General features: G+C 61.2%; 258 protein-coding genes, 5 tRNA genes and 1 pseudogene (1 of these 264 running past the window's edge). 129 read left to right on the top strand and 135 right to left on the bottom strand.

What is annotated here, in order from left to right; all coding sequences use genetic code 11:
• Both LGH70_RS02000 and mscL read right to left on the bottom strand, forming a co-directional pair.
• On the bottom strand, window positions 1-499 hold the 5' portion of the coding sequence (locus LGH70_RS02000; protein WP_226182170.1) for a DUF3078 domain-containing protein. 479 nt of this gene lie to the left of the window's left edge; 499 of the gene's 978 nt are visible here — the first part of the coding sequence; the start codon lies at window positions 497-499; its stop codon lies beyond the left edge, outside the window.
• A 36-nt stretch (window positions 500-535) separates the two neighbouring features.
• On the bottom strand, window positions 536-958 hold the full coding sequence (gene mscL / locus LGH70_RS02005) for a large conductance mechanosensitive channel protein MscL (RefSeq protein WP_226182172.1): 423 nt from the start codon (window positions 956-958) through the stop codon (window positions 536-538).
• Window positions 959-1,212: 254 nt separating this feature from the next.
• Here mscL and LGH70_RS02010 point away from each other — a divergent pair, with 254 nt between their 5' ends.
• The 7 genes from LGH70_RS02010 to LGH70_RS02040 all read left to right on the top strand — a co-directional run bounded on the left by LGH70_RS02010 (window position 1,213) and on the right by LGH70_RS02040 (window position 9,284).
• Window positions 1,213-2,001 (top strand): enoyl-CoA hydratase/isomerase family protein, encoded by a 789-nt coding sequence (locus LGH70_RS02010; RefSeq protein ID WP_226182174.1) that lies wholly within the window; start codon window positions 1,213-1,215, stop codon window positions 1,999-2,001.
• A 77-nt stretch (window positions 2,002-2,078) separates the two neighbouring features.
• Window positions 2,079-3,584, top strand: coding sequence for a lipopolysaccharide biosynthesis protein (locus tag LGH70_RS02015; RefSeq protein ID WP_226182176.1), 1,506 nt, complete (start codon window positions 2,079-2,081; stop codon window positions 3,582-3,584).
• 116 nt (window positions 3,585-3,700) lie between these two features.
• Window positions 3,701-4,135 carry a dUTP diphosphatase gene (dut, locus tag LGH70_RS02020; protein ID WP_226182178.1) on the top strand — a complete coding sequence of 145 codons (435 nt, stop codon included), beginning with the start codon at window positions 3,701-3,703 and terminating at the stop codon, window positions 4,133-4,135.
• A 73-nt stretch (window positions 4,136-4,208) separates the two neighbouring features.
• The gene (locus LGH70_RS02025; protein WP_226182180.1) at window positions 4,209-5,219 is read left to right on the top strand and encodes a sugar phosphate nucleotidyltransferase; all 1,011 of its coding nucleotides are present in this window, start codon (window positions 4,209-4,211) and stop codon (window positions 5,217-5,219) included.
• A gap of 112 nt (window positions 5,220-5,331) precedes the next feature.
• Window positions 5,332-7,143, top strand: coding sequence for a tetratricopeptide repeat protein (locus LGH70_RS02030; RefSeq protein WP_226182182.1), 1,812 nt, complete (start codon window positions 5,332-5,334; stop codon window positions 7,141-7,143).
• Window positions 7,136-7,906, top strand: a complete 771-nt coding sequence (gene lolB1, locus LGH70_RS02035; protein WP_226182184.1) for a lipoprotein insertase outer membrane protein LolB1 — start codon at window positions 7,136-7,138, stop codon at window positions 7,904-7,906. Before LGH70_RS02030 ends, lolB1 begins: the two co-directional genes overlap by 8 nt.
• A gap of 37 nt (window positions 7,907-7,943) precedes the next feature.
• Entirely contained in the window at window positions 7,944-9,284 is a 1,341-nt protein-coding gene (locus LGH70_RS02040) for a murein hydrolase activator EnvC family protein (RefSeq protein ID WP_226182185.1), read from the top strand.
• A 244-nt stretch (window positions 9,285-9,528) separates the two neighbouring features.
• Here LGH70_RS02040 and LGH70_RS02045 read toward each other — a convergent pair whose 3' ends face one another.
• Window positions 9,529-10,491, bottom strand: a complete 963-nt coding sequence (locus LGH70_RS02045) for a GAF domain-containing DNA-binding protein (protein ID WP_226182187.1) — start codon at window positions 10,489-10,491, stop codon at window positions 9,529-9,531.
• Between the two features lie 334 nt (window positions 10,492-10,825).
• On the opposite strand from LGH70_RS02045, the gene tatA reads away from it, so the two are divergent.
• From tatA to LGH70_RS02100, 11 genes are all read left to right on the top strand, one after another.
• On the top strand, window positions 10,826-11,047 hold the full coding sequence (tatA, locus tag LGH70_RS02050; protein ID WP_135464314.1) for a twin-arginine translocase TatA/TatE family subunit: 222 nt from the start codon (window positions 10,826-10,828) through the stop codon (window positions 11,045-11,047).
• A 12-nt stretch (window positions 11,048-11,059) separates the two neighbouring features.
• Window positions 11,060-11,476, top strand: a complete 417-nt coding sequence (locus LGH70_RS23760; protein WP_348533729.1) for a Sec-independent protein translocase subunit TatA/TatB — start codon at window positions 11,060-11,062, stop codon at window positions 11,474-11,476.
• A 10-nt stretch (window positions 11,477-11,486) separates the two neighbouring features.
• On the top strand, window positions 11,487-12,926 hold the full coding sequence (gene gatA / locus LGH70_RS02060) for an Asp-tRNA(Asn)/Glu-tRNA(Gln) amidotransferase subunit GatA (protein WP_226182189.1): 1,440 nt from the start codon (window positions 11,487-11,489) through the stop codon (window positions 12,924-12,926).
• A complete protein-coding gene (locus LGH70_RS02065; protein WP_226182191.1) occupies window positions 12,926-14,902 on the top strand; it encodes a LysM peptidoglycan-binding domain-containing protein in 1,977 nt (658 codons plus the stop codon). Before gatA ends, LGH70_RS02065 begins: the two co-directional genes overlap by 1 nt.
• A 280-nt stretch (window positions 14,903-15,182) precedes the next feature.
• A complete protein-coding gene (locus LGH70_RS02070) occupies window positions 15,183-15,734 on the top strand; it encodes a Riean_0653 family protein (RefSeq protein WP_226182193.1) in 552 nt (183 codons plus the stop codon).
• Window positions 15,735-16,291: 557 nt separating this feature from the next.
• Complete coding sequence (locus LGH70_RS02075) at window positions 16,292-18,562, top strand: NADP-dependent malic enzyme (RefSeq protein WP_226182195.1); 2,271 nt, start codon at window positions 16,292-16,294, stop codon at window positions 18,560-18,562.
• Between the two features lie 232 nt (window positions 18,563-18,794).
• A complete protein-coding gene (gene ruvA, locus LGH70_RS02080; protein ID WP_226182197.1) occupies window positions 18,795-19,400 on the top strand; it encodes a Holliday junction branch migration protein RuvA in 606 nt (201 codons plus the stop codon).
• A gap of 24 nt (window positions 19,401-19,424) precedes the next feature.
• Window positions 19,425-26,993, top strand: coding sequence for a T9SS outer membrane translocon Sov/SprA (sov, locus tag LGH70_RS02085; RefSeq protein ID WP_226182199.1), 7,569 nt, complete (start codon window positions 19,425-19,427; stop codon window positions 26,991-26,993).
• A 177-nt stretch (window positions 26,994-27,170) separates the two neighbouring features.
• A complete protein-coding gene (gene gcvH, locus LGH70_RS02090) occupies window positions 27,171-27,551 on the top strand; it encodes a glycine cleavage system protein GcvH (protein WP_226182201.1) in 381 nt (126 codons plus the stop codon).
• Window positions 27,552-27,605: 54 nt separating this feature from the next.
• Window positions 27,606-27,974 carry a VanZ family protein gene (locus LGH70_RS02095; RefSeq protein WP_226182203.1) on the top strand — a complete coding sequence of 123 codons (369 nt, stop codon included), beginning with the start codon at window positions 27,606-27,608 and terminating at the stop codon, window positions 27,972-27,974.
• A gap of 10 nt (window positions 27,975-27,984) precedes the next feature.
• Window positions 27,985-29,298 (top strand): M28 family metallopeptidase, encoded by a 1,314-nt coding sequence (locus tag LGH70_RS02100; RefSeq protein WP_226182205.1) that lies wholly within the window; start codon window positions 27,985-27,987, stop codon window positions 29,296-29,298.
• A 131-nt stretch (window positions 29,299-29,429) separates the two neighbouring features.
• On the opposite strand, the gene LGH70_RS02105 is transcribed toward LGH70_RS02100, so the two are convergent.
• Together LGH70_RS02105 and LGH70_RS02110 are read right to left on the bottom strand one after the other, a co-directional pair.
• On the bottom strand, window positions 29,430-29,894 hold the full coding sequence (locus LGH70_RS02105) for a hypothetical protein (RefSeq protein ID WP_226182207.1): 465 nt from the start codon (window positions 29,892-29,894) through the stop codon (window positions 29,430-29,432).
• A gap of 410 nt (window positions 29,895-30,304) precedes the next feature.
• On the bottom strand, window positions 30,305-31,186 hold the full coding sequence (locus tag LGH70_RS02110; RefSeq protein ID WP_262905200.1) for a YicC/YloC family endoribonuclease: 882 nt from the start codon (window positions 31,184-31,186) through the stop codon (window positions 30,305-30,307).
• Window positions 31,187-31,357: 171 nt separating this feature from the next.
• Here LGH70_RS02110 and LGH70_RS02115 point away from each other — a divergent pair, with 171 nt between their 5' ends.
• From LGH70_RS02115 to LGH70_RS02130, 4 genes are all read left to right on the top strand, one after another.
• Window positions 31,358-34,204, top strand: coding sequence for a TonB-dependent receptor (locus LGH70_RS02115; RefSeq protein WP_226182211.1), 2,847 nt, complete (start codon window positions 31,358-31,360; stop codon window positions 34,202-34,204).
• 130 nt (window positions 34,205-34,334) lie between these two features.
• Complete coding sequence (locus LGH70_RS02120; RefSeq protein ID WP_226182213.1) at window positions 34,335-36,068, top strand: T9SS type A sorting domain-containing protein; 1,734 nt, start codon at window positions 34,335-34,337, stop codon at window positions 36,066-36,068.
• Between the two features lie 140 nt (window positions 36,069-36,208).
• On the top strand, window positions 36,209-37,438 hold the full coding sequence (locus LGH70_RS02125; protein ID WP_226182215.1) for a glycosyltransferase: 1,230 nt from the start codon (window positions 36,209-36,211) through the stop codon (window positions 37,436-37,438).
• Entirely contained in the window at window positions 37,435-38,697 is a 1,263-nt protein-coding gene (locus LGH70_RS02130) for a lipopolysaccharide biosynthesis protein (RefSeq protein WP_226182217.1), read from the top strand. Before LGH70_RS02125 ends, LGH70_RS02130 begins: the two co-directional genes overlap by 4 nt.
• A gap of 3 nt (window positions 38,698-38,700) precedes the next feature.
• Here the strand turns inward: LGH70_RS02130 and LGH70_RS02135 are convergent, their stop codons facing one another.
• Complete coding sequence (locus LGH70_RS02135) at window positions 38,701-39,516, bottom strand: class I SAM-dependent methyltransferase (RefSeq protein ID WP_226182219.1); 816 nt, start codon at window positions 39,514-39,516, stop codon at window positions 38,701-38,703.
• A gap of 116 nt (window positions 39,517-39,632) precedes the next feature.
• A complete protein-coding gene (locus LGH70_RS02140; protein WP_226182674.1) occupies window positions 39,633-40,598 on the bottom strand; it encodes an AAA family ATPase in 966 nt (321 codons plus the stop codon).
• Between the two features lie 159 nt (window positions 40,599-40,757).
• Between LGH70_RS02140 and xrtX the strand changes: the two genes are divergently transcribed.
• On the top strand, window positions 40,758-41,351 hold the full coding sequence (xrtX, locus tag LGH70_RS02145; protein WP_226182221.1) for an exosortase X: 594 nt from the start codon (window positions 40,758-40,760) through the stop codon (window positions 41,349-41,351).
• 2 nt (window positions 41,352-41,353) lie between these two features.
• A complete protein-coding gene (locus LGH70_RS02150; RefSeq protein ID WP_226182223.1) occupies window positions 41,354-41,872 on the top strand; it encodes an XrtX-associated membrane protein in 519 nt (172 codons plus the stop codon).
• A 2-nt stretch (window positions 41,873-41,874) separates the two neighbouring features.
• Here the strand turns inward: LGH70_RS02150 and LGH70_RS02155 are convergent, their stop codons facing one another.
• From LGH70_RS02155 to mutS, 5 genes are all read right to left on the bottom strand, one after another.
• Window positions 41,875-42,273 carry a hypothetical protein gene (locus tag LGH70_RS02155; protein WP_226182225.1) on the bottom strand — a complete coding sequence of 133 codons (399 nt, stop codon included), beginning with the start codon at window positions 42,271-42,273 and terminating at the stop codon, window positions 41,875-41,877.
• Between the two features lie 133 nt (window positions 42,274-42,406).
• Window positions 42,407-44,698: a hypothetical protein gene (locus tag LGH70_RS02160; protein ID WP_226182227.1), complete on the bottom strand. Its 2,292-nt coding sequence runs from the start codon at window positions 44,696-44,698 to the stop codon at window positions 42,407-42,409.
• A gap of 342 nt (window positions 44,699-45,040) precedes the next feature.
• Window positions 45,041-45,124, bottom strand: a tRNA-Leu gene (locus LGH70_RS02165).
• A gap of 61 nt (window positions 45,125-45,185) precedes the next feature.
• A tRNA-Gly gene (locus tag LGH70_RS02170) sits at window positions 45,186-45,258 on the bottom strand.
• Between the two features lie 176 nt (window positions 45,259-45,434).
• Window positions 45,435-48,155 carry a DNA mismatch repair protein MutS gene (mutS, locus tag LGH70_RS02175; RefSeq protein WP_226182676.1) on the bottom strand — a complete coding sequence of 907 codons (2,721 nt, stop codon included), beginning with the start codon at window positions 48,153-48,155 and terminating at the stop codon, window positions 45,435-45,437.
• A 182-nt stretch (window positions 48,156-48,337) separates the two neighbouring features.
• Between mutS and LGH70_RS02180 the strand changes: the two genes are divergently transcribed.
• From LGH70_RS02180 to LGH70_RS02195, 4 genes are all read left to right on the top strand, one after another.
• A complete protein-coding gene (locus LGH70_RS02180; RefSeq protein WP_226182228.1) occupies window positions 48,338-48,871 on the top strand; it encodes an RNA methyltransferase in 534 nt (177 codons plus the stop codon).
• Window positions 48,872-49,064: 193 nt separating this feature from the next.
• Window positions 49,065-51,725 (top strand): M36 family metallopeptidase, encoded by a 2,661-nt coding sequence (locus tag LGH70_RS02185; protein WP_226182230.1) that lies wholly within the window; start codon window positions 49,065-49,067, stop codon window positions 51,723-51,725.
• 94 nt (window positions 51,726-51,819) lie between these two features.
• A complete protein-coding gene (locus LGH70_RS02190; RefSeq protein ID WP_226182232.1) occupies window positions 51,820-52,251 on the top strand; it encodes a hypothetical protein in 432 nt (143 codons plus the stop codon).
• Between the two features lie 2 nt (window positions 52,252-52,253).
• Window positions 52,254-53,033, top strand: coding sequence for a J domain-containing protein (locus tag LGH70_RS02195; protein WP_226182234.1), 780 nt, complete (start codon window positions 52,254-52,256; stop codon window positions 53,031-53,033).
• A 68-nt stretch (window positions 53,034-53,101) separates the two neighbouring features.
• On the opposite strand, the gene LGH70_RS02200 is transcribed toward LGH70_RS02195, so the two are convergent.
• Window positions 53,102-53,869 (bottom strand): TerC family protein, encoded by a 768-nt coding sequence (locus LGH70_RS02200; RefSeq protein ID WP_226182236.1) that lies wholly within the window; start codon window positions 53,867-53,869, stop codon window positions 53,102-53,104.
• A gap of 126 nt (window positions 53,870-53,995) precedes the next feature.
• Window positions 53,996-54,490 (bottom strand): YajQ family cyclic di-GMP-binding protein, encoded by a 495-nt coding sequence (locus tag LGH70_RS02205; RefSeq protein WP_226182238.1) that lies wholly within the window; start codon window positions 54,488-54,490, stop codon window positions 53,996-53,998.
• Between the two features lie 167 nt (window positions 54,491-54,657).
• On the opposite strand from LGH70_RS02205, the gene LGH70_RS02210 reads away from it, so the two are divergent.
• Window positions 54,658-55,095: a GNAT family N-acetyltransferase gene (locus LGH70_RS02210; protein ID WP_226182240.1), complete on the top strand. Its 438-nt coding sequence runs from the start codon at window positions 54,658-54,660 to the stop codon at window positions 55,093-55,095.
• A gap of 87 nt (window positions 55,096-55,182) precedes the next feature.
• Here the strand turns inward: LGH70_RS02210 and LGH70_RS02215 are convergent, their stop codons facing one another.
• Window positions 55,183-55,488 carry an Mpo1-like protein gene (locus tag LGH70_RS02215; protein WP_226182242.1) on the bottom strand — a complete coding sequence of 102 codons (306 nt, stop codon included), beginning with the start codon at window positions 55,486-55,488 and terminating at the stop codon, window positions 55,183-55,185.
• Window positions 55,489-55,566: 78 nt separating this feature from the next.
• Here LGH70_RS02215 and LGH70_RS02220 point away from each other — a divergent pair, with 78 nt between their 5' ends.
• Window positions 55,567-56,052, top strand: coding sequence for a PaaI family thioesterase (locus LGH70_RS02220; RefSeq protein WP_226182244.1), 486 nt, complete (start codon window positions 55,567-55,569; stop codon window positions 56,050-56,052).
• An 89-nt stretch (window positions 56,053-56,141) separates the two neighbouring features.
• Here LGH70_RS02220 and LGH70_RS02225 read toward each other — a convergent pair whose 3' ends face one another.
• The 3 genes from LGH70_RS02225 to LGH70_RS02235 all read right to left on the bottom strand — a co-directional run bounded on the left by LGH70_RS02225 (window position 56,142) and on the right by LGH70_RS02235 (window position 58,796).
• Complete coding sequence (locus LGH70_RS02225; RefSeq protein ID WP_226182246.1) at window positions 56,142-57,143, bottom strand: NYN domain-containing protein; 1,002 nt, start codon at window positions 57,141-57,143, stop codon at window positions 56,142-56,144.
• A 666-nt stretch (window positions 57,144-57,809) separates the two neighbouring features.
• A complete protein-coding gene (locus LGH70_RS02230) occupies window positions 57,810-58,553 on the bottom strand; it encodes a metal-dependent hydrolase (protein ID WP_226182248.1) in 744 nt (247 codons plus the stop codon).
• Window positions 58,554-58,604: 51 nt separating this feature from the next.
• Complete coding sequence (locus tag LGH70_RS02235) at window positions 58,605-58,796, bottom strand: hypothetical protein (protein ID WP_226182250.1); 192 nt, start codon at window positions 58,794-58,796, stop codon at window positions 58,605-58,607.
• Between the two features lie 220 nt (window positions 58,797-59,016).
• On the opposite strand from LGH70_RS02235, the gene mfd reads away from it, so the two are divergent.
• The 7 genes from mfd (at window position 59,017) to LGH70_RS02270 (ending at window position 68,108) form a co-directional block, all read left to right on the top strand.
• Window positions 59,017-62,541 carry a transcription-repair coupling factor gene (mfd, locus tag LGH70_RS02240; protein WP_226182252.1) on the top strand — a complete coding sequence of 1,175 codons (3,525 nt, stop codon included), beginning with the start codon at window positions 59,017-59,019 and terminating at the stop codon, window positions 62,539-62,541.
• A gap of 209 nt (window positions 62,542-62,750) precedes the next feature.
• Window positions 62,751-63,842, top strand: a complete 1,092-nt coding sequence (locus LGH70_RS02245) for a ComEC/Rec2 family competence protein (RefSeq protein ID WP_226182254.1) — start codon at window positions 62,751-62,753, stop codon at window positions 63,840-63,842.
• Entirely contained in the window at window positions 63,832-64,533 is a 702-nt protein-coding gene (locus LGH70_RS02250; protein WP_226182256.1) for a hypothetical protein, read from the top strand. The genes LGH70_RS02245 and LGH70_RS02250 overlap by 11 nt, the downstream gene beginning before the upstream one ends.
• 550 nt (window positions 64,534-65,083) lie before the next feature.
• Entirely contained in the window at window positions 65,084-65,770 is a 687-nt protein-coding gene (locus LGH70_RS02255; protein WP_226182258.1) for a hypothetical protein, read from the top strand.
• Window positions 65,771-65,950: 180 nt separating this feature from the next.
• Window positions 65,951-66,955, top strand: a complete 1,005-nt coding sequence (gene tssD / locus LGH70_RS02260) for a type VI secretion system tube protein TssD (RefSeq protein ID WP_226182260.1) — start codon at window positions 65,951-65,953, stop codon at window positions 66,953-66,955.
• 9 nt (window positions 66,956-66,964) lie between these two features.
• Entirely contained in the window at window positions 66,965-67,261 is a 297-nt protein-coding gene (locus LGH70_RS02265) for a hypothetical protein (protein WP_226182262.1), read from the top strand.
• A 586-nt stretch (window positions 67,262-67,847) separates the two neighbouring features.
• Window positions 67,848-68,108: a hypothetical protein gene (locus LGH70_RS02270; RefSeq protein ID WP_226182264.1), complete on the top strand. Its 261-nt coding sequence runs from the start codon at window positions 67,848-67,850 to the stop codon at window positions 68,106-68,108.
• A gap of 271 nt (window positions 68,109-68,379) precedes the next feature.
• Here LGH70_RS02270 and LGH70_RS02275 read toward each other — a convergent pair whose 3' ends face one another.
• The 3 genes from LGH70_RS02275 to LGH70_RS02285 all read right to left on the bottom strand — a co-directional run bounded on the left by LGH70_RS02275 (window position 68,380) and on the right by LGH70_RS02285 (window position 70,395).
• Window positions 68,380-69,009, bottom strand: coding sequence for a DUF4352 domain-containing protein (locus tag LGH70_RS02275; protein ID WP_226182266.1), 630 nt, complete (start codon window positions 69,007-69,009; stop codon window positions 68,380-68,382).
• Window positions 69,010-69,247: 238 nt separating this feature from the next.
• Window positions 69,248-69,997 (bottom strand): energy transducer TonB, encoded by a 750-nt coding sequence (locus LGH70_RS02280; protein WP_226182268.1) that lies wholly within the window; start codon window positions 69,995-69,997, stop codon window positions 69,248-69,250.
• 59 nt (window positions 69,998-70,056) lie between these two features.
• A complete protein-coding gene (locus tag LGH70_RS02285; protein ID WP_226182270.1) occupies window positions 70,057-70,395 on the bottom strand; it encodes a hypothetical protein in 339 nt (112 codons plus the stop codon).
• Here LGH70_RS02285 and LGH70_RS02290 point away from each other — a divergent pair.
• The 5 genes from LGH70_RS02290 to LGH70_RS02310 all read left to right on the top strand — a co-directional run bounded on the left by LGH70_RS02290 (window position 70,394) and on the right by LGH70_RS02310 (window position 74,561).
• Complete coding sequence (locus LGH70_RS02290) at window positions 70,394-70,957, top strand: Crp/Fnr family transcriptional regulator (protein ID WP_226182272.1); 564 nt, start codon at window positions 70,394-70,396, stop codon at window positions 70,955-70,957. The genes LGH70_RS02285 and LGH70_RS02290 overlap by 2 nt on opposite strands.
• A 144-nt stretch (window positions 70,958-71,101) precedes the next feature.
• A complete protein-coding gene (locus LGH70_RS02295; RefSeq protein ID WP_226182274.1) occupies window positions 71,102-71,494 on the top strand; it encodes a RidA family protein in 393 nt (130 codons plus the stop codon).
• A 142-nt stretch (window positions 71,495-71,636) separates the two neighbouring features.
• Window positions 71,637-72,206, top strand: a complete 570-nt coding sequence (locus LGH70_RS02300) for a hypothetical protein (protein ID WP_226182276.1) — start codon at window positions 71,637-71,639, stop codon at window positions 72,204-72,206.
• The gene (locus tag LGH70_RS02305) at window positions 72,203-72,823 is read left to right on the top strand and encodes an OmpA family protein (RefSeq protein ID WP_226182278.1); all 621 of its coding nucleotides are present in this window, start codon (window positions 72,203-72,205) and stop codon (window positions 72,821-72,823) included. Before LGH70_RS02300 ends, LGH70_RS02305 begins: the two co-directional genes overlap by 4 nt.
• Before the next feature lie 235 nt (window positions 72,824-73,058).
• A complete protein-coding gene (locus LGH70_RS02310) occupies window positions 73,059-74,561 on the top strand; it encodes a tail fiber domain-containing protein (protein WP_226182280.1) in 1,503 nt (500 codons plus the stop codon).
• Between the two features lie 97 nt (window positions 74,562-74,658).
• Here the strand turns inward: LGH70_RS02310 and LGH70_RS02315 are convergent, their stop codons facing one another.
• Complete coding sequence (locus LGH70_RS02315; protein WP_226182282.1) at window positions 74,659-77,052, bottom strand: T9SS type A sorting domain-containing protein; 2,394 nt, start codon at window positions 77,050-77,052, stop codon at window positions 74,659-74,661.
• A 441-nt stretch (window positions 77,053-77,493) separates the two neighbouring features.
• A complete protein-coding gene (locus LGH70_RS02320; RefSeq protein WP_226182284.1) occupies window positions 77,494-78,585 on the bottom strand; it encodes an SDR family NAD(P)-dependent oxidoreductase in 1,092 nt (363 codons plus the stop codon).
• A 224-nt stretch (window positions 78,586-78,809) separates the two neighbouring features.
• Between LGH70_RS02320 and LGH70_RS02325 the strand changes: the two genes are divergently transcribed.
• The gene (locus LGH70_RS02325) at window positions 78,810-79,358 is read left to right on the top strand and encodes a GNAT family N-acetyltransferase (RefSeq protein ID WP_226182286.1); all 549 of its coding nucleotides are present in this window, start codon (window positions 78,810-78,812) and stop codon (window positions 79,356-79,358) included.
• A 110-nt stretch (window positions 79,359-79,468) separates the two neighbouring features.
• Window positions 79,469-79,903 carry a hypothetical protein gene (locus LGH70_RS02330; RefSeq protein WP_226182288.1) on the top strand — a complete coding sequence of 145 codons (435 nt, stop codon included), beginning with the start codon at window positions 79,469-79,471 and terminating at the stop codon, window positions 79,901-79,903.
• 162 nt (window positions 79,904-80,065) lie between these two features.
• On the opposite strand, the gene LGH70_RS02335 is transcribed toward LGH70_RS02330, so the two are convergent.
• The 3 genes from LGH70_RS02335 to LGH70_RS02345 all read right to left on the bottom strand — a co-directional run bounded on the left by LGH70_RS02335 (window position 80,066) and on the right by LGH70_RS02345 (window position 83,846).
• Window positions 80,066-81,697, bottom strand: a complete 1,632-nt coding sequence (locus LGH70_RS02335; protein ID WP_226182290.1) for an amidohydrolase — start codon at window positions 81,695-81,697, stop codon at window positions 80,066-80,068.
• Window positions 81,698-81,817: 120 nt separating this feature from the next.
• Window positions 81,818-82,798: an ABC transporter ATP-binding protein gene (locus tag LGH70_RS02340; RefSeq protein ID WP_226182292.1), complete on the bottom strand. Its 981-nt coding sequence runs from the start codon at window positions 82,796-82,798 to the stop codon at window positions 81,818-81,820.
• A 61-nt stretch (window positions 82,799-82,859) separates the two neighbouring features.
• On the bottom strand, window positions 82,860-83,846 hold the full coding sequence (locus LGH70_RS02345; RefSeq protein WP_226182294.1) for a GlxA family transcriptional regulator: 987 nt from the start codon (window positions 83,844-83,846) through the stop codon (window positions 82,860-82,862).
• Window positions 83,847-84,038: 192 nt separating this feature from the next.
• Between LGH70_RS02345 and LGH70_RS02350 the strand changes: the two genes are divergently transcribed.
• The 4 genes from LGH70_RS02350 (at window position 84,039) to LGH70_RS02365 (ending at window position 87,815) form a co-directional block, all read left to right on the top strand.
• Window positions 84,039-84,461: a VOC family protein gene (locus LGH70_RS02350; RefSeq protein WP_226182296.1), complete on the top strand. Its 423-nt coding sequence runs from the start codon at window positions 84,039-84,041 to the stop codon at window positions 84,459-84,461.
• Window positions 84,462-84,631: 170 nt separating this feature from the next.
• Window positions 84,632-84,943 (top strand): hypothetical protein, encoded by a 312-nt coding sequence (locus LGH70_RS02355; protein ID WP_226182298.1) that lies wholly within the window; start codon window positions 84,632-84,634, stop codon window positions 84,941-84,943.
• 673 nt (window positions 84,944-85,616) lie between these two features.
• Complete coding sequence (locus LGH70_RS02360) at window positions 85,617-86,177, top strand: hypothetical protein (RefSeq protein ID WP_226182300.1); 561 nt, start codon at window positions 85,617-85,619, stop codon at window positions 86,175-86,177.
• 378 nt (window positions 86,178-86,555) lie between these two features.
• Complete coding sequence (locus LGH70_RS02365; protein WP_226182302.1) at window positions 86,556-87,815, top strand: dipeptidase; 1,260 nt, start codon at window positions 86,556-86,558, stop codon at window positions 87,813-87,815.
• Window positions 87,816-87,891: 76 nt separating this feature from the next.
• Here the strand turns inward: LGH70_RS02365 and LGH70_RS02370 are convergent, their stop codons facing one another.
• Entirely contained in the window at window positions 87,892-88,689 is a 798-nt protein-coding gene (locus LGH70_RS02370) for an energy transducer TonB (RefSeq protein ID WP_226182304.1), read from the bottom strand.
• Window positions 88,690-88,821: 132 nt separating this feature from the next.
• Between LGH70_RS02370 and LGH70_RS02375 the strand changes: the two genes are divergently transcribed.
• Window positions 88,822-89,466: an HAD family hydrolase gene (locus LGH70_RS02375; protein WP_226182306.1), complete on the top strand. Its 645-nt coding sequence runs from the start codon at window positions 88,822-88,824 to the stop codon at window positions 89,464-89,466.
• Between the two features lie 206 nt (window positions 89,467-89,672).
• On the opposite strand, the gene LGH70_RS02380 is transcribed toward LGH70_RS02375, so the two are convergent.
• A complete protein-coding gene (locus LGH70_RS02380) occupies window positions 89,673-90,368 on the bottom strand; it encodes a DsbA family oxidoreductase (RefSeq protein WP_226182308.1) in 696 nt (231 codons plus the stop codon).
• A gap of 243 nt (window positions 90,369-90,611) precedes the next feature.
• On the opposite strand from LGH70_RS02380, the gene LGH70_RS02385 reads away from it, so the two are divergent.
• The gene (locus LGH70_RS02385; RefSeq protein WP_226182309.1) at window positions 90,612-91,112 is read left to right on the top strand and encodes a YdeI/OmpD-associated family protein; all 501 of its coding nucleotides are present in this window, start codon (window positions 90,612-90,614) and stop codon (window positions 91,110-91,112) included.
• 66 nt (window positions 91,113-91,178) lie between these two features.
• Entirely contained in the window at window positions 91,179-91,868 is a 690-nt protein-coding gene (locus tag LGH70_RS02390) for a hypothetical protein (RefSeq protein WP_226182311.1), read from the top strand.
• A gap of 9 nt (window positions 91,869-91,877) precedes the next feature.
• Here the strand turns inward: LGH70_RS02390 and LGH70_RS02395 are convergent, their stop codons facing one another.
• A complete protein-coding gene (locus LGH70_RS02395) occupies window positions 91,878-92,273 on the bottom strand; it encodes a hypothetical protein (protein ID WP_226182313.1) in 396 nt (131 codons plus the stop codon).
• Window positions 92,274-92,487: 214 nt separating this feature from the next.
• Between LGH70_RS02395 and LGH70_RS02400 the strand changes: the two genes are divergently transcribed.
• Both LGH70_RS02400 and LGH70_RS02405 read left to right on the top strand, forming a co-directional pair.
• Window positions 92,488-93,492 (top strand): aldo/keto reductase, encoded by a 1,005-nt coding sequence (locus LGH70_RS02400; RefSeq protein WP_226182315.1) that lies wholly within the window; start codon window positions 92,488-92,490, stop codon window positions 93,490-93,492.
• Between the two features lie 88 nt (window positions 93,493-93,580).
• Window positions 93,581-94,627 (top strand): ferredoxin--NADP reductase, encoded by a 1,047-nt coding sequence (locus LGH70_RS02405; protein ID WP_226182318.1) that lies wholly within the window; start codon window positions 93,581-93,583, stop codon window positions 94,625-94,627.
• Between the two features lie 86 nt (window positions 94,628-94,713).
• On the opposite strand, the gene LGH70_RS02410 is transcribed toward LGH70_RS02405, so the two are convergent.
• Entirely contained in the window at window positions 94,714-95,292 is a 579-nt protein-coding gene (locus LGH70_RS02410; protein WP_226182320.1) for a fasciclin domain-containing protein, read from the bottom strand.
• A gap of 178 nt (window positions 95,293-95,470) precedes the next feature.
• The gene (locus tag LGH70_RS02415; protein ID WP_226182322.1) at window positions 95,471-98,368 is read right to left on the bottom strand and encodes a TolB-like translocation protein; all 2,898 of its coding nucleotides are present in this window, start codon (window positions 98,366-98,368) and stop codon (window positions 95,471-95,473) included.
• 230 nt (window positions 98,369-98,598) lie between these two features.
• On the opposite strand from LGH70_RS02415, the gene msrA reads away from it, so the two are divergent.
• The 4 genes from msrA (at window position 98,599) to LGH70_RS02435 (ending at window position 105,498) form a co-directional block, all read left to right on the top strand.
• Window positions 98,599-99,261 (top strand): peptide-methionine (S)-S-oxide reductase MsrA, encoded by a 663-nt coding sequence (msrA, locus tag LGH70_RS02420; protein ID WP_226182324.1) that lies wholly within the window; start codon window positions 98,599-98,601, stop codon window positions 99,259-99,261.
• Window positions 99,262-99,446: 185 nt separating this feature from the next.
• Window positions 99,447-103,304, top strand: a complete 3,858-nt coding sequence (locus LGH70_RS02425) for a PAS domain-containing protein (protein ID WP_226182326.1) — start codon at window positions 99,447-99,449, stop codon at window positions 103,302-103,304.
• 65 nt (window positions 103,305-103,369) lie between these two features.
• Window positions 103,370-104,527, top strand: coding sequence for a methionine aminotransferase (locus LGH70_RS02430; protein WP_226182328.1), 1,158 nt, complete (start codon window positions 103,370-103,372; stop codon window positions 104,525-104,527).
• 161 nt (window positions 104,528-104,688) lie between these two features.
• Window positions 104,689-105,498 carry an amidohydrolase gene (locus LGH70_RS02435; RefSeq protein WP_226182330.1) on the top strand — a complete coding sequence of 270 codons (810 nt, stop codon included), beginning with the start codon at window positions 104,689-104,691 and terminating at the stop codon, window positions 105,496-105,498.
• An 89-nt stretch (window positions 105,499-105,587) separates the two neighbouring features.
• On the opposite strand, the gene LGH70_RS02440 is transcribed toward LGH70_RS02435, so the two are convergent.
• Window positions 105,588-107,879 carry a T9SS type A sorting domain-containing protein gene (locus LGH70_RS02440; RefSeq protein WP_226182332.1) on the bottom strand — a complete coding sequence of 764 codons (2,292 nt, stop codon included), beginning with the start codon at window positions 107,877-107,879 and terminating at the stop codon, window positions 105,588-105,590.
• Between the two features lie 57 nt (window positions 107,880-107,936).
• Between LGH70_RS02440 and LGH70_RS02445 the strand changes: the two genes are divergently transcribed.
• Window positions 107,937-109,232: a UDP-N-acetylmuramoyl-tripeptide--D-alanyl-D-alanine ligase gene (locus LGH70_RS02445; protein ID WP_226182334.1), complete on the top strand. Its 1,296-nt coding sequence runs from the start codon at window positions 107,937-107,939 to the stop codon at window positions 109,230-109,232.
• 171 nt (window positions 109,233-109,403) lie between these two features.
• Here the strand turns inward: LGH70_RS02445 and rfbC are convergent, their stop codons facing one another.
• On the bottom strand, window positions 109,404-109,949 hold the full coding sequence (rfbC, locus tag LGH70_RS02450; RefSeq protein ID WP_226182336.1) for a dTDP-4-dehydrorhamnose 3,5-epimerase: 546 nt from the start codon (window positions 109,947-109,949) through the stop codon (window positions 109,404-109,406).
• 69 nt (window positions 109,950-110,018) lie between these two features.
• Window positions 110,019-111,140, bottom strand: a complete 1,122-nt coding sequence (locus LGH70_RS02455; RefSeq protein ID WP_226182338.1) for a glycosyltransferase family 4 protein — start codon at window positions 111,138-111,140, stop codon at window positions 110,019-110,021.
• Between the two features lie 90 nt (window positions 111,141-111,230).
• Between LGH70_RS02455 and LGH70_RS02460 the strand changes: the two genes are divergently transcribed.
• From LGH70_RS02460 to ppk1, 6 genes are all read left to right on the top strand, one after another.
• Window positions 111,231-111,572 (top strand): c-type cytochrome, encoded by a 342-nt coding sequence (locus LGH70_RS02460; protein ID WP_226182340.1) that lies wholly within the window; start codon window positions 111,231-111,233, stop codon window positions 111,570-111,572.
• A gap of 74 nt (window positions 111,573-111,646) precedes the next feature.
• Entirely contained in the window at window positions 111,647-112,978 is a 1,332-nt protein-coding gene (gene hflX / locus LGH70_RS02465) for a GTPase HflX (protein WP_226182342.1), read from the top strand.
• 322 nt (window positions 112,979-113,300) lie between these two features.
• Entirely contained in the window at window positions 113,301-114,569 is a 1,269-nt protein-coding gene (locus tag LGH70_RS02470; protein WP_226182344.1) for a M43 family zinc metalloprotease, read from the top strand.
• A gap of 440 nt (window positions 114,570-115,009) precedes the next feature.
• On the top strand, window positions 115,010-116,641 hold the full coding sequence (locus tag LGH70_RS02475) for a GEVED domain-containing protein (RefSeq protein ID WP_226182346.1): 1,632 nt from the start codon (window positions 115,010-115,012) through the stop codon (window positions 116,639-116,641).
• A 183-nt stretch (window positions 116,642-116,824) separates the two neighbouring features.
• Window positions 116,825-117,322 (top strand): SixA phosphatase family protein, encoded by a 498-nt coding sequence (locus tag LGH70_RS02480; RefSeq protein ID WP_226182348.1) that lies wholly within the window; start codon window positions 116,825-116,827, stop codon window positions 117,320-117,322.
• 83 nt (window positions 117,323-117,405) lie between these two features.
• Window positions 117,406-119,508, top strand: a complete 2,103-nt coding sequence (gene ppk1 / locus LGH70_RS02485) for a polyphosphate kinase 1 (RefSeq protein WP_226182350.1) — start codon at window positions 117,406-117,408, stop codon at window positions 119,506-119,508.
• Window positions 119,509-119,588: 80 nt separating this feature from the next.
• On the opposite strand, the gene LGH70_RS02490 is transcribed toward ppk1, so the two are convergent.
• Together LGH70_RS02490 and LGH70_RS02495 are read right to left on the bottom strand one after the other, a co-directional pair.
• On the bottom strand, window positions 119,589-120,722 hold the full coding sequence (locus LGH70_RS02490) for a DUF6268 family outer membrane beta-barrel protein (RefSeq protein WP_226182352.1): 1,134 nt from the start codon (window positions 120,720-120,722) through the stop codon (window positions 119,589-119,591).
• A 183-nt stretch (window positions 120,723-120,905) separates the two neighbouring features.
• A complete protein-coding gene (locus LGH70_RS02495) occupies window positions 120,906-124,799 on the bottom strand; it encodes a metallophosphoesterase (RefSeq protein WP_226182354.1) in 3,894 nt (1,297 codons plus the stop codon).
• Window positions 124,800-125,058: 259 nt separating this feature from the next.
• Here LGH70_RS02495 and LGH70_RS02500 point away from each other — a divergent pair, with 259 nt between their 5' ends.
• Window positions 125,059-126,285 (top strand): Pycsar system effector family protein, encoded by a 1,227-nt coding sequence (locus tag LGH70_RS02500; protein ID WP_226182356.1) that lies wholly within the window; start codon window positions 125,059-125,061, stop codon window positions 126,283-126,285.
• A gap of 69 nt (window positions 126,286-126,354) precedes the next feature.
• On the opposite strand, the gene LGH70_RS02505 is transcribed toward LGH70_RS02500, so the two are convergent.
• Entirely contained in the window at window positions 126,355-127,554 is a 1,200-nt protein-coding gene (locus tag LGH70_RS02505) for a DUF2652 domain-containing protein (RefSeq protein WP_226182358.1), read from the bottom strand.
• A 114-nt stretch (window positions 127,555-127,668) separates the two neighbouring features.
• Here LGH70_RS02505 and LGH70_RS02510 point away from each other — a divergent pair.
• The 8 genes from LGH70_RS02510 to LGH70_RS02545 all read left to right on the top strand — a co-directional run bounded on the left by LGH70_RS02510 (window position 127,669) and on the right by LGH70_RS02545 (window position 139,109).
• Window positions 127,669-127,743, top strand: a tRNA-Arg gene (locus tag LGH70_RS02510).
• 316 nt (window positions 127,744-128,059) lie between these two features.
• Window positions 128,060-128,593 carry an RNA polymerase sigma factor gene (locus tag LGH70_RS02515; RefSeq protein WP_431357413.1) on the top strand — a complete coding sequence of 178 codons (534 nt, stop codon included), beginning with the start codon at window positions 128,060-128,062 and terminating at the stop codon, window positions 128,591-128,593.
• A 487-nt stretch (window positions 128,594-129,080) separates the two neighbouring features.
• On the top strand, window positions 129,081-129,602 hold the full coding sequence (locus LGH70_RS02520) for a phage tail protein (protein WP_226182362.1): 522 nt from the start codon (window positions 129,081-129,083) through the stop codon (window positions 129,600-129,602).
• An 89-nt stretch (window positions 129,603-129,691) separates the two neighbouring features.
• Complete coding sequence (locus LGH70_RS02525) at window positions 129,692-130,234, top strand: phage tail protein (RefSeq protein WP_226182364.1); 543 nt, start codon at window positions 129,692-129,694, stop codon at window positions 130,232-130,234.
• Window positions 130,235-130,281: 47 nt separating this feature from the next.
• Window positions 130,282-130,833 carry a phage tail protein gene (locus LGH70_RS02530; protein WP_226182366.1) on the top strand — a complete coding sequence of 184 codons (552 nt, stop codon included), beginning with the start codon at window positions 130,282-130,284 and terminating at the stop codon, window positions 130,831-130,833.
• A gap of 53 nt (window positions 130,834-130,886) precedes the next feature.
• Entirely contained in the window at window positions 130,887-131,420 is a 534-nt protein-coding gene (locus tag LGH70_RS02535) for a phage tail protein (RefSeq protein WP_226182368.1), read from the top strand.
• 57 nt (window positions 131,421-131,477) lie between these two features.
• Window positions 131,478-132,434, top strand: a complete 957-nt coding sequence (locus LGH70_RS02540) for a methionyl-tRNA formyltransferase (RefSeq protein WP_348533731.1) — start codon at window positions 131,478-131,480, stop codon at window positions 132,432-132,434.
• Between the two features lie 177 nt (window positions 132,435-132,611).
• Entirely contained in the window at window positions 132,612-139,109 is a 6,498-nt protein-coding gene (locus LGH70_RS02545; RefSeq protein WP_226182370.1) for an Ig-like domain-containing protein, read from the top strand.
• An 88-nt stretch (window positions 139,110-139,197) separates the two neighbouring features.
• Here LGH70_RS02545 and LGH70_RS02550 read toward each other — a convergent pair whose 3' ends face one another.
• Window positions 139,198-139,848 carry a response regulator gene (locus LGH70_RS02550; RefSeq protein ID WP_226182371.1) on the bottom strand — a complete coding sequence of 217 codons (651 nt, stop codon included), beginning with the start codon at window positions 139,846-139,848 and terminating at the stop codon, window positions 139,198-139,200.
• Here LGH70_RS02550 and LGH70_RS02555 point away from each other — a divergent pair.
• The 7 genes from LGH70_RS02555 (at window position 139,847) to LGH70_RS02585 (ending at window position 145,298) form a co-directional block, all read left to right on the top strand.
• On the top strand, window positions 139,847-140,092 hold the full coding sequence (locus tag LGH70_RS02555; RefSeq protein WP_226182373.1) for a hypothetical protein: 246 nt from the start codon (window positions 139,847-139,849) through the stop codon (window positions 140,090-140,092). The genes LGH70_RS02550 and LGH70_RS02555 overlap by 2 nt on opposite strands.
• 224 nt (window positions 140,093-140,316) lie before the next feature.
• The gene (locus LGH70_RS02560; protein WP_226182375.1) at window positions 140,317-140,970 is read left to right on the top strand and encodes a response regulator; all 654 of its coding nucleotides are present in this window, start codon (window positions 140,317-140,319) and stop codon (window positions 140,968-140,970) included.
• A 329-nt stretch (window positions 140,971-141,299) separates the two neighbouring features.
• Window positions 141,300-142,205: a cyanophycinase gene (locus LGH70_RS02565; protein ID WP_226182377.1), complete on the top strand. Its 906-nt coding sequence runs from the start codon at window positions 141,300-141,302 to the stop codon at window positions 142,203-142,205.
• A gap of 78 nt (window positions 142,206-142,283) precedes the next feature.
• Window positions 142,284-143,846, top strand: a complete 1,563-nt coding sequence (locus tag LGH70_RS02570; RefSeq protein WP_226182379.1) for an FAD-dependent oxidoreductase — start codon at window positions 142,284-142,286, stop codon at window positions 143,844-143,846.
• Window positions 143,847-144,015: 169 nt separating this feature from the next.
• A complete protein-coding gene (locus LGH70_RS02575; RefSeq protein ID WP_226182381.1) occupies window positions 144,016-144,360 on the top strand; it encodes an STAS domain-containing protein in 345 nt (114 codons plus the stop codon).
• 277 nt (window positions 144,361-144,637) lie between these two features.
• Window positions 144,638-145,108, top strand: coding sequence for a hypothetical protein (locus LGH70_RS02580; protein WP_226182383.1), 471 nt, complete (start codon window positions 144,638-144,640; stop codon window positions 145,106-145,108).
• Window positions 145,098-145,298 (top strand): helix-turn-helix transcriptional regulator, encoded by a 201-nt coding sequence (locus tag LGH70_RS02585; protein WP_226182385.1) that lies wholly within the window; start codon window positions 145,098-145,100, stop codon window positions 145,296-145,298. Before LGH70_RS02580 ends, LGH70_RS02585 begins: the two co-directional genes overlap by 11 nt.
• 20 nt (window positions 145,299-145,318) lie before the next feature.
• Here the strand turns inward: LGH70_RS02585 and LGH70_RS02590 are convergent, their stop codons facing one another.
• The 7 genes and pseudogenes from LGH70_RS02590 to LGH70_RS02620 form a co-directional block, all read right to left on the bottom strand.
• Window positions 145,319-146,638 (bottom strand): sensor histidine kinase, encoded by a 1,320-nt coding sequence (locus LGH70_RS02590; protein ID WP_226182387.1) that lies wholly within the window; start codon window positions 146,636-146,638, stop codon window positions 145,319-145,321.
• Window positions 146,639-146,731: 93 nt separating this feature from the next.
• Window positions 146,732-147,001, bottom strand: a pseudogene (locus tag LGH70_RS02595) (endonuclease domain-containing protein); the annotation flags it as partial.
• A gap of 209 nt (window positions 147,002-147,210) precedes the next feature.
• Complete coding sequence (locus LGH70_RS02600) at window positions 147,211-148,596, bottom strand: sigma-54-dependent transcriptional regulator (RefSeq protein WP_226182391.1); 1,386 nt, start codon at window positions 148,594-148,596, stop codon at window positions 147,211-147,213.
• A 146-nt stretch (window positions 148,597-148,742) separates the two neighbouring features.
• Window positions 148,743-149,885: an ABC transporter permease gene (locus LGH70_RS02605; RefSeq protein ID WP_226182393.1), complete on the bottom strand. Its 1,143-nt coding sequence runs from the start codon at window positions 149,883-149,885 to the stop codon at window positions 148,743-148,745.
• 152 nt (window positions 149,886-150,037) lie between these two features.
• Window positions 150,038-151,288: an ABC transporter permease gene (locus LGH70_RS02610; RefSeq protein ID WP_226182395.1), complete on the bottom strand. Its 1,251-nt coding sequence runs from the start codon at window positions 151,286-151,288 to the stop codon at window positions 150,038-150,040.
• Complete coding sequence (locus LGH70_RS02615; RefSeq protein ID WP_226182397.1) at window positions 151,278-151,865, bottom strand: RNA polymerase sigma factor; 588 nt, start codon at window positions 151,863-151,865, stop codon at window positions 151,278-151,280. The genes LGH70_RS02610 and LGH70_RS02615 overlap by 11 nt, the downstream gene beginning before the upstream one ends.
• 52 nt (window positions 151,866-151,917) lie before the next feature.
• Complete coding sequence (locus LGH70_RS02620) at window positions 151,918-152,586, bottom strand: ABC transporter ATP-binding protein (RefSeq protein WP_226182678.1); 669 nt, start codon at window positions 152,584-152,586, stop codon at window positions 151,918-151,920.
• Window positions 152,587-153,024: 438 nt separating this feature from the next.
• On the opposite strand from LGH70_RS02620, the gene LGH70_RS02625 reads away from it, so the two are divergent.
• Entirely contained in the window at window positions 153,025-153,420 is a 396-nt protein-coding gene (locus LGH70_RS02625) for a YybH family protein (RefSeq protein ID WP_226182399.1), read from the top strand.
• 293 nt (window positions 153,421-153,713) lie between these two features.
• Here LGH70_RS02625 and LGH70_RS02630 read toward each other — a convergent pair whose 3' ends face one another.
• From LGH70_RS02630 to LGH70_RS02645, 4 genes are all read right to left on the bottom strand, one after another.
• A complete protein-coding gene (locus LGH70_RS02630) occupies window positions 153,714-155,186 on the bottom strand; it encodes a TolC family protein (protein WP_226182401.1) in 1,473 nt (490 codons plus the stop codon).
• An 11-nt stretch (window positions 155,187-155,197) separates the two neighbouring features.
• Window positions 155,198-156,445 carry an efflux RND transporter periplasmic adaptor subunit gene (locus tag LGH70_RS02635; protein ID WP_226182403.1) on the bottom strand — a complete coding sequence of 416 codons (1,248 nt, stop codon included), beginning with the start codon at window positions 156,443-156,445 and terminating at the stop codon, window positions 155,198-155,200.
• A 309-nt stretch (window positions 156,446-156,754) separates the two neighbouring features.
• Entirely contained in the window at window positions 156,755-156,949 is a 195-nt protein-coding gene (locus LGH70_RS02640) for a PID-CTERM protein-sorting domain-containing protein (protein WP_226182405.1), read from the bottom strand.
• A 39-nt stretch (window positions 156,950-156,988) separates the two neighbouring features.
• Entirely contained in the window at window positions 156,989-159,964 is a 2,976-nt protein-coding gene (locus LGH70_RS02645) for a DUF8693 domain-containing protein (protein ID WP_226182407.1), read from the bottom strand.
• Between the two features lie 314 nt (window positions 159,965-160,278).
• Between LGH70_RS02645 and LGH70_RS02650 the strand changes: the two genes are divergently transcribed.
• Complete coding sequence (locus tag LGH70_RS02650; RefSeq protein ID WP_226182409.1) at window positions 160,279-161,775, top strand: nicotinate phosphoribosyltransferase; 1,497 nt, start codon at window positions 160,279-160,281, stop codon at window positions 161,773-161,775.
• A gap of 236 nt (window positions 161,776-162,011) precedes the next feature.
• Window positions 162,012-164,222: a M43 family zinc metalloprotease gene (locus tag LGH70_RS02655; RefSeq protein WP_226182411.1), complete on the top strand. Its 2,211-nt coding sequence runs from the start codon at window positions 162,012-162,014 to the stop codon at window positions 164,220-164,222.
• Window positions 164,223-164,354: 132 nt separating this feature from the next.
• Here the strand turns inward: LGH70_RS02655 and LGH70_RS02660 are convergent, their stop codons facing one another.
• The gene (locus LGH70_RS02660; RefSeq protein WP_226182413.1) at window positions 164,355-164,885 is read right to left on the bottom strand and encodes a DUF4240 domain-containing protein; all 531 of its coding nucleotides are present in this window, start codon (window positions 164,883-164,885) and stop codon (window positions 164,355-164,357) included.
• Window positions 164,886-165,073: 188 nt separating this feature from the next.
• Between LGH70_RS02660 and LGH70_RS02665 the strand changes: the two genes are divergently transcribed.
• On the top strand, window positions 165,074-165,283 hold the full coding sequence (locus LGH70_RS02665) for a heavy-metal-associated domain-containing protein (protein ID WP_226182415.1): 210 nt from the start codon (window positions 165,074-165,076) through the stop codon (window positions 165,281-165,283).
• A 215-nt stretch (window positions 165,284-165,498) separates the two neighbouring features.
• On the opposite strand, the gene LGH70_RS02670 is transcribed toward LGH70_RS02665, so the two are convergent.
• The 12 genes from LGH70_RS02670 to LGH70_RS02725 all read right to left on the bottom strand — a co-directional run bounded on the left by LGH70_RS02670 (window position 165,499) and on the right by LGH70_RS02725 (window position 178,771).
• Window positions 165,499-166,614: an AIR synthase-related protein gene (locus LGH70_RS02670; protein ID WP_226182417.1), complete on the bottom strand. Its 1,116-nt coding sequence runs from the start codon at window positions 166,612-166,614 to the stop codon at window positions 165,499-165,501.
• Between the two features lie 67 nt (window positions 166,615-166,681).
• On the bottom strand, window positions 166,682-168,190 hold the full coding sequence (gene purF, locus LGH70_RS02675; RefSeq protein ID WP_226182419.1) for an amidophosphoribosyltransferase: 1,509 nt from the start codon (window positions 168,188-168,190) through the stop codon (window positions 166,682-166,684).
• Between the two features lie 65 nt (window positions 168,191-168,255).
• Window positions 168,256-168,978 (bottom strand): phosphoribosylglycinamide formyltransferase, encoded by a 723-nt coding sequence (gene purN / locus LGH70_RS02680; RefSeq protein WP_226182422.1) that lies wholly within the window; start codon window positions 168,976-168,978, stop codon window positions 168,256-168,258.
• Window positions 168,962-170,248, bottom strand: coding sequence for a phosphoribosylamine--glycine ligase (gene purD / locus LGH70_RS02685; protein ID WP_226182424.1), 1,287 nt, complete (start codon window positions 170,246-170,248; stop codon window positions 168,962-168,964). Before purD ends, purN begins: the two co-directional genes overlap by 17 nt.
• Complete coding sequence (locus LGH70_RS02690; protein WP_226182426.1) at window positions 170,241-170,738, bottom strand: GNAT family N-acetyltransferase; 498 nt, start codon at window positions 170,736-170,738, stop codon at window positions 170,241-170,243. The genes purD and LGH70_RS02690 overlap by 8 nt, the downstream gene beginning before the upstream one ends.
• A 17-nt stretch (window positions 170,739-170,755) precedes the next feature.
• Entirely contained in the window at window positions 170,756-171,139 is a 384-nt protein-coding gene (locus LGH70_RS02695; protein WP_226182428.1) for a nuclear transport factor 2 family protein, read from the bottom strand.
• A gap of 92 nt (window positions 171,140-171,231) precedes the next feature.
• On the bottom strand, window positions 171,232-172,164 hold the full coding sequence (locus LGH70_RS02700; protein WP_226182430.1) for a phosphoribosylaminoimidazolesuccinocarboxamide synthase: 933 nt from the start codon (window positions 172,162-172,164) through the stop codon (window positions 171,232-171,234).
• A 46-nt stretch (window positions 172,165-172,210) separates the two neighbouring features.
• Complete coding sequence (locus LGH70_RS02705; protein WP_226182432.1) at window positions 172,211-173,248, bottom strand: phosphoribosylformylglycinamidine synthase subunit PurQ; 1,038 nt, start codon at window positions 173,246-173,248, stop codon at window positions 172,211-172,213.
• Window positions 173,249-173,250: 2 nt separating this feature from the next.
• Window positions 173,251-176,277 (bottom strand): phosphoribosylformylglycinamidine synthase subunit PurL, encoded by a 3,027-nt coding sequence (locus tag LGH70_RS02710; RefSeq protein ID WP_226182434.1) that lies wholly within the window; start codon window positions 176,275-176,277, stop codon window positions 173,251-173,253.
• A 124-nt stretch (window positions 176,278-176,401) separates the two neighbouring features.
• A complete protein-coding gene (gene pyrE, locus LGH70_RS02715; protein WP_226182436.1) occupies window positions 176,402-176,995 on the bottom strand; it encodes an orotate phosphoribosyltransferase in 594 nt (197 codons plus the stop codon).
• A 92-nt stretch (window positions 176,996-177,087) separates the two neighbouring features.
• Window positions 177,088-177,849 carry an orotidine-5'-phosphate decarboxylase gene (gene pyrF / locus LGH70_RS02720; protein ID WP_226182438.1) on the bottom strand — a complete coding sequence of 254 codons (762 nt, stop codon included), beginning with the start codon at window positions 177,847-177,849 and terminating at the stop codon, window positions 177,088-177,090.
• Between the two features lie 76 nt (window positions 177,850-177,925).
• A complete protein-coding gene (locus tag LGH70_RS02725; RefSeq protein WP_226182440.1) occupies window positions 177,926-178,771 on the bottom strand; it encodes a dihydroorotate dehydrogenase in 846 nt (281 codons plus the stop codon).
• 1,047 nt (window positions 178,772-179,818) lie between these two features.
• Here LGH70_RS02725 and LGH70_RS02730 point away from each other — a divergent pair.
• The gene (locus LGH70_RS02730) at window positions 179,819-180,391 is read left to right on the top strand and encodes a DUF4468 domain-containing protein (RefSeq protein WP_226182442.1); all 573 of its coding nucleotides are present in this window, start codon (window positions 179,819-179,821) and stop codon (window positions 180,389-180,391) included.
• Window positions 180,392-180,478: 87 nt separating this feature from the next.
• Here the strand turns inward: LGH70_RS02730 and LGH70_RS02735 are convergent, their stop codons facing one another.
• From LGH70_RS02735 to LGH70_RS02745, 3 genes are all read right to left on the bottom strand, one after another.
• A complete protein-coding gene (locus LGH70_RS02735) occupies window positions 180,479-182,167 on the bottom strand; it encodes a bifunctional lysophospholipid acyltransferase family protein/GNAT family N-acetyltransferase (RefSeq protein WP_226182444.1) in 1,689 nt (562 codons plus the stop codon).
• A gap of 358 nt (window positions 182,168-182,525) precedes the next feature.
• Entirely contained in the window at window positions 182,526-183,407 is an 882-nt protein-coding gene (locus tag LGH70_RS02740; protein WP_226182446.1) for a DNA/RNA non-specific endonuclease, read from the bottom strand.
• Between the two features lie 469 nt (window positions 183,408-183,876).
• Complete coding sequence (locus LGH70_RS02745) at window positions 183,877-185,733, bottom strand: T9SS type A sorting domain-containing protein (protein WP_226182448.1); 1,857 nt, start codon at window positions 185,731-185,733, stop codon at window positions 183,877-183,879.
• Window positions 185,734-186,196: 463 nt separating this feature from the next.
• Between LGH70_RS02745 and LGH70_RS02750 the strand changes: the two genes are divergently transcribed.
• The 4 genes from LGH70_RS02750 to LGH70_RS23505 all read left to right on the top strand — a co-directional run bounded on the left by LGH70_RS02750 (window position 186,197) and on the right by LGH70_RS23505 (window position 192,504).
• Window positions 186,197-187,573, top strand: a complete 1,377-nt coding sequence (locus LGH70_RS02750) for a sigma-54-dependent transcriptional regulator (protein ID WP_226182450.1) — start codon at window positions 186,197-186,199, stop codon at window positions 187,571-187,573.
• A gap of 22 nt (window positions 187,574-187,595) precedes the next feature.
• Complete coding sequence (locus LGH70_RS02755; RefSeq protein WP_226182452.1) at window positions 187,596-191,153, top strand: PAS domain-containing hybrid sensor histidine kinase/response regulator; 3,558 nt, start codon at window positions 187,596-187,598, stop codon at window positions 191,151-191,153.
• Between the two features lie 33 nt (window positions 191,154-191,186).
• Entirely contained in the window at window positions 191,187-192,257 is a 1,071-nt protein-coding gene (locus LGH70_RS02760) for a flavin-containing monooxygenase (RefSeq protein WP_226182454.1), read from the top strand.
• Window positions 192,258-192,378: 121 nt separating this feature from the next.
• Window positions 192,379-192,504: a hypothetical protein gene (locus LGH70_RS23505; RefSeq protein WP_262905201.1), complete on the top strand. Its 126-nt coding sequence runs from the start codon at window positions 192,379-192,381 to the stop codon at window positions 192,502-192,504.
• Window positions 192,505-192,594: 90 nt separating this feature from the next.
• On the opposite strand, the gene LGH70_RS02765 is transcribed toward LGH70_RS23505, so the two are convergent.
• On the bottom strand, window positions 192,595-192,966 hold the full coding sequence (locus tag LGH70_RS02765) for a T9SS type A sorting domain-containing protein (protein WP_226182455.1): 372 nt from the start codon (window positions 192,964-192,966) through the stop codon (window positions 192,595-192,597).
• 176 nt (window positions 192,967-193,142) lie between these two features.
• On the opposite strand from LGH70_RS02765, the gene LGH70_RS02770 reads away from it, so the two are divergent.
• Genes LGH70_RS02770 through LGH70_RS02780 form a run of 3 tightly spaced genes read left to right on the top strand, consistent with a single transcriptional unit; the run spans window position 193,143 to window position 196,150 of the window.
• Window positions 193,143-194,279, top strand: coding sequence for an NAD(P)/FAD-dependent oxidoreductase (locus LGH70_RS02770; protein ID WP_226182457.1), 1,137 nt, complete (start codon window positions 193,143-193,145; stop codon window positions 194,277-194,279).
• Between the two features lie 50 nt (window positions 194,280-194,329).
• Entirely contained in the window at window positions 194,330-195,442 is a 1,113-nt protein-coding gene (locus LGH70_RS02775; protein ID WP_226182459.1) for a type III polyketide synthase, read from the top strand.
• Window positions 195,443-195,448: 6 nt separating this feature from the next.
• Complete coding sequence (locus tag LGH70_RS02780) at window positions 195,449-196,150, top strand: methyltransferase domain-containing protein (RefSeq protein WP_226182461.1); 702 nt, start codon at window positions 195,449-195,451, stop codon at window positions 196,148-196,150.
• Window positions 196,151-196,159: 9 nt separating this feature from the next.
• Here the strand turns inward: LGH70_RS02780 and LGH70_RS02785 are convergent, their stop codons facing one another.
• On the bottom strand, window positions 196,160-197,065 hold the full coding sequence (locus LGH70_RS02785; protein ID WP_226182463.1) for a histone deacetylase family protein: 906 nt from the start codon (window positions 197,063-197,065) through the stop codon (window positions 196,160-196,162).
• Between the two features lie 72 nt (window positions 197,066-197,137).
• Window positions 197,138-197,212: transfer RNA gene (locus LGH70_RS02790), tRNA-Val, on the bottom strand.
• Between the two features lie 200 nt (window positions 197,213-197,412).
• Here LGH70_RS02790 and LGH70_RS02795 point away from each other — a divergent pair.
• From LGH70_RS02795 to LGH70_RS02805, 3 genes are all read left to right on the top strand, one after another.
• Window positions 197,413-198,138, top strand: coding sequence for a porin family protein (locus tag LGH70_RS02795; RefSeq protein ID WP_226182465.1), 726 nt, complete (start codon window positions 197,413-197,415; stop codon window positions 198,136-198,138).
• A 78-nt stretch (window positions 198,139-198,216) separates the two neighbouring features.
• Window positions 198,217-198,747 carry a DUF6992 family protein gene (locus LGH70_RS02800; protein ID WP_226182467.1) on the top strand — a complete coding sequence of 177 codons (531 nt, stop codon included), beginning with the start codon at window positions 198,217-198,219 and terminating at the stop codon, window positions 198,745-198,747.
• Window positions 198,748-198,763: 16 nt separating this feature from the next.
• Window positions 198,764-199,240 carry a GNAT family N-acetyltransferase gene (locus LGH70_RS02805; RefSeq protein ID WP_226182469.1) on the top strand — a complete coding sequence of 159 codons (477 nt, stop codon included), beginning with the start codon at window positions 198,764-198,766 and terminating at the stop codon, window positions 199,238-199,240.
• Window positions 199,241-199,316: 76 nt separating this feature from the next.
• Here the strand turns inward: LGH70_RS02805 and LGH70_RS02810 are convergent, their stop codons facing one another.
• The 3 genes from LGH70_RS02810 to LGH70_RS02820 all read right to left on the bottom strand — a co-directional run bounded on the left by LGH70_RS02810 (window position 199,317) and on the right by LGH70_RS02820 (window position 201,676).
• Window positions 199,317-199,889 carry a type 1 glutamine amidotransferase domain-containing protein gene (locus LGH70_RS02810; protein WP_226182471.1) on the bottom strand — a complete coding sequence of 191 codons (573 nt, stop codon included), beginning with the start codon at window positions 199,887-199,889 and terminating at the stop codon, window positions 199,317-199,319.
• Between the two features lie 98 nt (window positions 199,890-199,987).
• Window positions 199,988-200,512 (bottom strand): acyl-CoA thioesterase, encoded by a 525-nt coding sequence (locus LGH70_RS02815; protein WP_226182473.1) that lies wholly within the window; start codon window positions 200,510-200,512, stop codon window positions 199,988-199,990.
• A gap of 63 nt (window positions 200,513-200,575) precedes the next feature.
• Window positions 200,576-201,676, bottom strand: a complete 1,101-nt coding sequence (locus LGH70_RS02820) for a DUF3616 domain-containing protein (protein WP_226182475.1) — start codon at window positions 201,674-201,676, stop codon at window positions 200,576-200,578.
• 349 nt (window positions 201,677-202,025) lie between these two features.
• Here LGH70_RS02820 and LGH70_RS02825 point away from each other — a divergent pair, with 349 nt between their 5' ends.
• Genes LGH70_RS02825 through LGH70_RS02835 form a run of 3 tightly spaced genes read left to right on the top strand, consistent with a single transcriptional unit; the run spans window position 202,026 to window position 205,721 of the window.
• A complete protein-coding gene (locus LGH70_RS02825) occupies window positions 202,026-203,372 on the top strand; it encodes a hypothetical protein (protein ID WP_226182477.1) in 1,347 nt (448 codons plus the stop codon).
• Window positions 203,373-203,389: 17 nt separating this feature from the next.
• Window positions 203,390-204,706, top strand: a complete 1,317-nt coding sequence (locus tag LGH70_RS02830; protein WP_226182479.1) for a P-loop NTPase fold protein — start codon at window positions 203,390-203,392, stop codon at window positions 204,704-204,706.
• A 4-nt stretch (window positions 204,707-204,710) separates the two neighbouring features.
• On the top strand, window positions 204,711-205,721 hold the full coding sequence (locus tag LGH70_RS02835) for a hypothetical protein (RefSeq protein ID WP_226182481.1): 1,011 nt from the start codon (window positions 204,711-204,713) through the stop codon (window positions 205,719-205,721).
• Between the two features lie 82 nt (window positions 205,722-205,803).
• Here the strand turns inward: LGH70_RS02835 and LGH70_RS02840 are convergent, their stop codons facing one another.
• From LGH70_RS02840 to LGH70_RS02860, 5 genes are all read right to left on the bottom strand, one after another.
• Entirely contained in the window at window positions 205,804-207,033 is a 1,230-nt protein-coding gene (locus tag LGH70_RS02840; protein WP_226182483.1) for an efflux RND transporter periplasmic adaptor subunit, read from the bottom strand.
• Window positions 207,034-207,168: 135 nt separating this feature from the next.
• Entirely contained in the window at window positions 207,169-208,410 is a 1,242-nt protein-coding gene (locus tag LGH70_RS02845) for an ABC transporter permease (protein WP_226182485.1), read from the bottom strand.
• Between the two features lie 14 nt (window positions 208,411-208,424).
• Window positions 208,425-209,666, bottom strand: coding sequence for an ABC transporter permease (locus tag LGH70_RS02850; RefSeq protein WP_226182487.1), 1,242 nt, complete (start codon window positions 209,664-209,666; stop codon window positions 208,425-208,427).
• A 110-nt stretch (window positions 209,667-209,776) separates the two neighbouring features.
• On the bottom strand, window positions 209,777-210,277 hold the full coding sequence (locus LGH70_RS02855; RefSeq protein ID WP_226182489.1) for a hypothetical protein: 501 nt from the start codon (window positions 210,275-210,277) through the stop codon (window positions 209,777-209,779).
• Window positions 210,278-210,327: 50 nt separating this feature from the next.
• Window positions 210,328-210,996, bottom strand: a complete 669-nt coding sequence (locus LGH70_RS02860) for an ABC transporter ATP-binding protein (RefSeq protein WP_226182491.1) — start codon at window positions 210,994-210,996, stop codon at window positions 210,328-210,330.
• 271 nt (window positions 210,997-211,267) lie between these two features.
• On the opposite strand from LGH70_RS02860, the gene LGH70_RS02865 reads away from it, so the two are divergent.
• Window positions 211,268-212,056 (top strand): SDR family oxidoreductase, encoded by a 789-nt coding sequence (locus LGH70_RS02865; protein ID WP_226182493.1) that lies wholly within the window; start codon window positions 211,268-211,270, stop codon window positions 212,054-212,056.
• Between the two features lie 6 nt (window positions 212,057-212,062).
• On the opposite strand, the gene LGH70_RS02870 is transcribed toward LGH70_RS02865, so the two are convergent.
• From LGH70_RS02870 to LGH70_RS02885, 4 genes are all read right to left on the bottom strand, one after another.
• Window positions 212,063-212,476 (bottom strand): DUF4890 domain-containing protein, encoded by a 414-nt coding sequence (locus tag LGH70_RS02870; RefSeq protein ID WP_226182495.1) that lies wholly within the window; start codon window positions 212,474-212,476, stop codon window positions 212,063-212,065.
• Between the two features lie 95 nt (window positions 212,477-212,571).
• Complete coding sequence (locus tag LGH70_RS02875) at window positions 212,572-214,617, bottom strand: FAD-dependent oxidoreductase (RefSeq protein ID WP_226182497.1); 2,046 nt, start codon at window positions 214,615-214,617, stop codon at window positions 212,572-212,574.
• Between the two features lie 187 nt (window positions 214,618-214,804).
• Window positions 214,805-216,253, bottom strand: a complete 1,449-nt coding sequence (locus LGH70_RS02880) for an aldehyde dehydrogenase family protein (RefSeq protein ID WP_226182499.1) — start codon at window positions 216,251-216,253, stop codon at window positions 214,805-214,807.
• Window positions 216,254-216,629: 376 nt separating this feature from the next.
• Window positions 216,630-217,493, bottom strand: coding sequence for an SDR family oxidoreductase (locus LGH70_RS02885; protein WP_226182501.1), 864 nt, complete (start codon window positions 217,491-217,493; stop codon window positions 216,630-216,632).
• 454 nt (window positions 217,494-217,947) lie between these two features.
• Between LGH70_RS02885 and LGH70_RS02890 the strand changes: the two genes are divergently transcribed.
• On the top strand, window positions 217,948-219,741 hold the full coding sequence (locus LGH70_RS02890; protein WP_226182503.1) for a DUF5723 family protein: 1,794 nt from the start codon (window positions 217,948-217,950) through the stop codon (window positions 219,739-219,741).
• 28 nt (window positions 219,742-219,769) lie between these two features.
• Here the strand turns inward: LGH70_RS02890 and LGH70_RS02895 are convergent, their stop codons facing one another.
• Complete coding sequence (locus LGH70_RS02895; protein ID WP_226182506.1) at window positions 219,770-221,014, bottom strand: tetratricopeptide repeat protein; 1,245 nt, start codon at window positions 221,012-221,014, stop codon at window positions 219,770-219,772.
• A 304-nt stretch (window positions 221,015-221,318) separates the two neighbouring features.
• Window positions 221,319-223,736, bottom strand: coding sequence for an outer membrane beta-barrel family protein (locus tag LGH70_RS02900; RefSeq protein WP_226182508.1), 2,418 nt, complete (start codon window positions 223,734-223,736; stop codon window positions 221,319-221,321).
• 226 nt (window positions 223,737-223,962) lie between these two features.
• Between LGH70_RS02900 and LGH70_RS02905 the strand changes: the two genes are divergently transcribed.
• Together LGH70_RS02905 and LGH70_RS02910 are read left to right on the top strand one after the other, a co-directional pair.
• Window positions 223,963-225,060 carry a sensor histidine kinase gene (locus LGH70_RS02905; protein WP_226182510.1) on the top strand — a complete coding sequence of 366 codons (1,098 nt, stop codon included), beginning with the start codon at window positions 223,963-223,965 and terminating at the stop codon, window positions 225,058-225,060.
• Complete coding sequence (locus LGH70_RS02910) at window positions 225,057-225,761, top strand: LytR/AlgR family response regulator transcription factor (RefSeq protein WP_226182512.1); 705 nt, start codon at window positions 225,057-225,059, stop codon at window positions 225,759-225,761. The genes LGH70_RS02905 and LGH70_RS02910 overlap by 4 nt, the downstream gene beginning before the upstream one ends.
• Before the next feature lie 69 nt (window positions 225,762-225,830).
• Here the strand turns inward: LGH70_RS02910 and LGH70_RS02915 are convergent, their stop codons facing one another.
• On the bottom strand, window positions 225,831-227,309 hold the full coding sequence (locus LGH70_RS02915; protein ID WP_226182514.1) for a pectate lyase family protein: 1,479 nt from the start codon (window positions 227,307-227,309) through the stop codon (window positions 225,831-225,833).
• 271 nt (window positions 227,310-227,580) lie between these two features.
• On the opposite strand from LGH70_RS02915, the gene LGH70_RS02920 reads away from it, so the two are divergent.
• Complete coding sequence (locus LGH70_RS02920) at window positions 227,581-228,909, top strand: alpha/beta hydrolase family protein (protein WP_226182516.1); 1,329 nt, start codon at window positions 227,581-227,583, stop codon at window positions 228,907-228,909.
• An 8-nt stretch (window positions 228,910-228,917) separates the two neighbouring features.
• On the opposite strand, the gene LGH70_RS02925 is transcribed toward LGH70_RS02920, so the two are convergent.
• Both LGH70_RS02925 and LGH70_RS02930 read right to left on the bottom strand, forming a co-directional pair.
• On the bottom strand, window positions 228,918-230,918 hold the full coding sequence (locus tag LGH70_RS02925) for an amidohydrolase family protein (protein WP_226182518.1): 2,001 nt from the start codon (window positions 230,916-230,918) through the stop codon (window positions 228,918-228,920).
• Window positions 230,919-231,075: 157 nt separating this feature from the next.
• The gene (locus LGH70_RS02930) at window positions 231,076-231,738 is read right to left on the bottom strand and encodes a T-complex 10 C-terminal domain-containing protein (RefSeq protein ID WP_226182520.1); all 663 of its coding nucleotides are present in this window, start codon (window positions 231,736-231,738) and stop codon (window positions 231,076-231,078) included.
• A 296-nt stretch (window positions 231,739-232,034) separates the two neighbouring features.
• On the opposite strand from LGH70_RS02930, the gene LGH70_RS02935 reads away from it, so the two are divergent.
• A complete protein-coding gene (locus tag LGH70_RS02935; protein WP_226182522.1) occupies window positions 232,035-232,526 on the top strand; it encodes a cold-shock protein in 492 nt (163 codons plus the stop codon).
• A gap of 90 nt (window positions 232,527-232,616) precedes the next feature.
• The gene (gene rlmF, locus LGH70_RS02940) at window positions 232,617-233,591 is read left to right on the top strand and encodes a 23S rRNA (adenine(1618)-N(6))-methyltransferase RlmF (protein ID WP_226182524.1); all 975 of its coding nucleotides are present in this window, start codon (window positions 232,617-232,619) and stop codon (window positions 233,589-233,591) included.
• A gap of 86 nt (window positions 233,592-233,677) precedes the next feature.
• Here rlmF and LGH70_RS02945 read toward each other — a convergent pair whose 3' ends face one another.
• The 3 genes from LGH70_RS02945 to LGH70_RS02955 form a co-directional block, all read right to left on the bottom strand.
• Complete coding sequence (locus tag LGH70_RS02945) at window positions 233,678-234,052, bottom strand: hypothetical protein (protein ID WP_226182526.1); 375 nt, start codon at window positions 234,050-234,052, stop codon at window positions 233,678-233,680.
• A 97-nt stretch (window positions 234,053-234,149) separates the two neighbouring features.
• Window positions 234,150-234,410: a hypothetical protein gene (locus tag LGH70_RS02950; protein WP_226182528.1), complete on the bottom strand. Its 261-nt coding sequence runs from the start codon at window positions 234,408-234,410 to the stop codon at window positions 234,150-234,152.
• Between the two features lie 112 nt (window positions 234,411-234,522).
• Window positions 234,523-234,903 (bottom strand): hypothetical protein, encoded by a 381-nt coding sequence (locus tag LGH70_RS02955; RefSeq protein ID WP_226182530.1) that lies wholly within the window; start codon window positions 234,901-234,903, stop codon window positions 234,523-234,525.
• Between the two features lie 198 nt (window positions 234,904-235,101).
• Between LGH70_RS02955 and LGH70_RS02960 the strand changes: the two genes are divergently transcribed.
• The gene (locus LGH70_RS02960; RefSeq protein WP_226182532.1) at window positions 235,102-235,593 is read left to right on the top strand and encodes a hypothetical protein; all 492 of its coding nucleotides are present in this window, start codon (window positions 235,102-235,104) and stop codon (window positions 235,591-235,593) included.
• A gap of 99 nt (window positions 235,594-235,692) precedes the next feature.
• Here the strand turns inward: LGH70_RS02960 and LGH70_RS02965 are convergent, their stop codons facing one another.
• Window positions 235,693-236,280, bottom strand: coding sequence for a YdeI/OmpD-associated family protein (locus LGH70_RS02965; protein WP_226182534.1), 588 nt, complete (start codon window positions 236,278-236,280; stop codon window positions 235,693-235,695).
• A 32-nt stretch (window positions 236,281-236,312) separates the two neighbouring features.
• Entirely contained in the window at window positions 236,313-236,726 is a 414-nt protein-coding gene (locus tag LGH70_RS02970; protein ID WP_226182535.1) for a hypothetical protein, read from the bottom strand.
• A gap of 149 nt (window positions 236,727-236,875) precedes the next feature.
• Between LGH70_RS02970 and LGH70_RS02975 the strand changes: the two genes are divergently transcribed.
• A complete protein-coding gene (locus LGH70_RS02975; RefSeq protein ID WP_226182537.1) occupies window positions 236,876-238,297 on the top strand; it encodes a hypothetical protein in 1,422 nt (473 codons plus the stop codon).
• Window positions 238,298-238,768: 471 nt separating this feature from the next.
• Window positions 238,769-239,203: a VOC family protein gene (locus LGH70_RS02980; protein ID WP_226182539.1), complete on the top strand. Its 435-nt coding sequence runs from the start codon at window positions 238,769-238,771 to the stop codon at window positions 239,201-239,203.
• A gap of 151 nt (window positions 239,204-239,354) precedes the next feature.
• Here the strand turns inward: LGH70_RS02980 and LGH70_RS02985 are convergent, their stop codons facing one another.
• The 5 genes from LGH70_RS02985 to LGH70_RS03005 all read right to left on the bottom strand — a co-directional run bounded on the left by LGH70_RS02985 (window position 239,355) and on the right by LGH70_RS03005 (window position 243,915).
• On the bottom strand, window positions 239,355-240,215 hold the full coding sequence (locus LGH70_RS02985) for an SDR family oxidoreductase (RefSeq protein ID WP_226182541.1): 861 nt from the start codon (window positions 240,213-240,215) through the stop codon (window positions 239,355-239,357).
• 161 nt (window positions 240,216-240,376) lie between these two features.
• The gene (locus tag LGH70_RS02990; protein WP_226182543.1) at window positions 240,377-241,243 is read right to left on the bottom strand and encodes an AraC family transcriptional regulator; all 867 of its coding nucleotides are present in this window, start codon (window positions 241,241-241,243) and stop codon (window positions 240,377-240,379) included.
• Window positions 241,244-241,403: 160 nt separating this feature from the next.
• Window positions 241,404-242,678 (bottom strand): S41 family peptidase, encoded by a 1,275-nt coding sequence (locus LGH70_RS02995; RefSeq protein WP_226182546.1) that lies wholly within the window; start codon window positions 242,676-242,678, stop codon window positions 241,404-241,406.
• A 107-nt stretch (window positions 242,679-242,785) separates the two neighbouring features.
• Window positions 242,786-243,457 (bottom strand): hypothetical protein, encoded by a 672-nt coding sequence (locus tag LGH70_RS03000; protein WP_226182548.1) that lies wholly within the window; start codon window positions 243,455-243,457, stop codon window positions 242,786-242,788.
• A gap of 113 nt (window positions 243,458-243,570) precedes the next feature.
• Window positions 243,571-243,915 (bottom strand): nuclear transport factor 2 family protein, encoded by a 345-nt coding sequence (locus tag LGH70_RS03005; protein ID WP_226182550.1) that lies wholly within the window; start codon window positions 243,913-243,915, stop codon window positions 243,571-243,573.
• 382 nt (window positions 243,916-244,297) lie between these two features.
• Here LGH70_RS03005 and LGH70_RS03010 point away from each other — a divergent pair, with 382 nt between their 5' ends.
• The 4 genes from LGH70_RS03010 (at window position 244,298) to LGH70_RS03025 (ending at window position 247,010) form a co-directional block, all read left to right on the top strand.
• Window positions 244,298-244,687 carry a hypothetical protein gene (locus tag LGH70_RS03010; protein ID WP_226182552.1) on the top strand — a complete coding sequence of 130 codons (390 nt, stop codon included), beginning with the start codon at window positions 244,298-244,300 and terminating at the stop codon, window positions 244,685-244,687.
• An 88-nt stretch (window positions 244,688-244,775) separates the two neighbouring features.
• Window positions 244,776-245,381, top strand: a complete 606-nt coding sequence (locus LGH70_RS03015; protein WP_226182554.1) for a hypothetical protein — start codon at window positions 244,776-244,778, stop codon at window positions 245,379-245,381.
• A 322-nt stretch (window positions 245,382-245,703) separates the two neighbouring features.
• On the top strand, window positions 245,704-246,216 hold the full coding sequence (locus LGH70_RS03020; protein ID WP_226182556.1) for a helix-turn-helix domain-containing protein: 513 nt from the start codon (window positions 245,704-245,706) through the stop codon (window positions 246,214-246,216).
• Between the two features lie 533 nt (window positions 246,217-246,749).
• Entirely contained in the window at window positions 246,750-247,010 is a 261-nt protein-coding gene (locus LGH70_RS03025; protein WP_226182557.1) for a hypothetical protein, read from the top strand.
• A 19-nt stretch (window positions 247,011-247,029) separates the two neighbouring features.
• On the opposite strand, the gene LGH70_RS03030 is transcribed toward LGH70_RS03025, so the two are convergent.
• The 3 genes from LGH70_RS03030 to LGH70_RS03040 all read right to left on the bottom strand — a co-directional run bounded on the left by LGH70_RS03030 (window position 247,030) and on the right by LGH70_RS03040 (window position 250,852).
• Window positions 247,030-247,266 (bottom strand): DUF433 domain-containing protein, encoded by a 237-nt coding sequence (locus tag LGH70_RS03030; RefSeq protein ID WP_226182559.1) that lies wholly within the window; start codon window positions 247,264-247,266, stop codon window positions 247,030-247,032.
• A gap of 130 nt (window positions 247,267-247,396) precedes the next feature.
• Window positions 247,397-248,803, bottom strand: a complete 1,407-nt coding sequence (gene lpdA / locus LGH70_RS03035; protein ID WP_226182560.1) for a dihydrolipoyl dehydrogenase — start codon at window positions 248,801-248,803, stop codon at window positions 247,397-247,399.
• 393 nt (window positions 248,804-249,196) lie between these two features.
• The gene (locus LGH70_RS03040; protein WP_226182562.1) at window positions 249,197-250,852 is read right to left on the bottom strand and encodes a M1 family metallopeptidase; all 1,656 of its coding nucleotides are present in this window, start codon (window positions 250,850-250,852) and stop codon (window positions 249,197-249,199) included.
• Between the two features lie 166 nt (window positions 250,853-251,018).
• On the opposite strand from LGH70_RS03040, the gene yedA reads away from it, so the two are divergent.
• Both yedA and LGH70_RS03050 read left to right on the top strand, forming a co-directional pair.
• Complete coding sequence (gene yedA / locus LGH70_RS03045) at window positions 251,019-251,936, top strand: drug/metabolite exporter YedA (protein WP_226182564.1); 918 nt, start codon at window positions 251,019-251,021, stop codon at window positions 251,934-251,936.
• A gap of 182 nt (window positions 251,937-252,118) precedes the next feature.
• Window positions 252,119-252,508 carry a group III truncated hemoglobin gene (locus tag LGH70_RS03050; RefSeq protein WP_226182566.1) on the top strand — a complete coding sequence of 130 codons (390 nt, stop codon included), beginning with the start codon at window positions 252,119-252,121 and terminating at the stop codon, window positions 252,506-252,508.
• Between the two features lie 180 nt (window positions 252,509-252,688).
• Here LGH70_RS03050 and proC read toward each other — a convergent pair whose 3' ends face one another.
• The 4 genes from proC to LGH70_RS03070 all read right to left on the bottom strand — a co-directional run bounded on the left by proC (window position 252,689) and on the right by LGH70_RS03070 (window position 259,758).
• On the bottom strand, window positions 252,689-253,507 hold the full coding sequence (gene proC / locus LGH70_RS03055) for a pyrroline-5-carboxylate reductase (protein ID WP_226182568.1): 819 nt from the start codon (window positions 253,505-253,507) through the stop codon (window positions 252,689-252,691).
• A gap of 132 nt (window positions 253,508-253,639) precedes the next feature.
• Window positions 253,640-255,361, bottom strand: coding sequence for a 2-oxoglutarate dehydrogenase complex dihydrolipoyllysine-residue succinyltransferase (odhB, locus tag LGH70_RS03060; protein ID WP_226182569.1), 1,722 nt, complete (start codon window positions 255,359-255,361; stop codon window positions 253,640-253,642).
• Window positions 255,362-255,510: 149 nt separating this feature from the next.
• Window positions 255,511-258,360 carry a 2-oxoglutarate dehydrogenase E1 component gene (locus tag LGH70_RS03065; RefSeq protein ID WP_226182570.1) on the bottom strand — a complete coding sequence of 950 codons (2,850 nt, stop codon included), beginning with the start codon at window positions 258,358-258,360 and terminating at the stop codon, window positions 255,511-255,513.
• Window positions 258,361-258,564: 204 nt separating this feature from the next.
• Entirely contained in the window at window positions 258,565-259,758 is a 1,194-nt protein-coding gene (locus LGH70_RS03070; RefSeq protein ID WP_226182571.1) for a major royal jelly family protein, read from the bottom strand.
• A 331-nt stretch (window positions 259,759-260,089) separates the two neighbouring features.
• On the opposite strand from LGH70_RS03070, the gene LGH70_RS03075 reads away from it, so the two are divergent.
• The gene (locus LGH70_RS03075; RefSeq protein WP_226182573.1) at window positions 260,090-260,593 is read left to right on the top strand and encodes an RlpA-like double-psi beta-barrel domain-containing protein; all 504 of its coding nucleotides are present in this window, start codon (window positions 260,090-260,092) and stop codon (window positions 260,591-260,593) included.
• 93 nt (window positions 260,594-260,686) lie between these two features.
• Here the strand turns inward: LGH70_RS03075 and LGH70_RS03080 are convergent, their stop codons facing one another.
• Window positions 260,687-261,697: a hypothetical protein gene (locus tag LGH70_RS03080; protein WP_226182575.1), complete on the bottom strand. Its 1,011-nt coding sequence runs from the start codon at window positions 261,695-261,697 to the stop codon at window positions 260,687-260,689.
• A gap of 147 nt (window positions 261,698-261,844) precedes the next feature.
• A complete protein-coding gene (locus LGH70_RS03085) occupies window positions 261,845-262,246 on the bottom strand; it encodes a hypothetical protein (RefSeq protein ID WP_226182577.1) in 402 nt (133 codons plus the stop codon).
• Window positions 262,247-262,385: 139 nt separating this feature from the next.
• Between LGH70_RS03085 and LGH70_RS03090 the strand changes: the two genes are divergently transcribed.
• Window positions 262,386-264,305, top strand: coding sequence for a WG repeat-containing protein (locus tag LGH70_RS03090; protein ID WP_226182579.1), 1,920 nt, complete (start codon window positions 262,386-262,388; stop codon window positions 264,303-264,305).
• A gap of 11 nt (window positions 264,306-264,316) precedes the next feature.
• Here LGH70_RS03090 and LGH70_RS03095 read toward each other — a convergent pair whose 3' ends face one another.
• A complete protein-coding gene (locus LGH70_RS03095; protein WP_226182581.1) occupies window positions 264,317-264,790 on the bottom strand; it encodes a DUF6799 domain-containing protein in 474 nt (157 codons plus the stop codon).
• Window positions 264,791-264,936: 146 nt separating this feature from the next.
• On the opposite strand from LGH70_RS03095, the gene LGH70_RS03100 reads away from it, so the two are divergent.
• Window positions 264,937-265,200 carry a hypothetical protein gene (locus tag LGH70_RS03100; RefSeq protein WP_226182583.1) on the top strand — a complete coding sequence of 88 codons (264 nt, stop codon included), beginning with the start codon at window positions 264,937-264,939 and terminating at the stop codon, window positions 265,198-265,200.
• 75 nt (window positions 265,201-265,275) lie between these two features.
• On the opposite strand, the gene LGH70_RS03105 is transcribed toward LGH70_RS03100, so the two are convergent.
• On the bottom strand, window positions 265,276-266,808 hold the full coding sequence (locus tag LGH70_RS03105) for a hypothetical protein (RefSeq protein WP_226182585.1): 1,533 nt from the start codon (window positions 266,806-266,808) through the stop codon (window positions 265,276-265,278).
• A 189-nt stretch (window positions 266,809-266,997) separates the two neighbouring features.
• Between LGH70_RS03105 and LGH70_RS03110 the strand changes: the two genes are divergently transcribed.
• The 4 genes from LGH70_RS03110 (at window position 266,998) to LGH70_RS03125 (ending at window position 270,035) form a co-directional block, all read left to right on the top strand.
• Complete coding sequence (locus tag LGH70_RS03110) at window positions 266,998-267,750, top strand: hypothetical protein (protein WP_226182586.1); 753 nt, start codon at window positions 266,998-267,000, stop codon at window positions 267,748-267,750.
• A gap of 11 nt (window positions 267,751-267,761) precedes the next feature.
• The gene (locus LGH70_RS03115) at window positions 267,762-268,376 is read left to right on the top strand and encodes a hypothetical protein (protein ID WP_226182588.1); all 615 of its coding nucleotides are present in this window, start codon (window positions 267,762-267,764) and stop codon (window positions 268,374-268,376) included.
• Window positions 268,377-268,566: 190 nt separating this feature from the next.
• A complete protein-coding gene (locus tag LGH70_RS03120) occupies window positions 268,567-269,130 on the top strand; it encodes a hypothetical protein (RefSeq protein ID WP_226182590.1) in 564 nt (187 codons plus the stop codon).
• A gap of 68 nt (window positions 269,131-269,198) precedes the next feature.
• Complete coding sequence (locus LGH70_RS03125) at window positions 269,199-270,035, top strand: DUF1206 domain-containing protein (protein ID WP_226182592.1); 837 nt, start codon at window positions 269,199-269,201, stop codon at window positions 270,033-270,035.
• A gap of 61 nt (window positions 270,036-270,096) precedes the next feature.
• Here LGH70_RS03125 and LGH70_RS03130 read toward each other — a convergent pair whose 3' ends face one another.
• Window positions 270,097-271,311, bottom strand: a complete 1,215-nt coding sequence (locus LGH70_RS03130) for an NAD(P)-dependent oxidoreductase (protein ID WP_226182594.1) — start codon at window positions 271,309-271,311, stop codon at window positions 270,097-270,099.
• Between the two features lie 150 nt (window positions 271,312-271,461).
• Here LGH70_RS03130 and gcvP point away from each other — a divergent pair, with 150 nt between their 5' ends.
• The gene (gene gcvP, locus LGH70_RS03135; RefSeq protein ID WP_226182596.1) at window positions 271,462-274,383 is read left to right on the top strand and encodes an aminomethyl-transferring glycine dehydrogenase; all 2,922 of its coding nucleotides are present in this window, start codon (window positions 271,462-271,464) and stop codon (window positions 274,381-274,383) included.
• Window positions 274,384-274,479: 96 nt separating this feature from the next.
• Here gcvP and LGH70_RS03140 read toward each other — a convergent pair whose 3' ends face one another.
• The gene (locus LGH70_RS03140) at window positions 274,480-274,776 is read right to left on the bottom strand and encodes a hypothetical protein (RefSeq protein ID WP_226182598.1); all 297 of its coding nucleotides are present in this window, start codon (window positions 274,774-274,776) and stop codon (window positions 274,480-274,482) included.
• Window positions 274,777-275,000: 224 nt separating this feature from the next.
• On the opposite strand from LGH70_RS03140, the gene LGH70_RS03145 reads away from it, so the two are divergent.
• Entirely contained in the window at window positions 275,001-275,600 is a 600-nt protein-coding gene (locus LGH70_RS03145) for a DUF4136 domain-containing protein (RefSeq protein WP_226182600.1), read from the top strand.
• A gap of 90 nt (window positions 275,601-275,690) precedes the next feature.
• On the opposite strand, the gene lipA is transcribed toward LGH70_RS03145, so the two are convergent.
• Together lipA and LGH70_RS03155 are read right to left on the bottom strand one after the other, a co-directional pair.
• On the bottom strand, window positions 275,691-276,593 hold the full coding sequence (gene lipA / locus LGH70_RS03150) for a lipoyl synthase (RefSeq protein WP_431357415.1): 903 nt from the start codon (window positions 276,591-276,593) through the stop codon (window positions 275,691-275,693).
• A 157-nt stretch (window positions 276,594-276,750) separates the two neighbouring features.
• Window positions 276,751-277,527, bottom strand: a complete 777-nt coding sequence (locus LGH70_RS03155) for a hypothetical protein (protein WP_226182604.1) — start codon at window positions 277,525-277,527, stop codon at window positions 276,751-276,753.
• A 110-nt stretch (window positions 277,528-277,637) separates the two neighbouring features.
• Between LGH70_RS03155 and LGH70_RS03160 the strand changes: the two genes are divergently transcribed.
• Window positions 277,638-278,045, top strand: coding sequence for an OsmC family protein (locus LGH70_RS03160; RefSeq protein WP_226182605.1), 408 nt, complete (start codon window positions 277,638-277,640; stop codon window positions 278,043-278,045).
• A gap of 115 nt (window positions 278,046-278,160) precedes the next feature.
• Here the strand turns inward: LGH70_RS03160 and ytxJ are convergent, their stop codons facing one another.
• From ytxJ to LGH70_RS03180, 4 genes are all read right to left on the bottom strand, one after another.
• A complete protein-coding gene (gene ytxJ / locus LGH70_RS03165) occupies window positions 278,161-278,505 on the bottom strand; it encodes a bacillithiol system redox-active protein YtxJ (RefSeq protein ID WP_226182607.1) in 345 nt (114 codons plus the stop codon).
• Window positions 278,506-278,509: 4 nt separating this feature from the next.
• A complete protein-coding gene (locus LGH70_RS03170) occupies window positions 278,510-278,833 on the bottom strand; it encodes a hypothetical protein (protein ID WP_226182609.1) in 324 nt (107 codons plus the stop codon).
• Between the two features lie 113 nt (window positions 278,834-278,946).
• The gene (locus LGH70_RS03175; RefSeq protein WP_226182611.1) at window positions 278,947-279,237 is read right to left on the bottom strand and encodes a hypothetical protein; all 291 of its coding nucleotides are present in this window, start codon (window positions 279,235-279,237) and stop codon (window positions 278,947-278,949) included.
• Between the two features lie 145 nt (window positions 279,238-279,382).
• Window positions 279,383-281,371: an alpha-ketoacid dehydrogenase subunit alpha/beta gene (locus LGH70_RS03180; RefSeq protein WP_226182613.1), complete on the bottom strand. Its 1,989-nt coding sequence runs from the start codon at window positions 281,369-281,371 to the stop codon at window positions 279,383-279,385.
• 135 nt (window positions 281,372-281,506) lie between these two features.
• On the opposite strand from LGH70_RS03180, the gene LGH70_RS03185 reads away from it, so the two are divergent.
• Window positions 281,507-284,164 carry a TonB-dependent receptor plug domain-containing protein gene (locus LGH70_RS03185; RefSeq protein ID WP_226182615.1) on the top strand — a complete coding sequence of 886 codons (2,658 nt, stop codon included), beginning with the start codon at window positions 281,507-281,509 and terminating at the stop codon, window positions 284,162-284,164.
• Window positions 284,165-284,340: 176 nt separating this feature from the next.
• On the opposite strand, the gene LGH70_RS03190 is transcribed toward LGH70_RS03185, so the two are convergent.
• The gene (locus tag LGH70_RS03190; RefSeq protein WP_226182617.1) at window positions 284,341-284,817 is read right to left on the bottom strand and encodes a hypothetical protein; all 477 of its coding nucleotides are present in this window, start codon (window positions 284,815-284,817) and stop codon (window positions 284,341-284,343) included.
• Between the two features lie 237 nt (window positions 284,818-285,054).
• On the opposite strand from LGH70_RS03190, the gene LGH70_RS03195 reads away from it, so the two are divergent.
• Window positions 285,055-286,335 (top strand): M16 family metallopeptidase, encoded by a 1,281-nt coding sequence (locus tag LGH70_RS03195; protein WP_226182619.1) that lies wholly within the window; start codon window positions 285,055-285,057, stop codon window positions 286,333-286,335.
• Between the two features lie 78 nt (window positions 286,336-286,413).
• On the opposite strand, the gene LGH70_RS03200 is transcribed toward LGH70_RS03195, so the two are convergent.
• From LGH70_RS03200 to LGH70_RS03210, 3 genes are all read right to left on the bottom strand, one after another.
• Complete coding sequence (locus LGH70_RS03200; protein WP_226182621.1) at window positions 286,414-286,980, bottom strand: hypothetical protein; 567 nt, start codon at window positions 286,978-286,980, stop codon at window positions 286,414-286,416.
• Between the two features lie 127 nt (window positions 286,981-287,107).
• Complete coding sequence (locus tag LGH70_RS03205; protein WP_226182623.1) at window positions 287,108-287,455, bottom strand: hypothetical protein; 348 nt, start codon at window positions 287,453-287,455, stop codon at window positions 287,108-287,110.
• A gap of 72 nt (window positions 287,456-287,527) precedes the next feature.
• Window positions 287,528-288,037, bottom strand: a complete 510-nt coding sequence (locus LGH70_RS03210; RefSeq protein ID WP_226182625.1) for a hypothetical protein — start codon at window positions 288,035-288,037, stop codon at window positions 287,528-287,530.
• A 213-nt stretch (window positions 288,038-288,250) separates the two neighbouring features.
• Between LGH70_RS03210 and pheS the strand changes: the two genes are divergently transcribed.
• The 3 genes from pheS (at window position 288,251) to LGH70_RS03225 (ending at window position 290,064) form a co-directional block, all read left to right on the top strand.
• Entirely contained in the window at window positions 288,251-289,294 is a 1,044-nt protein-coding gene (gene pheS, locus LGH70_RS03215) for a phenylalanine--tRNA ligase subunit alpha (RefSeq protein WP_226182627.1), read from the top strand.
• A gap of 156 nt (window positions 289,295-289,450) precedes the next feature.
• Window positions 289,451-289,891: a Rieske (2Fe-2S) protein gene (locus tag LGH70_RS03220; protein ID WP_226182629.1), complete on the top strand. Its 441-nt coding sequence runs from the start codon at window positions 289,451-289,453 to the stop codon at window positions 289,889-289,891.
• A 96-nt stretch (window positions 289,892-289,987) separates the two neighbouring features.
• Window positions 289,988-290,064 (top strand) — tRNA-Asn (locus LGH70_RS03225).
• A 154-nt stretch (window positions 290,065-290,218) separates the two neighbouring features.
• Here LGH70_RS03225 and LGH70_RS03230 read toward each other — a convergent pair.
• From LGH70_RS03230 to LGH70_RS03310, 17 genes are all read right to left on the bottom strand, one after another.
• Window positions 290,219-290,638, bottom strand: coding sequence for a response regulator (locus LGH70_RS03230; RefSeq protein WP_226182631.1), 420 nt, complete (start codon window positions 290,636-290,638; stop codon window positions 290,219-290,221).
• Between the two features lie 95 nt (window positions 290,639-290,733).
• Complete coding sequence (locus LGH70_RS03235; protein WP_348533732.1) at window positions 290,734-291,798, bottom strand: PAS domain-containing sensor histidine kinase; 1,065 nt, start codon at window positions 291,796-291,798, stop codon at window positions 290,734-290,736.
• A gap of 449 nt (window positions 291,799-292,247) precedes the next feature.
• On the bottom strand, window positions 292,248-294,668 hold the full coding sequence (locus LGH70_RS03240; protein WP_226182635.1) for a penicillin acylase family protein: 2,421 nt from the start codon (window positions 294,666-294,668) through the stop codon (window positions 292,248-292,250).
• A gap of 105 nt (window positions 294,669-294,773) precedes the next feature.
• On the bottom strand, window positions 294,774-295,454 hold the full coding sequence (locus LGH70_RS03245; protein WP_226182637.1) for a 4'-phosphopantetheinyl transferase family protein: 681 nt from the start codon (window positions 295,452-295,454) through the stop codon (window positions 294,774-294,776).
• Window positions 295,426-296,151, bottom strand: coding sequence for a thioesterase II family protein (locus LGH70_RS03250; protein WP_226182639.1), 726 nt, complete (start codon window positions 296,149-296,151; stop codon window positions 295,426-295,428). The genes LGH70_RS03245 and LGH70_RS03250 overlap by 29 nt, the downstream gene beginning before the upstream one ends.
• A 79-nt stretch (window positions 296,152-296,230) precedes the next feature.
• Entirely contained in the window at window positions 296,231-297,859 is a 1,629-nt protein-coding gene (locus LGH70_RS03255) for a cyclic peptide export ABC transporter (protein ID WP_226182641.1), read from the bottom strand.
• 109 nt (window positions 297,860-297,968) lie between these two features.
• Complete coding sequence (locus LGH70_RS03260) at window positions 297,969-303,209, bottom strand: non-ribosomal peptide synthetase (protein ID WP_226182643.1); 5,241 nt, start codon at window positions 303,207-303,209, stop codon at window positions 297,969-297,971.
• Between the two features lie 71 nt (window positions 303,210-303,280).
• On the bottom strand, window positions 303,281-304,372 hold the full coding sequence (locus LGH70_RS03265) for a D-TA family PLP-dependent enzyme (RefSeq protein ID WP_226182645.1): 1,092 nt from the start codon (window positions 304,370-304,372) through the stop codon (window positions 303,281-303,283).
• A gap of 119 nt (window positions 304,373-304,491) precedes the next feature.
• Window positions 304,492-304,866, bottom strand: a complete 375-nt coding sequence (locus LGH70_RS03270; RefSeq protein ID WP_226182647.1) for an acyl carrier protein — start codon at window positions 304,864-304,866, stop codon at window positions 304,492-304,494.
• 26 nt (window positions 304,867-304,892) lie between these two features.
• Window positions 304,893-306,119, bottom strand: coding sequence for a pyridoxal phosphate-dependent aminotransferase (locus LGH70_RS03275; protein ID WP_226182649.1), 1,227 nt, complete (start codon window positions 306,117-306,119; stop codon window positions 304,893-304,895).
• Window positions 306,120-306,159: 40 nt separating this feature from the next.
• Window positions 306,160-307,017 carry an alpha/beta fold hydrolase gene (locus LGH70_RS03280; protein ID WP_226182651.1) on the bottom strand — a complete coding sequence of 286 codons (858 nt, stop codon included), beginning with the start codon at window positions 307,015-307,017 and terminating at the stop codon, window positions 306,160-306,162.
• Window positions 307,018-307,069: 52 nt separating this feature from the next.
• A complete protein-coding gene (locus LGH70_RS03285) occupies window positions 307,070-308,479 on the bottom strand; it encodes a nitroreductase family protein (protein ID WP_226182653.1) in 1,410 nt (469 codons plus the stop codon).
• Between the two features lie 73 nt (window positions 308,480-308,552).
• Entirely contained in the window at window positions 308,553-309,071 is a 519-nt protein-coding gene (locus tag LGH70_RS03290) for a UpxY family transcription antiterminator (protein WP_226182655.1), read from the bottom strand.
• Between the two features lie 526 nt (window positions 309,072-309,597).
• Window positions 309,598-312,114 carry a TonB-dependent receptor gene (locus LGH70_RS03295; protein ID WP_226182657.1) on the bottom strand — a complete coding sequence of 839 codons (2,517 nt, stop codon included), beginning with the start codon at window positions 312,112-312,114 and terminating at the stop codon, window positions 309,598-309,600.
• Window positions 312,115-312,329: 215 nt separating this feature from the next.
• A complete protein-coding gene (locus LGH70_RS03300; protein WP_226182659.1) occupies window positions 312,330-316,982 on the bottom strand; it encodes a non-ribosomal peptide synthetase in 4,653 nt (1,550 codons plus the stop codon).
• Between the two features lie 9 nt (window positions 316,983-316,991).
• A complete protein-coding gene (locus tag LGH70_RS03305) occupies window positions 316,992-324,911 on the bottom strand; it encodes a non-ribosomal peptide synthetase (RefSeq protein ID WP_226182661.1) in 7,920 nt (2,639 codons plus the stop codon).
• A 58-nt stretch (window positions 324,912-324,969) separates the two neighbouring features.
• Window positions 324,970-327,912: non-ribosomal peptide synthetase (locus LGH70_RS03310; protein WP_226182663.1), on the bottom strand; the 2,943-nt coding region annotated here is incomplete at its 5' end.

The raw sequence follows: 327,912 nt of genomic DNA on the forward strand, positions 1-327,912 counted from the left end.
CGGACGTTAAGATGAAAGCCGGGGCAAAGAAGCGGGACAGCAGCGAGTCGGGCCGCTCCAGGGCTCGGGTAGGCGTGAGCTGGGTTTTGAGGTTGGCCTGCGCGGCATAATACAGCACTTTGGTGAACTGACGGCCGTATTTGGCATTAAGTTCCAGCCGGTCGTCGCTCTTCCGGATCCGGGCCTTGCCAGCTTTCAGGCTACCGTACACAACATCCAGGGACGTATCGAACGTGTTTTGGCCGCGCCGGTAGTGCAGAAAGGCGTTGCCGATGCCCAGCAGCGCCAGGGAGCTTTGGCCCCCCGGCGCCCAGTTGCTCAGGCTCACCTGGCTGAAGTTGAGAGTTCCTACGCCGCCGCGGCGCCAGCCCTGCACAGTGTCGGGGGCGGCGGCGCTACTTTCGGAGGTTTGGGCCAGCGCGGGCAACGACAAGGCACAGCCCACCACTAGCACGCTGACGTGTAGCGGGCGGAAGCAGAAACGAAAAAAGGATGTCATACAGAACGGAGAGTAGCGCAACGGCCCGGCAGGCCCTTAGCGGCTGCGCAGGGCATCCCGAATCTCTGCCAGCAGCAACTGGTCTTTGGTGGGAGCTGGGTCGGCTACGGCCACGACCACCTGCGGCTTCTTGAAGCGGTTGGCAAACTTCACGATGAGGAACACGCAGAAGGCAATGATGAAAAAGTAGATCAGCGCATTCAGGAACATGCCGTAGTTTACGGTGGCTACCTTGGCGGCCTTGGCGGCCTCAAAGCTGGCGTAGCTGTTGCCGTCCAGGGGCAGAAACCACTCTTTCAGGTCGATGCCGCCGATGGCCAGCCCGATGATAGGCATGATGATGTCGTCGGTCAGCGACGTGACAATCTTGCCAAAAGAAGCGCCGATGATAACCCCAACGGCCAGATCAAGCACATTTCCCTTGGAAATAAACTCCTTGAATTCGGATACAAAGCCCATTTACGTAGCGGGTTTAAGAGTGAGATGAATGTGATTGTCGCTGCTAAATATGAATTTTTTACGATACTCGTCCTAACCGGCGCGTTGCCCTTGGCCCGGGGTAGCTCAACTGTACCAGCAGCAAGGTTTTTTGCTTCTCAGAAATACCCATTTCCAAATTGTTTCCGGGAGCCCGGCCGGGGTAAGCCGCAAGTTGGGGCTACGGTTTTGCCCTATCTTTGCAGCTCTGTTCTTTCTTTCCCCGCCTCTTTTCTATGCCTACTTTCGAAAACCTACTCTACTCGCTCGATACCGATTCGGGCATCCTGACCATCACCCTGAACCGGCCTTCCAAGCTCAACGCGCTGAACGGGGCCACGATTGAAGAAATCCGGGAAGCCACCCAGCAGGCCCTCGACGACCCGCAGGTGCGCGGCATCATCCTGACCGGCAGCGGTGAAAAGGCCTTCGTGGCCGGAGCCGATATTTCGGAGCTGGCCGCCCTGAACGACATCAGTGGGCGCCGCGCCGCCGAGCGGGGCCAGGAAGCCTTCTGCATACTGGAGGAAAGCACCAAGCCTGTCATTGCCGCCGTCAACGGCTTTGCCCTGGGCGGCGGCTGCGAGCTGGCTATGGCCTGCCACATGCGCGTGGCGTCAGACAATGCCCGCTTCGGCCAGCCGGAAGTGAATCTGGGCTTGATTCCGGGCTACGGCGGCACCCAGCGCCTGACCCAGCTGGTGGGCAAAGGCAAGGCCCTCGAGCTGCTGCTCACTGGCGACCAGATCAAAGCTGATGAGGCTCTGCGCCTGGGCTTGGTCAACCACGTGGTGCCGCAGGCCGAGTTGCTGCCCTTCTGCCAGCAGCTGATGAGCAAGATTCTGGGCAAGGCGCCGCTGGCCGTAGGGCTGGTAATCGACTGCGTGAATGCCTACTATGACAAGGAAATGAACGGCTACCAGACCGAGGCCAACTCGTTCGGGCACAGCTTTGCCTCGGAGGATTTCCGCGAGGGCACTACCGCCTTCCTGGAGAAGCGCCCGGCCGTATTCACCGGCAAATAACCTTACCCCCAAGTCAGGCGTGTGGCTCCGGATACTGCCCGTGTCCGGAGCCACACGCCTGATTACTGACTGAGTAGATGAGTATAGCAAAAAAGCTAGCCAGCCAAACGGCCGTGTACGGCATCAGCAGCATCGTGGGGCGCGTGTTGTCCTACCTGCTGGTCCCGATTTACACGGCACGGTTTGCGGCGGCGGAGTACGGCATCGTCACGGGCCTCTATGCCTACGTGTCGTTTCTGAACGTGGTGTTCACCTTCGGCATGGAAACCACCTTCTTCCGGTTTGCCAACCGGGCCGGCGCCGACCGGCGTGAGCTCTACGACCGGGTGATGACCCTGCTGCTGCTGAGCAGCGTGGCGCTGACGGCCGTTATGGCCCTGCTGGCCCGCCCGCTGATGCGCCTGCTCGATCTGCCGCCCGGGCAGGAGCGCTACGCCGTCTGGATTGCCCTGATTCTGGGCCTCGATGCCGTGGCGGCTATTCCGTTTGCGCGCTTGCGCCTGGAAAACAAGGCCCGCAAGTTTGCCGCTATCCGCATGGCCAACATTCTGCTGAACGTCGGGCTGAACATCTTCTTTATTGTCTTTTGCCCCGATGTGCTGGCCGGCAAGTACCTGCCGGACCTGCAGCCGCTGGTCAGCCGCCTCTACGACCCGAGCGTGGGCGTGGGCTACGTGTTTCTTTCCAACCTGGCGGCCAGCGCCTTTACCCTGCTGCTACTGGGCCGCGAGCTGACCGACTTCCGCTTCCGCCTGAACCTGGAGCCGCTGCGGCCCCTGCTGAAGTATGCCTACCCGATTATGCTTATGGGCCTGGCCGGCATGGTAAACGAAACCCTGGACCGGATTCTGCTGCCTCTGTGGCTGCCCGAAGGCTTCTACCCGGGCAAAAGCAGTCTGACGGCCGTGGGCATCTACGGGGCCTGCTACAAGCTCAGCATCTTTATGCAGCTCGTCACGCAGGCTTTTCGTTATGCGGCCGAGCCGTTTTTCTTTGCCCAAAGCACCGACAAGAACTCTCCTCGCACCTTTGCTATGGTCCTGAAATGGTTTACGCTCAGCTGCGCCGTTATTTTCGTGGTGGTGAGCGTGAACGTGGACGTTTTCGGCGGTCTGTTTCTGCACCGCGCCGAATACCGCGAAGGGCTGAGCGTAGTGCCTATTCTGCTGCTGGCTAACCTGTTTCTGGGCGTGTACTGGAACCTGTCGGTATGGTTTAAGCTCACCGACAAAACCTACTACGGCACCTATATCGGCTTCGGTGGGGCCCTGCTCACCATCGTGCTCAACTTCCTGCTGATTCCGGTGCTGGGCTACGTAGGCAGCGCCCTGACCACCCTGGCCTGCTACGCCATGATGGCCCTGGTGTGCTGGCGCCTGGGCGACAAGCACTTTCCGGTCCCCTACCCGGCCGCCCGGCTGGGCCTGTGGCTGGCGCTGGCCTGCGGTATTGTGGCCCTGGGCTGGTTTGTGCCCGTCGCCGATTTCTGGCTGCGCCACGCTTTCCACGCGGGCCTATGCGTGCTGTTCGTCGCCCTGATTTATCTGGTGGAAAAACCCCGCCGCGCCCTTGCCGGCGCCTGACCGGCTTCAGCGAAACAGTTTCTGCCAGACTCTTTTTGTCTTAATAAATCTCCTTAAACTTATTCATATCTGGTTCGGGCTATCTTTGCGCCGGAACCTTCTTTGCTCTGCCCTTCATGCATATTCCCGTCATCAACCGCTCCCACCACCCCCTGCCGGCCTACCAAACGGCCCACGCGGCCGGAATGGACGTGCGCGCCAACCTCACGGACGCCATTACGTTGAAGCCCCTGCAACGCGCCCTGATTCCGACGGGTTTGTTCATGGAAATTCCGGTGGGTTATGAAGTGCAGGTGCGCCCCCGTAGCGGCTTGGCCTACAAACACGGCATTGGCATCGTGAACAGCCCCGGCACCATCGACGCCGACTACCGCGGTGAGCTACAAGTGCTGCTGGTCAACCTCTCCGACGAGGAATTCGTGGTGCAGGATGGCGAGCGGATAGCCCAGCTGGTGGTGGCCCGCCACGAAAAGGCGCAGTGGCAGGAAGTAGCCGAGCTCAGCGAAACCGAGCGGGGCGCGGGCGGCTACGGCAGCACCGGCACGAAATAAATACTACTGAACCGACGCTTTTACGTACGTTTTCACACCTAAAGTCTTCTACCTAAACTTCTTTTTTTCCGCTATGAAAATCATTGTACCGATGGCCGGCATGGGCAAGCGCATGCGCCCCCACACTCTCACGGTTCCCAAGCCCCTGATTCCGATTGCCGGTAAACCCATCGTGCAGCGTTTAGTGGAAGACATTGCCAAAGTCTGTGGCGAGCAGGTGGAGGAAGTAGCCTTCATCATCGGCCGCTTCGGCGAAACGGTGGAGAAAAGCCTGATCAGGATTGCAGAATCGGTGGGCGCCAAGGGCACCATCGTGTACCAGGATGAGCCCCTGGGCACGGCCCACGCTATTCTGTGCGCCAAAGAATCCCTCAGCGGCCCCTTGGTGGTGGCCTTCGCCGATACGCTTTTCAAAGCCGATTTTACCCTCGACAGCTCAGCGGCCGGCACTATCTGGGTGCAGCGCGTGGATGACCCCAAACCCTTCGGTGTGGTGAAGCTCGACGAGAACGGGCAGATTACCGACTTCGTGGAAAAGCCCCAGGAGTTTGTGTCGGACCTGGCCATTATCGGCATCTACTACTTCCAGGACGGTGGCTACCTGCGCGAAGAGCTGCAGTTCCTGCTCGACAACGACATCAAGGACAAAGGCGAGTACCAGCTCACCAACGCCCTGGAAAATATGAAGAACAAGGGCACTACGTTCGTGCCCGGCCGCGTTACGGAGTGGCTCGACTGCGGCAACAAGGACGCTACGGTGTTCACCAACCAGCGCTACCTCGAATACCTGCAGGAGCGCGGCGAAAACCTGGTAGCCGAATCTGCCAAGCTCGTCAACTCCGTACTTATTCCGCCCGTGTACATCGGCGAAAACGTCGTGGTAACTGATTCCGTGGTGGGTCCGCATGTATCATTGGGCGACAACAGCAACGTTCGCAGCTCGGTGGTGTCTAATTCCATTGTGCAGCAGTCGGCCTCGGTACTGCACGGCAACGTGACGAACTCGATGATCGGTAACTTCGCTACCCTGACCGGAACGCCCAACGACCTGAGCCTGGGCGACTACAACACGCTGCGCGTGTGATGTTTTTGTCGCTCCGGATGTTAGCAGTAGCGCGGGCTTCTGTCCGCCAATTTGTTTATTTGGCGTAACTCCTTTTTTTGGACGGCAAACCGTCGTCCGTGCTACTGCGTCCATGAGTCGATTTGCCGCTACTACTCTTTTGTTGCTGGGCATGCTGCTAGCCCAGCCGGGCTATGCCCAGCAGCCGGCCGGCAAGGAAACTCCGGCGGTTGATCCTAAGCCCCAGAAGCTCAGCCGTAAAGAGCGCAAAGAGCTGGCGCGCCGTGCCGAACTGGATGCGGCGCGCCAGCAAGTGCGCGAGCTGTCGGAGAAAGACCGCGAAATGAGCGAGTCGTTCTTCGTGGAGGGTGTGAAGTACGTGCTGCTCGAAGACTACAACAAAGCCTTGGAACGCCTGCTGAAGGCCTACGCCCTGAACCCGACCAACGCGGCCATCAACTACAAGATTGCCGAAACCAACCTGCTCAGCGGCAACCTCAAGGATGCCACCAACTTCGCGCAGGTAGCCGTCAAGCTCGACCCCAAGAATTCGTACTACTACCTGCTGCTGGCCCAGATTTATTCCTCCCAGAAACAGTACGACCAGGCCGCCAAGGTCTACACCAGCCTGATTAAGGACGTGCCCGACTCGGGCTACTACCTGTTTAACCTAGCCGACCTGTACATGGCCCAGGGCAAGCTGAACGAGGCCCTGACCACGTTTGAGCAGGCCGAAAAGCAGTTTGGCCCCCTGGATGAGGTGTCGTTCAAGAAGCAGCAGATTTACCTCAAGCAGAACAACCTCGACAAGGCCCTGCAGGAAGGCGAGGCGCTGATTGCCTCCAACCCCGACGAAATCCGCTACGTGCTGGCCCAGGCCGAGATGTACGCGGTAAACAATCGGTTTCCGGATGCCATCCGGGTGGCGGAAAAGGCCCTGAAGCAGGACCCCGACAACCCCCAGGCCCGCATGATTCTGGCCGACATCTACCGCCAGCAACAGAACAAGCCCGAGTCGGACAAGCAGATCAAGCTGGCGTTTGAAAGTCCGGCGCTGGACATCGATGAGAAAGTTCGGATTCTAGTTGACTACATCAAGCAGCTACCCAACCCGGCCCTGGAGAAAATAGCCCTGGATTTGGCCGACATTACCACCCGGGTACACCCGAAGGAAGCCAAGGCCTTTTCCGTAGCCGGCGATATTCAAACCATTACGGAGCGCAAAGAGCAGGCCCGCGCCAATTACCTCAAGGCCATCCGGCTCGACAACTCCAAGTTCCAGATCTGGCAGCAGGTGGTGCTTATTGATGCCGAGCTAAACCAGATTGACTCCTTGCTGCGCCACACCGATCGGGCCCTGGAGCTGTTTCCAAACCAGGCCCCGCTGTGGTATTACAACGGTGTGGCCCAGTTGCTGAAGAAACAGCCCGTGAAAGGCGTTAAAGCCCTGGAGTACGGCCGCAAGCTCTCGACCGATAACCCCGAGCTGCTGGCCCAGATTGACACCCAGCTCGGCGACGCCTACCACGAGTTGAAGGAGTACGCCAAGTCGGATGCGGCCTACGAATCGGCCCTGACCTTTGACGCCAACAACGCCCAGGCCCTGAACAACTATAGCTACTTCCTGTCGGTGCGGGGCGAGAAGCTGGAACGGGCCAAGGAAATGTCGGGCAAGCTGGTAAAGCAGTTTCCCAACAACGACACCTACCTCGACACCTACGCCTGGGTGCTCTACAAGCTGAAGGATTACACCGGGGCCCGGCAAAACCTGGAGAAGGCGCTGAAAACCAGTACCGACGCCACCATCATCGAGCACTACGGCGACGTGCTGTTTCAGCTCGGGGAAAAAGAACTGGCCATGGCCGAGTGGCAACGAGCCAAAAAAGCGGGCGGGGCCTCAGCCCTGATTGACCGCAAGATCAAAGACAAAAAACTATATGAATAAGTGCTTTCCGCTGGTGTTGCTGTGGGTGGGCCTGCTACTGAGTGGCTGTAGCAGCAAGATTTTCCCAACCAAAACGGCCACAACGGCCGCGCCAGCCAAAGGCTCTGAACTGGTGAAAGCCAAAAATCTGGAGTTCCGCTACCTCAAGGCCAAGGGCAGAATCAAGATTGACACGCCCGAACTGCAGCAAACGGCCAACCTGAATCTGCGCGTGCGCAAGGACAGCGCCATCTGGCTGTCGGTGTCGTTGGGCATTGAGGGCGTGCGGGCCTATATCACCCGCGACTCGGTACAGGTCATCAACTACCTGCAGAAGGAGTACTACGCCGGCGACTACGCCTACCTGAGCCGCCTGCTGAACGTGCCCGTGACCTACGACCGGGTGCAGGCCCTGCTGCTGGGCAACTACCTGCCGGCCGAGGCCAGCACCTCGCCCAAGATTGATGACCAGGGCGCCATGCAGCAGGTCGAGTTTCAGGAAGGCAATGTGCTCATTACCCAGCTCATCGAGCTGACCCGTAACCGCGTGCAGCAGATCAAGCTGGCCGAGCAGCAGACGAAAAACAACTTCACGGTCGACTTCTCCGACTTCCGCCCGCTGGCTCCCAGCGGGATGCCTTTTGCCTACGCTGTGCTGGTGCAGGGCCAGCCTACGGCCGGCAAGCTGGCCACGGCCTCTATCAACTACCGCAACGTGGATGTAGACCAGGAGCGTCTTGCCTTCCCGTTCTCGGTTCCGAAGGGCTATGTTCGCAAAAAGTAAGCGTACCGCGTTTTTCCTGGTTGTTGCTGGCTTGCTTTTGTGGCAAGAGTCCCCGGCGTGGGCCCAGCGCAGCACCCGCCCCGCTGCCGCTACTACCCGGAAAAAGAGCAAAGCCCAGCTGGAACGGGAACGGCGCGCTACCCTCAGACGCATTCAGGAAACCAGCCGCATTCTGGAGCAAACCCAGAAGCAGAAACAGGCGTCGGTGGGCCAATTGAATGCCCTGAAGGAAAAGCTGACCGTGCAGCAGGGCGTCATCAGGAATATCTCCTCGGAGCTGAAGTACATCGAATCGGATGTGAAGCAGACCGAAACGCAGGTGCAGCAAACCCAGCAGAGCCTGGAGCAGCTGCGGGCCGAGTACGCCCGCATGATCTACGCCTCGTCCAAGACGGCGAACAGCTACAACCGCATCATGTTCCTGTTTGCGGCCGAGTCGTTCAATCAGTTTATGCTGCGCCTGCGCTATATCCGGCAGTATTCGGAAGTACGCAAGGCCCAGGCCGCCCAGATTTCGAGCACCAAGCAGCGCTTGAGTCAGCAGCTGACGGGCCTCACGGTGAAAAAGCAGGAGAAAAGCTCCCTGCTGTCGAATCAGCTGTCCGAGAAGCGCAATCTGGTGACCCTGAAAACCCAGCAGGACCAGGTCGTGACCAAGCTGAGCCAGCAGGAAGAAGGGCTGCGCCAGGAGCTGGCCGCCCGCCAGCAGGCCATCAGCCGCCTCGACAACCTGATTGCGGAGCGCGTGCGGGAGGAAATTGCCCGCGCCGCCCGGGCGGCGGCTCGCGCCGCGGCGGCCAAAGCCCGCGCCGAAGCAGCCCGCGCTAACGCCAGCTCGGGCAGTGCCCCGGCCCGTAGCCCCAGCGCCACCAGCCGGGCCGCCACGGCCGCGGCCGAAGCCGCGGAGGAAGCTGCCGTGGAGCGCGTCGACAAAGTGACTCTGACGCCCGAAACGGCGGAGCTGTCGTCGTCTTTTGCCGACAACCGGGGCCGACTGCTGTGGCCGGTGGCCAAGGGTTTCATTTCCCAGCGTTTCGGCCGGCACGCGCACCCCGTGCTCAAAAACGTCATCGTCGAAAACCGTGGGGTCGATATTCAGACCAGCGCCGGGGAGCCGGTCCGATCTATCTTCGAGGGCAAGGTGCTGACCGTATCCAGCATTGCGGGCATGAATAACATCGTCATGATTCAGCACGGGGAGTACTTCACCGTGTACGCCAAGCTGCGCACCGTGAGTGTAACGGAGGGCCAGCAGGTCAATATGCGCCAGCAGATCGGCACGGTGTATACCAACGCAGAGGGCACCTCGGAACTGCAGTTTCAGGTGTGGCGCAACAGCTCGAATCTGAACCCGGAAAACTGGCTGGGCCGCAAGTAAGGCGGCTGGCGGCAGGGCATAAAAAAACACCGTACAGCGTACGGTGCCTTTCTGAGCTATGAAAACAAACTTAGCTACCAGAAACCTCTTCGCAACGGCGCAGACTCTGCAGCCTCCGCCAGCAACGGAGCATTCCTTGATAACAGGACGAAAGATAGGTGAACCCTCGCCAAATACCACCACCTTTCGCTGAAACAGCAATTTTCCTCGCTAAAGGAAACGATTCATTATCTGGCCTGCGCCGCTATACCAGGTTCAGCCGGCCCAGCAGCCCAGCCTTGTAGGAGCTGCCAATTGGGACGGGCAGCAGGTTGGTAACGGAGTCAGTGCCCCGGCCCGTATCCACGATGGCCGCATCAGCCTCAATGGCCACGATACGGTCGAGCCGCACGATGTATTTGCGGTGCACCCGAGCAAACTCGCGGGGCGGCAGCTTGGTTTCCAGCTCCTTCATGGTGCTGTATACTGTGTGCCGCTCGCGCCCGGCATAGATATTCACGTAGTCGCCCAGGGCTTCCACATAGCGGATATCGGCCGCACTGACGCGCACCAGCTTGTGGTCCTGCTTGATAAACAGCTCATTGCGGCTTACCATATACAGCGAATCGGCCGCGTCGTTAGCCATGCGCAGCAGCCCTTCGAGCTTGCGCTGCTCCTGCTCGATTTGCAGACGGGCCCGCCGCAGTTCCAGGTGCGACACCACTTCCCGGGCCAGAATACGCAGGGCTTCTCGCTGCTGCTCGGTAAGGCGCCGCGGCACCCGGTCGATGGCGCAGAGCGTGCCCAGGGCCTGCCCTTCGGGCGTTATCAGCGGGGCGCCGGCGTAGAAGCGGATGCCCGGGTCATTCACCACCAGCGGGTTGTTACTAAACAAGGGGTCTTCGCAGGCATTCTCTACCTCGTAGACGTTGTTGCCAAACATGGCATGCTGGCAAAAGGAAATCTCGCGGTGCGTACTCTCCACTCCGCCCAGCCCCACGTTGGCCTTAAACCACTGCCGGTCACCGTCAATCAGGGAAACCAGGGAAATCGGCGTGCCGCAGATGTAGGCGGCCAGCTTGGCCAGATCATCGAAGACCTGTTCAGGAGGCGTATCCAGAATCTGGTAGTTGCGCAGCGTTTCTAAGCGGTCAGCTTCGCTGATGGTCCCGTGGAAATGGTTTGCTAAGGCGTGGGGCGAAATGGTAGAGCTTGGTTTGGCTGGCATTGGTCAAGCAAATGAAGGCAGTATGAGGCAGCTACCATAACAACCTAAAAATAAAAATGCTTCAGAAAAAATACTGTTTGGTTGCTATTCATTCTGAATTTTATGAATAAAGCACAACAGTAATCGAACAGTACGCATGATGCGAACGGCTGAAGATTCGGATACGTACGTTTTTAATTCCGGGGATGGATTGGGCTACGGCCAGAAATATTTTCCGCAAAACTAGCCGGTGAAAATCATTTGAAAATTATGGGGTACTTTTACCAATCCTAACCGGCTCTTATTCGCGTACAATAAGCTTTGCCACTCCAAAACGGCCTTTGGCCATTTGACTATGACTCTTGCCTCGCTTTTTCTGATCGGTAGCTTCGGAACCACCGAAATTCTGCTGATTCTTTTTGTTATTATCTTGTTGTTCGGTGCCAAGCGCATTCCTGAGTTGGCCAAAGGCCTGGGCAAGGGCATCCGCGAGTTCAAGGACGCTTCCAAGGACGAGCAGCCCGAGTTCCGTGACCGGCCGGCCAACCCTAACGACCCCACGCAGCCCCGTCTGTAATTCAGTAGCCTCATGCAGACTCCCACGCTTCTCTTCTTAGGCGACCTCGGCGGCGGCGAAATCATGCTGATCATGGTCGTTATCCTGATCTTCTTCGGCGCCAATAAGATTCCCGAGCTGGCCCGTGGCCTGGGCAAAGGCATCCGCGAGTTCAAAGACGCTTCGCGCGAAATCCGCAGCGAATTTGAAAACGCCGACCAGCCCCGCTACCAGGCTCCGCCTCAACCTGCTTACCCCGTAGCCCCTGCTCCGCCCGTTGTTGAAGAGCCAACAACTCCGGTGCACCCGGCGCATCATAACGATGCTGCCGCCGCTGCTACTACCTATACCGCTCCCGCTACTACGGTAGCTCCGCCCATGGACGGTGGCATTACGCCCCCGGTACCTACTACGGAAGAGCGGCCCCGCCTTGATCAAATGACCAACTGATAGCAACCACTTGAGACGCTTTACCTCTCTTACGGAAGTTCGCAACGAGCTGACGGCAGGCACCACGACCTGCCGTCAGCTCGTGGAGTATTATCTGGATAACATCCAGAAGAAAAGCCACCTGAATGCTTTTCTGGAAGTGTGGCCCGACGAAGCCCGCGCTCAGGCCGATGCCGTGGATGCCAAACTAGCCGCCGGCACTGCCGGCAAGCTGGCCGGTATGGTACTCGGCCTCAAAGACGTGCTGGCTTACAAAGACCACGCGTTGCAGAGCAGCAGCCACATTCTGGACGGCTTCAAGTCGCTGTATACCGGCACCGCCGTGCAGCGCCTGCTCGATCAGGATGCCATCATCATTGGCCGCCAGAATTGCGACGAGTTTGCCATGGGCGCTTCCAATGAGACGTCCTACTTCGGTCCGGCCCGCAATGAAATTGACCCTGAACGGGTGCCCGGCGGTTCGTCGGGCGGCTCGGCCGTGGCCGTGCAGGCCGACCTGTGCCTGGCCTCTATCGGCTCCGATACCGGCGGCTCGGTGCGGCAGCCGGCGGCGTTTTGCGGCGTTGTCGGTTTCAAGCCCACTTACTCGCGCATTTCGCGTTACGGCCTGGTGGCCTACGCTTCGTCGTTTGACCAGATTGGCACGCTGACCCGCTCGGTGGAAGACGCGGCCCTGCTGCTGGAAGTAATGGCCGGCCCCGACGATTTTGACAGCACCGTTAGCCAGCAGCCTGTGCCGGCCTATAGTAAGCTGCTTACGCCCGCCCCGCACTACCGCATCGGTTACATCCGCGACACAATGGAGCGGCCCGGCCTGAACCCGGAAATCAAGGCGGCCGTGGAAGACGTGCTGGACACGCTGCGCGGCCAGGGCCATGTGGTGGATGCCGTGGACTTCCCCTACCTCGACTACATCGTACCCTCCTACTACATTCTGACCACGGCCGAAGCCAGCTCCAATCTGAGCCGCTTCGACGGGGTGAAGTACGGCTTCCGGGCTCCGGATGCTACCGATCTGGAGTCGCTGTACAAGAAAACCCGCGCCCAGGGCTTCGGCCCCGAGGTGCAGCGCCGGATTCTGCTGGGCACTTTCGTGCTGTCGGCTGACTATTACGACGCCTATTATACCAAAGCCCAGCGCGTACGTCGTTTGATAAAGGACAAGACCGACGAACTGCTGCGCCAGTACGACTTCCTGGTATTGCCGACCACACCGACCACGGCATTCAAGATTGGCGAAAACCAGAAAGATGCTTTGGCTATGTATCTGGCCGACATTTTTACCGTACAGGCTTCCCTAGCGGGCGTACCGGCCATTTCGGTACCCGCCGGCGCCGACGCGGCCGGGCTGCCGATTGGCGTACAGGTGCTCAGCGGCGCGTTCCGCGAGGAGCATCTGCTGGCCTTTGCCAATTCACTCACGGAATCCCTCACTCCAGCCATTCCTTGATGAAAAAGTCGTTGCTGCGCGTTGCCGCTCCTTTTCTGCTCCTGGCTTTTACGGCCCGCCCCAGTGCGGCGCAGGTACAACCTGAACTGAATCCGAACGGCACGCGCACCGACGACACCACGCGCGTGCAGCTCACCGCGCCCCTCGACTCGCTGGTGGCCGAACCCGCCGCCGTCGACTCGGCCCGGCTGGTGTGGCTGCAAACTCCGCCCGAGCTGCGCGACCTGGTCGGGGACCGGATAAGCTGCCTGGATACGGACATGCCCCACGTGTTCAACGGCACGGTGATGAGCTTCGTGAACTATTTCACGCTACGCAACCGCAGCTACACCCAGCGCATTCTGGAGCGGCAAAACCTGTATTTCCCGCTGTTTGAGAAGTATCTGGCCAAATACAAGCTGCCCCAGGACCTGAAGTACCTGGCGGTGGTAGAATCGGCCTTACTGCCCACGGCCCGCTCCCGGGTGGGCGCCGTGGGCTTGTGGCAGTTTATGGGCCCCACCGGCCGCGACATGCGCCTGGTGCAGAACGAGTACATCGACGAGCGGATGAATCCGGAGAAGTCGACGGAGGCCGCCTGCCGCTACCTGCGCGACCTGTACCGCATGTTTGGCGACTGGGAGCTGGTGATGGCCGCCTACAACTGGGGCGGCGGCAACGTGCAGCGGGCCATGAAGCGCACCGGCAAGCGGACTTTCTGGGATATGTACCCGCACCTGCCCAAGGAGACGCGCAATTACGTGCCCACCTTCACGGCGGCCATGTACACGCTGCAGTATGCCAAGGAGCACGGCCTGCACAACGACTCGCTGCGCTACCAGTACGCCGAGGCCACCGACACGCTCATGATTTCGGGCCGCAGCCTGGATTTGCGTAAGTTCTCGGCTCAGTTTGGCCTCGACTCGGCGGCTATTTCCCGGCACAACCCCGAAATCCGCAAGAGCTTCCTGCCCGAAACTATCCGGAACTACAAGCTGACGGTGCCGGCCTGCGTGCGGACCGAGCTGGCCGCGGTGGACCGCAACACCCTGCTGGACTTCTGCAAGGTGGTAGCCCCACCCCCGCACCCGATTACGCCGCTGGTACCGGCCCTGCCCGCTGCTGATTCGGCCGCGGCGGCGCTGGCTGCCACTGAAAAAGCCGCCGCCAAGCCCGAGTATCGCCGCATCCGGCACTCGGTGCGGCGTGGGGAAAGCGTGGCGGATGTAGCCGCGCGCTACGAGGTAAGCCCGGCCCAGGTTCGGCGCTGGAACAAGCTGCGCCAGGGCAAGGCCCTGGTACCGCGCCAGCAGCTGGTGGTATTTGTGCCGCTGGAAGCTCCCGCCACGGCAGCGCCGGCTGTTGCCGCCCGCAAGGCAACGGTACCCGCCAAGCTGCCTGTGCCCGCTGAAAAGGCAGCGGAGAAAGAAACAGTAGCCAAAGCCTCACGGCCGGCGCCGGTTACAACTGCTGCCGACACGCAGAAGGTAGATACGGAGCCAGAGAAAGTCCTGGCCGCGGCCCCGACCCGCAGTTCGCGCCCGGCCCGGGAGGCCGCTGTAGCCGAGGCTAAGGCCGCCGCACCAGCTGCTGCGAATGAAGGCCTGCCCGCCGAATACACCGTGCGCCGGGGCGACAACCTGAGCCGGCTGGCCCGGGAGCGGAGCGTAACCGTAGCCCAGCTCATGGCCTGGAACAGCCTGGAAACCGAAGCCGTGGTGCCGGGCCAGAAGCTGCTGTTTCGGGCGCCCACAGAAGCGGAAGCCGCGGCAGCCATCAAAGCCGCCGCCCGCCGCGTGGCTGCTGCCCCGGCCGCTCCGGCAGCGCGCCCGGCCGACGTGCTGCCCGCCCCCAAAGTGCACCTGGTGCAGCCCGGCGACACGCTCTACAACATCTCGCGCCGCTACCAGGGCGTAACGGTGGAGCAGCTGCGCAAGCTCAACAACCTCAAATCGGATGAAGTGAAGCCGGGGCAGAAGCTGCTGGTGCAGGGTTAAGGCCTCCGATAATTCCAAATAGTATGGGCCACTCCATATGGGGTGGCCTTTTTGTTAAGTCCGCCTTTTGCCCCACTGAATGTGGCTCTGCCCGTGGCTCAAGGCACTTTCCGTGGCTGGCTCGGGGCGCTTGTAAAGTCTATTTCCGCCGGATTCTCGGCGCCGGGCCTGAAAGCAGGGTGTTATACTTACGCAGTCTTTCTCACCGCTACCATCTATAGTCCTACTTTGGCTGGTCTGCCTACCTGTTTAGCTTGCTTCCTCCCTTCCCTCTACAATTATGAAACTGCTCCCACTCCTTCTGCTGCTGCTTACGGCCAGTGCTTGTAAAAAAGAAAAAACTGAGTTGGAAAAGCTGCCCGACGCCTCGCAGACCGGCAGCGGAGCCGGTGCCTTCCTGCTCGATGGCCAAGCCTGGCTGCCGGACGAGAGTAGTACTATTAACTTCGGCGGCGGTGGCAGCGGCTTCCTGGCTCAGTGGCGCCGCACCAAGACCGGCCGCTCCTTAGAGCTGACCTTCAGCAGATACAGTGACCGGACGGGGCTAAATATTTTCCTACCTGACGTCCGTCGAACCGGCACATTTGCTTTCAACCAGCAGGCTCAAGTCTTGCTCGACCACAGCCCCGCCTATGGATTATACTTTATGACTAAAAGCCTAACGGTACCACGAAGCTTCCTGACCGGCCCGACGGCCACGGGCACCTTGACCGTTACGCGCTTCGACACGGTGGCTCACATCGTCTCGGGCACCTTCGATATGACTGTGCAGGAGCAGAACGGCTCCGAAACCCACCACCTTACCCACGGCCGTTTCGACTATCCGTTTTAGACCGCCTCCTTTTTTCTATCCTAATTCTACTAAGTCGTGCGGCCACTACCTCCGGCATCTTTTATGATAGTGTTCTACCGATGACTGGTCTAGATTGCCTCTAGTCCCAGTGTTGACTCTGCCCAACGCGGCATTGGTCCATAGGATGAGGTAGCACTCGGCTACCTGTTTAGCTTGCTTTCACTCTTCCCCAAAACGGCTCCCGCTTCCAGCAAAGCCGTTGCTAAGCCTGCCGCGCCCAAAGTAGAAAGGGCAGCAGTAGCGCGAACTTTGTAATTCGCGCTACTGCGCACCAGGATCAGCCTTCCATTCACGGGGTGTCGGATGAGCTTCATCCGACACCCCGTGTTTTTTATGCGGGCTCCATGAATTTCACGGAAGCTCCCGTAATTTTCACCTGACCGCGCATAAAATTCATAGGAGTTCAGATGATTTTCAGGGGCCGGGCTGAGGGCGGCAGCGGGGCGCGCGTGAGGCGGGCGGCTTTGATTCCGGCTGATTTCGCCCCAACTTGCTTACTTGCTTTGTAGCAACCCCTCATTTATTGCTCCGCCCTCATGCTGAAAATAAACAAACAGGAAGCCCTCGACTACCACTCCCAGAACCCGGCCGGCAAGATCGAAGTAGTGCCCACCAAGCCCGTCAGCACCCAGCTGGATCTGGCCCTGGCCTACTCCCCCGGCGTGGCCGAGCCCTGCAAAGCCATTGCCCTCAACAAAGACGACGTGTATAAGTACACCGCCAAGGGCAACCTGGTAGGCGTTATCAGCAACGGTACGGCCGTGCTGGGTTTGGGCAACATCGGCCCCGACGCCTCCAAGCCGGTGATGGAAGGCAAGGGCGTCCTGTTCAAGAAATTCGCGGGCCTCGACTGCTTCGACATCGAAATCGACTGCACCGACCCCGACGAGTTCGTGCGCATCGTCAAGTCGCTGGAGCCTACCTTCGGCGGCATCAACCTGGAAGACATCAAGGCTCCCGAGTGCTTCGTAATTGAGAAGGCCCTGCGCGAGCAGATGACCATTCCGCTGATGCACGACGACCAGCACGGTACGGCCATTATTTCGTCGGCCGCCCTGCTGAACGCCCTGGAAGTGGTGGGCAAGGACATCAAGGAAATCAAGCTGGTGGTGAGCGGCGCGGGTGCGGCGGCCATCAGCTGCCTGCGCCTCTACCGGGAGCTGGGCCTGAACGTGCAAAACGTGACGGTGTTCGACAAGGACGGCGTGATAAACCAGCACCGCACCGACCTAGCCGAGCTGCAGATGCAGTTTGCTACCTCCAGCAACGTCACGACCCTGGCCGAGGCCATGGAAGGGGCTGACGTGTTCCTGGGCCTGTCGGCCGCCAATGTGCTGCCCGCCGAGCTGCTCCTGAAGATGGCCGACAACCCCATCGTATTTGCCCTGGCCAACCCCGACCCGGAAATCGTGTACGAGCTGGCCCTGGCCACCCGCCCCGATATTATCATGGCTACGGGCCGCTCCGACCACCCCAACCAGGTGAATAACGTGCTGGGCTTCCCCTACATCTTCCGGGGCGCAATGGACGTGCGGGCCACCGAAATCAACGAGGCCATGAAGCTGGCCGCCGTGCAGGCCCTGGCCGAGCTGGCCAAGGAGCCCGTGCCCGACATGGTGAACAAGGCCTACGGCGACAACACCCTGACCTTCGGCCGCACCTACCTCATTCCCAAGCCCCTCGACCCGCGCCTGATTACGACCGTGAGCGTGGCCGTGGCCAAGGCCGGCATTGCCAGCGGCGTAGCCCGCCGCGAAATAACCGACTGGCTGGCCTACGAGGACGAGCTGCGCAGCCGCCTGGGCGTGAATCAGAAGCTGATGAACCGCATTACCAGCGCGGCCAAGGCCAACCCCAAGCGCGTGGTATTTGCCGAAGGCGACAATTACAAGATTCTCAAGGCGGCCCAAATCGTATACGACGAGGGTATCGCCGTGCCGATTCTGCTGGGTAACCGCAAGAAGATTGACGCCATTGCCCGCGCCAACAGCCTCGACCTGGAGGGCTGCCAGATCATCGACATTCTGGAAGAAGACGCCAAGCGCGACGAGTACGCCGAGCTGCTGTTCCGCAAGCGGCAGCGCCGCGGCATTACGCTGTATGAAGGCCGCCGCCTGCTGCGCGAGCGGAACTACTACGCCTCCATGATGGTCGAAACCGGCGAGGCCGATGCCTTTATCAGCGGTCTGAGCAAGGATTACGGTAAAAGCATTTTGCCCGCCCTGCAGGTAATTGGGGTAGACGACGGCGTGCAGCGCGTGGCCGGTATGTACATCATCCAGCACAAAAAAGGCCCATTCTTCTTCGCCGATACCACCGTGAACATCGACCCCACGGCCGAGGAAATGGTGGATATCATCGGGCTGGCGGCCCGCACCGTGCGCTTCTTCGACACCGAGCCCCGCGTGGCCGTGCTGAGCTACTCTAACTTCGGCTCCAACCCCGGCCCCCTGCCCGACAAGGCCCGCCGGGCCACCGAGCTGGCCAAGAAGCGCTACCCCGACCTGCTGCTCGACGGTGAAATGCAGGCCAACACGGCCCTGAATCCCGAGCTGCTGCGCGAGCAATACCCCTTCTCGGAGCTGGCCGAGCAGGGCGCCAACACCCTGATTTTCCCCAACGTAGTATCGGGCAACATTGCCTATAAAGTACTCCAGGAAATCGGGGGCGCGGAGGTTATCGGGCCGGTGCTGATGGGCATGCGCAAGCCGGTGCACATTCTGCAGCTGGGCGCCTCGGTGCGCGAAATCGTGAACATGACGGCCATTGCCGTCGTCGATGCGCAGACCAACCGCAAGCCCCTGTAAGGGCCGGCCGATAAAACTGCGTATACATCCAAGAAACGGGATGTTTCGGCCGGGCAAACTCGGCCGAAACATCCCGTTTTTTAGTGGAAAAAGCCAGTAGATTTGGGATAGAAAAGCCCGGATTCACTGTTGGCCTTCACGCGAAGCTACGCCCGGTTGCGGATGTCAATATCTGCTTTTTGCCATACCCGGGTTGCTGCCGCGTTCAGTTTCTTATTCTTAGCTTGCCTGCATGATTGCCTACCTCGACGGAAAACTAGCTCACAAAGACCCCACAATGGCCATTATGGACGTGAATGGCGTGGGTTATGAGATTAAAATTTCTTTGGCCACTTACTCCAAGCTTCCGTTGGAAGGCGAGAAGGCCAAGATTTACACCTACCAGCACATCAAGGAAGATGCTCAGGCCCTCTACGGCTTCCTGGACCCCAATGAAAAGGCGCTGTTCATGCACCTGATTTCGGTATCGGGCATCGGGCCGGGCACGGGCATTATGATGGTATCGTCGATGTCAGTGGGCGAAATCCGCCACGCCATCGTCAGTGAGGATGTGCGCTCTATTCAGAGCATCAAGGGCGTAGGACCCAAAACGGCGCAGCGCGTGATTCTGGAGCTGCGCGACAAGCTGCGCAAGGATGAGCTGCTCAGCAAGGCCGGAGTAGATACCGTGCCGCTGGCCCGCGCGCACAATACGAACCGCTCGGAAGCGTTAGCCGCATTAGTGACTTTGGGCTTCGCCCGGGCCGCTGCCGAGAAGAACCTGGACCAGATTCAGCAGAAGCACGGCAACGAGCTGAGCGTGGAGGAATTAATTAAATTTGCTCTTAAGTCTCATTAGAATTTTACCTGGCCCCGCGTCTGCTTGCTACACTTGAACTCCGGTAAGAAGTCCCTCACCGCCACGATAGTTGTTGTCGCCTCTTTGCTGGCCTGGTGGTCGCAGGCGGCACCTATCGGCGCTGGTCCGTTTGCTATGCGTCAGCTGTGGGCCTGGTTGCCCAAGGCTGGCCGCCGTGCCCGCGTGGCCCTTGCTCCCGACACGCCCCGGGTAGTACTGCCCGACACCAGTCGTTACCGGCCCAGCCGGCGCCCCAAGGTAGAGCCCGAGGATCGGCCCGGCTCACCGTTTGCGCCCCAGCGGCGGCAGTCGCCCCTGATTCTGGACCTGCCCTCGAACGTGAACCTGCAGGTAACGCCCGACGACAGCTTAGAATACTACGATGTGCGCGAAAAGGTTGGGGCCGACATTGATTTTCGGGACCCGAGCCTGATGACTTTCGAGGAATACTCGGAGTGGCAGCAGCGCGAAGCCATTCGCCGGTATTTCCGGGAACGGTCGGCCGGCGGGGTGGCCGGGGATGAGAATACGCCCGAAAACCGGCGTCTGATTCCCAAGATCTACCTGGGCCCTATTGCCGACCGGCTGTTCGGCGGCAGCTACGTGGATATCCGACCCAACGGGGCCGTGACCCTGCGCATGGGCGCCCGCTTCAACCGCAACCTGAACCCCACCCTGACCCTGCGCCAGCAGCGGGTGGGCGACTTCCAGTACGAGCAGAACATGAACCTCAACCTCACCGGCCAGATCGGGGAGAAGCTGCGGCTCACGTTCAACTACGACACCAAGGCGGCCTTCGATTTCGAGAACAACATGAAGCTCGACTACACGGGCTACGAAACCGAAATCATCCGCAAAGTAGAGCTGGGCAACGTGAGTCTGCCCCTGAACAACTCCCTGATTCAGGGCGGGCAGAACCTGTTTGGCGTTAAAACCCAGCTGCAGTTCGGCAAGCTGGCCGTGACGGCCGTGGCCAGCACCCTGCGCGGCACCGCCGACGCGGTGAGCGTGCAGAACGGGGCCCAGAGCCGCAACTTCGAGCTGAAAGCCAGCCAGTACGAGCGGGACCGGCACTTCTTCCTGGCGCAGTTTTTCCGCGACCGGTATGATGCCACCCTGCGCAACCTGCCCACGATTCAGTCGGGCATCGACATTACGCACATTGAGGTCTACGTTACGAACGACAACCGGCAGAGCGACAACCTGCGCAACGTGGTGGGCCTGATGGACCTGGCCGAGCCGGCGCGCGTGTACCGGCAGCAGTTTCGGCGCAGCCCCAACCGGCTGCCGGCCGACAACACCTCCAACCGCGAGTACCAGGACATTGTAGTAAGCGGCGGCAACGAGGCGCGTGATGCCGAAACCGCCGACCAGTACCTGCAGCGCCAGAACCTGAGCAAGACCATCGACTACGAGCGGGTGCGGGCCCGGCTGCTCGATGCCCGGGAGTATACCTTCAATGCCCAGCTGGGCTATCTGTCGCTGAATACGCCCCTGCTGCCCGAGCAGGTGCTGGCCGTATCGTACCAGTATACCTACAATGGCAAAACCTACACCGTAGGCGACATAGCTACCAACAACTCGGGCGTGCAGCAGGGCCAGGTGCTGTACCTGAAGCTGCTGAAAGCCAGCAACCCGGGCGTAGGCCTGGCAAACCCAGGTGAAAACACAGAAAACCTGAACCTGCTCACGCGCAACCTGCCGACCTGGGATTTGATGATGAAAAACATCTACTCCCTGAACGCCAGTCAGCTGAACCGGGACAATTTCCAGCTCCAGATCGTGTACAAGGACGACCAGACCGGCGTCGACCTTATCTCGCTGAAGGAAGGCCAGCGGCTGGTGAACGTGCCCCTGATTCAGGTGCTGAACCTGGACAACGTAAACCCCAACAACGACCAGAACCCGGACGGTAACTTCGACTTCTTCCCCGGCACGACCATTGACCCCGACCTGGGCAAAATCATCTTCCCGGTAGTGGAGCCTTTTGGCGGCTACCTGCGCGCCCAGTTCGACACCACGGGCCGGGCCGGCGGCAACCCGCAGCTGGAACGGGAATTTGCCCGCAAATACGTGTACCAGGAGCTCTACAACCAAACCCAGAGCGACGCCCAGCAGCGCCAGGAGAAGGACAAGTTCTTCCTGCGCGGCCGTTTCCAGGCTACTGCCACCGACGAAATCAACCTGCCCGGCCTGGGCATTGCCGAGGGCTCGGTGCGCGTTACCTCGGGCAGCACGCTGCTGGAAGAAGGCCGCGACTACCAGGTTTTCTACGACCAGGCCAAGGTCAAAATCCTGAACCCGAGCTACCTGAACTCGGCCAATGAGCTGAAGGTGTCGTTCGAGAAGAATGCCCTGGTGCAGGTGCAGCCCCGCAAGCTGCTCGGGGCCCGCTTCGATTACCGCCTCAACCAGGACGTGAACTTCGGCGCCACGGTGCTGCATCTGCTGGAAAACCAGGCCCCAGGCATCAACCGCGTCAACATCGGCGACGAGCCGGGCAACAACACCATCTACGGCTTCGACGTGAACATGCGGCGCGACTCGCGGGCCCTGACCAAGTACCTGGACATGCTGCCCCTGATTTCGACCAAGGAGCCTTCCTCGGTGGCTTTCAGCGGCGAAATTGCCCAGCTGCTGCCGGGCCGCTCCAAGCTGGGCCGCGGCGAAGACGGCGTGTCCTACATCGACGACTTTGAAAACGCCCGTACGCCCTACTCCTTGGGCGGGGTAAGCGCGGCCACGGCCTGGCGCCTGTCGTCGACGCCCTCGCCCCTGGTGGCGCCTAATGCCACCAACCGCGAATATGCCTTCAAGCGCGCTAAGCTGGCCTGGTACACCGTCGACCAGACATACTACACGGGCGGCCCTGGCAAGCCCGGCAACATCAGCGACAATGAGCTGAAGAACCACTACGTGCGCGGCATCGAGCGTACCGAAATCTTCCCCAACCGCGACGTGGGCGCCACCGGCAACGGCTTCGAGTACTCGTTCGACATGGCCTACTTTCCCGAGGAGCGGGGCCAGTACAACTACAGCCCGGCCATCAAGGACAACGGCAAGCGCCTGACTTCGCCCCTGACCTCGCACTACGCCGGTATCAGCCGCGAAATCACCTTCGACACCGACTTCGATAACGCCAACGTCGAGTACATGGAGTTCTGGCTCATGGACCCCTTCATCAAGGGTGACCGGGGCAAGATCAACGACTCGGAGAATGCGCCGGTAAACAACGAAACCGGTGGTGAGCTGTACCTGAACCTGGGCTCGGTGTCGGAAGACGTGCTGCGCGACGGCAGCCAGTACGAGTTTGAAAACGGCCTGCCCACCAGCCCGGCCGACATCAACCAGGACACCAAGCCGACCGACTGGGGCCGGGTGTCGCGCCAGCAGTTCCTGACTGACGCCTTCAACACCACGCCCGGGGGCCGCGCCCGCCAGGATATTGGTTTGGAAGGCCTAGATGACAACGAGGAAAAAGCCTTTTTCGGGGCTATTACCGGGGCCTATGCCTCGGTAGACGACCCCTCGGCCGACAACTTCCGCCACCACCTCGACGACTTCTATACCAATAACAGCACGCAGGTGCTGGGCCGGTATAAGAACTACAACGGTATGGAAGGCAACTCGCAGGAGAACAGCCAGCTCAGCTCCACGGCCTTTCCCGACAAGGAAGACCTGAACCGGGACAACGTCATTACGGACACGGAGCGCTACTACGAGTGGCGCATGTCGCTGAAGCCCGACCAGATGGAAGTCGGCCAGAACTACATCGTCGACAAGGTTACGAACTCCATTACCGGCGACCAGGTGTCGTGGTACCAGTTCCGCATTCCGATTCGGCAGCCCTCGGGCGTAATCGTCAATGGCCAGACCGGTGAGCCCTTCGGCTACAAGTCCATTCGCTTCGTGCGCATGTACCTCACGGGCTGGCAGCAGCCGGTGGTGCTGCGCATGGTGCAGCCCCAGTTTGTGGCCAACCAGTGGCGCCGCTTCTTGAGCCCGATTTCCCAGCCCGGTGCGCCCTGCATCAACTGCGGCGAGGACAAGACGCCCTTCACCATTTCCACGGTCAGCATCGAGGAGAACGGTATTGCCAGCGTGAGCGGCACCGACGCTATTCCCTACGTGCTGCCGCCCAACATTCAGCGCGACAAGGAGTACGGCTCCAGCACCGTGAACCGCGAGCAGAACGAGCAGTCGTTGCGCCTGTGCGTGGAAGACCTGCGCGACGGCGTGGGCAAGGCAGCCTACAAGAACATCAACATTAGCATGCTGCGCTACAAGCAGCTGCGCATGTTCCTGCACGCCGAAAGCGACGACCAGCGCATCGTGAACGGCCCGGCCGGGCAGGTGCGCGCCTTTGTGCGCATTGGCACCGACTACACCCAGAACTACTACGAATACTCGCTGCCCCTGCAGATCACCAAGCCGGGCTCGACCAACGAGCGGGACATCTGGCCTGAGGAAAACGAGGTGAAGATTTCCTTCCAGGAATTTATCGACGCCAAGGCCACCCGCAACCAGACCAGCCCCAACCTGCTGGTACCATTTGTGAAGCAGCTGCCCAACGGGGCCACCATCACCATTGTTGGCAACCCCGATTTCAGCGCGGTGCAGGGCGTCATGATTGGCGTGCTGAACCCGCAGGACGACAACGCCAGTAAGTCGGTGTGCATCTGGGCCGATGAGTTCCGGGTGTTCGACTTCGAGCGGGAAAACGGCTGGGCCGCTACCGCGCGCTTCAACACCAAGCTGGCCGACCTGGCCAATATTACGGCTACCGGCAGCTACACCTCCATCGGCTTCGGTGGCCTGCAGGACAAAGTGGCCCAACGCTCCCTCGACAACGTTATCCGCGGCGACTTCAACGCGGCCGTAGCCGCCGACAAGCTGCTGCCCGAGAAGCTGGGTTTGCGCATTCCGGTGCTGGTGCAGGCCGGCCAGGAAACCCGCAGCCCCAAGTACGACCCGCTCGACCCCGACACCCGCCTGGAACAGTCCCTGCTCAAGTTTAAATCAGAAGATGACAAGGCCGCCTACAAAAAGGAGGTCATCGACCAAACCAGTAGTCGAAGCATCAGTCTGCTGAACGTGCGCAAGGAGCGGCTGAACCCCGACAAGAAGGTGCGGCCCTACGACGTGGAGAACTTTGCCCTGAGCTACTCCCTGACCGAGCGCCTGCACACGGACATTCGCACCGACCGGGACTTCACCAAGACCTACACCGGGGCCCTGGCCTATGTGTACCAGACGACGCCGAAGAACTACACCCCGCTGGCGTCTATCAAGGCCCTGGACTCGCCCTACCTGAAGATTTTCCAGGATCTGAACTTCACGCCCCTGCCCAGCCGCTTTGCCTTCCGCGCCGACCTGGACCGCCGCTACAACGAGCGGCAGCTGCAGCGCACCCAGTTGCCCGGCCAGGTGCCCACCACCGATGGTATTGCCCCCATCTACCAGAAGAGCTTTTTCTTCAACCGGATTTACGACCTGAAGTGGGACCTGACCAAGAGCCTGATCTTCGACTACACGGCCAACAACCGGGCGGTAATTGACGAAGGCGTAGGCCCCTCGCTGGGCGACGACCCCATTGCGCGCGCCAACCGCGAGCAGCTGCGCGACAACCTGTTCAAGCGCGGCGGCCGGACCACCAACTTCAACCAGACCGTGGCCCTCACCTACCGGCTGCCCCTGGACAAGTTTCCGCTGACCGACTGGCTGTCGGCAGATACGCGCTATGCGGCCAACTACTCGTGGCAGGCTGCTTCCACGGCCCTGACGGCTCCGTTGTATCCTAACGCCACCGACCCGGACAGCCTGAAGCTGACTCAGTCCTTCAACCTAGGCAACACGGTGCAGAACAACGCCGAAATCAGCGCCAACGGCAAGATTGATTTGGTGAAGCTCTACAACAAGGTGCGCTTCCTCAACATCATCAACAATGCCCCGGCCCCGCTGCAGAAAGAGCGGGACGCCGGCCGCAAAGGCCTGATAACGCCGCCGGCCCTGGGCAAGCTGCAGGATAAAGCCCAGCAGCCGGCCGAAGCCGCCCAGGACTCGGCCAAAGGACCGGAGCTGCGCGTGCTCAAGGCTGTGCTCCGCTCCCTAATGACGGCCCGCTCCCTGAACTTCACCTACACCCGCAGCAGCGGCACTTTGCTGCCGGGCTACCTGCCGGGTACCAGCCTCTTCGGCCTGAATAATGAGCTGGCCCCCGGAATTCCCTTCGTGCTGGGTCGGCAGTATGGTCTGGAAGAGCTGTACAACCAAGCCACTTCCAACGGCTGGTACACCCAGCGCAGCGACCTGCTGAACACGCCCTTCAGCTCGCTGATGACGGAAAACCTGACCCTGCGCACCGCTCTGGAGCCTTTCCGCGACTTCAACATTCAGCTCGACGGCCGCCGCCAACTGGTGCGCAACAACGAAACTTTCTACCGTCTGGCGGTAGATACGACCACGCTGGAGCCCTTCCGTGACCGTGTCACGGGCAACTACACCGGGGAGCTGGCGCCGCGCCTGCCCAACAGCACCGGCACGTTCAGCACCTCGTTCATCTCTATCCAGACGCTGTTTGGCGACCGGTCGGCCAACGGGGAGCAGTCCAAAGCTTTCGACCGGTTTGTAACAAACCGCGGAATCGTGCGGGAGCGGCTGCAGGCGGCCAACCCGGAAGCCTACGGCCCCGACCGCGCCACCAAGGCCGGCGTGTATGGCTACAACTCCCAGGACGTGCTGATTCCGGCCTTCATCGATGCCTACCAGGGCCGTTCCTCGGACGGCTACAAGGCCAAGAAGTTCAACCCGTTTGCCCTGTTGCCCATTCCCAACTGGCGCATCGACTACAACGGTCTGGCCGAGCTGCCCTTCATGAAGCGCTATTTCCGCTCGATTACGCTGAACCACGCCTACGCTTCTACTTACAACGTGGCCAGCTACACCACGTCCACGCTGTATAACTCCCAGCCGGATTTCCTCTCCACGCTGACCAGCCAGAACAACCAGTTTATTCCCTACTACATCATCGGGCAGGTCACGATTGCCGAGCGCCTGTCCCCGCTGATTGGCCTCAACTTCCAGACCCTGCAGAAAGTAACGGGCCGCCTGGAGTTGCGTACCGAGCGCAACATCACCCTGAATGCTACCAACGCCCAGGTGACGGAGCTGCACTCGCAGGAGCTGGTGGTGGGGTTTGGCTACGCCACGAACCGGTTGAAAATCCCGTTCCGCATCGGGGGTGAGCAGCGTGTGCTACGCAACGAGCTGACGGCCCGCCTGGACCTGTCGATTCGGGACAACACCACTATTCAGCGCACCATCGAGGAAGTAGCCGACCCAACGACTATCCCAGACCCCAACGATCCTACCCGCAATATCATCACGGCGGGCAACGTGGGCCGGGCCCGGGGCCTCGCTACCAATGGTACCCGCCAGCTGCAGCTGCGCCCCACCATCGACTACGTGCTGAACCAGCGGCTAAACCTGCAGGTGTTCTTCTCGCGCACCGTTACCGAGCCGCGGGTGCAGAACTCCTTTAAGAACTCGGCAACCGAAGGCGGCCTGCAGCTTCGCTACAGCTTGTCGCAGTAAAGCCCAACAGGGCAGCACCGCTAACACAGCCACCAGGCTCCGCAAAGGGCCGGTGGCTGTTTTTTTTGGATTTCCGGCAATTTGCCGGGGCCAGGCTTTAGCCATTTCGCAAGCCAACACGTACTTTTGGCCTCGGGCGCCCCGCGCCGGTTTTCACCCCTCCCAAAACAATACTCCATGAATCTCCCCGCTAATCTGAAGTACACCAAAGAGCACGAATGGGTCCGTGTGGAAGGCAACGTTGCTTATATCGGCATCACCGACCACGCCCAGAAAGAGCTTGGTGACATCGTCTATGTTGATATCGACACCCTCGACAAGGAAGTAGCCCAAAACGACATATTTGGCACGGTTGAAGCCGTAAAAACGGTTTCTGACCTTTTCAGCCCGGTTTCCGGCACCGTAGTGGAAATCAACGAGAAGCTCGACGGCAGCCCCGAAACGGTAAACTCCGACCCGTATGGCGACGGCTGGATGATTAAGATGGAACTCTCCAACCCGTCCGAAATCGACGCCCTGCTGACGGCTGAAAGCTACGGTGAGCTGATCGGCGCCTAACCCGCGCTTCGCACCGTGCAGCCTGTTGCGCCGCCCCCGTCCCGTCGCCGAGCCTTGGCTGCTCTGCCGCTGGCGTGGGCGGCGTTTGTGTTGGTCCTGACGCTGACCCCAGCCCAGGATATGCCTGCCGTACCGCCTTGGGAGCTTCTTTCCTTCGACACGGCGGCTCATGCCTTCGTCTTTTTTGTTCTGGCTGCCCTGAGCTATTTTTCCAGTGTGCGCCAGCGCCGCTTTCCCCGCCGCCGCACCTACGCTTTCAGTCTGGTGCTGGCCGAGGGTCTTCTGCTGGGTAGCCTTATCGAGTTCCTGCAAATCACGATGGACCTGGGCCGGCACGGCGAATGGTCTGATCTGCTCAGTGATGGTATCGGCACCATTGTCGGTCTATTGCTGGCCCACGCCTGCCGCCGCTGGTGGGCCTAACCCTGCTGCCATGCTCCCCGCTATTTCCTCCGTGGTCTTTCGTCGTCTGCTGGGCCTTGGTATTGGAGTAGGGCTGGTTGCCGTCAAGGCGCCTACTGTCTGTGCCCAGGACATGGGCCGGGCCCGGGCCACCATCACAACCCTGGCGGCCCCGGCGATGCATGGCCGCGGCTACGTAAAAAAAGGCGAGCAGCGGGCCGCCGACTATATCCGTCGGCGCTTCCAGCAGTTAGGACTCCGCTCATTCACGCACCGGTATGCCCAGCATTTCCCGGTTTCCATCAATACTTTTCCCGGGCGATGCACGCTCCTGCTCGATGGCAGGGCCTTGGAGCCAGGCGCCGATTTCATTCTGGAACCCGCCTCCGGTTCGGGCGACATCACGGGTCCGCTTACCCTGTTAGACACTCTCATCTTCACGGATGAAGCCGCCGGCCAACGTTTCTTAGCTCGCTCCTTGCAGAAGCAGGTCCTCGTGCTGCGGCAGCGGGATGCCGAGCGCATCCGTACGCTCCCGGAGGCCTTTGCCCAGCATCTCACCCAAGCAGCCGCCCTCATAACCCTGGTCCCGGATAAGCTCACTGCTTCCCTGGCCGGTCATCAGATTTCTCAGCCCCGGCTGCAGGTCATGGCCCACCGCTGGCCACTACAGAGCAAGCAGGCCACCGTGCAAGTCGACGCAGTGCTGCTGCCCAAGTATCCCGCGCGCAATATCATCGGGTACGTGCCGGGCAGCATCCAACCTGACTCCTTTCTGGTTGTTTCCGCGCATTACGACCATCTGGGCCGCATGGGCAAGAACGTCTACTTTCCGGGCGCCAACGACAATGCCAGCGGTACTGCTCTGCTGCTAGAGTTGGCCGCTTATTACGCCAAGCCCGAGAACCAACCGGCTTATTCCGTTGTCTTCATGGCCTTCGGCGCTGAAGAGGCCGGCTTGCTGGGCTCTTCCTATTTTGTACAACACCCGCTTTTTCCGCTGGCCAACATCCGCTTCCTAGTCAATCTTGATCTAGAAGGCACGGGGCAGGATGGCATAACCGTCGTAAATGGCCGGGTATTGGAGCAGCCCTTCAAAGCACTGGAAAAGCTCAACGCAGGGCAGCGCTTTCTTACCAGCATAGCGCCCCGGGGCCGCGCCGCCAACTCCGACCATCACCCTTTCTCGGAGCAAGGCGTACCAGCTTTCTTCCTCTATACCCGCGGCGGCAGCAAGGCCTACCACGACATCTACGACCAGCCGGAAAATCTGCCCTTAACTGCCTTTGCCGGCGTTTATCAGTTGGTAATTGCTTTTTTCAGCACGCTGGCAACAAGCAAATAGGCATTCCTCGCAACGGTGGCTATCAGCGTTGCTTCAAACTTGTCTGAAAACAACAATCCCGGAATTCTCTGACTTTAGTCAAAGAATTCCGGGATTGTTAGATTATATCGTAGTTCGGGGCAGTCGGCGGCTTAGCCGTTCGACTTGAACGAGGCCATGATCTGCTTGGCAACAGCTTCCCACTCGGGCTTCTGGCGGTCGGCGCAGGTGAAGTTGCACATCAGCAATTTGCCTTCTACGTCGGTGAAGAAAACCAGATTGTACACCTCGTGGCCGAGTTCGGGCTTCATCAGTTCCATGTAACCAATTTTGCGGCCGTTTACCTCTTTAACGCCTTTGTTGAACCACTTCGCCTCCTTGTACTGCTTGGAGTACATCTTGTAGAAGTTCTCGGCATACATGTCAATCATGTCCTGATCGGCAGTGTTGTCGGTATAGGTGAAGGCGATGCTGGCCTCTTTGCTATTGGTGTAGATAACGCTGGGACGGCTCTGCGCTTTGGCGTAGTTGAAGTCCATCTGCTGCTCGCTCATCACCTCGAAGCCCTTGGGAATCAAGATTTCAACCCGCTCGCTGAGAACACGCTTTTTAATCATTTCCACCTCAGCGAAAGGGCGGAATGCCGACAGCAACAGCGTCAAGCAAAGTACGGGAGCTAGTAAGGCTTTTTTCATAGTAGTGGCTGAAAAAAACGTGGAATTCAAGGGTAAGTAAGACTCCAAACTTCGAGTAGTCACTCTGTTCGGATAACACAATTTAGGCAGAAAATCTGAAGCTGCAAATTTTCGTCTGAAAATAATTGGCTTGCGGAGCTCAAACCGGCCTGATGATTCAGAAAAAAGCGGTTTTAAGCTTGTTAAGGGCATTTACGAAAAATATACATTTCTGGATGTCCTCGGGGTCAACATAAAATTTCCGGAAGTGGTATAGCAAATAAACTATACCAAAATTTATGTCAAAAGTTCAATTCTACATACTTATAGGCATTAGCTAAAAACCGTGGTACTCAAAGAATGTTATTGATTTGTTCCTTGATTTTCTCGAGCTCTTCCTTCATGCCGACAACCAGGTGCTGGACCACCGAATCGTTTGCTTTTGAGCCAATTGTGTTGATTTCGCGGCCAATTTCCTGCGAAATAAACGCTAATTTCTTTCCGCTGGGCTCGGGTATAGCTACAGTTTCGATGAAGTACTGCAAATGACTGGTCAAACGGACCTTTTCCTCGGCAATGTCAAGCTTCTCAATATAGTATAGCACCTCCTGTTCGAAGCGCACCGGATTGAACTGCTCGTGGCTGGTAAGCTCGGCCAGGTGCTGCTGCAAACGCTGGCGCACGTGCTCGATACGGGCCGGGTCGTGGCGCTCTACCTCGCGCAGCTGCTGCTGAATCTGCTCGACGTATCCGACAATCTCTGCGGTGAGGGCCTGCCCTTCGTCGTGGCGAAACTGGTTGACGCGCTCCAGGGCCTCGGTCACCAGGGGCAGCAATTCATCCCAGCCGATTTCCTCCTCTTCATCGGCCACGGCCGCTTCGGTGGGGGCCTGCAGTACGCCGGGCATGTGCAGCGCCAGCGCAAACAACTGGTCCTTGGGGGCTCCTACCAGCTCGGCGGCCTTTTCCAGCTCCCGATACGAGGCCAGCAGGGCATCCTGATTGAGCACGGCGCTGGGCCGGACGGCATTGCGGGGCCGAACGAAGTCGAAGCTCAGGTTGACTTTGCCCCTGACCAGCGCTTTGGTTATAATATTTCGAAGCTCCAGTTCCCGATCCTGCAGGAAGCGGGGCAGCCGCAAACTCAAATCCAGCGTCTTGGAATTCAGGGACTTTATTTCGACCGTGGCCGAATAACGGTCAGTCTCGCGGTGTGCGATACCGTAACCGGTCATGGACAAAAGCATGGAGAGTATGGGCTAGAGGGCAGATGAAAGCGGGTGCAAAAGTAATGGTTTTCAACTCAGTATGTATATATACCCCTGGGAATAACATAAGGGTAACCTTGTCGAAATACTGGCATAATAGGGCTACGGTAGCTTTGTGAAACGAAAAATCACAGCCGTATGCGCCGCCTAGGACTACTGTTTATTTTCCTGATTATCAATTCCTTTGCCTACGCCCAGCAAGGATCAATCAGTGGCAAAGTAACTGATAAAAAAACGGGCGAGGGCGTCATTGGCGCTACCGTACTGGTAACGGGCACGGTGCAGGCGGCACCAGTGGATGTGCAGGGCCATTATGAGCTGAAGCTTGCCCCGGGCACCTACAACATTACGATGACCTACATCGGCTACAAGCCGCTGACGTTTGCCGGCATCGTGGTGACGGCCAACGCCAAAACATCTCTGAACGGGGTGATGGAAGAGAATGCCACCAACCTGCAGGAGGTGACCGTGACGGGCCAGAAGCAAACCGGCACCGAGGTGGCCATGATTCAGGACCTGAAGCGCAGCGAGGTGGTGGTGAGCGGCATGAGCAACGACCAGATCGTGAAGACGCTGGACCGCGACGCGGCGGAGGTAGTGAAGCGCATTCCGGGTGTAACGGTGCAGAACAACAACTTCATTGTGATTCGCGGCCTGGCCGAGCGCTACAATACGGTGCTGCTGAACGACGCGCTGACACCCTCAGCCGAAGTAGACACCCGCTCCTTCTCCTTTGATATTCTGCCCAGCTCGGTTATCGACCGGGTCCTGATTTTCAAATCGGGCTCTCCGGAGCTGCCCGGCGAGTTTGGCGGCGGCGTAGTGAAGGTGTACACCAAGAATAGCGTGCTGGAAAATACGGGCAGCTTCTCGGTTTCGGGCTGGGTACGCTCCACCAACTCCTTTAAGAGCGACTTTCTGCAGTCCAATCACAGCCCGACCGATTTCCTGGGTTTCGACAACGGCCAGCGCAACATGCCCGGCGTGCTTAACAGCCTGAACCAGCAGAACCGCACCACGACGCCCGAACAGCTCCAGCAGCTGCGGGGCACACTGCGCAACGAATTCCTACCCACTACCATTACCTCCCGCCCCGACCTGCGCCTCTCGCTGGGTTTGAACCGCAAGTTTGAGATTGGCAGCGTCTATATCAGCAACGTTACCTCGCTGTCGTACTCCAATACGCAGGAGCAGTACACGGCCCAGCGCCAGCGCTTCTCGGCCTACGACCCCGCTAAGTCCGACCAGCTACCGGGCAAGCTGTTCGACTACTCCGATACGCGCAGTTTGTCGGCCGTGCGCCTAGGCGTTATCCACAACTACCAAGTGCGCCTGAATGACCGCCACAAGCTGGAGTTCCGCAACTTCTTCAACCAGTACGGCACCGATGAGGTGGTGAACCGCAAGGGCGTGAACATCGACGACGCGCAGGAGCGCAACGACTTCTCGCTGCACTACCAGAGCCGCAGCATCTACTCGGGCCAGCTCGGTGGCACGCACACGGTGGGTCCCGAGAGCCGCTTTGCCCTGACCTGGGCCGGGGGCTACAACTACGTAAACCGCGACGAGCCCGACTACCGCCAGAACCAGCAGACGCGCGAGGTGACGGCCAACATGCCCAGCGAACAGAACCCGACGCCGTTTTTGGTTTCCATCAACACCATCCCGACTACCAGCTCGCGCTTTTACTCTACGCTCACGGAAAACACCTACATGGGCAGTGGGCAGGTGGAGTACCGGTTCAAGAACAACCGCGACACGCTGCGCGCCAGCGAGTATAAGGTGCGGGCCGGCTTCTACGGCGAAGAGAAAAAGCGTACGTACGACAGCCGCTACTTCAACTACACCCGCTCCCGCCGCTTCGACTCTACTATTGGCGAGGAGTCGCTGGAAACGATTTTCAGCGACAAAAACCTTGATGCCAATACCGGCTTGGTGTTGCGCGAAGGCACCTTACCCCAGGACCGCTACATCGGCCGCAACCGCCTGGTGGCTACCTACCTGAGCGGAGTGGCTCCAATTTCCGACAAGTTCAACGTGACCGGCGGCGTGCGGGTAGAATACAACCGGAAGAACCTGGAGTCGGGCGACGTGCAGGAGAAGGCCTACGAGGAGATTCGCACCTTCGTGCTGCCCTCACTGAATGCCACCTACAGCTTCACGGAGCGCAGCATGCTGCGGGCCGGCGTGAGCGAGTCGGTGAACCGGCCCGAGTTCCGGGAAGTAGCCAACTACACGTACTACGACTTTAGCACCAACTTCTTCATTACCGGCAACAACACGCTGCGCACGGCCCGGATTTACAACGCCGACCTACGCTACGAGTTCTACCCCAGCCGCTCGGAGATGCTGTCGGTCGGCCTGTTTGGCAAGCGCTTCATCGACCCCATTGAGCAGGTAACCCGCTCGGTGGGCGGCAGCGACGTGTACCTGGGCTACCAGAACGCTACCAAAGCCTACGACCTGGGCGTGGAAATCGAGGCTCGCAAGTCGTTGCTCGACCTGACGGACAACCCCTTTCTACAGCGCCTCTCCTTCGTGCTGAATGCCTCCCTGATCCGCAGCCGCGTGCAGCTGGATACGACGCTGGCCGAAAACAAGAAGTTTGCTCTCACCGACCGCGCCCTGCAGGGGCAGTCGCCCTACGTGGTGAACCTGGGCGTGTTCTACCAGGACGACGAGAACCGCTGGCAGGTATCGGCCCAGTACAACGTCATCGGGCCGCGCATTGCCTTCGTGGGCGACCGGGACCGGAACTTCTCCATTCTGGAAATGCCGCGCCACGTGGTCGACCTGGCCCTGACCAAGGGCATCGGCAGCCACTTCGAGGTGCGGGCCGGCATTCAGAACATGCTCAACCAGGAAGTGCAGCAGTACTACGACTTCGACCGCAACGGCAAGATCAACGGCATCGAGAAAGGCGCGGCCTTCTCCCGCTACCGCCGCGGCACCTACTCCACGCTGGGCCTCACGATGCGCTTTTAGCCCCCCGCCGCGGTAACAGTTTCTTAACCCAGAGGCAGTGAAATGGTAACGCCCGAACGGTGGCAAACGCGCCGGTTCGGGCGGACCTTTGCAGAGCAATTCCACAACTACTTACCTCCTATTTTCTCGCATGAAAAAGACTGTACTCCCGGCTCTTCTTGCCCTGGCGCTGGCCACTTCGCCGCTCACCATGCTGGCGCAGTCGTGCCCGGCTACTTCGGCCGTCGTATCCGTTGGCACGGGCACGCCCAGCAAAACAGGACTTGCCATCACGCAGAATACCACCTGGACCCGCAACAACATCTACCTGCTCAACGGGACGGTATACGTGAACAGCGGCGTCACGCTGACCATCGAGGCCGGCACCATCATTAAGGGCGACCTGAACAACCAGGGGGCGCTGGTTATCCGACAGGGCGGCAAGCTGATTGCCGCTGGTACGGCTACCCAGCCCATCGTTTTCACCTCCAATCAACCCGCCGGCCAGCGGGCTCCCGGCGACTGGGGCGGCGTTATCATCTGCGGCCGCGCGCCCATCAACCAGAACGGTAACCCCTCCATCGAAGGTGGCGTGGAGGCCAACTACGGCGGCACCGACCCGGCCGACAACTCCGGCGTGCTGCAGTACGTGCGCATCGAATACCCCGGCGTGGCTTTCCTGCCCAACAGCGAAATCAACGGCCTGACCCTGGGCGGCGTGGGCTACGGCACCACCATCGACCACGTGCAGGTAACGGGCTCGGGCGATGACTCCTTCGAGTGGTTTGGCGGCACCGTCAACGCGAAATACCTGATTGCCCTGGCCGGCACCGACGACGATTTCGACACCGACAACGGCTTCTCGGGCCGGGTGCAATACGGCCTGGCCGTGCGCGACCCACGCCGCGGCGACATTGCCACGGGCGGCGTGTCGAATGGCTTTGAGAGTGACAACGACGCCACCGGCTCGGCCAACGCGCCCCAGACCTCGGCCGTGTTTTCGAATATGACCGTGCTGCTGCCTACCACCCCGACCCCGGCGGCTCCTTTCAACAACTCCAACGGCGCGCAGATTCGCCGCAACTCGGCGCTGAGCATTTTCAACTCGGTATTTGCCGGCCGCCGCTTTGGCCTGGAGCTGAACAGCAACTCGACCAACCTGACCACCAACAACGCCCAGGGCGGTTCCCTGGTGTTTGCCAATAACGTGCTGGCTGGCTACACGGCTCCCGGCCGGGCGGGCCGCGTAACGAGCAACAGCGGCCTGACTGCGGGCTTCACCATCAACGGCTTCGTGGGCGGCAATGGCAACGACACGACGCGCACCGTAGCGGCCCTGGGCCTGAATGCCGACAACTTTGCCTTCGAGGGCAACTGCTCGAACAACAAGCCCTGCGTGCCCAGCCTAGACCTGCCCGCCGCCTCCCTGCTGAACACCGGCGCGGCCTTCACCAATGCCAAGCTCACGGGCAGCGGCAACGGTGGCCCCAACAGCACCTTCGACGTGGTTACCTTCCGCGGCGCCTTCGGCAGCACCAACTGGGCGGCGGGCTGGACGAACTTCAATCCGCAGAACACCTGCTACAACCTGCCCGGCCAGACGCTGGCCACAAAACCGGCCAACGACCAGGTGCAAAGCCTGAGCGTGGCGCCCAATCCCACGGCCGGCGAGGCGCTGCTTTCCTTCGAGTTGAAAACAGCTGACGTAGCCACGGTACGCATCACCGATGCCCTGGGCCGCAAAGTGGCGGTTATCGAGGCGGGCCGCCTGAGCGCGGGTCCGCAGCAGCTGGCCCTGCCCTCTACGCTGCACAACGGCGTCTACATTGCTACCGTGACGACCAACCAAACCAGCCAGACAGTTCGGTTCGTGGTAGCCAAGTAACCCAGACCTTACGTTTATCAAAGTGAGCCGTTAGCCGAAGGATTCTTATGCGAATAGAAGCCTGTCCCGTTTTGGGGCAGGCTTTTTTGTTGCCGCGCCTGGCTTTTCCGGCTCCGCAAAACCCGTAGCTTGCAGCCCATATGAAGCCCCGCGTGTTGATGCTGCCCAAGTGGTACCCCCACCGCTACGACGACCAGGATGGGGACTTCGTGGCCCGGCACGTAGCTGCCATTGCCCCGCACGCCCAGGTGGCCGTGGTATTTGCCGCCGTAGCCCGCGGCCCGCTCCCCGGCCTGACCGTGTGCGAAGACGACCTGAGCGGCCCGGTGCCCACGCTGCGCTATTACTACCGCGCCCGGCCCACTGGTTTGGCCCCGCTCAACAAGCTGCTGAAGCTCGGGCTCTACTTCTGGTGCCTGGCCCGCGGCTACCGGCGCGTGGTGCGGCACTGGGGCCTGCCGCCCCAGCTGGTACACGTGCACGTGCTGCTGCGCACCGGCCTGTTTGCCCGGGCCCTGCACCTGACGCGCAACATTCCCTACCTGGTTACGGAACACTGGACGCTGTATCTGCCCCCAAACGCCGGCCGCATCAGTAACCTGCGCCGCTGGCTCAGCCGCCACGTTATCGGGCGGGCGGCGGCCTTGCACACCGTTTCGCTCAATCTGCGGCAGGCCATGCAGGAGTTGGGAATGGGCAATCAGCGCACGGCCGTTATTCCCAATGTGGTGGACACGCAGCTGTTCAAGCCGGCTTCGTTGGTTAGAGGCACAAAAACTACCGGGGCTACCTCGCAGCGGCTGCTGCACGTGGCGGCCTTCAATGAGCAAGCCAAAAACCTGAGCGGAATTCTGCGGGTGCTGGCGCGCCTGGTGGGGCGCTGGCCCGGCCTCACGCTGCGCATTGCCGGCTACGGCCCCCACGAACGGGAGCTGCAACAGCTGGCCGCCGAGCTGGGCCTGCTGAACAAGCACGTCTTTTTCCTCGGTAAGCTCACTCAGGCGCAGGTGGCCGACGAAATGCAGCAGGCGGCCTGCTTTGTGCTGTTTAGCAATTACGAAAACCTGCCCTGCGTGCTGATTGAGGCCCAGGCCAGCGGGCTGCCGGCCGTGGCCACGGCGGTAGGCGGCGTGCCCGAGCTGCTGCCCCCGGATGGTACCCGCGGCCTGCTGGTGCCCGCCCAGGATGAAGCGGCCCTGGAGCAGGCATTATCGACGGTGCTGCGGCATCCGGAACGGTTCCGGGCCGAGCAGCTACGCCACTACGCGGTAGCGCACTTCAGCTATGCGGAGGTGGGCCGGCAGTTTGCCGAGCTGTATTCGACTATCCTGCGGCCCGCCCCGGCCGGCCAGCAACCGGCCAGCCAATGATTCGCCGCATCCTGCACAACTTTGCCACCCGCCTGGGTACGGCCCTGCTGAGCTTTGGCATCGTGTGGCTGACAGCGCGCTACCTCGGGGCGGCCGGGCGCGGGCAGGTCAGCCTCTTTATTACGGATTGTGCCGCGCTGCTGCTCTTTATTGGCCTGCTGGGTGGCTCTTCGCTTATCTACCTGGCCCCCAAGCGCAGCCTCTGGCACCTGCTGGTGCCGGCCTACGGCTGGGCCACGGTGGTCTGCGGGACGGGCACGGCGCTGGTAGCCCTTACCCGGCCTGTGCCTCCCTCCTATCTGCTGCACCTGCTGGCCCTGGCGCTGCTGCAGGCCTATTTTTCCATCAACACGTCGTTGCTGCTGGGCCGCAAGCAGGAAGGCGCCTATAATTTCCTGAACCTGCTGCAGGTGAGTCTGCTGGCCGGCGGACTGGCCGTGCTGCTGGTGGGGCTGCACTGGCGCGTGGTGCCCGTGTATTACTACGCGGCGTACGGGGCCTACGGGCTGCCGCTGCTGCTGAGCTTTGGCGCCCTGCTGCGCCTTCCCGACCGGTGGGCCGGGGGCCGCGACCTGCTGGTGACGGCCCGGGAGCTGGCCTTCCATAGTCGGGGCGCACATTTGTCCAACATCCTGGCGTTTGCCAACTACCGCCTGAGCTACTACTTCGTGGCCCACTACGCCGATGCCCGCGCCGTGGGGGTGCTGAGCGTGGGCGTGGCCCTGGCCGAGGCCATCTGGCTGATTCCGCGCAGCACGGCCCTTATCCAGTATGTGGATTTAGTGCACGCCACCGACAAACACGCCCAGATTGAGCCTACGCTACGGGTGGCCCGACTTACGCTGCTCTCCACGGTGCTGGCCGTGCTGGGGCTGTGCGCCCTGCCCCCGCTGGTGCTCACAACCGTCTTCGGACCGGAATTTGGGGCGGCCCGAACTGTCATTCTCTGCCTGGCCCCGGGCGTGGCGGCCATTGCCCTGAACGTTATCTGCAGCACGTACTTCGCCGGCGTGGGCCGCTACCGCGTGAACAACCTGGCCACCACCGTGGGCCTGCTCGTGACGGTTCCGGCCTGCTGGCTGCTGATTCCGGCCTTCGGCATTGAGGGCGCCGCCGTAGCTACCACGCTGTCATACCTAGCTTCCACTGGCTTTCTGGTCTGGCAGTTCCGGCGGGCCACGGGGGCCGGGCTGGCGGCTTTCGTACCCGGCAAAGCCGACATAGACTATGCCCGCAGTCTGCTGAAAAAAGCGGCTTAAAGCCTACGAAACCGGCCGCAGCGTTACCTCAAACCAGTGAGCCGGGTCGGCCAGCAGGTCGGGGATGTGCGTGGGCAGCGGCCCGGGCGAGTACAGGGCACAGAGCGTATTTTCGACCTGCACCAGCTGGCCCGTGGCTGAGGCCGGCAGTCCATCCAGGATTCCGGCCAGCACCTCCCAGCGCGGCTGACCCGGCTGCCGGCTGGCATCGTGCCACACCACGACCGTAGTGGGCCCAACCAGGTGCTCGAACACGCGGCGCGTATCGGTGCGTACGGCTTCGTAGCTGTGGTCACCGTCGATAAAAACAACGTCGAACTGCTGATTCAGCCCGGCCAAGTCGTAGGTAGCCGAGTTGCCGTGCAGGTGGGTAACGTTGGGCAAAGGGTGCGAAAAGAAGCCGTGCAGCTCGATGTAGCGGGCCGGTAACCCCAGCTTCCGCATTTCCTCCGCCGATAGGTTCAGCGTGTGCACCGAGGCGGCAACTTCGGCCACGTTGGCAGCACTTTCGCCCCGCCAGGTTCCGATTTCGAAGTAGCGGGCCCGGGGCACGCGCCGGGCCAGGGCACGCAGCAGCAGCAAATCGGTGGGCAGGGAGCCGCCGTCGCGAAAGGCAAACGGCCGCACCGTGTGGTCGGCGGTGGCGAGAAATGCTTGCAAGGGCACGGCGGCTAGTCCCTGGGCGGTGAGCTGCCGGTGGCTATGGACCAAGGCCCGTTGCTGCCAGGCGGTTTCATCGGCCGCTACCACGTGGTTCAGCAGCCAGGGGTTGCGCACAAGGCTCGATAAGGCCCGCAGCGTTTTGGAAATCTTCGACACAGGTGGTGAGTTTGTGATTTAGTGACTTAATGAGTTCGTGAGTTTAATATTCAAACTGCGCAAGTGGCGCCAGCGGAACGACCACTCATGAACTCATTAAGTCACTAACTCACCGTTTAGCTAATGGGTACTTTGCGCAGGATAGCTTCAATCAGGTCCTGGGTGCGAATGCCGTCAGCTTCGGCTTCGTAGTTAAGCAGAATGCGGTGGTTGAGCACGTCGGCGGCCACGTCCTTAATGTCTTCGGGCAGCACGTAGTCCCGGTCGTCGAAGAAGGCCACGGCCTTGGCGGCGCGGTGCAGGGCAATACTGGCCCGGGGGCTCACCCCAAACTGCACGTACTGGGCAAACTCGGCCAAATCGTAGTCGGCGGGCTTGCGGGTGGCAAATACCAGCTCGATGATGTACTTCTCCAGCGTTTCGGAAATCTGCACCTGGTTAATCATCGAGCGAATGGCGAAGATGTCTTCCTTGGTCAGAATCGGGTTTACCTCGCCCACGTAGCTCATGTTGGCCATGCGGCGCATCACCTCCAGCTCGTCGGCTTTCTTGAGGTAATCCACGTGCACCTTCATCATAAACCGGTCGACCTGGGCCTCGGGTAGCGGATAGGTGCCCTCCTGCTCCACCGGGTTCTGGGTGGCCAGCACCAAGAAGGGCAAATCGAGCGGGTAGGTGGTTTCGCCGATGGTCACCTGCTTTTCCTGCATGGCTTCGAGCAGGGCACTCTGCACCTTGGCCGGGGAGCGGTTTATTTCGTCGGCCAGCACGAGGTTGGCGAAAATCGGCCCCTTCTTCACCTCAAACACCGACTGATTCTGGTTGTAAATCATGGTGCCCACCAGGTCGGAGGGCAGCAGGTCGGGGGTGAACTGCACGCGCTGAAACGGCAGGTGCAGCACTTTCGACAGCGTGCTGATGGTGAGGGTTTTGGCCAGGCCCGGCACGCCCTCGAGCAGGATGTGGCCCCCGGTGCACAGGCCGATAAGCAGGCGGCCCACCATGTAGTGCTGGCCCACCACCACTTTACCGACTTCGGCAAACACTTGCTTTATTTTTTGCTGGTAGTCAGCCACTTGCATCGGCGGCACAAGATCTGAAGAAGGCAAGGACATAGGTGAAAAGTGGAGTAGCTACAGTTAAAGGTAGCAAAACCCGGCTGACCAACTCCGGCTGCTTGCCGGAATAATGGGCCACTGAGTTTATGCGCAGCCGGGGCCGGTAGTGGCGCTTTAGGGGATATGCGGTATATTCGTTGGCCGTTTATCCTGTTTTTTCGTGGCTGCGCAATGCTTTCTGTTTTCTCTTCTATTCCGGTAGCACTGCGCCGCTTTCTGCTGCTGGCTATAGCCTTCTACGCGCTGTGGTTTTTCGGCTATGAGCGGGGCCTGGCCCTCGACGGCCGCCTGGATGCGCTGCTCTCCGCCAACATTACGGCCGCCAGCAGCGCCACGCTGCGCGCCCTGGGCTTCGACACCAGCGTGCATGGCCTCGACCCCTACCTACTGCTGCTCAACAGCCAGCCGGCGGTGCACGTGGGGCATCCGTGCAACGGGCTGGTGCTGTACGCGCTGTTTGCGGGCTTTGTGCTGGCTTTTCCCGGGCCCTGGGCGCGCAAGCTGTGGTTTATTCCGGTGGGCATGCTGGTTATCTACCTCATCAACATTGTGCGCATCGCGGCCCTGGCCCTCAACCACCTGTACTCGGCCGAAACCGTGGAATTCAACCACCACTACACGTTTACCTTCATCGTGTACGGGTTTATTTTCCTGCTCTGGATGCTGTGGGCCCGGCGCCTGGCCGGTCCGGCCGCCCAGCAGGCTCTGCGCGCGTAGCTATGCTGACTGCTTTCACTCAGCCCGCGGCGCGGCGTCGGCCGCTGGTTCTGGTACTACGCGCCACGGTAGCAATTTTGCTGGTTGCGGGCCTGTTTGTGGTGGGCCTGCGCAACGAGCCGGTGTTTGGCCTGCTCACGCTGGCCTGGCAAAAGCTGTTTCTGGCCCTGGGCCTCACCGAGCGGGCCGCGGCTCTGCAGCAGGGCGTCAGCGGACTGGTCACCACGCGGAGCCTGCCGGCCGTGGTCAGCTATGCCTTGCTCTACACCGGGGCCTGTTTGGTACTGCTGTCCGCCGTTTTGTTTGATGCGGCCCGCATGCGGGTGGTGCTGGGCCTCTACGCGGCCATCTTCGGGGCCTGCGCCCTGCTGCTGCTGGGCGGCAAGCTGCTCGGTGATGCCAGCTGGGCCTACCAGCTCGGGCGCCGCCTGATCGACTTCATCGTTTCGCCCCTGCCCGTTATTATTCTTATTCCGCTGCTGCGCTGGTATGTGCCATTGGGCCGGCCGGCCCGCGCCTAGCGCTATACCTGCTGCAGCCACAGCTGGGCCGTGGTAATATCGTCGAAGGTCAGGATGACGATGCCGGCGGCGGTGTACTGTAGGGTCAGGTCGGTGGAGAGGCGGCTGTAGACGTTGGGCGAATACACCCAGGCAAAATATGCGCAGCCCGCAGCCCGCATGGCCGGAAACCACTCTTTGCCGCCCCACTCGGCCGCATCAGCCCACATGCTGGTTACCAGCGTGTTGTCATTCAGCACCTTGCTGCACTGCTCTGCCTCCAGATACTCCAGCATTTTGGTTGCCCCCGAGCGCACCGAGTCGTAGTCCTGGTCGCCCACCCATTCCACGTGCAGCCACTGGCTGGCCTCATCGTAGCGGATACTGATTTTCGGTGTTTCGTACAGCAGGCGTTGCCCCATAATACAGTAAACGGTAAGCGGAATGGACAAACCCGGGCCATTTCGGCGTGAGCCGGCCCAGGGCTGATCTGGCAGCTATAAGCTGCAAGCCAGCGTAAAACCCAGTGGATGTTCTCCCGAACGCCAGCGGCGCTTATTCGTTGCCGGTAGCCGGTCTTTTCTCCCTGCGTGCTCCGCGCGCCCCGGCGTCGGGCGTTTGGTCAGCTTCCACGGCCGGGCGGGGCGGCAGGCACTTAATGCCTTCCCAGGTAAGGTAGTGCACCGTACTTTGGGGCCCGAGAAAGAAAAAGCTGTTGTCGCGCTGGCGCACCAGGTTCTGGTAGCAGTTCTGCACGCCCACGTACGTCGACGGCACCCAGCCCGGCCCCTGACCGGCTCCCTCGGGGCACCCCCACCGCAGGGAGGCAATGCGGTGGTCGGTGGTCCGGTAGAGCAGCTCGGCCGGGTCCTTGACAATAATGTCGCCGCCGACATTCAGCACGTCGGCGTAGCTGAACGAGTCCCATTTGTGGGTAACATGGTCGTAGCGGTTGGCGCCCAGGTCGTTAGTGACGGTGCGGTAATAAAAGCGCCCCTGGCTGGCTAATGGGTGCGGCTGCTCTCTTTCCTTGTACCAAACCAGGTGGCTTTGCACGTCATTTTTGCCGTCCCAGGGCGACTGGTTTGTCCAGCGCTGGCCGCGCCGCTCGAACACCCGCAGATTGCGCCCCGCTATGCAGGCCACCACGCCGGTAGCCACCGACACAATTGCCCCCGGCGTATCATCGACGCGCACCCGCCGCACGCGCTGGTGGGCCCAGGTAGAGGTGCTGTCCACAAACTGCAGGTATTCCAGGCGCCCGTCCAGGCTTCGGTAGTAGAGCGTGGGCGTAATCTGCGGATTTAGAAAGGTCCCGGCATTTTCGAAGACCAGATGGCCGCCAACGTTGGCCGGCCCACCCGTAGAATAATGAACCCAGCGCTGGGTGGCGTTGTCGAGCTTGTAGTACTCCACCTGATTTTTCAGCGTGCGGTAGAACAGGGAGCCGGGATATTCCACCACCAGGTCGCCGGCCGCGTCGGCAGCAGCTCCCACCCGGCTGCGCACCCAGCCCGGCACCGGTGCCGCCGCGTTCCAGCGCGCCGATTCGATAGTGTGCGTGGTAGAGTCAACCCAGTAAATAGCGCCATCGGCTTCGATGGTCAGGCTGCGGGCGGCCCTGGCGTCGGGCACCGAGTAAAGCGGCACCAGCGAATCGTAGCGGCCCTCCCAGATTTCCCGGATGCGCTTTTTTTCCAGCTGGGTGCCATTGAACCGGTACTGCGGATGGCGTTCCTGCTTGTTTTCATCGAACAACGATAAGCCGCGCCGGCCGGGCATCTGCAGCAGCACCTGCGGGTCGTTGCAGGCCAGCCACCGATGCACGTAGCGCAGCCAGTCGGCGCGGTAGGCGGCCGGCTGGCTGCCAAACCAGCTGATTTCGTCCCAGCCCCACATCACAAACTCCGGGCGGATATCGGGAGCCAGCCGGGAACTCAGGCCATTATCCAGTTCTACCAGAAACAGGCCCGGCCCTTCGTGGTCCTGGTAGAGGCTTTCCTCGGTGCCGCAGCTATTCAGCACCATTTCGGTACCGTATACCCCTTCGGAATAGAAGCTCTTGGTGTTGGCGCTGGTGTAGAGCTTGCCCGAGCGCACCGGCATGGAGTAGAAGTCGAAAAGATCTTGCCCGCGCGACCGAATGAGCCGCTTGGAATGGCAGTCGAGCACCACCCATTTGCGTCGGGTTCCGGTCAGGCCGTTGGGTTGCGCAAACCCCGGCGCGCCCTCCTGGGCAAAGCGACGGATTTTGTCGAGCAATTCCCGCGTGGCCGCATAATCGTTGGACTCGTCCTTGCGGGCCATCAGCTGCATCTGGCCCAAGTGCAGGGCTTCTATGCCGGTGGCCAGGTAGCTGCAGGCCCGGTAATAGAGCCACATGCGGGCTTCCAGGCGCGTCACGTCGGGCACTTCAAACACCTGCGACCTGTCGTTGCGGGTGGGGTCTAGCGTGTCGTTGGGCACGAAGGCAATGTTGGCACTCACGAAATAGCGCACCGTATCGGGCTTTTGCCCCCAGGCCCGCAGCACCCAGCCCGGAATCCGGATCCGGTCGGCACTGCTCGTCGTTTCATTCCGCCCCCGGATGAACTCGAATACGGCCCCCTGCACGATTAAAGTCGAGTCCTGGGCCAGCAGGCGGCGGGTGTTGACGTAGGTGCGGGCAAAGTGCAGGGAGTCCTCGCGCGTGTCGTAGGTCGTGTTCCACCAGAAGGCCGCCCGCCCGATAAACTTAGCCTGTATCGAGTCCAGATCCTGAATATCCTGGGTGCGCTCGGCTTCGTCGTATACGTCGCCGCAGACGCCGGCCATCGTAATGGAGCGTTCCAGAAAGCGGCGCAGCACGGCCTGGCTGGGCTTGCCTCGAAAGCTGTACTGAGCTTGGGCCGGAAGAAACGCGCCGCTCAACAGCAGCCCAGCTATCAGCCCTAAAAAACGCCCTATGTACTGACTATGCATAGAAAAGATAAACTACCGGCGCCCGGCGGTGGCAGCAGCCCAATGCCTATTTCCTACCAAACGCCCGCTTCGAAGGTATGGTATTCGGCTTTGCAGTGGTTTTGTTTGCACCGGGCCATATTTCCTCGGTCAGTAGCGGCCGTTTTCCAGCCACTGGCTTAGGGCTGCCAAGAATACCTACCCAGATACGAAAAAAGCCTCCCTGCGCACAGCAAAGAAGGCTTCTTGTACCAGAGACGGGAATCGAACCCGTACGCTCGTGAAAGCAAGGGATTTTAAGTCCCTCGTGTCTACCAGTTCCACCACTCCGGCGGGTGCACAGACTTGCACTAAAGTAAAAAAAGGATGCTGCGGGGGCAACATCCTTTTTTTGAGCGGGAGACGAGGTTCGAACTCGCGACCTCGACCTTGGCAAGGTCGCGCTCTACCAACTGAGCTACTCTCGCTTGAGTCAGCCACCGTAGTGGCGTTTTGGTGTGACAAAGGTACTAGCGTTTTTCAACTTGTCAATGCCTACCCCAAAAATTTCCTCTGGATTTTCGCCTTAAAAACCGCTTCTAGCTCATTTTCAGACACATTATTTTTCAAAAAACTTTCAAACGTTAGGTAACGGCGGGCTGGGCTACCTGCCTTTCGCCCCCAGTGCCAGCTTCAGCTCATTCAGCTTCAGCAACGCTTCAATGGGCGTGAGTGTGTTCACATCCAGCTGCTGCAGTTGCTCCCGCAGGCGCTCCAGCACTGGGTCGGCGGGCTCGAACATGCTGAGCTGCAGGCTCGGACGCGGCGCCGACGCTACCGCTGCCGCGGGCTGAGCTACCGGACCGCGGCTGGCCTTGCCGTTTTTCGGCTCGGTTTCCAGGCCGGCCAGCACTTCATCAAACTCCGTGGGGCCTTCCTCTATCCCAGTAGAGGCCCGCTCCTGCTCCAAGTGGTGCATGATTTCGTTGGCGCGCAGCACCACGGCCGTAGGCATGCCGGCCATGCGGGCCACATGAATGCCGAAGCTGTGCTCGGAACCGCCTTCCACCAGCTTGCGCATAAATAGAATGCGGCCGTCGGCCTCGCGCACGGCCACGTTGTAGTTGCGCACCCGTGGGCAGTCTTCGGCCAGCTGGTTGAGCTCGTGGTAGTGGGTGGCAAACAGGGTCTTGGCCCGGGCCTTGGGGTTGTTGTGCAGGTGCTCGACAATAGCCCAGGCGATGCTGATACCGTCGTAGGTGCTCGTACCCCGCCCGATTTCATCCATCAGCACCAAGCTGCGGTCCGAAAGATTGTTCAAGATGCTGGCCGTTTCGGTCATTTCCACCATGAAGGTACTTTCGCCCTTCGAGAGGTTATCCGAGGCGCCGACGCGGGTGAAGATCTTGTCGATGACGCCGATGGTGGCCGCGTCGGCGGGCACGAAGGAGCCAATCTGGGCGAGGAGCACAATCAGGGCCGTCTGGCGCAGCAAAGCCGATTTGCCGGCCATGTTGGGCCCGGTGATGACCACAATCTGCTGGTCGTCCTGATCGAGGCGGATGTCGTTGGGAATGTAGGCCTCGCCGGGCGGCAGCTGCCGCTCAATCACGGGGTGGCGGCCGGCCCGGATGTCGAGCAGGGTCGAGTCATTCACCGTGGGCTTCACGTAGCGCTGCTGCCGGGCCGTAGCGGCAAACGAGGCCAGGCAGTCGATGATGCCGATGGCGCGGGCGTTCTGCTGAATCTGGGGCACGAAGTCCATGGCCGACAGCACCAGCTCGTTGTAGATGTTCTGTTCGATGACGAACAGGCGCTCCTCGGCGTGCAGAATTTTCTCCTCGTAGGTTTTCAGCTCCTCGGTGATGTAGCGCTCAGCATTCACCAGGGTCTGCTTCCGGATCCAGGTCGGCGGCACCTTGTCTTTGTGGGAGTTGGTGACTTCGAGGTAGTAGCCAAATACTTTGTTGTAGGCCACTTTCAGCGACGAAATGCCGGTGTTCTGGATTTCGCGCTGCTGCAATTGAAACAGGTAGTCTTTGCCCGAAAAAGCAATGCTGCGCAGCTCGTCCAGCTCCTTATCGATGCCCTCGTTGAGCACATTGCCCTGGTTGGTGAGAATGGGCGCGTCGGGCCGGATTTTGGCCTTGATTTCCTCCCGCAGCGTTTCGCAGGCGTTGAGCTGGTCGGCCAGCTTCTGCAAGGCCCGCATGCCGGAACCCGCCAGCAGCTCCCGAATCGGGCTGATGGCGTCGAGGGCACGGCTCAGCTGGAGCAGCTCCCGGGGGTTGATGCGGCGCACGGCCACCTTGGAAATCAGGCGCTCCAGGTCGTTGATCTGCCGCAGGTGCTGCACCAGCTCGCCCAGCAGCTCGGGGTTGTCGAGCAGACCTTCCACCGTGTCGAGGCGGCGCTGAATCTGGGCGGGCTCCTTGAGGGGCAGCACCACCCACTTGCGCAGCAGGCGGGCCCCCATCGGCGTGACGGTCTGGTCCAGAATATCAATCAGGGGCACGCCGCCGGGGTGCTGGGCGTGCACCAGCTCCAGGTTGCGGACCGTAAACCGGTCGAGCCACACGTACTTGTCTTCCTCCAGACGCCCGATGCTGGCAATGTGGCCGATATCGGTGTGCTTGGTTTCGGCCAGGTAGTGCATGATGCAGCCGGCCGCCGTAATGCCTTCCCGCAGCCCGTCGATGCCGAAGCCCTTGAGCGAAGCCGTGTTGAAGTGGCGGGTGAGGGTTTCGTAGGTGTAGTCGGCTCCAAACACCCACTCATCCAGCGCGTAGTGGCAGAAGTCGGGGCCGTAGTGCTGCTCAAACTCCGAGCGGCTCTTCTTGCAGAACAGCACTTCGGCCGGGCTGAAATTCTGGAGCAGCTTGCCTAGGTAGGCATGGTCGCCCTGGGCCACCAGGAATTCGCCGGTACTGATGTCGAGGAAGGCAATGCCGCACTCCTGCTTGCCGAAATGCACGGCGGCCAGGTAGTTGTTGGAACGGCGCTCCAGCACGTTGTCGTTGAACGACACGCCGGGCGTGACGAGCTCCGTAATACCGCGCTTGACGAGGCCCTTGGCCTGCTTGGGGTCTTCGAGCTGGTCGCAGATGGCCACGCGCTGCCCGGCCCGCACCAGCTTGGGCAGATAGGTATCGAGGGAGTGGTGGGGAAAGCCGGCCAGCGGGGTTTCGGAACTGGTGCCGGCCCCGCGCTTGGTCAAGGTAATATCCAGGATGCGAGAAGCCGTAACGGCATCCTCGCCGAAGGTTTCGTAGAAGTCGCCGACGCGGAACAGGAGCAACGCGCCAGGGTGCTGCTCTTTTAATTGATAATACTGCTTCATCAGCGGCGTATCAATCACCGGGGCGGGCCCCAGCGTGCCGTGCATGGGCACCGGCTTCTTCGGAGTAGAGGCAGTACGCAAAGGAATCAGGAGAATAAGACGCCCGAAAGCGCAGGGTTTTATAGAGAAAGGACTACTTGCCAACAGCGGCGGCCGAACCCTCGGTTCCGGCCCGGATGATGCAACGGCGGGCCCGTCCTACCTTTGGGCAAAATACCTCGTCGGCGATGCGCAAAAGAACAATGGAAGAGCTGAACCGGCTCTCGGTGGCAGACTTCAAAAGTACGCAAAAATTCCCCCTTACCCTGGTGCTCGACAACGTGCGCAGCCTGCATAATGTGGGCTCGGCCTTCCGCACCGCCGACGCCTTTGCCATCGAGAAAATCTGGCTTTGCGGCATCACCGGGCGGCCTCCGCAGCGCGAAATCACCAAAACGGCCCTGGGCTCCACTGAGTCGGTGGTGTGGGAATACGCTGCCACTACGGTGGAAGCCGTGCAGCAGCTCAAGGCCGCGGGCTACGTGGTGGTGGCCGTGGAGCAGACCGACGGCAGCCAGCTGCTGCCCGCCTTCCGGCCCGAGCCCGGCCGCCCCTACGCCCTGGTGATGGGCAACGAAGTGTTCGGCGTGGACGACGAGGTGCTGGCCCTCTGCGACGCGGCCGTGGAAATTCCGCAGTTTGGCACCAAGCACTCCTTGAACGTGAGTGTGGCCGCCGGCGTGGTGCTATGGGACTTTATCACGAAGCTGGACGGCAGATAAAGCTATATAGCACAACTGGAATACGCATTCCGAAATTGCTAACAGAACCAGCCTTAAGCGGGCATAATTGCCTATAAACAGGAGAAAGACTGCCAAAAGTTGTCAAACAGGCTTCACATCTGCTCATATTTTGTGTAGATTTGGAAACGGCTTACCGCCGCTCCCTTTTGCATTTCTTTCCTAACCTTTCTTTATGAAGTTAACTTCTACCATGTCCGGGTACCGGGCGTTGGCCTTGGCGGCTTTGTTGGCTATTCCGGCGCTGGGCTCGGCGCAAAATGCTCCCTTGGAGCGGGCACTAAGCCAGCTTTCGGCCCAGCGAAGCCGTTTGGGTCTGAGTGAGTTGGACCTGACTAACCCCGCCGTTACCAACCAGTACACCGACAAGCACAACGGCGTAACCCACATCTACCTGCGGCAGCGCCACGAAGGCATTGAGATTCTGAATGCCGTAGCCGATGCTCACGTTACGAGTGCGGGCAAGGTAACGGCCCTGCACAGCAGCTTCCTGCCGAACGTGGCCACCGCCGCCCGGGCTACCAAGCCCACCCTGACGCCCGCCCAGGCCGTAGAAGCCGCCGCCCGGGCCCTGCAGGTAGCTGCTCCCCGCGGCCTGAACGCCGAAGTTGCCGCCACGCCCGCCGAGGGCCTGACTTTCACCGACGGCGGTATTTCGCAGGATAAAATCAAGGCCAAGCTGGTGTACCTGCCCGTAGCGGGTGGCGAGCTGCGCCTCGTGTACGACGTGCTGCTCTGGCCCACGCGCAGCGACGATGCCTGGTCGGTACGCGTAGACGCCGCCACCGGCGCTTTGGTCGACAAGTATTCTTACACCGTGCACGAGCCGGTGACGTTTGCCCAGCTGACGGAGCGGGCCGTGCAGGTAATGAAGCTGCCCGAGGCCGCCCCCACGCAGGCCAGTAAGGTGAATGTGCCCAACAGCTACAACGTGTGGCCCATTACCGTGGAAAGCCCTAACCACGGCGCCCGGCAGGTAGTAGCCACTCCGGCCGATGCCGTGGCCTCGCCCTTCGGCTGGCACGACGAAAATGGGGTAGCCGGCAACGAGTACACCATCACGCGCGGCAACAACGTGCACGCCTACGACGACCGCAACAACCGCAACGTCTACATCGCCAGCCAGAACCTGAGCCCCGACGGCGGCGCGAATTTAGAGTTCAACTTCCCCTACGACCCGGCTGCGCGCCAGGTAGGCAACCTCAAGCTGTCGATAACCAACCTGTTCTACTGGAACAACCTGCTGCACGACATCATGTTCCGCAAAGGGTTTACGGAGGCCAGCGCCAACTTCCAGCAGATGAACTACACCGGCCAGGGCCTGGGCAACGACCAGGTGAAGGCGGAAGGACAAGATGGCGGCGGCACCAACAACGCCAACTTCAGCACTCCGCCCGATGGCACCCGCGGCAAGATGCAGATGTACAACTGGAGCGCTGCCCCCGGCTCCCTGATTGTGGCCTCGCCCGCTTCAGTAGCCGGTACGTACCCCGCTGGGCTGGCTGATTTCGGCCGCACCGTAAACTCGCTGGGCGCCAACTACCGCGGCAAGCTGGTGCTGGTAAACGACGGCTCGGCCAAGCCCTCCCGGGGCTGCAACGGCCCCTTCCTGAACCCAGCCGCCCTGAATGGCAACATTGCCGTAGTAGACCGCGGCAAATGCTCATTTGCCTCCAAAGTACAGTTTGCCCAGGCTGCCGGCGCCCGCATGGTGGTGGTAGTTGATACCACCGGCGCCGCTACCGTGGGTGGCATGACCGGCGCTTCGCCCGACACTGTAGGCCTACGTATCCCAGCCGTGTTCATTCCCCAGGGTCTGGGCGACCGTCTCAAGCAGGCCATGGAAGGTGGCGGCATTGTGATGGTAGGCGGTACCGGTGGTGCTGGCCCCGATGGTGATTTCGACAATGGCATTGTAGCCCACGAGTACGGCCACGGCATCTCCAACCGCCTGACCGGCGGTGGCACGGGTGCCTGCCTGCCAACTTCTACCAACGGTCTGCCCAACGAAACCATGGGTGAAGGCTGGAGCGACTTCTTCGCCCTGTGGATGACCACCAAGCCCGGCGACGTGGGAACCACGCCCCGCGGCATTGGAACATATGCCGGCAACGAGCCGACTACTGGTGGTGGCATTCGCCGCAAGCGCTACACCACCGATTTCACTGTGAATAACCATACCTACGCCTTCATCGGCACGGGCGCGGGTCAATACTCGGCTACCCACGACGTAGGCGAAGTTTGGGCCACGGTATTGTGGGACCTGAACTGGGCTTTGATCAACAAGTACGGCTACAACGCCGATCTGACGGCGGCTACGGGCGGCAACAACATTGCCCTGCAGCTCGTGCTCGACGGCTGCAAGCTGCAGAAGTGCATCCCCGGCTTCCTGGACGGCCGCAACGCCATCCTGAAGGCCGACAGCCTGAACAACCGCGCTGCCAACTCGGCCCTGATCTGGCAGGTATTTGCCCGTCGGGGTATGGGCTTTAATGCCGTGCAGGGTACTGCCAGCGTGGGCGACAACACGGCCGGCTTTGAGCTGCCAACCGTGCTGAGCACGCAGAAAGTCCTGAGCGAGAAGCTGGTGGAAGTATATCCGAACCCCGCCGCCGACCAGCTGACGGTGCGCACGCAGGTGAGCAGCAAAGTACCCGTGCAGGTTGAGCTGGTGACGGTTCTGGGTCGTACGGTACTGGCTACGTCGGCTTCGGCCGCCCACATTCAGGCCGAGGGCGTACGCCTGAACACCACGGAGCTGGCCAATGGCATCTACGTCGTGCGCCTGACTACTTCAGAAGGCACGATTACCAAAAAAGTGATGGTGCAGCACTAAGCTGACCCACCACCGCTTACAAAGAAAAAAACCCGTCTGGCTACGCGCCGGACGGGTTTTTTGTTGTTATACTGCACTACCTCACCGCTCCCGTATGGCTCCCGACTTTCCTACTCCTACCGATGCCGCGCTGCTCGCCCTGCGCCCCGTGCTGCCCATGGCCTTGCCTACCGAGCCCGAGTCGAATACCGGCGACTTTCTGCACCGCACCCTGCGTCCCGTACTGAAGCTCCAGAACGAGCTGCTGCTGACAGTAATAGCTGATTTCGTGCGCGAACATCATATTGCATTTGCCGGCCGCAGCACCACCGAGCAGCAACGCCAGCTAGCCGAGCTGCTGGCCCGCAACGTGAAGCTGCGCTACACCATCATTGGCTGCGTCATGGGGCTCTTTACGGGGCCGGAGCTGGCGTTTTACCGGCAGAACCGGTCGGAGGTGAACCGCCGGATTCTGGAGCTGACCACCCAGCGCGTGCAAAGCCAGCTAGCTGCCCTGGCTATGATTGTAACGGCCGGGCCGGCCTGATCATGCGTAACCATTACCACACGCTGGGCGTGAGTGAGCAGGCTACCGCCGACGACATCCGGCGCGCCTACCGCAAGCTGGTGCTCCTCACCCACCCCGACCGCACCACTGACCCGGCGGCGCACCAGCAGTTTCTGCTCATCAACGAAGCCTACGACGTACTGAGCAGCCCGGCCCGGCGCCAGGGCTACGACGCGCTGCTCTGGGCCCACCGCAACCCGCCCCGCCCCGCCAGCCAGCCGCCACCACCTGCTGCTGCTCCTCGTCGGCCCACCGCCCCGAACCCATTCCGGCGGCGCGCCACCCCGCCCATCGACTTTGGTAAGTATCAGGCGTCGAGCCGGCTCTGGGGTAAGGTACTGCTGGCCTTGGCCTTGCTGGTCATCGTAGACTATTTCGGGGTGAGCTACACGACTACGGCCGATTTTACGACTACGCCCCTGTATGTACCCCAGCACGACCTGTATGAGGTACGAACCACCAAGGGCCGCTTCCGCACCTGGGACGACCCCACGGCGGCAGTAGCGCGGCAGCCCGACAGCCGCCTGCAGCTGCGCGTGTCCCTGCTGTTCCGCTTTATCCGGGCGGCCCGCCTGCTGCCCGAGGGCCGGCCGCTGCCCGTGCTGTTCCGGCACCAGACGCTGTTCTTTTTCACGGGGCTGCTGCTGCTGGCCGCCGGGCTTACCCAGGGCCGCCTGCTCGGCGACGTAGCCCGCGTCAATGCCATCATCATTGCCACGGCCGTGGCCAGCTTAGTGTTGATTCTACTGCGGCATTCCTAGAGCAGAAAGCAGCAAAAAGCCCGCGCTACTTAGTAACGCGGGCTTTTTGTGTACGTAGCCAGAAGTGTTTAGTCGTACTGCGACTCGCGCAGCTGCACGGGCTTGGCTTTCTTGCGCAAACGCATGTTGAGTAGCTCCACCAGCAGGGAAAAGAACATGGCGAAGTAGATGTAGCCCTTCTCAATTTCCTTGTGGAAGGCCTCCATCACCAGCATCACCCCAATCATAATCAGGAAGGACAGGGCCAGCATTTTGATGGTGGGGTTGCGGTTCACAAACTCGCCCACCACGCCCGAGAAGACTATCATCACGCCCATCGACAGGATAACGGCCAGAATCATAATCAGCACATTATCAACCAGGCCCACGGCCGTCAGAATAGAGTCGAAGCTGAACACGATGTCAATCAGCACGATCTGGAAGATGATGCGGCCCATGGAAGTGTAAGTGGGCGTGCTGCCCTCGTGCTCCTCCTCGCCCTGCAGCTTGGTGTGAATTTCGGTGGTGCTTTTGCCAATCAGGAACAGGCCGCCGATGAGCAGGATAATGTCGCGCCCGGTTACGCCGAAGTCGTGGTCAGCCCAGGGAATATCCAGGGTGAAGAGCGGTGCTTTGAGGCCGACAATCCAGGAAATACTCATCAGCAGCGCGATGCGGATGAGCAGCGCCAGCACCAGACCAATGGTGCGACCCTGCTTCTGCTGGGCCGGGGCCAGCCGGCTGACGACAATGGAAATGAAGATAATGTTGTCGATGCCCAGCACGATTTCCATAAACGTGAGGGTCAGCAGGCTGACCCACGTTTCGGCGCTGGAAAAAACGGAAAAGTCAAACACAAGAGTAAGGGCGAAGGTGGAAGATGTGACGCTACTACGGGAAGGTGCTTAGGCGCTAACGGGAGTAAGGTGCGGGACAACAGAGTAGCACCTTACTCCCGTTAGCGCCTAAGCACATTAGAACCCCTATTTCATATTCACGAACTGTAGGGGCTGGCCTACTTCAGCCGATTTCTGCCGCAACAGCGCAATAACCTGCTGCAGCTCGTCAATTTTCTTGCTCGACACCCGGATCTGCTCGTCCTGGGTTTGGGCGTCCACCTTGATTTTGCTGTCCTTGATGATCTTCATGATCTTGCGGCTCGCCTCCTTGTCGATACCGGCGCGCACCTTGATGGTTTTCTTCACCAGGTTGCCCGAGGGCTGCTCGTCGGCCGAGAAATCGAGGCAGGTGCCGTCCAGTCCCTGCTTCACCACCCGGCCCAGCAGAATATCCTCCAGGGCCTTCACCCGCATCGAGTTTTCGGAGCTCAGCAGAATGGTATTGGCCTTCTTATCCAGCTCGATACCGCCTTTCGTGTCGCGCAGGTCGTAGCGGGTCTGCAGTTCCTTGATGGCCGTATTTACTGCGTTTTCCAGGGTTTGAGGATCTACTTTGCTTACAATGTCGAAAGAAGGCATGGTCGTGCTGTTGGGTGAAAAGGTAACCGCGCAACGCTGGCACTGCGCGAAACGGCAAAAGTCAGATGTTTGCGTACGGTGTTGGTGGGCAAAAGTATCAAATGCCCGCCGCAACCCACGCAGATTTTCGGCAGTCCTTGCCTAACCCGCGCCCTTAGTCCTGCTTTATGCCCGTACGCCCGCCCCATTCCGCCGCCGACTTTGCCGCCTACTACCAGCTGCGCTACCGAGTGCTGCGCCAGCCCTGGGACCAGCCCCAGGGTTCGGAGCGGGCCGACGACGACGAGGCCCCCACCACCATTCACGCCCTGTATACGGCCGCCGATGGCCGGGTAGCCGGCGTCGCGCGTTTGCACCCCAGCGGCCCGCGCCAGGCCCAGGTGCGCTACATGGCCGTCGATGATGCTTACCAGGGCCAGGGCATCGGGCGGCAGCTGCTAGACTACCTCGAAGCCGCCGCCCGCCGCCAGGGCCTGACCGAGTGCGTGCTGCACGCCCGCCAGTCGGCAGTGCCCTTTTATGAGCGCCAGGGCTACCACATCGTGGCTCCGTCGCACACGCTGTTTGGCAGCATTCCGCACTTTCTGATGCGCAAAGACCTGTAGTGCGAAAAGCCACTGGGAAACGGCCACGAAATCCGACTACTCCAAGAGTACCGCCGGAAACAAAGTTCGGCGCAGCCAAACCGAGGGCTAGAATTTCTCCCGGCCGCGCAGCAGGTCGAAGTACAGCCGAAAGTCGCCGAGCAGCGAGTAGAACGGGTGCTGAAACGTAGCCGGCCGGTTGCGCTCCACAAAGAAGTGCCCGACCCAGGCAAAGCCGTAGGCGGCCACAATGCCCAGCGGCAGCAGGCTGAAGCGCTGCCACACCAAAGCCAGCACGGCGGCCGCCAGAAACAGCGTCGTGCCAATGAAATGCAGTACCCGTGTGCCACGCTTGCTGTGCTCGCGCAGGTAGCGCGGATAGAACTCGGCAAAAGTCAGGGGTGCGGCCGACATGGTTTTGGGGTTATAGCGTAAAGAAACCTAACTTTTCGGTTACTATCCAGGGCTAACTGGCCTACCCTTTCCTTTCCTATGGAGCAATCCTTCGACGCCGCCACGCTGGTGGGCATTTACAACCAGATCAACCACTACGGCCGCACCAATGGCATGCAGCTCACGATGGTCAGCCCCGGCCAGGTGGAGTACAGCATGACGGTGCGCCCCGAGCACCTGTCGTCGCCGGGCACCTGCCACGGCGGCGTCATCGCCGGCCTCATGGATTCGGCCCTGGGCGCGGCCGCCCTCACCTTCTCGTTTCAAAGCGGGGAGTTGGTGTCCACGGTCGAGTTCAAAATCAACTACCTGCACCCCGTACGCCTGAACGACTACCTGGTGGCCAGGGCCCGCGTCGACCATTCGGGCAAGACGCTGGTGGTGAGCAGCGCCGAAATTAGCTGCGCCAGCCGGGAAGTGGTGGTGGCCCGCGGCATGGGCACGTTCAACCGCTACCCGGCCGACAAGCGCGACTTTCACCGCCTGCTGTTCCCGGACGCCGACAGCGCCCCGGCCGATATCTAATTCCAGGGCTCCAACAACAAGAAAGCCGGACGCTCCCAGCAACTGGGAGGGTCCGGCTTTTTCACGTATTGGCGTGGGCTAAGCGAGGCTTAGAGCAGGTCGGAAGAGGCAGATTCGTGCTCGTGCTCTTCGTACTCGTCGCCGTCGCCTTCACCTTCCTGCGGGGGCTGCACTTTGCGCACGTTGCGGGCACAGTCTTCGTCGCGGTGGTTGCGGCCCACGGTGAACTCCACCCAGTCGCCTTCGCGCAGGTCGTTGAAGTCACCTTCGGCCATGTCGGCGTAGCTGAAGAACAGGTTGTTGGGAGGCATGACCACAAAGCCAAAACCGTTCTTGAGGTTTTTGATGGTGCTAATGCCCACCGTGCCTACCGGACCAGCGGCCGTGGGGCCCGTGGGGCGCACGGGCTTCACCGAGGGGAAAGCCACCGGCTCGGGCTGATTCACGAACAGGCTTTCGATCAGCTCATCGGCGCTCGACAGGCCGCTGTCGATAACGTCGTGCATGGCAACCGGGTAGGTTACGTGCTCCAGCAGCTGCTGGGAGGCGCGGGTTACGCGGTTTTCGCCTTTGAAGTCGACGTACTTGAAGTCCCAGTTCAGCAGCATCACGCGGGTGCCGATGGTGTTGAGCTTCTTGATCAGGGGCACGTAGTCCGAGTCGCCGGCGATGAGCACAATCACGTCGAAGCTTTTGTGCAGGGCCAGCTCAAGGGCTTCCAGGGCCAGCCACACGTCGATGCCTTTTTCCTGCAGGCGGCCGTCGCGCGTTTTCAGGGGCATGTAGTGGGTGGCAATACCCAGGTTCATCAGAATATCATCCAGCAGCCGGTCGTGGAACAGCCGGTCTTTGTCGCGCGCTTCGGTAGCCGAGAGACGGCCGCGGAAAAAGTGAGCATCCGTAATCTGGCTCAAACGAACGTCCACATCTTCTTCCTCGGCTACTTGGTGCCGGATATACTCGTGCAGGCCTTCTAAGCTGATGCGGGCCTTGCGTTCGTGCTGGAAGTAGTAGTAATCACTGATTTTCAGGAAATAATTACCGTCGTAAAAGACGCCTATCCTTATCAGTGGGCTATTCATCTGGTTCATACAAAAAAGCTTTAATGCGAGAGGTGTGCAATCAGGGCAGAGAGAATGAGAAATCGGGTCGAAAGCGCGAAGGTAACTATGATCAAAGATACAGATCTGAGTTCGTAGGTTAGTCCTTGCTTTACCACGACCTTGAGCTTACCACATGAATATGTGACAGCAAAGGCAACGAACAGTGTGGCATGTATAAAGTCCTATATTCAACCCAGTCTTCCCTCCCTGAAGTTATGTAAGTTAAAACAATATTCGCAAAAATGCATTCTGCGGTACTGCCAACGTAGTGCAATTTCAGAAAAGTCACCCTGACAGGTGCGAAGCTAATATCTTAATCATAGCAGTGCAACTTTTCTACCTGTAAGCTTGCATCATATACAACCTTGATTCGTTAATGACATTAAAATTGCCTTGGCAATAGCGGCCGACATTCGCTTATCATTCTCTCTATATACCCGCTCTTACATAAATATAATACAATATCGAACCTCAATAGGCCCTTTTAATCAGTGGCTGCTACCCACTTTTTAATCTGGTTTTCATTTTCATAAACCTTCATTTTCAGGAGTGAGATTCCCATTTTTTCCTAGTTGAACGACGGCTGTAACCATCAGTTCTCTTCGCCCGCCAAGCGCAACAGTAAGATAAGGTGTTTCGGACCGGGCACGGACCTTAAAACTGCATCCGACCCACAATAAGCAGCAGGACCACAGCGGCATAGCCCACGCAAATTCCGACTTCCAGCAAATTACCCGAAGTAGTACCCGTCCGGATCAGGGGCAGCTTGAAGGCGTAGTCCGACAGGGGCATAAACCACTTCACGCCGGCCTTGGTGAGGGAGTCGGCCACGAGGTGGGAGGCGTAGCCAGCCCCGGCAAAGTGCGCCACGCCGTGCCAGCCCAGGGTATTATTGGCCAGGTAGCCGATGTAGGTCCACAGGGCGGTGGCCCAGAGCGTGTGCGTCCAGGTGCGGTGGGAGGTGTAGGGCGCTAGGGCCACGAAGGTGCCGAGCAGACTCAGCCACAGATACCCCAGATAGAGCCCGGCCAGCCCGGTGCAGACGCCCGTGAACATGAGGGCCAGCTTGCGGGCCGAGCCGCCCTGCATGGCCACCCCAATCAGGCCAAAGGCCAGGGCCGCGGTGAAGCCCATCCGCCGGTCGGAGGAACCGACGGGCAGCATATAGTGGGTGTAGCCAGCCATGCCCAGGGCAATGAGGGCGAAGGCGAAGCGCACGTAGTTCTGGGAAAAGCTCAGCCGCTTGCTCAGGCGGGAGCTGGGGTGGTCGAGGTCGGGCGCCAGGGCCGAGAAACCGGCCAGGGCAATACCAGCCGGCGAAAAGGGCACGCCGGCCACGAGGCCGCCCACGGCCACGCCGGTAATCAGGCCGATGGCCAGGTGAGAAGAGCCGCGCACTAGAGCAAATTGGGGAGAGTAGCTAAAGCACGAAGGTACGCGCCAGCTCGCCTAGTTGGGCACGGGCAGCAGATATACAATTTCCGGCTCGAAGGCAGGCTCGGGGGCTACGGCCGGCCGGGGCCGGGCCGCCCGCTGCCGGGCATCCTGCACGCTGGTCCAAGCCTGCTTCAGATTCTGCCAGCGTACCCAGGCATCGAAATCAAAGTCAGCGTCCTCGGCGGGGTTACGGGTCGGGTCCATACAAGGGGAATTTGGGGTACTACAGGTCGGGGCGGAGCAAAGAGAAGACCAAATTATCATTTTTTATCAAACTCAACCGCAACCTTTTTTCATTCGGCCTTCGCGGAAACTTTCGGACCTTGCCGGCGGTATTGCTTACCACGTTGCCCCAGTATTGCCCGACCGGATTTGTCTTCGGCCGGGCTTCTCCCTTTTGCCTCCCTCCTAGCCGCTTGTCGTTTTGAAGGTTTCCGATTTCCTCCAGCTCTACTCCCTCGACCCCACCGTGCTGACCGTGGGCGCCCGCCTGAACCCGGCCACGCGCCACTCCCTGCGCGCCGAAAAAGCCGCCGAGGCGCCCGTGCACCTGCACCTGCGCGGCCTCGTGGGCTCCCAGGACGCGGTGCTGGCCGCCGCCCTGCACCAGGAGTTTCCCGACCAGCACCACCTCTTTATCCTGCACGACCGGGAAGAGGCCGCCTACTTCCTGGCCGATTTGCAGCACCTGGTGCCCGACGAGGAGCCCCTGCTGTTCCCGAGCTCCTACAAGCGCCCCTACGCCTTCGACGAGACAGAAAACGCCAACGTGCTGATGCGGGCCGAGGTGCTGAATAAGCTGAACAGCCACCGCGGACCAAAAACGGCTGCCGAGCAGAAGGCCGAGGATGCCGACGACGCTCTGCCGGAAGGCGCCGAGAAAAGTAAGAAAGGCAAGAAAATCAGTGTGAAGGACACGGCCGGGGCGCTGATTGTGACGTATCCGGAGGCGCTGTTTGAGAAGGTTATCAACAAGAAAAGCCTGGTGGCCAACACCTTTATTGTGAAGGTGGGCGACAAACTCGACGTGAACTTCATCAGCGACATGCTGGCCGAATACGACTTTGAGCGGAGCGACTTCGTGTACGAGGCGGGCCAGTTTGCCGTGCGCGGCGGTATTGTGGACATTTTCAGCTACGCCAACGAGCTACCCTACCGCATCGAATTGTTCGGCGACGAGGTAGAAACCATCCGCACCTTCGACCCGGAAAGCCAACTGTCGGTGGAGAAGCGGCAGCAGGTAAGCATCATTCCCAACGTGCAAACCAAGCTGCTCCAGGAAACCCGGGAGGCTTTTCTGGACTTCATTCCCAGGAACACCGCCATCTGGGCCAAGGACATGCGCCAGACCCTGGACGTGGTGGAGGAAAGCTTCGACCGGGCCGAGGCGGGCTTCAAGGAAATGCTGGCCTCGGCCGGCGGCGTGCAGATTGTGAGCAAGCCCGAAGACCTGTTTGAAACCGGCAAGAGCTTCAAGAAGCTGCTCGAAAACTTCCCCATCGTGGAGTTCGGCAAACGCTTCCACTTCAAGGGCGGCGAAGATTTCCAGTTTTCGGCCAAGCCCCAGCCCAGCTTCAACAAGGACTTCAGCCGTTTGGTGAAGAACCTGCACGACAACCAGGAAAAAGGCTACACCAACATCATCGGGGCCGAGTCCGTGCGGCAGGCCGACCGGCTGCGCACCATCTTCGACGAGCTGGACAACAACGTGCAGTTTCAGCACCTGCTGCTGGGTTTGCGGGAAGGCTACATCGACGACGTGCTCAAGCTGGTGGTGTATACCGACCACCAGCTGTTTGAGCGCTTTTACCGGGCCCAGGAAGGCCGCAAGTTTTCCAAGAAAAAGGCCCTGACCCTGAAGGAGCTGCGCACCCTGGTGCCCGGCGACTACGTGGTGCACCAGGACTACGGCATTGCCCGCTTTGCCGGCCTGACCCAGGTGGAAATCAACGACCGGCTGCAGGAGGCCATCCGCCTCGTGTACCGCGACGACGACGTGCTGACCGTCAGCATCCACGCCCTGCACAAGATTGCCAAGTACTCCGGGGCCGAGGGCACGCCACCCACCATGAGCAAGCTGGGCTCGCCGGAGTGGGAAAACAAGAAGAAATCGGTTAAGAAAAAGGTCAAGGACATTGCCGCCGAGCTGATCCGACTGTATGCCAAGCGCAAAACCGCGCCCGGCCACGCCTTTGCCCGCGACTCCTTCATGCAGGCCGAGCTGGAATCAAGCTTTATCTACGAGGACACGCCCGACCAGGCCAAGGCTACCGAGGACGTGAAGCACGACATGGAGCAGCCCCACCCCATGGACCGCCTCGTGTGCGGCGACGTGGGCTTCGGCAAAACCGAGGTAGCCATCCGGGCCGCGTTTAAGTCGGTGGCCGATGGCAAGCAGGCGGCCGTGCTGGTGCCCACCACCATCCTGGCCATGCAGCACTACAAAACCTTCCGCGAGCGGCTCGCCAACCTGCCCGTGACGGTGGAGTACGTGAACCGCTTCAAGACCACCAAGCAAATCAAGGAGACGCTGGCCCGCGTGGCCGAGGGCAAAACCGACATCCTCATCGGTACCCACCGCCTCACCAACAAGGACATCAAGTTCAAGGACCTGGGCCTGCTCATCATCGACGAAGAGCAGAAGTTCGGGGTCAAGACCAAGGACAAGCTCAAGGAGCTGAAGGTGAACGTGGACACGCTGACTCTCTCGGCCACGCCCATCCCGCGCACCCTGCACTTCTCCCTGATGGGCGCCCGCGACCTATCCGTTATTGCCACGCCCCCACCGAACCGCCAGCCGGTGCAAACCGAGCTGCACGTCTTCGACGAGTTGCTGATTCGCGACGCGGTGGCCCGGGAGCTGAAGCGCGGGGGGCAGGTGTTCTTCGTGCACAACCGCGTGAAAGACATCGACGAGCTGGCCAACATGATTCTGCGCCTCGTGCCCGACGCCCGCATCACCACCATTCATGGGCAGATGGAGGGCGACCAGCTCGAAAAGCGCATGATGAAGTTCGTGGACGGGGAGTACGACGTGCTGGTAAGCACCAACCTGATTGAGTCGGGCCTTGACATCCCGAATGCCAACACCATCATCATCAACCGCGCCCACATGCACGGCCTTTCGGACCTGCACCAGATGCGGGGCCGCGTCGGCCGCTCCAACAAAAAGGCGTACTGCTACCTGCTCACCCCGCCCGTGGCCGGCCTGCCCTCCGATGCCCGCAAGCGCCTGAGCACCCTGGAAGAATTCTCCGACCTCGGCGACGGCTTCAAGGTAGCCATGCGCGACCTCGACATCCGGGGCGCGGGCAACCTGCTGGGCGGCGAGCAGTCGGGCTTTATCAACGACCTGGGCTTCGAGACCTACCACCAGATTCTGGACGAGGCCGTGCAGGAGCTCAAGGAAACCGAGTTCCGCGACCTGTTCCTCGGCGACCCGAATCAGCGCCTGCAGGAAGCCGCCAAAGGCACCGGCCCCAAGGAGTGCAACATCGAAACCGACCTGCAAATCCTCATTCCCGACCAGTACGTGAGCAACGTCTCGGAGCGCCTGCAACTCTACAGCAAGCTCGACCGGGTGAAAGGCCCCGAGGAATTGCGCAAGCTGGTGGCCGGCATCGTGGACCGCTTCGGCCCCCTGCCCGCCGAGGTGGAGCAGCTGGCCGACATCGTGCGCCTGCGCTGGCAGGCCTGCAACGTTGGCTTCGAGAAGCTCACGCTTAAGAAGAACCTGCTGAAAGGCTACATCCCGGCCACCAACAACGAGGCTTTCTTCCAGGGCGAGCAGTTCGGCACCATCCTCAACTACATCCAGACCCACCCCCGCTCGGCCTCCATGAAGGAGCGCAAGGAACAGCTCATCATCAGCATCGAAGAGGTGAAAAGCGTGGGGGCCGCCAAGCGGATTTTGAGTGAGTTGGGGAGTGAGGAGAAGGTGGGGGTGTAGAGGTATAGTGAATAATACTAGTCTCTATAAGATTATAGCCATGCTATGCATGATTCGTCCGACAGACGAGTATTCAGCCAATATTATTAGCAAATAGGGTTGCTTCATGCAGCATAATTTAACTTTTGTATGATTATTTTATCTCCCAATTGACTAACAACTAAAATTTTTATAGTATTGCTATACGAATCACACTTATTACTAAGGACATGAGTACACAAAACTTCTCATATGAAGTAGATTTTCTTCCAGTCGGAGATGGCAGCCGTTCCGCTGATGCTATTGCCATCCGCTACGGGCAGTTAGCTACCAGCGAACATGACCATGATAACCAGAAGGTTATCATTATAGACGGAGGAACGAAAGAAAGCGGGAAAGCCCTAATTGAACATGTTAAGAAGTTCTATCACACAAATGTGGTAGACCTTGTTGTTATGACCCATCCTGATACAGACCATTGTTCAGGATTAACAGAAGTACTGGAAAGCTTAACTGTTAGAGAATTATGGATGCACCAACCTTGGAATCACTCGGCTGACATTAGGAGGTTGTTTCACGATGGCAGGCTGACCAATAATAGCCTGGAAAAACACATTAGAGTAGGATTAGATGCTGCTGAACAAGTAGAAATAATTGCCCTTCAACAAAATATTCATATAACAGAACCTTTTGCTGGTGAAGAATTTGATGGGGGAGTTATCAAAGTACTGGGTCCAACTAAAGAGTATTACCAAGGGTTGATACCTAATTTCAGAAGTACACCAGATGCTGCTGTTAACGAATCGGTACTTGGCAGAACTTTTACTGCGCTTAAGAAGGCATTTACAACGGTAACAGAACTTTTTGATTTTTCTAGCGAAAACCTACCAGGCGAGCAAGGGAGCCCTAATAGTGCTGAAAACAATTCTAGCTCAGTATTGCTATTTCAGATAGATGGGCATAAGATGCTAATTACTGGAGACGCAGGAATACCATCACTTAAAGAGGTAAATGACTATGCTCTCTCAATAGGGATACGCTTGGATGACTTGAACTTTATGCAGGTTCCTCATCATGGAAGCAAGAGAAATGTAGATTCCAATACGCTGGACAATATTAAAGCGAAAACAGCATTTATCTCAGCCGCAAAAGAAGGCGCACCCAAGCACCCCTCTCAACGTGTAATTAACGCATTGACAAGAAGAGGTACAAACGTGTTTGTTACTCAAGGATCAGTTAAGTGCCATAGGCATAAAGCACCCAACAGACCAGGATGGGGTTCTGCAGTAGCATCTAGTTTCAAAGAAACCTATGAAGAATAGAATCATGTGGGACGCATATGATAGAAAAGCGCGGGTATACCCTGCGTTTTTCGTCCTTATTCCTGTTCTAACACTTCACTATCTATATCTAGAGAAAGAGTTTAGTGAATGGAATACTTTACTAACAGCTTTGAAATCAATAACAATAATATCATTCCCCTTATTATTGTTATACTTTACAATCGAACAATCTAGGTTTATAGGTAAAGCCATATTTGAAAATTGGTATTTTAAAGGCAATCTGTTTATGCCAACTACGAACTTTTTACTTCATTCTACAAAACATCTTTCATCCACTTATAAAAGGGAAATTAGAAAAAAAATCAAAACTGATTTCTCTTTAAGCTTATCATCTAATGACCAAGAACAAACTGATGGATTAGAAGCTAGACGAAAGATCAGCGAAGCTGTTGCCTTGATTAGGGAAAAGGTTCGAGGAGAAAATTTCGTATTGAAGTATAATATTCATTACGGGATAGCCAGAAATTTGGCTGGAGGCTCTGTAATTGCACTAGCCACATCAATAGTTGATTATATAATATTTAAGTATGTTGAGACACAGCAATTCGCTGCCGTATTATCTATATTACTTATAATTGTATATTCATCTTTATTATTATCTAGCAAATTTGTAATGGTTTACTTAGGAAATAATTATGCAGAGCGGTTATATACGGAATACATGAAATAACATAAAGTTGAAAAGGCTTTCCCCATTTAGCATGAGCTACAATCTCAAGCTAAATGGGGATTGTAAGTCAGGCCGTCGCGTCGTGAAGGCGCAACCTTGGGTTAAGCAAGGCCCGAGCAACAAGTTCCGCCAGAACCCCAAAGCCCTTGCTCTCCCACTCCCACCCGCGTCCAAGTTACTCGCGCCCCGTCACACCGGCATGTCACCCGGTCACAACGCCCTTGCCACCCCGCCCCAACCTCTTGCCACACCCGCCGAAGCTCCTGCCACCCCGCGTCAACCTCTTGCCACGGTCGTTGAGCCTCATGTCACCCCCGTTGAGGTTCATGTCACCCGCGCGGAAGCTCTTGCCACGGTCGGTGAGGTTCGTGTCACCGCTGGTGAAGCCCCTGTCAGCCCCGGCGAAGTCCCTGTCACCGCCGCTGAGGTTGCTGCCACTGCCGGTGAAGCTCCTGCCAGCCCGGGCCGCATAAATATTCACCCGCTTGAATACAAGCAACCCCGAATCCGACTACCTTAAGCTCAAGTATTTACCCTAACCTATCCCACTATGAACGATTCGCAACGGGCCAAGCTTGCCATGCTGCAAACCACCCTGCGCGTGCTCGACGAGCACGCCGACCTCTACGCTACCAACAAAGCCCTCGGCAAGGCCCGCCAGGAGCTGGCCGCCCTGGTCGCCGACCTCGACCCCACCGCCGAGCGCCAGCAGCGCGCCGCCACGCCCCAGAAGCCCGGCGCCGTCAAGCAGGCCACCAAGCAGACCCTGGCCGAGCGCGCCGCCGCCGTGGCCGCCGCCCTGCTCGCCCTCGCCGATGAGCTCGACGACATCCGCCTGCACACCGACAGCGACTACACCGAGCGCCAGCTCCGCCGCCAGCCCGACGCCGACCTGCTGCGCATCACCCAAAACCTGCACCAGCGCGCCACCGACCACGCCAAGGCCCTGGCCGAGCAAGGCGTCACGCCCCAGGAGCTGACCGACTTGCAAGCCGCCATCCAGGCCTTCCAGCAGGAGCAAACCACGCCCCGCACCCTCATGGCCGACGGCAAAGCCCAGAAACAGGAAATCAACGCCGACCTGCGCGAGGCCTCGGCCCTGCTCCGCAACCGCATCGACAAGTTCCTGATTCGCTACCAGCGCCCCGAGCCCAAGTTCCACACCGCCTACCAGTCGGCCCGCCTGGTGGTCAATACCGCCGCCCGCACCGAGAAGCCCGTCAAGCCCACCGTGTAGTGAGCCATCAGCGCAGCTAAAGTTCGCGCTACTCCCGTGTTGCCCCTATCCTACCCGCTCTATCCTACTGTAACGGCCGCGCCCGGCTTCCCCTCGGGGAGGACGGGCGCCTGGTTGTAGCCCTGCCGTCTATATTTCCGAAAGCCTCTATCTTGCCGGCGCTATCTATCCTTGCCGACTGTGCCGATCCTCTACGCCGAAATTCAGACGGGTGGCTTGCGGGCTGCTTTTGCCACGGGCACCTATTCTTTCCATCAGGCCACCGACTACGCAGGCCGCCCCAGCACCGATGTGCGCCTGGGCCTGATTCAGCTCACCATCGTGGGCGAAGCGGCCAGCTGGCGCCAGTGGGAAGAGTGGATGCTCGACCCCCACCGCCGCCAGAGCGGCCGGCTGGTATTCTACCACGGCGAAGGCCAGACGGCCAAAACCGTCGTTTTCTACGACGCCTTTTGCGTGTACTACGAGTGCCGCTTCGATGCCCGCGGGCAGGATGGCAAGGCCTCGTTTGAGGTAGAAGTCTATCTTTCTGCGGCTGCCACGGAAGTACAAGGGCAGTTCTCGGAAGCCCACAGCACCATTCCCTGGGCTACGGATGAAGCTACTCGCCGCCGCGCCCTCTCCAAGCCGCAGGAACCATCGGCGGCGCTGGCCGCGCTTCCCACCCCGCCCCCACCGGTAGGGCCCGGTGGGGCCGACTTTATGCGCTTCAAGAAGGAAAAGAAGCCGTGGTCGGAGCGTCCGCAAAGCACGAAACAAGGATTTTTGAACAGCCCGAAGCTGACCAAGCTTCAGTTGGAGAAACTGGCGCACGAAGCGCAGCGGAAATACGGGGCTACGGTCGAAGTCCTTACGCCCGTAGAGATGCAAGCCGTGTCGGGCAGCCCCACGGTACGCGCCATGTTCCGCACCGAGCTGGATCAGGCGACCGGGCAGCGTACCGGACTGATTTACGTGCAAAAAGGTGCCACGGCTTACGAGCTGATCCATGAGATGATGCATGCCAAACAATTTCAGCAGCTAGGCTTTGAAGGCTATTGGCCGGGGCAGTCGCGCCTTGAGCGGGAGGAATTCGTGTTTCAGGAGTTGATGCAGCAGCAGGCCCGCTTTTCACCGCAGGAAATCAAACACGCTGCCGATTACATCACTTCCATTAAAACCGGGCAATGGCCCACAACCAGTTAAGTAAGAATCATGCTTACCCCACACACAACTCCGGAGGAAGTGCTGGCTATAGCCCAAGCAGCCGTGCAGGCCCGCAACGTGGTGTATAACGCCGATAAAGGCTTCTGGCCGGTATTTCAGGGTCCGGTCGAAACCCGCACCGGGGCCATCCTGCCCATCTGGACGGTTGCCTTTGTATCGGGCGGGGCCGCCGTTTCCATCCGGGGCCGAGTGCTGGATCCGATGGAGAAGGAGTACTATGCCTATATCAATGACGAAACCAAAGAGTTTTTGTACATCATCCACTCTACTGGCTACATCGAATAGGCTGGCTAACAGGTAATGGCCCAGTGCTCATGTCGGAAGCCGGATATCCGATACGCGGCTTCTATAGTCAACAAGGCCAAAAATCACCCCGCTCTTTTTTACATCTGCAGAGGAATGACACAGCTACAATGGCGCATCACGGCTGTCAAACCGGGTGAGTGGGGCGTACTGGGGCTCCGGGTGGAAAGCATTTCTGCGGCCGAGGCCACCTTTTCCTGTTTTTTGTGGGTCTCCCCGCTGGTCGGTACCCAGCCGTAGTTGAGGCCGCCGTGCAGAAGGTTGGGAGTGGCTCAGACGCGGTGGGCGTAACGTTTCCGGGTGACTTAGATGAATTTGATCTGACGGAGCGGGCACCAATTCCAGCTGATTCAGTAGACATCTACTGTCAATCATTTCCTACCGAGATAATGCCTCGGGTTGTTTTTTATCAGATTCTGCTTGCTTTCGGGGACCAGCTACTAGAGCGCCCCGGCCAAAAGGGGGAGTGGCATACAGCGCTGCACGCGGCACTGCAGGAACTTCGCACTAAACTCGGCCGAGAACTGCAGACCTAACGCCAACATACGGATTGGTGCATCCTGCCGTTATGCCGCCCCTAACCGAACAGCAAGCCTTAACCATTGCCAAGGAAATTCTCCGACGGCACGGCCTTTCCTACGACATTCGGGAAGGACTCACCGCCGAATTTACCGAGGCCCCCGCTACCAACCCGCCGGTTCCCTGCTGGTGTGTCTCCTATGTCAGCCAGCCCGGTGCATTTGACCAGCACGACTACTTTCTGTTTTTGGCGGATGATACCGGAGAACTGCTGCACATTCTAGGTCCGCACGGTAAGCTGCGCTTGTAGTGGGATACGATGGCCGCAGCCTTTCACAACTGCTCACTAGTAGGCCGCCTCTTGCAGTATCCTCCGCTACGTTTCACCTGAAACAAGCCGTTGAAGCGGCTGCCGAGCAGAGGCTTCTCTATCATATAGTCGGTCCATAACGCTTCAACAAAGAGGCCCGCTCATGCACGAGCGGGCCTCTTTGTTGAAGCAATGCCATTGAGCACCGATACGCTACTGGTTACCTGTGGCGCCGCGCGGGTCCGGCGGCACAGCCTAGCCAAGGCAGCAATTAGCGGCCCAGGTCGAAGACGACGCGGCCCTTCTCGGCCATGTCCAGGGCCGAGCCGCCCAGGGTACGGAATACCCATTTCAGGCCTTTGGCATTGGCCGGCACTTCGTAGAAGATGGGGCCGGTGCCCGATTTGCCGGCGCCGCGGCTGCGGTCCAGCTGCATGGCGCCTTCGGCGCTGGCCCCGGCTTTCACCTTGATTTCTTTGCCCTGGGCATCCAGCATCAGCGTGTTCATCAGGGTTGAGAAGTCGCGGAGCTTGGTGGTGCCATTTTCCCAGGTCACGTTGACCACCACGTACTCATGGCCGGCCTTGGGCTTCTCCTTGAAATCGGTTTCGGCGGCGGTCGTCACACTGTTCACCTTGATCAGCAGGGAGTCCAGCGCTGCCACGTCGCCGACGCTGTACACGTCTTTTTTCGGACCAGCCGTCAGGTGGGGCTCGTCGTCGGTAGCGGCCGGGGTGGCGGCAGTGGCGGCCGGCGTTTCGGGCGCCTGCTCCGGGGCAGCGGCTTCCTCGGTGTTTTCCTCAGCAGCATTTTCGGCGGAAGCAGTGTCCTCAGTTGAGGAGCCACAGGCGGCACAGGCCAGCAGGCCAGCCAGTACAATGGAGCGGTAGGTACGCAGCATAGAAGGATGGGGGAAAGTGGGAGAATACAGGTCGAAAGCAGCACGCGGACCCCTGCCGGGCAGGAGCATCGCGCTGCAATACTGCTAATATTTCCTCAAATCTATATTCACCAGCTATGATTTTGCACGGCCGTGGTGTGCCACCTTTTCCCTGCCGAACCAGCCCCAAAGCTGCCTGCCGCTCCGACCAGTTCGGGGTCAATCCTCAGGCCCCGCTAGCCCGCACGGCCAGATATTCTTACTTCATCATGAAGACCACGCCTATTTCACACTCGGAGGCCACCGGCTGCCCGGCCGCCTGCGCCGGAACCCAGGTGGCGGGCAGCAGCTTGATGACGCGCAGGGACTCCTCCGTCATGCTGGCCGCGGCCGGGTGGGCCACCCGGTAGTCGGATACCGTGCCATCGGCGGCAATGATAAAGGCAATGCGCACCGTGCCGGACTGTTGGTTGCGCAGGGCGTCGATGGGGTACTTCACGGTGCTGCCGATAAAGTCCATTACGGCCGTGGCGCCCCCGATATACACGGCTTCCTGGTCCAGGGCGGCCGTGGTGCCTACCGGCTTAAAGGTAATCCTGGCCTTCTCATTGGCCTTGTGCTGCAGCAGCTGGCGCTGGGTGTGGTCGTAGCGCTGCTCCAGTTCCTGCTTAGCCCCGAAGTATTCCCACACGCCTACCTTCTGGCCCTGCCGGTAGCGCCCTCTGGACCGCACCTCCGGCTTGCTCGACCAGCGGTTGTACACCGTCCAGAGGCTGTCTTTCTGGCCGTTGGTATAGTAGCCGTCTACCGCCAGAGTCTCCGAGGAGCCGCCCTGGTACATCCGGTAGGGCCCGTGCTTAATGGTGGGGTCCGACTCCAGCACCGAGTACTCTTCCCGGTTCCAGCCATTCGCCAATTTGCGGTTTACCGGCCGGGTTTGCTGCCCGAAGCCGAGCAGAGGAAGGAGGGTCAGGAGGGCCGCGAGCGGCAGGAAATAAGGGTTCCGCATAGGGATAGGTAAGGGGCGTAGCTAACGGCTACCGCGGCCAAAGGTAAGCAGGCCGCTTGCTACTCCTTGCCTAAAATAACCGACGGGCCACCCGACTGCGGCGGCAGGCCGCTAACAGGGCCAGGCGCGGGCGGCAGTATCGGCAACTGGCGGAGGTAATCAGCGTCCAGGATATGCACGAATTTGCCGTAGTCGAAGCGGGTGATGCTGCAGGCCCGCAGCTGTTCGACCAGCCCTTCGATGTTCTGCACCCGGTAGTTGCGCATAAACTCCTTGGTGGCCGGCTCGAAATAGTCGGTGCCGCGCTGGAAAGGACTCCACTGAAACGTATCCGGCGCCGGCAGTTTCGGCGGGGCGTCGCTACCTTGCCGGCCTGGTTTATGAGCCGCGCAACACATGGAGCAACAACTACGGGAGCATCTGGAGCAAGTCGTGCCGCTCACCGACGAGGAATTTGCGCTGGCCCTGTCGCACTTCAGCGGCCGCCGATTTCGCAAACACCAGTTTCTGATTCAGGAAGGCCACCCCGTGCCCTGCGCCTACTACGTGGTATCGGGGCTGCTGAAGCTGGTGCATACCGACGAGGCGGGTAAGCAGCACATCCTCTCGTTTGCCATGGAAGACTGGTGGGAAAGTGACTTTCGGGCCTACCACACCCAAACGCCGGCTTCCCTGGCGTTGGAGTGCCTGGAGGATACGGCAGTGTTCTGCCTGACCCTGCCCGACTACCACCGGCTCTGCGCCGCCCTGCCCAAGCTGGAGCGTTTCTTCCTGCACAAAGCCACATTAGGCTCCATGGCCGCCCAGCAGCGCATCCTGTCCCTGCTCACCACTTCGGCCCGGCAGCGCTATGAGCAGCTTCTGGCCCAGCACCCGGCCCTGGTGCAGCGGGTGCCCAAAACCCTGTTGGCGGCCTACCTGGGCGTGTCGCGCGAGACGCTGAGTCGGCTCTCGGCCTAGCCCACCGGTGTGATGTAGGTCACCGGATACTTGTGCGGTAGGTCACGCGCGGCGGGCCGGGAGCTGCCCCACCTTTGCAGGGTCAAACTCAGACGGCCGCCCATACCTAGTGGAGCCGTTGCTCACCCTTCGCAAGCAACACACATGGAAAAGCGAATCGTAAATCCCTGGCAGTGGCAGGAGAAAGTAGGCTACGCCCAGGCCGTGGAAGTAATTCAGCCCGCCGCCACCCTCTACTGCGCCGGGCAGGCCGCCATCGACGCCCAGGGGCAGGTCAGCACCGCCGATATGCGCAGTCAGCTGCTGCAGGTAATAGCCAACCTGGAGGAGGTCATCGAAGCTGCCGGCTACCAGTGCCGCGACATCGTGCGCCTGAACGTGTACACCACCTCGGCCGCCGAGCTGTTCACCTGCTTCGACGTGTTTACTGCCTGGGTAGCCCGCCACGGCATGCAGCAGGCCAGCACCCTGCTGGAAGTGCCCGTGCTGGCCTACGGCTCCCTGAAAGTCGAGCTGGAAGCAACAGTGGTGCGGTAAGGTACTGGCCAGCCCCAACTACCCAAGGCATGGCGGCATGCCGGGCCTGTAGTTGGGGGCGTGGCAGGCTATGAGCGGTGCCCGACGCCTAACCCCGGGTGGCGCGGCACCGTATCGGTAAGCTCCACCACATTCTATTCCTATGCCTAAGCACCTTCTGATAGCCAGCGCCTTCGCCCTGAGCCTAGCGGCCTGCAGCCAGGAAAAGACGGCCGAAACCACCACTACCGCTGCTCCGCCCCCCACCGAGGCCCCGGCCGCTACCACCACTGCTCCGGCCGGGGTAGAGCGGGCTGAAGCCGCGGCCCCGGTTCCGCCCGCCACGCCTGCCCTGGCTACCCAGCCCGGTCCCAAAGGCACCCAGATAGCCCTTACCAAAGCACGCGTTATCGGCGACATTCTGACCGTGGAGCTGCAGGCTGCCTTGCCACCAAATGCCGATTCCAATTCTGAAACCGTCCGCGCCGACATCGACCAGATTTCCTACATCGACGATGCTACCTCGCGCAAATACAACGTGCTCAAAGACCAGTCGGGCCTGTATATGGCGCTACCACTCGATTACAGCAAGAAAAGCGTAGCCGCCGATGCCCGCAAATCCGGTCCGGGTATCATGAGCTTCCGGTTTCCGGCTCCCCCCGCCACCAGCACTACCATTTCGCTGAGCTTACCCGGTATGGGCTCCTTCGACGGCATCGCCATCCAACGATGAGCCGCGCCCTCCGCCTGGCCGGGCCGCTGCTGGCCCTGCTGGTAGCGGCCTGCTCCGAGCAGCAGCCCGCCGCTACCGTACCCGAAGCCGGCCAGCCCCTGACCGGCACCGGCAATGCGCCCGTAGGAGCCGCCGCCCCGGCCCCGGCCGCTACTCCCGCTACCGCCCGCCCCGACCAGGGGCAGAAGCTCACCGGCCAAGTCAGCGACCTATCCGGTGCGGCCAGCGACCTGGGCGGGAAGATGACCGATATGGGGCTGGTCATCAACTTCGACGCCGACGTACTCTTCGACTTCGACAAGGCCGACATCAAACCCGCGGCTACGCCCACGCTGGAAAAGCTGGCGCAGGTAGTGCAGGAGTACCGCAAAAGCCGGGTCGTTATCAACGGCTACACTGATGCCAAAGGCGACGATGCTTACAACCTGTCCTTGTCGCGGCGCCGGGCCCAGGCCATTGCCGACTGGCTTACCCAGCACCAGGCCGGGGCCGCCGGTCAGTTTCAGGTGCAGGGCTTCGGGGAAGCTAACCCGGTAGCACCCAACACCCGCACCGACGGCTCCGACAACCCCGAAGGCCGTCAGCAAAACCGCCGCGTAGAAGTTATCATCTCCTGATTAGTCTGCCTTACCAGCCGTGCCGCTGGTGTTAGTCCACGCCCCCGACCATCCGGCCGGGGGCGTTTTTGTTTTTCAGGGCTGATCCAACCACGGAACGCCTCAACAGGAAACCGGGCGCTGCGGCAGAGGCCGGCCGACTACCCGCCCCAACAATTTTTGGGGGCCAGATACAGCCTATAAATCAGCCTAGTATCTTCGCGCAGCTATATTCCCTTATCCCGTCCTTCTCCTGATGAAAACACGCTACTCTTTACTGCTGGCGCTAAGCGTCGCGACTACTGCCGCGGCCCAAACCACGCCCGGCGGGGTCCGGATCGGCACGGCCGGCACGCCCCACGACAAAGCCATTCTCGACCTGGATGCCTCGGGCAAGGGCCTGCTCATTCCGCGCATGGACTCCGTCACCCGCGTGGGCATCAGCACCCCGCCCGACGGGCTGATGGTGTTCCAGACCAACGGCCGCGCCGGTTTCTGGTACGCCATGAGCGGCAGCTGGCTCTTTATTCCCGACAAAACCCGCAGTGGCGCCGCCGACAACCTGGGCAACCACGTCGCCACCCAAACCCTGGACCTGAACAACAAGCGCCTGCAAGGCATTGCCACCGCAGCCCTCGGCGACTCCATAGCCCAGGTGGAAGTTCGCTCCCTAGTGCCCAGCAAGAGTGTGGCCCTGATGACGCGCAGCCTCTACGGCCGCAACTACACCCGCACGATGCTCTCGGGCTACGGCACGGGCCCCTACAATTTGGATATCGACTACGCCGTGTGGGGCCACGCCTACCGCTCCGAGGGCTGGGGCGGCATCTTTACGGCGGGCCGGCCGGGCCAGCCCCTGCGTTGGGTGGGCCTGGCCGGCCACCCCGGCTACGTCAATGCCAACGCGGCCATCCGCATCGTCGACGGCACGCAGGCCGCGGGCCGGGTCCTCACCTCCGACGGGGTGGGCAACGGCAAGTGGCAGCCCATCACGGCCGCCGGGGGCAACTTCAACCTGGGGCCCTACAAACTGACGGCCGACGGGGGCGAGGTGGAAATCGGTGACCTGGCCACCCCCAGCCTGCTGCTGCACTCCAACACCAATGACAACGCCAACGGGGCCGTGCTGCGCTTCCGCGAAAACGACCTGAACTACGGCTGGAACCTGCGCCACAACACCGGCGGCAGCGAAGGCGGCATAACCGCCGACCGCCTCGTGCTCGACCGTCTGCAGGGCGGCGGGCCGGTGGCCGTGATGAGTTGGGACCAGGCCACGGGCAACGTGGGCGTGGGCACTACCAACCCGGGCTATAAGCTCGACGTGGCCGGCGTGATTCGCGGCAACAACGTATCAGCTTCCGATGTGCGCTTCAAGCAGAACATCCGGCCGCTGGGCGGAGCCCTGGCCACCGTACTGGCCCTGCGTGGAGTACGCTACCAGTGGAATGCGCTGGGCGTGCAGCACGGCGGCACCGCCGGAGCCGAGCAGGTAGGCGTGCTGGCCCAGGAAATCGAGAAAGTGTACCCCGAGCTGGTCAGTACCGATGCCCAGGGCTACAAGGCCGTGAACTACGCCCAGCTGACGCCCGTGCTGCTGGAGGCCCTCAAGGAGCTGCACGCCCAGCTCAGCACCCAGACCCAGCGCGCCGAGCAGGCCCGGGCCGCCCAGCAAGCCGACCACGCCGCCCTGCAAAGCCTGCAGCAGCAGCTCCACCAGCTTCAGCAAGCCTTGGCTCCTACTGCTAAAGCCCAGCGCTAGGTCAGTAGCTACGGTGGCCACCGGGCGTTGGCACCGGAAATGCTAGCACAAAAAAAAGCCCCGATTCGGGGCTTTTTTGGTTTAGCTCGGAGGCGTGCTATTGAATCACGACTCGTTGGGCCCGGGTATCGTCGCCGTGGAAGCGCACGATGTAGACGCCCGGTTTGAGCTTGTCACTGGCAATGCTGAGCGTGGTTTGCTTGCCCACCGGCACCCGTGCCATCACCCGGCCGGTCACGTCCACTACGTCAATGGTTTTTACGTGGAGCGGGTTGGCGCCCAGCCGGATGTTGATTTTGCTGGTGGCCGGGTTGGGATACACATCGATGCCGCTGTCGGCCACGCTGGTGGCGTTGGCCGTAACGGCGCAGGTAGGGGCCGTGCCGCCCAAGCCACTGATGGAGGCCATGGAGGTAGCCAGCACCAGCTTATCGAGCTTGGCCCCGCCGCCGGCGTTGTAGGCGATGGTCAGCGTGTGCGGGCCGACCGGCAGTACGGCATCCCGCAGCTTGGTCCAGCCCCAGCCGCTGGTGGTATTCACTTCCTTCACGCTGGCATCGTCGATGTAATACGTGTTGGCGACCTGGCCCATGTCAAACAGAAAGGTGGTGGAGGCTACCCCGGCCGTGATGGTCCAGGAAACCTGCTGCCACGCCGTGCCGATGGTTTGGTCGGCCTGGTACTGGGCGCCCGAAGGCCCGGTGGAAAGGCGAATGGAACCACCGGGGGCCGCGGCCCGCACCCAGTACGAAATGGTGTACTGCTTGCCGACGGTGGTAGGGAAGGCCGCGCTGGTAACCTGCACGCGCCACTGGTTGCCGGGCTGGGCAGTGGGGTTCACCACCTTCATCGAGCCGGTTCCGGTGTGGGCCTCGGCGGCCACCGTGTTGGCGGTAATGGTAGCGCCGGTCGTGTTCAGGGTAGTCCAGCCGGTCAGGCCGCTTTCGAAGCCGCCATTGCCGACCAGCTGGCTGCTTACCGCCTGGAACGGTCCCTCGTCGATTTTCAGCCAGTAGCCATACTCCTCCCCGGTGGGCACGCTCTGCCGGGCCACGATATTATAGGTGGCGGCGCTGTCGATGGTGAAGGGCATCACCACGGCGGCAGTAGCACCCGTGGGGGCGGTGGTGGGGCTGCTCAAACCCGATTTCACCCGCACATAGCGGCCATTCGAGGCTTCCGCGTCGGCTACGATGTCCCAGTTGGAGCCTACGGTGGCGCATTCGGTTTCCATCCAGATGCGCTTGCCCAGTGGCTCGGCGGGCAGAATGGGCGTGTTGGTGCCCCACCAGCGGTACCAGCGCTGGTAGTCCAGAGCCGGGTAAGGGTGGGTGGTAATGTTGGTATTGACGGTGGTATTGCCGAGCAGAAACTTGTCGACAAACGCGGCTACGGCCGGCTGCTGGGAGGCGGGAATGGCGCAGTGGCCGTGGCCCCCGTCGATATAGAAGCCGAACCGGTCGCCTATGCCAAACGCCTTCCACACCTCGTGCGCGGCCCGGGCCGATACGTAGGCCGACGGGTTGGCCAGCCACTCGAAGTCGGTGTTGGCCGTCACCAGCAGAGCGCGGGGCGCAATCATGGCCATCAGCTCGTGGTGGTCGTGGGGCAGCTTGGCCACGTTGGCATTCTCAAACTGCTTCATGTCGTCCTTGAACCAGCGGTAATCCGTGGCACCCAGCTTTTCTACCGCGCCCAGGGTTTCGGACACGCGCCAGGCCGGGGCCCCGCCCCCACCCGATTCCTGGGCGATGGTCAGGGCAATGCGCTCATCAAACGCGCCGGAGAAAAGAGCCATCTTGCCGGCGTAGGAGCACCCGGTTACGCCCAGGTGGCTCATGTCGATGGGCAGGCTTGCCTGCACCAGCGCCAGGCCATCGATGAGGCGGCTCACGCCCCAGGCCCAGGCGCTGTACTGGCCCGCGTTGTCGAGGTTCTGGTCGGGGTAGAGGCGGTAGTAGGGGTCGGTAATCAGGGGGTTGCCGTACGTCGTCACCTGGTTGTGGCTGAAGGTGATGCGGGCAATGTTGCGGCTGGTGAAAATATCGGCCGGCACGCTGCCGTTGGCGCTGTTCATACCGATGATGGCCGGGAACGGGCCGCTGCCCGTGGGCAGCGAAACCTGCGAGGTGAGCGTGAGCGTCTGGCCGTTCACCGTCACGTTCACCGTGAGGACGCCCGCCGCGTAGCTGGCCGTAATGTTCTGGGGCTTGGCGGGCTTGGTCCCGATTTCATACCGCTCCACCTCGGCCCTGATTTCGTTGCGGCGGCACTCCCAGTCGCTGAAGCTGGTGGAGCGCCCGCGCCCATCCGACCACATAAAGGGGTCGGGGAGCGGCTCGACGACGGGCAGCTGGGCGAAAGTGGGCAAAGCCGGAGCCGCGCAGCTGGCCCCGGTGTTTTCGGACGAGTACACCAGCGGAATCTGCGCAAACAGGCCCAGACTGAGGCCGTTCAGCAGGAGCGTTAGCAGGGTAGTTCTTGTTTTCATTGGGGAATTGAAAGGGTATAGTGAAACGGAACAGTAGAACCGGGTGAAAAAGCGGGCTGACGCGGCTAGGGCAGGGCTTTCTGCGGACGGCAACCGGATGCAATTGTCCGCAAACGTTTTCGGGTGATTATACTCCCGGACGGCCCACGGCGCCAGCCACGCGCTGCCCACCCCAGATATGCTTTAGCACGCTGGGAAGGCCATTTATGTCGGAAGATAGGAAGGGCCCTGAGCGGATTTACCGGTTTTGACAGACCGCGGAAAATGAAAGTACCGGAATCGTTTGTGGAAACGTTTGGATACCATCCGCCCCCGAAACTTTCTTTTATCTGCTTAGCAGCCACCCGGCTTACTACCGGCAGCAACACCCATGCCCACACGAAAACGCCCCACCCAATGGCCGGGGCGCTACGCACTCAATACTACATTGCATGACCCTCTCTACTGACCGGCTTTTTGCTGCTTGTGCTGGCGGTTTTCAGCTTTGATGCGCTGCCGGACACCATCATCTACGCCTCGGCCCGTGGGCAGCGGCTGCTGCACGGAGCCAGAGGTTGGCGGGGCCGGCGGCGCGGTTTTGATCTGGTAGCGGTGGGCTATGTTGGCCGATAGCCGCTCGGTGGAATGGGGCAGCACGTTGTGGGAAAAGAAAGAGCCGCGGGCTTTCCAGCCTACCGGTAGCTCCTGCCGGGGCCGCACCGAGGAGCGCACCATGGCATTTACCACCTTGCTGGGCGGGTCCATGGCGGCCATGCGGGGAGTGCCGCCGCTGTAGTTGGCCGCATGGCCCCAAAAGGGCGTATCCACGGCCCAGGGCTCGATGGTGACCACCTGAATGTTTTTGTAGCCGCTCAGGCGAAGCTCATTGTTCAGGGCCTGATCCATGTTGCGGATGGCGGCCTTGGTGCCCGCGTACACGGCGTGGTAAGCCAGGGGCACTTCGCTTTCCACCGAGCCCAAATTTATGAGCGTGCCGCTTTTCTGGGCCTGGAAGATCTTAAGGGCCACCTGACTGCCGTACACGACGCCCTTGTAGTTGACGTCAATCAGGCGGGAGTAGTCGGCCAGCGGAATTTCCCAGAACCGGCCGATACCCCCTACGCCCGCGTCGTTTACCCACACATCCACGCGGCCGTACTGCTTCAGGGCGGCATCGGCCAGGCGCTGCACCTGGTCGGGCTGGCTGATATCGGTGGTGACGACCAGGGCATTGCCCCCGGCCGCCCTGACTTTGGTGGCTACTTCTTCCAGCACTTCCGTGCGGCGGGCCGCCAGCACCACGTTGGCCTTCATGGTGCCCAGCTGCTCGGCCATGCCGCGCCCAAAGCCGCTGGAGGCCCCGATGATGACGTAGGTTTTGCCCTGCACCTGCTGCTGAATGGCGCGGCCGGGTTTCGCCGTAGCACAGCCCCCGAGGCCAAACCCAAGCAGCAGCCAGGCCAGCCAGGCAAAGCAGGAAGTACGGCGCCGGCCGCTCCGATAAAACACGCCGGTAGTAGTGCCGGGTTGGGCATAAAGTAGGGTAGCACGCATAAGGCAAGGATTAGAAGCCGGTAGTCCTGACCATACGGCCCCACCAATGCCCGGGATATAGCCCAGCTTGCTCTATTCGGCCTTTTTGCGGGTTAGCCCAGCCGGAAAAATATACCGACGACCAGGGCGGCTCGGTGGCTTCGCCCCACCTGAGTGGCCGCCCGCTCGCCCTTACCGCTTATCTTCGGAATGCTTGCCGTGTACCACTTTTCGCCCCTGCTCCGATGTTCAAGGCCCTGCATTCCGACGACATTACCCTGCACCTGATAGACGAGGACAACCTGCCGGAAATCTTCGCGCTGTTTCAGGGTTTCCCCGACTCCCGGGCTATGCTGGAGGAGCTGTTTCGCAACTACCGGCCCCGCTATGAGCAGGGCCAGCGGACCAATTTTGGCTTTTACTCCCGGCTGGGAACCGAGCTGGCCGGCCTGGCTCTGCTTACCGTCGACAGCTGGGAAGAGCGGGCCGGCTCTACCGGGGCCGATATATTCCAGCATATGCGCGGCCGCGGCATTACGCCGCGCAGCAAGCCCCACCTGTTCTACCTGGCCTTCGAGCTGCTGGGCCTGAACCGCGTCGCCACTGGCTGTCGCGTGAGTAACCTGTCGTCGAAACGCTCGATTGAGAAGACTCCGGGCTTTGAGTTGGAGGGCGTCATGCGCGAATCGGGTTTGAACGACGCGGGTGAGTTTGAGGATGAGTACCTCTACGCCATCCTGCGGCGCGACTGGCTGAGGCTGTATGACAAAGCGCGGGTAACGGTACTCTATTAGCCGGTTATTGGCCCGTAACCCGTGGGCTTTTCGTCAGCCGGGCCGGGCGGCGCATACGTTGGCCTTACCTTGCCGCGTTTATCACCCATATTCCCCCCTATCCTACCCCAATGTCCCCTCTTCCTATTCGCCGGCTGGCGCTTGTCCCACTGGGTTTTCTGCTGCTCGGTGCCTGTAAAAAAGAAAAGATTGATAAGAAGCCGGCCGACCTGCGCGGCACTTGGCAGCTCGATAAGCAGACCATAAAAACCACCGACGCCCAGGGCAGTTCGCAGGAACTTACGGAGGTACTGACCGGATATCGCAACCACCTCGAAATAACAGATACCGCCTGGGCTTTCACGAATACTACCGGGTTTCGGGAGCCCTACAGCTATACCCGCCCCACCGACAGCACCGTCATTACGCGCCACAACGCGGGCGGTCAAGTGGTGTATAGGCCCTACTCCCTTATCGAGCTGCGGGAACATAGCCTCACCACGCGCCTCTCCTACGAGGTGGGCGCCGGGGGCCGTACCACGATAAAAAGCACCTATTCGCGCTAAGCATTCCGCGTGTAGCTGAGGCCAGCAGCACTAAAAAAAGCCCCGCCAAGTAACTGGCGGGGCTTTTTTTTAGTGCTGGCAGAGCGTTTCGTATACCCGAAGCATCTTCGGAATGCCTTCGGCGACCTTGGCAAACCCGGGTCGCTGCCGGTTGGGCTTAGCTTACTTCAGCGCTTTGGCGTCGTGCACCACTTTGCCGCCCAGAATGGTCAGTACGCTGGTGGTTTTGGGCAGCTCCGGCGGGGGCAGCGCGAAAATATCCTGCGACAGCACGGCCACGTCGGCCAGCTTGCCGGCGGTGATGGAGCCCTTGTCTTTTTCCGCAAACTCGGCGAAGGCCGAACCGGCCGTGTAGGCCTGTACGGCCTGCTGCCGGGTAATGGCCTCGGCGGGGTTAGAGGGCGTGATGCTGGCCAGCATAATATTCAGAAACGGATTCAGCGGCCCGTCCGAGCCCAGGGCCAGGGGCACGCCTGCCGTCAGCAGGGAGCGGAGCGGCTGCATGCTCGTTTTCCAGCGCCGGTGAAACAGCTCGGGCTCGGTGAAGTGCGTAGGGTTCTGCACCACGACCACGCCCAGCTTTTTGGCCCGCGGCAGCAGGTCATCTACTACCCCGTCGCCGTGCTCGATGCGTACGCGCTGCTGCGGCCAGCTCACCTTCGGGCCGTAGCTCTCCAGCGTGGTCAGCACCTGCTCGGCCGCCCGGTCGCCGGCGCAGTGAAACAGCAGGGGCTGCTTCCAGCTCAGGCCTTCCTGCACGATTTTGGCCACTTCGGCCGCACTGAAGTTGAGCTGCCCACGCCAGCCGGGTTGGTCGAGGTAGTCGTAGCGCAGGGCCGCGCCCCGCTCGTAGGGCGTGGCATCGAGCACCCATTTCAGCCCGCTTACCCGCACTTTCGGGCCGTACGCCGGCAGCTTGCTCAGCTGGCGCTGCTCCGTGGTTTGCCGCCCCTGAGCGGTGGTAGTGGCAAAGGGCCGGGCATGAATCCGCAGCGGCAGGTTGGCTTGCTGCGCCAGCCGGGCAAAGCGCGCAATGGGCATGGAAGTAAACAGCTGCACGGTGGTAATGCCAAAGCCCGCCGCCTGGGCCGCCAGCGCCCGCAGCTCCCGAATAACGGCCGAATCGGGCACCTGGGCCAGCAGCATAGGGTCGGGGCCCCACTCGGCGTACTCGCGCAGCCGGCCGTTGATCTGGCGGGAGCCCCGCACCCGCTCGAAGGTGCCGCCCAGCGGGTCGGGCTCTTCGTTGCCAATCTTGAGCAAGGGCATGGCCGCGCTGTTGATGATGCGCAGATGCCCGTAGTAAGCACTCAGCATAACCGGGTGAGTGGAGACCAGTGCATCCAGCGCGGCGCGGTTCACCGTGGTATCGAGCACTACGGTAGCGCCCACACTGCCAAAAATCCAGGTGCCGGGCGGGGCTTTGCGGGCGGCTTCCTGCAGTGCCTGCCGGGTTTCGGCCCAGGTGGGCTCCATCGTCTTGAAAGCCAGCTGCGTGCCGGTGGGCCAGGGGGCAAAATGGTTGTGGGCTTCGTTGAAGCCGGGCGTGACGACGCGGCCCTGCACGTCGATGCGGCGCGTGCCGGGCCCCGCCAGCCGGGCTATTTCCGCCGTAGTGCCCACCGCTACGATTCGCTCCCCCCAAATAGCCAGGGCCTGGGCCGTGGGGCGCGCCGCGTCGGCCGTAAACACCTGCCCGTTGAGCAGCACGATATCCGGCGCCTGCCCGCTTTGCGCCCTGGCCCCGAGTGCCAGCCCCACCAGTATTCCGACACCCAGCAGCACTTGTTTCATCCAGGGGGCTCCTCCAACGGCCCGGCGCGAAGCTGCGGCGTTGCGGCTTCCGGGAAGGAAGATAATATTTTAACAGTCAGATATTCCAAGCCCGAGGCCGCAGGACCGTTCCGATGCTCCTTACAGATACCAGATGCCGTCGGCCGCGACGGTGACGGCCACGCTCTGGCCGGGCGTAAAGGCGGCCTCCGCCGTTTTCACGGTAATATCGGCGCTTAGCACCCGCACCAGCACTTCGGAGTAGCTGCCAAAAAACCGGACTTCCTGCACCGTGCCGGCCGCCCCGGTCCCGGCGGCTGCCAGCCGGAAGTTTTCGGGCCGCACCAGCATGGGCCGGCGCTTTTTGCTGACGCCCGCCGCGGTGGCCAGAGCCGTAGCCAGCTTCCCGCTCACCAGGTTGTAGTCGCCAAACAGGCCGGCGGTGTACTCGTCCACGGGCTGCCGGTACACCTGCGCGGGCGTGCCGCATTGCACCACTTGCCCCTGCCGCAGCACTATGATTTCCTCGGCCCACGACAACGTATCGGCCGGATCGTGGGAAATCAGCAGGCAAGTGATGCCCAGCTGCTCGCTGATATCGTGAATCACGGACTTGAGCACCTGCCGGTGCACCCGGTCCAGGTTGGAGTACGGCTCGTCGAGCAACAGCAGGCGTGGCGACGAGAGTAGCAGGCGGGCTAGGGCAATGCGCTGCCGCTCCCCGCCCGAGAGCTGGTCGGTGCGGCGTGTGCTCAGGTGGCCGATGCGGCACACGGCGTACAGCTGCTCGGCGGCGCCGGGGGCCAGCTTGTCGGCGTAGCGCAATACCTGCTCCACGCGCAGGGAATGGGGCAGCTCATAGTGCTGGGAGAGGTAGGCAATGCCCGGGTGCCCGGGAATCAGGACTTCGACGGGGCCCTTTACGCGGCGGTTTTCGAAGTGCACGGTGCCGGCCGTAGGCTGGGTGAGGCCGGCAATAATCTGGAGCAGCGTGCTTTTGCCGGCTCCGGTTTCGCCCGCAATAGCCAGCTTCTGAAACTGCCGCTGCGTGAAGCTGATGGGCGCTAAAACCGTGTTTCCTCTTTCCTGCAGGGCTATTTCCGAAACGCTTAACCAACTCATACCCGCCGTAGCCGTGAAAAAGTGAACCGGCTGGTTCAGAAGCCCAGGCGCGGCAATAGAATCAGAATGCTGCCGCCAGGTCGCGGTTGTACTTAGTGCGGTACTGCTTCGGCGACAAGCCCGTCAGGCGCTTAAAAGTACTACGAAACGCCTTGGGGTCGGTGTAGCCCACCTGGTACATTACTTCGTTCACATTTTCCCGCGACGATTCGAGGCTGTTTTTGGCCGCCTCAATCTTCACCCGCTGAATGTACTCGACCACCGAGTTGGAGGTGGCTTTCTTGAAGCGCCGCTCCAGGTTGCGGCGGCCCAGGGCCAGCATGTCGGCCAGCTGCTCCACGGTTATCTTGTCCTGGTAGTGGTCCTCGATGTAGGTCTGGGCCTTTTTGATGGGCTCGTCGCCGTGCTCCTTCTGGCCGTTGAACATGATAAAGGCCGACTGGCTCACCCGCTCGATGTCAATCTGGAACACCTTGGCGCACACCACGGCCATTTCGCGGCCTGCGTACTTTTCTACCAGGTACAGCACCAGATTCAGGTATGAGAAGGCGCCGCCGCTGGAATAGATGCCGTGCTCATCGGTAATGACCAGATTCTCGACCAGCTCCACGGCCGGAAACATGCGGCGAAAGTCGTGGGCAGCGGCCCAGTGCGTGGTGCAGTGCCGTCCGTCTATCAGGCCGGTGGCGGCCAGCAAAAAGGCGCCCATGCAGAGCGACGCTACCTCGGCGCCGGCGTGGTACTGCTCGGTTATCCAGGGCAGAAAGGCGCGGTTGGCTTCCAGGGCCTGGGCCGGGTCGCCGTCCACGGCCGGAATAACCACCAGGTCGGGCGTGGTAGCTAGGTCGGTGGTGAGCAAGGGCGTGTACACCGAGTAGAGGCCACCGCACACCGGTGTTTCGTGAGTAAGCCCCACGAGCTGGATGTCGAACAACGGCGGCTTGCCCATACGCTGAAGCAGGGCGTTTACCTCCGAGAAAACCAGGCGTGGGCCCTCGATGCTGCCCAGAATGGCCCCTTTGGGAACCAGGATGGCGATGTTCTTCATAGTAGTTAAAGCTAACGGAACGTGGTGTCGCAATCAACCCTGAATTCGTCGGAATCTACCCTTACCTAGCGCCCCGGCATTACTAATTTTGTTGGCGCACAGAGTTTATCTGCGACCAGCAATACTACATATTTTAGCAGAAACCTGCGCGTTTTTCCCGAAAATATCTTTCACCTCAAATATTCTACACCCATGAAAACGCCCCAGCTCAGCCCTTACCTCACTTTCAACGGCAACTGCCGCGAGGCCATGACTTTTTACCACCAGTGCCTGGGCGGGGAGCTGCAGGTGCAGACCTTCGCCGAAACCCCAGCCGCCGGCCACGTAACCCCCGACGCCCAGCACGGGGTGATGCACGCCTGCCTGAGCAGCGAGAGCCTGGTGCTGTTTGGCTCCGATGCGGGCATGCAGCAAGTGACGCCGGGCAACTCGGTGGCCCTGGCCCTGAACTTTAGCAGCCCCGAGGGAATTGCCGCCGCCTTTGCCAGCCTCGGCCAGGGCGGCAGCGTGACTATGCCCTTGGAAGACACGTTCTGGGGCGCCACCTTCGGCATGCTCACCGACCGGTTCGGCACCAACTGGATGTTCAACTACGACAAGAAGCCGGCCCAATAACCCACTGCCGTTGCGGCTGTGCTTTGCCGGGCTGAAGCGCCACAGTTGGCTGCAATATGCTTCTTACCAACATCTTCGTACCAACGTGCCGCCGGTTTTCGCCGTAGGAAGTAATAGCTGACCGTCCTAACTACCGCTGGCCGCCGGCTTTCCACTTAATTCCCACTGCTATGAAAATTACGCTTGCTCTGGCCGCCCTTCTGATGGCCGCCGCTGGCGAGGCGGCTGCCCAATCGGGTAACTCCCCCACCACTACCCGACCGACTACCACCCAGGCCGGTGCCAAAACCGAGGCCCGCACCCGCAAGCCCATGAACACGGCTCCGGCCACCGGCCCCAACCGCGCGTCTCGCTCCAGCTCCACCATGAAATCGGCCAAGCAGGGTGGTGCTACCGGTAGCACCAACAGCGAAACCGTCGGCAAGAACAGCCGCGGCCGCACCAGCACGGGTGCCACCAAAGCTCCGGCCGGCGAAAACTAGCCCAACCGCCACGCGGCTACGCTAACTCTATCACAAAAAGGCTGCCTCTGGTTGGGGCAGCCTTTTTTGTATCGCGCAAAGCCAAATCATACAGGTGCTTATGCGTGCGGGCGCCGGACCAGCCACTCAACAGCCTCCCGGCCCACCAAGGCCTGAAAGGCCTCCGTATCGACTGGCTGCAACTTCTGTCCACTCGACTTCTCGTAAGTATCGCGGAGCTTGGCAGCCAGGTGCTTGGCTTTCTTAGCCAGGTCTTTCTCCTGAATATTTTCCTCGTCGAGTAGCCGGTGAAGCTACTTTTTCGGAATGGGTGACAAGCCGCCGGGCGCTACCGGGCCCGATTCCGGATTTGCGTTTTGTTGTTGAGCTATACGTGTAGTAAAACAGGTGAGTGGCTGAGATGCTTACGCAGAAGAAAGCCCGTGTTAGGACGCGACCCATGAGAAACGCCCTTGCGGATCAGCCTGCCGTTCAGCTTGTTGGCCCGCAAGCTGAGCCCTGTAAGGCCTCAAGCACAACTGTAGCACAAAAACAACGAACTGACTCTGAGCTAGTTTGGGAAGCAAAGGCCATTAATTTAAAACGCAGAGCCGTGTCTATTCGTAATGCATTGAAAAACAAGCTCTAAAGCTTACGCCCCCATTCTTTCACACAACCCAACACGCTGTATTTTATGAAAAAGGTATTGTTAATGGTAGCTGTAGTTGCTGCCTCGATGGCTACGGCCAAAGCTCAGACAACTTCCGGCTCCTCTACTTCCGGCACCGGCAGCACTTCCGGTTCCGTTACTTCCGGTAGCAGCACCTCGGGTACTACTGCCGGCTCCCTGACTTCGGGCTCCATGACCAGTGGCACCACCGCCGGCATGACTACTTCCGGTACTACCGGCACCACCACTTCCGGCTCTACTTCGGGTTCGATAACCTCGGGCGGCAGCACTTCGGGCACCACGGCCGGCACCATGACTTCCGGTAGCGGCACCACGGCCGGCTATTCTACTTCCGGCACCACTTCCGGTACTACCTCGGGCACCATGACCAGCGGCACGACCTCCGGCTCGGGCAGCGCTACCACTTCGGGCCGCTCAGGCAACCGCAAAAACTCGACTACCTCCGGCAGCCGCACCAAGAGCCGCGGCTCCAGCACCAGCGGCAGCACAACGAGCGGCCGCAGCACTTCGGGCGGCTCTACCAGCGGCAGCTCTACCAGTGGCTCAACCACCGGCAACCGCTAGACGCCACTGCCTTTCGCAACAAAAAACGCCCGGCCTGCCGGGCGTTTTTTGTTGCCTATAGCCAGCTGCCTCATCTACTGATTTGCAACGGTGGGTTTGATAAAATGGAGACTACCTCTTGGCTAAGCAACAGAACTTACCGAAAAGACATTACTTCAAATAATCACAAATCACCAATATAAAGCCCAACCCGTTTTGTGCAAACCGACGATGCTAGCTCGGAAATATAGTAGGCATGCAGAATTATTTTTATCACACAACTATCATATTTTCAAATCATTGCACCCCAACCTATTTTACATACGTTTCTAAAGCGGCTTATAAGCTGACGGCTATTGAGTATTTTTGCGGTTCGGTTTTGTTCATCGACCTGATTTTATGCAAAATTCATACTTCCGTGCGCTTCCTCTGGCGCTGGCGCTGCTGGGCCCGATGGCGGCTTGGGCGCAGAAACCCGACCCGGCACTGGTCACCAAGGCTAACACCATTCATAATCAAGCCTTTGTCCTGGATTCGCACGAAGACACCCCCCTCAACCTGATGAAGCCGGGCTTTGACATCAGCAAGGACCACGACTCGCAGGAAGCCCAGGTAGATATTCCCAAAATGCAGCGCGGCGGCCTCGATGGGGCTTTCTGGGCCGTGTACATGGGCCAGGGGCCACGCACCCCGGAGGGCAACGCCGCCGCTAAGCAGGAAGCGCTGAGCATTTTCAACGCCATCCGCTCGACCATTCAGGCGCACTCTTCGCAGCTGGACATGGCCACCACCGAGGAGCAGGCCCTGCAGATTCGGCGGGTGGGTAAGCGCGCCGTCTTCATCGGCATGGAAAACGGCTACCCCATTGGGCAGGAGCTGAGCCTGATTAAGTCGTTCTACGATTTGGGCGTGCGCTACATCACGCTCTGCCACTCCTCCAACAACGACCTGTGCGACTCGGCTACCGACCCCACCGGCCCCGAGCACCAAGGCCTGAGCGCCTTTGGCAAGCAGGCCGTGACGGAAATGAACCGCCTGGGCATGCTGGTCGACGTGTCGCACGCCTCCGACTCGACTTTCTACGACGTGCTGCGCCTGAGTAAAGCACCCGTTATTGCTTCCCACTCCAGCAGCCGGGCCCTGGCCGACTCGCCCCGCAACCTGAGCGACGACATGCTGAAGGCGCTGGCCCGCAACGGTGGCGTGGTGCAGCTGAACCTGTACAGCCCCTACATAAAGACGGAGCTGAAAACGGCCGAGCGCCTGGCCGCTGAGCAGGCATTCTTCACAAAGTGGAAAATCAAGGGCTTCCTGAACGTGTATGGGCTGCCCGCCGCGGAACAGCAGCAGGCCCTGGCCGAAATCGACCAGCTGAACGCGAAATTCCCGGTAGCCCTGGCTACGGTGCAGGACGCGGTAAACCAGATTGACCACATCGTAAAAATAGCCGGCATCGACCATGTCGGCATTGGCTCCGACTTCGACGGCGGCACGCGCCTGACCGGCCTGGGCGACGCGGGCGAATTGCCAAACCTGACGCTGGAGCTGGTGAAGCGCGGCTACTCGGAGAAAGACATCTTCAAAATCTGGAGCGGCAACCTGTTTCGGGTGATGAAGGCGGCCGAAAAGCTGCGGGCCCCGGCCCCGGTGAAGAAGTAGCAGCCGTTGCGCCAACCTAAAGTAAAAGAGCCTGTCCCGGTCCGGGGCAGGCTCTTTTGCTTTAGGTTGGGTTCGGTTAGCGCAACGGTTGAACTGGCGTGGTAACGGGCTTTTGCAGGTTGAACTTGACCGGAAACTCACACTCGACGGCCACGGGCTGGCCCGCCACCTGGGCCGGCACCCAGCCGTTGGCCATGCTCTGCACCACGCGCAGGGCCTCTTCGTCGCAGCCCCCACCGATGCCCTGGCTCACGCGGTAGTTCGAGCAGGTGCCGTCTTTGCCAATGGTGAAGGCTACCTGCACACTGCCGCTAATGCCGCTGCGCATGGCCTGAGCCGGGTAGCGCATCATAACCATCTGATTAAACACGGCCGATGAGCCACCAATATACACCGGGTCGACGTCGGGCCAGGTCTGGCCGGTGGCCGTGGGCTGGAGCAGCGTGACGGAGACGCTCTTGTTCTTGCCGGGCCGCCGGAACAGCATCTGGCGGGTGTCGTAGTCGTATTTCTGCTCCAGCTCGCCCTTATTGGTGAAGAACTCCCAGGTGCCGGTCCGCTGGTCGTTCTGGTAGGCCCCCCGGGCTACCACGGTGGCCCCGTTCCAGTCGTAGGAAGTCCAGATGCTGTCTTTGCGGCCGTTGGTGTAATGCCCCTGGGTCGAGAGTGCCAGCTGCCGGCCGCGGTAGAGGGCGTAGGAGCCGTGCTTCACCGCTTTGTCGGACTTGAGCACGTAGTACACCTCGTTGGAAATGGGCGAGGTGCTGTAGTTGGTAACCTTTTTGGTTTCCTGGCCGAAGCTGAGCAGCGGCAGCGCCAGCAGCGACAGGGTGAGCAGCGCAGGAGCACCCGGGCGGGATAAACAGGTGGACATAGACGTCGTGGTACGGGTAAGAATCTTAACCTTTGTAGAAACTATAAAATCGGGCAAGCCCACATTTCTTCAAATATAACGCCTGCCGACGCTTCCGCCTACAACGGCAGCCCAACCACTTTCTTCTACTCCATGACTTCGACTTCCGCCCCCATTACCACCATCGTGTTCGACCTCGGTGGCGTGCTGATTGACTGGAACCCGCGCTACCTTTACCAGAAGCTGATTCCTAATGAGCAGGAAATGAACCGCTTCCTGAGCACTATCACCACTCCCGACTGGAACGAGGAGCAGGACGCGGGCCGCACCATTGCCGAGGGTACGGCCCTGCTGGTGGAAAAGCACCCCGAGCACCGCGAATTGATAGAGCACTTCTACGGCCGCTGGCCCGAGATGCTGGGCGGCGCCATTCAGGGCACCGTGGACGTGCTGACCGAGCTGCGCGCCTCCGGCCGCTACCGCCTCTACGCCCTCACCAACTGGTCGGAAGAGACGTTTCCGGTGGCCTTACGGCAGTTCGAGTTTCTGCACTGGTTCGAGGGCATCGTGGTGTCGGGCACGGAGAAGTCGCGCAAGCCTTTCCCCGACTTCTACCACACGCTGTTCAGCCGCTACGCCATCGAGCCGGGCCAGGCGCTGTTTATCGACGACAACGAGCGAAATATTCACGCGGCTCAGGCCGTGGGCATGCAAACGGTGCATTTTCAGTCGGCTGAGCAGCTGCGCCAGGAGCTGGAGCAGCGGGGCGTGCTGCCCACCGCCCAATTATCAGCTTAAGGCCGGCGCCTACACCTTGCGGTACCAGGCGGGCCCGCGCCTGGAAGCGGAGCCCTTCCAAAAATGCTCCGCTTCTACTCGTGAGGCGTTTTCGTAACTCCTGACAGGCCACGCGAGGAGAAGCGGTGGCTTCATCAGCTTCTAAAAGGCCAACGGCCACTCCCTGCGAAGGAAGTGGCCGTTGGCCTATATCAGTCAGGGGCAACTTAGCAGTCGGAGCCGTCGAGGCCGCAGGCGTCGCCGGAGGCCAGTACTTGCGGGGCGGGGTGCTTTTCCTCCCACACTTTGTCCAGCACTTCCAGGAACAGCTCACTGGGCTGGGCACCCGACACGGCGTATTTGTTGTCGAACACGAAATACGGCACGCCGCGTACCCCGATTTGGCGGGCCTGGTACTCATCGTGGCGCACTTCCTGGGCGTAGGCGTCGGTTTGGAGCGTGGCGCGCACCTCGGCAGCATCCAGGCCCAGCTCGGTGCCGAGCTCGGCCAGGGTATCGGGGTCGGCTACGTTGCGGCCCTCAGTGAAGTAGGCGGCCAGTACCCGCTCCTTGGCCGCGTCCTGCTTCCCGTGCTGGGCCGCCAGGTGAAGAAAGCGGTGCGCCAGAAAGGTGTTGACCGGCACCACCTTGTCGAAGTCGAAATCGAGGCCGACTTCGCGGGCAATCTGCGCCATCTGGCCGTTCATCTGGCGGCCCTGCTCCACCGAGATACCCTTGCGCTGGGCCAGCAGCTCATGAATGCTCTGGCCGGGCGTGGTCTGCATGGTGGGGTCCAGCTCGAAGCTGCGCCAAGTAATCTGCAACTCGTCGCGGTGAGGAAATTGCGCCAGCGCGGTTTCGAGCCGCCGCTTGCCGATATAGCAAAACGGGCACATGATATCGGACCAGATTTCTACTTGCATGTCGTCGTTATGTGAAAGGCGTAATAAGCCGAAAGCCGCCAAAAGGTTTGGCTGGCGGCCGTAGCGAGGATAACAGCGCGGAGGCCGGCCGCGGTTCCGCACGGTGTAGAGACGCATACTTGCGTCCCCTCGTTGAACGACTTGTGCCGTGCCGCTACAAGCAACGGCCGCAACGATTGAGACGCAAGTATGCGTCTCTACACCGTTCTGCTTTACTTTAGACTTTCCACTACCGGCCCGTGTATGTCTGATTCCGCCCCCACTGCCACTTTCACGGCTCTGCTCGAACCGGGTGGCCCGAGCTTTATGCCCACCCAGATTGTAATCGTGCCGCAGGACGTGGTGGCAAGCCTCGGGGGCAGCGCCACGCGGCGCGTGGTGGGCACTCTCAACGGATTTCCCATCCGGCTAGGGCTGCTGCCCCTGAACTCGGGCGAGCGGTACCTGATGGTGAACAAGGACACCTGCAAAGCCGCCGGTCTGCGCCTGGGCCAGCAGCTGACCGTGTGCCTCACCCCCGACCCCACCCCCGACGCTGTGGACCTGCCCACCGAGCTGGCCGAGGGCCTGGCCGAATGGCCCGAAGCGGCGGCCGGCTTTCAGCGCCTGACCGGGGGCATGAAGCGCGCCATTGCCTACCACATCAACACGGCCAAGCGCCCCGAAACCCGGCTCAACCGCACCATGCAGGTGCTGCGTCAGCTGGCCACGGGCGGCCATCCGTTTCGGGCACCCAAAGACTAACAACCGCCCGTGGCGCGTTATAGTGGGCAAATACGGATATTCGCAGGTCCTTATTCCCTTTTCGCTATGCTCCGTCTTCTGTGTTTTGCCCTGCTGTTGTCGGTTACGGCCAGCTGCAGCCAGCGGGTGTATACGGCCAACGCGCTGGTGCCCGAAGCCCTGACCCAGCACAAGCTGGTCGCCATTCTGCCCTTCGACGTGCAGCTCGACCGGTTTAGCCTGGAAGCCATTGCCTACGTGGGGGATGAGCCGCTGAGTCCGGAGGAAACCGACAAGCGCAAGCAGCGTTGGGAGGAAAAGCAGAAAGCGCAGCGGCGGGAAGTTGCCTACCAGCTGCAGCAGGAACTGCTCAACCAGCTGCTGCTGCGCCAGGCCAAGCAGCCCTACAAAGTGCAGTTTCAGAACGTGGCGGAAACCAACAGCCGCCTGGAGCGGGCCGGCATCACCTACGACAACCTAAACGACCACAGCATGGCCGAGCTGAAGGCAGCCCTGGGCGTGGATGCGGTTCTGTCGGGCGAAACCTCGCTGTTTCAGCCCCTGCCCAACGGGGTGGCCGTGGCCCTGCTGGTGTTCAGCACCGGCATTATTCCCCCGAACGAGGTACAAACCAACGTCACGATTCACGACTGCCAGAGCGGCGACCTGGTCTGGAAATTCGACCACCAGCTCATCGGCGACCTGCGCAGCAACCCGGCCACGCTGGCCCGCATTCTGGTGCGCAACTCGGCCAAGACGTTTCCCTACCGGCCCTAGCAAGGCCGCTCAGACTATCCGCAGCCAGCTTTTGGCCGTAGGCAGATCTTCGAAGGAGAGCACCACGGGCTGAGCCAGGGTATCGATGGAACGGTCGACGGAGAAGCGGCTGTACTGGTTGGGCGAGTACACCCAGGCCACGTAGTGCAGCCCAGCCGCGTGCAGGCGCGGAAACACGTTTATGGAGCGCCACTCGGGCGTCTCCAGCCACATATCCGTTACCTGCGTGTTGTCGTTGAGCAGCTTCTGGCAGTGTTCCGCCTCTACCAGCCCCAGGATGGCCTCGCCGCCTTCCCGGGCCCGCTCCAGCGTTATTTCATCGCGCCACTCCGCAAACAGCCACTCGTTCTTGTAGTCGTAGTAAACCGTGAGGTAGGGCAGCTCCTGCAGAACGCGTAGCGACATAAACCGGGAATATGGGAGCTGAAAAAGATGAGGAAATGAGGCTAATCCGGCCGGCTGCCCCCGTAGCGCAAAGCTAAGAAAATCAGCCACCTTGCCCACCAGCGCCCAGCTGATGGGAGCTGCTCGGCCGTAACCTTCGGGGCCGCGGAGCGGTTAAGCAGGCTACGTGCCGGCCCCGCGGGGTCGGCTTTTCACTGTTTATCTACCAAGAGTTATGGAATACAAAGAGTTAGGCGACTCCGGCGTGAAAGCGTCGGTTATTACGTTTGGCAGCTGGGCCGCCGGCGGCTGGATGTGGGGCGGCACCGAGCAGAACGACGCCGTGGGCGCTATCCGGGCCTCGTACGATCTGGGCGTAACCTCCATCGATACGGCTCCAATTTACGGCATGGGCCTAAGCGAGCAAATCGTGGGCGAGGCCATCAAGGGCCTGCCGCGCGACAAGGTGCAGATCCTGACCAAGTTCGGCATGCGCTGGGATTTGGCCGAGCCCAAGGGCGACTTCGGCTTCAAGACCAAGGACAACGACGGCCGCGACCTGGACGTGTACAAATACGCCGCCCCGGAAAGCATCATCAAGGAGTGCGAGGACAGCCTCAAGCGCCTGGGCACCGACTATATCGACCTCTACCAGATTCACTGGCCCGACGTGACTACGCCCATCGATGCCACGATGGAAGCCGTGGCGCGCCTCGTGGAGCAGGGCAAGGTGCGGGCCGTGGGCGTGAGCAACTACTCGGCCCAGCAGATGGCCGAAGCCGAAAAAACCGTGAAGCTGGCCTCCAACCAAGTACCCTACAGCATGGTGCGGCGCGATATTGAAAAGGAAGTTGTGCCATACTCCATCGAGCACCACAAGGCTATTCTGGCCTACAGCCCCCTGCAGCTGGGGCTGCTGACCGGCAAAATCAAGCCGGGCCAGCACTTCGACGCCAGCGACCTGCGCGCCACGCACCCGCTATTCAAGGCCGAGTTCGTGACCCGCGTGAACAGCTTCCTCGACAAAATCCGGCCGCTGGCCGAAAGCAAAAGCGCCACTCTGTCGCAGGTGGTGCTGCGCTGGACGATTTCGCAGCCCGGCATTACGGTGGCCCTGGTGGGCGCCCGCAACGCCGAGCAGGCCGTGCAGAATGCCAAGGCCATCGACGTGAAGCTCTCGAGCGAGGAGCTGGACTTCATTACCAAGGAGCTGAGCCAGCTGCAGCCGGCCAAGGCCTAAGCCCCGCGGCGCTCCGCCCCTTCCGTTCGTATCCGTATAAGAAGGTCGTGGAGCATATTCCACGGCCTTCTTTTTTGTTGTGACTTGCATGGATTCCCCCTACACCACGCTCACCATTCAGGAAATCCGGGAGGAAGCGCCGGACACCAAAAGCTTCGTACTAGTGCCCCCGGCCGGCGGGGAGCTGGCGTACCGGAGCGGGCAGTACCTTACGCTGGAGCACCGGCAGTACAGGCAGCAGGTGCGGCGCTCCTATTCGCTCAGTTCCTCGCCGGCCTGGCACGAGCCGCCGACCATTACGGTGAAGCGGGTGGACAACGGCCTGTTGTCGCGCTACCTCATCGACCAGGCCCGCGTCGGCGACACGCTCCAGACGCTGGGTGCAGCCGGCTTTTTCACTCTGCCCGAAAACCTGAGCAAGTACCAGCAGCTGATCCTGCTGGCGGCGGGCAGCGGCATCACTCCCATTTTTTCCCTGCTCAAAACCGTGCTGCGCGAGTTTCCGCAGCTGCGGGTGCTGCTCATCTACAGCAACCGCAGCCCGGCCACCACCATTTTCCGGGCCGAGCTGGAGCAGCTAAGCCGGCAGTTTGCGCAGCAGCTGCACCTGGAGCTTATTTACAGTATTGACCCCAACCTGAGCCGGGCCCACCTGCACAAAGATTTGCTTGAAGCCTTGGTAGGCCGGCACGCGCCCGGCCCGCCGGGCCAGACGCTGGCTTACCTCTGTGGCCCGCTGAACTACATGCGCATGGGCACCTACGGCCTGCACGAAGCCGGCCTGCCGCTCAGCCACATCCGGCGCGAGCTGTTTCATACAACTACAGCGCCCGTGCCCCACCGCGTGCCCCCCGACACGGCCGCCCACCAGGTGACTATCCGGCTGCGGGGCACGGCGCACCAACTCTCGGTGCAGTATCCGCAGACGATTTTGCAGGCCGCCAAGCGCCAGGGCTTGGTGCTGCCCTACAGCTGCGAGGCCGGGCAGTGTGGCAACTGTGCTGCCCGCTGCACGGCCGGCACCATCTGGATGGCCACCAACGAAGTGCTGACCGACCGGGAAACCGCGCGGGGCCTTGTGCTCACCTGCACCGGCTACCCCATTGGCGGTGATGTCACGCTGGAAATTCAGTAGCCAGACGGCCATTAAAAAAGCCCGGCTCAACGAGCCGGGCTTTTTCAGAGAGGAAATCTTGGTGAAGCGCAGAGAAGCTACTGGCCTTATTTAGGCATCACTACTTTGTCGATTACGTGAATCACGCCGTTGCTTTGCAGCACGTCGTAAGTCGAAATGCAGGATACATTGCCTTTCTCGTCGGTCAGAACCACGTTTTTGGGGCCGTTCATAGTGGCATACAAGCTGCCGCCGCTTACGGTTTTCAGCGTGGCCGTGCCTTTGCCGGCCTTGATGGCGGCCATGATTTTGTCGGAAGTCATGTTGCCGGCTACCACGTGGTAAGTCAGGATTTTGGTGAGAGTAGCCTTGTTTTCGGGCTTCACCAGGGTTTCCACGGTGCCAGCGGGCAGGGCGTTGAAAGCAGCATTAGTCGGGGCGAATACGGTGAAGGGACCTTTGCCCTGCAGGGTTTCGACCAGACCAGCGGCCTTCACGGCGGCTACCAGCGTGGTGTGGTCTTTCGAGTTCACCGCGTTTTCCACGATGTTCTTATTGGCGTACATGGCTTCACCGCCTACCATCACGGTGCCAGCGGGCGTCATCTTGGCCTGGGCCGAAGCCGACTGAACCGTAGCAGCGCCGAGCATGGCGACCAGAGCGAGGGAAAACAGATTTTTTTTCATGGTACTTTTTGCAGAAAAAGGTTGGGGTCGGAACTGACGGCACTTACGCAGGAGCTTTCGTCCCCGGATTTCAGCCTCCCCAAAATTTCTCAGCTAAGCACCCCAAACCAGCCTGCTTTACGCCGGACAGGTGCATCTCAGAGCTCTGCTATTCACACTATTACCTGTCTGCCAAAAATTAAAAGCCGATATCGAGCACCAGCGGCTGCACCTGCCACTGACCGGTGCGCACGTTGTAGATGGTGCGCACGCCGGCCTCCAGCGAGGTGCGCAGCCGCAGCGGGTTGAACACAAACGACACGTCGAGGCCGGCGGTGCGGTACTGCCGGCTGAGGGTGTTGCTGCCTACGGCCGTATCAAAGAAGCCCATGGCCTTGATGCGCTGCACGTAGAGCAAGCGGCCCAGCTCCAGGTGCAGGTCAGCCACGGGCAGGCGGTACTCCACGCTGCCGGTGCTGAGCTTGTTGAAACTCACGTAGCCTTCGCCCCGCGGGTAGAACACGGCCGGGCTAAACCGGTACTGCTGCTGCTCTTGCTGCTGGTAGCCGCCGCGCAGCCGCAGGGAGTGGTGCTTACCCACGCCCGGCAGGTACAGGCTGCCAAACACGGCCCACTGCCGGGCCTGCAGGCCCACGCCGAAGGGCGTGTCGCGCCAGGAGGCCGTCAGGGCCTGGCCCCAGCGCGGGGCCACGTCGCGCTTGCTTTGCTTGAGCGTGCGGGCGTAGGCCAGCGTGTAGTTCAGCACGTGCAGACTGCGGCCAAAGCCCACCTCCGTCACGGTGCGCACTGGCAAGTCGTAGCCCTGCACCTGCTCGGCATTGTAGTAGGCGCCCAGCGTAAGGGCCTGCTGATACTTGGAGCGCGTCAGGTTGAAAGGCAGCCGCACGCCGGCCGTCAGGCGGTTATAGGTCCAGTTGTCGGACAGCACCTGGTTATCCACGAAGTAGGACAGGCGCCGGCCGCCCCGCTGGAAGCCCAGATCCAGTACCGGATACAGGGCCTGGTAGCTCAGGTTGGCCGCTACGTTGGCGGTGCGCTCGGTCTGGTCGTAGCCGGCGGCCAGCACGGCCTGGGTGGTGTTCAGAATGTCCTGGGACCGGATGCCCACGCTCAGGGCCTGCCCGCTGGGCGCCTGAATCAGGCCCCAGCTGAACACGTTGAACATGTGACTAAGTCGGTGGTAGCGGGCCTGGGCCAGCGGCGTGGCCTCAGCCGGGGCCGCGCCGGGCAGCACCGGGCCCACCGTAGCCGCGCCGGGCAGCACCGGGCCCACCGTAGCCGCGCCGGGCTCCTGCCTCAGCAGCGGGTCGGTGTAGGCGGCCGGGGTGGGCGGCGCGGGCGCAGCGGGGAGCCAGGCCTCAGGCTGCAGCGGCATTTCCAGCACCTGCGCGCCCTCGGCCCGGAAGTCGTGGAAGGCCAGGTGGCGGCCGTCGGGGGCTACGGCGGCGTGGTAGGCACCCAGGGGCCGCGACGTGACCTGCCGCACCTGCCCCGAGCGGGTATCGAGGGCATATACGTTGTCGATGCCCGACTGCGGCGAGTTATACAGCACAAAGTCGCCCCAGGGCTGGGGGTGGCTCAGGTTGGTGTTGCTCACGGGCAGCAAGGCCTGGTGCTGGCCGGTTTCGGTATCGATGCTTCCGATGGTTTTGCCACCGGTTTGCAGCGTTACCACCACAATGGAGCGGTTGTCGGGGCGCCAGCGCGGGTGCAGGTAAAAGTCGTTGGTGGGGTTGGGCAGCACGCGCTTTTCCTGGCCGGTGACGGCATCGAGCACCACCAGTTCGTTCTGGTAGTCGGAGGCAGCGCGCACGGCAATGATAGTGCTGCCATCGGGCGACAAGGCGGCCGTGGTGTAGCGCTGCTTGGTAGTGAGCTTGGTGAGCTGCCCGCTGCTGAGGTCCAGCACCCGGATGTCGGAGTACACGCGCTGGCCCCAGCGCACGTCGGGCCGGAACTCCAGCCAGCAGGCCTTGCCCCCACCCACCGACAGCAGCTCCGGATTATTGACCAGCCCCTGCACAAACACGCGCCGCTCGGCTCCTTTGCGGCTTAACAGCACCAGCTGCGCAATGTCGCCAAGGCCGGTTTTCACGGCCAGCACCGTGCTGTCGTTTACGTACTGCGGGTACTGATACTCGGTGAAAACCCTGGACTCGGGCTGGGTTCGGAAGGCGGTGGCTTCGGTCAGCTTCAGATCTTGCTGTTGGCCGCGCCACGTCGAGTCGAGCTGCTGCACGGTGCGCTGGTAGAGGTCATCCACCCGCAGGTTGTTGCCCGAGCTGCGCCGCAGGCTGTTGGAAAACGAGAACGGGTAGATGGGCAGCCGGTAGTAGCGGTTCAGCACGTCGCTCCAGGCATTAGGGCCGTTGGTGCGTTTGTAGTTGGTGGTCATGAAATAGCCCAGCACGTAGTGGTTGGGCACATTGTCGCGGTAGGAGCCGGCCACCGACTTGCTGTAGCTGAAGCGGCGCCCGGCCAGCAGATTGGCCCGCAGGCCGATGTCGAAATACGGAATCCGGCCCCGGCCGCTGCGCGTGAGCAGGGTTTCGGTACCTACCGCGTCGCCTTCCCAAAACCAGTCGGGAATGCCGAGCGTGACCACGCCCAGTCCGCCGTAGCCAAAGAGCGAGTAGGCCAGGCGGCCCAGGCCCTGCTGACCTTTGTCGTACTGCACCACGTGGCGGTACTCGTGGATAGCCAGCTGATCGAGCCAGTCGAGCGTGCCGGTCAGAAACGGGTCCTGGGGCGTGGTGGTGAAAAACTCGGAGTGGCGCGGAATGATGGTTACAAAGCCGTTGCTGACCGTGGTCTGGTTCTGCAGAATCACCGACACGGGTCGGGGCTGTTTCTCCAGCGAGGCGCTGGCTGGCCCATACACCTGTTCGAGCCGCCGAGCGGTACGCTGGGCCTGGGGTGCGAAGCCTTCGGGATAGAGCACCTGAAAGTGGGGCGTGCGCACCTGGTACCAGCGCAGGGAAGTCGGGTTCTGGGGCAACACGGGCAGGGCGGGCTGCGCCAACGCGGGCAGGCTGGCCAGAGTAGCGGCCACGGCGGCCAGAAAAAACTTGGGCATTACATCGATGGGAAGAAGCACAGCCCGCGAGGCAGGACGCACCGGAATAGAAGAGCAGAGCAAACCCAGGGCTGCCCAGCGCAAACGGCCAGGTCGGGGTCTGACAAATTTAACGGCAAACCTGACACTTGCCGCCGTTGTTATACTGCCCGAAACGTCGTGCTTGCTTCCGGCACCTCCCCGCATCGGGCGCAGACCAAACAAGCACGGTTTTCGTAGGTAAGCCCGTGATGAAACAACTGAAAATCTACCTTCTGGGCGTGGTGCTGGCCTTAGCGGCCTGCTCGCAAAACCACTCCGACGCCCAAACCTTCCGCCGCTCCACTGCGGGCGGCGCCCCCAAAAACCTGCAAGGCTTGGCCGTGGCCACGTTTGCGGGCGGCTGCTTCTGGTGCACCGAGGAAATCTTCGAAGAGCTGCGCGGTGTCAAGCAGGTCGTGTCGGGCTACGCCGGCGGCCCGGAAAAGAACCCGACCTACGAGCAGGTGAGCAGCGGGCAGACCGGCCACGCCGAGGCCATCGAAATTTACTACGACCCCAAGCAAATCAGCTACCAGACGCTGCTCGACGTGTTTTTCCTGGCCGGCCACGACCCCACCACCCTCAACCGCCAGGGCCCCGACGCGGGCAAGCAGTACCGCTCGGTGGCCTTCTACCGCACGCCCCAGGAAAAGCAGCTCATCGACGCGACTATCAAGCGCGTGGATGCGTCCAAGCATTATGCCGACCCGATTGTGACCCAAGTGGTGCCCTTCCAGCAGTTCTGGCCCGCCGAAGACTACCACCAGGGCTACTACCGCCTCCACCCCGACAACCCCTACATCCAGTCGGTTTCGACGCCCAAAATCGAGAAATTCCGCAAGGCGTACAAAGACAAGCTGAACACGCTTTAGCACCCTAAAACCCGGCCCGCACGAGCCGGGTTTTTTGTTGCCGCCGCCGGCCGATTCTGGTCGGCAGGTTTATTATCATCCGTCGGGCTCCTTTGTCTGCTCCCGGGGTTATATTTGCTCAGGTTGCTTTTCCCTGTGCTGGCCAGGCCCAAGAAATCTGCTGTTCATCCTTGTTGCCGATTCCTATGCCCGTTGCTGCCGTCGACTTTCACCTCATCTTCGACTCCCTCCCCACGCCCCACCTGATTTTGTCGCCCACGCTGGCGGTGGTGGCCGTGAACGAGGCGGCCTGCCGCGTGCTGCACAAACCGGCCGCCGAGCTGGTGGGCCAGGATGCATTGGCTATTCTGCCGCCCTCGGTGGCCGGACCCGAACACACGGCCAGCCTGTGGCGCCAGGCCCTGCGCGAGGTGCTCGAACAGCTCGAAACCCGCACTGTAGCCACCCAGCGCTACGATATACCGCACCGCACCGGCCCCACCACCAGCTGCTACTGGCAGGCCACGCTGCGCCCCGTGCTGCAGGAAGGGCACCTGCGCCACGTGGTTTGCCGCGTGCTCGACGTGACGGAGCAGGTGCTGGCCGAAGAGCGGGGCAGCTTCAGCCACGAGAGCTTCAACTTGCTCACCCAGGCCACCCACGACGCCATCTGGGATATCGACATGCGCACGGGCACGGTGTGGCGCAATGAGATGTTCACCACCCTGTTTGGCCACCCGTCCGGCCTTTCCCCCGACTCCCAGCTCTGGCAGCAGCACGTGCACCCTGAGGAGCGCACGGCCGTCGAAGCCGCGCGCCTCGCCATTATGGAAGGCCCGGGCTCGGTGCTCAACGATGAATACCGCTTTCGGCGCGCCGACGGCTCCTGGGCCGAGGTTATCGACCGGGCCTACATCGTGCGCGACGAAGCGGGCCGGGCCGTGCGCCTGCTCGGGGCCATGCAGGACGTAACCCAGCAGCGCCAGGCCGAGCACCAGGCCCGCCAGCATGCCCTGCGCTTTCAGCTGCTGGCCGAGGTGCAGCCCCAGCTGATCTGGACCACCGATACGGATGGTATCATCAACTACGTCAATCCGTACTGGGAGCAGTACATGGGCATGGATCTGGCCGAGTCGCGCAACTGGGGCTGGGGCCGCCAGGCCCATCCCGACGACCTGGCGCAGGCCCGGCAGATTCGCCAGCGCACATTTGAGCAGGAGCAGCCCTTCGAGCTGGAAATGCGGCTGCGGCAGGCCCAGACCGACCAGTACCGCTGGTTTCTGGTGCGGGCCGTGCCGGCCTACGATGCCGAAGGAGCCATTACGCAGTGGGTTGGGGCCGCCACCGACATCAACGACCAGAAGCGCACCGAGCAGGCTTTGCAGCAAAGCAACACCCAGTTCGGTAAGCTGCTCGAGTCGTTGCCCCAGATGGCCTGGACCTCGGACCCGGATGGCCGCGTGAACTACTACAACCAGCGCTGGTACGACTACACGGACAGCTCGTTTGCCGAGCTGCGCGACTGGGAGAATTTCGTGCATCCCGACGACCTGCCCACCACCCAGGAGCGGTGGCGCCATGCCATTGCGCACCACACTCGCTTCGAAACCGAGCACCGCTGGCGCAACCACTACGGCCAGTACCGCTGGTTTCTGGCCCGGGCCGAGCCCATTCACGACGACCAGGGCCAGCTTATCTCTTGGGTGGGTACCAACACCGACATCGACGAAAGCCGGCAGGTGCGCGACCAGATGCAGGAGAAAGACCGGCTGCTGCGCCGCATCATGGGCCAGATACCGGCCAACATCGGCACCCTGCTCGGCCCCGACCACGTCATCGGGTTCGTCAACGACGGCATGAAGCGCCTGTATGGGCCCCGGGCTGTGTCCGGAGCCCGGATTGCTGATGCCCTGCCCGAAGTGGAGGAACAAGGCTTCGTGGCCCTGATGCAGCAGGTGTATACCAGCGGCCAGCCCTACTACGGCCTCGAGCAGCTCACCCTCATCGAGAACGAGCAGACCGGGGAGCCCGAAACCCACTACCTCGACTTTACCTACCAGCCCCTGCGCGACGAGGCCGGCCAGATTCAGGGCATTCTGGTGTTTGCCGTGGAGGTAACCGACCGGGTACTCTCGCGCCGCCGGGCCCTGGCCCTGGATGCCGCCGTGCGCCAGCGCGACGAGGAAATGCGCGTCATTACGGAGGCCCTGCCCCAGATTACCTACATCAGCACACCCACGGGCCAGCCTTCTTACCTGAGCCCGCAGTGGTTTGCTTACACCGGACAGGCCACCGCCGACAACCTGGGTGAGTTGCAGCAGCAGGCCACCCACCCCGATGACTGGGACGCTACCGCTGAAACATTCAGCGCGGCGCTGGCCGCCCGGCAGATCTGGAGCGGGGAGCTGCGCCTGCGCCACCACTCGGGCCAGTACCGCTGGCACCTGAGCCGGGCGGTGCCCATGCTCAATGAGCAGGGCCAGGTGCTGCGCTGGTACGGCTCTACCACCGATATTCACGAGCAAAAGCAGATTCAGGCCACGCTGCGCTGGAGCCAGGAGCGCTACGAGCTGGCCGCTCTGGCCACCAACGACGCTATCTGGGACTGGAACCTGCTGACCAACGAGGTGGCGTGGAACCCGGCTATTGAGCGGGTCTTCGGCCACCACCCCGAAGGGCTGGAAACCACCGCTGACTGGTGGTACGCGCAGCTGCACCCCGACGACGCCGCCCGCGTGGTGGAGGGAATTCACGTGGTTATCGACAGCACGGAAGCCGACTGGCAGAGCCAGTACCGCTTCCGCCGCGCCGACGGCTCCTACGCCCAGGTATTCGACCGGGGCTATGTGTCCCGCGACGCAGCCGGCCGCGCCACCCGCATGATTGGCGCCATCCAGGACGTGACGCAGCAGCGCCTGGCAGAAACGGCCCTGAGTCAGCGCGAAAAGGAGTTTACCACCCTGGCCAATTCCATGCCCCAGCTGGCCTGGATGGCGAATCCCGATGGACACATCTTTTGGTACAACGAGCAGTGGTATGCCTACACGGGCACCACGCTGGCCGAAATGCAGGGCTTTGGCTGGCAGAAAGTCCACCATCCCGACTACGTAGATACCGTTACGAAGCGGTGGCTGGCGGCCCTCAGCGGCGAGCAGGCCTGGAAAGACACGTTTCCGCTGCGGGGCCAGGACGGCGACTACCGCTGGTTTTTGTCGTGGGCCCAGCCCGTGCACGATGCGCAGGGCCACATTGTGCGCTGGATTGGCACCAACACGGACATCACCGAGGCTAGGCGCATCGAGCAGCAGCTCAAGGAGCAGAACGTGGAGCTGCGCCGCATCAACGAGGACCTGGACAACTTCGTGTATACCGCTTCCCACGACCTGAAGCAGCCGATTCATAACATGGCCGGCATCTTCGAGGAGCTCACGCGCACGGCTTACTTCCGCGACCCGGAGGCCATTAAGCTCATCAGCATGTTTGAGCGGGCCCTGCAGCAGATCTACGACACGATTTATAACCTCTCCGAGCTGGTGCAGGTCCAGAAGCTGCGCCACGAGCTGCCCACCGAAGCCGTGGCCCTCGAACCCCTGGCCCGCGAAGTGCTGGACAGCATCGGCGAGCAGCTGGCCAACGTGCGCGCCATCGTCACCACCGACTTTGCCGCGGCTCCGGTCGTGCATTTTGTGCGGCCCAACCTCCAGAGCGTGCTCTATAACCTGGTCAGCAATGCCCTAAAGTACGCGGCCCCCAAACGCACGCCCCGCATTCATCTGTGGAGCAAGCTAGAAGACGACCATATCGTGCTCTACGCCCGCGACAACGGCGTTGGCATCGACCTGGAGCGTTACGGCAGCCAGCTGTTTCAGATGTTCCGCCGCTTCCACGACCATGTTTCCGGCTCGGGCATGGGCCTGTACCTGGTCAACCGCATCGTGCAGAGCTACGGCGGGCGCATCGAGGTGCAGAGCGAAGTAGGCAAGGGCACCACCTTCAGCATCTACATTCCCGTGGGCAGCCACGCGCTGGCGCCGGCACCGCAGGAATCGGTTTTCTCGATTTAATTTGGACAAAGCTGGTAATTCTAGGGCGGGCGGTTGTTTCTTGCCACCTGTACTTATGCACGTCTATGCCCTTACCGCTCCTTACCTCCAAGCTGCCTGATGTAGGCACCAGTATTTTCTCCGTCATGTCGCAGCTGGCGGCCGAGTGCGGAGCCATCAATCTGGCCCAGGGCTTCCCCGACTACGACCCGCCCCAGGCTCTGACCGAGGCCCTGGCCCGCCACGCCCGCACCAGCGGCCACCACCAGTACGCGCCCATGCCCGGCCTGCCCCGGCTGCGAGAGGCCATCAGCCGGAAAACCGCGGCCGTCTACGGCGTAGCGGCCCCCAATCCCGACACGGAAATCACCGTCACCAGCGGGGCCACCGAGGCCCTGTATGCCGTGCTGGCCGCCGTAGTACGGCCCGGCGACGAGGTGCTGGTGCTGGAGCCGGCCTATGACCTCTACGGCCCGGCCATCCGCCTGCAGGGCGGCATTCCGGTGTACGTGCCCCTACGCGTGCCCGAATTCACCCCCGACTGGGACCAAGTGAAGGCGGTCCTCTCGCCCCGCACCCGCCTGGTGATGATCAACACGCCCCACAACCCCTCGGGGGCGGTGCTCACGGCCCAGGATATGGCCACGCTGGCCGAGCTGCTGGCCGGCAGCTCGGCGTTTCTGCTCAGCGACGAGGTGTACGAGCACATGGTATTCGATGGGCAGCAGCATCATAGCGCCCTGCAGTTTGCGGCCCTAGCCGAGCGCAGCTTTGTGCTGTCGTCGTTCGGCAAAACCTACCACGCCACGGGCTGGAAAGTGGGCTACTGCATAGCCCCGGCGGCCCTGACGGCCGAAGTGCGGCGCGTGCACCAGTTCCTGACCTTTGCAGTGAGCACGCCCGCCCAGCACGCCCTGGCCGACGTACTGGCCGACCCGGAACAGTACCAGACCCTGCCGGATTTCTACCAGCAGAAGCGCGACCTGTTCGCCGGGCTGCTGCAAAACTCGCGCTTCGATCTGCTGCCCTCGCCCGGCTCCTATTTTGCCCTGGCGCGCTACCACCGCATTTCGCAGGAAGGCGACCTGGCCTTTGCCCAGCGCCTCACCCGCGAGTGTGGCGTGGCCGTTATTCCGGTATCGGCCTTCTACCACGACGGGCTCGACCAGGGCCTGATCCGGTTTTGCTTTGCCAAGCGCGCCGAAACCCTGACGCTGGCGGCGGAGCGTTTGTGCCAAGTCTAGAGCCGAAGAGGCTTCATCAAACGTAAGTGCCATTGTTGTTTCACCGAGCGGCCGGGCCGGCGTAGGAACTATCGGAAAACCCTTAGCATTCTTCTGGTAAGAAGTGCTATATTTCTCTGATACAACTCCGCTGCTCTTCCCACTCCCTCAACCTACTGCGCGTGTCTGACTTAACTGTTTCCTTCGTTCAAGCCTCTCTGCAATGGCACGACCCGGCCGCCAACTGGGCCGAACTAGGCCAGCATATCGACGAGATTTCCGTCCGGACCGACCTGATTGTGCTGCCGGAGATGTTTACTACCGGCTTCAGCATGGATGCGGCCAGCCTGGCCGAAACCATGGACGGCCCCACCGTGGCCTGGATGAAGCAGCTGGCCGCCGCCCGCGACGCGGTAGTAACCGGCAGCCTGATTATCCGGGAGCAGGACCAGTATTTCAACCGCCTGCTCTGGGTGCGCCCCGACGGCACGCTCAGCTACTACAACAAGCGCCACCTGTTTGGCGTGGCCGGCGAGAAGGACGTGTACACGGCCGGCACCGAGCGTCTGATTGAGGAGTGGCGCGGCTGGCGCATCTGCCCGCTGGTATGCTACGACCTGCGCTTCCCGGTCTGGAGCCGCAACCCCAGCACGGCCCCCTACGATCTGCTGCTGTACGTGGCCAACTGGCCCGCCTCGCGCCGCACCGCCTGGATTACCCTGTTGCGGGCCCGCGCCATCGAAAACCTGGCCTACACCATTGGGGTGAACGTGGTGGGCATTGACGGCAACAGTCTGGCCTACGCCGGCGACTCGGCCCTGCTCGACATGCGGGGCGAGTACTTGGTGGAAGTCGGCAACCACGAAACCAGCATCACGCGCACCCTGCGCCGCGCCGACCTGGAAGCCTTCCGGGAGCGGTTCCCGGCCCTGAACGACGCCGACACCTTCTCGCTCGGCGAGCCGGTGTCCGAGCTTTCCCATCAGGGGTAGCCGCCCAAACCAATCCGCCCATTAGCACAAAAAAAGCCCTTGGTACAGTACCAAGGGCTTTTCTGTTTACTCCGCGTGTACCTGCTTGCTTACTGCACTACCAACCGCTGCACGCCGGTCTGCCCGTTGGCAGCCTCAGCCCGCACGAGGTAAACCCCGGGTGCCAGACCGCGCAGATCCAGGGTGTGTTGCTGGCTGAGCGTGGCCGCGGTCCGGACGCGGCGGCCTAGCACGTCCAGCACGGCGAGGCGCGTGGGGCGAGGCGTTTCGATGGTGGCCGTGGTGGTGGCGGGGTTTGGGTATACGCTCAGGGCCAGAGCCTGCGCGGCGGGCTTGGTGCTCAGTACCACGGCGGCGCGACCCAGGGCCACTACCCCACCGGTTTCAGTACCGATAAACAGCTCCGGAGCTCCGTCGCCGTTCACGTCGGCGGAGGTGATGGTGTAGAGGTTTTCGATGCGCGAGCCCAGCTCCAGATTCTCGTAGCGGCCCAGCGTGCGGTTATACAGCACATCGGTGCGGTCCAGGAACATGGCGGCTTGGTTGCGGAAGTTCGAGTAGAAGTGCAGGCGGCCCAGCTCGTCGATGGTAGCCAGGTCGGGCTGCCCGTCCCGGTCGAAGTCGGCGACGGTAGCAGCCAGGTTGTTGGGCCGCTCGTTATCGGGGGTGCGGAGGCGGCCAAAGTCGTTGTTGACCAGCGTAAAGGCCCGGCTCAGCGGCTGGCTGCCGTTGTTGCGGTAGTAGCGCAGGGCCTGCCCCGGAAAGTCGGCGGAGTTGCTGTTGCTGCTCAGCAGCATGTCCACGTAGCCGTCACCGTCTACGTCGGTAAAGCAGGGGGTGTCATAGGTGCGGGCCGGCACATTTTCGAGCAATACGGGCGAGGCCGTGTTAAAAGCGGCCGGCTGCGAGGTCGTGGCGGTGTTGAAGATGTAGGCAATGAAGTTGTAGGAGCTGTTGCGCACCCCAAAGGCCGAGTAGGCCAGATCCAGCGCGCCGTCCCGGTTCAAATCGACCAGCACGGGCCGCAGGGACAGGTACTTCTTGGCCGACAGGTTCAGATAGTCGCTGGTAATGAGCTTGTAGATGGGCACAGTGGCCGTACCCACGTTCTGGTAAAACCACAGCGACGCCCGATAAAAACCGTTGGCTGTTACGCGGCCCACGCCCCCGATGAGCATGTCCTTGAGTCCGTCGCCGGTCAGGTCGCCGAAGGCCGGGGCGGCTTTGTCGCTCACGTCCAGCATGTCTTTCTGCAGGAAGTTATTCTGCCGGAAGGCGAAGTTGGGCACCGCCGTCGAACTGGTATTCTCATAGAGCCACACGCTCTGCCGGGTCTCAATGGTGTCGAGGTGGTCGAATACGTTGGGGGTCACTACTAGGTCGGGGCGGCCATCGAAAGTAACGTCCAGGGAATAGGGCGCGGGAAAATTGGGCACGCGCACCGGCGTGGTCGCCGGAAAATTGCTGCTCACCCCGGCCTGGGTGAAGCGAGCCGTGGCGGCCGTGCCGGTGTTGATGATGCGAATCAGCTCCGAGCAGTTGTCGCGGGCCGTAAGCAGGTCTTTGTCGCCGTCGCCGTCGAGGTCGATGGGCAGCAGGTTGTTGCCGCTGGTGTGGTTGGGCTTCAAAAAGGTGCTGCGGCACGTTTCGGAGCCAAACACGAACGACGAGCAGCTCAGGTAGCAGGTTCTCAGGTCGCCCCACTCGTTGGTAGATTTCTGAAACGCCAGGCCACCGCAGCCCGCCGTGCTGGTATTCACGAAGTAGTGAATGGTGGCGCTGTTGATGTAGTTGAAGGTAGTAATGTCGAGGCGGCCGTCGCCGTTCACGTCCTCAATGGCCGGCGTGTTGTAGCCCCCGGTATTAATGTTGATCAGGCCCCCGTTGGGGCCCGGGTCGAAGTATTCCAGTTCGTCGCTGAAGCGCTGAAACGTAGGCCGCCCGCCCGCGCCGGCCACGTTGCGGTACACCCGGATGCTGCCGCTAATGGTGCCCATCGTGAAAATATCGGGGCGGCCGTCGCAGTCGAAGTCGCGCAGCTGCACCCAGTTGGTGAGCTCGGCCGGAAACAGCGACTGGTACTCGGGCGCATACTGCCACAGGCGGCCGCCGGCGGGGTTGGCTGCATTCAGGAACGTCAGGGAGCGGCGCGTCTGCCGGTCGAAGAGGTAGAGGTCGTTCTGATTGTCGCCGTTCAGGTCGATACTCGAGAAATGGGTGGTGTTCAGCCCGCCCGCCCAGGGCATGCGCAGCGTGTCGGGGCCGTGTACTACTTTTGCCACCGACTGGTACTCCAGCCCGAACGGGGTTTGGGCCGAAACGCCCAGCGGCAGCCCGATCATTACGCCAATAAGTAGCAGGAAAAATACGGGTTGTCGCATCGGTTGAACCTGAGTGTAGAACAGAACAAAAGTAACGTCAAGGTACACACAAACAGCATGGAAGACATAGCGGTTTTATACGCCCGGTTTCAGCAGTGCACGGCCGTTAGCACCGACTCGCGCCAGGACCAGGCCGGCACGCTGTTCGTGGCCCTGAACGGCCCTTCGTTCCGGGGCCGCGACTTTGCCGCCCAGGCCCTGGCCAAGGGGGCGCGCTACGCCGTGGTGGACGACGCGGAGCTGGTTGCCTCGGCCCCGGACCGCTACAGCTACGCCCCCGACCCGCTGCTGGCCTTGCAACAGCTGGCCCACTACCACCGGCGGCAGCTGGCTATTCCGGTTATCGGCATTACGGGTTCCAACGGCAAAACCACTACCAAGGAGCTGGTCCATGCCGTGCTCAGCCGCCGCTACGCCGTGCAGTACACCCGCGGCAACCTCAACAACCACATCGGCGTGCCGCTGACCCTGCTCAGCATCCGGGGCGGGGAGCACGAGCTGGCCATCGTGGAAATGGGGGCCAACCACCAGGGTGAAATTGAGCTGCTCAGTCGCCTGGCCGAGCCCACCCACGGGCTTATTACCAACATCGGCAAGGCCCACTTAGAGGGTTTCGGTGGCGTGGAAGGCATTGCCAAGGGTAAAGGCGAGCTGCTGCAGTTTCTGGCGGCCACCGGCGGCTCGGCCTTCGTGAATACGGCCGATACGCGGCTGCCCGCGCTGGCCGCTCCGGTAGCCAACCGCATTACCTACCCCGGCCCCACCGACGACTACCCCGCGGAGCTGCTGGCTGCCGCCCCTGACGTGGTGCTGCGCCTGTTCGACGGCACGGTGGTAGAAGCCCAGATTACGGGCGGCTACAACTTCCTGAACCTGGCCGCCGCCGCCGCCGTGGGCGCACACTTCGGGGTTCCCACCCCGGATATTGCCGCCGCCCTGGCCGGCTACGCGCCCACCAACAACCGCTCCCAGCTGGTGCGCACCGGCCGCAACGAGGTGATTCTGGATGCTTACAATGCTAATCCGTCGTCGATGGCGGTGGCGCTGGCCAGCTTCGCGGCCCGGCCGGCTACGGCGGAAAAAGTGGTGATTCTGGGCGACATGTTCGAGCTGGGCACCGAGAGTGAGGCCGAGCACCGCACCCTGGGCGAGCTGCTCACGGCCCAGCAGTTCGGCACCGTGCTGCTCTGCGGCCCTGACATGCGGCACGCCGCCCAGCACCCCGGCTTTCACCACTTCGCCACCAAGGCCGAAGCGGCCCAGTGGCTGGCAGCCCACCCGCTCACGGGCAAGCAGATCCTGATCAAAGGCTCCCGGGGCATGGGCCTGGAAACTCTACTGCCGCTGGTGTAACCGGTTTTTCAGGCGGAAATCAGCTAACACATAACGTATCCAAAACCAGAATATCATTCCGAGCATGCGAGGTTCCTCGCATGCTCGGAATGATATTCTGGTTTCTATAAAAGCGTAAAAAGGTCGGTGGAAGCAATTTCCAACGACCTTTTTTAGATGATTACCGCCAGCTTATTCGAAAGGTGTATCGAAGTCGGCAAACAGGGGGAGCACCCGGTCTTTATCGGACACGAGCGGGGCGTCGATGCCCCAGTCGATGCCCAGCGTGGGGTCGTTCCAGCGCAGGCCGCCCTCGGAGCCGGGCGCGTAGTAGTCGGTGCACTTGTAGAGAAACAGGGTGTTCTCCTCCAGGGCCATGAAGCCGTGGGCGAAGCCAGTGGGCACGTAGAGCATATTGCAGCGCCGCGAGTCCAGCTCCACTTTCACGTGCTGCCCGTAGGTGGGCGAGGAGCGGCGCAAATCCACTACCACATCGATTACCCGGCCGGTGGCCACGCGCACCAGCTTGGCCTGGCTGTGGGGCGGGCGCTGGAAGTGCAGGCCCCGCAGCACCCCGACTCCCGAGCTGGACTGGTTATCCTGGACCCAATTGCCAACGGCGCCGGCTTCCTGCATGATCCGGGCGCTGAACGATTCAAAAAAGGCGCCGCGGGGGTCGCCAAATACCCGAGGCGTAAACTCGATTACGCCGGCCAGAGCGTGGTGCTTAATTTCCATTCAGGGAGAGAGGTTATGAATCCGATGCCACAGGTGTGTTAGGTAGTGGCAAGGTAGGGAGAATACGGGCTAGCGTTTGCCGGGAGCAACGGCTTCTACAATACGCAGGTACTTGTCGAGCACAATCTGCTCGTCGAACTTTTGCTCGGCCAGCTGCCGGCCGGCCTTGCCCATGGCTTCTAGCTCGGCGGCGCTGAGGCGCTGCACCGCTAGCATTTTTTGGGCTAGATCAGCCGCGTCGCGCACCTGGCAGAGCAGGCCGTTTACGCCATCGACCACCGTTTCGCGGCAGCCGGGCACGTCCGTTGTCACGATGGGCTTGCCCATGGCGGCGGCTTCGAGCAGGGTTTTGGGCGTGCCTTCCCGGTACGAGGGCAGCACCACGCAGTCGGCCTGCTGGATGTGCTCGGCCACGTTATCGGAGGTGCCCAGGTACTCAATATTACCCCCCTTGAGCCACTCTTCAAACACGGCCCGCTTCACCCCGATATTGCCCGACTCATCGACCCCACCCAGCAGCTGCACGCGGGTACCGGGCAGGGCCTCGCGCACGATGCGGGCCGCTTCGAAATATTCCTCCACGCCTTTCTCGTAGAGCACCCGCGCTATCATCAGGAAGGTGAACGGCTCGTGGCGCACAAACTCCTTGGCGGGCCGGAACCGGTTGGTATCGACCCCGGAGCCGGGCAGCAGGTCCGTTATGTCGGGGCGCACCAGACCGTGCTGCAGGAACAGCTGCCGGTCGTCGCCGTTCTGGAAAAACACCCGCTTGGGAAAGCGGAAGGCAAACCGGTAGAGGCTCAGGGCCACCTTGCTCACCAGGTTCTGCACGATAAACACCGTGCCCAGGCCCGACACGTTATTGACGCTCGGAATGCCGGCCAGCTTGGCTGCCAGCGTGCCGTAGATGTTGGGCTTGATGGTGTACTGGAGCACCACGTCGGGCTTTTCGCGCCGGTAGATGGTATAGAAGCGGCGCGTAAGCTGGGCGTCCTTGATGGGGTTGGTGCCCTTGTTTTCCATCAGAATGGGCACGTAGCGGCACCCCAGCTCGGTTTCGAGCCGCTCGGAGTAGGCGTCGGGCGGGGCTATGGCCAGCACTTCGTGCCCGGCCGCCTGCAGGGCCTTGACCAGGCTCCGACGAAAATTCCAGATATTCCAGGAGGTATTGATGACAATGGCAACGCGCATAGGGCAGACTCGGGATTCGGGGCGCAAAGGTAGCAGGTCGGGTTTCGGTATCGGCAAAAAAGTAGCTCCCGGGTTGCGTACCTTCGCCCCATGATTCGCTTTGCCCCTTTTCTTCTGCCCGCCGCAGTGCTGCTCAGCCTCGCCAGTGCCTGCAGCTCGGCGCCTTCCTCCGAACCGGCCGAAGCCCCGGTGGCCGCCGCTCCTGTGGAGCTTCCCGGCAAAGCTCTCTACACCCAGAACTGCGCCGTGTGCCACGGTCCCGACGGCAGGAAAGGCCTGAACGGGGCCCACGACCTGACCAAGAGCAACCTGAATGCCACCGGCCGCGTGTATATGGTAACCCAGGGCCTGGGTAACATGCCTTCCTTTAAAGGTCAGCTGACCGAAGCGCAGATTCAGCAGGTCGTGGACTATTCGCTCACTTTGCAGTAAGCAGTTCTGCTGGCCGGCTTGTGCTGGCTTTGCGCCGAAGCTGCTTCCCTCCTTCTTTTCCCCTCAGTATCTATATGGCTAATAAACCCGCCTCCAAAGGCCGTCAGCCCGGCAATAGTACCCGCCACCCCGGTGCCACCGACGGCGTGAAAGGCCGCGCCGGCCGTATTCTGGCCAAAGCCAACAAGGACGGCACCTACGACACGGCCTTGGAGCAGGAAACCGCCGTGCTGGTAGCCGTGCCGGATAAGCGTCAGCCCGACGCGCAAACCCAGGAGTACCTCGACGAGCTGGCATTTCTGGCCGAAACGGCCGGGGCCGTCGTCACCAAGCGCTTCGTGCAGCGCCTCGACAAGCCCGACATCCGCACCTTCGTAGGCGAGGGTAAGCTAGCCGAAATAAAGGCCTACGTGCAGCACACCAAGTCCAGCATGGTCATTTTCGACGATGACCTCTCGCCTTCCCAGCTGCGCAACCTGGAAGCCGAGCTGCAAGTCAAGATTGTGGACCGCTCTCTACTCATCATCGATATTTTCGCCAGCCGGGCCAAGTCGGCCACGGCGCGGGCCCAGGTAGAGCTGGCCCAGTACCAGTACCTGCTCCCCCGCCTGACGGGTTTGTGGAGTCACTTGGACAAGCAGCGTGGCGGCGGCGTAAGTCAGCGCGGACCGGGGGAAACCGAGATTGAAACCGACCGGCGCGTGGTGCGCGACCGGATAGCCTTCCTCAAGGACAAGCTCAAGGATCTGGACCGGCAGAGCTTCACCCAGCGCAAGTCGCGCGGGGGCATGGTGCGCGTGGCCCTGGTGGGCTACACCAACGTGGGCAAAAGCACGATTATGAACCTGCTGAGCCGCTCCGACGTGTTTGCCGAAAACAAGCTGTTTGCCACCGTCGACTCGACGGTGCGCAAAGTGGTGCTTGACACGGTGCCTTTCCTACTCTCCGATACGGTAGGGTTTATCCGCAAGCTGCCCACCCGCCTGATTGAGAGCTTCAAGAGTACCCTCGACGAAATCCGGGAAGCCGACCTGCTGGTGCACGTCGTGGATATTTCTCACCCCTCGTTTGAGGAGCAGATTGAAGTCGTCAACGATACGCTCAAGGATATTGAAGCCGCCGACAAGCCCATGCTGCTGGTCTTCAACAAAATTGACCGGTATAACACGGAGGACGAAGAGCACCACGGCGGCTTCGAGGGCATGAACCCCGATGAAGATGCCGTGCCTCGCCCTACCCTGGAGCAGCTGGAAGCCAGCTACATGGCTAAGATGCACGACCCAGTTATCTTTATTTCGGCCCAGGAGCGCCAGAATATCGATGAGCTGCGGGCCCTGCTGGTGCGCCACGTAGCCGCCCTGCAGGAGCAGCGCTACCCCAACCAGAGCTACGGCGAGGCGGAGTAAGCACCGCGCTGCTGCCACCTGCCACACCGCCCGGACCTTGTGTTCGGGCGGTTTTTTTTATGGCTATCCGGCCGGGGTTGCCGTCTTGGTTGCGCACGGGGTTCATGCGAATAGGCAGGCTTGAATACAGCCTGGAATGCGTCTTTACATGGTTATGACAGTCTCACCGAACTAGCAAAATATTTGTAATATACATAAAATACTATGTGTTATTTTGACATATTTTCAATGAAACTGAAACATTTAGTATGATATCCCATATACATCCCCGAAATTGAAATTCATTCTTTTCTTCTTTCCCAACCCTCTCTCCCTTTTACCCATGAAGAAAAACTTTTACGCAATTGCCCTGGCCTGCCTCGGGCTAGGTACTTTCGCCGCCCAAGCCCAGGACCAGCGCGCCTCGTCCGTTGATCTGTCGTCGCAGATGCCAACCCGCCAGTGCGCCACGATGGACGTACTGGAAGCCCAGATGGCCGCCGACCCCAGCCTGGCCAAGCGCATGGCCGCCGTAGAGCGCCACACGGCGCAGGCCGTAGCCAACACGGCTAACCGGGTAAACGCCATTGTCACGATTCCGGTAGTCGTGCACGTGGTGTACAACACGGCCGCCCAGAACGTGTCGCAGGCGCAGATTGATGCTCAAATCAAGGTACTGAACGACGACTTCGCCAAAGCCAACAGCGACGCCAGCCTGATTCCGTCGGCTTTCACCGGTGTGGCCGCTGGTACCAACGTCCGCTTCGTACTGGCTCAGCGCACGCCTACTGGCGCTCCTACCACGGGCGTGGTTCGTCGCTCTACTAAAACCCGCTCGTTCAGCAGCAACGACTTCGTAAAATATACCAGCAAAGGTGGCAGCGACGCCTGGCCCGCCAGCCAGTACCTGAACCTGTGGCTGTGCAACCTCGGCCAGGGTCTGCTCGGCTACGCCCAGTTCCCCGGTGGTGCTGCCGCTACCGATGGTGTCGTTTGCTTGTATTCGTCGGTGCCCGGCGGTACGGCCAGCAACTACAACAAAGGCCGTACGGCTACCCACGAAGTAGGCCACTGGCTGAACCTGCGCCACATCTGGGGTGATGCCAACTGCGGCAACGACTTAGTATCGGACACCCCTACCCAACAGACCTCCAATGGCGGCTGCCCCACCTTCCCCAAGGTAACCTGCGGCAACCAGGGTGACATGTCGATGAACTACATGGACTACACCTACGATGCCTGCATGTACATGTTCACCATGGGTCAGTCGGCCCGCATGGATGCCTTGTTTGCTTCGGGTGGCAGCCGCGCCTCGCTGGCTACTTCGCTCGGCGGCACGGCTCCTCGCGCGGCAGCTGCCACCATTAGTGCAGCCACCGAAGTTGCTATGTACCCCAACCCCGCCAGCAACGTGCTGAACCTGACGCTGCCTCAGACGACGGCCACCAAAGGCTGGTCGGTGCAGGTATACGACCTGCGGGGCCACCAGATGAAGCAGGCAGTTTACAACGGCCAGGGCCAGGTATCGGTAGCCCAGCTGCCCAAGGGCCTGTACCAGATGACGCTGACCGACGGCCAGCAGACGATCCGTCAGCGCTTCGAAAAGCAATAAAGCTCTATCTTAGGCCCGCTGACAGCTGTTGCAGCATCTGCCAGTTCTATGCTCTAAGACCCAAACGTCACTCACCGGAAAAGCCCGCCAACCTTGGCGGGCTTTTCTTTTGTAAGGGCAGGCAGTCGGCGCACTGGAATAATCTAATTCAAAGCACCAAACAAGGCCACCAACAGAATTGCAAAATCCAGTCAAATTTGCGTCGCTACGCTGCATTCGACGAAAGGTTTTAGGTAAAAAATTATAAATATTACATCAACTCAGCAGAATGCCGCTGAAATTTTCAATACATTGGAACCTCGTTCTCCTTTCCCACAACCAAATCCTTTCATTTCCACATGAAAAAAAACCTTTACGCAATAGCCCTGGCTTGTCTAGGACTAGGATTGTCTTCTGAGGCACAAGCACAAAAATCCCTGAGTTCGCGGCAGTGCGCCACCATGGAGTCGCTGGAAGCCCAGCTGGCCGCCGACCCTTCGCTGGCGCAGCGCATGGCGGCCATCGAAAACCAGACCCGCCAGTTTGAAGCCAACCCTACCGCCAACCGGACCACAGCTGTTCTGGGTACTATTCCGGTAGTCGTACACGTGCTGTATAGCAATGCCAACGAGAATATCTCGGATGCCCAGATTGCCTCGCAGATTGCGGTGCTGAACGAGGACTTCCGTAAGCTCAACTCCGACGTCAGCAAAACGCCCGCGGCCTTTGCAGGCCTTGCCGCCGACGCTGGCCTGCAGTTCGTGCTGGCCAAGCGCGACCCGAACGGCAACGCTACTACCGGTATCGAGCGCAAAGCAACTACCAAAACCAGCTGGGGCACCGCTGATGCCATGAAGAGCACCAGCACCGGCGGCCTGAATGCCTGGCCCGCCAGCCAGTACCTGAACCTGTGGGTGTGCAACATCGGCGGCGGCATCCTGGGTTATGCCCAGTTTCCCGGCGGCGCGGCCAGTACCGACGGCGTGGTAATCGGACCCAACTACTTTGGCCGCACCGGCTACCTATCGGCTCCCTTCAACCTGGGCCGCACCGGCACCCACGAAGTAGGCCACTGGCTGAACCTGCGCCACATCTGGGGTGATGCCAACTGCGGCAACGACCTGGTATCGGACACGCCTACCCAGCAGACCTCCAACGGCGGCTGCCCCTCCTTCCCCCGCCGCACCTGCGGCAACACGACCAACGGCGACATGTTCATGAACTACATGGACTACACCGACGACGCCTGCATGTACATGTTCTCGACGGGCCAGTCGTCGCGCATGGGCGCCCTGTTTGCTTCCGGCGGCAGCCGCGCTTCCCTGCTGACCTCGCTCGGCGGCACGGCTCCCGGCACCGGCGGTGGTGGCACCACGCCTACCCCGGTTACCTACTGCTCGTCGAAAGGCAGCAGCGTGGCCTACGAGTTTATCGACTACGTGAAGCTGGGCACCATTGCCCGCACCTCGGGGGCTGACGCCGGCTACTACAACGGCACGGCCACCAGCACTTCGGTAGCTGCCGGCTCGTTGCAGACCATCAGCTACAGCGCGGGCTTTGCCGGCACTGCTTACGCGGAGTACTTCAAAGTCTACATCGACTACAACCAGAACGGCCTCTTCACCGATGCCGGTGAGTTGGTCGTAAACGCTGCTGGCAGCAGCGTAGCTACCACCCGCTCCTCGAACTTCACGGTACCAGCCACGGCCAAATCGGGGGCTACCCGCATGCGCGTGGTAATGAGCGACAACTCGGCCACCGGCAGCTGCAATGCTTACAGCTACGGCGAAACCGAGGACTACACGGTAACCATTACCGGGGGCACGGCCCGCACCGAAACGGCCCGGGTGGCTGGCGTTACCGAGTACTCGGTATATCCCAACCCCGCTACCGACGTGCTGAACGTGGCCATTCCATCCGACCACGATGCCGCCGCTGTATCGGTGAAAGTGTACGACGTGCGCGGAGCCGAAATGAAGCAGGTGCAGTTCACGAACGGTCAGCTGAATGTGTCGCAGCTGGCGAAGGGCGTGTATATGCTCACCATTGCCGATGGGCAGCAGGTGCTGCACCAGCGCTTCGTGAAGCAATAAAGCTTCTGGCCGGGCCGCAGCTTCTCCTTACGGGCTGCAGCCGCTGGCTACTTACCCAACAAGGCCCACCGGTAGCGGTGGGCCTTGTTTGTTTTCTTCGGCCCTGACTTTGTAATCCATTCTTCATAACCATTTGGCAAGGCCAACAGTAAAGAGGCCTGCCCACCTTTCGACGCGCCTTCTATGAAGACCCTGTACCTGATGCGCCACGCCAAATCGAGCTGGAACTTTGACGACCTGAGCGACCAGGAAAGACCCCTCAACGACCGGGGCCGCACTGATGCCCCGCGCATGGGCCAGGCCCTGGCCAAACGCAGCATTCACCTCGATCTGCTGGTCAGCTCGCCGGCGGTGCGGGCCATGAGTACGGCCGCACTGGTGGCCAAGGAGCTGGAGTATCCGCATGGCCAGATTCAGATTATCGCAAGTATCTACCACGCTGAGGTGCCCGATCTGGTGCAGGTGGTGCGGGAGCTGCCCAACGAAACGCAGTCGGTGCTGCTGGTGGGGCACAACCCGACCATCACCGACTTTGCCAACGTCGTTTCGCCCAGCCCCCTGAATGAGCTGCCCACGGCCGCCATTGTGTGCATCAAATTCAACTGCGCCAACTGGGCCGACATTGACCGCCACAACGCCGAGTTCTACTTCTTCGATTACCCCCGCAACCAGCCGGAGTAAGCACGCCTACTGAATCATCCGAATTGCGTACCTCTGACGGTGGCCCCCCACCTGCCGGGGCCGCAGTTCTGCCTTTACCCCGTATGGAATCAACGAAAAAAAGCGCCCCGGTGCTCCTCAACCGCGAGCTAAGCTGGCTTACCTTCAACCGCCGCGTGCTGCAGGAAGCCCAGAACCCCGATGTTCCGCTGCTGGAGCGCCTGAAGTTTCTGGCCATTTTCTCCTCGAACCTCGACGAGTATTTTAAGGTGCGCGTAGCTACGCTGCGCCGCCTGGTGAAGCTCAAGAAGAAAACCCGCGCCAAGCTGGGCGAAGACCCCGGCGAGCAGCTTAAGAACCTGCTCGACGAAGTGAAGCGGCAGCAGCAGGAGTTCGGCGACACGTTTCGCAACGACATCCTGCCCGAGCTGGACCGCCAGCACATTCACCTCGTGGCCGAGCACGACCTGAGCCCCGGCCAGCGCGAGTGGGTGCATCAGTATTTCCGGGAGAAAGTGCAGGATCTGCTGTCCCCCGTGATTCTGGACGACAACCTGCACCACCTGTTTCTGAAAGACCAGACGGTATACCTTACCCTGCTGCTCACCCAGCCGGTGAAGGAAAAGAAGAGGTTGGAAGAGGAGCGGGTGCTGGCCATCGAGCTGCCGACCAAGCGCCACGGCAGCCGCTTCGTGGAGCTGCCGGCCGAAGGGCCGGAGCGCTATGTGATGTTCCTGGACGATGTGGTGCGGTGCTGCGCGGCCGAGTTGTTCCCCAAGTACGAGAAGGTGGAAGTGCACGCCATCAAGATTTCGCGCGACGCCGAGCTGGACATTCAGGAAGAGGTATCGGGCAACCTGATGGCCAAGATTAAAAGCAGCCTGCAAAAGCGCGAAACTGGCTACCCGGCCCGCCTGCTCTACGACCCGGAAATGCCCAAAGCCGTGCTGCGGGCCGTGATGCAGAAAACCGGCATTGGCAAAGATGAGCTGGTAGAGGGCAGCCGCTACCACAACTTCCGCGACTTTTTCGGCTTTCCGGATTTGGGCCTCAACGAGCTGAAGTACCAGGAACAGCCCCCCCTGCCCCACCCCACGCTGCCTCGCACGGCCGGCAAAATGCTGGCCGCCATTGCCGAGCGCGACCATCTATTGCACCTGCCCTACCAGTCGTTCGACTACGTGACACGCTTTATCACCGAGGCCGGCGCCGATGCGCAGGTCACGGCCATCAGCATCACGCTGTATCGGGTGGCGGGCAAGAGCGAAGTGGCCAAGGCCCTGCTTAAAGCCGTGAAGGCGGGCAAGCAGGTCACGGTCGTCGTCGAGCTGAAAGCACGCTTCGATGAGGAATCGAACATGTACTGGGCCGAGAAGCTGCAGAAGGCCGGGGCTAACGTCATTTTTGGCATTCCGGACCTGAAGGTCCACAGCAAGATGCTGCTCGTGACGCGCACCGAAGACGACCAGAACCGCCACTACGCCTACTTCAGCACCGGCAACTTCAACGAAGTCACCAGCGGTATCTACGCCGACCACGGCCTCTTCACCTGCGACCCGCGCCTGACCAACGAGGCAGCTGAGGTGTTCCGCTATTTCCACGACCGGCAGCCCAAATCCGGCTTTAAGCACCTGCTGGTGGCGCCTTTCGAGCTACGCGAGCAGCTCAATGCCCTCATCGACCGGGAAATCAAGCTGGCCAAAGCCGGCAAGGACGCTTATATCATTCTCAAGCTGAACGCGCTGCAGGACGAGCGGATGATCCGTAAGCTCTACGATGCCAGTGAGGCCGGCGTGCGGGTAGAGTTGCTGATCCGGGGTATTTCCTGCTTGGTGCCCCAGCTCGAAGGCCAGAGCACCAACATTCAGCAGCGCGGCATGGTAGACCGCTACCTGGAGCACGCGCGGGTATACGTGTTCGGCAACAACGGCCAGGAAAAGGTATTCGTGGCTTCTTCCGACTGGATGGCCCGCAACCTGGACCGCCGCGTGGAGGTAGCCTTCCCGATTTACAACAACGAGCTACGGGCCGAGGTGCGCCACCTGCTGGACCTGCAGCGCCAGGACAACGTGAAGTCGCGCGACTACCACAACAACTTCCTGGGCCAGGACGACCCCAACGCCAAACCCATCCGGGCGCAGTTTGAAACCTACGAGTACCTGCGCAAGCTCGGCAACCGCCGCCGCAAAGCCCCGGCCAAGCCGTAAGCAACGCCAAAACTGACGCCTGCTAAAAAAGGCCAGCCTTCCGCGCGGAAAGCTGGCCTTTTTGGTTGAGTAACTACCGGCTACTGCCGCTTCAGGAACTTGCGTGGCGGTACAATGAATAGCTCCAGGCTGGCATAAGGGGCGCTGGCCAACTTGCTGTCGATGATTTTCTCCCGGTCGGCGTTGGTGCGGTCGAAGGCGTCGAAGGCGTAGTTGTAGCGGTAGCCGCCCTCAGCCCCAAACCAGAGGAAATCGTAGATTTCCCGCTCCCAGCGGGCCCGGAATTTCACTTCTGTTTCGCGCAGCTCCAGGGTGCGCAGCTCTACTTTGCCGCGGTCTACCTGGCCATTTTCCAGCTTGCGCACCAGCGGAGTGCGCTGCTTCACGATATAGTTCAGGCCATCGACGGAGTAGCCGGCAAAAAACAGCGACTTGGGCGAGGCGTTGTAGCGGGCCGTTACGCGGGCCGGAAATAGGGCCTCAATACCCCAGCGCTTGTTGAACGTGCGGTTGTAGAGCACGGCCGGATACGGACTAAAGCGCCCAAACGTGTAGCCCAGCTGCACGCCTACGCCCCACGAAAACATGGGACTGCGCTTCCAGCCGTACAGAAACTCGGACGATACGCGCAGGTAATCGGTTATGTTCAGCTCCGAGGAGGTGTAGTCGCCGCTCAGCTCGCCCTTCACCCGGAAGATGTACCAGTTCACCTCGTTTACCGGCCGGATAACGGCCAGCTGGGTGCCCAGGGTTTTCAGACCCTTGTTTTCGATGTTGTCGTACAGCTCGAAACCGGTGGGCCGGTCCCGGAACTGGAACTCCTCCCGCTCGTAGTTTACCCCCAGAATCAGCTTCAGGTGCGGGTTGTTCAGCATCGGGATGTACCCTTTGATGACCAGCCGGGCATTCTTGGTCGCCTGCGTGTTATAGTCGGCCAGGCCCACGCTCTGTCCGTTGGTGGCTACGTTGAAGCGCGGCACCCGCTCGTAGTGAAAAATCAGGCCTTTGCTGGGCCCCATCCCCACCACCGAGGGTGTGGCAAACTGCTGGGCGTCAGCGGCGGTGGTATCGGTGGTGATGGGTGCCGGCAAGGGGTAAACCGGCGTGGTGGGCGTCACCTGGGCCTGGGCGGCCAGGGCAAGGCTGCTGAGGCCGGCCGAAAGCAGCAAGCGGCAAAGGGAGGGCGGAGTTGGCAAAACGTAGCGAGTCTTCATGAATGGCGGTAAAAGCGCGAAGGTTTCGCGAAAGAGGCATACGCGTTTCTAAACGTGTTTAAGCCGAAAAGGATGGACTGAAAACCTCAGCCGGAGGATTGATTTTGGAACCAGAAAAAACGCCCCGGACACCTTGCGTGCGGCAAGCTGCCTGGGGCGTTGCGGAGCCAAGAAACCCTCGGCTTAAAACAGGAAGTCGAAGCCGACGAAAACCAGCTTTTCCTCCCCGACCGAGTACGTGGCGTTGATAACGGCCTGCTTGAGCACATCGACCCAGACGCCACCGCCAAAGCCGGTGTGGAAAGCATCGATGCCCGAGCGGGTATCATAGGGCGAGAACACGCGGCCCGCGTCGGCCAGGCCCAGAATACCAAATTTGCCGGGCACCAGATAAGCGTTGAAGGTGAACAGCTGCAGGCGGGCTTCGGCGTTGGCATACACGGTGCTGCGGCCCGCAAAGCGCGTGCGGCGGTAGCCGCGCAGGTTGGTGGTGCCACCCAGCGTATTGGCCTGGTAGAAGCGGTAGTCGCCCCAGTTGCGGGCGGCACCCACGCGGCCGGCCCACGTGAGCTGGAAGGGGAAGTTGGGAGTAAGGTAGAAGCGGAACTCCGAGGTGATGCGGCCAAAGCGGAGCTGCTCGGCATTGAGCTGGTAGTTCTGTTGTACCTCGTTGTACCAGCGCAACCCGATGCGGGGGTTTTTGGGCGAGCTGGCCGCGTCGATGTTCAAATAGGCCCGGGCGCCGAGGTAGCGGTTCATACCAAAGTCGGAGGAGCGGATGCCCACGGCGGCCGTACCCTCGCGGCCGTTGTTGTTTTCATTGAGGCCGGCCGCAATCTGGCTGCCGATGGGGTTGCGCTCCACGTGGAACTGGTCGTACTGCGGGCCCACACCGATTTTAAGGAAGCTGAACACGTCGCGCTCCAGCACAGGACTTGCATAGAAGCGCGAGAAGCGCACCCGGTAGGTGTCGTTGATGTCGCGGTTGCGCACCCGGTCATCCGAGCCCAGCAGCTCGTTGCGGGTGTCGTTGCCTTCGCCGAAGTAGTTGTACAGCAGCTGCGGGCCGTAGAGTTGGGCATTGAGCAACAGGTCGTAGCGGCCAAGCACGTCCACAAACTGCCCGTTGTAGCGCACGTTGTAGGCTTGCTGCGAAGGCGAGTAGTTGGCCGCCAGGGTCTGCTCGGTCGAGAAGGGCGCCTTGCGGAAGGCATAGGTGCGGTAGGTTACGCCGCCGCCGAAAAACAGCCGGTCGTCGATGTTGTAGCCAAAGTACAGCGCCGGCCCGAAGTAGTTCAGGCTGTAGTCTTTGCGGTCGGTGCGGGGGTGGGTGTCGTACTGGCTTACCTCGATACCGGGCTGCAGGCGCAGGCGCGCTTCCTTGCCCCCGTTGATGACGTTGCCAGTGTCGGCGTCGTAAATCTGAGTGCGGTGGCCCAGACCGCCCACGCGGGAGTTGTCGGTAATCGAGTCCCGGTCGGTGCCCCCGATGATACGCAGCAGTGAGCCGCCCTTGGCCTGGCCCGTGACGTTGTAAATATCCTGGCCGGAGAAGCCGTAGATGCGGATTTCCTTGGTTTCCTTGTCGAAGGTTTTATCGAACAGGGTTTTGGTCAGCTGGCCTTCCTTGTTGATTTTGGTCACCTTCACCCGGGTTTTGTCGCCGGCCAGGCGCTCCACTTCAAACTTCTCGCGCTTGGAGCTGCCTTTCACTTCCACGATGTTGTTGAGCGTGGCGTAGTAGTCGTTGGCCAGCTGGGGCAGCAGGTCGCGGCGGCTCTTGAGCTTGGCAATGATTTCGGGGCCATGCAGGTCAAAGATTTCCTTGGGCCACTGCGAGCGGAAGGCCTTTTCGATTTCGGCGTCGGTCAGGTCAGCCTTCATCTTTTCGGCAATCTTCACCCAATCTTCCTTGGTCACCGAGGCCAGAAACACCCGGTCGTTGGCCAGGGCCGTCAGGTTCAGGCCCTTGTAGTCGGCGTAGTCGTAGCCAAAGTTCTGGAAGTTGCGAATGGCCCACTTGCGCGAAGCCAGGTAAGGCAGCAGTCCGTCGCCCTTAAAGAAGGCAATGTCGCGGTCTTCGGGCACGGCCGTAAATTTCCGGTCGCCTTCCTTGTCCTTGGTTTCGGCCCAGCGCCACTGGTCCTCGTGCCGGTCCCAGTCGCCGATCCACATGTCGAAGAGGCGGGAGCGGGCAAAGGCTTTCTCGTTGACGCGGTTGTCGTTGTCGTCAATCAGCCGTTCCATCACTTTGTCGGTGCCCACCAGGTTTTCGGCGTTGCCCAGCGACTCTACATTGCTCTGGTCGTCTTTGGCATCTTCCTCAATCATGGCCGGCGTGTTCGAAAACCGCTCGTAGTACTGGCCCAGCAACGGGTCCTGCGGAATGTACACCGGCTTGGGGTTGGTGTGCAGAATGCCGGCCGTCGTGCCGAGCACTGACACCGGAAAGGCGCCGAACGGGTGCTGGGCCGAAATCTGGTCCTGCAGAATGTCCTTGGCTGCGCCTTCGCGCAGGGCTTCGGGCAGCACGGCGGCGGGGTCTTTGTTCAGGCCGCGCAGGGTGTAGTTACGGCCTTCCTCGTTGCGCACCTTCAGCGAGGCGGTTTGCTTGCCGCCCCCGATTTTGTAGGGCTCCAGGCCGCCGCGCTCGGTGGCCATGTCCAGAATGGGGAAGGTAACGGGCGTGGCCCACTCCTTGCGGTAATGCTCGCCGAACAGGAAACGGTGAAACTTGCCCCGCTCGTCGTAGTTCTTATTGACGGCCAGCGTGATGGTGCTGTCGGCGTAGTTGGGGCGCTTGATATTCTTGACCTCCTGAATAGCGGCTACCTCCTGGGTGGCTTTGGCATACAGGGGCGTACGGAACACCAGACGCCCGCTTTCTCCCTTATCGTTGGGTACCCAGAACTCGGTCCAGACCTCACCGTTGTCGTAGTAGTTCACCCGCGACCAGCCTTTCTCCTTGTCCGAGAAGATGGCGTCGCCGCTCTTGCCGGGGCGCACGTGCTGGGTTTTACAGCCCGAGCCGCTCACAATCTGGTGCATAGTATTCACCTTGAAATACTGCAGGTTGTGCTCGTGACCCGAGGCGTAGATGATGTTGGGGTACTTGTCGAAAATCTCCATCAGGCCCTTCTTGTAGGCCTGGTACTGCGGGTGGGGAATGTCCTGGCTGATGCCGCCGTACTTGCGGGCAAATGGGTAGACTGAGCCCAGAATGGGCAGGGGCAGAAACGCGTACTTATAGACGATGGATAGTGGGAAGAAATGGTCGGCCAGGGTGAAATAGCCCCCGTGAATACCATCCGAGAAAATCGGGTGGTGGGCAATGACCATGATGTTGCGGTTCTGGTTCCGCTGGATAATGTCTTCGAGCTGGGTGAAGAAATCGGTTTCGTTGGCCACGCCGCAGCCGCTGTTGTTGCCGTAGGGCCGCTCGCCGTTGGTTTGCAGAAACCACTGCGAGTTGATGGCAATCATCAAGATATCGTCCTGCAGGCGCACCTCAAACGGGCCAGGGCAGGCGTCGCGCGGAATGAAAAAGTCGCCGGTGAAGGGGAAGGCGGCTGAGTCGCTGGTCAGGTAGTTTTCCACGAAGGCCTGCTCGCGGTTCACCTGGTCGACGCCGCCGGCCTGGCCCTGCTTCCAGTCGTGGTTGCCCGGAATCATGTATTTCTCGCCGGCATAGCCGCGCAGCGACTCGAGCTGCCCAATCATGCGCTCCTCCGACTCTTTGCGGTCGTAGGCGCCTTCGCGGGGCATGCCGTACTCGTAAATATTGTCGCCCAGAAATATCGTGGTACTTTTCGGGCCAGCCTTCACAATTTCCTTGTGCAGAAAATTCAGGGACGGTTCGCCGCCGTCGGCGGTTTTCACGGGCTTGCCCACGTCGCCGATCAGGAAGATGGAGTAGCGGATGCGGCTGCTATCGGGGGGCGTTTTAGTTTCCCAGTTTTCCCCGCCGTGGTTCAGATTGACCTTGGCAGGGCGGGGCGTTTGAGATTTTTGGGCAAAGGCAGGATGCAGGCCGCTTAGCAGAAGCAGAAAACAACCGAGCAGAAAAGGTCTTCTCATATAGAAGCAATGAACGTAAAAGCAGCGCGGGAGGTATGATAGAAAAAGAGGGAGCTGCACCCTGAACCCAGACTAGAAAGCCGTAGAATACTAGCATACGGCAGCGCGCATCGGGCGTTGGCAGGCTGTGCGCTGCCCTACGCAATCCGTCCGGCTACGGTTGGGCTCGGGGGTGGCAAAAACTTCACTGTGCAATTCGCGTTCTAAGCCCATACGGGGCCGGCACGCACCGCTACCCGCCCCATATTACTTCCGCCACATGGAAACTACTGAGACTCTAAAACCGGCCAAAGCCGAAATCCTGAAAAAGGCCAAAGCCTATATCACGACCCTGTTCGAGGAAAAGCTGCCCAAGCCATTAGTATATCACTCCTTCAAACACACGGCTAGCACCGTGAAAGAGGCCAAAGCCCTGGGCGAGGCCAGTGAGCTAAGCGGCGAAGACCTCGAAGCGCTGGTGCTGGCCGCCTGGTTTCACGACACGGGCTACACGGAAGTGTACGACGGCCACGAGTTCCGCAGCATGGAGCTGGCCGAGCAGTGGCTGCACAGCCAGGGCTACCCCGCCGACCGCACGGCCGTGGTCAAGGACATTATCAAAGCCACGCACCGCGACGAGAAGGCCAAAACCGAGCTGCAGCAGCTCATGGTGGATGCCGACCTGAGCAGCATGGGCCGCGAAGATTTCTTTGCCAACGGCGAGCTGCTGCGCGCCGAGTGGGAAACCGTGCTGGGCAAAAGCTACGACAGCGTGGAATGGGCCGAAACCCAACTCGACTACCTGCTCTCCTCGAAGTTCCTGACCGATGTGGCCAAGGCCCGCTACAAGGAGCAGTTCAAGGAAAACCTCAAGGACCAGCGCAAGCTGCTGAAGAAAACCGAGAAAAAGCAGAAGAAGCGCGAGCAGGAAGAAGTCGGCAACTTCGCCGAGGGCAAGCGGGGCGTCGAAACGATGTTTCGGACCACCTACAGCAACCACATCAAACTCTCGGACATGGCCGACAAGAAGGCCAGCATGATGATTAGCCTCAACGCGGTGATTATGTCGGTCATCATCACCTACCTGGGAGCCAAAACTACGGCCATCGGCCCGGCCTTCACCCGTAACCCCGTACTGACGGTACCCATGGGCATTCTGCTGGCTACGGCCCTGGGCTCGGTGGTGTCGGCCATTCTCTCGGCCCAGCCCGACGTGACGAGCTTTAAGTGGCTCAAGAAAAGCCCGCAGGTGGCCACCAACCGCCGCGTGAACCTGCTCTTCTTCGGCAACTTCACCAAGCTCAGCCTCGACGACTTCCAGAGCGGCATGACGGGCCTGATGCGCAACAAGGACAACCTCTACACCAACATGGTGACGGATATTTACTACCTGGGCGAGGTGCTGGCCCGCAAATACCGGCTGCTGCGCATCAGCTACACCATCTTCATGGTGGGCCTGATTCTGACGGTGCTGTCGTTTGGCATCGTGCTGCTCTACAAATCGTAGCGACATTCGGAAGCAAAAAAAGCCCTGTCAGCATACTGGCGGGGCTTTTCTGTGCAAAGTTGGGGCCGCTTAGCCGCTTTTCTCCACCTGGCGCGTTTGGTGCATTCGCTCACTGAGCCGAGCAAACTGCGCCATCGACTGGCCCATAAACCGGCGCATGCGCTGCAGCTGCCCGAACCGAATGAGGGCGTGCGGGCTGGCAATGTAGCCGTAGCGAAACTCCAGCGTCACGAGACAGGAGCGCTGGTCGACGGCCTCGATAAAGCAGAACAGGAAGGAATTGGGAAATAGCCGGAATAGCGAGATTTTCTCAACGTACTCGATGCGGTCGGCGTCTTCGAAGCGCTGCACGGTCTGGAAGTCAATCTGCCCGCGGTTCAAGTTTACCTTGTAGCTGGTGCCTAGGCGGCCGGCTTTGGTCAGGTCATAGGTCACCTGGCTCACACCCGGCATCCAGTGGGCCCGCAGCCGGAAGTTGCTGAGCACGCGCAGGGCATAAGCGGCCGGCACGTGCAAGGTGCTCATCACCTTCAGGGCGTTGCCATCGGCGCCTCGGTGGCCCCGGTGGCTGCTGCCTTCTTCGTTGAGCAGCAGGCGCAGCGGCGACAGATACGCGTAGCGGTAGCAGATTTCGCCCAGATAGTCGTAGAGGCAGGTGCCGCGCAGCAGGCGCGTCCAGGAGAAGCTGCGGGCAATATCCGTGGCCGACTGCGTTTGCAGGTAGCCGTCGGAGAGCAGCACGTACTCGTTGCCGGTCACGTTGTTTTTCAGCAGGCGGTGCACCACAATCACGTCGCGGCCCATCAGCTTGGTGAATTGCCGGATCTGGGCCACGCTTACCTGCCCGAAATGCACGATGATCTTGATGGTCAGATCGTGGGAGCGCAGGGCCGCACTCAGCTCCGAGTCCAGGTCGCGCTCCACGAGGCGCACGTAGTTCTGGAAATCCAGGAAGATGCGCCGGCACTGGGTCACGACTTCCTGCACCGTGGGCGGCGGGCCCAGGCGGTAAAACAGAATGGCGTCGCCCTGAATTTCGCTGACTTCCATGTTCAGCGTGTTGGCTTCCACCAGTATTTCCAGCAGGTCGGCAATGAGCTGGGGCGCCAGCACGCTGCCCGACTCCTGAATAAAGCGGGTGAAGCCGCTGATATCGGGAATGAACAGCAGGGCGGGCACCATGCCGTCGTCGGCGGGGGCCACGGGCCCGGCTGCGGGCCGTTTGCCGGCCGCCCGGCGGGCAGTCCGTATATCATCCAGTACACCCATAGAAAAACCAGAGAGGAATCAGAAAGTAAGCTAGCGGCCTATACGCAAGCCAGAGAGAAGCAGGTTTGGGCTGTAGGTTGCTTTCCCGTTACCTTTGCCCTAATACTTGCCGCTGGCTGCGTAGTTCAACGGATAGAATAGGCGTTTCCTAAACGCTTGATATGGGTTCGATTCCCGTCGCGGCTACCACCAAAAACCCTGCTTGCTCCTAGTAAGCAGGGTTTCTTTTTGCCAGCCCACGACGATACGCATTTTGTAATATATTCAGAAAAGGCAAAGTTTTAAAGAGCACAACCAACGGTTTAGCGGGCTAAAAAAGCATTCCAACGACTAGCCCCGCCGTCCAACAACTTCCTGCTCCCAGGATAGTATACTGCTAACTACGCCTAAACGAGGCCCTTTGCCGGTTGCTATGTATTCCCTTGGGATGCTACCACGTGTTGGCAGCGCCCGGCCTCTGCTCTGTCCTGTCCTAGCCCCATCCTGATTTATCCGTATTGCCTGAATGCTACCAGTTAGTGAAAATGTGTTAGTACAGCGGCTCTACGCCCGGGATGAGGCAGCTATGACGCTGTTTTATGATAACTATGGCCATATTTTGTATAACGTTATCCTGCGAATCGTCCGCTCCGAGTCCCTGGCCGAGGACGCGCTGCAGGAAAGTATGGTGAAAATCTGGTCGTCTTTTGCTTCCTACGACGCCAACCGGGGCCGCCTCTTCACCTGGGCCCTGAATATCTGCCGCAACGCGGCTATCGATTGTATCCGGACCCGGCACTACCACGAGCGGCAGAAAACCCAGCCGTTGGAAAAAAGCGCCGCCTGCTACGAGATGGCCGCCTCCGGCTTCCAGCCCGAACACGTGGGCCTGCGGGAGCTGGTAATGTGCCTCAAGCCCAATGACCGCAAAATCATTGATCTGCTGTATTTCGGCGGCTTCACCCAGGCCGAAGTAGCCGATGAGCTGCAAGTACCGCTGGGCACCGTCAAAACCCGGGCCCGGGCCGCCATGCACGCGTTGGCGAAGGCCGCGCGCTAACTACCGCTTCTTACTGCTCCCGTCCCTGCTGTTTTGTCTGACAGTCAGGGTTCTTGGCGCGTCTTGCCGGTAGCAGCAATTGACTTTTGCAGTTTGCCTGGCCGGTGGTTTAGGCCCGTCCATACGCCGTCGGCAAGCGCGACAGGATAATAGATATGAATATTGCCAGAATACTATTAAAACTCGTTTTCTTTCCGCAAATTTGCTTCGCGCTCAGCTACGGGCGCGGTTCCTCTTGCTCTATTCGCTACTGCTTTCCTCCCAGCTGAATCAGCTGTTGCTGGCTCGGCGCTTACTACCACTGTTTTGCTTCTCAGGCTGCTTCCCCGCCCCGCTATTGCTATCTGTCTATCTACCCGCTGGTTCCTGGCTGGCACGCTTTCCTCTTCTGGCATAGTTCCGCGCTGCTAGGTGCTTATCCTGGCCGCCGCACCACCTTCTGCATACACCCTCCCGCGACATTTCACTTCAGCACTAACCCTCTAGTATGGGAATACCCTCTACTCACACCACACTTGCTTCCCGTCAACCTCGCCTTGCCTCCCGCCGCCATTGGCTGAAAGGCCTGAGCGCTTTACTTGGCACCAGCCTGCTATCGGCCCCTGCTGCCCTGCTGGCCGCTCCCGCGCCAGCCGCACCCGTGCCGGCCTCAGCGCTGGTGGGCGGTGAGGAGTACATTGGCATGGTACGAATGCTAGCTGATTTTGTTGTGCCCCAAGGCTGGGTCATCTGCGACGGGCGCGAGTTGCCCATCAGTCAGCACCCGGCCTTGTTTGCCATCATCGGCACTACCTACGGCGGCGACGGCACTACGACTTTCGCTCTGCCCGACGTGAGCGAAACCATGTTTCCGAAGCCGGCTGCAGCCGATACCACGCTCGAAAACGCTCCTACCCTGCCGGGCTGCCTGATTGCCATCAAGATAGCCAACGCGCCGGCTAGCGTCAGTGCCGGCACCGACCTGCGCCTGCTGCATCATTCCCGGTCCCGAGCCAGCCGCACTGCATAGGGCCGGCCCGACCACTTCCTTTCACTGCTTGATTTCGAAGGCCTGGGCACGGTGCCGGGGGCTTGTTCATCTACCTCAATTATACTTTCATGGATCCTTTTGTTGGCGAAATCCGCCTGGTAGCGCTCAACTTCGCCCCCCGCAACTGGTTTTTCTGCCAGGGGCAATTGCTGCCTATTCAGCAATACACAGCGCTGTTTTCGCTGTTAGGCGTCGCCTACGGCGGCGACGGCCGGACTACCTTCGCTCTACCCGATTTGCGTGGGCGTGCCGTTGTGGGCAAGGGCCAGGGACCAGGCTTGTCGGCGTATCCGCAGGGAAGCATAGTTGGTACGGAAGCCGTGACGCTGACGACCGCGCAGATGCCGGCGCACCTCCACACTCTCAGCGGCGGCACGGTGCCGGTTTCGGCTAATAACGGCACCCAGACCCAGCCTACGGGCAACTACTACGCCGCCAACTCGGTCGAGCAGTACGGGCAGGCTATAGCGGCCGGTGGGCAGATGGCCAGCACCATGCTGGCGGGCACTACGGGCATTACCGGGGGCGGCAACAGCCACGAAAACCGCATGCCCTACCTGGCGCTCAACTATATAATTGCCTACACGGGAATCTTCCCTCAGCGCCCATAACTGCGCACGATCTTTCTTCCCTTCTACTTTAAGCCACCTTCTATACCATGGCAACACCCTACATAGGCGAAATTCGCACCGTTGGCTTCCCTTTTGCCCCCGTTGGCTGGCTACCTTGTGATGGTAGCCTGCAGGCCATTTCTAATTACGAGCCTCTGTTCTACGTAATCGGCACCACCTACGGCGGCGACGGCCAGAACACCTTTGCCCTGCCCAATCTGCAAAGCCGGATAGTACCGGGCGCCCAGGCCGGCCAGCCCGGCCCCGGTCTCTCGACCTACCAGCCGGGCCAAACGGGCGGCTCCGAAAATGTGACGCTGATAGCCACCCAGCTTCCGCCCCACACGCACCCCTTCTCGTCGCCGATCGGGGCTACCACGGCCGGCACCGCCAGCAACACGCCCGCTGCCAACCTGCCGGGCCCCAGCTCTGCCGCCCTCTACTCCGACACGGCCACGGCCGGCCGGAACCTGGCCGCCAATGCCGTAACCGGCCAAACGCAGGGAGCCGGCAGCAGCCAGTCGCACCCGAACATTCAGCCCGTACTGGCGCTGAACTACATCATCTGCACGGAGGGCATCTTCCCGCCGCAGCCCTAGCCCGCAGCAGCTACTGCGCTTGTCTTTCACCTGACTTTGCTTTCTACTGTCTCATGGACGAACCATATCTCGGCGAGATTCGCCCCGTTACCATCCCTTACGCCCCCAAGGGCTGGTATTTCTGCAATGGCCAGCTGCTTTCCATTCAGCAAAACCAGGCACTGTTTTCGTTGCTCGGCACTACTTACGGCGGCAACGGCACCACTACCTTCGCCCTGCCCGACCTGCGCAGCCGCATTCCAGTTGGGGCGGGCCAGGCTCCCGGCCTCAGCAACTATGTACTGGGCCAGGTAGGCGGCCAGGAATCGGTGGCGCTGCAGGCGGCGCAGATGCCCCAGCACGTGCACCCTTTCACGGGGTCTTTGCAAACCTCTCCCGACCAGGACGAAGGCAACCCCAACCTGCAGCTGCCCGCCATCGGCACGTTGAGCCAGTACAGCAACGGCGCCAATAACACGGCCATGGGCGGCACCATTTCGGGTGCGACTACCACCGCCGGAGGTGGGCAGCCGCACGAAAACCGCATGCCCTACCAGGCCCTCAACTACGTCATTGCCTACCAAGGCATATTCCCTTCCCGCAGCTAGCTTTCCGCCCCACCGGCAACTGTTCGCCCGGTTGCAAGCAATACTAATAATCCTACCGTGTCAATGCGCTTAGCCATTATCATCAGCAGCCGTCTGGGCTGGCCCGTGCTGCAAGACCTGACTGCTCAGGGCGTCGTGGCCGGGGTAGCCGTGCCCGCCAGTGGGCGCGACGAGTCGGCGGAGCTGGGCGAGCTGCTCGCGCAGGGTGGCACCACGCCGCAGTGGCTGACCCAGGCCGGCCTGGCGGACGAGCTGACGGCCTGGGTGGCTGAGCTGCAGCCTACGGCCGTGCTGGTGCTGATGTTTCCGTGGCGCATTCCGGCGGCCGTGCTGTCCCTGCCGCCCCAGGGATTCATCAACTTTCACTTTGCCGCGCTGCCCGGCTACCGGGGGCCGGAGCCCACGTTCTGGCAGATCAGCCGGGGCGAGGCCGCCGGGGCAGTTACGGCCCACCGCATGGAGGCCGGCTTCGATACCGGGCCGGTACTGGTGGCCACGCCCGTTCCCATCGGCCCCCACGACACGCATGGCATTCACCGGGCCCAGCTAGCCATGGCTGCTGTGGGCGTAGGCCGCCAGCTGCTGGCCGGCCTGCGCGGAGAAACGCCCCTGCCCGACCAGCCCCAGGACGAAGCAGCCGCCCGCTACTGGCCCCGCCCCGCCCTGGCCGACCTGTGCATCGACTGGCAGGCGCCGGCCGAGACAATCAGCCGCCTGGTGCGGGCCGCTAACCCCTGGAACCGCGGCGCCCTGGCCACGGTGCGCGGCCAGCCTCTGCGGGTGCTGAGCGTGCTGGTGCGGCCCGGGACGGTACCAGCTCCTCCCGGCACCATTGTGCTGGCCGCGCCCGACCAGGGCCTGCTGGTGACTTGCGGCGCGGGCCAGCTCCTCCAGCTCGATATCGTGGCCCTCGACGAAGGCTACTTTACGGGTGCCCAGCTGGCCGGCATGGGCGTGCAAGCCGGCGAAGTGCTCGGGAGCCTTCTCCAGACACCAGCTCCGCAACCAGCCTGACGAAAGATACCATCAACACAGTGCAGCAGTTGCTGAAAACCAATATCACTGCGGTGGTGCGTGGGTAAGCTTACCGCTTCGTCCGCCGCCCGCAGCACCAGACCACCGGGACTACTTACTAGAATCCCCGCCGCCGAATTTTTAAGCTTTTTTCCGCATCTCTTAACCCACTGTCTCATGAGACAACGAATACTCTTACTACTACTGCTGCTGAACGCCTTGAGTGCGTGGGCGCAGGTGCCGAGGACTGAGTCGTTTGAAACCGAAGGCAACAACGTTGCTGGTCGCTACACCTCCAACACCTTCACCCAGGGCAACAACAATTTCTCGTTCCGCTCGACTTACACGCAGGGCACGACGCCAGCGGGCTTCAACACCACCTCGTCGCGGCTTTCTGGTATCGATGGAAGCTACTTCTGGGCTTCCGAAGGCGTAAAAAACTCGGCTCCTCTTGCCGGGAAAGCGGCTCGCGTGCAGCTCACCCCAACGACGATAACCGGCTTCAACAACCTGAAGGTAACGGTATTGCTGGCCGACCCGCAGGGGCCGGGCTCGGTGGGAGGACTACCCCGCTGGGAGCGGGACGACACTATCCGCATCAGCGCCCGCGTCAACGGGGGCACCAATCCTACCTGGGTGACCATCGGCCAGTTTGTGGGGGATGACTCGGACACGGGCAACAACACCGGCTACCTGCGCCGGGACGTGGGACTGGACGGCATTTCGACCAACGACCCCGCCTCCGGAACCAACGTGGGTCAGCTCACGACGACGCTGACGCCCTTTACCTTCGACGTAATCGGCACCGGCACGACGCTGGATGTGCGCATTGATATTGCGCAGACCGGCAACAGTGAGGAATTTGCCTTTGACAAGATCATGATTACGGGTACTGCCAGCACCAACGTTGCGCCGGTATTGGCCAACATAGAGGGTACCAGCCTGACCTATAATGAAGGATTTCCCGCCACGGTTATCACCAGCAACCTGACCGTATCGGATGCGGATAACACAACGCTGACCAGCGCCCGGGTGCGGATATCCGGCAACTTCAATGCGGCGGAAGATGTACTTGCCTTCACGGGTACCGCTGCTACGGGCAATATTGTAGCCAGCGCCTTCGACGTAACTACCGGTACACTGACGCTGACATCAGCCAACTCGACGGCCACCCTGGCTCAGTGGCAGAACGCGCTACGCGCGGTGACCTACCAGAACACCGATATTGTTGATGCGTCGGAACTGACGCGCACAGTGGGCTTCTCGGTGACGGACCCGGCGGGCAATACCACGGCCGCCGTTACCCGCACCATTACGATTAACACGGCCCTGGACGCGGCTTCTACGCCGCCCTACATCGAGGACTTCACCACCGACGGCGAAGGCACCCGCTACGCCTCCAACGACTTCACGGCGCAAAGCAACACGACCACCTTCCGGCGCACCAACGTGACGCCCTACGCTGGTCTGGCCGCCCCGGTAACGTTTACCAACATCAGCCCCTCCGCGGGCAGCTTCTACTTCTATGGCAGCGGCGTGAGCAACCCGTCGAGCCCGAACACGCCCAAAACGGCTTACTGGCAGACCAAGAAGATTAACGCCACCACCTACGCCAACCTGCAGTTTCAGATTCGGCTGGGCGCCAGCAGCACCTGGCTGCGCAGCAGCTTCATCAAGCTGTATTACCGCACCGGCAACGGCACCGGCCCCTGGGTGATTTTCAGCTCGTTCCGGAGCACCGACCAGGCCAGCTCGACCAACCAGACGCCCCTGAAGCAGGATGCCAACCCCAACGACCTGAGCACCGCGCCCACCGGCACAACGCTGACCACGGCCCTGCAGAACTTCACGTTTGCCCTGCCTGCGGCCCTGAACGGCCAGATCGTCGACTTCCGTCTGGAAGCCGAAGGCCCCAACGGCAACGAAGAGCTTGCCTTCGACCTGGTACAGGTAAGTGGTACGCAGATCCTGCCGCCGACTGTAACTACGGCCACCCCGGCCACCGTTACGACCACCAGCGCAGTGCTGGGCGGCAACGTAACGGCCGACGGCGGCGCGACCGTGACGGAGCGGGGTGTAGTATACAGCTCTACCAACACGACGCCCACAACCGCCGATACCAAAGATACCAACGGGAATAGCACCGGTTCTTTTTCGGAGACGATTTCAGGCCTGACGCCCGGCACCCGCTACTACGTCCGGGCCTACGCCATCAACTCGGCCGGCACCGCCTACGGCAGCGTGCTGAACTTCACTACCACGCCCACTGCGCCGGTAGTAACGGCTCCGGCGAATGGCAGCATCGTAAACACGACTACGCCGACCTACCTGGGCACGGCATTAGCAAATTCGACGGTAACGGTATCTGTGGATGGTGTGGCACTGTCCACCACCACGACGGCCAATGCCACCGGCGACTGGACCCTTGTTCAGCCTACGGCGCTGGCCCAGGGCAGCCATACGGTGCGCGCTACGGCAGCCATCAACGGGTCGGCCAGCAGCGCCAACTCGAACACGAACACCTTCACGGTAGACGCGGTACGGCCCACGGTAGTTGTCAGCTCCACAGCAGGAGCTTCCGGCAGCACGACCAACACCTCGCCTATTCCCTTCACGGTCACGTTCTCGGAAACCGTGACCGGCTTTGTGGCCGGTGATGTGACGGTGGGCAACGGTACGATTTCGGCCTTCTCCGGCTCGGGTGCCAGCTACAGCTTCAACGTGACGCCAACGACTCCCGGCACCGTCACGACGGTGAACGTGCCCGCCAGCGTGGCCCAGGACGCAGCCGGCAACTTTAACACCACCGCTACCCAGTTCTCCATTACCTACAACCAGCCTTCAGCTACCGTCGTTTCGGTGACGCGCCTGACGCCTTCGCCCACGGCCACGACGCAGGTGAGCTACCGGGTTGTCTTCTCGGCTAGCGTGACGGGTATAACCGTCAATAACTTTAACGTGACGACCAGTGGCCTGACGGGCACCGGCATCAGCAGCGTAGTGGGCTCAGGCTCGACGTACACGGTGGCGGTCAATACGGGCACCGGTAGCGGCACCCTGCGGCTGAACGTGCAGAACAGTACCGGCATGACGCCGACGGTGACCAACGTGCCCTACACCAGCGGCGAACAGTATACCATCACCAAGAGCTTCGCGGCAGCTCCGCAGCTGACCCTGCGCGGTGCGGGCTCGGCCAGTGGCAGCTTCAACGACGTGACAGCCTTCGTGGACGGGGTGCAGGTGCTGCAAGGCGGAACGACCTTTGCGGCCGGGCTCTCCAACAGCAGCTTTGAAACCAACAACGTAGGGGCCAACGGCTTTCAATACGCTGCCACGGTAGTGGCGGCGCCCTGGACTTTCAGCGGGAATACCGGGGTATCACGCAACAACAGCGGCTTTGGGTCTACCGCAGCGCAGGGTGATGCTGTCGGAATTCTGCAAACATTTGGTGGTAACGGGGGCAGTATTGCCCAGAACCTAGCCGTGCCCACGGGCAGCTACCAGGTGAATTTTCAAACCATTCAGCGCAACAACAACGGCCCGAGTGACCAAGTGGTGAATGTGTTCCTTAACGACGGAACGAACGACGTGTTCCTAGGCACCATTGAGCCCCTGTCAAATAGTACGTACACCCCCTTCACCTCGGCTACCTTCGCTGTGACGGCCCCGGCCCTGACGGCCACCATCAGCAGCACAGCCGGCGCCTCGGGCAGCACGACCGGCGTAGCGCCGATACCGTTTACGGTGACGTTCTCGCAGAGCGCCACGGGCTTCACGGCTTCCGATGTGACGGTGGGCAACGGTACCGTTTCGGACTTCTCCGGCTCGGGCACGGTGTATACTTTCAACGTGAATCCCGCCGCCAACGGCGCCGTGACGGTAAACGTACCAGCCAATAGCGCCGTGGACGCCAATAATACCGGCAACACGGCCGCCACCCAGTTTACCATCAACTACCTGCAGCCAGTAACGGCCGCCCCGGTGGTGACGGCACCAGCCAACGGCAGCCTGATAAACACGGCCACGCCAACCTACACCGGCACGGCCCCAGCCGGCTCGACGGTACGGGTCTACGTGGACGGTACGACCATGGGCAGTGTTACGGCCAATGGCACCGGCAACTGGTCCATTACCCAGACGCCGGCCATAACTCAGGGCTCTCACACGGTGTATGCCACGGCTCAGACCACCGGCTCAGCCGTCAGCGCCAACTCGAACACGAACACCTTCACGGTAGACGCGGTACGGCCAGCGGTTGCCATCAGCAGTTCGGCCGGCGCCAGCGGCAGCACGACCAACACCTCGCCTATTCCCTTCACGGTAACCTTCTCGGAAACCGTGACCGGCTTCGTGGCCGGTGATATAACGGTGAACAACGGTACGATTTCGGGCTTCTCCGGCTCGGGCACGACGTATACCTTCAACGTGACGCCAGCGACTCCAGGCGCCGTCACCACGGTCAACGTGCCCGCCAACGTGTCTCAGGATGCGGCTGGCAACTTCAACACCGCTGCTACCCAGTTCTCCATCACGCTTGCTAGCCCGGCCGTGTACACCAGCAGCACCGCCGACCATCCCACAACTCAGAGCGTATTGCCAGGCAGCACCAACCAGGTAATGCTGCGCCTAGCCGTTACCATCGGCGGCGGCACCGGCACACCTCTGAGCACCCAGTCGCTCTCGTTTACCACCACTGGTACTACGGCCCCCGCCGATATCGACGCGGCCCGCGTGTACTACACGGGTACCAGCGGCAGCTTCGCTACCACCACGCCCTTCGGCAGCGCGGTAGCCAATCCGAATGGCGCCTTCGCCGTCACGGGTACGCAGCAGCTGGCTACTGGAGTCAACTACTTCTGGCTGGTATATGATGTGGCTGCCAACGGAACAGCAGGCAACGTGCTCGATGCGACCGTGCCCAGCCTGACCATCAGCGGCACTGTGTATAATCCGACCAACCCTGCTCCTACGGGCAACCGCCAGATTGTGCGGGCCAGCCGGGTTGCAGGCACTGCCCTGCGCTTCGTCGGGAATGCTACGCCGGGCTATGCCGACTTCAGCGCCAGCACCACCCCGGCGCCGCTGCTGAACACCGGCACGAACGGCGCTTACTCGCAGGTTGCCTGGATCAAGCCCGCCATTGGCACGGGTAGCACTAATTACTACGTGCTGGGCAACGGTATCGGCAACTCGGCCGCGCCTTACCTCTACGTGACCGGCAACGGCCGCGTAGGAGCAGGCTTCGGCACCGGCACTGCCACAGTAAACCGGGAAACCAGCCCCAATACCATTACGAGCAATGAGTGGCACCACGTAGCAGCTACCTACAACGGCAGCACGCTGACTATCTACCTCGACGGCGAATCGGTACTTAGCACCAGTGCCAGCGGCACCCCGACCGGCACCCGCGTCAACTTCGTGGGCAACGTGGCCGCTGCCAGCAGCGCCAACTTCCCCGGCGACATCGACGAGATTAGCCAGTGGACGCGGACGCTGCCCCAGGCAGAGCTCCGCCGCATGCGCCACCTCACGCTCAGCGGTACGGAAACGAACTTGGTGTCGTACCTGCAGTTCAACGACAACGGCACCACGACCACCGACATTATCAGCAACGCGGTGGGGACGCTGACGGGCGCCACGCGCGTGACGAGCACCGCCGCGGTGGGCTCCGGCACCAGCAACCTGCAGGTGGTAGCGGCCAACACGACCTACCCCTTCGCGGGCACCAACGTCAGCATGGCCTTCACGGGCGTGACGGGCAGCTCCGAAACCGTTGTATTCCGCCTCGATGGCAAGCCCCTGGGCACCCAGCCTACAGCCACTGGTCTGAATACGACCTACACGCCGGCTTACTGGATTGTGGACAAGTATGCGGGTGGCACTTTTACCTCGGCTAACGTGACATATACGCTCACGGCCGCCGACATCAGCGCCGCTGATGCCGCTACCCCCGCCAACCTGAAGCTGTTCAAGCGCGGCAGCAACGCCGACGGAGCCTTCGAGGCCCCGATTTCGGCTACGGCGGCCAACGCGGCAGCTGGCACGGTGAGCTTCCCTGTTACCTCGTTCAGCCAGACCGTTATCGGCACCTTCGGCAGTTCCCCGCTGCCCGTGGAGCTGACCGAGTTTACGGCCGAGTTGCAGGGTGAGGATGTGCTGTTGCGCTGGGCTACGGCCTCGGAGCTCAACAACGCCCGCTTCGACATCGAAAGCAGCGCCGATGGCAAGGTATTCCGCAAGATTGGCAGCGTGGAAGGCCGTGGCACTACTACTCAGGCTACCCGCTACAAAGCCACCGACCTGAACGTGGCCCGCTACGCCGCCGAGCGGGTTTACTACCGCCTGCGCCAGGTAGATACCGACGGCACCAGCTCCCTCTCCCCCGTTCGCACGGTGAAGATGAGCACGCCGGAGGGTCTGTATGTGCAACTATACCCCAACCCGTCGCATCCGGCTGAAGCACTCACGCTGCTGGTGCGCACGGGCCAGGCCGGCCCCGTAAGCTGGCAGCTCATCGACGTGCTGGGCCGCGTACTGCGTCAGGAAACCAACGTAGTGCTGCCCGCCGGCACCACCAGCGCACCGCTGTCGGCCGACGAGCTGCCCGTGGGCGTGTACCTACTCAAGCTTCAGCAAGGCAACAAGCACGTCATGCAAAAGCTGGTGCGGGAATAAGCCGGTTCGGCGACTCTTACGCCACCCCATAAAAAAAGCCCCCTGAGTTTTCAGGGGGCTTTTTTTATGGGCCGCTACGGCAAGGTGCTTACTCTGGTAGCAGGCCGCTGCTGACGGCGAACTTGATGAGGGCGGCGGTGTTTTTAGCCTGGGTTTTCTCGATGATGTTCTGGCGGTGGGTTTCGATGGTGCGCTTGCTGGTGAAGAGCTTGTCGGCAATTTCGGCGTTGGTCAGCCCCTCGGCAATGAGCTGCAGCACTTCCAGCTCCCGCTTCGACAGCGTGCTGCCACCCCGGGTGGCTTCGGTGCCGGCCTGCTCCGGGCTCTGAAACTTGCGCAGCAGCCCGATACCGATGGCCGTGCACAGAAAAGGCTGACCGGCGGCCACTGTATTCAGGGCATAAATTAACTCGCTGCGGCCCGTGTTTTTGAGCGTGTAGCCCAGGGCTCCCGCGTCGAGGGCCTGGGCCACGTACCGCTCGTGGTCGAGCATGGAGAGCACCAGCACCCGCAGCTGCGGATATTGCTCGCGCAGAGCATCCAGAGTGGCAAAGCCATCCATGCCGGGCATGTTCAGGTCCAGCAGCACCACATCGGCGGGGGTAGTGGGCAGCATGGCCAGCAACTCCTCGCCGTTGCCAGCCTCTCCCACCACTTCCAGGTCGGGCTCTTCGCGCAGCAACGAGCGAATACCATCCCGGATAATGGCGTGGTCGTCGGTAAGAATAATTCGAATCATGGCAGAGACTAACGGCGACACATTTCATTCCCAAGGCGGGCAAAATTCGGCTGCTGCCCGCTGGCTTCCTTTTCTAAGGGTGTCCGTGACGAATACGCGGATTTTAGAGCAGGCGTTTACCCTGGTCCGTTCCCTGGCCCCCTCCCGGGTAGGCACTTGGCAGCTGCCGGATGACGACAGACAACAATATTACGGTCTTAACCAGGCCAAACCAGTGGTGCTGTTACAAAAGCCGTATTTATAGCGGGGCGGAGTTGGACAGCTGTGCAGCGGGATATTCCATCCGTATTAATACGCAATACCCTACTTACCTGCCAGCGCTAAGGCGTTAGTGCCCAGCACTGGACAAAATCATAAGTGGATTCATTTTTGTGCTTTTCCGAATACTGACGCGGAGCACTGAACGGCTTGGCTGCCTCGGCCTGTTAGCACTCTATCATTTTGGCTATCCTTCTTTTCCCGCTCTGTATGACACGCATAATTCTCGCCGATGACCACACCATTTTGCGACAGGGTATCCGGACTATGCTGGCGGCTGAACCCGATTTTGAGGTGGTAGCAGAAGCCGGCACCGGCCAGCAGCTGCTGGACTTACTGGCGGCCACGGCGGTGGAGGTAATTGTGCTGGACCTGACCATGCCCGACATGGATGGCTTCACGGTGCTGCCCAAGCTGCGGGCGCAATACCCCGACGTCAACGTGCTGGTGCTGTCCATGCTCGAACATGAGCGGTACGTGGCCCAAGCCCTCGACGCGGGAGCGAAAGGTTACGTGCTGAAGAACGCGGCTATTTCGGAAATCATCCACGGAATCCGGACGGTAGCGCTGGGGCGGCCGTTTCTTTGCACCGAAATCGGCCTCGAAACCCTGCGTAAACTCACCCTGAACCTTTCCGACAAGCTCTACCACAGCCACGACCAGCACCCGGCGGAGCTGTCGGGGCGGGAGCTGGAAGTGCTGCAGCTCATTGCCGAGGGGCTGACCAACGCCGAAATTGCCGACAAGCTCTTCACCAGCAAGCGCACCATCGAAACCCACCGCCAGAACATCATCGAGAAAACCCAGGCTAAAAACACCGCCGCCCTCATCAAGTTCGCCGTCAATCAGGGGCTGGTGAAATAAGGCCTGGCAGAGGCCGCACGGCCCGCGGCGCGGCTGCGGCAGTGCCCGCCGAAATGGCAGCGGCACCACTACCGATTTACCCGGTTATTACTACGGATTTTTGCTCCCGCATAAATGCGGATACAGCCGTAGTACTGTCTGCCGCATGGCTAGCCGCAGCGGGTATAAGAGGCTTACAGCCAGAGTTGAACCTTTTGCCGGAAATATTCCCCTGCTGTGCTTACAAGGTGGCCAGAATAGGATATAGAATAGATAAGTGCAACCTGCTTGCCACATTTCTCGCATGTAGTAGGAAGTTCGGTTCACCTCATTCCTATCCTGCCCCGCCCATGCCCAGCCGTAAGAAGAAAACCATCAGCTCACCCGACTCCCATCGTCAGACCTGTCCCATTCCTAAAGGCACTCTGATTGCCGTCGGGGGCCACGAAAACAAGGGCGAGGCGCCGGAAAAAGGCTCGAATCAGGCGAACAACCGCAATTTCGTACCTGACGGCATCCTCACCCGCTTCGTGGAAGAGCTGACCGGCAACGACCCGCTGATTGTCGTCATTCCCACGGCTTCATCGGTGCCCGAAGAGGCAGCGCACGACTACCACGAGGTGTTTGGCCGCCTGGGGGTAAGCCGGGTTGAAACGCTCAACATTCAGGACCGGACCGCCGCCAACGAAGAGAATGCCCTGAAGCTGGTAGACGAGGCCGCCGGCTTCTGGTTTACGGGTGGCGACCAGCTGCGCCTGACGGCCATTCTGGGGGGTACCCAGCTGCTGCAGCGCCTCAAGGAGCGCTACACCTACGAGCCCATCGTCATCGGGGGCACCAGCGCCGGGGCCTCGGCCATGTCGACGCCCATGATTTATGAGGGCCGCAACGATGCCGGCATGCGCAAGGGTGAAATTGCCATTACGACCGGCCTGCAGTTCCTGCACGACGTAGCCATCGACACCCATTTCATTGCCCGGGGCCGCATCGTGCGCATGGCCCAGATTATTGCCACCAACCCTACCTGCCTGGGAGTGGGTCTGGAAGAAGACACGGCCGTCGTGGTGCGCGAGGGCTACAAGCTGGAAGTCATCGGCAGCGGCATCGTTACTATTCTGGAGGGCAGCAGCTGCACGGCCACCAACATCTACGACATCACGCCCGAGACGCCTTTTTCCATCCGCGACCTGGTGCTGCACTTCCTGGCCGCCGGCGAGGAATATGAGCTGCCCACCCCACCCGAAATGCACCGGTAAGCTCAACAGGAGCAGCTATCTAGGCAACCTGCGGGTGAGTTGGGCCCGTAGTACCGGTTCCAACTAACCCCATTTTGTATGCAACGCACTTCCGCCGCTACGCTCTCGTCGTGGCTGGGTACCGGCCCGGCCCTGCCTACTTTTTCCCCCCTTACCAAGCCGGCCCAAACCGATGTAGTGGTGGTGGGCGGTGGCATTGCGGGCCTCACCACGGCCTACCTGCTGCTGCGCGCGGGCCAAAAGGTGATAGTGCTGGAAAGCGGCGAGCTGGGCAGTGGCGAAACCGGCCGCACCACCGCCCACCTCTCCAATGCCCTCGATGACCGCTACACGCGCCTGGAGCAGCTCTTTGGCAAGGATGGAGCCCGCCTGGCCGCCGAAAGTCACGGCAGTGCCATCGACCAGATCGAGAAAATAGTGCTGGAAGAGAAAATCGACTGCGACTTCACCCGGCTGGATGGCTACCTGTTTCTGCCCAAAGACGGCAAGCCCAAGGAGTTGGACGAGGAACTGGAAGCCGCCCACCGCGCCGGTCTGACGGGCGTGCAGCGCCTGGCTGACTCCCCCACCAAAGGCTTCCGGACGGGCGAGTGTTTGATGTTTCCCAACCAGGGCCAGTTCCACATTCTGAAGTACCTGCGCGGCCTCACCGAGGCCATTGTGCGGCTTAAGGGCCAGATCTATACCCACTCCCACGTGGCGGAAGTGAAGGGCGGCACCGATGCTACTGTGACGGTGGCTACCGGCGCTACTGTGACGGCCAAAGCGGTGGTAATGGCGACCAATACGCCCGTCAACGACCGGGTAGTGATGCACACCAAACAGGCGCCTTACCGCACCTACGCCATCGGGGCCCGGATTCCGAAGGGCGCCGTGACCCTGGCCCTGTACTGGGACACGCCCGACCCCTATCACTACATCAGGCTGCAGGAAGTGACGGAAGGCCCCCGCGGCGGCACGCCCACCTACGACCTGCTGATCGTGGGCGGCGAAGACCACAAAGTCGGGCAGGGCGACCCCGAGGAAAGCCTGCGCTGCCTGGAAGAATGGACCCGGGAGCATTTTCCCATGGTGCAGAGCGTGGACTACCGCTGGTCGGGGCAGGTGCAGGAGCCCAGCGACAGCCTGGGCTATGCCGGCCCCAACCCCCTGGACAAGGAAAACGTGTACATCATCACCGGCGACTCGGGCCACGGCATGACGCACAGCACGCTCGGGGCCATGATTATTACCGACCTGATCAAGGGCCAAAAAAATCCCTGGGCTGAGCTTTACGACCCCGGCCGCATCACGCTGAAACCGGCCGCTGCCTATGAGTTTGTGCGCGAAAACGTGAACGTGGCCCTGGAGTACACCGAGCTGCTCACCGGCGGCGACGTATCGAAGGAAGAGGAAATCAAGCCCGGCAGCGGAGCGGTGTTGCGCGAGGGCATCACGAAGGTGGCCGTGTACCGCGACGAAAAAGGCCAGACACACAAGTGCTCGGCCATTTGCCCCCACCTGGGCTGCGTGGTGCACTGGAACGGGCTGGAAAACAGCTGGGACTGCCCCTGCCACGGCTCCCGCTTCGACGCGCTGGGCAAGCTGCTCATTGGTCCCGCCAACAGCAATCTGGCCCCGGTTGATGAGCCGGCCGGGTAGACTCCGGCAGACTTGGACGCGCGGCACTGATTCCGTATAAATTCGGCCTACAAAGGGGTATTTACCTCCTATCCGAGCCTATTCCCCAGGTGTATCTTTGCCGGAGTTCCTCTCTTTGCTGTAGCCAACCCTGCGGTGAAAGGAAACATAAGCCGCTAATGAACCGGGAATGGATATTCTGAAATTGTCGCAGCCCACGATGTTTGTCGCGAGTTTGCGGGGTAAGTGTGAGGGCAGCCAATGTGCCCAGCAGCTTATCGAGCTACTGCGGGAAGCGGTCCGCAAACAGGCGACGCAGGTGTGGCTTCTGTGCCAGGAGCTGACGCACATCGACTTGGGGGCCCAGCAGACACTGCTGCGGCAGCTTCCGCTCCTGCAGAATGCCTGCATCAAGCTGGTTCTGTGCGGTCTGCCACCCAACCTGGTCAAGCAGTTCGAGTCAACGGGCCTGGCCGGGCTGTTTGCCTTGCTCCCGGCTGAGGCCTATACCGGCCCGCGGCCCATCGTGCGCTAATGTGCGCCCCGGCAGTAGTCCTTACGGCTGGCTGCTGTGCTCAGAATCCAGACTTAGTTTTTGTGAAAAGCCGCTCCAAATGGAGCGGCTTTTTTATGTTGTCAGTTGGAGAAATGCCCTTGCGGACTTCTGCTGACAGCCCTTGGTAGCCAGCATACCGGCCCGCCTTGCAACCGGGCTTCTGTGGCAGGATGCAATATATTTTGTAAAGAATACTTTACATTAAGTAAAACAAACAATACATTTAGAGAGTATTTCACCTATTCTCCTTCTCATTATGCTGACGCGCTACTTATTTCCACACCGCTACAAGCGCCTGGGCTTGGCACTGGCCGCCGTGGCCCTGGTACTGGGCCTGCTGGAGTGGTACGACCTGCTGCACCTGCCCCATCTGCTGGCCTGGCTGCCTTCGCCCATCGGCAATGCCGAGTTGCCCGATACGCTGAACGGGCGGCAGGTACGGGCCAACCACGACCTGTACGCCATTCTGCTGATTTGCGGTGGGCTGCTGGCGGCCTGTTCCCGCGAAAAGCACGAGGACGAATACATCGGCCAGATTCGGCTGGAGTCGTTGCTGTGGGCCATGTACGCCTACTATGCGCTGCTGCTGCTGGCGTTTGTGCTGGTAAGCGGCATGCCCTTTTTCATGGTGATGATGTACGCCATGTTTACCCCGCTGCTGCTGTTTCTGGCGCGGTTTCACCTGGTGCTGCTGCGCGGTGCCAAAGCCGCTCTGCATGAAGAATAGCCTGCGCGTGGAAAGAGCCGTGCTGCGCCTCACCCAGGAGGAGCTGGCCCAGCGCATCGGCGTCAGCCGCCAGACCATCAATGCCATGGAGGCGGGCAAATACGTGCCGTCTACGGTGCTGGCTCTCAAGCTGAGCCAGGTGTTTGGCAAGCCGGTCGAGCAGCTGTTCACCCTGGAAGCCGGGGACTAGCGCCGAGCGTCTTTCGTCTGTCACGCCTTCACCAGCTCCGGCGTGAGCCAGATGGTGAAGGCCGTGGTGCCAGTCGGGGTGGTTTCGAGGTTGAAGGTGAAGCCGTGCTGCAGCAGAATGTCGCGAATCATAGTCAGGCCGATGCCCTGCCCGTCGCGCTTGGTGCTGAAAAACGGGGTAAACAGGCGGCGCTGCACCTCGGGCGCAATGCCGGCCCCGTCGTCTTCGATGCGCAGCATCGGCGGCTCCAGCGTGGTCTGAATCGTCAGGCTGCCGTCCTCGCCAATGGATTCCAGGGCATTCTTGACGATATTGAGCACGGCCTGCTCGATCTGCTGGCAGTCCAGCTCCACCCATAGCGGCGCCGGGGCCAGCTGCCAATGCCACGTGATGCGGCGCTTCTCGCTCTGCACCTGCATGAGGCGGTGGATGGAGCGCACCAGGTCGTGCACGTCGCAAGGGCGGCGCGTGGGGGCGGGCAGGCGCACCAGGTTGGCGAAGTTGGCAATGAAGTTGGCCAGGTGGGTATTGCGGTTGATGGACACCTCCAGGGCCTCCGAGAAGTCGGTCTGGTCGTCGGGGCGCAGCTGCTGGGTGTAGTAGCTGAAGCTTTGCAGAATGGAGTTGATGGCCCCGATGGAGTTGTTGATTTCGTGTGACATCATCCGGATCAGCTTCTCGTAGGCCTGCTTTTCCTGCCGGATCAAATCCTGGGTTAGCTCTTCCAGCATAATGAAGTTGCGGGTGAAGCCCCGGTCGAGAAAGTGGGAGCAGTGGGCCCGGTAGGTCTGGATGCCCGAGAGCTGAATCACCTGGGGCTGGCCGGCCTGCAGCGCGGCCAGGGCCGGGCCCCACTCGCCGGGCAGCTCACTGGGCAGCTGGCGCAGCAGCTGGGCCTGGGGCAGGTGCAGGCACCGCTCGGCGGCGGGGTTAGCGGCTTCGATGCGGCCGTCGAAATCGAGCAGCAGAATGCCCGCCGGTGAGGCCTGAATCAGACGCTCCAGCAGGTAGCTTTTCTCGTGCTGGGTTACGCGCTCCTGGCGCAGCTCGTCAATCATGTGGTTATACACGTCGATAAGCTGGTCCATTTCCTTCTGGCCCACGGGCACAAACTTCATGGAGAAGTCCTTGGCCCGGATGGCCTCGGTGCCTGCCGCAATGAGCTGAAAGGGCCGCACAAAGCCGCGGTAGAGCTGAATGGTGAGAATAATGGACACCACCAGCACGACTTCGGTGGCTACAAACAGCACCGCATCGGCACGCATCACCTGTGCGGCCAGCGCAATGAGCACGCCGTGAATGATGACAACGAAGAGCAGAAACTTGACGCGCAGGGTCATGGATGGGGCTAAGACTAGAAAGCTACGAAGCCGGAGCCAGGAAGCTAGTTCCCCTCCTTTTTTTAAGGAGGGGCTGGGGGTGGTTGGCTAGAGCTAAGTATTCATTTTGACTCTAAATGCCGCTTCAATGCCGGCCAAAAATCCATCCAACTGCTCCAGCACCAGCAGATTCTCAAACCGTAGCACCCGCAGCCCTAATGTATTCAAACAGGAAGTCCGTTCTGCATCGTTTGCTTCGCCGCTGGCGGTGAAATGGCCCGCCCCGTCCAACTCGACCACCAACCTTTCGGCCGGGCAGTAGAAGTCAACGATGTACTGGCCAATGCCGTGCTGACGCCGGAACTTGCGCCCGGCCAACTGGCTGCGCTGTAAGGCGCGTCAAAGCGTTGCTTCCGCCGGAGTGAGGTGGTTGCGTAGCTGTTGGCGGTTATCTTTTTGAGTTGAGCGGTTGTATATAGGTTCTGGCACAGCAGGTAGTTGTAGGTTGCTCAAGATACCTCGTTCATCGATTGAACCACCCCTAGCCCCTCTTCATCTGAGGAGGGGAACCAGATTTTAACCCACTTCTAGCCCTAGCTTTTCTCCGCATCAAACGGAATATCGTACTTCTCCAGGCGGCGGTAGAGGGCGCCGCGGCTCAGGCCCAGGGCTTTGGCCACCCGGCTCACGTTGCCGGCGTAGAACTCCATCGACTTGCGGATCATCTGCACCTCGACTTCTTCCAGGGTCATCGAGCCTACGGGCGGCAGCTCGCCGGGTGCCACCGCCTTCACGGGTGCTTTGGTAAACTGGGCCTGGAAGTCTTCGGGGCTTAGCTCATCCTTGCCCGACACCAGCACGGCCCGCTCCACCAGGTTTTTCAGCTCCCGGATGTTGCCCGACAGCGGCAGCTCGCGCAGCCAGTGCAGGGCCCGGGTGCCCACTTTCAGGGAGGGCCGGTTGTAGGTGGTGCGCAGGTTATTCACGAAGTGGTTTACCAGCAGCGGAATGTCGTCGGGCCGCTCGCGCAGGGCGGGCAGGCGCACGGTTATCAGATTGATGCGGTAGTAGAGGTCTTCGCGGAAGCGGCCCTCGCGCACCATCTCGGCCAGGTTGCGGTTGGTGGCGCAAATCACCCGGATGTCGAGGCTGCGGGCGCGGCTGTCGCCGAGCACCTCATAGGTGCGGTCTTGCAGCACGCGCAGCAGCTTCACCTGGCTGCCCAGGTCCAGCTCCCCGATTTCATCCAGGAAAATGGTGCCTTTGTTGGCCAGCTCGAAGCGGCCCACCCGGTCGGCTTTGGCATCGGTGAAGGCGCCGCGGCGATGCCCGAACATCTCACTCTCAAAGAGCGAGGCCGATATGCCACCCAGGTTCACTTTCACGAAGGGTTTGTCGCGGCGGTGGCTGTTTTGGTGAATGGCCTCGGCAATGAGCTCCTTGCCCGTGCCGCTCTCGCCTTCTATCAGCACCGAGGCGTCAGTGGCGGCCACCTGGCCCACGTTGCGCAGCACGTGCAGCAGCTGGGCATCGGCCCCGATGATGGAGCGGAAGTTGAACTGTCGGTCCAGGTCGCGGCGGCTGAGGGCAGAGCCGGTTTCGGCGGGCCGCTCCTGCAAGCTCAGAATAGTGCGGATGGTCTGGAGCAGGGAATCGTTGTTCCAGGGCTTGGTCACAAACTCGGCGGCCCCGGCCTTGATGCCCTCCACGGCCAGGGTGATGGAGCCCCAGCCGGTTATCAGAATCACGGGCACCTGCGGGGCCACGCCTTTCACCTGGGCCAGCAGGTGCAGCCCGTCGTGGCCGGAAGTATCCAGCGAGTAGTTCATGTCCATCAGAATCAGGGCAGGCGGCGTGGCCTGCACGATTTGCAGGGCCTCCTCAGGCGTGGCTACGCCTTTGGCCGCAAAGCCCGCCTGCTTGAGCAGCAGCCCCAGGGAAGCCCGAACGGCCAGATCATCATCGACAATAAGAATCATAGGTAGCGGCGAAGGACGGAAAAGCGGCGAAGAAAATCGAGCTGGACCAGCAAAAATGATGAACAGCGAGGCCGTAGCGGCCCCGCAAGTGAAGCGGGAGTAGCAATCGTTTTGAAATCTGAAATGATTGCTACTCCCGCTCTGGTCTATTCCTCGCGCAACGACACGGCTGGCTGGATGCCGGCGGCAATGCGGCTGGGCTGCAGGGCGCAGATGGCGGTGAGCACGAAGATGAGCACCGTAGCCAGCACCATGGCCTGCACGTAAATCTGGGAAGCCACCCCAAACACCCCCAGCAGCGGAAACTGCACCGCCAGAACCAGCCCGCCGAGTACGCCCAGGGTGGTAACCACCAGCATTTCGCCCAGAAACTGCCCGCTGATGCCGTTGCCGGTGGCGCCCAGGGCCCGACGCAGCCCGATTTCGGCCTTGCGCTGACTTATGTTGTACCACAGCACCCCGAACAAGCCCAGGGCCACGTTGATAATCAGGAACAGGCCCACCAAACCCAGGGCGGCCAGCGGCGTGACGAGGAACTTCATTTTGTCGCGGCGGTTTTCCTCCAGCGTATTCACGTTGGCGCTCCAGCCCTTGGTTACACTCTTGATTTTGCGCACCAGCTGCTGCTCCAGCACGGCCCCGCTGCCGGGCTGCACGCGCACCAGCAGTTCGGGCACCTGCTGCTGCACAAACCGGGACGTATCCTGGAGCACTTTGCGGTGAAAGATGGCCGGCTCGTTGGCGGCAAAGTCGCTGCCGGAGCGGTAGGCTTCCACCACGCCCACCACGTGCCATTCCTCGTCCTTCTTCTCGTTGGTCAGCACCTTGCCCACGGCGGCCTCGTTGCCGAACATCCGCTCGGCAAAGGCCTGGTTGATAATAACGGGGAAGCGGCGGCCGGCGGCATCATCGCGCCGGTCGAACCAGCGGCCGTCCACCACGTTCAGGCCCAGCACCTTCACCATGTCGTCGTCGGCATCGTAGCGGTCGGTGTAGCCGCCTACCGGCTTGCCTTGGTAGCGGTACTCATCGGTGTTCATGGTGCTGAAGGAGAAGGGCGTGTTGGAGCTGGTGCCCGTAATGGCCACTACACCGGGCGTAGCCTGCAGCTCCTGCACCAGCAGGCGCAGCTTGGCACGCCGGGCCACGGTGTCCTGCCCGGCATTGATGTTGAACTCCCACACGTTGTCGGAGCGGAACCCCATGGGCTGGCGGTAGTTGTAGTAGTTGTTCACCAGCAGCACGCTCACGACGAAGAGCACGAAAAACGAGAGCAGAATCTCAGCCATGAGCAAAAAGTTAGAACGTTTCCGGTTCCAGATCAGGGTAAACAGGTGACGTATCATGGGGCGTTTGGAGGCTGTTAGTGGGTTTATTCTGTCATGCTTCGACAAGCTCAGCAGGACGTTCTTCCTTTCTCGTCAATTAGCGGGGCTCCGTACTAGTTGCCGCCTTTCAGGGCCTGCACGGGCTGCAGGCGCGACATTTTGAAGGCCGGATACACGCCCGAGAGCACGCCGAAGAACAAGGTCACGAGCAGGGCCCAGCCGAAAATGCGCCAGTTCAGCTCGAAATGGGCGTAGGCCAGAATCTGGGAGCCGCCGATAAGCTGCAGGGCCACGTAGGCCAGCAACAGTCCGAGCAGGCCGCCAATGGTGGTCAGGAACACGTTTTCGACCAGAAACTGCCCAATGAGCGTGCCGCCGGTGGCGCCGAAGGCCTTGCGCACCCCGATTTCGGAGGAGCGCTCCATGATGCGGCTCACGTTGATGTTGACCAGGTTCAGAGCTGGCAGCAGCATAAACAGCAGGGCCAGGCCCGCCAGAATAGAGTAGAGAATGCTCAGGCCATCGGAGTCACGGTCGGTGAGCGGGCTCATGATCTGGCGCGAGAAAGAGCCCAGCAACGAGTCGGCGTGCAGGTTGATGTAAAGCATTTCTTTCGGGTCGGGCAGTGGGATGCGCTTGGCCATTTGGTCGAACTCGGCTTGCACGGCCTTGATGTCGCCCGTCGATTTGGCCAGGATAATGGCCGAGAAGTCGCCGTCGAGGCTCACGCGCTGCAGGTCGGTGGGGCTGTTGGTCAGCGGCACCCACACGTCGGCGTAGGAGCTGATGCGCATGGCGGGCACGTCGTCGACCACGCCCAGCACGCGGTAGTTGATCTGGTTTACCTCGATGATGTGGCCCACCACGCCTTTGTCGGTGCCGAAGTACTTGCGGGCCGTAGTGCGGTTGATAACGGCCACGCGGGCGGCGGCTTTCACATCGGCCTGGCTAAAGGCCTTGCCCTCCCGGAACGTGAAGTCGAGCACCTGCCAGAATACCTCGTCGGTGTATTTCAGGTCGAGGTCGATGCGGGCGTTGCCCACATAGCTGGGCGTGGAGTGAAAGTTGGAGTAGATGGCCACCTTTTCCGGGGTCCGGAGGGGGCGCACGTACCGGTCGAGCAGGTGGTAGCTGGGCGGCGAGTTCTGGTTGCCGTTGTTCTTGAACTTGATGTGCACGAAGTTCACGAACAGCATCCGGTCGAGGCGCGACTCAGGGGCGTGGGCCCCCACGGCGTGGTCGAACAGGGCCACCACCACCAGCAGCACCATGAGCGTGAAGCTGATGCCGAACAGGCTGATGAAGGTGAAGAACTTGCGGCGCAGCAGCACCTTCCAGGCAATTTTCAAGTAGCTAAGCAGCATAAGACTGGGGCTGAAAAGATGAGTGGTGAAGCACGGCCAGCCGGCGCTGCAACAGGGCCCGGGCCTTGCTGAGCTGCGACTTGGACGTGCCTTCCGAAATACCGAGCAGGGCGGCTATTTCGGGGTGGTTGTAGCCCTCCACGGCGTAGAGGTTGAACACGGTGCGGTAGCCGGCGGGCAGTTCCTGAATCAGGCGCAGCAGGTCGGCCGTGTCGAGGTTGCTTTCGGCCGTGGCGGCCAGGGTAGCTACCCCATCGTGGCACTCGTCGATATCGACGTGCATGGGCTGCTTGCGGCGCAGCTGGCCCAGGGCCTCGTTGATCATGATGCGGCGCACCCAGCCCCGGAAGCTGCCCTCGTGGCGGTACTGTTCCAGGGCCCGGAACACTTTCACAAAGCCCAGCACCAGGGCCTCCTCGGCGTCTTCCTGGTGGCGCAGGTAGCGCAGGCACACCCCCAGCATGGCGGGCGCCAGCCGGTCGTAGAGCACCTTCTGGGCCCGGGGGTTGCCGCGGCGGCACTCGGCCACAAGGTCGGTTTCCGAAAGCTGAGACAAGGGAGAAAGCAGCGTTGCCATGGTACTGAGAAGGGAAAATGCGTGCGAAAGTGGTTGGGGGCGGCCGGGCGGCCTAGCTCACCTGGCTGCCATCGAAGAAGCGGATGACGCGCTCCGTCTTCAGGGCCTGCTGCTCGTCGTGGGTTACCATCACGATGGTCACGCCGTCGTGGCGGTTCAGGCCCATGAGCAGGTCCATGATTTCCTCGCCCATCACCGAGTCGAGGTTGCCGGTGGGTTCGTCGGCCAGAATCAGCTCGGGGTTGCCGGCCAGGGCCCGGGCAATGGCCACGCGCTGGCGCTGCCCGCCCGAAAGCTGGCTGGGGAAGTGGTTGGTGCGGGCACTCAGGCCCACTTTATCGAGGGCCGCGTGGGCGCGCTGCCGCCGCTCCTTACCGCTCACGCTGCTGCGGTAGAGCAGCGGCAGCTCCACGTTATCGAGCACCGAGAGGTCGTTTATCAGGTGGTAGCTCTGGAAAACGAACCCGATTTTCTGGTTGCGCAGGTGGGCCAGCTCCTTGTCGGAGTAGGCCGTGACGGGGCGGCCCGCAATTTCCACCTGCCCCGAGCTGGGCTCGTCGAGCAGGCCCATGATGCTGAGCAGCGTAGACTTGCCGCAGCCCGACGGCCCCATAATCGACACGAACTCGCCCTTGTTGATGGTCAGGTTCACGCGGTTCAGGGCCACCGTTTCGATGGTTTTGGTCTGGTACACCTTCTCGATGTCGGTCAGCTTGAGCATGGCCGTGGCGGGAGCCGTGGTCAGCCCGATTTCGGGGGAGGCAAACCGGTTGTTGGGCGCAGTCGTGGAGTTCATGGGTTGGAGCGGTTGGGAGTCGAAGGAAGTTCCTGGTGCGAGGCCGGCTGTCCGTGTCCGCTTTTGTGCGTCGTGGGGGCTGGCTCTGCTATATGTAGCCAATGGCTGTGCCAGTTTTTTAAAATGCTGTATTTCAGTTAGTTATAACCATACCACAAAGATTCAGTGTTTGAAATATTGTCCGAAAACGGACAGGGTGTTCGGAAATGGAGGTCGGGATGTGCGATTATGAAAATTTCATACTGCTGCTACCCGGTCTGCGGCCTACCATCAGTGGCTACCCAGCTGGCAGCCAAAGATTTATTGCGACAAAAACTCTTATCTTCTGTCTGCTTATTCTTTCACGACCTAACCCCACCTCCTATGCCCACTACCGCCACCAGCATCCGCGACGAAATCCGGCGCGCCAACGACTCCTTTGAAGCCAGCTTCGCCCAAGGCGACGCCGCCGGCATTGCCAGCCTCTACACGCCCACGGCCGTGCTGCTGCCCACCAACCACGAGCCTATTCAACATCCGGAAGGCATTCAAGCTTTTTGGCAGGAGGCAATGAGCCAGGGCGTAAAACAGCTAAAGCTCAAAACCCGCGACATTGAGGAGCTGGAGGATACGGCCATCGAGCTGGGCACCTACACCCTGTTCGGCCAGGACAGCCAGCCGCTGGACCAAGGCAAGTACCTCGTCGTCTGGAAAGAGCAGCAAGGCCAGTGGCGGCTGCACCAGGACATTTGGAACACCAGTCAGCCGGTGAGATTGTGAGGTGGTGAGGATATAGGGGGTAAGAGGGCAGGAGGGTAAGAATTATTTCGTCTGTCATCCTTCATCTGGCGTACGCTTGCGAAAAAGACTTGCCTGCTCTACCCAAAAAGCCTACTATCAACGCAACAAAGCCCTTTACCACATCGGTGGTAAAGGGCTTTGGACTTTTAATCACGCTTGCCACTTAGAGGAGGCAGGTCCTTCGCTCAGGATGACAGACGAAGGAAACCTCCTACCCTCTTGCCCTCTTGCCCTCTTGCCCTCCTACCCTCCTACCCTCCTACCCTCACTCACTATTTCGCCGCTAGCGGCTGCTGCCGCTCGAAGTCGTAGAGCGTGAGGGCGCGCAGGCGGTAGTGGGCCACCCAGCAGGCGCGCAGGGCCGCAATGTAGGCGCGCTTGGACTGGTCTTTCTCGGCTAAGGCAATGTTCAGATCCGTCAGGCTGATGCGGCCGACCTGGTAGGTGGCGCGGGCAATGGCGTAGCGGCGCTGAGCCAGCGAATCGGCCTGGGCCGACAGCTCCAGCTGCTCCCGCAGGCTACTTAGCTGCGCGGCCTGCGTCACGATGCTCTGCTCAAAGGTCATCTGCTCCTGAGCCACCGTCTGCTCGACCTGCTGGCGGTTCAGCTCGGCCGTTTTAACGATGGATTTCTGCCGGCCCCAGTCCACCAGCGGCATCGAAAATGCCAGGCTCACCTGCTGCTGATTCTGCGGGTCGTTGTAGGTCGACCAGAAGTTGGACGCGCTGTTCACGTAGCCCAGATTAGCCACCAGCGTGGCCTGCAGGCCGGTGGTGCCTTTGGCCTGGGCCACGTCGCTCTCGGCCTGCAACAGGCGGCGGCGGAAGGCCAGGGTTTCGCGGCGGTTTTGGCGGGCCAGGGCCAGGGCCTGCTCACTGGTCACGCTGACGTTGGCCGTGGCTTCCGGCACGGCCAGCTGCAGGGCGTCGGCGGCCAGGCCGGTGTAGCTTTGCAAATCCACGGCGGCATTCTGGGCATCGAGGCGGGCCTGGCCCAGGGCTTTGCGGGAGTTAAGCAGGTTGAGTTCCAGCAGCAGCAGGTCGCTCTGCGAGAGGCGGCCCAGCTGAAACCGCTCCTTGCCCAGGCGTAGCATCTGCTCGTTGGCCTGCACGTTCTGGCGGGCCACATCGGCATTCACCTGCTGCAGGAGCACATCGAAATACAGCTCCGTAATGCGCTGGGCAATGTTTTCGCGCTCCTCCACGTACTGCCTTCCCGACTCCTCATAGCGCAGCGGCTCAATCCGGCGGGCCCAGCGCAGGCTGTTGTAGCGCCCGATGGGCTGGGTGAGGCCGATGCCGAAAGGCTGGTTATTGTACATGCGCGCACTGCTGTTGAAGTCGTCGAAGCGCTGCACGGCCGAGCTCAGGTAGATTTGCCCGCCGGTAGGCCCGATAGCCTGGGTCAGGGTGACGCCCAGGTTGGCGTTGTTGTAGCGCACGGGCCGGAAACCGGTGGTGCCGTCGGGCTGCACGACGGGCGAAATTTCGCGCCGGAAGTTGGGCACCGTGCCCTGCAGGGCCAGCTGGGGCCGGTAGTTCGACTGGTAGGTGCGGAACTGCCAGTAGCTGGTTTCCCGATTAGTCACGGCCTGCTTGGCAATGGACGACTGCGCCAAAGCCAGCTCAATTACCTCAGGCAGACTGATGGGCTGACTGGCCGGGGCCTGGGCCAGCGCGGAGCACGTCAGCAGGCCACTTAGGCCAGCCAGTAGCGCCGCACGGAAAGAAAAGGTTGTTTTCATGGCGCGGCGGCTTAGTCATTGATGGTCAGCAGGGGCGTGTCGGCGTACTGCTTCATTTCGCTGAGCACGATTTCGTCGCCGGGCTGCAGGCCACTGAGTATCTGCACGTAGTCGAAGTTGCTGTCGCCGAAGCGCACGGTGCGCTGCTCAGCCTTGCCGTCGCGCACCACAAACACGGGCTGCTCTTTGCCGCCCTCGTAGAAGGGGCCGTTTTTCACGCGCGTTACTCCGTGCTGGGATTTGGTTACCACAAACACGTCGGCCCGCAGGTTGGCGCGCAACACAGGGCTGTGGTCGTCGTCGAGCTTGGCGTAGAAGGTCATCACGCCCTTGTCCACGGCCGGGCTGATGGTGCTGATGGTGCCGCGCAAATCGGTGTTGTTCACGCGCACCACCACCGCGTCGCCCAGGTGAAGGGCATCGGCGTAGGTATCGGAAATGGTGGCCCGCACCCGGAAGCTGCTCAGGTCGGCCACGCGAGCCAGCGCGTCGCCCTGGTTTACGGTGCTCCCGATGTTGTCATTCACCCAGGTGAGCACGCCGGGCTGCTGGCTGCTGATGTTGGCCTGGGCCAGCTTGCCAGCCAGCTCCGTAATGCTGCGCTCCTGAATCTGCATGGTGAAGCCCAGCTCGCGCACGTCGGCGGCGTTGACGGCGCGCTGGTTCCGGATCTGCTCGCCCAGGCGCTGCAATTCCAGCTGGGCTACTTTCAGGTTCAGCTCGGCCTGGCGCACACTCTCGGCCGTGCCGCCCCCGATTTTAAGCAGGTACTGCTCGTCGCGCAGCGTCGACTGCAGGCTGCGCACTTTCACCTGCTGCACCTTTTCCTGCGACTCCAGGTCGTTCAGGGCTTTTTCGAGGCTGAGCTGAAGCTGGCCATTCTTGTTGCGGTTCTGCTGCTGCTCGTCCTGCAGCTTGGCCAGGGCCGTGCTGGTCAGCTCCTTGTCCAGCTCCACGATGGTCTGGCCGGGCTGCAGCTTCTCGCCTACCTGCAAAGCCACGCGCCGGATGGTGCTTTGAATGGGGCTGGTAATAACGGCTTCACGGCCCGGAATAATCAGGCCCGAGGCCGTGAGTGAAGCTTCCACGTCGCCGGTTTCGACGCGGGCCGTCAGAATCTGGTTGCGGTGTACGCTGGGCTGCAGCACCGAGCGGAAAGCCAGCAGCCCCGCCACGGCCAGGGCCACCACGGCGGCGGCCGTCAGCCAGCGCCGGCGCTGACGGCGGGTTTGGGTTGCGGTAGAAATTGCTCTGTCCATTTTCGTGCGGGAAAGGGGTAGTTTCCTACAGGAATAGCCAAGGCTCGTGCCATTCACATAACCCGTTGATTATCTGCACAAAAAGTCAACATCAACACCAAACCCGGAACCAAAACATTGTCCGAAAATGGACAGCCTGTTCGGAAGTGGAGCGCCGGCTGTTCGGTTTTGCGGAAGCCATTCTGCCGGTAGCAAGGCAGCTATTACCGGTAGTACTGGCAACGCCAGAAAACAATACCGCCCGCTGCGCAGGGCGCAACGGGCGGTAGGAAATGAGGAAATCGGAGGAGCCTTCCGGTGGGACTATGCCTAGCGCCGCCGCAAACGACGCAGGCCCAGGGCCACGCCCCCAGCCAGCAGCAGGGAAACCCCGCCATCAATGGGGGCATTGGTGGCCCCCGGCCGGGGGCCGCCCGTGCCGGGGCCTTGCGCCAGTACCGGCAGTTGGGTTACGGCCAGAAATAGGATGCACAGCGCACCGCGGCGAATTAACAGCTTGATCATTCTTGTGAGACCTAGTATTTTCTATTGATTACCTTTCTTCTACTGCACCACCAGCTTGCGGGTCAGCACCCCGGCGGCGCTGCGCACCTGCAAGGTGTAGACGCCTTTGGCCAGATCGGCTACCGGCACGCTGGTGCGCAGCTCCCGGGCACTAACGGCCGCCGTTTGCTGCCATACGTGCTGCCCAATGCTGTTGACCAGTACCAGCTCGGCGGTGGTACCCGCTACGCCGCTGGCCACAACCGTCACCGGAGCCTTGGCCGCCGGGTTAGGATACAGCTGCAGTTCCCCGGCCCAGGCGTTGCCTTTGCCGCTGGATAGCGGCCGGGCCTGGTGCAGATGCAGCACGAAGCGTGAGGCACTAAGGCCCTGGCTTAGCTGGGCGGTGTAGGCGCCCTGGCGCAGGTCGTGCCAGGTGCCGCTGAGCTTGTCTTCGAGCCACACAGGCTCGGTAGCTGCGAAGTTCAGTAGCTGGGTGGGCATAAAGGTGTAGGCGCCAGCCACGGCGGCATGGACGCCCAACGCCAGGCTGCGGGGCATAGAGCCGGCGGGCAACCCCTGAATAGCCAGTGCCTCGGGGCCGGCCTGCTGGTACAGGCTGGGCTGCTCCCCGCCGTTGAGCTGCACCTTCAGCGCGTCAAACTCCGAGTCGAAGCCCGCGGTAGCGCCGTTTTGCTCATACACGTAGAAGTCGTCCTGGCCAGTGGCGCTGGTGCTGCCCACGCGTTGCAGCGTCAGCTGGACCAGGGGGCGGGTTTCGGTTTGGGCCGGGCGGCTGTAGGTTGGCTCGGAGAACGTGGTTTCGCGGGCAGCATTGGTGAAAGTCAGGTTACCAGCGGAGCCCACGGCGCTTACGCGCACGAAGAAGGCCTGGCCCATGGGCAGAACGTTGCTTCCCACCCCATTGACGTAGGCCGTGTAGCCACCGTCGTATTGACCCGTGGAGCGGTACACGTAGGCCGCCCCATCTATGCCGGTGCGGCCCACGCGGTTCCAGTCGATAGGCGCCGGGTACGGATTACCGACCAGGTGCCAGCCGGCTTCGGCCTGGGTGCCGCGGGCCAGACCCGTGCGGGTGTAAGTGCCCGTGTTGAGCGCAGTGCCGGTCAGCTCGAAAAAGTTGCCAGCGGGCTCATTAATGGTCAGACCCTGCGTTGCGTTCAGGCTTTGGCTACCATCGGCGGGCGACAACCAGCCCTGGTCGAAGCTGGCAGCACCGGAGGCCGGGGCCACTACGCGGTTTTGGGTATAGAGAAAAACGGTTGGAAATGGAGTTACCAGCCCGGGATTGGCGGCCGTGTTGTAGTCGGCATTTACCTGCAAGGGCCCCGGAGCCTGGGCACCGGGCAAAATCGGGAAGATGGCCAGGTTGCTGAGTGTAGCCCCACTCACGGCAGGAGACAGATGGCGGTAGCCGAAGCCCGCATTGCTGGCCACGTCGATGTAGCGCTGCACCACGGCCCGGCCGTTTACCACGGCGCTGCCATTGTTCACCACCATTGCCGTGCCCACGTGGTTAGACAAAATCAGGAAGCGCTGGCTGTTGGTGTTCAGGTTGCCGTTCAGCGTCAGAAGGCGCTGAATCTCGACTTGCCCGCTCAGCGTGGCGCCGGCCGAGCCTACCGTCAGGTTGCGGAACTGGGTGATGCTGGTGCCCCCGATTGCCTGGGCAGTAGTGCCGCTCAGGGCTACCGTGGCGTTGTTGGCCGCCGCGAAAGTGCCGTTGTTGACGAAGTTGCCCGTCACCGTGAGCATGCCGCCGTCGGCGACGGTCAGCGAAGCCCCGCTGTTCACCGTTACCAGGCTGGCCGTGGCCGTGCTGGTGCTTACCACGGGGTAGCGCCCCAGGCCCGAGGGAATAACGACGTTGTCGGAGGCCGAGGGCACTACGCCGCCGGTCCAGTTGGTGCCCACGTTCCAGGCCGTCGAGGTAGCCCCGGTCCAGGTGAAGGTATTAGCCAGCGAGGCTTTGTAGGCCACTGTCAGCTGGTCGCCGTTGCTGCCGGCAATGGTGTAGATATCGGAACCCACCGTTACCGAGCGGTTTTCGGCCAGGGCCATGGGCAGGTTGTTGTCGGTGGTCCAGGTGTTGGTTGCCACGTTGTAGACGTACACCGAGTTATAGAACGGGCCGGTGTTGTTCAGGTAGTCAGCCTTACCCCCAGTGATATAAATCCGGCCATCCGAGCCAAGCGTGCCACCAGGCTGGTTCAGGCCGCTGGGCAGCGCCGCCGCCGTCGTCCAGGTGTTGGTCGACGGGTTGTAGATAAGATGCGAAGTCAGGGGCGTGGAGCTGAAATCGGCAATACCGCCAATGATGTGAATCAGGCCGTTGGCATCCAGCACGGCCACGTGGCCGTGGCGGCCAACGGGCAGGGCCGCGCCGGTCGTCCAGGTGTTGGTGCCGGGCGTGTAGATCTGGGTCAGCGTATTGTCGGTAGTACCACCAAACACGTAGATTTTACCATCCGGGGCCGTTGCGGCCGCCGCTTGCCACTGGGTTACAAACATGTTGGCAATCGGCACCCACACGTTGGTATTGGGGTTGTAGCGGTAGCCGCTGCTTAGCGTCCCGCCTTGGTTGGCCCCGCCGAAGCTGTAGATCTGCCCGTCGGCCCCGACGGTGTGCGCGTGGCCGCGCAGCACAATCGGCAAGGGGGCTCCGGCGCTCCAGGTATTAGTAGCCGGGTTGTATATATCCAGGCTGTTGAATTCGGCAGAGGTGCTGTTGGCATTACCTACGTAGCCGCCCCACACGTAAATTTTGCCGTTGAGGGCTACGGCGGCGTGCTGTCCGCGCTTCTGGCTCAGGCTGGCTATTGGCGTCCAGGTAGCAGACACGCGCGCCGGGCTTGTTGTCTTGGCTGGCAGGGCCCGGGCCGCAAGGGTCGGGCGCACCATGCCGGGGCACAGCAAACCGGTGCCGCAGGGCGCCGTAGCCTGCTGGGCATATACCGACTGCATGGCCGGGGCCACCGCCAGTGCCAGCGTGAGAGCGGGTAAAAGGTTTTTCATAAAGTGGTAATAGGTGATGGGAAATGGTTGTGATAGAAGCGCAAAGCCCGCTACAAAAAATTGAATTTTTCAAATTCCAATGCAATATCATTATGAATCAATTGAAATTCAATCAGCTAATAATATATAATTATTAAGGGGCCATTTGCCGTTGCCGATGCCGCGCTGGGGCCCTGCTTTCTGTGGCACGGCAACTCCTGCTGCCGGTTCGGGGTACACTGTGGTGATTTTATCCAACCTTTGCGCACTCTGCCGGGTCGCGGTCTGCGGCCCCCGGAGTTTGTGCCTTCTTCGCGACCCTAGCCCCGCTTGCTATGCCCAGCCCCCAGGAAAACGCCCCGCTCTCCAGCCTGTACTCGTCTACGCTCAGCCTCGTCACCGACCTCTACCAGCTTACGATGAGCTACGGCTACTGGAAGCAAGGCCTGCAGGACCGGGAAGCCGTGTTTCACCTGTACTTCCGCCGCCCGCCCTTCGGGGGCGGCTACGCGGTGTGCGCGGGCCTGGCCTACGCCGCCGACTGGCTGAACAACCTGCGCTTTTCGGCCGAGGACCTGGAATATCTGGGCAGCCTGAAGGGCTCGAAAGGCACGCCGATGTTCCCCCAGGAGTTTCTGGACTACCTGCGTGAGCTACGCTTCACCTGCGACGTGGACGCCATTGCCGAGGGTACCGTGGTGTTTGCCAACGAGCCCCTGATGCGCATCAAAGGCCCTCTACTGCAGGCCCAGCTGCTGGAAACGGCGTTGCTGACGCTCATCAACTTCCAGACGCTGATTGCCACTAAATCGGCCCGCATCCGGGAAGCCGCCGGCGACGACCAGGTGTTTGAGTTTGGGCTGCGGCGCGCCCAGGGCTTCGATGGCGGCCTGGGGGCCAGCCGGGCGGCCTACCTGGGCGGAGCCGATGGCACCTCCAATATGCTGGCCGGGCAGCGCTTCGGCATTCCGGTGCGCGGCACGCACGCCCATAGCTGGGTGATGTCGTTTGGGAAGGAAGAAGAGGCTTTTGAAGCCTACGCCGACGCTTTTCCCGACGACTCGGTATTTCTGGTCGATACCTACGACACGCTGGAAGGCGTGCGCCGGGCCATCAGCGTGGCGCGCCGCATGCGGGCCCAGGGGCACGAGCTGGGCGGCATCCGCCTCGACTCCGGTGACTTGGCCTACCTCAGCCGCGAAGCCCGGGCCCTGCTGAACGAGGCCGGCTTTCCCAACACCCGCATCGTGGCCAGCAACGACCTCGACGAAAACCTGATTACCAGCCTCAAGCAGCAGGGCGCCCGCATCGATACCTGGGGCATCGGCACCAAGCTCGTCACGGCCTACGACCAGCCGGCCCTGGGCGGGGTGTACAAGCTGGCGGCCCTGCGCAAGGCCGATGATTCGGGCTGGGAATACACGGTCAAAATCTCGGAGCAGTTGGCCAAAACCAGCATTCCGGGCATTCTGCAGGTGCGGCGCTACGAAACCGAGAAAGGCCAGCCCCGCGCCGACATGCTCTACAACTCGGCCGAGCCCCTGCCCGAAAACCTGACCATCGTGGACCCGGTGGACCCCACGCGGCGGCGCCCCATCCGCAGCACCCAGTTTCGGGAGCTGCTGGAGCCCGTGTTCCGTCAGGGTGAGCTGGTGGCCGCGCTACCCACCCTGCAGGAAAGCCGGGCCCACGCCCAGCGCGAGGTGCAGAGCTTGGACCCCAGCATCCGCCGCTTCCTGAACCCGCACGTGTACCCCGTGGGTCTGGAGGAAAGCCTGAACACCTTCCGCACCAACCTGATTCTGGAAAAACGCCCCCAGCGGCCGGCGTAGGTTGCCCAGCTGAAGCCATGATTATACTGTTTTCCTCCTAGTTGGGCGGTTCTCAGCACGGCACGTATGGCCTATGCCAGCTGGTTAGGCGGCAAAGTCATGACCTAGAGCTTTCTGTTGAGCATTTGTAAAGGCGTGGCCATACTTTATGATATATCATTGTCTTTTGTTAGATTCACACTCGCCGGGTGTGAACCCGCCAGGGCTATGTTTCTTTCCATTTCTTCCTTCCCGCTATGCTGAAACACTTACTTTTCCTACGCTTTGCCCTGCTGGCAGCCGGTATTGTTGGTGCCCTGGCCACGCCGGGACGGGCGCAAACCCCGGCTGGCTCCGAGCGGGCCCACTTCACGCCGGGCCAAGGCTTCCGCTGCGCTTTCGACAGTGTGCAGCAGGCCGAGTTCGGGCGGCAGCCCGGCGCGGCGGCGCGCTACCAGCAATTTCTGCAGAATGCCGCCCAGCTCAGCGCCGACCCGGCCCGGCTACAGGCCCTGCCCGACGTCACGGTGCCGGTGGTGGTGCACGTCATCCATACCGGCGGCGCCAACAATATCTCCGACGCTCAGATTAACGACGCGATGCGCATCCTGAACGAAGATTTCAGCAAGCGCAACGCCGACACGAGCAACGTAATTGCCGCGTTCCAGGCGCGTTACGCCAACGTGGGCTTTCGGTTCCGGCTGGCCAAGCGCGACCCCAGCGGCAACTGCACCTCGGGCATTACCCGCACCTACTCGACCCTGACCAACATCGGCGATAACCAAGTGAAAAGCCTGATTGTGTGGGACCAGAGCCGCTACCTCAACATTTGGGTGTGTACCAGTGCCAACGGGGCCCTGGCCTACGCCACCTCGCCCTGCTGGGGCGGCCCCAACGACGGCGTGGTGGTGAAGCACGACAACTTGGGCAGCATCGGCACCTCCCTTGGCACCAGCAAAGCCTTACGCTCGCTCACCCACGAAGTTGGCCACTACTTCGGCCTGCCTCACACCTGGAGCACCGCCCTCTCCGGCCTCCCTGGGCTGCCGGCCTACTGCGCCACCGACGACGGCATTGCCGATACGCCCAACACCATCGGCTCCCTGGGCGGCTGCAACCTGGCCTTCTCGCCCTGCACCGATGCCAACGGCCAGCCCATTCTGGCCAATGTGCAGAACTACATGGACTACTCGGATTGCGCGGCCATGTTCACCACGGGGCAGAAAACGGTGATGCGGGCCTCCCTGCAAACAAGCTGCCGGGCCCAGCTCACTACGCCGGCCAACCTGCTGGCCACGGGCACCAACGACGGCTTCACCGGCGGGCCCTGCGCCCCGGTGGTGGCGTTTGAACCTTCGGCCTCTAAAATCTGTGAGGGCGGCACCATTACTTTTAACGACTACTCCTACAACGAGCAGCCAGGCGACACCCGCACCTACAGCTGGAGCTTTCCGGGCGGCTCCCCCGCCACCTCTACCCTGCGCAATCCGCTGGTGAGCTACCCCGTCGGTGGGCAGTATGACGTGACGCTGACCGTGACGAGCACCCCCGGCGGCAGCACCACGCGCACCCGGCCGCAGCTGGTGCAGGTGGCGGGCGCTAACACGGGCCTGACCGCGCCGATGCTGGAGTCGTTCGAGAATGCAGGCTTCCCCAACAATTTCGCCGTGCCCGACCTGCGCAACTGGGCCTCGACGTCGACTTCCACCGCGGCGTTAGCGGCGTGGCAGCGGCGGGCCAATACCCCCGGAGGCCTGCTGTCGAGCGACGGCGCGGCCTGCGTATCGGTACGCAGCAACCTGCTGGCCAACAACACCGTCACCTGGCTAACCTCGCCCAACATTAACCTGGGCGCCTTTAGTACCAACAGCCCTTTGGTGTTGACCTTCGACCGGGCCTATGCCCTGCGCCCCACGCCGGTAGCCGAAACCCTGCAGGTGCAGTTCAGCACCAACTGCGGTGTCACGTGGACAGCGGGCCCCACGTTCTCCAGCGCGGCCCTCAATACCATGGACACGCTGCGCTCCAACGGCTTCACTCCCCTGCAGGCCACCGACTGGAAGTCTCTGCAAATTCCCCTGCTGCCCAGCGTTATTGGCCCCAACTTCCTGCTGCGCTTCCAGCTTACCAGCCAGATGGGCAACCCCCTGTACCTGGATAAGGTCCGCATTGCTCTGGCCAGCATCACCAGTACGGCCACCCTGGCCGAGCATTACGGGCTGCGCCTGTTCCCCAACCCGGCCACCGCCGAAACGACAGTGGAGCTGCTGATGCCCGCGCCCGCCGCCGTAGAGGTTCGCATTACCGACCTGCTGGGCCGCGAGGTACTGGCCCCAACGAGCACGCGCCTGGCCGCGGGCCGGCAAGCAGTGGCGCTGCCCCGAGCCGCTCAATTGGCGCCGGGGCTCTACCTGGTGCAGGTGCTTACCGGCGAACAGACCTTATCGACTAAGCTAGTGGTGCGCTAAGCCTCGTATGCACTGTTGTTGCCGGAGAGTAAGATGGATGATTAGCTGGTAGGCCCCAAAGAGGAAAGCGAGTTGACGCACCCGATGGTTTAGGCAACTGCCAGCTATACAAAAAGTACTAAGCTTACTTAGTCAGGCGCCAAACTTCTTCCACAGCCGCGGCAGCATGCGGGGCAGTTGGTTGTCGGTCCAGTCTTCGCCTTTCGTGACCGAGCCCGGGCCGTAGTCCAGCCCGCGGGCTTCGGCCTGGGCGCGGGGGAAGGTTTCGTCTTCTTCCGGCTGGCCGGTGCGCTCGGCGAAGGCAATAGTGGCCACGTAGAGTAGCTGCTCGAAATCCTGGTAGGGCTCCTGCACCACGTCGGCCAGGGTATCGGGGCTGCGCAGGGCGTTGGCAAACACGGTTTCGCCCTGCCCCACCAGCCAGCACCGGAAGTACAGGTAGGAATCGTCGGAGACGTAGCCGTCGATAATTTTCTGGGCGGCCATAACGGTGAAATCATCGGCTTCAATGATATACTGGCGCAGCAGGCACTCGAATTCGATTATCTGTTCCGGCTCACGCTCGGTCAGGCGGGCCACGAGGTGCTGCTGCTGACGCTCCTGGTTGCCGGCCGCCTCGGCTTTGGCAGCATCTAGTAGGTGCCAGAATTCTTTCTTATCCATATCGGGGCCCACAGGCAAGCGTATAAAAGTTCGACGCGCCGAAATACGGCAAAATGCTGCACTCTGCCAGCCGAAGCCTGTACCACGAGGGCCCGCATCTTGCGCTACTTTTGCTGCGTATTCATTGTTATTCTAACACGGCCAACCGTCGTTTCTGTACTTACCGGTGGCCTAACGCTTTCCTGCTCATGTCAACCCTAAAATTCAAAACCAGCATCAACTGCGCCAACTGCCTACGGGCCGTCACGCCTTTTCTCGACGCGGAAGCCAGCGTGGAGAAGTGGAGCGTCGACACCAGCAACCCGGATAAAATCCTCACGGTGGAAGGCGAAAACCCCATTCCCGAGCTGATTATGAAATCCGTCTCCCAGGCCGGCTTCGATATCGAGCCCGCCTAATAATGTGCGAATGTGGAGGAATGTGCTGATGTGCTAACCTCGTGTCATTGTGAGCAGCGCGAAGCAATCCGTCCTCTGCACAGTACGAAATGTCCTTTTGCCAGAAAGCCCTTTCCCGTTAACAACGAGAAAGGGCTTTCTATTTTTTGAACACTCAGCACATTTCAGAGGCCGGATTGCTTCGCGCTGCTTGCAAGGACAGGGCACGCCAGCCGCTACTCGTAGCTAAGCTCGCCGGCACCTACTGCCAGCCGCACGCCGGGCTCGGCCGTGATGCGGCCGGCCACCTGGGCCTGGTAGCCGTGGCCACGCAGATTGTCGGCTACGGCTTCGGCCTGGGCTTCGTCGGTTACGAGCAGCATACCGTTGCCCATGTTCCAGTACAGATAAGCCTCCGTGGGCGTGATGCCGGCCAATTCGGCAAGCTGCTGCATAGCGGGCAGGGGCTCAAACAGGTTGGTCAGCTCAGCGCCCACGCCGTTTTTGAGCACCCGTTTGAAGTTGTCGGCAATACCGCCGCCGGTGATGTGGGCGGCGGCGTGCACGGGGAGGCCCGCATCCAGCACCGCCCCCACGCCGGGTGCGAAAATAAGCGAAGGAGCCAGCATTACTTCGCCCCAGGTCTGGCCCATTTCGGCGGCATCGGGGCCGGAGTAGGGCGCCGTGTGCCAGGCTTCACCGAAGGCTTTGGTAAGGGCGCGGCGGGCCAGGGAGTAGCCATTGGAGCGGAACGAAGGCGAGCGAAGCGCCACCACGGCCTGCCCGGCCCGCACGTTGGCCCCGCTCAGGGGGCGCTCCAGGCTGGGGTGCAGCACGCCTACCGCCGTCGAGCACCAGTTGAAGTTCATCCGGGCGCCGGGGTAGCCGCCGATGCGGTTGCCGAGCTCAGCAATTTCCCCGCCCGTCACGGCAATCTGGCTGAACTGGGCCGCGTCGTGCAGGCCGCGCATGAGCTCATCCACCACCTCGTAGTTGAGCGTGTTCACGTCGATGATGTTCGACAGATTGGTGGGGATAAAACCGGCTACGATTAGGTCGTCGGCTACCATGGCAATCAGGTCGTAGCCCAGCGTGTCGTAACGGTCGGTGCGCTCGGCCACTTCAATCTTGGTCCCGATGCCGTCGGAGCCGATGCCCAGCCGCTCGGCTCCAAAGCGGATTTCGTTGGAAAAGCCGCCTGCCAGATCCTGGGCCGGCTCGCCGGGCTTGCCCGCGCGGGTCGAGAAGGTTTTCTGGGCCCAATGGTACGCATTTTTGGAGGCGGCATTGCCTTCCTCGATGGAATAGCCGGCAGTGGCTTTGATGGTGGTATCGGCGGAGGTCTGACTCATGGCAGCAGGAAGGTCGTAGTAAGCAATTGTCATCCTTGGCGAGCGTACGATGACATCTGATGGTGAATTAATGCTCGGTGGGCTCGGGAGCCTTGGCGCTGACGGAGGGCACCGTGCCGCCGCTGTTTTTTTTGTCGCCGCGGTGGCTCTGGCGCTCTTCCTGGATGTGGCGCAGGTATTTGGTCACGTCGCCGGTGGGGTACTCGCCGGTGAAGCAGGCAAAGCAGCTGCCGCCGTGGCCCTTATCTTCCGCGAAAAGCTCCTTCAGGTCGTCTATCGACTGGTAGATAACCTTGTCGGCCTCGATGTAGCGGCAGATTTCCTCCTCCGTGTAGTTGGCCGCAATCAGCTCGGTGCTCATCGCCATATCGATGCCGTAGATGCAGGGGGCAATGATGGGCGGGGCCGAGCTGATGAAGTACACCTCCTTGGCCCCGGCCTCGCGCAGAATCCGCACGATGCGCCGCGAGGTAGTACCCCGCACGATGCTGTCGTCGACCACGGCAATCTTCTTGCCCTCCACAAACTCCCGAATCGGGTTGAGCTTCTTCTTGACGATATCCTCGCGGCCGGCCTGGCTGCTCACGATGAAGGAGCGGCCCATGTGGTTGTTCTTGACCAGGGCCCGGCGGTAGGGCACGCCAATGGCCTCGGCCAGCCCGGAGGCCGCAAAGTAACCCGACGACGGCACGTCAATCACCATATCGGGCTGAATACCCGACTCGATAACCTTGCGGGCCAGCAGCTTGCCCAGGCGCACCCGCTCCCGGGCCACCAGTCGGCCGTGGATGGCCGAATCTTCGCGGGCGAAGTAAATGTGCTCGAACACGCAAAAGGCCTTGGGCAGGCTGTACGGATTCTTGTAATGCACCTTGAAGTCCTTATCGATGAACACCGCCTGGCCCGGGCCCACGTTCTTGATGAACTCGAAGCCCAGGTAGTCGAAGCAGGTGCTTTCGGAGGCAAAGGCGTAGATGGGGCCCCGCTCGGTGTCGCGGCGGCCCAGCACCAGCGGCCGGATGCCCAGCGGGTCGTTGAAGGCCAGCAGGCCGTGGCCGGCAATGACGGTGATGGTAGCATACGCGCCCTTTACCAGCTCCTGGGTGGTTTCCACGGCGTCGAAAATGTCGATAACCGACAGCGCATCCAGGTTTTTCAGGCGCAGCTCCGAGGCGAAGGTGTACATGATCAGCTCCAGGTCGTTGCTGGTCTTGGGCAGCACGTGGTACTTCTCGTGCAGGCGCTTGGCGGCCGAGCGGAAGTTGATAACGTTGCCGTTGTGCACCATCGACAGCCCAAACGGGTAGCTCGTGGTGAAGGGTTGGGCCAGCTCGGCGTCGCCGGAGCCCTGGGTGGTGTAGCGGGCATGGCCGATACCGATGTTGCCCTTGAGCTTCTTGAGCTGCTTGGGCTTGAACACGTCCGAAATCAGGCCGTTGCCCTTGCAGAGGTGAAAGTTGTCGTCGAAGGTGGCTATGCCGGCCGCGTCCTGGCCGCGGTGCTGAAGCGCCGTCAAGCCAAATACGATGTCGTGGGCGACGTCATCGGGGCCGTAAAAACCTACTATTCCGCACATGGCAGTTTCAAAAAGTCAGCAGCCAGTTTTTCAGGCTGGAAGCTGGGGTGGTGGGTGGTAATGCTCTATCGACTAGCCTCCCCTCCTGCTCCCGCTTCCGAAGGGGAAGCGGAACCAGACGATAAAGGCACCAGGGGTTCGGGGGTGGTTTCAGCGGCGGTGGCCGTTTCGGGGGTCAGGTTGGGTAGCTCGCCCCGGATAAGGCGGGCCAGGGTGTCGGCGTAGAGAGAGTGCTCCACGGCCAGGCCGCGGCGTTCTACCTCGGCCAGGCTGTCAGCACCTTGCAGGTCAACCGGATGCTGAGCCAGCACGGGCCCGGTGTCCAGGCCCTCATCAACCAAATGCACCGTGATTTTGGTTTCCGGCAGCTGATTTTCGAAGGCCCACTCGTAGGCGTGCAGGCCCTGGTGCTGGTGGGTGTCGGCGGGGTGAATGTTGAGGATGCGCCCGGCAAAGGCCCGAATGAAAGTGGGCGACAGAATGCGCATATACCCAGCCAGCACGATGTAGTCGGGCCGGTACTGGTTGAGCACTTCCACCACCTCGGCGTCAAACTCGGCCCGCTTACGGCCCTGGCTGCTGAGGCTGGCGGTAGCACAGCCCAGGGCGGCAGCCGTTTCCAGGCCGGGCGCGTCGGGCTTGTTGCTGAAGACCACGGCTACTTCGGCCAGGTTCTGTAGCACGCCACTGTGCACGGCCTTTACCAGGGCTACCATGTTGGAGCCCCGGCCCGACAGCAGAATGGCCAGGCGCGCTTTGCGGACGCTATGATTACCAGTTGCTTGCAAGAGTAGGTTCCGGCCGCTGGCCGATATCGGTACGGATGTAGACATCCTGAAATGAAATTCGCTGAGCCTCCCGATACACGTGGTGCACCGCCTCTTCCAGCTCTTCGCCGTGCCCCACCACGACCATCACCCGGCCGCCAGTAGTTACCAGCGCCTCGCCCTGGCGCCGCGTGGCACCGTGAAAAGCCAGCACGCTCGGGTGCAGCTGGTCGAGGCCGGAGATGGGGAAGCCGGTGGGAAAGTCGGCGGCGGGATAGCCGCCCGAGGCCAGCACTACGCCCACGTAGTAGCCGCGCCGCTGCCGCACCACGGTCTGCTGCAGCTTGCCGTCGAGGGTGGCTTCAATCAGCTCCAGCAGGCTGCTTTCGAGGGCGGGCAAGAGCACTTCGGCTTCCGGGTCGCCGAGGCGCACGTTGTATTCGAGCAGCTTGGGGCCCTGGGCCGTGAGCATGATGCCAAAGTACAGGAAGCCCTTGAAGTTGAACTGCTCGTTCTGCAGGCCGCGCAAGGTGGGGTCCACGATGCTGGTGCGGATGGCGGCCAGCACGTTGTCGTCGCAGAACGGGACGGGGCAGTAGGCGCCCATGCCGCCAGTGTTGGGGCCCTGGTCGCCGGCCAGCAGCTGCTTGTGGTCCTGCGACGGAGCCAGCAGCCGCACCCGGTTGCCATCCGTGACGCCGATAATACTGATTTCGGGACCGATAAGCTTTTCCTCCAGCAAAAAGCTGAACCAGCCGGTGTGCTGCTGCTGCAAATCATCCAGGGCGGCCTGGGCTTCTTCAATCGACGAGCAGACGTACACACCCTTGCCGGCCGCCAGCCCGTCGTATTTTACTACCACCTGCCCGTTCAGCTCGGTAGCCTTGGCGCGGGCGTCGGCCAGCTTATCGCTGCGGTACTGCCACGACAGGGCCGTAGCCACGCCGTGCCGCCGCATAAAGTCCTTGCTCCACACCTTGGAGCTTTCCAGCACCGCCCCAGCCCGGGAGGGGCCAAATACGCGGATGTCGGAACCGGCAAAGTAATCGACCGCGCCAGCGGCCAGCGGCGCCTCGGGCCCCACCACGATGAGCTTCACGCCGTGCGTTTCGCAGAACTGCTGAATGGCCGGAAAGTCGGTGGCGCTGATGTCGGGGTGGCTGTTGGGAATGCCGCCGTTGCCGGGCAGCACGTGCACCGTGGCCCCGTCGCGGGTCAGCTTCCACGCCATGGCGTGCTCACGGGCCCCGCCGCCGAGAAGAACAATAGGTTTGGGAGAAGAACTAGTCATGAGAAGGTGATTCGGCTGCGTCAGAAAGGAGGAGATGCTTGCCGAAGCAGGCGGAATTGTCGCGGCCAACATAGCGCCCATAACTAGGGCGGCGCTGGTAGCCGTTTTTGAGGTAAAAGCGGCAGGCTTCGGTATTGGCCACCCGGGTTTCGAGCCACAGCTCAGCGTAGCCAGCCTGTTGGGCTTTGGCTTCGAGCTGCTGCAACACGGCCTCGCCGATGCCCTGGCGGGAATATTTGGCGAACATGCGCTTTACTTCGCCTATGCCCGCAGCCAACGGCCGCACCGCCCCGCAGCCGACTGCTTCGCCCTCCATCCGGGCCAGCAGGAAAATATAGCGCGGGTCATTGGCCTGCCACTCCGTAAACGAGGCCCGCCCGTCGCTGCCGAAGCGCGCGCCCAGCTGCTCCGACAGGGCGTCGAGCAAAGGCTGCGCTTCCGCCGCCTGGGGCGAGGAAACTTCGAGCTGGATGGCGGTGGCGGTGGACATTGGGAGGCAGCGCAGGCTTAGCTAATATCGGTGATGGAAATTATTTGCCCGTCGGCAAACTCGAAAACTGATTTGCCCTGCAGTTGCAGCAGGTCGCCAGCCTTCAGGCCGTTGGGAAAGTCCAGGGCGGCCACGGCCGAGTAGTCGAGCCGCACTTCCACGCGGTTGTCGGCTATTTGCCAATCCGTAACGCGCTGTTCCCGCTGGGAGAAGTACTGCAGCGCCTGCTCGGCCTGCTGGCGGAAGCTCTCCTTGCCGGTTAGGGTCAGGTCCACTTCCCCGTTGGTCATGTTGCGGAACACCACGTCCTCGTGCAAATGACGAATCATGCCGGCTACATCAAAGCGGTTGTAGGCTTCGATGTAGCTTTCCACGAGTTGCTTCTGTTGGGCAGCGTCCATTGGCTTAGTTGATTACAGCATCCGTCGTTCCGCTTCGGCGGCGCGCATTACCGTGGGGCTAGCGGTAGCGGAGGGTATGATTACTGACGAGTTCAGGCATCTTTCATGATGCCGGCGCGCACGAGGTTATCCACGAGGCGGGCTTGCACGTCGCCGCCGGCAGTGGTTTCGTCGCCGGTGGGCAGCGGGGCACCCGTGATACGCTCGTAGATATCGAGGTAGCGGCGGGTGGCTTCAGCGGAAACTTCGGGCGTGAGGGCGCGGGGGTACTGGCCGTCCTGCTTGTTGGCAATCAGCCACTGGCGCACGTACTCCTTGTCCATCTGCTCGGCTGTCTCCGGGTTCTTGGCGTAGTCCGCGGCGCTCCAGAACCGCGACGAGTCGGGCGTGTGGATTTCGTCAATCAGAATCAGCTCCCCATTTAGCAACCCGAACTCGTACTTGGTGTCCACGAGGATGATGCCGCGCTCGGCCATCCACTGCGAAGCGAAATTGAACAGCTCCAGCGACTTCACCCGCATCTGCTCGTAGAGCTCGGCCGACACCCAGCCTTCTGCCACTAGGTTTGCGGGCGTAATCTCGCGGTCCGACTCCTCCTTGGTTGTCGGCGTCACGATGGGCTCGGGGAATTGCTGGTGCTTGGTCAGGCCGTCGGGCACGGTTACACCCGAGAAGGTGCGCTGGCCTTGCTGGTAGCCGCGCAGCATCGAGCCGGTGAGGTAGTTGCGCACCACCATTTCCACCCGAATCGGCTCGGCTTCCTTGGCCAAGGTCACGTTGGGGTCGAGCAGGCTGATAACGTGGTTGGGAATGATGTGCTGCGTCTTTTCGAACCAGAAAGCAGCCAGCCCGTTCAGCACCGCGCCTTTGTGGGCCACGGGCGTTTCCAGCACCGAGTCGAAGGCCGACAAACGGTCGGTTACCACGATGAGCCGCTCACCGGAAGGGGCACGGTACGAGTCACGAACTTTGCCGCGGTGCAGCAGTTCGAGCTGGGGAGTATCGAAGTGGTTAAGGGTGTTCATACGACGAGTTAGCAGCCGGCACTAGGTCAGCGGAATGCGGAGGTGTCTAGGAGGAAAACTGGTGGGCTTCCTGGGGTGTGGCAGCGGCCGGGCGCTGGCTTTGCACGTGCGCCACGATGTTGCGGAACAGCTTGAGCCCGTCGCCTTCCTCACTCAGATTTGGGTTTTGGCGCTTGCGCCGGCCCCAGTCGGGGTGGTTGTAGAGCGACAAAAAGGCCTCGGGGTGGGGCATCAGCCCGAATACCTGCCCGGTGGTGTCGGTCAGGCCGGCGCAGTTCAGGTCGGCGCCGTTAGGGTTGTGCGGGTACACGTCGGTGGGCGAGCCGTCGAAATCGGTGTAGGCCAGGCAGTTCAGCGCCCGGGCTTCGATTTCGGCCAGCGTTTCTTCGCCCTTGATAATGAGGCGACCTTCGCCGTGGCGCACCGGCACTTCCAGCGTGTCAATGCCCTTGAGGAAGGGCGAGTTGGATTCGGGGTTGACCTTCAGCCGCACCCAGCGGTCCTCGTAGCGGCCCGAGGCGTTGTGGGTCAGGGTTACTTCCGGCGTCACGTTACCGCTCAGGTTGGGCAGCAGGCCCAGCTTTACCAGCACCTGAAAGCCGTTGCAGATGCCCATCACGAACTTGCCGTTGGCCACGAACTGCTTGATATCGTCGAGCAGGGTGCGGCCCTCGGCGTTTTTGCGGTAGCGCAGCTTGTTGGCCAGCACCACGCCCGAGCCCAGGTCGTCGCCGAAGCTGAAGCCGCCGGGGAAGTTCAGGATGTCGTAGTCGTGGATGCTGACGTGGCCGTGCATCACCTCGTTGAGGTGGACGATGGTAGCCTCGGCACCGGCCAAACGGTAGGCGGCGGCAAATTCATCCTCGCAGTTGATACCAAAACCAGTCAGAATCAGGGCCTGCACCGGTTTCGTCGGCTCACTTGTGCTGCTGTGCAATGGCTCGGTGCTTTCGTGGCCGCCGTCGATGCTCTTGTAGCCGAGCACGGTCACCGTGCCGTCGGCATTGGTATGCGCGGGGCCGGTTTCGTCGCGCTGCGGCTGGGGCGGCACGTTCAAATCAGGAAACAGGGGTTTCTCGTTCATTTTTACTGCGCTGCTTCGTGCTGGCCGAAGCCGATAATTCTGTTCACGGGCCCGTTGGTCCACTCGTGGCGCAACGCCGCGGTATCGGCCGCAATAACGGTTTGGCCGTTGTAACGCACCGTCAGCTGCCCATCCGGCGTCACCACACCGAGGCGGGTGGCACGGGTACCAAAGTGCTGCTCGAAAGCCACTACATCTTCCGGCGCCACCGTGGCTACGAAGCGGGAGTGCGACTCGGAAAACAGCTGCACGTGGACTGGCAGCTCTTGTGGCAATTCGATGGTAGCCCCGAAGCCGTAGCCAAATGTAGCTTCAGCCAGGGCCACGGCCAAACCGCCATCCGACAAGTCGTGGCAGGACTGGATGAGGCCCTGGTCGTTGGCCTGACCCATGAGGGTGTACAACGTTTTAGCGGCTTCAAAACGCACTTTGGGTACGTTGGCGCCCAGCTCGCCGAAGAGCTGATAGAACTCCGAACCGCCCAGCTCGTCGTAGGTTTCGCCCAGCAGGTACACCACGTCGCCTTCTTGCTTGAAGTCGGAGGTGATGGTGCGGCGCACGTCCTCGATTTTGGCGGTCATCGAATACAGGACCGTGGGCGGAACGGAAATCTTCACGCCGTCGGCCTTGAAGTCGTTCTTCATCGAGTCCTTGCCCGAAGTCAGCGGGATACAGTAGGCGGCCGTGGCGTCGCGCAGGGCCTGGCACATGCGCACCAGCTTGGCCAGCTTGTGCTTGCCGTCGGGGTTGCCAATGGGGTCGTACACCGAGTCGGGTACGCAGAAGTTGTCGTTCACCGACCAGAAGTTCCCATCACCGTAACTCAGGTTGGGCAGCTTCCCTCCCACCGCTACAATCTGGCGCACGGCTTCGTCGAAGGCCCCGGCCGACATATCGTAGGCGTCCAAATCACCGAAACGGGGCAGAATACCGTTGCTCACGGCCACGCCTTCCCAGCTCTCGAAGTTGAAGCGTACCACGGCGGCATCCTGGGGAGCCTGGCCCGTTGCGCCCATCAGGGGCTTGATAATCGTGCGGCCTTTTACCTCGTGGTCGTACTGCCGAATGACGGATTCACGGGAGCAGATATTCAGGCTACCCAGCAGGCGACTCAGTACGTCGGTATAGTCAAGTTTGGCAGGCAACGCGGGTTCCTGGACGGTGGGCTTGCTCCACTCGGCTTCCAGCACTTTACGCGGCACGCCGTTGTGCAAGAACTCCATGTCGATGCGCGCCACCGACTCCCCGTCGAAGCGCACGTCGAGGCTGCCATCGGCAGTGAAGTAGCCAATATCGGTCAGCTCCACTTCCATTTCCCGGCCCAGCGCCAGCAGCTCGTCCAGCTTGCTTGGCTCTACGGCCAACGAAAAACGCTCCTGCGACTCGGAAACAAAGATTTCCCAGGGCCGCAGGCCGGGGTATTTCAGCGGCACTTTCTCCAATTCTACCACCGCGCCGCCGCTGATAGTCGCCAGCTCGCCGATAGAGGAGGACAAGCCGCCCGCGCCGTTGTCGGTGCTGCACTTGATTAGGCCGCGGCGGGTCGCCAGGATCAGGAAGTCCATGGCCAGCTTCTGGGTGATGGGTGAGCCAATCTGCACGGCCGTGGCGGGCGAGGTTTCGTCCAGCTCAATGCTGCTAAACGTCGCGCCGTGGATGCCGTCCTTGCCCACCCGGCCGCCGGCCATGATAATGCGGTCCTGGGCGTCGATTTTCTTTTCCCACGAATCGAGGCCGGCCAGCTGCATGGGCATCACGGCACCGGTGCCGCAGTACACCAGCGGCTTGCCGGCGTAACGGTCATCAAACACAATGGCGCCGTTCACCGTCGGCACCCCCGATTTGTTGCCGCCGTCCTCAATGCCCTTGCGCACTCCTTCGAAAATGCGGCGCGGGTGGAGCTGGTTGCTCAGCAAAGTGCCCGAAAACTCGGGGTTGCCGAAGCAGAGCACGTTGGTATTGAACAGCAGCTTGGCGCCCCCGATGCCGGTAGCCAGCGGGTCGCGGTTGTTGCCCAGAATGCCGGTAATGGCCCCACCGTAGGGGTCAATGGCCGAGGGTGAGTTGTGGGTTTCGACTTTCCACACGAACAGCGACTCGGGGTTGATGCGCACGGCCCCGGCGTTGTCGCTGAACACTTTAATCAGCCAGTCGTTGCCGTTGGCCCGCAGCTGCCGGTCCACTTCCGAGGTGGCGTCTTTGATATAAGTCTTAAACAAAGAGTCTACTTCGAACTCCTCGCCCGTATCGGCATCCCGATACTTGATGATGGCCGAGAACTCCTTGTGCTTGCAGTGCTCCGACCAGGTCTGGGCCACAATTTCCAGCTCGCAGTCGGTCGGGTCCTGGGGCAGGCCGGCGGCTTGGCGCTCGTCGGCAATGCTGGTGTAATGGTCGCGCACGGCGCGCATTTCCTCCAGGTTCAGGGCGTAGAGGTTGTCTTTGGAAAGCTTCACCAGCTCCTCATCCGACAGGCCCACTAGTCGCACGGTGTCCGTAATAGATTCGGCCCCACCGCCCGGCCGCGGCGTATAGTCGCGAATCTGGGCTATGGGGCCGACCTCGAAGCGGTTAATCATCTTGTTGCCGAGCAGGTCTTCGGCCAAGCGGCGCAGACTACTCTCCGGCAGCTCGTGCTCCAGGAAGTAGAGCCGTTTGCTGAAAATATGCTGGGTATGGGTGTCGAGCGGCTCGTTGAGAAAGTCGCCGAGGGCATTCTGGGCCGATATGCCTTCGTCGTCGGTTACGCCGGGCAGCTTGGCCACCAGAATGTAGCTTTTATACTGGGAGCCGTGGCGAAACTCGTCGAGGGCCACGTCGTGCAGCACCGGGTCCTGAAGGCAGTGGGTGGCAAAGTCGCGCAGCTGCGTGTCCGTTACAGGGTAGCGCACCGTGTAGAGGGCGGTGCTTTGCACCCGGCCCGTGGAGAGGCCCAGGTGGCGGGAGGCAGCTTCGGCTACACGTTGGCCCTCGCCATCGTGTTGGCCGGGCTTGAGCAGAAGCTGAATGGTTCTTTGGGTAGCGTCCAAAAGAGGGAGGTTTGTCTATTTTTCGGGTTTCCCACGCGCAGCAAAATCACCGCCGTGAGGAAGCATACCCGCGCAGGGTACGCCGAAAATGCCTTGCCGCAGCGCCGTTTGCGCCGTAGTAGGTTTAAGAAAACGCTTTATCGGGCCGACTGCCCGGTTTTACCACCGGAATACCTGCCCGGCACAGCGGGCACTCATCGGGTGCGTAGGTAGCCGCCGTGACCGGCAGCAGGGCAAAGTTCGGAAAAGAAAGTGAGGCTTCCCCACCCGTGCGGTCAATTAAACTGGCCACGGCCAAAACTTTTGCCCCCAGCCCCGTCAGCAGCCGGGCTACCTCGTTGGTGCTCTTGCCGGTAGTTACCACGTCTTCGGCAATGATAATTTTCTGCCCCGGCTCGATGGTAAAGCCCCGCCGCAGCGTCATCTGCCCCGTATCGTCGCGCTCGGTAAAAATGCCGGGCACGCCCAACTGCCGGGCCAGCTCGTAGCCGATGACCACCCCGCCCATGGCCGGACCGACCACCACATCGGGCTGCAAATCCGCCTGCTGAATCTGCCGGGCCAGCTCGGCCGCGGCGGGGGCCGCCAGATCGGGGCGGCGCAGAAACCGGGCGCACTGCACGTAGGTATCGGAGTGCAGGCCCGAGGACAGGCGGAAGTGGCCGCGCAGCAGCGCATCTTCCTGCAACAGCTGCTGCTCCAGGGTTTCAGAATTCACGAAAGGTTGGGTGGAGGTCGGAAGTGACACTATATAGAAGGGGGTGAAGTCGAAAGGAAGTTTTGTTTTTACCAGGACGGCCCTGACATTTCTTATGCCAGCACCGGCCGGAACCGGTTGATTTGCTCCACCAACTCCCGGGCGGCAGCCCCCGCATCAGTAGCCTGCCACAAGGCGCGGGAGGTATTTATCAACAAACCCGAGCCATCCGGCCGCAGACCAGCGCGCAACGTAGCCTGCAAATCACCGCCCTGGGCTCCTACTCCGGGCACCAGAAACCACTGCTCGGGGCTTAGGCTGCGCATGCGGGCCACGGCTTCGGCGTTGGTGGCACCTACGACCAAGCCGATACCGCCGTGCTCTTCATCCAGCTTACGGGCCACCTGGGCAGCACAGTCCGAGAGGTAGCCGCCACGGGTGAGGGCCACGTCCTGCAGGGAATGCACGGGCTTGTTGGAAGTTTTGGCCAGCACAAATACCATCTTACCGGGCCGGGCGAAAGGCACAATGGCGTCGTCGCCCATGTAGGGGTTCACCGTCACGGCATCGGCCCCGATGACGTCGTAGGCAAAGCGGGCGTAGTGGTCGGCTGTGTTGGCAATGTCGCCGAACTTGCCGTCCAGAATCACCGGAATGCTTTCCGGGATGCGCTGCACCGTTTCGCGCAGGAGCTTTACGCCATCTTCCCGGCTCAGAAAAAAGGCCAGATTAGGCTTGAAGGCCGCCGCGTAGGGGCTGGTCTGGTCGATGACTTCGGCCAGGCGGCGGGCTACCTGCTGGTCGTCGCCGGTGGGGTCGAGGCCCACGCAGAGCAGGGAGTTGGCGTACCGGGCGCGTTGGATGAGCTTTTCCATGAGACGGGTGGGAAATGGGAAAACTAAAAATAGGTGGAAGAAACAAAAGCGCCAGGGGCAGAATGGCCCGTTGCTACTACAGATTGGCCGGCACCAGATGACTGCACTCGGCAGCCAGTCGGGCCGACAAGCCGGGCTCCAGCCATTCACCGCTAGCCACCTGCACGGCAGTAGCGCCGCAGCGCAGATAGTCGGTGACGTGGGACTGGGTGAAGACGCCGCCGGTACCGAATATCGGCAGCTTGATGCGAGCGTCATGCGCCAGCTCCCACACGCAGCGCAGGGCCACGGGACGCAGCGCCTCCCCCGATAAGCCCCCCGCCAACGGCTCGGCGGTGGCATCGTCGGGCAGGTGCAGGGCTTTCAGCACGTTGGTGGCGGCCAGCGCCGTAGCGCCGCCTTCCTGGGCGCCCAGGGCCAGGCCGCGGATATGCTCGGGCCACGGCGGCAGCTTCACCACGATGGCCGCAGCTGGACCCAGCTCGTTGCGCACGGCCTGGGTGGCTTCGCGCACAAACTTGGCGTTCAGCTCGGCTCCTTTTTCGGTGTCGGGCTGGGCAATGTAGACTTCGACGCCGGCAATCTGGGAACCGACTTCGCGGGCCAGGAAGCGGGCAATTTTGCGGAAGCCGGGAATGCCGGGGGCCGTGATGCTGACGAATACCGGCACGCCGTAGCTGAGCAGGTGGGGCAGGTGCTCCTGCACCAGAATTTCGGCGCTTTCGGTACGCATATTGGTGGCGTTGAGCAGGGTTTGCTCATTCACCTGCCAGATGCCTTCCTCGTAAAGCCCGGGCTTGGGCTCCATCGTGACGGTCCGGGTAAAGATGGCGCCTAGCCGCTCGTAGCCGGCCCCATCCAGCTGCCACGGGGCAGCCGCCAGGCAGATGGGGTTTTGCAGGGTGAGGGTTCCTAGTTGCATGATTTGCTCGTTTAAAAGAAAGATGCCATCCAGAGCTGACGAAGGTACTCTAAGCCAGGGACGGCAGCCTCTTTTTTCACCAAAAACCTACCGCGCCCTTACTCAGAACTTCCTCCGCCAGCTCAGGACGGCAGGTTATATTTTTCCTGCGGCTGCTATTTGAAAGGCCGGTCCGCCGTAACATGCAGAGCGCCCGGTAGTAGCCGCGCGCCGTTCAAAAATCAACCAGATGACGCTGTTTTGGTTGCCCCTTGGGCTTCGTGCTCAGGTTCACGTGGCGGGTGTTGGCAGGAGCGGCGGCTACCATCAGTTGGGCGAGGGTGGTGTCGTTCATGAGGGTTTACCAGTATGGGTGAGAAGAGCTTAGAAGACCCTTAGGCGCAGGCTATTCCTACCCCGCCGGCCGAACCGACCGGGCATAAAAAAACCGCTTCGGAAACCGGAGCGGTGCACGGGACAAAAGCCAGAAAAACGGAAAAGCCAACGGGGAAAACGACCTTCCGATCATCTCGCAGAACATTCTCAGGGAAGGTTCCGCGCTCCATCAAATGTTGTTGACTGGGGTGAAGCACGTCGCAAAAGTACTAATTGTTACCAGCGCCACTCCGGGGGTAACATTAAGTTTATGTTACCATAATGTTACGTCGCACACTTTACCGGCCGCTACTCATTATATATAATAGTTGCACAAACACATGAATCTCAAAGAATTAAAGTTTACCGAAATTTAAAATACAGGTTTTACCGGGGTTCCGTATCTTTGCCCAACCTTAACAAAAGTCAAATCTATTGCTTAAGTATATAAACATCTTTACCTCACAAAGTACAATATCAATTCATAAACTTTCGTTGTTGTTTTTTGGTGAGAGCCCGGTCAAGATGAGCTATGCAGTAAGTAACCCTGATTTCTGGCACAATATTGATGCTCATTACGGGCCAGGCTTTTTTCCGGCAGCTCCTGCTCACTACCTTAAAGTTCAACTGTAGTACCACCAAGCTTCTTTGCTTCTGTTATATTTTTACTACCACTTTGATTTCGCTGCTGTCATGAAAAAAGTGCTGTTTGGATTGTTGTTGGCCGGCCTGATGTCTACTACTCAGGCGGCTGTTGCTCAGAGTGGTTCCGGGCCTGCCGTTAGCTATACCGAAACCGTGCTGGCAGCGGAGATTGGCAAGGAAATCCTGTTTCGCCGCGCCCTCGACTGGACGGAAAACCACTTTTCGTACGGCCCCAAAACGGGGGCTAAGTCGGACGCCGCCGCGGGCACGGTGCGCGTAACCGGTACGGGCAAAGTGACGCCGGTAGCTACCAATGGCAAAGAGCTGACCCGGGTTATCCGCTTCGACTTCGTATTCCGGGCCACCGATAAAGGCTACGACTACAGCGTCGGCTCCTTCCGCGTCATTCCCGACCCACAGAAGCCCGAAGAGACGATGATGCTCAGCGACTACATCGCCCAGCTCGCCACTGAGAAGGGTAACGGCAAGACCTTCAACGACCGGCGCGTGACGGCCCAGGCCAACGCCTTGGCCAGTGAGGCCGCCATGAGCTTCCGCTCCTTCATGAACACGATGCCGGCGGCCGAAGAGAATACTGTCGGCATTCCGGCCACCGAGTAAGAAGTAAACTACTCTGCAAAACCTAAAAAAGGCTCCTGGCAAACACCAGGAGCCTTTTTTGAACCTGTGCGGCAATAGCCGGGCCGGCTACCGCGCCAGCAGGCCTACCGTGCGGGCGGGCAGCTCGCGCGCATCCAGCACGATGAACCCATCCAGGGCATTGCTGAAATTGGGGTCCACGTTGAAGGCGAGCAGGCGGGCATTCTGCTTGAGGTAGTGGCGTAGCATTACTGGAATTCCGGCCCCGCCGGGCTCGAAGGTGGCAATAAGCCGGTGGAGGTCCTGCACGCTACCCAGGCCCGTTTGCAGCGTAGCGGGGCTTTCGCGGGCATCGAGGGGGCGGTAGCGGAACTGCTTGCGGGGCTTTACCAAAGCGGCCAGCGCGGGTTGAAAGTAGTGGGCCGTCAGAAAATCGACCATCACGGCCCGCGACACGCTCGAAAACCGGTTGCTGATGCTGACCGGCCCAATCAGGTAGCGGTACTCCGGGTGGCGGGTCAGGTATTCGGCAATACCCTTCCAGAGCAGGGCCAGGGGCTGATTCTGCTTCTGGTACTCGACCCGCACGAAGGAGCGGCCCAGCTCCAGCGACTCGGCCAGGAACGGCTCCAGTGCTTTTTTCATCCGGAAAAGGGAGTGCAGGTAGAAGCCACGCCGCCCGTGCCGCCGCAGAATCACGCGGCCCCGGCCAATGCGGTAGGCCCCAACCAGCTGGCCGGCGGCGCGGTCGTAGAGAAACAGGTGCCGGTAGTACTCATCGTAGGCATCGAGGTCGAGGGGCTGCTGGGTGCCTTCGCCCTCCCGCCGAAACGTCAGCTCCCGCAGCCGCCCTATTTCGCGCAGCACATGGGGCGCTTCGGCCTGGCTGGCAATGTACACTTCCCAGCGCCCCGAACGCACCAGGCACCGGGACGGACGGAGCGCGGCAATGTCGGCGGCAATGCGCGCCGCATCGGTTTCGGCCACCACTGCCGGCGCCGTCAGGGTGTCGTCGGGTCCCGCGGCGGCTATACCGGAGCCCAGGGCAAAAACCCGGGCCCGCACGTAGGCCAGCCGCTCGCAGGGCGCCAGCTGTCCCAGCAGCACGGGCTGAATCGGCTGGCCTATCCGCACCCGAATGGTCTGGCCCCGCTTGTTGAGCAGCTCGGCCGGCAGGCGGGCCGTACGCAGCCAGGGGTGCAGCATGCCCAGTAAGCTAAAACTTTCACTGTTGTGCCCGCTAAGCCACACCGGTACGACCGGCACGCGGGCCGCGCTCAGCAAACGGCCCGCCGTGGGGTGCCACTGTGCTTCGGTGGCGGGCCGGAAAGGCCCGGGCCGGCTGGCCACTTCCCCGGCCGGAAACAGGCCAACGGGCACCTCGTTGTGCAGATAGCGCAGCATATGGCGCACCCCGGGCACATTGCGACTGACCGTATCTGGCTCGGGGCTTACCAGAATAAGGTGGTTGGCCAGCTGGGGCAGCAGCGGGGCCAGCACCTCGTTGGCTACCATCCGGAAGTCGGGTCGCACCTCGGTGAGCACGTAAAGCAGCACTAGGCCGTCGAGCAAGCCGCAGGGATGGTTGCTCAGGGCCATGAAGCTGCCGGTGCGGGCTATGCGGCGCAGCTCGGCGGCATCATAGTCGAGCGTGATATCCAGGCTGCGCAACAGCATACCGATGTAGTCGCGGCCCCGCAGGTGGGCGTGCTGCTCGTGCAGCTGCTGCAGCTCCCGCACCTGTACCAGCGGGTTGAGGACCGGCCGCAGCAGCTCAAAGGCGCGGCGGCCTGCCAAGGATGAATGCGAAAAGCTGGAGGGAGCGGAGAAATCCATCGGCGGGAGGCCGGGGGCCATAACTTGGTTGGGCACCGGGGCTTCACAAATTTCACCAGCAGATATTGGGTGAGCGTTGCCGGGAGGTTATGAATTCGTTATCAGCATAGCACAGAGAAAGCCGCGTTGCAGCGCGGCTTTCAGGCACTTATCACCTTTTCACTTCCTCTTTGATACTGCTTGAGTAAAGGATAGACAACTAGTAAGAGCTGGCAATAAGGGCCTGAACAGGCGGGACAGCACAGCTACAATATAGCGAAAATGCCCTGACAGCCAACCGGCCATCAGGGCATTTCTCGGAATGATTTACCCGCTATTCTCAGCTCGTCGGACCGCTGTCGACGCGGGCCTCGATGGTAGCCTGCACCGTGGAGGAAACGGCCGACAGGATGTTGTAGCCCGTGGCGCTTTCGATGGCGTCGACCGACGTGCGGTAGGTGCCCCAGGTAGTACCCACCGACTGGTCGTTGGGCGTGTTGATGGCAATAACGCGGGTGGCGGTGGTAACGCGGCTGGCGTCCGAAGAACCCTCGGGCAGTACCACGATTACCTTCCAGCAGCGGGCGGGCACGGTTACTTTACCACTGGCAATGGTCGTCTTGTAGCCGTTCAGGCCGGTGCCGCCGGTGCCGTAGCTGCCGCAGATGATGTAGAGCTCATTGCCCTGGTTGATCAGGGTGCGGCAGTAGTTCTCAAGGTTGGCCCAGGCCTTTTGGTTGTTGTTGGCGGCCTGGGGCATCATGTTGGTCATCAGGAACGTGGCCGAGTTGTCGGCTACCGAGCCGGTGCGGTCGGCTGAAGGGCAGTTATGGCCCCGGTCGAAGCCCGAGCCGGTGTAGCTGCTGCTCGTGGCCCGGAACCAGCCCGTGGGCAGGGTCGCGTCGGCGGCAAAATTGTCCTGCCGGGGCGTACTGCCCACCCAGGCACTGCTCAGGTGCCAGCTTACCCAGTTCGGAATGCCCCGGTCGCGGTGATACGACAGCGCAAACTGCGACTTCGACATCAGGTAGTTGGTGTAGTTGGTGGTGCTGGTGGTAGCTCCGCTGGGGTTACCCATGGTCAGGTGACTGTCCCGGGTGGCATCTAAACTCTGTGAAACAGCAGTGGGAGTGCTGGGCGCAATGGCTTCGTCTTTAGAACACGAAACGGCCAGAGTGCCAAGTAGGCCCAAGCTGAGCAAGCGGTAGAGGGTACGCTTCATTCGGAAGAGGTTTGGATGGGAGAAAAGAAAGGAAAGAAAGACGGATGAACGGGCTGAAAACCGGGTGCAAAGATGCCGGAGCCGGTATCCAGTTGTGTTACCGAAATATTACCATTTATACCCCCTCAAACAAATCCATTTTTATCACTTTATTATTTTATCGGGTATTCTATTGCGTATTTCTCAATAAAACCCACCGTACTGCCACCAGAGCCATTATTACAGGTAAGCAGCGTGTACAAGCACAACATAATTTTATACATACTTAATCCTGTATATATCCACTTTATGAAACTTATACCACTGCTTTCAGTATACAGCCGGCTTTGGTCGGAAGGTCATTACTCAAATCAAATGCATTATAACAAATCCTAGAATGACTTTCACGCAAAAGCCCCGCCACAGGGAGTGGCGGGGCTTTCAATAACGAGGAGGTCAATGGCTCCGGCAGCTCAGTTCACGGGCCGATCTAGCGCCCGGCAACTACCAGCTTCTGGCTGGCTACCCGCTGACCATTGCCATCGAGCAGAACCACGTGGTAAAGCCCGGCATTCAGCGTAGCGGTAGACAGCTGCACGGTACGCTCCGTAGCAGCCACGGTACGAACAAGCTGGCCCAGCATGGTGTAGACCTGCACTTTAGAGCCGGCAGCCGGAGCCGTAGCCAAGGCTACTTCTACGGTGCGGGTGCCGTTGGCCGGGTTCGGGAACAGCTCCAGACCGCGGGTGCCGGCGCTGAAGCCGCGGGCCTCGGTTTCGCCGCCGCCACCGCCGCCACCGGGAGGCGTCACGACGGGAGGACCTACTACCGCTGGGAAAGCGGGGCTAGGATCTTCCGCGAAGGCGTAGTAGATGCGGGCGTCTGAGAACAGGCCTACTCCGCCACTCAGCTCCAGCTCAACCCAGTCGAAATCCTGCTTGGTCAGGAAAGAAACTACGCTGCGGTTGTCGTTGATCAGGCTCAGGTCGAGCAGGCTGGTGCCCGAAGCCGACTCTTCCAGCTGCGTGCCGGTAGTGCCCGAGTAGGTGTTGATGCGGATGTTCTGCAGCAGCGTGGTGTTGAGCAAGCCTTTGTTGGTGCGCAGCACGATGCCCGCCCGGTTGCCGGCTTTGCCTTCGCCATTCAGGCGCAGCTTCAGCTTATAAGTACCCAGGGCCAGGATGGGGAACTGCACGCCGGCATAGTCGCCGGGCGTAAACACGTTGTCGGCGGCCTTGGCGGTATTGTAGGAGTTGCAGCCAACGCAGAGCAGGCCGTTGGCCGCTTCCTGGTACTCGGTGCCACGTTGGGGCGCTGTGAAGTTCGACAGCACCGGCGTCACGTCGCGGAAGGCGCGGGGCTCGATGCCGAAGCCGTAGTAGACGTTCAGGTTGTTGAGGACGCTCACCAGAGCACCCTGCGTGATTTCCACCTGGTCGAAGGCCGTCTTCGACTGGAAGCTCACCTGGTAGCGGTCGTCGGGCAGCAGCGTGAGGCTGAGCAGGTCGGCACCCTGGCGGGTTTCCTGCAGCTCACCGTTCAGGTAAGTGCGCAGCTGCAGGCCGTCCAGCACGTTCAGGTCGACCACGCTGCTGTTGCCAACCACGAAGCCAGCCTGGTAGCCGATGGGGGCTTTACCTTCGAGCTTCACCTTCAGGGCCGTAGTGCAGGCATTTACGCCGGCTACCGTCGTGAGCGTGGCGAAGTTGTTCAGGTCAGTGTCAACGGTGTTTTCGGGATTGGCCACGCCAGTACCGACGCACACCGCGACCGGGCTGCCACCACCCGAGCGCACCACAAAGTCGCCGGCGGCGGGGGTAGCGCTACGCGACAGGTAGCCCACGGCCCGGTTGAGCTGGGTAGCGCCCGGTACGGCGTAGGCATACAGCACACGTACCGTATTGATGCCATTAACCAGGCCGCCAACCGACAGCTCAATTTTATCGAACGCCTTGCTCGACAAGAACTCAATGCCGTAGCGGCTGTCGGACAGCAGCGTGGTGCTTACCAGCGCATCGCTGCCCTTCACTTCCTGCTGGGGAATGCCGTTCAGGGAGGTGCGCAGAGTGAGGGTAGCCAGGGTGCTTACATTCAGCAGGCTGCCGGTGCTGATTACCATACCGGCCCGGTAGCCGGGCATGCCGGCTCCGCCGGCCAGGCGCAGCGTCAGCGAAACGTCGCCACCGACCAAACCCAGCGAGTTCTGGACAATGGCATAGTTGTTCAGGTTAGTATCGGCGGCCCGCTCCGGGTAGGCTACAAAGCAGCCCAGGCATTGGCCCGCATCATCCGTAGAACTCAGCAGCCGGTTTGAATTTACGGCGTGCGTTGAGTTATATACGGGCACGTTGAAAGTGGAATAATAGGCCGATCCACTTTGGGCTAAACCAGTGAAACCAGCTAACAGCGCCGGCAGGCAGGCACCAAGAGCACGAATAGGGAAGCGTAGAGAGTGTTGCATAGAAAGTGGAATCGTGGAACTGCTCAACCGACTGGCAGCTGACCGATTGTTGGCAAGAGGTTTGCCAATCGACAGCCAAACGTGCAACTATCTATAAATCAGACAATTATTAATATAATATTTTTACAATACTTTCCCAATCATAGATTGCACTTCCCATTTTTGGAATTTTTGGCTAAACCCGTTTTTAAGCCTAAATTCGCCCATTCAATGGATAAAATTTAATCTACTACTACATGATTACCCTGAATTAATTGTACATTTTTTATTTTCCGCTCATTTCTCACTTTGATACAACAGACCAGCTTTCTTTCCGTAGGAAGTAGTCCCCACCGTTCTAGTCATGCCTATGCCGACTTCTACCATTATTACTATTTTTATTGTTGAGGACAATGCCTGGTACGGCGAGCTGCTGGAGTACCGGCTGGCCCAAAACCCCGACCACCATATCCGCCGCTTTACCACTGCCCAGGCTTGCCTGGATAGTCTGGCAGATAAGCCCGACCTGATTACACTCGACTACTCCCTGCCCGACGGCTCGGGCGACGAGGTGCTACGGCTGATTAAGGAGCGGCTGCCGGAAGTGGCCGTTATCGTTATTTCGGGCCAGGAAGACGTGCGCACGGCCATTGGGCTGCTGCACCAGGGCGCCTACGACTACCTGGTGAAGGACGAGGAAACCCTGGACCGGCTCTGGAACTCGGTGGGCAACTGGCGTAAGCAGCTGCTGCTCCGGCGCGAAAACGAGCAGCTACGCAAGCAGATCAACAACAAGCACGACCAGCAGCGCGCCATTCTGGGCGAAAGCCCGCAGATCCAGCAGCTTTTTGCCCTGATCGACAAAGCCGGCCGGGCCAACATTTCGGTATCGATAAGCGGCGAAACCGGTACCGGCAAGGAGCTGGTGGCCAAAGCCATTCACTCGCGCTCGGAGCGGCGCGATGCTCCATTTGTGGCCGTCAACGTGGCCGCCATTCCGGGCGAGCTGCTGGAGAGTGAGCTGTTCGGGCACGAAAAAGGCGCTTTTACCGGGGCCATCAACCGGCGCATCGGCCGGTTTGAGGAAGCCCATAAAGGCACGCTTTTCCTCGACGAAATCTCGGAGCTTGACCTGAGCCTGCAGGCCAAGCTGCTGCGGGTGCTGCAGGAGCGCGAAGTGGTGCGCGTGGGCGGCAACACCCGCATTCCCTTCGATGCCCGCCTGATGGTAGCTACCCACCGCGACCTGAACCAGGAAGTGAAGGAAGGCCGCTTCCGCGAAGATTTATATTACCGGCTCCTGGGCCTGCCCATTGTGCTGCCGCCCCTGCGTGAGCGGGGCCACGACATTCTGCTGCTGGCCGACTCTTTTCTGCAGAACTTCTGTCGGCAGAACGGCATGACGATCTGCACGCTGTCGGCGGCGGCCCAGAACCGGCTGCTACAGTACCACTTTCCCGGCAACGTGCGCGAACTGAAAGCCGTGGTGGAGCTGGCCGCCGTGCTGGCCGAAGGTGAGGTGATTCAGCCCCAGGACCTCTCGCTGCGGGGCGAGCAGCCGGGCAGCGCCCTGCTGGAGCTGCCCGAGCCGGGCCCCGACGAATCGTTGCGCAGCCAGACGGCCGCTATTGTGCAGCGCTACCTGCAGCACTACCAGGGAAATATTATGGAAGTAGCCGCTCGCCTGCAAATCGGGAAGTCTACCATTTATCGTATGGTTCAGAAAAAGGAGGTTCAGCTTCCCTGACCTGCAACCAAGCGTAAGGTATATGACTTCACTGGCTTACCGGCACCTGCGCCGTCGTTTGCAACATGCCCAGCGGCAGCAAATGGCCGCGCAGCTTGAGCTTCAGACCCTACGTGCCCAGACGGAGCAGCACCACACCGCCGCCAGCAAGCAGGCGGCGGCCCTGCTCCAGACAGTCAGTACCGGGCTGCTCATTGAAAATCAGCAGGGCATTGTTACGCTCAATGAGCGGCTGAGCCAGTTGCTGAAGCTGCCGGCCCCGGGCATGACCTACGTGGGCCAGCCTAGCCGGGACGTGCTGACCCAAGCGCCTTTTGCCAACGCCGCTACCGCTCAGGCCCAGATGCAGGCCGCCGTAGCGGGCCAGGCGCAGGTGAAAGGCCTGCTGCAGGAACTCACCAACGGCACCGTGCTGCAGGTGGATTATCTGCCCGTGGTGCAAAACGGGGAAACCATACTGCACCTGTGGAGCTACGAGGACGTGACCCGGCAGCAACAGACCCAGCAGCACGTTCAGGAACTCTCGCGCCTAGCCGAGCAGTGCCCCCACCCCATTATCTGCTTCACCCACAGCGGGCAGGCCCGCTACGCCAACTCCGCCGCCCAGACGGTGCTGCAGATCCTGGAAAGCCCGGCCGAAGCCGCCTGCCGCCAGGTGTTGTGCGACGAAATCAGGGCGGCGCTGGCCGAGCGGCAGCCCCACGTGTACGAATACAGCCTCGGCCCGGCGCGCTACCTCTGGACCATTGCCCCCCTGCCGCACCAGGAAGGCGTCAACGTGTACCTCACCGATATTACGGCCCGCTACCAGGCCGAGCGCGCCCTGGAACACAGCCGCCTGTTTGCCCAGCGCATCAACGACACCATTCCCAACCTGGTGCTGCTGCTGGACCTGGAGGAAAGCCGGCTGCTGTACTGCAATTCGCAGAGCCAGGGTCTGCTGGGCTACTCCGAGGTGGAAATGGTGGCCTTGGGCACCCGGGTACTGCCCACTTTTTTGCAGCCCGACGACCTGCGCGCCATCCTGCAACGGGTGCCGGAGCTGCAGTGCACTGCCGACGGCCAGACCCTGGAGTCGGAGTACCGGGTGCGGCACCGCGACGGGAGCTGGCGCTGGATGAAATTCAAGAGCACGCCCTTCCGGCGCCACCCCGACGGCCGGGTGCGCCAGATGGTGGCCAGCGCCGAAGACGTCACTACTCGGCGCTGCATCGAAGCCCGCCTGCGCCAGAGCCAGCTATTTGTGGAGCGCATTGCCAGCACGGTGCCCAACCTGATATATATTTTCGACATTGAGGAGGGCCATAACGTGTACTGCAACCAGTTCGTGGAGCAGGTGCTGGGCTATTCCGAGGCCGATTTGCAGTCGATGGGCTCCAGCCTGCTAGCCCAGTTTGCCCCGCCCGACCAACTGCTGCTGCTGCTCGACCATTTTGCCCAGATAGCGCAGTGTGCCGACGGCGAAACCCGCTCCCTGGAGCTGTACCTCTGCCACCGCGACGGCAGCCTACGCTGGCTGCGGCTCAACAGCACCCCGTTTGAGCGCAATGCATCAGGAGAAGTGAAGCTGGTGCTGGGCGCGGCCGAGGATATTTCGCACTGGAAGGCCGCCGAGGAGCAGCGCCTGGCCACCAACCGGCGGCTGGCCGAGCAAAACCACCTGTTTCGCCAGGTGATTGACACCACGCCCCACCTGGTGTACCTTAAAGACGGCGACGGCAACTACCTGCTGGCCAACCAGGCCACCGCCGACCTCTACGGCCTGAGCGTGGAAGACGTGACGCACACCACCACCACGCGCCTGCCCATTGCCGCTACCGACGCGGCCCGCTACCTGCGCGCCGACCGTCGCGTGATAAACACCCAGCAGGAGGTGGTTACGGAGGAAACCTTTACCCGCCCCACGGGCGAAGTGCTGTGGTTTCATAGCATCAAGCGGCCTTTCCGGCTGGCCGATGGCACCGTCCGGGTGCTGGGCGTCGACAGCAACATTACGGACCTGAAGAAAACCCAGCACGCCCTGCGGCTGGCTAAGGAAACGGCCGAGGAGAATGCCCAGGTCAAGCAGGACTTTCTGGCCAACATGAGCCACGAGATTCGTACGCCCATGAACGGGATTCTGGGCCTGGCCGAGCTGCTGCACAAAACTCCGCTCAACGAGCGCCAAAGCCAGTACCTGAGCCACATCCGGCACGCCTCGGAGCAGCTGTTAGTCGTGATAAACGATATTCTGGCCATAGCCGAGCTGGGCGCGGGCAAAATCAGGCTGGAAAACAGGGCCTTCGACCTGCGGGAAGTGCTGACGGCCAGCTGCCAGCTGCTGCTGCCCAAAGCCACCGAAAAAGGCATAGCGCTGGAGCTGGAGCTGCCCCCGGCCGAGGAGCCCACCCTGGTTATCGGCGACCCATACCGGCTGCGGCAGATTCTGCTAAACCTGCTCAGCAACGCGGTAAAGTTTACCGACCGGGGCCAGGTGCGCCTTAGCTGCCGCCGCCTCAGCACCCCTGCCGAGCCCCCGACCTTCGAGTTTGCCGTCAGTGATACGGGCATTGGCATTCCGCCCCACCAGCTGGAGCAGGTATTTGAGGCCTTCACCCAGGCCACAGCCAGCACGGCGCGCGAATACGGCGGCTCGGGTCTGGGTTTGAGCATTTCCCGGGGCCTGGCGGAGCTGCTGGGGGGCAATATTCAGGTGGAAAGCCACGTGCAGGTGGGCAGCACTTTCCGCGTCACGCTGCCCTTCACCCGCACCGATTCGTTGGCGCCCGTGGCAGTGCAGCCCCCCAGCCCGGTGCCGGCTTTTCCTAGTCTGGGCCCGCGGCGCATTCTGCTGGCCGAAGACAACGCCGTAAATCAGCTGCTGGTGGAAGCGCAGCTGCGCGGCTGGGGCTGCCAGGTCGACATTGCCGCCACCGGCCGGGAGGCGTGGCTGCTGTTTCAGCAGCGGCCCTACGACGCCGTGCTGATGGACATTCAGATGCCGGGCCTCGACGGGGTGGCTACCACCCGCCTGCTGCGCGAGCATCCCGACGCGCAGCGGGCCGCTACCCCCATCATTGCCCTCACGGCCCACGCCATGCAGGGCGAGGCCGAGCGTTACCGGGCCGCGGGCTTCGACGGATATTTGTCCAAGCCATTTCGGGAAGAGGAACTGTTCCGGACGCTGACTCAGGTACTGGCCCGCCCTCACCCTGCTGCCGGGGCGCCGCCACCCACCCTGGCCGAGCCCGGTGTGGCCTACAACCTGAGCGGCATTCGGCGCATCGCGCACGGCAACGAAACGTTTGTAAAACGCTTAGTGCAGGTATTTATCCAAACTACGCCCCCGATTATCACGGAGCTGGAGCAGGCCTTGCAGCAGCAGAACTGGGCCCGGCTAAGTGCCACGGCGCATCATTTGAAAAGCTCTTACACCGGCCTGCAGATCCAGCCCCTGAGCGACGCCGTGCGCCGCCTCGAAGCCGTAGCCCACGACCCGGGCCCGGCCCTGCCCGAAATTCAGGAGCTGGTAACCCAGGTCCGTACCCTGACGACGGCGGTAATTGTGCAGCTGCAGCAGGAATTTCCCACGGTCGGCTAAGTACCTTTGCCCGCCGCCACCTCTGCTTTTGCCATGCCTCCTTCCCCTGCCGTTTCCATTGATGCTGTTGTTATCGGGGCCGGCCAGGCTGGGCTGGCGGCGGCCTACTACCTGCAGCAGCACGGCCTGCGCTTCGTGGTGCTGGACGAGCGGCCCGCCGTGGGCGACGTCTGGGCCACGCGCTACGACAGCCTGCGCTTGTTTTCGCCGGCCTGGGCCAGCGGCCTGCCGGGCTTTCCCTGGCCGGGTAAGCCGCTGCGCTACCCTACCAAAGCAGAAGCTGCCGACTACCTGCAACGCTACGCGGCTCACTTCAATTTTCCCTTGCAGTTGGGCCAGCGCGTGGTGCAGGTGGCGCCGCTGGCCGAAAACCAGCCCGGCTACAGCGTGCGTACCGCGGCGGGGCAGCACTTCGAAGCGCGCCTGGTTCTGGTGTGCACGGGCGCTTTCAATGCGCCGCGCCTGCCCCTGTTCAGCCCCGAGCTGAGTGCCGGCGTGGTGCAGCTGCACAGCAGTGCCTACCGCCGCCCTGGGCAGCTGCCCGGCTCGGGGCCGGTAGCGGTGGTGGGCAGCGGCAACTCGGCCCTGCAGATTGCCGCCGACCTAGCTACCACGGGTCGGCCGGTATACGCGGCCTATAACGAGCAGACGCCGGCCCTGCCCAACAACACAGCCATGTGGGTTTTTCTCAAAGCCACGGGCATGCTGCGCGTGTCGCGGCACACCGCGCTGGGCCGGCGCCTGCTGGGGCGCCCCGAACCGGTCGTCAGCGCCGACTTGGCCCGGCTGCGCACGTTTGCCAACGTGCAGTTTATCGGCAAAGCCCTGGGCACAGAGGCTGGCAACAGCCTGCGTGGGCAGCAGGTTACTACGCCCGCCCTGGAGGCCGTGGTGTGGGCTACGGGCTACGGGCCGGACTTCAACTGGATTCAGGTGCCGGTGTTTGATGCGGCCGGTGCGCCCCTGCACCACCGGGGCCTTACCAGCGCACCGGGCCTGGCTTTTCTGGGGTTGCCCTGGCTGAATACCCGCGCTTCGGCCCTGATGGGAGGCGTAGGACCCGATGCCCGCTACGTAGTAGAGGCTTTATTGAAAAAGACATAATTATATAGAAACCCAATGCCAGTTTTTAGGGTTAGCTTAGCAGTAACCAATCGCAGGTGAACAACAATAGTCGTTGCTCGTTTCCGCAGGTTGAATTTGTATTGTTCCTAATACTGCTCTTATGTCTTTGCTCATTTTCAGCGGACTGGCCCTGGCCACTGCACTCATCTCTTTGAATGTTTTCACCAACAAGCAGGAGCGGCTCCAGCCCATCCCGGTTCGGGTCCGCTCGCGCAACCGCGAATAAGCGTTGGGTAATGTCGCCCTGGCATTACACAAAAAAAGCAGCCCCCAGCGGGGCTGCTTTTTTTGTGGCATAGTGTACAAAACCTAGGTGCTAGCGGATAACGAGCTTGCGCATTTCGCTGGCGTTTTCACCTTCCAGCTTCACGTAGTAGAGGCCGCTGGCAAACTTGCTTAAGTCCAAGGTCTTGGGACCGTTTAATTCGGTGATAGCCTCGCGGTAGATAACGGTGCCGATGACGTTGAGAATGCGCAGCTCCAGGCGGCGGCCCTCAAAGCCATTGATGGCAATATGGACGATACCGCTGCTGGGGTTGGGATATACCAGAAACGACTTTTCATCGGAAACGCGCGAAGGCCCGGTAGGACGCACGGTGGCCTGAGCTGCCGCCGTGGGCAGAGTGCTGCGGACGAAACCGAAGCCGAGCACCAGTAGTAAACAGAAAAAGCGTAAGCGTTGCATCATAGCGTACTGTAGGGTGGGACGAAAGCCTGCCAGATAGTTAAGTAGATTAACGGCCGGCTCTCAATTAGGTTTGCAAAGATAATACGGAATATGCATTAGAGTTACGAAATATAACTACGCACTGATAAAAGATTTGTGTTAGCCCTGTTTTCCACCCCTTTACTACCCGAATTAAGTTGGACGTTCTCATTATTGGTGGCGGCTTGGGCGGGCTCACGGCCGCCCTGGATTTGCGGCAGCGGGGCTACGCGGTGGCCGTGGTGGAACGCAAGCAGTACCCGTTTCATAAGGTGTGCGGCGAGTACGTATCCAACGAAGTGCGGCCTTATCTGGCCCGGCTGGGCGTAGACCCGGCGCCTTTGCAGCCGGCCGCTATTTCCCGGTTTCTGCTCAGCTCCCCGGCCGGCCGCACCCTCTCCTGCCCGCTCGACCTGGGTGGCTTCGGGGTGAGCCGCTACGCGCTGGATTATTTCCTGTTCCGGGCAGCCGAGGCGCGCGGGGTGATGTTTTATCAATCTTCCACGGTAAGCGGGGTGAGCTTCGACGAAACGACCCAGCGGCACATGGTGCAGCTGGCCGACGGGCAGCAGCTGCCGGCGCGCGTGGTTCTGGGCGCCTACGGCAAACGCGCCAACCTGGACCGGCAGCTGCAGCGGGCCTTTTTTCAGCAACGCTCCCCGTATATCGGCGTGAAGTACCACCTGCGCCTCGACTTCCCGCGCGACACCATTGCCCTGCACAACTTCGCGGATGGCTACGCGGGCCTCTCGGCCATTGAGGACGATAAATACTGCTTCTGCTACCTGACCACGCGCCAGAACCTGAAGGCCCACGGCACCATTCCCAATATGGAGCAGCAGGTACTGGCCCGCAATCCGCACCTGCGGGCCGTGTTTCGCGACGCGGAGTTTCTCTACGACCAGCCCGAGGTCATCAATGAAATATCCTTTGCCCCAAAAAAGCCCGTGGAAAGCCACGTGCTGATGTGTGGCGACGCGGCCGGGCTGATAACTCCGCTCTGCGGCAACGGCATGGCCATGGCTATGCACGGGGCCGAGCGGGCTGCCGCTCACATCGACCGGTTTTTGCGCGGCCACTATTCGCGCCCGGTCCTGGAGGCCGCCTACGCCCAAGACTGGCAGCAGCATTTCGGGCCGCGCCTGTGGGCGGGGCGGGCCGTGCAGCGCCTGTTTGGCCGGCCTTTGCTGAGCGAAGTAGTGGTGGGTGGCATGCGCCACTGGCCCGCCGGCGTGCAGGCCCTGATGCGGCGCACCCACGGCCTGCCGTTTGGGGCTGAACAGGCCGCCGATTAGTTTGTTGGCCTCCTAAGCCGAACCACCGGCAATTCCGTATACTGCCAGCAATGACGAGCTACCTCTGTGCCATTGGCACCGCTACCCCGCCCCACCGTATTCCGCAGCCGCAAATTGCCACCTTCATGGCCGAGGGCCTCCAGCTCGACGCGGCTGACACGCGCAAGCTGCGGGCGTTGTACCGGGTTACGGGCATCGCGCAGCGGCACTCGGTGCTGGCCGACTACGGACGCACCAACGGCTCATTCGACTTCTTTCCCAACACCCCCGACCTGGAGCCGTTTCCGACGGTGGGCCAGCGTATGACGGCCTACCGGCAATACGCGCTGCCGCTGTCGGTGGAGGCGGTGCAGAACTGCCTGCAGCAGGTGCCGGAGGTAACGGTGGCCGATATCACTCACCTGATAACGGTGAGCTGCACGGGTATGTACGCCCCAGGCCTCGATATTGAGCTGGTCGAACAGCTAGGGCTGCGCTCGAACGTGCGCCGCACCTGCGTCAACTTTATGGGCTGCTACGCGGCCTTCAATGCCCTGAAGGTAGCTCAGGCCTTTTGCCTGGCCGACCCTACGGCCAAGGTTCTGCTGGTGTGCACCGAGCTGTGTACCATTCACTTCCAGAAGAATAAGGAAGAAGACCATCTGGTGTCCAATGCCCTGTTTGGCGACGGCTCGGCGGCGGCGCTGGTGCAGGCCCAGCCGGCCAAAAGCGGCTACAGCCTCAGCCTGGAGGCATTTCACTGCGAGCTGGAACCCGATGGCCGCGCCGATATGGCCTGGCACATCAACGACTTCGGGTTTGAAATGACGCTGTCGTCCTACGTTCCAAAAATGATCCAAAAGGGTATCCGGCAGCTTACCGAAAGCCTGCTGCATAAGCTACCGGTCAAGCTCAAGGATATTCACGCCTTTGCCATTCACCCCGGTGGGCGCAAGATCCTGGAAACTATTGAGAAGGAGCTGGGCCTGACCACCCACGACAACCGCTTTGCCTACAACGTACTGCGCGACTACGGCAACATGTCGTCGGCCACGGTGCTGTTTGTGCTGCGCGACCTGCTCGCCTCCCTCACGCCGGCTGAGAGCGAAGCGCCAGTGCTGAGCTTCGCCTTCGGGCCGGGCCTGACGCTGGAAGCCATGCTGCTGCAGGTTCACTTTGCCTAGCCTGCCATGCCCGATCTGAGCACCCGCGCCACGGAAGAGGAGCTGATGGACGACCTATCGTTGGCCTCCGACGCGCTGCGGCAAAACCTGGACGAGCTGGAAACTATCAATACCTGGCTGGGTGGCTACCGCGTGGTGCTCGATGGGCTCAGCCGGCTCCGCTCCCGTTTCCCCGCGGGCCGGGCCCTGCGCCTGGCCGACCTGGGCAGCGGCGGCGGCGACACGCTGCGCCACATTGCGGCCTGGGCCCGCCGCAAAAGCGTACCGGTGGAGCTGGTTGGTATCGACGCCAACGCCTTTATGATTGCCTACGCCGCTGAAAAAGCTGCCAGCTTTCCGGAAATCAGCTTCGCTCAGCAGGATATCTTTTCGGCGGAATTCCGGCGGCAGCACTTCGATATTATCACCTGCAGTCTGTTTTGCCACCACTTTTCCAGCGAAGCCCTGGCCCTGTTGCTGCGGCAGCTGAAGGCGCAGGCCCAGATAGGGGTTATTATCAACGACCTGCACCGGCAGCCGCTGGCCTACTACAGCATCAAGTGGCTTACGCGCCTGTTTCGGGGTTCTTACCTGGTGCAGAACGACGCGCCGCTGTCGGTGGCCCGCGCCTTCACCCGGCGCGAGTGGCAGCAGATTCTGGCCGCGGCTGGCATCGAGCAGTATACCTTGCGCTGGTGCTGGGCCTTCCGCTGGCAGGTTATTTTCTAGGCTGAACTGCTAGCCGTACAGCTCGGCCGCTAGCCGGAAAGTATTGACGTGGGCCTCCACGATGTCGGCGATGCGCGGCGAGTAGCCCCCGCCCATGCACACGACCACCGGCATGGCATGCCGGTGGCACAGGCGCAGCACCAGCTCGTCGCGGCGGCGGCAGCCTTCCCGGGTTAGGCTCAGATGGCCCAGCTTATCGGTAGCCAGCACATCCACGCCAGCCAGGTAAAACACGAAATCGGGCTGCACCTCGTCGAGCAGGCGCGGCAGGGTTTCGCCCAGCAGCTGCAGGTAGGCCGCATCGTCGGTGCCATCGGCCAGGGGCACATCCAGGTCCGACTGCTCTTTGCGGTGGGGGTAGTTGCGGGCCCCGTGCATGCTGAAGGTAAAAACCCGCGGCTCGTGCCGGAAAAGCGCGGCCGTGCCATTGCCTTGGTGCACATCGAGGTCCACAATCAGGATCTTGCGGATTCCTGGCTCGTGAGCCAGCAGGTAATTGGCCGCCACGGCCTGGTCGTTGAGCAGGCAAAACCCTTCGCCCCGGTCGGCAAAGGCATGGTGGGTACCGCCGGCAATATTGAGGGCAATGCCGTGCTGCAAGGCCCGACGGGCACATTCAACGGTGCCGTGCAGAATAGTGACTTCGCGCCGGATCAGCTGCTCGGACCACGGAAAGCCGGTGGCGCGCTCCTCCTGCCGGGTGAGTTCTCCGGCCACCAGGCGCCGGTAATACTCGGGCTGGTGGGTGCGCAGAATCTCGGTTTCGGCCAACGGCTCGGGCACAAACAGGCTGGCTTCCGTGATGATGCCCTCGCGCAGCAGCTGTTCGGGCAGCAACTCATACTTGAGCATGGGAAACCGGTGGCTATCGGGCAGCGGGTGGGCATACAGCGGAGCCCAGGCAATGGAGAACATAGCAAAAGGCAAGGGCCGAAAACAGAAATAACTGCCTTGCGGGCAGTTATTCTGACATTATTGCGTGAAATGTGGGACATACTGGGCTCGAACCAGTGACCCCTACCTTGTCGAGGTAGTGCTCTGAACCAACTGAGCTAATATCCCATCAAACACTCTGGCGGCGGCCGGAAAGCGCCAAAGATACGGGCTTCCGCGGTTCATCCTACTGCGGTGCCCAGAATTTTTTCGTCGGAAAAGCACTCGGGCGTAACCTTCTGCCCACGGGCAAGTATAGTCGCATACAAATGCCCGCCTGTACTTTACCAAGGCTGGCGGCCGTTTCCACCCCAGACCTCCATCTCTCCATGAAAAAACTCACCGTACTCCTCGCGCTTTCGCTTGGCAGCCTGTCTGCTTTCGCTCAGAACAATGACACTAACGGCCCTACCGGCCTGCGTTCCTCCACCGACTATGGCACCGGCACTTCCGACTCGCGCAACACGGGCTTCGGCATCAAGGGCGGCTTTAACCTGGCCGACGTGTATGGCGACGACAAAAAGAACTTTGGCAACGGCGGCAACTACAAGTCGTTCCACGCCGGTGTTTATGGCCAATACGGCTTCAACAACCGGCTTTCCATCCAGCCCGAGATACTCTACAGCCGCCAGGGCTTCGAGGGGAACTCCACCAAAACCACCACTACCGGTACTAGCTCCACCCAGGTAACCGTGAGTGAGCGTCGCCTGGATTACCTGCAGGTTCCGGTGCTGCTCGTGTTCAACATTCTGGACAACGTGAGCATCCATGCCGGCCCCCAGGTTTCGCTGCTGACCAAAGTAATGGAAGACGGCAAGGAGCGTAAGATTGCCGACGAAAACAACGCGCACGGCTACAGCTACAGCAGCTTCGACTACGGCGTATCAGCCGGGGCTGAAGCCCGCGTAGGCCCCGCCCGCGTGGGTGCCCGCTACACGGCCGGCTTTGCCGACGTCATCAAGGACCAGAACCTGACGGCTACGGGCAACAAGGCGCTGAGCGACATCAGAAACAGTGTTTTCCAGGTCTACCTGGGCATTGGCTTCACCCAATAAGCTCCGTTTGAGTGCTCATTTAAAACGAGGAAGTCTTTCGGGACTTCCTTTTTTTATGGCTCCCTATTCTGCCAACTCATGCCCGTTTCCACCTTGTTTCCTCTGGCGTTGCTTGCTGATGCGCTGCCCGTGCTAAACCACAGCCGGGAGCTGATGGCCGAACAGGGCATGGCCGTGCTCGGCACCTGGGCGCTGCTGAATCTGCTGGTAAGCGGCTACTTGGTAACCAATACCGACGCACGCACCGAAAACCACTACTTCCACCAGATGAACGTGGGCTGGAACTTCGTGAATGCGGTGCTGGCCGTAGTAGGCATTCTGCGGGCCCATCCCAACCAGGTGGCGGGCCTCACGCTGGCGGCCAGCCTCACGGCCCAGTTCGACTTCGAGAAGATTCTGCTGCTCAACGTGGGTCTCGACGTGGCTTACCTGGTGACCGGCAGCTGGCTGCGCACCCGGGGCCTGACGGCCGAAAAGCGGCCGGAGCGCCTGCTGGGCTTTGGCCGGTCGTTGTGGCTGCAGGGTGGGTTTCTGCTGGTTTTCGACGGGGCTTTTTACCTGCTTTATCACCGCTTTGCCGCCCAGCTGCTGGCTTTGGTGCAGCCATAATTTTTCATCTTTGGGCATGGATACTTTCACCGCCGCCGACCTTGAAATCATTGAGTACGCGCCGCACTACCAGGAGGACTTTCGCCGCCTCAACCACGAGTGGATAACGCGCTACTTCGAGCTGGAGCCCGCCGACCACACCACGCTAGGCGACCCGCAAACCCACATTCTCTACCCCGGCGGCTTTATCCTGCTGGCCCGCTCCCAGGGCGCCATCGTGGGCACCGGGGCCTTGCTCCAAACCGCCGACGGCAGCTGGAAGCTGGCCAAAATGGCCGTCACGGCCCAGATGCAGGGCCGCGGCATTGGCTACAAGCTCTGTCAGGCCATTCTGGACCGCGCCCGGGCCCTGGGCGTCAAACGCGTCGAGCTGGTGTCGAACCGCACCCTGCTGCCGGCCCTGCACGTCTACCGCAAGCTGGGCTTCCAGGAAATTCCGCTGGGCACCGTTGCCTACAAGCGCGGCGACATCAAGATGGCCGTGGAGCTATAACCCTCCATGCTACCAACCAAAAAAGGCCGCTGTCAGGGCTGACGGCGGCCTTTTTCAATGGGTTTGCCCGTAGTGGCTACGAGCGGGGGGCATGCTTGCCTTCCAGAATTTCCTCCACAATTTTCTTGTTGAAGGCGGGTAGGTCGCTGGGGTTGCGGCTGGTGATGAGGCCCTTATCGACCACCACTTCACTGTCCTGCCACTGGGCGCCGGCGTTGGTGAGGTCGGTTTTCAGGCTGGGCCAGCTCGTTACGTTGTGGCCGCGCAGCAGGCCGGTTTCAATCAGCGTCCAGGGGCCGTGGCAGATGGCGGCCACCACTTTGCCCGAGCGCATAAACTCGGCGGCAAAGGCCACCACTTTCGGCTCGGTGCGCAGCACGTCGGGGTTCATCTGGCCGCCGGGCAGCACCAGCGCGTCGTAGTCGGCCACGCTCACCTCATCGATGGTTTTGTCCACCGACACTTTATTACCCCAGTCTTTCTCGTCCCAGCCCTTGATAGAGCCGCTTTTCAGGGAAATAACGTGGGTTTCGGCGCCTTCGCCTTCCAGGTACTTCTTAGGCTCTTCCAGCTCCGACTGCTCGAAGCCGTCGGTGGCTACAATGGCTATTTTCTTGCCTTTTAGTTTATCACTGCCAAAAATGCTCATGGGAATAGATGTTAGGGTTGGGTAGTAGAGTGAGAACGAAAAAGCCGGCCTGCGCTAGGCAGAACCGGCTTTTCTAGTACGGATATAGCAGCGCCGAGTTACTCGTCGTCCTGCCCGGCCCGGTCGCGCTTGAGCTGCTTGCGCAGGCGCTTCACCCGGTCGTCGAAACCGTCGGGGTCGTAGCTCACGTCTTCCACGTCGAGCTGGTCGAGTAAATCCATCAGGGCGTCGGTGTGGTCGGTGCGGGTGGCGCTGGCCACGCGCACAAAAGCCATTTCCGACCACAGCACCGACTTCAGCCTTTGCCCGTCCTCGCTGAGCATCTGCATTTCCACCACCAGGTTGGAGTTGTCGAAATGAATGAGCTGGGTGCGGATGCGCACGGTTTCGCCGTGGTTGGCGGGGCGCAGGTAGGCAATATGGTGCTTGGTAATGACCCAGCCCGCGCCCTGCTCCTGCGCCATCTGGCCCAGATTTAGGGCGTAGTGCTCGGTGGTGTGGTCTTCGCGGGCATTGAGGAAGTAGTCGAGGTAGCGGGCGTTGTTGAGGTGGCCCAGCATGTCGCAGTCCTGGAAATGAATGCGGTAGGTGGTTTCGGGCGTTTGCAGCGGCTTGGCGGCCATAGGGGTGGCAATTGGTAGAACAGAGGGGCAAAGTAAGCGGATACGGCGCAGATGCGCGGCCGGCTAGTCCGGCAGCCGGAAAGCATCGGCCCGTACCTGGTGGGCAGCGGGCTTGCGGGCGTCGCTGGGGCTGTCGAATACTATCAGAATGTGGTTGTCGTCGGCCATGCCCATGCCTTCGGCCCGGTCTTTCCCGGCGGTGGGTCCGTGGCCGTGGGGCACGTCGAAGAGGCGGCGGATTTTGTCGGGGCCAATCAGGCTGTCGGTTTCCTGCTTCAGAGCATCGGGCCAGCAGTACACGGCAATGGTGCCGTCCAGGTCCATGGTGGGACCGGCCAGCAGGTAGAGGTCGTGGCCCGACTGGCGCAACTCGCGCAGGCCCATGCCGCCCAGGTCCAGGAAGTGCTTTTTGTAGTACTTCTGCTCGCCCCCGATTTTGCTCAGGCGCAGGCGGCCGTGCTTGTCCAGCTCGGGCAGCAGCTCCAGCACCACGGCCCATCCCCGCAGCACCGGGCCGCGCAGGCCCACGAACAGGCGGCCGTCGGTGGTGGCAGCCAGGCCCTCAATATCGAAGCCGTTGTCTTTGCCGGGCAGCTTCATGAAAGGCTTCAGATGCGGATCTTCGGCCAGCAGGTCGGTCAGCTCGTTGGTTTCGGTGCTGCCGTGCAGCTGGGCGGCCTGCAGCAGTTCGTTGGCTTTGGTGGGGTGCGGGGCCGTTTTGTGCAGCTCATAGTCACCGGTTTTCTCGTTCAGCACCAGCGGAATGCGGGCCAGCAGGTAGCGGTTAGGGTCACTTTCCACCTTGGCCAGCTTGGCAATCTGCTTGGCTACATCCTCGTGCTCGTGGTTGGGCTTCTTGCGCTTGAGGCTGTGCGAGCCAATCACCCAGAGGTAGTGGTCGGCTTCGGCCAGGCCTTCAATGTCAATTTCACTGCCGTCGTCGGCGGGCAAATCGAGCAGTTCGGCCAGCTGGTAGGATACGTGCTGGCCGAACTCGTGGGGGCCCGTCAGCCGCAGCCGCTCGATGCTGGTGCGCTCGTCGCAGCTCAGCCAGAGGTTGTCGCCGGTGCGCAGCACCGTGGAAAGGCCGTCGCGCACGTGCTTGCCGTCGGCATTAAGGCTGAGCTTGGGGGCAAACTGCAGGGTGTAGGGTTGAGGACGCATCTATAGTGTGGGAGTAAGTAAGGGCAGAGAACAGAACGCAAACGGCCCAACCCGCGCAGGGTTGGGCCGGCTTTGCAGCGGGGCCCCGGCAGGCAGGCCGCCGACAGTAGATTCAGTGCTGGCACGGATAGTTTACCCGCAGTAAATCGAAACCTTGAGGAGAAGTGGCCCGGCTCATAGTCAGCCTTTTACCAGTGGGGCCGCCAGCCGAGCCGCCCAGGCCCGGGAGTAGGCGCCGGCAGTTTCCGGCTGAGTACTGACGCACGGAATGGTCTGTTAGGTAACACCTTTTCGGGTATGCCGCATGAGTAGCTCACCGCCTGAAGATTGGGGCGCCAATTTGGATGATTTGGCCAACGAACACCGCAACCTAAGGGCGCGGGTGCCTCTGCTCTTGCTGCTCGGCACCTTGCTGCTGCTGCCGTTGCTGTGGGGCTGGCTTACGCGGCCCACCCGCAGCCTGCTCACCGGCTACCAATTTCGGCAAGTGGGCGTACGGGCCGATTCGACCCGGTGGATTCTGGCTCACCAAAACGCCAAGGCTGTACTGCTGTTCAACCCCGCCGATACCAGTCAGGGGTGGCAGCGGCGCGAGCTGGGCGTGGCGGCCGCCGGGGCCCAGCACCTGGCCCTGGACTGGGGCGGCAAAGCCCTGCTAGTGGGCAGCAACGGCGCTGTGCAGGTATATGACTCCCTGTTGCAGCCCATTCCGGCACTGGACACTACGCTTACTTCCTGGCCACGACAGATGCGTCCTAAAATGCCTCAACTTCCAAAGCAGCCAGGGCCGCTGCCCGCGCAGTTAGTAGTAGCAGACCCAACCGGCAACTGCGCTGTTATTGTGGGTATGCATGGGGAGGTCTACGCAACGGGTGACGGCGGCCGGTTTTGGAACCGATGGAACTATCCGGGTGCTTCCGCCCGATCGGACACCGATACTGTTAGAGCAGCGGTGTACGCAGGACTTCAGCCTTATATTAATACGTCCTGGACGTCGTCAGTGGAGCCCAATAGCCGCTTCCCGAGCTTTTATTTGGCTACGGCTCAAGGCTACTATACTTTGTATCTATACCAAGGTTATCTGGACTCCGAAGTACGGATTTCCGCTCCGGGCGAATCTTTCACGCAGTGGAAAGCCGCGCTACCAGCAACAGTGGCGTGGTGCGGAATTGCTGCTAAAAACAATCTACTCGCCATTGACCGGCGCGGCAACTGGGCCAGCATAGACACGGCCGGCACGGATGAAGGCGCCGGAGAGTTCTTCCGCCGTACGGTGTCGGTGATGCCGCTTGATAGCAACGGCAACTTCCTGGGGGTTGGTTCTGAGGAGCTGTTTCAACACCGTGTGGTCGGTTTTACGACGAGCAAAAAACAGCGGGTGTCCATTGGCGCGCCGCAGCCAGCCAGAATACCTAAGCCAACCGCCGCAGCCAGGAAAGCTACCAGCCGCGCCTCGGCTAAGCAGACCAAGACGACTACGCCCGTTCGCAACCCGACCAAAAAAGCATCGGCCACGAAAAAAACACCCCGCCCCCCATTGGAGGTAATCTATACCCAGCCGCAGGAACCCGCTCCTAAGCAACAGGAACAGCCGGTGCCGGCCAAGCAATCCGATTACCCGGTTTATCAGCAGCAGCAGCAAACAAACAAGGAGCCTAGCCCCAAGCCGGGCCAGGACAAACCCAGGCCCCAGTAGAGCTACCGACAACTGCCATGAAAAGCATTCCCCTCTATCAGGCCGAACCGCCCTTGCTGCCCACCTGGCTGTATTACTTGGCGGCGGCGCTACTCGCGTGGACCATCTATGTGCTCTGGCTGTCATTCAAACTAGGACAGCTACGGCGAGCCAGTGAGCGGCAGCACCGGAATGCGGCGAACAAAACGGCCACCGAATCGGCGGCCGGCCAGCCCGATCAGCCCTCCGACATCGATGAGCTTCAGCTGGGTGTGGCCCCCGTGCTGGTCGGCCTGCTCACGCACCCACTCACCAACGAGCCCTATACCATTGCGCTATCGGGTGGCTGGGGCTCGGGCAAAAGCTCGGTTATGCGGCAGATTGAGAAGCAGCTGCGCCAACGGCGGGTTTCCTTCAAGTCCGTGCATATCAATGTGTGGCACTTTCAGCAGGAAGACCAGCTGCTGACCGAGTTTCTGCGCCGCATCCTGAATAAGTGCGACACGTTCTGGTTCCGCTTTCGGCAGGTGCGCCACAACCTGAGCCATCTGGGCTTCGGCCGCACGCTCTACCGCGCCACCATGCTGGCCCTGGTGCTGCCCGCGCTGCTGCTGCTGGCCTGGGTGCTGCTGCGCGATGCCGCCCAGTATATCAGCGCCAATCAGATCCTAAACAGCTATTCCGACGTGGGCCACCGCGTGCTGCAGGACTTCCGCACCAGCGACCTGGGCCTTTGGCTGGCCAAGGTGTTCAAGGCCCCTTTCTACGTAATCCGGCATCTGCGCCAGGCCCTGTCCGATACGGAGGTGAAAGCTCCCGGTCTGCTGGCCATCGTTACGCTGGCCGGGTCGGTACTGGCATCATTATATAAGCTGCCCGAGCTGCTACGCCCCCTGGTCCAGCTTATTCCCTACCAGCAGCAGTACGAAGTAGCCCAAGGGCAGGCCAGCTTCCGGCAACGCTACCAAGACGATTTCAGCAACATCATCCGCCACGCCAAGAATGAAACGCTGATCATCTTTGTCGATGACATCGACCGGATTTCCGGAGCCCGGGTACTGGAGCTGCTCGAAACGCTCAACTTCATCGTCACCAGTGCCCAGGACCGGCGGGGTGGCGGGGCCCTGGGAGCCAAGCTCTATTTTGTGCTGGCCATGAATGTGCCCGAAGTAGTGCGGGTGCTGGGCCCCGTGCTCGACACCCAGCAGCACCTCAAGCCGGAGGCCGCCCAGCAGCTAGCCGCCAACTACCTCTCCAAGCTGGTTGATTTGACCGTCAATATTCCCAGCCTGCAGGGCCGCGACATTAGCTCACTCTACGTACTAAAGCCGGCCGCGCAAGCCGCCAGCGTCTGAAATCATGGCTAACATTCCCAAACAGCCAGTTGGCCACACGCGCCCCGACCGGCTCTGGCGCTGGCTGCAGCCGCACGTGAGTTCCGTCGGCCGCGGGGCCGCAGAGTGGTTTGGCTTTGGCGCGGGCCTGGTGCTGGGCGTGCTGCTGGCCTTCGTCGTCTACGCCGGGTTGCAGCCCCGCGTGCAGCAGAGCCTGGAGGCCCAGGAAAAGGCAAAAGCCAAGGAATCAGCCCCTCAGGACGAGAAAACAGATGCTATCCGACCACTAAAAACTGCCCCGGCGGCCGCGGCCGGGCCAGCGGCACGCCAGGCCACGCCGGTGCCCGTTTCCACAGCCGTGCCTGCGGCGGCCCCGCCCACCGTTTCGGGCCGACCAGCAGTGGCCACCGCGGCGCGCCTCACTCGCCTGGCGCCCTCGTCTACCAGCGGCCCAGCCCGCCAGAGTTGGCCGGCCCTGCTGGCGGCAGCTATTTCGGCGGCGCTGGTGGCCGGCTTTGCCGCCCTGTATCAGTCCCGCCGGTGGCCACAGCCGGATATAGTGAAATCCCGAGTGCTGGAAGCCCTGCTAACGCTGCAGGCCCACCAACACATGCAGCAGCGCCTGGGCATGACGCCCCGCCAGATCAAGCGTTTCAATAGCAAAGCCCGCGTGCAGCACAGCCAGCTGCAAGCCCTGGCCCAGGCTACGGGTAAAGGCGGCACGCCCCCCATGGCCTTTCCCATCAGCTGCCAGATTCAGGCCTTTCAGCTGTTACTGGTGATAGAGGAAAGCCGCCCGCAGCGCAGCAACTTCATGCGCGTTGCTCCCGACGAATTTAAGCGCCAGTTGCTAAAGGCGTATCAAAACCATGTTGATCTGACCCGGGCCCGCCAGGAAGCGCAGGGCAGCTCGACCTTTACCGACGGCCTGGACAACAGCCTTATCCAGAACTTCATCAAGCTTGATCAGGAGGCGCAGATCAAGCCTGAATTATTGGGTCATTTGTACGAGATGAACGTCGGACTCTTGGCGTAACACCATGGCAAGACGATGCCCCCGGCCGCGCGCCACGAAATGCAGCGCGGCCGGGGGCATCGTCTTGCCTGGAACCGTATATTTAGTCTTTCTTCTCGCCTTCGGCGGGCGGGCCGAGCACCTTCACCTTGTCGGTTTTGGTCAGGCCCGACAGCACCTCCACGTTGATACCGTCGGAAAGGCCGGTTTTGATCAGGCGCTTCTGAAACTGCTGGGGCGCGGTTTCGACCTCCACAAACACGCTGTCCTTGTTGACTTTCCCGAACTGCAGCAGGCTTTCCCGGATGGCCAGCACCTGGCTGCGGCGGCCCAGCACGATGTCGCCGTTGGCCGAGTAGCCGGCCCGCAGAAACTGCCCGGGCTTAAGGCGCACGTTGGCCCGCACCTGAAACTTGATGGCGCCTTCCTCCGTGATACCCTTGGGAGCAATGTATTCGAGCGTGGCCGGGAAGTTCTCGCCTTCCAGCGCCCCCACGGTCAGGTTCAGGTCCATGCCTTCGCGCACCTTGCCCACTTCGCTTTCGTCGACTTTACCTTCAAACACGAGGCTTTTCATATCGGCAATGGCGGCAATGGTAGTTCCCTCGTTGAAGTTGTTGCGCTCTACTACCGACGAGCCGACCTTGATGGGCACATCCAGCACTAGGCCCGTGATGGTGGAGCGCACGGTGTTGGAAGCGCCGCCGGTGTTGCGCGAGGCGCCGCGCTGGGCAATCTGCAAGTCGTTCTGGGCCGCGTCGAGGGCCTGCTTTTTGGCGCGCACATCGGCCAGCAGGCGGTTAAATTCCTGCTCGGCAATGACTTTTTGCTCGAACAAGGGCCGCTGCCGGTCCAGCTCCACCTGGGAGGTTTCCAGGGCTACGCGGGCCGCCTGAATGTTGTTCTGGGCGTTGTTTACGTTGGCCGCGTTAGCCACCGTACGGATGCGGGCAATAAGCTGGCCTTCCTTAATCGGCTCCCCGGCCTCCACGAACAGCTCCTCCACGATGCCCGACACCTGGGGCTTGATCTGCACCTCGCGGCGCGGTACGATGCTGCCCGTGGCCACCGTTTTCTTCACGATGTCGGTCAGGAAGGGCGTTTCGGTCTTGTAGGTAACGGGGTTGGTGTGGGCCTGCTTCCAGAAGTAGTTGGCCAGCCAGCCGAAACCGGCCAGCAGCAGCAGCACCAGAATGCCGAGGAAAATTCGTTTCATGGTAATTAACGGTGGTTTGGGCGGCTGATACGGCGCCTGATAGTCGTGGGGCATGCGCGCCGGAGCCGTCAGGGGCTCCACTTCGACAGCTTCGTCTGGCAGTGCTTGGTTGTTCATGGCCGGGCCCTTGCGGGGTTAGTGTGAAATGGTGATTTAGTGATTTAGCGACTTAGTGAGTTCGATGTCTGAGAAGAGCAAAACCAGGCGATTTAAACGACAACTCACTAAGCCGCTAAATCGCTAAGCCACTGATTATTCGTCTTTAAGAGCTACCACGGGCTGCACCCGGGCGGCAATGGCGGCCGGCACCAGGCCGGCCACGCCGCCGGCTACCACCAGCAGCACCACGGCCGTGAGGGCCACGCCCAGATCTACCTGTGGATTGGCGAAGAAGCCCACGTCCTGCCCGGCAATCATAGAATTGATGCCCGCCATCAGGGCCGTACCGCACAGCAGCCCGATCAGGCCGGCGGCGGCGGTAATGACGATGCTTTCCTGCACAATCAGGCTGATAATGCTCCAGGGAGTAGCGCCCAGGGCCTTGCGAATGCCGATTTCCTTGGTGCGCTCCTTCACCACGATGAGCATGATGTTGCTCACCCCGATGATGCCGGCCAGAATGGTACCGATGCTGACCAGCCAGCTGAAGCCCGAAATGCCGGTAAACAGGCCCTGCACCCGCTCGAACTCCTCTTCCACGTTGGCCGAGCCAAAGGCCCGGTCGTCGGTGGGCGCCACTTTGTGCTGCCGGGCCAGCAGCTGCTTCACCTTGGTTTCGACCACGGCGGCCGGAATACCGGGCTTGGGAATGAAGGCGAAGTAGCCCACCTTGTTTACCTGGTTGAAGGTAACCTGCAGGGCCGTAAGCGGAATCATGATGGTCTGGGCGTCCTGCTGGGCATTTTCAGGCTTGCCCTCGGCCTTGAACAAGCCCACCACCCGGAAGAAAATGCCCTTGATGCGGATTTCCTTACCTAGCGGGTTGTCGGTGCCGAAGAGCACCTCGGCTACCCGGTCGCCGATGACGGCCACCTTGCGCCGCTCGTCGATGTCGATGTCGTTGATGAAGCGGCCAGAGGTCAGGTGCAGGGCCTTTACGGCGGGGTAGCCGGGGTATTCGCCGTTCACCGTGAAAGCCGAGCTTTTGGTGCCGTACTGTACTGTGAAAGCACCGTCGAGGGAGCCGCGGGGCAGCACGAAAGCCGCCTCGGGGACTTCGCGCAGCAGGGCCGCCACGTCGTCGTTGGTAAACTGAATGAAGCGGCCCACCTTGAGGCCGGCGTAGGGCACGCTGGTGCGCTGACTCCAGACGAACACGGCGTTTTTGGCCACGTCAAATTCTCTTTCGACCCCGTTGCGGAAGCCTTTGCCCGAGCCCAGCAGCACCACGAGCATGAAAATTCCCCAGAACACGCCAAACGCCGTGAGCCCCGTGCGCAGCTTATGCCGCCGCACCGTGCTCCAGATTTCGCTCCATTTGTCGAGGTCAAACATTGGGCAAAGAATAGTTAGTCAGCGCGTAAGGCTTCAATGGGTTTCACGTTGGCGGCTTTCATGGCCGGAATCAGGCCGGCCACGGCCCCGGAGATGACCAGCAGCAGCGTCGCACTCACGGCCACGCTGAGGTTGACTTCCGGGTGGTCGAAATACGAGGATGAGCCGCCGGCTTTTTCGAGCATGTAGCGCACAAAATCCAGCAGGGCCACGCCAAACAGCAGCCCCAGGTAGCCCGAGAAGCTGGTGATGACCACCGACTCCTGCACAATCATGCTGATGATGCTCCAGGGCGTGGCGCCCAGGGCCTTGCGCACCCCGATTTCCCGGGTCCGCTCCTGCACGATGATGAGCATGATATTGCTCACGCCCACCACACCGGCCACCAGGGTCAGCACTCCGATAACACTCACAAACAGCTTGATACCGGTAAACAGGCCCTCAAACCGCTTCACTTCCTCCTCGTTGTTGTCCAGCTCCAGAGCCTGCTTGTCGGCCGGGTCGAACTGGTGGCGGCGGGCCAGCAGCGTCCGCACCTGGTCTTCGAGCTGCTTTACGGGCGTGCCCTTGGTGCTGCTGATGCCGATGCGCTGCACCTGGTTGTACTGGTTGAACGTGGTCTGGAAGGTGCTGAAAGGCACGAAGGCCCGCTCCTCGTTGCGGCCGTTGTTGCCGGTGTGGGTGAAGATGCCAACGACTTTGAAGAAAACACCCTTCACCTGCACGTACTGCCCAATGGCCGGGGCGTCGCCGAACAGCACCTTGCGCACCTTCTCCCCCATGATCATCACTTTGCGCCGCTCGATGCCATCCAATGGACTCAGCAGGCGGCCCTGGGTGAGTTTTTCGCCGTTAAGCTGAAAGAACTCGGCCGTGGCGCCAAACACCTGGTAGGAGCCGTTCTTGGTTTTGTTCACGATGGTGTACTCGCCAAACAGGCGGTTGCGCGAGGCCAGCAGCTCCACGCCATCTACCTGGTGGCGAATGGCTTCCAGATCGTCGTTGGTAAACTTCAGCTCCCGGCCCGGTTTCAGACCCTGCCACGGCAGGGAGGTTTTGCCCGCACTCACAAACAGGCTGTTCATGGCCCCGCCGCCAAACTCTTTCCAGATGCCGTTCTCGATACCCTTGCCCGCACCCAGCAGCAGCACTAGCATGAAGATGCCCCAAAACACCCCGAAAGCCGTCAGAAACGTGCGCAGCTTGTTGCGGCGCATGGTTCCTAGGATTTCCTGCCATTTGTCGAGGTCAAACATGGATTTCTAATGTGCTGATGTGAAGAATGTGGGCAATGTGCTAATGGGGGAAGGCAGTTGAGATGGGTAATATGCTGCTGGTAAAATGTGACAGGCTACTATCCTCACTCTTATTCTCTGCAGCTGTTTCGCAGTTTCTCCAGGCGGCGCACCACGTCTTTCACCGTGGCCTCACTGCTGGTATAAAGCGGCAGCTCGAAGGTGATGTTGCTGCCCTTTCTGCTCTTGCTGATTTTAATCTGGTAGTGCTGCTGCCCGTCGTCGTTGGTGGCCGGCGCATACGTCAGGGCCTGCACATCGGCCCAGTCGAAGCTCATCTTTAGCTCGAAAAAGCCGTCGGCCATGCGCATGGCCCAGCCCCCGGAGTCGCCGCCCCCGTAGCTCATGGCCAGCGGCTTGCTCATCTGTACCTCCGCGCCCCGGTCCCGGATGATCTGCTCGGCGTGGCAGCCTCTCAGGGCCAGATGCACGTCCTGCTTGGGCTTTTTGGGGTCCTGCATCAGCTGGTCGAGCTGCTGCATCAGAGCCTGCTGCTCGGCCGCCGCGGTTTGGGCCTGACTGACGGTAACAGTACTGCCAACCAGCAGCCCAGCAAAAAGGAAGGTCTTCATAGCAACGCCCGATTAGAACGACAAACTCACTAAATCACTAAGTCGCTAAATCACTCCCGCACAATCAGCCCGTCACGAATGCGGATCAGCCGGTCGGTCTGGGCAGCAATGTCGTTTTCGTGGGTCACGATGACGACCGTCATGCCTTCCTTGTTCACCGCCTTGAAAATGTCCATCACCTCCTGCGTGGTGTGCGTATCGAGGGCGCCGGTGGGCTCATCGGCCAGAATCAGCTTGGGCTGGCTGATCAGGGCGCGGGCAATGGCCACGCGCTGCCGCTGCCCGCCCGAAAGCTCGCTGGGCAGGTGGTCGGCGCGGTCGGCCAGGCCCACCCGGTCGAGGTATTCGAGCGCCAGCTTGTTCCGCTCCCGCCGGCTCACTTTCTGGTAGTACAGCGGCAGGGCCACATTTTCCAGCGCGTTCTTAAAGTTCAGCAGGTTGAAGGACTGAAACACAAAGCCCAGAAACTGATTGCGGTACTGCGCGGCCCGGGTCTGCGACAGGTTCCGGTCGATGCGGGTACCAGCCAGCGTGTAGTCGCCCTGGTCGAAGTCGTCGAGGATGCCCAGAATGTTGAGCAGCGTGCTTTTGCCCGAGCCCGACGAGCCCATGATGCTGACTAGCTCTCCCTCCCGGATGTGCATGTCGATGCCCTTGAGCACCTCCAGCCGGTTGGCTCCCACCTCGTACGTCTTCCGAATATTGCGCAGCTGTATCATAAAGCAGATAGCAAACCAGTTAGCTTGTTTAACCGAGTAGCATGCAATACAAAGTAGCACGATTTCTCAGAAAAAGCAAAGTGAAGCCCGTTATTTTTTCATTGCCCCGCACTAACTGCGCGGCCAGCAACGTGCGGATAGATGGTAGCCCCCAGCGAAAGGTTGCCTGAGCTTTTATTAATATAGCAAAAGTTGATTTTGGCTGGGTACTATTTTGCCTTGCTTAACTTCTACCTTACCTGAGTACCCGGTGCAAGCAATGCCGCAAGTCATGCCCTTCACAAACCAAGTTATCTGGATTACGGGTGCCTCCGCCGGCATTGGCGAGGCCCTGGCTAAGGAATTTGCCCGCGCCGGGGCCCGCCTGATACTCTCGGCCCGCAATGTGGCCGAGCTGGAGCGGGTGCGCGCCGCCTGTGCCCCGGCCGAAGTACTGGTCCTGCCCCTGGATCTGGCCCACAGCTCCGATTTTCCGGCCCACGTAGCGCAGGTGCTGGCGCACTACGGCCGCCTCGACATACTCGTGAACAACGGCGGCATCAGCCAACGCTCCCTGACCCTGGACACCAGCCTCGACGTGCACCGGCGGCTGATGGAGGTCAACTACTTTGGCACCGTGGCCTTAACCAAAGCGGTGCTGCCCCACCTCATAGCGCAGGGTCAAGGGCAAATCGTGGTAGTAAGCAGCCTGGTGGGCAAATTCGGCTCGCCCTACCGCAGTGCCTACGCGGCCTCCAAGCATGCCCTGCACGGCTTTTTTGACTCATTACGAGCCGAAATATGGGCGTCAGGCGTGGGCATTACCATCATCTGTCCGGGGTTTGTCCGCACGGGCGTGTCCGTCAACGCCCTTACCGCCGACGGCAGCCCGCAGCGTACGATGGACGAAGCCACGGCCCGGGGCCTGGCGCCCGAGGAGCTAGCGCTACAGGCGGTGCGTGCCATTGTGCGGCGCCGGCAGGAAGTGTATATCGGGGGCCGCGAAACGCTGGGCGTCTACCTGAAACGGTTTCTGCCCGGCCTGTTCAGCCGGGTGTTGCGCAGGGCGCAGGTTCGCTAAGAGCGGCTACTTGCCGGAGCGGCGAGCTTGCATCTGAGCCTGCATCTGGCGCTTTTTGGCCTGGTACTGCTTGTACTGCGTGGGCGTCAGCACGGCTTTGAGCTGGCCTTCCGAATCGGCGTTAATAGCCTTCAACTCGGTCATCAGGGCCGTTTGGTTGCCGGCGTTCTGTTTGCGGGCCTCATTCACCTTCTCCACCGTACCGCTCAGAATAGCGCGGACCTTCCCCTGCTGGTCGGGCAGCAGCTTCAGCTCGTCGGTCATCACGTCGGTCAGGTCGCGGGCGGCGGCCTTGGGCACGGGCGCCGGGGCTACCGTCACCGACTTGGCCTCGGGAATATCCGCCTTCTGGCGGCGGGCACAACCAAACGTGACGGTGCTAAGCACGCCGAGAACAAGCAGGGAGCGGGTAAAAAGCATAGGAGCGCAGTGGGTGAACTGCGCTTGCATACGCGAAAACCATACCCGGCGGTTATGCCCGCCCGGAAATGGGCCCTCCCACCGTTTTTTGGCCTTTATAAGCCCAGAGTCGCCACCCGATTGGTCGCCAGGCTAACGGTGCTGCTGCTCGCCTTCATCTCTTGGGCCGTATGGTGGGCCAGGGCCATAATCGTCAGCATGGGATTTACGCCGCTGCAGGCCGGAAACGCCGAGCCGTCGGCCACGAACAGGTTACGAACCTCGTAGGTTTCGCCGTTAGGCTTCACTGGGTGCGTGGCTGCCTCGCCGCCCATGCGGCAGGTGCTCATCTGGTGGGCGCTGTAGAGGCTGAACTGGTTGGGTTTCCACCCCAGATACGGCAGCTGATCGAGCACCTCGGGGTTTTGCAGTACGCCCTGGGCTGCGTGCAGCGTGGGCAGAGTGCCGTGGGGCAGATAGACCTTCCCGGCCCCGGCGGCCACATGAATTTCGGCGGCCGCCCGCACGCCCCGCAGCATGCTGGCCCGGTCGAAGTCGCTGAGCACGTAGTCGATGAGGGGCGCGCCGTGCTTGTCGATGCTGACGCGGCCCCCGTCCCGGTCCCGGGTCAGCACGATGAAGCTGCCCAAGCGGGCCGCGTCCAGCATCATCTGCTTATGCTGCTCGCCCGACAGCCAGGGCAGCACCATGGCCATGAGGCCGGCGTGGGCGGGCGGCGTTTCGAGCTTGGCCCCGAAGTTGGTGCCGTTCAGCCGCGTGAAACTGTCATTCACCACCGACATGCTCGGACCGTGCCAGGGGTCCATGCGGTGCGGGTATACGCCCGAAACCACCACCGTCGGGTGCAGATGCAGATGCTGCCCAATATGCGGATGCCGCAGGCCGCTACGCAAGAGCAGGGCCGGCGTTTGGACCGCGCCCCCGGCCACTACCACGCGCTTGGCCCGTACCGTGATGCGCACCGGCCGGCCGTCGGCGGTGGTATGCACGGCTTCGGCTCCGGTAGCTACGCCGGCCTGTACACTCACGTGTTCTACCCGCGTGTCGGCCAGAATCCGGGCGCCGTGCTGGAAGGCTTGCAGCAAATAGGTGTTCAGAGTGCCCTGCTTGATGCCGTACCGGTCGCCCATGGTGGAGTAGCCCAGGCCCTGAAAGTGCTGGTCCGACTCGGTGAGGCCTTTTTCGTTGCGCGGAATCAGCTTCACGTCCTGGCCCAGCTTAGTGGAGCCGTCCCACAACGCTTGGTTTTGACCGTTGTGGCGCGTGTAGCTGGTATTCACGCTCAGGGCCTGCTCCACGGCATCGAGGCTGTACTTGAACTGCTGCGACGTGAAATGCGGCACCTGATGCTCCCGGGCCCATTCTTCGAGCACGTAGTCGGGAGTGCGGAACGAGCCGGCCCAGTTCACGGTGGTGCCCCCGCCGAGGCAGCTGCCGGCCAGCAGCGCCACGCCGCCGTCCTGGGTGGTCAGGGCGCCTTTGGCGTCGTAGAGCTTGCCCAGCATATCCACTTCGCGCTGGGTAAACTCGCAGCCGTGGCAGTACGGGCCTTTTTCGATAACCAGCACGTCGTGACCTGCGGCGGCCATTTCGCCCGCCACCACCCCGCCGCCGGCCCCACTGCCGATAACCAGCACGTCGCAGTCGTAGGTGGTATCGGCCGTCGGCTGCAGGGTGCGGATGGGCTTGGGCGTGGCCACCACCTCATCGGGCAGCGGGCCGGGGTAGCCCATTCCCTCCCAGGCCCCGTTGGCCTGCCCGGCTGCCGACGAGCCGTAGTAGAGAAATACCAGCAGCTTGCGCAGGGCATGAAAGCCTTTACGCAGCTGGGGCAGGTTACTTTGGGCCCAGCTGCGCAGCATGTGGTGGCGCTGCTCGGGCTCGAGGCGCACGAAGGGTTTCAGGGGGCCAAACCAGGTGAGGCCCAGCATGGGGTTGGCCAACAGGCCCAGCAGCTTCTCAAACTCCTGCTGCGCCCCCAGCGGCTGGGCGCTCAGCACTTCCGCTATTTTCTGCCACTCAATACCCTGCGAGCCGCTGCGGGCCCAAAAGGCCGACTGCTCTCCCCGGGCCGGAAAACCCGGAATAAACGTATCGGCCAGGGCCTGCAACAAGGGTTGGTGGGCAGCAGTGAGAATCATGGGAGCGGGCGAAAAAAGAGCGGAAGCGTCCCGGCTGGTGTGGCAAGCCGGCGGCCTGAAAAGTTCGTCAATTTCTCCGATATAGTCGGCATGCCGCCTATTGTTTCCGGTCGGGTTCTATTGTTTTGGCCGTCAACGGAAAAGGAGCACCGGTTGGATGCTCCTTTCCTGTTGGTAATTAACAGCCTTAAAACAGCCGCATCAGCCAGTCGATCAGCTTCTGCACCTTGGGCGTATAAGGCGGGTACATCAGCTTGATGGCCGTGCGGCCGGTACGCTGCCGGAGCACGGCCTTTTCGTTGGAGAAAGCCAAAAAGCCGTAGTGCCCGTGGGCCTTGCCCATGCCGCTGTTGCCCACGCCGCCGAAGGGCAGCTCGGGGTGGGCCAGGTGCAGAATGGTTTCGTTTACGCAGCAGCCCCCGGCCGACACGTTCTGGAGCACATACTGCTGGTTATCATTGCTTTTGGTGAACAGGTACAGCGCCAGGGGCCGGGGCCGGGCATTCACGAAGTCGGCGGCTTCGGGCAGGGTGCGGAAGGGCTGAATGGGCAGCAGCGGCCCGAAAATTTCCTCCTGCATCACGCGGCTGTCGGGGGCGGCGTTGAGCAGCAAGGTGGGCTCGATAAAGCACTGGCTGCTATCCACGATGCCGCCCTGAGCTACCTGCGCGCCGTCGCGCTGGGCATCTTCCAGCAAGCTTGAAATCCGCCTGAAATGGTGGCCGTTGACGATGCGGGCGTACGATTTAGAGTGGATGATGCCCTCGTGCTGCGGGTCGTAGAAGCGGGTGATGGCCTGGCCGACTTCGCGCACAAACTGCTCCTGCACGCTTTCGTGCACTAGCACGTAGTCGGGGGCCACGCAGGTCTGGCCGGCATTGATATACTTACCCCATACGATTTTCTCGGCCGCGTCGCGCAGGTCGGCCGTGGCATCGACTACTACCGGCGACTTGCCGCCCAGCTCCAGCGTCACGCTGGTCAGGTGCTCGGCGGCGGCGCGCATCACCACCTTGCCAATGGCCGGGCTGCCGGTGAAAAAGATATGGTTGAAGGGCAGGCGCAACAGCTCGGTGGCCACGTCCTTGTCGCCTTCCACCACGGCCACTTCGGCGGGGTCGAACAGCTCGTGGGCCATGCGGCTGAGCAGGGCGGCCACGGCGGGCGTCATCTCTGAGGGCTTGATGATGCAGCAGTTGCCGGCGGCCAGGGCCGAAGTCAGCGGGTCGATGGCTAGGTAGAACGGGTAGTTCCAGGGCGCCACAATCAGGCACACGCCTTTGGGCTCGTAATGCACCCAGGAACTGGTGCCCACCAGCGACAGGGGCGTGCCCACGCGGCGCGGGCGCATCCACTGCTTCAGGTGCTTAATGGTATGCTTGATTTCGACCTGCGAAGACCAGATTTCGGTGACGTCGGTTTCAGCCGCGGGCTTGCGAAAATCGGCGTAGAGGGCCTGCTGAATGGGCTGGCGGTTTTGCTCGATCCACTGGCTGAGCTTGCGCAGGCGCGCAATCCGCTCCCGCACCGATTCGCGCTGCAGGGCCGGAGCCCGCAGCTGTTGCTGCTTGAATAGCGCGGCCAGGCCGGTAGAAGACGTAGCGGCAGGAGCCGCCGAAGCCGAAGAAACAGTCATACAAGAATGCGTGGTGGAAACAGAACAGCCTAAGATACGGAATCGGGCGGGCTAGTTGCGGGGAGGGAAGTTTGCGCCCTGCGGGAATAACAAGGCAGCCGGCAAATCGGACTTCGGGTGCCCGTCTCATGCTTGGTCTGCTACCGCGCAGCCGAAGTTTCCCGCAGGCTCCCATTGCCACACTACTTGTCATGGCGGGAGAGATGCCTCGACAAGTGGGCCAAGAATGACGAGTTGCGTGGCAACGTCAGCACGCGAAATGCCGAGCGCTGCTCGACAGGACGTTCTTTTGTCTTGCCTGTATAGCCTTGCTCAAAAAAAAGGAGCCACTGTACTAGGTACAGTGGCTCCTTTCGGTTGTAGCAAGCTACGAACATTAGGTATTCAGCACCTCACCGCCGTTGGGATGCAGGGCCTGCCCGGTGATGTAGGACGCATCGTCGGAGGCCAGAAACACGTAGCACGGGCCCACTTCCGAGGGTTGGCCGGGGCGCTTCATGGTGGTGTCTTTGCCAAAGGAGGCTACTTTCTCGGGTGGAAAAGTAGCCGGAATCAGGGGCGTCCAGATGGGGCCGGGCGCCACGCTGTTCACCCGGATTTTCTTCTCGGCCAGTTGCTGGGCAATGGAGCGGGTGTAGGCCGTAATAGCACCTTTGGTGGAGGTATAATCGACCAGCTGCTGGTTGCCGCGGTAGGCGTTGATGGAGGACGTGTTGATAATCGAGTCGCCTTCCTTGAGGTGGGCCAGGGCCGCCCGCGTGACGCGCACGAAGGAGAAGAAGTTGACCTGGAAGGTATCGAGCCACTGCTGGTCGGGAATTTCCGTCACGTCCTGGCTCACGAACTGCTCGGCGGCGTTATTCACCAGCACGTTCAAACCGCCCAGCTCCTGCACGGTACGCTCTACTATTTCCTGGCAGAAGCTGGCCTCGCGCAGGTCGCCGGGCAGGGTGAGGCAGCGGCGGCCCTCCTGCTCAATCAGCTGGCGCGTGTCGTAGGCATCCTGCTCTTCGTCGGGCAGGTAGGTAATGGCCACATCGGCCCCTTCGCGGGCAAAGTGCACCGCCACCGAGCGGCCGATGCCACTGTCGCCACCCGTGATGAGGGCTACTTTGCCTGCCAGCTTGCCGCTGCCCTTGTAGGTGGCGCGGATATACTCGGGCTGGGGCGTCATTTCGGTTTCGAGGCCCGGCTGCTGGTCTTGCTGCTGGGGAGGCAGGGAGGTTGGTTTGGTTTCCATAGAAGTGCGGGATAAGTCGTGCGTAAGCTCTAAAAAACGCAGACCCACCGGCGGGGTTATAGCCCAGCTGCCAATTTGCCCGCTTCGGACGGGCGCTACAGCGGAATTTAGTAAGCCGTTTCGGGGGCTGCACAATACCTACTTGTAGGTATTGCGGACGGCGCCCCCCGAGTATAATTTTGCATGGAAAACCGCCTGCTACACAGCCGCGCTTCGGGAGCTGGTAGCAGGCTTGCTTTTGGCGGCATTACCAGGGCCTACGCCGGCCCGGCTGCGCCAGCACAAACATTTCATTAACAAGCATCTAGCTCGCTATTTTTGTTTTTTATCCACTAGTGTGCCCGCCAAGGGCTTTGCAGTACCAGTACCCCTGTAGCGGCCGGCTGCAATATTCCTATTTCCGGCGGCTCTCTTTTCCTCGCTCTTACCTCCGAACCTAACGCAACACGACTACATGAATACTTCTCGCCTGGCTGGGCTGCTGCTCACCCTGCTTCCCGGCACGGTGGCCGGCCAACAGCTTTTTAACAGTGCCCGGGGCAACTACTCGGGCCTGGGTGGTGCCTCCTGGAACCCGGCCAACATCGTCGACAACCGCTACTTCTTTCAGCTGCAGCTGGTTAGCTTCGATGTGCACGCCACCAACACGGCCTACCAGTACACCGGCCCCTGGAGCCCCCAGAACAGCAGCGCCGAGCTGGACCTGGACAAGGAATTTCTGACCCGCCGCGCCAGTGACAAGCCCAAGCTACTGAGCACCGGCCTGAACGTGCGCGGTCCGGGCGTGATGGTGCGCATCAGCCCCACCCAGAGCGTGGCCTTCAGCACCCGGGTGCGCGGGGCCCTGCAGGGCAACTCGGTATCGGAAAACCTGATTCAGAACGCCGTGGACGAGTTTAAGGTGAAGGGCCGCTCGGCCGACAACACCTTCAACCTGAACCTGAACGCCTTTGCCCAGTACGACCTGACCTACGGCCGCGTGATTCTGGACAAGAGCCTGCACTTTCTCAAGGCCGGCGTCACGGCCCGGCGCTATATCGGCTTCGGCTCGGGCTACCTGCAAAGCAAGAAGGCCGACTACGAAATCATTGACAAGGCGGCTACCAACGACACCATTGTGCGCATCAACGCCCTGGACGCAGCCTTTGGCTACTCCAACCCCGATGCCTTCGACAACGTGGACGCCAACCAGGCCCTGAAATGGCTGAGCGGCGGCGGCGGGGCCGGCGGCGGCTGGGGCATGGACATCGGGGCGGTGTATGAGTTCCGGCCCGACATGGGCCAGTACCGCTACATCGACAAAAAGGGCGTGGACCGGCTCGACTACTCGCGCAACAAGTACCTGTTCCGGGTGGCTGCCTCCATTACGGACATCGGCTACATCCGCTACAAGGACAACGCCACGGCTTTCAACAACATCAAAACCAACAAAACCGGCGTCAGTGAGTCTGACCTCGACGGTATCGACGAGGACAACTACGAGCAGCGGCTCAACAAGATTCTGCGCACTGATAAGCAACAGCGCGAAAACCAGTTCACGACCGGCGTGCCCACGGCCCTGAACCTGGACGTGGACTACCACGTGTATAAGTGGATTTATGCCAACGCCTCGGTCAGCCAGAGCCTGCGCGGCACCTACGCCATCGGCATGCGTAGCTTCTCGTTTGCCTCCGTCACGCCCCGCATCGAGAGCAAGTGGCTGGAAGTAGCCGCGCCCATCACTCTGATGAACGGCTACCAGACCTTCGCCTACGGCCTGATGCTGCGGCTGGGTCCGCTCACGGTGGGTTCCAACGACCTGTCGGGCTACTTCGATTCGAGCAGTCCCTACGGCTTCAATGGCTATGCCGAGCTGGCCTTTTCCCTGGCCAACGGCGGCAAAAAGAGCAAGCACGGCCCGTCCCGCCTGAAGGACAGCAACAACTCGACACCCAAAGCGTCGAAAGCGCCGAAAGCCTCTAAGGAGGCCAAAACGCCGAAAGCAACGGAAACGCCAGCAGCGCCACAAACGCCCGCACCAACGGAAACGCCAACGGCACCACAAACGCCGGCACCAACGGAAACTCCGGCACCAACAGCAACGCCAACACCAGAAACGCCAGCTGCAACGGAAACTCCGGCCCCACAAATAGCGCCGGAAACCTCAACGCCGGCAGCGCCGGCAGCAGCGGAAACCACGGCGTCGCCCACTGCCACGGAAACGCCAGCCCCACCAACGCCGGCTCCGGCGGAAACTCCGAAGCCCTAAGCAGCAAGGCCGCCCCAGTGGGGCGGCCTTATTTTTTGTGGTTCTTCAGGTAAAGCTTGGCCTCCCGGTACTGGGGCGACTTTTTCTCGGCCTTTTCCACCACCGTGGAGTAGTAGCGGCGGGCGGCCTTCACGTCGTTTTCGTCTTCGGCCAGGCGGCCCAGGTTCACGTTGGCCGACAGGTAAAAGCCGCTGCTGGTGTCGCCGGTCAGCTCCGAAAACACGAGGCAGCGCTGGAAGTAGTCTTTGGCCTTGGTCAGGTCCTTGTAGCTGTTCTGCACGATGGAGCCCAGGAAATAGGTGGCGTAGCGCCCGCTGATGCCCTCGTAGCCGGCGTAGCCCCGGTTGAGCTTGTCCAGAATTTCGCGGCTCACCCGCTCGCACTCTATCATGTCGCCCTGGTGGTAGCAGAGCAGGGCGTAGAAGCGCTGGAAGTAGGCATTGTCGGGGTAATTGTTGGCCAGGTAGCGGGCCACGGGCAGGGCCGCGTCCAGCTTATTTTCCTCCGTGTACAGGATGCGCATCAGGTAAGCCTTGGCTTCCAGACCGGTGTAGAAGCCGTTGCTGGCCACGTTGCGCAGCTGCTGCAAGCCCAGGGCGCGGTTGCCCTTGGGAAAGAGCAGCAGTACGGGCCGCAGCAGCGGGTAATTATCCGAAATCCAGACGGCGTAGTAGTTGAACAGGGCCTGGCCGAGCAGAAACTCGGGGCTCAGGCCGTTGGCTTCCTTGCTTTCCTGCAGGTAGCGCAGGGCTTTGCGGCTGCTGAGCGTGGCGGCCGTCCAGTTTTTGCGCTCGGCGTTCAGCTGGGCATCGAAGCCGTAGGCGGCCGACAGGAAAAAGCAGGCTTCGTAGTTCTTGTTGTCGGCCTCGTAGAGCTTCTCGGCCTTGCGCACGGTGGTATCCATGTAGGCGAAGAGCTGCTTGTCGTACTGCTTGGCCTGTAGGTTGGTGGGCACGATTTTCCACCACTGGCTCAGGCCCATCAGCAGGTAGGGCAAGGGGTGCTCGGGGTAGCGGCGGCGCAGGGAGCGGAATTGCTTTTCGGCCTTGTCGTACTTGAAGTTGTAGAGGTTGTGCATGGCCCCTTCCAGCTCCAGCTGAATGTCCTTGTCGAGCATAAGCCAGCCTTTGCCGTCGCGGGCACCGGGGGCAATGTCCACGTTTTCCAGCTCGATCTTGCGGATGGGCCGGGGCGTTTTGGTGGAATCGGGGCGCTGGGCGGCAACCGGCAGCGAGCAAACAACAAGGCTCAGAATAAGCAGTAACTGCCGCATAAAATCTACTTCGTGGATAAGCTATGCCCCGCAGCCCAACCGTACAATCGGGGCCAGAAGCTCGGCATTCAACAGCAATAACGCGCTAATACCCGCCCGGTTGGCAAGACGCCGGCCGGAGCCCACCAAAATAACGGGTTTCTTCCCAATTGCCTCGCCCGCTCGGCGTAGTCTTTACGCGCCGGAAGACCGATGCTGCAGTAGCATCGGCCTTCTCTAACTACTTCACTTACAATCCGGGCCACCTGTTTTAAGCAGGCGCCACTGCACGAGCAATAGAATAAAACTGCCGGGGGCCAGGGGCTTAGTTGTCCATGCGCGACTTCTCGGCTTCGATGCCGGTGTCGCGGCGCTGGCTGGCTTTCACGGTCTTCTTGCCAAACTTGTAGCTGAAGTTGAGTTTCACGAAGCGGCTTTCCACCTTGTTGTTGTGGCGGGAGTTGAGGCCGCCGGCCAGCACTTCGTAGCGGTTCTGCTGGGTGTTCAGCACGTCCGAGACGTTGAGCGTGAGCGTGCCAGCCTCTTTAAGTACCGTTTTGGAGATGCCGAAGCTGGTGAAGAACTGTGACTGAAAGGCCAGGCCCCCGAAGGTCATCGGCGACATGTACATGCCCGACACTTCGGCTTTCAGGCCCTTGCCCAGCGTCAGGGTGTGGTTGGAGGACAGCATGGCCGAGGGCCGGGCGCTGCCGAGGCCCACGTTGCCGCCGTTGACTTTGGCAAACGAGAAGCCCGCGGTGGTAACGGTCATCCACTTGCCGCCCAGGTAAGGCTTCATCAGCGTCAGGCTACCGTCGAGCGACTCGGCGCTGCGGAAGTTGCGGAAGGAGTTGACTACCACCTGCGTGCCCTCCACTTTCTGGTAGCTGTCGATGAGCACGTCGGTGTGGTGGCCGTAGCTGATGGCCGTGCTCAGCATGTTGTTATAAGAGTGGGTGAATTCGAAGTTGTGGGAGAAGGACGGGCGGATGTTGGGGTTGCCCTGGGTGTAGCGGTACTGGCTGATATAGGTCACGAAGGGGTTCACGATGCCGAACTGAAACCGGTCAATCTTGCGGCGGTAGGCAAAGCCCAGCTGCACCTTCTCCGACTGATTGTACTGGGCCGACAGCGTCGGAAACAGGTTCAGGTAGTGGCGGCGGGTGATTTGGTCCATTGTGAGGGAAGTGCCGGTGGTGTTGGTTTGCTCGGCGCGCAGGCCCACCTGCAGGTCCAGCTTCTGCACCGTGCGCTGGAAGGTGGCGTAGGCCGCGTTGATATTCTCGCGGTAGATGAAGTGGTTGGTCTTGCCTAAATCCGTAGCCCAGTCCTGGCCGGCCGTGGCCTGCTCCCAGCGAATGTCGTTGTCGGTGGTGGTGAAAGTTGTTTTCAGGCCGGCTTCGAGCGTGCCTTTGTAGAGCGGCTGGGAGTAGTCGGCCGAGGCCGACTGCACCGAGTTGCGGGCCGGCGAGTTGTCGCTGCGCAGCTCGGCACCGTCGTTGCCGAACGTGGTGGCGTACTCGTTCCGCCAGTTTTTCTGGTAGCCGAAGTAGTCGGCATTCAGGCGCAGGGTGCGGCCGGTGGTGTCGAGCGTGGTTTTGTAGTACACGTTCACCGACGAATTCAGGAAGCGGGCCTCCCCCACCGTGCGCAGCTCTGACGACTCCAGGGCCGCGCCGTTCGGGCCCGCCAGCAAGGCGCTGTTGCGGCCGTCCCGGTCCCGGTAGTTGAGCATGCCCTTCACCAGTACGCCCACCGAGCTGGTTTTGCTCAGGTCGTAGTCGAGGCCGAGGCGGGCGGAGTTGTTCTGGCTGTGGCGCACTTCGCGGCCGTTTTCGGTAAGGCGGGTTTCGGCGGTAGCGGCCCGCTCCGAGCGGGTGGTGCTGTAGGTCTGGTTTTCGAGCCGGTCGAGGCCGCCGTACACGTTGAGCTTGGCCGTGCGGTGGTTCAGGCTCAGGCCGGCGTTGTAGCGGCCGTACTGCCCGGCGCCGGTGCCCAGCGTGGCGGTGCCGTTGGTGCCCAGCTTGCGGCTTTTGGTGGTAATGATGTTGACCACGGCCCCGCCCTGGGCGTCGTACTTGGCCGAGGGGTTGCTGATGACTTCGACCTTATCCAGGGTGCTGCCGGGCAGGGCGCTGAGCATGTTTTTGAGCTCCTCGCCGCTCAGATTTGTGTATTTGCCGTCGAGCAGCACCACTACCGATTTGCCGCGCAACGAGTAGCCGTTACTCTGCTCCACCACGCCCGGCGCCCGGCCGATAACGTCGTAGGCAGTGCCGCCGGCGGCAATGGGGCTGGCCGCCACGTTGAGCACCAGCTTGCCGGCCTGCTGCTCGATAAAGGCTTTGGTACCCGTCACGGTCACGCCCTTGAGCAGTTTCCGGTCGGCGGCCAGGGCTACGGCGGGGGCGGCATTCGGGCCGGCGGCTACCGTCAGCGGGGCTAGGGCCGAAGTTTTGTAGCCCACGTAGTTTACCAGCAGGGAATAGGAACCGGCAGGCACCGCGTCGAAGCGGAAGGCGCCCTGCTCGTTGGTCATGGTGCTCAGGGCGGCTTTTGCATCAGCGGCGGGCCGCAGAATTACGGTGGCAAAGGCCAGGGGCTGGCGCGAGAGGCTGTCGGCTACCAGGCCGGTAAGCTGGCCGGTGGTGTGGGCGGTGGCGGGGGTGGTTTGGGCCGCAACCAGAGCAGGGGCGGCGGCCAGCGTACCAACGAGAAGCAGGGAGGAGAAGGCGTTTTTCATATCGGAAGTGGAAAGGAAGGGCTGAGGTGAACTCCCGCCGCCAACCGGCTGGGAATGGGACAAAACAACTGCTTCCAATCCGCTTCCATTCGCCATATTCGACCATTTTGGGCCCGGCGCCGACCAATTCCGACCCCGCTTTTTTTAGTCGAAAAAAACACCCCATTGGTCGAAAGTTGGTCCCGGCGGCGCGGCAAGCGGACCGAAAAACCGCCAACTTGCCCCCATGCAACACGACGCTGCCGACCGGCCCAGCCGCTTTCCCCTCATCTTCGAAATCCTGATCTGGGCCTTGTATGTGGGCTTGTATAAGTATGCCCAGTACATGGAGCAGGCCATGAGCTTTCACCGCCTGGCCGGGCACAGCAACTTTCCCTACCCGCAGCTCATGGGCTTTGCCCTGGTGGCCACGCTCTACATCATTCCCTACTACCGGTGGCTGGTGCCGCGGCTGGTGCGGCGGCAGCGCTACGTGCTGCTGGGCCTACTCACGGTGCTCTACCCCTGGTGGGCCATCAAGCTGAACGCGGTGCTGGCCCACGGTCTGTTCCGCTTCTTTGCCGAGCCTCCGGTGCTGGCCGGGTACTACCAGCGCAGATACGCCCTGGACCTGGCCCAGCTGCCCGGCATTGCCAATGGCTACATCAGCCTGCTCTTCACCGATTTGCTGGCCTTTGGCTGCGTGGCCTTCGTGCGGCTGGCCTTCGAGAATGAGTACCGCCGCCGCCACCTGGAAAAAGACCACCTGGCTTTGCAGCTCGACCAGCTCAAAAGCCAGCTCCAGCCCCACTTTCTGTTCAATACGCTCAACAGCATCTACGGCCTAAGCCTGGTGGGCTCGCCCGAAACGCCGCGCTTCATTTTGCTCCTCTCCGAGCTGATGCGCTACGTGCTCTACGACAGCGGCAAGGACTACATTGGTCTGCCCGAGGAAGTCACGTTTCTGGAAAACTACTTCGAAATGGAGCAGCGCAAATACCCCGGCGCCAGCATCCGCTTCGCGGCCCACGAGCTACCCGAGGGCCTGCAAGTGCCGCCGCTACTGCTCCTGCCCCTGGTCGAAAACAGCTTCAAGCACGGCCGCCACCATTTTTCGGATGCCGCCATGGTACAGGCCACCCTCTCGGCCCGGCCCGGGCAGCTCCACTTTGTGATTGAAAACGACATGCTGCCCGCCCCGCCCCCGGCCTCGCCCCGGCGCAGCGGTGGCATCGGCCTAGTCAACATCCGCCAGCGCCTGAACCTGTATTACCCCGCTGCCCACGAGCTGCAAGTAACCGAACACGACGGCCGCTACCGCGCCGAACTCACCCTCTCGCTATGACCAACACGTCCGCCCCCGTCCGCTGCCTGATTGTGGACGACGAGCCCCTGGCCCACCAGGTACTCACCCAGTTTATCGGCCAGACGCCCGGCCTTACGCTCAGCGGCCAGTGCCGCAACGCCATGGAAGCCCACGACCACCTGCTCCAGCACCCCGTGGATTTGCTGTTTCTCGACATCGAAATGCCGCTGATTACGGGCCTGCACTTCCTCAAAACGATGAAGAATCCGCCCAAAACGGTGCTTACCACGGCCTACCGCGAATACGCCTACGAGGGCTACGAGCTGGATATTCTCGACTACCTGCTCAAGCCCTTCAGCTACGAGCGGTTCATGAAGGCTATTTCCCGCTTGCCCGCCGTGCAGCCCGCCCCCGCCGCCGACACCGACGAGGAGAAATTTCTGCTGGTAAAGGAGCGCCAGGGTTTGCTCAAAGTCAGCCACCGCGAAATCGTGTACGTGGAGGGCTGCAAGGACTACGTGAAGATCGTGACGGGCAGCAAAACCTACCTGCTGCACCAGACCATGAAGGAAATGGTCGAAACCCTGGGCGCGGCGTTTCTGCGGGTACACCGCTCCTTTATTGTGGCCGTGGCCCACATCAAGCTGCTGCAGCCCGAAAACGTGATTCTCAACGACGGCACCTACATTCCCATCGGCAACTCCCACAAAGCCGAGCTGCTAGCCTTTTTCAGGAAGTAAGGCGGCCATATGCTGCCTGTCATCCTGAGGGTGCGAAGGATGACAGGCAGCATATGGCCGCCTTGAGCCTCACTTGCCCACCAAGCTGTTCAGATATACTTCCAGCATAGTGTAGCCATCAGACCCGATTCTATTCCGGTCAGCGGCATCCTTGGGGTTGAGCTTCTGCCGGGTTTCCCAGGCGTCGGGCATGCCGTCGTGGTCGGTATCGGGCGGGGCGGGCTGGGTTTTCAGCTCGGGCCAGGCGCGCTGCGAGACGCTATAGGGCGTGCCGTGGGCGTAGCCGCCCTGCACGTCGATGAGGCGGCCGGTGCGGCGGCGCACGTCGCGCACGATGCGCTGGTCGAGCGTGTCGCGCTCCGGCCGAATGGCGCCGGCACCGGCCAGCACCGCTTCGTAGGCGGCTTCCGCGGTGTGGGTCGTGACGGGGCCCAGGTCGAAGGGCGCGGGAGCCTGGGCCAGCGCGGTGTCGGCGACGGTGCCGTTGTTCATCGTCACGCCCCGCCAGTTGTGGCGCGTCACCTCGGCGCTGGCGTCGGAGTAGTTGCCGCGCAGGTAGAACTTGCCGTAGGGCAGCAGGTTCTTGCCTTCCGTAATCCGGTAGGGGTTCAGGACCCGCGCTTTCACGCTTTCTTTGGTGCTGGGGCCGTATTTATAGTAGTTGTTCACCACGTTATAGTTGCCGCCCTCGCCGGCATACACGTTGTTTTCGCCCCAGTTGTAGATGACGTTGTTGCGGAAATCGACGTTTTCGTAGCCCGCCGCGTGGGTGTAACGGCTGCCGTTGAAGCGCGGCGTGCGGTTGTTGCAGTGGGCAAACAGGTTGTGGTGCATCGTGGCGTGCTGTCCGCCCCAGATACCGCCGAAGCCGTGGCGCTCGAAGTCCTTGTCGCCCTTCTCGAAGTGGTAGGAGTAGTTCAGCGGCTCACTAATCAGGTTCCACTGTAAGGTCGTGCTGTCGCCCTCGTATACCGAGAAGGCCTCGTCGGTGCTCCAGCTCATCGAGCAATGGTCGATGATGATGTGCTTCTGGCGCATGCCGCCCCCGAAGGCATCGTCGCCCCCGGCCCCCGGCACGAAGCCCTGATTCTGGTTTTTGTCGCCCATGCGGAAGCGCACGAAGCGCACGATGACGTTGCTGGCCTTGATGCTCACCGGGTAATCGGCCAGGCAGATGCCCCCGCCCGGGGCCGTCTGGCCCGCCAGGGTAGTATTGCTGTTCTCCAGCACCAGCGGGGAAGTCAGGTGAATGGTGCCCGACACCCGGAACACGATGGTGCGGGCCGCGGCCGGCTGGCGCAGGGCGTAGCGCAGGCTGCCCGGCTTAGTATCGTCGCTCAGGCTCGTGACTTCAAACACCGTGGTCGGCTGCTTGGCGGTGCCCCGGCCGCCACTGGTAAAGCGCCCCGCTCCTTCCGCGCCCGGAAAGGCCAGCTGCTGCGCCCGGCTGGAAACCGGCCCGGCCAGCAGGGCCGCCAAGGCCAGAAGCGGGGCTTTGCGAGAAGAAAAAAAGCGGCTGGAGCGGCCGGAGCGAACGAATGGGAACATAACTCGGGGGGTGTAGCGCAGAACCGCAAACCGGCTTCACACGGGGGAGTAAGCCCTCCGAAAACAGCTACGGCAACCTGATATTACCGAATTGCCGAGGCGGCCCGAAGCGTTGGCGCCTATTTCTTTATGCAATCGATGTCGGCAACGTTGCCGATGGTCCGAGCCCCGGGAATGCCTCACATGATTGGGTGAGCGGTGCAACCGGCCCCGGCTATATTTCTCTTTTGGGATGTAACGCTACCGTCTACCCCCGTCCTTCCTCCCGACCATGAAAATCCGGCTTCTCTTCCTGCTGCTCTTTTCGCTGGCACTCCACTCCCTGCAGGCCCAGGAGCTGCCGCGCCGCGTATTCGTCGGCATCGAGCTACAGGGTATCAACGACAGTATTCAGCAGCGCTACCGGCTGCCCAACAAGAACGGCATTCTGGTGCGCGGCGTGCGGCCCGGCTCGTCGGCGCAGGCGGCCGGACTGCAGGCCAGTGACGTGATTCTGAAAATGGGCCCTACCGAAGTGGGGGCCAACGTGGGCGAATTCGTGGGCCAGCTGCGCCAGTATAAAGTCGGCGACAAAGCGCCGTTCGTGGTGCTGCGCAACGGCCGCCAAGTACGCCGGCAGGTCACATTTATGGCTTTTCCGAAGGAAACCAGCCCGTTCTACGAGGTGCAGTACGCCAGCGTCAGCCACGGCCCCAACCGGTTGCGCACCATCATTACCCGGCCCAAAACGGCTAAAGCCCAGGTGCCGATGGTGCTGTTTGTGCAGGGCGTGGGCTGCTTTTCGGTGGATAACCCACTCGACCGCGCCGACGTCACCAACCGCATCATCGACTCTTTGTCGCGCCACGGCTACGCCACCATGCGCATCGATAAAACCGGCATGGGCGACAGCCAAGGCACGCCCTGTGCCGAGTCGGACTTCTGGATGGAGGCCGGCGGCTACAAGGCCGGGCTGGCCGCCATCCGGCAGCTACCCTTCGTCGACCAGCAGAATATCTTCATTACCGGCTTCAGCATCGGCGGCATTATGGCCCCGGTGGTGGCCCAGGGCGAGGCGGTAAAGGGAATAGTGGTCTACGGCACGGCCAGCCGCAACTTCATCGAGTACCAGCTCTACAATGCCCGCCGCCAGGCCGAATTGCGCCAGATGCCCTACGACTCCATCAGCCGCCGCCAGCAAGTGCTGGCTGCGGCCCTGCACCTGCTGCTCACCGAAAAGCAGACACCCGCCCAGGTGCTGGCCCGCTACCCGCAGGCCCGGGAGCTGATCGACTTTCCGCAGAGCTACCGCTACATGCAGCAGTGGGAAGAAACCAACCTGGCTGCCGCCTGGAAAAGCCTCAACACCCGGGTGCTGGCCCTGCGCGGCGCCGCCGACTACATCTCCTACGACGAAGACCACCAGCTTATTGCGGGCATCGTGAACCGGGAGCACCCCGGCCAGGCCCGCTTTGAGGTGCTGCCCGAGGTCGACCATTTTTTCACCAAGGCCCGCACGCCCCAGGAAAGCCTGCAGCTTAGCGACGTGCCCAACCCGGAGAAAAACTTCGAGTTTATGCGCGTGATTCTGCGCTGGCTCGACGAGCAGCAGAAGGCCTAGCCCGCGGCTTACTTCTGGTAGCCGGCCAGGGCGCGCATGGCGGCCGGGTCGTAGGGCTGGCCGTCTTTCACCACCAGCTTCACCCGGCGCAGGACCTGAATCTGCTCCAGCGGGTTGCCCTCCACCAAAAGCAAATCAGCCTGCTTGCCCACTTCGATGGAGCCGCTCTGCTTGTCCAGGCTCATCACGCGGGCCGGGGTGATGGTGGCGGTTTGCAGGGCCTGAAGGGGCGTGAGGCCGGCCTGCACGTACAGCTCCAGCTCCCGGTTGAGGCTGGTGCCGGGGAAGCCCATGTCGGTGCCGGCCACGATGGTGATGCCCTGGTCGTGCAGCTGCTTTACCAGCTGCATGATGCTGTTTGTAATGGGCTTGGCGGCGGCCGCCCGCTTAGGCTCGGAGCCCATACTGGCAAACAACGTCTGCAAGGGCTGGGGCAGTTTATCGAAGGCGGGTTCCAGGGCCGTAATGTCGTCGGCGGTCGAGCGGAACATCAACTCGTAGACGCCCAGTGTAGGGTCGACCATGGTTTTGTGCTTTTTCAAAAACTGAAACGCCCGCACGCTCATCGTGTCCTGGAAGTCGAAGGTGAAGTTCGGGTTACGCTTCATCATTTCGGCCACGTAGGTAATATGGTTTACCTGGTCCATGCCCGCATTCACCCCCTGATACAGGTTCATGCCGGTAGGAATGTGGCCCGTGACGGTCAGGCCCAGGCGGTGGGCCTCGGTGCAGATGGCCTTCACGATTTCAGGCTTCAGGGAGCTGTAGAGCTTGATTTGGGCAAAGCCGCTGTCTTTGTAGCGCTGCACTGCCCGCACGGCCTCAGCCGGGGTGTTGGCCTGCACAACGCCCAACGCCCGCGGACCGCCCCCATCAATGAGGCCGGCCTTGAGAATGCGCGGCCCCACGCCCCGGCGGCTGTCGATGGCCTGCTGAATGGCGTTGATGTAGCTGAACTCGTTGCCGCAGTCGCGCACCGTCGTCACGCCGGCCGCCAGGTAAGCGGGGCCCCACTCGGCCTGCTGAAAGTGGGCGTGCATATCCCACAGGCCCGGCACTATGGTTTGGCCGGCAGCCGGAATGACCTCCGCTTTGCGTGGCACTTTCACTTTGCCCACCGGCCCGACTTTGCTGATTTTACCGTTCTCAATCAGCACCACCTGGTTGGGCAGCAGATGGCCGTTCACCACATCGAGCACCGCGCCGCCGGTAATGGCCAGCACCGATTTGGCCTTGGCTTTAGTGCTGTTCGGGGCGGCTGTGGCCGTAAACAGGCGCATGCCGTGGGTGGCGGCCCGCCCGATGAGCGTGGGCAGCAGGCTTTCGTAGGGCTGCCACATCATCTCCAGCTTATCACCCTCGGCGTCGTTGGTAATGATGCATATCAGGCGGCCCTGCTGGTCGGTCCAGAGCAGCTCGTTGCCCCACACCAGGCCCTTGATGACGTAGCGTTCCAGCACCAACGGCTTGTTCTGAAACGTGAGCGTGTCCTGCCCGTCGCGGCTGATCTGGACCGCGCCGGCGGGCAGGGTGGCAATGCTGGCGGGGCGGCTGTGCTGCTCCCAGTAGCGCAGCAGCAGCAACTGGCCGGTGCCCGGCGCGTAGCCCGCCACCGGGAAACTCAGCGGCGCCACGGCCTGAGTGCTCACCTTGCCATCGACGCGGATGTGCGCCTGTCCGCCGCGAATCTCAATCGAGTCGTTGATGCTCGACAGGCGCGAGGTTTTGCCCTTCACCACCAGGCGCAGCGGCTCGTAGGCCGGCGTCACGCTGATGCTGGCCTTCAGCGGCACCGGCGAGCCACGGTCTACGAAGCGGAAGTCCACGGTGTAGGTCAGGGCCTGGGCCGTGCGCGTGAGGCGGTAGGTTTCCTTGCCGATGGGCTGCTCGAACTTGTGCAGCACGAAGGTGCCGCTGTCGGCAGGCTGGGCCGGGGTTTGGGCGGGAGCTTGGGCCAGGCTCGGGCCCGCGGCGGCACTCAGGGCCAGCAGCAACGGATAAGACTTCATCGGAATAGGGCGTGATACCAGCTAAGACCGGCAAAAGGCCGGGTCGGCAATATTATCAACTTCCTATGGATGACGGGCCCAGGCAGGCTACGAAACGCAAAAAAGCCCTTACCAAACAGGTAAGGGCTTTCTTAGCTCAATCAGTTACAGGCCTCGGTTACTTGATTTTCACCTCGCCGTCGTCGGCGTCGCGCTTCACTTTCGTGCCGTTGCGGTACTCCACTTTCGTGTCGCCGTCGGCATCAATTTTCACGGTCTTGCCATTCGAGTACTTAATCTTGGTTTCACCGTTCTTGTCCTTATCGTACTCCACGATGCGCGGGCCGCGGCGGGCGGGGCGGGCGGCAGGGGCCGATGTGGTCGTCGTAGTAGTAGTTTCTTCGGTGGTCGTTACCACTGTGGCATCGTCGTAGCCGTAGTAGCGGCCCCGGTTGCTCTGGTAGGTGTTGTAGCGGGCGTCGTCGTTGAACACGGTTTTGATGTCGTTGTCCGTGTCATTATCTACCTGGCGCATGGCGGCGTACTGGCCGGTCGTGTCGCTGATGTAGCGCGACTTCACCTCGCCCAGGCGCTGAGCCCGGGTGTAGTAGACGCGGCGCACCTGGCGCACCTGGGCCGTATCGGTTATGCCCAGGTCGGTGGCAACCATGTCGGCGGTGCGGTTGCCTTCTTCCTGGTAAATCACGTCGTTATCGGCTACCACGGCCGTGTCGGCCGAGGGCGTCTGGGCCGCGTCTACTGCGGCCGCCTTGTCGCGGTTGCAGGACGAGCCCAGGGTGAGGGCAGCGGCACAGGAGAGTGCAAGCAGGGTATTTTTCATATTCAGGGCAATGGGTGAGAAAAGCGGCCGGCGCTATATAGGCCGGCTTTGGGCGCTGTACGGAGGAGCCTGGGACAGGGTTGAGCGGGCCGGAAAATCTCATTTGCAGCCCCTTGGCGCATTCTTACAAAATGAGTGTACTTTTTTGATAAAAATTCCGTAACATTTGTTGGCGCTAGGGCCCGGAGCCTGAACTTTCGAGAAACTATATCTGTAGTATAGTATATTCGTCAGCTCTCCGGCGCCAGTGCTTACCTTCACCCGAAGTAGCGCCTTAACAATAAACCAAGAACACCATGGGGAAATCCCAAGCATCCTTTGGCAAAAAGGAAAACGAAAAAAAACGCCTAAAAAAGAAAAACGATAAGGCGGACCGCAAGGAGGAACGTCAGGCTAGCGCCAAGAAGGGCCAGAGCCTGGACGAAATGATGGCTTATGTCGATGAGTTCGGCAACATCTCGACCACCCCGCCGGACCCCAACAAGAAGAAAGTGGAAATCAAGGTGGAGGATATCCGCATTGCCGTTTCCAAGCAGGAAGATATGGAGCAGCCCGACCCGATCCGCAAGGGCACGGTGGCTTTCTTCAACGAGTCGAAGGGCTATGGTTTCATCAAGGACCACGAAACCCAGGAAAGCATTTTTGTGCACGCCAATGGCCTGCTCAATCCTATCAAGGAAAACGACAAGGTGACGTTTGAGGTGGAAATGGGGCAGAAAGGCCCCACGGCCGTTTCGGTGAAAATGGCCCCCAAGCCTACGCCCGACGCCCCCGCCCCGGCCCTGTAGCCCACGGCTGCTCAACCATAGATATGCGAAGAGGCTGAAGCTCCCTGCTTCAGCCTCTTTATTTTTGCCCCTCTTCCGTTTCCGCTTCCCATGATTCCACAGTCCTCCCCCGAGCCGTCGGCCGAAAAGGCCAGCCTGCACCCGCGCAACCGCCACCAGGGCCGCTACGATTTTGCGGCGTTGGTCAAAACCAGCCCCGAGCTGGCGCCTTTCGTGGCGCCTCTTACGCACGAAGGCGGCGAGTCCTCGATTGACTTTGCCAACCCGGCCGCGGTAAAAGCCCTGAACCAGGCCCTGCTGAAGCATTTCTACCACATTCAGCGCTGGGATATTCCGGCTGGCTACCTCGCCCCGCCCATCCCGGGCCGCGCCGACTACGTGCACTACCTGGCCGACCTGCTGGCCGAAACCAACGGCGGCGTGGTGCCGACCGGTAAGCGCGTGCGGGTGCTCGATGTGGGCGTGGGCGCCAACTGCATCTACCCCATTATCGGGCACCGCGAGTACGGTTGGCGCTTTGTGGGCTCCGACGTCGACCCGGTGGCTGTGCGCGTGGCCAAGCAGATTGTGGCCGGCAACCCCGGCCTGTCGGGCGCCATTGATATTCGCCTGCAGCCCACCTCGCTCGATATTTTCAGCGGCATCGTCAAGTCCAGTGAGCTGTTCGATCTGACCATGTGCAATCCACCCTTCCATGCCTCGGCGGCCGAAGCGGAGGCCGCCAACCGGCGCAAAACCCAGAACCTGGGCACCGGCAAGGCCGCACCCAACTTCGGGGGGCAGTCGAACGAGCTGTGGTACGAAGGCGGCGAGGCTACTTTCACCTGGCGCATGGCCGAGGAAAGCGCCCTGCAACGCCACAACGGGCTGTGGTTTTCGACGCTCATTTCCAAGAAGGAAACCCTGCCCGGCCTCTACAAAACCCTGCAGAAGCGCGGCGCCGTGGACGTGCGCACTATCGGCATGAGCCAGGGCCAGAAAGTAAGCCGCCTCGTCGCCTGGACCTTCCTCGACGCCGAGCAGCGCGAGCAGTGGCGCCAGAAGCGCTGGCCCGCCGCCAGCTAATAAGATCTGCATAAGTCACCCAATAAAACAGCCGCCGCTTTCCGGGAGAAGCGGCGGCTGTTCTGTGTGCGGAGCTGGCGTATTTCCTAGTGACTCTTGCGGCTTTTGCGGCGCGGCGTCTGGGCTACGGCCGCTTTGGTAGCGGCTGCTCCGGGCGCTGCCTCCGAATCGGCAGCGGGGGGCTCGTTTAGGGTTGCCAGGTGAGCTTCGGCCGCCTGGGCGTCGGGGGTAACAGCAGCAGCGGCAGCGGCTTGCTTTTTGGCCCAGTACGTCAGGCCGGCGGCCAGCAGGGCAATGCCGCCCACCACTTTCTGACCAGTCGTCAGGCGGGTGGCCGACCGGGTGACTTTGCGAAACTTTTTGAGCGAGGTAGCGGCATTATCGAGCAAATCGGGCTGCTTACGGGCTTTCTTCTCTTTCTTTTTGCCCTTTGCTTTGCCGGGGTCTTTGTCTTTGGCCATAACGGGTGGGGATAAAGGAAGAACCATGCGTGTGCGCTTGCTGGCCCAACCACGGGCACTACCGGAGCAGCGCACGGGCCGGGCGAGTAGCAAGGGCTTAGAGGGTCGCTCCTTCCACGCCGGGCAGGCTCTCCCCAGTGTTGGCGTCCGTATCGTTGGCCGGTGGCACTGCCGGCGTGCTGCTGCGGCGGTTTGCCAGGTAGCTCAGGCCGCCGAGCAGCAACGCGCCGCCCACTACTTTCTGGGTGGTGCTCAGCTTGCTCAGGCCGCTGCCCTTGCCTATTTTCTTGAGCGACTTGGCCGCCCCACTCAGCAGGGACTTCTTCTTGGCGGGCTTGGTTTTCTTGGTCTTTTTCATGGCTTTCGGGGTAAGGGTAGAAAGGGAAGTAGCAGAGCCGGTGAGCACTGCGTAGAGCTATATCCGCAATTCGGGAGGGTAGGGTTGCCGGGGCCAAGCTCACCGGCGGGCTTTACTCGTCCTCATCGGGAGCGGCAGCGGGCGGGCGGTGTGCTTTGCTGCGCTTGGGCCCTTTGCGGCTTTTACGAGCCGCCGCGGGCCGCTCCGACTCGTCGTCGCCCGCATCTTCAGGGGTAGCCTCGGCTTTGGCGGCGCCGGGCAGCAGGGCACGCAGCCCGGGCAATTGCGAATCCAGCCAATCGGCGCTTAGCTTGTCGAGGTAGAAATAGCCTGCGGCGGCCAGAATAGCGCCCCCCACCAGCTTCTGGCCAGTACTCAGCTTGGCTATTTCATTGGTCACCTTGCGGTACTTGCGGATGGCAAGAGCCGCCGCATCGAGAACATCGTCCGATACCTGGTCCTTCTTCGAGTGCTTCTTTTTGTGCTTGCCCATAACAATGCAGAGTAGAGCGCATCGGCAGCCCCGCCTCAAACCCGGCTGGTGCCTACACCGCTGCTACGGTATTCGCAGGGCCGGCCCCGAAGGTTTCCGGCCCAGGCCGCTTCCCTACTTCTCTTCTACACCTCGCCGCCCGCGGATAGGAAGTAACAACCGGACCATTCTATCTTCACGGCCCACTTATACCACCCTATGCAAACACGTACTACCCTACTAGCCTCCCTGCTGTACTTATCCGTGGCGACGCTGGCGCTAACGACCGGATGCGGCGACAAAAAAGACGACCCCAAAGCCGCCAAGAAAAAGGTCAACCTTTTCTACAGCGCCTATGGGCTGGCAACGCCCGACGACGAGAAGATTGATGTTGGCGGCTACATCACCATTCGGCAGACGCCCGCTGGGGGTGCTACCGTCACCTCCACCGAAACGTTCTCGACCGGCTGGAATGCTTCGGCCTTTGCCCAACGCCCCTTGGATGTCATCGGTCGGCCCGGCGACAAAATATCGGTCACGATGGGCTGCTCGAAAGTGCGCAGCAACAACACCATCCGGCTGAGCAGCTCGGCCCTCATCGAAACGTCTATCGAAGTCGATGACGAGGAGGTAAAAACCGCCGTGTTCAACAGCAAAACGCCCTTCCAGGCCGACGGCCAGCAAGCTACCACAATGGAATTTACGCTGTAGGCACTGCGGCGGGTGTGTGCTGTCCTGGCTCCGACGACAAGCGGCTGAAGCTCTCCGGGCTTCAGCCGCTTACTATTTCCAGGCCCGGCTGCTTCCACCTTATTCCCGGTTGAAGTTGGCGCGCTTGTTCAGGGCGGCCAGGCGCACGGTTTCGGCCACGCGCCGGGCGCGGGTTTCGGGGCGCTTGGCGGCCAGCACCCAGCTCAGCAGCATCTTGCGCGACGAAGGCGAAAAGGCGCTGAAGTGCTGCGCGGCCAAAGGCTCGGCGGCCAGGGCCGCGGCCAGATCGGGCGGCACCAGGCCGGCTTCGGCCGCGTCGAGGCTTTCCCAGGAGCCGTTGAGCTTGGCCTTGGCAATGGCTGCCAGGCCGGACGGCTCCAGCAGGCCCGCGGCTTCGAGGCGCACCAGGCGCTCCTTGTTTACCTTGCTCCACCCGCTTTTGGGCTTGCGCGGCGTAAACAGCAGCTGGGTGCGGTCGGCATCGAGCTTGCGGGGCAGCGAGTCGATCCAGCCGAAGCACAGGGCCTCCTCCACGGCCTCGGCATAGCCCACGCGCGACTGGCCACTTTCCTTTTTGAAGTAGGTAAACCACACACCGGGGCTGCTGGCGTGGTTTTCGGCCAGCCACTGCCGCCATTCGGCGCGGGTGGCAGGGTGCACCTGGGCGTAGGTATCGGGACGAGCCATAGCCGGAAGATACGCAACCGCAGCAGCGGAGCCTAGCGCCGCCGACGCCGCCGCAGCCACAGCGCCAGCCCGAGGGCCGCCAGTGCCCAGGCCACCGAACCGGCCAGCCCCGCGAGCAGCAGCGGCGTCGGGGTCCCGAACTCATAGAGCATCTGGCGGGTGCGCAAAAAGCGCACGGCAATGGCCAGGAAGTAGAACGACCAGTAGTGGATGTAGCCGTACAGGGCCAGGCACAGCCCGCAAAGAGCTGCCAGCACGGCCTGGCGCCGGATCAGCACGGCCGCCAAACCCAGCAGCACAGCGTAGAGCCCGGCCCCGATAAGCAAGCCACCCAGGCCCCCAGCCAGCAGAAAAGATGCCTTCTCGTCCTTCTCACCGGCCCAGGCCGGCAGCGGCAAGCTCAGGCACAGGCCAGCCAGTAGCCGGATGCGGAGCAATTGTTTCATGCGGGTATACTGCCTAGGCCAACCACTCACGGCTGGCTGGCTTTACAGGAGGCTAACGAATAAAATAGTTGCCGGGCGGCAGCGGCCATTCTGTATTTTTGAGGTTCTGTTTTTTGGCCTTTACCGGCCACCGGCTTTACCTCTTCTCTATGCCCTTTTCTTTACGCAACACCTTTGCGCTGCTTACGGTACTGGCGGGCTTTATGGCCCGCCCCGGCCAGGCCCAGCACGTCACCATCGACAGCATCAAGCTGGCCCAGACCGGCGGACTGTACCTGCCCAGCGCCCACCGGGCCATGATGTTTTCCCTGGAGCCCGGGCCCGCCGACGTCACCTACTTCCGGCAGTACGTGTTTAGCCCCAGCCTGGGTCGGCATCGGCGCCAGAGCCTGCGCCTGCCGGGCCGCTACGTGCTGAGCAACAGCGCCAGCAGCCGCCAGCACGTGCTCTACCAGCTGCACAAGCGCGGCACCGATACCCTGGTTACCGTGGTGCTCGACACTCTGGGCCAAGTAGTGCAGCTGCAGCGCGAAAAAGCCAGGAAAGTGCGCTGGCAGGAGCTGAGCGGGAGCGTCGCGCCCCAGACCGACGGCTTTCTGCTGGTCGAGCCGGTGCGCCGCGAGCTGGTCGTGCGCTTCCTCAACCCCCAGCTGCAGGTGCAGTGGCAGCATCGCTTTGCCTCGGCCGTGGGCTCGGTGGAGGTAGAACAGGCCGCCGTCGACAGCACCCACGCCTGGCTGCTGGTCACGACCAATGCCACCAGCCGCCTGGCCGTGACGACGGCCTACGCCATGGAGCTGAGCACGGGCAAGGTATTGTGCCGGCTGCCCCTCGACCACAACGGGGAGCGGCGCGTGCCGGGCGTGAGCGTAATGGGCCCGGGCCACAGCCTGGTGCTGGCCGGCTATTCTTACCCCAACAACCGCCCCAGCCGCACCAGCACCGGCAGCCTGTTCAGCACCCGCCTGCACCCCGACAGCACCCGCACCGATGAGCGCCTGGTGGGCCTCTCGGCCGAAGCGCGGCTGCTCACGGCCCAGGGCCGCAAGGTGCTGTGGCGGGCCCTGCGCCCCGAAGCCGACGGCAGCATGCGCCTCATCGGCGAAACCTACACCAGCACCTCGCTGGGCGGCCACATGGCCATCGGCATCGTTACGGGCATCGCCACGCTGGGCATCGTGCGTGTGAGCACCACCACGCTGCGCCCCCGCGACGTGGTATCGTTGCGCCTCAACCCGGCCGGCCAGCTCGACCAGGTGCAGGTATTGCCCCTGCCCGATGGGGGCTCGTTCACGGTAGGCGGCTACCTGCAGGCCCGGCGCATGGCCCAGCAGGCCGCCCAGGCCGGCGTGTTCCGGCTGCGCGGCTTCTCCGCCGACAGCAACCGTATCGTGCTGCGCACGGAGCGCCGCATCCTCACTCTGGACCTGCATTCGGGCCAGCCCGTCACGGTGCAGCAGACTCCTCCCACCGGCTATTTCGATATTTGGTTTGTCGAGCCCCAGCACCTGCTGCTGTACCATGAGCAGCGCAGCCCCCAGCGCATCGGCCTGGAGCGCATAGCGTATTAGCCCCACCAAGGCTACCTTCTTATTTCGCCTGTCATCCTTAATCTGACGTCCGCCTGCAAGGACCTTATAACAGCTGAACGATTACCGTAACCGCGACTTGTTCCTGTCTTATAAGGTCCTTCACAAAGCCCAGGATGACAGCTAGTTTGGCAACAGCAGCCCGCAAGATGTCTCCGACTGGTCGACATGACGTTCTTTGTTAAGGCAGTAGCTTATTACCCATCGGTCTGGCATCTTCCTGCCCAGCCTCCAACGCCGCCGCGGCCGGACCTTCCATTAGGCCCGGCCGCTTTGACTTAGGGGCTACCAGGTGGCAAGCCAGGCTGATGCCACAGGCGGCAGCGCCTGCCGCTCATGCCCCGGCTGAGCCGCTGTTTTTGCCGCAAAGCACCCGCCTTATGTCGCAATCGGCCACCCGGAAGGGCCCCGCTGACCGCTATTTTTACTCTGTACTAACCAAACCCCACTATCATGGCTACTCAGATTTTTGTCAACCTGCCCGTGCGCGACCTGAATGCTTCCATAGCGTTTTTCACCCAGGTCGGCTTTCAGTTCAACCAGCAGTTCACCGATGAAAACGCCACCTGCATGGTCATCAGCGACACTATCTACGTGATGCTGCTGGTGCAGCCCTTCTTCCAGACCTTCACTACCAAGCAAATCGTGGACGCCACCACGAGCACCGAGGTGATTCTGTGCCTCTCGGCCGACAGCCGCGCAGCCGTCGATGCCCTCGTCGATAAAGCCCTGGCCGCCGGGGGCCAGCAGGCCAAGCCCATCCAGGAGCAGGACTTCATGTACGCCCGCAACTTCCAGGACCCCGATGGCCACCTTTGGGAAGTGATGTACATGGACCCCGCCGCCATGCAGCCGGAGCCGCAGTCCGCCGAGGCCAGCGCCGTATAGCGCCCGCCCATCGTCGCCGAAATACCAAGCCGCCTGCCGCTTCTCGTGGTAGGCGGCTTTTTGGTTCAGGGTGCCTCAGATAGTGCGTTATAATCCAACACGCCAAACCAGACAGCGGGTTGCCCGGCGCCTGCCCTGGCTTAGGAGTGGGCTAGAGCTGGTACAGCTGCTTCACTCCTTCCAGCAAACCAGTGGGCCGGCGGCCCAGCGCAGCTTCCAGGTTGGGGCTGACCATTGCCTCCTGGTCGTGCTTGATGTCGGTCAGGAAGCCGATGGTGCGCTGAATGGCTACCGCCGGCACGCCCCGCTCCCGCATGCGGGCGGCCAAAACGCTGCTCTCGACGTCGGTATAGGCCACGGGCTTGCCCGACGCTTGGGTGAGGGCCGCGGCTACGTCGTGAAAGGAATAGGCTTCGCTGCCGGTGAAGTGGTAGGTATGGTTGCCGCCGGTGTTTTCCAGCAGCACGTTGGCAATAGCCTCCCCCATTTCGCTGCGCAGGGCATAGGCCACTTTGCCCTGCCCGGCCGGCAGGCTGATGCCCGTTTCCAGTACCGTAGGGCCCGTAAACAGCGGCAGCGTGTCCATGTAGAGAATGTTGCGAAAGAGGATATAGCCCAGGCCGCTGGCTTGCAGGTAATGTTCGGTCTGGAAATGGCGCACCATGAGCTCGTTGGCCAGGGAGGCGGGGTCTTGCAGGGCGCGGCTGGTGTAGGCCACGCGGCGCACGCCCGCCTTGCGGGCCGCGTCAATAACGTTCTGGTGCTGTTGCAGGCCGTCGTCGTCGCCCCCGCCGGAGATGAGCAGCACCGTGTCGATGCCCTGCATGGCCGAGTCCAGGGAGGCCGGGTCGGTGTAGCTGCCCACCCGGATGTGTACGCCCCGGGTATGCCAGGCAGTGGCTTTGGCCGGGTCGCGCACCAGGGCGGCCAGGTGCTGGGGGGCAGTGCGTTGAAGAAGGGTATGCAGCACGGCCGCGCCTAAGTGGCCGGTGGCTCCGGTTACTAAAATCATGGGAAAAGGGTATGAGCGTGAAGAAAAAAGCGGCCACGGCCCACGGCTCCACGGGGTGGACCGCACGGGGCGACGGTTGCAGCTTCAAAATTCGGTACTCCTGCCCGGTGGTAGAATGGCCGGAGGGCGGCAATCTGTGGCGAAAAGGCGGCAAGACTGGCCTAGCCTACCCGCCGGAAGGCGCTGGGCGACAGGCCCGTGCTGCGCTTGAAAAACCGGCTGAACGCGAACTGGTCGGCAAACTGCAGGCTCGCGGCCACCTGGGCCACCGTCAGCGCGGGGTTTTGCAGCAGGGCCTTGGCTTCGAGGGCCACTGCCCCGGCTATGCAGGCACTGGCGGTCTGGCCGGTGGCCTCCTTCACCAGCTCAGTGAGGTGCTTGGGCGTAATGCACAGCGCGGCGGCGTAGAACTGTACGCTGCGCTCAGTGGCACAATGCACCTGCACCAGCTGGCGGAAGCTGGCGGCCAGCTGCCGGCCGCGGCTGCCCTGAGGTAGCCCGGCGGGCACCGGGTCGTAGAGGGTTCCTATTTCGTAGAGCAGACTGGTAAGGATGCTCTTGACGATGTTGGCGCGCTGGGCATTGGGGGTATTGTATTTCTGTTGCAGGAAGCGAAATGACTCCTCGATACTAGCCGCCTCAACGGCCCCCAGCGGCAGCACGTAGGTGGGCGGAGTCACGAAAAAGCGCAGCTTGCCCGTGGCCGCATTATTGGCCGAGATAAAGTCGCGGGTGAAAAAGATGGACAGGGTTTCGTAGTCGGCGGCCACGCGGCCCCACTCCTTGATGACGTCGGGCGTGGCCAGCACCAGGCAGCCGGGCCGCACGACGTAGGGCGCCAGGTTGGCGTTGAACTCGGCCGTGCCCCGCAAACACAAACTGATTTTGTAGTAGTTGCCCCGGTAAGGCTGGTGCAGCGGAATGGTGGGCTTCACCGCGCCATAGGCGGGAAAGAACACCTCCGGGGCCTGACCACTGCCATCGGCAGCAAAAGCCTGCAACTGATAGGTGGGAATACGCTCATTCATGGAAAAGGGCAACGGGTGGGGGCTGGTAACAGCAGTCTAAACGTAACAAAAGCGGCGGCAATAAGGAGCGGCCAGGGGCAGGCTATCCACCTGATGTCATCGGTCGGAAGTACGTGGGACGGCCACCGTCCGGCGGAAGTCTTGGCGGCCGCAGGCCGCGTTACTTCCCGCCACCTTTCAGTACCTGCACGGCCTTTTCCAGCGCAGCATCGCCCTCGCCAGAGCTGCCGGAAATGAGGTGCTGGGCGGGCACGAACTGCTCCCGGGGCAGGCCGTCGACCCGGTAGAGGCGCTCGGTGGGAATATTGAAGCCGAAGGAGGAATTGGGCAGCCGAAACGACAAGATGGAGCCGTTGAGGCGGGCCATTTCGGAGCCGACGATGGTGGCGCGCTGCATAGATTCCAGCCCCACGGTGATGCCCTCGCCCATGCTGCTGGTCCAGCGGCCGACCAGTACCACCAGGGGCCGGGAGTAGGTGGCCCCGCGTGGCGCCACCAGCTCGACCCAGCTGCGCCGGACGCCGAACCTTCGTTCCTCGGCGGGCTGCTCGTGGCGCTGGTAGGGCTGCTCCCGCGTGATAAAGCGGCCCATCAGGGCCCGGGCCACGGTGGTGTTGCCGCCGCCGGGCGTCTCGCGCAAATCCAGAATAAGGCCCGTGGTGGCGCCCAACGTGTTGAGCGCGCTGTCGAAGGCGGCAATGAGGCGGTTGTCGCCCAGGCTGTTGTGGAGGCGAATGTAGCCCAGGGTGCCCAGCTGCCGGCTTGCCAGCAGCCCCGCGTAGCGAATGTGCTCCAGCTGGGCCGTGGGCTTGTCGGGGTACAGGTCGCGCCGGCGGTGCTGGGTGCGCACGGTCAGCTTGCGCGGGGCGTTGTGGGTGCCGGCCAGGGCCTGGTTGAGGGCTACTTCCCGGGCGGCTTCATCCACGGCTTTCAGGCTGCGGCCCAGCAGGGGCCGCAGCGCCTTTTCGATGGGCACGTCGTCCACGGCTACTATTTCCATCCCGGGCCGCACGCCTACCCGCTCGGCCCCGAAGCCGGCGCGCACGGCCACCACCACCGCCCGGCCCTGCTGAAACCCGGCCCACACATCGGTGCCCGAGGGCAGCAGGCGGCGCGAGTCGGGCAGGTTGGTAGAGAGGTTGGCGTGGTTGTCGTAGAGCTCGTTTAGCGCGTTTTCCAGCAGGCGCACAAACTGGGCCCGGCTATTGATGCCGGAGAGCTGGGCCGCGTAGAGCTGGCGCACCCGGGCCCAGTCGGTCTGCTTCTTGTCGAAGTAGCAGTAGTTCTCGTGAACGGTAGTCCAGAAGTAATCGAAATCCTGCTGGTACTGGGCGGGCGTAAGCTGGGCCGGCTGGGCCCGAAGCGCGCCGGCCGGGGCAAGCAGACCAAGCAGCAGACCAAGCAGCAGGCACAGCAGGCGGAACAGAGCAGGCATAGGAGCGGCACGGAAGGGACGGGTGAAGCTACTGACAAAAAGCGGCTGCCGCTCCGGAGAGTTTCAGCCGCTGGGTGCCGGGGCAATTTCTGTGGCCGCGGTGGTGGCTACCGGCCCTTCGCCATGGAAACGTGCGGCTGGTACCACTGATACAGGAGCTTCTGCAGCTCGGGTAGGGAAATTGGCTGGCCGGCTTCGTTGTAGGCGCTCATCCTGCGCAGGGCTTTGGGCTTGGTCCGGTCGCTGCCCAGGGCGGTATCGTTCAGCACCGTGGCCTGCTGCTCGAAGCGCAGCTGCCCGGTGGGGTAGTAGGAATACACGGTTTGGCGGAGGCTATCGGTGCGGACGCCCACCCATTTCTCGAACAGGTACTGGCCCAGGCGGTCCTGGTTTTCATCCAGGTACTGGGCCCGGTACAGGATATTGCCGGCGTCGTCGTAGCGGGTGGAGTCCAGCACCGCGGCCCGCCAGCCCTGGGCGGCTTTGCCGGTGTAGCGGTTTATCCACAGCCCGGTTTCGGTGAACTGGTACCGACCACCCGGCGCTTTGGTCACCAGGAGCTGACCGGTGCACAGGTCGCCGCTGGAGTTGGTGCCCCGCCATTCTTTCACCAGCCGCCCCTGCTGCTCCACCTGGGCCCGCTCAGTCTTGCTCAGGCCGTGGTGGTACCAGTAGTCGTACGTGTTTTTGTAGGGACTGAAAACGGTGCAGCCCGCCAGGCCGGTCAGGGCCACCAGCATGCAGCAGCAGGTTCGCACGGGCAGGAAGCAGAGGCGCATGTAAGGAATTGAAGGGTTCGGTTCGGTTAGCAGCCGTGAAAATAAGCGCTGCCCCGCTCCCGCGCACTACCGCCCCATGCTTACCCAACCCAATAGCTGGCCTTCGCCTCGCGCTAGGGCTTAATGACGAAAGCCTGTAGCTCGGCCATCTTCCCATCCCGAAACCGCCAAACGTCGCAGTAGGCGTACTCCACTGCCTGCCCCTGCTCATCGGGCAGCATAATGGTACCGAGGGCCGTCACAAAATCGTCCTCGGCAATCAGGTGCCGGACCTGAAACACCGGGGGCTCTTTATACGCCGTGGGCATCCACTGCCGCACCGCCTCTTTGCCGTGCAGGGTTTGCTCGCCCACGAAAGTCCACTGGGTGTCGTCGGTGCAATGGGCCAGGAACCCCTCGTAGTCGCCGGCCGTGATGGCCGCGTTGGCTTTTTCGAGAATCTGCTTGTTGCTCTGCATAGGAAGGGTAATGAGGTGAATAGGAGACATCGTGCGTACCTAATGCCGTCTTGGGCATAGCTTCATGCTGCCACGGCCAGGTACGCTAGCTTACCGCTACGTTCACTGCTGCGTCTTGTTAAGGAATAGTGCTGCTTACGCCGCATACAGGCCGTTTATGAGCGAAGCGCGTAACCCCGGGCGCAACCCGTAGCTTTACCCAGATGGAAGCTCTGTTTCACCTGGTTTTTACCTTCTTCAAGATTGCCGTCCAGGCTTCGGTATATGCCACCGTGCTGCGGGGCTTCTGCGGCTATACGGACGCCAGGACCCTACCCACCCCCTGGTGCAAGCCAGCCGCAACGGCAAGCGTTTCTGGTGGAGCAGCGGATTTTTGGGGTCAGTGGCCTTATTCGTCTTTTCCTTCACCTACTGGGGCCATCACGGCCTGGGCGACTACGCCCGCGTCCCGCTGGGCCACGGGGAGACAATGGAGGAAATGAATGGCGTCACGGCTTACTTCAAGCCCATACAGCAACTGCCCGACTACGAAGATGCCGGCGAGGTACTTGCCTATCAGGTGCGCCACGATATGCTGTGTGCCGTCCTGGACCCAGACAGCACCTACTACGTCTACAATCTGGCCTCGAAGCGCAGCCAGCTCTTTGCCGACCGCACGGCCTACGAGGCCTACGCCCACGGCCAAGACCTGCCCCGGCCCGAGGAGTTTGAGGATTTCAAGCGGCACTATATCCGCCACTGGAGCGGCTGGCGGTTCTGGCTGCTGGCGTAGCTGCCCTTTTTTTAACTGCAAAAAGCGGCCGGAGAATCTCGTAGTTCCGGCTGCTTTATCTTCAACCCTCATCCTAGCTATTCAGCCCATGCCGCCGTTTACCAGTCAGCTTCAGGAGCTTCGGCAGCTGCTGCCCATCGGCCTACGCCAAGCGCTTCAGCTACTGACCCACACGCAGGGCGACGTAGCGGCAGCGGCGCAGCTATTTAAGCAGGAGCTGACGGACCTGGTGGTGAGCAAAACCGGAGTTGAGCGGCCTGTTGCGGAGCAGCATTTGGCCCTGGCCAACTACGATGTAAACCAGGCCCTACAAAGCATCCGGGCGGAGCTGTATACGCTCACGGAGCGCATCCTGCTCCGCTACCCCACCGACCAAGCCCAAGCGCTGTCCCGTATCCAGCTGGCCATTGAGGGCGAAATTCCGTTAGCCCGGAATCATTGGGTAGAAGTAGGCGAATTACAAAAGCTCAATCGGCCGCAAGCCTGCTTCATCCTGCTCTGCGAGTGGCTCGACTACCAGGAATGGGAAGGGCTGACCGACGCCCTTTTCTTTCACCTAGACCTAGTGGTTGCCGAGTTGCGGCAGGAACTCCAGCAGTTTGCCCTGGCCGATACTCTGCTGGCGATGCGCGTCCGGTATGCTGCCCTGCAAATGCGGTATGCCACAGCCTCCTCCGAGAAAGCCCACAGGTGAATCAGTACGAATAAGCGTTTGCAGGAGTACGAGGCCGAATTCGAGCAGCTTAAACCACTCCTGCTCGACCGGCTGCACACCTACGCGCAGGAGCATATCGGTAGCTTCCCGTAGAAGTCTGAACGTAAAAAGCGGCCGAAGCCCCGTAGCTTCGGCCGTTTTGCATTTTTAGCTATTTGCCCAGGAGCGTTTCTTGTTGTTTATTTTTATATATCAAACAATAAACAACAAATCCACTTTTCAATTTGTTGTTTATTTTCGCGAAACATAAAATAAACAACACGCCCCCATGCCGCGCCGCGCTTTACCCTCAACCTCCATATTGGCCCGGATTCGAGCCTGGTTTGGCTTGCAGCAGCAGGAGCTGGCGCTGTACCTGGGCATCAGCCAGCAACTGGTGCACAGCATTGAATCGGGCCGGCAGAATATGGGCTACCTCGTGGCCGACGCCATGCTGCCCCTGGCCCGGCAGCTGCCCGAGCCCATCACCCAGCTCGACGAGCCGCTGCCCGCCGCCCTGCCGCCCGGCTCGCCGGCCCCCGATGCCGGAACGCTGGACTTCCGCCGCCGCGTGTGCCTGCAGCGGGCCGCCAAGCTGCGCGCCCAGGCCGGGCAGCTGGCGCGCCGGGCCCACGTGGCTCAGCGCTGGCAGCTGGCCCTGCCCGCCCTGCTCCCCCCCACCGATGCCCCCGACCCCGAGCGCGCCGCCTGGCTGACCGGCTGGCTGCACCGCCGCGCCCGTCCGCTCACCGCCGAGGAGGTCACCCGCTGGCGCCTGCTCCTGGCCCAGGCCGGGGCCCTCGAAGCCGAAGCCGCCCTGCTGGCCGCTTCGTAGAGAGCCGTCGGCATGTAGCCCATCGTAGAGAGCTGGCCGGCGCAGCACTCCCGCTTCTTTCCCTTGTGTCCTTACGAGGCGCAGCCGTGGCACCCGCAGGACAGCGCCGCTAATCCGCCCGCTGAAATGTGCCGAGCTTTCTTCACTGAAAAGCCCTAACGCCTGAGCAGGCGTTAGGGCTTTCTGGTAAAAGGCTGTGTTGTGCTGCGCAGAGGACATTGCTTCGTCATACTTCCTCGCAATGACAGAAAGGGCTTGGGCGCAACAGCGCGGTAAAGTATTGTATGGGTGCTTTGTCCCATTTCGCCGCAAACATTCCAACCTTTGAATACTTGACAACAGTCGCGCGTTTTCACCAAACCTGGTATAGCCGAAACTGGACCATAAGGAGCTGGTTTTGTGCCTGTCGAACCGGGGCGCCACGGCAGCAGAACCGGGCTTGCAGCATGTCACAAAAACCGGCGCAATGACCTTTTTATCGGCTATTTACCCTCCTATGTTCGGGCATCACTAACCCCTTAACTTAGTATCGTATGCCCCTGGTGTATTCCTCCCTTACCGACCGCGCCCTCTGCGACGCGGCCACCGACGAAATCGACTTCGAGCTGCTCACCTACTCGGCCCGCGACGTGAACAGCGACCTGGACGACAAGCGCGCCGAGCGCCTGCAAAACTCGGCCACTGCCCAGCTGGCCACGGTGGAAGCCCGCCTGGCCTCGGCCGAAGCCATCCTAGCCCTGCCCTCCATCACGGCGGACGAGCGCGAGAAGCACGAAAATGAGCTCAGCCTTTAAGCGCTTGGGCAGATTCTCATCAAGCAGCACTTTCATAGAGCTGCCGGAAGTTGGGCGAGGAGAACAGCTTTTCCGCTATGGCCAGCACCTGCACTACCTGCTCATGCTGCACGGAGGGAAAATCGTCGAGAAACTCAGCTACCGATACTCCTTTTTCCAGGTGCATAAACAGCGTTTCAATGGGTACGCGGGTACCCTGGAACACCGGGGTGCCACCCAAGATATCGGGGTCGGAAAGAACGACGTCGAGGTTCATACACAAGTAGATGATGGCAGGATATTAAAGATACGGCATTCATCAGCAGGTGGCAGCCTGGGCGTAAAAAAGCGGCTGAAGCTCCGGGGAGTTTCAGCCGCTTTTGCGTTTCTGCCTTGTGGCTGCGGAATTACATGTGGATGGCCCGGTTCTCGGTGGCGGCGAGGCAGGCTTCCTTCATGGCTTCGGCGTAGGTGGGGTGGGCGTGGCTCATGCGGGCTACGTCCTCGGCCGAGGCGCGGAACTCCATAGCCGTCACGGCTTCGGCAATGAGGTCGGCGATGCGGGGGCCAATCATGTGGACGCCCAGGATTTCGTCGGTTTCCTTGTCGGCCAGCACTTTCACGAAGCCGTCGAGGTCCATGGAGGCGCGGGCGCGGCCCGAGGCGCGGAAGGGGAAGGAACCGGTTTTGTAGGCGCGGCCCTGCTCCTTGAGCTGCTCTTCGGTGTAGCCCACGGCGGCCACTTCGGGCCAGGTGTACACCACGCCCGGAATCAGCAGGTAATTCACATGGGGCTTCTGCCCGGCCAGGGTTTCGGCCACGTACACGCCTTCTTCCTCGGCCTTGTGGGCCAGCATGGCACCCCGAATCACGTCGCCGATGGCGTAGATGCCGGGCACGGAGGTTTGCAGGTGCTCATCGACCTTGATGCGGCCGCGCTCTTCCAGCTCGATGCCGGCGGCTTCCAGGTTCAGGCCCGCCGTGTAGGGCGAGCGGCCCACGGCCACCAGGCAGTAGTCGCCTTCGAACTTCACTTCCTCGCCCTTGGGGCTGGTCGCGGTTACGGTCACGGTGTCGCCCTCGCGGGTAGCGCCGGTCACCTTGTGGCTCAGGAAAAACTGGATACCGATTTTGCCCAGCACGCGCTTGAGCTCCTTGCCCAGGGCCGCGTCCATGGTAGGAATAATGGCATCGGTGTATTCCACCACCGATACTTTCGCGCCGAGGCGGGCGTACACGGAAGCCATTTCCAGGCCGATAACGCCACCGCCAATGACAATCATGTGCTTGGGCACTTCCCGGATGTTCAGGGCCTCGGTGGAGGTGATGATGCGCTCCTTGTCCTGGGCAATGAAGGGCAGCACCGTGGGCTTGGAGCCGGTGGCAATGATGACGTGCCTGGTCTCGATCTGCTGGGCCTCACCGCCCTCGGTGGGCGTAATGCTGATGTGGTTTTTATCGACGAACGAGCCCACGCCGCGCAGCACCTCAATCTTGTTCTTCTTCATCAAGAACTGGATGCCGTCGGTATTGGCCTTCACCACGCCGTTTTTGCGGTCGATGAGCTGGTTCATGTTGATCTGCAAGTCGCTCAGCTCAATGCCGTGCTCCTTGAAGGTGTGACCGGCATTGTGGAAGTGCTCCGTGGAGTCGAGCAGGGCCTTCGAGGGGATGCAGCCCACGTTGAGGCAGGTGCCGCCCAGAGTGGGGTACTTCTCGATGAGGGCGGTTTTGAAGCCGAGCTGGGCGCAGCGGATGGCCGCTACATATCCGCCGGGGCCGGAGCCGATGACGGTAACGTCGTATTGGGTCATGCTAAGGTGAATTCGGTGAGAATCAACTGGGGCGAAGGTACGAACGGTGAATTTGTGAAGTGGTGAAATTGTGAGCTGATGTTCGGGAGGCCTTTTGGCTGCGCCTTCAAGATTTGATGGCGGACGATTAGCACGCTCAAAAGCTAGTTCCCCTCCTTTTTTCAAATTCCGCGCATCAAGCGGCGTGGGTGCCCGAAGGCCGGGGTGGTTAATTGTTGAATGGTTACTAGCTCTAGTTCGCATCTCCGCAGAGGAGAGGGGGACTAGTTATAGTTGTCGTTCCAGGTTTAGAGTCATTCAACGATTGAACCACCCCTAACCCCTCCTTTAACCCCTCCTTCAAAACAATGAGGGGAACTAGCTTTTTCGTTCTATTTACTCCACATACCCCACTTAGTCCACCAATACCCCGATGTAGTAGTTGAACGTGTCGACTTCCAAGTTGTCCTTCGTGGCGCCGGGCATTTCGATTACCTGGAAGCGGGTAGTGGGCCGGATGAAGCCGTACTGCCCGCCTTTCACGCGTACCCGCACCGGCATATCGAAGTCGGGCACATCGGACACCCAGCGGGCCAGCAGCTGGTTGTTTTCCTGGCGGATTTCCAGGGTCGGGATGCTGCCGTGGCGCAGGTACTGGTCGAATACCTTGGTCAGGTTCAGGCCGCTCTGCTGGTTGAGGTAGCCCACGATTTGCTCGGTCGTGACGGTCTGGTGGTAGAACTGCTGGCCTAGCCCCCGCAGCATCTGCCGCCACTTCTGGTCGTCATTGACGATGGTGCGCACCATGTTGAGCAGGTTGGAGCCTTTGTCGTACATGTCGCCCGAGCCTTCCCGGTTCACGCCGTAGGGCCCGATGATGGGGCCGTCGTTCTGGATGTTGCGCCGCTGCCCGTGCAGGTATTCCTGGCCAGCGGGCTTGCCAAACTGGCTTTCGGTGAACAGGGCCTCCGAGTAGGTCGTGAACGACTCGTGAATCCACATATCGGCAATGTCCTTACTGGTAATGTTGTTGCCGAACCACTCGTGGCCGCTTTCGTGGATGATGATAAAGTCCCACTTCAGGCCCCAGCCCGTGGCCGACCGGTCGTTGCCGAGGTAGCCGTTCTGGTACTTGTTGCCGTAGGCCACGGCGCTCTGGTGCTCCATGCCCAGGTGGGGCGCATCCACCAGCTTGTAGCCGTCCTCATAGAACGGGTAAGGCCCGAACCACGACTCCAGCGACTTGAGCATGGGTTTCACGTTGGCCGCAAAATGGGTTTTGGCCTTGGCCAGGTTTTCCCGCAGCACCCAGTATTCCAGGCTCAGCTTACCTTTCTCCCCGTCGTAGCTGTCGGTAAACTTGGTGTAGTCGCCCACGTTCAGGGCCACGTCGTAGTTGTTGATGGGGTTGCGCACGGCCCAGTCGAAGCGGGTGGCTCCGCCCTTGAGCTTAGTGGTTTTGCGCAGCCGCCCGTTCGATACGTTCATCAGCCCCTTGGGCGCCGTCACGCTGATGAGCATGCTGTCCACCTCGTCGGCCTGATGGTCTTTGTTGGGCCACCAGGCGCTGGCGCCCAGGCCCTGCACGGCCGTAGCCACCCAGGGCTTGCCGTTGGCATCGGTGGTAAACACTAGGCCCCCGTCCCAGGGCGCCCGCTCGGCCACCCGGGGCTTACCCGAATAAAACACAGTGAATTCGTCGCGGCTGCCCTTGCGGATGGGTTGGGCAAAGGTGACAAACACGGCATTGGCCTCCCGGGTAAACGGCAGGTTCTGGCCCTTGTACACCACTTTCTCCACTGTTAGGTTAGCAAACAAATCGAACTGCAGGCGGGTAAAATCCTCGGTGGCCGTGAAGCGGAACAGGTTGGAGCCGCTCAGGGACCGGTCGTCAATGTTGAGCCGGACGTCGAGGTGGTAGTAGTTGATGTCGTAGCAGGTGCGCAGCGGCGTGAGCGTGCCGCGCAGGGAATCGGCGCGGGTGAAATCGGGCTTGGCTTGCAGCAGCTGGGCCAAAGCGGCGGGTGTGAGGCAGAACAAAGAAGCTAGAAAGAGCAGAAGTCGGAGCATACGGAAGGAGGAAAGTAGAGCGGTATACAGACTACGGAGCGGCGGGGAAGTTGCCGGCCGCGCCAATATTCGCGGCCCCGGTAGCGGGGCGAAGGTAGCAGGCCGCAAGTTCCGGGTAGCGGCCCGGCGGAGTTTCCCGTAGGTTTACGGCCTCAACCTGTTTGCTATGTCCGCTACCTCCTCGCCTTCCCGCGCCGCCATTCTGGGCGCGTTTGCCATTGTCTACATCATCTGGGGCTCCACCTACCTGGGCATCCGCTTCGCCATCGACAGCATGCCGCCCCTGCTCATGGCCGGCTCCCGCTACACCATTGCCGGTCTGATTCTTTACGTCTTCATGCGCCTTCGGGGCGAGGCGGCACCTACCCGGCAGGGCTGGGCAACGGCTGTCATCATCGGCATCTGCCTGCTCACTTTCGGCAACGGCGGCGTAACGCTGGGCGAGCAGTACATTCCCTCCGGCATGACGTCGCTGCTGGTGGCCACAGTGCCCATGTTTCTGGCCCTGCTGGGCTGGGCCAGCGGCGTAGCGGCCCGGCCTACGCCCTGGGTGGCCCTGGGCTTGGTGCTGGGCATGGCGGGCGTGTATCTGCTGGCCCGCACGCCGGGCGTCAGCCACGTCGCGCTGCCCGGCCACGAAGCCATCGGCATTACGCTGGTGCTGATAGCGGCCCTGGTGTGGGCCATTGGTTCGCTGTACTCCAAGAAAAAGCAGGCGGCCTCCTCCCCTTTCCTGGCCGGCGGCATGCAGATGATCTGCGGCGGCGCGGCCATGCTACTTCTGGGCCTGGTACGGGGTGAAGCCGCCGGCTTCGACTTCGCCGCCGTTACCACCAAGTCGTGGCTGGCCTATGCGTATCTGGTCACGTTTGGCTCCATCGTGGCTTTTTCGGCCTACATCTGGCTGTTGCGCGTCGTGGAGCCCGCCCTGGCGGGTACGTACGCCTTCGTCAACCCCGTGGTAGCCGTGCTGCTGGGCTGGGCGTTTGCCGGTGAGCAGCTCACGGTCGGGATGCTGGGCGGAGCGGCTCTTATTGTAGCAGCGGTGGTGCTGGTCGTGCTCGGCGGCCGGAAAAAAGCCTGAACCTCAGCCGAGCTCTATTTAGTGCGAAAGAGGTGCTAAAAGCGTTTTGCACCTTGTGCAAACGTTTTTTCATACCCTTATTACAATTTTTTATAATAAATATGCAGACATATAAAGCGAAATTGATGTAACCTGCGTAAATTCGCTGCGTATTCGGTAGTCCACTCGCTTAGCCACTGCTCATGAAAGTATCTGCTACTCTCCCCGATATCAGAACCGAAGGTGACATCAAAACCTTGGTTGACACGCTGTGCTCCAAAGCCACGAACGACACGTTGCTCGGAGCCCGTTTCGGAGCGGCTGCCCGCATTCACTGGCCCCATTACCTCACCACCCAATACCGATACTGGAGCAGCACTCTGCTGGGCCAGGGCACGCAGGAAGGCGAACCACTGCCCGAGCAATTGGCTTTGCCTACCAGCGGCCCCCACATCGAGCATTGGGTACAGCTGTTTTCCTCCGCCGTTGAGGAGTGTTTTTCCGGCTCGAAAGCCGAGGAAGCCAAAAAGCTGGCCCGGCAAATGGCAACCCGCCTGAGCATGAGCCGTAACCGCGAGCTGCCCGTCGACTAACGAATTTCCCACCCGCTCATACTCCCATCCGACCTTTTTCCGCAACCGGTTCCTTCAACCACCTCCCCACCCACTAGGCTTCAGCCTCTCCACCCCTGAAGCTTACTCCCACAAAGAAACCCGTGCTGCTCTCAGCACGGGTTTCTTTTTTGCCGGTTTACTGGGCAAGTCATGTCCTGCCTACTCGTCTTTGTACAGCTTACCTGCTTTGTCGGCTGAGAGCCGGATGCCTTTAATCATGGCCGAGCTAAAGCCGTGGTGTTCCATTTCGTTGAGGCCGGCGATGGTGCAGCCTTTGGGCGAGGTCACCTTGTCGATTTCCTGCTCGGGGTGCGAGGCCAGCTGCAACAGCAGATCGGCGGCGCCCTTGGCCGTTTGGGCTGCCATTTTCAGCGCGTCGTGGGCATGGAAGCCGATTTCGGTGCCGCCCTGCGAAGCTGCTCGAATGGCCCGCAGAAAGAAGGCCACTCCGCAGGCACAAAGCGCCGTGGCCGAGGTCATCAGCTCCTCATTGATGCGCACCGTCATGCCCACCGTGTCGAACAGCTTTTCCACCAGCGCCAGGTCGTCGTCAAGCTCCTGGTCGCTGGCAATGCAGGTCATCGACTGGCCGATGCCGATGGCCGTGTTGGGCATGGCCCGCACCACGCGCAGCGCGGCCCCGGCCTGGTTGCGGATATCCTGGCAGCTCACCCCGGAAATCACCGAAATCAGCAGGTGCTTGTCAGGATTAAAGGCGCTTTTGATGCTATCCAGCAGCTTGTTGAGTTGCTGGGGCAGCACAGCCAGCACCACGATATTAGCCTGTTCCACGGCTGCCAGGTTATCGGCAGTGGTGTGGTAGCCAGCCTGGGCCAGCGGAGTCAGGGCAGCGGCGTTGCGGCGCGTTAGAGTAATGGCCTCAGGCGTCGACATCCCGGCTTTTACCAGGCCTTTAGCTAGAGAAATGCCAATGTTGCCACTACCCAGAATGGCAATCTTCGTCGCAGTGTTTTCCATATTTCGTTCGGTTAGAGCTCAGGAGCTGGGGCGTAAACTAGCTGAATTTGTTGTAGTTGCTGAGGTACAAGCACAAAAAAGGGCGGCTCCGTGAGTGGGGCCGCCCTTTCGCAAGGTGGTAGCTGCTACCAATTACACGCCCAGTAGCAGGCGCGTCGGGTCCTCGAGCAGCTCTTTCACGCGCACCAGGAACGACACCGACTCGCGGCCGTCGATGATACGGTGGTCATAGCTCAGGGCCAGGTACATCATGGGCCGAATCACCACCTGCCCGTTTTCGGCAATGGGACGCTGCACGATGTTGTGCATGCCCAGAATGGCCGACTGCGGCGCGTTGATGATCGGGGTGCTCATCATGGAGCCAAACACACCGCCATTAGTGATGGTAAACGTGCCGCCGGTCATCTGCTCGATGGTCAGCTTGTTGTCGCGGGCCAGGCCGGCGAGGCGCTGAATTTCCTTCTCAATACCGTCGAACGACAGCTCTTCGGCATTACGAATTACGGGCACCACCAGGCCTTTCGGGGCCGATACGGCGATGCTGATGTCGCAGAAGTCGTTGTAGAGAATGTCGGTACCGTCGATCTGGGCATTCACGGCGGGCCACTCTTTCAGGGCCACGCACACGGCCTTGGTGAAGAACGACATGAAGCCGAGGCCCACGCTGTGCTTCTCCTTGAACTTGTCCTTGAACTTGTTGCGCAGGTCCATGATGGGCTGCATGTTCACCTCGTTGAAGGTGGTGAGCATCGCCGTTTCATTCTTCACCGACACCAGGCGGCGGGCCACTGTTTTGCGCAGGTTGCTCATCCGCTCGCGGCGCACGTTGCGGTTGCCGCTGGCGGCCGGAGCCGGGGCAGCAGCAGGCTTAGCGGCCGGGGCGGCTGCAGGCGCAGCAGCGGAGGCTGGCGCAGCCGGACGAGCCTGGGCGTTCAGGGCATCTTCCTTGGTGATGCGACCATCCCGACCAGAGCCTTGTACATCACCGGCCGCAATGCCTTTCTCACCCAGAATCTTACCAGCCGCCGGTGAAGGCGTGCCGGTAGCGTAGCTGGCAGCGCTGGCCGAAGCCGGGGCCGCAGCGGCTGGAGCAGCTTGCGCGGCAGCAGGAGCCGCGGCGGGTGCTGCAGCCGCTGCAGCTGCGCTGCTACCACCTTCGATACGGGCAATAACGGTTCCGATACCGATGGTTTCGCCTTCCTTCACGGCGTGGCGCAGCGTGCCGGCACCCTCGGCGGGCAGCTCAAACGTCGCCTTGTCCGATTCCAGCTCGGCAATAACTTCGTCGCGCTGCACTTGGGCACCGTCGGGCTTCAGCCATTTGGCTACCGTTACTTCCGTAATAGACTCACCCACGGCCGGAATCTTCATTTCTACGGTAGCACCGCCACCAGAAGCGCCACCAGCAGCCGGAGCCGAAGCTGCGGGAGCTGCCGGGGCCGCGGCAGGCGTAGCCGTGTCGGCCGAGCCGGCCTGGGAGCCCCCGTAGCCGGATTGGTTGCTGGCCTGCGGATTCTGCTCACCCTGCGTTACCGGGTCGGCAGCACCGCCAGGGGCCGGAGCGGCTGGGGCAGCCGCCTGGGGTTGGGCAGCAGGGGCACCTGAAGCGGCAGCAGCACCGTCGCCGTTGATGCTGGCAATGGTGGTGCCGATGCCGATGGTTTCGCCTTCGGCCACCTGGATTTTGAGGACCCCGTCGGTTTCAGCGGGCAGCTCAAATGTGGCTTTATCGGACTCCAGCTCGGCAATAACTTCGTCGCGCTTAACCGTGTCGCCGTCCTGCTTCAGCCATTTGGCAATCGTAACCTCGGTGATTGATTCGCCGACGGCGGGTATTTTAATTTCCAGACCCATAGGGAGGGAGTTAGAAGTGTTTCGGGTGAGAAGTGGAGCGCCAAGCACTGGCTTCGCGCCGTGCGGGCCGGCTGGTAGCAGCCGCCCACGACTGGTAACGGACAAACCGGCCGCCCAAGCTAAGCAGGAGCGGCCGGTTTGCCGTACCGTTAGTCAGCTTTTTGCGCGTTGGCCGCCGTTTCCTTGATGGTGTCGTCGGCTACGGCCTCACGGGGCTTGTCGAAGGCGCGGGCAACCAGCTCCTTCTGCTCCTTGATGTGCACCTTGTTGTAGCCAGTGGCCGGCGAGGCGGAGGGTTTGCGGGCAATAACGTCTTCTAGCTCGCGGCGCATGAAGCGCAGCAAGTAGTTCCAGTAGCCCATGTTTTCCGGCTCTTCCTGCACCCAGTACAGCTTGGCTTTGGGGTACTTGGCCAACTCGGCATCGAGCTGCTTTTTGGGGAAAGGGTGCAGTTGCTCGAGGCGCACGATGGCGACATCAGTACGGTTGGAGGTGCGCTGCTCTTCCAGCAAATCGAAGTAGACTTTGCCCGAGCACAGCAGCACGCGCTTTACCTTTTTAGCGTCGGCATACACGTCGTCGAGCACCTCACGGAACGAGCCGGAGGTAAACTCTTCCACCGGCGACACGCACAGTGGGTGGCGCAGCATCGACTTGGGCGACATTACCACCAACGGCTTGCGGAAGCTCCAGGTCAGCTGCCGGCGCAGGGCGTGGAAGAAGTTGGCCGGCGTGGTCATGTTAGCCACGATGATGTTGTTTTCGGCCGCCAGCTGCAGGAACCGCTCGGGGCGGGCGTTGGAGTGCTCGGGGCCCTGGCCTTCGTAGCCGTGGGGCAAGAGCATCACCACGCCGTTCATGCGCTGCCACTTGCTCTCCGACGACACGATGAACTGGTCAATCATGGTCTGAGCACCGTTGGCGAAGTCGCCGAACTGGGCTTCCCACACCACCAGGGCCGTGGGGTTGGCCATAGCGTAGCCGAATTCAAAGCCCAGCACCGCGTACTCGCTCAGCAGCGAGTTGTAGATGCTCAGCTTCTCCTGCCCTTCGCCGATATAGTTCAGCGAGTTGTAAGGCGCCGAAGTCTCCGCGTCGTGCAGCACGGCGTGGCGGTGCGAGAAGGTGCCGCGCTGCACGTCCTGCCCGCTTACGCGCACAATGTGCTTTTCGCTCAGCAACGAGCCGTATGCCAGCAATTCGCCGGCGGCCCAGTTCAGCACCCGGGTATCGAAGAACATCTTTTTGCGCTCCTCAATCAGCTTTTCAATCTGCTTCAGCGGGCGGAAGCCTTCGGGCAGCGTGGTCAGGGCCTTGCCGACCTTGGCCACGATTTCCTCGCTGATGCCGGTTTCCGGCGACTGGTCGAAGTCCTCGGGCTTGGAGCGGCGCAGGCTGCGCCATTCGTTTTCCAGGGCCTGGTAGTTATAGGGTAAGGGCTTCTGCTTCACCATGTCCAGGCGGGCCTGCAGGGTTTCGCGGAACTCCTTGTCCATCTGCGCAGCCAGCTCGGCGTCTACGTCGCCGCGCTGCACCAGCGTCGCGTTGTACACTTCGCGCGGGTTCTGATGCTTGCTGATCAGGTTGTAGAGCGTGGGCTGGGTGAACTTGGGCTCATCCGACTCGTTGTGGCCGTGGCGGCGGTAGCACACCATATCAATGAAGATATCGGCGTGGAACTGCTGGCGGTACTCGGTAGCCAGACGCACGGCAAACACGACGGCCTCGGGGTCGTCGCCATTCACGTGCAGCACCGGCGCGTCGATAATCTTGGCCAGATCGGTGCTGTAGATAGACGAGCGGGCATCCTCGAAGTCGGTGGTGAAACCAACCTGGTTGTTAATCACGAAGTGAATGGTGCCGCCGGTCTTGTAGCCTTCCAGCTGCGACATCTGCGTTACTTCGTAGCCGATGCCCTGCCCGGCCAGCGCCGCGTCGCCGTGAATAATGATGGGCAGAATCTGGTGGTAGTCGTTGGCGTACTGGTGCTCAATCTTGGCCCGCACGAAGCCTTCCACTACGGGGTTCACCGCTTCGAGGTGCGAGGGGTTGGGCGCTAGCTTCAGGTTCACCTTGCGGCCCCCTTCGGCATCTACTTCCGAGCTGTAGCCCATGTGGTACTTCACGTCGCCGTCGCCCATGGTCAGATCCGGTACGGCGGTTCCCTCGAATTCCGAGAAGATCTGCTCGTAGGTTTTGCCCATGATATTGGCCAGCACGTTCAGGCGGCCACGGTGGGCCATGCCAATCATGACCTCGTTTACGCCCAGCTCGGAAGCCTTGTTAATGATGGCGTCAAGAGCGGGAATCGTGGTTTCGCCGCCTTCCAGCGAGAAGCGCTTCTGCCCCAGGAATTTGGTATGCAGGAAGTTCTCGAAGACAACAGCTTCGTTGAGCTTCTTTAGAATGCGCTTTTTGTACTCCACGCCGGGGTTAAACGCCAGGGAGTCTTTCTCGACCTTGGCCCGGAACCAATCCAGCACCTGCGGGTCGCGGATGTACATGTACTCGAAGCCGATGCTACGGGTGTAAATTTTCTCCAGGGCTGCCACAATGTCGCGCAGCTTGGCGCTGGCGCCCAGGCCAATAGCCTCGCCGTTCTTGAACGTGGTGTCCAGATCGGCTTCGCCCAGGCCGAAGTCGGCTATGTCGAGGCGGGCTTTACGGTCTTTGCGCTCCCGCACCGGGTTGGTTTTGGCGCGCAGGTGGCCGCGGCTACGGTAGGCATGAATCAGGTTGCTAACCTGCGTCTCCTTGTCGGCCGACACGGTATCAACGGCGCGAATTTGGCCGGCACCGTCCGTCGAGGCGCTGGTGCTGAGCACCCCCGAGCCGACAACCTGTGCTTCTCCATCGGCAGGATACTGCTGGGAGAAGTCGAAGCCTTCGAAGAATTTGCGCCAGCCGAAGTCTACCGACTCAGGGTCGGCCTGGTAGGCTTTGTAGAGCTGGTCGATGTAGTCGCCATGGGCATTGGCGATATAAGAGTAAGCGTCCATGTAGGAAGGAGCAAAGTGAAGCGGCGTAAATGTATTACGCTTCGCGGTAAGCCAAAAACCTAAATTCGGCTACACAAATATGCCTCTTTTTCAAAAGATTATTTGCGTTGGGAGCTTTCCGAACAAAAGGCAATAGCCAATCTATTCAAAATAAGGCGCAAAGCTTTCCTGAACTACCGGAATGCTTTGCGCCTTAGCTGATTATTACTTGGGCAGCGCCATCTTAAAAATACGGTAGGGCTGGTCCTGCTTGCCCACGCCTTTGTTCCAGGTTGGCGTTTTGTGAATGGCCGAAGCCGTAACGTAGATCGTGCCATCAGCAGTGAAGGCAAAGGTATCGGGCCACTCCAGGCGCGGGTCCTGCGCTACCAACTCAATTTTACCGGCCGGGGTGCGCCGTTTGATGGAATGGTCTTCAAATGTGGTCATGTACAGGTTGTTGGCCGCATCCAGCTCCATACCGTCGCAGGCAGGTACTTTGCCCAGGTCCTCAATCTGCTGAGCCAGCTGAGCATCCGACAAAGCAGCATTGCGCAGGGCTTCCGTCTTGATGCGGAAGAGCTTGTAGCTGGTCAGGGGTTTCCAGTAGAGGTACTGCCCATCCTGACTGAGAGCTATGCCATCGGCGTTAAAGCGGGCCCGTTTGCCGCTGGCATCAATCATCTCGTGGCCATCGGCCTTGATGTTGAGCGTGGTGTCACCCATCATGGACGGATGCGTGGCCAGCAGCTTGCGGGCGTTGCTGGTCTTCAAATCGACTACCACCAAGCTGCCCACCCCCGACTCGGTGATGTAGGCGTAGTTATTCTGGGTGTCGATGCGCACGTCGTTCAGGTAGGACTTGCGCGAGGCCACGCCTTCCGGAATGCTGATGTTCTGCACCACCTGATTCGTCTTGGGGTCAATTTTGACCAGCTTGGGCCCACCGGGTACCGTGCCTTTTATGCCGGGCGAGGCTGGGTCGAGCACCCAGAGCATGCCCGTTTTGTCGGCGTACACGCTCTGCGGACAAATCCAGTGCTTCTGCGGCTCGTTGCGCGTGGTTTCGTTCCATTGGCACCAGGCCGCATTCGGATAAGGCTTCACGGACCCATCGGTTCCGATTTCAGCCACCGGGGCCACCGGGTTATCGTCCCAGCGGGGAAAGTCGCCGAACATCCGGCCGTCGGGTAGCACGGCTACGCCCACAATCTGAGGCTCCCGAAACTCGGCTACTACCTGCAAAGGCGAATCGGTGGGCGCAGCAGGGCCATTGGTTGCCGTTGAATCAGAGGATGAACTGGCCGCAGCACCCGACGCTGAAGTATCGGGTGAAGAGCAGCCGACGGTAGCACTTAATGTCAGGGCCAGGGCATAGGCAGCAGGCCGCCAGAGTTGGGGAATAGCAGGAATATACATACTAGTGTTTTGGAGGGAAAAAGTAGAACGGGAAAGAGTAGCGCAAGAGGCAAAATGGCCTGCTGTGCTTACGACTTCACCCGCTGCAGGTTTAGGTGGCTAAGGGCGCGTAACACTACATTGCTGGAATTTTTTGTAGAAAATCCTACTTTTCTATTGCTTTAACAATAATAATTATTACTTTAGTCTACATTCCCACTCTCCAACCCTGACTCATTCTCCCTTGCCGCAACCTTTTTGCCTCGCTGGGAGTTAACCCCATCTTGCCCGCCTTCCATATAGGCCACCCATTCTCTTCGGGTTTGAAGAAGAGTCCACGAACCTAACCGTCATGTCTATTGCTCTAGTCCTACTGACCCTTCTTTTCCCCTCGCGGCCCATCTTTTCCGCAGCTCTTCCTTCTACCGTTGCTCATCTGAGCCCCCGCACGGTAGCCTTCGTATCGGCCCCTTTAGTACCCAAACGCTTACCCCGCCGCCTGCCCACCTACACGGTCACGGCCACTATTTACGAGCCAGATCCTCGGCAGACTGACTCGGAGCCTTTCATTACGGCGGATAACTCGCGCATCCGGCGCAAACATTCCAGCAAAGACCGGTGGATGGCTCTCTCCCGCGACCTGCTCAAGAAGTGGGGCGGCGACTTTGATTACGGCGACTCGGTTCTGGTTACCGGCATTTCTCCCAAACTCGACGGCGTATACGTCATCCACGACACGATGAACCGCCGGCACCGCCACTGCATGGATATCCTGGCGGCGAAGTGGGAGCACCTCGACGAAATGTGGAAAGGCGTCAAGATTATGAAGGTGGAGCCCCGGTGGCGCGCCAGCTAATCTAGTTTTACTACTACGTCAACTCTCTTGTTTTCCGTTTTACGGCTTCAGCCTTCCCAGCTCACGCTACCGGCTAGTTCTTGCCCCGGCTTATTAGCTTGGCAATCCTTCCCAATGCTCCAGCGTGCGGGGCTCACCTGCTGCATCGTACAGGTAGCTTAGCGGCTGCCGGGGGTCGCGCATGATTTCGGTGAGGGGAATCTGCCACCGTTTCCACATTTCCTGCAACGACTGGCCGTAGCCCGAGTTTTCCCAGGGGTTGAAAATCTCGCGGGTCACGTCATCAATCAGCGTGTCGAATACCAACTCGGTGTCGCCGGGCTGGGTGGGGCGCGGAAAGTAATCGGGCACCACATTAAGCAGATAGGCCCCGTAATACACACGGGCCTTAAACTCGGCTACCTGAATGGGGTGCAGCGGCCGTTGGGCATCCCGGTACACGCGGCCCATAGCCTGCCGCAATAAGCCGTTATCAATCAGGCAGCTAACCAGCACCGTCTCGTCCAGCTTGATGCTGAAGGTCATGGTGCTCAGGTCGTCATCATACTCAAAGGGAATAGTGTCTTCGAGCGGAGCCGTTTCCAGGACAAAAATGGAAGCCGGCGTGAAATCCTCGTACACGATGGGCACCCGCAGGGCCTGAAACACCTGAAAGAAGCACTGCAGCTTGCGCAGGAGCTGGGTATTTTCGGCCAGCGGGTAGAGCGGTTTTACCAATGGATCCAGCTCGTTGAGGATTTCCAGCAGCATCACCCCGTAAAACATCTTGCCCAGCCACAGGAACAGCGTTTTCTCATCGAGGCTGCGCAGGGCCGCGGGGCCGGCCTGCACGGCCCTGGCCACCGTTTGCTCCAGGGGCTCCACGTGCTGCTGCCGGCACTCGAGGCAGCAGGGCATGCGTAGCTCGGGGTAGGCCAGTACGCTTTGGTCGAGCAGCTTTATCTGCAGCTCGGCCAGCTGGTAGCGCTCCAATAGCCACGCATCGAACACCAGCACCGAGTCGGACGGCTGCGGGGTGGGCGTGCCGCACAAAAAGCAGTGCTGGGCGAAGCGCATGCCCGTGAACGGGTCGTAGAGCGTGAGGTCGGGGGTGGTAGCGGACATAAGCGGCACTGAAAAAAGGAGGGCGCAAAAGTACATCGGCCCGTCGTAGCAAGCGGCATCAGCCGCCCGTTTCGGGTGGGGTGCGCCTTACAACCAAAAGCCTCCGCCAGTGTTTGGCGGAGGCTTTTGGTTGGGGGCAATCCTGAACTAGCGGGAAAGCGAAGAACCCATTTTGATAAGCAGCTTGCCCAGCTGGGTGAGCGGGCCGCTGTAGTCGTCGGAAGTTTCGTCGGCTACTTTCACCGTTTCGGCCCCGAGCGTAGCCAGGGTTTCGGCAATGTCGTGGGCGGCGGTGTCGGGGGTTTCCAGCTGTTCGCGCAGCGTGGCCAGCTCCTGGATAATCTTGGCCAGGCCGGGCCGCTCAGAAGCCCGCAGCACTTGCTCCCAGCGTTCTATCTCGCCCAGGCCGCGCTGGTCGGCTTTCTCCGGCACGCCGTTGTTGAGCAGGGCCAGCGTATCATCCAGCAAAGCCGAGTTCTGCTGGTCGGTTACGTCCAAGGGGATAGTGGGCGTGGGAGTATTCTGGGGCGTGGGCGCAGTGGAGTCCATGGCAAGAGGAAAAAAATCGAAAGAAGTTATCTGCTATACTGCCTTCTTTCCAGAAAAGTTAAGTGACCGGGCCGCCGCGGCGCGCGTACAACCCGCCCGGACCACCCCTCCGTCTTCGTCAGGCCGCTTTCATCCCCCTATGCTGCACGTTTCCGTTCTGTCTCCTTTCACTGATAAAGCCCGCCAGGAGCAATTTGAAGCCGTTCGGGCCGCGCTGGCAGCCGAGCCCAACCAACCCACTACCCTGCTGCTCGGCAATTGGCCCTTAGACGAGGGAGAAGTGCTGGATGCTGTGGTGCTGCGGCCCCACCTGATTACCATTCTGCTGTTGGAGCCCCGGGGCGGCCAGCTTTCCATCCGCGACTTTGCCCACGCAGCCTGGCAGCTGGGCGGCGCACCCCTGACTGGCAAAGCCGAGGCCGACAACCCATTTCAGCAGTTCGTGCAGCAGAAAGCAGCCTTGGCGCAGCTCCTGACGCCGTATTTGCCCGCAGGCCAGGCCAATCTGAACTTCATCAGCGGTTTGCTGCTCTTTGGCGAGGCCGTGGTTTTTGGGGTTGAAGTAGAGGAGCGGATGAGTGCCGTGCCGGCGGCCAACAACTTCCAGCTGCTGGCCGACCCCAGCCGCTTTACCCGCCGCCTGGCCCAACTGGCCACGCCCGAAATAGACCTGACGGCCGCCGACCTGGAGCAACTGGCCGCAGAAATAGCGCCAGCGGAAACCGGGTCACCGGATGCTCCCGAAGCTTTTGACCCGGAAGTGGATGAATTGCCGGATGCCCCGCCAGCCCCAGCAACGGCCACCAGCTTTCTGCAGCAGAAAGCCGCATGGCTCTGGCGCTGGCTGGGCGCTGAGGATGTGGATGACCTAGATAATGCCCCCTACGGCTACGCCGAAACCGCCCTGGCTGCCCGCAATCAGGAAAAGCAGGAGCTGGAGCGCGTGCAGGCCGCCATGCAGAAAGAGCTGGCCGCGCAGCTGCGCGCTATGGAAGCCCGCGAGGCCGAGCGGGAAAAAAGCATAGCGCAGCTGCGCGAGCAGCTGGCCGCCGCGCCACCGGTTGCGCCCGAGGCGGCCCTGCTGCAAGAGCGCCTGGCCCTGGAAAGTCGGGAGAAAGACGCTCTCGACGTTGCTATTCAGGCTTCCCGGGCCGAATCGGAAGCCCGCAACCGGGAGCTGGATGCCAAAATTCAGCAACTGGAGCAGCTGATGCAGCGCCTGCAAAACAGCCCAGCCCCAGCCGCCGCAGCGCCGGTCGGGGCTCCGGGGCCGGTCGTTGCAGCGGCCCCGCCCGGCCCTACTGCTGCCGCAACCAACCTGGGTCCGGCACGCCCGACTACCCCGTGGGATTTCCGGAAACTGCGGGCCTGGCGCCGCCGCCTGCCCCGCCTGGCCGCGTTGGGTACCGGCGTAGTGGCGCTGGTGCTGGTCATCGGTGGTGTTCGTTCATTGCTGGCCGGCCCCCCGACGCGCTTCGAACAGAATGGCCAATGGGGTTTGCTAGCAGCCAACGGTGACACGCTGGTACCTGCCCGTTACAGCGCTATCGGCGACTTTCACGAGGAGCGCGCCGTGGTAGAAAGGGCTGGGGCCTTTGGCTTTATTGATGAGGACGGCCAGGAAATACTGCCGCCTACTTACGACGCCCTGAACCCCTACAGCGGCGACTATGCCCGCGTCCGGATTGGTGACACCTACACCTTTATTGACAAGGAAGGCCAGGAATTCAGCCAGTATTACTACAACGCGCTGGATTTTGCCGAAGGCCACGCGGCCGTGCTCGACTACCGGGGCTGGTTCTACATTACCGGCCCCGAAGTACCAGCCGAAGCGCCGAAGCTGTTTAGGGAAGCTTACACTTTCCGCGGCGGCCTGGCCCGGGTGCGCCTCGCCGACGGCTACACTTTTATCAGTAAAGACTACCTGACCAGCACCAAGCCTGACACCAAGCCGTTCGGCCGCTACAGCAGCGCCAGCGACTTTACCGACGGCAAAGCCCGGGTAACCCAGGACGGCCGCACCTTCTATATTGACGAGGATGGCGACCCGGTGAACTAACCTAGCGCGGCTTAGTCGTCGTCCTTTTTGTGCTTGCCTTTGCCGTGTTTGCCCTTCTTTTTATAGTATCCCCAGCCCCGTCGCTTGCCCGAGCCTTCCAGCAGCTGGCGCAGGTAAGAAACGTTGACCGCATCGGCACCCGCCGATTGGGGGCGCGGCGCGGCTGCCAGCAGCAGCTGCCCCTGCGGACCAGGGGTTACGGCCACGACGCTGCCATTCAGGTCGCAGCCTTTGCCTTCGGCCAGCTCGGTACGCTTGCCGTCGCGGGCTACCACGAAGCCGTCGTGGGTAACGGTGCGGCCGTTGGGCAGGTGCACGTCGTGGGTCATGGGACGCTTCACGCCGTTGCGAATCACGTACATCGTGCCGTCGCGGCGCTGGAAGCCGTCGTTGCTGGAGCGGCTTTGGGCCGGCGCGGTGGTGTGTAAGGCCACTACCAGGCAGCCCAGGGCCAGCACCCGCGGAAGAGAAAAGGAAACGTGCAAAATGGTGGGAATTAGTAAGAACGAGACTAGGCTACGGCGTCGGTGCAGCGCAAGTTTTCAGCCATTTTTTGCCCGGCCGTTGGGTTACTTTTCAGAAAAGCGGGTATGAAGGCCAACTCAACTCTTTAATTTATTTCCTTTTAGCCATGAAAACGCCTTTCAAAACCCTGTTTGTTGCCGCTGCTTTCGCCATGTTCGCCACTACTTCCTGCTCGGAGAAAACCCAGGAGAATGCCGAAGCTACCGCCGAAAGCGCTGCTACCGATGCTGCCACCACCACCGAAAATGCTGCTGACGCTACCGCCAACGCCGCTGGTGAAGTAAAAGCTGATATGGCTCCCGAAGCTGGCGACACGGCTGTTGTAGTTGATAAAGAAGCCGACAAGCTGGTCGAAGAAACCAACAAGTAGTCGTCTCCCGACGCACGCTTACCCCAGCGGGCCCATGCTACTGCAGCATGGGCCCGCTGTTGTTTAGGCCGGAACCTACACTGGGGCGGCGGCCGACAGCTCCAGCAGCACGTCGTAGTAGGGACGCGCTACCGTGCGGGATTTTAGCCAGGCGTAGAAGCTCATGGCGTGCAGATCTTCGCGCTCCAGCGGCAAAAAGGCGGGCAGCGCTTCCATGCGCTTCACGAAGCCGGGCCGGGTGGGCGCAGCCGGGTCATCAATAATTTCGCGCACCAGCCCCAGGTAGTTGAGCACGTAGTGGTAGTCGCCGCCGTCGTCGCCGAGCCGCTCGCGCAGCACCCGCTCGATGGCCCGCAGGCGGTTCAGGGCCAGGTCGGGGTTTCCCATCTCCAGCTGCACCAGCATTTCGCCCAGGCTTTTATTGAACACCCACTCCAGGCCCATTTGCTGCTCGCACCACCGGTCGGAGCGCCCGATACCAATCAGCACCTGGTTGGTTTTGGCAAACTTGCCTTCGGCAAAGTAGTGAAAGCCCAGCCCCAGCCGGGCCGTGAGCTGGTCGCGGGGATTGAGTACCACATCACGGCCCTTGAGCACCTCCTCCAGCAGCTGGATACTTTCAGTATTGCGCCGCAAGAAGGCGTAGTTAGCGGCCAGCAGAAACGTGTACTTGGGCACGAAATCGGCGTAGTGCCCGCGCGGGCCGGTGTACAGCGCCACCCGCAGCTGCTCCAGATACTCGATGGACTCGCTGAAGCGGCGCGTGCGGTAAAGGCCGTGCGCAATCATGTAGAGCAGGCTGAGCTGGTAGTAGCGGTGGGCCGCTGCAAAGCCGTGCCGCTTCTCCATGAGGCGGTAGCAGCGGATGACAAAAGGCGTGAAGGAGGCAAAGTCGCGGCGGGCCAGCATGGCGCTGCGGGCAATGGACATGAGCCGGTAGAGCAACGACGGGCGGCGGGCAAAGGCCTCCTGCAGGTCGTATTCGCGCAGTACTTCGTGCATGATGCCATCAAACGACTCGCCGGCCCGGCCTCGCACCCGGGCCTCGCGCAGGCGTTGCCGGATCAGACTGTGGGCAATGCCGGCCCGCTCCTCTTCGTCGGCCGCCTTCTTATTGAGGTTGCGGCGGCGGATAATGTCATTCAGGTCGTCGGCGTATTCACTGTCGGCCTGGGCAATCTGCAGGTTATAGATGGTATTGAGCAGCTCGTACTGCTCGTTGGTGAGGGCCAGCTTCTCGGCCTTGCGCAGCGTGAGCCAAGCCATGCGGGGCACGCCGGCCTCGAACAGGTACTGGGCCAGGGTAAGCTGCCCGCGCACGGAGGAAGCCGCCGTGGGGTCTTGCTGGCGCTGGCGCAGCAGCAGAAAATCGGTGACGTGCCGCATCAGGCGCTTGCGCAGGGCGTAGTAGGCCACCGTGTTGGGCTCCTCCGGATAGAGGCGCGCTACCAGCTCCTCGGTGGTATATTCCTTCTGGTGCAGCAGCAGCTCATACAGCCGCGAGTCCATGCGGCCCTTCTGCTTTTTGCGCTGGCGCTGAATAAATCGGCCGAAGTCTTTGCGGTCTTCCGCGGAGAAAGTGGCGAGGGTAGTGCGTAGGTCATCCATGAGCGTGACCTAAGGTGCGGATAATTTCTTAAAGTCTACCAAATCTAATTTTAAGCATTTATATATCAACTATTTAAACACTATATACAGACAATACAAAAGTCTTACAAACCCGAAAACCGGGTAGCAGCGGCCGGTAGTTCACTTGCATCTTTAGCCTATAGAATTTCACTCTACCGACCCCACACCATGCTACGACTCCTACTCCTGCTTGCCGGCTGCCTGCTGGCTTTCACCACCCACGCCCAGGATTTGCTGACCAAGCAAAACGGGGAAGAGCTGCAGGTGAAAATCCTGGAAATAACGCCCACGGAAGTGCGCTACAAACGTTTCGACTACCTGGATGGACCTCTGATTATCGTGCGGAAGTCCGACGTATTCATGATTCGGTATGCCAACGGCGTGAAGGAAGTGCTGACGGCACCGGCGGCTACCTCCCCGGCGCCAGCCTCGGCCCTGCCATCGTCCCCACCCCCGCCGGGCCCGGTAGTGCCCGGCGACGAAGCCCCGGCCTACAATGAGGTGCACCTGGGCGGCCCCCGCATCGGCGTGACGGTGCTGGCCGGCGGCGTGGCCCGTAAGGCGGAGGCGGAGTATAACGTCAACCCATTTCTGACGCAGTTTGGCTGGCAGTTTGAAACCCGCATTTTCCGCTTGCCCAGCGGTACGTCGGGTTTGCTGGAAATCATTCCGCTGATTGGAGGCCTGGAGCAAAACAAGTTTATTCCCAGCCTGAATGCCCTGGTCGGTATTCGGGGCCCCAAGGGACTGGAATTTGGCCTGGGCCCCAACCTGACGCCCATCAGCGCCAGCATTGCTCTGGCCGTAGGCACCAGCTTCCGCTCCCACGGCGTCAACTTCCCGGTGAACTTTGCGGTAGTGCCCGGCAACGGCGGCGCCCGGTTCAGCCTGCTGTTCGGCTTCAACTCCCGGCGCTACTAGCCCCAGCTGTTATGAGCGTCCCTGCCTATTTCCGGCCGGCCGTGCGCGGCGGCCTGACGATTCTTTGGTTACTCCTAACCCACGTGGCCCAGGCCCAGCACGACGTAATCCTGCGCACTGATGGCCGCGAAATAAAGGCCAAAGTGCTGGTCGTGGCCCCCGATGCCATTCGCTACATAGCCCGCCCGGACAGCGCCGCCGCTGATACTCTGCAGCTGGCTGCTGCCGAAGTATTTCTGATTCGCTACGCCAACGGGGCCCGGGAAGTAATACACCGCGCGGCCCCTCAGCCCTGGGTACTTGCCCCGGCCGAAGCGCGCCTGCGCGGCGCTTCCGATGCCCGCCAGTACTACACCGGACGCCGCGCCTTCTGGGTTGCTTATGGCGTCACGGTTTTGTCGCCGGTGGCCGGCCTTGCTACCAGCATTGGTATTGCAGCCCGCCGGCCCAATGCGTCCACTTTTAAGGTGCCCGATGCCGAGCTGCTTCGCAATCCGGACTACTTGCGCAGCTACCAGCAGCAGGCCCGGCGCCAGCGGGCAGGCAAGGCCATGGTCGGGTTTGGGGCCGGGGTTGGCACCCTGCTGATGGGAGCGGCTATTCTGGCGGCCACTGCGCTGCACTGAGACAACCTTTGCCAGTAGCTGTAGCGAGTTACAGGAGTTTTGGAATTTACCATACTGTTATAAACATTAAAAACCTGTTAATAAACCTGTTACGATAATTAAAACAGATATACCAGCTTGCTTGGTAGTAATTTTTCAATTAAAATTATGACATAAACATCCATCTGCCGCACGTTTCTGTTATCCGTGTATGGTCATTGCACCCGAAGAGATTCGTCAGCTGGGAAGTGTCGAGTTGCTAAGCCAGCCGAAAACCGCTTTTTTCTGCTCCCGTGACTACCCCGCCAGCATCGAGCAGCCCACGTACCTATGGGCCCTGGAGCAGCGCGCCCAAAGCCGGTGCATCGTGTCGGGCTTTCACTCTTTGCTGGAGCAGGTCGTCTTTCGCTACCTGCTCCAGGGGCGTCAGCAGCCGATTGTGTACGTGCTTGGCCGCGGCATTCAGCCCAATATCCGGATGGAGTATGGGCCGGAGATTGAAGCCGGCCACTTGCTGTTTCTTACCCCTTTCGAAGCGGATGTAAAAACCGTGACCCAGGAAACGGCCGACATCCGCAACATGCTCGTGGCCGAGCTGGCCGACCAGCTTTTTATTCCCTACCTGGCTCCCAACGGCAATCTGGCGCGGCTGCTGCAAAGCTCCTCGGCCCACGGCAAGCCCATCCTGACGCTGGATATTCCGCAAAACAAGGCGTTGCTGGGCCAGGGCGCGGCCGTATTTCAGCCCAGCGGCATGCTGGGCCGGCATGGGTAGCCGCGAAGGCCCGCACCCAAACTCGGCCATCCTCGTAAGCAGTAGCCTTCACCTACACGTTTGCAGCTATGGCTTCGATTTCTTCCGTTCTTCCTCACGCCTCCCCTTCCCAGGGTATCCGGACGCTGGCCCGCTTCGGATTTGCGGCCAAGGGCGCCGTGTACCTGACCATGGGCATTCTGGCCCTACTAGCCGCTACTGGTATGCAGGGTGGCAAAACCACCGACAAACAGCAGGCCGTGCAGGCCATTCAGGACCTGCCCATGGGCCGGTTTCTGCTGGGCCTGATTGCGCTGGGCCTAGCCGGCTACGTTATCTGGCGCTTTACCCAGGCCCTACGCGACACCGAAAACAAAGGCCATGGTGCCAAAGGAATTGCCCGCCGCATTGGCTACGCGGCCAGCGGCCTGTTCTACGTGGCCCTGGCCTACTACGCGGGCAAATCGGCCTGGGAAAACACGTCCGTTAGCAGTGCCGGCGGCAGCGGCAACACCAAGCAGTCGATGGTGCAAACGCTGCTTGAGCAGTCGTACGGTCAGTGGCTGGTAGGCGCCATTGGTCTTTTTATCATCGGCACCGGCATCTACCAGATCTGGCGGGCCTACTCGGGTAAATTTGCTAAGCACGTGAATGCCAGCAGCCTGCCCACCGAGCAGCAGCAGCTCGTATTCCGCACCGGTCAGATTGGCTACACGGCCCGCGGCATCGTTATGGCCATTATTGGCTACTTCTTCGTGCAGGCCGCCCGCCATGCCAACGCCAGTGAGGTAAACGATACCGAAGGCGCCTTCGACCTGCTGAGCTCGATGGGGCCGGGCGTGCTGGGCATAGTAGCTGTGGGCCTGATGGCCTATGGCATCTACCAGATTGTGCAGGCCAAATATCCGGTTCTCAACGGAGTGTAGCATCCCTGCTTCACTACTGATAAAAAAAGGCCCGCTTTACAGCGAGCCTTTTTTTGTGCGCTTAGTCAGCCACATAGTCACTTAGGTACTGATACCGCTCGGTGAGCTGGCCACCCCGGGCAATGGTAGCCCGCTCGATGACGTCGTCGGCATCGTCGCTGAGCAGGTGGGGAAACACGTTGTCGAGCAGCTGGCGGCCGAAGTCGCGGGAGGCGTTGCGGGGCAGCTCGCAGGGCAGGTTGTCCACGGCCATCATCGTGATGTTGCCCGGCCGGGAGCAGGGCTCTTCCAGCTCCCCGGTCTGCGGGTTGTAGTCGTAGAGCGGGTTCTGGATACTGCTGCTGCGCTTGGTGCACGGAATAGAGCCATTCACGTCGCAGGTCACGTCGGCAATGGTATTAATGCGGAAGCCGGGCTGACGGGTATCTTCTTCACTAAACAGCTTGGGGGCCGTGGGGTGCCAGTAGGCGCAGGCAATGAGCAGGTCGGTGACGGGCAGAAACTTGTCGAACGTACTCTTGTACAGCTGCGGGTTGCGGTGAAAGTCGGGCGTGTCCCACACCCGGCCGTCGATACGGGCGTTGTAGTCGGAGCTGCGCAGCTGGGCGTACACGGGCTCCGCGAAGTCCAGGTACAAGTAATCGTACACGCTCACCTTGCGGATGCCCATCCGGTCGAGCACCTCCAAAGCGCCCTGGGCCACGCGGCCCGAGCCGGTCACGGCAATCTTGATAGGCGGCAACTTTTTCACCTTGAAGAACTCCTCCTGCATGTCGTCCATGTCCACGCACTGGTAGGCGGGCTTGAGGCGGTAGAGGTCGTGCTTGCGGCCGTAGGTCAGCAGCCCGTTGTAGGCCCCCACGATGCCGGCGTAGCGCCCGAAGGCCACAATTCGCTCCCCGTTGGCGTTGGTGAGCATCTCGTAGTCAATAAGAGTAATGCTCTTCTGCAGAATGGCCCGCAGCAGCTCCCGGTTGGCGGGCTGCTTTTTCACGGTGTGCGAAAAGAACATATACGTTTTGTCGGGAATCAGCTGAGCCACGGGCACTTCCTTCACACCCAGCAGCACGTCGCACTGGCTCAACTCGGGACTCACCTGAATGCCCAGGTCGCGGTATTCCTGGTCGGAGTAGCTGCGCACGGGGCTTTCCTGCACCACGATGGTCAGGCCGGGAAAGGTGGTTTGGGCCTCCACGCACTTTTTGGGCGTCAGGGGCACGCGTTTGTCCGGCGGATTTTTGCCTTCGCAGATAATGCCAAGGGTAACTTTTCGCATGGGTTTGGGGTTGGGTGGTAGCAAGTTGGGTAGGATGGAATATCGGGTAAAACTACCCCTTTTGCCGTAAGGCGGCCTCGCCTTTTCGTCTTACCTTTGTGTGCCCCACCCTCCCATCGGGCATTTCCCCGCCATTTCTAGCCCTTTTCTATGATTCTCAAAACCAAGCCCGCCGACGTATTCATCGACCGCCACAACGGTCCGGATGCTGAGGCAGTGGCCGCAATGCTCCGCACCATCGGTGTAGACTCGGTCGAGCAGCTCATCGACGAAACAGTGCCCGCCGCCATCCGGCTCAAGCGCGAGTTGAACCTGCCCGCTGCCCTTACGGAGCGGGCTTTTTTGGCGAAATTCAAAGGCATTGCGGCCAAGAACAAACTCTATAAAAACTACATCGGCCTGGGCTACCACGACACCCAGCTGCCGGGCGTAATTCAGCGCAACATCCTGGAAAATCCGGGCTGGTACACGGCCTACACGCCCTACCAGGCCGAAATTGCCCAAGGCCGCCTCGAAGCTCTGATCAACTACCAGACCATGGTAATTGACCTGACGGGTCTCGAAATTGCCAATGCCAGCTTGCTCGACGAAGGCACCGCCGCCGCCGAGACCATGCACATGTTTCACAGCCAGAGCAAGAAGAAAAATGCCACGCGCTTCTTCGTATCGGACCTTGTGCTGCCCCAGACCATCGACTTGGTGCGCACCCGTGCCACGCCGCTCGGCATCGAGCTGGTGGTAGGCGACCACCGCTCCGTTGATCTGAACGATGACTCGCTGTTTGGCGCCCTGCTGCAATACCCCGCCGCCGACGGCCAGATTTTCGACTACAAAGACTTCATCAGCAAGGCCCACGACCACGGAATTTTTGTGACCGTAGCCGCGGACTTGATGGCCCTAACCCTGCTTACGCCTCCCGGCGAGCTGGGCGCTGATGCCTGCGTGGGTAACTCCCAGCGCTTCGGCGTACCCATGGGCTACGGCGGCCCCCACGCCGGTTTCCTGGCCACCAAAGATGCCTTCAAGCGCGTGATTCCCGGCCGCATCATTGGTCAGAGCATCGACGCGGCCGGCAACAAGGCCTACCGCATGGCCCTACAAACCCGCGAGCAGCACATCCGCCGCGAAAAAGCTACCAGTAATATCTGCACCGCCCAGGTGCTCTTGTCGGTGCTGGCCGGTATGTACGCCGTGTACCACGGTCCGCAGCGCATCCGTCAGTTTGCCACCAACATTCACGCCCTGACTCAGCTGCTGGAGAAGGAGCTGAAAGCCCTGGGTTTAGAGCAGGCCAACGATTTCTACTTCGACACGCTCAACATTCAGCTGGAAAGCGCCGAGCTGCAGCAGGCCGTGAAAAAAGAGGCTGAAGCCGCCGGCATCAACTTCCGCTACTTCGGCGAGTCGAACGTAGGCATTTCCCTGCACCAGAACACCGAAGCTTCCGACGTCGCCTTCATCGGGGCCGTATTTGCCAAAGTGCTGGGCAAGTCGGCGGCTGAAGCCGTGGAAATTCCCGAGGAAGTCGAGCTGACCTGGCCTAAAAACTTCGTTCGTACTTCGGAGTATCTCACGCACCCCATCTTCAACACGCACCACTCCGAGCACGAGATGCTGCGCTACATGAAGCAGCTGGAAAACAAGGATTTGAGCCTGGCTCACTCCATGATTCCGCTGGGCTCGTGCACGATGAAGCTCAACGCCACCGCCGAAATGATTCCGGTGACCTGGCCCGAAATCGGTGGCCTCCACCCCTTCGCGCCCCGCGAGCAGGCTCAGGGCTACCAGCAGATTTTCGAGGACCTGGAAGCCTGGCTCTGCGAGGTAACGCGCTTTGCCGCCGTCAGCCTGCAGCCCAACTCGGGTGCCCAGGGGGAGTACGCCGGTCTGCTCGTGATTCGCGCTTACCACGAAGGCAACGGCCAGGGCCACCGCAACATTGCCCTGATTCCGGCTTCGGCCCACGGCACCAACCCCGCTTCGGCCGTTATGGCCGGCATGCAGGTAGTGGTGGTAAAAAGCACCGAGGAAGGCAACATCGATGTGGAAGACCTCAAGGCCAAAGCCGCTCAGTATGCCGACAACCTGAGCTGCCTGATGGTGACTTACCCCAGCACCCACGGCGTGTACGAGGAAACCATCATCGACATCTGCGCCACGATTCACCAACACGGTGGCCGCGTGTACATGGACGGAGCCAATATGAATGCCCAGGTAGGCCTTACGTCGCCCGCCACCATCGGCGCCGACGTGTGCCATCTGAACCTGCACAAAACCTTCTGCATCCCGCACGGCGGCGGCGGGCCCGGCGTAGGCCCCATCGGCGTAGTAGCCGACTTGGCTCCTTACCTGCCCGGCCATGCAGTAGTCGAAGTAGGCCACGAAAAAGCCACAGGCGCCGTTTCGTCGGCGCCCTGGGGCTCGGCCAGCATTCTGCCCATTTCGTACGCTTACATCTCCATGATGGGTGGCGAAGGGCTGAAAGCGGCTACTGAAATAGCCATTCTGAACGCCAACTACATCAAGGCCCGCCTCGAAGAGCACTACCCCGTGCTGTACACTGGCTCGAATGGCCGCTGCGCCCACGAAATGATTCTGGACTGCCGCCAGTTCAAGAAGGCCGGCATCGAGGTAGAGGACATTGCCAAGCGCCTGATGGACTACGGTTTCCACGCGCCTACCGTGTCGTTCCCCGTGGCCGGCACCCTGATGGTGGAGCCCACCGAGTCGGAAAGCAAGGAGGAGCTGGACCGCTTCATCGACGCCATGATTTCTATCCGCAAGGAAATTGCCGCCGTTGAGTCGGGTAAAGCTGATGCCAAGGATAACGTGCTGAAACACGCCCCGCACACGGCCGCTACCGTCCTCACCCACGAGTGGACGCGCCCTTACTCGCGCGAGCAGGCCGTGTACCCGCTGGAATACGTGCGGGCCGCCAAGTTCTGGCCCACCGTCAGCCGCATCGACTCGGCCTACGGCGACCGGAACCTGATTTGCTCCTGCACCCCGCTGGAAGAGTACGCCGACCAGGAAGAAAAGCTGGTTGCTACCGACAAAGGCCCGTCCTATTAACGGCTGCTAACCAAACAAAAAGAGCCGCCCCGGAAGGAGCGGCTCTTTTTGTTTGTCGGTTTGCAAGCGGGTGTGCCAGATACGGTGGCCAGGATTCTAGCGCTGGGGAAAGCAGGTGCGGTACATGTAGCCCGTCACAGGTTTGCCATCCTTGGTCACCCGGGCCTTCACGAAGTAGGCATCCACGGTATCCATCACCTGCACTTCCATGCCCGAGCCAATAGTCGTCAGGGTGGCCGACTGCTTGCTCATGCCATCATACAGGGTGCATTCGACGACGGTGTTGTAGGCAACGGGCGTCCGGTTGGCGCGGGAGGAGGAGGAAGACTCGCTGGCGGCGCTACAGGAAGAAAGCAGAGCCAGAGTAAAGATGTGAAGTAGACGTTTGTTCATAATAAGTCGTTAGGTGGGTTAAGATAGAGCTATTTCAAGGTTAAAAGGAATTTTCCAATAAAATTTCTTCGCCGGAATACGCTGCTAGCCTACCACTTCGGGAACGTTGGCGGGGCCCTCAACGTTAAAAAATCAGCCCTACAAAGCTGGATTTTTCGGTACTTGCTGCCAACCATCCTTCGTCCGTTGGGTTCTTCTATACTCCACTATCTGATCAACCACCAATGAACCGCATATCCCGCTTTTTCGCCCGTCCGGTTGCCCTGGCAGCCGTGGGCCTTTCCCTGCTGCTGGGAGTTAGCAGCTGCGCCAGCTCGCACGTTGGTGTCTCCTCCGATTTCGACCATTCCGTGAATTTCCGCGCCTATAAAACCTGGGCCTGGTATCCACAGCAGATGACGGACACGGAAGGCGGTCCGGCCAAAGGCTACGAGTCATTCTTCGATAAGCGCATGCGTACGGCCGTAGAGGCTGAAATGGGCCGTAAAGGCCTCACGCAGGTCGACAAGAACCCCGACATTTTTGTGGCCTACAGCGCCAAGGTGGAAGACAAGCAGCGCGTGAATTATCCTTACTCGCCCTATGGCTTCGGCTACGGCTACTACGGTTATGGCCGCGGTATGAACTCCGTTTCGGAATACAAGGAAGGCACTGTCATCATCGACATCGTGGATGCCAAGCGCAAGGAGCTGGCGTGGCGCGGCATGGGCGAAGCCCAGATTGAGAACCGCACCATTTCCGAGCCCGAAGTATTCCGCATTGTGGGCAGCGTGCTGGGCACCTACCCTCCCACCGACGGTCGCAACAGCCAGGCTACCCGCTAAGCTCAATCTGCGAAATGCTGTCAAACAAAAAGCGCGGCCCCCATAGTGGGAGCCGCGCTTTTTGTTTGACAGCATTTCGCAGTACGCCTTTTAAATCGGCACGTTCACGTGGCGCTCGGCGTGGTAGCTGCTACGTACCAACGGGCCGGATTCCACGTACTTGAGTCCCCGGCGCAAGCCTTCCTCGCGGTAATGCGCGAACAGATCGGGGTGAATGAACTCGGCTACTTCGATGTGACGCTTGGTAGGCTGCAGGTACTGGCCCAGGGTCAGGATGTCGAGGCCATTGGCCGCCAGATCGTCCATGGCTTGGTACATTTCCTCTTTGGTTTCACCCAGGCCCAGCATAATGCCCGATTTAGTGCGCTTACCGGCTTCCTTGGTGCGCCGGATCTGCTCCAGGCTCCGGTCGTACTTGGCCTGGGGCCGCACGAGGCGGTAGAGGCTGCCCACAGTTTCCACGTTGTGCGACACCACTTCCTGCCCACCGGCAATCATGGTATCCAATGCGGCCCAGTTGGCTTTCACGTCCGGAATCAGCGTTTCAATGGTGGTGCTGGGGCTGAGCTGCTTGATGCCCACCACAGTTTCGTACCAGATGCTGGCGCCCCGGTCTTTCAACTCGTCGCGGTTCACGCTGGTAATTACGGCGTGCTTCACGCCCATGAGCTGAATGGCTTCGGCCACGCGACGGGGCTCGTCGGTGTCATACTCATTGGGGCGGCCCGTAGCCACGGCGCAGAATGAGCAAGAGCGGGTGCAGATGTTGCCCAGAATCATGAAGGTGGCCGTGCCGGCGCCCCAGCACTCGCCCATATTCGGGCAGTTGCCGCTCTCACAGATGGTGTGCAGCTTGTGCTCGTCCACCAGGCGGCGCACTTTGGCATATTCGGGGCCTACCGGCAGCTTCACGCGCAGCCAGTCCGGCTTGCGCGGCTTGGCTGGTACCGCCGGAGCGGCGGTTTGGGCTTGAATGATAGGTAAAGTCAGCAGCAGGTCATCCATACTACAAAGGTAGCGGTCAGTTAGCAGTTATGAGTACCACCGGGCAAGGATGGCTAAAAAACAGAAGACTTTCCAGTCGTCAGGGTATAAACACCCGAACGCCTGAAAAGTCCTTTTTAGTTGCCGAAAAGGCGAGGTTGTTGGCTTAGCTCCGGTGCCCGATGTAGAGCGTCAGGTACACGGACGGGAAGAAGTTCGTATTCAATGCGCTGTCACTGATGTTAGGAGCCCGCAGAATCATCAGGTTCTTAGGGTACACTTCAAACAGGAAGCCGGTTTCGATGCCCGCCACGGCGTCGCGGTAACGGCCATACTCGAAGCTAAGCGCCCCGCGCAGGTGGCCACCGACTTTCACATTCGTTTCGCCGGCCCCGGTGAAAATGGGGGCCCGGTCCAGAATCAACTCCGCCCGGGGATGAAGCGTGGGGTCGTACTGCTCACTGCGGATATCTTCCTGCACCGCCCGGCCGCCGTTTTCGCGCAGCGTATAGTCGTAGTAGATATAGTAGGGCATCAGCAGGCCCACCGAGGGCCCGGCGCCGAGCAAGGCGTTGATCTGTACTCCGGACTCGGGTGCTTTGCGGAAAACAACGCGCTGCATACCGAAGGAAGGCCGTATGACGAACATGTAGTTCGACTTGCCAGCCACGAAGGAGCCGCCGGTAGCGCCGTTGAGGAGGCGCTGCTCCTTGGGGTGCTTCACCTCGACGCCCTCAATGCCCCAGAACCGGGACCATTTTTCGTCCAAAACCCGCGTAGAGCGCACGGCGACACCGCCAATCAGGCCACCGCGGGTGTTGAAGTTGATGCCGTAGGTAAATTCCTTGCGGTAGGAAGGCTCGTCGTTGCTCTGGGCCTGCACCCGAAGCGACGACCCAAGCAGGGCCAGCAAGCAAAAGCCGAAAGTGTAGAAGTGACGCACGGGTGGCGGGATGGCTAAGGATGGAGGAAATGACGCGAAATGACCGGCCACGGGGCCGTCCTATCTAAAGTACGTAAATTTGCGAGCAATGTATTGCCAACTTTCTGACTATGAGCACCGCCACCGCCCGCTACGCCGGTAATCTGCGCTCCGAAGCCGTTCACACCGCTTCGGGCACCACTATTTTCACCGACGCCCCCGTGGATAACCACGGCCGCGGAGAAGCTTTTTCCCCCACCGACTTGGTCAGTGCGGCGCTGGGCACCTGCATGATGACCATTATGGGCATCGTCGCCGAGCGCAACAACCTTGACCTGACCGGGGTGAGCTTTGAGGTAAGCAAGCATATGGCCTCGGAGCCGCGCCGCATTGCCCAGATTGATGTAAGCTTTCGGCTCCCGGGTTCCCTAACCAAAAAGGAGCGTGCCTTGCTCGAAAACGCAGCCCGCACCTGTCCGGTAGCCCTAAGTCTGAACCCAGAAATCCGGCAGGAGGTTCAGTTCGCCTACGGCGAATAAGTGGAATTGTGAGGTGGTGAACGGGTGAGTTATAGGGCTACTGGTAACAACTGCGCAGTCTGCGCAAACAGTAGAAAAACTTACCCCTTCACCACCTCCTCATCTCACCACTTTTCTAGCTTACTACGCCCTTCACGTCGCTGAGGCGGATGCCCATGTGGGAAGCATCGAAGCGGCACTCGCCATCCTGAATCAGCAGCAGCTGGGGCGACTCGTGGCGCACGCCAAACTTGCTGGTTATTTCGCTGGAAATGGGCCGGTAGCGAAGCAGGTCGAGGTAGTAGATGGTCACGTTGTCCAGGTTGGCATCGGGCCACTGGCGTTCCAGCTTGCTTTTGGCCGCGGCGCTGATGGAGCAGCTGGTGCTGTGCTTGAAAATCAGCACCGGATGCTCGTGCGACTCGCGTACGATATCGGTGAGCTGATCGGACTCGGTGAGGGGCAGCCAGGGAGTACTCATAGGACTATTCTTTCTTTGCTTTCTTTTTGGTGCGCAGGCCCAACCCAACGTGGGCCGGTTCGCTCACGCGGGGCATGCCCGCGTTGTCGAACTTATAACTCTCGCGGCCGTCATTAGGTTGCTGCGGCCGGCCGGTTCCGCCAGGCTTCAGGCTGGTTTTATCCACCGACAAGTGTGAGTCCTTGTATTCAGCCTTGAACTTGCGGGCGTCGCGCAGGGCGCGGCGACTTTCGGCTCGTTTGCGCGCCGGATACATATCGTCGGTTTGGGCCAGGGCGGCCGTACTCAGGCCCAACAGCAGCCCGCAGGCTAAGTAGATGACACGCATAGAAATCAGGGGTAGGGAATGTCTGATGGACTAGACTGCGGCGGCGAAACCAGGTTTAAAATCTGCCGTCGAATGTATACGCAACCGCTACAGTAAGTGGCATTTGCAGAGCCTTAAAACGGCAGCGTAATACCCAGAAAGGTGCGCTGGCCAACTTTTTTCTTCAGGCGCCGCCGCTCGTACTTGGGTTTTTTCAGCAGCCCGTTTTTGTCGTAGTTGTTTTTGATGGGCTTCATCTCCGTGGTAGCCCCCGTGCTGCGCCCATCGGCTGACACCTCGTCCTTGTTGACGGCCTTCACCTTGGGCTGGGGCGGCCCCGTGGGGTTAGGCATGCGGTAGGGTCGGCAGCCGCCGCCAGCCATGAGCAGGAAGCCAAGCGCGACACCGCCTACGACGCGGCGCATGGTAGAAAAAGACAAAAAGCTCATGCAGCGCAGTTCACGATAAAGCTTCGGGACAAGACAGTCCGAAAGATAAACAACAACCCAGACACTAGCAGACTAGCGGGGAAAGCAGCAGCTGACTACCACTTCTTTACCCCGCCAACGGCTAGTAAGCCAGCAGCTTCTCGACCCGCTCGCGCAGGCGCTGCTGGGGCAAGAAGGCCTTTTCCAGCGGCGGCGAGAAGGGAATGGCCGTGTCCAGGGAAGCCACGCGCTGCACCGGGCCGTCGAGGTGCTCGAAGCAGTGCTCGGCAATCCAGGCCGCAATTTCTCCCCCGATGCCGCCCGTGAGCGTGTCTTCGTGGAACAGAATGATGCGGCCGGTTTTGAGCACGGTGGCCCGCACGGCTTCCTCGTCCCAGGGCAGCAGGGTGCGCAAATCCAGGATGTCGCAGTCCAGGTTCAGCTCCTCGGCCAGGCTGGTGGCCCAGTGCACGCCGGCCCCGTAGGTGATGATGCTCAGCTCCGAGCCTTCCCGGGCCAGAGCGGCCTTGCCGATAGGCGTGGTGTAGTACGCATCCGGAACAGGCCCGCTGATGCTGCGGTAGAGCATCTTGTGCTCGAAGTAAATCACCGGGTTGGGGTCTTCAATGGCGGCATTGAGCAGGCCCTTGGCGTCGTGCGGGTTGCTCGGAAACACCACTTTCAGGCCGGGTGTGTGGGTAAACCAGGCCTCGTTGCTTTGGGAGTGGAATGGGCCGGCCGCCGAGCCCGCGCCGGTGGGCATGCGTACCACTACGTCGGCATTCTGGCCCCATCGGTAGTGGCTTTTGGCCAGGTTGTTCACAATCTGGTTGAAGCCGCAGGTTACGAAGTCGGCAAACTGCATTTCGACCATGGCCTTTTTGCGCCGGATGCTCAGGCCCAGGCCCGCGCCCACAATGGCCGACTCGCACAAGGGCGTATTGCGCACCCGGCCCTTGCCAAACTGCCCCACGAAGCCTTCCGTTACCTTAAATACCCCGCCGTAGTCGGCAATGTCCTGGCCCATGAGCACCAGCTCGGGGTAGCGCTCCATGCTCTGGCGCAGCGCGTCGCTGATGGCGTCGACGTAGCGTTTCTCGGTGGTTGGTTGCTGGTTGTCAGGTGCTAGCTGCAGCGACTTATCGGCCTCAAAGGGCTGGTACATGTCGGCAATTTCCTCCGCCACGTTAGCCGTCGGCATGGGTGTAGCGTCGGCCACGCGTAGCCCTTCCTCGATTTCGCGCTTGATGGTTTCGCGGAAGCGCATGCGGGCTTCCTCATCCAGAATGCCTTCGGCCAGCAGCCACTTCTCGTAGTTTTCCACCGGGTCTTTCTGGGCCCACTCCTCAAACAGCTCCTGGGGTACGTACTTGGTGCCACTGGCTTCCTCGTGGCCCCGCATGCGGAAGGTAAGGGCCTCCAGCAGCACGGGGCGCGGGTTCTGGCGCAGGTCCTCGGCCAGGCGCTTCACCGTGTCATATACTTCCAGCACGTTGTTGCCGTCTACCTGCACAGCTTCCATGCCGTAGGCGGGGCCCTTGTCGATGAAGTAGTTGAAGCGGAACTGCTCCCGGCTGGGCGTGCTCAGGCCGTAGCCGTTGTTTTCGATGATGAAGATGACCGGCAGCTGCCACACGGCCGCCACGTTCAGGGCCTCGTGGAAGTCGCCCTCGGAAGCGCCCCCGTCGCCGCTGTAGGTTACCGTCACGCGGGGCTGCTCGTCGAGCAAATCGGCCAGGGCAATGCCGCCGGCCACGGCCAGTTGCGGCCCCAGGTGACTGATCATGCCCACGATGTGGTGCTCGTTGGTGCCGAAGTGGAAGCTCCGGTCGCGGCCCTTGGTGTAGCCGGTGGTTTTGCCCTGCCACTGGGCAAAGAGCCGGTCGAGGGGGATATTGCGGCCCGTAAACACGCCCAAATTGCGGTGCAGGGGCAGAATGTACTCGTCGGGATTTAGGGCCAGGGTGCTGCCCACCGAAATGGCCTCCTGCCCGATGCCCGAAAACCACTTACTGACCTTGCCCTGCCGCAGCAGAATGAGCATTTTCTCCTCTATCATGCGCGGCTTGAGCAGCCCCTGGTAGAGGTGGAGCAGAATGTCGTTGGAGTAGTCTTTCCGGTCGAAGTTCATACGGGAGGAGTGGGTGGGTAGTAAGCAGGGCAAAAGTACAGGTTTGGACGAAAGGAAAATTGTTGAGTTCTGGTGTGAAATCAGCCGGGCCGCGGCATCTATCTTCGGGGCTGATTTCTTCCCTGTATCCTTACTATGAATAGAATCTTACCGCTCAGCATTCTTTCTCTTGCCGCTTCCGCTGCCCAGGCCCAACAACCGGCTAACACACCCCTCACTTCTATTGATAGCCTTCGCGCAAGTCACCCCGGCTTAATCGTAGATTATCCTATCCGAGAACACAACCTACTGCCGGCCTTCACCACTATTCAACCCCTACTCAGCCGCGTAGCCGGGGTGCAGGTCACGCCCTACTCCGGGGCACCGGGGGCCTGGGCCACGGTGCGCATTCGGGGGGCGACGAACCTGACCGGCAGCAGCCAGCCCCTCTACGTGGTGGATGGCGTGCCCGTGTACAATACCGACGTGACGCCGGAGCGCTGGAGCAGCCGAAGCCCGTTTTCTCAGCCCAACAATAACTCCAACTACCCTAACAACTCTACCCCGACCACACCCAACGCCAACCCGCTGCTGGACCTGCCCGTGGAAGACGTAGACCACATAATTGTGCTAAAAAGCGCCGCCGCTACCGCTCAATACGGCATGCAGGGCTCCAATGGCGTTATCCTGATTACCACAAAAAGCGGCGCGGCGCGGGGCAGCGCCCCCCAGCCCCTGCGGGTGCGCTACAGCGGCTGGGGTGGCGTGCAGCAGGTGCGCCAGCGCTATGAGCTGCTCAATGGCCGCCAGTATGCCGAGCTCGTCAACGCCGCCGCGGGTTCCAACCTCGGGAACCCGCCTCCCTACTCGGCCGCCGAGCTGAACAGCTTGCAGGAAGTAGACTGGCAGGACGAACTGTTTCGGCCCGCTGCCATCCAGAGCCACAACCTGAGCGTGGACGGCCTCGCCGGCAACACCCGCTACTACGCCGCCGCCGACTACCTCAATCAGGCTGGCGTCATCGTCAAGTCGGGGATGAGCCGGGGCAGCCTGCGTTTCAACCTCGACCAGCAAGTCACCGAGAAGCTGCACGTGGGCGTGCGGGCCAGCGCCAGCCAAACCGACCAGCACCACGCCGGTCAGGAGCTGGATGCCGGCTCTCTGGTGCGGAGCTACCTGCTGGGCATTCCGGCCGTACCGGCCCGCACCGCGTATTATAGCTACGTCCCGCCCGAGCCTCGCTTTGCCCTCGACGACTACTCACAAACGGCCCGCACCCGCCGCCTTATCACCCAGCTCAACGCCACCTACCAGTTCTCGCCCAGCCTGAGCCTGACCGCCCGCGGCAGCCGCGAGAAGGTAGACGCCGAAGGCCTCGACTACACACCCAACGGCTTTGGCCCCGGCCCGGTAGCCGTGGAGCACACCGGCACTGCCACCACCTCGGCCCGCAACTGGGTAGTGGCCGCCGCCCTGCGCTTCGAGCGCACCTTCCGGGAGCAGCACGCCGTGACGGCGGCCCTCAACTATCTGCGCCAGCAGGACCAGCGCGAGCTGGATTATACCTATGAAGGGGCGTACTCGGGCGGCTTTTTCCGGTCCGAAGAGAAGCGCCTGGCCATTCACAGCCCCTCGGTGGTGGCGGGCTACACCTACGCCGGCCGCTACGAGGTGCAGGCCTCCATGCGCACCGAGTTTGCCTCCGGCAAAAACGCCTCCGATAAGAAAGTGTGGCTGCCCGGAGCCCAGCTGAGCTGGCATATCAATAAAGAAGGCTTCCTGCGTAACGCCGAGCAGCTCACCGACCTCACCCTCTGGGCCGGCTCGGGCAAAACCAGCTCCTTTTTCGTGGCCGACCGCACCACCCAGCACGATGCCGGCCTGCGCGCGGGCCTGCTCGGAGGCCGCCTTACGCTGGAAGTGGCCGCCTACCAGCGCCGCACCACCCATTCGGAGGCCTCGTTCCTGGTTTCGGTGCCCACGGGTAGCGGCATCACCACCTACCCCATCTTTCCCAACATCACGCTGCTCAATAAGGGCCTGGAGCTTACCGCCGGTGGCAGCTGGCAGGCCGGGCCGGTAGCTGGTTTCTCCCAGCTGAGCGCCGCGACTAACCGCAACGAGGTAACCGAGCTCAAGCCCGGCGACGACTTCGGCCAGATGGTGCCCAGCAACCTGGCGGTGGGCCAGCCCGTGAGCCGCTTCCTGGTGTATGAGGCCGATGGCACCTACCCGGCGGGCCACCCCAGCGCCGGCCAGCGCCGCGCCACCGACCGCAACAACGACGGCCGCCTCGACTACGGCGACACCTACTACGAAAACGGCGGCCTGCCCCGCTACTCGCTCAATTTCACGCAGCAGCTGCGCCTGAAGCGCTTCCAGCTCGAGGCCCAGCTCGACGGCCTCTTCGGCTACCAGATGCAGAACTCGGTCCTGATGCGCCTCGACGCCCCCTCGGCCTCGGCCAATAGCACCGTGCGGGCCCTCGACTACTGGACGCCCGCCAACCAGAACACCTCCGTACCCCGGGCCGGTAGCGGCATCCGCTCCTACCCCCTTCCCTTCAACGAGGACCTGGAAGATGGCAGCCACGTGCGCCTTTCCCAACTTGCCCTTAGCTACGAGGTGCTCCGCTCCGATACCCGCACCATCAGCGTGTGGGTGGGCGGCCAGAACCTGTTCGTAACCGGCTCCTACCGCGGCTTCGACCCAAATGTGAGCAGCGGCGGCGCCGGCCCCTACCACGCCGGCCAGGATACGGGCGTGTACCCCGTAGCCCGCATGTGGCAGCTGGGCGTGCGCGGCCAGTTCTAAGCCACCTGCCTAACTTATCGCCCGCCCTACCCCGGCCGCGTGGTAGGGGCTACGACCAAAACAGCCTTCGCTACGACCAAAACGGTCAAGGCGAAGGCTGTTTTGGTCAAACGAGTCGCTGAAACGGTCACTCGTTTGAGCGTTTTGCTCAAATCAGGCGGGTTGCCCATCAGGCGTCAGGCCGACTTGGGGGTGACTTTCGCGGTGCCTCGGGGCCGGGCGTAGTAGGCATTGATCTTCTGGCGCAGTTCGCCCAGCGTCGTCGATTCGCCTTTATCCTTTTCGATGTCCTCGTGTACGTTGTTGGTCATGAACAGAATATCGGAGCCCAGCACGTTAATGGCGTTATCCAGCCGTTTGAGTTCGGGCTCCAGTTGGTTGCGCAGGGACGTCAAGGCGCGGTACGCCTCTATTTTTGCCCGCAGCTGCTCCGGGTCGCAGCTCTTGCGCATCACGTCGGGGTCCTGCTCGGCGGCCTGCAGGGCCAGGTCGGCCAAGGGCAGGCGCTCAGCACTGATGGTAGTGGAGGTGATAAGCTCGGCGGGCTGCTGGGGCACGAAGGCCAGCTTGCCTTGCAGCGCATTCACGGCTGCACGGGCCGCCGCCATGTCGGTTTCGGCCAGATTGGCCGCAAAATTATTGCCTTTGGGCATGATAAGGGGAAGGGGGATAAGTGAAGAATAGAACCACGTGCAATAGGAAATAGTACTAGAGCAGACCGGCACCGTAACAGCCGGCAATAGAGGTACCCAGTTACGCATTAATCGGCATGCCGCCACCAGCCCTCGAAAAACTTTTCTTACCCCGGTCACTGTTTTCCTTTACCTGTACGTTTGCTGGGTTCCTAACTTTGGGCGGGGCCCCAGCCCCGCCTCCTTACCTTGCCACCCATGATTCAATTTGAAGAATTCACCCTCGCCAACGGCCTGCGCTGCATCGTGCACGAGGATCATACCACCCCCATTGCCGTCCTGAATGTGCTCTACAACGTCGGCTCGCGCGACGAGGACGAGCAGCACACCGGCTTTGCCCACTTGTTTGAGCACCTGATGTTCTCGGGCTCGGTAAACATCCCCAGCTACGACGAGCCCCTGCAATACGTGGGGGGCGAAAACAACGCCTTCACCTCCCCCGACATCACCAACTACTACCTCACGCTGCCGGCGGCCAACCTCGAAACCGCCTTCTGGCTCGAATCGGACCGGATGCTGGGCCTGGCCTTTTCGGAAAACGGTCTGGAGGTGCAGCGCAAAGTGGTGGTCGAGGAATTTAAGCAGAACTACCTCAACCAGCCCTACGGCGACGTATGGCTGAAGCTGAGGCCCCTGGCCTACCAGCAGCACCCCTACCAGTGGCCCACCATCGGCAAGGAAATCAGCCATATCGAAAACGCGGTAATGGACGACGTGCGGGCCTTCTTCGCCAAGCACTACTCCCCCGTCAATGCCATCCTGGTGGTGGCCGGCCCCATCACGGTAGCCGAAGCGCGTCGCCTGGCCGAGAAGTGGTTTGAGCCCATTCCGGCCGGCACGCCCTACAAGCGGCAACTGCCTGCCGAGCCCCGCCAAACCGCCCCGCGCCACCTCGATATTACGGCCGACGTGCCCGTAAGCGCCTATTACAAGGTGTACCATATGCCCGGCCGGGCCGAGGAAGCCTACCACACCGCCGATTTGCTCAGCGACGTGCTGGGCCGGGGCAAGTCGTCACGCCTGTATCAGCAGCTAGTGAAGGACCAGCCGTTGTTTAACTCTATTTCCGCTTCCTGCACGGGCTCCCTGGAGCCGGGCCTGCTCGTTATCAGCGGCCGCCTCAACGCGGGCGTCACGCTGGAAGAGGCCAATGCCGCCGTGGAAGCCGTGGTGGCTGAGCTGCGCCAGAACTTGGTGCCGGAACTGGAGCTGGAAAAGGTAAAAAACCAGGCCGAAGCCAGCATTGTGTTCGAGGAAATCGAGCTGCTCAACCGGGCCATGAACCTGGCCTACAGCAAGCTTATCGGCGACGCCAACCTGGTAAACGAGGAAAGCGCCAAGGTGCAGGCCGTCACGGCGGAAGGCTTGTTGGCCATTGCCCAGGACATTCTGCGGCCCGAAAACAGCACCACGCTCTATTACCGCGCCCAACCCACGGTAGCCGCAGCGGAACCTGCAGCAGTCGGCGCCGAGGAGTAGTTCAGCGCCAAGCCCCAATAAAAAAGCCCACCCGGAACTCGGGTGGGCTTTTTTATTGGGGCGTTAGAAAAGCTTGGCTTACCAGCCGCTGCCGGAAGAACCCCAACCGTCGTCGGCTTTCTTAGCGGGAGCTTTCTTGGCGGGTGCTTTCTTGGGGGCGGCTGGAGCAGCAGCGGCTGTGCTTACCTTCTTGGTAGTCGTGGCCGAAGCAGCTTTGGTAGCCGGAGCCGCTACGGGAGCCGCAACTTCGGTGGTAGTGACGGCTGGCGCTGCCGGAGCCGCTACTGGAGTAGCCTCTACCATCGGCGCGGGTGCCGTCGTATTGACACTCACGTTACGCTTCACATACGGAGCCAGGGGGCGGCCCCGATAATCCATGCGTACGCGGTGCGAAGGAGCAGCGGTAAAGCCCGGAGCAATGGCAAAGCCATTGGATTGCGGCGGCGCTGCCTCCGCAGCCGAAGCTGGCGCGGCAAAGCCGCTGCTGGCTGCTGGCTCGACGGCCGGGGCGGGCGCGGGTTCAGCTGCTGCCGGGGCCGGCGTGGCGGGCGTTTTAGCCGGTTTTGAGCGGCTTTGTTGGGCTAGTGCGTTTGAGGTGCTCAACACGGCAACCAACAACAGGCACGAAAAAACGGGACGTAGCATAGCGAAAAAACAAGTGGGAGTAGGGAATTTCACTTTCCCCTACTACGCAGAAAATGGAGGATTTGTGCCTGAAACCACAAAAATATCTACTCCATAAGTAATTATGGGGCCTGGGCAGATATTTTTCTTACCGCCGCTTCCGGGTTTTGGCGGGCGCGGCTGGCGCCGGCGCTGTTTGCCCCGACGAAATGGTGGAGCTGGTAGAAGCCGGCTTGGGCGTCTTCTTTTTGATGGGGCGGCCCATATAGTCGGTGCTGGGCGGGGTAGGCATGTTGATGCGCATGCCGGGGGCCAGGCGTTGGCGGTCCTCATCGGAGTAGCGGCGGTTGTTTGAGGTGCGAGCTACTGCGCGGGTGCGGGAAGCGGAGGCTGTTTTGTGGTAGCCGCTGGTGCGCTTGGTCTGGGCCTGGGCCGTGAACAGAGGCAGTAGCAGCGCTACGCTCAATAACCAGAAAAAGAGTTGGGGGTACCGCATAAGAAACCGGTGAAGATGTGAAACATAGACTTCTGGCTCCTAGTACGGTACCCCCGACTTTTTGGCGAACTATTACTCAGCCGAGGCAGCGGTAGTCGCGGCAACGGTCGAAGACTTGGCAATCTTGGCGGCTACCTTGGCATCCTGACGCTTGGCTTTGCGCACGGGGCGGCCCCAATAGTCGGTGCTGGTACCGCGGTACGGGGCGGTGTTCATGCCGGGAGCAATCATCTGACCGGAAGACTGCATCATCGGGTCGTCGCTGCCGTCCTCTACTACTGCGGCCGCCAGTTTCTCTTTCTTCTTGAGGGGTCGGCCCCACCAGTCGGTGCTGGGCGTGTTGTGCACGCTCAGGCTGATGCCGGGGGCGCTGCTCCAGCCCGTGTTATAACTGGTAGGCTCGGCCGAGGCAGCCGCAACGGGCTGTTCTACGGCGGCCCGGGGTGCGTTCATCGTCCAGGGGTCGAGTTCGGGCGAGGCCCATTCGGTGGCCGAGCCAACGGAGGTGTTCTGGGATTGGGCCTGGGCGGAAGCGGCGCCGAATACAAATAAGAGGAAGGCGGAAGACAGGAAACGGTTCATAACTCAGAAAAGACGAAAGGATGAAAAATAGACCAGGCGCGGAGCCGTCGGCGTATAACTCGAACGGGTGGCGCCCCGCGTTCAGTCTTCTGTGCCGCTTGTATCAGGAGTTTTGCAGCAATCGTACCAACTTTTTTCGCGGCGGTTGGGCCTGGGCACCAAGCCGGGGATTTGCGGGTGGATTTTGCGCCGGAAGCGTACCTTTGCCCTACTATGCAGGACCAAATCAACCGCCTTCGCGCCGAAATCGAAGCTTACGACCTCGCCGCTCCCGATCAGCTGGAGCAGTTCCGCATTGCCTTCACCGGGCGCAAAGGGCAGCTGGCCGATTTGTTCGACCTGCTCAAAACCGTGCCCCAGGACCAGCGTCGGGCCGTGGGCCAGGAGCTGAACCAGCTCAAGCAGCTGGCCCTGGATAAATTTACCCAGCGCCAGCAGGAGCTGGAGGCCGCCGCCCAGAATGCCCCCGCCGACCCCACGTTTGACTACACCCTGCCGGTGGTGCCCAACGCCCTAGGCACGCGCCACCCTCTGAGCCTGGTACGTGAGGAAATGGTGCGCATCTTCTCCCGTATCGGCTTCAACGTGGCCGAAGGACCGGAAATCGAGGACGACTGGCACAACTTCACGGCCCTGAACTTCCCGGAAAACCACCCGGCCCGCGACATGCAGGACACCTTCTTCGTGACCCGCAACCCCGCCGACCCAACCCACGATGCGCTGCTGCGCACCCATACCAGCACCGTGCAGGTGCGCGTGATGGAAAGCCAGCAGCCTCCTATCCGCAGCATCATGCCCGGCCGCGTGTACCGCAACGAGGCTATTTCGGCCCGGGCCCATATGATGTTCCATCAGGTAGAAGGCATCTTCATCGACGAAGGCGTGAGCTTTGCCGATTTGAAGCAGACGGTGTATTACTTCGTGCAGGAAATGTTCGGGCAGGACATTCAAATCCGGTTCCGGCCCTCCTTCTTCCCCTTCACCGAGCCCAGCGCCGAAATTGACATCACCTGCCTGATCTGCAAGGGCACGGGCTGCAACATCTGCAAGCAAAGCGGCTGGGTCGAAATCGGGGGCTGCGGCATGGTCGACCCCAACGTGCTGGAGCAGTCCGGCATCGACCCGGAACGGTACTCGGGCTATGCCTGGGGCATGGGCATCGAGCGGATTACCATGCTCAAGTACCAAATCAAAGACCTGCGCCTGTTCACCGAAAACGACCTGCGCTTCCTGCGCCAGTTTGAAGGCGTGCAATAAGCTTGCTCCTCTTACCAGTACGTTGGGTCTGAAAGCCGCCTTGGAACGAGAAGTAGTAGCTTCCGCGTTTTAAGGCGACTTTTCGTTTCGGCCTCTTCCTAACCGGCCCGCATTCCGTATAGCGTGCGGCTGCTTGTCACCCTTGTTTATCTGCTTATGAACTGGCTTTCCTCTTCCCGTACGTTGCTGGCCGTTATAGCTGCCGCAGGCGTTGGGCTCTGTACTGGCTGCGGCAGCAATTCCGAGGCGCAGCCCCAGATTCCGCTGGCTGCTTTCAACGAGGTGCTGAACCTCACCGACCAGCAGAACAGCAACCTCCGCTTTGATAATGGCGCCGTATATCACACCGGCGGGGTGCGCGGCCTGATTGTGGTACGGCAGAACGCCAGCACCTATCTGGCCTTTGAGCGCACCTGCACCTATAACTCGGCCGACACCTGCGCCCGGGTCAAGTTCGTTCAGTTCGCCCAGATATTTGACCCCTGCTGCAAGTCCCAATTCAACTTCCAGGGGCAGGTGCAAGGCGGCCCAGCTAACCTTCCCCTTCGGCGCTACTCGACTTCTTTATCGGGCAACATCCTGACAATCACTAACTAGATTATTTTCTGCAATTATTTTTACCATATTGCTTGCACAAACTAGCCGGGTGCACTAATATTGCACCCGCAACGACAGATAAACGTCGCCATAACCGCTTCCTTAGCTCAGCCGGTTAGAGCATCTGACTGTTAATCAGAGGGTCCCTGGTTCGAGCCCAGGAGGGAGCGCCACGAAGCCCGGTAGTAGACTTTAAACCAGTCTGTTACCGGGCTTTCTCTTTTTTGCCACCCACCGGCGCGGTGGGTGGATAGCGCAGAAACGCTAACGAGCGGACCAGATGGTCCGCTCGTTAGCGTTTGGGGATAAAGACTGGTAGATATCTGACTATGCCGGAAACTGGCGCTGGAAATGCAGCTTGAGAATGGTATCGAGCTTTTCCTTGGTGAGCGGCTTGCTAACCAACCCGGCGATGGGCATAGATTCCACGCGGCCGAGGTCGACGGAACTCATAGATGCCGTATGCATCACGATGACCACGGCTTGCTGCTGGCTCTCGGGCAGGCGCTGGTATTGCTCCACGAAGGCCATGCCGTCCATACCAGGCATTTTTACGTCGAGCAGTACCAGCACCGGGCTGCTGGGATTGGCATCGGCGGCGAGGTCTTCCAAGACGGCCAGGGCATCGGCGCCGTCGTTGGCGGCGCGGTACTGGTCGGCTACGCCAAGCTGCCGGAGCAGGCGTTCATTGAGGTCGTTGGTGAGCGGATCGTCATCGACCAGCAGCACACTGGAGAGTTTTATCATAGAAGTAGCGGTGCAGTGGGCCGTGGGCAATGGCAGGTCGGACGAAGCCGGTACCTGCTCAGCCAGGCCGCACAAAACTAGCACAACCCTGCTGATCAGGCTAACTCAATGAAAAAGGTAGTACCCTCTTTTTCGCGGCTTTCGAGCCAGATGGCTCCGCCGTGGAGTTCGACGATTTGCTTGGCGATAAAAAGGCCGAGGCCGGTCGTGACTTCGCCGTGCAGACCGGCGCGGCGCGTGGGATTGAACTTGTCGAACAGGTTGTTGTGCAGCTTGCTGGGAATACCGATGCCGGTGTCGCGCACCGTGAGGCGCGCTTTGCCCTCGTGCTCGCGCAAACCGACGGTCACGGTGCCCCCGGCGGGCGTAAATTTCAGGGCATTGTGAAGCAGGTTGTCGAGTACTCGGCCAAACTTTTCGGGGTGCAGGCGGGCCTGAATGGGCTTCGGGGCCAAGTCCAGGGTCAGCGTAATGCCTTTCTCCTGAGCCGAGAGGCGGTGCAGGTCCAACTGCTCCGTCAGGTAGGCGTGTAAGTCGGTAGGGCGTTTCTGCAAGCCGTTCTCGTCGAGGTCACCGACGTAGAGCACGTCGCGCAGCAGCACGTGGGCGTGGGCACACGACGCCTGAATGAGGCTGAGGTAATGCACCATTTCGGGCGGTGGCGGCGCTTCGCCGCTGCGGCTAGCCACTTCGCGCAGCAGCAGGTCGGTGAGCAGCTCGATGTGGGCAATAGGGCCCTTCAGGTCGTGGGTGGCGAGCTGCAGGATGGTTTCCTGGGCATCGTATACACGCTTTAGCTTGGCTTCCAGGCTTTTGCGCTCGGAAATATCTTCCAGGATGGTGTATCCCAACTCGCCGTCTTCGTCGGGAAAAAGCACCGAATGAATCTGGCACCAGAACGAGGAGCCGTCTTTGCGTACCATGCACGTTTCGAGCGTGAAGGCCGGTAGTTTGTGCTCCCACAAGCGGGTTTGCAAATCCTGCCAGTCGGCGCGGTGGTCGGGATGGGCAAACTCCATGATTTTGTGCCCTACCAGATCTTCCACGCTGGCGCAGCCCAACATATCTACCACTGCCTGGTTGGCCTGACGAATGGTTAGATCAGAAGTAATGATTTTCTGACCGAGCGGGGCGTTTTCAAACACTGTACGGAAACGCACCTGACTTTGCTCGTAGCGGTCGAGGGGGCGACTGTCTGCCGAACTGGTTTCCTGGGATGCAGCAGGCTTTCCGCTCGAGCCCTCATTTTCAGCCGCAGCGGCACGGGATGATGGGGCAGGATTGGGCGTTTGCGGCATGTGACGGGGTACAGTATTGTGTCTGTATACGGAAGGTACCCTTAAAAAACGAGCTTCGTGGGCCGGCCTCACTCTCCAGCGGCGAGGTGAAACGAAACGAGCGGGCCAGTTGGCCCGCTCGTGCTGGTTTAATAACAAGGAAATAGTGGTCTGGGGTAAGTTGGCGTACAACCGCGACGCCCGCCGCCGGGAAACGGCCCAACAGATTCCAGTGGCCCAGCCACAAAAAATTCAGCGGCCAAAGAACCGGCGTAGGGCCGAAGAGCCGCCCGGCATGCACCCGACCCGCGGCACGGGCCGGGAAAAAAGCGTTAGTTGCTGAGCTGCCAGGCGGCTTCTTTGCAGGCGGCCTTTGCTTCCCGTTCGGAGGCGTAGAAATGCAGCTCATAATAGTTGCCTTTCTGCCAGTCGTCGATAAAATCGGTGTAGTGCGGGCTGCCCACGTTGCCTGACTGCCCGCCGGGGTAGATACCATAGGCTTTAGGCTTGTCGCCCAGCTCCACAATCATGCGCCAGGAAGGGCCCCAGTTTTTGGATACCGCGTTGATAGCCTCCGGATTACCGGCCGATTCAATGTCTTTGCGGCTAAAAGCGGCCAGGGTCGAGAGGTGGGTCACGTTTACCTTGTTTACCTGCCCCCACTCCGGCGACGCGCCTTCCTTCACCCTTTCCTCGATGCGCGCCACGGCGTCCACGAACGAAGACTGCACAATGGTAGCAGCCGTTTCCCGGGTGGCGGTGTTGATGCGGTTGAAATACGGATGTTGCGGGTCGCGGGCCAGCAGCTGCAGCAGCACCTCGTCTTTGGGTGCCTGGGCATAGAAGGAGTAGCTGCGCAGCTCATCCCAGGTGTAGTCCTCCACGTTGTCCCACCACAGATCAAACAGGATGGCGGTAGTGCTCTGCTGGCTGTAGTCGCCGCGCCAGTTTTCAATGGCGGCCAGGAACTTCCGCTGCGACGCATTCAGAGCTGTGCGGTCGAGGGCGGCCAGTAGCACCGGCATGGCCTGGGCCGCAAAGCCGTTGGTGTTGTCGAGCTGCATTTTCTCCATTTTGGCCACATCAAACTGATTGTCGGCAGCCAACAGGGTTTGGATACGGGCGGCGCGGGTTTCGCTGTAGTATCCACTGTAGTAATAGGGGTAGGCCGCGCCGGTGGGCCGGTTATTAGCCGAGAACAGGTAGCCACTGCCGGGGTTGTGGCTTTCCGGCAGGCTGTCTTTGGGAATGTAGCTGGTAGGCAGGTGCGACTTCTTGGTACCGTCGAGCACGAAACGGCCCTGCCCGGCCCACTTGCGGGCAATCTTACCTTGGTGCGTAATGGCAATATCGTCGTTTTTGCCCGCGAAAATGAAGTTCTGCACCGGGCAGGCGTAGTGGCTGATGGCGGCTTTGTAGTCCTGGTAGTTGGCCGCCGTATTCAGCTTGATAAAGGTCAGGATTTCGTTGGCCGGGTTGTGCAGCTCCCAGCGCAGGGCGTAGTTCAGCATCTCGGGCTTCTGCTGGAAGCGCCGGTCCATCACGATGGGGCCGTGCACGGTGGAGTACACTGTATCGTAGAGCGTGGCCGCGTCGCGCACCTTTATTTCCTCCACGCGGGCCGTGGTTTTGAGCCACTTCCCGTCGAACTCATACGCCGAATAGTTGTCGGCAATTTTGAGCTTGTACCAGTCTTTCACGTCGGTGGCGCCGTTGGTCGTGCCCCAGGCAATAGCGGAGTTGAAGCCCACAATGATGGCCGGCGCGCCCGGAATCGAGACGCCGTACACGTTGATGCCGGGCGCCGCAAGCTGCATTTCGAGCCAGATGGCCGGCAACGACAAGCTCAGGTGCAGGTCGTTGCAGAGAATCGGATTGCCCGACTTGGTTTTCTTGCCCGATACCACCCAGTTGTTGCTGCCCAGCTTGGCGTTGTACTCACTGGGCGTCACGGTGGTGAGCCCCTCCAGGAAGGCGTAGTTCAGGTAGCCGAGCGAGTCGGAGTTCGTAGCGCGGTGCTGGGCCAGCTGGGCGGTGGCGCGCTGAGTCAGCGGCGAGTTGTCGGGAGTCCATTCCGGATATACCCGGTCGAAATCCTTGCCCAGGGCCAAGCGCATGCTCGACATGGCCATGTCCTCTTCGTAGCCGCTCAGGGCAGTAGCCATGTACTTCATAATCAGCACGGTCTTCAGCTTCGACCACGGCTCGGGCCTGGTGGCAAACACCTTGTACTCAACCGGGTAGTCCTTGTAGTGCAGCTGGCTGATGTAGGCGTTGACGCCTTTAGTGTAGGCCGTCAGCACCTGGTTGGTCTGGCTGTCCTGCTCGATGAAGGCCAACGACTTCTTCGCCGCTTCCAGAATGCCCAGCCGCCGCTGCAGCCGGTCTTTATCCAGGTACTTGGCCCCGAACACCTCGGCCAGGCGGCCGGCCGAGGCGTAGGTCACGAAGTCCATCTGCCAGAGGCGCAGCGAGGCCGTGACGTAGCCTTGGGCAAAGAACATATCCGCCTGGTCGCCGGCGAAAATGTGCGGCACTTCCCGCTCGTCGAAGTACACCTGCACCGGGCGCTGCAGCGCGCCCAGCTGCGTGGCCAGGGCGCGGCCCGTAGGCTTTTCGTTTTGGGCCAGCCCCACGAAGGGGTCGAACAGGGGGCCCAGGGCCGGCACGTCGCCGATATTACGCGACAAGACCATTACGATCAGGCTCACAATCAGGACAGGAAACAGGAAGGCTATACTCGGTGCTTTCATCGTCGGGGGCAGGATTTGCCTGCCATGCTCCACGTAAGAGTGGGGTTAGAAATAAGGGATACAGACACTAGCTATAAGGATATGCGGGCGGCGCACCGGGGCGCCTCAGGCCTCTTTCAGCGCGTACGCTGCCGGGTGGCCCATTGTGGCAATGGCGCTGGCAAACACTTCCTGCAGCTCAATGGAGGTGATATTCTCGCTGGTGCAGAGGTAGGAAACGTAGCCGGGGTCGATGGAAAGCGGGTGAAAAAGCCACTTCTCGTTCTTGTAGGCCACTATTTCGTCGATGCAGCTGAACTCCTGCCAGCCCTCCACGATGCCCGTGCCAATGGCCTTGAGAATGGCCTCCTTTTTAACCCAGATGTTGAAGAAGCTCAGCTGCTTGTCTTCCGACTTGCGGACGTAGGCCTGCTCGTCGGGGTGGAAGTAGGCAATCAGGCTCTGGTAGTCCACCTCGGTCTGCTTCTCGATGTCTACGCCGATGTCCTCGTCGCTGTAGGCGAAAATCACCCATTTGCCGGCGTGCGAAATGTTGAACGGAAACCAGCCGGCCACGAAGGGCTTGTGGTTTTCGTCCTTTTTCCAGGCCGCCATCAACTCGTCGCTGCCGGTGGTTTCGAGCAGGCAGTAGCGCAGCATCAGGCGGGCCAGGAGGCGGTGCTTCTGGTCGTCGGCAAACTTGTAGCGCAGAATGTCGCCGTGCATAGCGAAGGGCAGAAAATCCAGATAATGAGCAATTTCATTATCCTCCAGGCACTCAGTATTTGTATACAGGAGTCGTAGCATAGCAGCTTTGGATTATCTCAGCCATTCGGCGAGGGTGTTGATGAATAAAGAAATGGTTGCCGGGCAGTACCTCCGAGGTAAAATCGGTGGTGGTGTACTGTTCCCAGTTGCCGATGGCCGGCGTGGTGGCTTCCTCGCTGCCCATCACGGCGTAGATGGGTGTTTGGATGGGCAGAAAAGGTCCCAGCTGGTTGCGCTCCACCACTTCAAAGTCGGAGCGGATGATGGGCTCGAAAAAGTCGAATACCTCGTCGTTTTCCAGGATTTCCAGGGGTAGCCCGCCCAGGCTCTGCAGTTCCAGCTTCAGCTCGGGCTTGGGCATCAGGTGCCGGATTTTGCGGTCGTTCTGCATCAGGGAAGGGCCCGAGCTGCCGCTGATAATGATGTGCAGGGGGGCCTTGTGGGCCTTCTCGAGCAGCCCGGCCACCCGGAAGGCCAGGCGGGCCCCCATGCTGTGCCCGTAGATCAGGAACTTGGAAGGCGAAAAGGCGTCGAGGGCCAGCACCTGCATAATCTGATTGTACATGTCCTTGGCGGCCTGCTCAAAGTCACGGATGAGCGGCTCGCGCATGCGCCGGCCCCGGCCGGGCAACTCCAGCGGGAAGACCTCAAACTCGCTTAGATGGGGTAGCAGGAATTGAAACGAGAAGCAGTTGCCACCGGCAAAATGCATCAGAAATAACTTAGTTTTTTTCATAGAGCGAGCTATTAAACAACAGTGAGCGAGAGACTTGAACCTCACCTGACAGAAAGAAAAGTAGTGGGGCTAGTGCCGGCTATAGCGTGCTGAGCACCTCTTCCTCTTCCCTGACCAGCTTCCCGTATTCCATTTTGTAGAGCGTATCGGCACAGGTATAGTATTTATCGTCGTGGGTAATGGCGATAATCGTGAAGCCGGCTTCTTTCAGCTCGGGCACAATCTGGGTGTAGAACTTCTTGCGGAAATACGGGTCCTGGTCGGCAGCCCACTCGTCGAGCACCAGCAGGGGCTTGGCTTCGAGCAGGGCCGTAATCAGGGCCAGGCGCTTGCGCTGCCCTGTGGAAAGGTGGGTGGTCGAGAAGCGGCCATTTTCGACCGTGACCTTGGCGTCTATTTCGAACAGGCGCAGGTAGTAGGCCAGCTTGTCTTCGTCGAGCTGGTCGATGCCGTAGAACTCGTCGAAGAGGTAGAAGTCGCTGAACACCACCCCGAACAGAGCCGAGTACGACTGGCTGTGCTGCTCGTCGATCAGATAGCCATTGTAGTACACGCCGCCGCTGGCTGGCAGCAGCAGCCCTAGCAGGGCCGAGACAAACGTCGTTTTGCCGCTGCCGTTGCCGCCGTTGATGAACACCACCTCCCCCCTACTGATGGTAAAGTTGACGGGCCCGATTTCGAAGCTGCCCTGCGCGGCGCTGCCGTACTGAAACGTCAGGTCGCGGGCCGAAATGGTTTCGAAGTCGCCCAGGGCCTGCTGCAGATCCACTAGCTCGCCCAGGGGCTTTTCGCTGAGTAGATCGGCCTGGAGCTTGGCAATACGGTCGGAGGATATTTTGGCCTGCAGCAGGTTGGGCAGCAGCACCATGATGGTTTCGACCGAGCTGAGCACGTAGAGCAGAATAAAGAGGAAGCTAACCGTGTCGGTGGGGGCAATATTCCAGGCCGCGCCGCAGTAGAGCAGAATGGCGCCGATGAGCAGGTAGAACATGGTTTGGCCCGTAATCTGGTTGTTGAGCAACCCCACGAAGGCCGTTTCCTGATTTACCACCGACTCGTCAGCAATCCGGGCAATCTTCTTGTCGTAAATCCGCCGGCCCTTTTTGGTGTCCATGTAGATTTCCTTGAAGCCGCCCAGAATGGCGTTGAAGTAGAACATGAACCGGTCTTCCAGGGCCCGCGCCTGCTTGAAGGCCTCGTTGTTGCGGCGCGCATTGAACTGGTAGAGGAGCGTGGCCAGCACGATAACCGACAAGCTTACCAGAAACAGGGGCAGTGAGACCGTGGCCATATACACCAGGCAGGCCGCCACAATGATGATGGCCGTGGCGAACTGAATGATGTTCAGCGAGGCATTGGTGAGCATGTTGATGTCGCGCACCAGGGCCGTGTGCACCAGGTCTTTGCGGCTGCTGAGCTGCTGAAAGTTCGACTTCAGCACCAAGAAGATAATGTCCTTGCGCAGCGACCAGAACAGGCTTTGGGAAAACCGGATAATGGCCAGGGCCAGCACCCGCCGCGTCCAGACAAACAGGACGACGATCAGCAGAAACAGCAGCGTATACGTCTGGTTGATAGCGCCGTAGCCCTGGGTCATCAGCTGCCCGATGACGCGGTTGACGAAGGTCAGGAACAGAAAGCTCGTCCCGCCTGATAAGAAGCTCAGGAAAATAAACCGAATAAGAGTACTGAATTTCAGTTGCGACATCGCAATAAGGGTGAATAGGTAAAAGCACTTTATCCTGTGCCCGGTGGGGCAGGTCATCGTAATTCCACTTGCTCGGTGGCAGCTGCTACACGCCGCAAGGCGTGGGGGGCTAAATGGTCATTGTCACCAGCTCATCGGCGCTTTCCTCGGCGGCTTCCACGGCGGCCGGCAGGGGCTGGCTGTGCATGCGCGACAAGGGGGCCTGGGTGCTTTCGGTGATGAGCTGTACAATGGGCAGAATCGAGTCTTCCCAGCCTTCGAACTTCTCGGTGCAGGGGTATTTCCACTCCAGCTTCACCGCATCCTTGTAGGCCTTGCAGTCCAGAATCAGGCGGTAGTTGCTGAGCACGGCGGCGTTGTTGCCAATCAGCTTCACTTCCTTGGCCTGGGGGCCGCTGGCCGGGTAGGCGTGGGCCAGGTGGTCGAAGTAGTTGAAGCGCACCTGCACGAAGTCGCCCAGCGTTTTCTGGCAGGCCGCGTGCAGGGCCTTTTCCATCTCGACGTAGGGTATCTGCTGGTGTAGGCGCCCTTCGTAGTACACCTCCATCACCTGCTTGCATACCTCCCCAAAGCTCATGTGCTCGTTCAGGCGCAGCTTGATGGGGAGCTTGTTGGCAATGACACCGACAAGCTGGGGCACGGCAATGCCGGGAATCAGCTGGTCGCGGCCGTTGGAGAAGATATCGACGATGGTTTCGGCCGCGCCGCTGCGGGCGTAGAGCGTCAGGGCAAATGCCGTGAGGAAGAAGCTGCTCAGGTCAATTTCATAGGCCTTGCAGAAGGCCAGAATCCGCTCATGGCTGTCGCCCTGCACTACCTGGCTGATGCGGAACAGATAGTCGAAGCTTTCTTCCGCACCCTGGTTCTCCACCAAAGGAGCCGAGTTTTCGAAGCCGGCCAGGTTGGTCGTCCAGTACGCCAGCTGCTGGCGGGCCGTGGCCGAGCGCATAAACCCATTCTGCCACTGAATGTAGTCCCAGTAGCGCGGGGCCGCCTGCACGTAGTGCTGCAGCTGCTCAGCCTGCCCCCGCATCAGCGACTCAATCAGCTGGATGAGCAGCTGGTTGGAGGCGCCATCGGTAACGGCGTGGTGAATCACAATCTGGCAGCGGGCTACCTGCGCATCGTGCACGACTACAAAGCGCACGAATTGCGGGTCGGTGAAGGTAAAGGGCTGGTGTACTTCCTGTTGAAACACGCTTTCGGTAAGGGCCGCGCTACTGGCGTTTTTCACCAGGTGCCGGCGTACATCGGGCACGACACTAGCGGCCGGAGCCACCCGCTGGAAAATCTCGCCGTGCCGCCGCTCAAACCGCACCCGCAAAACGTCGAGAGCCGAGAGAAACTGCGTGCACAGGGTTTGGAACAGCTCCACGCTGGCCGTTGGAAACACGAATTCGGGCAGCACACCCCGGCTTTGGTCGATGTCGCCGCTACGGAAGAAGTACTGCTGGTTGTAGGAGAGTTTGAAGAGGGGGCCCTGCGCCGCCACCCGGGCCGTGCAATAGTCCAGCGCCTGGCGCAGCTCAGCCTCGAAGGAGAAACGGAGGGCGTCAATCATCGACGCGGGGTAGCAGTCAGGGGCGTAATGCAGCGTCACTTGTAGCCCGTCGTCGAGCAGAGTAGCCGTCAGGCCCAGGCCGTTTGGCAATTCCGCTTCGGTGCCCGCTGCAAATTGTGCCGCCAGGAAAGGCGAACCGGCCAACGTGGGAGCAAAAGTGGCTTCCTGGTAGGCAAAGTGAAACGGCAGCGGCTCGGCCGAAACACCCTGGGCCGCCGGGCTGGCTGCATATCCGGCTCCGTTGCCGGGCACTTGCTCCAGGTGGTAGCGCACGGCGTCCAAGGCGGTATCCCAGGCCGCAAACTCGTTCAGCGCCAGCCAAACGGGGTACTGCACTGTGAAATTGCCAATGGAGCCGGCGCTGTCTGGTGCGGCGCTGTCCTCTTGCCGGGCCGAGGCTCCGAGGGTCACCGCGGCGGCGGCCAGCCCCAGCTCCGTGCGCAGGGCCCGGAGAAAGGCAGCCAGCACCACGTGGGAAGAAGAAGTAGCAAAGGCCTGGTTGGCAGTTGTCAGCACCGACTTGGTTATGGCGCCCAGCGTCCACTGCACCTGCTGGGTAGCTGGTGCCGCTGCCGGGCCGGCGCAGGCTTCGGTGGTAGCGTGCCAGTACGGCTGCTCCTTAGCGGCTGCTTCGCTGGTAGAGTAAGTAGCCAGCTCTTCCGTCCAGAGCTGAAAGGCGGTGGCTTTGGAGGTCAGGGCAAGGGCCGTATTCTGCTCAGCCTGGGCAAACAGGGTCGCCATATCGGCTACCAGCACCTGCCAGGAGGCGGCGTCTATCAGCGCCCCGTGCGCCACGATTCCTACCCGGTCGGCGTCGGCCCGGCGAAACACCAGGAACTTGACGGCCGGAATTCCCTGCCCCAGCTCTTCCTGCCGGGCGGCGGCCAGAATCTGATGCTCGTGCTCGGCCGCTTCTGCCACCGAAATGGCTTGGTGGTCGAAGTACGCCACCGCCGGCTTGGCCGTGGGCGGGATCTCCAGCTGCCACTGCCCGCTGGCCTGCACCAGCGCGCCGCGTAGCACGTCGTGGTGGCTGAGCAGCTTCTCCAGCACCTGGGTCAGCATGGTTTCGGAGAGCAGCCCGCGGGCCTGCACTACCACGGCGGGGTGCCGCGGGGCGGGCTGTTGCAGCAGGCGCTGCTGGTTGGGGGTCAGGGCAACGGTCTGGTTTTGCTTGGCAGGCGCCACGGCCTGAGCCGCGTCATCGTTGAGCACGGCGGCCTGCTCTTCCAGCACCAGGTTTTCGAGGAAGTCGCGGGTGGAAATCTTGTAGCCGTCGGTGCGCAGCTTCAGAATCACCTGAATGGCCGACAGCGAGGTGCCGCCCATGTCGATGAAGTTGTCTTTTACCCCGATGGTGTCGCGGTGCAGCACTTCCTTCCAGATTTCTATCAACTTGGCTTCCCGGGAGTTGCGGGCTCCCACGTGCTGCTGGCTGCTGGTCAGGGCATTGGTTTTGGGGTCGGGCAGCGCCCCTTTGTTCACCTTGCCGGTGGTGCTGATGGGCATCTGAGCCAGCTGCACGAAGTAGCTGGGCACCATGTAGTCCGGCATCTTGGTTTTGAGGTAGGCACGCAGCGCATCGGCGCTCTGGGGCACTTTGCTCACCAGGTAGGCCACCAGCTCCTTGCTGTTCTCAAACTGCCTGACGACCACCACGGCACTGTCGATTTCCGGGTGCTGGAGGAGCATGCTCTCTATTTCCTCCAACTCGATGCGGAAACCGCGAATCTTGACCTGGTTGTCGATGCGCCCCAGAAACTCGATGTTGCCGTCGGGCAGCCAGCGGGCCAGGTCGCCGGTGCGGTACAGGCGCTCATTGGCGTAGCCCAGGTCGGCTACGGCAGCAAAAGGGTTGGCAATAAAGCGGTCCGCCGTCAGCTCGGGGCGGTTCAGGTAGCCGCGGCCTACGCCGGTGCCGCCCACACACAGCTCGCCCACTACTCCCTGCGGCACGGGCAGCAGGTACTCGTTGAGAATGTAGCAGGAGGAGTTGGCCGTAGGCTTGCCAATCGGGATGGTATGGTAGTGCGCCGCCCGGTCGACTTCGAACACGGTGGAGTCGATGGTATTTTCGGTGGGTCCGTAGGTGTTATGCACCCTGGCCGTGAGGTTGGTGTGCAGGCGGCTCAGCAGCGCCTTGTTCAGCACATCACCGCCCGACACCAGGTGCCGCAGGGAGTGCAGGGCCGCGCCGCTCTCGATTCTATCCAGGAACAGGTGCAGGAAAGCCGGCGGCGTGTTGATTTTGGTTACCTGGTACTGCTCAATAATGCGGTACAGGTAGGCCACCAGATCCTCGTCGGTATTGGTAGGCACGATGATAACCCGCGCCCCGGAAATAATGGGCAGCAGGGTTTCCTCGATGCTGCCATCAAAGCAGTAGGAGCGGTAATACACGCAGGTATCGGCCGCGCTCAGGCCGTAGTAGTGCCGCATGTGCAGCAGCGTGGCGGCAATCTGGTCGTGCTCGATCAGCACGCCCTTGGGCAGGCCAGTGGAGCCCGAGGTGTAGATAACGTAGGCCACATCGGCCCCGGCCACAGGGCGGGGCAAGGCCAGCGGGGCAGTCGGAGCGGTTTCAGCAGCTTCATCGTTTAGCACGAGCACCTGCCGCTTGTCGGCGGCCAGGTAGGGCTTGGCAGCCAGCATGCTGGCTTCGGTGAGCACCAGGGCGACCTGCGTATCCTGGAGCATGAAGCTTACGCGCTCTTCGGGGTAATGCGGATCGAGGGGTACGTAGCCGGCGCCGCTTTTCAGGCTGGCCAGCATGGCCACGTACACGTTGAAGCTCCGCTCCAGGCAAATAGCCACCAGCCGGTTCTGCTCGCCGGCCGCTGCTACCGGCGCTACTGCCAGGATGCGGTGGGCCAGGGCGTCGGCGCGCTCATTCAGCTCCCGGTAGGTTAGTTCCTGGCCTTCCAGCACGAGGGCCACCCGGTCGGGCTGCTGCCGCACCATGTTCTCAAACAGCTCCACGATGGTCTGACCGGCTTCGGGGAAGGCGACGCCGCTGGCGTTGAAGGCCTGCAGCAGCTGGTGCTTTTCCGGGGCCGAAAGCAGGTCGGCCTGGCCGATGGGCCGGCCGGGATGGGTGAGCACCGCAGCCAGCAGCTGCTGGCAATGCCGGCCAAACTGCGCCATCAGCTGCTCGCTGTAGCGGCTGGCATCATATTCCAGCGTGAAGACTAGCTCCGGGCGTTCCTGCACCCGCACAATAAGGGCGGAGTTGCCGATACCGGCCGCCGTCGATTCGAAGCTGGGAACCGACTCGTAGATAAGCTGCACGCCCAGCAGGCACCGCTCTACCACATCAGGAGTTAGCTCCAGGGCCGCGGCCACCGTGTCCAGGGCAACGTGGCGGTGGCGCGCCGCATGGGTCACGGCTTGAGTTATCCGCTCGAAGGCAGTGTCGAAGGCGTCGGCGGGCCGTACCGCGGTGCGCAGGGGCAGGCCGCTAAAACCTTCGGCGTCGTCCGCGGCGCCGGCCTGGAAGCTGGTCGTCACGATAATATCCTGCTGGCGCGTGTACCAGTGCAGCAGGGTCGTTACCAACGCTACTACGCCCGTAAACAGCGTGCCTTGGCTCTGCTGGCTGTAGTCCCGCAGCGCCTGGGTGAGGATGGCATCAATAGAAAAATGATAAAAAGCGGGGCGCGGGGCCTTTTCCGCGGCCGATTTGTCGACCGGGAATTCCAACACCGGCAACTCGCCCGCCAGTTGGTTTTGCCAGTACTGGTGAGTCTGCTGGGCACTCACTTCAACACAATCTTTAACTTCAGTTTTCATAAAAAGTATAATTATCCAGTATTCTCTAGCTTCAATAAACAGGCGTGGAGCAGGGCGGAACGTGCCCGTTGCTACACCGTAATCATTCTGTTTCGGGCACTTACTTTCCAGGTGGTGTAGCACTCCTGGTCGCGGGCCACATACACCGACTCGTAGAGCGCAATGGTGGGGCACACGTGAATGGGTACCGCATACACCACCGTGCCCACGACAAAGCCCGCGGAGGAAGGCACTCTCACTACCAGATGCTCTTCGCTCTGCCCAATGGGCACACCTTCGGGCAGATTAAGGAAGCGTACCCGGGGCAAGGGCCGCTCGGCGGCTACGGCTTTGTGGCCCAAATCCAGCGTAATTGTCTGCTCATTCACCACCGACAGCACCCGGGTAACCAGGATGGCGGCCGGTTGAAAGGGCATATCGGGCAGGGCTTCCTGGTAGAAAGCATCCCAGAAAACGAACGTGCCGGGGCTCACCACCACGTCGGGGTGCTGAGCGTGGTTGAAGAAGGTGGGCGAGCCGCCCATTACCAGCGCCAGGCGGTGGCCGGTGGCCGCCGCAATATCGGTTTGGGCGCGCCGGGTCAAGGCCAATACCTGGTCGGTGCGTTGCTGACGCACCGACAGGTCGGTGTCGTTGATGTGGCCATCGTAGGCGTGCAGCCCTACCACGTGCAGGCCCGGCAGGTCCTGGCACTGCTGGTAGAGCGCCAGGGCCTGCGCGGGAGCAATACCGGTGCGGTTCATGCCCACGTTCAGGTCGAGGTAGACGGACAGCGGCTGGGCGGCAAAGGCCCGGGACAGTTCCTGGGCGACGGATACCGTATCAACCAGACAGGAAAAAGCCGTGCCCGGATACGCGGCCCGCAGGGCGCCCAGGCGCTGCACCTTGGGCCCGGTGGCCTGGTAGGCCAGCAGCACATCGGGGGCGCCGGCCAGGGCTACCATTTCGGCCTCGGCAATGGTGGCGGCCTTGAACTGCGTGATGCCTGCCTCCAGCAGCAGCCGGGTTACCTCCAGCATCTTGTGCGTTTTCACATGGGGCCGCAGCCGGGCTGCCTCGGGCACGAGCCGGAGTAGGGCTGCAATATTGGCCTGCAGCCGCTCCTGCACAATCACGACGACCGGCGAATCAATTGCCTCGATATTTTTTAGGTCAAACCACATGGAAACAGAAGTCAGGAGCCGCGCATACGCACTTGGTGAGCCGCGGCGCGCGGCGGATAGTCATTGAATTCGGAGGGGCCGGTCCGGCAGTGGAAACCCGCCGGGCGGCGCCGCGCTTGCTAGCGGCTGCGAACCGGCAAGAGCTGCTCGCGGCTGGCGGCGGGCTGGTGGTGCAGCGGGAAATACGACTCGCCTACAAATGCCTCCTGGCCGGCCCCATAGCTTTGTACCACCTCATTGTGGGCTTCCATCACCAGAAAGCTGGCAATAGTATTGAGCGTGCTCAGCGTCAGGCTGTTCACGTCGCTGGTGCGCCATTCAATGCCGAACTCGGTTTCAATGCCCACCATCAGGTGCAGCAGCCCCATCGAGTCCAGGCCCAGATCAACCAGCAGCTCGTCTTTCAGCTCCTCGGGGCTGCAGTTGCTAAACCGCTCGTAGCCCGCATCAATCAGCAGCTCCCACAGGCGACGGATAATTTCTTTCTTTTCCATAAGTGATACACTAGCATAAAGGATAATTATAGATAGGTAGCGGCTTCCTTGGGGAGCCTGCTCAGCACGGCAAAAGCGGCCTGTAGCCGCCCCAGCGCCGCCCGCAGATTCTCTTCGGAAGTCGCGTAGGAAATACGAATGCAGGTGGGCGCCCCGAACGGCGCGCCGGTAACGGTGGCCACGTGCGCTTCTTCCAGCAGCCAGCAGCAGAGGTCCTGGGCCGTGGGCAGGTGCGGGCCGAGGTAGTGGCTGACGTCGGGCAGGAGAAAAAACGCGCCGGCAGGCTCCTCGACTGCCAGATGCGGAATGGCGCGCAGCAGCTCCAGCAGCAGGTCGCGGCGGCGGCGGTACTCCTGCTGCATGGCCTGCACCGGCGCCTGGGTGCCGCTGAGGGCCGCCACAGCTGCTTTCTGGGCTATGGCGCAGGGGCCCGAGGTCATCTGGCCCTGCACTGCGTTGCAGGCGTCCACAATCCAGCGGGCGGCGGCCAGGTAGCCCACCCGCCAGCCCGTCATAGCAAAGCCCTTGGAAAAGCCGTTGACGGTAATTACCTGGTTCTTGATAAAGTCGATAGAGCCAATACTGAAGAACTCGGCCTGAAACCGGATGTGCTCATAGATTTCGTCGGCCACGACCAGCACGTGCGGATGCTGGGCCACCACTTCTGCTATCTGCGTCAGCTCGGCCCGGCTGAAAATGGCGCCTGTGGGGTTGCAGGGCGAGGAATACAGCACCAGCTTGGTGCGCGGCGTGAGGGCGGCGGCCAGCTCGGGGGCCGTTGCTTTGTAGTGATTGGCAACGGCACCCTGCAAGAGCACCGGTGTGCCGCCCGCCAGCTGCACCAGCTCGTAGTAGGTAAGCCAGTAGGGCGAAAAAATCAGCACTTCGTCGCCGGGGTTCACCAGGGCCAGAATCACGTTGGCCAGGGCCTGCTTGGCCCCCGTGGATACGATGATGTTGTCGGCGCTCCAGGCCAGGTTGTTTTCGCGGCGCAGCTTGTCGGCAATGGCGGTGCGCAACTCCAGGGAGCCCGCCACGGGCGTGTACCAGGAGTTGCCCTCGTCGATGGCCTGCTTGGCGGCTTCCCGGATGTGGGGGGCCGTGGGAAAATCAGGCTCGCCCAGGCTCAGGTTGATAACCGGCTTGCCCTGGGCCCGCAACGCCCGCGCCCGGGCCGTCATGGCCAGCGTCTGCGACTCGCCCAAAGCACTCAGGCGGTCAGCAAGCAGCAAGTGGGAAGGGCGGGGCAGCATGGCGAAACGGAAAAAACGGTGAAAAAAACGTACGCACAGCCTATCCGGGGCACGCTACCGGCTCGGTCGTGCCGATAAAGCGCAGCAGTGCCTTTTCAAACAGCGTTTTCGACTCGAAATAGGGCATGTGGTTGCAGAAGTCGATAATGGCTACTTCCGCATCGGGCAGCAGGCGGGCCAGCAGCCCGATACTGGAGGGCGAGTTCAGGAAATCCTGCTCCCCGGCCAGCAGCAGCGTCCGGACGGTGATTTTGCGCAGCTCCTCCGCGTTGTCGGTGTGCCCAATGGCCAGGGCCAGAAACGCACGTAGCTGCTCGACGGAGCTGGTGTTGACAAACATGGCTTTCTGCGCCAGAAACGCTACCTCCTGCCCTTCCTGCACCGTCCGGCACGAAAGCGTCTGGGCGTAGAGCTGTTCAAACAGGGCATCGGGGCCAGCCATATTCAGCGTGTGCAGCCAGCCCGTGAGCAGTAGCTTCTTGCGAGCTTCGCCGAAGGGGCTAAAAAAGGGTGACACCAGCACCAGGCCAGCCAGTTGCTCGGGGTGCAGCAGGGCAAACCGCTTGCAGATCAGCGTGGACGTGGACAGGCCCACCAGCGTGGGCTGCTCCAGGCCCAGGCGGGCCAGCAGCCCGGCCAGGTCGGCCACATGGTCATCAAGGCGCATGCTGTTTACCAGGGGCTGAATCTTGTTGTACGAGCCCTGATTGCGCAAATCATACACCACGAGCTTGTAGCGGCTGAGTACCGGCGCGAAATACCGCACCCAGATATGCTTGGACGAAAAGAAGTCGTTGACCACCACCAGGGACGGCCCGTCTTTTTGCCCATACACTTCATAATGCAGCTCGATGCAGGGGCTCACCTCCACAAAGCCTTGTTCGATTGGATATCTCATAACACCTGTAAGCAGCCGGATAAGAACTATTGTAACCTGACTCGGAAGAAAGCTAGCCCACTCCTACCACCGTAGAATTATCATATTTGGCTATCAAATTGTCGGGGGCGCCAAAGGCCTGCACCACCATGGGCAGGTAGCCCGGCTGGCCCAGCACGTCGTTCAGCAGCTTTTCGGAAAAGCCCCCGATAGTGGTAGTGCCCACCTTGTTGAACAGCCCCGACTGGTACAGATTGGCGCACAGCAGCCCGCTGAAGAGCACTCCCTTCACGTAATCGATGTAGCCGGCGGAAAAGCCGGTGCGCTTGTTCACGTTCACCAGCACCACTACCACAAAGGCGGCATTGCGCATGATAATCTGGTCTTGGCAGGCGGCTACTAGCTGCTGGCTCAGCTCAGGCCGGCTCAGATGGGGCAGCTCACGGGCGGTACCGGCCGCCAGGTATTCCACCTGGGCCGGGGTGCCGGCCACATTCACGGCCACGCAGGCCAGCTCATAGTCGCCCACGGGCAGCACGGCCCTGATTTTGCGGGCGTAAGCCGCTATGTCCTGCTTCACTGCCTGGTACTGGGCCCGCGGCACGGCATCGGCAGCAAACGACTTGACAGAGCGCCGGTTGAGCAGGTAGTGCAGCACATCTTCCTCGTGCAGCTCCTGCCCACTGTAGCTCAGGGGCGTGGTGTGGGGTTGGTAGTCGGCGCAGGCTTTGGCGTAGAAGCTTTGGGCCCGCAGCAGGTTCACGTTGTAGATGTTGGGGTAGGCAATGGAAGAAGCCGGCCCTTGCTCCCCGGCAAACGTGGGAGTAGCGGTGGCCACGTCGAGCTTGACCTCGTCAAAGCCGTTATCCAGGGCCAGGCTGAGCAGCAGGGTATTGCTGGCCGGGTCGGCCAGGTAGTGCCGGGCCGACGGGCGGGGGAAGTGCAGCACCAGGTTGGCATCTTTTCGCCAAGTGGCCGACAGCAGCCAGGCATTGTAGAGCACGAAAGACGCATCGAGGTAGAGGTAGCGGAAAGACCGCACGCCGTACTTCTGAATGGTGCGCCCGAAGTCGGAATACACCAGGATAACGCTCCGGTCGGGGGTGGGCTTCAGGTCGTGGAGCAGCTGCGGGACGTTGGCGTTTTCCACGGCAAAAAAGCCGTGCTGGCGGAAGCTGTAGTAGAGCAGCTGCCAGCGGCCTTCCAGAAAGTGCAGCAGCAGCAGCTCGGTGGGGTACAACGCCCCCGCCGAAGGCGTGGCGCGCTTGAGCTGGTTCTTATCGTCCTTGCGGTACCCGTAGATGGCTTCGAAAAGCACCTTGTATTTGTCGAGGGCGGCCGTGGTGGGCACGGGCGGGGCCTGGCGTTCGAAGTCGAAGGAGTTGAGGGCGAAATTAATCCGGTTTACGAGGGAATTGCGCGACTCTACGTCCTGCCGGCACAGGGCCTTGAGCTTGTAATTATCTTTTTGCAGAACAGTCATATAGCAACAGGCAATAGCGGTAGTTGATCAATCAATAATCCTTGTCGATAAGCACGAAATAAAATAAGCCGCCCTAGGAGGCAAGGCTAACCAGGCTGCTAGCGGCCAGGTCCACGGAAAAGGACTGGCGCAGGGCTTCAATCTGAATGACGAGACGCTCGGCCCCGTTTTTCCGGACCACGTAGCCTTCCACTCCCTGCAGATGCCCCGCGCTGACGCGCACTTTCTGACTCATCTGGTAATCGAATACCTCCTTCACGATTTCGCGCGGCTGGGTCACGATCTGCCGGATGGCCGTAATCTGCTGCTCGGGAATGGCGACGGGCCGGCCGTCGAAGGAAATGAAGCGCACCAGCTCCCGGATCTGCAGCAGCTCGAAGCGCCGCTCGGGGGTGGTCTTCACGAAGATGTAGTTCGGAAACAGCGGCACCTCTATCAGCCGCTTCCGGTCGCTCCACTGCCGCACTACCGTTTGCAAGGGCAGGAACGATTCGGTGCCCAGGGCCTGGAGCTTGCTGTAGGCTTGCTTTTCCGCTTTCGGATAGGTGTACACCGCGTACCAGCCATCCTTCGCCTTCGGTTTCGTGTTCATAACTGGATAAAGAATAGAGTAGCGAGCTGCTGGCAGCCCGGGGGCCAGCGGGCCCAGGCCAGGGCGTCCTGGGCCTGGACCCGGCTGCGGGGCCCCGTAATACATAGCACTACATAAGATAAGGTATAGTCGCCGGGCGGAGCTTCGCCACGTAAGTCACAGCCGTTGATTTTTTGCTGTTGCTTATCGGGGTGGTCAGCCGAGCACCCGGCAGAAGCGCTAAGAATAATAATTGCTCTTCCGGGTGTTTCAAAAGTGCCTAAACCGGCCTGCTTCCCGAAAAAATTTACACCAACACCTTCATGCGCTATACCAATCCGGCTCCCGGGCGTGCCAGAAGGCGGCAGTGCTGCCCCCGGCCTAGCCTGCTGCTGCCGCCCACCGCCCCGCCGGCGCCGGCCTGGTAGTTTCCAGGTCTTCCCACGGGGCATCAAGGGTCGGCCAGCTACGCCAGTGGCCCTTGTCCACGCCCCCGGTAAGAGGGCGTAAGCAAGGGCCACTGCCTGCGAAAAGATTCCGGCGCGGGCTAGTTGCCGGCGTTCTTGATTCGGCCGCGTTCTTCCTCCAGACCGGTTTTGCGCTGCCGGCTGGCCGCTACTTTCGTGTTGCCGAAACGGTAGCTGAACGTGAGGCGGGCCGAGCGGCTTTCGCGGCGGCTGCGCACGGCCACGTCGACGCCGGGCGAGTTGAAGCCGCCGTTGGGGTAGTTGGTCCAGAAAACGTCCGATACGTTCAGCTTCAGCATGGCCTTCTCGTGCATGATGGGCTTTTGCAAGCCGACCGAAACGGCCCCGAGCGGGTTGCGCGAAAACTGCCCGTCGATGATGCGGGAGATGTAAAACCCGCTCAGCTCGGCGCTGTAGCCCCCGGGCAGATCAAACTGCTGCGACGTGTTGACGGACCAAGAGGTGGTGGCCTTGTCCAGGCGCTGCGTGATGCTGGCGTCGGTGCCGGTGCTCGACACGCCGGGCACGTCGCCGTAGTAGTGGTTGCGGTACAAGTTGAAGTACGTGTTCGTATCCCACCATTTGGCAATGGTCCAGGGCAGCGAAACCGCTACGCCGTAGTTATCCAAGGTGCCGATGTTCAGCTCCGTGAGGTAGGTGATTTTCAGGGCGTTATTCTGCTGCAGAAAGTCACTCATGACGCCCGTGGTTTTGCTGTAGTTCAGCGTCGTGGTGATGCCGCTCTTGTAGGTGTGCGACAGTTCTACGGCGTTGGTAAACTGCGGCTGCAGCTGCTCGTTGCCCCGGTTGAAGGTGTAGGGGTCCAGGAAGTAGAGAAACGGGTTCAGGTCTTCGTAGCTGGGCCGGTCGATGCGGCGGCTGTAGGAAAAGCCAATCTGGTGGTTGTCGCTTAGCTTTTGGCTCAGGAAAGCACTGGGAAACAGGCTGGTGTAGTTGCGCTTGACCAACTCTTTGCCCTGCAGCTTGCCCTGGCCGTTGGTATTCTCGGCCCGCAGGCCCAGCTGCACACTCAGCTGCCCAAATTGCTGCGCATAGTTTACGTAGCCGGCGTGGATATTTTCGCGGTACTCAAAGTCCCGGGTGCGCTGGGGGTCGACCAGCGGCTGCCGGGCCTCCGAGTTCAGGAAGAAGAAGTTCATGCTGTTCTTCGACGTCACCCAGCTCGACTTCACGCCCAAATCCAGGTGCCCTTTGCCGGGCAGGGGCCGGGTGTAGTCGATTTTGCCCACCCGCACGAGGATATTGGATGTGTTCAGGCCGTCTTCGTTACGCACCTGCCGCAGAACGTCCTGCTGGTCGAACTTGGTGGTGCGGTACTGCTGGGTGTTGTCGTTATCGAAGAGGGCGTAGTTCATGTCCACCGTTATTTCCTGCCCGGTCGAATCGATTATGTGCTTCAGGTTCAGGTTGGCCGAGTTGTTCAGCCAAATGTTGTTGAGCTGGCCGCGGGTAAACACGGCCGTATCCAGCGCCGCGTTGGTATGCTGAATGCGTGTGTCGCTGTCGTAGTACTGTTTGTTGTCGTTGGCCAGGCCGCTGAACAGCACTCCCAGGGTAGTCTTAGGGGTCAGGTAATAATCCAGCCCGCCCTTGTAGCTGATCGAGCGGTTGTCCACGGTCTTTTCCGAGAGCTGCTCAAAGCTGGTGGAGCCTTCTTCTGCGCTGCCCGTAAACCGGCGCGTGATGTACTGCGTCTGCGGACTTTTGCCGTTGTCGCCGGCAAGGCTGCCGTACAGGTTCAGCTTGCCCTGACGGTAGTTCAGGTTGAGACCCGCCTGCTCTTTCAGGTAGTTCACGGCCTTGCCGTTCGAGCGCTCAAACAAGCCCAGGCGGGCCCCGGCGTTGAAGGTACCGTTCAGGCCCACGTTCTGCAGCTTCTTCGACTTGATGTTGATAACGCCGGCATTGCCCGCCGCATCGTATTTGGCGGGCGGGTTGGTCATAATCTCAATCTTATCGACCTGGCTGGCCTGCAGGTTCTTGAGCGTATTGGCCAGGTCGGAGGCCGACATGTAGGTGGGCTTATCGTCGATGAGCACCAGCACGTTGCTTTTGCCCTTCAGCGAAATACCGCCGTCCTTATCAACGTACACGCCCGGCGACTTTTCGAGCACCTCCAGCGCCGTGCTGCCGGCCGATACCACGGAGGCGTCCACGTTGACCACAATACGGTCGAGCTGCTGCTCGATAAACGGCTTCTTGGCCACCACATTCACCTCCCCCAGCTGCTGCGACTCGGCCGCCAGCGTGATGTCGCCGGCCTGCACATTGAGGTGGCTCTCATCGACGACGAAGGCCGGCGTGTAGGTTCTCTTGTACGACATCCGCGACACGACGACGGTGTAGGTGCCGGCCGGAACCTGTTCAAACTCAAATTTCCCTTCCAGGTCCGCCAAGCCGCCCTTCACCAGGGTCGAGTCGGCGGCTTTTAGCAGGGAGATGCTGGAAAACTCCAGCGCCTTATGCTGCTCATCGGTGATGCGGCCCGTGACTTTGCCGGTTTGCTGCGCCCAGGCGCTGGTGCCGATTATCGAGAACAGGCACACAAATAACATTTCCTTATTCGCTGGTTTCATTGTCATATATAGTTTAGCACCTGAGGTTTATTCTGGAAATAGCGCGTATAGCCTGGCCGGCCAAGCAGAATTGCTTGGCTTGGAATATCCAAAGTAGCAGTGGGGAAAGGCGGCGTAAAAAAGTATTACACCAACCGGGGTATTGGTGGTATCAACCGGAGTATTGCCGCCCACAAAGGCGAGCCGGCCGCGCGGGCCGCCGGCTCGCCCGCGGGCTACGCCAGTACTGCTTCGGCAGTAGAAGCCAGCACGGTGCGCAGCAGCGTCAGCAGGCCGGAGCCATACGCGTCCTGGCTGCTCGGGCCGTGCGCGGGGGTTTCTACGCAGTACCGAACCGTGAGCTTGAGGGCATTCTGGTACTGAACCACCGTGAGGCGCACCGGGTCCGGGAAGCCGGTTTTGCCCGCTGGGCCTTCCACCACTTTCCTTACGGGCAGCTGGAGCCCGGCAACCGGCTTATCCGACTGGTCCTGGAAGTTGACCATACCCGAAAGGGCAGTCCGCAGCGGCAGGGCGTTGAGTTTCTCGAACTCCTGGGCAATTCTTTCAAAAGGAATATCCTGGTTGCTGCGCCCGTCCAAAATGGCCTGCGTAACGAGGCCGAGGTGCTGCACAAACGGCTGCTCCGGCTGCCTCACCCCGATTTTCACGGGAAACGCATCGGCCACCACTCCTACCAGCTCCTGCAGGTTCAGGCCCGGAACCACCCGGTCGCGGCCCGTGGAAACCACGTTGATGAGCACCGCCGAGGCATCGGCCCGCGGGGGCAGCAGCTGGCTGAATGCAGTGACGAGCAGACTGCTCAGGTAGGTGGCGTTGGCTTTGCAGAAAGCCTGGGCCTGCTGCAGCATTTCTTCTTCCAGGTAGCACGTTTCTTCCACCACAACGCCTGTGCCGCCCGCCTGGGCGGGGCTCTCGGCCGCAGTATCCAGCCGGAGCTGGTGTTGCCAGTAGCGTAGCTGGGACTTGGCCGAATCGGAGGCCAGGTAGCGCTGCTGCCACTCGATGTAGTCGAAATACGAGGGGTACGACTGCGCCGCCATAAGGCTCTGGCCACGCAACTCGCACAAATTAAACAATGATTTAAGGATCAAATCATTGGAATACGAATCGGTGATGGCGTGGTGAATGCACAGGTAAACCATGGCCCGCCCGCCCCCGTGAATGACACCACAGCGGATAAACTGGGGGCTGTCGAGGGCGAAAGGCAGCTGTAGCTGCTGCTGCAGGCGCTGCTGAGCCGCGTCCAGCTCCTCGGCCGTGGCTATTTCATCGTAGATGATTGTCGGTACTACTTCGCCCACGGGTACAACGCGCTGTAGCACGCGCATGCCCGTATCGGCAAAGGCCGTGCGGAGCACCGGAAAAGCCGATAGTAGCTCTGTATAAGCGCTTTCGAAGGATTCCTTGTCGAATTTGGAGAGGACAATGGGACCTGCCAGCCCTTTGCTGGCCAGCAGCCCGCTGCCCACGAAGTAGCCCTGCTGATGCCAGGACAGCGGCGTCCAGGTGTGGCCGCCGGTGCCCGCGCCCAGGGCAAACCGCTCCTTGCCGCAGGCAGCTTCCACCGCCTCAATCGGGGTGAGGCGTTCGGCCAGCACTTCCAGCACCTGGTAGGTCAGCACGTCGATAACGGTGAGGGCATAGCCCTGGGCCCGCAGCAACGACACCAGCCGGATTGACTTAATAGAGTTGCCACCCAGGTCAAAGAAGTTATCCTGGATGCTGACCTGCTCTTTGTTGAGTAGCACTTTCCACAGCTCGACCATGCGGGCTTCTGCTTCGTTGCGGGGAGCCTCGTAGGGTTTGGCGGCTACGCTGCTGCCTGCGGCAGGCTCCGGCAGTGCTTTCCGGTCCAGCTTGCCGCTGCTGGTCAGGGGCATGCTTTCCAGCTGCACGAAGCATGTGGGCACCATATACTCGGGCAGCTTGCGGCGCATGTAGCTGCGCAGATCTTCGGGCTCCAGGGGCTGCCGGCCCACCAAGTAGGCCACCAGCTCGGCCTCGGCACCCGTCCTGACCTTCGCCAGCACGGCTACGTGCTCCAGGTCGGGGTGCGTGCTCAGCACACTTTCTACTTCACCCAGCTCGATGCGGTAGCCGCGGATTTTAACCTGGTGGTCGATGCGGCCCAGGTAGTCGAGCGAGCCGTCGGGCAGCCAGCGGCCCAGGTCGCCGGTGCGGTAGAGGCGCGCCCCGGGCTGGTAAGGATGGGCCACAAACTTCTCCTGGCTCAGCGCGGGCCGGTTCCAGTAGCCGCGGGCCAGCTGCCGGCCCCCGATGTAGAGCTCCCCGACCACGCCCACCGGCACCAGCCGCTGCTGCGCGTCTAGCACCACCATTTGCGTATTCGGCAGCGGCTTGCCAATCGTCACCTTATCCGTCGCGGGGTTGGTATCGAAGTACGTTACCTCAATGGAGGCTTCGGTAGGTCCATACAGGTTGCTGATGGGAATGGCCAGCTTGCTGTACCATTTGCGCACACTCTCCACCGGCAAAGCCTCGCCGCTGGTATACACCCGCCGCAGGCTGTTGAGGGCTGCCACCTGCGCATCGGTTTCCAGCACGTCGCCCATGAAGGCGCTCAGCATGCTCGGCACAAAGTGCATCTGGGTTACCTGATGCCGGGCAACCAGGGCCGTAATCCGGCTCGGGGAATAGATATCGTCGAGCTGGCACAGCACCAGCTTGCAGCCCCAGCACAAGGGCAGCAGCAACTCCCAAACCGATACGTCGAAGGTGAAGGTGGTTTTTTGCAGTACCACATCCTCGGGCGTGAAGCCGTAGGTCTGCCACATCCACTGCAGGCGGTTGATGACGCCGCCATGCTCAAGCGCGCAGCCCTTGGGCTGCCCGGTAGAGCCGGAAGTGTAAATGACGTAGGCCAGATTGGTCGGCAGCAGGGCCGTGGACAGAGGCGTGGCAGCGTACTGGCCCCGGCTCACAAGGAAACGGTCAATTTCGGCCTGATCCAGGCAGGCCTTGCACTGGCTATCCTGCAGCAGGTATTCGATGCGCTCCTGCGGGTGGCTCGGGTCGATGGGCACGTAGGCGGCGCCGGCTTTCAGAATGGCCAGAATGGAGACAATCATCCACTCGCCCCGGCCCAGCCGGATGCTGACCAGGTCTTCGAGCCCTACCCCGTGCCGGGCCTGCAGGTAGCGGCTCAGCTGGTTGGAAACTTCATCGAGCTGGCGGTAGGTGAAGGTGGCCTCGCCGACCAGCAGGGCCGTAGCGTCGGGCCGCAGCTGCACCTGCTCGGCAAAGAGGTGCACCAGGGTTTTCTCGCCCGGGCTCGTTGCTGGCCCGCTGCCGATGGTCTGCAACAGCTCGGCCTGCTCGCCTTTGGTGAGGTATTCTACCTGCTGCACGGGCAGGGCGGGCTGCTGGCACATAGCTGCCACCAGGGCTTTGTAGTGGTTGGCCAGCTGCGCGATGGTGGCTTTGCTGTAGATGTCCTCGTTGAACTCGATGGACAGCTCCAGAATATTGCCGGCTTCCTTGAAGTTGAACAGAAGGTCAAACTTGCTGGCCCGCTGGCCCAGGTCGTCGACCTGCCCGGCCTCGGGCTCGGTGCCCCGGGCGTTGGCCGCTTTTTCGCCCGTATTCTGCAGCACCAGCATCACATCGAACAAGGCGGAGCGGCCGGCGTCCCGTTTCAGGCTCAGCTCGTCGACCAGCCGGTCGAAAGGGTAGCTCTGGTGCTCGTAAGCACTTAAGGTGGTCTGCTTCACCAGCCCAAACAGCTGCTCGAACGTGTGCTGGGCCTCGAAGCGGGTACGCAGGGCCAGCGTGTTCACGTAGCACCCGATCTGCTGGCTCAGGCCTTCGTAGTTGCGACCCGCAATGGGGCTGCCGATAATGATGTCTTGCTGGCCCGTGTAGCGGTACAGCAACGCCTTCAGGGAAGCCAGCAGGCCCATGTAGAGCGTGCCGTTCAACCGGTGGCTCAGGGCTTTGATACCGGTAGTCAGCTCCTGATTGAAGCGCAGATTGATGGCCCGGCCCCGGTACGTTTTCACGGCCGGGCGCGGATTGTCGCCGGGCAGCTCCAGGGAAGGCAGCTCGCCCTCGAACTGCTTGCGCCAATAGGCCTGGTGCCGGGCAAAACTCCCGTTGCGCAGCTGCTGCTGTTCCCAGTGGGCATAGTCCTTGTACTGCACCGGCAGGGCTTTCAGATTCGGCTCCTGGCCTTGCTGATAAGCCGCATAGCAGGCCGCCAGCTCAGTAGTCAGCACGTCCATCGACCAGGCATCCCCGATGATGTGGTGCATGCTGTACATAAACTGGTGCGCATTGCCGGGCAGGCGACACAGTACGGCCCGGAAAAGCGGGCCGTTGGCCAGGTCAAACTCCCGGCGCAGCTCTTTGCGGACCGTCGCCAGCGCCGCGGCAGTGTCGGGAGTCCGGCGCAGGTCCAGGTGCTGCACCACAAAGCCGGTTTGCTCCCGGGGCAGCACCCACTGCTTGATGTCGCCGTGCTCATCTTCCCGGAAAACTGTTCGCAAAATCTCATGCCGGTCGACGATATGGTGTACCGCCCGCTCGAAATGCCCGATGTGCAGGGCCCCGAAGGCGCGCTGCCCCTCCATGATGTAGGCCACCGAGGCCTGCCCGTACTGGCTTACAATCCAGAGGCGCGACTGAGCCGATGACAGCTCATAGGCGGGCTGGGCGGGGGCTGAGCCAATTTGGGTGGCCTGGCCCAGGTAGGCCATCAGGGCCGCTTTATTCTCGCGGAGCAGGGCAATTATGGGCGCGGAAAGCTCGCCTTCCGGTGCCGATACATCTAGGTTGCCTTGTTCGGTAATCACCAGCCGGATTTTCTTCTCCGCCAGCGTATCCAGAATAGTTTGTATAGGATTCATAACGGTAGATCAGATAGTGATTTTCTCCACTTTGCCTTCGTATTCACTCTCTATCTCCTGGCTTTCCCAGAGGCGGCGGTCAATTTCGCGGGCCAGGCTCTCGATGGTGAGGTAGCTGAAGGCCGTGCTTACGTCGAGCTTCACCTCAAAATCGCGCTTGATCAGCAGAACCACCTCAAACAGCTTGATGCTGTGCCCGCCCAGGGAGAAGAAGTTGTCGTGCACCCCGATCTGGCGGGTGCCGCCCAGCACTTCCTGCCAGATTAGGGCCAGCTGCTCTTCGGTGTAGCTGCGCGGGGCCTCGTAGGCCACGCTGCTTCCCAGGCTGCTCAGGCGCGGGTCGGGCAGGGCCAGCCGGTCCAGCTTGCCATTGATGGTCAGGGGCAGCTGGGGCAGCTCCACAAAGTAGCTGGGCACCATGTAGGCGGGCAGCTTGCTTTCCAGGTAGCCGCGCATCTCGTCCAGCTCCACGCTGTCGTTCACCACCAAGTAGGCCACCAGCTCCGCTTCGCCTTTGGCATTGGGCGAGGCCAGCACAACTGCCTCGGTAAGGCTGGGGTGCGTGAGCAGTACCCGCTCGATTTCCTCGGTTTCGACCCGGTAGCCGCGGATTTTGACCTGGTGGTCGATGCGGCCCAGGTAGTCGAGCGAGCCGTCGGGCAGCCAGCGGCCCAGGTCGCCGGTGCGGTAGAGGCGCGCCCCGGCCTGGTAGGGATGGGCCACAAACTTCTCCTGGCTCAGCGCGGGCCGGTTCCAGTAGCCGCGGGCCAGCTGCCGCCCCCCGATGTAGAGCTCCCCGACCACGCCCACCGGCACCAGCCGCTGCTGCGCGTCCAGCACCACTATTTCGGTGTTCGAAATCGGTTTGCCGATGGTAATTTCGGGAGCATAACGGTCAATCCTGGCCACAGTGGCTCCGACGGTAGTTTCGGTGGGGCCGTACTCGTTGTAGATTTCAATATCGGGGTTGATGGACAGCAGGTAGGCCACGTGCTTTTCCTTGAGCTGCTCCCCGCCCACTATCACCTTGCGCACAGCCGTGGAACGGCGCCCCAGTTCGCTGAGCAGACCCACGTGAATCGGGGTGCACTTCACCACGCTGATGGCTTGGTCGCCCCAGAAAATGTCGCTTAGCACTTCGTCCAGGCCTTCCTGCCCATACACTACGATGCTACCGCCCGTCACGAGGGGCGCGAAAATGCTGGTCACCGTCAGGTCGAAGGAGAAGGACGTGAACAGCGGGAAGACCGGCGCCTGCCGGGTGCCGGGCAGCGCCGCATAGGTCTGGGCGGCGTAGCTGACGTAGTTGCTCAGGCTGCGGTGCTGAATCGGGACGCCCTTGGGCCGGCCCGTGGTGCCGGAGGTGTAGATGGCGTAGGCCAGGTCCGTAGGTTGGGCAATGGCGCCGTTATTCCACTGGGTGGCGTAGCCGGCCTGCAGTACCCGGAAACGGTCCAGCTCGGCCGCATCCAGCACCAGTCGGCTGTTGCTATCCTGCCGAATAAAGCCGATGCGCTCCTGCGGATACTCCGGGTCGATGGGCACGTAGGCCGCGCCCACCTTGAGCGTTGCCAGCACGGCCAGCACCAGCCACTCGCTGCGGTAGAGCTGAATGCCCACGAAGTCGTTGGCCTGCACCCGGTGCTGCTCCAGCAGGTAGTGAGCCAGCTGCGTGCTTATCTCGTCCAGCTGCCGGTAGCTCAGGGTGGTAGCGCCGTGCACCACGGCCGGGCTGTCCGGCGTGTGGGCCACTTGCTCCTGAAACAGCTCCACCACCGTTTTCTCCAGGCCGTAGTCTACCTCGGTCTGGTTGAAATCGGTTAGCAGCTGGGCCTGCTCGCGGCTGCTGATGTAGGTGAGCTGAGCCACTTTGCGGTCCGGCTCCACCACGAAGGCGTTGATGACGCGCTGAAAATGCTCCTTGAGGCGCTCAATGGCCTCCTCGGAATACACGGCGCTGTTGTACTTAAACCACACCCGGGTAGAGTCCGGATTCGACTTGACGATGATATTCAGGTCGTAGTTGGTCTGGTCGACGGCCTTGGAGCCCAGCAGTACCGTATCGGGCTCCGCCTGCGCGGCTTGGGCCGCGGCGGGGGCCGCGTTTTTCTGAGCCGGACGGTTCTGATTCACCATCAGGTGGTTGAACAAGTCCCCGTTCAGGCCGGTGCGGGCCTGAATATCGGCCAGCTGCACGTAGTGGTGGGCCTCACTGCCGATGGCGTGGCTCTGCACTTCCTGCAGCAGCTCCCTGACCGTGGTGTCGGCCGTGTAGCGGATGCGGGTCGGGATGGTATTGATAAACAGGCCGATGATGTCCTCCACGCCATCCAGGTCGGCGGGGCGCCCTGATACGACGCTGCCGAATACGACATCGGTGGTATTGTTGTAGAAGCTCAGCAACGTGCCCCAGGCGCTCTGGAAGAAATTGCTGGTGGTGCTGTTCAGCTTTTTGCACAGCTGGTCGATGGCCACGGTCTGCGACTCATCCAGCTTGAGCAGGCCTTCCTTCAGCTCGTACGCCGTGCCTTTGGGCACTTTGGCCGCAAACGGGAGGGTAGCCGGCGTCTGATAATCGGCCAGGTAGTTCTCCCAGAACCGAACCGAGTCCTGCTTGTCAATCTCCCCAATCCAGCGAATGAAGTTGGCGTAGGGCGTGGTGGGGGTCTGCGGCACGGGCTGGCCGGCCAGCAGGCAGCTGTAGAGCTCGTAGAACTCCGCCGTGATTTTGTCCACGCACCAGCCGTCCATCAGAATGTGGTGGGTGCTCCACACGAAGGCGTAGTGCTGGGGCGCCAGCTTGATGACGCTGAGTCGCACTTGGGAGCCTTGGTGCAGGTCGAAGCCGTCGGTGCGGTCTTTCTCTTCGTAGCCCGCCAGATAGGCCTCCACTTCCTCCATTTCCAGGCCCGAAATGTCTTCGTAGTAGAAGCTGGGCTTCACGTTGGCCCGCACAATCTGCAGCGGGATGTGGCCGTAGTCGGCCGTGAAGGAGGTGCGCAGAATAGCGTGCCGGCCCACCAGCAGCTCGTAGCTTTTTTGGAGCAGGGCCACCTCGAAGCTGCCCGAGAAGCGGTAGCTGGTTTGCACCACGTACGCTTTCGACTCGGGCTGCACCAGCCAGTGGTAGTATATGCCCTGCTGCAGGGGCGAAAGCGGGTAAATATCCTCGACGTCTTCCGCCTTGTTCAGGGCATCAAAGTCGTCCAGGCTCAGGTCGCTGTAGCTCAGGTCGCTGGGCGTCAGCTTCTTGGTATCCTGGCCCGAAAGCTCATCAATGAGCAGCAGCAGGTGCTTGTTCAGGGCCTCCGACAGAGCCTCGATGGTTTCCCGGAAGAACTGGTGGCGGCTGTAGATGATGGACAGCTTCAGGCTGTTGTTCATCACGATGCCCGAGAAGTCCAGGATGGAGTCGCGCTTGAAGGCAGGGCTCATATTCTGGCCCTTGCTCTCGTTGGAAAACTCGAACACCCGCTCGCCGCCTTTCGACTCAACGCCGGAGCCAAAGTCGCCTTTGTAGTTGAACTTCACCTGGGGCTCGGCACTCATCCCGAAGGAAGCGTCGGTGCCCAGGTACTTGAGAATGCCGTACCCGATTCCTTTGTTCGGAATCTTGCGCAGGGTTTCCTTCACCGATACCACGTGCCGGATCAGGTCGCGGTTGCCGGCGGCTTCCAGCTTCACGGGATACATGGTAGTAAACCAGCCCACGGTGCGGCTGATGTCCAGCTCGTTGTCCAGCTGTTCGCGGCCGTGGCCCTCCAGCTTCACCAGCAGCTTGTCGATGGCAAATACCTCGTCGACGGCCCGGCTGAAGGCGGCCAGCAGCAGGTCGTTGGTTTCGGTGCTGTAGGCGCGGTGGCAGCGGGTGAGCAGCAGCTCGGTGTAGTGCTGGCTCAGGTTGATGGTGACGTCGGTGGTGTCGGCCAGGGTGTTGCTGCCCGCGGGCATATCCAGCGGCAGGGTCTGGTAGTCTTCGTTTACGGCCTGCTTCCAGTATTTGGCCTCCTTCTGCAGCTTGGCGCTACCGGCGTAGGCCAGCTGCTGCTCGGCCCAGTACTTATACGACACCGTTTTCAGCGGCAGCTTCAACGCTTCGTTTTTCGTGTACTGGTTATACAGCGTCGAGAGGTCTTCGAGCAGAATGCGCGTCGAGACGCCGTCGGTTACCAGGTGGTGCACCAGCATCAGGAGCCGGTCGCCGTCGGAGAGGCGAAACAGGCCCAGCTGAATCAGGGGGCCATTGGCCAGATTGATGCTGGTCTGGAGCTTCTCGGCCTCCTGCGCGAAGGCGCCCAGCTCGTTTTCCGTACCGCGCAGGTCGGCCACCTGCACGCGCAGGGGCACCTGGCCCTGGTTGTGCTGCGTCCAGAAGCCGTCCTGCTCCGTGAAGGTCATGCGCAGCGCGTCGTGGTGGTCGACCAGCTTCTCCAGGCAAGCCTGCAGCGCGGCCTCGTCGATGGGCGCTTTGCTGTAGAGCAGCACGGGCTGGTTGAAATGGTTTTTGTCGTCTTTGTCGCGCTCCAGAAACCACTTCTGAATGGGCGTGAGCGGCACGGCGCCCTCCACCCGGTCCTGACCGATTTCCAGCTCCCCGGCCAGCTTGGTCAGCTTCTGAGCCAGGTCTTCCAGCAGCGGGTAGGTCAGCACCTGCGACACTTTCAGCGAGTAGCCTTTCTCCTTGATGCGGGAGATGACCATAATGGATTTGATGGAGTCGCCGCCCAGCTCAAAGAAGTTATCCTTGGCCCCGACCCGCTCCTTCTTCAGCACGTCTTTCCACACCTCCACCAGCACTTCCTCGGCCTTGTTGCGCGGGGCCACGTAGGCCGCCTCGCGCGAGAGTTTCTGGTAATCCGGGTCGGGCAGCGCCTGCTTGTTGATTTTGCCGTTGGCCGTCACCGGAATGCTTTCCAGCTGCACGTAGTAGTCGGGCACCATGTAGGCGGGCAGGTGCTTGGCCAGGTGGGCCTTTAGCTCCTGGCCGATTTCAATCTTGCTGCTGACGAAGTAGGTGACCAACTCCTTGGGCTGGTCGCTCATTTCGCGGGCAATAACGACGGCCTCGCGAACGGTGGGAAAGGTGAGCAGCACGTTCTCAATTTCACGCAGCTCGATGCGGTGGCCCCGGATTTTCACCTGGTCGTCTTGCCGGCCCGCAAACGCCAGCGTGCCATCGGGCAGCCAGCGCGCCATGTCGCCGGTGTGGTAGAGCTTGGCGGCGGGCTTGAAGGGGTGGGCCACAAACCGCTCGGCGGTCAGCTCCGGCCGGTTCAGGTAGCCCCGCGAAAGGCCCGGACCACCGATGTAGAGCGCCCCGATCATGCCCTCGGGCAGCAGGTTGCCGTTCGGGTCCAGCAGGTACACTTCCATGTTGCCAATCGGCTTGCCAATCGGAATCTTGGAGCCTGCGGGCACGCTGCCTTTCTTAACAATGTGCGTAGTGGCTACCACCGAGGCTTCGGTGGGGCCATAGGCGTTGATGTAGTCGCCGTGCTGGCAGAACGCCCGGATCAGCTCCAGGTTGGCTTCTTCGCCCCCGGTCACGAGCTGCTTCAGGTGCTGCAGCTGCTCAATATCGAGCAGCTGCAGGTACACGGGAGGCATGGCCGCAATTTCAATGCGGTGCTCATTCAGGTAGCTGGTGTAGCCGGTAGCGTCTTTCTTGAGGGCGTCGCTGGCAATGTGCAGCTCCCCGCCGCTGAGCAGAATCGTGAAAATCTCCCAGACCGACACGTCGAAAGACGACGAAAGGAACTGCATGCCCCGAATACCCGGCTTCATTTCCAGCGAGTGAATCTCCGTCAACACGGTATTCACAATAGCCTGATGCTCAATCATTACCCCCTTGGGCTCACCCGTGGAGCCCGAAGTGTAGATAACGTAGGCCAGATCCTGGGCCTTCACGTTCGTTTGGGGTGCCAGGGCCGGGTAGTTGTCTTTCTGCGCCGTAAAGGTGGCTAGCTCGGCGGCGTTCAGCAGCACGGTCAGCTCACTGTTGCGCTGCATGTAGGCAATGCGCTCCTCGGGGTAGGCCAGGTCGATGGGCACGAAGGCGCCGCCGGCTTTGAGGATGGCCAGTACCGTGACGACGTACCACTCGTTGCGCTCGAGCATCACGCCTACCCGGTCGTTGGGCTGGATGTCGTAGGTAGCCAGCAGGTAGCCCGCGAGTTTATTCGACAGCTCGTCTACCTCTTTGTAGGTCAGGGAGCGGTTCTCGAATACTACCGCACGCTCCAGTAGCAGAGTAGCAGCTCGCTCCGTAAATAATTCGTGCAGCGTTGCTGATTGAGGGATAGATAGATGGTTGGCATTGTAGGTATGTTTTTGACGGTAAACTTCTTCTTCGCTCAGGAAATCAAATGAGTGCAGGGGCGCGTTTGGCGCGCTGATGATACGCTCGAGCAGGCGGGCGAAGTGCGCGAAAAAGCGCTGGATATAGGCCGGCGTAAACAGGTCAGTGTTGTACTGAACAGCCATGCTGATACCGTTGGCACCTTCGGTAAAGGCCAGCGTCATGTCGTACTTGCTCACCAGGCGGCCTTCCATCTGCCAGGGCGTAATGCGCAGATCGGCAAAGGTTTGAGCACTGGCCTCCTGGTCGCCAAACTGCAGGTCGGTGTTCTGCATCACCACCATCACGTCGAACAGCGGCGAGCGGCTCACGTCGCGCTTCACGCCCAGGTCATCCACGAGCTGGTCGAAGGGGTAGAGCTGGTGTTTGTAGGCACCCAGCGTGTTGCGCTTCACCTGCTCGTAGAGCTGGGAAAAGCTGTCCTGGCCGCTGAACTGGGTGCGCAACGCCAGGGTATTGATGTAGAAGCCAATCTGGTTTTCCAGATCGGCATGCTCGCGGCCCGCAATGGGACTGCCGATGACAATATCCTCCTGACCCGTGTAGCGGTAGAACAACGTGTTCAGGGCGGCCATGATGCCCATAAACGAAGTGCCGCCGTAGGTTTCGTTCAGCTGCTTCAGGCCGGCCTGAATGTCTTTGCTGAGCCGGAACTGCACCATCTCGCCGTTGTAGGTTTTCACGGCGGGGCGCGGCAGCTCATACTGCAGCTCCAGCACGGGCAGCTCGCCCTTAAGCTGCTCGAGCCAGTAGGCCTGGTGCGACTGCAGCCCCTGGGCCTGCAGCTGCTCGTGCTGCCAGGCCGCAAAGTCCTTGTAGTGAATGCGCAGCGGGGCCGCCGCCGGGGGCAGCGCCTGCTGAAACTGGTTGTAGAAGGTTAGCAGCTCGTTGGTCAGCACCTTCATCGACCACCCGTCGCTGATGATGTGGTGAATGTTGAAGAAGAATACCACCCGCTCGGCATCCAGCCGCAGCAGCGCCGCCCGAAACATGGGGCCGGCACTCAGATCGAAGGGCCGCAGGGCCTCGTGGGCAACGTAGGCTTTGGCCTGGGCCTCTGCATCGGGCTGGTTTTGCAAATCGAGGTGCTCTACCCGGAAGCCCGCGGCCTCGGGGCTCAGCACATACTGGCGCACCTCATCGGTGCCGGCCTGCTGCCGGAATACGGTGCGCAGAATCTCGTGGCGCTCGACCAGCGCGTTCAGGGCCTGCTCGAAGCAGGCGGTATCCAGGGGCCCTTCCAGCAGCTTGGCGGCGGGCATGTTGTAGGCCACCAGCGCGTCGTCAAACTGGCTCAGTACCCACAGCCGGTACTGCGAAGGCGACAACAGGTAGCCCTCCTGCGCCTCGGCGGCCGGAATAGAGTTGAACCCGGCCTGGCTTTCCTGGACGTTCAGGTAGGCTATCAGCTCGGCTTTGCGCGCCTTCAGCTCCTGCAGAATCTCATTGGTAAGGGCGCCTTTTTTAGCGGTCAGCTTCAGCTCGCCTTCCACCACTTTCACATTGATATCGGCGTTGCGTAACGTCTTCAGAAATTGTTTCATCGGGTTATCGGTTTTAATGGGTAGCATAATGGATGTGGGTACTAATAGCCTACTACTCGTATTATAACTGGCGGAATACCGCCTTCTAAATCGTTACTTCCTCCGAATGCGCCTCGTCGTGCACAGCTTCGTTTTTGGCCCATAGGGCATTCTCAATTTCTTCGGCCAGAGCCTCAATAACGGGCGTTTCAAACAGGGTCAGCACGTCGACGCGCACCCCGAACTGCTGGTGCACCTTGGTCAGCATCAGAATGCCGTTGAGGCTGTGGCCGCCGTTGGTGAAGAAGTTGTCGGTGACGCCCACGGCTTCTTTGCCCAGAATCTTCTGCCAGATCTTGACAAGCTTTTCCTCCGTTTCGGTGCGCGGGGCCACATACTCCTTGGGCTGCTGGTCGGCGTAGGTCTGCGGGTTGGGCAGGGCCTGCCGGTTGATCTTGCCGTTCGGCGTCAGCGGAATTTCCTTGAGCTGAATAAAGAGCAGCGGCACCATGAACTCGGGCAAGCGCTCCAGCAGGTAGCGGCGCAGGTCGGCCGGGTCGGTTTTTTCCTCGCCCACGAAATACCCCACCAGCTCTTTTTCGCCGGGAATGTTCTCGTACGCCACCAGCACGGCCTGCTGAATGCCAGCCATGCCCTTGAGCGTGTTTTCGATTTCGCCCAGCTCGATGCGGTAGCCCCGGATCTTGATTTGCTGGTCGATGCGGCCCAGGAAGGTGATGCTGCCCTCGGCCGACCAGGTCACCAGGTCGCCGGTGCGGTACACTAGGCCCTGCCCGCCAAAGGGGTCGGCAATGAAGCGCTCAGCCGTCAGATCGGGGCGGCCAAAGTAGCCCTGGGCTACGCCTTCGCCCCCGATGAGCAACTCGCCGGGCACGCCATACGGGCACAGGCTGCGGTGCTGATCTACCACGTACACTTTCGTGTTGGAGAACGGCTCGCCAATCGGCACGCGGCGGTAGTTGCGCGTAAAGTCGACGCGGTGCATGAGCTTGCCGATGGTCGTCTCGGTGGGGCCGTAGTGGTTGTAGATTTCCACCGCCTGCCCGGCGGCCTGCTCAATGCGCTCCACAATGTCTCCGGTCAGCTCTTCGCCCCCAAAGATGATGCGCTTGGTGGGCAGCAGCACCCGGTTGGTTTGCAGAGCTTTCCAGTGCGAGGGCACAATTTTGATGGTGCCAATGGCGTGGGCCGCAAAGTAGCTCAGGAGTCCTTCGCTGTCGGTCAGGGCTTCTTTGGCAAACATGTGGAGCGTGCCACCGGTAAGCAGGGCGCCAAACAGCACCGTGTTGCCCAGGTCGGCCGCCAGCGTCGAGAGCAGGCCAAACGACTCGCCCGCCTCGATACCCGTCTTGGCTTGCAGGCCCCGCAGGTAGTCGACCAGGTTGCGGTGCGTTACCATCACACCCTTGGGCTGGCCCGTCGAGCCGGAGGTATAAATCAGGTAGGCAACATCGGCGGGCTGTAGCGCGGCTGCCACCGGGGTAGCCGGCTGTTGCCGCCATGCGGCATTGGGAGCGTCAATGGCCAGCAGCGGCAGGCGCTGGGCGTGGAAGGCGGCCTGGTTGGCGGCATCAGTCACTAGCAGCAGGGCCTGCGAGTCTTCCAGCATAAAGGCCTTGCGGGCCTCCGGAAACTGCGGGTCGAGGGGCACGTATGCGCCCCCGATTTTGAGCGTTGCCAGCAGGCTGGTCAGGGCCTCCAGGGGACGGTTCAGGCAGAAGGCCACTTTGGCGCCCTCCCCGATTCCCTGCGCCCGGAAGTAGTTGGCCAGCTGGTTTACCTGGCTGTTCAGCTCGGCGTAGCTGAGCTGCTGCCCGTCGAAGACCACGGCAATCTGAGCCGGGGTGGCCGCTACCTGGGCCTCGAACAGCGACACGACGGTTTCCTCGGTGCGGGGCAGCAGGCTGGTGGCGTCGAACTGGGCCCGCAGCTGCTGTTGTTCCTGCTCGGTCAGGTAGTTGGCGGCCAACACGGGCTGGTCGGCCTGCGCCACAAAGGCTTTGATGAGCTGCTGAAAATGCTGCCCCAGACGCTCAATAAAGCCTGCATCGTACTTAGCGGCATTGAAGCGGAAGCGGTAAGCCAGCTGCGTAGCCGAAGGGTAGAGAATGAAATTGAAGTCGAAGTTGGTTTGGACAAAGGACTCCTTATTAAGAATGTCCAGGGTCGATGCTTCGGCGCTTGGCTCGGCAGCAGTGGCTTCCTCCGTATTCGTGTTCTGGAACACCAGAATATGGTCGAGCAGGTTGCGGCCCAGCACGCTTTGTGCCTGCACCTCGGCCAGGGGCGCGTAGTGGTGCGGCTCACTGGCAATGTGCAGCTTCTGTACCTGATGAATCAGCTCTTTCACCGTCGTTTCGCGGCCATATTGCACGCGCACCGGAATGGTGTTGATAAACAAGCCCACCATTTCCTCAACGCCGGGCAGCTCGCCGGGCCGCCCCGATACTACGGTGCCAAACACCACGTCCTGGGAGCCGGTGTAGCGGCTCAGCAGCACGCCCCAGGCACTTTGCACTGCCGTGCTCAGCGTCACGCCCAGTCGCTCACTCAGTTGCTGCAGGCAGGCAAAGTCGGCATCTTCAAGCCGGAAGAAAGCTTCCTGCTGGTTGAATTCCTGGTCGGTCTTCTGCGCCGGCAAGGCAGCCGTTTGCTCGTAGCCTTGCAGCAACTCTTTCCAGTAGCTGAGCGAGGCCTGTGGGTCGCGCTGGTCGAGCCAGCGCAGGTAGTCGGCATACTTGTACCGCTCGCGCAGCTGCACGGGCTGCCCGCTGACCTGGCCCTGGTAGAGCTCGGTAAACTGCTGCGTGAGCAGCCGCGAGCACCAGGCATCCATAATAATATGGTGGTGGCTCCAGATGAACTCGTATTGATCCTCCGTCAGCTGCACAATGCGCAGGCGCATCTGGGAGCCTCTGCTCAGGTCGTAGCCCCGGGCCAGGTCGGCCTGCTTCTCCCCCGCCAGGGCCCGCGCCAAGTCCTCTCCCGCATACTGGCTCAAGTCCACGAAGCTGAAGCCCTCGCGGAC

Source organism: Hymenobacter nitidus (genome assembly GCF_020447315.1).
GTDB classification, from domain to species: domain Bacteria; phylum Bacteroidota; class Bacteroidia; order Cytophagales; family Hymenobacteraceae; genus Hymenobacter; species Hymenobacter nitidus.

Coding starts and splice junctions, on each gene's coding strand:
- LGH70_RS02440 (WP_226182332.1), bottom strand. CDS start 107,879: ATGCGACAACCCGTATTTTTCCTGCTACTTATTGGCGTAATGATCGGG.
- LGH70_RS02520 (WP_226182362.1), top strand. CDS start 129,081: ATGGGAATACCCTCTACTCACACCACACTTGCTTCCCGTCAACCTCGC.
- LGH70_RS03000 (WP_226182548.1), bottom strand. CDS start 243,457: ATGCGCCTCTGCTTCCTGCCCGTGCGAACCTGCTGCTGCATGCTGGTG.
- LGH70_RS02255 (WP_226182258.1), top strand. CDS start 65,084: ATGAACGATTCGCAACGGGCCAAGCTTGCCATGCTGCAAACCACCCTG.
- LGH70_RS02640 (WP_226182405.1), bottom strand. CDS start 156,949: ATGATCAAGCTGTTAATTCGCCGCGGTGCGCTGTGCATCCTATTTCTG.
- LGH70_RS02585 (WP_226182385.1), top strand. CDS start 145,098: ATGAAGAATAGCCTGCGCGTGGAAAGAGCCGTGCTGCGCCTCACCCAG.
- LGH70_RS02340 (WP_226182292.1), bottom strand. CDS start 82,798: ATGAGTTGGTTAAGCGTTTCGGAAATAGCCCTGCAGGAAAGAGGAAAC.
- LGH70_RS02525 (WP_226182364.1), top strand. CDS start 129,692: ATGGATCCTTTTGTTGGCGAAATCCGCCTGGTAGCGCTCAACTTCGCC.
- LGH70_RS03275 (WP_226182649.1), bottom strand. CDS start 306,119: ATGCTGCCCCGCCCTTCCCACTTGCTGCTTGCTGACCGCCTGAGTGCT.
- LGH70_RS02630 (WP_226182401.1), bottom strand. CDS start 155,186: ATGAAAACAACCTTTTCTTTCCGTGCGGCGCTACTGGCTGGCCTAAGT.
- LGH70_RS02335 (WP_226182290.1), bottom strand. CDS start 81,697: ATGAAACAAGTGCTGCTGGGTGTCGGAATACTGGTGGGGCTGGCACTC.
- LGH70_RS03005 (WP_226182550.1), bottom strand. CDS start 243,915: ATGCAGAGCAACAAGCAGATTCTCGAAAAAGCCAACGCGGCCATCACG.
- LGH70_RS03100 (WP_226182583.1), top strand. CDS start 264,937: ATGAAAACGCCTTTCAAAACCCTGTTTGTTGCCGCTGCTTTCGCCATG.
- LGH70_RS02620 (WP_226182678.1), bottom strand. CDS start 152,586: ATGCTCAAGCTGACCGACATCGAGAAGGTGTACCAGACCAAAACCATC.
- LGH70_RS02530 (WP_226182366.1), top strand. CDS start 130,282: ATGGCAACACCCTACATAGGCGAAATTCGCACCGTTGGCTTCCCTTTT.
- LGH70_RS02120 (WP_226182213.1), top strand. CDS start 34,335: ATGAAAAAGACTGTACTCCCGGCTCTTCTTGCCCTGGCGCTGGCCACT.
- LGH70_RS02115 (WP_226182211.1), top strand. CDS start 31,358: ATGCGCCGCCTAGGACTACTGTTTATTTTCCTGATTATCAATTCCTTT.
- LGH70_RS02915 (WP_226182514.1), bottom strand. CDS start 227,309: ATGTTCCCATTCGTTCGCTCCGGCCGCTCCAGCCGCTTTTTTTCTTCT.
- LGH70_RS03260 (WP_226182643.1), bottom strand. CDS start 303,209: ATGAAAACTGAAGTTAAAGATTGTGTTGAAGTGAGTGCCCAGCAGACT.
- LGH70_RS02360 (WP_226182300.1), top strand. CDS start 85,617: ATGAAAAAGGTATTGTTAATGGTAGCTGTAGTTGCTGCCTCGATGGCT.
- LGH70_RS02460 (WP_226182340.1), top strand. CDS start 111,231: ATGATTCGCTTTGCCCCTTTTCTTCTGCCCGCCGCAGTGCTGCTCAGC.
- LGH70_RS02100 (WP_226182205.1), top strand. CDS start 27,985: ATGCTCCCCGCTATTTCCTCCGTGGTCTTTCGTCGTCTGCTGGGCCTT.
- LGH70_RS23505 (WP_262905201.1), top strand. CDS start 192,379: ATGTCTTTGCTCATTTTCAGCGGACTGGCCCTGGCCACTGCACTCATC.
- LGH70_RS02515 (WP_431357413.1), top strand. CDS start 128,060: ATGCTACCAGTTAGTGAAAATGTGTTAGTACAGCGGCTCTACGCCCGG.
- LGH70_RS02030 (WP_226182182.1), top strand. CDS start 5,332: ATGAGTCGATTTGCCGCTACTACTCTTTTGTTGCTGGGCATGCTGCTA.
- mutS (WP_226182676.1), bottom strand. CDS start 48,155: ATGCACGGCACGCTGGGGCCCGCCCCGGTGATTGATACGCCGCTGATG.
- LGH70_RS02455 (WP_226182338.1), bottom strand. CDS start 111,140: ATGCGCGTTGCCATTGTCATCAATACCTCCTGGAATATCTGGAATTTT.
- LGH70_RS03105 (WP_226182585.1), bottom strand. CDS start 266,808: ATGGATGACCTACGCACTACCCTCGCCACTTTCTCCGCGGAAGACCGC.
- LGH70_RS02225 (WP_226182246.1), bottom strand. CDS start 57,143: ATGAACCAGATGAATAGCCCACTGATAAGGATAGGCGTCTTTTACGAC.
- LGH70_RS02725 (WP_226182440.1), bottom strand. CDS start 178,771: ATGCAACTAGGAACCCTCACCCTGCAAAACCCCATCTGCCTGGCGGCT.
- LGH70_RS02270 (WP_226182264.1), top strand. CDS start 67,848: ATGCCGCCCCTAACCGAACAGCAAGCCTTAACCATTGCCAAGGAAATT.
- LGH70_RS02755 (WP_226182452.1), top strand. CDS start 187,596: ATGACTTCACTGGCTTACCGGCACCTGCGCCGTCGTTTGCAACATGCC.
- LGH70_RS02605 (WP_226182393.1), bottom strand. CDS start 149,885: ATGGCTGAGATTCTGCTCTCGTTTTTCGTGCTCTTCGTCGTGAGCGTG.
- LGH70_RS02430 (WP_226182328.1), top strand. CDS start 103,370: ATGCCCTTACCGCTCCTTACCTCCAAGCTGCCTGATGTAGGCACCAGT.
- LGH70_RS02875 (WP_226182497.1), bottom strand. CDS start 214,617: ATGATTCTCACTGCTGCCCACCAACCCTTGTTGCAGGCCCTGGCCGAT.
- LGH70_RS02670 (WP_226182417.1), bottom strand. CDS start 166,614: ATGAGTCAGACCTCCGCCGATACCACCATCAAAGCCACTGCCGGCTAT.
- LGH70_RS02570 (WP_226182379.1), top strand. CDS start 142,284: ATGCAACGCACTTCCGCCGCTACGCTCTCGTCGTGGCTGGGTACCGGC.
- LGH70_RS03125 (WP_226182592.1), top strand. CDS start 269,199: ATGGCTTCGATTTCTTCCGTTCTTCCTCACGCCTCCCCTTCCCAGGGT.
- LGH70_RS02405 (WP_226182318.1), top strand. CDS start 93,581: ATGGATTCCCCCTACACCACGCTCACCATTCAGGAAATCCGGGAGGAA.
- LGH70_RS03270 (WP_226182647.1), bottom strand. CDS start 304,866: ATGGAAAAGAAAGAAATTATCCGTCGCCTGTGGGAGCTGCTGATTGAT.
- LGH70_RS02390 (WP_226182311.1), top strand. CDS start 91,179: ATGCTCCGTCTTCTGTGTTTTGCCCTGCTGTTGTCGGTTACGGCCAGC.
- LGH70_RS02185 (WP_226182230.1), top strand. CDS start 49,065: ATGAAGTTAACTTCTACCATGTCCGGGTACCGGGCGTTGGCCTTGGCG.
- LGH70_RS02075 (WP_226182195.1), top strand. CDS start 16,292: ATGCTGAAAATAAACAAACAGGAAGCCCTCGACTACCACTCCCAGAAC.
- LGH70_RS02870 (WP_226182495.1), bottom strand. CDS start 212,476: ATGCTTTTTACCCGCTCCCTGCTTGTTCTCGGCGTGCTTAGCACCGTC.
- LGH70_RS03250 (WP_226182639.1), bottom strand. CDS start 296,151: ATGAAAAAAACTAAGTTATTTCTGATGCATTTTGCCGGTGGCAACTGC.
- LGH70_RS02475 (WP_226182346.1), top strand. CDS start 115,010: ATGGAGTCGCTGGAAGCCCAGCTGGCCGCCGACCCTTCGCTGGCGCAG.
- LGH70_RS03070 (WP_226182571.1), bottom strand. CDS start 259,758: ATGTATATTCCTGCTATTCCCCAACTCTGGCGGCCTGCTGCCTATGCC.
- LGH70_RS02600 (WP_226182391.1), bottom strand. CDS start 148,596: ATGATTCTTATTGTCGATGATGATCTGGCCGTTCGGGCTTCCCTGGGG.
- LGH70_RS03120 (WP_226182590.1), top strand. CDS start 268,567: ATGGTCATTGCACCCGAAGAGATTCGTCAGCTGGGAAGTGTCGAGTTG.
- LGH70_RS02850 (WP_226182487.1), bottom strand. CDS start 209,666: ATGTTTGACCTCGACAAATGGCAGGAAATCCTAGGAACCATGCGCCGC.
- LGH70_RS02975 (WP_226182537.1), top strand. CDS start 236,876: ATGCCCTTTTCTTTACGCAACACCTTTGCGCTGCTTACGGTACTGGCG.
- LGH70_RS03050 (WP_226182566.1), top strand. CDS start 252,119: ATGAAAGTATCTGCTACTCTCCCCGATATCAGAACCGAAGGTGACATC.
- LGH70_RS02045 (WP_226182187.1), bottom strand. CDS start 10,491: ATGCCAGCCAAACCAAGCTCTACCATTTCGCCCCACGCCTTAGCAAAC.
- LGH70_RS02865 (WP_226182493.1), top strand. CDS start 211,268: ATGCCCTTCACAAACCAAGTTATCTGGATTACGGGTGCCTCCGCCGGC.
- odhB (WP_226182569.1), bottom strand. CDS start 255,361: ATGGGTCTGGAAATTAAAATACCCGCCGTCGGCGAATCAATCACCGAG.
- LGH70_RS02395 (WP_226182313.1), bottom strand. CDS start 92,273: ATGTCGCTACGCGTTCTGCAGGAGCTGCCCTACCTCACGGTTTACTAC.
- LGH70_RS02880 (WP_226182499.1), bottom strand. CDS start 216,253: ATGACTGTTTCTTCGGCTTCGGCGGCTCCTGCCGCTACGTCTTCTACC.
- LGH70_RS03025 (WP_226182557.1), top strand. CDS start 246,750: ATGCCCCTGGTGTATTCCTCCCTTACCGACCGCGCCCTCTGCGACGCG.
- LGH70_RS02610 (WP_226182395.1), bottom strand. CDS start 151,288: ATGCTGCTTAGCTACTTGAAAATTGCCTGGAAGGTGCTGCTGCGCCGC.
- LGH70_RS02820 (WP_226182475.1), bottom strand. CDS start 201,676: ATGCGTCCTCAACCCTACACCCTGCAGTTTGCCCCCAAGCTCAGCCTT.
- LGH70_RS03175 (WP_226182611.1), bottom strand. CDS start 279,237: ATGCGCCGCGTCGTAGGCGGTGTCGCGCTTGGCTTCCTGCTCATGGCT.
- ytxJ (WP_226182607.1), bottom strand. CDS start 278,505: ATGAGTACTCCCTGGCTGCCCCTCACCGAGTCCGATCAGCTCACCGAT.
- LGH70_RS02555 (WP_226182373.1), top strand. CDS start 139,847: ATGGCAGAGACTAACGGCGACACATTTCATTCCCAAGGCGGGCAAAAT.
- LGH70_RS02320 (WP_226182284.1), bottom strand. CDS start 78,585: ATGCGTGCTACCCTACTTTATGCCCAACCCGGCACTACTACCGGCGTG.
- purF (WP_226182419.1), bottom strand. CDS start 168,190: ATGTGCGGAATAGTAGGTTTTTACGGCCCCGATGACGTCGCCCACGAC.
- LGH70_RS03115 (WP_226182588.1), top strand. CDS start 267,762: ATGAGCGTCCCTGCCTATTTCCGGCCGGCCGTGCGCGGCGGCCTGACG.
- LGH70_RS03265 (WP_226182645.1), bottom strand. CDS start 304,372: ATGTGGTTTGACCTAAAAAATATCGAGGCAATTGATTCGCCGGTCGTC.
- LGH70_RS02705 (WP_226182432.1), bottom strand. CDS start 173,248: ATGAACGAGAAACCCCTGTTTCCTGATTTGAACGTGCCGCCCCAGCCG.
- LGH70_RS02350 (WP_226182296.1), top strand. CDS start 84,039: ATGAAAACGCCCCAGCTCAGCCCTTACCTCACTTTCAACGGCAACTGC.
- LGH70_RS02150 (WP_226182223.1), top strand. CDS start 41,354: ATGCTGACTGCTTTCACTCAGCCCGCGGCGCGGCGTCGGCCGCTGGTT.
- LGH70_RS02565 (WP_226182377.1), top strand. CDS start 141,300: ATGCCCAGCCGTAAGAAGAAAACCATCAGCTCACCCGACTCCCATCGT.
- LGH70_RS02650 (WP_226182409.1), top strand. CDS start 160,279: ATGCCCAGCCCCCAGGAAAACGCCCCGCTCTCCAGCCTGTACTCGTCT.
- LGH70_RS02250 (WP_226182256.1), top strand. CDS start 63,832: ATGAAGAATAGAATCATGTGGGACGCATATGATAGAAAAGCGCGGGTA.
- LGH70_RS02900 (WP_226182508.1), bottom strand. CDS start 223,736: ATGAAAAACGCCTTCTCCTCCCTGCTTCTCGTTGGTACGCTGGCCGCC.
- LGH70_RS02470 (WP_226182344.1), top strand. CDS start 113,301: ATGAAGAAAAACTTTTACGCAATTGCCCTGGCCTGCCTCGGGCTAGGT.
- LGH70_RS03305 (WP_226182661.1), bottom strand. CDS start 324,911: ATGCTACCCATTAAAACCGATAACCCGATGAAACAATTTCTGAAGACG.
- LGH70_RS03160 (WP_226182605.1), top strand. CDS start 277,638: ATGAGCACCGCCACCGCCCGCTACGCCGGTAATCTGCGCTCCGAAGCC.
- LGH70_RS02970 (WP_226182535.1), bottom strand. CDS start 236,726: ATGAAACAATTGCTCCGCATCCGGCTACTGGCTGGCCTGTGCCTGAGC.
- LGH70_RS02325 (WP_226182286.1), top strand. CDS start 78,810: ATGTTCAAGGCCCTGCATTCCGACGACATTACCCTGCACCTGATAGAC.
- LGH70_RS02480 (WP_226182348.1), top strand. CDS start 116,825: ATGAAGACCCTGTACCTGATGCGCCACGCCAAATCGAGCTGGAACTTT.
- LGH70_RS02955 (WP_226182530.1), bottom strand. CDS start 234,903: ATGGGCAAGCACAAAAAGAAGCACTCGAAGAAGGACCAGGTATCGGAC.
- LGH70_RS02410 (WP_226182320.1), bottom strand. CDS start 95,292: ATGAAAAAAAATCTGTTTTCCCTCGCTCTGGTCGCCATGCTCGGCGCT.
- LGH70_RS02925 (WP_226182518.1), bottom strand. CDS start 230,918: ATGAAGTCTTATCCGTTGCTGCTGGCCCTGAGTGCCGCCGCGGGCCCG.
- LGH70_RS02300 (WP_226182276.1), top strand. CDS start 71,637: ATGCCTAAGCACCTTCTGATAGCCAGCGCCTTCGCCCTGAGCCTAGCG.
- LGH70_RS02105 (WP_226182207.1), bottom strand. CDS start 29,894: ATGATTAAAAAGCGTGTTCTCAGCGAGCGGGTTGAAATCTTGATTCCC.
- LGH70_RS02070 (WP_226182193.1), top strand. CDS start 15,183: ATGAAACTGCTCCCACTCCTTCTGCTGCTGCTTACGGCCAGTGCTTGT.
- LGH70_RS03090 (WP_226182579.1), top strand. CDS start 262,386: ATGCTGCACGTTTCCGTTCTGTCTCCTTTCACTGATAAAGCCCGCCAG.
- LGH70_RS02645 (WP_226182407.1), bottom strand. CDS start 159,964: ATGAAAAACCTTTTACCCGCTCTCACGCTGGCACTGGCGGTGGCCCCG.
- LGH70_RS02445 (WP_226182334.1), top strand. CDS start 107,937: ATGGAAGACATAGCGGTTTTATACGCCCGGTTTCAGCAGTGCACGGCC.
- xrtX (WP_226182221.1), top strand. CDS start 40,758: ATGCGGTATATTCGTTGGCCGTTTATCCTGTTTTTTCGTGGCTGCGCA.
- LGH70_RS03130 (WP_226182594.1), bottom strand. CDS start 271,311: ATGCGAAAAGTTACCCTTGGCATTATCTGCGAAGGCAAAAATCCGCCG.
- purD (WP_226182424.1), bottom strand. CDS start 170,248: ATGACTAGTTCTTCTCCCAAACCTATTGTTCTTCTCGGCGGCGGGGCC.
- LGH70_RS02965 (WP_226182534.1), bottom strand. CDS start 236,280: ATGGCTCGTCCCGATACCTACGCCCAGGTGCACCCTGCCACCCGCGCC.
- LGH70_RS02205 (WP_226182238.1), bottom strand. CDS start 54,490: ATGCCTTCTTTCGACATTGTAAGCAAAGTAGATCCTCAAACCCTGGAA.
- lolB1 (WP_226182184.1), top strand. CDS start 7,136: ATGAATAAGTGCTTTCCGCTGGTGTTGCTGTGGGTGGGCCTGCTACTG.
- LGH70_RS03240 (WP_226182635.1), bottom strand. CDS start 294,668: ATGAAAGCACCGAGTATAGCCTTCCTGTTTCCTGTCCTGATTGTGAGC.
- LGH70_RS02740 (WP_226182446.1), bottom strand. CDS start 183,407: ATGAAGCGTACCCTCTACCGCTTGCTCAGCTTGGGCCTACTTGGCACT.
- LGH70_RS02855 (WP_226182489.1), bottom strand. CDS start 210,277: ATGAAGACCTTCCTTTTTGCTGGGCTGCTGGTTGGCAGTACTGTTACC.
- pyrF (WP_226182438.1), bottom strand. CDS start 177,849: ATGGAAAAGCTCATCCAACGCGCCCGGTACGCCAACTCCCTGCTCTGC.
- LGH70_RS02590 (WP_226182387.1), bottom strand. CDS start 146,638: ATGACCCTGCGCGTCAAGTTTCTGCTCTTCGTTGTCATCATTCACGGC.
- LGH70_RS03205 (WP_226182623.1), bottom strand. CDS start 287,455: ATGCGGTACCCCCAACTCTTTTTCTGGTTATTGAGCGTAGCGCTGCTA.
- LGH70_RS03075 (WP_226182573.1), top strand. CDS start 260,090: ATGTCTATTGCTCTAGTCCTACTGACCCTTCTTTTCCCCTCGCGGCCC.
- lpdA (WP_226182560.1), bottom strand. CDS start 248,803: ATGACCCAATACGACGTTACCGTCATCGGCTCCGGCCCCGGCGGATAT.
- LGH70_RS02625 (WP_226182399.1), top strand. CDS start 153,025: ATGCCCACTACCGCCACCAGCATCCGCGACGAAATCCGGCGCGCCAAC.
- LGH70_RS02155 (WP_226182225.1), bottom strand. CDS start 42,273: ATGGGGCAACGCCTGCTGTACGAAACACCGAAAATCAGTATCCGCTAC.
- LGH70_RS02125 (WP_226182215.1), top strand. CDS start 36,209: ATGAAGCCCCGCGTGTTGATGCTGCCCAAGTGGTACCCCCACCGCTAC.
- LGH70_RS03185 (WP_226182615.1), top strand. CDS start 281,507: ATGAATAGAATCTTACCGCTCAGCATTCTTTCTCTTGCCGCTTCCGCT.
- LGH70_RS02985 (WP_226182541.1), bottom strand. CDS start 240,215: ATGATTTTAGTAACCGGAGCCACCGGCCACTTAGGCGCGGCCGTGCTG.
- proC (WP_226182568.1), bottom strand. CDS start 253,507: ATGGAAAACACTGCGACGAAGATTGCCATTCTGGGTAGTGGCAACATT.
- LGH70_RS02535 (WP_226182368.1), top strand. CDS start 130,887: ATGGACGAACCATATCTCGGCGAGATTCGCCCCGTTACCATCCCTTAC.
- LGH70_RS02780 (WP_226182461.1), top strand. CDS start 195,449: ATGCCCGATCTGAGCACCCGCGCCACGGAAGAGGAGCTGATGGACGAC.
- LGH70_RS02415 (WP_226182322.1), bottom strand. CDS start 98,368: ATGCCCAAGTTTTTTCTGGCCGCCGTGGCCGCTACTCTGGCCAGCCTG.
- LGH70_RS02890 (WP_226182503.1), top strand. CDS start 217,948: ATGAATACTTCTCGCCTGGCTGGGCTGCTGCTCACCCTGCTTCCCGGC.
- LGH70_RS03195 (WP_226182619.1), top strand. CDS start 285,055: ATGATTCAATTTGAAGAATTCACCCTCGCCAACGGCCTGCGCTGCATC.
- LGH70_RS03230 (WP_226182631.1), bottom strand. CDS start 290,638: ATGATAAAACTCTCCAGTGTGCTGCTGGTCGATGACGATCCGCTCACC.
- LGH70_RS02365 (WP_226182302.1), top strand. CDS start 86,556: ATGCAAAATTCATACTTCCGTGCGCTTCCTCTGGCGCTGGCGCTGCTG.
- LGH70_RS02830 (WP_226182479.1), top strand. CDS start 203,390: ATGAAAAGCATTCCCCTCTATCAGGCCGAACCGCCCTTGCTGCCCACC.
- LGH70_RS02210 (WP_226182240.1), top strand. CDS start 54,658: ATGCCCGTACGCCCGCCCCATTCCGCCGCCGACTTTGCCGCCTACTAC.
- LGH70_RS02980 (WP_226182539.1), top strand. CDS start 238,769: ATGGCTACTCAGATTTTTGTCAACCTGCCCGTGCGCGACCTGAATGCT.
- rlmF (WP_226182524.1), top strand. CDS start 232,617: ATGATTCCACAGTCCTCCCCCGAGCCGTCGGCCGAAAAGGCCAGCCTG.
- LGH70_RS03140 (WP_226182598.1), bottom strand. CDS start 274,776: ATGAACAAACGTCTACTTCACATCTTTACTCTGGCTCTGCTTTCTTCC.
- LGH70_RS03290 (WP_226182655.1), bottom strand. CDS start 309,071: ATGAACACGAAACCGAAGGCGAAGGATGGCTGGTACGCGGTGTACACC.
- ppk1 (WP_226182350.1), top strand. CDS start 117,406: ATGGAATCAACGAAAAAAAGCGCCCCGGTGCTCCTCAACCGCGAGCTA.
- LGH70_RS02495 (WP_226182354.1), bottom strand. CDS start 124,799: ATGAGAAGACCTTTTCTGCTCGGTTGTTTTCTGCTTCTGCTAAGCGGC.
- yedA (WP_226182564.1), top strand. CDS start 251,019: ATGTCCGCTACCTCCTCGCCTTCCCGCGCCGCCATTCTGGGCGCGTTT.
- LGH70_RS02995 (WP_226182546.1), bottom strand. CDS start 242,678: ATGCCTGCTCTGTTCCGCCTGCTGTGCCTGCTGCTTGGTCTGCTGCTT.
- LGH70_RS02355 (WP_226182298.1), top strand. CDS start 84,632: ATGAAAATTACGCTTGCTCTGGCCGCCCTTCTGATGGCCGCCGCTGGC.
- LGH70_RS02795 (WP_226182465.1), top strand. CDS start 197,413: ATGAAAAAACTCACCGTACTCCTCGCGCTTTCGCTTGGCAGCCTGTCT.
- LGH70_RS02180 (WP_226182228.1), top strand. CDS start 48,338: ATGCGCAAAAGAACAATGGAAGAGCTGAACCGGCTCTCGGTGGCAGAC.
- rfbC (WP_226182336.1), bottom strand. CDS start 109,949: ATGGAAATTAAGCACCACGCTCTGGCCGGCGTAATCGAGTTTACGCCT.
- LGH70_RS03280 (WP_226182651.1), bottom strand. CDS start 307,017: ATGAGATATCCAATCGAACAAGGCTTTGTGGAGGTGAGCCCCTGCATC.
- LGH70_RS03300 (WP_226182659.1), bottom strand. CDS start 316,982: ATGAATCCTATACAAACTATTCTGGATACGCTGGCGGAGAAGAAAATC.
- mscL (WP_226182172.1), bottom strand. CDS start 958: ATGGGCTTTGTATCCGAATTCAAGGAGTTTATTTCCAAGGGAAATGTG.
- LGH70_RS02895 (WP_226182506.1), bottom strand. CDS start 221,014: ATGCGGCAGTTACTGCTTATTCTGAGCCTTGTTGTTTGCTCGCTGCCG.
- LGH70_RS02235 (WP_226182250.1), bottom strand. CDS start 58,796: ATGGACCCGACCCGTAACCCCGCCGAGGACGCTGACTTTGATTTCGAT.
- LGH70_RS02815 (WP_226182473.1), bottom strand. CDS start 200,512: ATGGCCGCCAAGCCGCTGCAAACGCCCGAAACCACCTACCGCATTCAT.
- LGH70_RS02545 (WP_226182370.1), top strand. CDS start 132,612: ATGAGACAACGAATACTCTTACTACTACTGCTGCTGAACGCCTTGAGT.
- LGH70_RS03190 (WP_226182617.1), bottom strand. CDS start 284,817: ATGCCCAAAGGCAATAATTTTGCGGCCAATCTGGCCGAAACCGACATG.
- gcvH (WP_226182201.1), top strand. CDS start 27,171: ATGAATCTCCCCGCTAATCTGAAGTACACCAAAGAGCACGAATGGGTC.
- LGH70_RS02660 (WP_226182413.1), bottom strand. CDS start 164,885: ATGGATAAGAAAGAATTCTGGCACCTACTAGATGCTGCCAAAGCCGAG.
- LGH70_RS02400 (WP_226182315.1), top strand. CDS start 92,488: ATGGAATACAAAGAGTTAGGCGACTCCGGCGTGAAAGCGTCGGTTATT.
- LGH70_RS03295 (WP_226182657.1), bottom strand. CDS start 312,114: ATGAAACCAGCGAATAAGGAAATGTTATTTGTGTGCCTGTTCTCGATA.
- LGH70_RS03040 (WP_226182562.1), bottom strand. CDS start 250,852: ATGCTCCGACTTCTGCTCTTTCTAGCTTCTTTGTTCTGCCTCACACCC.
- ruvA (WP_226182197.1), top strand. CDS start 18,795: ATGATTGCCTACCTCGACGGAAAACTAGCTCACAAAGACCCCACAATG.
- LGH70_RS02315 (WP_226182282.1), bottom strand. CDS start 77,052: ATGAAAACAAGAACTACCCTGCTAACGCTCCTGCTGAACGGCCTCAGT.
- LGH70_RS03200 (WP_226182621.1), bottom strand. CDS start 286,980: ATGCTACGTCCCGTTTTTTCGTGCCTGTTGTTGGTTGCCGTGTTGAGC.
- LGH70_RS02690 (WP_226182426.1), bottom strand. CDS start 170,738: ATGTCCACCGCCACCGCCATCCAGCTCGAAGTTTCCTCGCCCCAGGCG.
- LGH70_RS03110 (WP_226182586.1), top strand. CDS start 266,998: ATGCTACGACTCCTACTCCTGCTTGCCGGCTGCCTGCTGGCTTTCACC.
- LGH70_RS02215 (WP_226182242.1), bottom strand. CDS start 55,488: ATGTCGGCCGCACCCCTGACTTTTGCCGAGTTCTATCCGCGCTACCTG.
- LGH70_RS03220 (WP_226182629.1), top strand. CDS start 289,451: ATGAACTGGCTTTCCTCTTCCCGTACGTTGCTGGCCGTTATAGCTGCC.
- LGH70_RS02065 (WP_226182191.1), top strand. CDS start 12,926: ATGAAAAAGTCGTTGCTGCGCGTTGCCGCTCCTTTTCTGCTCCTGGCT.
- LGH70_RS02505 (WP_226182358.1), bottom strand. CDS start 127,554: ATGGGTGTACTGGATGATATACGGACTGCCCGCCGGGCGGCCGGCAAA.
- LGH70_RS23760 (WP_348533729.1), top strand. CDS start 11,060: ATGCAGACTCCCACGCTTCTCTTCTTAGGCGACCTCGGCGGCGGCGAA.
- LGH70_RS02910 (WP_226182512.1), top strand. CDS start 225,057: ATGACCAACACGTCCGCCCCCGTCCGCTGCCTGATTGTGGACGACGAG.
- LGH70_RS02130 (WP_226182217.1), top strand. CDS start 37,435: ATGATTCGCCGCATCCTGCACAACTTTGCCACCCGCCTGGGTACGGCC.
- LGH70_RS02990 (WP_226182543.1), bottom strand. CDS start 241,243: ATGAATGAGCGTATTCCCACCTATCAGTTGCAGGCTTTTGCTGCCGAT.
- LGH70_RS03145 (WP_226182600.1), top strand. CDS start 275,001: ATGAACCGCATATCCCGCTTTTTCGCCCGTCCGGTTGCCCTGGCAGCC.
- LGH70_RS03245 (WP_226182637.1), bottom strand. CDS start 295,454: ATGCTACGACTCCTGTATACAAATACTGAGTGCCTGGAGGATAATGAA.
- LGH70_RS02920 (WP_226182516.1), top strand. CDS start 227,581: ATGAAAATCCGGCTTCTCTTCCTGCTGCTCTTTTCGCTGGCACTCCAC.
- hflX (WP_226182342.1), top strand. CDS start 111,647: ATGGCTAATAAACCCGCCTCCAAAGGCCGTCAGCCCGGCAATAGTACC.
- LGH70_RS02615 (WP_226182397.1), bottom strand. CDS start 151,865: ATGGCAACGCTGCTTTCTCCCTTGTCTCAGCTTTCGGAAACCGACCTT.
- LGH70_RS02835 (WP_226182481.1), top strand. CDS start 204,711: ATGGCTAACATTCCCAAACAGCCAGTTGGCCACACGCGCCCCGACCGG.
- LGH70_RS02290 (WP_226182272.1), top strand. CDS start 70,394: ATGGAGCAACAACTACGGGAGCATCTGGAGCAAGTCGTGCCGCTCACC.
- dut (WP_226182178.1), top strand. CDS start 3,701: ATGCATATTCCCGTCATCAACCGCTCCCACCACCCCCTGCCGGCCTAC.
- LGH70_RS02370 (WP_226182304.1), bottom strand. CDS start 88,689: ATGTCCACCTGTTTATCCCGCCCGGGTGCTCCTGCGCTGCTCACCCTG.
- LGH70_RS03015 (WP_226182554.1), top strand. CDS start 244,776: ATGCCGCCGTTTACCAGTCAGCTTCAGGAGCTTCGGCAGCTGCTGCCC.
- LGH70_RS02665 (WP_226182415.1), top strand. CDS start 165,074: ATGTCAACCCTAAAATTCAAAACCAGCATCAACTGCGCCAACTGCCTA.
- LGH70_RS03255 (WP_226182641.1), bottom strand. CDS start 297,859: ATGTCGCAACTGAAATTCAGTACTCTTATTCGGTTTATTTTCCTGAGC.
- msrA (WP_226182324.1), top strand. CDS start 98,599: ATGAAACAACTGAAAATCTACCTTCTGGGCGTGGTGCTGGCCTTAGCG.
- LGH70_RS02345 (WP_226182294.1), bottom strand. CDS start 83,846: ATGAAGAACATCGCCATCCTGGTTCCCAAAGGGGCCATTCTGGGCAGC.
- LGH70_RS02380 (WP_226182308.1), bottom strand. CDS start 90,368: ATGCAAGTAGAAATCTGGTCCGATATCATGTGCCCGTTTTGCTATATC.
- LGH70_RS02750 (WP_226182450.1), top strand. CDS start 186,197: ATGCCGACTTCTACCATTATTACTATTTTTATTGTTGAGGACAATGCC.
- LGH70_RS03170 (WP_226182609.1), bottom strand. CDS start 278,833: ATGCGTGTCATCTACTTAGCCTGCGGGCTGCTGTTGGGCCTGAGTACG.
- LGH70_RS02575 (WP_226182381.1), top strand. CDS start 144,016: ATGGATATTCTGAAATTGTCGCAGCCCACGATGTTTGTCGCGAGTTTG.
- LGH70_RS02655 (WP_226182411.1), top strand. CDS start 162,012: ATGCTGAAACACTTACTTTTCCTACGCTTTGCCCTGCTGGCAGCCGGT.
- LGH70_RS02025 (WP_226182180.1), top strand. CDS start 4,209: ATGAAAATCATTGTACCGATGGCCGGCATGGGCAAGCGCATGCGCCCC.
- LGH70_RS02905 (WP_226182510.1), top strand. CDS start 223,963: ATGCAACACGACGCTGCCGACCGGCCCAGCCGCTTTCCCCTCATCTTC.
- LGH70_RS02935 (WP_226182522.1), top strand. CDS start 232,035: ATGGGGAAATCCCAAGCATCCTTTGGCAAAAAGGAAAACGAAAAAAAA.
- LGH70_RS02860 (WP_226182491.1), bottom strand. CDS start 210,996: ATGATACAGCTGCGCAATATTCGGAAGACGTACGAGGTGGGAGCCAAC.
- LGH70_RS02375 (WP_226182306.1), top strand. CDS start 88,822: ATGACTTCGACTTCCGCCCCCATTACCACCATCGTGTTCGACCTCGGT.
- LGH70_RS02800 (WP_226182467.1), top strand. CDS start 198,217: ATGCCCGTTTCCACCTTGTTTCCTCTGGCGTTGCTTGCTGATGCGCTG.
- LGH70_RS02845 (WP_226182485.1), bottom strand. CDS start 208,410: ATGTTTGACCTCGACAAATGGAGCGAAATCTGGAGCACGGTGCGGCGG.
- LGH70_RS02945 (WP_226182526.1), bottom strand. CDS start 234,052: ATGGCCAAAGACAAAGACCCCGGCAAAGCAAAGGGCAAAAAGAAAGAG.
- LGH70_RS02695 (WP_226182428.1), bottom strand. CDS start 171,139: ATGGACGCTGCCCAACAGAAGCAACTCGTGGAAAGCTACATCGAAGCC.
- tatA (WP_135464314.1), top strand. CDS start 10,826: ATGACTCTTGCCTCGCTTTTTCTGATCGGTAGCTTCGGAACCACCGAA.
- LGH70_RS02785 (WP_226182463.1), bottom strand. CDS start 197,065: ATGTTCTCCATTGCCTGGGCTCCGCTGTATGCCCACCCGCTGCCCGAT.
- LGH70_RS03080 (WP_226182575.1), bottom strand. CDS start 261,697: ATGTCCGCTACCACCCCCGACCTCACGCTCTACGACCCGTTCACGGGC.
- LGH70_RS02310 (WP_226182280.1), top strand. CDS start 73,059: ATGAAAACACGCTACTCTTTACTGCTGGCGCTAAGCGTCGCGACTACT.
- LGH70_RS02015 (WP_226182176.1), top strand. CDS start 2,079: ATGAGTATAGCAAAAAAGCTAGCCAGCCAAACGGCCGTGTACGGCATC.
- gcvP (WP_226182596.1), top strand. CDS start 271,462: ATGATTCTCAAAACCAAGCCCGCCGACGTATTCATCGACCGCCACAAC.
- LGH70_RS02730 (WP_226182442.1), top strand. CDS start 179,819: ATGAAAAAAGTGCTGTTTGGATTGTTGTTGGCCGGCCTGATGTCTACT.
- LGH70_RS02760 (WP_226182454.1), top strand. CDS start 191,187: ATGCCTCCTTCCCCTGCCGTTTCCATTGATGCTGTTGTTATCGGGGCC.
- LGH70_RS02885 (WP_226182501.1), bottom strand. CDS start 217,493: ATGGAAACCAAACCAACCTCCCTGCCTCCCCAGCAGCAAGACCAGCAG.
- LGH70_RS02110 (WP_262905200.1), bottom strand. CDS start 31,186: ATGACCGGTTACGGTATCGCACACCGCGAGACTGACCGTTATTCGGCC.
- LGH70_RS03285 (WP_226182653.1), bottom strand. CDS start 308,479: ATGACTGTTCTGCAAAAAGATAATTACAAGCTCAAGGCCCTGTGCCGG.
- LGH70_RS02280 (WP_226182268.1), bottom strand. CDS start 69,997: ATGCGGAACCCTTATTTCCTGCCGCTCGCGGCCCTCCTGACCCTCCTT.
- LGH70_RS02330 (WP_226182288.1), top strand. CDS start 79,469: ATGTCCCCTCTTCCTATTCGCCGGCTGGCGCTTGTCCCACTGGGTTTT.
- LGH70_RS02700 (WP_226182430.1), bottom strand. CDS start 172,164: ATGAACACCCTTAACCACTTCGATACTCCCCAGCTCGAACTGCTGCAC.
- LGH70_RS02190 (WP_226182232.1), top strand. CDS start 51,820: ATGGCTCCCGACTTTCCTACTCCTACCGATGCCGCGCTGCTCGCCCTG.
- LGH70_RS02285 (WP_226182270.1), bottom strand. CDS start 70,395: ATGTGTTGCGCGGCTCATAAACCAGGCCGGCAAGGTAGCGACGCCCCG.
- LGH70_RS03085 (WP_226182577.1), bottom strand. CDS start 262,246: ATGGACTCCACTGCGCCCACGCCCCAGAATACTCCCACGCCCACTATC.
- LGH70_RS02385 (WP_226182309.1), top strand. CDS start 90,612: ATGTCTGATTCCGCCCCCACTGCCACTTTCACGGCTCTGCTCGAACCG.
- LGH70_RS03210 (WP_226182625.1), bottom strand. CDS start 288,037: ATGAACCGTTTCCTGTCTTCCGCCTTCCTCTTATTTGTATTCGGCGCC.
- LGH70_RS02960 (WP_226182532.1), top strand. CDS start 235,102: ATGCAAACACGTACTACCCTACTAGCCTCCCTGCTGTACTTATCCGTG.
- LGH70_RS02950 (WP_226182528.1), bottom strand. CDS start 234,410: ATGAAAAAGACCAAGAAAACCAAGCCCGCCAAGAAGAAGTCCCTGCTG.
- LGH70_RS03030 (WP_226182559.1), bottom strand. CDS start 247,266: ATGAACCTCGACGTCGTTCTTTCCGACCCCGATATCTTGGGTGGCACC.
- LGH70_RS02425 (WP_226182326.1), top strand. CDS start 99,447: ATGCCCGTTGCTGCCGTCGACTTTCACCTCATCTTCGACTCCCTCCCC.
- LGH70_RS02765 (WP_226182455.1), bottom strand. CDS start 192,966: ATGATGCAACGCTTACGCTTTTTCTGTTTACTACTGGTGCTCGGCTTC.
- LGH70_RS02010 (WP_226182174.1), top strand. CDS start 1,213: ATGCCTACTTTCGAAAACCTACTCTACTCGCTCGATACCGATTCGGGC.
- LGH70_RS02580 (WP_226182383.1), top strand. CDS start 144,638: ATGCTGACGCGCTACTTATTTCCACACCGCTACAAGCGCCTGGGCTTG.
- LGH70_RS02500 (WP_226182356.1), top strand. CDS start 125,059: ATGGAAACTACTGAGACTCTAAAACCGGCCAAAGCCGAAATCCTGAAA.
- LGH70_RS02220 (WP_226182244.1), top strand. CDS start 55,567: ATGGAGCAATCCTTCGACGCCGCCACGCTGGTGGGCATTTACAACCAG.
- LGH70_RS02930 (WP_226182520.1), bottom strand. CDS start 231,738: ATGAAAAATACCCTGCTTGCACTCTCCTGTGCCGCTGCCCTCACCCTG.
- LGH70_RS02265 (WP_226182262.1), top strand. CDS start 66,965: ATGCTTACCCCACACACAACTCCGGAGGAAGTGCTGGCTATAGCCCAA.
- LGH70_RS02245 (WP_226182254.1), top strand. CDS start 62,751: ATGAGTACACAAAACTTCTCATATGAAGTAGATTTTCTTCCAGTCGGA.
- LGH70_RS02140 (WP_226182674.1), bottom strand. CDS start 40,598: ATGCAAGTGGCTGACTACCAGCAAAAAATAAAGCAAGTGTTTGCCGAA.
- LGH70_RS02810 (WP_226182471.1), bottom strand. CDS start 199,889: ATGAGCATTTTTGGCAGTGATAAACTAAAAGGCAAGAAAATAGCCATT.
- LGH70_RS02275 (WP_226182266.1), bottom strand. CDS start 69,009: ATGCTGCGTACCTACCGCTCCATTGTACTGGCTGGCCTGCTGGCCTGT.
- LGH70_RS02840 (WP_226182483.1), bottom strand. CDS start 207,033: ATGAACAACCAAGCACTGCCAGACGAAGCTGTCGAAGTGGAGCCCCTG.
- LGH70_RS02305 (WP_226182278.1), top strand. CDS start 72,203: ATGAGCCGCGCCCTCCGCCTGGCCGGGCCGCTGCTGGCCCTGCTGGTA.
- pheS (WP_226182627.1), top strand. CDS start 288,251: ATGCAGGACCAAATCAACCGCCTTCGCGCCGAAATCGAAGCTTACGAC.
- LGH70_RS02635 (WP_226182403.1), bottom strand. CDS start 156,445: ATGGACAGAGCAATTTCTACCGCAACCCAAACCCGCCGTCAGCGCCGG.
- LGH70_RS03180 (WP_226182613.1), bottom strand. CDS start 281,371: ATGAACTTCGACCGGAAAGACTACTCCAACGACATTCTGCTCCACCTC.
- LGH70_RS02775 (WP_226182459.1), top strand. CDS start 194,330: ATGACGAGCTACCTCTGTGCCATTGGCACCGCTACCCCGCCCCACCGT.
- LGH70_RS02560 (WP_226182375.1), top strand. CDS start 140,317: ATGACACGCATAATTCTCGCCGATGACCACACCATTTTGCGACAGGGT.
- LGH70_RS02195 (WP_226182234.1), top strand. CDS start 52,254: ATGCGTAACCATTACCACACGCTGGGCGTGAGTGAGCAGGCTACCGCC.
- LGH70_RS02490 (WP_226182352.1), bottom strand. CDS start 120,722: ATGAAGACTCGCTACGTTTTGCCAACTCCGCCCTCCCTTTGCCGCTTG.
- LGH70_RS02550 (WP_226182371.1), bottom strand. CDS start 139,848: ATGATTCGAATTATTCTTACCGACGACCACGCCATTATCCGGGATGGT.
- LGH70_RS03065 (WP_226182570.1), bottom strand. CDS start 258,360: ATGGACGCTTACTCTTATATCGCCAATGCCCATGGCGACTACATCGAC.
- LGH70_RS02805 (WP_226182469.1), top strand. CDS start 198,764: ATGGATACTTTCACCGCCGCCGACCTTGAAATCATTGAGTACGCGCCG.
- LGH70_RS02295 (WP_226182274.1), top strand. CDS start 71,102: ATGGAAAAGCGAATCGTAAATCCCTGGCAGTGGCAGGAGAAAGTAGGC.